This is a genomic window from Rhodococcus sp. ACPA1, from assembly GCF_002300195.1.
In the GTDB taxonomy this organism is placed as follows: domain Bacteria; phylum Actinomycetota; class Actinomycetes; order Mycobacteriales; family Mycobacteriaceae; genus Rhodococcus_F; species Rhodococcus_F opacus.
On record NZ_NSDX01000005.1, the window covers coordinates 566,499 to 1,027,871 of the forward strand.

At 68.4% G+C, this 461,373-nt stretch carries 377 protein-coding genes, 4 tRNA genes, 2 pseudogenes and 3 riboswitches (2 of these 386 running past the window's edge); of the genes and pseudogenes, 201 read left to right on the forward strand and 182 right to left on the reverse strand.

Features of this window, described 5'->3' with window-relative positions; all coding sequences use genetic code 11:
- On the reverse strand, positions 1-402 hold the 5' end (the start) of the coding sequence (locus CJ177_RS27035) for an NAD(P)-dependent alcohol dehydrogenase (RefSeq protein WP_095869031.1). Its footprint begins 687 nt before the window's first position; the window shows 402 of its 1,089 coding nt (coding positions 1-402); its start codon is at positions 400-402; the stop codon falls past the left edge of the window.
- Positions 403-408: 6 nt separating this feature from the next.
- Positions 409-882: a DUF4334 domain-containing protein gene (locus CJ177_RS27040; RefSeq protein ID WP_095869032.1), complete on the reverse strand. Its 474-nt coding sequence runs from the start codon at positions 880-882 to the stop codon at positions 409-411.
- A gap of 111 nt (positions 883-993) precedes the next feature.
- On the opposite strand from CJ177_RS27040, the gene CJ177_RS27045 reads away from it, so the two are divergent.
- Positions 994-1,599: a TetR family transcriptional regulator gene (locus CJ177_RS27045; protein WP_095869033.1), complete on the forward strand. Its 606-nt coding sequence runs from the start codon at positions 994-996 to the stop codon at positions 1,597-1,599.
- Positions 1,600-1,643: 44 nt separating this feature from the next.
- Here CJ177_RS27045 and CJ177_RS27050 read toward each other — a convergent pair.
- Positions 1,644-1,716: transfer RNA gene (locus CJ177_RS27050), tRNA-Lys, on the reverse strand.
- Between the two features lie 327 nt (positions 1,717-2,043).
- Between CJ177_RS27050 and CJ177_RS27055 the strand changes: the two genes are divergently transcribed.
- The 4 genes from CJ177_RS27055 to CJ177_RS27070 all read left to right on the forward strand — a co-directional run bounded on the left by CJ177_RS27055 (position 2,044) and on the right by CJ177_RS27070 (position 3,184).
- Complete coding sequence (locus CJ177_RS27055) at positions 2,044-2,700, forward strand: TetR/AcrR family transcriptional regulator (RefSeq protein WP_025431879.1); 657 nt, start codon at positions 2,044-2,046, stop codon at positions 2,698-2,700.
- 98 nt (positions 2,701-2,798) lie between these two features.
- Positions 2,799-2,871, forward strand: a tRNA-Glu gene (locus tag CJ177_RS27060).
- A 96-nt stretch (positions 2,872-2,967) separates the two neighbouring features.
- A tRNA-Asp gene (locus tag CJ177_RS27065) sits at positions 2,968-3,041 on the forward strand.
- A 66-nt stretch (positions 3,042-3,107) separates the two neighbouring features.
- A tRNA-Phe gene (locus CJ177_RS27070) sits at positions 3,108-3,184 on the forward strand.
- Positions 3,185-3,247: 63 nt separating this feature from the next.
- On the opposite strand, the gene CJ177_RS27075 is transcribed toward CJ177_RS27070, so the two are convergent.
- Complete coding sequence (locus CJ177_RS27075) at positions 3,248-3,583, reverse strand: nuclear transport factor 2 family protein (RefSeq protein WP_005244325.1); 336 nt, start codon at positions 3,581-3,583, stop codon at positions 3,248-3,250.
- Between the two features lie 86 nt (positions 3,584-3,669).
- Between CJ177_RS27075 and CJ177_RS27080 the strand changes: the two genes are divergently transcribed.
- Complete coding sequence (locus tag CJ177_RS27080; RefSeq protein ID WP_005244324.1) at positions 3,670-4,383, forward strand: TetR/AcrR family transcriptional regulator; 714 nt, start codon at positions 3,670-3,672, stop codon at positions 4,381-4,383.
- On the opposite strand, the gene CJ177_RS27085 is transcribed toward CJ177_RS27080, so the two are convergent.
- Entirely contained in the window at positions 4,380-5,231 is an 852-nt protein-coding gene (locus CJ177_RS27085; RefSeq protein ID WP_025431881.1) for an alpha/beta fold hydrolase, read from the reverse strand. The two genes, CJ177_RS27080 and CJ177_RS27085, sit on opposite strands and share 4 nt — an antisense overlap.
- Positions 5,232-5,387: 156 nt before the next feature.
- Here CJ177_RS27085 and CJ177_RS27090 point away from each other — a divergent pair, with 156 nt between their 5' ends.
- Positions 5,388-6,041, forward strand: coding sequence for a TetR family transcriptional regulator (locus CJ177_RS27090; RefSeq protein ID WP_143548708.1), 654 nt, complete (start codon positions 5,388-5,390; stop codon positions 6,039-6,041).
- Between the two features lie 4 nt (positions 6,042-6,045).
- Here CJ177_RS27090 and CJ177_RS27095 read toward each other — a convergent pair whose 3' ends face one another.
- The 7 genes from CJ177_RS27095 to CJ177_RS27125 form a co-directional block, all read right to left on the reverse strand.
- Positions 6,046-6,783, reverse strand: coding sequence for an ABC transporter ATP-binding protein (locus CJ177_RS27095; protein WP_005244318.1), 738 nt, complete (start codon positions 6,781-6,783; stop codon positions 6,046-6,048).
- Positions 6,780-8,603: an ATP-binding cassette domain-containing protein gene (locus CJ177_RS27100; RefSeq protein WP_005244316.1), complete on the reverse strand. Its 1,824-nt coding sequence runs from the start codon at positions 8,601-8,603 to the stop codon at positions 6,780-6,782. Before CJ177_RS27100 ends, CJ177_RS27095 begins: the two co-directional genes overlap by 4 nt.
- 3 nt (positions 8,604-8,606) lie before the next feature.
- Positions 8,607-9,464 (reverse strand): branched-chain amino acid ABC transporter permease, encoded by an 858-nt coding sequence (locus CJ177_RS27105; RefSeq protein WP_095869035.1) that lies wholly within the window; start codon positions 9,462-9,464, stop codon positions 8,607-8,609.
- Positions 9,465-9,486: 22 nt separating this feature from the next.
- Positions 9,487-10,704, reverse strand: a complete 1,218-nt coding sequence (locus tag CJ177_RS27110; protein WP_095869036.1) for an ABC transporter substrate-binding protein — start codon at positions 10,702-10,704, stop codon at positions 9,487-9,489.
- 118 nt (positions 10,705-10,822) lie between these two features.
- On the reverse strand, positions 10,823-11,647 hold the full coding sequence (locus tag CJ177_RS27115; protein ID WP_095869037.1) for an SDR family oxidoreductase: 825 nt from the start codon (positions 11,645-11,647) through the stop codon (positions 10,823-10,825).
- Positions 11,648-11,709: 62 nt separating this feature from the next.
- On the reverse strand, positions 11,710-12,771 hold the full coding sequence (locus tag CJ177_RS27120; protein ID WP_005244308.1) for a YbhN family protein: 1,062 nt from the start codon (positions 12,769-12,771) through the stop codon (positions 11,710-11,712).
- A 26-nt stretch (positions 12,772-12,797) separates the two neighbouring features.
- A complete protein-coding gene (locus tag CJ177_RS27125; protein ID WP_095869038.1) occupies positions 12,798-13,580 on the reverse strand; it encodes an SDR family NAD(P)-dependent oxidoreductase in 783 nt (260 codons plus the stop codon).
- A gap of 138 nt (positions 13,581-13,718) precedes the next feature.
- On the opposite strand from CJ177_RS27125, the gene CJ177_RS27130 reads away from it, so the two are divergent.
- Positions 13,719-14,456: a VIT family protein gene (locus CJ177_RS27130; RefSeq protein WP_005244306.1), complete on the forward strand. Its 738-nt coding sequence runs from the start codon at positions 13,719-13,721 to the stop codon at positions 14,454-14,456.
- 13 nt (positions 14,457-14,469) lie between these two features.
- Here CJ177_RS27130 and CJ177_RS27135 read toward each other — a convergent pair whose 3' ends face one another.
- From CJ177_RS27135 to CJ177_RS27145, 3 genes are read right to left on the reverse strand one after another with little or no spacing between them, the layout of a single operon-like run.
- The gene (locus CJ177_RS27135; protein WP_005244305.1) at positions 14,470-15,354 is read right to left on the reverse strand and encodes a universal stress protein; all 885 of its coding nucleotides are present in this window, start codon (positions 15,352-15,354) and stop codon (positions 14,470-14,472) included.
- A gap of 46 nt (positions 15,355-15,400) precedes the next feature.
- Entirely contained in the window at positions 15,401-16,936 is a 1,536-nt protein-coding gene (locus tag CJ177_RS27140) for a CYTH and CHAD domain-containing protein (protein WP_095869039.1), read from the reverse strand.
- A gap of 45 nt (positions 16,937-16,981) precedes the next feature.
- Complete coding sequence (locus CJ177_RS27145; RefSeq protein WP_095869040.1) at positions 16,982-17,938, reverse strand: pseudouridine synthase; 957 nt, start codon at positions 17,936-17,938, stop codon at positions 16,982-16,984.
- 84 nt (positions 17,939-18,022) lie between these two features.
- Here CJ177_RS27145 and CJ177_RS27150 point away from each other — a divergent pair, with 84 nt between their 5' ends.
- Both CJ177_RS27150 and CJ177_RS27155 read left to right on the forward strand, forming a co-directional pair.
- On the forward strand, positions 18,023-20,065 hold the full coding sequence (locus CJ177_RS27150) for a CocE/NonD family hydrolase (RefSeq protein ID WP_179443302.1): 2,043 nt from the start codon (positions 18,023-18,025) through the stop codon (positions 20,063-20,065).
- Between the two features lie 40 nt (positions 20,066-20,105).
- Positions 20,106-20,984 (forward strand): oxidoreductase, encoded by an 879-nt coding sequence (locus CJ177_RS27155; protein WP_005244298.1) that lies wholly within the window; start codon positions 20,106-20,108, stop codon positions 20,982-20,984.
- 21 nt (positions 20,985-21,005) lie between these two features.
- On the opposite strand, the gene CJ177_RS27160 is transcribed toward CJ177_RS27155, so the two are convergent.
- Together CJ177_RS27160 and CJ177_RS27165 are read right to left on the reverse strand one after the other, a co-directional pair.
- Positions 21,006-21,428: an organic hydroperoxide resistance protein gene (locus CJ177_RS27160; RefSeq protein WP_005244295.1), complete on the reverse strand. Its 423-nt coding sequence runs from the start codon at positions 21,426-21,428 to the stop codon at positions 21,006-21,008.
- A gap of 2 nt (positions 21,429-21,430) precedes the next feature.
- On the reverse strand, positions 21,431-21,883 hold the full coding sequence (locus tag CJ177_RS27165) for a MarR family winged helix-turn-helix transcriptional regulator (RefSeq protein WP_095869238.1): 453 nt from the start codon (positions 21,881-21,883) through the stop codon (positions 21,431-21,433).
- Positions 21,884-21,955: 72 nt separating this feature from the next.
- Positions 21,956-22,060, forward strand: a riboswitch (TPP riboswitch).
- A 48-nt stretch (positions 22,061-22,108) separates the two neighbouring features.
- Between CJ177_RS27165 and CJ177_RS27170 the strand changes: the two genes are divergently transcribed.
- From CJ177_RS27170 to CJ177_RS27180, 3 genes are all read left to right on the forward strand, one after another.
- Positions 22,109-22,873, forward strand: coding sequence for a 3-oxoacyl-ACP reductase (locus CJ177_RS27170; RefSeq protein ID WP_005572716.1), 765 nt, complete (start codon positions 22,109-22,111; stop codon positions 22,871-22,873).
- Position 22,874: 1 nt separating this feature from the next.
- Positions 22,875-24,170, forward strand: a complete 1,296-nt coding sequence (locus CJ177_RS27175) for an LLM class flavin-dependent oxidoreductase (protein ID WP_025431884.1) — start codon at positions 22,875-22,877, stop codon at positions 24,168-24,170.
- Between the two features lie 120 nt (positions 24,171-24,290).
- Positions 24,291-25,700: a CitMHS family transporter gene (locus CJ177_RS27180; RefSeq protein ID WP_061040689.1), complete on the forward strand. Its 1,410-nt coding sequence runs from the start codon at positions 24,291-24,293 to the stop codon at positions 25,698-25,700.
- Position 25,701: 1 nt separating this feature from the next.
- On the opposite strand, the gene CJ177_RS27185 is transcribed toward CJ177_RS27180, so the two are convergent.
- Positions 25,702-25,881, reverse strand: a complete 180-nt coding sequence (locus tag CJ177_RS27185; RefSeq protein WP_005244285.1) for a hypothetical protein — start codon at positions 25,879-25,881, stop codon at positions 25,702-25,704.
- A gap of 140 nt (positions 25,882-26,021) precedes the next feature.
- Here CJ177_RS27185 and CJ177_RS27190 point away from each other — a divergent pair, with 140 nt between their 5' ends.
- A complete protein-coding gene (locus CJ177_RS27190; protein ID WP_005244283.1) occupies positions 26,022-26,363 on the forward strand; it encodes an Lsr2 family protein in 342 nt (113 codons plus the stop codon).
- Between the two features lie 71 nt (positions 26,364-26,434).
- Here CJ177_RS27190 and CJ177_RS27195 read toward each other — a convergent pair whose 3' ends face one another.
- The gene (locus tag CJ177_RS27195) at positions 26,435-26,839 is read right to left on the reverse strand and encodes a C40 family peptidase (RefSeq protein WP_025431885.1); all 405 of its coding nucleotides are present in this window, start codon (positions 26,837-26,839) and stop codon (positions 26,435-26,437) included.
- 282 nt (positions 26,840-27,121) lie between these two features.
- Here CJ177_RS27195 and CJ177_RS27200 point away from each other — a divergent pair, with 282 nt between their 5' ends.
- Complete coding sequence (locus CJ177_RS27200; RefSeq protein ID WP_005244280.1) at positions 27,122-27,343, forward strand: hypothetical protein; 222 nt, start codon at positions 27,122-27,124, stop codon at positions 27,341-27,343.
- 27 nt (positions 27,344-27,370) lie between these two features.
- Here CJ177_RS27200 and CJ177_RS27205 read toward each other — a convergent pair whose 3' ends face one another.
- The 4 genes from CJ177_RS27205 to CJ177_RS27220 all read right to left on the reverse strand — a co-directional run bounded on the left by CJ177_RS27205 (position 27,371) and on the right by CJ177_RS27220 (position 31,995).
- Positions 27,371-28,297 carry a VOC family protein gene (locus tag CJ177_RS27205; protein ID WP_095869042.1) on the reverse strand — a complete coding sequence of 309 codons (927 nt, stop codon included), beginning with the start codon at positions 28,295-28,297 and terminating at the stop codon, positions 27,371-27,373.
- A gap of 12 nt (positions 28,298-28,309) precedes the next feature.
- Positions 28,310-29,191 (reverse strand): fumarylacetoacetate hydrolase family protein, encoded by an 882-nt coding sequence (locus CJ177_RS27210; protein WP_095869043.1) that lies wholly within the window; start codon positions 29,189-29,191, stop codon positions 28,310-28,312.
- Positions 29,192-29,229: 38 nt separating this feature from the next.
- Entirely contained in the window at positions 29,230-30,486 is a 1,257-nt protein-coding gene (locus CJ177_RS27215; protein WP_095869044.1) for a CynX/NimT family MFS transporter, read from the reverse strand.
- A 144-nt stretch (positions 30,487-30,630) separates the two neighbouring features.
- Positions 30,631-31,995: an amidohydrolase family protein gene (locus CJ177_RS27220; RefSeq protein WP_095869045.1), complete on the reverse strand. Its 1,365-nt coding sequence runs from the start codon at positions 31,993-31,995 to the stop codon at positions 30,631-30,633.
- Positions 31,996-32,088: 93 nt separating this feature from the next.
- On the opposite strand from CJ177_RS27220, the gene CJ177_RS27225 reads away from it, so the two are divergent.
- Positions 32,089-33,012, forward strand: coding sequence for a LysR family transcriptional regulator (locus tag CJ177_RS27225; RefSeq protein WP_095869046.1), 924 nt, complete (start codon positions 32,089-32,091; stop codon positions 33,010-33,012).
- 21 nt (positions 33,013-33,033) lie between these two features.
- On the opposite strand, the gene CJ177_RS27230 is transcribed toward CJ177_RS27225, so the two are convergent.
- Both CJ177_RS27230 and CJ177_RS27235 read right to left on the reverse strand, forming a co-directional pair.
- Entirely contained in the window at positions 33,034-34,533 is a 1,500-nt protein-coding gene (locus CJ177_RS27230; protein ID WP_095869047.1) for an FAD-dependent oxidoreductase, read from the reverse strand.
- A complete protein-coding gene (locus CJ177_RS27235; protein ID WP_143548709.1) occupies positions 34,530-35,474 on the reverse strand; it encodes an alpha/beta hydrolase in 945 nt (314 codons plus the stop codon). Before CJ177_RS27235 ends, CJ177_RS27230 begins: the two co-directional genes overlap by 4 nt.
- Before the next feature lie 239 nt (positions 35,475-35,713).
- On the opposite strand from CJ177_RS27235, the gene CJ177_RS27240 reads away from it, so the two are divergent.
- Entirely contained in the window at positions 35,714-36,301 is a 588-nt protein-coding gene (locus CJ177_RS27240) for a carboxymuconolactone decarboxylase family protein (protein WP_095869048.1), read from the forward strand.
- Positions 36,302-36,316: 15 nt separating this feature from the next.
- Here the strand turns inward: CJ177_RS27240 and CJ177_RS27245 are convergent, their stop codons facing one another.
- Positions 36,317-38,638 (reverse strand): ATP-binding cassette domain-containing protein, encoded by a 2,322-nt coding sequence (locus tag CJ177_RS27245; RefSeq protein WP_095869049.1) that lies wholly within the window; start codon positions 38,636-38,638, stop codon positions 36,317-36,319.
- Between the two features lie 136 nt (positions 38,639-38,774).
- Between CJ177_RS27245 and CJ177_RS27250 the strand changes: the two genes are divergently transcribed.
- Together CJ177_RS27250 and CJ177_RS27255 are read left to right on the forward strand one after the other, a co-directional pair.
- Entirely contained in the window at positions 38,775-39,539 is a 765-nt protein-coding gene (locus CJ177_RS27250) for an ABC transporter permease (protein ID WP_061696815.1), read from the forward strand.
- A 91-nt stretch (positions 39,540-39,630) separates the two neighbouring features.
- Positions 39,631-41,247, forward strand: coding sequence for an FAD-dependent monooxygenase (locus tag CJ177_RS27255; RefSeq protein WP_061696814.1), 1,617 nt, complete (start codon positions 39,631-39,633; stop codon positions 41,245-41,247).
- Here the strand turns inward: CJ177_RS27255 and CJ177_RS27260 are convergent.
- Positions 41,216-43,240: an APC family permease gene (locus CJ177_RS27260; RefSeq protein WP_095869239.1), complete on the reverse strand. Its 2,025-nt coding sequence runs from the start codon at positions 43,238-43,240 to the stop codon at positions 41,216-41,218. The genes CJ177_RS27255 and CJ177_RS27260 overlap by 32 nt on opposite strands.
- A 103-nt stretch (positions 43,241-43,343) precedes the next feature.
- Here CJ177_RS27260 and CJ177_RS27265 point away from each other — a divergent pair, with 103 nt between their 5' ends.
- Positions 43,344-44,231: an arginase family protein gene (locus CJ177_RS27265; RefSeq protein WP_095869050.1), complete on the forward strand. Its 888-nt coding sequence runs from the start codon at positions 43,344-43,346 to the stop codon at positions 44,229-44,231.
- 152 nt (positions 44,232-44,383) lie between these two features.
- The gene (locus tag CJ177_RS27270) at positions 44,384-46,810 is read left to right on the forward strand and encodes an ATP-dependent Clp protease ATP-binding subunit (RefSeq protein ID WP_095869051.1); all 2,427 of its coding nucleotides are present in this window, start codon (positions 44,384-44,386) and stop codon (positions 46,808-46,810) included.
- Between the two features lie 267 nt (positions 46,811-47,077).
- Here the strand turns inward: CJ177_RS27270 and CJ177_RS27275 are convergent, their stop codons facing one another.
- Positions 47,078-47,545, reverse strand: a complete 468-nt coding sequence (locus CJ177_RS27275; protein WP_095869052.1) for a DIP1984 family protein — start codon at positions 47,543-47,545, stop codon at positions 47,078-47,080.
- A 324-nt stretch (positions 47,546-47,869) separates the two neighbouring features.
- Between CJ177_RS27275 and CJ177_RS27285 the strand changes: the two genes are divergently transcribed.
- Positions 47,870-48,655 (forward strand): IclR family transcriptional regulator, encoded by a 786-nt coding sequence (locus CJ177_RS27285; protein ID WP_025431892.1) that lies wholly within the window; start codon positions 47,870-47,872, stop codon positions 48,653-48,655.
- Here CJ177_RS27285 and CJ177_RS27290 read toward each other — a convergent pair.
- The 5 genes from CJ177_RS27290 to CJ177_RS27310 are packed head-to-tail and all read right to left on the reverse strand — an operon-like array spanning position 48,621 to position 54,255.
- On the reverse strand, positions 48,621-49,613 hold the full coding sequence (locus CJ177_RS27290) for a glycerate kinase (protein ID WP_005244240.1): 993 nt from the start codon (positions 49,611-49,613) through the stop codon (positions 48,621-48,623). The two genes, CJ177_RS27285 and CJ177_RS27290, sit on opposite strands and share 35 nt — an antisense overlap.
- A complete protein-coding gene (locus tag CJ177_RS27295) occupies positions 49,610-50,605 on the reverse strand; it encodes a D-glycerate dehydrogenase (RefSeq protein ID WP_095869053.1) in 996 nt (331 codons plus the stop codon). Before CJ177_RS27295 ends, CJ177_RS27290 begins: the two co-directional genes overlap by 4 nt.
- Positions 50,602-51,540 carry a hydroxymethylglutaryl-CoA lyase gene (locus tag CJ177_RS27300; RefSeq protein ID WP_005244236.1) on the reverse strand — a complete coding sequence of 313 codons (939 nt, stop codon included), beginning with the start codon at positions 51,538-51,540 and terminating at the stop codon, positions 50,602-50,604. Before CJ177_RS27300 ends, CJ177_RS27295 begins: the two co-directional genes overlap by 4 nt.
- Positions 51,537-52,790, reverse strand: coding sequence for a CaiB/BaiF CoA-transferase family protein (locus CJ177_RS27305; protein ID WP_061696809.1), 1,254 nt, complete (start codon positions 52,788-52,790; stop codon positions 51,537-51,539). Before CJ177_RS27305 ends, CJ177_RS27300 begins: the two co-directional genes overlap by 4 nt.
- A 25-nt stretch (positions 52,791-52,815) precedes the next feature.
- Positions 52,816-54,255 carry a GntP family permease gene (locus CJ177_RS27310; protein ID WP_095869054.1) on the reverse strand — a complete coding sequence of 480 codons (1,440 nt, stop codon included), beginning with the start codon at positions 54,253-54,255 and terminating at the stop codon, positions 52,816-52,818.
- Positions 54,256-54,431: 176 nt separating this feature from the next.
- Here CJ177_RS27310 and CJ177_RS27315 point away from each other — a divergent pair, with 176 nt between their 5' ends.
- Entirely contained in the window at positions 54,432-55,439 is a 1,008-nt protein-coding gene (locus CJ177_RS27315) for a helix-turn-helix transcriptional regulator (RefSeq protein WP_095869055.1), read from the forward strand.
- 43 nt (positions 55,440-55,482) lie between these two features.
- Here CJ177_RS27315 and metE read toward each other — a convergent pair whose 3' ends face one another.
- From metE to CJ177_RS27340, 5 genes are all read right to left on the reverse strand, one after another.
- Positions 55,483-57,744, reverse strand: a complete 2,262-nt coding sequence (gene metE / locus CJ177_RS27320) for a 5-methyltetrahydropteroyltriglutamate--homocysteine S-methyltransferase (RefSeq protein ID WP_005244228.1) — start codon at positions 57,742-57,744, stop codon at positions 55,483-55,485.
- Between the two features lie 126 nt (positions 57,745-57,870).
- Positions 57,871-58,079: riboswitch (cobalamin riboswitch) on the reverse strand.
- A gap of 125 nt (positions 58,080-58,204) precedes the next feature.
- A complete protein-coding gene (locus tag CJ177_RS27325; RefSeq protein WP_061043544.1) occupies positions 58,205-58,813 on the reverse strand; it encodes a response regulator in 609 nt (202 codons plus the stop codon).
- Complete coding sequence (locus tag CJ177_RS27330) at positions 58,810-59,934, reverse strand: sensor histidine kinase (protein ID WP_095869056.1); 1,125 nt, start codon at positions 59,932-59,934, stop codon at positions 58,810-58,812. The genes CJ177_RS27325 and CJ177_RS27330 overlap by 4 nt, the downstream gene beginning before the upstream one ends.
- A gap of 10 nt (positions 59,935-59,944) precedes the next feature.
- Positions 59,945-60,721 carry an ABC transporter permease gene (locus tag CJ177_RS27335; RefSeq protein WP_095869057.1) on the reverse strand — a complete coding sequence of 259 codons (777 nt, stop codon included), beginning with the start codon at positions 60,719-60,721 and terminating at the stop codon, positions 59,945-59,947.
- Positions 60,721-61,668, reverse strand: coding sequence for an ABC transporter ATP-binding protein (locus CJ177_RS27340; protein ID WP_095869058.1), 948 nt, complete (start codon positions 61,666-61,668; stop codon positions 60,721-60,723). Before CJ177_RS27340 ends, CJ177_RS27335 begins: the two co-directional genes overlap by 1 nt.
- A gap of 281 nt (positions 61,669-61,949) precedes the next feature.
- On the opposite strand from CJ177_RS27340, the gene CJ177_RS27345 reads away from it, so the two are divergent.
- Positions 61,950-63,038 (forward strand): 3-deoxy-7-phosphoheptulonate synthase, encoded by a 1,089-nt coding sequence (locus tag CJ177_RS27345; protein ID WP_095869059.1) that lies wholly within the window; start codon positions 61,950-61,952, stop codon positions 63,036-63,038.
- Here the strand turns inward: CJ177_RS27345 and CJ177_RS27350 are convergent, their stop codons facing one another.
- From CJ177_RS27350 to thpD, 3 genes are all read right to left on the reverse strand, one after another.
- Positions 63,039-63,686: an alpha-ketoglutarate-dependent dioxygenase AlkB gene (locus CJ177_RS27350; protein WP_095869060.1), complete on the reverse strand. Its 648-nt coding sequence runs from the start codon at positions 63,684-63,686 to the stop codon at positions 63,039-63,041.
- Positions 63,687-63,859: 173 nt separating this feature from the next.
- Positions 63,860-66,010, reverse strand: a complete 2,151-nt coding sequence (locus CJ177_RS27355) for an MMPL family transporter (protein ID WP_095869061.1) — start codon at positions 66,008-66,010, stop codon at positions 63,860-63,862.
- A gap of 169 nt (positions 66,011-66,179) precedes the next feature.
- The gene (gene thpD, locus CJ177_RS27360; RefSeq protein ID WP_005244214.1) at positions 66,180-67,091 is read right to left on the reverse strand and encodes an ectoine hydroxylase; all 912 of its coding nucleotides are present in this window, start codon (positions 67,089-67,091) and stop codon (positions 66,180-66,182) included.
- A 145-nt stretch (positions 67,092-67,236) separates the two neighbouring features.
- On the opposite strand from thpD, the gene CJ177_RS27365 reads away from it, so the two are divergent.
- The 3 genes from CJ177_RS27365 (at position 67,237) to CJ177_RS27375 (ending at position 69,499) form a co-directional block, all read left to right on the forward strand.
- Positions 67,237-67,887, forward strand: coding sequence for a LysE family translocator (locus tag CJ177_RS27365; RefSeq protein ID WP_005244212.1), 651 nt, complete (start codon positions 67,237-67,239; stop codon positions 67,885-67,887).
- Positions 67,888-67,967: 80 nt separating this feature from the next.
- Positions 67,968-69,011: a zinc-binding dehydrogenase gene (locus CJ177_RS27370; RefSeq protein ID WP_095869062.1), complete on the forward strand. Its 1,044-nt coding sequence runs from the start codon at positions 67,968-67,970 to the stop codon at positions 69,009-69,011.
- 62 nt (positions 69,012-69,073) lie between these two features.
- Positions 69,074-69,499, forward strand: coding sequence for a VOC family protein (locus CJ177_RS27375; RefSeq protein ID WP_095869063.1), 426 nt, complete (start codon positions 69,074-69,076; stop codon positions 69,497-69,499).
- 7 nt (positions 69,500-69,506) lie between these two features.
- Here CJ177_RS27375 and CJ177_RS27380 read toward each other — a convergent pair whose 3' ends face one another.
- A complete protein-coding gene (locus CJ177_RS27380; protein WP_095869064.1) occupies positions 69,507-70,544 on the reverse strand; it encodes an AraC family transcriptional regulator in 1,038 nt (345 codons plus the stop codon).
- Positions 70,541-71,728 (reverse strand): pyridoxal phosphate-dependent aminotransferase, encoded by a 1,188-nt coding sequence (locus CJ177_RS27385; protein WP_005244204.1) that lies wholly within the window; start codon positions 71,726-71,728, stop codon positions 70,541-70,543. The genes CJ177_RS27380 and CJ177_RS27385 overlap by 4 nt, the downstream gene beginning before the upstream one ends.
- A gap of 120 nt (positions 71,729-71,848) precedes the next feature.
- Here CJ177_RS27385 and CJ177_RS27390 point away from each other — a divergent pair, with 120 nt between their 5' ends.
- The gene (locus tag CJ177_RS27390; protein ID WP_095869065.1) at positions 71,849-72,448 is read left to right on the forward strand and encodes a carboxymuconolactone decarboxylase family protein; all 600 of its coding nucleotides are present in this window, start codon (positions 71,849-71,851) and stop codon (positions 72,446-72,448) included.
- Here the strand turns inward: CJ177_RS27390 and CJ177_RS27395 are convergent.
- Entirely contained in the window at positions 72,423-73,343 is a 921-nt protein-coding gene (locus CJ177_RS27395; RefSeq protein WP_095869066.1) for a sigma-70 family RNA polymerase sigma factor, read from the reverse strand. The two genes, CJ177_RS27390 and CJ177_RS27395, sit on opposite strands and share 26 nt — an antisense overlap.
- A 279-nt stretch (positions 73,344-73,622) precedes the next feature.
- Here CJ177_RS27395 and CJ177_RS27400 point away from each other — a divergent pair, with 279 nt between their 5' ends.
- Genes CJ177_RS27400 through CJ177_RS27435 form a run of 8 tightly spaced genes read left to right on the forward strand, consistent with a single transcriptional unit; the run spans position 73,623 to position 81,716 of the window.
- A complete protein-coding gene (locus CJ177_RS27400) occupies positions 73,623-74,693 on the forward strand; it encodes an ABC transporter substrate-binding protein (RefSeq protein WP_061700909.1) in 1,071 nt (356 codons plus the stop codon).
- A gap of 38 nt (positions 74,694-74,731) precedes the next feature.
- Positions 74,732-75,820 (forward strand): ABC transporter substrate-binding protein, encoded by a 1,089-nt coding sequence (locus CJ177_RS27405; RefSeq protein WP_005244196.1) that lies wholly within the window; start codon positions 74,732-74,734, stop codon positions 75,818-75,820.
- Positions 75,817-76,653 (forward strand): ABC transporter ATP-binding protein, encoded by an 837-nt coding sequence (locus CJ177_RS27410; RefSeq protein WP_005244194.1) that lies wholly within the window; start codon positions 75,817-75,819, stop codon positions 76,651-76,653. Before CJ177_RS27405 ends, CJ177_RS27410 begins: the two co-directional genes overlap by 4 nt.
- A complete protein-coding gene (locus CJ177_RS27415; protein WP_005244191.1) occupies positions 76,646-77,521 on the forward strand; it encodes an ABC transporter permease in 876 nt (291 codons plus the stop codon). Before CJ177_RS27410 ends, CJ177_RS27415 begins: the two co-directional genes overlap by 8 nt.
- Before the next feature lie 25 nt (positions 77,522-77,546).
- Entirely contained in the window at positions 77,547-78,890 is a 1,344-nt protein-coding gene (locus tag CJ177_RS27420; RefSeq protein ID WP_095869067.1) for an LLM class flavin-dependent oxidoreductase, read from the forward strand.
- On the forward strand, positions 78,887-80,113 hold the full coding sequence (locus CJ177_RS27425; RefSeq protein WP_025431895.1) for an MFS transporter: 1,227 nt from the start codon (positions 78,887-78,889) through the stop codon (positions 80,111-80,113). The genes CJ177_RS27420 and CJ177_RS27425 overlap by 4 nt, the downstream gene beginning before the upstream one ends.
- Before the next feature lie 13 nt (positions 80,114-80,126).
- On the forward strand, positions 80,127-81,116 hold the full coding sequence (locus CJ177_RS27430) for an LLM class F420-dependent oxidoreductase (RefSeq protein ID WP_095869068.1): 990 nt from the start codon (positions 80,127-80,129) through the stop codon (positions 81,114-81,116).
- Between the two features lie 36 nt (positions 81,117-81,152).
- Positions 81,153-81,716 carry a GNAT family N-acetyltransferase gene (locus CJ177_RS27435; protein WP_095869240.1) on the forward strand — a complete coding sequence of 188 codons (564 nt, stop codon included), beginning with the start codon at positions 81,153-81,155 and terminating at the stop codon, positions 81,714-81,716.
- A gap of 7 nt (positions 81,717-81,723) precedes the next feature.
- On the opposite strand, the gene CJ177_RS27440 is transcribed toward CJ177_RS27435, so the two are convergent.
- Both CJ177_RS27440 and CJ177_RS27445 read right to left on the reverse strand, forming a co-directional pair.
- Entirely contained in the window at positions 81,724-82,392 is a 669-nt protein-coding gene (locus CJ177_RS27440; RefSeq protein ID WP_095869069.1) for a DUF3239 domain-containing protein, read from the reverse strand.
- A gap of 38 nt (positions 82,393-82,430) precedes the next feature.
- On the reverse strand, positions 82,431-84,110 hold the full coding sequence (locus CJ177_RS27445; RefSeq protein ID WP_005244182.1) for a DNA repair helicase XPB: 1,680 nt from the start codon (positions 84,108-84,110) through the stop codon (positions 82,431-82,433).
- Between the two features lie 174 nt (positions 84,111-84,284).
- Between CJ177_RS27445 and CJ177_RS27450 the strand changes: the two genes are divergently transcribed.
- From CJ177_RS27450 to CJ177_RS27480, 7 genes are all read left to right on the forward strand, one after another.
- Positions 84,285-85,046 (forward strand): hypothetical protein, encoded by a 762-nt coding sequence (locus tag CJ177_RS27450; RefSeq protein WP_061043523.1) that lies wholly within the window; start codon positions 84,285-84,287, stop codon positions 85,044-85,046.
- Between the two features lie 147 nt (positions 85,047-85,193).
- Entirely contained in the window at positions 85,194-86,405 is a 1,212-nt protein-coding gene (locus CJ177_RS27455) for an ROK family transcriptional regulator (RefSeq protein ID WP_061043549.1), read from the forward strand.
- Positions 86,406-86,697: 292 nt separating this feature from the next.
- Positions 86,698-87,765 (forward strand): PhnD/SsuA/transferrin family substrate-binding protein, encoded by a 1,068-nt coding sequence (locus CJ177_RS27460; RefSeq protein ID WP_095869070.1) that lies wholly within the window; start codon positions 86,698-86,700, stop codon positions 87,763-87,765.
- Positions 87,762-88,625, forward strand: coding sequence for an ABC transporter permease (locus CJ177_RS27465; protein ID WP_095869071.1), 864 nt, complete (start codon positions 87,762-87,764; stop codon positions 88,623-88,625). The genes CJ177_RS27460 and CJ177_RS27465 overlap by 4 nt, the downstream gene beginning before the upstream one ends.
- On the forward strand, positions 88,601-89,335 hold the full coding sequence (locus CJ177_RS27470; RefSeq protein WP_095869072.1) for an ABC transporter ATP-binding protein: 735 nt from the start codon (positions 88,601-88,603) through the stop codon (positions 89,333-89,335). The genes CJ177_RS27465 and CJ177_RS27470 overlap by 25 nt, the downstream gene beginning before the upstream one ends.
- A 12-nt stretch (positions 89,336-89,347) precedes the next feature.
- Positions 89,348-90,709, forward strand: a complete 1,362-nt coding sequence (locus CJ177_RS27475; protein WP_095869073.1) for an LLM class flavin-dependent oxidoreductase — start codon at positions 89,348-89,350, stop codon at positions 90,707-90,709.
- Entirely contained in the window at positions 90,706-94,464 is a 3,759-nt protein-coding gene (locus CJ177_RS27480; RefSeq protein ID WP_095869074.1) for an ABC transporter ATP-binding protein, read from the forward strand. The genes CJ177_RS27475 and CJ177_RS27480 overlap by 4 nt, the downstream gene beginning before the upstream one ends.
- A gap of 42 nt (positions 94,465-94,506) precedes the next feature.
- Here CJ177_RS27480 and CJ177_RS27485 read toward each other — a convergent pair whose 3' ends face one another.
- Both CJ177_RS27485 and CJ177_RS27490 read right to left on the reverse strand, forming a co-directional pair.
- Positions 94,507-95,490 (reverse strand): alpha/beta hydrolase family protein, encoded by a 984-nt coding sequence (locus CJ177_RS27485; protein ID WP_257014693.1) that lies wholly within the window; start codon positions 95,488-95,490, stop codon positions 94,507-94,509.
- 146 nt (positions 95,491-95,636) lie between these two features.
- Positions 95,637-97,955 carry a helicase-associated domain-containing protein gene (locus CJ177_RS27490; RefSeq protein WP_095869075.1) on the reverse strand — a complete coding sequence of 773 codons (2,319 nt, stop codon included), beginning with the start codon at positions 97,953-97,955 and terminating at the stop codon, positions 95,637-95,639.
- Between the two features lie 60 nt (positions 97,956-98,015).
- Here CJ177_RS27490 and CJ177_RS27495 point away from each other — a divergent pair, with 60 nt between their 5' ends.
- Complete coding sequence (locus tag CJ177_RS27495; protein WP_025431899.1) at positions 98,016-98,204, forward strand: hypothetical protein; 189 nt, start codon at positions 98,016-98,018, stop codon at positions 98,202-98,204.
- 67 nt (positions 98,205-98,271) lie between these two features.
- Here CJ177_RS27495 and CJ177_RS27500 read toward each other — a convergent pair whose 3' ends face one another.
- From CJ177_RS27500 to CJ177_RS27510, 3 genes are all read right to left on the reverse strand, one after another.
- Positions 98,272-98,853 (reverse strand): transglycosylase family protein, encoded by a 582-nt coding sequence (locus CJ177_RS27500; RefSeq protein WP_005570332.1) that lies wholly within the window; start codon positions 98,851-98,853, stop codon positions 98,272-98,274.
- 8 nt (positions 98,854-98,861) lie between these two features.
- Positions 98,862-99,075, reverse strand: a riboswitch (cyclic di-AMP (ydaO/yuaA leader).
- A gap of 234 nt (positions 99,076-99,309) precedes the next feature.
- The gene (locus tag CJ177_RS27505; RefSeq protein WP_005244158.1) at positions 99,310-99,687 is read right to left on the reverse strand and encodes a YccF domain-containing protein; all 378 of its coding nucleotides are present in this window, start codon (positions 99,685-99,687) and stop codon (positions 99,310-99,312) included.
- Positions 99,688-99,717: 30 nt separating this feature from the next.
- Positions 99,718-99,957: a hypothetical protein gene (locus CJ177_RS27510; protein ID WP_005255274.1), complete on the reverse strand. Its 240-nt coding sequence runs from the start codon at positions 99,955-99,957 to the stop codon at positions 99,718-99,720.
- Between the two features lie 153 nt (positions 99,958-100,110).
- Here CJ177_RS27510 and CJ177_RS27515 point away from each other — a divergent pair, with 153 nt between their 5' ends.
- A complete protein-coding gene (locus CJ177_RS27515; RefSeq protein ID WP_025431900.1) occupies positions 100,111-100,521 on the forward strand; it encodes a cold-shock protein in 411 nt (136 codons plus the stop codon).
- A gap of 68 nt (positions 100,522-100,589) precedes the next feature.
- Here the strand turns inward: CJ177_RS27515 and CJ177_RS27520 are convergent, their stop codons facing one another.
- The 3 genes from CJ177_RS27520 to CJ177_RS27530 form a co-directional block, all read right to left on the reverse strand.
- Positions 100,590-101,075: a DUF2771 domain-containing protein gene (locus CJ177_RS27520; RefSeq protein ID WP_061700896.1), complete on the reverse strand. Its 486-nt coding sequence runs from the start codon at positions 101,073-101,075 to the stop codon at positions 100,590-100,592.
- Positions 101,076-101,081: 6 nt separating this feature from the next.
- Entirely contained in the window at positions 101,082-102,752 is a 1,671-nt protein-coding gene (locus CJ177_RS27525; protein ID WP_005244150.1) for an MFS transporter, read from the reverse strand.
- 71 nt (positions 102,753-102,823) lie between these two features.
- Positions 102,824-103,618 carry a glutaminyl-peptide cyclotransferase gene (locus CJ177_RS27530; RefSeq protein WP_005244147.1) on the reverse strand — a complete coding sequence of 265 codons (795 nt, stop codon included), beginning with the start codon at positions 103,616-103,618 and terminating at the stop codon, positions 102,824-102,826.
- A gap of 38 nt (positions 103,619-103,656) precedes the next feature.
- Here CJ177_RS27530 and CJ177_RS27535 point away from each other — a divergent pair, with 38 nt between their 5' ends.
- From CJ177_RS27535 to CJ177_RS27550, 3 genes are all read left to right on the forward strand, one after another.
- Positions 103,657-104,532, forward strand: a complete 876-nt coding sequence (locus CJ177_RS27535; protein WP_095869076.1) for a DUF3027 domain-containing protein — start codon at positions 103,657-103,659, stop codon at positions 104,530-104,532.
- A gap of 176 nt (positions 104,533-104,708) precedes the next feature.
- Positions 104,709-107,276, forward strand: a complete 2,568-nt coding sequence (locus CJ177_RS27545) for an ATP-binding protein (RefSeq protein ID WP_095869077.1) — start codon at positions 104,709-104,711, stop codon at positions 107,274-107,276.
- A complete protein-coding gene (locus CJ177_RS27550) occupies positions 107,266-107,820 on the forward strand; it encodes a phosphatase PAP2 family protein (protein ID WP_061700892.1) in 555 nt (184 codons plus the stop codon). The genes CJ177_RS27545 and CJ177_RS27550 overlap by 11 nt, the downstream gene beginning before the upstream one ends.
- Positions 107,821-107,839: 19 nt before the next feature.
- On the opposite strand, the gene CJ177_RS27555 is transcribed toward CJ177_RS27550, so the two are convergent.
- Entirely contained in the window at positions 107,840-108,088 is a 249-nt protein-coding gene (locus CJ177_RS27555; protein WP_005244138.1) for a DUF2530 domain-containing protein, read from the reverse strand.
- Positions 108,089-108,164: 76 nt separating this feature from the next.
- On the opposite strand from CJ177_RS27555, the gene CJ177_RS27560 reads away from it, so the two are divergent.
- The 3 genes from CJ177_RS27560 (at position 108,165) to CJ177_RS27570 (ending at position 111,638) form a co-directional block, all read left to right on the forward strand.
- Positions 108,165-109,619: an NCS2 family permease gene (locus CJ177_RS27560; protein WP_005244137.1), complete on the forward strand. Its 1,455-nt coding sequence runs from the start codon at positions 108,165-108,167 to the stop codon at positions 109,617-109,619.
- Positions 109,620-109,652: 33 nt separating this feature from the next.
- Positions 109,653-110,084 (forward strand): MarR family winged helix-turn-helix transcriptional regulator, encoded by a 432-nt coding sequence (locus CJ177_RS27565; protein WP_005244136.1) that lies wholly within the window; start codon positions 109,653-109,655, stop codon positions 110,082-110,084.
- Between the two features lie 222 nt (positions 110,085-110,306).
- A complete protein-coding gene (locus CJ177_RS27570; RefSeq protein ID WP_095869242.1) occupies positions 110,307-111,638 on the forward strand; it encodes an MFS transporter in 1,332 nt (443 codons plus the stop codon).
- Between the two features lie 16 nt (positions 111,639-111,654).
- Here CJ177_RS27570 and CJ177_RS27575 read toward each other — a convergent pair whose 3' ends face one another.
- The 6 genes from CJ177_RS27575 to CJ177_RS27600 form a co-directional block, all read right to left on the reverse strand.
- Positions 111,655-112,509 (reverse strand): xanthine dehydrogenase family protein subunit M, encoded by an 855-nt coding sequence (locus CJ177_RS27575; protein ID WP_005244134.1) that lies wholly within the window; start codon positions 112,507-112,509, stop codon positions 111,655-111,657.
- A complete protein-coding gene (locus CJ177_RS27580; protein WP_095869078.1) occupies positions 112,506-114,881 on the reverse strand; it encodes a xanthine dehydrogenase family protein molybdopterin-binding subunit in 2,376 nt (791 codons plus the stop codon). Before CJ177_RS27580 ends, CJ177_RS27575 begins: the two co-directional genes overlap by 4 nt.
- Positions 114,878-115,408 carry a (2Fe-2S)-binding protein gene (locus CJ177_RS27585; RefSeq protein WP_005570244.1) on the reverse strand — a complete coding sequence of 177 codons (531 nt, stop codon included), beginning with the start codon at positions 115,406-115,408 and terminating at the stop codon, positions 114,878-114,880. The genes CJ177_RS27580 and CJ177_RS27585 overlap by 4 nt, the downstream gene beginning before the upstream one ends.
- Positions 115,409-115,504: 96 nt before the next feature.
- Positions 115,505-116,620 carry a VWA domain-containing protein gene (locus tag CJ177_RS27590; RefSeq protein ID WP_061043510.1) on the reverse strand — a complete coding sequence of 372 codons (1,116 nt, stop codon included), beginning with the start codon at positions 116,618-116,620 and terminating at the stop codon, positions 115,505-115,507.
- A 5-nt stretch (positions 116,621-116,625) separates the two neighbouring features.
- Positions 116,626-117,519 carry a MoxR family ATPase gene (locus CJ177_RS27595; RefSeq protein ID WP_005244126.1) on the reverse strand — a complete coding sequence of 298 codons (894 nt, stop codon included), beginning with the start codon at positions 117,517-117,519 and terminating at the stop codon, positions 116,626-116,628.
- A gap of 60 nt (positions 117,520-117,579) precedes the next feature.
- Positions 117,580-118,419 (reverse strand): SDR family oxidoreductase, encoded by an 840-nt coding sequence (locus CJ177_RS27600; protein WP_061043509.1) that lies wholly within the window; start codon positions 118,417-118,419, stop codon positions 117,580-117,582.
- A 70-nt stretch (positions 118,420-118,489) separates the two neighbouring features.
- Between CJ177_RS27600 and CJ177_RS27605 the strand changes: the two genes are divergently transcribed.
- Complete coding sequence (locus CJ177_RS27605; protein ID WP_025431907.1) at positions 118,490-119,296, forward strand: RNA methyltransferase; 807 nt, start codon at positions 118,490-118,492, stop codon at positions 119,294-119,296.
- A 2-nt stretch (positions 119,297-119,298) separates the two neighbouring features.
- Entirely contained in the window at positions 119,299-119,589 is a 291-nt protein-coding gene (locus CJ177_RS27610) for a DUF2537 domain-containing protein (protein WP_095869079.1), read from the forward strand.
- Between the two features lie 15 nt (positions 119,590-119,604).
- On the opposite strand, the gene CJ177_RS27615 is transcribed toward CJ177_RS27610, so the two are convergent.
- From CJ177_RS27615 to CJ177_RS27625, 3 genes are all read right to left on the reverse strand, one after another.
- A complete protein-coding gene (locus CJ177_RS27615; protein WP_095869080.1) occupies positions 119,605-120,396 on the reverse strand; it encodes a hypothetical protein in 792 nt (263 codons plus the stop codon).
- A 72-nt stretch (positions 120,397-120,468) separates the two neighbouring features.
- Positions 120,469-121,326 carry a septation protein SepH gene (gene sepH / locus CJ177_RS27620; protein WP_061043507.1) on the reverse strand — a complete coding sequence of 286 codons (858 nt, stop codon included), beginning with the start codon at positions 121,324-121,326 and terminating at the stop codon, positions 120,469-120,471.
- A gap of 117 nt (positions 121,327-121,443) precedes the next feature.
- Entirely contained in the window at positions 121,444-122,190 is a 747-nt protein-coding gene (locus CJ177_RS27625; RefSeq protein WP_095869081.1) for a GntR family transcriptional regulator, read from the reverse strand.
- A gap of 176 nt (positions 122,191-122,366) precedes the next feature.
- Between CJ177_RS27625 and CJ177_RS27630 the strand changes: the two genes are divergently transcribed.
- From CJ177_RS27630 to CJ177_RS27655, 6 genes are read left to right on the forward strand one after another with little or no spacing between them, the layout of a single operon-like run.
- On the forward strand, positions 122,367-123,383 hold the full coding sequence (locus tag CJ177_RS27630) for a BMP family protein (RefSeq protein WP_095869082.1): 1,017 nt from the start codon (positions 122,367-122,369) through the stop codon (positions 123,381-123,383).
- 1 nt (position 123,384) lies between these two features.
- Entirely contained in the window at positions 123,385-124,932 is a 1,548-nt protein-coding gene (locus tag CJ177_RS27635) for an ABC transporter ATP-binding protein (RefSeq protein WP_095869083.1), read from the forward strand.
- Positions 124,929-126,047 carry an ABC transporter permease gene (locus tag CJ177_RS27640; RefSeq protein ID WP_095869084.1) on the forward strand — a complete coding sequence of 373 codons (1,119 nt, stop codon included), beginning with the start codon at positions 124,929-124,931 and terminating at the stop codon, positions 126,045-126,047. The genes CJ177_RS27635 and CJ177_RS27640 overlap by 4 nt, the downstream gene beginning before the upstream one ends.
- Positions 126,044-126,967 carry an ABC transporter permease gene (locus CJ177_RS27645; protein WP_025431912.1) on the forward strand — a complete coding sequence of 308 codons (924 nt, stop codon included), beginning with the start codon at positions 126,044-126,046 and terminating at the stop codon, positions 126,965-126,967. The genes CJ177_RS27640 and CJ177_RS27645 overlap by 4 nt, the downstream gene beginning before the upstream one ends.
- 23 nt (positions 126,968-126,990) lie before the next feature.
- Complete coding sequence (locus CJ177_RS27650; RefSeq protein WP_095869085.1) at positions 126,991-127,971, forward strand: ornithine cyclodeaminase family protein; 981 nt, start codon at positions 126,991-126,993, stop codon at positions 127,969-127,971.
- Positions 127,968-128,453: a nucleoside deaminase gene (locus CJ177_RS27655; RefSeq protein ID WP_005244099.1), complete on the forward strand. Its 486-nt coding sequence runs from the start codon at positions 127,968-127,970 to the stop codon at positions 128,451-128,453. Before CJ177_RS27650 ends, CJ177_RS27655 begins: the two co-directional genes overlap by 4 nt.
- A gap of 64 nt (positions 128,454-128,517) precedes the next feature.
- On the opposite strand, the gene serC is transcribed toward CJ177_RS27655, so the two are convergent.
- Entirely contained in the window at positions 128,518-129,639 is a 1,122-nt protein-coding gene (gene serC / locus CJ177_RS27660; RefSeq protein ID WP_005244098.1) for a phosphoserine transaminase, read from the reverse strand.
- A 40-nt stretch (positions 129,640-129,679) separates the two neighbouring features.
- Positions 129,680-130,810, reverse strand: coding sequence for a citrate synthase 2 (locus tag CJ177_RS27665; protein ID WP_005244097.1), 1,131 nt, complete (start codon positions 130,808-130,810; stop codon positions 129,680-129,682).
- A 270-nt stretch (positions 130,811-131,080) separates the two neighbouring features.
- Between CJ177_RS27665 and pdxH the strand changes: the two genes are divergently transcribed.
- From pdxH to CJ177_RS27690, 5 genes are all read left to right on the forward strand, one after another.
- A complete protein-coding gene (gene pdxH / locus CJ177_RS27670; RefSeq protein ID WP_095869086.1) occupies positions 131,081-131,752 on the forward strand; it encodes a pyridoxamine 5'-phosphate oxidase in 672 nt (223 codons plus the stop codon).
- 42 nt (positions 131,753-131,794) lie between these two features.
- Positions 131,795-133,081: an MFS transporter gene (locus tag CJ177_RS27675; RefSeq protein ID WP_095869087.1), complete on the forward strand. Its 1,287-nt coding sequence runs from the start codon at positions 131,795-131,797 to the stop codon at positions 133,079-133,081.
- 52 nt (positions 133,082-133,133) lie between these two features.
- On the forward strand, positions 133,134-134,096 hold the full coding sequence (locus tag CJ177_RS27680; RefSeq protein WP_005244094.1) for an aldose 1-epimerase family protein: 963 nt from the start codon (positions 133,134-133,136) through the stop codon (positions 134,094-134,096).
- A gap of 428 nt (positions 134,097-134,524) precedes the next feature.
- A complete protein-coding gene (locus CJ177_RS27685; RefSeq protein WP_005244092.1) occupies positions 134,525-135,820 on the forward strand; it encodes a citrate synthase in 1,296 nt (431 codons plus the stop codon).
- Positions 135,821-135,867: 47 nt separating this feature from the next.
- Complete coding sequence (locus CJ177_RS27690; protein ID WP_005244090.1) at positions 135,868-136,230, forward strand: FKBP-type peptidyl-prolyl cis-trans isomerase; 363 nt, start codon at positions 135,868-135,870, stop codon at positions 136,228-136,230.
- Between the two features lie 30 nt (positions 136,231-136,260).
- Here CJ177_RS27690 and CJ177_RS27695 read toward each other — a convergent pair whose 3' ends face one another.
- Both CJ177_RS27695 and CJ177_RS27700 read right to left on the reverse strand, forming a co-directional pair.
- Complete coding sequence (locus CJ177_RS27695; RefSeq protein ID WP_095869088.1) at positions 136,261-137,625, reverse strand: HAMP domain-containing sensor histidine kinase; 1,365 nt, start codon at positions 137,623-137,625, stop codon at positions 136,261-136,263.
- A complete protein-coding gene (locus CJ177_RS27700; RefSeq protein WP_095869089.1) occupies positions 137,622-138,338 on the reverse strand; it encodes a response regulator transcription factor in 717 nt (238 codons plus the stop codon). The genes CJ177_RS27695 and CJ177_RS27700 overlap by 4 nt, the downstream gene beginning before the upstream one ends.
- Positions 138,339-138,420: 82 nt before the next feature.
- Here CJ177_RS27700 and CJ177_RS27705 point away from each other — a divergent pair, with 82 nt between their 5' ends.
- Both CJ177_RS27705 and CJ177_RS27710 read left to right on the forward strand, forming a co-directional pair.
- The gene (locus CJ177_RS27705) at positions 138,421-139,338 is read left to right on the forward strand and encodes a mechanosensitive ion channel family protein (RefSeq protein ID WP_025431914.1); all 918 of its coding nucleotides are present in this window, start codon (positions 138,421-138,423) and stop codon (positions 139,336-139,338) included.
- A 29-nt stretch (positions 139,339-139,367) separates the two neighbouring features.
- Positions 139,368-140,708, forward strand: coding sequence for a deoxyribodipyrimidine photo-lyase (locus CJ177_RS27710; protein WP_095869090.1), 1,341 nt, complete (start codon positions 139,368-139,370; stop codon positions 140,706-140,708).
- Between the two features lie 21 nt (positions 140,709-140,729).
- Here the strand turns inward: CJ177_RS27710 and CJ177_RS27715 are convergent, their stop codons facing one another.
- Positions 140,730-141,953, reverse strand: a complete 1,224-nt coding sequence (locus CJ177_RS27715; protein ID WP_025431915.1) for an MFS transporter — start codon at positions 141,951-141,953, stop codon at positions 140,730-140,732.
- A gap of 98 nt (positions 141,954-142,051) precedes the next feature.
- On the opposite strand from CJ177_RS27715, the gene CJ177_RS27720 reads away from it, so the two are divergent.
- Positions 142,052-142,627 (forward strand): TetR/AcrR family transcriptional regulator, encoded by a 576-nt coding sequence (locus tag CJ177_RS27720; protein WP_005244080.1) that lies wholly within the window; start codon positions 142,052-142,054, stop codon positions 142,625-142,627.
- A 4-nt stretch (positions 142,628-142,631) separates the two neighbouring features.
- Here CJ177_RS27720 and CJ177_RS27725 read toward each other — a convergent pair whose 3' ends face one another.
- Together CJ177_RS27725 and CJ177_RS27730 are read right to left on the reverse strand one after the other, a co-directional pair.
- Positions 142,632-144,551, reverse strand: a complete 1,920-nt coding sequence (locus tag CJ177_RS27725) for a propionyl-CoA synthetase (protein ID WP_257014697.1) — start codon at positions 144,549-144,551, stop codon at positions 142,632-142,634.
- A gap of 141 nt (positions 144,552-144,692) precedes the next feature.
- Positions 144,693-145,730 carry an alpha/beta hydrolase family protein gene (locus CJ177_RS27730; protein WP_005244077.1) on the reverse strand — a complete coding sequence of 346 codons (1,038 nt, stop codon included), beginning with the start codon at positions 145,728-145,730 and terminating at the stop codon, positions 144,693-144,695.
- A gap of 146 nt (positions 145,731-145,876) precedes the next feature.
- On the opposite strand from CJ177_RS27730, the gene CJ177_RS27735 reads away from it, so the two are divergent.
- From CJ177_RS27735 to asnB, 3 genes are all read left to right on the forward strand, one after another.
- Complete coding sequence (locus CJ177_RS27735) at positions 145,877-146,551, forward strand: GPP34 family phosphoprotein (protein ID WP_005244074.1); 675 nt, start codon at positions 145,877-145,879, stop codon at positions 146,549-146,551.
- A 79-nt stretch (positions 146,552-146,630) separates the two neighbouring features.
- Positions 146,631-148,118: an HNH endonuclease signature motif containing protein gene (locus CJ177_RS27740; RefSeq protein ID WP_257014698.1), complete on the forward strand. Its 1,488-nt coding sequence runs from the start codon at positions 146,631-146,633 to the stop codon at positions 148,116-148,118.
- Between the two features lie 173 nt (positions 148,119-148,291).
- Entirely contained in the window at positions 148,292-150,133 is a 1,842-nt protein-coding gene (gene asnB / locus CJ177_RS27745) for an asparagine synthase (glutamine-hydrolyzing) (protein WP_095869093.1), read from the forward strand.
- Here asnB and CJ177_RS27750 read toward each other — a convergent pair.
- Complete coding sequence (locus CJ177_RS27750; protein ID WP_061041558.1) at positions 150,130-151,626, reverse strand: carboxyl transferase domain-containing protein; 1,497 nt, start codon at positions 151,624-151,626, stop codon at positions 150,130-150,132. The genes asnB and CJ177_RS27750 overlap by 4 nt on opposite strands.
- Positions 151,627-151,842: 216 nt before the next feature.
- On the opposite strand from CJ177_RS27750, the gene CJ177_RS27755 reads away from it, so the two are divergent.
- From CJ177_RS27755 to CJ177_RS27770, 4 genes are read left to right on the forward strand one after another with little or no spacing between them, the layout of a single operon-like run.
- Positions 151,843-152,670, forward strand: a complete 828-nt coding sequence (locus tag CJ177_RS27755; protein ID WP_095869094.1) for an FAD binding domain-containing protein — start codon at positions 151,843-151,845, stop codon at positions 152,668-152,670.
- The gene (locus CJ177_RS27760) at positions 152,667-155,384 is read left to right on the forward strand and encodes a molybdopterin-dependent oxidoreductase (protein ID WP_095869095.1); all 2,718 of its coding nucleotides are present in this window, start codon (positions 152,667-152,669) and stop codon (positions 155,382-155,384) included. The genes CJ177_RS27755 and CJ177_RS27760 overlap by 4 nt, the downstream gene beginning before the upstream one ends.
- A gap of 17 nt (positions 155,385-155,401) precedes the next feature.
- Complete coding sequence (locus CJ177_RS27765) at positions 155,402-156,385, forward strand: antibiotic biosynthesis monooxygenase (protein WP_095869096.1); 984 nt, start codon at positions 155,402-155,404, stop codon at positions 156,383-156,385.
- Between the two features lie 21 nt (positions 156,386-156,406).
- Positions 156,407-156,874, forward strand: a complete 468-nt coding sequence (locus CJ177_RS27770; protein WP_095869097.1) for an SRPBCC family protein — start codon at positions 156,407-156,409, stop codon at positions 156,872-156,874.
- A gap of 10 nt (positions 156,875-156,884) precedes the next feature.
- On the opposite strand, the gene CJ177_RS27775 is transcribed toward CJ177_RS27770, so the two are convergent.
- The 5 genes from CJ177_RS27775 to CJ177_RS27795 all read right to left on the reverse strand — a co-directional run bounded on the left by CJ177_RS27775 (position 156,885) and on the right by CJ177_RS27795 (position 163,110).
- Positions 156,885-160,064, reverse strand: a complete 3,180-nt coding sequence (locus CJ177_RS27775; RefSeq protein WP_095869098.1) for a multicopper oxidase family protein — start codon at positions 160,062-160,064, stop codon at positions 156,885-156,887.
- Between the two features lie 90 nt (positions 160,065-160,154).
- The gene (locus tag CJ177_RS27780; protein WP_095869099.1) at positions 160,155-161,348 is read right to left on the reverse strand and encodes an ABC transporter permease; all 1,194 of its coding nucleotides are present in this window, start codon (positions 161,346-161,348) and stop codon (positions 160,155-160,157) included.
- Complete coding sequence (locus CJ177_RS27785) at positions 161,345-162,241, reverse strand: ABC transporter ATP-binding protein (RefSeq protein WP_061041564.1); 897 nt, start codon at positions 162,239-162,241, stop codon at positions 161,345-161,347. The genes CJ177_RS27780 and CJ177_RS27785 overlap by 4 nt, the downstream gene beginning before the upstream one ends.
- Before the next feature lie 31 nt (positions 162,242-162,272).
- Positions 162,273-162,812: a hypothetical protein gene (locus CJ177_RS27790; RefSeq protein WP_005244052.1), complete on the reverse strand. Its 540-nt coding sequence runs from the start codon at positions 162,810-162,812 to the stop codon at positions 162,273-162,275.
- Positions 162,805-163,110: a helix-turn-helix transcriptional regulator gene (locus CJ177_RS27795; RefSeq protein ID WP_061041565.1), complete on the reverse strand. Its 306-nt coding sequence runs from the start codon at positions 163,108-163,110 to the stop codon at positions 162,805-162,807. Before CJ177_RS27795 ends, CJ177_RS27790 begins: the two co-directional genes overlap by 8 nt.
- Before the next feature lie 144 nt (positions 163,111-163,254).
- Between CJ177_RS27795 and fdxA the strand changes: the two genes are divergently transcribed.
- Positions 163,255-163,581, forward strand: coding sequence for a ferredoxin (gene fdxA, locus CJ177_RS27800; protein ID WP_095869100.1), 327 nt, complete (start codon positions 163,255-163,257; stop codon positions 163,579-163,581).
- Here the strand turns inward: fdxA and CJ177_RS27805 are convergent, their stop codons facing one another.
- Positions 163,582-165,222: an ABC-F family ATP-binding cassette domain-containing protein gene (locus CJ177_RS27805; RefSeq protein ID WP_061698066.1), complete on the reverse strand. Its 1,641-nt coding sequence runs from the start codon at positions 165,220-165,222 to the stop codon at positions 163,582-163,584.
- A 15-nt stretch (positions 165,223-165,237) separates the two neighbouring features.
- Complete coding sequence (locus CJ177_RS27810; RefSeq protein ID WP_061698065.1) at positions 165,238-165,831, reverse strand: class I SAM-dependent methyltransferase; 594 nt, start codon at positions 165,829-165,831, stop codon at positions 165,238-165,240.
- Between the two features lie 138 nt (positions 165,832-165,969).
- On the opposite strand from CJ177_RS27810, the gene CJ177_RS27815 reads away from it, so the two are divergent.
- The gene (locus CJ177_RS27815) at positions 165,970-166,818 is read left to right on the forward strand and encodes an aldo/keto reductase (protein WP_095869101.1); all 849 of its coding nucleotides are present in this window, start codon (positions 165,970-165,972) and stop codon (positions 166,816-166,818) included.
- Here the strand turns inward: CJ177_RS27815 and CJ177_RS27820 are convergent.
- Complete coding sequence (locus CJ177_RS27820; RefSeq protein WP_025431922.1) at positions 166,815-167,258, reverse strand: cupin domain-containing protein; 444 nt, start codon at positions 167,256-167,258, stop codon at positions 166,815-166,817. The genes CJ177_RS27815 and CJ177_RS27820 overlap by 4 nt on opposite strands.
- Positions 167,259-167,409: 151 nt before the next feature.
- Between CJ177_RS27820 and CJ177_RS48420 the strand changes: the two genes are divergently transcribed.
- Complete coding sequence (locus CJ177_RS48420; protein WP_009478066.1) at positions 167,410-167,538, forward strand: hypothetical protein; 129 nt, start codon at positions 167,410-167,412, stop codon at positions 167,536-167,538.
- 4 nt (positions 167,539-167,542) lie between these two features.
- Positions 167,543-167,914 (forward strand): hypothetical protein, encoded by a 372-nt coding sequence (locus tag CJ177_RS27825; RefSeq protein WP_005244028.1) that lies wholly within the window; start codon positions 167,543-167,545, stop codon positions 167,912-167,914.
- Here CJ177_RS27825 and CJ177_RS27830 read toward each other — a convergent pair.
- The gene (locus CJ177_RS27830; protein ID WP_306453406.1) at positions 167,874-169,739 is read right to left on the reverse strand and encodes an MMPL family transporter; all 1,866 of its coding nucleotides are present in this window, start codon (positions 169,737-169,739) and stop codon (positions 167,874-167,876) included. The two genes, CJ177_RS27825 and CJ177_RS27830, sit on opposite strands and share 41 nt — an antisense overlap.
- A gap of 61 nt (positions 169,740-169,800) precedes the next feature.
- Between CJ177_RS27830 and CJ177_RS27835 the strand changes: the two genes are divergently transcribed.
- Positions 169,801-170,901 carry a lipase family protein gene (locus CJ177_RS27835; protein WP_095869243.1) on the forward strand — a complete coding sequence of 367 codons (1,101 nt, stop codon included), beginning with the start codon at positions 169,801-169,803 and terminating at the stop codon, positions 170,899-170,901.
- Here CJ177_RS27835 and CJ177_RS27840 read toward each other — a convergent pair.
- Positions 170,894-172,003, reverse strand: a complete 1,110-nt coding sequence (locus CJ177_RS27840) for an NAD(P)-binding domain-containing protein (protein WP_095869102.1) — start codon at positions 172,001-172,003, stop codon at positions 170,894-170,896. The two genes, CJ177_RS27835 and CJ177_RS27840, sit on opposite strands and share 8 nt — an antisense overlap.
- A 143-nt stretch (positions 172,004-172,146) precedes the next feature.
- Here CJ177_RS27840 and CJ177_RS27845 point away from each other — a divergent pair, with 143 nt between their 5' ends.
- The 14 genes from CJ177_RS27845 (at position 172,147) to CJ177_RS27910 (ending at position 187,019) form a co-directional block, all read left to right on the forward strand.
- On the forward strand, positions 172,147-172,878 hold the full coding sequence (locus CJ177_RS27845) for an enoyl-CoA hydratase (RefSeq protein ID WP_005244016.1): 732 nt from the start codon (positions 172,147-172,149) through the stop codon (positions 172,876-172,878).
- Between the two features lie 44 nt (positions 172,879-172,922).
- Entirely contained in the window at positions 172,923-174,038 is a 1,116-nt protein-coding gene (locus CJ177_RS27850) for an MBL fold metallo-hydrolase (protein WP_005244014.1), read from the forward strand.
- A gap of 50 nt (positions 174,039-174,088) precedes the next feature.
- On the forward strand, positions 174,089-176,539 hold the full coding sequence (locus CJ177_RS27855) for an HAD-IC family P-type ATPase (RefSeq protein WP_095869103.1): 2,451 nt from the start codon (positions 174,089-174,091) through the stop codon (positions 176,537-176,539).
- A 124-nt stretch (positions 176,540-176,663) separates the two neighbouring features.
- A complete protein-coding gene (locus CJ177_RS27860) occupies positions 176,664-176,855 on the forward strand; it encodes an antitoxin (RefSeq protein WP_005244012.1) in 192 nt (63 codons plus the stop codon).
- A 106-nt stretch (positions 176,856-176,961) separates the two neighbouring features.
- A complete protein-coding gene (locus CJ177_RS27865) occupies positions 176,962-178,578 on the forward strand; it encodes a Na+/H+ antiporter (protein WP_005244010.1) in 1,617 nt (538 codons plus the stop codon).
- On the forward strand, positions 178,575-179,822 hold the full coding sequence (locus CJ177_RS27870; RefSeq protein ID WP_095869104.1) for a lipase family protein: 1,248 nt from the start codon (positions 178,575-178,577) through the stop codon (positions 179,820-179,822). Before CJ177_RS27865 ends, CJ177_RS27870 begins: the two co-directional genes overlap by 4 nt.
- Entirely contained in the window at positions 179,819-180,184 is a 366-nt protein-coding gene (locus CJ177_RS27875; protein ID WP_005244005.1) for an MmcQ/YjbR family DNA-binding protein, read from the forward strand. Before CJ177_RS27870 ends, CJ177_RS27875 begins: the two co-directional genes overlap by 4 nt.
- Complete coding sequence (locus tag CJ177_RS27880) at positions 180,181-181,389, forward strand: histidine kinase (RefSeq protein WP_095869105.1); 1,209 nt, start codon at positions 180,181-180,183, stop codon at positions 181,387-181,389. The genes CJ177_RS27875 and CJ177_RS27880 overlap by 4 nt, the downstream gene beginning before the upstream one ends.
- Before the next feature lie 33 nt (positions 181,390-181,422).
- Positions 181,423-182,217 (forward strand): LytTR family DNA-binding domain-containing protein, encoded by a 795-nt coding sequence (locus tag CJ177_RS27885; RefSeq protein ID WP_005244000.1) that lies wholly within the window; start codon positions 181,423-181,425, stop codon positions 182,215-182,217.
- Entirely contained in the window at positions 182,214-182,573 is a 360-nt protein-coding gene (locus CJ177_RS27890; protein ID WP_011597296.1) for a hypothetical protein, read from the forward strand. Before CJ177_RS27885 ends, CJ177_RS27890 begins: the two co-directional genes overlap by 4 nt.
- A gap of 7 nt (positions 182,574-182,580) precedes the next feature.
- The gene (locus CJ177_RS27895; protein ID WP_005243995.1) at positions 182,581-184,338 is read left to right on the forward strand and encodes a cation acetate symporter; all 1,758 of its coding nucleotides are present in this window, start codon (positions 182,581-182,583) and stop codon (positions 184,336-184,338) included.
- Between the two features lie 184 nt (positions 184,339-184,522).
- Positions 184,523-184,885: a DUF485 domain-containing protein gene (locus CJ177_RS27900; protein ID WP_005243994.1), complete on the forward strand. Its 363-nt coding sequence runs from the start codon at positions 184,523-184,525 to the stop codon at positions 184,883-184,885.
- Positions 184,882-186,516, forward strand: a complete 1,635-nt coding sequence (locus tag CJ177_RS27905; protein ID WP_005243991.1) for a cation acetate symporter — start codon at positions 184,882-184,884, stop codon at positions 186,514-186,516. The genes CJ177_RS27900 and CJ177_RS27905 overlap by 4 nt, the downstream gene beginning before the upstream one ends.
- 71 nt (positions 186,517-186,587) lie before the next feature.
- Positions 186,588-187,019, forward strand: a complete 432-nt coding sequence (locus CJ177_RS27910) for an SRPBCC family protein (RefSeq protein ID WP_095869106.1) — start codon at positions 186,588-186,590, stop codon at positions 187,017-187,019.
- Here the strand turns inward: CJ177_RS27910 and CJ177_RS27915 are convergent, their stop codons facing one another.
- On the reverse strand, positions 187,020-187,934 hold the full coding sequence (locus tag CJ177_RS27915) for a transporter substrate-binding domain-containing protein (RefSeq protein ID WP_025431928.1): 915 nt from the start codon (positions 187,932-187,934) through the stop codon (positions 187,020-187,022).
- A gap of 64 nt (positions 187,935-187,998) precedes the next feature.
- On the opposite strand from CJ177_RS27915, the gene CJ177_RS27920 reads away from it, so the two are divergent.
- Both CJ177_RS27920 and CJ177_RS27925 read left to right on the forward strand, forming a co-directional pair.
- The gene (locus CJ177_RS27920) at positions 187,999-190,302 is read left to right on the forward strand and encodes an ATP-dependent DNA ligase (protein ID WP_095869107.1); all 2,304 of its coding nucleotides are present in this window, start codon (positions 187,999-188,001) and stop codon (positions 190,300-190,302) included.
- Positions 190,299-190,895, forward strand: a complete 597-nt coding sequence (locus CJ177_RS27925) for a hypothetical protein (protein ID WP_005243985.1) — start codon at positions 190,299-190,301, stop codon at positions 190,893-190,895. The genes CJ177_RS27920 and CJ177_RS27925 overlap by 4 nt, the downstream gene beginning before the upstream one ends.
- Here CJ177_RS27925 and CJ177_RS27930 read toward each other — a convergent pair.
- The 5 genes from CJ177_RS27930 to CJ177_RS27950 form a co-directional block, all read right to left on the reverse strand.
- Complete coding sequence (locus tag CJ177_RS27930) at positions 190,845-191,111, reverse strand: hypothetical protein (RefSeq protein WP_005243983.1); 267 nt, start codon at positions 191,109-191,111, stop codon at positions 190,845-190,847. The genes CJ177_RS27925 and CJ177_RS27930 overlap by 51 nt on opposite strands.
- Before the next feature lie 21 nt (positions 191,112-191,132).
- Positions 191,133-191,663 carry a hypothetical protein gene (locus CJ177_RS27935; protein WP_095869108.1) on the reverse strand — a complete coding sequence of 177 codons (531 nt, stop codon included), beginning with the start codon at positions 191,661-191,663 and terminating at the stop codon, positions 191,133-191,135.
- A gap of 299 nt (positions 191,664-191,962) precedes the next feature.
- Positions 191,963-192,145: a hypothetical protein gene (locus CJ177_RS27940; RefSeq protein ID WP_025431930.1), complete on the reverse strand. Its 183-nt coding sequence runs from the start codon at positions 192,143-192,145 to the stop codon at positions 191,963-191,965.
- Positions 192,146-192,172: 27 nt separating this feature from the next.
- Positions 192,173-192,979, reverse strand: coding sequence for an ABC transporter ATP-binding protein (locus CJ177_RS27945; protein ID WP_095869109.1), 807 nt, complete (start codon positions 192,977-192,979; stop codon positions 192,173-192,175).
- Positions 192,976-193,668, reverse strand: a complete 693-nt coding sequence (locus CJ177_RS27950) for a FadR/GntR family transcriptional regulator (RefSeq protein ID WP_095869110.1) — start codon at positions 193,666-193,668, stop codon at positions 192,976-192,978. The genes CJ177_RS27945 and CJ177_RS27950 overlap by 4 nt, the downstream gene beginning before the upstream one ends.
- A gap of 94 nt (positions 193,669-193,762) precedes the next feature.
- On the opposite strand from CJ177_RS27950, the gene CJ177_RS27955 reads away from it, so the two are divergent.
- Positions 193,763-194,224, forward strand: coding sequence for a PPOX class F420-dependent oxidoreductase (locus CJ177_RS27955; protein ID WP_095869111.1), 462 nt, complete (start codon positions 193,763-193,765; stop codon positions 194,222-194,224).
- Positions 194,225-194,235: 11 nt separating this feature from the next.
- Here the strand turns inward: CJ177_RS27955 and CJ177_RS27960 are convergent, their stop codons facing one another.
- From CJ177_RS27960 to CJ177_RS27985, 6 genes are read right to left on the reverse strand one after another with little or no spacing between them, the layout of a single operon-like run.
- Positions 194,236-195,378, reverse strand: a complete 1,143-nt coding sequence (locus tag CJ177_RS27960; protein WP_095869112.1) for a CaiB/BaiF CoA-transferase family protein — start codon at positions 195,376-195,378, stop codon at positions 194,236-194,238.
- Positions 195,375-197,588 (reverse strand): acyl-CoA dehydrogenase, encoded by a 2,214-nt coding sequence (locus CJ177_RS27965; protein ID WP_061697646.1) that lies wholly within the window; start codon positions 197,586-197,588, stop codon positions 195,375-195,377. The genes CJ177_RS27960 and CJ177_RS27965 overlap by 4 nt, the downstream gene beginning before the upstream one ends.
- 11 nt (positions 197,589-197,599) lie before the next feature.
- On the reverse strand, positions 197,600-198,469 hold the full coding sequence (locus tag CJ177_RS27970; protein ID WP_061697638.1) for an SDR family oxidoreductase: 870 nt from the start codon (positions 198,467-198,469) through the stop codon (positions 197,600-197,602).
- Positions 198,470-198,479: 10 nt separating this feature from the next.
- Entirely contained in the window at positions 198,480-199,355 is an 876-nt protein-coding gene (locus CJ177_RS27975) for a MaoC/PaaZ C-terminal domain-containing protein (protein ID WP_095869113.1), read from the reverse strand.
- Positions 199,356-199,360: 5 nt separating this feature from the next.
- Entirely contained in the window at positions 199,361-199,792 is a 432-nt protein-coding gene (locus CJ177_RS27980) for an SRPBCC family protein (RefSeq protein ID WP_095869114.1), read from the reverse strand.
- A gap of 47 nt (positions 199,793-199,839) precedes the next feature.
- Positions 199,840-201,024, reverse strand: a complete 1,185-nt coding sequence (locus CJ177_RS27985; RefSeq protein WP_095869115.1) for a lipid-transfer protein — start codon at positions 201,022-201,024, stop codon at positions 199,840-199,842.
- Between the two features lie 103 nt (positions 201,025-201,127).
- Between CJ177_RS27985 and CJ177_RS27990 the strand changes: the two genes are divergently transcribed.
- Both CJ177_RS27990 and CJ177_RS27995 read left to right on the forward strand, forming a co-directional pair.
- On the forward strand, positions 201,128-201,823 hold the full coding sequence (locus CJ177_RS27990; RefSeq protein WP_095869116.1) for a TetR/AcrR family transcriptional regulator: 696 nt from the start codon (positions 201,128-201,130) through the stop codon (positions 201,821-201,823).
- A gap of 77 nt (positions 201,824-201,900) precedes the next feature.
- Entirely contained in the window at positions 201,901-204,138 is a 2,238-nt protein-coding gene (locus CJ177_RS27995; protein WP_095869117.1) for a serine/threonine-protein kinase, read from the forward strand.
- Here the strand turns inward: CJ177_RS27995 and CJ177_RS28000 are convergent, their stop codons facing one another.
- Entirely contained in the window at positions 204,139-205,401 is a 1,263-nt protein-coding gene (locus CJ177_RS28000) for an Nramp family divalent metal transporter (protein ID WP_005243961.1), read from the reverse strand.
- Positions 205,402-205,568: 167 nt separating this feature from the next.
- Here CJ177_RS28000 and CJ177_RS28005 point away from each other — a divergent pair, with 167 nt between their 5' ends.
- Positions 205,569-206,747, forward strand: a complete 1,179-nt coding sequence (locus CJ177_RS28005; protein ID WP_025431934.1) for a hydroxylase — start codon at positions 205,569-205,571, stop codon at positions 206,745-206,747.
- 44 nt (positions 206,748-206,791) lie between these two features.
- Here CJ177_RS28005 and CJ177_RS28010 read toward each other — a convergent pair whose 3' ends face one another.
- The 3 genes from CJ177_RS28010 to CJ177_RS28020 form a co-directional block, all read right to left on the reverse strand.
- On the reverse strand, positions 206,792-208,093 hold the full coding sequence (locus tag CJ177_RS28010; protein WP_005243958.1) for a bifunctional o-acetylhomoserine/o-acetylserine sulfhydrylase: 1,302 nt from the start codon (positions 208,091-208,093) through the stop codon (positions 206,792-206,794).
- 40 nt (positions 208,094-208,133) lie between these two features.
- Positions 208,134-208,661, reverse strand: coding sequence for an OsmC family protein (locus CJ177_RS28015; protein WP_005243956.1), 528 nt, complete (start codon positions 208,659-208,661; stop codon positions 208,134-208,136).
- 233 nt (positions 208,662-208,894) lie between these two features.
- A complete protein-coding gene (locus CJ177_RS28020) occupies positions 208,895-210,304 on the reverse strand; it encodes a PLP-dependent aminotransferase family protein (protein ID WP_061697644.1) in 1,410 nt (469 codons plus the stop codon).
- A 49-nt stretch (positions 210,305-210,353) separates the two neighbouring features.
- Here CJ177_RS28020 and CJ177_RS28025 point away from each other — a divergent pair, with 49 nt between their 5' ends.
- On the forward strand, positions 210,354-210,812 hold the full coding sequence (locus CJ177_RS28025) for a carboxymuconolactone decarboxylase family protein (RefSeq protein ID WP_025431935.1): 459 nt from the start codon (positions 210,354-210,356) through the stop codon (positions 210,810-210,812).
- Positions 210,813-210,860: 48 nt separating this feature from the next.
- Here the strand turns inward: CJ177_RS28025 and hppD are convergent, their stop codons facing one another.
- On the reverse strand, positions 210,861-212,066 hold the full coding sequence (hppD, locus tag CJ177_RS28030) for a 4-hydroxyphenylpyruvate dioxygenase (protein WP_095869118.1): 1,206 nt from the start codon (positions 212,064-212,066) through the stop codon (positions 210,861-210,863).
- A 217-nt stretch (positions 212,067-212,283) separates the two neighbouring features.
- On the opposite strand from hppD, the gene CJ177_RS28035 reads away from it, so the two are divergent.
- On the forward strand, positions 212,284-212,931 hold the full coding sequence (locus CJ177_RS28035; protein ID WP_095869119.1) for an IclR family transcriptional regulator: 648 nt from the start codon (positions 212,284-212,286) through the stop codon (positions 212,929-212,931).
- Between the two features lie 5 nt (positions 212,932-212,936).
- Here CJ177_RS28035 and CJ177_RS28040 read toward each other — a convergent pair whose 3' ends face one another.
- The gene (locus tag CJ177_RS28040) at positions 212,937-213,479 is read right to left on the reverse strand and encodes a gamma carbonic anhydrase family protein (protein ID WP_179443287.1); all 543 of its coding nucleotides are present in this window, start codon (positions 213,477-213,479) and stop codon (positions 212,937-212,939) included.
- A 213-nt stretch (positions 213,480-213,692) separates the two neighbouring features.
- Between CJ177_RS28040 and CJ177_RS28045 the strand changes: the two genes are divergently transcribed.
- From CJ177_RS28045 to CJ177_RS28060, 4 genes are all read left to right on the forward strand, one after another.
- Positions 213,693-214,910, forward strand: coding sequence for a CaiB/BaiF CoA-transferase family protein (locus CJ177_RS28045; RefSeq protein WP_095869121.1), 1,218 nt, complete (start codon positions 213,693-213,695; stop codon positions 214,908-214,910).
- Positions 214,911-214,926: 16 nt separating this feature from the next.
- Positions 214,927-215,796, forward strand: a complete 870-nt coding sequence (locus CJ177_RS28050) for a hydroxymethylglutaryl-CoA lyase (protein ID WP_061044089.1) — start codon at positions 214,927-214,929, stop codon at positions 215,794-215,796.
- Between the two features lie 28 nt (positions 215,797-215,824).
- The gene (locus tag CJ177_RS28055) at positions 215,825-217,192 is read left to right on the forward strand and encodes an SLC13 family permease (protein ID WP_061044088.1); all 1,368 of its coding nucleotides are present in this window, start codon (positions 215,825-215,827) and stop codon (positions 217,190-217,192) included.
- Between the two features lie 220 nt (positions 217,193-217,412).
- Positions 217,413-219,692: a bifunctional SulP family inorganic anion transporter/carbonic anhydrase gene (locus tag CJ177_RS28060; protein ID WP_095869122.1), complete on the forward strand. Its 2,280-nt coding sequence runs from the start codon at positions 217,413-217,415 to the stop codon at positions 219,690-219,692.
- 1 nt (position 219,693) lies between these two features.
- Here CJ177_RS28060 and CJ177_RS28065 read toward each other — a convergent pair whose 3' ends face one another.
- On the reverse strand, positions 219,694-220,590 hold the full coding sequence (locus CJ177_RS28065) for a diiron oxygenase (protein ID WP_025431939.1): 897 nt from the start codon (positions 220,588-220,590) through the stop codon (positions 219,694-219,696).
- A 99-nt stretch (positions 220,591-220,689) separates the two neighbouring features.
- A complete protein-coding gene (locus CJ177_RS28070) occupies positions 220,690-222,273 on the reverse strand; it encodes an MFS transporter (RefSeq protein ID WP_095869123.1) in 1,584 nt (527 codons plus the stop codon).
- A gap of 90 nt (positions 222,274-222,363) precedes the next feature.
- On the opposite strand from CJ177_RS28070, the gene CJ177_RS28075 reads away from it, so the two are divergent.
- Positions 222,364-223,035 carry a TetR/AcrR family transcriptional regulator gene (locus CJ177_RS28075; RefSeq protein WP_005243931.1) on the forward strand — a complete coding sequence of 224 codons (672 nt, stop codon included), beginning with the start codon at positions 222,364-222,366 and terminating at the stop codon, positions 223,033-223,035.
- Positions 223,036-223,239: 204 nt separating this feature from the next.
- On the opposite strand, the gene CJ177_RS28080 is transcribed toward CJ177_RS28075, so the two are convergent.
- Entirely contained in the window at positions 223,240-224,295 is a 1,056-nt protein-coding gene (locus tag CJ177_RS28080; RefSeq protein ID WP_005243927.1) for an adenylate/guanylate cyclase domain-containing protein, read from the reverse strand.
- 164 nt (positions 224,296-224,459) lie between these two features.
- On the opposite strand from CJ177_RS28080, the gene CJ177_RS28085 reads away from it, so the two are divergent.
- Positions 224,460-225,188, forward strand: a complete 729-nt coding sequence (locus CJ177_RS28085; protein WP_095869124.1) for a DUF6319 family protein — start codon at positions 224,460-224,462, stop codon at positions 225,186-225,188.
- Between the two features lie 121 nt (positions 225,189-225,309).
- On the forward strand, positions 225,310-225,963 hold the full coding sequence (locus tag CJ177_RS28090) for a S1 family peptidase (RefSeq protein WP_005243923.1): 654 nt from the start codon (positions 225,310-225,312) through the stop codon (positions 225,961-225,963).
- Positions 225,964-226,029: 66 nt separating this feature from the next.
- On the opposite strand, the gene ilvD is transcribed toward CJ177_RS28090, so the two are convergent.
- Both ilvD and CJ177_RS28100 read right to left on the reverse strand, forming a co-directional pair.
- Positions 226,030-227,724 carry a dihydroxy-acid dehydratase gene (gene ilvD / locus CJ177_RS28095; RefSeq protein ID WP_009478121.1) on the reverse strand — a complete coding sequence of 565 codons (1,695 nt, stop codon included), beginning with the start codon at positions 227,722-227,724 and terminating at the stop codon, positions 226,030-226,032.
- A gap of 37 nt (positions 227,725-227,761) precedes the next feature.
- Positions 227,762-228,328 carry a TIGR03086 family metal-binding protein gene (locus tag CJ177_RS28100; RefSeq protein WP_005243919.1) on the reverse strand — a complete coding sequence of 189 codons (567 nt, stop codon included), beginning with the start codon at positions 228,326-228,328 and terminating at the stop codon, positions 227,762-227,764.
- Between the two features lie 84 nt (positions 228,329-228,412).
- Here CJ177_RS28100 and CJ177_RS28105 point away from each other — a divergent pair, with 84 nt between their 5' ends.
- The 4 genes from CJ177_RS28105 to CJ177_RS28120 all read left to right on the forward strand — a co-directional run bounded on the left by CJ177_RS28105 (position 228,413) and on the right by CJ177_RS28120 (position 233,308).
- Positions 228,413-229,411, forward strand: coding sequence for an aldo/keto reductase (locus CJ177_RS28105; protein WP_007297918.1), 999 nt, complete (start codon positions 228,413-228,415; stop codon positions 229,409-229,411).
- Between the two features lie 45 nt (positions 229,412-229,456).
- A complete protein-coding gene (locus CJ177_RS28110; RefSeq protein ID WP_061044085.1) occupies positions 229,457-230,725 on the forward strand; it encodes a nitrate/nitrite transporter in 1,269 nt (422 codons plus the stop codon).
- A gap of 91 nt (positions 230,726-230,816) precedes the next feature.
- The gene (locus CJ177_RS28115; RefSeq protein WP_095869244.1) at positions 230,817-232,397 is read left to right on the forward strand and encodes an FAD-binding oxidoreductase; all 1,581 of its coding nucleotides are present in this window, start codon (positions 230,817-230,819) and stop codon (positions 232,395-232,397) included.
- Positions 232,394-233,308, forward strand: a complete 915-nt coding sequence (locus tag CJ177_RS28120) for a diacylglycerol kinase (RefSeq protein ID WP_025431942.1) — start codon at positions 232,394-232,396, stop codon at positions 233,306-233,308. The genes CJ177_RS28115 and CJ177_RS28120 overlap by 4 nt, the downstream gene beginning before the upstream one ends.
- Before the next feature lie 4 nt (positions 233,309-233,312).
- On the opposite strand, the gene CJ177_RS28125 is transcribed toward CJ177_RS28120, so the two are convergent.
- A complete protein-coding gene (locus CJ177_RS28125; protein WP_025431943.1) occupies positions 233,313-233,696 on the reverse strand; it encodes an RNA-binding S4 domain-containing protein in 384 nt (127 codons plus the stop codon).
- 47 nt (positions 233,697-233,743) lie between these two features.
- Positions 233,744-235,234 (reverse strand): MFS transporter, encoded by a 1,491-nt coding sequence (locus CJ177_RS28130; protein ID WP_005243911.1) that lies wholly within the window; start codon positions 235,232-235,234, stop codon positions 233,744-233,746.
- 6 nt (positions 235,235-235,240) lie between these two features.
- On the opposite strand from CJ177_RS28130, the gene CJ177_RS28135 reads away from it, so the two are divergent.
- The gene (locus tag CJ177_RS28135) at positions 235,241-235,768 is read left to right on the forward strand and encodes a GNAT family N-acetyltransferase (RefSeq protein ID WP_095869125.1); all 528 of its coding nucleotides are present in this window, start codon (positions 235,241-235,243) and stop codon (positions 235,766-235,768) included.
- Positions 235,769-235,821: 53 nt separating this feature from the next.
- Entirely contained in the window at positions 235,822-236,241 is a 420-nt protein-coding gene (locus CJ177_RS28140) for a hypothetical protein (RefSeq protein WP_005243908.1), read from the forward strand.
- Between the two features lie 15 nt (positions 236,242-236,256).
- Here the strand turns inward: CJ177_RS28140 and CJ177_RS28145 are convergent, their stop codons facing one another.
- Positions 236,257-237,702 carry an MFS transporter gene (locus CJ177_RS28145; protein ID WP_095869126.1) on the reverse strand — a complete coding sequence of 482 codons (1,446 nt, stop codon included), beginning with the start codon at positions 237,700-237,702 and terminating at the stop codon, positions 236,257-236,259.
- Between the two features lie 86 nt (positions 237,703-237,788).
- Positions 237,789-239,033, reverse strand: coding sequence for a hypothetical protein (locus CJ177_RS28150; protein WP_095869127.1), 1,245 nt, complete (start codon positions 239,031-239,033; stop codon positions 237,789-237,791).
- A gap of 91 nt (positions 239,034-239,124) precedes the next feature.
- On the opposite strand from CJ177_RS28150, the gene ubiG reads away from it, so the two are divergent.
- Positions 239,125-239,958, forward strand: coding sequence for a bifunctional 2-polyprenyl-6-hydroxyphenol methylase/3-demethylubiquinol 3-O-methyltransferase UbiG (ubiG, locus tag CJ177_RS28155; protein ID WP_025431946.1), 834 nt, complete (start codon positions 239,125-239,127; stop codon positions 239,956-239,958).
- On the opposite strand, the gene CJ177_RS28160 is transcribed toward ubiG, so the two are convergent.
- From CJ177_RS28160 to CJ177_RS28170, 3 genes are all read right to left on the reverse strand, one after another.
- Positions 239,955-240,803, reverse strand: a complete 849-nt coding sequence (locus CJ177_RS28160) for a 3-hydroxybutyryl-CoA dehydrogenase (RefSeq protein WP_061696761.1) — start codon at positions 240,801-240,803, stop codon at positions 239,955-239,957. The two genes, ubiG and CJ177_RS28160, sit on opposite strands and share 4 nt — an antisense overlap.
- A 75-nt stretch (positions 240,804-240,878) precedes the next feature.
- Positions 240,879-242,039, reverse strand: a complete 1,161-nt coding sequence (locus tag CJ177_RS28165) for an acyl-CoA dehydrogenase (protein ID WP_095869128.1) — start codon at positions 242,037-242,039, stop codon at positions 240,879-240,881.
- A gap of 171 nt (positions 242,040-242,210) precedes the next feature.
- Positions 242,211-242,909 carry a TetR family transcriptional regulator gene (locus CJ177_RS28170; protein ID WP_005243897.1) on the reverse strand — a complete coding sequence of 233 codons (699 nt, stop codon included), beginning with the start codon at positions 242,907-242,909 and terminating at the stop codon, positions 242,211-242,213.
- 118 nt (positions 242,910-243,027) lie between these two features.
- On the opposite strand from CJ177_RS28170, the gene CJ177_RS28175 reads away from it, so the two are divergent.
- Both CJ177_RS28175 and CJ177_RS28180 read left to right on the forward strand, forming a co-directional pair.
- Positions 243,028-269,757: a non-ribosomal peptide synthase/polyketide synthase gene (locus CJ177_RS28175; protein WP_095869129.1), complete on the forward strand. Its 26,730-nt coding sequence runs from the start codon at positions 243,028-243,030 to the stop codon at positions 269,755-269,757.
- 164 nt (positions 269,758-269,921) lie between these two features.
- Complete coding sequence (locus CJ177_RS28180; RefSeq protein ID WP_095869130.1) at positions 269,922-296,519, forward strand: non-ribosomal peptide synthase/polyketide synthase; 26,598 nt, start codon at positions 269,922-269,924, stop codon at positions 296,517-296,519.
- A gap of 6 nt (positions 296,520-296,525) precedes the next feature.
- On the opposite strand, the gene CJ177_RS28185 is transcribed toward CJ177_RS28180, so the two are convergent.
- Positions 296,526-297,221 (reverse strand): 3'-5' exonuclease, encoded by a 696-nt coding sequence (locus CJ177_RS28185; protein WP_095869131.1) that lies wholly within the window; start codon positions 297,219-297,221, stop codon positions 296,526-296,528.
- 303 nt (positions 297,222-297,524) lie between these two features.
- Between CJ177_RS28185 and CJ177_RS28190 the strand changes: the two genes are divergently transcribed.
- Entirely contained in the window at positions 297,525-298,655 is a 1,131-nt protein-coding gene (locus CJ177_RS28190; protein ID WP_005253068.1) for a magnesium and cobalt transport protein CorA, read from the forward strand.
- A gap of 46 nt (positions 298,656-298,701) precedes the next feature.
- Here CJ177_RS28190 and CJ177_RS28195 read toward each other — a convergent pair whose 3' ends face one another.
- Positions 298,702-299,394 (reverse strand): hypothetical protein, encoded by a 693-nt coding sequence (locus tag CJ177_RS28195; RefSeq protein WP_005243889.1) that lies wholly within the window; start codon positions 299,392-299,394, stop codon positions 298,702-298,704.
- Positions 299,395-299,446: 52 nt separating this feature from the next.
- On the opposite strand from CJ177_RS28195, the gene CJ177_RS28200 reads away from it, so the two are divergent.
- From CJ177_RS28200 to CJ177_RS28250, 11 genes are all read left to right on the forward strand, one after another.
- Positions 299,447-300,490 carry an ATP-dependent DNA ligase gene (locus CJ177_RS28200; RefSeq protein WP_039952193.1) on the forward strand — a complete coding sequence of 348 codons (1,044 nt, stop codon included), beginning with the start codon at positions 299,447-299,449 and terminating at the stop codon, positions 300,488-300,490.
- Positions 300,491-301,519 (forward strand): DNA polymerase domain-containing protein, encoded by a 1,029-nt coding sequence (locus tag CJ177_RS28205; RefSeq protein ID WP_005243885.1) that lies wholly within the window; start codon positions 300,491-300,493, stop codon positions 301,517-301,519.
- Between the two features lie 53 nt (positions 301,520-301,572).
- Entirely contained in the window at positions 301,573-302,088 is a 516-nt protein-coding gene (locus CJ177_RS28210; protein ID WP_095869132.1) for a DUF6764 family protein, read from the forward strand.
- A 93-nt stretch (positions 302,089-302,181) separates the two neighbouring features.
- Positions 302,182-303,387, forward strand: a complete 1,206-nt coding sequence (locus tag CJ177_RS28215) for a serine hydrolase (RefSeq protein ID WP_095869133.1) — start codon at positions 302,182-302,184, stop codon at positions 303,385-303,387.
- Between the two features lie 17 nt (positions 303,388-303,404).
- Positions 303,405-303,626, forward strand: a complete 222-nt coding sequence (locus CJ177_RS28220; protein WP_005253074.1) for a dodecin — start codon at positions 303,405-303,407, stop codon at positions 303,624-303,626.
- Between the two features lie 93 nt (positions 303,627-303,719).
- On the forward strand, positions 303,720-305,399 hold the full coding sequence (locus tag CJ177_RS28225) for an FAD-dependent oxidoreductase (protein WP_025431949.1): 1,680 nt from the start codon (positions 303,720-303,722) through the stop codon (positions 305,397-305,399).
- 169 nt (positions 305,400-305,568) lie between these two features.
- Positions 305,569-306,489, forward strand: a complete 921-nt coding sequence (locus CJ177_RS28230) for an Ig-like domain-containing protein (protein ID WP_029539573.1) — start codon at positions 305,569-305,571, stop codon at positions 306,487-306,489.
- 97 nt (positions 306,490-306,586) lie between these two features.
- Positions 306,587-307,519 (forward strand): carbohydrate ABC transporter permease, encoded by a 933-nt coding sequence (locus CJ177_RS28235; RefSeq protein ID WP_095869134.1) that lies wholly within the window; start codon positions 306,587-306,589, stop codon positions 307,517-307,519.
- On the forward strand, positions 307,516-308,415 hold the full coding sequence (locus tag CJ177_RS28240) for a carbohydrate ABC transporter permease (protein WP_095869135.1): 900 nt from the start codon (positions 307,516-307,518) through the stop codon (positions 308,413-308,415). Before CJ177_RS28235 ends, CJ177_RS28240 begins: the two co-directional genes overlap by 4 nt.
- Before the next feature lie 18 nt (positions 308,416-308,433).
- Positions 308,434-309,753, forward strand: a complete 1,320-nt coding sequence (locus tag CJ177_RS28245) for an ABC transporter substrate-binding protein (RefSeq protein ID WP_095869136.1) — start codon at positions 308,434-308,436, stop codon at positions 309,751-309,753.
- A 17-nt stretch (positions 309,754-309,770) separates the two neighbouring features.
- On the forward strand, positions 309,771-310,835 hold the full coding sequence (locus tag CJ177_RS28250) for an ABC transporter ATP-binding protein (protein ID WP_095869137.1): 1,065 nt from the start codon (positions 309,771-309,773) through the stop codon (positions 310,833-310,835).
- Between the two features lie 3 nt (positions 310,836-310,838).
- Here the strand turns inward: CJ177_RS28250 and CJ177_RS28255 are convergent, their stop codons facing one another.
- The 3 genes from CJ177_RS28255 to CJ177_RS28265 form a co-directional block, all read right to left on the reverse strand.
- The gene (locus tag CJ177_RS28255) at positions 310,839-312,788 is read right to left on the reverse strand and encodes a M13 family metallopeptidase (RefSeq protein ID WP_095869245.1); all 1,950 of its coding nucleotides are present in this window, start codon (positions 312,786-312,788) and stop codon (positions 310,839-310,841) included.
- Positions 312,789-312,863: 75 nt separating this feature from the next.
- On the reverse strand, positions 312,864-313,835 hold the full coding sequence (locus tag CJ177_RS28260) for a protocatechuate dioxygenase (protein ID WP_095869138.1): 972 nt from the start codon (positions 313,833-313,835) through the stop codon (positions 312,864-312,866).
- Between the two features lie 90 nt (positions 313,836-313,925).
- On the reverse strand, positions 313,926-314,690 hold the full coding sequence (locus tag CJ177_RS28265; protein WP_095869139.1) for a pirin-like bicupin family protein: 765 nt from the start codon (positions 314,688-314,690) through the stop codon (positions 313,926-313,928).
- Positions 314,691-315,034: 344 nt separating this feature from the next.
- On the opposite strand from CJ177_RS28265, the gene CJ177_RS28270 reads away from it, so the two are divergent.
- Complete coding sequence (locus CJ177_RS28270) at positions 315,035-315,214, forward strand: hypothetical protein (RefSeq protein WP_005243850.1); 180 nt, start codon at positions 315,035-315,037, stop codon at positions 315,212-315,214.
- 63 nt (positions 315,215-315,277) lie between these two features.
- Here CJ177_RS28270 and couM read toward each other — a convergent pair whose 3' ends face one another.
- Genes couM through couN form a run of 3 tightly spaced genes read right to left on the reverse strand, consistent with a single transcriptional unit; the run spans position 315,278 to position 317,582 of the window.
- Positions 315,278-315,751: a p-hydroxycinnamoyl-CoA hydratase gene (couM, locus tag CJ177_RS28275; RefSeq protein ID WP_005243848.1), complete on the reverse strand. Its 474-nt coding sequence runs from the start codon at positions 315,749-315,751 to the stop codon at positions 315,278-315,280.
- Positions 315,752-315,783: 32 nt separating this feature from the next.
- Positions 315,784-316,674 (reverse strand): 4-hydroxyphenyl-beta-ketoacyl-CoA hydrolase, encoded by an 891-nt coding sequence (gene couO, locus CJ177_RS28280; protein WP_061043794.1) that lies wholly within the window; start codon positions 316,672-316,674, stop codon positions 315,784-315,786.
- A complete protein-coding gene (gene couN, locus CJ177_RS28285; RefSeq protein WP_005243844.1) occupies positions 316,671-317,582 on the reverse strand; it encodes a 4-hydroxyphenyl-beta-hydroxyacyl-CoA dehydrogenase in 912 nt (303 codons plus the stop codon). The genes couO and couN overlap by 4 nt, the downstream gene beginning before the upstream one ends.
- Before the next feature lie 114 nt (positions 317,583-317,696).
- On the opposite strand from couN, the gene couR reads away from it, so the two are divergent.
- The 5 genes from couR (at position 317,697) to CJ177_RS28310 (ending at position 322,799) form a co-directional block, all read left to right on the forward strand.
- The gene (gene couR, locus CJ177_RS28290; RefSeq protein ID WP_025431954.1) at positions 317,697-318,137 is read left to right on the forward strand and encodes a MarR family transcriptional repressor CouR; all 441 of its coding nucleotides are present in this window, start codon (positions 317,697-317,699) and stop codon (positions 318,135-318,137) included.
- A gap of 6 nt (positions 318,138-318,143) precedes the next feature.
- Complete coding sequence (locus CJ177_RS28295) at positions 318,144-318,620, forward strand: DUF3237 domain-containing protein (protein ID WP_095869140.1); 477 nt, start codon at positions 318,144-318,146, stop codon at positions 318,618-318,620.
- A 6-nt stretch (positions 318,621-318,626) separates the two neighbouring features.
- A complete protein-coding gene (locus CJ177_RS28300; RefSeq protein WP_061043795.1) occupies positions 318,627-319,535 on the forward strand; it encodes a LysR family transcriptional regulator in 909 nt (302 codons plus the stop codon).
- A gap of 172 nt (positions 319,536-319,707) precedes the next feature.
- Positions 319,708-321,033: an MFS transporter gene (locus CJ177_RS28305; RefSeq protein ID WP_095869141.1), complete on the forward strand. Its 1,326-nt coding sequence runs from the start codon at positions 319,708-319,710 to the stop codon at positions 321,031-321,033.
- Positions 321,030-322,799, forward strand: coding sequence for a CocE/NonD family hydrolase (locus tag CJ177_RS28310; RefSeq protein ID WP_095869142.1), 1,770 nt, complete (start codon positions 321,030-321,032; stop codon positions 322,797-322,799). Before CJ177_RS28305 ends, CJ177_RS28310 begins: the two co-directional genes overlap by 4 nt.
- A 43-nt stretch (positions 322,800-322,842) precedes the next feature.
- On the opposite strand, the gene CJ177_RS28315 is transcribed toward CJ177_RS28310, so the two are convergent.
- From CJ177_RS28315 to CJ177_RS28345, 7 genes are all read right to left on the reverse strand, one after another.
- On the reverse strand, positions 322,843-323,427 hold the full coding sequence (locus CJ177_RS28315; protein WP_025431955.1) for a DJ-1/PfpI family protein: 585 nt from the start codon (positions 323,425-323,427) through the stop codon (positions 322,843-322,845).
- Positions 323,428-323,472: 45 nt separating this feature from the next.
- Positions 323,473-325,008, reverse strand: a complete 1,536-nt coding sequence (couL, locus tag CJ177_RS28320; protein ID WP_095869143.1) for a p-hydroxycinnamoyl-CoA synthetase — start codon at positions 325,006-325,008, stop codon at positions 323,473-323,475.
- A 55-nt stretch (positions 325,009-325,063) separates the two neighbouring features.
- A complete protein-coding gene (couT, locus tag CJ177_RS28325; protein WP_005243827.1) occupies positions 325,064-326,392 on the reverse strand; it encodes a p-hydroxycinnamate MFS transporter in 1,329 nt (442 codons plus the stop codon).
- Between the two features lie 127 nt (positions 326,393-326,519).
- A complete protein-coding gene (gene couH / locus CJ177_RS28330) occupies positions 326,520-327,686 on the reverse strand; it encodes a dihydro-p-hydroxycinnamoy-CoA dehydrogenase (protein ID WP_005243826.1) in 1,167 nt (388 codons plus the stop codon).
- Positions 327,687-327,802: 116 nt separating this feature from the next.
- Positions 327,803-327,958: a DUF6131 family protein gene (locus tag CJ177_RS47470; protein WP_005263616.1), complete on the reverse strand. Its 156-nt coding sequence runs from the start codon at positions 327,956-327,958 to the stop codon at positions 327,803-327,805.
- Positions 327,959-327,989: 31 nt separating this feature from the next.
- On the reverse strand, positions 327,990-328,196 hold the full coding sequence (locus CJ177_RS28340) for a hypothetical protein (protein ID WP_005243822.1): 207 nt from the start codon (positions 328,194-328,196) through the stop codon (positions 327,990-327,992).
- Between the two features lie 57 nt (positions 328,197-328,253).
- Positions 328,254-328,790 (reverse strand): hypothetical protein, encoded by a 537-nt coding sequence (locus CJ177_RS28345; RefSeq protein ID WP_005243820.1) that lies wholly within the window; start codon positions 328,788-328,790, stop codon positions 328,254-328,256.
- Between the two features lie 114 nt (positions 328,791-328,904).
- Between CJ177_RS28345 and CJ177_RS28350 the strand changes: the two genes are divergently transcribed.
- From CJ177_RS28350 to CJ177_RS28370, 5 genes are all read left to right on the forward strand, one after another.
- Positions 328,905-329,810 carry a LysR family transcriptional regulator gene (locus CJ177_RS28350; RefSeq protein WP_095869144.1) on the forward strand — a complete coding sequence of 302 codons (906 nt, stop codon included), beginning with the start codon at positions 328,905-328,907 and terminating at the stop codon, positions 329,808-329,810.
- Positions 329,811-329,935: 125 nt separating this feature from the next.
- On the forward strand, positions 329,936-331,282 hold the full coding sequence (locus CJ177_RS28355) for an MFS transporter (protein ID WP_095869145.1): 1,347 nt from the start codon (positions 329,936-329,938) through the stop codon (positions 331,280-331,282).
- A gap of 24 nt (positions 331,283-331,306) precedes the next feature.
- Positions 331,307-332,242 (forward strand): alpha/beta hydrolase, encoded by a 936-nt coding sequence (locus tag CJ177_RS28360; RefSeq protein WP_095869146.1) that lies wholly within the window; start codon positions 331,307-331,309, stop codon positions 332,240-332,242.
- Positions 332,243-332,268: 26 nt separating this feature from the next.
- Positions 332,269-332,898: an alpha/beta fold hydrolase gene (locus CJ177_RS28365; protein WP_373560058.1), complete on the forward strand. Its 630-nt coding sequence runs from the start codon at positions 332,269-332,271 to the stop codon at positions 332,896-332,898.
- Between the two features lie 41 nt (positions 332,899-332,939).
- Positions 332,940-333,836 carry an alpha/beta fold hydrolase gene (locus CJ177_RS28370; protein ID WP_061043805.1) on the forward strand — a complete coding sequence of 299 codons (897 nt, stop codon included), beginning with the start codon at positions 332,940-332,942 and terminating at the stop codon, positions 333,834-333,836.
- A 1-nt stretch (position 333,837) separates the two neighbouring features.
- Here the strand turns inward: CJ177_RS28370 and CJ177_RS28375 are convergent, their stop codons facing one another.
- Positions 333,838-334,425 (reverse strand): phosphoribosylanthranilate isomerase, encoded by a 588-nt coding sequence (locus tag CJ177_RS28375; RefSeq protein ID WP_061043806.1) that lies wholly within the window; start codon positions 334,423-334,425, stop codon positions 333,838-333,840.
- Between the two features lie 67 nt (positions 334,426-334,492).
- Between CJ177_RS28375 and CJ177_RS28380 the strand changes: the two genes are divergently transcribed.
- From CJ177_RS28380 to CJ177_RS28395, 4 genes are all read left to right on the forward strand, one after another.
- Positions 334,493-335,797: an esterase family protein gene (locus tag CJ177_RS28380; protein ID WP_095869148.1), complete on the forward strand. Its 1,305-nt coding sequence runs from the start codon at positions 334,493-334,495 to the stop codon at positions 335,795-335,797.
- 27 nt (positions 335,798-335,824) lie between these two features.
- A complete protein-coding gene (locus CJ177_RS28385) occupies positions 335,825-336,550 on the forward strand; it encodes an ABC transporter substrate-binding protein (protein ID WP_095869149.1) in 726 nt (241 codons plus the stop codon).
- Between the two features lie 79 nt (positions 336,551-336,629).
- Positions 336,630-337,865 (forward strand): acyl-CoA dehydrogenase family protein, encoded by a 1,236-nt coding sequence (locus tag CJ177_RS28390; RefSeq protein ID WP_061697612.1) that lies wholly within the window; start codon positions 336,630-336,632, stop codon positions 337,863-337,865.
- 69 nt (positions 337,866-337,934) lie between these two features.
- Positions 337,935-338,312, forward strand: a complete 378-nt coding sequence (locus CJ177_RS28395; RefSeq protein WP_095869150.1) for a VOC family protein — start codon at positions 337,935-337,937, stop codon at positions 338,310-338,312.
- Between the two features lie 3 nt (positions 338,313-338,315).
- On the opposite strand, the gene CJ177_RS28400 is transcribed toward CJ177_RS28395, so the two are convergent.
- From CJ177_RS28400 to CJ177_RS28410, 3 genes are read right to left on the reverse strand one after another with little or no spacing between them, the layout of a single operon-like run.
- Complete coding sequence (locus CJ177_RS28400) at positions 338,316-339,119, reverse strand: alpha/beta fold hydrolase (RefSeq protein WP_179443288.1); 804 nt, start codon at positions 339,117-339,119, stop codon at positions 338,316-338,318.
- Between the two features lie 3 nt (positions 339,120-339,122).
- Complete coding sequence (locus tag CJ177_RS28405; RefSeq protein ID WP_095869152.1) at positions 339,123-340,136, reverse strand: aldo/keto reductase; 1,014 nt, start codon at positions 340,134-340,136, stop codon at positions 339,123-339,125.
- Positions 340,133-340,564, reverse strand: coding sequence for a MerR family transcriptional regulator (locus tag CJ177_RS28410; RefSeq protein ID WP_095869153.1), 432 nt, complete (start codon positions 340,562-340,564; stop codon positions 340,133-340,135). The genes CJ177_RS28405 and CJ177_RS28410 overlap by 4 nt, the downstream gene beginning before the upstream one ends.
- Before the next feature lie 139 nt (positions 340,565-340,703).
- On the opposite strand from CJ177_RS28410, the gene CJ177_RS28415 reads away from it, so the two are divergent.
- Positions 340,704-342,128 (forward strand): cytosine permease, encoded by a 1,425-nt coding sequence (locus CJ177_RS28415; RefSeq protein ID WP_005243801.1) that lies wholly within the window; start codon positions 340,704-340,706, stop codon positions 342,126-342,128.
- Here the strand turns inward: CJ177_RS28415 and CJ177_RS28420 are convergent.
- The gene (locus CJ177_RS28420; protein ID WP_061697609.1) at positions 342,093-343,622 is read right to left on the reverse strand and encodes a PucR family transcriptional regulator; all 1,530 of its coding nucleotides are present in this window, start codon (positions 343,620-343,622) and stop codon (positions 342,093-342,095) included. The two genes, CJ177_RS28415 and CJ177_RS28420, sit on opposite strands and share 36 nt — an antisense overlap.
- A gap of 104 nt (positions 343,623-343,726) precedes the next feature.
- Here CJ177_RS28420 and CJ177_RS28425 point away from each other — a divergent pair, with 104 nt between their 5' ends.
- A complete protein-coding gene (locus CJ177_RS28425; RefSeq protein WP_095869154.1) occupies positions 343,727-344,206 on the forward strand; it encodes a nucleoside deaminase in 480 nt (159 codons plus the stop codon).
- Positions 344,203-345,159: an isopenicillin N synthase family oxygenase gene (locus tag CJ177_RS28430; RefSeq protein WP_005243796.1), complete on the forward strand. Its 957-nt coding sequence runs from the start codon at positions 344,203-344,205 to the stop codon at positions 345,157-345,159. The genes CJ177_RS28425 and CJ177_RS28430 overlap by 4 nt, the downstream gene beginning before the upstream one ends.
- Before the next feature lie 32 nt (positions 345,160-345,191).
- Here the strand turns inward: CJ177_RS28430 and CJ177_RS28435 are convergent, their stop codons facing one another.
- Together CJ177_RS28435 and CJ177_RS28440 are read right to left on the reverse strand one after the other, a co-directional pair.
- The gene (locus tag CJ177_RS28435) at positions 345,192-346,790 is read right to left on the reverse strand and encodes an ABC-F family ATP-binding cassette domain-containing protein (protein ID WP_005243794.1); all 1,599 of its coding nucleotides are present in this window, start codon (positions 346,788-346,790) and stop codon (positions 345,192-345,194) included.
- 141 nt (positions 346,791-346,931) lie between these two features.
- Positions 346,932-347,498 carry a hypothetical protein gene (locus CJ177_RS28440; RefSeq protein ID WP_005243791.1) on the reverse strand — a complete coding sequence of 189 codons (567 nt, stop codon included), beginning with the start codon at positions 347,496-347,498 and terminating at the stop codon, positions 346,932-346,934.
- 95 nt (positions 347,499-347,593) lie between these two features.
- On the opposite strand from CJ177_RS28440, the gene CJ177_RS28445 reads away from it, so the two are divergent.
- From CJ177_RS28445 to CJ177_RS28455, 3 genes are all read left to right on the forward strand, one after another.
- Positions 347,594-349,402, forward strand: coding sequence for a penicillin-binding transpeptidase domain-containing protein (locus CJ177_RS28445; protein WP_095869155.1), 1,809 nt, complete (start codon positions 347,594-347,596; stop codon positions 349,400-349,402).
- Positions 349,403-349,498: 96 nt separating this feature from the next.
- Positions 349,499-351,178, forward strand: coding sequence for an NTF2-like N-terminal transpeptidase domain-containing protein (locus CJ177_RS28450; RefSeq protein WP_025431961.1), 1,680 nt, complete (start codon positions 349,499-349,501; stop codon positions 351,176-351,178).
- Between the two features lie 90 nt (positions 351,179-351,268).
- Positions 351,269-352,006 carry a sulfite exporter TauE/SafE family protein gene (locus tag CJ177_RS28455; protein WP_095869156.1) on the forward strand — a complete coding sequence of 246 codons (738 nt, stop codon included), beginning with the start codon at positions 351,269-351,271 and terminating at the stop codon, positions 352,004-352,006.
- Between the two features lie 102 nt (positions 352,007-352,108).
- Here the strand turns inward: CJ177_RS28455 and CJ177_RS28460 are convergent, their stop codons facing one another.
- Positions 352,109-353,581: a peptide MFS transporter gene (locus CJ177_RS28460; protein ID WP_005243784.1), complete on the reverse strand. Its 1,473-nt coding sequence runs from the start codon at positions 353,579-353,581 to the stop codon at positions 352,109-352,111.
- A 56-nt stretch (positions 353,582-353,637) separates the two neighbouring features.
- Complete coding sequence (locus CJ177_RS28465; RefSeq protein WP_005243782.1) at positions 353,638-354,018, reverse strand: DUF3054 domain-containing protein; 381 nt, start codon at positions 354,016-354,018, stop codon at positions 353,638-353,640.
- Positions 354,019-354,124: 106 nt separating this feature from the next.
- Between CJ177_RS28465 and CJ177_RS28470 the strand changes: the two genes are divergently transcribed.
- Together CJ177_RS28470 and CJ177_RS28475 are read left to right on the forward strand one after the other, a co-directional pair.
- Positions 354,125-354,760 (forward strand): TetR/AcrR family transcriptional regulator, encoded by a 636-nt coding sequence (locus CJ177_RS28470; RefSeq protein WP_095869157.1) that lies wholly within the window; start codon positions 354,125-354,127, stop codon positions 354,758-354,760.
- Entirely contained in the window at positions 354,747-355,778 is a 1,032-nt protein-coding gene (locus CJ177_RS28475) for a YbhN family protein (RefSeq protein WP_257014710.1), read from the forward strand. The genes CJ177_RS28470 and CJ177_RS28475 overlap by 14 nt, the downstream gene beginning before the upstream one ends.
- A gap of 24 nt (positions 355,779-355,802) precedes the next feature.
- On the opposite strand, the gene CJ177_RS28480 is transcribed toward CJ177_RS28475, so the two are convergent.
- Both CJ177_RS28480 and CJ177_RS28485 read right to left on the reverse strand, forming a co-directional pair.
- A complete protein-coding gene (locus tag CJ177_RS28480) occupies positions 355,803-356,357 on the reverse strand; it encodes a YceI family protein (RefSeq protein WP_009476977.1) in 555 nt (184 codons plus the stop codon).
- Positions 356,358-356,505: 148 nt separating this feature from the next.
- Complete coding sequence (locus CJ177_RS28485; RefSeq protein WP_095869159.1) at positions 356,506-357,084, reverse strand: TetR/AcrR family transcriptional regulator; 579 nt, start codon at positions 357,082-357,084, stop codon at positions 356,506-356,508.
- 87 nt (positions 357,085-357,171) lie between these two features.
- Here CJ177_RS28485 and CJ177_RS28490 point away from each other — a divergent pair, with 87 nt between their 5' ends.
- Entirely contained in the window at positions 357,172-358,002 is an 831-nt protein-coding gene (locus CJ177_RS28490; protein WP_095869160.1) for an alpha/beta fold hydrolase, read from the forward strand.
- Positions 358,003-358,023: 21 nt separating this feature from the next.
- Here the strand turns inward: CJ177_RS28490 and CJ177_RS28495 are convergent, their stop codons facing one another.
- Entirely contained in the window at positions 358,024-359,727 is a 1,704-nt protein-coding gene (locus CJ177_RS28495; protein ID WP_095869161.1) for a 2-isopropylmalate synthase, read from the reverse strand.
- A 167-nt stretch (positions 359,728-359,894) separates the two neighbouring features.
- On the opposite strand from CJ177_RS28495, the gene CJ177_RS28500 reads away from it, so the two are divergent.
- Positions 359,895-360,566, forward strand: coding sequence for a FadR/GntR family transcriptional regulator (locus CJ177_RS28500; protein ID WP_095869162.1), 672 nt, complete (start codon positions 359,895-359,897; stop codon positions 360,564-360,566).
- A gap of 32 nt (positions 360,567-360,598) precedes the next feature.
- Here the strand turns inward: CJ177_RS28500 and CJ177_RS28505 are convergent, their stop codons facing one another.
- Positions 360,599-361,732, reverse strand: coding sequence for a YbhN family protein (locus tag CJ177_RS28505; protein ID WP_005243767.1), 1,134 nt, complete (start codon positions 361,730-361,732; stop codon positions 360,599-360,601).
- A 28-nt stretch (positions 361,733-361,760) separates the two neighbouring features.
- A complete protein-coding gene (locus CJ177_RS28510) occupies positions 361,761-363,218 on the reverse strand; it encodes an adenylate/guanylate cyclase domain-containing protein (RefSeq protein WP_005258596.1) in 1,458 nt (485 codons plus the stop codon).
- Between the two features lie 188 nt (positions 363,219-363,406).
- Between CJ177_RS28510 and CJ177_RS28515 the strand changes: the two genes are divergently transcribed.
- The 5 genes from CJ177_RS28515 to CJ177_RS28535 all read left to right on the forward strand — a co-directional run bounded on the left by CJ177_RS28515 (position 363,407) and on the right by CJ177_RS28535 (position 369,158).
- On the forward strand, positions 363,407-364,642 hold the full coding sequence (locus CJ177_RS28515; RefSeq protein ID WP_061042475.1) for an AI-2E family transporter: 1,236 nt from the start codon (positions 363,407-363,409) through the stop codon (positions 364,640-364,642).
- Complete coding sequence (gene macS / locus CJ177_RS28520) at positions 364,626-365,828, forward strand: MacS family sensor histidine kinase (RefSeq protein WP_095869163.1); 1,203 nt, start codon at positions 364,626-364,628, stop codon at positions 365,826-365,828. Before CJ177_RS28515 ends, macS begins: the two co-directional genes overlap by 17 nt.
- Positions 365,821-366,489, forward strand: a complete 669-nt coding sequence (locus CJ177_RS28525) for a response regulator transcription factor (RefSeq protein WP_061042473.1) — start codon at positions 365,821-365,823, stop codon at positions 366,487-366,489. Before macS ends, CJ177_RS28525 begins: the two co-directional genes overlap by 8 nt.
- An 83-nt stretch (positions 366,490-366,572) precedes the next feature.
- On the forward strand, positions 366,573-367,223 hold the full coding sequence (locus tag CJ177_RS28530) for a DUF1707 domain-containing protein (RefSeq protein WP_061042472.1): 651 nt from the start codon (positions 366,573-366,575) through the stop codon (positions 367,221-367,223).
- Between the two features lie 66 nt (positions 367,224-367,289).
- Positions 367,290-369,158: a DUF2339 domain-containing protein gene (locus CJ177_RS28535; RefSeq protein ID WP_061700656.1), complete on the forward strand. Its 1,869-nt coding sequence runs from the start codon at positions 367,290-367,292 to the stop codon at positions 369,156-369,158.
- On the opposite strand, the gene CJ177_RS28540 is transcribed toward CJ177_RS28535, so the two are convergent.
- The 3 genes from CJ177_RS28540 to trmB are packed head-to-tail and all read right to left on the reverse strand — an operon-like array spanning position 369,133 to position 373,647.
- Positions 369,133-372,132 carry an MMPL family transporter gene (locus tag CJ177_RS28540; RefSeq protein WP_095869164.1) on the reverse strand — a complete coding sequence of 1,000 codons (3,000 nt, stop codon included), beginning with the start codon at positions 372,130-372,132 and terminating at the stop codon, positions 369,133-369,135. The genes CJ177_RS28535 and CJ177_RS28540 overlap by 26 nt on opposite strands.
- A gap of 10 nt (positions 372,133-372,142) precedes the next feature.
- On the reverse strand, positions 372,143-372,874 hold the full coding sequence (locus tag CJ177_RS28545) for an NYN domain-containing protein (RefSeq protein WP_061042469.1): 732 nt from the start codon (positions 372,872-372,874) through the stop codon (positions 372,143-372,145).
- Positions 372,871-373,647 carry a tRNA (guanosine(46)-N7)-methyltransferase TrmB gene (trmB, locus tag CJ177_RS28550; RefSeq protein WP_174695092.1) on the reverse strand — a complete coding sequence of 259 codons (777 nt, stop codon included), beginning with the start codon at positions 373,645-373,647 and terminating at the stop codon, positions 372,871-372,873. Before trmB ends, CJ177_RS28545 begins: the two co-directional genes overlap by 4 nt.
- Positions 373,648-374,076: 429 nt before the next feature.
- Here trmB and tnpB point away from each other — a divergent pair, with 429 nt between their 5' ends.
- The 5 genes from tnpB (at position 374,077) to CJ177_RS28575 (ending at position 379,504) form a co-directional block, all read left to right on the forward strand.
- A complete protein-coding gene (tnpB, locus tag CJ177_RS28555) occupies positions 374,077-375,456 on the forward strand; it encodes an IS607 family element RNA-guided endonuclease TnpB (protein WP_061700657.1) in 1,380 nt (459 codons plus the stop codon).
- 240 nt (positions 375,457-375,696) lie between these two features.
- Complete coding sequence (locus tag CJ177_RS28560) at positions 375,697-376,335, forward strand: hypothetical protein (protein WP_257014711.1); 639 nt, start codon at positions 375,697-375,699, stop codon at positions 376,333-376,335.
- A gap of 105 nt (positions 376,336-376,440) precedes the next feature.
- Positions 376,441-376,803, forward strand: coding sequence for a DUF6802 family protein (locus CJ177_RS28565; protein WP_257014712.1), 363 nt, complete (start codon positions 376,441-376,443; stop codon positions 376,801-376,803).
- A 219-nt stretch (positions 376,804-377,022) separates the two neighbouring features.
- Complete coding sequence (locus CJ177_RS28570; protein ID WP_061042467.1) at positions 377,023-378,852, forward strand: phosphoenolpyruvate carboxykinase (GTP); 1,830 nt, start codon at positions 377,023-377,025, stop codon at positions 378,850-378,852.
- 151 nt (positions 378,853-379,003) lie between these two features.
- On the forward strand, positions 379,004-379,504 hold the full coding sequence (locus CJ177_RS28575) for a hypothetical protein (RefSeq protein WP_005243741.1): 501 nt from the start codon (positions 379,004-379,006) through the stop codon (positions 379,502-379,504).
- 21 nt (positions 379,505-379,525) lie between these two features.
- On the opposite strand, the gene CJ177_RS28580 is transcribed toward CJ177_RS28575, so the two are convergent.
- The 6 genes from CJ177_RS28580 to CJ177_RS28605 all read right to left on the reverse strand — a co-directional run bounded on the left by CJ177_RS28580 (position 379,526) and on the right by CJ177_RS28605 (position 386,021).
- A complete protein-coding gene (locus CJ177_RS28580; RefSeq protein ID WP_095869165.1) occupies positions 379,526-380,488 on the reverse strand; it encodes a cation diffusion facilitator family transporter in 963 nt (320 codons plus the stop codon).
- A gap of 17 nt (positions 380,489-380,505) precedes the next feature.
- Positions 380,506-381,954: an aldehyde dehydrogenase gene (locus CJ177_RS28585; RefSeq protein WP_061042465.1), complete on the reverse strand. Its 1,449-nt coding sequence runs from the start codon at positions 381,952-381,954 to the stop codon at positions 380,506-380,508.
- A 29-nt stretch (positions 381,955-381,983) separates the two neighbouring features.
- Entirely contained in the window at positions 381,984-383,129 is a 1,146-nt protein-coding gene (locus tag CJ177_RS28590; protein WP_061042464.1) for a hypothetical protein, read from the reverse strand.
- Positions 383,126-384,295 (reverse strand): phosphotransferase family protein, encoded by a 1,170-nt coding sequence (locus tag CJ177_RS28595; RefSeq protein WP_095869166.1) that lies wholly within the window; start codon positions 384,293-384,295, stop codon positions 383,126-383,128. Before CJ177_RS28595 ends, CJ177_RS28590 begins: the two co-directional genes overlap by 4 nt.
- 80 nt (positions 384,296-384,375) lie before the next feature.
- Positions 384,376-385,263, reverse strand: a complete 888-nt coding sequence (locus tag CJ177_RS28600; RefSeq protein WP_095869167.1) for an ROK family protein — start codon at positions 385,261-385,263, stop codon at positions 384,376-384,378.
- A gap of 2 nt (positions 385,264-385,265) precedes the next feature.
- Positions 385,266-386,021, reverse strand: a complete 756-nt coding sequence (locus CJ177_RS28605; protein WP_061700661.1) for a class I SAM-dependent methyltransferase — start codon at positions 386,019-386,021, stop codon at positions 385,266-385,268.
- A 173-nt stretch (positions 386,022-386,194) separates the two neighbouring features.
- On the opposite strand from CJ177_RS28605, the gene CJ177_RS28610 reads away from it, so the two are divergent.
- Complete coding sequence (locus CJ177_RS28610) at positions 386,195-387,415, forward strand: glycosyltransferase family 4 protein (RefSeq protein WP_095869246.1); 1,221 nt, start codon at positions 386,195-386,197, stop codon at positions 387,413-387,415.
- Here the strand turns inward: CJ177_RS28610 and CJ177_RS28615 are convergent.
- Positions 387,356-389,077 carry a hypothetical protein gene (locus CJ177_RS28615; protein WP_095869168.1) on the reverse strand — a complete coding sequence of 574 codons (1,722 nt, stop codon included), beginning with the start codon at positions 389,075-389,077 and terminating at the stop codon, positions 387,356-387,358. The genes CJ177_RS28610 and CJ177_RS28615 overlap by 60 nt on opposite strands.
- Before the next feature lie 54 nt (positions 389,078-389,131).
- On the opposite strand from CJ177_RS28615, the gene CJ177_RS28620 reads away from it, so the two are divergent.
- On the forward strand, positions 389,132-390,340 hold the full coding sequence (locus CJ177_RS28620) for a polysaccharide biosynthesis protein (protein WP_095869169.1): 1,209 nt from the start codon (positions 389,132-389,134) through the stop codon (positions 390,338-390,340).
- 136 nt (positions 390,341-390,476) lie between these two features.
- Here CJ177_RS28620 and CJ177_RS28625 read toward each other — a convergent pair whose 3' ends face one another.
- Positions 390,477-391,631: a DUF3068 domain-containing protein gene (locus CJ177_RS28625; protein ID WP_005243723.1), complete on the reverse strand. Its 1,155-nt coding sequence runs from the start codon at positions 391,629-391,631 to the stop codon at positions 390,477-390,479.
- Between the two features lie 220 nt (positions 391,632-391,851).
- On the opposite strand from CJ177_RS28625, the pseudogene CJ177_RS28630 reads away from it, so the two are divergent.
- Positions 391,852-392,898 (forward strand): annotated as a pseudogene (locus CJ177_RS28630) (acyltransferase family protein); the annotation flags it as partial.
- A 23-nt stretch (positions 392,899-392,921) separates the two neighbouring features.
- On the opposite strand, the gene CJ177_RS49220 reads toward CJ177_RS28630, so the two are convergent.
- The 4 genes from CJ177_RS49220 to CJ177_RS28650 all read right to left on the reverse strand — a co-directional run bounded on the left by CJ177_RS49220 (position 392,922) and on the right by CJ177_RS28650 (position 399,171).
- Positions 392,922-397,235, reverse strand: coding sequence for an alpha-(1->3)-arabinofuranosyltransferase (locus tag CJ177_RS49220; RefSeq protein WP_095869170.1), 4,314 nt, complete (start codon positions 397,233-397,235; stop codon positions 392,922-392,924).
- A 46-nt stretch (positions 397,236-397,281) separates the two neighbouring features.
- On the reverse strand, positions 397,282-397,455 hold the full coding sequence (locus CJ177_RS28640; RefSeq protein ID WP_005258546.1) for a DUF2613 domain-containing protein: 174 nt from the start codon (positions 397,453-397,455) through the stop codon (positions 397,282-397,284).
- Positions 397,456-397,582: 127 nt separating this feature from the next.
- Complete coding sequence (locus CJ177_RS28645; RefSeq protein ID WP_061700664.1) at positions 397,583-398,674, reverse strand: isochorismate synthase MenF; 1,092 nt, start codon at positions 398,672-398,674, stop codon at positions 397,583-397,585.
- A 29-nt stretch (positions 398,675-398,703) separates the two neighbouring features.
- A complete protein-coding gene (locus CJ177_RS28650; protein ID WP_005243718.1) occupies positions 398,704-399,171 on the reverse strand; it encodes a universal stress protein in 468 nt (155 codons plus the stop codon).
- Positions 399,172-399,289: 118 nt separating this feature from the next.
- On the opposite strand from CJ177_RS28650, the gene CJ177_RS28655 reads away from it, so the two are divergent.
- Positions 399,290-400,471 (forward strand): glycoside hydrolase family 3 N-terminal domain-containing protein, encoded by a 1,182-nt coding sequence (locus CJ177_RS28655; protein ID WP_061700665.1) that lies wholly within the window; start codon positions 399,290-399,292, stop codon positions 400,469-400,471.
- Positions 400,472-400,573: 102 nt separating this feature from the next.
- A complete protein-coding gene (locus CJ177_RS28660; RefSeq protein ID WP_005243713.1) occupies positions 400,574-401,173 on the forward strand; it encodes a TetR/AcrR family transcriptional regulator in 600 nt (199 codons plus the stop codon).
- 54 nt (positions 401,174-401,227) lie between these two features.
- Here CJ177_RS28660 and CJ177_RS28665 read toward each other — a convergent pair whose 3' ends face one another.
- Together CJ177_RS28665 and CJ177_RS28670 are read right to left on the reverse strand one after the other, a co-directional pair.
- A complete protein-coding gene (locus tag CJ177_RS28665; protein WP_095869171.1) occupies positions 401,228-402,091 on the reverse strand; it encodes a MaoC/PaaZ C-terminal domain-containing protein in 864 nt (287 codons plus the stop codon).
- The gene (locus tag CJ177_RS28670) at positions 402,091-403,437 is read right to left on the reverse strand and encodes a 3-oxoacyl-ACP reductase (protein ID WP_095869172.1); all 1,347 of its coding nucleotides are present in this window, start codon (positions 403,435-403,437) and stop codon (positions 402,091-402,093) included. The genes CJ177_RS28665 and CJ177_RS28670 overlap by 1 nt, the downstream gene beginning before the upstream one ends.
- A 130-nt stretch (positions 403,438-403,567) precedes the next feature.
- Here CJ177_RS28670 and CJ177_RS28675 point away from each other — a divergent pair, with 130 nt between their 5' ends.
- Positions 403,568-404,902: an acetyl-CoA C-acetyltransferase gene (locus tag CJ177_RS28675; protein ID WP_061042457.1), complete on the forward strand. Its 1,335-nt coding sequence runs from the start codon at positions 403,568-403,570 to the stop codon at positions 404,900-404,902.
- A gap of 330 nt (positions 404,903-405,232) precedes the next feature.
- Positions 405,233-407,506 (forward strand): VanW family protein, encoded by a 2,274-nt coding sequence (locus CJ177_RS28680; RefSeq protein ID WP_095869173.1) that lies wholly within the window; start codon positions 405,233-405,235, stop codon positions 407,504-407,506.
- 71 nt (positions 407,507-407,577) lie between these two features.
- On the opposite strand, the gene CJ177_RS28685 is transcribed toward CJ177_RS28680, so the two are convergent.
- From CJ177_RS28685 to CJ177_RS28700, 4 genes are all read right to left on the reverse strand, one after another.
- Positions 407,578-408,348, reverse strand: coding sequence for a hypothetical protein (locus tag CJ177_RS28685; RefSeq protein ID WP_257014714.1), 771 nt, complete (start codon positions 408,346-408,348; stop codon positions 407,578-407,580).
- A gap of 437 nt (positions 408,349-408,785) precedes the next feature.
- Positions 408,786-410,621, reverse strand: a complete 1,836-nt coding sequence (locus CJ177_RS28690) for an acyl-CoA dehydrogenase (protein WP_005243698.1) — start codon at positions 410,619-410,621, stop codon at positions 408,786-408,788.
- Positions 410,622-410,703: 82 nt separating this feature from the next.
- On the reverse strand, positions 410,704-411,327 hold the full coding sequence (locus CJ177_RS28695; protein WP_005243696.1) for a bifunctional 2-polyprenyl-6-hydroxyphenol methylase/3-demethylubiquinol 3-O-methyltransferase UbiG: 624 nt from the start codon (positions 411,325-411,327) through the stop codon (positions 410,704-410,706).
- 21 nt (positions 411,328-411,348) lie between these two features.
- The gene (locus CJ177_RS28700) at positions 411,349-412,464 is read right to left on the reverse strand and encodes a DUF4185 domain-containing protein (RefSeq protein WP_025431974.1); all 1,116 of its coding nucleotides are present in this window, start codon (positions 412,462-412,464) and stop codon (positions 411,349-411,351) included.
- A 285-nt stretch (positions 412,465-412,749) separates the two neighbouring features.
- On the opposite strand from CJ177_RS28700, the gene CJ177_RS28705 reads away from it, so the two are divergent.
- Together CJ177_RS28705 and CJ177_RS28710 are read left to right on the forward strand one after the other, a co-directional pair.
- Positions 412,750-413,769 (forward strand): beta-ketoacyl-ACP synthase III, encoded by a 1,020-nt coding sequence (locus CJ177_RS28705; protein ID WP_005243692.1) that lies wholly within the window; start codon positions 412,750-412,752, stop codon positions 413,767-413,769.
- A 34-nt stretch (positions 413,770-413,803) separates the two neighbouring features.
- Positions 413,804-414,427, forward strand: coding sequence for a DUF3060 domain-containing protein (locus CJ177_RS28710; RefSeq protein ID WP_095869174.1), 624 nt, complete (start codon positions 413,804-413,806; stop codon positions 414,425-414,427).
- On the opposite strand, the gene CJ177_RS28715 is transcribed toward CJ177_RS28710, so the two are convergent.
- From CJ177_RS28715 to CJ177_RS28725, 3 genes are all read right to left on the reverse strand, one after another.
- Positions 414,428-415,189 carry an HNH endonuclease family protein gene (locus tag CJ177_RS28715; RefSeq protein WP_095869175.1) on the reverse strand — a complete coding sequence of 254 codons (762 nt, stop codon included), beginning with the start codon at positions 415,187-415,189 and terminating at the stop codon, positions 414,428-414,430.
- Positions 415,190-415,263: 74 nt separating this feature from the next.
- Entirely contained in the window at positions 415,264-416,424 is a 1,161-nt protein-coding gene (locus CJ177_RS28720; RefSeq protein WP_005258515.1) for an alkaline phosphatase family protein, read from the reverse strand.
- Positions 416,425-416,483: 59 nt separating this feature from the next.
- Positions 416,484-417,857: a cytochrome P450 gene (locus CJ177_RS28725; RefSeq protein ID WP_005243685.1), complete on the reverse strand. Its 1,374-nt coding sequence runs from the start codon at positions 417,855-417,857 to the stop codon at positions 416,484-416,486.
- An 87-nt stretch (positions 417,858-417,944) separates the two neighbouring features.
- Here CJ177_RS28725 and CJ177_RS28730 point away from each other — a divergent pair, with 87 nt between their 5' ends.
- Together CJ177_RS28730 and CJ177_RS28735 are read left to right on the forward strand one after the other, a co-directional pair.
- On the forward strand, positions 417,945-418,562 hold the full coding sequence (locus CJ177_RS28730; protein WP_095869176.1) for a TetR/AcrR family transcriptional regulator: 618 nt from the start codon (positions 417,945-417,947) through the stop codon (positions 418,560-418,562).
- Between the two features lie 49 nt (positions 418,563-418,611).
- Entirely contained in the window at positions 418,612-419,541 is a 930-nt protein-coding gene (locus CJ177_RS28735; protein WP_005258512.1) for an alpha/beta fold hydrolase, read from the forward strand.
- 33 nt (positions 419,542-419,574) lie between these two features.
- Here CJ177_RS28735 and CJ177_RS28740 read toward each other — a convergent pair whose 3' ends face one another.
- Positions 419,575-420,348: a VOC family protein gene (locus CJ177_RS28740; RefSeq protein ID WP_005243682.1), complete on the reverse strand. Its 774-nt coding sequence runs from the start codon at positions 420,346-420,348 to the stop codon at positions 419,575-419,577.
- Positions 420,349-420,459: 111 nt separating this feature from the next.
- On the opposite strand from CJ177_RS28740, the gene CJ177_RS28745 reads away from it, so the two are divergent.
- Positions 420,460-421,746 carry an alpha-hydroxy-acid oxidizing protein gene (locus CJ177_RS28745; RefSeq protein WP_025431976.1) on the forward strand — a complete coding sequence of 429 codons (1,287 nt, stop codon included), beginning with the start codon at positions 420,460-420,462 and terminating at the stop codon, positions 421,744-421,746.
- A 4-nt stretch (positions 421,747-421,750) separates the two neighbouring features.
- Here the strand turns inward: CJ177_RS28745 and CJ177_RS28750 are convergent, their stop codons facing one another.
- A complete protein-coding gene (locus CJ177_RS28750) occupies positions 421,751-422,047 on the reverse strand; it encodes a response regulator transcription factor (protein ID WP_025431977.1) in 297 nt (98 codons plus the stop codon).
- A 106-nt stretch (positions 422,048-422,153) separates the two neighbouring features.
- On the reverse strand, positions 422,154-423,248 hold the full coding sequence (locus CJ177_RS28755; RefSeq protein WP_095869177.1) for a DUF1524 domain-containing protein: 1,095 nt from the start codon (positions 423,246-423,248) through the stop codon (positions 422,154-422,156).
- A 143-nt stretch (positions 423,249-423,391) separates the two neighbouring features.
- On the opposite strand from CJ177_RS28755, the gene CJ177_RS28760 reads away from it, so the two are divergent.
- From CJ177_RS28760 to CJ177_RS28770, 3 genes are all read left to right on the forward strand, one after another.
- Positions 423,392-424,414: an alpha/beta hydrolase family protein gene (locus CJ177_RS28760; protein WP_095869178.1), complete on the forward strand. Its 1,023-nt coding sequence runs from the start codon at positions 423,392-423,394 to the stop codon at positions 424,412-424,414.
- Positions 424,411-424,872, forward strand: a complete 462-nt coding sequence (gene arfB / locus CJ177_RS28765) for an alternative ribosome rescue aminoacyl-tRNA hydrolase ArfB (RefSeq protein WP_025431978.1) — start codon at positions 424,411-424,413, stop codon at positions 424,870-424,872. Before CJ177_RS28760 ends, arfB begins: the two co-directional genes overlap by 4 nt.
- Positions 424,873-424,997: 125 nt before the next feature.
- Positions 424,998-425,480, forward strand: a complete 483-nt coding sequence (locus tag CJ177_RS28770) for a sigma factor-like helix-turn-helix DNA-binding protein (RefSeq protein ID WP_025431979.1) — start codon at positions 424,998-425,000, stop codon at positions 425,478-425,480.
- Positions 425,481-425,486: 6 nt separating this feature from the next.
- Here the strand turns inward: CJ177_RS28770 and CJ177_RS28775 are convergent, their stop codons facing one another.
- The 4 genes from CJ177_RS28775 to CJ177_RS28790 are packed head-to-tail and all read right to left on the reverse strand — an operon-like array spanning position 425,487 to position 427,405.
- A complete protein-coding gene (locus CJ177_RS28775) occupies positions 425,487-425,837 on the reverse strand; it encodes a VOC family protein (protein ID WP_005243670.1) in 351 nt (116 codons plus the stop codon).
- Between the two features lie 40 nt (positions 425,838-425,877).
- The gene (locus CJ177_RS28780) at positions 425,878-426,441 is read right to left on the reverse strand and encodes an SRPBCC family protein (RefSeq protein WP_005243668.1); all 564 of its coding nucleotides are present in this window, start codon (positions 426,439-426,441) and stop codon (positions 425,878-425,880) included.
- Entirely contained in the window at positions 426,438-426,755 is a 318-nt protein-coding gene (locus CJ177_RS28785) for a helix-turn-helix transcriptional regulator (RefSeq protein WP_005243667.1), read from the reverse strand. The genes CJ177_RS28780 and CJ177_RS28785 overlap by 4 nt, the downstream gene beginning before the upstream one ends.
- A 32-nt stretch (positions 426,756-426,787) precedes the next feature.
- Entirely contained in the window at positions 426,788-427,405 is a 618-nt protein-coding gene (locus CJ177_RS28790; protein ID WP_037179847.1) for a TetR/AcrR family transcriptional regulator, read from the reverse strand.
- Positions 427,406-427,530: 125 nt separating this feature from the next.
- On the opposite strand from CJ177_RS28790, the gene CJ177_RS28795 reads away from it, so the two are divergent.
- The 10 genes and pseudogenes from CJ177_RS28795 to CJ177_RS28840 all read left to right on the forward strand — a co-directional run bounded on the left by CJ177_RS28795 (position 427,531) and on the right by CJ177_RS28840 (position 439,104).
- Entirely contained in the window at positions 427,531-428,457 is a 927-nt protein-coding gene (locus CJ177_RS28795) for a diiron oxygenase (protein ID WP_005243663.1), read from the forward strand.
- Positions 428,454-430,264 (forward strand): annotated as a pseudogene (locus tag CJ177_RS28800) (DUF4873 domain-containing protein). Before CJ177_RS28795 ends, CJ177_RS28800 begins: the two are co-directional and overlap by 4 nt.
- A gap of 51 nt (positions 430,265-430,315) precedes the next feature.
- A complete protein-coding gene (locus CJ177_RS28805) occupies positions 430,316-431,458 on the forward strand; it encodes an XdhC/CoxI family protein (RefSeq protein ID WP_025431981.1) in 1,143 nt (380 codons plus the stop codon).
- A 76-nt stretch (positions 431,459-431,534) separates the two neighbouring features.
- Positions 431,535-432,440, forward strand: coding sequence for a xanthine dehydrogenase family protein subunit M (locus tag CJ177_RS28810; protein ID WP_005243657.1), 906 nt, complete (start codon positions 431,535-431,537; stop codon positions 432,438-432,440).
- A gap of 2 nt (positions 432,441-432,442) precedes the next feature.
- On the forward strand, positions 432,443-433,027 hold the full coding sequence (locus CJ177_RS28815; RefSeq protein WP_005243655.1) for a (2Fe-2S)-binding protein: 585 nt from the start codon (positions 432,443-432,445) through the stop codon (positions 433,025-433,027).
- Positions 433,024-435,426 (forward strand): aerobic carbon-monoxide dehydrogenase large subunit, encoded by a 2,403-nt coding sequence (locus tag CJ177_RS28820; RefSeq protein WP_005243653.1) that lies wholly within the window; start codon positions 433,024-433,026, stop codon positions 435,424-435,426. Before CJ177_RS28815 ends, CJ177_RS28820 begins: the two co-directional genes overlap by 4 nt.
- Positions 435,427-435,455: 29 nt before the next feature.
- Positions 435,456-436,349, forward strand: coding sequence for an XdhC family protein (locus CJ177_RS28825; protein ID WP_061042441.1), 894 nt, complete (start codon positions 435,456-435,458; stop codon positions 436,347-436,349).
- A complete protein-coding gene (locus tag CJ177_RS28830; RefSeq protein WP_005243649.1) occupies positions 436,346-437,233 on the forward strand; it encodes a MoxR family ATPase in 888 nt (295 codons plus the stop codon). The genes CJ177_RS28825 and CJ177_RS28830 overlap by 4 nt, the downstream gene beginning before the upstream one ends.
- 12 nt (positions 437,234-437,245) lie before the next feature.
- A complete protein-coding gene (locus CJ177_RS28835; RefSeq protein ID WP_005243647.1) occupies positions 437,246-437,887 on the forward strand; it encodes an SRPBCC family protein in 642 nt (213 codons plus the stop codon).
- The gene (locus tag CJ177_RS28840; RefSeq protein WP_095869179.1) at positions 437,884-439,104 is read left to right on the forward strand and encodes a VWA domain-containing protein; all 1,221 of its coding nucleotides are present in this window, start codon (positions 437,884-437,886) and stop codon (positions 439,102-439,104) included. The genes CJ177_RS28835 and CJ177_RS28840 overlap by 4 nt, the downstream gene beginning before the upstream one ends.
- Positions 439,105-439,521: 417 nt before the next feature.
- Here CJ177_RS28840 and ligD read toward each other — a convergent pair whose 3' ends face one another.
- Positions 439,522-440,493, reverse strand: coding sequence for a non-homologous end-joining DNA ligase (gene ligD, locus CJ177_RS28845; RefSeq protein WP_005243643.1), 972 nt, complete (start codon positions 440,491-440,493; stop codon positions 439,522-439,524).
- Between the two features lie 114 nt (positions 440,494-440,607).
- A complete protein-coding gene (locus tag CJ177_RS28850) occupies positions 440,608-441,045 on the reverse strand; it encodes a PAS domain S-box protein (protein WP_005243642.1) in 438 nt (145 codons plus the stop codon).
- Positions 441,046-441,216: 171 nt separating this feature from the next.
- On the opposite strand from CJ177_RS28850, the gene CJ177_RS28855 reads away from it, so the two are divergent.
- Entirely contained in the window at positions 441,217-441,705 is a 489-nt protein-coding gene (locus CJ177_RS28855) for an FBP domain-containing protein (RefSeq protein WP_005243640.1), read from the forward strand.
- 206 nt (positions 441,706-441,911) lie between these two features.
- Here CJ177_RS28855 and CJ177_RS28860 read toward each other — a convergent pair whose 3' ends face one another.
- A complete protein-coding gene (locus CJ177_RS28860; protein WP_061042439.1) occupies positions 441,912-443,030 on the reverse strand; it encodes an AbrB family transcriptional regulator in 1,119 nt (372 codons plus the stop codon).
- 93 nt (positions 443,031-443,123) lie between these two features.
- On the opposite strand from CJ177_RS28860, the gene CJ177_RS28865 reads away from it, so the two are divergent.
- The gene (locus CJ177_RS28865) at positions 443,124-443,822 is read left to right on the forward strand and encodes a GntR family transcriptional regulator (protein WP_061042438.1); all 699 of its coding nucleotides are present in this window, start codon (positions 443,124-443,126) and stop codon (positions 443,820-443,822) included.
- 9 nt (positions 443,823-443,831) lie between these two features.
- Here the strand turns inward: CJ177_RS28865 and CJ177_RS28870 are convergent, their stop codons facing one another.
- The 5 genes from CJ177_RS28870 to CJ177_RS28890 all read right to left on the reverse strand — a co-directional run bounded on the left by CJ177_RS28870 (position 443,832) and on the right by CJ177_RS28890 (position 450,018).
- Positions 443,832-445,211 (reverse strand): tripartite tricarboxylate transporter permease, encoded by a 1,380-nt coding sequence (locus CJ177_RS28870; protein WP_005243635.1) that lies wholly within the window; start codon positions 445,209-445,211, stop codon positions 443,832-443,834.
- Positions 445,208-445,687 (reverse strand): hypothetical protein, encoded by a 480-nt coding sequence (locus CJ177_RS28875; RefSeq protein WP_005243633.1) that lies wholly within the window; start codon positions 445,685-445,687, stop codon positions 445,208-445,210. Before CJ177_RS28875 ends, CJ177_RS28870 begins: the two co-directional genes overlap by 4 nt.
- 31 nt (positions 445,688-445,718) lie before the next feature.
- Entirely contained in the window at positions 445,719-446,687 is a 969-nt protein-coding gene (locus CJ177_RS28880) for a hydroxymethylglutaryl-CoA lyase (RefSeq protein ID WP_179443290.1), read from the reverse strand.
- A 1-nt stretch (position 446,688) separates the two neighbouring features.
- Positions 446,689-447,963 (reverse strand): hydroxymethylglutaryl-CoA reductase, degradative, encoded by a 1,275-nt coding sequence (locus CJ177_RS28885; protein ID WP_005243630.1) that lies wholly within the window; start codon positions 447,961-447,963, stop codon positions 446,689-446,691.
- Positions 447,964-448,113: 150 nt separating this feature from the next.
- Positions 448,114-450,018 carry a GAF domain-containing protein gene (locus tag CJ177_RS28890; protein ID WP_218835133.1) on the reverse strand — a complete coding sequence of 635 codons (1,905 nt, stop codon included), beginning with the start codon at positions 450,016-450,018 and terminating at the stop codon, positions 448,114-448,116.
- 141 nt (positions 450,019-450,159) lie between these two features.
- On the opposite strand from CJ177_RS28890, the gene CJ177_RS28895 reads away from it, so the two are divergent.
- Complete coding sequence (locus tag CJ177_RS28895) at positions 450,160-451,227, forward strand: LacI family DNA-binding transcriptional regulator (RefSeq protein ID WP_080578212.1); 1,068 nt, start codon at positions 450,160-450,162, stop codon at positions 451,225-451,227.
- 13 nt (positions 451,228-451,240) lie between these two features.
- On the opposite strand, the gene CJ177_RS28900 is transcribed toward CJ177_RS28895, so the two are convergent.
- On the reverse strand, positions 451,241-452,425 hold the full coding sequence (locus CJ177_RS28900) for an FAD-dependent oxidoreductase (RefSeq protein ID WP_061700458.1): 1,185 nt from the start codon (positions 452,423-452,425) through the stop codon (positions 451,241-451,243).
- Positions 452,426-452,698: 273 nt separating this feature from the next.
- Here CJ177_RS28900 and CJ177_RS28905 point away from each other — a divergent pair, with 273 nt between their 5' ends.
- Both CJ177_RS28905 and CJ177_RS28910 read left to right on the forward strand, forming a co-directional pair.
- Positions 452,699-453,877: a Gfo/Idh/MocA family protein gene (locus CJ177_RS28905; protein WP_005243624.1), complete on the forward strand. Its 1,179-nt coding sequence runs from the start codon at positions 452,699-452,701 to the stop codon at positions 453,875-453,877.
- 50 nt (positions 453,878-453,927) lie between these two features.
- Positions 453,928-454,929: a sugar phosphate isomerase/epimerase gene (locus CJ177_RS28910; RefSeq protein WP_005243623.1), complete on the forward strand. Its 1,002-nt coding sequence runs from the start codon at positions 453,928-453,930 to the stop codon at positions 454,927-454,929.
- A gap of 76 nt (positions 454,930-455,005) precedes the next feature.
- On the opposite strand, the gene CJ177_RS28915 is transcribed toward CJ177_RS28910, so the two are convergent.
- A complete protein-coding gene (locus tag CJ177_RS28915; RefSeq protein WP_095869181.1) occupies positions 455,006-455,905 on the reverse strand; it encodes a LysR family transcriptional regulator in 900 nt (299 codons plus the stop codon).
- An 83-nt stretch (positions 455,906-455,988) separates the two neighbouring features.
- On the opposite strand from CJ177_RS28915, the gene CJ177_RS28920 reads away from it, so the two are divergent.
- The 7 genes in view from CJ177_RS28920 to CJ177_RS28950 are tightly spaced (at most 42 nt apart) and all read left to right on the forward strand, a layout consistent with a single transcriptional unit that may run on beyond the window.
- Entirely contained in the window at positions 455,989-456,879 is an 891-nt protein-coding gene (locus CJ177_RS28920) for a DMT family transporter (RefSeq protein ID WP_095869182.1), read from the forward strand.
- Between the two features lie 42 nt (positions 456,880-456,921).
- Entirely contained in the window at positions 456,922-457,506 is a 585-nt protein-coding gene (locus CJ177_RS28925; RefSeq protein WP_007299149.1) for a biotin transporter BioY, read from the forward strand.
- The gene (locus CJ177_RS28930) at positions 457,503-458,624 is read left to right on the forward strand and encodes a class I adenylate-forming enzyme family protein (protein WP_005243617.1); all 1,122 of its coding nucleotides are present in this window, start codon (positions 457,503-457,505) and stop codon (positions 458,622-458,624) included. The genes CJ177_RS28925 and CJ177_RS28930 overlap by 4 nt, the downstream gene beginning before the upstream one ends.
- Entirely contained in the window at positions 458,621-459,748 is a 1,128-nt protein-coding gene (locus CJ177_RS28935) for a thiolase family protein (RefSeq protein WP_025431983.1), read from the forward strand. The genes CJ177_RS28930 and CJ177_RS28935 overlap by 4 nt, the downstream gene beginning before the upstream one ends.
- Positions 459,745-460,425: an energy-coupling factor ABC transporter ATP-binding protein gene (locus CJ177_RS28940; protein WP_005243613.1), complete on the forward strand. Its 681-nt coding sequence runs from the start codon at positions 459,745-459,747 to the stop codon at positions 460,423-460,425. Before CJ177_RS28935 ends, CJ177_RS28940 begins: the two co-directional genes overlap by 4 nt.
- On the forward strand, positions 460,422-461,024 hold the full coding sequence (locus CJ177_RS28945) for an energy-coupling factor transporter transmembrane protein EcfT (RefSeq protein WP_005243611.1): 603 nt from the start codon (positions 460,422-460,424) through the stop codon (positions 461,022-461,024). The genes CJ177_RS28940 and CJ177_RS28945 overlap by 4 nt, the downstream gene beginning before the upstream one ends.
- Positions 461,017-461,373, forward strand: partial view of an AMP-binding protein gene (locus tag CJ177_RS28950; RefSeq protein WP_005243608.1) — the beginning only. Its footprint extends 1,038 nt past the window's final position; 357 of the gene's 1,395 nt are visible here — the first part of the coding sequence; it begins with the start codon at positions 461,017-461,019; its stop codon lies beyond the right edge, outside the window. Before CJ177_RS28945 ends, CJ177_RS28950 begins: the two co-directional genes overlap by 8 nt.

Sequence of the window (461,373 nt, forward strand, 5' to 3'; positions counted from 1 at the left end):
GAACGCGGCGCGCACGGACTCGCCGTTCTGGGTGACGGTGGCCGAACCGTCCACGCGTCGGCCCGAACTGTTCAGCCGGTGCGCGTCGACGCAGTACGCCGCACCCGCGCTTCGGCATTGGTCGCAATCGCCGCAGTGGCGGTAACTGAGAATCACGTGATCACCGGGCACCACCCCGCTCACGCGTGACCCGACGTCCACGACGATCCCGGCACCTTCGTGCCCGAAGACGGCGGGGCCGGCGGCGCGGGGGAGGGCCGCCTTGGTGAAGAGGTCCGTGTGACACAGGCCGGTGGCGACGATGCGCACCAGTACCTCGTCCGCGCGGGGCTCGTCGAGTTCGACGGTCTCCAGCGTGAACGGAGAATCGGGTCCGCGTGAGACCGCTGCTGTGACCTGCATTGGAGCTCAGTCTCTTTCGAGCAGGAAGTAGTAGTGCCGACCGCCGTCGAGGGCCAGTGCGGACTTGCCGTTCATGATGCCCATGAGGGTGGAGTCGTCCACCTTCTTGAAGTGATCGAAGATGGGTGCGCCGTCGTACACCATGGTCGCGGTGACCTCACCCCGGAACTCGACGTTCCACAGGCTGGCTTCGCCGTTGCCGCCCTTGACGTCGGAATAGAGGTTGCCGTCCGCGTCACGGCAGATCAACGGCTTCGCGTCCTCGAGGGAGTGGAACGTCTTTCCGTGCCAGCGGCTCGCGAACAGCTTCTCGTGGAGGCGGTGTCCGGTGGCGAAGTCGTCGCCCTTCCAGCTGCCGAGGATGTCTTCGGCCCTGACGGTGTCGAGCGCCGCCCACACGGCGTCGAGTTCGTCGGGGGAGACGCCGCTCTCGCGCCCCCGGAGCTCGTGGAACGTGCTGCGGGCCTGATCGATGTCCATGAAAACGGTCCTTGGGGTGAGGGGTGCGAGCTTCACGAACCAAATTGTTCGTCAACTGCGCACGCTACGCCGAACCAGATGGTTCGGCAACGGGCAATTTAGGATGTCGGAATGCGAACTGCGGGAGAAGCCACACGAGAGCGGATCCTCGCCGCGGCCAAGGAGGAGTTCGCCCGCCACGGAGTCGCCGGAGCCCGGATCAACCGCATCGCGGAGGCGGCCCGAGCGAGCAAGGACCGTCTGTACGCGTACTTCGACAGCAAGGAAGCCCTGTTCGACGCCGTCATCGCGCAATGGATCGCCGAGACGACGGAACAGACGGCGTTGCGGGGCGACGATCTGCCGGGCTACGCGGGCCGGTTGTTCGACGACTATGTGGCGCACCCCGAGAACGCGAGGCTGCAGAAGTGGGCCGACCTGGAGGTGCGCGAGCAGATCGCGGACGGCGATGAGCGGATCCGCACGCTGCGCCCCAAGATCGCCGAGATTCGGCGTGGGCAGCAGGAGGGATTCGTCGACCCGTCGTGGAACGCAGGCGAGCTGCTGCTCGTGATCACCGACATCGCCCTGTCGCTGGCCACCGCCCGTGGCGGCCGCAGGCCGGCGGGGGCAAAGTCGGGGGAGCGCACGGTGGCGCAGCGGCGGCAGACCACTGTCGAGGCGGTTCGTCGTCTGATCGGGGCGCCTGCGGCGGCGGAAGCGCCGGGCCGCGAATGAGTGCTCGTGCCCCTTACCCGGCATGGTGCCGAGTAAGGGGAGAGTGCCCCCAGTAGGGCTCGAACCTACGACCTGCGGATTAAAAGTCCGTAGCTCTACCAACTGAGCTATAGGGGCGCGGGGCCAGAGTCTAGTGCGCAGACAGTGACCGAGAAAACAGGACCCCCGGCACGGCGCGCCGCGGGGGGATGAAAAGGGTCGGCTCGGGTGCGCACCCCCTGCAGCGCACCCGAGCCGAACCAAATTATACCACTTGGTGTGTTTTCGGCAGCGGTCCGGTTTCAACTCCATAAAGGTCTTCAGGTTGGTTTCTAAGAAGTTTCCATGATCTACAGACTGCTCTGTCGGTTCTTTCAAAACGGGGATACTGTTATGTGTGGCTCCATGCTCGTCCCGGAAGGGCGAAAAGCGGGGTTACTACATCTGGGAGAGGGATTCACCGTCATGGCACGTCAGCAGGAGCGTGCGCGACGCACTCGCGCTGCACTGGTGGAGTCGGCCGCGATCGAGTTCGCGAAGCGCGGCTATGCGGCGGCGTCGGTCAACACGATCCTCGAGGGCTCGAACGCCACCAAGGGGGCGATGTACTTCCACTTCCAATCGAAGGAAGAACTCGCCCGGGCCGTCCTTCGATCCGGAGTGGAGCAATTCACCGCCCTGACCGACAGGTGGACGAGTCGCGCGGACATCGGGCCGTTCGAAGCCCTTCACGGTTTCGTGATCGACCTGGCGAAGCTGTTCCATTCGAGCGTCATCGTGCGGGCCGAGTTCCGGCTGATCGTCGAACCCGAGTTCTATCCGGACGTGCAGTCCGGTGGCTCGCAGGTGTGGGGGCGCACCGCACACGAGTTCGCGATCCGCGCTCAGCGCGACGGTCTGCTGCGTGCCGACGCCGACCCCGAGAAGTTCACCCGGGTCCTGGCGGCGGCTCTCGCCGGCCAGCGGTACATGTCCGACATGACGGCACTGGAGGGTGACCTCGGCGAGCGGTTCGCGGAATCGCTCGAAGTGATCCTCGAAGCGATGGCTTCACCCGAATGGCTGGAGAAGTTTGCGCGGGAAGGCTGGCCGGATTCCGGTTCAGAACTGCCCGATTCGTAGTCTGACCTGGCGATTTGGGAAATTCTCGATCCGTGTCCTAAGCTATCCAAGCTCCCAACGGAACGCCGTTGAGGTACTGGTTCGGAGAAATCCGGCGGGCCCCCTTCGTCTAGCGGCCTAGGACGCCGCCCTTTCAAGGCGGTAGCGCGGGTTCGAATCCCGTAGGGGGTACGTTTGACCGGTGTCGAGCATGCGGTATGGTTCGACGGCAGTAAAAGTGACACGCAGTAACGCTTTACACTTGTAAAGCACAGCAGGACAAAGCAAGGCCCTGTGGCGCAGTTGGTTAGCGCGCCGCCCTGTCACGGCGGAGGTCGCGGGTTCGAGTCCCGTCAGGGTCGCAAGTGTGTTGCCGATACCGAGTATCGGCAACACAATGCGATAGGCATTCGGTTCGGGTGCCGTCCGGCCAGGTAGCTCAGTTGGTACGAGCGTCCGCCTGAAAAGCGGAAGGTCGCCGGTTCGATCCCGGCCCTGGCCACCACGATTCACCGAAGCTCCGTTGTCGAGAACGTCGACAGCGGAGTTTTTTCGTTTGCCCGCGTGGCTACGGGGCGATCCGCAGTGAGTCGACGAGGCCGTCGCTGAGAACGAACTCGTACCTCAGTTCCACCGGGCTTCCGGGGAAATTTCCTTCCACTGTGGTGGTGACCACGTAGCTGTCGTCGGCGACCGTTTCCGTTCCGGTCACCTCGACCGTGTAGGTGTATTTCGATTCGAGGTCCCTGCGCCATTGCCGGATGCCGTCGCGCCCGCGGACGGTCCGGCCTTCGTCGGTCACGGCCCCGTGCTCGGTGAAGCACGCTGTGAGCGCATCGAGGTCTCCTGCGTCGGCTGCCCGAAAGTAGCGCGTGACGATCTCGGGCGTCGTGGTGGTGCTCATGGTGTTCTCCCTGTTCCTGCCTGGGTGTTGTCCTGCCTGTGTGGCAGTCCGCGTCTATAGCGGTGCTATAGAAGTAGCATAGCGGTGTGACAAAGAAGAGTGTGGCCGGTGACGCCCGAGACCGTCTGCTGAAGGCGGCGGCCCAACTGCTCGACGAGGCCAAGGGCACGCCCGTGTCCACCCGCGCCGTCTGCGACCTCGCCGGCGTGCAGGCCCCGACGCTGTACCACCACTTCGGCAGCAAGCAGGGCCTGTTCGACGCGGTCGTGGAGTACGGGTTCGGCCAGTACGTCCGGGCCACGAACCAGCGGGGGGACGACCCGGTCGACGACCTCCGGCACGGCTGGGACGATCACGTCCGCTACGGGCTCGACAATCCCTCGTTCTACGTCCTGCTGTACGGGCAGATCGCCCCGGGCAAGCCGTGTGCGGTGACGTCCGTCGCCGAGACGAGGCTCCTCGAGTTGCTGACCGAGATCGCGCAGCAGGGACGGCTGCGGGTGACGCCTGCGGTCGCCGCCGGGCAATTCGTGGCGGCGAACGTCGGCATGACTCTGCACCTCATCGCGCAGCCGGAGGGCCGGGCCGACCTCTCGCTGTCACGGGAACTGCGCGACAACGTGATCGCCGGGCTGATCCGGCCTGCGCCCACTGTGCGGTCGGAGGCCTCGCGAGAGGTGGTCGAGAACGCGGACGCGCTCGCACGCGCCCTCGACGCCGACGCGGGGCGGTCCGGGTTGAGTGCCGGCGAACTCCTCGTGCTGCGGGAATGGCTCGACAAGCTGGCGGCAGCGACCTAGGACTCCGAGCGCCGCCGTAGGGTGTCGAAGATCTCGCGGTAGTGCAGGTGAGCCATGAAATGACCACCGGGGCGGATGTTCAGCGTGGCGCCGGGAATGCGGCGGGCGAGCTCGGGCGGCCAGAGCGTGGGCACGAGTTCGTCCTCGGTTCCACCCCAGACGTCGACCGGCACGATCAGATCCTCCGGCGCGAACCCCCACGGCCGCATCCACGCGCGGTAGTCCTCCACCATCCCGGGTGCCGTCCGGAGAGCCTCGCCGGACATGAGCGAGAAGTTCCGGACGGGTTCGGAGCGGAGAACGGCTGCGTCGGCGGCGCCGAGGTCGCGGGCGCCGAGTCGCCGGAACAGCCGCGGAGCACGCAGCGCGACGGCGGCCATGACGCGAAAGCAGATCCGCGCGACCAGCGGGGCGTACTGGGACAGCCGGGTGAACGCGCGGTCCCCGGCAGGAAGCTGGGCGAACACCCCGGGTTCGGTGAGGGGCAGGGCCCCGGCGATCACCGCGATACTCGTCACGCGCGCCGCCACACCGGAGCCCACCGCGAGCGCGTACTGTCCGCCCATCGACCACCCCATGACTCCGAAACGGCCGACGCCGAGGTGATTCACGAGGTCTTCGACGTCCCGGGCCCAGTCGAGGACCGTCCGGCCCGGCTGCGGATCCGACAGTCCGATCCCCGGACGGTCGGGGGACAGGAGACGGATGCCCGCGTCGCGAGCACTCCGGTCGGCGGCCGCGACGTCGAGGCGGCCGGCGAGCCCGCCGTGGGCGTTCACGACGGTGAATCCGCGGGGGTCGCCGTACTCCGCGAAACCCATCAGGCGTCCGTCGCGCAGCCGGATCACACGATCCTCGGGTCCGACATGAACTCTGGGCACGGGAACCTCCGGCGGTCGAGGCGAGTCTATCCGGGGGAGGCCCACGCAATCCGGACATCGTGACGACCGGAACCGGTGCCGTCGCCGGACGGCACCGAGGTGACTGTCGCTAGGCTGACGTCCATGAGCAGTGCTGAAGAGCCGCTGACGGCGGGCCGCGACGGGCTACTGTCGTTGCTTCGCAACGGGCAGCTGCCCTCGCGTGGGGCCAAGGCCCCGCAGCGGGAGCGTTACCAGCGGATCGTCGCCGCAGCGATGGAACTCGCCTCCGAGGGCGGGTACGACGCCGTGCAGATGCGGGCCATCGCCGATCGGGCGGGCGTCGCGCTGGGCACCGTGTACCGCTACTTCCCGTCGAAGAACCACATGCTGGTGATGGGCCTGTTGATGGTGTTCGAGGGGATGCGGTCCCGGTTCGAGGACGTCGCGATCCCGGGGGACACGCCGTCGGAGCGGATCCTGTTCGTCCTCCGGAAGAACACGGAAGTCCTCGAGAAGGACCGGCCGCGCTACGAGGCCCTGGTGCGCGCGTTCATGTTCGCGGATGCGTCGGCCTCGGCCGAACTGGATGCGTTCGGCGCGCTGATGACCGAAATGTTCGCCAAGACCATCGGTGTCGAGCACATCTCCGACGACCAGCTGAACGCCATCCGTGTGATCGGCGACGTCTGGATGTCGAGCCTGGTGTCCTGGGTGGCCGGCCGCATCTCGGTGGACGAGGTGATGGCTCACCTCGCGCTCGCGGTCCGTCTCGTGTTCCGGCGCCTCGGCGGCTGATTCGTCAGCCGACGCGTCCGAAGTAGGCGTCGCGAATCACCGCCCGGTCATCGATCTCGCCTGCGTCCGCATCCATGACGACGCGTCCGACGTCGAGGACCGTGACGTGGTCGGCCACGCTCATCGCGGCGTCGACCGCCTGCTCGACGAGGAGCACCGCCAGCCCCGCTTCCTTGAGGGCGGTCACGCGTTCCATCACTTCGTTCACGATCACCGGCGCGAGCCCCCCGGAAGGCTCGTCGAGCAGAAGCAGTGTCGGTTCGGCCATCAGCGCCTGCCCGATCGCCAGCATCTGCTGCTGCCCGCCGGACATCGCACCCGCGAGCAGGTCACGTTTCCGGCCGAGGACGGGGAACAAGTCGTAGATGCGCGCGACCTCCTCGCGTACGGCCGACCGTCTCATCTTGCGGACGTACCCGCCGAGAATCAGGTTCTGTTCCACGGTCTGCCGGTGGAACACCCTCTTGCCCTCCTGCACGTAGGCCATCCCCTGGCGGACCCTCCGGTGCGGCGCCACCTTCGAGATGTCGCGGCCGTCGAACTCGATCGTCCCGGCCGAAACCTTGTTCAGTCCCGAGATGGCACGCAGGGTGCTGGTCTTCCCTGCACCGTTCCGCCCGAGCAGCGCGGTGACCTTGCCGGGCCACACGTCGAGCGAGACGTCCCACACCACCCGGAGGTCGCCGTAACCGGACTGCACATTCCGCAGGCTCAGTAGGGGCTTCGTCGTCTGCTCGCTCATGAGGTCGCCTCTCCGGCCAGTTCCGTGCCGTCGGCGACTACGCCGAGGTATTCGCTGAGTACGCGAGGGTCGTGTTCGATCTCGGACGGCGCACCCACCGCGATGACGCGTCCCTGGGCGAGCACGACGATGGTGTCGGCGAGTGCGAGTACCAAGCGGAAATTGTGCTCGACCAGCACGATCGTGCATCCGGCATCGCCGAGTTGCCGGATCAGGCCGGCAAGCCGTTCCACTTCGTCCTCGTCGAGGCCGGACGCAACCTCGTCGAGCAGGAGAAGCCGTGGCTTCGCGACCACCGACCGGGCGACCTCGAGTAGCCTCCGCATTCCCAGGGGCAGTGCGGTGGCGGTCTCGTCGCGCAGATGCGACAGCCCCACGATGTCGAGTGCGCGTTCCGCCTCGGCGACGTCGCCGACGCGGACCTTGTGGTGGCGGGGAAGCCGCAACACGGTCGACAACATCGACACTCGATCGGTGCTGTATCGACCCGAGGCCACGGCCTCGAGAACGGTGACGCCGTCGGGGATGTCGGGTGTCTGGAAGGTTCGTGCCACGCCGCATCTGGCGACCTGTTCCGGCGCCCTGCCCTGGACTTCGTTGTCACCGATCAGGATTCGTCCGCTGTCGGGACGGTAGAACCCGCAGATCATGTTCAGCATCGTGGTCTTGCCCGAGCCGTTCGGCCCGATCAGTGCGGTGATGCTGCCGGGTTCCGCACGCAGCGACGCATTGTCGAGCGCCTGGTTGCCGCCGAATGCCTTCGAGATGCCGTCGACCACGAGTGTCCGACCCGACATCGGTTCCATCGCAGACCGGCCCGTGTCCGCGTGGCGGGTTCCCGTTCGCGTGCCGGTCAGGCCTGCCGCCCGGTCCAACCGGGCCGCGGCCTGCTTGGCGACTTTCGCGAGGCCACCACTGAGGAGGACGCCGCCGAGAATCAGGAATCCACCGTAGAAGACCAGCGCATACTGCTGGAACTCGGACGATTGGTTGGGGCCGAGCTGCATGATCGCTGCCCCGATCGCCGCGCCGTAGACGCTCGTCGCACCGCCGAGGATGCACGCCGCCAGAACTGCTGTCGCGAAGGTGAATCCGAACGCCTCCGGAGAGACGTACATGTCGATGTTCGCGAACAATGCGCCTGCGAGGCCGGCGGGGAACGCGCCGATCGCATAACCGAGAAGTTTCATCCGGAACACCGAGATGCCCACCGAGGAGGCCAGTACCGGGCTCTGTTTCAGTGTGCGGAACGCGATACCGTGCCGGGAGACCACCAGGTTGCGCATGACCGTGAACCAGAGGATCGCGACGATGACGACGACCATGTAGAACCTGTCCGCGTCCACTACTTCACCGAACAGGGTTGCCGGTTCGATGCCGCTGAGTCCGTTCCGGCCACCGGTGGTATCCCCGAAGACGGCAATGATGTCCGGGACGAGGAGAACGAGGAAGAACGAGGTCATCGCCAACGACCAACTACCGAGACGCAATCCGGGGATACCGGTGACGATGCCCACCGCGAGCGCGACCAGACCCGAGGCGATCAACTGCAGCACGATGTCCGTGTAACCGGCGATCGACATCAACCCGGCGGTATAGGCCCCGGCCGCGTACATCGCGGCCTGGCCGAGCGCGAGTTCACCCGCATAGCCGAGACTGAGGTTGAGTCCGCTGACGACCAGCGCGAGGATGCAGGCGAGTTGTACCTGGCGGGACAGCGCGAAGTCGAGACCGAACTCCGGCAGGAACAGCACGAGGAGGCCGACGGTGAGCGGGAAGAGCCAACTCGGAACCGATCGAATCAGGCGCCACAAGGACATTGGTTACACCACCCGTTCCCGCACCCGGCCGAACAGTCCGGCCGGACGCACCATGAGGATCGCGATGAGGACCACGAAGACCGCGATGTTGCTGTACTGGCTACCCAGCTCGAGAGCTGCGAACGACTCGACGAGACCGACGGTGAGACCCCCGACCAGTGCGCCGGGGAGCGAGCCGAACCCGCCGATCGCCAATGCGACGAAGCCCTTGATGGCCAGCGCCGAACCGAGTGTGGCCACCGCGAACGTCTTGGGACCCACGAAGAGCCCGAGGAAGCCGGCGAGAGCGCCGGAAAAGGCGAACGCACCGAGGGCGAGCGCCCGGACGTTGACACCGCGTAGCAGGGCCGCTTCGCGGTCCTCGGAGATGCCCAGGAGGGCGAGACCCGTCATGGTCCGTGTGCCGACGCGGCCGAGGACGACCACCAGCACGATCGCCAGAATCAGCAGCACGATCTCGACCGGATAGGTGCGGCCGCCGAGTACCGTGATCGGATCGTTCGAACCGAAGAACGGGACGGTGAGCGGTTCGCTTCCCCAGATCAGCTGCGTCGCACCGTTGATCAGAGTCGCGGCGCCGAGCGTGGTGACGAGCTGATTCTGGTGATCACGGACCGGCCGGACTGCGACGATCTCCTCGACGCCGGCCAGGATCGTCACCGTGACCGTCGCGATCACCGCGACGACGAGGATCGGCAACTCCAGGGTGACCAGTCCGGTGTAGGCGACGAAGGTTCCCACCATCATCAGCTGGGCCTGAGCGAAGTTGAACGTGTGGGACGAGATGAAGACGATGTTGTAGCCGATCGCTACGAGCGTGTAGACCGCCCCCAGCGCGAGGCCCGACCAGACAATGGTCACCGGGATCTCCTGTGGTCGAGGGTCACGCGCTCGGGTTTCCGTACTGGCCGTTGAGGAGTGGGCTCGGGGGCACGAACGTGTACGCTTCGTCTCCCGGTTTCGATGCGTGGGAGTCTGCCGAGAAGTGGTAGGACGGGGAGAACGCGGTCTCGGCGCTGTCGAGGACTTCCTGGTTCTCGAGCGCATCGGCGAGGGCTTCGGGATCGGACGAGGATCCGGCCTTGTTCGCGGCGGCCACCACGAGGGGCAGTGCGTCGTAATTGTCGGCGAGGATCAGCGTCGATGGGATGTCGCCCATGGCCTTCATGTTGTCGACCATGGTGTTGACCGCGGAGTCGTCGGCGTCGTAGACGGTACTCGAGAGGACGTGCATGACCAGATTCGCCGTTGCCGGAGTGCCGAGCGCACCTTCCGGTGCAGCCTTCGAGACCAGTGACGTTCCCGCGACCGAGGTGTTTCCGACGAGCGGAATGTTCCAGTCGAGCCGCTGAAGGCTTGCGAGAAGGTATCCGAGTGGTGCCCCGTAGGCGTCCACGACGAGCGCCTGCGTGCCTCGGTTCTTCAGCGATTGCAACTGTGCCGTCATGTCGAGGGCTGCGGTGTCGTACTCCTCGGATCCGGTGCTACTCACACCTTCACCGCTCAGCGCGTCTTCCATCGCCTGTCCGAACACTTCACCGTAGGCGCTGCTCCCGTGGATGACGCCGACGGACTGATATCCCTTGCCCTTGATGTATCGCGCGATGGTCTCGGCGTTCTCGGCCGGTCCCGACGCGAGGTCGAAGTTGAGCGGGTATTTCTCCGGATTCGCCGAATCCTCGGTGGGCCCGATGTTGAACGAGAGGATCTTGTTCTGTGCGAGGATCGGCAGGGTCGCGGTAGTGATGGTCGACGGGCCGGAGTTGAGAAAGAGGTCGGGCTTCTTTCCCGACGCGATGGCCTCCCGCAGCTCGGACACGGCCGTGGTGGCGTCGCCCGCGTCGTCGACCACCGTGATCTCCACTTGGCGTCCGCCGACTCCGCCGGCCCTGTTCACCGCCTCCGCGCTTGCTTTCGCTGCGAGCACGGACGTCTGGGCATTCGCGGCGAGCGCGCCCTGCCCGCTGATCCCACCGGTCACGAGCACCCGATACGGGCCACCGGCGGCGTCGGCGTCGTCTGCGTCCGCGCCGGAACAGCCGGTGAGAGCGAGTGCGGTCACGGCGAGCGCCGCAGTGAGAGCTGAGGATCGGATTCGCATGGGCGCCCCTTTGACGTCACGGAAAGCAAGCAAGTGCTTGGTTCGGCAAAAGGTAGCAGAACTAACGGTCGATGTCCGCCGAATGTCCCACTCGGCGGGAGGATCTGGACGGGCCGAGTCAGCGGAACGACTGCCGGATCACCGGTTCTCGCCGCTCGAGGATGGTGGCGGTGTGCTGGCGCACCATGCTGTCGAGGTGCTCACCCTGCGGTGCGAGCCAGAAGTCGCCCCGGTCGATGCCTGCGAAGACCAATGCCGCGAACGTGTCTGCGTCGAGACCGTCGGTACCGAGCAGGTCGCGCATCTGCGCGACCATCCGATCGACGGCCGGATGGGAGACCGTCCCGAACGGGTTGTCGAAGACGGACGTGATGACGGGCCCCGGCGCGAGCACGCTCGCGGACACCGGGGCGCCCACCATGCTCAACTCCATCTGCAGGCACTCGGTGATCGCGACGACCGCGAACTTCGATGCGCTGTACGGCGACATCATCGGACCGGGCGCGAATCCACCGACCGATGCCGTGTTGACGACGCGTCCGCCGCCCTGGTCGATCATGCGCGGAACGAATGCCCGGATCCCGTTGACGACACCCGTGACGTTGACACCGAGGGCGGCGTCCCAGTCGGATTCGCCGAGTTGCCAGAGGAATCCGGCCCGCATGATTCCGGCGTTGTTGAAGAGCAGGTCCACCCGGCCGAACGAGTCGTACGCGAGATCGGCCAGGGCGTGCACGGACCCGGAGTCCGCGACGTCGGTCGCGCACGTGAGGGCGGCTCCGCCCAGGTCCGCGGCCAGACGGTCCAATGCGGCCGTGTCGATGTCGGCGAGGATCACGGCCATACCGCGGGCGTGCGCGTGCCGGGCTATCCCCGCCCCGATTCCCGAGGCCGCGCCGGTGACGACGACAACCTGCTTTTCCTGTGTTTCCGGTTCCGTCACGGCTCGACCGTAGGACCGTCGTCGGCCGCCTCGGCCCGGGTTTCTCTCTCAGCGGGACGTATTCACGTGCCGCGACGCCACAGCGGTTCGAGGTCCGGGCCCTCGTCGCCCTGCTGCTGCGCACCCCGGAAGCGTGCCGCGAAGACGATCCAGCCGATGGCGGCCATGAGCAGGAAGCTGACCAGGCGGTAGACGACGATCGCGGACACCGCCTCGGCGCCGGTCATTCCGCTGGCGGTCAGTGCAGGGACGAGCACGGCGTCCATGACACCGAGCCCTGCGGGCAGGAGTGGGATGGCCGAACCCGCGGCGTTGCCCGCCGCGTACGCGACGGCGAGTCCGGCGAACCCGGGATGGGCGCCGACCGCGTAGCACGCGAAGGCGAGGCACGAGGCGTCGGCGATCCAGTTGAACAGCGACCACCCGAACGCGCGGGCCGTGTCGCGGCGATCCATCCGGACAGCGCTCATCTGGTTCACGATGTGCTTCCACTGGCGGACACCGGTCAGCGGAGGCTTCTTTCGAAGCGCGTTGAATCCGCGCAGCGCGGTGACGCCGACACCTTCGAGGGCGTCGGGCCGCGACGCGGCGTACTGAGCCACGACGAGGAAGGCACACAGGCCGCCGAACGTGAAGATCAGCGAGAACGGGTTGGTCTTGGCCCCCACGAGCAGTGCGCCCGCCAGTCCGACGAGCGCCAGGCCGATGGCCTGGAGGACGCCGGCCATCACCAGTTGCCACGTCGCGACCACCGGTGACGCACCCCAGAGTCGCGTCTGCCGGTACGTGAACGTCGTCGCCAGAACCGGGCCGCCCGGCAGCGTCACGCTCATCGAATTGGAAGCGAACGTCACCGCGAGGGACTGCCGCTGTCTGACGTGCACATCCGCGACGCCCAGCAGGCAGCGCTGGACCCGGGCGAAACTCGACATCGACGCCAGCGATGCCACGACGGCCGCGGCCACCCATCCCCATTGGAGGTCGCCGAGGTTCTGGACGCTCTCGGAGAGGTCCGGCCAGATGAGGACGATCTCCACCGCGAGCACGACGACGAGCAGGCCGCCGATCACCCATTCGACTCGACGCCTGCGGGGCGTCGGGCGGGTGTCTTCGGCGTCAGTCATACGCGTCCATTACACATGGCCGGTGATCACACCGTGTATCCGCCGTCGACGTCGAGTTTCTGTCCGGTGACGAAACCGGCCCGGTCGCTCGCGAGGAAGCAGACCGCCTCGGCGACGTCGGCGGCGGTCCCGAACCGGCGTAGCGGTATCCGGCTCATGGCGGCGTCGAGTGCGCGCTGATCGAGTTCTTCGGAGTTGATCAGCCGCTCGGCCATGCCGTCGGTGAGCATTCCCGGGCCGACCGAGTTGAAGCGGACGCCGTAGCGGCCCTCCTCGGCGGCGAACCCCTTGACCAGTTGTTCGATCGCGCCCTTGGTGCCCGGCGACAGTCCGTCGCGCACCGGATATCGGCTGGTGGCCGCGGTCGTGACCGCGACGACGGAACCGGACGCTTCCCGCAGCGCGGGGAGGGCGGCCTTGACGACGGTGAAGAAGGCGACCGCTTCCTGTTCGAGGTGCTCGGCGTAGTCCCGGGGAGCGACCTCGGACAGGTGGATCATCGGAATGTGCGGTCCTGCGGCGTGAACGAGGACGCCGAGGCCGCCGAAGTGTTCGATGGTCTGTTTCACGACACTCGTGACGCGGGGCTGGTCGGTGAGGTCGGCGGAGAACGACTGCGCTCCGACGCCGCGGCTTTCCAGTTCGCCGACGAGGTCCGCGGCGACGTCGGCATTGGATCGGTAGGTGATGGCCACGTCGTGGCCGAGGGTCGCGAGTTGTCGTGCGATGGCGGAGCCGATGCCGCCGGTGCCGCCCGTGACCAGTGCGGCGCAGCGACGTCGGGGGGTGCTGGTGGCGGGTGTCGCCATGAGGAACTCCAAGCGTGTGAGGAACGAGCGTCCCTAACCTAGCAACTGCTTGGTTTTGGTGTGCGGGAACGGTTCGCCCCGGCCGAGCGCAGCCTAGCCTGGCTATCCGACCAGGCCTTTTCGTCTTAGCCTGAACGCATGTCAGCAGAGAACGCCGAGCGGGCCGAGCCCTCGCGGCATCCAGACGAACCGCACGCACCCAGTCTGGCGAGCCGCCTCAACTGGTTGCGGGCCGGGGTCCTCGGCGCCAACGACGGCATCGTGTCGACTGCAGGCCTGGTGGTCGGGGTGGCCGCGGCCACCACCGAACGATCGGCGATCTTCACCGCCGGATTCGCGGGTCTCGCGGCCGGGGCGGTGTCGATGGCCCTGGGCGAGTACGTCTCGGTGAGCACCCAGCGCGACACCGAACGCGCTCTCCTGTCGAAGGAACGCCGCGAACTCACCGAGACCCCCGACGTCGAGTTCGAGGAACTCGTCGCGATGTACGAGGCCAAGGGGCTGAGTGGTGACACCGCCCGGACGGTTGCGCGCGAACTCACCGACCACGATGCGTTCGCCGCCCATGTGGACGTGGAACTGGGCATCGACCCGGACGACCTGACCAACCCCTGGCAGGCTGCGGGATCCTCGGCGCTGTCCTTCACGCTCGGCGCCCTCGTCCCGCTGCTGGCGATCCTCGTACCGCCTGTGCACCTGCGTATTCCGGTGGCGTTCTTCGCCGTGCTGGTCGCGCTGGCCCTCACGGGCACCGTCAGCGCGGCTCTCGGCGGAGCACAGCGCACCCGGGCAGTGCTCCGCGTCGTGCTGGGCGGGGCGCTCGCGATGATCGTCACGTACGGCATCGGCCAGTTGGTGGGGACGGGCATCGCCTAGCTTCGGGCGACCGTCACTCGCTCCGGCAGATCATGACCGGACACGTCGCGTGGTGGAGCAGATTCTGGCTCGTCGAGCCCATCAGCGCGCCGAGCAGCGGTCCTCGGCCGTGGCTGCCGACGACGATGAGCTGGGCGTCCCCAGCATGCCGCAGTATGACGTCGGCTGCGGCGCCCTGCTCGGCCACCCTCGTCACGGACACGTCCGGGTATCGTTCCGATTCGCCCGCGAGGCCCTCGGAGAGCAGTGCCTCTTCTTCCTGCTTCACGGCGTCCCAGTCGACGAGCATGCCGGTGCCGCCCGCGCCGAGCGTGGGGGAGCCCTGCCACGTGTGGACGGCGCTCAGCGGCGCCTCGAAGAACGACGCGAACTCGAATGCGTGGGCCACGGCGTCGCGGCTGAGGTCGCTTCCGTCGACCCCGACCACCACCGGACGCTGGTCGGGTGTGGTGACTTCACCCCGGAGAACGATCACCGGGCAGGGTGCGCGGTTGACGACGTGCAGCGCCGTCGAGCCGAGCAGCACCGAACGGATCGCTCCCGTTCCCGTGGATCCGAGCACGATCAATCGCGCCCAGTCGGCGGCCTCGAGCAGCGCGGTGCCCGCGGGACCGGGACTGATGGTCGTCTCGATCTCGAGACCGGGGAACTTCGGTCCCAGTAGCCGCTTCGCCGTCCCGATGATGGCCTCGCCGTCCTCGCGCAGCTGACTGAGGAACTGCGACTCCAGCATGATCGCAGCGGGGCTGTACAGCGGCCCGTCCTGCGGCAGAGCGTGCACGAGCGACAGCGTGGCACCCCACTTCGACGCGACTGCGGCGCCCCACAGGGCGGCGGCGGTGGAGGCGTCGGATCCGTCCAGGCCGACGACGACGGAATGACTGGCGGGTGTGCTCACGTCTGACTCCCTTCGCTCACGCTGTTGGGTACTCCCCGACTGTGCCCTACTTCCAGACTTTTCGGGCCGCCTTCCTCGCGGTCTTCCACTCGGGTTTCACCAGCGGCGTCAGGGTGTCGCCGCGATCGAGCTCACGCTGCAAGAGCATTCCGAGGCCCAGGCTCGACTCGGCGGAGTGCTGATCCTCCGCGACCATCGCGAGGATGTGGTCCCGTGCGACGACGGCGTCCTGGTACTCGCCGAGCACGTCCTGGAAGCCCTTGAACTTCGTCTGAGCGCGGCCGGAGGCCTTCGGTGCCAGCGACCGCGTCGCCTCGATCGCATAGCGCATTCGCTTGGCGCGCTTGCGCGCTCGGTGTGTCAGTTCGTCGCGCTCGCCCCGGGTGGTCGCGGCCGTCGCCTTCCGCACGCGCTTGCGGACGGACTTCGACAAGGTGCGCAGGGATTTCGCCACGGCCTTCTTCGAGGGCTCGCCGCCCCCGGACGCCTCGACGGCGACGAGGAATGTGTCGAGCCCGGCGAGCAGGTCGAGGTAGCGCTGGGAGTTGAGGGCAGCCAGGGCCGCGGGCCGGGCCGTCGCGGCGAGTCCCGAGAAGTATTCGTCGAGGCGCGCCCGCACGACCTCGCGATCGGGTATTTCCTCGGCGCCACCCAGCCGGTCCACGAGCCGGCTCCACTGCACCTCGGTGTCCCGCGCCGAGCCGAGGGCCTGACCGACCCAGCGGAGTTCGACGATCAACTCGTCGACGGTTTCCTGATCGCGCAGGCTGGACCCGTACACCTGGAGGACACTCCGGATGCGCCGGGCCGAGACCCGGAGGTCGTGGACGGACTCCTCGAGGTCGCGCCGCACGCCGAGGTCGGCCGTCACGAGAGAATCCTTCTGCGTCGCCAGGTACTCCAGCAGCAGTGTCCGGGGAGTGGACCCCTTCTTCCTGCGCGCGGGGCGCGGGGTGCCGGTCACCGCGTCGCCGAGCGCCCGCCGCAACTTCGACGGCGCGTCCGACCGAGCTATCCCGGCGTCCGTCAGCCGGGAGTCGATGGCGTCGAACAGGTTTCGGTCTCCGGCCGCGAGCTCCACTTCGATCTCGCGCCACACCCGCTCGTCGGATCCGGTCCCCGTCTCGGGGACGGCGGCGATCACGACGTCCGAGACGACCTCGGCGAGCGTCGTCCCCGCCGCGTCCACGAGCCGCTGCCGTTCGCGATCGGTGCTGATGAGCGCGACCGGGTTCAGGGCGGCGCCGCGGGTGACGGCAGTGAGCAGTTCCGCGAATTCCCGGGGCACTTCCGTCTCGGGGAGCTCGGCGTCGGGCGCCAACTGCAACTCGGTCCGCTCGTCCGCGCCTGCCGGGATCTTCAGGTGCCAGCCGGCGTCGTCGCCGCCTTCCCGGCGGCGGAGGGTGATTCCGGCGCGCAGCAGCAGAAGTTCGCCCGTGTCGTAGTACAGGGCGGACAGCTGAACGGTGTCGCGCCGCGGTTCACCGTCCACACCGGGCAATCCCGAGAGGCTGGGTATCTGCTGGTCCGAACCGGCCTCGTACTTGCGTTCCACTTCGGAGACGGACGTCGCGGTACTCATGTCCCCATCCTTCCGTCTGACCGGCCTGGGGGAAAGAAGCCGAGGTCACTCCGGCCAGTCGAGGCTCCGGACGCTCGCGAAGCGTCGCGTGACGCCGGAGTAGGGGTCGGCGAATGCGACGGACCGGGCCAGCAGCCGCAGCGGCGTCGAATAGTCGTCGGCGGCAACGTCGTAGAAGTCGGGATAGAAGTTGTCGCCGTGGATCGGGATGCCGAGCGAACTCATGTGCAGCCGCAACTGGTGCGTCTTTCCGGTGTGCGGCAGCAGCCGGTACCGGGCCGCGTCGCCGTGGACCTCGAGGAGTTCGATGCGGCTCTCGCTGTTGGCGGGACCGTCCACCTCGTACGCCTTCAGGACGCCCCGCTCCTTGACGATTCGACTGCGGACGGTGGCGGGCAGCGGGAGGTCAGGGTCGTAACGGGCGACGGCCTCGTACTCCTTGACCACCCGGCGCTGGTCGAACAGCGACTGGTAGTCGCGCCGGACCTCACGCCGCACCGTGAAGATCAGCACCCCGGCGGTCAATCGGTCGAGGCGGTGCGCGGGTGTCAGTTCCGGGAGGTCGAGGTCTCTGCGCAACCGGACCAGCGCCGACTCGGCGATATACGCGCCGCGTGGGGTGCTGGCCAGGAAGTGGGGTTTGTCCACGACGAGGAGGTTCTCGTCGCGGTGGAGGATCTCGATCTCGAACGGCACCCGTTTCTCGACCGGCGGATCCCGGTACAGGTACACGAATCTGCGGGGTGCGAACGGGGTGGACTCGGTGATCGGCTGCCCGCGCTCGTCGACGACCTCCGCGGTGGCCACCTTCTCGCGGAGACGGGTCTCGTCGTGTGGAAAACGTGCGACGAGGTACTCGAGCACGGTCGGCCACGAGCCGTCGTCCGGCATCCTCAGCCGCGTCGGGTTGAGGCCGTCGCGGACGGGAAGTGGGGCGTCGGGCACCCCGTCACGGTAGACGACAGGCTGCGGAAATCCGCCGTTGACCGCGGCAGAACTCATGGTTACTATCCGGTAAGTTTGTGACGCGGGCCACCCTGACTGGTCGCTGAGGCGCGTCATCGGAGGATTTCACGGGGGTTCGTGGTGATCGTGCGTCGATGGGCGTTTCGACCGGGTGCGGTGGCAGTCGCTCTGGCAGTGGGGGTGGGGCTCGCGGTGGTGCCCACGGTGACGGCGTCGGCGGATCCGACGGGCGGGGCGGCGGGGGTCGCGTGGAACGCCGCGGTCGACGCGCCGCCCGAGTACCCGGTGATCGCGATCGACTGGGACGTCCCCATCACCATGAGCGACGGAACGGTGCTGAAGGCCAACGTCTATCGCCCCGCGGACGCCTCCGGCACCCCGATCGACACCAAGATGCCGTCGGTCCTCAACATCACGCCGTATACGAAGCTGGTCGGCAACGTCGTCGATTCCGTGTTCGCGGTTCCGGGGCTCGAGGACACCGTCGTCGACCTGGTGAACTCCTTCGACCTCGCCGGAACCCCGTTCGACGGTGTCGGGGAAGCGGCCAAGGTGCTCACCGGTGGCGGCATGCGCGTCTTCGGGATCAACCGCGACCTCGTCCGGAACGGGTACACCCAGGTTGTGGTCGATGCGCGGGGCACCGGCCTCTCCCAGGGGGAATGGCAGGCGCTCGGTCCGCTCGAGCAGCAGGACTCCGTCGAGATCATCGACTGGATGAGCAAGCAGGGATGGTCCGACGGCACGGTCGGCATGGCGGGGGTGTCGTACTCGGGAATCAATTCGCTGCAGGCCGCGGGCCATCAGCCGCCGGCGTTGAAGGCGATCTTCCCGACCGAACCGGGCAACGATCTGCTCCGCGACATCGTCGGAACGGGCGGTGGTCTCGGCGTGGGATTCATGCCGCTGTGGCTGTCCCTGGTCAACGGTCTCAAGTTCGTTCCCGACGTCCAGGCCCTCGCGCAGGGGCGCTTCGACCAGCAGTGGCTGCAGGATCGGTTGCGGGATCCGCTGACGCTGTTCCCCGCACTGATCGAAGCCATGACCGCGCCGGACATCAACGGTCTCGACCCCGGCACGCTGCGGGTGGCGCAGGACGGCCAGTTCTACGAGGAGCGGAAGGCGCAGGCCGCGAACATCGAGGTGCCGACGATGCTCTACGGCGCGTGGCACGACATCTTCGCGAACAGCGAGCCGCGGGTCTACAACGACATCCCGCTGCCTGCCGGTGAGAAGCAGCTGATCATGAGCGACGCCTACCACATCTCGTTCGGTGGCGGCTTCGGTGAACAGGGTGCGCCGCCGCGACTCGACGTGCTCGAACGCGCCTGGTTCGACAAGTGGCTGAAGGGCATCGACAACGGCATCGACGAGTACGGCCCGGTCACGCTGTACCAGCAGGGCAACGGCTGGACCACCACTGATCAGTTCCCGCGGGCCGGTGTCGACTACCAGCGGATGTACCTGTCGGGTGCCCCCAGTGGCACCGCCGGGCACGCCGCCCACGACGGCAGCCTGGTGTCGGCGAAACCCGGCGACACAGCACGACTCACCGTCGCACCCGGACTCCGCGGGCTCTGTTCCCGCGACGGCGCACAGGGCACCGCAGGCGCGGCCGTCGTCTTCGGCTCGGTGTGCAGCAAGGACTCCCGGTTCGCCGAGGCCGAGGGGCTGACGTTCACCAGTGCCCCCGTCGCGCAGCCGACCGAGCTGTCGGGTCCGGTCAATCTGCACCTCGAAACGGTGCTCGACGCCCCGGACGGATTCTGGGCGGTGACACTGAACGACGTCGCACCGGACGGCACGTCGACCTCGCTCACCAATGGCGCTCTCACCGCTTCCATGCGGGCCGTGGACGATTCGAAGAGCACCAAGTCGGCGAACGGCGACTACACCGAACCGCACCATTATCTGACGGTGGACGCGCGTCAGCCGCTGGTTCCGGGTGAAGTGACACCGGTGGACATCAACTTCGTGCCCACCGACGCCGTCCTCGCGCCGGGGCACCGGCTGCGGGTCGACGTGTACGCGGGCAGCGTCCCCCGGTACCTGCCGCTCGGACCGATTCTGGCCGACAGTCAACTGAAGCCGCAGCACGTCGCGTTGTCCCCGAATCGGCCGAGTTTTCTCAATCTGCCGCTGGTCGGAGCGCAGGCGTGGTGAAAGGTTCACGCCACGTCCCGAGATCCGTAGGGTTGAAGTCATGACCAAGTGGACAGCTTCGGACATCGTCGATCAGAGCGGCCGCACGTTCGTCGTCACGGGTGCCAACAGTGGTCTGGGGGAGGTGGCCGCGCGGGCTCTGGGAAAGGCGGGGGCGCACGTCGTGCTGGCCTGTCGTAACACCCACAAGGGGGAGGTCGTCGCACGGTCGATCGGTGACAACGCCGAGGTGCGCCGCCTCGATCTGTCCGACCTCGCCTCGGTGCGCGAGTTCGCCGTCGGCGTCGATTCCGTCGACGTGCTCGTGAACAACGCAGGCGTGATGGCGGTTCCGCAGCGCAAGACCGCCGACGGATTCGAAATGCAGATCGGCACAAATCATCTCGGGCACTTCGCGTTGACCGGCCTGCTGCTCGGCAAGATCACCGATCGGGTCGCCACGATGTCGAGTGCCGCACATCAGGCGGGAACGATTCACCTCGACGACCTCAACTGGGAACGCCGCAAGTACAACCGTTGGAGCGCGTACGGGCAGTCGAAACTCGCGAATCTGCTGTTCACGTACGAATTGCAGCGCAGGCTGTCCGCGGCGGGGTCACCCGTGAAAGCGGTGGCCGCGCACCCCGGTTACGCGTCGACCAATCTGCAGGCCCACACCGAGTCGGTGCAGGACAAGCTGATGGCCGTCGGCAACCGGATCTTCGCGCAGTCGGCGGAGATGGGGGCGCTGCCGATGCTGTACGCGGCCACGGCCCCCGACGTGATCGGCGGCAGCTACATCGGGCCGGACGGCCTGTTCGAGCAGCGTGGCCACCCGAAGGTGGTGGGCTCCAACAAGAAGTCGCGGGACGAGCACACCGCGCGGGCGCTGTGGGCGCTGTCGGAGGACCTGACGGGCGTCGAGTTCAAGTTCGGGTGACGCGACGCCCGTCAGGGTTGCTCAGTCTTCGGTGACCTCGAGGGTGACGTCGATGTTGCCGCGGGTGGCGTTGGAGTAGGGGCACACCTGGTGTGCCTTCTCGGTCAGTTCGAGCGCCTCGGCGCGGGGCAGGTGGGGGAGGGACACCTCGAGGGTGACGGCGAGACCGAATCCACCGCTGTCCGTCGGGCCGATGCCGACGCGGGCGCCGACGGCGGAGTCGGCGACGTTCGCCTTCGCCTGACGGCCGACCAACTGGAGTGCGGAGTGGAAGCATGCCGCGTACCCGGCGGCGAACAGCTGCTCGGGGTTGGTGCCGTCGCCGGACCCACCCATCTCGGTGGGGATCGCGAGGTTCAGGTCGAGCCGGCCGTCGGACGTGCGGGCGTGGCCGTTGCGGCCTTCTCCGGTCGCGAGGGCTTCGGCGGTGTAGACGATCTTCATGGTTACTTCTCTCCTGTAGGGGTGTTGACGCTGTGAAGTGATTCGGTGAGCCGCGACAGGGTGTCCCGCAGGGCGACGAGCTCGTCGATGCCCATTCCCGTCGAGTCGGCGAGTTCGGCGGGAATGCCCTCCGCGGCGGCGCGGAGGGCCGCACCCTTCTCGGTGAGGTGGATTCCGACCCGGCGCTCGTCGGCCGAGGAGCGTCGGCGTTCGACCAGGCCCAGGGTTTCGAGCCGCTTGAGCAGCGGTGACAGCGTGCCGGTGTCGAGGTCGAGGGCATCGCAGATCTCACGTACTCCACGGCCGTCCTGTTCCCAGAGCACCAACAGCACGAGGTACTGCGGGTAGGTCACTCCCAACGAGTCGAGCATCGACCGGTATCTCGCCGTCATGGCCCGGGAAGCCGAGTACAGGGCGAAGCACACCTGGCGGTCGAGGGCGAGGTTGTCGGTCACCACTGAATAGTTGCACACAACTAGGTTGTGCACAACCAAGAACTGGAATCGGTGATTGCGCTTACACTGTTGGCCAGTGACACGGGGTGCTGCCCGGCGACGAGCCGGACGGCTGAGAACAGACCCGTCGAACCTGAACTGGGTAATGCCGGCGAAGGGATGTCGCGGAGACGCCCGTATGCGCTCATCCGATGTCTCGTCGCCGACCTAACGGAAGGTGACAGCATGCAGCTCGACAAGCAGATCGTCCTGGTGACCGGCGGTGGGCGGGGCCTCGGCGCCGCCATCGTGCGGTCGTTCGCGGCGCAGAACGCGCGGGTGATCGTGAACTACCGGAACAGCCGGGAGGCGGCCGAAGAACTCGCGACCTCCCTGGGTGCGGACCGTGCGGTCGCGCTCCGGGCCGACGTCACGGACGCCGGACAGGTGGCGGCGCTGTTCTCCGCGGCGGAGGAACACTTCGGCTCACCGGTGACCACGGTGATCAACAACGCGCTCGCCGACTTCTCCTTCAACGGCGACGCACGCGACAAGGCGGACGTCATCACGTGGGATGCCTTCGACTCGCAGCTGCGTGGCAGCGTGAAGGCGACCCTGCACACGACGCAGGCCGCGCTGCCGGGCATGCGTTCGCTCGGGTTCGGCCGGATCGTGAACATCGGAACCAACCTGTTCCAGAACCCCGTCGTCCCGTACCACGACTACACGGCCGCCAAGGCCGCGGCGCTGTCGCTGACCCGTACGCTCGCGGCCGACCTCGGTCCCGACGGCATCACCGTCAACATGGTGTCGGGCGGGCTGCTCCGCACCACCGACGCGAGCGCCGCCACTCCCGACGAGGTGTTCGACCTCATCGCGGCGAGCACCCCGCTGCAGCGGGTCACCACGCCGGACGAGTTCGCCGACGCGGTGCTGTTCTTCGCGTCCCCGTGGTCGCGTGCGGTGACCGGCCAGAACCTCGTCGTCGACGGTGGACTGGTCAAGGACTGACATGAGCGACGCCCGGCAACTGCACTTCAACGCGTTCCTCTACAGCTGCGGGCACCACGGCGCCGCGTGGCGGCACCCGTCGTCCCAGGTGGAGCGCCTCTGCGACATCGCCTACTACGAGGAGTTGGCGCAGACCGCGGAGCGGGGCTGCCTCGACGCGGTGTTCTTCGCGGACGGGCATTCGGTGCGCGACCCCGCGTCCGGCGGCATGTGGTTCCTCGAACCGCTCACCGCGCTGTCCGCGATGGCGCGGGCGACGGAGCGGGTCGGACTGGTGACGACTGTGTCCACCACGTTCTACACACCGTTCCACGCCGCCCGGATGCTGGCATCGCTCGACCACATCAGCGGCGGCCGTGCCGGCTGGAACGTGGTGACATCCATGTTCGACGCCGAAGCGCGCAACCACGGACTCGAGGCGATGCCGCCGCACGACGAACGCTATTCGCGCGCCGCGGAGTTCGTCGACGTGGCACTCGCCCTGTGGGATTCGTGGGAGCCCGACGCGCTCGTGCTCGACCGTGAGGGCATCTTCGCGGACCCGGCCAAGGTGAAGCCGGTCGAGCATCGGGGAAAGCATTTCCTCGTGGACGGTCCGCTGAACGTGCCGCACTCGCCGCAGGGTCGTCCCGTGCTGTTCCAGGCCGGCGCGTCCGATCAGGGCCGCGACCTGGCCGCCCGGTGTGCCGAGGGCATCTACGCCGTCGCCTACGACCTCACGGCCGCGCAGAGCTACTACGGCGACGTGAAGCGGCGCATCCGCGCGGCGGGCCGCGACGCCGACGCGGTGGTCGTGATGCCCGGTCTCGTGACCTATGTCGGCTCGACCGGCGAGGAGGCCCGACGGAAGAAGGCGGAACTCGACGCGCTCCTGCCCGTCGAACAGTCGCTGGCGCAGTTGTCGATGTTCGTCCAGCAGGACTGCAGTGCCTGGGAATTGGACGCACCGGTTCCCGCCCTGCCGCCGCTGTCGGAGTTCACCGGGCCGCAGGGCCGGTACGACACGATCCTGCGGATCATCGACAAGGACCGTCCCACCGTGCGGTCGCTGCTGGGCACGTTGGCGGCCGGCGGCGGCCACTGCACCATGATCGGAACCCCGGAATCGATCGCCGACGAGATCGAGGTGTGGTTCCGCCGCGGCGGGGCCGACGGCTTCAACCTGATGCCGCCGCTCTACCCGAACGGCCTCGCCGACTTCGTCGACGAGGTGATCCCCGTCCTGCAGAAGCGTGGACTGTTCCGCGCGGAGTATGAGACAGAGACTCTGCGCGACCATCTCCGGGGGCGCCCGTAGTTGCCACCACAAAGAACACAACCTTCTCTAAGTACGCAACAGTGACTGTGAGCGTCCCTCCCCCCGACACTGGCTGTTATCGCGATCACACCACGACGCGAGTTCGGACGAGGAGTGGCAATGCTGGTAGCACTCGGCTTTCTGATGGTGGCCGTGTTCATGTTCTTGATCATGTCCAAACGGGCCACTCCCGTGGTCGGGTTGATCGCCGTCCCGGTCGCATTCGGGATCGCGGCCGGGGCGGGCCTCGGCATCGGCGACATGATCACCGACGGGATCAAGGCGCTGGCACCGACGGCCGCGTTGTTGTTCTTCGCGATCATCTTCTTCGGGATCATGATCGACGTCGGCCTGTTCGACCCGCTGGTGAAACTCATCCTCCGGCTCGTCCGCAACGACCCCATGCGGCTCGTCGTCGGCACCGCGGTGCTCGCGATGGTGGTGTCGCTGGACGGTGACGGATCCACGACGTTCATCATCGTGACGTCCGCACTGCTGCCGCTGTACATGAAGCTGAAGGTCAGCCCCGTGGTTCTGACGGTGGTCGCCGGCCTGGCGAACGGCGCGATGAACATCGTCCCGTGGGGTGGACCGACGGTCCGGGCCGCCGCGGCGCTCGGAATCTCACCGTCGGACGTGTTCGTCCCGATGATCCCGTCGCTGGTGGTCGGACTGCTCGTCGTGCTGCTGTTCGCCGTGCAGCTGGGCTACAGCGAACGCCGCCGCATCGGAACGCTCGAACTCACCGACGAGCGCCTCCTCGTCTCCGCAGGCTCCGGCCTCCGACGGTCCGTGACCGGATCCGGATCCGGGGGTAACGGCGACACACCCCGAACGGGTGGCGGCTCCGGCGACGCCGGATCGGACGACGGCCAGGGCTTCGTCGACGGTCTCGACCCCCAGCGGCCCACGCTGCGACCGAAGCTGCTGTGGTTCAACGCGCTCGTGACCGTGGCGCTGCTCGTCGTGCTCGTGATGGACGTGCTGCCGATTCCGGTCCTGTTCATGGTGGCCGCATCGATCGCGCTGACGGTGAACTTCCCGCGGGTCAAGGAACAGCAGGAAGCCATCACCCGCCACTCGTCGAGCATCGTCTCCGTGGTCGCGATGGTGTTCGCCGCGGCCGTGCTCACCGGCGTGTTCCAGGGCACCGGAATGGTCGAGGCCATGGCGCAGTGGCTGCTCGAGATCATCCCGGCCTCGCTCGGACCGCACCTGGCCGTCATCACGGGCATCCTGAGCCTGCCGTTCACGTTCTTCATGAGCAACGACGCCTTCTACTTCGGCATCATGCCCGTGCTCGCCGAGACGGCGGCCACGTACGGCATCGAGCCGGTCGAGATGGCCCGCGCATCCATCACCGGCCAGACGTTCCACATGCAGAGCCCCCTCGTCCCGGCCATCCTTCTGCTCGTGACCCTGGCGGGTGTCCCGCTGGCGGACCATCACAAGAAGGTGCTGTGGCGCGCGGCGCTGGTGTCGCTGTCGATGCTGGTGATCGGTGTGGTCCTCGGTCAGATCCCCTGGTGACCTAGTCCTCGGTGTCGGTGTCGGTGGCGGGCCCCTCAGGGGTCGCGCCACCTTCGCCGCTCCAGTCGGCGCCCGAACTCTTGTCGTCCTCGGCCGGATCGGACATCACGTCCTTGTCCGCGCCCGGGGCGCCGCTGTCGGTGGTCGTGGTCTTCGGTCCGGATGCGTCCTTCGGTGTCATGTCCGGCGAATACCCCGACAGCTGGGTGCTCCAATCAGACGGACCCGGGTCTGCAATTCGAAAACTCCGTCGGGGATTGGCAGGTGAACAATACTTCGACGTAGTGTTCCCCGGGTTATCGACGATGAAGGAGTGGAACTGTGGCGCGCAAAGTTGTTGTCGAACGCATCGACGACATCGACGGAACTCCGATCAAGAACGGTAAGGGGGAGACCATTCCGTTCTCTGTCGACGGCGTCGACTACGAGATCGATCTGAAGGTCAAGAACGCCAGGGAATTCCACAAGACTCTCGACTACTACATCGAGCATGCAACTCGGGTCGGTGGAAGAAAGCGTCGGTCGACTCCTGCAGTGGCACCGTCCCAGGGACGGAGCCAGGCAAAGGAAATTCGAGAATGGGCGACGTCGCAGGGGTATGAGTTGTCCGCGCGTGGACGTATTCCTGCCGAGATCGAGGATGCGTACAACGCCGCTCACTGAGTCAACGGTGTCGCGGGTGGTCGACGCCTCCAGCCGCCCTGTTCGGGGTCGCTGGAGGCTGTAGCCGGTCGTCAGTATCGGCGCGCTGCGTGAAATGACATGGAGCTCATGGCCACTCGCGTGACCGGCCGTCCCGGAGCGGGTGCGTGGACGACCGTGTCGTTTCCTGCATAGATCCCCGCGTGGCCGCCCCCGTAGAAGAGGACGACGTCACCGGGCTGCAGGTCGCTCTCGTCCACGGCGGTCCCGTGTCGGAGTTGCTCGTAGGTGGTGCGAGGAACGGCCACACCGGCCTGTTTGTACGCCCATTGAACGAGACCGGAGCTGTCGAAGGCGCGGTGGTCGCCGGCGCCGAGGGTGCACGGGATTCCGATCCTGGATGCGGCGGCATGCAGTGCGTGGCGCCCCGGCCGTACCGGAGGCCGGCGGAACGTGTGAACCAGGTGATATCCGTGATTCCCGGTGTGTGGGTTCATGCCGTCGTTGCTCCAGTGCGCTCGGTGTGGTGTCGCGTCGTCGGGACGTCCGATTACAGGGTGGTCCCGGGCCGATCCGGGCGCATCGGCTGAATTACCCGGATACGTGCCTGTCTTCTCTGCTTCCGTCGCCGGATTCGACGGCCGCTGAGTAAACCATTCGATATGGTCGGTTTGGTACTCGCGAGTAGCGCGGGCCCCTCGTAACGTCGAACGGGTAATTGTCAGGTCAAAGGGAGTGGTCCGCTACGTCCCGTGGACTGGGATGAAGGAAGGCGGACGATGACGATCCGAGAATCGGCGAACTGTGCTTTCGGTGTCGCACGCTTGGCGTTCGACGCAGGAGCTGCCCTCCTGTCCGTTGCCGTGGCAGTACCGGTCGCCTTCGCCGCGGGCGAGGCGAGGTCGATGGCACTCACGGCACGTGGCGACATCACGCCGGCCCCCGGAACGTCGGACAGCGAGCATGTGCACGACCTGGGGACCGTCGTCGAACTGATCTAGCCGGCACCGAATCCCTCGACCCGCTCGTCACCCCGTGCCGGAGTGTGCTCCGGTCATCAGGGCGGCGAGGTCATCGGGTTCGAGGAACGACGGGGGCGGTGGTGGCCCCCAGGCGTACAGACCTTGCAGTCCGTGCAGCACTTCCGGTGACCAGAGTTCTTCCTCGGCGACGGTGTCCATGTCGGAGTAGTACTCGGAGAAGTTCCCGGCCGGGTCCTTGAGGTACCAGAAGAAATTCGCGCCGGCATGGTGCCGGCCGAGTCCCCAGATGTGGCGTTCGGGGTTGTTCTCGAGCATCGCGTGCGCGCCGCGGCCGACCTCGTCGATGTCGTCGACCTGCCAGCTGGTGTGGTGCATGAAGTTCACCGGTGCGGCCATCACGAGCACGTTGTGATGCTCGACGGAGCACCGCAGGAACGCGGCCTTGTCGCCCATGTAGTCGCTGACGTTGAAGCCCAGGCCCTCGGTGAAGAATTTCATCGTCGTCTGGAGGTCGGTGGACCCGATCACCGCGTGCCCGAGTTTGCGGGGGCGCACCGGTTCGGTGCGGGTGAGGAACGGGGCCCGTCCCCAGCGGTCGATGCGCCCGGGCCCGTTGTACGGCGTCGGCAACACCGCGGGCTCGATGACGATCCGGGGCCGGACCGCCACCCTGACGATCGTGCCGGTGACCGGTTCGACGGCACTGACGGACGTGCCGTCCTCGTCGAGTGCCACACCGAGCCTGGTCAGCCGCGCGGTGACGGCGGCGATGTCGTCGGGGTCGTCGGCGGCGACGGTCAATTCGACCAGTCGACGGGTGAGTGCGTGCACGATGTGGAGTTGTTCGCCGCCGTTGCGGGTGGCGAACACCCCGTTCCCGCGGTGTTCGAGTCCGAATTCGGTGTAGTAGGCGATGGTGTCGTCGACGTTGGGGACGCCGACGGTGACCTTGCCCAGTCCGTGCAGTGCCATGATCGGTGTCCTCTACTTCGCGTCGGGGTGGGCGACGAAACGCTGGTGCAGCTGACCGATGCCGTCGATCCAGCTGTCGAGCTTCTCGCCGGGCTGCAGGAACCGTTGCGGGTTGCGGCCGACGCCGACGCCGGCGGGGGTGCCGGTGAAGATGACATCACCGGGGTAGAGGGTCACATTGTGCGAGAGGGCGGCGATCAGCGTCGAGATCGGGAAGATCAGGTCGCGGGTGCGGCCCTTCTGCACTTGTTCACCGTCGATGGTGCAGCCGAGTTCGAGGTCGTCGGGGTCGGTGAACTCGTCCGGGGTGACCAGCCAGGGGCCTTGCGGGGAGAACCCGGCGAACGATTTTCCGAGCCCGAATTGTGGTGCGGGACCGCGGGTCTGGGTGATCCGTTCGGAGATGTCCTGGCCGGCGGTGAGGCCGGCGACGTGCGCCCAGGCGCCGGCCTCGTCGATGTTGGTGGTTTCGCGGCCGATGACGGCGACGAGTTCGATCTCCCAGTCGACGTTGCCGCCGGCGGGAATCACGACGTCGGTGTCGGGGCCGGTGAAGGACGAGGCGTACTTGGTGAACACCGGTGGCAGGTGGGTGGGGGATTCGAAGCCGGATTCGGCGGCGTGGGCGTGGTAGTTCAGCCCGACGGCGAACACCTGCCGGGGGGCCGGTGACGGTGCACCCAGCAGGGTGCGGTCGATCGCGAAGCTGTCATCGGCCAGGGCCGAGAGGTCCTGTTCGGCGGCCCATCCGGTGACGGCGTCCCAAGTCTGGTAGGCGGCGAGCAGTTCGGGGCCGAACCGGCCGCGGGAGGCGTGGGCGAGGTCGACGGCTCGCTCGGCCCCCTCGTCTCCGATGACGAGGGCGGCACGGTCGTCGATGTTGGCGATACGCATGAAAGTTGTTCTCCTGGAGCGGTGTCTGTTGTGTGTGGTCAGAGATCTGCGTTGACGGAGGCGGGTGTCGGCCTCGTATCGGAAGGGTCGGGGGTGACCCGCCGCGGGGACGGCAGGGCCAGGAAGGCGACGGCGCACAGGACCGTCAGCGCGGCGACGACGTAGAGGACTGCGGTGTAGCTTCCTGTTCGGTCCACCACGGCACCGACCCACAACGGCGCGATACCGCCGCCGAGGACGAACGCCATATACGGTCCTGCATAGGCCTTTCCGAAGGCGGCGAGTCCGAAGTACCGCGACGTGAAGTAGCCCACCATGTCCAGCTCGGCGCCGAGCATGCACCCCAGCGTAAAGGCCAGGACGGGGGCGAATCCGACTCCGCCGACTGCGAACAGAACGACGCCGGTGGCGCACAGCAGGCAGAGCGAGGCCGCGACCGCGGTCGGCCGGAGGATGTCGATGAGCAGTCCGATCACCAGTCGGCTCAGGATGACCGCGAGTCCCATGATCGATGCGATCGATGCCGCACCGCCGACGCTCATCCCGTTCTGCCGAAGCATGGGGACCAGGTAAGGGACGAGGCCGGTGAAGGCGACCGACATCAGGCCGAATGTGAGAATCAGCCGCCAGTAGAGCGGGTTCCGACGGATTGTGGCGAAGTCGTCACCGTCGTCGCCCGGCCGGCCGGGCGTGCTCTGCGTACGTACGCTTCGGGGTGCAACCTTCAGGAGGAAGAGGGTGGGAAGGGTTCCGGCAAGCGCGATGCAGGCCAACGTGAGGTAGCCGAGCCGCCATCCTTCGAGTTCGATGACGCGTCCGATGGCGACCGGAATGATGGCGCCGGAGAGTCCCATTCCCATCATCGTGATGCCGAGCGCGAGGCCCCTGGCGCGGTCGAACCAGCTGCTCACCGCCCGGGTGAAGGCAATCGGTCCGGAACTTGCACCGAAGAATCCGATCAACGCCATCGCTGTCATGTAGGCCGGCACCGAGTGCACGACCGTTCCCAGTGCGGCGAATCCGGTTGCCAGGCACAGTGCTCCGGCAATCGTCGGGGCCTTGACTCCGAACTTGTCGACGGCGTAGCCGACGACGGGGGCGGCGAGTGCCATCCCGAAGGTCAGCAAGGTGATGGACAGCCCGTACATTGCAGCGCTGAGGCCGATCTCCCTACCGAGATCGCTGGTGAACAGACCCGCCGAGTAGATGGCGAGCCCGGATACCCCGGTGCCGACACCCACGGCGGCCGCTGACAGAGTCGGCCACCCGCGCCGGAATTCGTCCCCGCGTGACATGGTCAATGCCTTGCTCCTTTGTTGCGGTGGTGATGACCATCACTGTTCCTGTTCTCGGGTTATCCGGGAAGCGGCAACTCATGATGGAGGGAATTCGTGCTGTGAATACACCCTGTTCGGACGGGGGTCACGCGCACACGGGTGCTAGCGGCCGGCGCGTCTTCCCAGGATCCGTCGTTGCGATGCCTCCGCCGCATCGACGAGAGCGGACGGATCACACCCGAGCACGACTCCGCCGCGCTTGACGAATCGCCCGCCGATGAGCACCGAATCGACATTGCCCTCGTGAGCGGCGAGAACCACGGACGCAACCGGATCGAGTACGGGCACCAGGTTCAGGTCGGTTGCACGCACCAGGATGATGTCGGCCTGCTTGCCGGGAGTGAGCGAGCCGATCCGGTCGTCGAGTCCGATCGCTCTCGCCCCCTCGATGGTGGCGAATGTCAGCACATCTTGCAGGAACAGCTGCGCACGATCGGCGGCGACGGAGCTGTGCCCGCCGCCCATCCACGAACGGTGGTAACCGAAGAGCATTCGCATCTGCGTGAACATGTCTCCGCTGCATTTGGTTTCGGTATCCCCGCTGAGGCTCGGTCGTACACCGGCGGCGAGCATGCGGTCGAGGGGGATGTCGCCGATGCCTTGCGAGTTGAGCTCGCAGTGCACGCCGATCGACACGGTGGCGCCGGCGTCGGCGATCATCGCGAGTTCGGCGTCGGAGGTGCGGCAACAGTGCACGAACGTCAGGTCGTCGGCGAGAAGGCCCGCCTTGTCGTACTGCGCCACGGCGTGTACCGGTTCGTTGTGCGCGTACGCACCGGCATGCACCGACGTGCGGATACCCAGGTCGCGCGCGAGGGCGAGGTCGGCCTGCCATACCCCGGGCGCCGCCATCTCGGGGCCTCTGGCCGCCATCGCCAACGTCACGAGTCCGCCGGGATCGGAGAAGTGCTCCTTCTGCAGCCGTTCGATGTCGGCCGGGTGGGTGAGCATGCTGTTCTCGGTCCACCGGCCGTTGCCCTGCAGTGGCCATCCGTGGCCGAAGACGGCACGGATACCCGCCTCGCGCAGACCGGTGACCGCAGCGTCGGAATGCTCGGGCGAGTTCTGGATGTGGGACCAATCGAAGAGGGTGGTCGTGCCTGCACTCAGCGCCGACACCGCGCCGAGGAGGTTTCCGATCCTGACGTCCTCGGGCTCGTACCCCGCCCCGATTCCCCTGAGCATTTCGTCGAAGTACTGGAGAGGATCGAGTTCGGCGTATCCGTGCCGCATGACGCTCTGCCAGGTGTGGCGGTGAGTGTCGACGAAGCCGGGAAGCGCGATCATGCCGTCGACGTCGACGACCTCGACGTCCGGTTCGACGTCGATCCGCGCGTCGATTCCTGCGATCAGATCGTCGCAGATCAGAATGTCGGCTCGGTCGACGTTTCCGATGGCCGGATCGACGCTGACGACCGTTGCTCCCCGGAGGAGTGTACGGCGTGGTCGGGCATGACTCGGGTCCATGAGTGTCCTGTTCGGAGAGAGGCAGATTGACTGCTCTCAGTCTCATTTTCCCGCGGTTATTTGGGAACGCCGGGTTGCCTATAGTTTGTATCCATGAGCTCGATACAGCGGATCTCCGGCCATCGCGCGAAGCTGGACCTCAACCTCATCGTGTCTTTGGACGCGCTCCTGCGCGAGCGGAGCGTGAGCCGCGCGGCGATCGAAGTCGGTCTGAGCCAGCCGGCAATGAGTGCGGCTCTCGCGCGGCTTCGGAGGTACTTCGGGGATCCGCTACTGGCTCGGGTCGGCAACTCGTATCAACTCACGCCGCTCGCCCGCAGCCTGGTCGAGCGCACGACGGTGGCGATCTCCGCAGTCGATCGAGTGCTCGACGCCGAGCCGGGCATCGAGATCGAACGGTCCAGCCGCGAGTTCACCCTGATCATGTCCGACTACATGCTCGCCGCCGTCGGCGACACCGTCACCCGCGATCTGCTGGCGCAGGCTCCGCACCTGCGCATCAACTTCGTGCAGTTGCGACCGGAGATCGTCGACCGCGCATCGGACAGTCTCCGTACCGCCGATGCCCTGGTCGTACCCCGTGGCTTCGTCAGCGACCTGCCCTCGGTCGACCTCTTCTCCGACCGGTGGGTCTGCGTGGTGGCCGAGGACAACGAGCACGTCGGGGACGCAATACGGCTGGACCAGCTCACCGAATACCCGTGGGCTGTGTTTCAGACGCATCCCCACGCCGCGACGACACCGCTGCATCAGGTCAGGGCTCAGGGAGTCGAACCGTACGTGCAGGTTGTCGGCGAGAACTACCTGGCTCTGCCGTATTTCGTCGCCCACACCGATCGTATCGCCCTTCTGCCGGAGCGATTGGCGGCCCGGATGAGCGGCGGAATGGGAATTCGGTCGGTCGACTTCCCCTTGAATCTCGCCCCACTGAACCATGCGCTGTGGTGGCACCCGATGTACAACGCGGATCCCGAACATCGCTGGCTCAGAGCGCAACTCGTCAAGTCGCTCGGGTGAGTGCGGGGCCCTCCCGGCATTTCATTGGACGGCGAGGCACCGCTTGATCGCCAGCTGTGCGTCCTCGCGTGCGGGGGTGTCGGCGCTGGCCCAGGCGATGTATCCGTCCGGCCTGACCAGCAGGCTCTTGACGTCGCCCAGCCCGGTGGGTGCCAGCACGATGTGGCCGGTGTGTGCGCGAACCGGCACGCCCTGCAGAGCGAGGTCCGCGTATGTGCCTGCCCCGGTGGCGTCGACGAGGACGAGGGCGGATTCGCGCAGCATTTCACCCATCCTCATCGGACCGGTCCGGGTGACGAGATCCAGATCGGGACAGCGGTATCCGACCATCGGGTGTTGGTGCGAATCAGCGGGGTAGGGGAAGGACAGCCCGTTGAGTTCGAGCCCGATTCGGCGATTGACCTCCGGAATGGGCATCAGGTCGCGTTCGAACATCCGCTTGAACGCCACCCCCTCCGGTGTGAAGTCGAACTGGACCGAACACTGCGCCGCGACACTTCTCAGCAGTGCTTCCGCCACCGGGCGGCGTTCGGCCTCGTAGGTTTCCAGGAGCGCCGGTCCTGCGTGTTCATTGATGACCGCGGCGAGTTTCCACCCGAGGTTGAACGCATCCTGGATGCAGAAGTTCATCCCGACGCCGCTGGCGGGATAGTGGATGCGCGCCGATTCGCCGACGAGGAACACTCGACCCTGCTGGAATTTCGTTGCGATTCTGAGCGAATCGGTGAAACGGGACGCCCACACCAGGTCGTCGAACGGCAGGTCCTTCTCCAGAACTTCGGTGAGGCATCGGCGGACCTCGTCGGCCGTGACCGGCTCCGACGCAGGAGCGTGCCTGCGCTCGGCGTGCACGATGTTGAACCGGGTGATGGACTCGTTCTCACCGAACGGAAACGAGGTGACCCAGCCCTTGTCGTTGTCGATCATCCGCCGCGCTTCGGGCCAGGGCCGATCCATCCTCAGGTCTGCCACGATTCCGGTGAATGTCGGCCCGTGGCCCTCGAAACCGAGACCGAGCTGCGACCGCACGATACTCCGCCCGCCGTCCGCGCCGACCAGATAATCGGCTGACAACCTCACGGGTCCGTCCTCGGCCGCCGCGGTCACGGTCACGGCGGTCGACTGCTGAACGACGGATTCGACAGTCACGCCGTGCCGGACGACGACACCGAGACGGAGCGCTTCCTCCAGCAACAGTTCCTCGGTGTGATTCTGGGGAAGAACCAGCCGAAACCCGAACCTCGATTCGAGGTGACGCCATTCCACCGGTTGCATCCCTGCCCAGATATGCACGGGAATCAGAGGATTGGGCCGAATGGTCGCGGCCCGGTCGATGAACTTCTGCACGAGGCCCCGAGAATCGAGAAGCTCGAGAACCCTCGGCAATACGGTCCCGGCCCGCGACTGCACCGGCTGCGTTCGACGTTCGAGGACGACGACGTCGACTCCGGCCCGGGCCAGTTCGGTCGCGACCGTCAGACCCGACGGTCCGCCGCCGACGACTATTACTCGAGCAGTCATTTCGAATCACTCTCCTTGTTGTACGGCATCGTGGGAAGCGGGGGCGTGGGGTAGGATCGGCCCAGGTGTTCGTGCAGGAACGCGGCCACTTCGGCGACCGTGGTGTCCGTGTCGAACGCGGAGTCCTCGTGGTTGGCGCCCTCGAGAAGGCGCAGGCGTACCGTCTTCTCGCGGCGTCGAAGTTCCTGTGCCATCCGCCGGCTCTGCTGCACCGACGTGACCGAGTCGCGTGTTCCGTGGAGGAGGAAGACCGGCACGTGAATGTCGTGCGCCTTCGCGAACGGGCTGACAGCGGCGAGTTCGCGATCGCACACCGTCGATTCGTCGATCCCCAGCAATCGGGCTCTCAGGTAACGAGCCGACGGCGGTGCGGGGACCCCTGACGGCCAGTCCTGCTCGAGGATCTCCCGCGGTATCGGCGAGCCGGCGTCCGGACGGTCGTGGTCGCCCCGGGAGGTGAGGTCGTAACATCCGAAGTAGCCGACAGCGGCCTGCACGTGTGGCCCGGGCAGATCGTGCGGTGCACGCGGAATCGCCGGAGTGGCGGTGGCCAGAAGCGCGAGATGGGCGCCTGCCGACGCGCCCCAGAGAGCGACACGATTCGTGTCGACACCGAAGGCTTGCCCGGGCCCGTTCAGCCACTCGATCGCGGTCACGATGTCGATGATCTGGGCGGGGAAGGGAGCGACGGTGGAGGAGCGGTAGTCGATGCTCGCGACAGCAAGTCCGTGTTGCGCGAGTCGCTCCGCCCGCGCGGCATGACTCTTGCGAGAACCGGTAATCCAACCACCACCGTGCAGGTAGAGGACGACGGCGGGGGCGGCAACGCCGAGCGGGAGAGACAGATCGAGTCGGAGGACGTGCCCGTCGGGACGCCCGAACTCGATGTCGGGACAGAATTGGATCTCGTATCGGGCGGACTGCCCGACCGGGGTTCTCACGTTGACGTCACCTCTTCGCCTGGTCGCGGGTCCACAAACCGCGGTGGCCCGTGGCTCAAGGGTGGCGGATCAGGAAGTATTCGGGAATCGGTAGTTCTGTATGGGGGAAATCCACCGAACGAATAGCTTCAGTTCGGGGTGCGATTCGAGGTCGGCGCAGGACAACGGCGCCCGGCGCGGCATACTCTGTCTCGTCACCGCGCCTCCGCTGGCCGACAATTTTGAAAGATGGTAATTTCATGGCAGATTCACGGATCAAGGCCCTGACGCCCGCCGAGTTGGACGTCGAGCAGCAGGCGTTGTACGACAGCATCGTGACTGGTCCGCGCGCACAGGGGCCCCAGCTGTTCGCGCTTCAGGATGACGGGGGCAGGCTCAACGGGCCCTTCGGGGTGATGTTGCACGTGCCCGGACTCGGCTCTGCGCTGCAGGAACTCGGGAGTGCGGTGCGATATCGGACGGCGATGACCGCCCGGATCAGAGAAATCGCGATACTCACGGTCGCTGCCGCAACGGAGAGCGAATTCGAACGCTATGCCCACGAACGGGTCGGACACGCCGTCGGGTTGAGCGCCGAAGAGACGACGGCACTTCGGAGCGGCGAGTTCCGTTCCGAAGACACCACTGAACAGGCTGCGTACGACGTGTGCCGTCATCTGCTCGACGGCGCCAACACCCTCGGAGACGAGGACTTCCGTCGATTCGAAGCCGGCCTCGGTCACTCGGCGCTGCTCGAACTCGTGGTCCTGGTCGGCTATTACCGGACCCTGTCTCAAATGATGAATGTCTTCGGCGTCGGCGCACCGGCGGGTCTCGAGGACGAGTAGGCCGCAGCATCTGTTTCAGCGCCGGCGGGGACGGCGCAGCCGGAGCCGGCTGTAGGTGACGACCGCGAGCACGCAACTGATGAGCACCAGCATGGCGATGTTGAGCAGCCACCACGATGCGCTGTGCTGCCAGAGCGTGTCGGGTTCGGTGCCGGTGGCGTTCGTGCGCAGGTCCACCGTCGAGGCGGCGGCCGCGAACCCCCAGCGGGAGGGGAAGAGCCACGACACCTGTTCGAGCACGGCGCGTCCGGTGATCGTGATCAGTCCTCCGCACATCACCAACTGCACCATGATCGTGACCACCAGCATCGGCATCACCTGCTCGTTCGAGCGCGCCACCGACGACAACGCCAATCCGACGAGGACGCAGGAGCAGGTGGTGACGGCGATGTCCACGATCAATTCGACGGAGCCGGAGGGGATCACGCTGCCCCGGCCCGGAAAACCCTTGCCCACGAACACGATCGTCACCATGATCACCGACTGCACGATCGCGGCGGCGCAGAATACGACGATCTTCGCCGTCAGGTAGGCGGACGGCAGCAGGCCGGCGGCACGTTCGCGGTGATAGATCATGCGCTCCCCGACGAGGTCGCGGATGGTCAGTGAGCAACCCATGAACGCGGCGCCGAGGATCAGCACGACCAGGATCTGGGTGAGTTCACCGGATTCGTCGAGGCCCGACGGACCGAACCCGGTGTCTCCGGGCACGAGCACGGCCAGGCCGCCGAGCACGAACGGAAGAAGGGACAGGAAGATCAGGTACCCACGGTCGGCGCGGATCAGCCGCGCCTGCCGGCGGACGACGGTGCTCAACTGCTTGCGCCGCGACGTGTGCGCGGGACTGCCGAGAGGTCCGGGCGGGCTCGGTGGTGGCACCTCTACGGCGGGGCGGGTCGCGCGGTACTCGGCGAACAACCCGTCGGGGTCGGCCGCGACGCGGGCGAAGATATCGGCCCAATCGGTGCTGCCCAGCGCGGCCCCGACCTTGTCCGGCGGGCCCACGTAGGCGGTCTTGCCGCCCGGTGCGAGGAGCAGGACCTGATCGCACATCTCGAGATACGACAGCGAATGCGTGACGATGACGACGACGCGGCCCGAATCGGCGAGGCGGCGCAACGTCGCCATGATCTGCCGGTCGAGCGCAGGGTCGAGACCCGACGTCGGTTCGTCGAGGATCAGCAGGGACGGGCCGGTGAGCAACTCCATCGCGACGGACGCGCGTTTGCGCTGGCCGCCGGACAGCCGATCGACCCTTGTGGCGGCGTGTTCGGACAGCTGCAGCTCGTCGAGCACGGTCTCTATCACCTCCTCACGGTCGGCCCGGCTGGTGTCCGGCGGCAGCCTCAGCTCCGCGGCGTAGCCGAGCGCCTGCCTGATCGTCAACTGCCGGTGCACGACGTCGTCCTGGGGGACCATCCCGATTCGGGAGCGCAGCACCTGGTATTCGGCGTGCACGCTGCGTCCCTCGAACTCGACCACACCTTCCGTGGGGCGTTCCGAACCGGAGATGATGGTGGCCACCGTGGTCTTTCCCGCGCCGGAGGGGCCGATCACCGCGGTGAGACTGCCGGGCTGGGCAGTGAACGTGACGTCCTCGAGCAGCCGACGCCCGCCTTCGATGGTGAGTCCGACGCCGTCCACCCGCAGCCCGCCTGCGGTCGGAACCACCGCCTGCCGTGGAACGAGCCTGCCTTCCTGCACGCTGAAATCGGTGTTGCCGATCGTGACGACGTCGCCGTCGGTCAGCTGCGCGCGCGACACCCGGATGTCTCCGACGAACGTTCCGTTGACGCTCCCCAGGTCGTCGATCTCGAGGCCGGACGGCACGTTGTGGACGATGGCGTGATGGCGTGAGGCCAGCACGTCCCGGACGACGATGTCGTTGTCGGGCGACCGTCCCACCGTGAGGGATCCTTTCGGGACCGCCTCGTGCGGTGTCGGGGGCGGGGCGCTCGGGGCACCTACGCCGATCGTCGACTCGTCCCATCGAGCGCCCACGTCCTGTCGCGTCGCGTCCGGGTCCTCGACCGAGATCCGCACGACCGGCCCCTCGGCAGCGTCACCCAGGCGGACGACGACGGGGTTCGTGACGGGGACCTTTTCTCGGCGCGCACCGTCGACGTAGATCCCGTTCTTGCTGCCGGAGTCGACCAGCTGCCATCCCTCGTCCCAGGTGAGCCGTGCATGCTCGCGCGACACCATCGGATCGACGATCGTGATCTCCAGCTGCGGATCCCGGCCGATGCGGACGGCCTTGCCCGCGCTGTAGCTCGTCCGGTCGTGTTCGGTCTCGACCACGACCCGCGGGTGCGCTGTGTTCGCCCGGTCGTCCATCGCCACGGCCTCCGGTCAGCGTCATCGGGCGTAGAGCGTCGACTCCATCCATGGTCGCATGCGCGGCCCGGGATTCGTCGGCATAACGGTCACTCTCGGTATTCTCGCGGCCAGGAAGTGAGGAACACTGAGCCGGGTGAGTACGTCCTTGGCGAATCCCGGTGTCGGACTGGCTGTGCTGTGCACCGTGATGGTCGTGTGCGCGGCGGTGGTCTACCGCTTCACCCACCTCGGTAGCCCACTCGTCGTGCCGGCCGCGGCGATTCGCGGCGCTGCCCAGCTCGCCGCGGTGTCCCTGATCCTGGCCGCGGCTCTCGCGCATCTGTGGTCCTCGATCCTCGTGTTGGCCGTGATGTTCGTGGCGGCGGTGGGAACGTCCGCTCGCCGCGCGAAAGCCGGCCGGTCGGCCGCGTGGCTGGCGCTGTCCCTCGCTGCGGGTGTGGGGATCGTCGTACCGTTGATGCTGGTCAGCCGGGTGGTTCCGCTCGAAGGTGTCGCAATCGTTCCCGTCGGCGGAATCGTGCTCGGCGGTGCGATGACGGCCACCTCCCTCGCCGCGCGACGCGCGCTCGATGCGGTCGAACAGCGGTGGGGTGAGGTGGAGGCGGGGCTCAGCCTCGGACTCGACGTCCGCGATGCCCGCATGGAAGTGGTCCGGTCTGCGGCCTCGGATGCGTTGCTCCCGGGACTCGATCAGACCCGGACGGTCGGGCTGGTCACCCTGCCGGGGGCGTTCGTCGGGGTGCTGCTGGCAAGCGGTTCCGCCGTTCAGGCCGGGGCGGTCCAGATCCTCGTCCTCGTAGGGCTGCTGCTCGCGCAGACGTGTGCGGTGGCCGTCACGATCGAACTGGTGGCCCGGGAAGCAGTTCACCGGCCGAGACTCCACACCGCGCGAACGTGAAGGATCCGGGTCTGGCCCGAACGCCGGTCAAGTGCATCGTCGGTCCCGCATACTGGTCGGTGGTCGGTCCCTGCTGACGAGGCGGTGTCTTGTGGTGCATCCCGAGGTATTGGTGGTCGGAGCTGGTCCGGTCGGTCTGACGGCGGCGATCGAACTGCGCAGGCGAGGTGTCGCCTGCCGCATCATCGATCCACTCCTCGAGCCACCGCAGTATGCGAAGGCGGTGGGAATCCAACCGCGCAGCCTCGAGGTGTTCGAGAGCATGGGTGTGCTGCGGCACATCCTGGACGCGGCGATCCAGATGCGCGGACAGATCGTGTATGTCAACGGCGACGAGGTTGCCCGTCTGGAGTTGGCGTTACCGGCCGACGTCCCGTTCGAATTCATCGGTCTGCCCCAGTACGAGACCGAACGCATCCTCACCGAATATCTGGCCACGTTCGGCACCACGATCGAACGAGGTACGAAACTGACGGCGTTCGAACAGGACGACGACGGCGTCGTCGCCACGGTCACCGGCGCGGACGGCGACGAAACCGTCCGAACCCAGTACCTTCTCGGCTGCGACGGCGCCCACAGCGTGGTCCGCAAGGGCCTCGGCCTCACCTTCGAAGGCGGTGCGTTCGTCGAGCAGTACATGCTCGGCGACGTCGAGGTCGACTGGTCGATGCCGCGTGGCTACGGAATCCGGTCGATGCATCAGACGGACGGCGAGACCGACGATCTGCTCGTATGCATTCCGCTACCCGGGCGCCGCCGCTACCGGATGTCGATGCTGGTGCCCAGCGACCTCGCCGGCACCGGCACCCCGGCCGCCGACAAGATCGCGCACGGCTTCGAAGCGGGACCCAAACCGGAGCTGAGCCACATCCAGGCCGTGCTCGACCGCCTGTCACCCGAGCCGACGCGGGCGTCGAACCTCCGCTGGTCCTCCGTCTTCCGGATCAGCCACCGCATCGTCGACTCGTACGGGCGCGGACGGGTGTTCGTCGCGGGCGACGCCGCCCACATTCATCCGCCGACCGGCGCGCAGGGCATGAACACCGGCATCCAGGACGCCCACAACCTGGCGTGGAAGGTCGCGCTGGCCGTGTCCGGCGCCGCGGCCTCCGATCTGCTGGACAGTTACGACGCCGAACGGCGGCCCGTCGGCGAGGAGGTGGTGGGACGCACCGTGCGCAGCGCCCGGGAGGGAATCGGGGCGGGGTCGTCGGATCCCGACTATGTGATCCGACGCGAGGCTCAACTCCTCATCAGCTACGCGGACAGTCCGATCGTCGCCCAACCGGAGTCGAATGCGGCGCTCACGCCCGGCAGCCGCGCACCGGACGCCCGCGGGCTGACCCGTGCCGCGGTCGCGTTTCCCCTCCGGCTGTTCACTCTCCTCGCGGGACGGAACCACACGTTGCTGCTGTACGCCGACGAATCGGTCGACGCGCGTGGGCTGGAACTGCTCGAGGCCGCGGCGACGTCCGTGGAGGCGGCGACCCAGGGACTCGTCGACACGTACCTCGTCGCGTCGCCTTCCGCCGATGTCGGGGAAACGGTGCTTCCCCTCGTCCGGGACCGCGACGGCGAGTTCGCGCACGCGTACGGCGCGGAGGGTTCCGCCGCGTTCGTCGTCCGTCCGGACGGCTATCTCGGGTTCCGGCAGAGTCCGGTCGCGGTCGACGGTCTCACGGAGTACCTGAAGTCGACTTTCCGCTGAGCTCGGGAGTGGTGGGCAGGCCGCGCCGGATGTCGCCCGGCGCCGGCTTGCCGAGCGGCGCCCCGACCCTGGTGGCCGAATCCAGCAGCCACGGCACGCTCGTGACCATCACCCCGGACGTGAACAGCAACCGGCCCTTGAGTCGCAGCGCATTCTGGTTGTGCAGCAGGTGTTCCCACCAGCGACCGACCACGTACTCGGGGATGAAGATGGTGACGACTCCGTCCGGGATCCGCTTCCGGACGGATTTCACGTACCCCACGATGGGCCGGGTGACTTCACGGTACGGCGATTCGAGGACTTTCAGCGGCACCGGAACTTCGTACTTCTCCCACTCCCGCTGCAGTTTTCCGGTGCTGTCGCCCAGCACGGTGACGGCCTCGAGCGTCGTCGGATGGGTGGCGCGGGCGTAGGCCAGCGCCCGGGCGGTGGGTTTGTTGAGCACGGACACCAGCACGATGGTGTGCACCTGGGAGGGGAGGGTGAAGCTGTCCTCGTCGACGACGAGGACGGCCGCGATCCGGTCGTAGTGCCGCCGCACCCCGCGCATCAGGAAGAACAGAATCGGCAAGGCGATTACTACGAGGTAGGCGCCCTGGGTGAACTTCGTGATCGTGACGATGATCAGGACGGTGCCGGTGAGGACGGCGCCGGTGCCGTTGAGGGCCCGTCGGCCGTGGATGCGACGACGTTCGCGGGCGTCGGATTCGGTTGCCAGCACGCGGTTCCAGTGCCGGACCATGCCCGCCTGGCTGAGAGTGAAGGAGGTGAACACACCGAGGATGTACAGCTGGATGAGGTGGGTGACGGACGCGTCGAACAGGACGATCAATCCGCCCGCCGTGACGGCGAGAAGCACGATGCCGTTGCTGAACGCCAGCCGGTCGCCGCGAGTGTTGAGCTGGACGGGGAGGTAGCGGTCGCGGCCGAGCACCGAGGCGAGCAGCGGGAAACCGTTGTAGGCGGTGTTCGCGGCGAGCACGAGGATCAGCACGGTCGCGGCCTGGACGTAGAAGAAGCCGATGTTGGTGGTGCCGCCGAACACGGCGGCCGAGATCTGGGCGATGACGGTGCGCTGCGGATCGGTCTCGCAGTTTCCGGCGAACCCGATCAGATCGCACGGGTTCACCGCGACGTGCACCTTGGCGACGATGGCCAGCGCGGTGATCCCCGCGAACATCACGATGGCCGTCGCCGCCATCGCCATGAGTGTCTTCGCGGCGTTGGCGCTCTTGGGTTTACGGAACGCAGGCACCCCGTTGGAGATCGCCTCGACACCCGTCAGCGCGGTACATCCGGACGAGAATGCGCGCAGCGCGAAGAACACGAGGGCAAGACCGGTCAGCCCGGACAGTTCCGGTTCGATGGTGTACCCGGCACTTTCGGCGACGGGTGTGGAACCGGCCGCGACGCGGACGAACCCCGTCACGATCAGGATCATCACCCCGGCGATGAACCCGTACGTCGGGAAGGCGAACGTGGTCCCCGATTCGCGGATGCCGCGCAGGTTCATCACCGTCAGCAGCACGACGAACGCCACGGCCAGCGCCACCCGGTGCGTGTTCAGCGCGGGCACGGCGGAGATCAGATTGTCGACGCCGGCCGACACCGACACCGCCACCGTCATGACGTAGTCGATGAGCAGTGCCGACGCCACCGTCAGGCCGGCTGAGGGCCCGAGATTCTTGGTGGCCACCTCGTACGAGCCGCCCCCGCTGGGGTAGGCGTACACCACCTGGCGGTACGACAGGGCGACCACGGCGAGAAGCACGACGACCCCGATTGCCAGATACGGCGTCAGGTAGAAATACGCGAGACCGCCCAGGGACAGGATCAGCAGGATCTCCTGCGTCGCGTACGCCACGGACGACAGAGGGTCGGAGGCGAAGATCGGCAGCGCCAGACGCTTGGTCAGCAACTGCTCCCCGAGGTCGTCACTGCGCAGCGGGCGTCCCAAAGCCAGCCGCCGGACCGCTCGAACGAGAGCCACCACCAGTTCAGCGTAGAACCAGGCGCTTCGCGCCCGTGCGCCTTTCCGGTTGTTCCCGCTACCGAAAAGGCGCACGGGTGCGGAGCGCCTGGTGGATCATGGCCGAATGGACGCTGCCGGCTGGTTCCTGCTGGGTGCACCGTGGGATTGCTCCGGTTCGGCTCGTGGCGAACAGGCAGCGCCGCACGCGTTTCGGGAGGCCGGCCTGTCCGCGATGGTCGGCCGGGATGTCGGCGACGCCGCGACCGTGATCGACCGCACGGACCGGGACGAACGGACGGGCGTGATCGCACTGTCCGAGACGGTGCGGGCCGCTCACGCGCTGGCGGACGATCTGGCGGTCGCGATGACGGACCTGCCGGGCCGGCGACCGCTGGTGGTCGGCGGCGACTGCAGCATTCTGCTCGGGATCTTTCCCGCGCTGCGCGGGCACCTGGGTTCGGCGGGACTGTGGTTCGTCGACGGGCATCCGGATTATCTCGACGGACTCTCCTCGGACACGGGCGAGACGGCGGACATGGAGCTTGCGGTGCTCGCCGGAGTCGGCGCCGACGCGTTGATCACGCTGGCCGGGACGCCCCCGATGGTAGGGGCGAGCGACACGGTTCTGATCGGCCATCGCACCGAGGGCCTGGACGCGGCGTCCGCCGCCGAACTGGCCCGGTTGCCCTCCGACTTGCGCCGCATCGACGCGTCGGCCGTCGTGCATGACCCTGTCGTCGCAGGTCGGCAGGCTGCCGCATGGCTGGCCAGCACGGGCACCGGGGTGTGGTTGCACCTCGACCTGGATGTGCTGGATCCCGAGTCGCTCGATGCGGTGACGTACCCCCAGCAGGGTGGCCTCGACTGGGATCAACTCGCCGACGTCGTCGCGCCTCTGGCGCGGTCACCTCGACTCGTGGGAGTCAGCGTCGCCGACTTCCGCCCCGATCTCGATCCCACCGGCGACCAGGTGACCCGAGTGCTCGACTTTCTCGGACGCACCCTGCCGTGAGCGGGAAGATCCGGGTTCCTGTCGTCGTTGGACCGAGTCGGCACCGCCACGGACCGTCGTGATCGAGCTCACATCCATCCCCTGCGGGAATTGATCGTAGGGTTGGCACGTTAGTTGAGTGAGTAACGCTCAACTTATTAGGAGGCTGAGGAATGCCAGCATTCTTCGGGCCGGAGGGCCCAGGTCGCATCGACATCAGTCGGCTCATGAGCCGCTCCACCCAGGAGCTCATGGCTGCTGCTGCCCGTTTCGCCGCAGGTCGTGGCGATGCGGAACTCGATGCACTCCACGTTCTGCGCGTCATGACAGAACACGAACCCGTCACCTCTCTGATGCGCCGCGCAGGCGCCGACACGTCGGCCGTCGCCGATGCCGTCGAACTGCGTCTGCCCCAGAGCCGTGACACGTCAGGCTTTGCAACACCCGCACTGAGCGGCGCGCTGAAGACGGCGCTGCTCGAGGCGCACCAACTCGCGCGCGCCCTCGGGTCCACCTACATCGATCCCGAGTACCTCTTCCTGGCGCTCGCCGCGGATCAGGACCACGCCGCCGGACGCCTGCTCGCGTCCGAGGGAATCACCCCGGAGCGCCTGCAGACCGCCGTGCAGGGTGGATCGGTGGAGGAGGAGTCCTCGAACTCCGTGACCCCCACGCTCGACAAGTACGGCTTCGACCTCACCGAACGCGCACGCGGCGGCGGAGTCGACCCGGTGATCGGGCGTGCCGACGAGATCGAGCAGACCATCGAAATCCTGTCGCGCCGCACCAAGAACAACCCCGTGCTGGTCGGTGAGGCCGGCGTCGGCAAGACGGCGGTCGTCGAGGGCCTGGCCCAGCGCATCGTCGACGGCGACGTACCCGACCGCCTGACGGGCAAGCGCATCGTCCAGCTCGACCTGTCGAGCATGGTGTCGGGCACCCGGTACCGCGGCGACTTCGAGGAACGCCTGAACAAGGTGATCGACGAGATCTCGGCCCACTCGGACGAGCTGATCGTCTTCATCGACGAGGTCCACTCCATCGCCGGTGCCGGTGGCGGCGCCGACGGCGCCATGGATGCGGGCAACATCCTCAAGCCGAAACTCGCACGCGGTGAGCTGCACATCGTCGGCGCCACCACGCTCGACGAGTACCGCAAGCACATCGAGAAGGATCCGGCGCTCGAACGCCGTTTCCAGCCGGTGACGGTCGCGGAGCCGAGTGCCGAGGACGCGGTGGCGATCCTGTCCGGTCTGCGTGACCGGTACGAGGAGCACCACGGTGTCCGCTACACCGACGAGGCGATCTCCGCCGCCGTCGAGCTGTCGGCCCGCTACATCGGCGACCGCTTCCTGCCCGACAAGGCGATCGACCTGATCGATCAGGCCGGAGCCCGGTTGCGGCTGCGGATGCCGAGCGTCGATGTCGAGGCTCTGCGGGCGAAGCTCGCGGAACTCGAGCAGGCCAAGGAGCAGGCCGTCGCCGACGAGCAGTACGAGAAGGCTTCGCGACTGCGGGACGAGGCGATGGAGGTCCAGGCCCGGATCGAGGGGAAGGCGGTCGGCACGACCGACGTGACGCCCGAGGTGACTGCCGAGCAGATCGCCGAGGTCGTGTCGCGGGCCACCGGAATCCCGGCCAGCCAGATGACCGAGGAGGAGAAGGAACGCCTCCGCCGGCTCGAGGACGAACTGCATCGTCGTGTCATCGGCCAGGACGACGCCGTGCGGGCCATCGCCCGGGCGGTGCGCCGCAGCCGCACCGGCATGAACGATCCGGATCGCCCCGTGGGTAGCTTCCTGTTCCTCGGACCGACCGGTGTCGGCAAGACCGAACTGGCGAAGGCGCTGGCCGCCACGCTGTTCGGTGACGAGAACAAGATGCTGCGACTCGACATGAGCGAGTTCGGTGAACGTCACACGGTCAGCCGGCTCGTCGGTGCCCCTCCCGGCTACGTCGGATACGGGGAGGCGGGACAGCTCACCGAGCAGGTCCGCCGGAACCCGTACTCGGTGATCCTGCTCGACGAGATCGAGAAGGCACACCCCGACGTGTTCAATACGCTGCTGCAGGTGCTCGACGACGGTCGGCTCACGGACGGGCAGGGCCGGACGGTGGATTTCAAGAACACCGTTCTGATCATGACCAGCAACCTGGGATCCGACATCATCTCCAGCAAGTCGGGTGCGCTGGGCTTCAGCACCGGTGACGCCGAGGCTTCGGAGAAGCCGCTGCGGGATCGGGTGATGGGCCGGCTGCGCGAGTCGATGCGCCCGGAGTTCCTGAACCGGATCGACGAGATCGTGATCTTCCGCAAGCTCGACACCGAGCAGCTGCACCGGATCACCGACCTGCTGCTGGACGACAGCCGGAAGCGGCTGCAGTCCAAGGGCATCGAGATCTCGTTCAGCGACGCCGCGGTCGATTGGATTGCCGAGCACGGACACCAACCTGAGTTCGGGGCGCGTCCGCTGCGCCGGTCGATCCAACGGGCAGTCGACGACCGGATCGCCGATCTGCTGCTCGACGACGTCCTCGTCGAGGGTGGCAGCATCGCGGTCGGAGTGTCAGACGACGAGTTGGACCTCGTAGTCGGCTAGAACTGCAGGTGAGTGGCAAAGTGTGCTCCGGCACGCTTTGCCACTCACCTGTGTGGGTAGGCCCCTTGCCCGCCCTCGCCGTTTCCGAATCAGCACCCGGTGTTGAGGTGTGCATCGTGCACCGTCACCTGTGCGTTGTGCGGGGCTGCACTGTGATCCGGGGTGTGCCCGGGGTGCGCCGCCCTCCGCGCGGAGAAGGTGGCCGGATTACCGCCGACCGCGGTATGTGCTCGCCTCCGGAAACGGTTACCTGCTACCCAGCGGAAGTCAGTCGAGCAACTCGACTTCCCAATTCTCCTTCTGCACTTGCAGATCGATCTCCCGGATCTGCCGGGCCAGATCGTCGGACCGCCGTCGTAGTTCCCGCACGGGCAGCGCGGCGACGAAGACGAGCTCGGAGCGGAGCTGCCTGCCGTATCGGTCCTGCTCACGCCCCGACGCGGCATCCGCGGCAGCGGACACCACCCGGTGCCGAATTCGGAGCATGTCCCGTCGGGCCAACGCGTCTGTGATGGTCGCGTCGCCCAGTGGCGCAGCAGTATTCGTCCGATTGATGCGTCTGACGAGGACCTCCATGCGGTCCAGGACCTCCTCGAGTTCGAGGAGCAGTGCCGCCGCGTCCTCCGCCGGCGACTCGCCCTCTTGGTGCCGCGCATTGGTGAGGATGCGCGACTTCAGCTGCTCCACCCGACGTGTCAGATCGCCGCGCTCGGCCAGTGCCTCAGCCAACTTCATGTGTACCTCCTTCCTCGAAGTCGTTGAATGGCATCACAAATGAAGGGTGGAAACCTGTGCGCCGTGGGGCGGAGGGGTCGCGGCACCGTGTGGGCACGGATCGACGCGCGTCGAATGCGCGGATGAATTCCCCGAACCATCGTGTCGGAGAGATATCTCGGTGGGCGCTCATGCGCCTTTCGTCGACTTGGAATCGAGCATCTTCAATAAGTACCACATCCACGCTCGTGTGGCGACAGTCGATTCGGCCCCAGGTGAGTGCCGAAGTGTGTTCCGCCGTTCGTTGGCACTCACGTGCTGGTGAGGGCGACTATCGTCGAAGGCATGCGAGCGGAAGACGGCGAATTGACCTCCAAGCACCAACCGTTGCTGGTGCTGAGCAAGATCACGGAGATCCTCGATGCGTTCAGCCTGACGCGTCCGTCGATGACGCTGGGCGAGATCCACCAGGCGACGGGTCTGCCGACGTCGACCGTCCAACGGCTGGTCAGCAACCTGGTGGCGCAGGAATTCCTCGACCGGTCCGGCGACCAGATCCGGATCGGCGTGAAGATGGCGTTCTGGGCCGCGACGGCCACCAAGGGACTCGACATACTGGCTGTCGTCACGCCGGTGCTGAAGGAGATCCGCGACGCCACCGGCGAGACCGCCAGCTTCTTCCGGGTCGAGCAGGGCTACCGCGTGTGCGTGGCCATCGCGGAGACCGAGCACGCGCTGCGCCGGAACATGTACGTCGGAAAGATCGTCCCCCTGCCCGCAGGATCGGCGGGGCGGGTGTTGCTCGCCTGGAACCCGGACCTCACCGAACAGGTCCTCGCCGGCCCCATCGAGCCGATGACCGAGGGCACCGTCACCGACACCGCGGTGCTGCGTGAACTGATCCACCAGGCCAAGGCCGACGGATACGCCATCACCGCGGGCGAGCGGGAGGACAGCGCCTCGGGACTGGCTGCGCCCGTGTTCGATTCGTCCGCCGACGTGATCGGTGCTCTGGCGATCAGCGGGCCGACACTGCGCATGCCACGCGAACAGTGCGAGAAATGGGTGGATCTGCTCGTCGGCAGCGCCGAGCAGGTCACCCGGACGCTGGGTGGCCGCTACCCGTCATGAGCTGCGCCGCGATCGCGCGGCCGGCTTCGTGCATGGCCACGGCGTCCGTGGCGACGAGGACGCCGGCGAACCGGGACCGGTAGCCGCCGAGATCGTCGCCGACGGAGCCGACGACGGCGTACACCGGGGTGGCGCCCGCGCGGGCGAGGATCGCGGAGATGATCTTGCCCGCTTTCGTCTGCCCGTCGAGCCTGCCCTCACCGACGACGATCGCCGACGCGTCCGCGGTCAGGGTGTCGAAGCCGATCACGTCGAGGATGTAGTCGGCGCCCGAGCGTAGTTCGGCGCCGTACCGCGCCCACATCCCGCCGGAGAACCCGCCCGCCGCACCGGTCGCGTCGACACCCGACGGGTCGCGGGGCAGGGCCCGCGCCTTCGCCTCGAGTTGCCGCGTGAGGACCTGCACGGCGCCCGAGTCGGCGCCCTTCTGCGGTCCGAACACCCTGGCGGCGTCGACATACCGGGTGGTGACGTCGGTCAGCACGGTGACGGCGGCGCCCCGGAGTCCGCCGCCCGCCTCGATGGCGGCGATGGCCCCGGTGCCTCCGTCCGTGGTCGCGGACCCGCCGGCCGCGACGACGATGTGCCGGGCACCGCGCCGGGCGGCGTCGGCGACGAGCATCCCGGTGCCGTAGGTGGTGGCGGTGATCGGATCGCGGGGGCCGTCGTGCGGCGTGGTGATCCCGGAGGCTGCGGCGATCTCGATGACCGCGGTGCCGTCGTCGGACAGTCCGTACGTCGGCCGGCACGGGCTGCCCCAGGGGTTGCGGGACCGGGTGGTGACCGGGCGCAGTCCGAGGGGGACGGTGAGAACGTCGAGGGTGCCCTCGCCGCCGTCGGCGACCGGCAGCCTGATCGCGGTGCCGCCGGACGACTCGACCCCGCCGGCGACCGCGTCGGCGACCTCGCCTGCGGTATAGGTGCCTTTGAAACTGTCGGGGGCGATCAGAACCGTCATGAGTTCCACGCTTCCGGGTTGACCGGATTCGGGGGAATCCGGTTCTGCGCCATGGCCACAGCGTTCTCGGCGCACAATCTCGCCATCTCGGCGCGCACCGACACCGTGGCGCTGCCGAGGTGGGGGAGCAGCACTGTGTTCGACAGTTCCGCGAGTCCCGGGGCGAGCGCGGGTTCGTCCTCGTAGACGTCGAGCCCGGCCCCGGCGATCTCCCCGGACTTCAGGGCGGCGACCAGGGCGGTTTCGTCGACGACGGGACCGCGGGCCGTGTTGATCAGGATCGCGGTGGGTTTCATCGCCGTCAGCACGCCCGCATCGACCAGGTGGCGGGTCTGTGCGTTGAGGGGCACGTGCAGCGACAGGTAGTCGCTGGTGGTGACGAGGGTGTCCCAGTCGGTGTGGGTGACGAGTCCGGCGAACTCCCCGAGTTCCTCGTCCGGCACCGGCCGGTCGCCGGGAGGCCGGGGGCAGAACTGCACCTGCATGCCGAAGGCCAGTGCCCGTTTCGCGGTGGCACGCGCGATCCGCCCGAACCCGGCGAGACCGAGCGTGCGTCCCGAAACGTCCTGGCCGAGGAGCAGGTTCGGTTCCCATCCGGTGAACCGTCCGGCGCGGACGAACGTGTCGGCCTCCACGGCGCGGCGGGCGGTGGCCATGATCAGCAGCATCGCGACGTCGGCAGTGGCGTCGGTGAGCACACCGGGTGTGTTGCCGACGAGTATCGAGTTCGCGGTGGCCGCCCCGATGTCGACGTTGTTGTACCCGACCGCGTAGTTGGAGATCCCGCGGATCTTCGCCGCGGCCAGGAGGTCGGCGTCGAACGTGTCGCGAAGCTGGGACACCACGACGTCGTAGTCGCCGGACACGCAGACCTCCCGCAGCCGGGCGGCGTCCGGAAGTTCTTCGGGGACATCGACGCTGCCCGCGGCGCGCAGCAGCGTGAGAGCGGGTTCGGGGATCGGAGTGGTGACGTAGAACCGGGCGCCGCTCATCGGCCGCCGCCGATGACCCACTCGAACGCGGTGGCATTGGAGCGTGCGCCCTGCGCGGCCTTGGACCGGTTGGCTTCGCCGAGTTCGGCGAGGGTCTTCTCGGACAGTTCCACGAGCGATCCGAATGTGGTGGGGTTCAGCCAGTCCGGTCGGGTGGCGAACAGCAGGTCCTCGCTGGCGGTGTTGCCGCTGGCGCCGGGTGCGAACGGGCAGCCGCCGAGTCCGCCGAGGGCGCCGTCGACGGTCATCGCGCCGGCCGCGACCGCGGCGAGACTGTTCGCGACCCCCAGCCCCCAAGTGTCGTGGCCGTGGAAGACGATGCCGCGCTGCGGGGTTTCGAGCCGGACCCGGGAGACGAGCGAGTACACCTCGGCGGGGACGGCCTGGCCGAGGGTGTCACAGACGACGACGTCGACGGCGCCGTGGGCGCGCGGATCGTTGGCGATGTCGATGACCCGCTGCTCGGGCACCCGGCCCTCGAACGGGCAGGTGAACGACGTCGCGATGCACAGTTGGATGCTGCCGCCGACCTCCTGCGCGAGTTCGATCGCGGCGGGCATCGCGGCGAGGCTGTCCTCGGTGGAACGTCCGATGTTCGCCTGGTTGTGGGAATCGGAGGCGGAGAAGCAGTACTGGAAATGGCGTGCGCCGGCGGCGGCGGCCTTCTCCACGTGCCGGGGCGTCGCCACCCACACCCAGCAGTGGTCCAGTTCCTGCGGGGTCAGTTCCGAGATCACCTCGACGGTGTTCGCCATCGGCGGGACGAGGTCGGGGCGGGCCATCGACCCGATCTCGAGCGCGGGCACGCCGAGTTCGAGGAGCCGCCGGGCGATCTCGAGCTTCCGGGCGGTGGGCAGCATCTTGCCCGTCAACTGCAATCCGTCGCGCAGGGTGACGTCGCGGAGCAGGGTGCGTGATTCGAAGGACTGCGTCATGAGAGGCCACCTACTGTGTCGTTGACGATGGAGTCGATCTGTTCCGGGGTCTTGCCGAGCAATGTTTCGAGGACCTCCCGGGTGTGCTCGCCGAGGTCCGGTCCGACACTGCGGATGGGCAGTGACTTGCCGCCGATGACCGGGACGATGCCGGGGAATCCGACCTGCTTCGGCTCGGCCTCACCGGTGTCGACGGTGAACTGCTGAATCATGTTGCGGGCGGCGTACTGCTCGTCGCTGCAGATGTCGGCGGCGGTGTTGATCGGACCCGACGGCACCCCGGCCGCATCGAGGATCTTCAGCGCCTCGTCGCGCGAGTACTGGATCGTCCACTCACCGATCGCCGCGTCCAGTTCGTCGCGGCGCGCCCACCGACCGGCGTTGGTGGACAGATCCGGGTCGGCGCCGAGGTCGGGGCGGCCGATGGTGTCCATGTAGCGCTGGAAGATGGCGTCACCGTTGCCGGCGATGATGATGCTGTCGCCGTCGCTGCAGATGTAGGCGTTCGACGGGGCGATGCCCTCCATCCGGCCGCCGACGCGTTCGCGTTTGATGCCGTACGCGAGGTAGTCGGGAATCAGCGATTCCATCATCGACAGGATCGATTCGTTGAGTGCGACGTCGATGATCCGATGCGGCAGGGACGGACCCTGGGTTCCGGCGACCTTCGCGGCCTCACGCTGGAACAGGGCCATCACCGCCCCGAACGCCGCGTAGAGGCCGGCGATCGAGTCGCCGATCGACACCCCCACCCGCACCGGTGGCCGGTCCGGGTCGCCGACGAGCTCACGGAATCCGCCGGCGGCCTCCGCGACCGCGGCGAACCCCGGCCGCTGCGACATCGGCCCGGTCTGCCCGAACGCCGAGATACGGGTGATCACCAGGTCCGGATTGGCCGCGTTCAACGCTTCCGGTCCGATGCCCCACTTCTCCAGGGTGCCGGGCCGGAAGTTCTCCAGCAGGATGTCGCACTTGGCGGCGAGGTCCAGGACGAGTTGCCGGCCCTCCTCGGTGCGCAGGTCCAGCACGATCGACTTCTTGTTGCGGTTGATCGTGCGGTACAGCATCGAGGTGTCGCCGGAGTAGAGCCGCCAGTTGCGCAGTTCGTCGCCGGTCTTCGGGCGCTCCACCTTGATGACCTCGGCCCCGAAGTCGGCGAGCATCCGGCCCGCGGTCGGAGCGGCGATGTAGTTACCGAGCTCGAGTACCCGAACCCCGTCGAGTGGCCGAATGGTGTTGTCGGAGAACATGGTGATCCTTAACTGATAGTGACGCTCAGAGAACGAGGCTCATGGGCAGGACGAGCAGTATTGCGACGACCGATGCCACCGATACTCCCACCGAACACGTCTTCAGCGTGCCTCGTGTGGTCTGACCCATCAAGGACTGCAGCAGCCAGAAGGTGTTGCTGGTGACGTGCACCGCGAACAGGGAGCCGGCGCCGGCCGCGAGGGCGATGAGGACGGGGTCGAGGCCGAGGGTCGGGGCGATGGGTGCGAGGACGCCCGCGGCGGTGATGGCGGAGATGGTCACCGAGCCGACGGCGACGTGCAGGACGGCGGCGATCACCCACACCATCAGCAGCGGAGCGGCGTGATTGGCGGTGAAGTACTTGCCGAGGATGTCACCGAGACCGGCCGCGGCGATGGTCGCTGCGAGGGACCCGCCGACACCGGTGAGGATGAGGATCTGGCCGCTCTCGCTGAAACCGCTGGCGATCGCCTTCTGGACACGGTGCTGGCCGACGGTGAGGCGTCCGACGAAGCTGGTGCCGATCAGTCCGATCAGCAGCGCGATGAGCGGCTCCGACACGAACGCGACGACCGGATTGCTGATCTCGGCGATGTCCAGGATCGCGCCGGTCGCGATGAGCAGGAGGGAGACGAGCAGCGGAGCGAGGAGCAGGATCAGGGGGCGGTCGTGTGCCGCGCGCTCGGCCGTGACCTCGGTGACGGTCGCGGCGCGCTGCGCCTGGGCGACGCCTCCGCCGGCCTCGGGCCGAGGGGTGGTCCCGCCGCTGCTGCCGTCGGTCCACTCGTCTTCTTCGTCGTCGACGACCGTCTGATGGAAGTGCTCCTCGTCCTTCTCCGGGTTCCACCAACCGCGGGTGAACAGGAACGACATGATCGCGACCGAGATCGCCACGGTCGGGATCACCAGGATCAACCCGAAGATCAGCATCTTGCCGAGCGGCACACCGAGAAGTCCGGCGAGGGCGAGGGCGCCGACACCGGGAACCATCAGCACGATGCCGCACTCCAGGCCGATGGCGAGGGCGGTGGCCATGCGTGCGGTCCCGACCCGGCCGACCTTCGGTGCGAGGTTGCGGGCGAGCGGGGCAGAGATGACGAGCAGGACGTCGAGGAAGATGGACTGCAGCAACGTCGCGATCGTCAGCGACATCGCATAAGGCATTCGTTTCGGCCCGAACACTCGCAGAAGTGTTCCGACCAGGCGCTGGATCGCGCCCATTTCTTTCAACATGGCGCCCATCAGGACGCCGAAGGCGATCAGAAGTCCCACTTCGGCCATGATGTCGCCGAAACCGGTGCTGATGACTTCCACCGTTTCGGCCGTGCCGAGTCCCGTCGTGAGTCCGAGGTAGGCGGATCCGACGACCAGTGACACCACTGGGTTGAACTTGAAACGCACGATCATCAGAACGACCGCCGCGACGGCGACCGTGGTGTTGATCAGGATTGCTACGTCTGACATGTGCGCGTCCTTATCGAGGAGGCGGGTAGTGACTGGTGTCACAGGTACACCCATATTATGAGCACACACTCACGATATAAGCAATGGCCTCCGGCCACCCGTGCGCCTTTCCGGTTGATCCGGCAACCAGAAAGGCGCACGGGCCTTCGGCCTCGTGCGGGTGGAATACTCGACGCATGGTCGTGCTGGATCCGTTTGCGGTGGGACGGCCGACCGCCGCCGAGCGCAGAACGTCGGAGGACTGGAGCGAGATCCAACTCTGGTCCGACCGCGTGTACATGCCCTATGTCGTGCGTCCGCTCGGTGTCGGGCTGTCACCCCGGTCGAGCATGTACTCCACGAAGATCGGCGACATCACCGTCACCCGGTTCTCCTACGGAATCCCCGTGTCGGTCGGCGACTTCTCGTCCGACGCCGGAAACGCGCTCGTTCTCACGACCATCCGGGGCAACGCCCGGCACCACCTCGACCACGACGCCACCGCGGACACACCGGTAGGTGACACGTTCGTCGCCGACTGCAGTCGCGTCGACTACCTCGTCGAGTTCTCTCCCGACCACGTCCAGCTCAATCTCACCGTTCCCCACGCGTTGCTCACGGACACGGCTGTGCGCTGGTGGGGATTCGACCCCGGAGATCTTCTCTGGCAACGCAAATGCGTCATCGGGGGCGGTGGATCCGGCTGGCAGGCGCTGCTCGGGTACGCGATGCGGACGACGGGAGAGCTACCGGGACACGCCACCGAGGGGCGCATCGGACTCAACCTGCAGGAGTTGCTGGTCGGGCACCTGCTCACCGAATGGGCGGCTCGCGCCGGAGTGGACCCGGACAGGTCCACCGGCCCGGCGGCGCCGGGTTATGTGCGGCACGCCGTCCAATACATCCGGGAGTACGCCCGCGAACTGCCGACCGCCTCCGACATCGCCGACGCGGTGGGTGTCAGTGTCCGCACCCTGTCCGGGTCGTTCCGGAAATACCTGGACACCACCCCGGCCGAGTACGTGCGTGAGCAGCGCCTCCAGGGCATCCGGGAGGAACTGCTCGCCGCATTGCCGGGTGAGACCGTCGCCTCGATCGCCGGCGCGTGGGGATACGTCAACCTCGGCCTCTTCGCGGCCGCCTACCGTCGCCGGTTCGGCGAGAATCCATCGCAGAGCAGGGCCTTCGGCCCCGTGAGTGGTTGACGAGTCCAGAGACTCCTCAACCGCTCACGGGCGGCGGAGCCGCCTACAGCTCCGCGCGGACCAGCTTCGCCGCGTCGACGAGGTTGCGCAGCGACGCCTCGACCTCGGCGGGACCGCGGGTCTTCAGGCCGCAGTCGGGGTTGACCCACAGCCGTTCCACCGGCACCGCCTTCAGCGCCTCCCGCAGCGACGCCGCGATCTCCTCGACACCGGGCACCCGCGGCGAGTGGATGTCGTACACGCCCGGGCCGACGCCGAGGTCGAAGCCGACGGCGTTGAGGTCGTCGAGGACCTCCATGTGCGAGCGCGCGGCCTCGATGGAGGTGACGTCGGCGTCGAGCCTCGCGATGGCCTCGATGACCTCACCGAACTCCGAATAGCAGAGGTGGGTGTGGATCTGCGTCGAGTCCGAGACCCCGGACGTCGCGAGACGAAACGCCCCGACCGACCAGTCGAGGTACGCCGGCTGAGCCGCGGCCCGCAGGGGCAGCAGTTCGCGCAGCGCGGGCTCGTCCACCTGGACGATTCGGATGCCCGCGCCCTGCAGGTCCACCGTTTCGTCGCGGATGGCCAGCGCCACCTGGTTGGCCGAGTCGGCCAGCGGCTGGTCGTCGCGCACGAACGACCACGCCAGGATCGTCACCGGACCGGTGAGCATGCCCTTCACCGGACGCCGCGTGAGTGACTGCGCGTACGTGATCCACTGGACGGTCATCGGGTTGCTGCGGCGCACGTCGCCGTACAGGATCGGCGGGCGGACGCAGCGGCTGCCGTACGACTGCACCCAGCCGTTGTCCGTCGCGAAGAACCCGTCCAACTGTTCGGCGAAGTACTGCACCATGTCGTTGCGTTCCGGTTCGCCGTGCACCAGCACGTCGAGGTCCAGCTTCTCCTGCAGCGCAACCACATCGGCGACCTCGGCGCGCATCCGGTTCAGGTACTCGGCCTCGTCGATCTCACCCTTTCGCCGCGCCGCGCGCGCGACGCGGATCTGCGTCGTCTGAGGGTAGGAGCCGATGGTGGTGGTCGGCAGCACCGGAAGCGACAGCGCCGACTGGGCTTCGCGTCGTTCCGCCGCGGGACTGCGCCCCGGATCGGACGCGGTGAGCGCGTCCAGCCGGGCACGGACCGTGGCGTCGTGCAGACGCCTGTCGGTGCTGCGGGTGGACGCCGCCGCGCGGGCGAGCGCGAACTCGTCCTCGACGGATTCGCGACCACTGGTCAGTGCGGTGCCGAGCGTGACGACCTCACGGACCTTCTCGGTGCCGAACGCCAGCCACGACCGCAGCGCCTTGTCGAGGCCGGTCTCCGCGTCGAGCGTGTACGGGACGTGCAGCAGCGAGCACGACGTCGAGACGGCGAGCGAACCGGTGCTGCCCAGCAGGGTGCCGAGCGACGCCAGTGCCGCGTCCAGGTCGGTGCGCCAGATGTTGCGTCCGTCGACGACGCCGGCGACGACGTGCTTGCGGGTCAGATCGGGAACCGTGGCGAGAGTGTCGGATCCGGCGACCAGATCGATCGCGATTCCCTCGACACCGGTCGAGGCGATGGCGGGGAGCGCGTCACCGAGACTGCCGAAGTAGGACGCGACGAGGATCGCCGGCCGCGACGGTGCCGCGGACAACCGGTCGTAGGCACGCTTGGCCGCCGCGATGTCCTCCGGTGTGCGGTCGGCGACCAGCGCGGGTTCGTCGATCTGCACCCACTCGGCGCCCGCGTCGGCGAGCCGACCGAGCAGGTCCGCATACAGCGGGACCAGTTCGTCGAGGCGGTCGAGGAGGGGTGCGTCCGAGCCGACGGCCTTCGACAGCAGCAGGAACGTCACCGGACCCACCACCACCGGCCGGGCCGGAATGTCCAGGGCACGTGCGTCTTCGAGTTCGCGGAGCACCTTCGACGGGTCGAGGACGAACGTCGTCGACGGGGAGATCTCCGGCACCAGATAGTGGTAGTTGGTGTCGAACCACTTGGTCATCTCGAGCGGGGCGACCGTGTCGTTGCCGCGGGCGGCGGCGAAGTAGCGGTCGAGGTCGCTCTCGATGCCGGCGACACGGTCGGGCAGGGCGCCGAGCATCGCCGCGGTGTCCAGCACATGGTCGTAGTACGAGAACGTGTTGACGGGCACGGAGTCGAGCCCGGCGTCGCGCAATCTCGTCCAGGTCTGGCGTCGCAGATCCCGGGCGAGAGCGTCGAGCCCCTCGGCGTCGAGGCGGCCTGCCCAGTACGACTCGACGGCCTTCTTCAGTTCGCGATTCGGACCGATGCGAGGTGAGCCCAGCACGGTCGCGGTGAAAGAAAATGTCACGGTATCTCCAGTTGCGTACGCGGTACGGCTACCGCCGGCAAACGGGTACACCTCTCGAGCCCAGGGACGTGCTGCAGCGCGAGAAGGTCTACACGCCCAATCCACGAGGCGGTAACCGTCGGGCACGGCGTGCCCGACACAGTCGGCAGGTCTTCGGACTCGCAGGCAGCCGGTGTGACATCACACCGGACCTAGTGGCCGTCGCTTCCCAGGCTGTGTGCCCAGTGCATGGTGACGGCGGTCGTTCCTGCTCACCGCTGCGGGACAGTCCCGGATTCTCACCGGGTTCCCTCTCACACGCGGACTCCGGGGAGTCCGATGTGCTTCGACGCCTGGTGCGGTCTTCGGGGCTCCTCACGACCGTGCCTGGCGAACCAGCTGCACCGGCCAGCATAGGCCTCCGGCCCGTGCGCGGTTAAGGGGTCCCTGTACTCGTCAAGCACTCACGGGCCCGGAGGGCCTAGAGCCAGCCGTTCGACTCCGCGGCGCGGACGGCCTCGGCGCGGGTGCTGGCGCCGGTCTTGCCGATCGCCGAGGACAGGTGATTGCGCACGGTACCTGCCGACAGGAACAGTGCGGCCGCGATCGAGGCGACCGGCGCACCGTCCCGCGCCGCCCGCAGCACGTCGGTCTCCCGGTCGGTGAGCGGTGATTCCCCGCTGACGAGACTGTCGGCGGCGAGAGCCGGGTCGACGACGCGCAGTCCGGCATGGACGCGCCGGACGGCGTCGGCGAGCTGCCGGGCCGGGGTGTCCTTCACGACGAACCCCGACGCACCGGCCTGCAGTGCCTTGCGCAGGTACCCGGGACGACCGAACGTCGTCACGATCAGGACGCGGGTCTGCGGCATCTCTGCCCGCAGTGCCGCGGCCGCGGCGATCCCGTCCAGGCCGGGCATTTCGACGTCGAGGAGCGCGACGTCGGGGGAGTGCTCGCGCGCCGCCGCGACGACCTCGTCGCCGCGCCCGACCTCCGCGACGACCGTCAGGTCCGCCTCCAGGTCCAGCAGGGCGGCGAGGGCACCGCGGACGAGTGCCTGATCGTCGGCGAGCAGCAGCCGGATCGTCACGGGACCTCTTCCTTCAGCACGTGCAACGAGAATCCGCCCGGTTGCGGATGGGTGATGACGACCCGGGCTCCGGCGGCGGCGGCGCGCTCCCGCAGGCCCACCAGCCCGTTCCCGTGCACGGATTCGGCGCAGCCGGCGCCGTCGTCGACGACGGCGACCTCGCGTTCGCCCACCGTGACCGAGCAGTGCGTTGCGCCGCTGTGCCGAACCACGTTCGTGACACCCTCGCGGACCGTCCACGCGAACAACTCGCGCAGGCCGGTGGGCACCGACTCGGTGCTGTTGGGCAGCTCGGCCTCGATTCCGGCCGACCGCAACGCTTCCCCGGCCCGGGCGATCTCCACCGGAAGCGACAGCCCCCGGATTCCCTGCACGGCCTGCCGGACGTCCGCGAGCGCGTCGCGGGAAAGGCGTTCCAGGTCTGCCACTTCCGTGCGGGCCCGGTCGAGGTCGATGTCGAGGAGCGGGCCCACGAGTTCGGCCTTGACGGTGATGACGGTGAGGGAGTGCCCGAGGATGTCGTGGAGGTCGCGGGCCATCCGGGTGCGTTCCTCCTGCACCGCGAGTCGTTCGCTCGCTTCCCGTTCCCGGACCAGTTCGATGTTGCGGTTGATCAGCTTGGTCACCCCGAACATCGCGAATGCGGCCGCGCACACGCCCAGCGAGAGCCCGGTGCCAGACCCCCAGTCCATCACCGTGGAGATCACTTCCACGAGAACTGCGACGGTCAGCGCGGTGATCCCGCCGAGCCACGCGGGGAACAGCATGACCGCGGAGACGGCGAGGAAGACGGCGGCGGACAGCCCCGACGACCCGACGGCGACCACCATGACGGCCGCGAGCCCGAACAACGCCACCACCAGCGGTACCGCCTGGTTCAGCGGTGGCCGAAACTCGTTGTGCGCGCGCCGGGTATGCGACCACCGGAACATCGCAAGGTACGTCACCGCGAATGCGAGCGTGGCGATCATCCCGATCCAGCCCCGGACCTGATCGCGGGCGGCCCACCCGTCGAGGAACGGCTGGAACAGGAAGACCGTCCACGCGGCAGCGAAAATGAATCCGAAACGGCCCCATCGCCTGGTCACGACGGGGCCGTCGGGGGTGGTCACGGCAGTCACGATACCGCCGTCACACTCGCTCGGTGTCGCGCTGGAACCGCCACGCCGCACCGCCGGCGAAGATCGCCAACCACACCGCGACGTTGAGGAGCCACGTCCACTGCATCGCGTCACCGGTGAGCGGCGCGTGCACCAGCTGACTCAGCCCGTACGTAGGCATGAACTGCGCGATCGACGCCCACACCGAACCGTCCTGCAGCGGCATGAACAGCCCGCCCGCGAAACCGAGCACGGCGAGCCCGGGGCCGAGGATCTGCATGACGTTCTCGCTCGGCAGCAGGTACCCCATGAACAGGCCGAACGCGGCGAACACTGCGGATCCGAGCCAGGTGATCAGGGCCGTCGTGAACCACAGGGACGTGTCCATCCGGACGGACGTGAACGCGCCCACCAGGTAGACGACGCCGACGGCCCCGAGCCCGAGCATCATCGCGACGAGCACCTTGACGAAGATGTAGACCCCGGGGGACAAGGGGGTGAGCCGCAACTGCCGGCTCCATCCCGACGCCCGTTCCACCGACACCATCGCGCCGCCGCTCGTCGTCGCGATCATCGCGCCGTACAGCGCCATGCTGATCATCACGTACGCCGAGACGTTCCCGTTGCCCGCGCTCTCACCCGAGTAGCTCGGGTTCAGGCCGAAGATGAGGAAGAAGACGACCGGCATGACGAGAGTGATGATCATCGTGCGCCGATTGCGCAGCAGCCGGCGCAGTTCGAGTCCGAGGAGGGTGGTGTTGAGTCCGCCGAACGGGGGAACGCGGCGGGGTGCGGCGAGGGTGGTCATCAGTTCGATCCTTCCGTGGCGGAGTCGTCGGAGGTGAGTGCGATGAACGCGTCTTCGAGACCCCGGGAGATGATTTCCAGGTCGCAGGCGGGCGTCTGCGTGAGGAGATGACGCGCGACGGCGTCGGTGTCCCGCGAGTGGACGAGCACGCTGTCGCCGCGTACTTCGATGCTGTCGGCACCGGGAAGCGCGAACAACTGGTCCCTGTCGGCGCCCGGGAAGTGGGCGCGCACCGTGCGTCCCGCGGCTAATGCCTTCACCTCGGCAGCGGTGCCGTCGGCCACCACCTTTCCCTTGCGCACCAGCACGATCCGGTCGGCGTAGGCGTCGGCCTCCTCGAGATAGTGCGTCGCGAAGACGACGGTCCGGCCGCTGTTCGCGTCGGCGCGGATCGCCGACCAGAAGTCCCGCCTGCCCTCGACGTCCATGCCCGTGGTCGGCTCGTCGAGGATCAGCAGCTCGGGATCGGAGAGCAGGGCCATCGCGAACCGCAGTCGCTGCTGCTGACCACCGGAACACTTGCCCACCAACCGGTTTCCGAGATCGGCGATGCCGGACCGGGTGAGGACCTCGTCGACGGGCCGCGTGTCGGCGAACAGGCTCGCGGTGAGCCGGACGGTCTCCTCGACGGTCAGTTCCTTCAGCAGCCCGCCCGTCTGCATGACCGCCGAGACCAGACCCTGCGCGATCGCGGTGCGCGGATCGGTGCCGAACACGGACACCTCACCGGCTGTGGGGCGGGACAATCCGAGGACCATGTCGACGGTGGTGGTCTTGCCGGCGCCGTTGGGGCCGAGGAACGCGACGATCTCGCCGGGCCGGATCTCGAGGTCCAGGCCTCGGACGGCGTGACCGTCACCGAAGTACTTGTGGACGCCGCGCAGGCTGACTGCCGGAGCCGGCGACGCGGAGGCCTTCGTGGAGGTGTGCAGCTCTGTCGATGTCATGCATTCAGCGTGCGATCCGGACGGCCGCCGACCCCCACACGTCCGTCACGACCTCACCGTGACAAATGTCAGGGGCCGGGGTAGGTGTGGCGCCGATCGGGGGCAGCCGTTACTGTGGGCGCCATGCAGCGCGCATATTTCTGGTTTAGCAGGCCGGCCCCGGGTGGGCCGGTCGGCGTAACCACGCGCTGACTTCTTCCACCCCAGAGCCGGATTACAGACCGGCTCGCGGGAATCTCCACAGTCTTCGAGGGCCGGCCTGAGAACAGGAACCCGAACCCATGACTGTCACTCTCGACACCACTACCAGCAGTGATCGGCTGGACGACCAGCGCACCGCCAGTATCAGCCCGCTGGTGGCCCCGTCGGTCGTGCGCCGCGAATACGCCCCCGACGACGTCGCGTCCGCAACCGTCCGCTCCGGCCGCGCCGACACGGTGAACGTGCTGAACGGCGACGACGATCGACTGCTCGTCGTGGTGGGCCCGTGCTCGGTGCACGACCCGGACGCCGCCATGGACTACGCCCGCCTGCTCGCCGCGAAGGCCGAGGAATTGCGCGACGACCTGCACATCGTGATGCGGGTCTACTTCGAGAAGCCGCGCACCACGCTCGGCTGGAAGGGTCTGCTCAACGACCCGCACCTGGACGGCACGTTCGACATCGACACCGGGATCCGCATGGGCCGCAAGCTGCTGCTCGACGTGTCCTCGCTCGGCCTGCCGGTCGGCTGCGAGTTCCTCGACCCGATCATGCCGCAGTACATCGCGGACCTCGTCACGTACGGCGCGATCGGTGCCCGCACCGCCGCCAGCCAGGTGCACCGGCAGCTGTGCAGCGCGCTGTCGATGCCGGTCGGGATCAAGAACTCGACGGAGGGTGACGTGCAGGTGGCCGTCGACGGTACCCGCGCCGCCGCGGCGAGCCACGTGTTCCCCGGCACCGACCTCGACGGGCAGGCCGCGCTGATCCGCACGGTCGGCAACCCCGACTGCCACGTCATCCTCCGCGGGGGCAGCGACGGACCGAATTACGACGCGGAGACGGTGGCGGACACGCTCGCCCGGCTGCGCAAGGGCGGTCTGCCGGAGCGGGTCGTCATCGATGCCAGCCACGGCAACAGCAGCAAGAACCACGAGAAGCAGGTCGACGTGCTGAACGACATCGCGGTGCGGCTCGAGGAGGGCGAGAAGGGGATCGTCGGTGTGATGGTGGAGAGCTTCATCGAAGCCGGTCGCCAGGACCTCACGCTCGGAAAGGCCAAGGACCTCACGTACGGCCAGTCCATCACCGACGCGTGCATCGACTGGAGCACGACGGCGGCGCAGCTGGACCGTCTCGCGCAGGCAGTGGCCGCACGTCGGAAGTGATCACCGCACGCCTCTCGTGCGGAACTGCACGCTGATCCGCGGTCCGAGCGGGCGGGTGCTCTTCGGTACGCAATGCTCCCAGGTGCGCTGGCAGGAACCACCCATCACCAGCAGGTCACCGTGGCCGAGCGAGTACCGGATCGAGTGCCCGCCGCCGCGCGGACGCAGCAGCAGCGGACGCGCGGCGCCGAGCGAGAGGATGGCGACCATGGTGTCTTCGGTGCGGCTGCGGCCGGTGTCGTCGCCGTGCCAGGCGACGCTGTCGGAGCCGTCGCGGTAGAAGCAGAGTCCGGAAGTGGCGAACTTCTCGCCCAGTTCGGGCAGGTAGTGCGTGCTCAGGGCGTCGCGTGCCGCGACCAGCAGCGGGTCGGGGAGCGGCTCACCCTCCGGGTAGAACCGGACGAGGCGTGGGACGTCGACCACCCGGTCGTACATCTGGCGCCGCTCCGCCTTCCACGGCACCCTTTCCGCGAGCGTGGTGAACAGCTCGTCGGAACCGGTCAGCCACCCCGGACGCACGTCGACCCACGCTCCCGCCGTGAGCGTGCGACGCTGCACCGTCGACCCGAGCGCGCCCAGCTCGACACCGAACGACGCGTCGTCGAACAGTGAAGCCTGGAGCGCATACCGCGCATCCGCGGAAGTCATGCCGCCATGCTACCCGATATTCGAACGTATGTTCCCACAATTTTTCTCGAGGCGGCAGTCGCCACTCAGGCGCACCCCTTCTTGGTTCGCGCACTACTTTTCGGGCCCTGGTAGGGGTGCGGCTGCGAAGAAGGGGTGCGTCTACACGGAAGCCCGGGGAACGGCGGCGGTTGTTACCGCGGCACCGCCGGCTCGCGGTCGTCGCCGGTGTCGACGGTCGCCTTCTGCCTGCTCGGCCACCAGAAGGCGCGACGTTCGAGTGCCGACAGGCTCGGTACCAGCATCGGGGCCATCGCGAAGGCTGCGATGGCGACACCGATCGCGACACCGAAGCCGAGTTCGGCGAGGTTGGCCAGTCCGGTGAGGGTCAGGGAAGCGAAGGTCAGCGCCAGGATCAGACCGGCGGCGGCCACGGTGGGGGCGTCGTTGGAGACGGCGATCCGCGCGGACTCACGCGGGGTGTACCCGTTGCGGAATTCCTCGCGCAGTCGCGAGGCCAGCAGGATGTTGTAGTCGGTGCCGATAGCGACGACGAACAGGTACAGCACGATCGGAATCGAGAAGTCGATCCCGTCGTAGCCGAGGCCGTGCAGGAACAGGAGCACCACGGCGCCGAGGGTGGCGACGAACGTGAGTGCGACGCACACCAGCAGGTTGAGCGGGGCGAGCACGGCGAGCAGGAGGAGGGCGAGAATCAACGCGATCGCGACTGCGGCGACGGGGAACACGAGGCGCGTATCCGCCGCGAGTTGCGCGCGGACGTCGACGAACGTGGACGTCTGCCCTCCCACAACGACTTCCGAACCGGGGACCGCGCCGTGGGCGGCATCGCGGATCGGTCCCTCGACGAGGTCGAGGGACGCGTTCGAGTAGGGGTCGTCGGCGAGTACGACGTTGACGAGCGCGGCGCGACCGTCCTGACTGGGTCGCGGCGGGGCGACCGAGGACACTCCCGGCACCTGCGTGAGAGCGGTGACGAGCGGGGTCAGCGACGCGGGATCGAGTGGTCCGGGAGCCACGACGTACACCTGGGTCGGGCTCAGCGCACCCGCGGGGAAGGATTGATCGAGGGTGTCGAAGGCCTGCTGTGACGGCGTGTCGGAGGGCAGTTCCCCCAGCGTGTTGTACGTCGACTTGTAGCCGGACGCGAAGGAGGCGAGCGCGATCAACACGACGCCGATCGCGACGGCGAACACGGCTGGGCGGTGCCCGATCGCGGCGCCGATCGACGCGAACGGTGTGTGGGGGCTGTCGTGCCCCGGTCCGAGCGGCCAGAACAGGTGGCGGCCCAGCACGGTGAACACGGCGGGGATGAGCGTCAACGCCGTCACCAGCATGACGGCCACGGCGACGATGAGTCCCGGCGCGAGCGTGGTGAGCGAGCCGAGTTTCGCCAGCAGCAGGGCGGCGAACGCGACGATGACCGTGAGCGCCGACGACGCCACGACGCGCCCGACGACGTCGGTGGAGAACACGAGAGCTTCTCGATGCGTGTCGGTGGTGGACCCTGCCGCGGCCTGCTGCCGGAGACGTTCGCGATAGCGGAACAACAGGAAGACGATGTAGTCGGTGCCGACACCGAAGAGAACGACCACGAGTATGGATTGCAGCGACGTGCTGACCTGGAAGTCGAACAGATCGGCGAGCACGGCGGTCAGTCCGGTGACCACCGACAGCACCACGCCGATCACGAGTACCGGCAGGACGGCGATGACGGGGCTGCGGAAGATCAGGCCGAGCAGGGTGAGGATGACGATCACCGTGGCGATCGTGATGACCTTGTCGGCGTTGTCGTAGGCGGCGGTGGTGTCGACCTGAATGGCCGCGTTCCCGGTCAGCCCGCTCACCAGGCCGGTGCCGTTCAGTTGCTGCTCGGCGTCGCCCCGGATGACCGGCACGGCGTCGTTGACCTGGTCGTCGCCGGGTTGTCCGTCGAACACCACCTGCAGTGCGGCAGCCTTCCCGTCGGCGGACAGCGACGCAGGCGACCCCTGCACGCTCACAACTCCCGGGATCGCCGAATTCTGCAGCGAGGTCGCGAGATTCAGTGCCGTCTGCTGGTCTGCGGGTGACAGTGGGGCGGCGTCGGCACGGACCACCACCAGGCTGCCGGTGGCGCCCGACAGGCTCGGGAAGTATTCGTTGCCGACGGCCTGCGCCTCGGAGGACTCGAATGAACTGGGCAGGAACGTCTGCTGGTTACCGGTGGTGTAGTCGTCGAGACTCGGTGCGAACAGGATGACGGCTATCGCCGCGACCACCCAGGTCGCGATGACGTGCCACGGGTGTGCGACGACGGTGCGCGCGATATAGGCAAACATCATTCCCCGTTCCGGGAGATGAAGGGTCGGCCGGCGCCGGGCCGGGCGGTCGAACCGTGCTCAGTCATCGTCGCATGCAGGGCGGCGCGAAGGCTACGGGTTTCGCGGCATCGACAGACCGCGGCCCCGCTCCGACGTCAGGGAGCGGGGCCGCGGTACGTCATGGTGCTCGCTACCGCAAGGGGGTGAAATCCCGGCTACCGAGATAGTCGGGGCGCGGTGCGGGCGCCGAGAACGGTGCCGTCAGGGTGTTCTCGACACTGTTGAACACGATGAAGAGGTTGGAACGCGCGAACGGCGTGATGTTGCCGTTCGAACCGTGTATGCAGTTGGAATCGAACACGGTGGCGGAGCCGGCCGGTCCGGTCATCATGTCGATGCCGTACTCGTTCGCCATCCGGGTGAGCGTCGGCTGATCGGGCGACCCCGTGGGTGGAACGTAGCTGACCAGCGATTCCTTGTAGTAGTCCTCGGGGGTTTCGCCGGCGCACGACACGAACGCGCGGTGAGATCCGGGCATGATCATCAGCCCGCCGTTGTGCCCGTAGTTCTCGGTGAGCGCGATCGAGATACTCGCGGCGCGAGGAGTGGGCATGCCGTCCTCGGCGTGCCAGGTCTCGAAGTCGGAGTGCCAGTAGAACGGGCCGCCGGTGAAACCGGGCTTGAAATTGAGTCGCGACTGGTGGACGTAGACGTCCGAACCGAGGATCTGCCGGGCGATACCCACGACCTCGGGGCGGCGGATGATCTCGTCGACGACGTCGCTGAGGCGGTGGACGTCGAACACGGAACGGACGGCGCCGTCGCCGTTCTCCCGCACGACGCGGTCGTCGCCGCGCAGTGTGTCGGTCTCGGCGAGGCGGGTCATCTCGTCGACCAGGTTGAACACGTCGCGTGGTGGGATGATCGACTCGGCGGAGTGATATCCGCGTTTGTCGTAGACGGCAATCTGATTCGCGGTGAGCGGACCGGAGCGGGTATCACCCCGTTTCTGGTCCGACCAGGTGACCGGGTCCTGGCGGACGGTCATCGTGCACTCGTTGCGGTCCCTCGTGGGGTAGTTGTCGGCTACGGCCGTACGCATAACTCGTGTTTCACCCTTTCGGATTGGACAACGCTTTACTCTTCCGACGTTCCCACTGGTCGTCGACGAATGCAACCCGGACACAGGTCCACCGAGGCCGGACTGGACCGCGACGCCGCGGCGCCGCGGTGGGATCGTCACGGGCATGATCGATTCGGCGGCGGTATTCGGAGTGGCGGCGATCGCCCTCGGCATGGTTCTCACACCGGGACCCAACATGGTGTATCTGGTCTCGCGCAGCATCACTCAGGGCAGGGCGGCGGGACTGGTCTCGCTGGCCGGTGTCGCTCTCGGATTCCTGTGCTATCTGGCTGCTGCGACACTGGGTATTTCGGCGGTGTTCTCCGTCGTACCGCAGGCGTACACCGCGCTGAAGCTGGCGGGCGCGTGCTATCTGGGCTGGCTGGCGTGGCAGGCGTTGCGGCCCGGCGGGCACACACCGTTCGCGCCTGCACGGACGCTGCTGCCCCGGGATTCGTCTGCCCGGCTGTTCCTGATGGGTCTCACGACCAACCTGCTCAATCCGAAGATCGCGGTGATGTACCTGGCGCTGATCCCGCAGTTCGTCCATCCCGGCGCCGGGCCGGTGTGGTTGCAGAGCCTGCTGCTGGGCACCGTGCAGATCGTGGTCGCGCTCACCGTGAACGCGCTGATCGTCTGCGTCGCAGGAACTGTCGCGACGTTCCTGTCCGGACGCCCGGTGTGGCTGCGTGCGCAGAAGTTCGTGATGGGAAGCGTCCTCGGCGGCCTCGCCGTTCACCTCGCCCTCGACCGGACGCGGCCCGCGACGGTCTGAATCGGCAGTGGCCTGAATCATGCACGCATGAGCATGTTTCGCGGGTACCGTCGGAAGCGACGACGACGAAGGGGCGAGAGATGGCGGAGACCATGCGGGCGCAGCGATTCCATGCCGACACGAAAAGCATTGCGGTCGAAGATGTTCCGATTCCGGAACCCGGCCCCGGTGAAGTGCTCGTCAAAGTGGAGTTCTGCGGCATCTGCCATTCCGACCTGAGCCTGATCGACGGCACGTTTCCCGCACTGCTGCCCGAGGTGACGCAGGGCCACGAGGCGTCGGGCACCATCGCGAAACTCGGTGCCGGAGTGACCGGCTGGTCCGAGGGAGACCGCGTCGTGCCGTCCGCGGGCAGGCCCTGCTTCGCGTGCCGCAACTGCCGCCGCGGGGACCTCACGAACTGTCTGAACATCCAGCTCATGGCGTTCGCCTACGACGGCGCGTGGGCCGAGTACACGGTGGCGCAGGCCGGGGGACTGACCCGCATCCCGGACAACGTTCCGTTCGAGCAGGCGGCCATCCTCGCCGACGCGGTGTCGACGCCGTTCGGCGCGGTCGTGCGCACCGGCAAGGTGGTGGTCGGGGAGACCGTCGGGGTGTGGGGCGTGGGTGGAGTCGGCACTCACATCGTGCAGCTGGCACGCCTGGTCGGAGCTGTCCCCGTGATCGCGTTCGACATCAATCCCGCTGTGCGGGAACGTGCCCTGGAACTCGGGGCCGATTACGCGTTCGACTCCCGGGACGAGAACCTGAAGGAGAAGGTCGCCGAGGCGACGGGCGGCCGGATGCTCGACGTCGCGTTCGACGCGGCCGGACTGAAAGTGACATTCGAGCAGGCACTCGACTGCCTGACGGTGGGTGGCCGACTCGTCGCGGTCGGGCTGAGCGCGCAGGAGGCCTCGGTGGGAACGACCGCACAGTTCGGGCTGTCTCAGAAGCAGGTGCTCGGCCACCTCGGCTACAAGAACGTGGACATCGAAACCCTCGCCGAACTGGTGTCCCGTGGCCGCCTCGACCTGTCGCGGTCGATCAGCGAGATCATCCCGCTCGAAGACGTCGCAAAGGGCATCGAGAAACTCGCGAACCATGAGGGAGATCCCATCCGGATCCTCGTCAAACTCTGAAACCGGCAGGTCCTGGACTCGGCTCACCGGCACCTGTCGGTGCCCCGCTGTACCGTCGGGCCATGGGATATGAATTTCAAGTCACAGTGGACTCGGAGAACCCGCATACCCTGGCCAAATGGTGGGCGCAGACGCTCGGCTGGGAGGTGGAGCCGAGCAACGAGGAGTTCATCCGCGGGCTCGTCCAGGCCGGCCACGCGCAGGAGTCCGACACCATGGAGTTCGAGGGTGTCCTGGCCTGGCGGGAGGGCCAGGCCATCCGCGATCCGGAACACCCGGAGCGCCCGCGCGTGCTGTTCCAGCTGGTTCCCGAACGGAAGACGGTGAAGAACCGGCTCCACCTGGACATCAGGGTCGGGGACGCCCGCTACGAGGTCGCCGAGAAGCTGGAGCAGTCCGGCGCCACCGTGCTCCACCGCGGCCGGCAGGGGCCGAGCGAGTGGGTCACGATGGCAGACCCCGAGGGCAACGAGTTCTGCGTCAGCTGACGCGCTGTCACGCTCCGCGGTAGGAGCTCGGGGTGCTGCCGGTCCAGCGTTTGAAGGCGCGACGGAACGCGCTGGGCTCGGAGAAGCCGAGCCGCGCCGACAGGTCCTCCACGGTCTCGCCGCGCCGGAGCCCGGCCACGGCGGCGTCGCGGAGCACTTCCTCGCGCAGCTGATTCAGCGACGTCCCGTCCTGCCGGAGCAGGCGGCGCAGGTGGGGGACGCTGATCGACAGCATCTCCGCGATGTCCTCGGCGGTCGACGTCCGGCCTTTCATGCCCAGCTCGAGGACCCGGCGCACCTGCGCCGACGCCGTGCTGTCGTAGTCACGCTCCGACATCAGCAGCGTCGGTGACTCTCGGAGGTAGTCCTCGAGCGTCTCCTCGGTCTGGATGATGGGCGCCCGCATCACCGCGTTGTCGAATTCGACTGCGGGAATATCGGAATCGAAAGTTACGGGGACGCCGAAGATGTGATCGTAGTTCTCGGCGAGCTGCGGCAGCGGCGCCGGATACGGCAGTTCCACCGCCAGCAACCGGACCCTCTTGCCCACGAGCCACGCCGCGAAACGATGAAGCAGGATCAGCAGGAAATCGGTGGTCACCCGCGTCGCCTCGAGCGACGACTGCACGTCCTCGGTGGACCGTTCGGCCGCGGCCGGGCGGATGTCGATGGTCATCCGGGTTCCGCCGTTGACACCGGGACCGATGTGCAGCGCGGGCAGTGACGGCAGGGCGCGCAGGATGTCGGCCATCCGCTCGAGGGCGGCGGACAGATCCGCGGTGTGGATCAGTGCGAGGCAGACGAGCCGAAACGTGCCGCGGGGGACCGGGGCCGGCCCGAGGCCGAACAATTCGTCGCCCGTGATCTGCCAGACCGCCTGGGTGAACGCGGTGACCTGGGTCGGCGTCAACCGGGCCAGCGGATCCTCCAGCGACGCCGCCGTGATTCCCGCCGCCGACAGCGCGGGGGAGAGATCGACCCCACTGCGCGCCGACAGTTCGAGCGACCGCCGCACGAAGTCGGCGGGGATGGTGCGGGCAGTCACGATCCGGGCTCCCCGAGGGTCCGGAGCCGCCGCGCCGCCTCCTCGAGCACGTGATCCTGCTTGCAGAACGCGAACCGCACCAGCGGGTTCCACGGCTGCGGATGGTCGGTGAACACACTGACCGGCACCGCGGCCACGCCGATGCGCTCCGGGAGCCCGCGGCAGAAGTCGATTCCGTCGCGTTCGCCGATCGCGGTGATGTCGGCGCACAGGTAGTACGTGCCGCCACCCGAATAGACCTCCAGACCGGACGCGACGAGCGCGTCGTACAGCACGTTCCGCTTGGCCTGGAGACTGTCCCGCAGCTCTTTCACCCACTGCTGCTCGTGGCTCAGCGCATGCGCCACCGCGGGCTGGAACGGTCCGCCGCCGACGAAGGACATGTACTGCTTCGCGGTCCGGACGGCGTCGATCAGTTCCGCCGGACCGCACGCCCAGCCGATCTTCCACCCGGTGACGTTGAACGTCTTGGCGGCGCTCGACACCGAGACGGTCCGTTCGTACATTCCCGGCAGAGTGGCCAGGGCGGTGTGCGTCCGGCCGTCGAACACCAGGTGCTCGTACACCTCGTCGCTGAGAACCAGCAGGTCGTGCTCGCACGCCAGCTCCGCGACGGCGGCGATCTCCTCCGGGGTGAACACGGTGCCGGTCGGATTGTGTGGGGTGTTGATCACCAGCATCCGGGTCTTCGGTGTGATCGCGGCCCGCAGAGCGTCGAGGTCGACGACGAACTTCGTGCCGGAGCGGGCGAGCGGCACGCTGCGGCGCACCGCCCCCGCCAGCGCGACAGACGCCGCGTAGGAGTCGTAGTACGGCTCGATCAGCACCACTTCCTCACCCGGTTCGACCAGCCCCAGAATGGCGGCGCTGATGGCCTCGGTGGCGCCGACGGTGACCAGCACCTCCGAGTCGGGGTCGTGGTCGAGCCCGTACCGGGCCAGGCGGTCGGCCGCGATCGCCTGGCGGAGCACGGGCATGCCGGGGCCGGGCGGGTACTGGTTGAGCCCGTCCGCGATGGCTCGGCGCGCGGTGTCGAGCATGGACGCGGGACCGTCGGTGTCGGGGAAACCCTGACCGAGGTTGATGGCGTCGTGGCTCACGGCGAGCGCCGTCATCTCGGCAAAGATGGTGGACGCGAACGGCTGCAAGCGCTGGACGGTGCGGTTGCGCGGCGTTGCGGGCATTACTGCAGCGTAGTCGGTGTGACGGCGAGGGTTGCACAGGGCCGCGTCACGTTCTGCAGGGCTGTCTCGTCTTCTCGGTAGACGGCGCGCGAAGGGCGCCCGGTGACGATGGAGGACGCAATGCCCCGCATTCCCGCAGTGGCCCCGGCGGACGCGAGCCCGCTGGTGAAGGTCGCCTACAAATATGCTGCCCACAAGTTCGACGAGGTGCCCGAGCCGTTCACCGTGCTCGCCCATCACCGCAAGCTGTTCGTCGCCTCGGCCCGGCACGAGCTGGCGGTGCAGAAGGCGTCGACCGTGCTTTCCGCGAACGTGCGGGAGATCGCCGTCTACCGCGTGGCGTGGACGATCGGCTGCTCGTGGTGCGTGGACTTCGGCACGATGCTGCAACGCCTCGACGGCCTCGACGTGGAGCGGCTCCAGCACATCGCCGATTACGCAGACTCGCCCGCGTACAGCGAGGACGAGCGCGCAGCCATCGCATACGCCGACGCGATGACGGCGACGCCTACCACGGTCACCGACGAACAGGTCGCAGACCTCGAGCGCCGGTTCGGCCGGGCCGGTGTCGTCGAACTGTCCTACCAGATCGGCATCGAGAACATGCGCGCCCGGATGTACTCGGCGCTGGGCATCACGGAGCAGGGTTTCGGCACCGATTCGTGCCGGGTGCCGTGGGCCGACGACGCCGCGGTCACGAAGGAGGGTCCGGGAGCCTGATCCCGCCGAACTTCTCCGGATTGGCGATGTCGTACGCCGCGTAGACGAGTCCGTCCCGGACGGTGAACCCACCCACTCGCGGCGGCGAGCTGCGGTGGGCCTCGTCGCCGGTGAGTGCGGAACTGAAGTAGCCCAGCTGGCCGTTGACCAGGACCGGCTGCATGACGGTGAACACCGCCGGCCCGTACCGCTCGATGAGACCGAGGAAGAAGCGGGCGAACTTGTCCGCGCCGCGGATGACGTTGACGGCGGTGCTCGTGGTGCCGTTGGCGTCGCCGATGACGAGAGCGTCCGGGTGCAGCGCCGCGACCACCGCGTCGAGGTCGCCGGCGGCGAGTGCCTCGAGCAGTCGCTGCACGGCGAGCGCATGCTCCTCGTCGGGAACGGCGGGTGTGGTTGCGGCAGCGGCCTTGCGGGCCCGCGACGCGAGCTGACGCGCCGCGGGCGTCTCGATTCCGAGAATCCCGGCTACCTCGTCGAACGGCACCCCGAAACCGTCGTGCAGCACGAACGCGATCCGTTGCGCAGGGGTGAGCGTGTCGAGCACGATCAGCGCGGCGAGGCGGTTGTCCTCGTCCCTGACGACCGCTTCCAGCGGGTCCGGCTCAGCTGACGGCGACAGTCCGGTGACGATGGGTTCCGGAAGCCATTGGCCGACATACTGTTCCCTCCGCACCGCGGCCGACCGCAACCGGTCGAGGCAGATCCGCCCGACCACCGTCGTGAGCCACGGCCGGAGGTCGCGGATGTTCGCGGCGTCCGCGTCGTCGAGTCGTAGCCACGACTCCTGCACGGCGTCCTCCGCGTCGCTGACGCTTCCCGTCAGCCGGTACGCTACGGAGAGCAGATGCGGCCGGTGGGACTCGAATTCGTCTACCAGCGTCGCAGTGGGCATGCCGATATCCTACGTGCGGTCCAGACATAAAATCCGTCGTGTGCGTAACCGTTGACCCTGGTGGTGGGTCCGGACGTATGGTGTGGCGACCACACCACGTCCAGGGAGTCTGCCATGTTCCAGTGTTTCGGCTGTCGTAGCTGACCTGGCTTTTTCGCACCCCTTTTTCTTCTGCACGTCCTGCTCACCCGTCCGGCGACCGCCGGGCGGGTTCGGGAGTGCGCTCGCACGACCCGCCGCTTCGTCGTGTGCGGGCATCACACACTAGGAAGACCTTCGATGATTCGTCCACGTTTCGCGCGGACTCTGGCCGCAGCGGCCGCCCTTCTCACGTTCACCAGCCTCGCTGTCGCGTGCTCCGGTTCCGAGACCACCACGACAGCCGACGGGAAGACGGTGTTGCGCTACGAGGGGACCACGGGGCAGGTCTCGTTCCCGGAACTCGCGGCCGACCTGGGCTACTACCAGAAGGTCGAACTGAACTGGATCGGCGACACCACCAGTGGGCCGCAGAGCATCCAGAATGCGGCCACGGGGCAGACCGACTTCGGTGGCGCGTTCAACGGTGCGGTGTTGAAGCTGGCCGCGGCCGATTCGCCGATCACGTCCGTCATCGGCTACTACGGCTCCGACAAGGAGACGTTCAACGGGTACTACGTGCTCGACGGAAGCCCGATCACGTCGGCACGTGACCTGATCGGCAAGAAGGTCGGCATGAACACGCTCGGCGCGCACCACGAGTTCCTCGTGCGTGAGTGGCTGGCGCGAGAGGGCCTGACCCCCGACGAGATCAAGCAGGTCGAGTTGACCGTCGTTCCGCCGGTGAACACCGAACAGGCGCTGCGGCAGGGTCAGATCGACGTCGGCACGCTCGGAAGCGTGTTCCGCGACAAGGCGGTCGAACGCGGCGGCATCCGCCCGCTGTTCACCGACGAATCCATCTTCGGTTCCTTCACCTACGGTTCGCTGCTGTTCCGCGACGACTTCATCGCGAAGAACAAGGACGCCGTCGCGGACTTCGTGCAGGGCACGGCACGCGCGATCCGCTGGACCCAGACGACTCCGCGCGACGACGTGATCGCGAAGTACAAGGACATCATCACCAAGCGCGGCCGCAACGAGACCACCGACCTCGTCGACTACTGGAAGTCGCCGGGTGTGGCGGGTCCCGGTGGCGTGATCACCGACAAGGAGATTCAGACCTGGATCGACTGGCTGGTCCGCAACGGGGAACTCGAGGACGGCAAGCTCACACCCGCCGACGTCTACACCAACGAGTACAACCCGTACGCCAACGGCACGTACCCCGCCGACAGCGGCCCCGACGGACAAGCGCTGGCCGCCAAGTGAACTCCACCCCAGATCCCCACGAGAAGAAAGTGACGTCGATGTCGCACTCCCGGTTCCGGCGCGGCGCCGTGCGCGCCCTCGCGGCAACCGCAGCACTGTTCACGTTGGCTTCGGGAGTGGCGGGGTGCGCCGGCTCGTCGGAGACCGCCACCACAGAGGACGGGAAGACGGTCCTGCGCTACCAGGGGTGGGCCGGGGACGTGGGATTCCACGAACTCGCCGAGGACCTGGGGTATTACGACAAGATCAAGCTCGAATGGGTCGGCGACACCACCAGCGGCCCGCAGGACATCCAGTCGGCGGCCACCGGTGACATCGAGTTCGGCTCGGCGTTCAACGGAGCCGTCGTCAAACTCAATGCCGCGGGGGCACCGATCACGTCGGTGCTGAGTTCCTACGGTGCGGATGCCGGCGAGTACACGGGATACTTCGTGCTGGACGGCAGCCCCATTCGCTCGGCGCGCGACCTGATCGGTAAGAAGGTCGGGATGAACACGCTCGGTGCGCACCACGAGTTCCTGGTCCGGGAGTGGCTGGCCCAGCAGGGGTTGACCCAGGACGAGATCAAGCAGGTGGAGCTGACCGTCGTCCCGCCGGTGAACAACGAAGCGGCCCTGCGCGAAGGTCAGATCGACGTGGCCGCCATCAACGGGATCTTCCGCGAAACAGCCCAGGAGCGTGGGGGTATCCGGCCGCTGTTCACGGACCGGGATCTGTTCGGCGCATTCAGTTACGGAACCTACGTGGTGCGCGACGACTTCCTGGCGAAGAACAAGGACGCCGTTGCGGACTTCGTGCAGGGCACGGCCCGGGCCATCCGATGGACCCAGGTGACTCCGCCTGAGGAGGTCGTCGCACGGTTCAAGAGCATCATCGACAAGCGTGGCCGCAACGAGAGCGACGAGGCCATCGACTACTGGCGCAGCTCCGGGATTCCCGTCGCTGGGGCCGTGATCCAGGAGAAGGAGCTGCAGACCTGGATCGACTGGCTCGTCCGCAACGGTGAGCTCGACGAGGGCAAGTTGACCGCAACCGACCTCTACACCAACGAATTCAACCCGTACGCCAACGGCACGTTCCAGCCCGAGAGCGGGCCCGACGGAGAAGTACTGGAAGGACAGAAATGAGCACCACCGCCTCGAACCCCGATCGGGTTCAGACGCCCAAGCTCCGCCTCGAGCACGTCACCAAACAGTTCGACGTGCGAGGGTCCAAGGACAAGTTCACCGCGATCGAGGACATCGACATCGATCTCGCGGACGGTGAATTCCTCGTCCTCGTCGGGCCGAGTGGTTGCGGGAAGTCCACGCTGCTCGACCTGCTCGGCGGACTCAGCACCCCCACGTCGGGCCGGATCCTGCTCGACGGGCAGCCGGTGACCGGGCCGGGTCTCGACCGCGGAATCGTCTTCCAGCAGTACGCACTCCTGCCGTGGCGGACGGCCCGGCACAACATCGAGTTCGGGCTCGAGGCCAAGGGACTGCCCAAGAAGGAACGGCGCGAACTCGCCGAGCACTACCTCGAACTCGTCGGCCTGAAGGGCTTCGGCGACCGGTACCCGCACGAGCTGTCGGGCGGCATGAAGCAGCGCGTCGCGATCGCCCGCAGCCTCGCGTTCGATCCCGAGGTGCTGCTGATGGACGAGCCGTTCGCGGCGCTCGACGCGCAGACCCGTGAGTCGCTGCAGGACGAATTGCTACGCATCTGGAAGGCCACCGGCAAGACCATCCTGTTCATCACGCACGGCATCGACGAGGCCATCTACCTCGGGCAGCGGGTCGCCGTCCTGACGTCGCGGCCCGGCCGGGTGAAGACGTTCGTCGACATCGACATCGACCGCAGCGGTGAGGACGTCCGGTCCAACGAGCAGTTCCGGCACTACCGCCACCGCATCTGGACGCTGCTGCACGGCGAAGTGGAGCGTGCACAGGTAATCGAGAAGGAGGAAGCACATGTCTAGCGCACTCGCGTCACCGGAGGCTCCCGTCGCAATCGATCGACCCGGGACCTCGGCTCCGTCGCCCGCTTCCACCCCGCCGCAGCCGGGTGCCGTCCAGCGTGCCGGTGCGGCACTGCGTCCGATCGTCTGGCGGATCCTCAAGCCGTCCGTCGCGATCGTCGCCTTCCTGGCACTGTGGGAGATCGCTCCGCGGGTCGGTCTCGTCGACGAGGTGTTCCTTCCCCCGTTCACCACGGTGGTAGAGGCATTCTTCGATCTGGTCAAGAGCGGTGAGCTGTGGCAGCACGTCTCCGCCAGCCTCTCCCGCGCCCTGATCGGATTCTTCGTGGCGGTCGTGATCGCGATCCCGCTGGGCATCGCGATCGCCTGGTACCGCCCGGTGTCGGACTTCCTGAACCCGATCCTGGAGCTGTTCCGCAACACGGCGGCGCTGGCGTTGCTCCCCGTGTTCATCCTGATCCTCGGCATCGGTGAGGAGTCCAAGATCGCCCTGGTGATCTACGCGTGCACCTTCCCGATCCTGCTGAACACGATCTCCGGTGTGCGCACCGTCGACCCGTTGCTGATCAAGTCGGCGTCCTCGCTGGGACTGTCGCCCGTGCGCCTGTTCCAGAAGGTCGTGCTGCCCGCCGCCGTTCCCACCATCTTCACCGGAATCCGCATGGCGGCGGCGTCGTCGATCCTCGTGCTGATCGCCGCCGAGATGGTCGGGGCCAAGGCAGGCCTCGGCTACCTGATCACCGCCTCCCAGTTCAACTTCCAGATCCCCAACATGTATGCGGGCATCGTCGCCATCTCGGTTCTCGGGCTGACGCTCAACGCCGTTCTCGTACTGATCGAACGCAGGCTGTCCCGCTGGCGGGTCTAGTCACTTACCGGAAAAGAAACTCCACATGTCACAGGATTCCCAGTTCCACCTCAACGCCTTTCTCATGGGTGTGGGACATCACGAGGCGGCGTGGCGCCATCCCCGCACCGAGGCGCACCGCGTTCTGGACGTCGCACACTTCCAGGAACTCGGCCGGATCGCGGAGCGGGGCAAGCTCGATTCCGTGTTCTTCGCGGACGGTCTCGCCGTCGGACCGCGGATCAAGCACAACACGCAGGCGATCTTCGAGCCCGTCACGTTGCTGTCGGCGATCGCCGTCGCCACCGAACACGTGGGACTGATCGCCACGGCCTCCACGAGCTACTCCGACCCGTACAACCTGGCACGCAAGTTCACGTCGCTCGACCACATCAGCGGCGGCCGGGCGGGGTGGAACATCGTGACCTCGGCCGGTGCGGACGAGGCGGCGAACTTCGGCGTCGACGGCATCCCCGCGCACAGCGGACGGTACGAGCGCGCAGAGGAATTCGTCGACGTCACGCTTGCCCTGTGGGACAGCTGGGAGGACGGCGCGGTGGTGCTCGACCCGGAGGCCGGCGTGTTCGCCGACCCCGGCAAGGTCCACACCATCGACCACGACGGACCGCGGTTCCGGGTCAAGGGGCCGCTCAACTCGCCGAGGTCCGCCCAGGGACGGCCGCTGCTGGTGCAGGCCGGCTCCTCCGAGAGCGGCAAGGAGTTCGCGGCGCGGTACGCCGAGGCCGTCTTCACCGCACAGCGCACCCTGGAGCAGGGTCAGGAATTCTACCGCGACCTCAAGGCGCGTGTCGTCAAGCACGGCCGCAATGCCGGCGAACTGAAGGTGCTCCCCGGCATCGTTCCGTTCATCGCGGACACCGAGGAGGAGGCGAAGGCGCTCGAGCAGTCGTTCACCGACCTGATCTCGCCCGAGTACTCGCTGCGGCAGCTGTCCACGATGCTCGGTGTCGACCTCACGAAGCATTCCCTCGACGCCCCGCTTCCGCCGCTTCCGCCGCTGGACGAGATCCAGGGCAACAAGAGCCGCTACCAGCTGGTGAAGGATCTCGCGGCGGACGGTTCGCTCACCGTCCGGCAGCTGATCGGGCTGCTCGGTGGCGGACGCGGGCACCGCACGTTCGCCGGAACGCCCGAACAGGTGGCCGACGAGCTGCAGACGTGGTTCGAGCAGGGCGCGGCCGACGGTTTCAACATCATGCCGCCCTACCTGCCCGGCGGACTGGACGACTTCGTCGACCGTGTCGTCCCGATCCTGCAGCAGCGCGGACTGTTCCGTACGGAGTACACGGCGACCACCCTCCGCGGTCACTACGGTCTCACGGACGTCGGTAACCGGTTCGCGGGCGCGGTCGACGAAGCGAGCGCATGAGCGGCGAGACCGGTCTGAAACCTCTCGTCACCACCGTCTTCGTCCCTGCTGCGATCTTCGGCATCGGCCAGGGGGCCGCCGCCCCGGTCATGGCACTGACGGCCCGCGAACTGGGTGCGTCCGTGGCCGTGTCCGGGCTGATCGTCGCGGTCGTCGGGCTCGGCGCAGTCCTGGGAGACCTGCCCGCAGGCCGGATCGTCGCCAGGTTCGGGGAGCGACGGTCCATCATCGGCGGCAGTACCGTCGGCGCCGCCGGAGTGCTGGTCTGCCTGCTCGCGCAGACACCCTGGATGCTGGGTGTGGGCGCACTGCTGACCGGGCTCGCCAACGCCGTGTGGGGGCTGGCCCGCCAAAGCTACCTGGCCGACGCCGTGCCGATCGGGCTGCGCGCCCGGGCGATGTCGTCGTTCGCGGCGATGTGGCGGCTCGGCTTCTTCGTGGGACCGCTGCTCGGCGCCGCCGTGATCCTGGTGGTCGGCGCCCGGGGCGGATTCATGGTGCAGTTCGTCGGCGTCGTGCTGTCCGGGTGGCTGATGTCGAGGGTCCCCGACCCGCCGAGGCGCCACGCAGGCACCGCCGGTACCCACGCGACGCTGCCGTCGATTCTGCGCCGGCACCGGAAGTTACTGGCCACGCTCGGCGCCGGGTCGCTCCTGATGGGTGCGGCCCGCGCCTCGCGGGAGGCGGTGCTACCGCTGTGGGCTGCCCATCTCGGACTCGATGCCGCCCAGGTCAGCCTAGTCTTCGGGGTCGGAGCGGCCGTCGATCTGCTGTGCTCGTATCCGGCCGGACACTTCATGGACCGGTACGGCCGCCGGTTCATCGCGGTGCCGTCGCTTCTGGTGATCGGGGTGTCCTACCTGGCGTTGCCGTTCTCGCACGACCTCCTGTCGATCGGGGCCGTCGCCGTCGTGATGGGAATCGGCAACGGGCTCGGCAACGGCGTCATCATGACGCTCGGCGCCGACATCGCCCCACCGGCGACGCGCGCCGAATTCCTCGCGGCCTGGCGGCTCACCCACGACACCGGCATGTTCGCCGGACCCTTCGGGGTCGGCGCGCTCGCCGCGGTGGTGCCGCTCGGGGCCGCCGTCGCCGCGATCGGGGGAGCGGCGCTGGTCGGCGCCGGACTCCTGTTCCGGTTCATCCCGGTCTATTCTCCGTGGCCACCGCCGCCCGCGTCGGAGCCCGATTCCTCACCGCTCGAAAAACAGGAAGCATAGGTACATTCGTTTCATGCGCTTCGGATTGTTCGTTCCTCAAGGTTGGCGTCTGGATCTCGTCGGAATCGATCCCACGGATCAGTGGTCGGTGATGCGCGACTTCGCGTTGCGCGCCGATCAGGGTTCGTCCTGGGATTCACTGTGGGTCTACGACCACTTCCATACCGTCCCGGCACCGACGGAGGAGGCCACGCACGAGGCGTGGACCCTCATGTCCGCGTTCGCGGCGGTCACCTCGCGGGTGCGTCTCGGCCAGATGTGTACGGCGATGAGCTACCGCAACCCCGCCTATCTCGCGAAGGTCGCCGCCACCACCGACCTCATCTCGGGCGGACGCGTCGAGATGGGCATCGGCGGCGGCTGGTACGAGCACGAGTGGCAGGCGTACGGATACGGATTCCCCTCCGCCGGTGTGCGTCTCGGCCGCCTCGACGAGGGCGTGCAGATCATGCGACAGGCCTGGACCAACGGCACCGCAACCCTCGAAGGCAAGCACTATCAGGTCGACGGGGCCATCGTCCGCCCACTTCCGTTGCAGGAAGGCGGCATTCCACTGTGGATCGCCGGCGGCGGCGAGAAGGTGACGTTGAAGATCGCGGCAAAGTACGCGCAGTACACCAACTTCGACGGCACACTCGAGGGCTTCGCGCAGAAATCCGAGATCCTGCGGAAGCACTGCGACAGCGTCGGCACCGACTTCGACGCCATCACCCGCTCGGCCAACTACAACGTCGCGATCGGCACCACCGAGGCGGAGGTCGAGCAGCGGTTGCTCACCCTGAAGGACCGGCTCACGCCGCACGTCGGCGCCGAGGCCGCCGAGGGTGCGCTGGGAGCCTTCCGCGGAATGCCAGGTGTGGGAACGCCGGAGCAGATCGTCGAGAAACTGTCGGCGCTGAAGGAGGAGGGCCTGTCCTACGGCATCTTCTACTTCCCCGAAGCCGCGTACGACACCTCGGGCATCGAACTGTTCGAGAAGGAGGTCCTGCCCGCGCTGCGTTGATCGGCAGACCGCGTCACCGGGCATAGAGTGGCGGGCATGTTCGTCGTCACCCTCGCCGCCGGCAACGTGTGGCTGAGCCCGCCGGTCGTCACCGACGTCGACGAGATCTGCGCGGCGTGCAGCGACGCGTCGATCGCCGACTGGACGACGATGCCCGCCCCGTATGCCCGCTCGGACGCCGAGCAGTTCGTCCGGCAGACGGTGCCGTCGGGGTGGGCCGATCGCAGTCCCACCTGGGCGCTGCGCGAACGCGAGGACGGTCCCGTGCTGGGGATGATCGGACTGATGGCGCGGGACATTACGGCGGCGGAGATCGGATACTGGCTGTCGCCGGCGGCACGGTCGCGGGGTCTCATGACGACCGCGGTGAACCTGGTGTGCGATTTCGCGTTTCGGCCGGACGGCATGGGACTCGAACGCATCGAATGGCGCGCGTTCGTCGGCAACCTCGACTCGGCGGCGGTCGCCCGCCGGGTCGGCTTCCGGTTCGAGGGCGTCCAGCGCGCCGGGCTCGTGCAGCGCGGCGTCCGCCGCGATTCGTGGGTGGCCGCGCTGCTCGCCGGCGACCCGCGGCAACCGGCCGAAGACTGGCCCGACTAGTGGCCGATCAGCGCAGGCCCTCCGGAAGGTCGTGCTCGGACACCGCGACTCGCTGGTCGGGGCTGGTCCGGATCTGCTCGGACTCGGGGATCCGGCTCAGCAGGAAATCCCACTCGACCTGATCGATGGCATCCTCCGCGCGGGAACGCACGGCCGCGTCGCGGGTACCCCACGCGATCGGCATCGGGCTGACCATCTCCCACGTGTCGGCGTCGCTGCGGGTGCTGCGGTCGTTCAGCAGGGCGACGGACGGCACCCTGTCACCCACCCTCTGCTTCTGACCGGTCCGGATCGGAACGTTGCGGGTCACGAGGGCGTACGACGCCCGGCCCGCGGAGGGCTTCGCGACGTCGATCAGCGACAGCAGGGTGACCGCACGGGGATGGACCTCCGAGACGACGGCAGGCACCAGCGGGCTCTTCGCGTACAACTCCTCGATGCTGCCGACCTTCTTCGGCACCCAGAACGCCACCCACACGGACGTCAGTGCGGCGATCGCCACGACGACGCCGAGGATGATCGACCAGGGGTGGGCGAGCAGGATCAGACCGACAGCGGCGGCCGCGAACAACAGCGCCACCACGATCGCCGACACCTGCAGGCGTCGCATGTCGGCGAACGTCTGGTTGACAGACTTCGCGTAGGGCCGGTCGACGGTGAACTCGAAATGTCGCACGGCCCCAGCTTAGAGCCCCCGGTCCGGTGGCCCGGCGGTTACCCGATGGCCGGGCCCAGCAGGTCGTCGGCGTCGGTGATCCGGTACGCGTACCCCTGCTCGGCGAGGAAGCGCTGCCGGTGGGCGGCGTACTCGGCGTCGAGCGTGTCGCGGGCCACCACCGAGTAGAAGTGGGCCTGGCCGCCGTCGTGCTTGGGTCGCAGCAGGCGGCCCAGCCGCTGAGCCTCCTCCTGGCGGGAACCGAACGTACCCGAAACCTGGACGGCGACAGATGCTTCCGGCAGGTCGATCGAGAAGTTCGCGACCTTGCTGACGACCAGCGTCTGGATCTCGCCCGCCCGGAAACGGTCGAACAGTTCCTCCCGCTCCTTGTTCTTGGTCGACCCCTTGATGACCGGTGCGTTCAACGCCTCACCCAGTTCGTCGAGCTGGTCGAGGTACGCGCCGATGATCAACGTCGGTGCGTCGGTGTGCCGTTCCAGGATCGACTTCACCACCGCGATCTTGGTGTGCGCGGTGGAACACAGCTTGTACCGTTCGTCGGGTTCGGCGACGGCATAGGACATCCGTTCGGCGTCCGTCAGCGTCACCCGCACCTCGACGCAGTCGGCGGGCGCGATCCACCCCTGCGCCTCGATGTCCTTCCACGGCGCGTCGTACCGCTTGGGTCCGATCAGCGAGAACACGTCGCCCTCGCGGCCGTCCTCGCGCACCAGGGTGGCGGTGAGGCCGAGGCGTCGACGGGACTGCAGGTCGGCGGTCATGCGGAAGACCGGGGCGGGCAGGAGGTGCACCTCGTCGTAGATCACGAGACCCCAGTCGCGGGAATCGAACAGTTCCAGATGCTTGTATTCGCCCTTGGTGCGCCGGGTGATCACCTGGTACGTGGCGATCGTGACCGGCCGGATCTCCTTGCGCTCGCCCGAGTACTCGCCGATCTCCTCCTCGGTGAGCGACGTGCGCGCGATCAGCTCACGCTTCCACTGCCGTCCCGCGACCGTATTCGTCACCAGGATCAACGTGGTGGCCTTCGCCTTGGCCATCGCCGCCGCACCGACCATCGTCTTACCCGCACCACAGGGCAGGACCACGACGCCGGACCCGCCCGCCCAGAACGAGTCGGCGGCCATCTCCTGATAGTCACGCAGGTGCCACTGGCCGTCCGCGGACCCGGGGGACGTGCCGTCGAAGTCCAGGTCGATGGCGTGCGCCTCGCCGTCGACGTACCCGGCGAGGTCCTCCGCCGGCCAGCCGACCTTGAGCAGCAACTGCTTGAGACGGCCGCGCTCGCTCGGGTGGACCACGACGGTGTCGTCGTCGACGCGGGCACCGAGCATCGGGGCGATCTTCTTGTGCCGGGTCACCTCGGTGAGGACCGCGCGGTCCAGGCTGACCAGCGTCAGACCGTGGGCCGGGTTCTTCACCAGCTGCAGCCGCCCGTACCGGGCCATCGTGTCGACGATGTCGACCAGCAGCGGCTGGGGCACCGCGTACCGGGAGAAGTTGACCAGCGCATCGACCACCTGCTCGGCGTCGTGTCCGGCGGCGCGCGCGTTCCACAGGGCCAGCGGGGTGATCCGGTAGGTGTGGACGTGCTCGGGCGCGCGCTCGAGTTCCGCGAACGGCGCGATCGCCTGGCGGGCGTCGTTCGCGCGTTCGTGATCGACCTCCAACAGCAGGGTCTTGTCGGATTGGACGATCAACGGTCCGTCGGTCACGGAAGCCTCCTCGAAAATGCGGTGCCGGATGTAGCCAGCCTGTCCATTGTCCTGATCTGAGCGACACCGCGCCACGTCGCGGCTTTCGACGCGGCCCGATACCTGCACATCCGCGGCGGTCGGGGCCTAAATTGAGGTGCAGCCGGATGGATCGACCCAGAGACGAGGCTCGCGATGACACAGCCCCCCGACGACCCCAACCGTCCCGATCCGAACGTCCCCGGCGAACCGCCGAACAACCCGCAGCAACCGTACCCGCAGGGTGGGCCGCAGCAGCCCTACCAGCAGGGGCAGTACCCGCAGCAGCCGTACCCGCAGGGGCAGTACGCCCAGCAACCCGGTCAGTATCCGCCCGGCCGGTACGGGCAGCAGCCCGGTCAGTACCCGCCTGGCCAGTACCCGCCACCGCCGAAGAAGTCGAGGAAGGGGTTGTTCATCACTCTCGGTGTCGTCGCCGTCGTGATCCTCGCCGCCATCGCCGCGTTCGGTGTGTTCGCCGTGAAGAGCGCCGACAAGAACGCCCTCGACGTCGGCGACTGCCTGTTCTTCGAGTCCGCGTCGACGACCGCGGCCGACACCTCACACGAGAAGCGGGACTGCTCCGACAGCGAGGCCACGTACGAGGTGGCGCAGAAGAACGACGGCGACGTCCAGTGCTCGGAGGACTACTTCTCCTACACCCTCGTGAGCGAGGACGAGGGTGTGCAGACCACGCTCTGCCTCGTTCCGAACATGATCGAGGGGTCCTGCTACCTGCTCGAGGACGACGGCCGGATCGTGCCGTCCGACTGCACCGACACGCAGACCGTCAAGGTCGTCAGACGCGCGGACGGCGAGAACGACGAAACCCTGTGCAACGAGTTCGACACCGCATTCCCCATCGCGTTCTCCGAACCCGAGCGCACGTACTGCATCGAGGTCAATCTGGGCGGCTAGCCCCCGTGAGTACTTATTAACCGCCCGGCGTTGACATGTACTCACAGGGAGTTAAATTCACGGGAATCGAGTCCGTTGAACTGCACGTTCCCCTTCGTTAGCGTTCGAGATCAACCAAGATCACTGCGCGCGGGGAAGGTGGGAACGATGGCGCGAACCCAGCCCGACACCCGGCGTGGTGCCGGCCGTTCCGGCGCCAGCGCGGGCACGGTGCTGCGCACCGTCCTCGACCGCGGGCCGATCGCGCGCAGCACGATCGCACGGGTCACCGGGCTCTCACCCGCGACGGTGACCACCGCCAGTGCACAGCTCGTCGAACGCGGTCTGCTGCGGGAACTGCCGGAGATCTCGGGTCCCACCGGTCTGGGACGGCCACACGTCCCGGTGGACCTCGACGACAGCCGTTTCGTCGTCTACGGCATCCATCTGGCGATGACCCACGTGACCACAGCGTTGCTCGACCTGCGCGGGCAGGTGCTGGCGCGATCCCGTGATCCGCACTTCGGGCTGGGACCGGCCGAGATCCTGCGGAACGCCGTGACGACCCTCGAGGCGCTGGCCGCCCGACACGGCGACGTATCCGTCCCGATCGGCGTCGGTTTCGCGGCCGGCGGCTGGATCGACTCGGAATCGGGTGTGGTGCGTGAGCATCCGATCCCGGGATGGAACGGGTACCCGGTCCGGGCGGATCTCGAGCACCGCACGGGTCTGGACGTCCGGATGGATTCGCACGCGCGCGCCCTCATCGACGCGGAGGTGCTGTTCGGGGAGCCGCGGGCGCGGGACAGCGTGGTGCAGCTCTTCGTCGGGAACGTGGTGGACGCCGCATTCGCCACGGGAGGCGTGGTCCACCACGGCCCTCGCGCGGCGGCAGGCGCGGTGGCGCACGTGCCCGTCGAGAACAGTGTCGAGGAGTGCACCTGCGGGCGTACCGGATGCGTGCAGGCCACCCTGTCGGATCGGGTGCTGGTGCGCCGGGCGATGCAGCTCGGCATCATCGAGCAGCCGATCTTCGGCGACCTTCTCGACGCGGGTCGACGTCGGCAACCGGCGGCACTGGCGCTGTTCGAGGAACGGGCGCACGGCGTGGGGGTGGTCGCGGCGCGTCTGCTCGACCTGTTCAATCCAGAGGTCCTGATCGTCTGCGACCAAGGCGTGAGCCGGATTCCGGGTACCCTCGACACGGTTCGGCGAGCAGTCGGGGAGTCGTCGGCGACGTGTGACGACCCCTCGCGGTCCGTGTTGTCCACCAGTTTTCCCGGGCGGGCACTGCCGGTATCCGCCGGCTCCGTGATCCTCGCGGAGCTCTACCGGGCACCTCTCACCAGTTTCGTGCGGCCGCTGGCCGGCATATCGTGACATGTATCACAGGGCCGGAGTTAATTCGGTGGGAAGCAATGTTGACGTCGATTGCACTGGATCGCAAGGATATTGGTGTGAACACCACCATGGCGGACAGCGTGCGTACATCCTCGTGTCGCTCCGAGTCCTGTTGTCGCCGCACGCGACCGGGTCGCATCTGACGCCTCCGCGCTGACCTCCGCGGACGCTCGAAACACCTTTCCGTTCTTCCTTTCTCGCTCCACTGTGGCACTCGACCGACCGCGTCCGGTGTGCCCGACCGGAGATCACATCCTTCGAAGGATCAATCATGTCCAGTTCACTCGTGTCTTCCGCCGGGTATCGGCGCCTCACCCGCGCCGCCTTCGCCGGCGTCGTGGCGCTCGGGCTCGCGTCCTGCTCCTCCGGTTCCTCCGGCGGGCTGGCTCTCGATGACGCTGTGCCCGATCAGGTTCCGGACGGAACCTCGCTCAGCGTGTCGATCAAGACCACCCGGCTTCAGCTCGAGGCGACCGGCCAGCTCGCGGACCTCCCGTTCACCGTGTCGGACTGGCCGGACGTCAGTGCCGGTCCCGACGTGATCCAGGCCTTCCGGGGCAACGCGGTCGATCTGGCCACCAACGCCGCGATCCCGCCGATCCAGGCGCACGCCACCGGGCTCGACGCGAAGATCGTCGCGGTCCGGGAGAAGGAACAGCCGCAGTACCTGCTGGCCACCGCGCCCGGCTCGGACATCACGGAACTGTCGGACCTGCGAGGCAAGAAGATCGCGTTCTCACCCGGGCAGGCTCAGGGTGTGGTGATCCTGCGAACGCTGAAGGCGCAGGGTCTGACCACGAAGGACGTCCAGCTCGTCGAGCTCCCCAGCCCACAGTTCCTCACCGCGCTGCAGTCGAAGCAGGTGGACATCGCGCCGCTGTCGGAGCCGACGGTGACGAAGTACCTGAACCAGTACGGGCCGGACGGAGCCAAAGCGTTGGCCACCGACGCCGTGGACGCGCTCACCGTGCTCTGGGCACCCGTGGAGGTCCTCCAGGACCCGGCCAAGGCCGCGGCGATCAAGGCGTTCATTCCGTTCTGGGCCCGCGGGGAGGTCTGGGCGTGGGAGAACCAGGACGCCTGGATCCAGAAGTACTACGTCGAGAGCGAACAGGTCTCGGCCGAGGACGGCAAGCGCATCGTCGCCACCGTCGGGCAGCGTCCGGTCTACCCGGCCAACTGGGACGCCGCCGTCGAGTGGACGCAGGACACCGTCCAATTGCTCTCCGATGCAGGCTACTTCAGTGAGTTCGATGCCGACGAGTTGTTCGACCGCCGATTCGAGACGATCGCCGCCGACGCTGTTCCGGCCGAGTACCGGGGCGGTGTGCAGCGATGACCAGTATTCTCTCCGCGCCCGCAGCTGCACCGGCACGCACTGCCGCCCCCGAGGCCGAGAGGCTCGGCGTCGCCGATCGGCAGATCCGCCGACTCGGGTTGCGAAAGGCGTTCCCGTTCTCCCGGCTGGCCGGTGTCCTGCTGCTCCTCGCGGTGTGGGCGGTGGGAAGCCTGACCGGCTTCATCGACGCACGAAAGCTGTCCGCACCGTGGACCGTGGTCACCACGGCCGTCGACCTGATCTCCACCGGCATCCTGCAGGAGCATGTCCTCGCGTCGTTGAGCCGTGCCGCCATCGGTTTCGCGTTCGGCGTGGTGATCGGGACGGCCCTGGCCGTCGCCGCCGGTCTGACGCGTTCCGGTGATGCCCTGATCGACGGGCCGATCCAGCTCAAACGCGCCATCCCGACGCTCGGCCTGATCCCGCTGCTGATCCTCTGGCTCGGTATCGGCGAGACGTTCAAGATCGTGATCATCGCGCTCGGTGTCGTCGTCCACATGTACATCCAGACGCACAACTCGTTGACGTCGATCGACAACCGGTACGTCGAACTCGCCGAGGTCCTCGGGTTGTCCCGGACCACGTTCATCCGCAAGGTCGTACTGCCGGGTGCGATGCCGGGATTCTTTCTGGGACTGCGCCTCTCGGTGACCGGTGCCTGGCTCACCCTCATCGTCGTCGAGGGAATCAACGCGGTGACCGGTTTGGGAAAGATGATGTACAACGCGCAGAACTACGGACAGTCCGACGTGATTCTCGTGGGGCTCGCGGTCTACGGCATCTTCGGTCTCCTGTCCGACTCCGTCCTCCGTTACGTCGAAAGGCGGTCGCTGTCATGGCGCAAGACACTCGCCGGCTAGAACCCGCCGCCGTGCAGGTGCGGTCCCTCGTCCGCGGATTCGGCGACAAGACCGTCCTCGACCGCCTGGACCTCGACATTCCCGAAGGGCAGTTCGTGGCCCTGCTCGGAAAGAGCGGGTCCGGCAAGAGCACGCTGCTCCGTGCGCTCGCCGGCCTCGACTACGACGTCGAGGGCCGTGGCGGAACACTCACCGTGCCCGAGGAGGTGTCGGTGGCGTTCCAGGACTCACGGCTGCTGCCGTGGCTGAGGGTGCTGGACAACGTGACGCTCGGGCTGGGCCGCACCGGCACGAGCAAGGGAGCAGCGGCGCTCGCGGAAGTCGGGCTCGCGGGCCGGGAGAAGGCGTGGCCCAGCGAATTGTCCGGCGGTGAACAGCAGCGGGTGGCGCTGGCCCGAGCGCTGGTCCGCGAGCCCCAACTGTTCCTGGCCGACGAGCCCTTCGGCGCCCTCGACGCGCTGACCCGGATCAAGATGCACTCTCTCCTGCAGGAGTTGATCCGTCGCCACCGCCCGACCGTCCTGCTCGTCACCCACGACGTCGACGAGGCGATCGCGCTCGCCGACCGGGTGCTCGTTCTCGACCGCGGGCAGATCGTCGTCGACGAGATCATCGACATTCCGAAGCCGAGAGTGCTCGGCGACAGCAAGTTCCACGAGTTTCGCAACACGCTGCTCGGCGCCCTCGGCGTCGAGGTAGCGGCACAGTAAGGGAGTTACACCATGAGTTCGTCACCACAGCGCCGGCTGCATCTCAACGCATTCCTGATGGCGATCGGACACCACGAGGCGGCCTGGCGCCTGCCCGAGAGCGATCCGAACGCCAATCTCGATATCAAGCACTACATCTCGTTGGCGCAGACCGCCGAACGCGGAAAATTCGACTCGGTGTTCCTCGCCGACAGCCCGGTGCTGTTCAGCAATCCGGAACGCAGGCCGAGCGGCAAGCTGGAGCCGACGATCATCCTCACGGCGATCTCCGCGGCCACCGAGAAGATCGGTCTGATCGCGACCGCGTCGACCAGCTACAACGAGCCGTACAACCTGGCGCGGCGGTTCGCGTCCCTCGACTTCGTCAGCGGCGGACGAGCCGGCTGGAACATCGTCACGACGGCAGGCGCCGATGCGGCGCAGAACTTCGGTCTCGACGACACCCCCGCACACCGGAGCCGGTACGAGCGGGCCGCGGAGTTCGTGGAGGTGTCCACCAAGCTGTGGGACAGCTGGGAGGACGACGCCATCGTCGCGGACAAGGAGGTCGCGATCCATGCGGACTCCGCGAAGGTGCACGTCATCGAACACGAGGGCCGGTTCTTCAAGGTGCGGGGACCACTCAACGTGCCGCGGTCGCCGCAGGGATACCCGCTGCTCGTGCAGGCGGGGTCGTCCGGGAACGGAAAGGATTTCGCCGCCCGGTATTCGGAGGCCATCTTCACTGCCCAGCCCACCCTGGACGAGGGGAAGGCGTTCTACGCGGACGTCAAGGACCGTGTCGCGAAAGTGGGCCGGGACCCGGAGGAGGTGCTGATCCTGCCCGGCATCGTGCCGGTCATCGGGGACACCGAAGAGGAGGCCCGCGAACTCGAGGCCGAACTGGAGCGGTTGATCTCGCCGGAATATGCCCGCAAGCAGCTGGCGCAGCGGTTCAATCTCGAACCGGAGCAGCTCCCGCTGGACGAGGAACTGCCCGAGGACTTGCCGTCCGAGGACGAGATCGAGGGTGCGAAGAGCCGGTACACGCTGATCGTGGACCTCGCCCGCCGCGAGAAGCTCACCGTCCGGCAGCTGATCGGGCGACTCGGTGGTGGTCGCGGTCACCGTACGTTCGCGGGCACCCCGCTCCAGGTCGCCGACACGATCGAGTACTGGTTCCGGAACGGCGCCGCCGACGGTTTCAACATCATGCCCGCGGTCCTTCCGTCCGGGTTGGAGAAGTTCGTCGACTCCGTGGTCCCGATTCTGCAGGAACGCGGACTCTTCCGCACCGACTACACCGAGACCACACTGCGCGGGCACTACGGTTTGCCACGGCCCGCCAATCAATTTGCGGTCGAGAAGGATTCCACGCTGGTGTCTGCGCAGTGACGACGGGAGCTTCGGGGGAGAACGCGGGCTGGCTGCGGTACCTGTTCGGGTACTGTCTGCGCCAGCGCCGCAATCTCGTTCTCGCGTACGGGGCGGCGACCGTGGCGGCCGCGGCCACCGCCATCATTCCGCTGGCCGTCCGGCACGTGATCGACAACGCCGCGATCGACACGAATCATGCACTGGCGCCGTGGATCGCGATGCTCATCGCCCTCGCATCGATCCGTTTCGCCGCCGCGTACACGCGACGGTACCGCTCCGGGCAGCTGTCCCTCGGAGTGCAGTACGACCTGCGGGGCGACGCCTTCCGGTCACTACTGCGGCTCGACGGCGTCAAGCAGGACGGACTGCAGACCGGGCAGGTGGTCAGCCGATCGATCTCGGACATCACGCTGATCCAGATGCTTCTGCAGTTACTGCCGCACATGGCGGGGAACCTGCTCATGTTCACGATCTCCCTGGCCGTGATGGCCGTGCTGTCGCCGATTCTCACCCTGGTCGCCCTCGCCGTTCTGCCTGCGCTGTGGTTCATCTCCATGCGCAGCCGCGTCGACCTGTTCCCCGCCAACTGGCATGCCCAGGAACAGGCAGCCGTCGTGGCCGGGGGAGTGGAAGCCGCCGTCACCGGAGTGCGCGTCGTCAAGGGATTCGGCCAGGAAGACCGCGAACTCGAAGACCTCGAGAAGCGGGCAGGAGACCTGTTCCGTTCCCGGCTGCGTGTTGCACGGCTGACCAGCCGGTACAACCCTGCACTGCAAGCGGTTCCGATGCTCGGCCAGGCACTGGTCCTGGCACTCGGCGGATGGCTGGCGCTGCACGGCACGCTGTCGCTCGGCACGTTCGTCGCCTTCACCACGTACCTGGCGTCGTTCGCCTCACCCGTGCGTCAACTCGCCACGCTGCTGACCGTGAGCCAACAGGGCCGGGCAAGCGTCGAGCGCGTCCGCGAAGTGATCGACAACGCCCCGGCCGTCACGACCCCACCCGACGCCGTGGACTTGCCGGGTGGGCCGCTCGAGGTGGTGTTCGACGACGTGGCCTTCGGATACGACCCGTCGAATCGCCTGCTCGACGGACTGTCGCTGCGGATCGCACCCGGGGAGACGGTGGCGGTGGTCGGCGCCGCCGGATCGGGGAAATCGACTCTGGCCATGCTCGTTCCGCGGTTGTACGACGCCGACGCGGGTGCGGTCACCGTCGGGGGGATCGACACCCGCCGGCTGTCGCTCGAGTCACTGCGCTCCGCGCTCGGCGTCGTCTTCGAAGACAGCTACCTGATGTCCGAGACCATCCGCGCCAACGTGTCCTACGGCCGGCCGGATGCCGACGAGGCACTGGTGCGTGAGGCTCTCCGAGTGGTACAGGCGGAGGAATTCGTCGACGCACTGCCGGACTGCCTCGACACCGTCGTGGGGGAGCAGGGGGTGACGTTGTCGGGTGGCCAGCGGCAGCGGATCGCCCTCGCCCGGGCATTGGTGACCGATTCGCGGATCCTGGTGCTCGACGACGCGACATCGGCGGTCGACGCCCGTGTCGAGGCCGCCATCCACCACGAACTGTGCGTCGCGACCAGCGAACGGACCACGCTGATCATCGCGCATCGCCGGTCGACCCTCGCGTTGGCCGACCGCATCGCGGTGCTGGCGCACGGGCGCATCGTCGATGTGGGCACGAGCGCCGAACTCGACGAGCGGTGCCCGCTGTTCCGCGCGCTGCTGTCGAGCGCGGACGACGTGACCGCTCCGGACCCGTCACCCGGGCCGCCGGACGTCGACGGTGTCACCGCCGAACTGTGGCGCCGGGAGGACGGCGACGAGGCATCCGGGGTGTTCGACGCCAGAGCCGCAGCGGCTTTCGCGACCGCAGCCGCGGGCGCCAGTGGACCGTCACGCGGAGGCGCGTCGGGCGGAATCCTCTCGTCGGCGCCGCCCAGCCCCGAAGTCATGGCTCGGCTCGACGACCTGCCGCCACTCACGGGAGACCCGGACGTTGCCGCGGACGAGGCTCGGGCCGCCGACCCGGCGTTCGGACTCGGCTCGCTGTTGCGGCCGCTCCTCCTGCCGCTGGTCGGGGGCTTGGCGCTCGTCGGGCTCGACGCCGTCGCGCAGATCGCGGTGCCGGTCCTCGTCCGTACCGGGGTGGATCGGGGAGTGCTGCAGGGCGCCCGCGACCTGCTGCTGCTCGCGGCAGCAGCGACCATTCTGGTGGTGCTGCTGGACTGGGCCGTCAACATCGCCCAGGCGCGGGTGACCGGGCGTACGGGCGAACGGCTGCTGTACACGTTGCGGGTCAAGACGTTCGCGCAGCTGCAGCGGCTCGGGTTGCAGTACTACGAACGAGAACTGGCCGGCCGGATCATGACACGCATGACCACCGATGTCGACAGCCTGTCCAACTTCCTGCAGACGGGTCTGGCCACGGCGGTGGTGAGCGGGCTGACGATCTCCGGTGTGCTGGTGGCACTCCTGGTGATCGACGCGGAACTGGCCCTCGTGCTGGTCCTCGTGGTGCCCGTCCTCGTCGCGGCCACCGTGGTGTTCCGCCGAAAGTCCGTGCCCGCCTATGCGGAGGCCCGCGACCGCGTCGGGATCGTCAACGCCTACCTGCAGGAGAACGTGACGAATATCCGCGTCGACCAGGCATTTCGGCGTGAGGATTACAACGCCGTCCAGTTCTCCCGGCGGGCCTGGGACTTCCGGGAGTCGCGGCTACGGGCCCAGCGGTACATGGCGCTGTACTTTCCGTTCGTCGAGTTCCTGTCCGTGGTGGCGACCGGACTGGTGCTCGCGGCCGGGACGGCGCGGATCCACGGCGGGACCCTCACCGTCGGCACACTGATTGCCTTCGTGCTCTACGTCGAACTGTTCTTCGCTCCCGTGCAACAGCTTTCGCAGGTGTTCGACGGCTACCAGCAGGCGGTGATCGGACTCGGCCGACTGCGGGGTCTGATGAGGACGCCGACCACCACGCCGCAGGCGGGCGATCCGGTCGTCCTCGACCGCCTCCAGGGCGGCATCGTGTTCGACGACGTCCACTTCGCGTACGAATCCGGCAAGGGGGAGGCGCTGCGAGGGGTGACGCTTTCCATCGAACCGGGCGAGACTGTCGCCCTCGTCGGCCAGACCGGCGCGGGCAAGTCGACGGTGCTCAAGTTGCTCGCCCGGTTCTACGACCCCACAGAGGGCGCGGTGCGGGTCGACGGCATCGACACGCGGTCACTGGACCTCGCGTCGTTCCGGCAGCGACTCGGTGTCGTTCCGCAGGAGCCGCACCTGTTCGGCGCCACCGTCCGCGACGCCGTCGCCTACGGGCGCCCGGACGCGACAGACGCGGAGGTGGAGGCCGCCAGCCGAGCGGTCGGGGCCCACGAGATGGTGTCCGGGCTCGCCCTCGGCTACCTGCAGCCGATCGGGGAGCACGGGCGCAACCTGTCGGCGGGGCAACGCCAGTTGCTGGCTCTCGCCCGCGCCCAATTGGTGGACCCCGACATCCTGCTGCTGGACGAGGCCACCGCATCACTGGACCTGGCCACGGAGGACCGCGTCCGGCTCGCGACCGAGAACCTGTCCCGGCGGCGCACCACCGTCGTCGTGGCGCACCGGTTGAGCACCGCGGCGCGAGCCGACCGGGTGGTGGTCCTCGATGGCGGACGGGTAGCGGAAGTCGGAACACACGCCGAGCTGCTCGACCGGGGTGGCGTCTACCGGGAACTCTGGGACGCCTATGCGGCTTCGCCGCCCGTGAGTACTTATTAACCGCGGGACGTTAACAAGTACTCACGGGGCCGGAGGCCATGGTCAGGCGCCGATCGACGCCTTCATCATCGGCAGCATGGCCCACAACTGGTCCTGCCAGTAGCCCCAGCTGTGGGTTCCCGTCGCCGGAAAGTCGTAGTGCGCGGGGATGCCGAGGGTGTCGAGCCGCACCTGGAAGGCACGGTTCTGGGCCAGCGCGATGGCCTCGAGGCCCATGCCGGTTCCGACGTTGAAGACGTCGATGGCGGATTGCGGCTGATCGTGCGGGCCGGGGAGGCCGGCGCCCGCCGAGATCCACATCGGCAGCCCGCGCATGAGGGGCGCCGCGACGAACGGGTCGTTGCGGAGCCACGCCGGATCCCACGGCGGGCCCCACATGCAGTCGGCGTTGTAGCCGCCGGAGTCGAGCATCGCGATCCGGATCGCCTCACGCATGCCCGGGGCCGACAGGTTCAGGTACCCGGACATCGACCCGGCGAACGTGAACTGGTCGCGGTGGTAGGCGGCGAGGATGAGGGCCGCGTTGCCGCCCATCGACAGTCCGGCAATGGCGTTGCTGGTGCGGCTGATGCCGTAATTGTTCGCCAGGAAGTCGGGCAGGTTCTGGGTGAGGAACGACTCCCACTTGTACGTGTACGGCTGACCGTTGGTGTTGCTGGGGGCGTACCAGTCCGTGTAGAAGCTGGACTGCCCGCCGACCGGTTCGACGACGGTGATCCCGTGGTCGGACAGCCACGCGGCGTTGGTTTCGTGTTCCCACCCGCTGACGTCGTTGGTTGCGCGGAGGCCGTCGAGCAAATAGAGGGCCTTGTTGCTGCCGTTGTTCGCGAGCCACATGCGCACCTTGATCTGACCGACCCCGCCGGGTGCGTCGACCCAGTGCTCGCGCAGACGGCTGTACGGGTCGGCGGAGGCCGTTCCGCCGCCGACGAGGACGAACGCCAGCGGCAGGATCACCACGGCAACCATCAGCCGGACGACGCCTCGTAACCAACCATGTGACGGCTTCGTTGCTGTGACAATCACGGTTCTGCCTCCTGGTAGTCGTCCCCGGCCAGGTACATACCAGCATCACGGTATTGCGCGCCCCGGAATTCCTCGGCGTTTGCGCAGAATCGTTATCTGACCCGTGAGTACTTGTTAACCGCCCGTGGTTGACAAGTACTCACGGGTCAGTCGACACGGGCGACGGACGTGATGCGGTGAAGGGTGAACCGCCGGACCGCGCCGCTCGCCGGGTCGAACGCGTCGAGCTGGCCGCCGCCGACGCTCACGGGGTCGACGATGCGGTGCGTCGCCACACCCTGAGCGTCGACGTAACCGATCGTCACGCTGGTGCGTTCCCGCGCCGCCGCGTTGAGCAGGGCGATGGTCGCGGCGCTGCTGGCCCGCGACCCGTCGGAGCGGATGCTGCCGGATCCCCGGGCCGACGCGGCCAGGTCGCCCGCGCGAAGAGTCCGGACGACCGCGTCGAGTTGGGCGTCCGTGGCGACGGCCGGGGTGCGGCCGGCGGGAGCCTTGCGCCGGGTCACGACCCGGGCGCCGCGGGGGCGCAGGTCGACCAGGGCGCCGGACGAGTCCTCGCCTGCGGGCGCGAAACCGGCCGCCCGCAGTTCGCCCAGTACTTCCCGCAGCGGTGCCTGCGACACCGCCACCGTCGGAGCCAACGCGCGCAGGGCCAGAGTTGCGGCCACCGGCGACGCCAGGACCTCCGCGAGCAGCGTGGGGTCCTCGCAGCGGACGAACGACGCCGCGACGCCCGCCCGGAGCCGGCCGTGCCGCCTCGCGACGTCGTCGATCAGATACGACAGCGACTGCGGGACGGGTGTGCGTGACCGGGTCGCGAAGAGGCTGTGCAGTTCGGCTGCCGTCATCCCGACGTCGAGGGCGCGGCGGACGCTGTCTTCGCTGATCCGGTACATCGACGCCGCCCCGGCGGACTCGATGTCCGCGACCAGGGTGATCTGCTCCAGCAGGTCGGGGGTCAGCGGGCCGGGGGCGACGACGGTCAGGTCGGCCTGGACGAGGACGTGGTCGACGGGTTCGGGCAGTGACGCGTGCATCTCGGCCTCGGCGTCGCCGCCGTGGAGCAGGGCGCGTCCGGGTGAGCTGAGCGCTCCGCGGGCGACGAGTCCGAGCGTCGCGGCCTCGTCGAGGGTGCGTTCCACCGCGTGGACCCGCAGCCGGGCACCCCAGCGGGGGCGACGCCACGCCAGCAGCCGGCTGACCTCCGCGGGATCCGCCGAGTGGCCGCTGCCGAGCTCCGCCAGCAGTCCGAGGATCGCCTGCCGGTCGCGCGGAGCGGACGGCGCGCGCACTTCCTCGGACAGCGCGGCGACCGGTTTGTCGTTGGCGTCGCGCATGCCGATGAACCACGCCATGCGCGGCAGTTCCAGCCACGCGGCGGCCAGGGCGTGCCACCGCCGGGCGACCGGCGCGGTGAGCCAGTTGTCGACCGTGGTGGTCGGGGCCCAGTAGTTCTCCCCGCTGTCGGACGTCGGGGCCGGGTCCGGGGTGCCGCTCGCGATCAGTCCCGCGGCCGAGAGCAGTTCGACGAGCAGGCTCAGCCGGTTCTCGTCGATGCCGGACGTCTTGGCGATCCGCCGCAGTTCGCGGACACCGAGACCACCCGCCCGCAGCGCGGGCGCCGGGATCTCGCCGAGAGCCTTGACGACGTCCTCGCAGTGGCGAACCAGTTCGAGCGCCTCACCTGCCGCGGCGGCATTGATGTCGGCCGGCTTGTGTTTGCGGCCGGTCACGGTGGGCGCGGCCAGCGACGTGGGGTCGAAGACGGCCTCCCCGCGCAGGACCTGCCGCACCTGGTAGGGCAGTTCGACGGTTTCGTCGTCGATCCACCGCAGTAGCCCGGCGGCGAGGAGTCGCTGCACGGGACGGTCGGGGGGTGTTCCGGGGGCCGCGTCCCGCGTCCGTCCGATCGAACTCGACTTCGACAGGGTCTCGAGGATGTCCCGCTCGACGCTCTGCAGTCCGTCCAGCGCGGCCGTGATCCCGGGTTCGTCGAGCGTCTCGACAGGCTCGGCGCTGCGCCCGACCCGCCACGGGATGGTGGCCACGACAGCGGGAACGATGCGCAGCGACGCCTTGTCCCCCCAGACGATCCCCACGGACCGCAGGCCGTCCAGCGTGGCGTCGACGGTCTTCTTCGTCGCCCGCGAGCCCACCGCGTCCTGCAGGGTGGCTCGCGGTACGGCGATCTCGTCGGCCCGTTCGAGCGCCAGGAGTTCGAGGATGCCGAAGTCCAGGGACGTGAGGTTGTCGGCCGCGCGGGCCACCGATGCCCGCTGTTCGGCGCGGCCGGCGAGGACGACGATCGTGGCCGGCGGTGGAACCGCCAGGTCGGGGCGTTTGCGAAGCAGATCCGTCAGTTCGGCGTCGCTGCGCGCGGCCAGCCAGTCCGCGAGGGTCGCGGCGCCGCGGGACGAGGCTGCGGTGCCGTGGGTGCTCGCGGTGGTGTCGTCGGTGTCGGTCATCGACTATCAGATTAGAGACCTGGGCTGTACGTCGCCGAATGCTCCTGTCAAAATGGCACCGTGGCTAACAATTCGAAGAAGCAGTACGTGGATCCAGGGTGGCCCGAAACCGCCGATGGAGATAGCGCCGTGACCGAACTGTCGTCGAGCCGTGCGGGCGGATTGTCCCCGTTCGGCGAGGACACCGAGTTCCCGCTGCCGGCGGACTCACTGCCGTACGCGCATCCGCACACCGTGATCAACCGCTGACCCGACGACAGAAGAGGGGCCCTGCACCGGATCGGTGCAGGGCCCCTCTTCTGTGAATTGCGGGGGATTACTGCGGGAGCAGTCCCTTGTTTGCGTCGATGAGCTGCAGGATCTGGGGATCGATCGCGATGCCCTGAGCCTTGACGGCCTCGATCGCGCTGTCGACGGCGCCGGCGTACTGCGAGGTGCCGTTGGTGCTGGGGACGCCGCCCGTGAGGTCGGGGAGTGCCGGCGCCGCGGGGGCCTCGGGCACGGTTGCGGGGGCGGTGCGCTGGGTGGGTGCGCTGCTCAGGCCGAGGCTCGAGGAGCAGGACGGCCATGCGCCCCAGCCCTGGGAGTCGAGGACCTTCTCGGCGACGACGATCTGCTCTTCACGCGAGGCCTGGTTGGCGGTGGCCGCGTACTGGGTTCCACCGTGTGCGTTCCAGGTGCTCGGGGAGAACTGGAGTCCGCCCTGGAAGCCGTTTCCGGTGTTGATTCCCCAGTTTCCGCCGGACTCGCACTGCGCGAGGCGGTCCCAGTCGGAGTCGGGTGCCGCGTTCGCGGTGCCCGAGAAGGCTGCTCCGGCGACGCCCATGATGGCGCCGGTGACGGCGACCTTGGCGACGGTGCGGCCGGTGGTGGTGGGCTTGCGATGGCGTCCGCTCATAGTGGTCGAGATCCTCTCCACACGCGCCTGCGAGGTCAGCTGTCGGGTTCGGGCTGAGAGGTCGCCCGGCCTCGCCTCTCCTGGCTGGAGAGGGTCTGGCTTCACCCCAAGATCCGAGTGTGCGAGGCACATTCGGGCCGGTGTCCGTCTGAGAACTTGCGTTCCCTGGAGGACTTTGGGTCCCCCGTCCTCGTCCCTGGAATGCTTCGTCGGGACTCCGGTACCCGCGGGACGAGGTTTGGCGCGGCGGGCCGGATGTGGCCGATGTTTCCTCGGCCGGTGACGACGGTAACGGGCCGAGGCCGCAGTGTCACCATTTGATAACGCGGAGTGTCTTCGCCTGTTGCGGGGCCTCATTGGGCGCGCAGGGACTCTTCCCAGCTAGTGGGGACAAGACGTGCGTATCGCCGAGCCGTTGCCCTTCCGTTACCGGGCCGTTATGTGAGGAAGCTCACATCACTGGGGAGCGTCGACGATGTCCTTGCCGAGAGGCATGAGCGAGATGGGGATCATCTTGAGATTCGCGACCGCGAGCGGGATCCCGATGATCGTGATCGCCATGGCGATTGCCGTGACGACGTGCCCGATCGCGAGCCACAGACCAGCGATGACGAACCAGATGACGTTGCCGATCAGCGAGGCCACACCGGCCGTCGGCTTGTCGACCACCGTCTTGCCGAACGGCCACAGTGCGTAGACGCCGACCCGGAACGACGCGATGCCGAACGGGATCGTGATGATCAGGATGCAGCAGAGGATTCCGGCGACGAAGTACCCCAGCGCCAGCCACAGACCGCCGAAGATCAGCCAGATGATGTTGAGCAGAATTCTCATGATCGTCCCATCGGTCGGTGGTCGGGTGTGTCAGCGCGAGCGTCTGCCCTGCCTCAGTGCCGCGACGATTCCGAGAAGGAAGCCGATCGGGCACGCGAGGGCGATGAGATAGAGAACGAGGCCCGGTTCGGAATCGGAGAGCACCGGGGTCAGGAAGATCGCCACGATCGCGACGAAGCCGATCGCGAAGAGGGCGAGTGCGACGCGCAGCAGTCCGTCGCCCCTCCGGGGTGTCTGAGGAGTGCTCGAAGGAGTCGGTTCGTGGGCCACACCAGCAACGATAGTGCCTGGAAACCCGGATGCCGGAGGGGGTCTCTGCAAGGTAGACTGTGGGCACTGCGCGTCCCGCACCAGAGGTGGGGCGCGCTGTTTTGCATACCAAGTGCAACCAACTGCACTCCAAGTGATGAGCGGGTGAACGCGGTGCCGACCGGCAAGGTGAAGTGGTACGACGTCGAAAAGGGCTTCGGCTTTCTGTCGCAGGAGGAGGGGGAGGACGTCTATGTGCGTTCGTCCGCTCTTCCCGAGGGCGTCGACGGCCTCAAGGCCGGCCAGCGCGTCGAGTTCGGCATGGCCGCCGGTCGACGCGGACCCCAGGCTCTGAGCCTCAAGGTGCTCGACCCGGCGCCGTCGCTGCGTCAGAACGCCGCGCGCAAGGAGCCGTCCGCCAAGAAGCACACGCCGGACGAACTCCACGGCATGGTCGAGGACATGATCACGCTGCTCGAGGCGAAGGTCCAGCCCGACCTCCGCAAGGGCAAGTACCCGGACCGCAAGACGGCCCAGCGCATCTCCGAGGTGGTCCGCGCCGTCGCGCGTGAGCTCGACAGCTGATTCGACCGACCACGAGAAGGGCCTCCGCGCATCGGTGCGCGGAGGCCCTTCTCGTGTGAGCGGCTCGGTCAGGCCGTCTTGATCGACCAGGCGGCCCGCGCCTGCGTGAGCCCCTGCTCGTCGATGACGGCGGACGGCAACTGGATCTCGACGCCTGCCAGCTGCAGGTCCTCCGACGACGGCACGGTCACGGCGCGGGTCTCACCGGCACGGTGAGCCTGTTGCTGGACGACGACCTGCCCCGATGCGTCCTGGTACACGACGAGCATGCGCCACGGTGCATCGACGATCTCCTGCGGCAGCGACAGCTGCAGCGAGGAGCCGGGGGGCACGTCGAGTTCGGCGAGGTCGCCGGTCGTGCAGTCCTCGAGATACAGGTTGCAGTACGCCAGCGGGGGGATCTGCTCGGCCCGGTTGTGCGCGAAGGCGGTGATCTCGGGCAGGCGGGGCGAGGAATTGCGGATGAGCGCGTACATGACTCCGACGAAGGCCACCAGGACCACCATCAGGCCCACCACGATCAGTGCCAGGATCTTCTTGGTTCGCGCCTGCATTCTCACTTACGTCACATTTCCTGTCGATCGGTCGGCCCGGTGGGTCGAGTGGGGCTCGGTCACTTCTTGTTCGGCCAGGTCGGGGCGTTTTCCGCCGAGTCCGGGCAGAAGGGTGCTGCCGCGGTAGGTGAGGACGGTCTGGACGAGCCCGATGGTCATGACGGCGGACACGACCGAGAACCCGATCCAGTACTCGGTGGGCAGCAGTACGCCCAGCGCGCCGCCCACGACCCAGCTCAGCTGCAGAACCGTCTCGGATCTGCCGAATCCGGACGCGATGGACTCCTCGGGCAGGTCGTGCTGCAGCGACGCGTCCAGCGACACCTTGGCGAGGGCGCTGGCCGCCGACGCGACGAGGGTGGCGAGGGCGGCGGTGAGCAGGTTGTCGGTGATCGCGGCGAGGACGGCGATGATCCACACGGCACCCGTGCAGCGCAGCACGATCAGGGCGGGGCGGCCGAGTTTGATCCGGGCGCCCGCGGCGTTGCCGGCGAAGTTGCCGATGCCGGCGGCGGCGCCGACCAGACCGAGCATCGCGGCCTGCACCAGCGGCTCGTGGTCGGTCTTCGACTTCGCGACGAACGCGATGTACAGCGTGAGGAACCCGGTGAGCACGCGGATGGTGCTGTTGCCCCACAACCCGGTGATGACCGCGCGGCCCAGCGGTTGCCTGCGTTTACCGGATTTTGCGGTGGCCGCGGCCTCGGGCTGCAGCACGCGGGTGCGTCCCAGCACCTCGGTGGGGTGCTCGTCGCCGTGGTACGTGAGGGTGGCGGGGACCTCGCCCTCGGTGACCTCCACCCACGACGGGATCCGCATGCTGAGGTACGCGCCGAGGGCGGTGATGACCGCCGCCAGCCACAGCGCGCCGACGGACCCGGTGGCCATGGCGAGACCACCCGCGAGGGCGCCGGCACCGATGGTTCCGCCGAGAAGTCCGAACACGGTGAGCCGGGAGTTGACCCGCACCAGGTCGATCTCCGGTGGCAGCACACGTGGTGTGACCGCACTCTTGAGCACCGAGAAGGACTTGCTGAGCACCATCATTCCGAGCGCGGCCGGATACAGCACCCAGCTGTCGAAGTTGAAGACGAGGACGATCGCCAGGATCGTCCGGAGGCCGAACGACGTGGCCAGTGCGACGCGACGGCCGTGCTGAAGCCGGTCGAGCATCGGACCGATCAGCGGAGCGATGACGGCGAACGGGGCGATGGTGATCAGGAGGTACAGCGCGACCTTCGTCTTGTCCTCGCCTGTCGCGGCCGAGAAGAACAGTGTGTTCGCCAGCGCGACGGCGATGGCCGCGTCGGTCGCGTTGTTGGCCATCACCGCGTAGGTGAGCGCGGTCAGCCCCGACTTGTCCGCACCGTCCGCCTTGGCCGCGCGATGGAACGTCGCGATGCCCTTGTTGGTGAGTTCCCGGCTGCGCATCGCCGCGACCCGGGTGACGGTGAGTTTGCGCGGCATCGGCGGCGCCTTGGGGGCGTCCGCCCGTTCCTCGTCGGAACGGGGACGCTGCCCGCCGCCGACCGGATGGAGGGGTGGGAGCGGTGTGCGTCGACCTCCCGAGCGTGCGGCCGGCGGGTATTTGTCGTAGCCGGGATGAACGGGGGGCCCGGAATTCTCGTCAGGAGCCCGACCGCCGTCAGGCTCGTAGGGTTCGCGCGGTCCGGTCACTCCCTAATTCTGTCCTAGTCGGGAGACATGCGACCACAGCAACCCCGGCCAATGCTGGTCAGATCGGCCTGTCAGGGAACGAACCGCACCTCGAACATGCGCGGCCAGTACTTTCCGGTGACGAGGAAGCGGTCCGTTCCCGGGATCTGGGCGATGCCGTTGAGGACGTCGACGTCCCGCGGGCCCGGCGGAAGCGCGTCGCGCAGGGCCGAGGCGTCGACCTCCGCGGTGACCCGCCCGTCCGAGGGATCGATGCGGACGAGGGTGTCGGTGGTCCAGACGTTCGCGTAGATCGCGCCGTCGTCCGCGCATTCGAGTTCGTTGAGGCGGGACAGCGGGCTTCCGTCCTGCGCCGCCTGCACGGTGCGCCGGGGTTCGAACGTGACCGGGTCGCGGAACGTGAGGGTGGGTGAGCCGTCACTGGTGACGAGGGCGTCGGGCAACGCGCAGATGCCCCACCCTTCGCCGTCGAACGGGACTCGCCGCTGTTCGGCGAGTGTCGCGCGATCCCGGGCGACGGCCACCCCGTCACGCCACGTCAGCTGCCAGATCGTGTCGCCGCTCACCGTGATGCCCTCGCCGAACAGGGGGGACGGCAATTCCGCGCGCGCCCGGACGGTGCCGCTGTCGAGGTCGGTGGCCTGCACCCAGGACTCGCCGGGGCGGCCGGTGCCCTCGAGCAACTCGGGGCCGTCGATCTCGAGTCCCTGGGTGAACGCATTCGGGTCGTGGTCGAGGGTGCGGACGATCTCCACGTGAAGGTCCGCGTCGGACGCGCCCGCCGCCACGGGACTCTGCGGGGAGCACGCGGTGACCATCCACGCCACCGCGAGCAGGGCTGGGACGAGGTGCCTCCGGCCGGTCATCGGACCAGCATGACAGCCCAGGTGGGCACGCACTTGCGGTGGTGCGGCAAACTGGTGGTGTGAGTGTTGCTTCTTCCGACGAGCGCGCAGTGGCGCGTCCCGTACTGACCGACGCCGTCGAGCTCGCCCGAACCGCCTTGGTCGAACTGCAGGAAGGGGGAGTCGGCGACTACCTGGGCGTCACGTCCGAGGACGCGTGCGCCGCGACTCACCGCTTCGTTGCGGATCTTCCGGGCTACCGGGGCTGGCAGTGGGCGGTGGTGGTGGCTGCCGATCCCGAAGCGGACCATGCCACCGTCAGCGAACTCGCCCTCCTCCCCGGACCCGATGCGCTGATCGCACCCGAGTGGATTCCGTGGGACCAGCGCATTCGCCCCGGCGACCTGTCCGCGGGCGATCTGCTGGCACCGCCGGCCGGTGACCCCCGCCTCGTCCCCGGCTATGTGGCGACGGGTGACCCCGAGATCGACGAGGTCGCTCTCGAACTCGGCCTGGGTCGCAAGCAGGTGATGAGCCTCGAGGGTCGCGTCGATGCTGCCGAACGCTGGCACGACGGCGACTACGGCCCCGATTCCGAGATGGCCAAGGCGGCGCCGTCGACGTGTGGGCTGTGCGGCTTCTACCTCCCGCTCGCCGGTTCGCTGCACGCGTCGTTCGGGGTGTGCGGCAACGAGATGGCCGCCGACGGGCACGTGGTCGACGCCACCTACGGTTGCGGCGCCCACTCCGACACCCTGCTGCCTTCGGGTGCCGGTTCGCCGCAATTCGACGCCTACGACGACGGCGCCGTCGAGGTCGTCGAGCGGGCTGTCGCCGAGACGGAGACCGAGACCGAGGCCGAATCCGAGTCGCGGCCCGAGCCCGAAGCTGCTGCCGAGGTCACCGAGGCCGAGGAATCCGCATCGACCAGCTAGCCGATCCTTTCGGCACCGCCGCCCTGAGGGATTCGACGCTTCTGGCGTGGCGAACGTCCCCGACCCGTCTGCGGGAGGATGCGGCGGCCGAATCCGATCTGGCGCGCGCCGGCTACCGCGACCGGCTCCTCACCGAGCTGGCGCAGAACGCGGCCGACGCCGCCGCCCGCGCCGAAGTGCCCGGTGAGCTCTCCGTGCAACTCGACGGACGCGTCCTGAGCGTGTCCAACACGGGCACCCCGCTGGACGAGCCGGGAGTCCAGGCGCTCGTCGCGTTGCGCGCGTCGAACAAGTCCGGGACGACCGTCGGCCGCTACGGCGTCGGTTTCACTGCGGTGCTGTCGGTGAGCGACGAGGTCGAACTGCGGTCGACGTCCGGTTCGGTGCTGTTCTCCGGGGAACGGACCAGGTCGGAACTCCGGGAACTCGACGGTGCGGACCCGGGAGCGGACGTGCCCGCCCTACGGCTGGCGTGGCCGACGGAGAACCGGCCGGCCGCAGGCGCGGCGTCGGAAGTCGTGTTGACGCTGCGCGAGGACGTGGACGGCGAGTCGCTGCTCGCCTACATGGCCCGCGAGGCACCCGACCTCCTGCTCGAACTCCCGGCACTCGTCTCGATCACCGTGGGCGACAAGCAGTTCCGTCGGCGCGAACGACCACTCGATTCCGGGTTGACCGAGGTCGCGATCGGCGACGACCGCTGGTGGCAGTACGAGTCCGGGCGCGCACGCTGGCTCGTCCCGGTTCGCGACGGCGTCGTCTCACCCGTGACGGAGGACGTCCTGCGCGCCCCCACACGGTCGGACGAGGAACTGTCGATACCCGCGATCCTCGTCGCGGACATCGCCATGCAACCCGACCGCAGGCGCATCCTGCCCGGCGCGTCGACCGCCGAGTTGGCGTCCGGATACGCCGAGTTCGTGGCCGCGGTGCCGCCCGAGCAGCGACTGTCGCTGGTTCCCGTTCCCGCGTTCGCACGCAGCGAGGTGGACTCGGCGTTGCGGGACCATCTCGTCACCGAACTCCGGGAGCAGCCCTGGCTGCCGACCGTCGGCGGCACGAACAAGGCCCCGGTTCGGGCGTCGGTGGTCCCCGGGCTCACCGAGGAACTCGCCGAACTCCTCACCGAGATCGTCGACGGGCTCGTCGTCCCGGATCTGTCCGGGCCACGCTGGGCGCCCGCGCTGGCCGCCGTCGACGCCCACCGCCTCGGCCTGGCCCGCCTCACCGAACTTCTCAGTGGCATCGAGCGGACACCGTCCTGGTGGCAGCGCCTGTACGCGGCGCTCGAACCGCTGGCCGTCGACGCCCTCGCGGCGGAGGAACTGGCGTCGATCCCGGTTCCGCTGTCCGACGGCCGCACGGTGACCGGTCCGCGAACGGTGTTGCTGGGTCACGACATCGACGGCGTCCTGGGGGTCGACTGGACGCGGCTCGTCCACCCGGATGCCGCGCACCCGCTGCTGTCGCGGCTCGGCGCGAAGACCGCCACGGCCGTCGACCTGCTCTCGGATCCGGCGTTGCGGGCCGAGATCGAGGATCTCGACCCCGACGACGCGGCGGCGGCAGAAGAACTGTCGACCGCGGTGCTCGCGCTCGCCGGGCGCGTCGACCCCGGCACCCTGCCGTCGTGGCTCGGCCAGCTGCCCCTCCCGGACGTCGACGGGGAGTTGCGCGGTGCGGACGAATTGCTGTTGCCCGGTGCGCCTCTCGCCGACGTCCTGGTGGACGACTCACCGTTCACGTGCGTGGACGCCGCGTTCGCCGAGCGGGTGGGGGAGGACGCCCTCCGCGCCGTGGGTGTCGGCTGGGGTTTCACCGTGCTGCGCACCGAACTCCCCACCGGCCCCGATCACGACCTCGACGACGAGGACCGCTGGTGGGACACGCTCGACGACGACCCCGACGAGATCGGGGCGGTGCGCGACCTGGACCTGGTGGACGAGGACCGCTGGCCGCAGGCGCTGACGATGCTCGCCCGGGACCCGTCGACGCGTCCGCTGCTCGCCGACCGCGCCGGGTACACGGCCTGGTGGCTGCGTCACAACGCAGAGTTGGACGGTCAGGTGCTCGGTCTGCTCCGCGACCCCACCGACGAGACGTTCGCCGGACTGCTCGACCCCGTCGAGCACCCGGAATCCGCCGTGTTCGCGGCGGCCCTGGCGCCGTCGACGGTCGACTCCCCCGAACTCGCGCAGCTACTCCTGGATCGACTGGCCGATCCGGACCGCGAACCGAGCCCGGCGGTGATCGCGCGGGCGCACAGCCTGCTCGCGGCCGCCGCGGCCGCACATCTTCTCGACCTCGAGGAACTTCACCTGCCCGAACACGTGCGCGGCCTGACGGGCGCACTCGTCGACCCCGGCGACGCCCTGGTGCTGGACGCACCGTGGCTGGCCGCCGCGGTGCCGCGCGAGCGACTGGTGGTCGGGAGCCTGGACACCGCCGAGGCTCTCGCCGATCTGCTGGACCTCCCCCTCGCGTCCGCGGCCATCCGCGGCACCGTCACCGGTTCCGGCCGCGAATCCTCGTGGGAACGCGAACCCGCCGCGGTGCTCGCCTTCGCCGCACTCGGCCGCGACCTGCCGCACGGTCCCGTCGTCGTCCATCCCCGGCTCACGGTGAAGCTCACGGGCGCGGTCGACACCGAGATCGCGGTCCCGTGGTGGGTGGACGAGCAGGGGACCACCCATTGCTCCGAGTCGTGGGCCGAAGGCACGTGGGGCGCCGCCGGTGTCGTTTGACCAGAGCGTTCTCGACAGTGCCGTCGGGGACCGCACACCGTGGTTGATCGACGTCGTCACCGTCGTCACGCACAGCGGCGGAACCGTCGCGGCCTGGATCGTGTCCACCGTCCTGACGATCGCCCTCCTGCTCCGGGACCGTCGGCGCGAAGCCGTCCTCGTGGCCGGCGCGATGCTGTCGGGTCTGGCCGTGATGACCACGCTCAAGAATCTGTTCGAGCGGCAGCGCCCGCCACTGCCGGATCGGCTGGTGGAGATCTCGACGTTCTCGTTCCCGTCCGGTCACGCGATGATGACCGCGATCCTCGCGAGCGTTCTCGTCGCCGTGACCCTCCGGGTCGTGCTGGTGGGGTACGTCCGGATCGCGCTGGTCGTCCTGCTGGTGCTGTACACGCTGGCGGTGGGGCTGTCGCGCGTCTACCTCGCCGCGCACTGGACGACCGACGTCCTCGCCGGGTGGGCATTCGGCGCGCTGTGGGCGGCGTTCTGGATCCTGCTGACCCGCACCCGGCCCCGCCGCGCCCTGACCCCCAGCGAGATCTAGAGCAGTCCCTGCTGCATCACTAGAGCAGTCCCTGCTGTGCCCCGCGGCTGCCGCGCCGGGCCGCCCGCCGCTGCAACGCGAACAATCCGTAGCCGAGGAATCCGACGACGACCCCCGCTATACACGTCGGAAGCGCATCCGACCACCGGTCGCCCGTGACGATCACCACGACGGCCGCGACCGCCCACGCCAGCGTTCCCAGTATCAGCGCAGGTCGCGGGTCGGCGAGGCGCTGAGTGAGGGGTGGGCGATCTGCGGATTCGTTCACCGAATGAACGCTACCCTCGCCGTGGTGCCCTAATCTCCAAGGGCGACGCGCGACTTCTGGCGATGGGGACTGAACAATGGGTGCTGCTCCGAAACTGCTCGACAACTACTTCAAGATCACCGAGCGTGGTTCGACGGTAGGCGCGGAGATCCGCGGCGGAGTGGTGACGTTCGTCGCGATGGCATACATCGTGGTGCTGAACCCGCTCATCCTCGGTAGCTTCTCCGCCGACGACGCCGTCGCGAAGACCGACGTCCTCGGCAACATCCTCCCCGTCAACCAGGTGGCCGCGGTCACGGCCCTGGTGGCGGGACTGATGAGCATCGTGTTCGGGGTCGTCGCGAACTATCCCTTCGCGATCGCGGCGGGCCTCGGCATCAACAGTCTTCTCGCCGTCACCATCGCACCGCAGGTCACCTGGCCCGAGGCGATGGGCCTCGTGGTGATCGACGGTGTCATCATCGTCGTGTTGGCGCTCACCGGATTCCGGACGGCCGTGTTCAATGCCATTCCGGCCGAGCTCAAATCCGCCATCGCCGCCGGTATCGGCATGTTCATCGCGTTCATCGGTCTCGTCGACGCCGGTTTCGTGCGGCGCATCCCGGACGCCGCCGGCACCACCGTCCCCGTCGGCCTGGGAATCAACGGATCGATCTCCTCCTGGCCGACCGTGACGTTCGTGTTCGGTGTGCTGCTGATGGGTGTCCTGGTGGTGCGCAAGGTGCGCGGCGGTCTGCTGATCGGCATCGTCGTCACCACCGTGCTGGCCGCGATCATCGAGGCCGTCGCCGGCGTCGGACCGTCGCTGGGCGTGAACCCCCACGGCTGGAACCTCAGTGTCCCGGCCGCACCCGATGTGCTGGCGGAACTTCCGGATCTCAGCCTCGTCGGCGACGTCAGCATCTTCGGCGCGTTCACCCGCATCGGCGTACTCGCCGCCAGCCTGCTGGTGTTCACGCTGGTGCTCGCCAACTTCTTCGACGCCATGGGCACGATGACCGGGCTCGGCAAGGAGGCGGGCCTCACCGACGAGGACGGCAACCTGCCCAACATCGGACGGGCCCTGGTCGTCGAGGGCACCGGCGCCATCGTCGGTGGCGGCGCGTCGGCGTCGTCCAACACCGTGTTCGTGGAATCCGCTTCCGGTATCGCCGAGGGCGCCCGCACCGGACTCGCGAATGTGGTGACGGGACTACTGTTCCTGGCCGCGATGTTCCTGACCCCGCTGTATTCGGTGGTGCCGATCGAGGCCGCCGCGCCGGCGCTGGTCGTGGTGGGCGCGATGATGATCGGTCAGGTCCGCGACATCGATTTCACCCAGTTCTCGATCGCGCTGCCCGCGTTCCTCACCATCGCCGTCATGCCGTTCACGTACTCGATCGCCAACGGCATCGGCGTCGGATTCGTGTCGTGGGTCGTCCTCAATGCTGCGAGCGGTGGTATCAAGAAGATTCACCCGTTGATGTGGGTGGTGGCGCTTCTCTTCGTGGCCTACTTCGCGGTCGGTCCGATCACCGACGCAGTAACGTAAACGGCGGCCGATCGGTCCCGTATTGTCATTCCCGTGACCACGGATACGCGAGCACTCGCCAGCGACCTCTCCCTGGCTGTCGTGCGCCTCACGCGTCACCTGCGTGGGCGTCGCGTCGACGCCCAGGTATCGCTGACCCAGCTGTCGGCTCTGGCCACCCTTGCCCGCGACGGCGCCATGACGCCGGGCAATCTCGCGGCTCGGGAGAAGGTGCAGCCGCCGTCGATGACCCGGGTCATCGCTTCCCTGGTCGAACTGGGGCTGGTCGAGCGGGCACCGCATCCCACCGACGGACGGCAGATCATCGTCACGCTGTCGGACGCCGGTCACGCCCTGATCGCGGACGAGACCCACGCCCGCGAGGCGTGGATGAACGAGCGGCTGTCCGGGCTCGACGAGGCTCAGCTGAAGACCCTCCGCGACGCGGTCGGCATCATCACGTCCATCGTCGCCGACTCGGAGTAGCCCGACGGCTGCTGCCTGCAGTCTCCACCCGTACAACGGCATTCGACTGCCCGCACCCCGAGGTGCAGGGAAACCCGTTGCCGGAGAACGTAGCCGGCATCCGGAGTGATCCGGCCCCCGATGTCCACCCAGGGCCGGTCGATGGGGCGCCGGGTCCGGGAGCAAGATGGATGTGTGCCGCCCGAATCCGAGTCCACCGCCTCAGCCCAGCCGAAGACCGGCATGTTCGTCGCTCTCCGCACCCGGAACTACCGGCTGTGGGCGTCGGGGCAGATCGTCTCCCTCGTCGGAACCTGGATGCAGCGGGTGGCGCAGGACTGGCTCGTCCTGACGTTGTCGAACGGCAACGCGCTCGCGGTCGGCATCGTGATGGCACTGCAGTTCGGTCCGACCCTGTTCCTGTCCGTGTGGGGCGGCGTGCTCGCCGACCGGTACGACAAGCGGCGCATCCTGATCGCGACGCAGGTGTCGATGGCGTTGTGCGCACTGGTGCTCGGGCTGCTGGACGTCGGCGGGCTGGTGGCCCTGTGGCACGTCTACCTCATCGCGTTTCTACTCGGCTGCGCATCGGCGATCGACGCGCCGGCGCGGCAGTCGTTCACGATCGAGATGGTCGGCAAGGAGTCGCTGCCCAATGCGATCGCCCTGAACTCGATGACGTTCAACACGGCTCGCATCATCGGTCCGGCGATCTCGGGTGTGCTGATCACCCTCATCGGCACGGGGTGGGTGTTCCTGCTCAACGTGGGCACGTTCACCGGTGTGCTGATCGCCCTGCTGATGATGAACACCCGCGAACTGTTCACGGCACCCCAGGCGGAACGCGGGAAAGGGCAGGTCCGCGAGGGTTTCCGTTACGTGTGGGGTCGCACCGACCTGCGGGTGCTGATGGTGGCGGTGTTCATGGTGTCGACGTTCGGGCTGAACTTCCCGATCAGTCTCGCCGTTCTCGCCCGCAACACGTTCGAGCGCGGCGCGGACGCCTACGGACTGCTGTCGACCACCCTCGCCGTGGGCACGCTCGCCGGCGCCACGATCGCCGCGAAACGCAAGACTCCGCCGCGGCTGCGCACGTTCCTCGGGGCCGCGGCCGCGTTCGGGGCGTTCGAGATTCTGGTGGGACTGATGCCCACCTACGCGCTGGTCGCGATCATGCTCGTCCCGACCGGCGCGCTGACGCTGACGTTCACGACGGCGGCGATGAACATCCTGCAGATGTCCGTGCCGTCCGAGATGCGTGGCCGGGTGATGGGCATCTACATGCTGTGTTTCCTCGGCGGCACCCCGCTGGGCAGTCCGGTTCTGGGATGGCTGGCCGACGTCCTCGACCCCCGCGCCCCGCTCGTGATCGGAGGTGCGATCTCCCTGGTGAGCGGGATCGGCGCGGCCCTGTACCTGATGCGGCACCAGCGGGTGCGGGTGACGGTGCGCAGACCCGACGCCGGCAGCTACCTCCCGGTGATCGAACTGCACAACGATCTCGAACCGCACCCCGTGGTGGTCTGCGACGCCACCGAGCAGGCCGTGGAAGCGAGCCGCGACCCGCGGTCCTGACGGCTGCCGGAACCGATCAGACGCCGACCGCGGTCGCCACCGCCCGCCGGGTCAGCACTCTCGCGAGGTGGCTGCGGTACTCGGCGTCGGCGTTGCCGTCGGTGATCGGGTCGGTGCCCTCGGCGGCGTGCTCGGCCGCCGCCCGGATCAGCTCCGGGTCGGCGGCATTGCCGACGAGCGCGTCCTCGACGCCGCGAGCCCGCACCGGCACGGCCCCCATGTTGGTCAGCGCCACCCGGGCCTGCCGGATCGTGCCGCCGTCGACCTGGATCGTCGCGGCCACCGCCACGATCGACCAGGCCTCCGCGACCGTGTTGAACTTCTCGTACCGCGCCTCCCAGCCCGTGTGCTTGGGAACCCGCACGTCCACGAGGATCTCGTCCGGTCGCAGCGTGGTGGTGTAGTAGCCCTCGAAGAAGTCCGCGACCGGGATGCTCCGCCTGCCCGCGGTACCCACGGCGGTCAGGGTGGCGTCGAGTGCCAGAGCGGGCGCGCAGAGGTCGCCCGCCGGATCGGCATGCGCCAGAGCGCCACCCAGCGTGCCGCGGTGCCGGATCTGCGGATCGGCGACGGTGCGGGTGGCCTCGACGAGCAGCAGCGCGTGCTCGTGGACGAGCGGGTCGCGGATCAGGTCGTAGTACGTGGTCATCGCACCGATCACGAGGCTGTCCCCGTCGTCGCGGACACCGCGCAACTCACCGATCCGGCCCAGGTCGACGAGGGTGCTCGGCGAAGACAACCGCAGCCGCAGCACCGGCAGCAGGCTCTGGCCGCCCGCGAGTATCTTGGCGTCCTCCCCGGCCTCGGCGAGCGCGGCCACCGCTTGTTCGACGGAGGTCGGGGACACGTAGTCGAAGCTTGACGGAATCATCGGGCACCTCCCTGAGCGGTGTGGATGGCGCTCCAGACCCGCATCGGCGTACACGGCATCTCGACGTCACGCACCCCGAACTGGCGGACGGCGTCGAGGACGGCATTGACGACGGCCGGGGTGGACGCGATCGTCCCCGCTTCACCGACCCCCTTGACGCCGAGCGGATTACCGGTGGCGGGTGTCTCGGTGCGGCCCGTGGTGAACGTCGGCAGATCCGCCGCCGACGGCACGTGATATTCGGCGAAGGAACCCGACAGGAGGGTGCCGGACTCGTCGTACACCGCCTCCTCGTACAGGGCCTGCGCGATGCCCTGGGCGAGTCCGCCGTGCACCTGACCTTCCACGATCAGCGGGTTGACCACGTGCCCGATGTCGTCGACGCACACGTAGGAGCGGATGCCGACCTTCCCGGTCTCGGTGTCCACCTCCACCGCGCACAGGTGCGTGCCGTGCGGGAAAGAGAAATTCTCCGGGTCGTACGCGGCCTCGGAATCCAGATTCGGTTCCACACCCTCCGGCAGGTCGTGCGCGGCGAACACGGCGAGCGCGACATCGGCGATGCCGACAGCCTTCTCGGTGCCCTTCACCCGGAACCTGCCCTCGGTGAACTCGAGATCGTCCTCGGCGCACTCCATCAGGTGCGCCGCGATGGGCCTGGCTTTCGCGATCACCTTCTCGGCGGCCTTCACGACGGCGATCGCCCCGACCGCCAGCGACCGGGAACCGTACGTGTCCATGCCACGCGGCGACGTCTGGGTGTCGCCGTGCAGCACCTCGACGTCCTCGAACGGAACCCCGAGCTGATCCGCGACCACCTGGCTCCACGCGGTCTCGTGACCCTGGCCGTGCGCCGACGAACCGGTGACCACCTCGACCTTGCCGGTGGGCAGCATCCGGATCGCCGCGTGTTCCCACCCGCCGGCCCCGTAGGCCAGCGCGCCGAGGGTGCGCGACGGCGCCAGCCCGCACATCTCGGTGAACGTGGACACCCCGATGCCGAGTTGCACCGGGTCCTTCCGCTCGCGGCGCTCCGCCTGTTCGCGCCGGAGCCCGTCGTAGTCGAACAACTCCCGCGCGTGCGCGGTGGCGGCCTCGTAGTTGCCGGAGTCGTATGTCAGACCCGCGACGGTGTCGAACGGGAACTCCTCGTGGGTGATCCAATTCTTCGCCCGCAATTCCAGCGGATCCATCGACAACTCGGTCGCGAGTTCGTCCATCATCCGTTCGATCGCGAACGTCGCCTCCGGGCGGCCCGCCCCGCGGTACGCGTCGGTCGGCACCTTGTTGGTGAAGACGTTGGTGCACGTGAAGTGATACGCCGGGAACTTGTAGATGCCGTTGAACATGAACGCGCCCAGGATCGGCACCCCCGAAGTGACCAGGCGCAGGTACGCGCCCATGTCGGCGAGCAGTTCCACCTTCATTCCGGTGACGGTGCCGTCGCGGCGGGCGGCCAGTGTCAGTTTCTGGATCTGGTCGCGTCCGTGATGCGCCGCGACCATCGATTCGCTGCGGGACTCGGTGTACTTGACGGGCTTGCCGAGTCGTCGCGCGACGAGCAGCGCAATGACTTCCTCCGGCGTCACCTGAAGCTTGCCGCCGAAACCGCCGCCGACGTCCGGGGCGACGACGCGCAGTTTGTGCTCCGGTATGTCGAGCGTCATCGCCAGCATCAGCCGCAGGATGTGGGGGATCTGCGTGGCGGACCACATGGTGATCTGGGCGCCGGTCGGGTCGACCACCACCGAGCGGGGTTCCATGAACGCCGGGATCAGCCGCTGCTGCCGGAACGTGCGCTCGACGAGTACCTCGGCGTCGCGGATGGCCTGCTCGACGTCGCCGCCCGTGCCGGCCTCCGCGGAGTCGAAGGTCCAGGTGGCGCTGACGTTCGTCCCGAGATCCGGGTGCACGAGGTCGGCGCCGTCGGCGGCCGCGCCCGCGAGATCGAGCACGACCGGCAGTTCGTCGTACTCGACGTCGATCACCTCGAGTGCGTCGTGCGCCTCGTAGGCGCTGCGCGCCACCACGACCGCGACGGCCTCGCCGGCGAAGTTCACGCCGTCGACCGCGAGGGACGGGGCGGGCGGCGACTTCATGTCCGGTGTGATCGGCCAGGCACACGGCAGGCTGCCCTGCTCGCCGGCGAGATCGGCGCCGGTGAGGACCGCGACGACGCCGGGCATCTCGCGGGCGGCGGAGGCGTCGACACCGGTGATGCGGGCGTGCGCGAACGGGCTGCGCAGGATCGCCAGGTGCTGCATGCCGGGCAGGACGAGGTTGTCGGTCCAGCGGGTGCGCCCCGTGACCAGATGTTCGTCTTCCTTGCGTTTGCGGGCCTTCCCGATTTCCGGTTCCGCGGTGGCGGTCATCGCACACCTCCCTGCGCGGTGTCGGTCTTCGGTGCATCCGCCGTCGGTGCTTCGGTGGTGCCGCCGCCGCGCAACCGCTGCGCCGCATCCTGCACCGCGCTGACGATGTTCTGATACCCGGTGCAGCGGCACAGGTTGCCTTCCAACCCCAGCCGCACCGTCCGCTCGTCCGGGTCGGGTTCCTCGGCGAGCAGGTCGAGGGTCTGCATGATCATGCCGGGGGTGCAGTAGCCGCACTGCAGGGCGTGATTGTCGCGGAACGCCTGCTGCACGGGGTGCAACGTCCCGTTCCGGGACAGGCCTTCGACGGTGAGGACGTCGCCGCCGTCGGCCTGCACGGCGAGCACCGAGCAGGACTTGACGCTGTGACCGTTCAGGTGAACGGTGCACGCCCCGCAGTTTCCGGTGTCGCAGCCGATGACGGTGCCGACCTTGCCGAGCCGGTCCCGTAGATAGTGGACGAGGAGTAGTCGCGGTTCCACCTCGTCCGTGTATGTAGTTCCGTCGACGGTGACAGTGATGCGCATCGCGCCTCCAAAGCCGGGAGCCTCAGGTGATACGTCCTACTCTGCGCCGACGGAGCGCGACCAACACCCGAAATCGTGGAACCGGTTCCGGATCGGTCACGTTCGGCGCGCGACCTCGAGCAGTTCCTGCAGTGTCGCGAGACTGTGGCCGGCGAGCAGACGATCGACGTACGGCAGCGCGGCCGCGATCCCGGACTGCACCGGCTCGTACCCGTCCGCGCCGGCGTGGGGATTCACCCACAGCACGGTGCGGGCGAGCCGGCGCAGCTGAGCCATCTGCTCCGCGAGCAGGGTCGGGTCACCGCGCTCCCAGCCGTCGGAGAAGATCACCACGACGGCGCCGCGCGCCACGCCGCGCCTGCCCCAGCGGTCCAGGAACGCGCGCAGCGTCTCGCCGAGGCGGGTGCCGCCCGCCCAGTCGGGCACGGCCCGGCCCGCGGCGGCGAGCGCCACTTCCGGGTCGCGGACCCGCAGCGCCCGCGAGAGCCGCGTCAGCCGAGTGCCCAGTGAAAACACCTCGGTGCCTGCGGGGTTTCCGCGGGCGACGACGTGCGCGAAGCGCAGCAGCGCGTCGGCGTACGGGCTCATCGATCCGGACACGTCGATCAGCAGCACCATCCGGCGGGGCCGGGTTGCCTTGCGGTGGTGGCTCGGCCGCACCGGTTCGCCGCCCGCCGCGAGCATGCCCCGCACCGTGCGCCGCGGGTCCACGGTGCCCCGGCGGGCAGGCCGCATCCGGATAGCCGGGCGGGTCGGGGGCCGCGGGCGCAGGGAGGCGATCAGCTCGGCGAGGTGCGCGCGCTCGGCCGCGGTGAGGTCGGCGATGTCACGGTGGCGCAACACCTCGGTGTCGTCCGCGGCGACCCGCAGATGCGGCGCGTCGCCACCGGTCTCGCCGCCGTCCGTCGTGGTCAGAGCCGCGATCCTGGCGCGGCGAGGCTGCTCCCCGGACCGCGGCGTGCGCGCCGGGACGGTACCGCCGAACCAGCCAGCGAACGCCGAGTCGTACCGCGGGATGTCGTCGGGACCGCGGCACAGCGTCGCGCGACCCGCCCAGTACACCTGACTCGGATCGCCCACATCCACCTGGCGGAGGGCCCGCGTGAACGCGGCGACGGCGTCCGACGCGACCGACAGTCCCGCCGCCGCGAGGGCGTGCGCGAACCCGGCGATGCCCACGAGCGGGTCGCCGATGTCCGGGGTCGTGGACATACTGCTCACCCCGCCAGGAGCCGGTCCAGTCCGACCCGGGCCACCCGTTCGAGGTCCTCGCGGTACTTGAGGACCGCGCCGAGCGTCGCGGCGGCAGTCTCCGCGTCCAGCACGTCCCGATCGAGTTCCCGCAGTGCGCGCGCCCAGTCCAGCGACTCCGCCACCCCCGGCGGCTTGAGCAGTTCCATCTCGCGCAGGGAGCGGACGGCCCGGGCGACCTGGCCGGCGAGTTCGGCCCCGATGCCGGGGATGCGGCGGCGCAGGATCGCGACCTCCCGCGCCAGATCGGGGTGTTCGAGCCAGTGGTACAGGCAGCGGCGTTTGAGGGCGTCGTGCACCTCGCGGGTGCGGTTGGAGGTGAGCACCACCAGCGGCGGTGTCGCCGCCCGCACCTCGCCCAGTTCGGGGATGGTGACGGCATTCTCGTCGAGCACCTGCAGCAGGAATGCCTCGAACTCGTCGTCGGCGCGGTCGATCTCGTCGACGAGCAGCACGCACGGCGCTTCGGTGAGGGCCCGCAGCAAGGGGCGCGCCAGCAGGAACCGCTCGGTGTACAGCGAGCGTTCGACCGTGTCGGCCTCGAGCATGCCGTCGCTCGCCGCCTCCAGTGTCCGCAGGTGCAGCAACTGCCGCGGGAAGTCCCAGTCGTAGAGCGCCTGCGCGGCGTCGATGCCCTCATGGCATTGCAGGCGGATCAGCGGCAGACCGAACGCCTCCGACAACGCGGCCGCGAGCGACGTCTTGCCGGTGCCGGGTTCGCCCTCGCAGAACAGCGGACGTCCCATACGGATGGCGAGAAACGCGGCCATCGCGACGCCGTCGTCGGCGAGGTAGCCGGTGGCGTCGAGCGCCCGCGCCAGTTCCGCAGGCGAACCGACCGTCGGCGTGGAATCACTCACGCCGCGAGCCTAGGTGAGTGCCCGCCCCCGGACATGCGACTCGGACAACCCCGCAGGCCGTCAACCGTCCGGCTCCACCCTGCCGCGGTCCTCGCTCAACCGCCGGAACATCGCGGTGGCGCCGAACCTCGCGGCCGCCCGTTCGACGAGTCCCGGCGCGATCTGCGACAGGGCGAGCAGCGGGCGGATCGGCGCTCCGCTCTCGACGATCTCGGGCCGGTCACGCCGAATCGCCCGGATCACGGCGGCGGCGACCTTGTCGGTGCTGGTCTCGCCCGTGATCCGGCCGGCCCTGATTCCGCGTTCCGTCATCCGCTGGTACATGCCGTCGCCCGCGATGAATCCGGGGCACACGACGGAGAAACCGACGGGCGAGCCCGCGTACTCCGCCCGCAGCGACTGGGTGAGACCGATCAGCCCGGCCTTCGTCGCGGCGTACGGCGCGCAGTACGCCGGACCGATCTTCGCGGCCAGCGACGAGATGAACACCACGTGCCCGCGACCGCGGCCCAGCATCCCGGGCACCACTCGGCGCGTGAGAAGCAGTGGCGCGGTGAGATTCACGTCGACCATCCCGGTGAGCTCGCCGGGGTCGAGTCGGGTGAAGGCCGAGACGTTCTCCACGCCGGCGTTGTTCACCAGCAGGTCGAGGGGGCCGACCGCCGTCTCGGCACGGTCGATCAGCGAATCGAGCTGATCGAGTCGGTTGAGGTCCGCGGGCACGGCCTCGGCGCGCACACCGAGCGCACGCAGTTCTCCGACGACTTCCGCGAGTCGGTCCTCACGCCTGCCGGACACGGCGACGGCGACGCCCTCCTGTGCGAGGGCCCGGGCGACGACGCGGCCGAGACCGCCGGAGGCGCCGGTCACCAGAGCCGTGCGTCCGTGCAGGTGCTTCATTCCTTCGAGCTTTCGCGCTCGGTGGAGGGGAGTCAACGCTGTGATGCCCCGCATACGGCACGATGGACCGGTGGTTCACGTCATCGACATAACAGATCCGGCCGACACCAGGCTGGACGACTTCCGCGATCTCAATTCCTCGGACCGCCGTCCCGACCTCCCCGAGGGCAAGGGCCTGGTGATCGCGGAGGGAGTGCTGGTGGCGCAGCGCCTGCTCACGTCCCGGTTCGACCCGATCGCGTTGCTCGGCGTCGATCGGCGGCTGGAGGAACTCACGGACGACCTCGCGGGCGTGGACGTGCCGTTCTACCGGACGACGGCGGATGTGATGGCCGAGGTCGTCGGGTTCCACCTCAACCGGGGTGTGCTCGCGGCGGCACGCCGCCCCGCGCCGCTCGAATTGTCGGACGTGCTCGAGCACGCCCGGACGGTCGCGGTGCTCGAGGGCGTCAACGATCACGAGAATCTGGGCTCGATGTTCCGTAACGCGGCAGGGCTCGGCGTCGACGCCGTGGTTTTCGGCAAGGGCTGCGCCGACCCGCTGTACCGCCGGGCGGTCCGGGTGTCGATGGGGCACGTTCTCCGGGTTCCGTTCGCGCACGTGACGAAGTGGCCACACGACCTGGACGCGTTGCGGGAGCGGGGTTTCCAGCTGATCTCGTTGACCCCGAACCCCGAGGCGGTGACGTTGGCCGAGGCGATGACGGGGGAGAAGGTGGCGTTGCTGCTCGGCGCGGAAGGTCCCGGCCTCACCGAACACGCCATGCGGGCCACGGACATTCGCGCCCGCATTCCGATGGCACCCGGCACGGACTCGCTCAATGTCGCGACGGCGGCGGCGATGGCGTTCTACGAGCGCGTCCGCACGGGCCGGTGAGAATGCTGCACCCTCATTCCCCGTATCCGCCGCCGACGGGAACACCGTGGTTCACGGGACTTCTCGTGGCGGGGTTCGCCGCGGTCGTGGTGGCGGTCGCGGTCATGGCCTTCGGCTCGCAGCTCGCGCGGATCAACCCCGCCCTGGCGGTGTTCCTCGAACTCGTCGTGGTGGCCGGGGTCGCACCGTCGGTGTGGCGACTACGCCGGGCGCCGGTCTGGCGGTGGCTGGTGTACGGGGCCGCGGCCGGGGTTGTCGCCGGTTGGACGGCGCTGCTCGTCGGCGCCGCCTGACTCCGGCCGGAGTCGTCAGAAACCGAAGTACCGGCGGAGGAGTCCGCCTTTGCGAGCCGGCGGCGGAGCGGGTGCCGGCACCGGGCCGGGGGCGGGAGCGGGGGCAGGTCGTTCCACCTCGGCTTGTTCCACCTCGGCGGGAGGCTCGACCTCGGGACCCTCGCCGGGCGGGTGAACGGTGAAACCGAGCACGGTGAGCGTCTTCGGGTCGGTCTCGGTGCCCTCGGGGGCGCCCGTGTACCGGAAGCCCAGCCATTCCCGGTTGGCGCCCTCGGCGAACTGCTGCGGGTGGAACGGCAGCGACTGCGGGTCGGGCAGGACGCCCGCCGGGTGTTTCAGCGGAAAGTCGCCCGCCCAGAACGGCCTCTCCCATACCAGGGGGATGCCGAGGTCCTCGTGGATGTGGACCGGTGTCGCGCTGAACGACCGCGTCAGATGCCCGTCCTCCCACATCGCAAACGAGCCCCACGCGATGTCGGGCTTGGACGCCACGCAGTACGTCTTCGCGAATTCTGTGGGCCGGATGCGTGTTTCGGGCAGAGTCGACGGTCGGGGGACGGCCAGATCGGGCCCGCACACGACGGTGACACCGGGGTAGGAACCGATGTGCACGGTCCCGGCGGAATCGAGCCGTACAGCCTCGGCCAGCGGAACCGGACCGGTGGGGGTGGCCACCAGATCGGGATAGAGGCGGGAGGCGAGCTGCTGCGCCGCGCCCGGATCAGGATCCGGGTGGCCGCGCAGCACAGCCGCAGGGTCGGGGACGTCGACGTACCAGATCGTTGATACCTTGGCCCCCACGGTCATCCCTCTCTTCCGGTGTCTTCCTGAAAGAGTACGACCCCGACCGTGTTCCCGGCCTGCTCACCGCGCAGACGGTCAGCGTCCGCTGCTGCGGACACCGAGCAGGACGTCGTCCCAGGACGGGAGGGCGGGTTTGCCGCGCTTGTCCTTGTTGTTCGTCTGGTGCGGGGCGATCTTGGGTGCGGCGGGTTCCTCGGACGGGGCGGGCTCGTCCGAGGGCTCCTCGGTGACGTCGGCCTCGATGATCACCTCGGGCTCGATCGTCGGCACCTCCACCTCGGTGGGGAACTCGGCGAGTTCGAGCTGCTCCGGCTCGTCGGACGCCACCGGCGCCAATCCGCGGAGCGGACGGCCGAAGTCGGGATCGATCAGGTCGAACGCGGTGTCGTCGAGCGCGACGATGGTGCCACCGTGCGCGTCCGGCTGGTACCGCCAGTGCGCCGCGTTGGTGGTCCGACCGGCCTGCCACTGCAGCTGGGCGACCCAGTGATTGTCCTCGTCGCGCCACGCGTCCCACGTGGCGTCGTCGATGTTGTGCCCCCGAGCGCGGAACGCCTGCGTGACGATCTCGGCGAGAGTGGGAACGGCGGGGCCGTTGTCGCGGACCGGGTGTCCGCCTTGCGCCATCTCGGCCGCACGGGAACGTTCGAGCAGGACCGGATAGGCGAACCGCTCCACCTTCGCCAGGGGGATACCGGCCTCGTCGGCCACCTGTTCGACGGAGGCGCCGGCACGGATGCGGGCCTGGATTTCGCGGGGCCTGAGCTGACTGTCCATTTCGATCTCAATCTGGCCGAGTCGAGCGATGTCCCCGCGGGATGCGGCGCGGAGTTTGTCATCGGCGGGAAGCCGGAATTTTTCGCCGGTACTGGCATCTGCGCACACGACGTGCGATCCATCTGGCTCGAGACCGATCACTCGAAGCTCTCGCACGTTGACCTCCTTATCGCGCCGGCTCGCGACTTTGCACCTGGGCAACTGTAATTCATTCGTGACAGCCCGTGCGGCAGGACACGCGCGGGTAAATCCCGTCCCGGCGTGGCGTGCGCGCTAGGCTTCGTCGTTTCGTGATCGGTCCTTCCTTCGGGGTGTGCGCTGCCTCGTGCGGGTGGCCTCGACCGGGTCGATCGCCGGTGCGGACCAGTGTTCGGCCAGCTCGAGGCTGGGTTCGCGGCCCGAGGCGACGTGCCGGTACGCGATGTCCGCGGCGCGGTCGGCGTCGCCCGCCGCGATCGCGTCGTACAACTCGGTGTGCTCGTCACACTGCTGTCCGGGATCGCGTTCCTTGGTGAGGTGGAACAACCACTGCACGCGCGTCGCGAGGGGTTGCAGCATCGACTGCAGCAGGGGACTGCCGGACATCTCCACGATGACGGTGTGGAATGCGGCGTTCGCGGCGGCGATCGCGGGCTTGTCGTCGCGGACGGTGGCCGTGCGTGCCGCGGTGAGTTGGTCGCGCAGTGCCGTGAGGTGGGAGTCGTCCGCTCGCTGCGCGGCGAGCCGGGCCGCGAGCACCTCGAGGCTTTCGCGGACGTCGAAGAGGTCGCGGACCTCGTCGACGCCGAACGGGGCGACGATCGCTCCGCGTCGCGGAACGATCACGACGAGTCCGTCGGTCTGGAGCTGTTGCAGGGCCTCGCGCAGCGGGATCCGGGACACCTGCAGTTCCGCGGCGAGGTCGCGTTCGATCAGGCGCTGGCCCGGCGCGAGCTGCAGGTTGACGATGCGCCTGCGCAGTTCTTCGTACGCGGTCTCGCGCAGTGACTTCGGCGCCGACGAGTCGGTTGCACCGTTCACCCGGTCTCCTGTCGTCGTGGTGGTCACGTCAGCCACCGTAGAACGCACCCATGCGCCGCCCTCGGGTGGATGCGGGTCCTTACGTCTGCGTAACACGGCGGAAATGCCGCGCCTCCAAGATTCACATAACGGTATACCGCTAACTGTGGCGGTTCCTGAGTCAAGGAGTCCAGCGCGTGAACACGACCCTCTCCGCCCGAGCCCGAGCCCTCGTCCCCGCGCTGTGCGCGGCCGCGACTCTCGCGGCGACCCTGACGGCCTGCGGGTCGTCGGACGCAGGCACCGCCTCCGGCGACACCCTCCGCGTCGGGGTGTTCTTCCCCGGCTCGGTCTCCGACACGGGATTCATGGAATCGGGGTATCTCGGCTACCAGCGCCTCGAGGAAACCCTCGGTGACCGGGTGGAGCTGAGTTACGTCGAGCAGGTCGCCGCCGCCGACTACCAGCAGGCCCTGGTGCGGTTCGCGACTGCGAACGACCTCGTCGTGTCGCTCGGCGGTCAGACGGACGCCGACGTCCGCAAGGTCGCACCCCAGTTCCCCGACGTGAAATTCGTCGAGATCGGCGGACCCGCCGACGCGTCCCCGCTGCCGAATCTCGCCTACTACGACCCGCAGCAGGCGGAGGCCGAGTTCCTCAGCGGAGCGGTCGCGGCGACGGCGTCCAAGACGCCGTCCGTGTCGTTCGTCGGCGGTGTCGAACTGCCCGCCATCGTGAACGCCGCGAAGGCCTTCGGCAACGGCGCGGAGTTCGCGCGGCCCGGCACCCAGGTGCTCACCCCGCAGTACCTGGGGGACTTCAACGACCCGGCCAAGGCGAAGCAGGCCGCGCTCGCCAACTACGGCGCCGGCGCGGGCGCGGTGGGACAGATCGTGAACCTCGGCAAGTCCGGGCTGGAACAGGCCGCCACGCAGTCGGGCGCCCTGATGGTGGGCGGGCCGATTCCCGGCGACTGCTCGAACCCCGCCTATGTCGGCTACGTGCACACCGACATCGGCAAGGAAGTGGAATACGCCGTCCAGTCCACCCTGGACGGAACGTGGAAGGCCGAGAACGTCGCGTTCGGCCTCACGTCACCGAACGGCGGCACCGACTTCCTGCTCTGCGGCGCCGACCCCGCCGTCGCCGACGCACTCGACAAGGCGAAGACCGCCCTGGCCACCGGTGCCGTCGAGCCCTACCGAGCGGGCTGACATGAGCACACCAGCATTGCAACTCACGGGAATCGGGAAGAGCTTCGGCGACGTCCGGGCCCTCCACGGTGTCGACCTGTCGGTGCAACCCGGAACGGTGCACTGCATCCTCGGGGAGAACGGGGCCGGGAAGTCGACGCTCTGCAACGTCGTCTACGGCGGTCTGCGACCGGACACCGGCACGATGACCCTGTCCGGTCGCAGATACGCGCCCGGTTCGCCCGCGGCCGCGATGGCGGACGGCGTGGCGATGGTGCACCAGCACTTCAGTCTCATCGGCACGATGACCGTCGCCGAGAACCTGCTGCTCACCGGACGGGGGCTGCGACTGCGCCGCGCGGAACTGCGGACCCGCCTCGATCGGCTCGCCGACGACTATCACCTGCGGATCGATCCGGACGCGCTGGTCTCGGCCATGCCGATCGGTGCGCGGCAGAAGGTCGAGATCGTGAAGGCACTCCTCACCGACCCCTCGTTGATCCTGCTGGACGAGCCGACCGGGGTGCTCGACCCCGGCGAGATCGACGCCCTGATCGAGACGTGCCAGGCCGTCGCGGCGGCGGGCAAGGCGGTCGTCCTCGTCACCCACAAACTCGGTGAGGTGGCCCGCGTCGCGGACGCTGCGACCGTACTGCGGGGAGGCGAGGTGGCAGGCGGGGGCCGCATGTCGGAGCTGACGATCCCCCAGCTGACGACGGCGATGGTCGGAAGGCCGGTGTCGGAACTCGGTCCGGTGCTCGCGGCGGGAGTCGGCGCGGAGAGCGATGGCGGCGCGGTGCCCGAACGGCGGGCGACCGGCCCCGTCGTCCTCGGGCTCCGCGGCGTCCGCGCCACCCGGGCGGACGGCAGCGTCGCCCTGTCCGGCGTGGGACTCGAGGTGCGGGCCGGCGAGATCGTCGGGATCGCGGGCGTCGAGGGGAACGGGCAGAGCGAACTTGTCGCCGTGCTCTCCGGTGCCACCCGACCCGAGTCCGGCACGGTCACGCTCGGCGACGCCGACATCACGTCGGCGTCCCCGGCCCAACGCACCCGGCTCGGTCTCGGGGTGGTGCCGGAAGACCGCCACCGGGAGGCGATGGTGGCGGAACTGCCGCTGTCGGAGAACCTCTTCCTCGGCCGCCTGCACCGCTTCCGCAGGATGGGTCTGCTCGACCGCCGCCGGATGGACGCCGCGGCCCGGGACCTGATCGAGCAGTTCTCGGTACGGACACCCGGGCCGGGAACACCCATGGGTTGGCTGTCGGGCGGCAATCAGCAGAAGGTCGTCCTGGCCCGCGAACTGTCGACGGAGAACCTGCAGTGTCTGGTCGCGGCGCAGCCCACCCGCGGACTCGACATCGGGGCGGTCGAATTCGTTCTGAACCAACTCCGCAGCTGCGCGTCCGCGGGAAACGGAGTCCTGGTCGTGTCCAGCGAGATCCCCGAACTGCTCGCGCTCTGCGACCGCATCTTCGTCAGCTACCGAGGGGCCCTGCTCGGGCCCGTCGACACGTCGGCGGCCACTGCGGGGCAGCACATCGGTGAACTGATGACGGGAACGGCGGCATGACTCGACTTCGAATCCGGGTGCATCACCCACTTCCGGTGGCGGTCGCCGCGATCGCGGTCGCGGGACTCGTCGGACTGCTCCTCGCCGCGGCCGCGGGTGCCACCGTGGCCGAGACCGCCGAGGCGCTGTCCGAGGGGATGTTCGGCAGCAGCTACGCGATCGGAGTCTCGCTCAACACTGCCGCGGTGCTGGCTCTCGTCGCGGCCGGGTTCACCGTCGCACACCGGGCCGGACTGGTGAACGTCGGTGGCGAGGGCCAGCTGTGTGTCGGGGGCATCGCCGCGACCGCGGTCGGCACCGCTCTCGGGGAGGGCACCCCCGCCCCGATCGCCGTCACCGCGGTACTCCTCGCCGCGGCCGGTGCCGGGTGGTCGTGGGCCGCGATCGCCGCGTACCTGCGGGTCCGCCGGGGCACGAGTGAGATCATCACGACGCTGCTGCTGAACTTCGTCGGCCTCGCGCTGGTGCTGCTGATGGTGCACGAGCCCAGCCTCCTCCGACAGCCCGTCACGTCGTCGGAGACGCTGCCGCAGTCCGCGCCACTGGTCGAGTCCGCGCACCTGCCGCTGCTGGGGATCGAACGTTCACCGGGGACGATCGCGCTGTGGATCGCGGTGGTCGCGGTGCTGATCGTCGGCGTGGTCCTGCGCCGGACGGCGGTCGGCGTCCGACTGCGCTCCGTCGGCCTGAACCCGGACGCGTCGGCGCGGCTGGGACTGCCGGTCGGACGGCTGCGATTTCTCAGCTTGTCCTGCGCCGGCGCGTTCTCCGGGCTCGCGGGCGGGATCCTCGTCGCGACGGCGCCGTTCGTGCTCGTCGAAGGATTCTCCTCCGGCTATGGGTTCTCCGGTCTGGTCGTCGGACTCCTGGCGCGCGGTTCCATGCTCGCCGTCGGCGCCGTGTCTCTCCTGCTCGGCTTCCTCGTGTCCGGCGGAATCAATCTTCAACTCGCAGCCGGTGTTCCGGCATCGACCGTGTCGATCGTGGAATCGCTCATGATCATCCTGATCGCGGGAGCGGTGCTGTGGACCGCGACCGGCCGGAAATCGAGCTCCGCGGCCGCGACGACGGCGAAGACCCACGACGTCCCCGACCTGGCTGGAGCGAAGCAATGATGAACACGGTGTCGGACATCGCCGTCAGCGGCGTGGGATTCGCACTCCCGATCCTGGTGGCCGCGAGCGGGGAACTGGTGAGCGAGCGGGCGGGCGTCCTGAACCTCAGCCTCGAGGGCATGATGCTGACCGGGGCGTTCGCCAGCGTGCTCGGCGCCGTCACCACCGGATCCGCGGTGGGCGGCCTCGCGGCCGGACTGGCGGCCGGGATGCTGTTCGGACTGCTGCAGGCACTGCTGAGCGTCACGCTGCGCGCCGACCAGATCGTGGTGGGCATCGCGAGCAACGCCCTCGCCCTCGGTGCCACCACCTACGGCGCCCGGCTGCTCCTCGCGGACGGCAAGGGGCAGAATGCCCCGGGTTTCGCGGCCCTCGAGATCCCGCTGCTGCACCAGATCCCGATCCTCGGACCGGCACTCTTCTCGCAGACGGCCCTCGGCTACTTCTGCTTCGCGGTGGTCGGGCTGCTGGCCGTCACCCTGTCCCGCCGGACCCGGGCAGGTCTCGTCGTCGACGCGGTCGGCGAGGACGCGAAGTCGGCCGACTGGAGCGGACTGCCGGTGCGGAAGATCCGCTACCTGTGCGTGCTCGTCGCGGGACTGACGGCGGGCTTGGCCGGCGCGCAGCTCGCGCTGTCCGAGGTGCGCTCGTTCAGCGACAACATGACCGCCGGAATCGGGTACCTGGCCGTCGTGGCCGTGATCGCGGGCAGGTGGCGCGCGCTCGGCGTGATCTGGGCGTCCGTGTTCTTCGGGATCGCGCAGGCGCTCCAGTTCGCGTTGCCCGCGCTCGGTGTCGGCGTCCCGTTCGCCCTGCTCGTCATGCTGCCCTACGTGATCGCGATCGTCGCGGTCAGTGGATTCATCCGCAACAGCCGCTCACCCGCAAACCTGACCGTCGCGTTCGCGCGCGCGTCCTGATCGATCTCAGCGAGGAAACTCTTGTGACACTGATCCTTTCCCACACCGACGTGGCCGGCCTCATCGACCGCGCCGAGGTGTTCGCCGCGGTGGAACGGGCGCACGCCGACCTGGCCGCCGGGACGGCGTCCGCACCCGCCCCACCTGCCATGACCCTGCAGTCCGCGGCCTTCGTTCCGATGGTCGCGGCGGCGCAGTCGGCCGGCGCAGCCGCGGTGAAGATGCTCGTCGATCTTCCCGGCAACGCCGCCCGCGGTCTGCCCGTCCAACGCTCGGCCGTACTGGTGACGTCCGCGGACACCGGTGAGTGCGAGGCCCTGCTCGACGGCCGCCTGATCACCGCCGTGCGCACCGCCGCCGCCAGCGCCGTGGCCACGAAACACCTCGCCCGCCGAGGCAGTCGGGTGCTGGGGTTGGTGGGCGCCGGGACTCTCGCCGTCGAACACGCCCGGGCGATCACCCGGGTGTCGGACGTCGAGACGGTGCTGGTGTGGTCGCGCTCGGATGCCACGATCGAGGAATTTCGCAGCCGGACAGAGGATCTCGGCATCTCGGTCAAGCCGATGGACTCGCCCGAGGCGGTCACCCGGTCTTCCGACGTCCTCTGCACCCTCACGCCGTCGAGGGACCCGATCGTGCGGGGCGCCTGGTTCGGCGAAGGCTTGCACGTCAACGCCGTCGGTGCGCCCCCGCGCGCGGACCACCGGGAGATCGACGGCGAGGGAATGCGACGTGCCCGGGTGGTCGTCGACTCGGTGGCCACCACCATGACCAAATCGGGAGAGACGCTGCTGGCGCTCGCCGAGGGCGCGATCACCGAGGGCGACGTCGCCGTGGAGCTGGGCGACGTGATCGCGGGCCGCACCGTCGCCCGCACCTCCGACAGGGACATCACGCTGTACAACTCCGTCGGGATCGGCCTCCAGGACCTCGCCGTGGCGCGCATACTGATCGACAGAGCCCGGGAACGGGGCGTCGGAACAGAAGTGGATCTGAGTCGATGAGCCAGAGCGATGTCGGCGACGTGGACCTCGCGCACCTGCGGCGAGCCATCGAACTCGCCGACGAGACGGGCGACGCGGGCAACAGACCGTTCGGTGCGGTGGCGGTCGGGGCCGACGGTCACGTGATCAGCGAGGGCGCCAACTCCGTCGCGACGTCCGCCGACGTCACCGAGCACGCGGAACTCGACGCGATCACCACCGCCTGCGGGGAGGGACGTACCGGCGACCTCGTCGGCGCCACCATGTATGCCAGCGGTGAGCCGTGCCCGATGTGCAGTGCGGCGATGGTGTGGGCCGGCATCACGCGGGTGGTCTACGCGGCGTCGTCCGCGGACTTCTCCCGGATTCTCCCGGACGGTCCCCGGTTCACGCTGGGCTGCTCCGACGTGCTCGAGTCCGCGAGCGTCGAGATCGAGGTCAGCGGACCGCATCTCGGCGACGAGGCGCTCGCACCGTTCCACCGTTTCCTCGACACGGACTGACCCCCGAACGCCGTCAGCCCCCGGCACCGAGGTGCCGGGGGCTGACGGACGTGGGTGCCGGGACTCAGCCGAGCTGCGAGACGACCCAGTCGATGCTCTTCGTGAGCTGCGAGACGTCCTCGGGATCGATCGCCGGGAACATCCCGACACGCAGCTGGTTGCGGCCCAGCTTGCGGTACGGCTCCGTGTCGACGACGCCGTTGGCGCGCAGGATCTTCGCCACCTGAGCCGCGTCGATCTTGTCGTCGAAGTCGATGGTGCCGACCACCTGCGAGCGGTGGGCGGGATCGGTGACGAACGGGGTGGCGTATTCGCTGGCCTCGGCCCACTGGTACAGGCGCGAGGACGAATCGGCGGTACGCGAGGTGGCCCAGTCGAGGCCACCCTTGCCGTTCAGCCAGTCGATCTGGTTGGCGAGCAGCAGCAGCGTCGCGACCGCCGGGGTGTTGTACGTCTGGTCCTTGGAGCTGTTGTCCACGGCGATGGGCAGCGACAGGAAGTCGGGGGTCCAGCGACCCGAATCCTTGATCTCCGCGACGCGCTCGAGCGCCTTCGGGCTCATCAGCGCGATCCACAGTCCGCCGTCGGCGGCGAAGCACTTCTGCGGGGCGAAGTAGTACACGTCGGCGTCGGCGACGTTCACCGGCAGGCCACCGGCGCCGGACGTGGCGTCGATGGCGATGAGCGCATTCTCCGAGCCCGCGGGACGCGAGACGGGGATCGCGACACCCGTGGACGTCTCGTTGTGCGCCCAGCCGATGAGGTCGACGGACGGATCCGAGACCGGCTCGGGAGCACTGCCCGGGTCGGCGGAGACGACGATCGGGTCGCCGATGAACGGGTTGTTCTTCGCGACCGACGCGAACTTGGAGCTGAACTCACCGTTCGTGAGGTGCAGCGACTTCTCCCGGATCAGGCCGAACGCGGCCGCATCCCAGAACGCGGTGGTGCCACCGTTGCCGAGCACCACCTCGTAGCCCTCGGGCAGGGAGAACAGATCGGCGAGGCCGGACCGCACGCTGGCGACGACGTCCTTGACAGGCTTCTGGCGGTGGCTGGTGCCGAACACCGAGGAGCCCACCTCGACCAGCGACTGCAGCTGTTCGGGGCGAACCTTGGAGGGTCCGCAGCCGAAACGTCCATCGGCGGGCAGGAGGTCTGCGGGGATGATCGGTGTGGAGGTCATCGCTACTTTCTGTTCCTTACTGTTCTGACGGGGGAGAGGGTCAGCTGGTGTGGGCGATCTGGTCCCAGCCCTCGACGGACTCGGGGGTGCGGGGTGCGGGTCCGGTGTAGATGGCGGCGGGGCGGACGAGCTTGCCGAGACGCTTCTGTTCGAGGATGTGGGCGCACCAGCCGGCGGTGCGGCCGCAGGTGAACATCGCGGGCATCATGTGCGCGGGGACCTCGGCGAAGTCGAGGATGACCGCGGCCCAGAATTCGACGTTGGTTTCGATGGCCCGGTCGGGGCGGCGTTCGCGCAGTTCGGCGAGGGCGGCCTGCTCGAGGGCGGCGGCCGCCTCGTAGCGGGGGGCGTTCAGCCGTTTCGCGGTGGCGCGCAGCACCCGGGCGCGGGGGTCTTCGGCGCGGTAGACGCGGTGCCCGAAGCCCATCAGCTTTTCCTTGCGGTCGAGGATGCCCTTGACCAGGGCGCGGGCGTCGCCGGACTTCTCGGTGTCCTCGATCATCGGCAGGACGCGGGCGGGGGCGCCGCCGTGCAGTGGGCCGGACATCGCGCCGATGGCCCCGGACAGGGAGGCGGCGACGTCGGCGCCGGTGGAGGCGATGACGCGGGCGGTGAAGGTGGAGGCGTTCATGCCGTGTTCGGCGGCGGAGACCCAGTAGGCGTCGATGGCGGCGACGTGGGCGGGGTCGGGGTCGCCCTTCCAGCGGACCATGAACCGTTCGGTGACGGTCTTGGCCTCGTCGATCCGTCTCTGCGGGACGGCGGGCTGGTAGATGCCGCGGGCGGACTGGGCGACGTAGGACAGGGCCATCACGGAGGCGCGGGCGAGTTGTTCGCGGGCGGTGTCGTCGTCGATGTCGAGGAGGGGCTGGTATCCCCAGATGGGGGCGAGCATGGCGAGGCCGGCCTGGACGTCGACGCGGACGTCGCCGGTGTGCACGGGCAGGGGGAACGGTTCGGCCGGGGGCAGTCCGGGGCCGAAGCGGCCGTCGACGAGCAGGGCCCACACGTTGCCGAAGGTGACGTGCTTGGAGACGAGTTCTTCGATGTCGACGCCGCGGTAGCGCAGGGCGCCGCCGTCCTTGTCGGGTTCGGCGATGTCGCTGGTGAACGCGACCACGCCTTCCAGTCCGCTGACGAAATCGTCCGGTATTGCCGCGCTAGCTGACATAGCTCGTGGACTCTCCTCGTTCGAGTGCCCCCGGTCAGAGCGGCACTGTCTCGGCGTTCGACAATTGCGCTGGGCGTGCATGCGGGATGGGCAGGCACCCTCGTCCGCGCAATCGACTTCCCTTCCCCGGGCATCGCACGATCGCGGCTGCAATCCGAGGGGACGGGTTCGGTCCCCAAAACTTTAGCCGGTGTCACCGGAGAGTTGATCAGTGCATACCCGGGAGTAGCGTTCTCGGCTGTGTCTCCAGATGCAGAACAGCCGAAACCGGTGAACAAGGACCTCGCGGCCATGCGCGTCGGTTACGCACACCAGGGCGCTGACGGACGGTACGTCGACTCCGATCTGGACGCCGACCAGCTGGGCGACGGCTGGCTTCCCCTGATGCGCCTGTGGCTCGAGGACGCCGTGGAGGCCGGGGTTCCCGAACCCAACGCGATGACACTCGGAACCGTCGACGAGCACGGACATCCGTGCACCCGCACCGTCCTCTGCAAGGGATTGAGTACGGACGGTGTGCTGTTCTTCACCAACTACGACTCGGACAAGGGCCGCCAGCTGGAGGCGGTGCCCTACGCGTCGGTGACGTTCACGTGGGTGCCCGTCGCCCGGCAGATCACCGTCCGCGGTCCGGTCGAGCGCGTGAGCGCCGAGGTCACGGACGAGTACTGGCACAGCAGGCCCCGTGGATCCCGGCTGGGGGCGTGGGCGTCCGAACAGTCGAAGCCGATCGGTTCGCGGGCCGAACTGGACGCCGCGCTGCTGCACGCGGCGGAGCGCTTCCCCGTCGACGTCGACATCCCGGTCCGGCCTGACTGGGGCGGAATCCTGATCCGCCCCGCGGTCGTGGAGTTCTGGCAGGGCCGCGCCAACCGGATGCACAACCGCATCCGGACGTCGCTGGTCGACGGCTCGTGGACGGTGGAGCGACTGCAGCCGTGACGGTCGGGGAATAGTGAGCATGGGAAACGAGCTAAGGGAAGAATGACCGAGACCGTCACCGAGAAGAAGAAGCGGCGGCTGCTCGCCGACACCGCGCCGCTGCAGAACCGGGACTACCGCCGCCTGTGGGCGGCCGGGATCGTGACGGTGATCGGCGGGCAGCTCAGTGTCGTCGCCGTGCCACAGCAGGTGTACGAGATCACCCGCAGCTCGGCGTACGTGGGTCTGACCGGCGTGTTCGCGCTGGTACCGCTGATCGTGTTCGGGTTGTGGGGCGGCGCGCTGGCCGACGTCATGGACCGGCGGAAACTGCTGACGATCACCACCGTCGGACTCGGTGTGACGTCGGTGCTGTTCTGGGTGCAGGCGGCGCTCGGACTGGACAACGTGTGGCTGGTACTCGGACTGCTGGGGTTGCAGCAGGCGTTCTTCGCGGTCAATCAGCCCACCCGCAGCGCGATCATCCCGCGGCTCATTCCGGCGGAACAGCTGGCCGCCGCCAACTCGCTCAACATGACGGTCATGCAGTTCGGCGCCATCGCCGGACCATTGCTTGCCGGGGTGATGATTCCGACGGTCGGGTTGTCGACGCTGTATCTCGTCGATTCGATCGCCCTCCTGGCCACGCTGTGGGCGGTGCTCCGGCTGCCTGCCATCCCGCCGACGGGGGAGTCGCGCCGGGCCGGGCTGCGCGAGGTGTTCAACGGGTTCGCCTACCTCGCGACACAGAAGGTGCTGCTCGCGTCGTTCGTCGTCGACATCATCGCGATGGTGTTCGGCATGCCGCGGGCGTTGTTCCCGCAGATCGCGCACGACACGTTCGGCGACCCGGCATCGGGCGGTGTGGCACTCGGACTGCTGTTCGCGGCGATGTCCTTCGGCGCGGTGGCCGGTGGGGTGTTCTCCGGTTGGCTGCCGAGGGTCCGGCGCCAGGGCCTCGCCGTGATCGTGTGCATCGTGCTGTGGGGTCTCGCGATGGTCGGCTTCGGCGTGGTGGTCGGGATCGCGTCACCCGGCGACAGTCCGGTCCTGTTGTGGATCGCTCTCGCGTTCCTCGCATTCGGTGGTGCCGTCGACATGGTCTCGGCCGCGTTCCGCAGCACCATGCTCCAGCAGGTCGCCACGGACGAGATGCGCGGACGACTCCAGGGCGTGTTCATCGTCGTCGTGGCCGGAGGCCCGCGGATCGGTGACGTCGTGCACGGCGCGGCCGCGGCGGCGGTCGGGACGAGCGTGGCGGCCGCGGGCGGCGGCGTCCTCGTCGTCGTCGGTGTGGTGATCGCCGCGCTCGCGTTCCCGGCACTGGTGCGTTACAAGGTCACCCGCTAGGTTCCTGTGCGCCATCACATATCTCGTGCCCATCTCGGGCACACTGAAGTGCATGGGTGAACCGCAGTCTTCGAAGACGGACAGGCCTTCCACGGCCGGATTCGAGATCCGGGGAGGCGGCTACCGGGCCGGTATCGCGGCCACCGGCGCCGGGCTCCGGCTACTCGAATGGGACGGTCCGGAGGGGCCGATGGCGCTCACCGAGACGTGGGACATCGGAACCCGGCCACCGTTGTCGGCCGGGTTGATCCTCGCGCCGTGGCCCAACCGGATCCGCGACGGCCAGTTCGTCTTCGACGGCATCGACCATCAGCTCGAGATCACGGAGCCGACGTTCGGCAATGCGAGTCACGGATTCGTCCGCCGCCGGGACTGGCGTGTCGCGAATCACACCGACGACCGCATCGAGTTGTCGATCGACGTCGGCCTCCACAAGGGGTGGCCGTACCCACTGCGGCTCACCGTCGCATACGTCCTCGACGACGACGGCCTGACCGTGACGCACACGGCGACCAACACGGGAGCCATCCCGGCGCCGTTCGGGATGGGCTTCCACTCCTACGTCCGCGCCGGCGACGTCCCGCTCGACGAGTGCACGCTGCGACTGTCCGCCGGGACCCGGCTGCCCCTCGACGAGCGCATGCTGCCGAGTGGGGGCTCGCAGGCCGTGGCAGGCACCGAATACGACTTCACCAGCCCGCGCACGCTGGCGGGCGTCGCTCTCGACACTCCGTTCAGTGCACTGGACGTCGACGCGGACGGCAGGTCGCGGCACGAATTGCGCGCGCCGGACGGCACCGGAACGGTCCTCTGGGCGGCCCGTGAGTTCGGCTGGCTGCAGGCGTTCGTCGCGGATCCCGACGCCGGTAAGTCGTATCCGGGACGCGGGCGGGCGCTGGCGCTCGAACCGATGACGTGCCCGCCGGACGCGTTCAACTCCGGGATCGATCAGTTGGTGCTCGCTCCGGGGCAGCAGTGGACCGGTGTGTGGGGCATGTCCGCGCTGGGGTCGTAGCGGTTCAACTTTCGAGCATCGAGTGCCCACTTGGTGAGACGGTGTAACACCGGTCGCGGTCCGGCCGATACGTCGGGCGGGGGTTCTTCTGTCGCGGCTGCGGGGCTCTGTCCCACCCTCTGTTCTTCCCTCACCCCGTCTGGCGTCGCGGTGTGCGTTCTGCGCCGTCTCCGGCATCGGTGCAGGTAACGCGGCCAGTCCAGTCTCGGGAAACTGGCCCTCACCGATTCGACGCCCGCGCCGTGCGGGCAAATCGGACACTCGCCGATCCAGTTCGGCGACCCTTCTCCGTGGTCGCCGCGCATCCCGCGGCGGACCCGGATCACGGCCTCTGAGCGGACCCGCCTTCGGCACGCAGGCCAGAGTGGGACTAGTTTCTACCTGAATGAAGTTGTTACTCATTGGTTTGAGCTTGAGAGGGATGCTTCGTGCCTGACAATGACACAAAGCCCACGCTTACCTACCCTGGTGGTGAGCACACGATGTCCATTGCCAGGGCAACCGAGGGCAATGACGGTATCGAACTGGGCAAGCTGCTCGCCAGCACCGGGTACACCACCTTGGACCCGGGTTTCGTCAATACCGCCTCCACCAGCTCCGCGATCACCTACATCGACGGTGAGCACGGGATTCTCCGCTACCGCGGGTACCCGATCGAACAGCTGGCCGGGAAGTCGACCTTCATCGAGGTCAGCTATCTGCTGATCTACGGTGAGCTGCCCACCACGGCGCAGCTCGAGTCGTTCACCGACCGGATCCGGCGGCACACGCTGCTGCACGAGGACCTCAAGAGGTTCTTCGACGGATTCCCGCGGAACGCACACCCGATGCCGGTCCTGTCCAGCGCCGTCAACGCGCTGTCCGCGTACTACCAGGATTCCCTGGACCCGGCCGACCCGGAACAGGTCGAGTTGTCGACCATCCGTCTTCTCGCGAAGCTGCCGACCATCGCGGCGTACGCGTACAAGAAGTCCGTCGGGCAGCCGTTCCTGTACCCGGACAACTCCCTGAACCTGGTCGAGAACTTCCTCCGGATGACGTTCGGCTTCCCCGCGGAGCCCTACGAGATCGATCCCGAGATCGCCAAGGCTCTCGACATGCTGCTGATCCTGCACGCCGACCACGAGCAGAACTGCTCGACGTCGACGGTGCGGCTGGTCGGCTCGTCCGACGCCAACCTGTTCACCTCGATCTCCGGTGGCATCAACGCACTCTGGGGCCCGCTGCACGGCGGCGCCAACCAGGCCGTGCTGGAGATGCTCGACGAGATCAAGGCCAGCGGCAGCAACGCGGACGACTTCGTCCGCAAGGTCAAGAACAAGGAAGACGGTGTGAAGCTCATGGGCTTCGGGCACCGCGTCTACCGCAACTACGACCCGCGTGCGGCGATCGTCAAGCAGACAGCACACACCATCCTCGAGAAGCTCGGCGGCGACGACGAGCTGCTCGATATCGCGATGGCACTCGAAGAGGCGGCGCTCACCGACGACTACTTCGTCGAGCGCAAGCTGTACCCGAACGTCGACTTCTACACGGGTCTGATCTACCGCGCGATGGGCTTCCCCACCCGCATGTTCACCGTTCTGTTCGCCATGGGCCGCTTGCCCGGGTGGATTGCACACTGGCGCGAGATGCACGAAGATCCCGCTACGAAGATCGGCCGTCCACGCCAGATCTACACCGGTTACACCGAGCGTGACTACAAGGACGTCACAGGTCGCTGATCGCGAATACCTGTGCCGAACCATAGAGCCCTCACCGAGGAGGACATATGACCAAGCCCGAGATCGAGTTCCAAGACGGACCCGCCCCGACCGACCTGGTCATCAAGGACGTGGTGGTCGGAGACGGCGCAGAGGCCGTCCCCGGGGGCACCGTCGAGGTGCACTACGTCGGCGTCGAGTTCGAGTCCGGCGAGGAGTTCGACTCCTCCTGGAGCCGCGGCGAGTCCATCCAGTTCCCGCTTCGCGGCCTCATCAAGGGCTGGCAGGACGGCATCCCCGGCATGAAGGTGGGCGGACGCCGTCAGCTCACGATCCCGCCGGAGCTGGCCTACGGTCCCGCCGGCGCCGGACATCAGCTGTCCGGCAAGACGCTGGTCTTCATGATCGACCTGCTGGACGTGAAGGAATAGTCTCCGCAGCACGAAAAGCCCCGCATCACCTCAGGGTGAGGCGGGGCTTTCTGCTTTCGGTGTTTCCGGTCCCGGTGACTGGTGTGCCGTGTCGGTATGGAGTTCGACGACGAGGCGTGCGCCGCCGAGCGGGCTGACCTCGAAACGTGCGCTGCCGTTGTGCAGTGCCGCCTGCTGCGCGACGAGCGCGAGGCCGAGGCCCGACCCGCTCTTCGTCGCGTTGGAACCGCGGTGGAACCGTTCGAACACCGCGGCCCGTTCGGCCTCGGGCACCCCCGAGCCGTTGTCGTCGACGACGACGGTGGTGATGCCGTCGGCCGCTCTCAGCGTGATCGTCACCGCGGTGGCGCCGCCGTGCCGGACCGCGTTCTTGATGGCGTTGTCCAAAGTGAGGCGCAGTCCACCGGGCATGCCGCGAACCGTCACCGGGGTTGCGTCGACGGTCACCTGCAGGCCCGGATTGTGACGCATCGCCTCCTCGGCGGCGAGGTCGCTGATGTCGACGAGGTCGCAGTCCACGAAGTCCTTGTCGGTGGACAGTTCACCGCGGGCGAGGCGCTCGAGGTCGGACAGCGTCGATTCCACCCGGCCCTGTGAGCGGGCGAGGTCGCGGAGGATCTCGTGCTGCTGTTCCGGCGTCAGGTCGAGAGTGGTGAGGACCTCGAGGTCGGTGCGCATCGCGGTGAGAGGGGTCCGGAGTTCGTGTGCCGAGACGGCGGCGAAGTCGCGTGCGGTGGCGAGCGCGGCGGTGGTCGCGTCCTGCGCCTCCGCGACGTCGCGCAGCATCGACTCCGCGGCGGAGGCCAGTTCGTCCGCCTCCCGGACACCGGACGTCGTGGGGGTCAGCTTCGGTTCGCGGCGCACGATGCGGCCGGTCAAGTCGACCAGCGGGCGCACGGCACGACCGCCGAACAGCCAGCCGAGACCGCTGGCAGCGGCGACGGCGAGCACACCGACGAGCAGGACCTGCCGTTGCTGCTCGGACGTGACGTCCTGCGCCTCCGCGTAGGGCACGGCCAGCGAGATACGGGTGCCGAGGACGGGCGCGGTCGCGGTGTAGGCCCGGTACCAGGTGTCGTCGACCCGCACCGTCTGCGAGCCGGGATCGAGTTCGGGCAGCTGGGTGGGGGTGCTCACCAGCACCGTGTCACCGTCGCGCGAACGGATGGTGATCGCGAAGGCCCCGTTGTCGCCGAGTGCCCCGAGGAACAGACCGGCGGTGACCGCGTTGGGAACCAGGACGTCCGACGCCGTCTCCAGCCGCCGGTCGAGTTGCGACAGGTTGTTCCGGTTGATCGCCAGCGACACCAGGATGCCGAGCGCCACGACGATGATCGTCGCCCCCAGCGCGGTCGCGGCGGCCACACGGGTTCGGAGCGAGAACGACCGTCTCACGACGGTTCCCGGAGCACGAACCCGACTCCGCGGACCGTGTGCAGGAGGCGCGGCTGACCACCGACTTCGAACTTGCGACGCAGGTAGCCGACGAACACGTCCACCACGTTGGTGTCGGCGACGAAGTCGTACCCCCACACCAGTTCGAGGAGCCGCTCACGGCTCAGCACGATGCCGACGTTGCGGGCGAGAACCTCGAGGAGTTCGAATTCCCGTTTGGTCAGTGTGACCTCCTCGCCCGCCATGAAGACCCTTCGTGCGGACGTCCGGATCTCCAGCGCACCGACGCGGATCGGTGGGGTCGGGGGCGAGTCGGCCGGCGCGGCGGCCGTCGTACCGTGCCGCCGCAGCATCGCCCGGATCCGGGCGATCAGTTCGGCGAGGACGAACGGCTTGACCAGGTAGTCGTCGGCACCCGACTCCAGGCCGGAGATGCGGTCGTCGACGGTGTCGCGGGCGCTGAGCACGCAGATCGGGATGTCGTTGTTCATCGCGCGGAGCGCGGTCACGACACCGGTGCCGTCGATGACCGGCATGTTCATGTCGAGCACCATCGCGTCCGGACGTCGTTCGCTGACCACCCGGAGCGCGTCGGCGCCGTCGACGGCCGTGAGGACGGTGAATCCGGACAGGCGCAGGCCGCGTTCGAGGGACGTCCGCACGTCCTCGTCGTCGTCGACCACGAGGACACTGGCTGAGTCGGTGACGGTCACTCCTGCATTGTGCCGTGGGCGCGACCACTGAGCGTGCGGATGGCAGTTGTGAGAGCGTGTCTCGTCCGTACACTCGTTGGAGATGTTTTCTTCGCTGCAGGCATTCGAACTGACCGAAACCAACCGTGACTGGCTGATTCACCGCCCGGCCGAGATCGCGGCCTACGTCGTCCTGGCGCTGGTGCTGCGTTTCGCGTTGCACCGGATGATCGACCGGATGACGCGGCCCCGGGAACCTTCCGACAAACCGCCTATGCTCCGTCCCCTGCGGGAACGCGCCCCGCGGGGCGTCAAGGAGGCGATGGTCAACGAGCGTCGCGCGCAACGCGCCCGGACGATCGGGTCCGTCCTCAAATCGACGGTGTCGATCGTGGTGCTCATCTGGGTGGTGCTCCAGGTTCTCGCCGTCCTCGGCGTCAATGTGGCGCCGTTCATCGCGTCCGCCGGTGTGATCGGTGTCGCACTCGGTTTCGGTGCGCAGAACCTCGTCCGGGACTTCCTGTCGGGCATCTTCATGCTGCTCGAGGATCAGTACGGCGTCGGGGACGTCGTGGACCTCGGCGAGGCCGTGGGAACGGTCGAGACGGTGGGTTTGCGGGTCACCACGATCCGTGACGTCAACGGCACCCTGTGGTACTGCCGCAACGGTGAGATCGTGCGTGTCGGCAACATGAGCCAGGGTTACGCGGTCGCGGTGGTCGATCTGCCGATCGCGCACGCCGCCAACGTGCAACGGGCGTGCGAGGTGGCGCTGGAGGCCGTCACCGAGGCGGCCAAGGGCGACGCGATCGCCGCCGACGTACTGGAACCCCCGGAACTGCTGGGCGTCAACTCGGTGACCGCGGAATCGGTCACGCTGCGGATCACCGCGCGGACCAAGCCGGGCAGGCAGTGGGCGGTGCAGCGGGCGTTCGCCCGCGCGGCGCTGTCGGCGTTCGAGCACTACGACATCGACGCGCCGTACCTGTCGGTGCTGTCCTCGGCTCGCTCCATGAACTGATCGGCCTGCGCTTCGTTACCGTGGCAGGTATGGACACCGCACTCGTCTGGTTCCGGCGCGACCTCCGGCTCGGTGATCTGCCGACGCTCCACACGGTGGCCGAGTCGGGGGCGTGTGCGCTCGGGTTGTTCGTCCTCGACGATCGGTTGCTGACAACATCGGGCGGTGCGCGCCGGGACTTCCTGTTCCGCAGTCTCGCCGCGTTGGACGACCAACTCGACGGCCGGTTGCTGGTGGTGAAGGGCGATCCCGTCGACGTGGTCCCGAGGGTGGCGGAGAAGGTGTCGGCCGAAGAGGTGCATGTCAGCGCCGACTACGGGCCGTACGGTCGCGAGCGTGACGCCGCGGTCGCCGAGCACGTCGAACTCGTGGCCACCGGGTCGCCCTACGCGGTGGCACCGGGCCGGGTGACCAAGACGGACGGTGAGCCGTACCGCGTGTTCACCCCGTACTTCCGGCAGTGGCTCGAACACGGGTGGCGCGCCCCGATCGACACCGGTCCGGCGACGGTGGAGTGGGTGGACCCGGACGACGTGAAGGCGCGGCGGGTGCAGATCCCCGAACCCGAATCCGACGGGTACGCCGCGGGTGAGGCGGCGGCGCTGCAGCGGTGGGCGGAGTTCTGCGAGGACGACCTCGCCGGGTACGAGGACGCGCGCGATCGTCCCGGTCTCGACGCGACCAGCCGGATGTCGGTGTACCTGAAGTACGGCAACATTCATCCGCGCACGATGCTCCGCGATCTCGCGCGCCGCCGCAGCAAGAGCGCCGAACAGTACCGGCGGCAGCTCGCGTGGCGGGACTTCTACGCCGACATCCTCTTCCAGCGCCCCGACAGCGCCCGCGGAAACTACGACCGTCGCTTCGACCACATCCGCTACGACAGTGGGCCCGACGCCGAGGAGGCGTTCACGGCGTGGTGCGAGGGCCGGACCGGGTTCCCGATCGTCGACGCCGGGATGCGTCAGCTGAAAGCCGAAGCCTGGATGCACAATCGGGTGCGGATGATCGTCGCGTCGTTCTTCGTCAAGGATCTGCACCTGCCGTGGTGGCGGGGTGCCCGCTACTTCATGAACCAGCTCGTCGACGGCGATCTGGCGAACAATCAGCACGGCTGGCAGTGGACCGCGGGATCGGGGACGGACGCGTCGCCGTACTTCCGGGTGTTCAACCCGACGACGCAGGGGGAGAAGTTCGACCCCGACGGCGAGTACGTGCGGCGGTGGGTGCCCGAACTGCGTGGCATCTCCGGGAAGGCCGTTCACGCCCTGAAAGACGGTCGCCCCGAGGACTATCCGCCGCCGATCGTCGACCACGCGCACGAACGGCAGGAGGCGCTCGCCCGCTACGGCGAGATCAAGGCCCCGTGAGTACTTCTTAACCGCGGGCGGTTAAGAAGTACTCACGGGCGCTGGGCGCATGAGGAGCCCGAGGAACGCCGCCGCGGCGAGGACGATGACGAGCCCGCCGTAGATGCGGGTGGTGTCGACGAGCCCGACCTTTCCGACGAGGTATCCGGCGATCAGTGCGGGAACGCTGTTGGCGAGATAGGCGATCACGTAGATGCTCGACAGCAATCCCGCGCGCTCGTGCGGTTCGGCCAGGGGCATGACGGTGCGGATGGTGCCCTGGAAGCCGGCGCCGAACCCGATGCCGGCCACCGCGGTTCCGGCGAGAATCCACAGCGCCGACGAGGTTTCGGCGCCGACCAGGGTGATGGCGACCCCGGCGACGAGGGCGGACGCTCCGACATACAGGATGCGCCGTGCCGCCACGTTGCGCAGCAGGAACACCGCGAATGCGCCGGTCCCGGTGAGCGTCGCGACCATGATGGCGCCGATCAGCGACGTGTGGACGTCGAGCGCGTTGCGGGCGAGCGAAGGTCCGAGGGACAGGTAGAAGCCGCCCAGCGCCCACACCGCCACCAGGCAGGGTCCGGTGAGGACGAGCATTCCCAGTGCCGTGGACGGGACCGCGAGCGTCGGCCGCATCGACGCCAGAGCCCCCTTCTGCCGGACCGCCGTCTCGGGTGCGGCCCAGATGCCGAGGATCTCGACGACGAACAGTGCGCAGAACACCAGGAACACCGTGCTGGTGGGCCGGGGAAGGTGCTCGCTGATCAGGCTCGATCCGATGGCGCCGAGTGCGAGGCCGACCGTGGGCGCGATGCTGTTCACGGTGGCGCCGCGTCCGGGCGCGCGTTCGAGGTCGAGGAGGGTGGAACCGAGCGCGCTGATCGCGGCGCCGGTCGCGAAACCCTGCACGACTCGGGCGATCAGCAGGAGTCCGATGCCCTCGGCCGTCGCGAACATGATCATCGAGGCCGCCTCGAACACGAGTGCCGTGATCAGCACGGGCCGGCGGCCGACGTAGTCCGAGAGCGAGCCGACGGTGAGCAGCGCCAGCAGCAGGCTCACCGCGTAGATGCCGAAGACCAGCGTCGACTGCAGCGACGAGAAACCCCAGTTCGACTGGTACACCTCGTACAGCGGTGTCGGTGCGGCAGACGCGCCGAGCAGGGTGGCGATCACGACCGCGACGAGCGTGAAGGCGGCTCCTCGGCGCAGTGCGGGTCGAGACGTCGGTGGTGCTTCGGGCGCGGCAAGCGTCGTCATGGCGTACTCCCCGGAGAACATTAATGCAAAGGGTTTGCGTTAATGGACGCTACGCCGCCACCATTCTTAATGCAACGTCTTTGCGTTAGCATGGGGGCATGAGTCCGGCTCCAGGCCCGCGCCCCGGTGGTCGCAGCGCCCGCATCCAGCAGGCGGTGCATGCGTCCACGCGCAAACTTCTCGACGAGCGCGACCGAGCGGACATCACCGTCCCCATGATCGCCGCCGACGCCGGGGTCACCCCGTCGACCATCTACCGGCGCTGGGGGGACATCACCGAATTGTTCGCGGACGTCGCGCTCGAGCGTCTGCATCCCGACGCGCCCCCGCGTGAAACCGGCAGTGTGCGAGGCGACCTCGTTGCCTGGGCGCAGGACTACCTCGAGGAGATGTCCTCGCCGGTGGGGCGGGCGGCACTGCGCGACGTCGTGATGAGTGCCGACACCGTCAGGTCGGAGGACGGCACCAATCAGTTCAGGTGCGCGACGTTCTGCCGCACCCAGATCGAAACGATCCTCGGACGGGGCGAACCCGTACAGGGCGTGGTCGAGCACGTGATCGACCACGTCGTGGCGCCGATCATCTACCGCATCCTGTTCGACCTCGACCCTCTCGAAGCGGACCGCGTCGGGGAACTGGTGGATCACGCACTCGACGCGGCCGTCCGGGTCTGAAAGGTCAGCCGCCCAGCTGCTTCTTCAGCGCGTCGAGAACGGCGACGTCCTCGATGGTGGAGGGCACCGTGTACTCCTCGTGGTCGGCGATCTGCCGCATCGTCTTGCGCAGGATCTTGCCCGAGCGGGTCTTGGGCAGTGCCTGCACGACCGTCACGTCACGGAACGTGGCGACGGCGCCGATCTGCTCGCGCACCATCGCGACCAGTTCGTTGCGGAGTGTTTCCGGGTCGATCTCGACCCCGGCCTTGAGTACGACGTAGCCACTGGGCCGCTGGCCCTTGAGTTCGTCGCGGATCCCGACCACCGCGCATTCGGCCACCGCGGGGTGTCCCGCGACCACCGCTTCCATGCTGCCCGTCGAAAGCCGATGTCCGGCAACGTTGATGACGTCGTCGCTACGCCCGAGGACGTACACGTACCCGTCGTCGTCGATGTAACCGGAGTCGCCGGTCAGGTAGTAGCCCTCGAACGTGGCGAGGTACGACCGCACGTACCGCTCCGGGTCACGCCACAACCCGGCCAGGGTGCCCGGAGGCAGCGGCAGCCCGATCACGATGTTGCCCTCAGCCCCCGCCGGAACCGCGTTCCCCTCAGCGTCGACCACCTCGACCCGGTACCCGGGCACCGGAACGGTGGGGGAGCCCGCCTTCAGCGGCATGGGTTCGAGCCCGCGCAGGTTGGCGCAGATCGCCCAGCCGGTCTCGGTCTGCCACCAGTGGTCGACGACGGGACGGTCCAGGACACGGGTGGCCCACGCGTACGTGTCGGGGTCGAGGCGCTCGCCCGCCGCGAACAGCGTCTTCAGGGAGGAGATGTCGTACTTCTCGATCTCCTTCGCGTCCGGATCGGCCTTGCGCACGGCGCGGATCGCGGTCGGTGCGGTGAACAGTGCCGACACACCGTGTTCGGAGATCACCCGCCAGAACGCGCCCGCATCCGGGGTTCCGACCGGCTTGCCCTCGTAGAGCACGGACGTGGCACCGGCCAGCAGCGGCCCGTAGACGATGTACGAGTGCCCGACCACCCAGCCCACGTCGGACGCGGTCCACCACACGTCGCCCGCACCGATGTCGTAGATGTTGCGCATCGACCACGTCAGCGCGACGGCGTGCCCACCGTTGTCGCGGATCACGCCCTTCGGCTTCCCGGTGGTGCCGGACGTGTAGAGGACGTACAGCGGGTCCGTCGCGGCCACCGGAACCGGCTCCGCGGGTGCCGCATCCGCCATCAGCGCATCCCAGTCGAACCACGCCGCCTCGCCGCCGCGGTAGTCGGCGGCCGAACCCGGGATCTGCTCCCGGTCCTTGACGATCACCGTGTGCGGAGGGGTTCCGGACAGCTCGAGCGCCTTCGCCACCATCGGCAGGTAGTCGACAGTGCGCCCCGGCTCGAGGCCACCCGATGCCGTCAACAGGACCACCGGTCCGGCGTCGTCGATGCGGGTCGCGAGTTCCTTCGCGGCGAAGCCGCCGAACACCACCGAGTGCACGGCACCGATGCGGGCGCAGGCCAGCATCGCGATCGCCGCTTCGGGGATCATCGGCATGTAGACGATCACCCGGTCACCGGCCACCACACCCTGGTCCTTCAGGACGCCGGCGAACCGGGACACCTCGTCGAGAAGTTCTGCGTACGTGTAGGTGCGGGACGCATCGGGGGCCATCGCCGAGTCGTAGATCAACGCCGCCCGATCCCCGTTGCCGTCCCGCACGTGCCGATCGAGAGCGTTGAAGCAGGTGTTCAGCGACGCGTCCGGGAACCACCGGTACATCGGGGCGGCGGAATCGTCGAGCGCCCGCGTCGGCGGCGTCTCCCATTCCACGGCCTCGGCGGCGGCGAGCCAGAAGTCCTCGGGACGTTCGGCGCTCTCGCGGTAGACCTCCGCGTAGCTGTGACCGGCGTGCTCAGTCGCGGAGCTCATCGATGTCCGTCCTCTCGTCGTCCTTGTGACCTGAAACACCCTATGTGACGTCGGTGTCCGGCGACACCGTCCGGACGGCCGGGACGCAGGCCTGCGCTGGGCGGCGGGTTTTCGTCGCCCAGTGGAGTTGCGGTGAACCGGTCAGAGACCGAGGGAACCGGCGATCATGGGCCAGGAGTTGTGCAGGTCGTCCTGCCAATAGCCCCACGAGTGGGTGCCGGCGGGCCGGAAGTCGTACGTGGCCGGGATCCCCAGAGCGTTCAGCCGGTCGGCGAGTGCATGGGTGCACTGATTGGTGCCCGCCTCGATGATGCCGCCGATTATCACTTGGTTGGCCAGGGTCCCCACATCTCCGTTGATATCCGGGCCGTTGAGGTTCTCGTGGACGCCGGGCAGTCCGGTGGCATTGCTGATGTACAAGTCGATTCCGCGCAGCTTCTCGGCGTTGACCACGGGGTCGTTGGCCACCCAGGCAGGGTCGTCGGGCGGTCCCCACATGTTCTCGACATCTCCGCCTCGGAAGCTGACGACGAAGGTGACGTAGTCCCGCCCCGGTTTGGTGCTCGTCTGGGCGCACCCGCTGAACGCGCCGACCGCGCGGTACAGCGAGGGGGCGGCCTCGGCCAGGCTCAGGACGGACGTGCCCGACATCGACAGTCCCGCGATGGCGTTTTCACCGTTCGTTCCGAGCGCGGCGTCGACGATCGGGGGAAGTTCTTCGGTGAGGAAGGTGGTCCACTCGTTCACGCCGAGGACGGGATCGGGCTTCTGCCAGTCGGTGTAGTAGCTGTACGCGCCGCCGACGGGAGTGACGACATTGACGTTCTTGTCGGCGAAGAAGTCGACCACGTCGGTCCTCGCCTGCCAGGTTGCCGAGTCCTCGCCGCCACCGGCGCCGTTGAGCAGGTACAGCGTCGGCCGGGGCACGCTCGTATCGGCGGGGCGGATCACCTCGAGGAGAATCACTTTCTCCATCGCCGCGGAGTAGACGTACATGTTCAGCTGACGGTCGTCGATCTCCTCGATGTGGTCGAGGACGGATCCGTCTGCCGATGCCGGCTTGTCGGCGGGAAGGGTCCGCCACTCGTCCGCCGACGCCGTGGCCACCTGACCGAACATGGCAGACGACGCAACGACGGCGACCGCCAGGACTGCCCGACAGTGTCCGATCGCGCTCATAGCCGCTCCTCGTGCTTGACTGCGGTGCCCGACAACCGTCTGGTGAATACTCCGAATATTCCCCCTTCACGGTAACCGGCAAACATTCCCCGGGGCGGCTGAACGGACACCGGACTTCGCCGCGACGCCCGCCCTATCGTGGAAGCATGACGCTGCTCGCCGAAGATCTGCTGTTGCTGCTGCTGGACGACACTTCGGGGAAGCCCGTCGTCGACGGGACCCGGATGCCGCGTGTCCTCGCCGGCGCCGTTCTTCTGGAACTGGCCCTGGGTGACGTCGTCACCCCGGCCGAACTCGGCGACGACGTGAAGAAGGGGCGGCTCGTCGTCCGGGGCGGAGTGCGACCGCAGGATCCGCTGCTCGCGCGTGCCGTCGACCTCATCGGTACGTCCAAGCCGATGAAACCGGAAGCAGCCATCGAGAAGCTCGCCAAGAACCTGCGCGACGAACTCGCGAAACGCATCGTCGACGCGGGATGGGTCCGCGAGGAGAGGGGCAAGGTGCTGGGAATCTTCCCCACCACGCGGTGGCCGGAAGTCGACGGCAGCCACGAACGCGCGCTGCGGTCCGAACTGAGCGCCGCGCTCCTCGACGGGGTCACCCCCACTCCGCGCACCGCCGCGCTCGTCTCGCTCCTGTCCGCGGTCGACGCGGCCCCGAAGCTGTTCCCGGACGCCGATCGTCGGGCCGTGAAGAAACGGGCGAGGGAGATCGCCGAAGGCGACTGGGCAGGCAAGGCCGTGCGCAAATCCGTCGAGGCCGTCAACGCCGCGATCGTCGTCGCCGCCACCGTGCCCGCCATCGTCGCGGGGAGTGGCTAGGCGGCGTGCGGTTCTGCGAGGCGTAGCGAGGGTTGTGGGGGTCTTGTGGAGCGCAACAACTTTCGCTACTGTAGAACACATGTTCGATACGGGGGTATTCGATCGGGGGATTCGGGAGGCGGTCTGCTGTCTCGTCGACGGGGAATCCGATGTGGGTCTGGTCGAGTTGATGACCGACCTCCATCGAAGCGAGTCGGTGGTGGCCGAACGGAAGTTGGCGGTGATCGCCGAGCTCTTCGTGCGCCGCACTGCCGAGGTCGAGTCCGACGGGGCGTGGACGTCGACCGCGCACGAAGTCGTCGAGGCCGAGATCGGTGCCGCGCTCACCATGGGGCGAGCGGCGGCGGGTCGGCTGATCGGCCTGGGCATGTCGCTACGCACCCGGTTGCACGCCACACGCGAGGCCATGGCACGCGGTGATCTCGACATGTACCGGGTGCGCCTGATCGAGGACGCGACGGCAAACGTCAACGACGACCGGATCGGCGAGGTCGAACATCAACTCCTCGAACAGGTTCTGGCCCCGCCGCGTTCCGGTGGAACCGGGTTGACCGGCCGCAGGCTGACGAACGCCGCCAACCGCATCATCGCAAGACTCGACCCGGCAGGGGTGCGGGCCAAGCGGGAGAAGGCGCAGGCGGACCGGTTCGTCGGAGTCGGCGCGGCAGAGGACGGCATGTGCCGAATCCTCGGTTCCATCCCTGCGGGGCAGGGTCGCGCATTCGACGCGCGATTGCGCGAACTGGCAAACACCGTGTGCCCGAGGGATCTTCGAACGTACGAACAGAGACGGGCCGACGGATTGTCCGCGCTCATCGACGGGGCCGGGTTCGTGCACTGTGAATGTGGGCGGGTCGATTGCGGCCAGCGCTCCCGCATCGCGACGACCGCGCGCAAGCCTCTCGTGCACCTCATCATGCTCGACGCCACACTCGCGGGCGGCGACGAACCGGCCTACCTCGACGGCTACGGAATCGTCGACGCGGCGCACGCACGCGAGATCGCCGCCGGCGCGGATGTCGAACCGGTGCGGGCACCGAGTTCTGTCGTCCCGACCACGTACCGTCCCGGCACCGTGCTCGACACCTGGATGCGGGTGCTGGCCGGCGGGTGCGAGTGGTTGCACTGCGATGTGGCGGCCTGGAACACGGACCTCGATCATCATCGGCCGTTCGACCATGCCGATCCCGCGGCCGGAGGTCCGACAGTGGCCGGGAACATGACCGCCTACTGTCGAAATCACCACCGGCTCAAACATTCCGGTCACTGGAGGGTGACCGCTGACGGTGGAATCGAGTTGACAGCGCCCACCGGTCACCGATACCGACCGCGGTCGTCGGGGCTCCTGGGTGCCGGACGGAACGATGCTGGCGGACGTGACCACGATGCCGGAAGCGACCATGTCGCCAACCCCGCGGTCCGTCGCCGCATCCGTGCGCAGAACACCGCTGCGCGGATCCGGGCGGAGCGCCGCCGACGGCAGGCGCACCTGGATGCGGTGCGGCGCCGGTCGCCCGGTGCACGCGCACCCGAGGCCTACCCGACCGACGAACCCGCGCCGTTCTGACCGGCGGTGTTTCCGGGCCCACCGCCTGCGCGCCGAAAAGGGTTACCGTGGAATATAGGTGGTTAGCAAGAGTAAAGAACTGTCAATGCGATTGCTACGGTTCGGACTCGGTTCGCCGCCTCGAAACTGACCATGCGCCGAGGGAAGAGCGCCAGCGACAGCCGGAGGAACACATGTGCGGAATCGCCGGATGGATCTCGTTCGCACGCGATCTACGCGTCGAGCAGTCCACCGTGGATGCCATGGCCGAGACGATGAACTGCCGGGGGCCGGACGATCGCGGTACGTGGGTCGTCGAACACGCCGCGCTCGGGCATCGAAGGCTCGCGATCATCGATCTGCCGGGTGGGCATCAGCCGATGAGCGTGGACACCCCCGGCGGGACCGTTGCGATGGTCTACTCCGGCGAGGTGTACAACTTCGGTGAACTGCGCGAGGAGCTGTACGGGCGCGGTCACCGGTTCGCCACGGACTCCGACACCGAGGTGGTGCTCCACGGATACCTGGAGTGGGGAGAGGCTGTCGCGGAGCGGCTCAACGGCATGTACGCGTTCGCCATCTGGGATTCGCGGACCGACGCACTCGTGATGATCCGCGACCGGATGGGCATCAAGCCGTTCTACTACTACGAGACCCGAGACGGCGTCCTGTTCGGTTCGGAACCCAAAGCGATCCTTGCCAATCCGATCGCCGAGTCGACCGTCGCGATGGACGGGATCCGGGAGTTGTTCGCGTTCGTCAAGACACCGGGCCACGCCGTGTGGGAGGGCATGCGTGAGGTGGAGCCGGGCACGGTGGTCACCGTCTCGCGCACCGGACTGCGGACGCACCGGTACTGGACCCTGCAGACCCGTCCGCACACCGACGATCGGGACACCTCCGTCGCCCATGTCCGCGAACTCCTCGACGACATCGTGCGCAGGCAACTGGTCGCCGACGTGCCGCGCTGCACCCTGCTGTCCGGTGGTCTCGACTCGTCCGCGATGACCGGTATCGCCGCCGAGCAGCTCGCCGAGGTGGGCGAGACGGTGCGCACGTTCGCCGTCGACTTCGTCGGTCAGACCGAACATTTCGTCGCGGACGAACTGCGGGGCACCCCGGATACTCCGTACGTGCACGACGTGGCCCGGCGATCCGGGACCGCGCACCAGGACATCGTCCTCGACTCCGACGCACTGGCCGACCCCGCGGTGCGCGCGAAGGTCATCCGGGCCCGGGACATTCCCATGGGCCTCGGCGACATGGACGCGTCGCTGTATCTGCTGTTCAAGGCGATCCGCCGGCACTCCACGGTGGCGCTGTCCGGTGAGTCGGCCGACGAGGTGTTCGGCGGGTACAAGCAGTTCTTCGACCCGAAGGCGCAGCAGGCGAACACCTTCCCGTGGCTCGTGCAGTTCGCCGAGCACTTCGGCGACGAGAGCAACATCTTCACCCCGGAGGTGACGGCGGCACTGAACATGGACGACTATGTGCAGGACTCGTACGACGCAGCGGTGTCCGGGATCGATCGGCTGGACGGCGAATCCGACTTCGAATGGCGGATGCGGAAGATCTGCTACCTGCATCTGACGCGTTTCGTCCGCGTCCTGCTCGACCGCAAGGACCGCGCGAGCATGGCCGTCGGACTCGAGGTCCGGGTGCCGTTCTGCGATCACCGGCTGGTCGAGTACGTCTACAACACGCCGTGGTCGCTGAAGACGTTCGACGGCAAGGAGAAATCGTTGCTGCGGGCGGCGACCAGGGATGTGCTGCCGCAGTCGGTGATCGACCGGGTCAAGTCGCCGTACCCGTCCACCCAGGACCCGAAGTACGCGGTGGCGTTGCAGCAGCACGGCAAGGACCTGCTCGGCGACCCCTCGCACCCGGTGTTCGGCCTGGTCAGTGCGGACTGGTTGTCGCGGGCGGTGTCCGTCGACACCCCGCAGATCAGTCAGGTGTCGCGTCGCGGACTCGAGCGCACGCTCGACCTCGCGCTGTGGATGGACATGTACAACCCGACGATCAAGTTGTCCTAGTCCAGACCGAGGTTGCGGTAGCGGGCGAGCCGGGCCGCGAAGCGCTCGCCCTCGGGAACCCCGGTCAGGGCACGGAGTTCCCGGGAGATGGCCTCGCCGACCCGCTTGGAGAAATCGACGGCCTCGTCGGCGGCGTCCGGATGCTCGGGGATGATGGCGTCGATGACGCCGTCGCGCAGCAGGTCGAGCGAACGGATGCCCTGCGCGGCCGCCATCTCGGGGGCGTGCGAGGTGTCGCGGTGGACGATCGCGCTGGCGCCTTCGGGAGGAAGCGGGGCGAGCCACCCGTTCTGCGCGGCGAGCACGCGGTCGGCGGGGAGGAAGGCGAGCGCCCCGCCGCCCGTGCCCTGACCGAGCAGTACGGACACGGTCGGCGTCTTCAACGTCACGAGGTCGGAGATGCAGCGTGCGATCTCGGGGGCCAGGCCGCGTTCCTCCGCCTCCTGAGACAGTGCTGCACCGAGGGTGTCGATCACCAGGACCAGGGGGATCTGCAATTCCTCGGCCAACCGCATGCCGCGGCGTGCCTCGCGGAGGGCGGCGGGACCCATCGTGTTCAGCGCGGACTGTCCGGCGCGGTCCTGGCCCAGCAACACGCACGGTGCGCCGCGGAAACGGGCCAGCGACAGCAGCACCGTCCCCTCGGTTTCACCCTGGCCGGTGCCGCTGAGGGGCACCTGCTCGGTTGCTGCGTGCCGCAGCAGGTGGCGGATTCCGGGCCGGTCGGCGCGCCGCGACAACATCACCGACTGCCACGCGGGCACGTCGGGGATGTCGACGGCCGGCGGCGCCGGTTCGGTTACGGCGGTCGACGTCGGCGGATCGATCAGCACCCGCAACGCCCGATGGACGAGCCGGCGCAGGCGCGTGGCAGGGACGACGCCGTCGATGACGCCGTTGCGGTACAGGTTCTCGGACGTCTGCACGCCCTCGGGGAACTTCTCGCCGTACAGCGCCTCGTAGACGCGGGGCCCGAGGAACCCGACGAGTGCACCGGGTTCGGCCACCGTGATGTGCCCGAGGGAACCCCAGGACGCGAACACGCCGCCGGTGGTCGGGTTCCGCAGATACACCAGATAGGGGAGATGGGCGGCCTTGTGGGTGGCGACGGCCGCCGCGATCTTCACCATCTGCACGAAGGCGACGGTGCCCTCCTGCATGCGTGTGCCCCCCGACGTGGGCGAGGCGAGCAGGGGGAGACCCTCACGGGTGGCGCGTTCGATGGCGGAGACGATCCGCTCGGCCGCGGCAACACCGATCGAACCGGCCAGGAACGCGAACTCGCACGCGATCACCGCGACCGGGCGCCCGCGGACGGTGCCGACGCCGGTGATCACCGATTCGTCGACACCCGACTTCTCGGCGGCCTTCTGCAGGTCGGCGCGGTACTTCTCGTTCGGCCGCGCATCGACGGGCGCGGTGTCCCAGGAGACGAAGCTGCCTGCGTCCAGTACCAGCTCGAGCACGTCGTGGGCGGAGATCTTGGCGGCCATGGCCCTGAGAGTAGCGGTCGGTCCGGGGCGGCGAATGTCTGCTACGGCGGGTGACGGTCGCCCACACGGTCGCCCGCGCGGCCGGAACACGGCAAACAGCGCCCGGGTGGAACCCGGCAATTGACACCGAGACCGCCGTCGCGGTGTCTAAAGTCAGATGGGTTGACGCAGGCCGGGTACGAGAACGACGACACATTTCCCGAGTGGAGCAGTCATATGGACCTCAACACCATCACCGATGTCGTTCGGCGCCCACCCGACCGGCCGGGTGCGCAGTGGCGAGAAGGTGACGCCTGGCTGGCAGGCGGAACGTGGCTGTTCTCCGATCAGCAGCCCGACCTGCGCCGTCTCGTCGATCTCACGACGCTCGGCTGGGAACCGCTGATACCGAGCGACGCCGGCCTCGCGATCGGGGCGACGTGCACCATCCGTGACCTGTATGCGTTTGCGCCGCCGGACGACTGGCGCGCCGGGTCCCTGTTCGGGACGAGCTGCGAGGCCTTCCTGGCATCGTTCAAGATCTGGAATTCGGCCACGGTGGGCGGCAACATCTGCATGTCACTGCCGGCGGGCCCGATGATCACGATGACGGTCGCGCTCGAGGCGACGTACACGCTGTGGGCCGTCGACGGATCCGAGCGCACCGTCGACGCCGCCGACTTCGTGACGGGCAACCACGAGAACGTGCTCGCGCCGGGTGAGATCCTGCGGCGCATCGACATCCCGGTCAGCGCCCTGCGCAAGCAACACGCGCACCGCCGCTTCACGCTGACTCGCCTGGGCCGTTCCACCCTGTTCATGATCGGCACCAGGTCGCCCGGCGCCGACGACCTGCTGCTCACGATCACGGCGGGCACGACGCGCCCGATCCGATTCGCGTTCGACGCCGTGCCCGACGCCGAGGCGCTGCAGCAGCGCATCGACGCGCTGCCCGACGACGTGTGGTTCGACGACCCCAACGGCACCCCCGACCACCGTCGCCACCTGGCGAAGCACTTCGCCGAGGAGATCCGGACCGAGCTCGCGGCAGGAGACCGGCGATGACGTACACCGTGAACGGCAGGACGTTCGACGCGGAACCGAATCCCGGGCAGTGCCTGCGCACGTTCGTGCGCTCGCTCGGTCATCACGGCGTCAAGAAGGGTTGCGACGCAGGTGATTGCGGAGCCTGCACGGTGTGGCTCGACGGCGATCCCGTGCACAGTTGCATCACGCCCGCGTTCCGCGCCGAGGGGCGGGAGGTGACCACGATCGAGGGCCTCGGTTCACCGGACGACCTGCATCCGCTGCAGCGGCAGTTCCGTGACGCCCCCGGATTCCAGTGCGGCTTCTGCACCGCCGGGATGATCATGACCTGCGCGACGTTCACGGACGCGCAGAAGGAAGACCTGCCGCGCGCGCTCAAGGGCAATCTCTGCCGCTGCACCGGCTATCGGGCCATCGAGGACGCCGTCAACGGCGTGACCGCGGTGGAGGTCGCCGAGCCGGGGCGCGCGGTCGGCACCAGCGTGGGGGCACCCGCGGCCACCGACGTGGTCACCGGGCGCGCCGAGTTCACGATGGACACCGAGATCGACGGCATGCTGCACCTCGAGGTGCTGCATTCCCCGCACGCCCACGCCCGCATCGTCTCGATCGACAAGACGGCGGCGCTCGCCGTCCCCGGCGTGCACCGCGTGTACACGTGGGAGGACGTGCCCCGGAAGCTGTTCACGACCGCGATCCACACCGATCACCTCGTCGACCCCGACGACACGTACATCCTCGACGACACGGTCCGCTTCGCCGGCCAGCGGGTGGTTGCGGTGCTGGCCGACTCGGTCGGCGCCGCGGAGGAGGGTTGTCGCAGGGTGGTCGTCGAATATGACGTGCTGCCTGCGGTGTTCGACCCGGAGGAGGCGATGGCCGACGGTGCACCGCAGTTGCACGGTTCGGACGATCCGTTCGTGCGGGATCCCGTGCACAACATCCTGCTCGAGCTCCACGGTGAGGTGGGCGACGTCGAGGCGGGGTTCGCCGAGGCCGACGTGATCCACGAGGGCTCGTACTTCACACCGCGCGTGCAGCACGCGCATCTCGAGACGCACGGGTCGATCGCCTGGATGGAGGACGGCCGGCTACACGTGCGCACGAGTTCGCAGTCGCCGTCGATCGCGAAGGTCAAGCTGGCTCACCTGTTCGACCTGCGCCCCGACCAGTTGCGCGTGTTCTGTATGCGCGTCGGGGGCGGTTTCGGCGGCAAACAGGAGGTGATCTCGGAGGATCTGGTCGCGCTCGCCACCCTCGACACGGGCCGGCCCGTCTGCTTCGAGTTCACCAGGGAGGAAGAGTTCACGACGGCGTCGCCGCGGCACCCGATGAAGCTGACGATCAAGCTCGGCGCCCGGGCTGACGGCACACTCACGGCGTTCCAGGTGCGCAACGTGTCGAACACGGGTGCGTACGGCAACCACGGCGGCGAGACGTTGTTCGCCGCCGGTGCCGCAATCTCGGCCTACCGGTGTCTCAACAAGAAGTTCGATGGGTACTCCGTCTACACGAACAGCGTGCCCAGCGGAGCGCTGCGCGGGTACGGCATGACCCAGCCCGCCTTCGCGGTGGAGTCCGCCATGCACGAGCTGGCGGTCGCGCTCGACATCGACCCGCTCGAGTTGCGGCGCCGCAACATCGTCCGCCCCGGTGACTCACTCGTCGCGATCGACGACGGTCCCGACGACGTCGTGTTCGCGGAGGACGGGCTCGGGCAGTGCATCGATCTCGTCGACGCCGCACTGAGGCGGACCGGGAACGGGCAGGTGCAGGGCGACGACTGGCTCGTCGGCGAGGGCACCGCGAGCTCGCTGCACGAGACGGCGCCGCCGACCGAACACATCTCGGAGGCGTGGGCGACGCTCGGCGACGACGGCGTGTACGAACTCGCCGTCGGCACCGTCGAATTCGGTGAGGGAACGTCGACCGCGCACGTGCAGATCGCGGCCACCCACCTCGTTACCACCCCGTCGCGGGTGCGTCTCGTGCAGTCCGACACCGACCGGACGGGCTTCGACACGGGGGCGTTCGCCAGCGCCGGCCTCTTCGTCGCGGGCAACGCCGTGTCGCGGGCGTCGGAGGCCCTGCGCGACCGCATCCTGGCGTTCGCCGCCGCGCACACCGGGGTCGACGTCGCGTCCTGCTCGATGGACGACGACGGGGTGCTCTGCGACGGCACGCGCGTGCCGCTGACCGAACTCCTCGACGCCGCCCGCCGGCGCGGCATCCGGTTCACCGAGGCGCGCAAGGCGTACGGTTCGCCGCGCAGCGTCGTCTCCAACACCCACGGTTTCCGCATCGCCGTCCACCGGGTGACGGGCGAGATCCGCATCCTCTACAGCGTCCACGCCACGGACGCCGGGGTGATCATCAACCCGGTGCAGGTCCGCGGCCAGATCGAGGGCGGCGTCGCCCAGGGCATCGGATTCGCGCTGACCGAGAACTTTCACGTCGACGACAACGGTGTGATGATCAACCCCAACCTGCGCAACTACCGCATCCCCACCTACGCCGACATTCCCCGCACCGAAGTGCTGCTGGTCGATTCGACGGATTCCGTCGGACCGATGCGTGCGAAGGGAATGGCGGAGTGCTGCATCAACCCGGTGGCACCTGCGCTGGCCAACGCGCTGGAGAACGCGACGGGTGTGCGTTTCCGCGCACTGCCGCTCACCCCCGAGCGGATCTACAGCCGAATCGGCGAGAACCGATCGGTTCCGACGACCTGAGCCGTGAGGAGAGGGCGATGGACACCGAGAAGCCCACCGAGAAGTCCACCGGCAACGCCGCGACGGTCATCATCGGCCAGAAGGTACGTGCCGGATCCGAGGAGGCCTTCGAAGCCTGGCAGCAGGACATGAACACCGCCGCATCCCACTACCCGGGGTTTCTGGGCGCCGAGATCTCGGCGCCCACCGCCGTGCAACCCGACTGGGTCGTGGTCTACCGCTTCGATTCCGTGGCCCACGTGCAGGCCTGGATCAACAGCGCCACCCGGCAGCACCGGCTGGACGAGGGGCAGCAGTACTTCGACGGCCCCGCCACCCAGCAGGTCATCAGCGGGGGCACGCGCGAGTCGGATCCGCTCGTGACGGTCGTCGTGACGCACCGTGTCGGTCCGGAGCACGTCGACGACTTCCTCGCGTGGCAGGATCGACTGCGATTGGAAGAGAGCAAGTTCGACGGCTTCCGCGGAAGCGAACTCTTCCGGCCCATCGAGGGAGTTCAGGACGAGTGGACCGCGCTGTACCGCTACGACAACGCCGCCGACCTCGACAGGTGGCTCACGTCGGCGAAGCGTCAGGAACTTCTCGCGGAGGGGGAGAAGTTCCACGACTTCGAATTGCGCACCATCGACAACTCCTTCGGGAGCTGGTTCGCGTTCGACGAGAACGGCAACGAGGCGCCGCCGCCGTCCGAAACCAAGACGTCGATCGCGGTGTGGGTCGGTCTCTATCCCACCGTCGTGATTCTCACCCTCGCGCTGTCGCCGCTGAAGATGCCGTTGTGGCTCGGACTGCTCGTCGGAAACCTGCTGTCCAGCTTCATCATGAGCTTCGTGACGATGCCGTACTACGTGAACCGGGTTTTGGGGCGCTGGCTGCGGCCGCCCCCCGATGTTCCGGAAGCGGCAACGAACCGTCGAGGGATCGCGATCGTCGCCGGGGTTATGGTGTTCTGGGTCATCGTCTTCTACCTGCTGACCCGCCAGTTCTGGACCCTGCCCTGAGAAGAAAGATATGGGTGCCTCATGTCAGCCTCGGAGATCCGCGTGAGCCGAACGATCGATGCGCCCGTCGGCGCCGTGTGGGCGGTCATCACCGATCTGGACAACGCCGAATCGGTTCTGAGCGGTGTGGAGAAGCTCGAGAGGCTGGACTCGACGAAATACGAAGTCGGCACGCGCTGGCGTGAGACCCGGGTGCTGTTCGGCAAGTCGTCGACCGAGGAAATGTGGGTCACGGAGATCGACCCGGAGAAGCGCACCGTGGTGAAGGCGTCGTCCCACGGCGCGGACTATACGACGGTGTTCACCCTGGAGCCCGCCGGTGACGGCACCAACCTGACTTTCCACTTCTCAGCGGAAGCAACTGGGCTCGGCGCATTGTCGAAGTTCATGATGAAAGTGTTCGGCTCCTTCGCGCTGAAGGCCACCACCAAGGCGATCCGGCGCGATCTCGACGACATCGCCGGCGCCGCCGAGAAGCAGGCCGGCTGACCCGCTCCATCTACCGCCCACCGAGAGGCACGGACCCTTGCCCCGCGGGGAGCGCGGGGAGGGCGCCCAACAGCAGCGGCACCAGCGTGGTGGATTGGGGTTCGGCGCGGCCCAGTCCGAACTTGCGCACCTCCGTGCCGCCCGGCCCGGAGCCGCTGACGAGCAGGTCGGCGCCGCTGGTGGTGCTGGTGGTGGCCACCTGCACACCCGTCCCCGGCGCGCCGCCGGCGAACGGTGCGAACGACGCGATCTGAGTGAACACGACGTCGCCGGAGTGGTGGTTCGGGCTCTCGAGATACATGGCCGGTTCACCGTCGAGGCGTGACCCACTCGACCACACACGAACAGTGCCGTCGCCGCCCAGCATGCCGGTGACGATGCTCTTCGCTCCGCCTTCGGCACCGGCCACCCACCCCGTCGAGAGTGAGACACCGCCGAGGTAGCTCTCGTCGAAAGCGACGAACTCCGACGTCATCCGCGGTCCATCGGTGTGGCCGGCGTGCTCGTCCGCGGTGCCGTCGGCAGTCGCGGCGGCGGTCGGCTCGAACAGGTCGTAGCGGAACGTCTTCACGCGAGGCGCTTCTCCCGGACCCGGGGCGGTGACGATGCTTGCCCGGCCCGATGCGGCGTCGACCAGGCCCGTCGCGACGGTCACCCCGGACTGCGACCCGGGATAGGGGGTGAAGCTCGAGAAGACCTCGGGTGCCGCGCCCTTCTCCGTGGGCAGGGTGGACGAGAACACCTTCACCTGCGATTCGGTGCCGGGACCCGTGCCGGCGATGATGTTGTCGGCCAGCGCGTTTCCGTCGATGTCCGCACCCGCGACGGTGACGCCTCCGCGGAAGCCGTCGTCGAACGGGGCGAACCGGGTCAGCTCGGCGGTGAACGGGCCGGAGCCGACATCGTTGCCGTCGTACGCGACGACCTCCGGCGCCACGCCCGCACCGGTCCCGGCGACGAGGTCGAGGATCATGTCGCCGTTGACGTCGGCCATCGCCACCGTCGGGGTGCCCTCGAACGACGGGAACGGTGTGACCGCAGCGATCACCTTGTCGCCGTTGCCGTCGTGGACCTGCACGGTGGCGGGGGTGCCCGCCGAACCCGGCACCGCCACCGCGTACGTCGACACCTCGGGGATGACGTTGACGGTGGCCATCAGTCCGTTGTCCTCGTGGTTGAGGCGATGGCAGTGGATCACGAAAGTGCCCGTGTATTCCGTGAACTTCGTGCGCAGCGTCACCGATGCGGGCACGAGCGGGTTCTCGTTCGCGTCGGTGACGGGCGCCGGCACGTTCACGTTGTCCTCACCCCACGGTTGCACCCCGGTCCGGGTGCCCGCGATCGGGTCGACGATCTCCATCACCTGGAAGTCGTTGACGTGGATGTGCATCGGATGCTCGTCGTTGTTGAGGTTCGTGATCAACCATTCCTCGACCGAATTGAGGCGCGGCTGGATCAGCGGGATGTTCGGGAACGTGTTGTCGGCGAACTCGTACGTGAAGGCCTTCGGGTCGCTGTTGCTGGCCTTCTCGTTGCCGAACCCGCCCGAGACCGTGAGGGTGCGCTTCACGTCGGGGGTCATCACCGACGTGTCCACGAAAGACGTGTACGCGTCGAGGTTCTGGCCGGGCTCGAACGGCGTGGTCTTCCCTTCGCCGCTGTCGGGTGTGACGTGCAGGAGGGTCTGGGTGGGGAAGGTGAAGAAGCCGTCGGCGTAGCTGATGACCGACGGGTCGACGGTCACCGTGCCCAGCTCGGCCGGTGGGTTGTCGGTGCCGTCGTTGGTGTAGAGCACGCCGGGGTTGGTGACGGGTTTCGCCCCTTCGAGCGGTGGCATGTCGAGCACCAGATCGCCGGTGTCCGGCATCGTCACGGCGATCGCGTACCGCGACCCCGGCGGGATGACGAGCCGGGTGCCGTCACCGCCGACGGGCAGCTGCACCTGAGTGAGGGGGTTTCCGTCCTGGCCGACGACGGAGAACTTCGGGTGGTTGCCCGTCGCGGTCTCGGTGAGTCCGAGTGGCATGTAGGCGAAATCGCTGATGTTCGCCAGCGACCAGATCTCCGTTTGGCCCGGCTTCAGTTTCAGCTCCGGCTGGAACTGCCCGTTGACCGTGTACTGCACGTCGCGTTCGTTGTCCGGCAGCGACGGGTCGGCGGGAATATTCGTCGAATCATTGCTGAAACTCTGGAGATTGCCCGGCACGAACTGGTTCTGCCCGCGATGGTTCGCCGGCGACAGCGGCCCGGAATACCAGTTGGTGACGTACTGGGCGCCCTCCGTGGTCTCCGAGAAGTTCACGGGCGCCAGGCTCGGCTCGTACGTTCCGTCGGCGAGCTGCGTCCCCTCCGGCGGCGTCAGCGTACTCACGAACTGTGGCCAGTTCGGGTCGTTCAGCTGGTGGCCGTTGCCTTTACGGTCGAAGACGAAGTTGTACTGCAGCGCCATGTCGCGGATGGGTACGTCGTTCTGCGTGACGAGGGGAAGGTTGCCGTCGGGCCTGCCGATCTCCAGCAGTCCCGCGAGCCCCGCATACGTCTGCTGCGCGGTCATCGTGTGACGGTGGCTGTGGTACCAGTACAGGCCGTTCGGCATGTCCTTCGGCACCGCGTAGTCGTAGACGTTGCCCATCCCGGCGGGAATGTCGAGCAGCACGTTGTCGGCGTTGCCGTCCGGGCTCACGTGCAAACCGTGGGTGTGCAGGTTCAGCGGCGCCGATTCGAGGGCCGGGGGATAGATCGGGACCTCCCTGCCCGCCGGGGTGAACGCGGGGTCGTAGAAGTCCTCGACCGTCAGGTTCCGGAGATCGTTGTCGTAGTGGATGATCAGGCGCTCACCCGGATCGACGCGCAACGTCGGTGCCGGGTAGACGTCGTCGCCCGTGGTCGAGCCGTCCGAACTCGTGCCCTGCAGAACCTCGTAACCGAAGACCAGGAAGCCCGACACCGGTTCCGAGACGGTGTCGAGGTCGACCGTGCCCTGATGGGCCGACAGTCGAACCTCGAGCACCCCGTTCTCGCTCGACAGCGTGACCGGCTCCTCGTAGGCGACCGGGGTGCCGTCGGGGCCGGCGTTGCCACCGCCCGCAGTGGTCGGCTCGTCGGACGTGCATGCCGTCAGCATCAACGTCATGGACGCGACCACTGCGACGGCGAGGGCGGCGATCGGCTTCCCGCGACGGACGACCATGGGTGTTCCCCGTTCCACGACGGCAGCTGAGCAGCATCGATCGACGATTCGAAGACTACACAGGGAACTTGGCCGTGCGCTGGGAATTCGCTACCTGCCGAGCGCCTCCTTCCACGACACGACCTTGCCGATCCGCAGGATCGAGCGCTGGTAGATCTTCGCGGCCAGCACGCTGAGTGCGGCGGTCACCGCGAGCATCAGAGCGACCGTGACGACCACCTGGACCGGGGACGCCACGCCGGCGGCGATGCGCAGCGGCATCAGGATCGCCGAGAACGGCGGAATCCAGCTGAGGACGTTGCTGAGGGTGCCGTCCGGGTTGCTCACCGAGGAGAAGGCGCTGAAGAACATGATGACGATCAGCACCATCAGCGGTGACGCGGTGGCGTTGACGTCCTCCTGCCGCGACACCATCGACCCGGCCGCGGCGTAGAGGACCGCGAAGAACGCGAATCCGAGCACGAACCAGCCGAGCGTTCCGGCCAGCACCCCGATCGCCGTCCCCGTCACGGTGAGCACGCCCGTCGCGAGTCCGGCGGCGACACCCACCACACCGTAGGCGGTCAACTGGACGAGACCGACCGCGCCGATGCCGATCACCTTGCCCCAGAGCAGCTGCAGCGGACGAAGGGTCGACAGGAGCAGTTCCACGACGCGGCTCGACTTCTCCTCGACCACACCCATCGCCACGTACATGCCGAACATCATGATCTGCATGTACAGCAGGACGACCACGGCGATGGAGAGGGCCACGCGCTGACCCTTCTCGGGGTCGGGCGGATCGAGTGCGTCGACGGTGACGACCGCCCGGCCGGTCGCCTCGGCAAGTTGCGCGGGGTCCACGCCCTGTGCGGCGAGCGCGCCGGCCTGCGCCTGCTGCACCACGGCCGCGTCGATCACAGTGCGAAGCCCGGAGCCGATCTCGGATTCGGTGACGGCCGTGACGGATCCGCCGGTGCCGGGAATCAGGGCGACGTCGAGGTCACCGTTCCCCACCTCGTCGCGCGCGGCCTGCTCGTCCGCGGCCGGGACGACGTCGACCGGCGTCCCGACCGCGTCACCGGTGGCGACGAGAGCCGGCGCGAGCGACTGGTCGCCGACGAGTCCGATGGTGGCGTGTTCGTCGTCGCCGCCCGAGAACAGCGAGTACGCGACGATGCCGCCCACGATGGCCAGCAGGATGATCACGTTGCTGATGACGAAGCTCTTCTTCGCCACCTGTGTCAGGAATTCGCGGCGGGCCACGAGGCCGATCGCGCGGGCGGGGCTCAGTGGGGCACTCATGCCGTGACCACCTCTCGGAACAGATCGGTCAGGGTGGGCCGGTGCAGCGAGAATTCGTGCACCGGCCCGGTCTTCAGGGCGGTGTGCAGGATCAGCTGGTCGTCCACGTCGGTGTCGAGCGACAGCAGGGTCCGGCCGTCGAGGTGACTGATCGTGGTGACGCCTTCGAGATGGTGTGCCCAGCCGACCGGCGCTTCCGGCGCGTGGACTTCGAGTTGGGCTTTGCCGCCGCCGCGCAGTTCGTCGACGGTGCCGATTGCACGCATCCGGCCGTGGCTGATGATGCCGACGCGGTGGCACAGGCGCTGGACGAGTTCGAGCTGATGGCTCGAGAAGATCACCGGCACTCCGGTGTTCGCCTTCTCCACCAGCACGTCGCTCATGACGTCGACCGCGACGGGGTCGAGCCCGGAGAAGGGTTCGTCGAGAACCAGCACCGCCGGATCGTGGACGAGCGCAGCGGCCAGCTGGACGCGTTGCTGATTGCCCAGCGAGAGTGCGTCGACGGTGTCGCCGACACGGTCCGCGATGCCGAGTCGTTCGGTCCAGCGGGCGACCGCCTCCCGTGCCGCCGAGCGGGAAATGCCGTGCAGTTCGGCGAGGTATTCGAGTTGCTTGCCCACCTTCATCTTCGGGTACAGCCCTCGTTCCTCCGGCATGTACCCGATGGTGCGCCGCACATCCAGGTCCACCGGCTTGCCGCCGAGACGGACCTCGCCGGAATCGGCGGACAGGACGCCCAGGGCGATGCGCATGGTGGTGGTCTTGCCGGCGCCGTTGCTGCCGACGAAACCGAAGATCTCACCGGGGCGGACCTCGAAGGACAGGTCGTCGAGTGCGACGACCTCGCCGTACCGTTTGGAGATGCCGTCGATCGTGAGGGTGTGAGACATGGGTCCTTCCCGTTCTGGAGTGCGGGTGTTCCTACGAAGCGAGGTCGTCGGGGTCGGGATCGGGTTGCGTCCAGCCGAGGATCATGGCGGGCGTGCAACCCCCGACCATCAGCGCGGTGACGACGAGCAGTCCGGCGGCGTACGGCACGTTGCCGTGATCGCCGTCCAGCGCGCCGACGAAGATCAGGTACAGCGCGGGAACGAGCGTCAGTAGCTGGGTGACCGTGAGTCCGATCGACCGGGCACTGTTGCGCTGCTGGATCTCCCACTCGTCGAGAGCGTCGCGCGGAGCGTCCCCCTGCCGCCCGGACACGATCTGGAGCATCGTCCACAGGGGGAAGAACAACAGGCACGCGGGCAGCCACAGCAGCGGCCCGACGACCATGTCGAAATGGCAGACGATGCCGACGGCGGTCATGAACACGAACGTGACCGCGAGGGCGACCACCAGGATTCGTCTGCGGCTGCGCGTCCGCCACGCCGGTAGCCACGTCCGGTAACGGCGTTCGTTCTGGAGGAATCTGCGCGTCCGGAACCCCTGGTACCGCTCGATCAGATTGGTCTCAGACATGGGAACTCTCCCCGCTTCCTGTCGTGGACGGCGGTCGGTCGGTGCGATACAGCTCGGTGGACAGGGGTCCGAACTCGGTGCGGGAGAAAATGGCTTCCACCGGCAGTTCGAACACCCACGAGATACGGAACGCCAGGTCGAGGCTGGGGTAGTGGTCGCCCCGTTCGAGCGCGCCGACGGTCTGGGGATTGACGTCGATGAGTCCCGCCAGCTGAGCCCGGCTCATCCCGCGTTCGGCGCGAAGAACGCCGATGCGGTTGTAGATGGGGAGGGCGTCCCCACGCCGTACTGGACTCATGTAACAAAGTGTTGTGAAAACCCAACAGTTTGTCAACGGTGCACAACGGCGACGGGCGCCAAAATGACAGGTTGACCCTGGGGAATTGCGTGGCAGAGTGGAGGCGATTCGCGCGGGACGGCAGGAAAGGACAGGATTACTGACGTGACCTACACCATCGCTGAGCCCTGTGTCGATGTTCTGGACAAGGCATGCATCGAAGAATGTCCAGTCGACTGCATTTACGAAGGCGGCCGGATGCTCTACATCCACCCCGACGAATGCGTCGATTGCGGCGCCTGTGAGCCGGTCTGCCCCGTCGAGGCGATCTTCTACGAGGACGACGTCCCGGACCAGTGGGTGGAGTACACCAAGGCGAACGCCGACTTCTTCGACGACCTCGGTTCCCCCGGCGGCGCGGCGAAGCTGGGCAAGGTCGACTACGACCCGCCGTTCGTCAAGGCGTTGCCGTCGATGGCCGAAGGCGACTGACTACTCCTCGGACAGCCGGCCGCCGTCCATCCGCCACCGGCGGGTGCTGCGTGTCGAATCCAGCATCCGCCGGTCGTGGGTGACCAGCAGCAGCGTGCCGTCGAAATTCTCCATGGCCTGCTCGAGCTGTTCGATCGCGGGGAGGTCGAGGTGGTTGGTGGGTTCGTCGAGCACCAGCAGGTTGACGCCCCGCGCCTGCAGCAGGGCGAGGGCGGCGCGGGTGCGTTCGCCGGGTGACAGCGACGCCGCCGGCCGCAGCACGTGGTGTCCCTTGAGCCCGAACTTCGCGAGCAGTGTCCGCACGTCGGCGTCCGGCCAGTCCGGGATCTGCGCCGCGAACGCATCGGCCACCTTCTCGCCGCCCTCGAACAGGCCGCGGGCCTGATCGATCTCGCCGATCGCCACACCCGACCCGAGTGACGCGGTGCCCGCGTCCAGGGCGATCGTGCCGAGCAGCACCTTCAGCAGGGTCGTCTTGCCGGAACCGTTGGCGCCGGTGATGAGGATCCGGTCGCCCCAGTCCACCTGAGTGGTGACCGGACCGAACGTGAACTCGCGGTCCCCGCCCCACGCGACGGTGGCGCCGTTCGCCGTCGCCACGACCGATCCGCTGCGGGGGGCGGTGGCGATCTCCATCCGCAGTTCCCACTCCTTCCGCGGTTCCTCGACCACCTCGAGCCGCTCGATCCGGCGTTGCGTCTGCCGGGCCTTCGCCGCCTGCTTCTCGGTGGACTCGGTGCGCAGACCCTTGCCGATCTTGTCGTTGTCCTTCGCCTTGCGACGCGCGTTCCGGACACCGTGCTCCATCCAGTTCCGCTGCATCTGTGCGCGGTCCTCGAGGTCCGAACGGGTCCCGGCGTACTCCTCGTACGCCTCCCGGGCATGCCTGCGCGCGATCTCCCGTTCGGCGAGATACGAGTCGTAGCTGCCGTCGTAGACCGCGATCTGCTGCTGCACGAGGTCGAGTTCCACGATGCCGGTCACGGTGCGCGCCAAGAATTCTCGATCGTGACTCACCACTACCACGGCCGCCCGGCTCTCGGCGACGAAACGCTCGAGCTGCTCGAGCCCCACGAGGTCGAGGTCGTTGGTCGGCTCGTCGAGCAGCAGCACGTCGTACCGGGACAGCAGCAGCGACGCCAATCCGGCGCGCGCCGCCTGCCCACCGGACAGCGACGTCATGTGCGCGTCGAGCGGCACTCCCAGCCCGAGTTCGCTCACGACCTTCTCCGCGCGCTCGGCGAGGTCGGCGCCGCCCAGTGCCAGCCACCGCTCGAGGGCGGGGGAGTAGAGATCCTCCTCCGACTCGCCGAGCGTTTCGGCGGCCGCGTTCATGGTGTGCTCGGCCTCGGTGACGCCGGTCCTGCGGCCGAGGAAGTCGAGCACCGTCTCGCCGGCGATCCGGTCGGGTTCCTGGGCGAGGTAGCCGACGGCAGCGTCGGGCGGGCTCAGCACGATACTGCCCTCGACGTCCGCCGAGCCGATCCCCGCGAGGGCGGTCAGCAGCGTCGACTTGCCGGCACCGTTCGCCCCCACGAGTCCGGTCACGTCGCCCGGGGCGACGGTCAGGTCGAGGCCGGCGAAGAGGGTGCGCTCACCGCGCGAAGCCGACAATCCGCTGATGCGCAGTGTTGCAGTCACCCGGCGATTATCCACTCAGCGTTTGACGAGGCGGAACCAGCGGGGGTCGGCCTTCTTGAGCGGTCCCGGCATACCGGTCGTGTCCGCGTCGACATCCGACACGAGTTTCCACTTCTCGAACGTCCGCTCCACGTCGGAGCGGGAGACCCCACGCGGCAGCGGGCCGCGATGTCCCGGCCCGAAAGCGAACATCAGCAGGGTGGCGTGCGGTTCGCTCACGGTCGTGACGTTCTCGGCATACGCGACCCGGTCGTGGTCGCTGAGCCCGTGGTAGCACCCCACATCCATGATCAAGTGGTACCCGCGGCCGACGGCGTGCTCGAGGTCGGTGGCGTCCGCGTGCATGAAACGCACGTCGACGCCCGCCTTCCGCGCCTTGGACCGCGCCTTGTCGAGGGCCAGCTGGACGGTGTCGATCCCCGTCACCTGCCACCCCCGCCGGGCCATCTCGATGGCGTGGTCACCGGTGCCGCATCCGATGTCGAGGACCTCTCCCGGTGGTGCGTCGAAGGGATCGAGCAACGTCTCGATCTGGCTTCCGAAGACGCGGCCCGCTTTCACCCAGGGCGTGATCTTGAACCGATAGGCCAATGTGTATCCGAGGCCCATGTCCGCCCCTTCCACCGGGCGCGTCACCACCTGAACGCCGATGCCGTCGGATTACCCGGTCGCACCGAAACAACACGCGAAAGTCCACATTCTGAGACGGCGGGAACATCTGGTCCGGGAGCCCGGTTGGACAGTCCCATGGGTTTCAACAATGCACAGAGTCCTGTACCTACGGTCACGCTCAACGACGGGAACAGCATTCCTGCCCTCGGCTTCGGCGTGTGGCAGGTGCCGGACGACGAGAGCCACGCCGCGGTCACCGAGGCGCTGAAGGCCGGGTACCGCAGCATCGACACCGCCAAGATCTACGAGAACGAAACCGGAGTGGGCCGCGCGCTCGCGGACTCCGGACTTGCCCGTGACGAGTTGTTCGTCACCACCAAGCTGTGGAACGACGACCAGGGCTACGACTCCACGCTCCGCGCGTTCGACGACAGCCTGAACCGCCTCGGGCTCGACTACGTCGACCTCTACCTCATCCACTGGCCCGTGCCGTCCGCGGACCGCTACGTGGACACGTTCAAGGCCTTCCAGAAGATCAAGGCCGACGGGCGTGCGCGGTCGATCGGTGTCTCCAACTTCACCCCGGAGACCCTCGACCGTCTGATCGCCGAGACGGGCGAGGTGCCCGCGATCAACCAGGTCGAGCTGCACCCGCGGTTCAACCAGGCCGACCTGCGCGCCTTCCACACCGGCAAGGGCATCGCGACCGAGGCGTGGAGCCCGCTCGGGCAGGGCACCGTCCTCGAGGACGAGTCCATCGCGAAGATCGCTGCAGCGCACGGTAAGACGACCGCGCAGGTGATCATCCGGTGGCACCTGCAGATCGGCAACGTGGTCATCCCCAAGTCGGTGACGCCGGAGCGCATCGCCGCCAACTTCGACGTCTTCGACTTCGAGCTGACCCCCGACGAGATCAACACGGTCGGTTCGCTGACCCGGGCCGACGGGCGCATCGGCCCCGACCCGGCAACGCTGGGCTCCTAGACCAGCCGGAAGTCCGCGAAGTCGAAGCCCGGGGTGACGACGCAACTGACGAGAGTCGGTTCGTCGCCCTCGGGCTTCGCTCGCTGCCAATGTCGCGGCGGGACCAGCAGCTGTGGTTGCTGGCCCGCCGCGACGTCTGCGCCGAGGATTTGCGCGTCCGGCGCCGCGGGTTCGCTTCCGTCCCCGCCGAGTTCGAGCCGCAGGGGGCTGCCCCGGTGGTACAGCCAGATCTCGGCGCTGCGCACGCTGTGCCATTCCGACTGCTGTCCGGGCATCAGGAGGAACAGGATTGCGGTACCGGCCGCCCGCGGTCCGGGGTAGTCGCCGGGCAGGCTCCCCTCCGGGATCGTGACGTCGCTGCGCCACGTCTCGCGGTACCAGCCGCCTTCGGGGTGCGGGGCGAGGTCGAGGGTTCGGGCCCATTCCGGTAATTCCGTCATGGCCGCCATTCTGCCGCCCGGCGCCGCGTCCGGGGGTGCGCTGCACCACCCCTGGGGTGTCTTATCTCGGAGGGCCGGAGCCGCGAGAGTCGTAGGTGTTCAGAAAGCGGGGGCACGAAATCCCGCACACCAGCGACGAACAGGAGACAACATGCTCGGAATCATGCTCGGACTCGGCGGAGCCGCAATCGGACTCGGAATCGGCGTCATGGCCCTCGGGGTCGGACTCCTTCTCAGTGACGCGACGATCAAGCACGATGTCGGCGAACTCCCCGACTGACTCCATGTGGGTCGACACCCGTCGGGGGCGGGTCCGGGCGCGAACAGCGGCCCGTACCCGCCACCCGCTGGCGTGGTTTCACTCGGTTCTCACCCGCAAACGCGGTGTTGCCGTCCAGACGCCGCCTGCCAGTGCCGGTGAGGTGCTCGAACGTCTCGTCGACATGCCGCTCAGCGTCTGGACCTACGGTTTCGATCACGATTCGGTACGACACCTGGGCCCGATGGCACAGGATTTCGCCACCGCATTCGGTCTCGGTTCCAACGACCGCCGCATAGCGATGGTCGACGCGAACGGGGTGTGCATGGCGAGCATCCAGGCCCTGTACCGGCGGGTCATCGCGCTCGAAGCGGAAGTGGAACGCCTGCGGAGGTAGCGTCCGAGTCCGGTTTTGCGTCCCGGCGTCCGCCCGGCCGCCACCAGTTGGCGTTGCCCAGCAGGTACATCGTGGCAGGCACCAGCACCATCCGCACGATCGTCGCGTCGATGAGGACCGCGGTCGCGAGTCCGACGCCCATCATCTTCACGGTCACGTCGCCGTCGAGCGCGAACCCGGCGAACACCGCCACCATGATCGCCGCGGCGCTCGTGATCACCCGGCCCGTCGACGCCAGTCCCTCGACGACGCTCCGGTGCGAGTCGCCGGTGTCGAGCCAGCGCTCACGTATCCGGGAGAGCAGGAACACCTCGTAGTCCATCGACAGGCCGAACAGGATGGTGAACATCAGGATCGGCACCCAACTCGACACGGGAAGCGCATGCGGAAGTCCGAGTAGCTGCGCGCCCCAACCCCATTGGAACACCATCACCATCACGCCGTAGGCGGCGGCCACCGACAGCAGGTTCATCACGGCCGCCTTCACCGCGACCACCGGCGCACGGAACACGAAGGTGAGCAGCACGACCGACAGTGCGACGACGAACGCGATCACGAGCCACAGCCGTTCGGCGAGGCGAGCGGAGATGTCGGCGAACGTCGCGGTGAGCCCGGTGACGTGGACGCCGTCGGCGGCGTCGGACCGGATCCGCTCCAGCAGTTCGGTGCTGCGGGGATCGCTGGGGCCGGTGGTCGGCTTCACCGAGATCAGCGCGGCCGTCGAGTCGGAGTTCAGCAGGACGGGCGTCACCGAGGCCACCCCGGGTTCGGCTGCCAGTTCACGCGCGAGGGCCGGAAGCTCGGCTGCCGGAACCTTGTTCAGGTCGACTGCCACCATCAGGGGTCCGTTGGCGCCGGGCCCGAACTCGGAGTCGATCAGGTCGTACGCCTGACGGATCGTGTTGGCGGCCGGCGCGCTGCCCGCGTCCTGCGGCCACGTCCGCATGCCCAGAACCGGAGCGGCCAGGAGGAGCAGCACCCCGAGCGCCGTCAGGGCCCACAGCCACGGGCGGCGGCTCACCCGGATCGCCCACCGTTCCGTCAGCGGCGACGTCGTGCGACGTTCGGCCCGGGCACGGGACCTCTTGCCCAGCACCCGCGTGCCCGCCAGCCCGCACAGTGCGGGCACCAGCGTGACCGAGGTGAGCATCACGATGCCTACCATCGCGAACGTGGCGTAGCCGAACGACGCGTACATCGGCAGCCCGGACAGTCGCAGCCCGAACAGGGAGACGAGGACGGTGGTGCCGGCGAAGATCACCGACGTCCCGGCCGTGGAGTTGGCGGCCGCGACGGCGTCCCGCACCGACATGCCGGCCCGCAGTCCCTCCGTGTACCGGGTGACGAGCAGCAGCGCGTAGTCGATCCCGACGCCGATGCCGACCATCGTGGCGATGGTCGGGGCGATGGTGCTGATGCTGGTGAACCCGGCCATGATCGTGATGAGCCCCGACCCGATGCCGACGCCGACGAGCGCGACGGCCAGGGGCAGTCCGGCGGCCACCACGGAACCGAACGCGAACACCAGGATGATCAGCGCCAGGATCATGCCCACCGCCTCGGCGGTGCCCGACGGCTTGGAGATGTTCTCCGGCACCTGTCCGCCCAGTTCCACCTGCAGCCCCTGCTCCTGAGTGTCGGCCACCGCGGCGTCGAGGGCGTCGACTCCCTCGCTGCCGTGGAAGTCGGTGACCGGGATGCGGTAGTTGAGGCTGATCACGGCCGTGTCGGAGTCCTGGGACAGGCGGGGCGGCGACACGGAGCTCACACCGTTCACGTCGGCCAGTCTGGTGCCGAGATCGGTGAGGACCTGTGGGTGGACGATTCACAGTACTGCGCCACCCCCGCCCAGCTACCGTTGAGTAGTGCGGAGGTGGTGGCGCATCGTGGCGTTGCTCGCACTGGTCAGCGTGCTGTGGGCACCAACTGTCGGTGCGGATCCGTTGCGGGCCGGATCGACCCCCGGCGCGGTCGTCGACTCGTCCGAGTTGCCGGCCGAGCTCTGGCTCCGCGGCACCGGCAGCGCCTACCGGATGACGTATCTGACCACCGACCGGCACGGCATCACCCCGTGCACCGGGATGGTGTTCGTGCCGCCCGGTTCACCGCCCGCCGGGGGCTGGCCCGTCATCGCGTGGGCGCACGGAACGGTCGGGGACTCCGACTCCGACGCACCGTCCGTGACCGGGGTCGACAGGGAATCCTCCGACTACGTGAGCAGCTGGCTGCAACTCGGTTACGCCGTGGCCGCCACCGACTACGTGGGCCTGGGCACCCCCGGGGTGCCGCCCTACCTCGACGGGAAGGTCGCCGGGCGCAGCGTCGTGGACTCCGTGCGCGCCGCCAGGGCGATCGACGCCGATCTCTCCGCCACATGGATGGCGGTCGGACTGTCCCAGGGCGGGCAGGCCGCGGTGTTCGCCGCACACACCGCCACGACGTACGCGCCGGAACTCGACTACCGCGGGGCGGTCGCGAACGGGGTGCCGTCGAACATCGAGATGGTGGCGAACTGGAGTGGTCCCTCGTTTCCGCTGCAGGGCCTCGCGGGTCTCACCGTGTACATCTCGTACCTGATCGCCGGGGTCCGTGACGCATATCCCGAACTGGACATCGACAGCTACCTGACCCCGGTCGGAAAACAGTTCGTGGACGCCGCTCCCGAAGTGCCGTTCCGGCAGTTCGCGGCCATGACCCGCAACGTGTCGGTGGCGCAGATGCTGTCCCGGGCACTCGACGTCCCGGCGCTGCAGGACGCGTTGCGCGAATACCTCGAAGTCCCGGTCGCGGGTTACGACCGTCCGCTGCTGCTCGTGCAGGGGGTCACCGACGCGTCGGTGCCGATCCCGCTGACGGAGAAGCTGGTCGCCGAGATGCATAGTGCGGGAACGGATCTCGACTACCGAGTGTATTCGGGTGGTCACTTCGGCAGCATGTACCAGGCCGGTCCCGACCAGGCAGCGTTCATCGCCTCGCTGATCAGGTAGGGCGTTCGGATCCGGCCGGCACGCCGAGGTGCCGGGTGAGTTCGCGGGCCGCGGCCTGCCCGGCCCGGTTCGCCCCGATCGTCGACGACGACGGGCCGTAGCCCACGAGATGAATCCGCGGATCCGACGCCACCTGGGTGGCCAGGCGCCCCGTCATCGTGATCCCACCGCCCGGCCCGCGCAGCCGCAGGGGTGCGAGATGATCGAGGGAGCTGCGAAAACCGGTGCACCACAGGATCACATCGACCTTCAGCTCGCGGCCGTCGGACCACCGGACGCCGTCCGCGGTGATCTCGCTGAACATCGGCTGCCGCGCCAGCACCCCGCGTTCGCGGGCGACGCGGATCGCAGGCGTCACGGGCAGTCCCGTCACCGACACCACCGAACCCGGCGGCAGCCCGCGACGGACCCGGTCCTCGACGAGAGCGACGGCGGCGCGGCCGATCTCGGGCGTGAACGGCTCGTCCCGGAACTCCGGTGGGCGGCGCGTCACCCACGTGGTGGTCGTGACGCGGGAGATCTCGTCCAGCAACTGCACCGCCGAGATGCCGCCGCCCACGACGAGCACGTGCTGTCCCGCGAAGTCCTGCGCCGAGGAGTAGTCCTTGGTGTGCACCTGGCGACCGGTGAACGACTCGGCGCCGGGGTAGCGGGGAATGAACGGGCGTTCCCACGTTCCCGTCGCGTTGATCAGACCGCGGGCCGACACGACGCCGCGGTCGGTCTCGATCCGCAGACGCTCGCCACGGGCACACACCACACGCGTGTGGACGGGACGGTGCACCGGCAACTCGAACTGTTTCTCGTAGGTCGCGAAGTACTGGGGAACCGCGCTCGCCGCATGCACCAGCGCGGCCTCCGGGTCGTTCGGGTCCACGCCGATCGTGTCGGCGAAGCCGAGCCCGGGAAGGTCGTGGACACCGTTGACGGTGCTCAGTGTCAATGACGGCCACCGGAACTGCCACGCGCCGCCGGGCCCCGGGGCGTGATCGAGCACCACGAAACCGGACTCCGGTTCCACCCCGAACCTGCGCAGATAGTAGGCGGCGGACAGCCCCGCCTGCCCCGCGCCGACCACGGCCACGTCCACATCGCTGTTCATGTCGGTCCTCACCTCCCCCCTCACAACTACCGGAGAGCCTCGTGTGTTCCGGCCGATTTGGCTGTGGTTGGCTGAAGACGTCCAGTCGGGTGGGCAGGGGAGAATTCGTCAGTGGACAGCAATCACGAAGAAAGCGAGTGGACATGATCGGGACGAGTCGTGACGGCGACGTCTTCACCCTCGAACTGCAACGCCCCGACCGTCGCAATGCGTTGAACACCGAGATCTGCGAACTCCTGCGGGAGGAGACGGAGAAGTCCGTCACCGACGGCGCACGGGTGATCGTCCTCACAGGGCAGGGCAGCGCGTTCTGTGCCGGCGCCGACCTGTCGGGCGACGTGTACGCCGACGGATTCACGGACACGCTGCTCGAGATGCTGCACACCATCGACTCGGTGCCCGTCCCCGTCATCGCCGCGATCAACGGCCCCGCGATCGGCGCGGGCAGCCAGCTGGCGCTCGCCGCGGACCTGCGTGTGGTCGCTCCCGAGGCACGCTTCGCCATCCCGGCCGCCAAGCTCGGGATCTCCGTGGACCGGTGGACGGTGCACCGGCTGGCCGCCCTGATCGGCGGCGGACCGGCACGAACGATCCTGCTCGGTGCGGAGGAGGTCGGTGCGGACGAGGCGCTCGCGCACGGCCTCGCCAACAAGCGCGGCGACCTCGCCGTCGCACAGCAGTGGGCACACTCGATCGCGCGCCTGGCGCCGCTGTCGCTGCAGCACCTCAAGATGGTGCTCAACGACGACGGCACCCAGAGCCCGCCGCCGCCCGAGCAGCTCGCGGCGTTGCATGCGGCGTGGAAGAGCTACGACGCGCAGGAAGCGCGAGCGGCACGCGCCGAGAAGCGTCCGCCGGTCTTCCGGGGTCAGTAGCCGCTCGGCGCGCCTTTCCCGCACGCGTGGTTACAGTTGTCGGGGTGAAAGCGAAGAACGCTGTGACGACTGTTCTGGCCACCGCCGCCCTCGGGTGGCTGACGCGGGCTGCGTGGGGGCTTCCGTCTCAGATCGGTGCGTCGCGTGCCAAGGTGCGCCCGTACGCCGCGACGTCGCCGCGGTACCGCGACCGCCAGTTCCACAACACCGATCCGAGCAGCATGATGCTGCCCGGATCGGAAACCGGGATCGTCAAGGCACTGATCACGCGGGGCAGCGCGGGACGCCCGCGCAGGCCGATCCCGCTTGCCACACCCCTCGCGCCCGTCGAGGCCGCCGACGCAGCAGTCACCTGGTACGGCCATTCGAGCGTGCTCGTCGAGGTCGACGGGTACCGGGTGCTGGCCGACCCGGTGTGGAGTCATCGGGTGTCGCCGTCCGCGATTCTCGGTCCGTCCCGCATGCACCCGACCCCGGTCCCGCTCGCCGACCTGCCCGTTCTGGATGCGATCGTCATCTCGCACGATCACTACGACCACCTCGACATGGCCACCGTGCAGCAACTCGCCGCCACCCAGAAGGCGCCGTTCGTCGTTCCGGTCGGGCTCGGTGCGCACCTGCGTCAGTGGCGGGTGCCGGAGGAGCGGATCGTCGAACTCGACTGGGACGAGTCGACCACGTTCGGCGAACTCACGCTCACGTGCACCGAGGCCCGGCACTTCTCCGGGCGCGGGCTGGTACGCAACACCACCCAGTGGGCGTCGTGGGTGCTCGCCGGACCGAACCGGAAGGTGTTCTTCGGCGGCGACAGCGGGTACACGCCGCGGTTCGCCGACCTGGGCCGCCGGTACGGGCCGTTCGATCTCACGCTGCTGCCCGTCGGCGCCTACGACACGCGGTGGGCCGACATCCACATGAACCCGGAGGAGGCGGTGCAGACCCACGCCGACCTCAACGGCGGCGACGGCACCCGCGGACTGCTGGTGCCGGTGCACTGGGCCACGTTCAATCTCGCATTCCACTCGTGGTCCGAGCCGATCGTCCGGCTGCTCGCGGCCGCGCAGGAGAAGGCCACCCCGGTGGCCGTGCCCATGCCCGGACAGCGCATCGACGCGTTGAAGCCGACGGCCCAGACACCGTGGTGGTCCGCACTCGGCTGAGTCCGGCGCGCATCCCCTCCGAGCGAAGCCTCGTTGCGTAGCCTTTGACCATGGCATACGACGAAACGGGCACCGACAGCGTTGCAGTCGTCGCAGTGGAGGGGCTGACGGCCGCCCAGGTGGCGGAGCGGGTGGCGGCAGGCAAGACCAACGACGTGCCCGATCGGGCCAGCCGATCGGTACGCGACATCGTCCGCGCCAACGTGTTCACCCGGATCAACGCGATCCTCGGTGTCCTCCTGATCATCGTGCTGGCCTCCGGTTCGATCATCGACGGCATGTTCGGCCTGCTGATCATCGCCAACAGCGGGATCGGCATCATCCAGGAAGTGCGGGCCAAGCGGACCCTCGACAAGCTCGCGATCGTCAGCCAGACCAAACCGGTGGTGCGCCGCGACGGGGTCGCCGTCGCGATGGCACCCCGGGAGGTCGTGCTCGACGACATCATCGAGCTCGGCGCCGGCGACCAGATCGTCGTCGACGGTGTCGTGGTGGAGGCGATGTCCCTCGACATCGACGAATCCCTCCTCACCGGTGAGGCCGACCCCGTGCACAAGGACGCCGGCCAGCAGGTGCTGTCGGGAAGCTTCGTCGCGTCCGGCGGCGGCTGTTACCGAGCCACGAAGGTCGGAAGCGACGCGTACGCCGCCAAACTCGCGGACGAGGCCAGCAAGTTCACGCTCGTGCACTCGGAGTTGCGCAGCGGCATCGACAAGATCTTGAAATTCATCACGTATCTGATGATTCCGGCCGGTCTGCTGATCATCTACAACCAGTTGTTCTCCAGCGGCGAGTCGATCCGGCCGGCGCTGAGCGGGATGGTGGCCGCGCTGGTCCCGATGGTGCCCGAGGGACTGGTGCTGATGACGTCGATCGCGTTCGCGGTCGGGGTGGTCCGGCTGGGCCAGCGGCAGTGCCTCGTGCAGGAGCTGCCCGCCATCGAAGGTCTCGCGCGCGTCGACGTGGTGTGTGCCGACAAGACCGGAACGCTCACCGAGAACGGCATGCGGCTGTCCGAACTCCGCTGCGCCGACACCGCCGACACCGAACCGTCCCGTGCGGCACTCGCCGCGATGGCGGCGTCCGACCCGCGGCCGAACGCCAGCATCCTCGCGATCAAGGAGGCGTTCCCCGACGACCCCGGATGGGGTGACGCCACGGCGGAGGCGCCGTTCTCCTCGGCCGAGAAGTGGAGCGGACAGTCGTACGGCACCCACGGCAACTGGGTCCTCGGTGCGCCGGACGTGCTCCTCGACCCCGGCAGCGACATGGCCAGGCAGGCCGAGGAAGTGGGGTCCTCGGGACTGCGGGTGCTCCTGCTCGGCAGTTGCGACGTTCCGGTCGACCACCCCGCGGCGCCGGGCGCGATCACACCCCGGGCACTGGTGATCCTGGAGCAGCGGGTGCGTCCCGACGCCCGCGGCACCCTCGAGTACTTCGCGAGCCAGAACGTCACGGTGAAGGTCATCTCGGGTGACAACGCCGTGTCGGTCGGCGCGGTGGCCGGATCGCTCGGACTGCCCGGCGGCGACCGTCCCGTCGACGCCCGCGAACTGCCCGACGACCGCGACGCCCTCGCCGAGACCCTGGAAACGTCCACCACGTTCGGCCGCGTGCGCCCCGATCAGAAGCGGGAGATGGTGGGGGCCCTGCAGTCTCGCGGTCACACCGTCGCGATGACCGGCGACGGCGTCAACGACGTGCTGGCCCTCAAGGACGCCGACATCGGGGTGTCGATGGGCTCGGGCAGCCCCGCCACCCGCGCGGTGGCGCAGATCGTGTTGCTGGACAACAAGTTCGCCACCCTGCCCTACGTGGTGGGTGAGGGCCGCCGGGTGATCGGCAACATCGAACGCGTCTCGAACCTGTTCCTCACCAAGACCGTGTACTCGGTGTTGCTTGCCTTCCTCATCGGCATTACCGGTGTGCTGTCGCAGATCTTCCACTTCGAGCCCGTGCCGTATCCGTTCCTGCCGCGGCACGTGACGATCGCCGCCTGGTTCACCATCGGCATTCCCGCGTTCATCCTGTCGCTGGCCCCCAACAACGAGCGGGCGCGCTCCGGCTTCGTGCCGCGCGTGATGCGTCTCGCCGTGCCGTCGGGGGTGATCATCGGTGTCACGACGTTCATTTCGTATCTCCTCGTCTACGCCGGCCCGGATCAGACGGAGACACAGAAGATCCAGGCGGGCACGTCGGCACTGATCACCCTCATCATGATCGCGCTGTGGGTGCTGGCCGTGGTCGCGCGGCCGTACGTGTGGTGGAAGCTGGTGCTGATCTGCGGATCCGTAGCGGGATATCTCATCCTGTTCGCGTTGCCGTTCACGCGGGAGTTCTTCAAACTCGATCCGACGAACGTCGGCGCCACGACCTCCGCTCTCGTGTGCGGGCTCGTGGGAGTGGTTCTCGTCGAAATCGGATTGTGGGTGACGGGCCGCCTGCACGGTGAGCATCGCCGCCTCTTCGCGGTGCCGGAAGACCTGCCGGGCGTGCACTGACGCGATTACCGCTCGCGACGATTCGAACGGTTGGCGTCGCCGAGTCAATGCTGTGAGACTGGGTGCACGGCGAGTGATCGAACTCGGTCGGAATGCGTGCGCATGCACCGGAGGAGGAAGAACGATGAGTTTCGTCGACACACTGAAGGGCCTGCTGGGCAAGGGGAGGGAAGCCGCTTCGCAGAACGCGGACAAGGTTCACGGCGCCATCGACAAGGCCGCCGACGTCGCGGACAGCAAGACCGGCGGCAAGTACAGCGACAAGATCGACAAGGCCGCCGACGCGGCGAAGAAGGCTGTTCCTCCGAAGGAGTGAACACTTCTCACACAGACGCGCGTGGGCCCCGGTTCTCGGACCGGGGCCCACGCGCGTCTTCGGAGATGACCCGCGCACGGCGGGCAGGCGCGGCAGAATCGGTGTCGTGAACGGCGTCCTCGTGCTCCTCGTCATCATCGCGGCCATCGCCGTGACGAGTTTCGCGAAGCGCCGGGACCTCCAGGCGCCGCTGGTGCTCGTCACCATCGGGTCGGTGGCGTCGTTCATCCCTGGGATGCCGCGCCTCGAACTGGACCCGGAGGCCATTCTCGGTGTGGTGCTGCCGCCGCTGCTGTACTCCGCGGCGCTCAAGTTCTCGGTGGCCACGTTCCGGCGCCACCTCGCACCGATTCTCCGGCTGGGGATCTTCACCGTCCTGGCGACCGCCGTCGGGGTGGCCTTCTTCTCCAACTGGCTGGTCCCCGAATTCACGCTCGGCGCGGCGCTGGTCCTCGGCGCCGTGGTCGCGCCGACGGACGCGGTCAGTGCCGTCGCGGTCGGCCGCAGGCTCGGCCTGCCGAACCGGGTGATCGCGATCCTCACCGGTGAGGGACTCGTCAACGACGCCACCGCGCTGACCCTGTTCACCGTCGCCGTCTCCGCCGTCGTCGGGGCGAAGATCCCGGTCCATCCGGTGGTGTTCTTCGGCTACGAGGTGGTCGGCGGGGTCCTGATCGGACTGGTGCTCGCCAAGATCGTCGAGTGGGTGCGTCATCGCATGTACGACTCACCGCTGGAAACGGTGCTGGGGCTGATGCTCCCGTTCGCCGCCTACCTCGCCGCCGAGGAGGTGCACGCGTCCGGCGTGCTGTCGGTGGTCGCCGCGGGGTTCCTGATGGGGCACAAGGCCACCGACGCCTCCGTGGCCACCCGCATCCAGGAGCGGTCGCTGTGGGAGAGCGTCGACCTTCTGCTCGAGATGTTCGTGTTCGCCTACATGGGACTGCAACTGAAGTTCGTCATCGACGACGTCCGCGACCAGGGCCTACCGGTGCACCACGTCTTCTTCTACGGCTTCGCGGTCCTTTTCGTGGTCATGGCGATACGGCCGGCGTGGATCCTGCTGCACTGGCTCCGCCGCCGGGTCGGGCTGGCGATCGAGGCGCCGGGCGGCTCGGTGGAACTCGGATGGCGGGAGAGTCTCGTCGTGTCCTGGGCGGGAATGCGCGGGGTCGTCACGCTCGCCGCAGCGTCCGGTGTGCCGGTGGTCATCGCGAGCGGGCAGCCGTTCCCGGGGCGCGAGGTGATCCAGGCGATCGCGTTCGTCGTGGCCGTCGGCACGCTGCTGATCCAGGGCGCCACCATGCCGCTGCTGATCCGGAGACTCGATCTGGCGGATCCCGGCGAACGCGAGCGCGAGGAGGAACAGGTGAAGCTGGCCCGCGCGATCTCCCGCGACGCAGGCGAACGGGCCCTCGTCGAGTTCGCCGAACACCCGCCGGAGGGAATCGACCGAGCCGACCTGACCGACATCCTCGACCGGGTGCGGCGGTCGATGCGGGCGCGGCTCCAGGCCGAGGAAGCGGAGGACGCCGCGGAGAAGCAGCGGGCCGGCGCACTGTTCGACCACTACCGTCGCGCGGCCCTGCGCGCGCAACGCGAGGCGATCATCGCCGCCCGCGACGCGGGCACGCTCGACGACGAGGTGATGCGTAGCGTGTTGGAAGGCCTCGATGTGGAGGAGGCAGCAGCCGAGGAGCGGGTGCGGAGACGTCGCGAATGAGGTGCGAGGTGGGTGTGCGTCCGGTGCGAACCGCCGTGGTCGCCCTTGCCGGTGTCGTGGCGCTGACCGCCTGCGCCACGGACGAGGCGTCCCCGAGCAGTTCTCCCACCACCTCGGTGGCCGCACCCTCCGCCACTTCCGTTCCGCAGGCGCCGACAGGGGATCAGCGTGGCGCGCTGACAAGCCAGGAGCCGGTGCCCGACATCGATCCGGCGATCACCGCACTCGGCGCGACGGCCACCCGGGTCGTCTACCGGTCGACGTCCGGTGTCGACGGCGGCGGCTCTCAGGTCGTGGGCACGGTCTTCACTCCCGCAGGCCCCGCACCGGACGGTGGCCGGCCCGTCGTCACGGTCGGGCACGGCACCACCGGCGTCACCGACGAGTGCGCGCCCTCGTCGTCGCCGACCCTGCTGGGCACGACGAACCTCGTCCGCCCGCTGCTGCAGCGGGGGTACGTCGTGACCGTCACCGACTACCAAGGACTCGGCACCGACGGCCCGCATCCCTACCTCGAACCCGACACCGCCGCCTACGACCTGATCGACGCGGTCCGGGCGGCGCGCAACGTGGTGCCGGACGCGTCGACGCGCTGGGCGGCGATCGGTGTCTCGCAGGGCGGTCAGGCGTCGTGGTCCGCAGCCGAGCACGCCGACGACTACGGCGACGGGCTCGCGTTCGTCGGCTCGGCGAACCTGTCACCCGCGGCCGATCTGTCGGGGATCGTCGCCGACGGGACCGTCGAACCACTGTCGTGGCCGCAGAAGATGTTCCTTCCCTACCTCCTCGAGGGACTGAAGGTGGTGCACCCCGAACTGAATCCGGACGACTACATGCGCGGCGCGCTCGCCGCCACTCCCGACGTCACGCTGTCGTGCGTCGCCGCGAAACTTCCCGAGAAGTGGACGGTGGCAACCCAACTCACCCCCGCCGACACGGGTCCGCGGACGGAGGCCGACGCCGAGCGCATGCGAGGGTGGCTCGAGGACATCGCCCTGCCGAAGAACGGGGCGGGCGGGCCGATGCTCGTCGTGGTGGGGGAGCGGGACAACCTCATTCTGCCGCAATGGACTTCGCAGGCCGTCGACCACGCGTGCGCACTCGGCGACGTCGTCGAGTTCGACTCCCGGCCGGGGGAAGGGCACGCCGACGGGCGCTCCGTTCCCGGCGCGGTGCAGTGGATCGCCGACCGGTTCGCCGGCGTGCCCGCACCCGACACGTGTCCCGAGGGAGGAACACCGTGAAAAACGGCGATCTCGAACGGCTGCGGGCGCTGTGCCTCGCCCTGCCCGAGGCGACGGAACGGGTCAGTCACGGAGAACCGGCGTGGTTCGTCCGCAAGGCACCGCAGTTCGCATCACTCGCCGACCGTCACCACGACGACCGGGTGTCGTTCTGGGCGGCGGCTCCGCCGGGGGCACAGCAGGATTGGGTGCAGCGTGATCCCGGCAGGTTCTTCGTCCCGCCGTACGTCGGGGGACGCGGGTGGATCGGCGTCTATCTCGACGTCCGGCAGGATTGGGACGACGTCGCCGACATCGTCGAGGACGCCTACCGCACCGTCGCCCCGAAAACCCTGATCGCCCGACTGGACGCCGGCGAATGACGGGAACCGTCGTCGCCGTCGTCGCGTTGCTCGTCCTCATTCCCGTCGTCGCGTTCACCGCGGTGTGGCTGCGCGCCCGGCGCGAGCTGACGACACCCACCGAACGGGCCGTTCACACCACCCTGCACACGGCGTCGCTGGCGGCGCGCCCGTTGCGGCGGGGACTCGACGAGACGTCGGCGGAGGAGGCCGCACCGCACCTGCGCCAGCTGACCGGCGCGCAGGCGCTGGGCGTCTTCGACGCCGCCGGTGACCTGCTCGCATGGAGCGGACCGCACGAGGCCATGACCGAACAACTGCACGACGCGGCCGCCCGCGCCGTCGACGGGGAGCGCCGGGTGCTCATCGCCTACGGCGGCCTCGTCCGGGGCGCGGGCGACAACGCGGTGCGGGCGTTGATCGCCCAGCCCCTGCTCATCGAGGCCACCGGCGTGGTCGGGGTGCTCGGCATCGTCATCACGGAAGACCCCGGTCCGGGCATGCTCGGCGCCGTCACGGAGGTCGCCCGGTATGCGTGCAGCCAGATCGAACTCGCCGACCTCGACGCGTCCCGCGCCCGACTCGACCGCGCCGAGGTCCGGGCGCTGCGCGCGCAGATCAGCCCGCATTTCATCTACAACGCGCTGAACACGGTGGCGTCGTTCGTCCGCACCGATCCCGATCGCGCCCGGGAACTGATTCTCGAGTTCGCCGACTTCACGCGGTACTCGTTCCGTACGGCAGGGGAGTTCACCCTGCTGGCCGACGAACTGCGCAACATCGACCGGTACCTCACCCTCGAGCGCGCCCGGTTCGGCGACGCCCTCGCGGTGAAATTGCAGGTGGCACCGGAGGTGCTGAACGTGGTGCTCCCGTTCCTCGCGCTGCAACCGCTGGTCGAGAACGCGGTGCGGCACGGAATCGCCGCCAAACCGGACGGCGGCACCGTCAGCATCGTCGCCGCCGACGAGGGCACCGACTGCGTGATCAGCGTCGAGGACGACGGGGTCGGCATGGATCCCGAACTGCTGCGGTCGGGGTCGCTGGACTCGGTGGCCGAGACGTCGGGGGTGAAGGAGGCGGCGCACGTCGGGCTCGCCAACGTCGACGACCGCCTGCGCGCAGCGTTCGGCAACGACTACGGACTCGTCGTGGAGACCGCGCCCGGTGCGGGCACCAAGGTGAGCATGCGCGTCCCGAAGTTCCGGCGGGGGATCTCGACGTGAACGGGAAGAGTCCGTGCGACGATTGCTGTCGTTGTGAACCACACTGACGACAAGTCTCCGGACGCACCCCTCACCGTGCTGGCCGTCGACGACGAGAAGCCCGCCCTCGACGAGCTGGCGTTCCTGCTGCGCGCCCAGGACGCGGTCGGGGACATCCGGACCGCGGGAGATGCCACTACGGCGCTGCGCATACTCCGCGACGGCGAGATCGACGCCGTCTTCCTCGACATCAACATGCCCGGACTCGACGGACTCGAGTTGGCCGGGATCCTCGCGAACTTCGCGTCCCCACCGCAGGTGGTGTTCGTGACCGCCCACGACGACCGGGCCGTCGCCGCCTTCGACCTCGGAGCCGTCGACTATCTGCTCAAACCCCTGCGCGAGGAGCGGCTGGCGGAGTCCGTGCGCCGCATCGTCGAGGGGCGCCGCAGGCGGGTCGACGCGGGACCGGCCGCCCCCACCGACGAGGTGATCCCGGTCGAACTCGGCGGCATCACCACTCTCGTGCACCGGTCCTCCGTCGAGTGGGTCGAAGCGGACGGCGACTACGCCCGGCTGCACACCGCTGACGGCTCCCACCTCGTCCGCATCCCCATCTCGGCACTGGAGACGCGCTGGGCGGACGCCGGGTTCCTACGGGTCCACCGCTCGTACCTCGTCGCGTTGCCGCGGGTCACCGGAATCCGGACCGTCGGCAACGGTCTCGTCGTGTGCCTCCGCGCGCACGGCGACCACCCGCCCGTCGAACTGCCGGTCAGCCGCAGGCACACCCGGATGCTCAAGGACCGGCTGGTCCGGGCGCCGAAACAAACGTGGACCGCGCGATGAGTTCGCCGGAGCGGGTGCGGGTCGTCCTCGCCCAGCGCCGCGGTGCGCGCATCGTCCGCACCCGGGTCGAGGTGCAGGAACAGACCGCGGTAGGGGACGCGATGATCCGGGGGCTCGTGCGCACCCAGCTCGTGCTGGCCATCCGGCTCGCGCTCCTCGCGGCCTGCCTGCTGTGCGCGGTGCCGCTCGTGATGTTCCTGTTCCCGGCGTTGTCCGACGTGGCGGTGCTGGGAATCCGGCTGCCGTGGGTGGTGCTCGGGGCGCTCGTGTACCCAGTGCTCCTGACCACCGGCTGGATCTACGTGCGGCAGGCCGAGCGCAACGAACAGGAATTCGCCGACCTGGTGGACGACTGAGCATCCCGTGACCACCGACCAACCCATTCCCTGGTTGACCCTGGCCGGTCTCGCCGCAGCCGCGATCGCGACGGTGGCCATCGGCATCTACGGAGTGCGGCTGGCGCGCACCACCTCCGACTTCCTCGTCGCGTCCCGCAGCGTCGGACCGCGGTGGAACGCCGCCGCCATCTCCGGCGAGTACCTCTCGGCCGCATCCTTTCTCGGTGTCGCCGGCCTCATCGCGAAATACGGCGCGGACGCCCTCTGGTACCCGATCGGATTCACGGCCGGCTACCTCGGGCTGCTGCTGTTCGTCGCCGCACCGCTGCGACGCTCCGGCGCGTACACGGTGCCCGACTTCGCCGAGTTCCGGCTCGGCTCCCGCCGGCTCCGCACCCTCGCGATGCTCGTCGTCGCCGCCGTCTGCGCGCTGTACCTCGTCCCGCAACTCCAGGGCGCAGGGCTGACCCTGAACATCCTGCTCGGGGTGCCGACCTGGGTCGGGGCCGTCGTCGTCGGGCTCATCGTCATCGCCAACGTGGTGGGCGGCGGCATGCGGTCCATCACATTCGTCCAGGCCTTCCAGTACTGGCTCAAACTCACCGCGGTCGCGATCCCGGCGCTGGTGCTGTCGGTGTACTTCTTCGGCGACCACCACGAGCTGGGCGCCGCCGCACCACCCACCGTGAGCGAACAGACCACCGTCGACATCACCACCGACGTCGTCGTGCAGGTGTCCGAACCGGTGACCGTCGGCGGGTCGGGGACGATCGACGGGGCCCCGGCGACCGGTGACGTTCTCCTCGAGCCGGGCGAGCACCACCTCGGCGAGGGCACGTCGATGACCCTCGAGGCGGGCGCGCCGGTGCCCGTGGTCGCGGGCGCTCCCGCCGACAACTCCGACTGGATCGCCCCCGGCTGGGGATTCGGCGGCGACCACCCGATGTACCAGGTGTACTCGCTGATCCTCGCCACGTTCCTCGGCACGCTCGGGCTGCCACACGTGCTCGTCCGCTTCTACACCAACCCCGACGGGCGGGCCGCGCGGCTGACGTCGCTGGCCGTGGTCGGGCTGCTCGGAGTGTTCTACCTGTTCCCGACGCTGCTCGGGGTGTTCGCGCGGCTGTACGTGCCGCAGCTGCTCATCACCGGCACGTCCGACGCCGCGGTCCTGCTGCTGCCCGGCTCCGTGATCTCCGGGTGGGCCGGGCAACTCCTCGCCGCACTGGTGGCGTCCGGGGCCATCGCGGCGTTCCTGTCCACGTCGTCCGGCCTGCTCGTCAGCATCGCCGGGGTGCTCAGCACCGACGTCCTGCGCGGGCGGATCCGGGACTTCCGGATCGCCGCCGTCCTGGCCGGGGCGGTGCCGCTGGTGCTGTCGCTGGCGGTGACGTCGCTGGACCTGTCGCGCACGGTGGGGCTGGTGTTCGCGGTCGCGGCGTCGACGCTCTGCCCGCTGCTCGTGCTCGGCATCTGGTGGCGTGGACTGACGGCCGCCGGGGCGGGTGCCGGGATGGTCGCAGGCGGGCTCGTCGCCGGCTGCGCCGCCGGGATCTCGGTGCTCGGCGGCTTCACCGTCGACGTCTGGAACGGCTGGCCCGCGGCCATGGTCGCGTACCCGGCCGCCGTCAGCGTTCCGCTGGCCTTCGTCACGATGGTGCTGGTCAGCAAGGTGACGAAGCGTCAGATACCCGCCGACCTCAGCCGGATCTTCACCCGCATGCACGCCCCCGAGCGCCTCGGTGTGGGCTCCGACCGCGAGAGGGAGCTCCGCTCCCCGTGAGTGCTTGACGAGTCTCTGCACTCCTCGAGCGCGCACGGGCGGCGAAGCCGCTTGTCGCGGTCGGGTGACCGTTCGACGCACAGTCCGGCAGCTCGTCGTGTGACAGGCGCCACAACCTATTTCTGTGACTCAACTCTCACTAACGTCGGTAACCAGTTCACTTCACACGACCAAGGAGTCTGCAGTGACCACAGCCGATCTCAGTGAGGGCGCACCGCAGAAGCGGCACGCCCCTGATGCGCAAGCCTTCGTAGACATGCAGGCGAGCCCGGAGTTCCAGGAGTTGCGACACCGCCTGCGTAGTTTCGTCTTCCCGATGACGGCGTTCTTCCTCGCCTGGTACGCGGCGTACGTCCTGCTGGCCACGTACGCGCCCGAGTTCATGGCCACCAAGGTGATCGGCAACATCAACCTGGGCATCATCCTCGGTCTCGGCCAGTTCGTGACCACGTTCGTGATCACCGCGCTGTACGTGAAGTTCGCCAACCGGGAACTCGATCCCCGCTCCGCCGCGATCCGCGACGAGCTGGAAGGACCGCTCAAGTGATCACCACACTCGCCGCAGGCACCGACGTCGGCAACCCGATCCTCAACATCGCCATCTTCGTGGCGTTCGTCGTGATCACGATGACCATCGTGATCCGCGCGAGCCGCACCACCAAGAAGGCCTCGGACTTCTACACCGGCGGCGGTCAGTTCTCCGGACCGCAGAACGGCTTCGCCATCGCCGGCGACTACCTGTCGGCCGCGTCGTTCCTCGGTATCGCCGGCGCCATCGCGGTGTACGGCTACGACGGCTTCCTGTACTCGGTCGGCTTCCTCGTCGCCTGGCTGGTGGCCCTGCTGCTGGTCGCGGAACTGCTGCGCAACACCGGCCGGTTCACGATGGCGGACGTGCTGAGTTTCCGGCTCAAGCAGCGTCCCGTGCGGATGGCCGCGGCGCTGTCCACACTGGTGGTCTCGCTGTTCTACCTGCTCGCGCAGATGGCGGGCGCCGGCGGACTCGTCGCGCTGCTGCTGAACATCGACGGCAAGGTCGGTCAGGGCGTCGTCGTCGCGGTCGTCGGCGTGCTGATGATCGTGTACGTGCTCGTCGGCGGCATGAAAGGCACCACCTACGTCCAGATGGTCAAGGCGGTGCTGCTGGTCGCCGGTGCAGGCATCATGTTCTTCCTCGTGCTGTTCGCGGTGCGCGGCAACTTCTCCCAGCTGCTCGCCGACGCCCAGGCGACGGTCGCCGGTTCGACGAACGAGGCGATCGCGGGCCGCGACATCCTCGCTCCCGGCGCCAAGTACGGCATCAGCTCGATGAGCAAGCTCGACTTCATCTCGCTCGGCATTGCCCTGGTCCTCGGTACGGCGGGCCTGCCGCACGTGCTGATGCGGTTCTACACGGTCCCCACCGCCAAGGAAGCCCGCCGCTCGGTCACCTGGGCGATCGGACTGATCGGCGCGTTCTACCTGTTCACGCTCGTCCTCGGCTACGGTGCCGCCAAGATGGTCGGCCCCGACGTCATCCTCGCAGCACCCGGCAAGGAGAACGCGGCGGCGCCGCTGCTCGCGTTCGAACTGGGCGGCACCATCTTCCTGGCGATCATCTCCGCGGTCGCGTTCGCAACGATCCTCGCGGTGGTTGCGGGCCTGGCGATCACGGCGTCCGCGTCGTTCGCCCACGACATCTACGCCAGCGTCATCAAGCGCGGACATGCGTCGGAAGAGTCGCAGGTGCGGGTTTCCCGGATCACCGTCGTCGTGATCGGCCTCGTGTCGATCGTCCTCGGCATCATGGCCATGGGCCAGAACATCGCGTTCCTGGTGGCGCTCGCCTTCGCGGTGGCCGCCTCGGCCAACCTGCCGACGCTGCTGTATTCGCTGTTCTGGAAGAAGTTCAACACCACCGGTGCCCTGTTCAGCATCTACGGCGGCCTGGTCAGCTGCCTCCTGCTGATCGCGTTCTCCCCGGCCGTGTCCGGCAAGGCGTCGTCGATGTTCCCCGACGCCGACTTCGACTACTTCCCGCTCGCCAACCCGGGCATCGTCTCCATCCCGCTGGCGTTCGTGCTCGGCGTCGTCGGCACCTACATCGGCCGCGGCAAGGCGGAAGATCCCGCCAAGCAGGCCGAGATGGAGGTCCGCTCCCTCACCGGTGTCGGTGTGGAGAAGGCCGTCTCCCACTAATGCCTTCGGCCTGTGAGTACTTATTAACCGCCCGCGGTTAATAAGTACTCACAGGCCGTTAGGCTGCACCAATGGCGAAACTCACGGTCAAGACCGATGTTCCCCTCAGCCCCCAGGACACCTGGAACAAGGCCTCGAATCTGCAGGACTTCGACAAGTGGTTCGTCGTTCACGACGGCTGGCGCGGCGAGCTTCCCGAGACCCTCACGGCCGGAACCGAGATCAGTTCCGTCGTGACGGTCAAGGGACTCCGCAATCGCGTGAAGTGGACGATCAAGGAGTACGACGCACCGAACCGCATCGTCCTCAAGGGTGACGGCAAGGGCGGCGTGAAGCTCGGAATGGTGCTCGACGTCCAGGCGAAGGGCGACGCGTCCGAGGTGGCGTTCACCATCGAACTCGGTGGCGCACCGCTGTTCGGACCCATCGGCTCGGGTGTCGCGAAGGCGCTGAAGGGCGACATCGAGAAGTCCCTGCAGACGTTCGTCGAGCTGTACGCCTGATCAATCGAGGACGTGCGCGCCGCCGGTGTCGGTGATCCACTCGGCGGCAAGGGCGTCCAGCGTCCCGTCGGCGTAGAGCGAATCGACGGCCGCCGAGACGCACGCGGTGAGCGGACTGTTCTTCTCCAGCACGAGGCCGAAAAATTCGGTGACGGCGTTCGGGCGCGGGAACTGCCCGACGAGGACGCTGTCCTTCACCTCGTTGGCGGTGATCTGAAATCCGGTCGGGATGTCCACCACCAGCGCGTCGATGTCGCCCGCGGCCAGGGCGGCCTTGGCGTCGTCGGTGGTGGTGAAACTGACCGGTGCCTGGCGGGGCTGCACGGTCTGGGTGATGGCGTCGAAACTCGTCGACCCCACCTGCGCCCCGAGGCGGAACGGCGCGAGGTCGGCGAGCGATTTGGCTCTCGCAGCGGGCGAGTTCTTCAGCGCCAGCACCGACTGCGTGACGGCGTAATAGGGCGAACTGAAATCGACCGTCTCGCGCCGGGTGTCGACGATCGTGAACTGGTCGATGGCGAAATCGAAGTTCTTCGCACCGGGTGCCAGCGCGTCGTTGAACCCGACGGTCTCGAATTGCACCTGGTCCGGACCGTATCCCAGCTTCCCGACCACTTCCCGGGCGACGGCGCCCTCGTAGCCCTTGCCGTTGGACGGGTCACCGTCGACGAACCACGGCTGGTACGACGGACTGTCGGTGGCGATGGTCACCACGCCGTCCTGCGCGGTGACGCCGCTGCCGGGGGCACAGTCGCCGACCGCGCGGGTGGACGGAAGTTTGGTGAACGCTTCGGGAATCGTCGAGGCTTCGGCCTGGGCGTCGACCTCCGACGCGGTGTCGGTGGAGCAGGATCCGGCGAGCAATGTCAGTGCAGCGGATATGGCGGCGACGGCTGTCTTGGGTCCTCGGTGCACCCCGCCATCTTGCCTGGCGGGTAGCGATCCGGCCAGCGAAGCGGCCGCGCGGCGCACAATATGTATGTATTGGCGGAGGGAGGTGCGCGTGGCCACGGCGGGAACTCGGCAACTGACGGTCGACGGACATCGCCTGTCCCTGACCAATCTCGGCAAGGTCCTCTACCCGGAATCGGAAACGACGAAGGGCGAGGTCATCGACTACTACACGCGGATCGCGCCCGCCATGCTCCCGCACGTCGTCGACCGCCCCGCCACCCGTAAACGCTGGCCCAACGGGGTGGACAGCGAGCCGTTCTTCGAGAAGAACCTCGCGGCCTCCGCACCGGCGTGGTTGGAGCGCCGCGCGATCGAGCACTCGGATCGGTCGGTGCACTATCCGCTCCTGAACTCGGTCGCGGCGCTTGCGTGGGCTGGACAGCAGGCCGCACTCGAACTGCACGTTCCGCAGTGGCGGTTCGACGGCCCGCATCGGGGGCCCGCCACCCGGATCGTCTTCGACCTCGACCCCGGTCCCGGTGTGGGCCTGACCGAATGCGCGGAGGTGGCACGGGCCGTGCGCGACCTGGTCGCGAACCTCGGCTGGACCGCGTACCCGGTCACCAGCGGCAGCAAGGGTATTCACCTGTACGTGCCGCTCGACCGGAAGCTGGACGGTTCGGGCGCGTCCACCGTCGCGAAACAGGTGGCGACGGGACTCGAGAAGCTGCGGCCCGAACTCGTCACCGCCACCATGGCCAAGGCGGTGCGCGCGGGAAAGGTGTTCGTCGACTGGAGCCAGAACAATCCGTCCAAGACCACCATCGCACCGTATTCGCTGCGGGGACGCTCCCAGCCGTATGTCGCGGCGCCGCGGAGCTGGGACGAACTCGACGACCCCGACCTACGACAGCTGCGGTTCGAGGAAGTGCTCGAACGGTGGGAGTCGGACGGCGACCTGCTCGCCGGACTCGACCCGCCGATCGAGGACGCCGCCGCCCTCGCCGAGTACCGCCGCAAGCGTGATCCCGGACGGACACCCGAGCCGATGCCGGACACGGTGCAGCCGGGGGAGGGGAACAGTTTCGTCATCCAGGAACACCACGCCCGGCGCCTCCACTACGACCTGCGGCTCGAACGCGACGGGGTGCTCGTGTCGTGGGCGGTGCCCAAGAACGTGCCGACGACGACGGGGGAGAACCGGCTCGCCGTGCACACCGAGGATCACCCGCTCGAGTACCTGACATTCTCGGGATCCATCCCGAAGGGCGAGTACGGCGGCGGCGAGATGACCATCTGGGACACGGGAACGTACGACACCGAGAAGTGGCGCGACGACGAGGTGATCGTCCAGTTGCACGGCGAGCAGGTGGAGGGCCGGTTCGCGCTGATCCGCACGAAGGGCGACCAGTGGCTGATGCATCTGATGAAGGACCAGACACCGGGTGGGACGCACACGTCCGAACTGCCCCGCGGACTGTCGCCGATGCTCGCGAGCCCCGGCACCCTCGACGGACTCAACGCCGACGAGTGGGCTTTCGAAGGAAAGTGGGACGGGATCAGGGTGATCGCCGAGATCAGTGGCGGCGAGCTGAGGCTGACGAGCCGGGCGGGTAACGACAAGACACGCGACTATGCGCGATTGGGTTGGCTGGCAGACTCTCTCGGTGACCACGAGGTGGTCCTCGACGGTGAAGTCGTCGCGTTCGACGAGCGGGGTGTCGCGAACTTCGGCCTGCTGCAGCAGGGCAACGAGCCGCACTTCCTCGCGTTCGACGTGCTGTATCTCGACGGAGTGTCGTTGTTACGCAAGAAGTACACCGACCGGCGCCGCGTCCTCGAAGCGCTGGCGGCCAAGGTGGACGACCTGGTCGTTCCGCCGCAACTGCACGGGTCCGCGCAGGAGGCTCTGGACGAGAGCCGCGGCAAGGGCTGGGAAGGTGTCGTGGCCAAACGCCGCGAATCCGTGTACCTGCCGGGCAAGCGGGGGTCGAGCTGGATCAAGGTGAAGAACTGGCGCACCCAGGAAGCCGTGATCGGCGGGTGGCGTCGGGGTCAGGGCGGGAGGTCCACGGGAATCGGGTCGGTACTGCTCGGCGTCCCCGAGGACGGTGGGCTGCGCTACATCGGGCGCGTCGGAACCGGCTTCACCGAACGGGATCTGCACGAACTCGCATCCACCCTGGGACCGCTCGAAACCGACACCAGCCCGTTCGTCGAAGACCTGCCCACCGCCGACCGCAAGGGGGCCGTGTGGGTGACCCCCACACTGGTCGCGGAGGTGCGGTTCATGGATTGGACCGGCTCGAAGAGATTGCGGCACCCCAGCTGGCGTGGCCTCAGGGACGACAAGGCACCCGAGGACGTCGAAGAGGAGGTCTCGTCATGACCGGTATCCGATTCCAATCGACCCCGGAGAACGAAATCCCCGTCTCCGTGCCGGTCGACACCGTGCTGGCCCGCACCCAGTCGCTGGTGCTGTGGCTGACCGACGTTCACGTGTACAGCTGTGGTGTCGAATTCACGATCCAGGCTCGCAGGCCCGAGTCCACGGTGCTGCTCGACATGTTCGGCTTCGGTAAACCCGCGTCGCCGACGAGCAGCGGGCCGTTTCTGTTCGGCGTCGAGTACGCGGACGGCAGTGTGTTCACCAACCTTCCCGGCGCCCGCATGACCGACGGCCTACACGGCGGAGCAGGGCGCGGCGGGCCGCTCACCGGTGACAAGACGTACTTTCTCCAGCCCCTCCCGCCGCCGAAACGCTGGTCGATGATCACGGCGTGGCCCTACTTCGGTGTCCCGGAGTCTCGGACCGACCTCGATTCCGCCGTGTTCGCCGAAGCTGCGGAGCGGGTGGAGACACTGTGGCCGGAGCCGGTTCACGCGCTCGTCGAGGCACCGGACGGTCGACAGCAGCAGCCGGCGCTCGAGTTACCGCCAGGGGGCTGGTTCGAATGGGCCGGCCGACGCGGTGTCGAATGATCCGGGCGGTTCCTGTGTCGGGGTGCGCAGCGCCGGGGGTGTGAAGACCGGCAGGGGTGCGGACGTCGTGTCCTCGTCCTGGTGCTGCTCGGAGACACTCACGTCGGCGATCGGTGACGCCGTGCCGCTGGCGACGGCGATCCCGGCGGCGCCGACGACGGAGAGGGCGAAGGCCGCGCCCCCGCCGATCGCGATGCGGGTCTTGGTGAGGGACATGGTGTGGATTTCCTCCGGTGATCAGGGGCCGACGACGGTTCCGCCGTCGACGGGGCCGACTCCGCCGGGCGTCTGCGGGGCTGCGGGCGGGGCAGGCTTCGGGCCGCCGCCGACGGGGAAGGGATTGGTTTCGGGTTCGAGAACGCCCGGCTCGACCTGGCCCGGTCCTTCGAACGGACCCTTCGGCGGGTGAACGGGGTCGACCACGACGGGCGGATCGACGACGACGGGCGGGTCCACCACGACGGGCGGCTGGGCGATGGGCTGCTGGGCGATGGGCGGCTGGGCAACCGGCGGCTGGGCGATCGGTGCTCGGACGATGGGCGGTGCCGCCACGATGGGCGGAACGACACCCGGTCCCGGTGCGACCGTTTCGGTGTCGGCCGAATAGCCGGGCGCCGAGTATCCGGGATTCACTGAGTAGCCGGGGTCTGCGACGACGATCCGACTCGGGGCCGGCGCGATCGCCGGAGCCGGCTGCTGCTGCGAGATGGCCCCCTCCGAGCCCGGGGTCGGAGCCCCCTCGGTGTGTCCACCGGCAAGGACGATCACTGCGGCTCCTGCGAGGGAGAACGTGAGGGCGGCGGTTGCGCCGATCGCGATGCGGGTTGCGGTGTGGACGATGGGGTGCCTCCGGTGAATTGGGTGGTCTAGCTGGGCTGATAGACCAAGCTTGCGCCGGGCGCGAGCCTTTCGACAGGCACCCCAGGGTGCGCATCCCCCACCCCGCGGCGGAACCACGGTCGCAGCCGCTCTCGCGCCGTTTGCCGACGGATTTGCCGGAATCACAGGCAATTGCGTGGGAACCCGGCCAATGTCCGTGCGGCTGTAGCGCGCCGAGCGCTACCCACTCACGACCGGTCGCGGAACGTCATGACGAACCCGGCCATGGCGGCGAGCACGGCCAGGACGTAGACCGGCACCTGCACCCAGACGGGTGCGGTGCGGTTCACGATCATCGCCGCCGCCAGTGCGACGACGATGAGCACCACACCGTAGAACGGGGTGCGCTGAGGGTGGTCGCCTCGTGCCATACCCACCAGTGTGCACCGCGTCGGCGGCTATCCGACCGCCTCGGGCACCCGCGTCTGCGCGACCCACCGGCCGCGTTGCCGGGTGATCTCGATCGGGTGGTCGAAGCATTCGCTGATGGTGTCGGTGGTGAGGACGCCCGCGACGGGGCCCTGTGCGATCACGCGGCCGTCGCGGATGAGGACGGCGTGGGTGGTGGTGGTCGGGATTTCCTCGAGGTGATGGGTGACGAGGATGCTGGCAAGGCTCGGGTACGTGACGCGCAGTTCGTCGAGTGCGGTGAGGAGTTGTTCTCGCGCAGCCAGATCCAGGCCGGTGGCGGGCTCGTCGAGCAGGAGGAGTTGCGGCTCGGAAATGAGCGCCCGCGCGATCAGGGCCCGTCCGCGTTCGCCCTGGGACAGGTTGGGCCACAGGGCATCCGCGTGTTTCTGCATGCCGAGGGAGGCGATGAGTTCGTCGGCGCGGGCGACCTGGCCGGCGGTCGGTGACCACCTCGGCACGAATTCGGGTGTGTTGGTGAGGCCGGTGAGCACCACGTCGCGCACCGTCAGTGGCGCGTCGATCCGGTGTCGCGGGTTCACGTGCCCGATGTGGGCGCGCAACTCGCGCATGTCGACCCGGCCCAGCCGGTGGCCGAGGACGTGGACGGTGCCGTGGGTGGGGTGCGCGAAGGCGCCGAGCATGCTCAGCAGCGTGCTCTTGCCCGCACCGTTCGCGCCGAGCAGCACCCAGTGCTGTCCGCGTTCGATGTGGAGGGTGATGTCGCTGAGCAGATATCGCCCGCTCCGCACGAGGTCGACGTGCTCGATGCTGACGACCGAATCCGGGGTGGTCACTGATTTTCGCCTTTCCGCAGTATCGACATGGTCGGATCGAGGTTGGCGGCCGTCGCGGCGACGGCCGCATCGGCGTCGCCTGCTTCCAGCGCGCGAACCAGGTCGTCGTGGGCGCAACTCGTGTCGGGTCTGCCCGGTTCGTGGTCGACGAGTTCGGCGAGCGCGTCGACGAGGAGCGGCCGGATCGAATCGAACAGGGCGGACAGGATCGAGTTGCCTGCGATCTCCAGGATCGCGGCGTGGAAGTCGAGGTCGGCCGCGACGAAGACGGCGGTCGACTCGGTCGTGCTGTCGTGCCGGGCCGACAACTGCTCTCGCAGTCGCCGAAGATCCTCGGGGCGTGCGCGTTCCGCGGCGAGCCGGGCGGCTTCGATCTCGAGGGCGCGCCGCACCTCGTACACCTCGAGCAGGCGGGCGCGGCGCAGCAACTTCTCGAGTCCCGCACCGCCCGTGGGTGGTTTTGCGACGAACGTGCCGACGCCGTGCCGCACGTCGAGCAGGCCGTCGCGGGCGAGCAGTCGGACGGCCTCGCGCACGGAGGAACGGCCGACGCCGAGTTCGGTGGCCAGTTCGGCCTCGCTGGGGATGCGACTGCCGAGGGCCCAATTGCCTTCGCGGATCCAGGCGGTGAGGAGTTCCTCGAGCTGGGGAACCAGCGGTCCGCTGCGGAGGGTGTGACGTCCGGCCATTCGGCGACGCTAGCACAGTCATCAGACGTCTGAGGACTGTGGTGGAGCCTATGGTGAACCGGAGACAACCAACGCAGCAGAGGAGAGGTGCACCATGGCCATCGCCACCGCAGACCGTGTCACGCGGGAAGAGTTGCTCGACTTCGTCCGTCCGCGCCATCACAGTGTGCTGATCACCCGGAAGCGCTCCGGCGGCCTGCAGATCTCCCCGGTCACGTCGGGACTCGACCCGGAAGGCCGGATCGTCGTCGCCACCTACCCGCAGCGCGCCAAGGCCGCGAACGTGCGACACGACCCCGCCGTGAGCGTGTGCGTGCTCTCCGACGAGTTCAACGGCGCCTACGTGCAGATCGACGGCACGGCCGAGGTACTGGACATGCCCGACGCACTCGAGCCGCTGGTGGAGTACTTCCGCGGCATCTCCGGCGAGCATCCCGACTGGGACGAGTACCGGGACGCCATGCGGAAGCAGAACAAGAGCCTGATCCGGATCGCCATCGACGAGTGGGGACCCATCGCGACCGGTGGCTTCCCGCCGGACGCCGATCGCGGATAGGTCCCCGTCACCTACTCGACGGCACCCGCCGAGCGCAGGTGCTCGATGCCCGCCGCGTCATACCCGGCCTGCGCGAGGATCGCATCGGTGTCCTGCCCGGGCCGCGGGGCCGGCCGGGGAACGGGCGCCGGGGTGCGGCTGAAGCGCGGTGCCGGTGCGGGCTGGCGGATGCCACCCACCTCGACGAACGTCTCCCGTTCCTTGTTGTGGGGGTGCTCGTGCGCTTCCCACGGCGAGAGGACGGGCGACACGCACGCGTCGGAATCGGCGAACACTGCCGCCCATTCGTCCCGCGGCCGGGTCGCGAACACCTCGGCGAGGCGCCTCTTCAGTTCCGGCGCCGCATCGAGGTCGTACTGCGACGGCAGATCCTCGCCGCTCAACCCCAGCACGTCGAGGAGTTCACCGTAGAAGTGCGGTTCGACGCACCCGACCGCCACGTGCAGACCGTCGGCGCACTCGTAGGTGTCGTAGAACGCGGCGGCCCCGTCGAGGACATTCTGCCCCCGACCCTCCTGCCAGAGACCGGCGGCGTTCATGCCGTGGACGAACGCCGTCAGCAGCGCAGCGCCGTCGACCATCGACGCATCCACCACCTGACCGCGGCCCGACCGGGAGCGCTCGTGCAGCGCGGCCAGGATGCCCATCGTCAACATCAGGCCGCCACCACCGAAGTCGCCCAACAGGTTCAGCGGCGGCACCGGCCGCTCCCCGGCACGCCCGATGGGTTCGAGCGCGCCGGCGAGAGCGATGTAGTTGATGTCGTGCCCGGCCCGCGGTGCGAGGGGTCCGTCCTGGCCCCAGCCGGTCATGCGCCCGTAGATCAGACCGGGATTGCGGGACAGGCAGTCGTCGGGGCCGATGCCCAGGCGTTCCGCGACGCCGGGACGAAAGCCCTCGACGAGGATATCGGCGCGTTCGACGAGTGCCAGAACGGCCCCCAGCCCCTCCGGAGTCCGCAGGTTCACGGCGATCGACCGTCGTCCGCGGTCGAGCACACCCGACGGCGCCATCAGCCCGCTGCCGCCGTCACCGGCCCGCTCGACGCGGATCACGTCCGCGCCGAGGTCGGCGAGGATCATGCACCCGAACGGGGCGGGCGCGAGGCTCGCAATCTCGACGACGGTCAGCCCGCTCAGCGGCCCGCCGGTCACGACACCCCCTGCGCGTCGCGGGGCAGCCCGAGCATGCGTTCCCCGATCACGTTGAGCTGCACCTCGGTGGTGCCGCCGTAGATGGTGGTGGCGCGGCCGGCGATCAACTGCTCCATCGCCTTGTCGCTCGGCTCCCCGGGGATGCTCACCGCGCCCGCCGCCCCCAGTTCGGCGACGACGAATTCGGCGATCGACTGTCCGAGCCCCATGCCCAGCAGCTTCCCGACGCTCGACGTGGTGCTCACGTCCGCCCCCGACAGCTGCTTCAGCACGATCCGTGAACCGATCAGATCGATTGCCTGGCTCTCGGCCACCAGTTCGCCGACGCGGAAGCGTGCCAGCGGGCCGAGGTCGCGGCCGCGGGCGAACTGCAGTAGATCATTGTCGGTGGCGTAGGCCTCCATCTTCTGGCTCAGGGCCACCCGCTCGCCGGCGAGGGTCGTGCGGGCCACGTTCCAGCCGTCGTTCACGTTCCCGACCACGTTCTCGTCCGGGATGAACACGTCGTCGAGGAAGACCTCGTTGAACAGAGCAGATCCGGTCATCTCGCGCAGCGGCCGGACGGTGACCCCCGGCGTCGACATGTCCAGCACGAAGTACGTGATGCCCTCGTGTTTCGGTGTGGCCGGGTCGGTGCGGGCGATCAGCATCGCCCAGTCGGAGAACTGTGCCACCGTGGTCCAGATCTTCTGCCCGGTCACCGTCCAGCCGCCGTCGACCTTCTCGGCCTTGGTGGTCAGCGACGCCAGGTCGGAACCGGCCCCCGGTTCGCTGAACAGCTGGCACCACACCAGATCTCCGCGCAGGGTGGGGGCGGCGAGATCCCGCTTCTGCGCGTCCGTGCCGTGGGCGACGACGGCCTGCACCGCCCAGCCGCCCATCAGCAGCTGCGGCATCGGGATTCCGGCTGCCTTGATCTCCTGGGAGATGACGATCTGTTCGAGCGGGGACGCGCTGCGCCCGTACGGTTTCGGCAGGTGCGGCTGTACCCAGCCGCCGTCGCCGAGCGCGATCAACTGGTCGTCCTCGTCGAGGCCCACCAGCGGGGCGAGTTCCACCCGCACCTCGGTGCGGATCGCTTCGGCTTCGGCCGGCAGTTCCAGTTCGGACGTGCGGGCGGTACCTGCGAGGGACTGGTCGGCAACCCGAGTGGCCCGCTCCTCACGGGTGCCGAGGAGCCCCCGGACGGCCAGCGCCCGGCGGTAGTACAGGTGCGCGTCGTGCTCCCAGGTGAATCCGATGCCGCCGTGGACCTGGATGCAGTCCTGTGCGCACTGCACCGCGGCGTCGGGGACGACGACGGCGGCGATGTCCGCGGCGAAATCGGCGGTGTCGTCGCCGTTGTCGAGGGCGGACGCGGCATCCCACAGCACCGCGCGCGCCTTCTCCAGGGCGATGCCCATGTGGGCGCACTTGTGCTTGACGCCCTGGAACTGGCCGATCGGACGCCCGAACTGCACCCGCGTCTTCGCGTACTCGGATGCGGTGGACACGCACCAGGACATCACGCCGATCGCCTCCGCACCGAGGACGACGGTGGCGACGGACCGGACGCGCTGCTCGCTGAGCCCGTCGAGGATCCGGTCGGCGCCCACCTGAACGGCGTCGGCCGTGATCCGTGCCGAACCGCGGACCACGTCGATGCTGTCCTGCACCGTGACGGTGACGTCCGCGGAATCGACGACGACCCAGCGGACGTCGTCGCCGACGGTGATCGGGAGAAGCACGATGTCGGCGTGTTCGCCGCCGAGAACGGCGTCCGCGACCCCGGTGACGCGGTATCCGCCCTCGTGCGCACAGGCATCGAGTGGACGGCCCAACGCGACTGCGGCCGTGTGTGATCCGTCGAGCAGTCCCGGCATCAGCTCGATGCCGACCTTGGAATCGGCGGCCGCCACGAGGGCGGCGGACAGCGCGGTCGGGACGAACGGGCCCGGAGCGACCGTCCGCCCCAGGGCTTCGAGAGCCACCGCCATCGTGAGGAGCCCGACACCGTGACCGCCCTTGTCCTCGGGGATGTGCAGTCCCAGCAGGTCCTGACCGACGAGAGCATCCCAGAACGGCGGAAACTTGTCCTCGCCCGTGGACTCGACCGCGGACCGGACGTGATCGGAGGTGATGGTGCGTTCGGCGAATGCGCGGACCGAGTCGGCGAGGGCCCGGTGTTCCTCGGTGAGCCCGAGCCCGAGCTCGTACGTGTTCTTGGCCATGTCGGGGCCCTTCAGCCGAGCCGGTCGGCGAGGTCGGCGACGGTCCACGGGCCGTCGCTCTCGATGGTCGTGACGTCGTGCCAGCCGGCGAGCTCGGAGATGGCCCCGCCCTGCACAGCGAACACCTTGCCGGTGATCTTGCAGTTCGCGTCGGCGAGACGCGCGACGAGCGGAGAGATGTTGGTGGGGCTGAACGCGTCGAACTCGCCCTCCGGTACCTCCTCGGCGAACAGCGCGCCCACACCCGGGGTGGCCAGCGTGAGCCGGGTGCGGGCGATCGGCGCGATCGCGTTGACCCGGACGCCGTAGCGCTCGAGCTCGTCCGCGGCGACCAGGGTGAGTGCGGCGATGCCCGCCTTCGCGGCGCCGTAGTTGCCCTGGCCCGCGTTGGGCATGAACGTGCCCGACGCCGACGCGGTGTTGATCACGGACGCGTTCACGGTTTCGCCCGCCTTGGTCTGCGCCTTCCAGTACGCCGCCGCGTGGTGCAGGGTGGCGGCGTGGCCCTTGAGATGCACGGCGATGACGGCGTCCCACTGGCTTTCGGTCATGCCCGCGATGAAGGCGTCCCGCAGGATGCCCGCGTTGTTGACGAGGACGTCGAGTCGGCCGAACTCGCTCACCGCTTGATCGACGAGTCCTTCGGCGCCGGCCCACGACGCGACGTTGTCGGTGTTCGCGACTGCCGTGCCGCCCGCGGCGACGATCTCGTCGACGACCTGCTGCGCCGGGCCCGCGTCCTCGCCGGTGCCGTCGTTCGCACCGCCGAGGTCGTTGACGACCACGGCAGCGCCCTCACGGGCGAAGAGCAGTGCGTGCTCCCGGCCGATTCCGCGTCCGGCGCCGGTGACGATGGCGACCCGTCCGTCGAGTGTTCCCATGTGCGTACTCCTAGGTTTCTGTGTCCGCGATGACGGCGAGGCCGTCCTTGATGACGAGTTCGGCGCCGACGGTGGTCTCGTAGGCGTACGACGTTCTCCCGGCCGTGGACTCGGCGACCTGCCGGAACTGCGTGGCGATGTCCTGGCCGGGCAGGACGGGTTTCGCGAACCGCACCGCGAGCCGGCGGAGACGTTCGACCCGGCCGTCGGCGAGTTCGGTGAGCGCCGCCCACGACGTGAACGCCATGGTGCACAGGCCGTGGTTGATGATTCCGGGAAGTCCGGACATCCGGGCGATCTCGTCGTCCAGGTGGATCGGCATCGGATCACCGGAGGCGGGCGAATACCGGAACGTCTGGTCGTCGTCGATGTGCTGAATGATCGACGCGACCGGGGCCTGTCCGCGCAGGGACTCGTCGAACCGGTGGGCGGGTGCACGGTCGCCGAGTCCGGCTCCCGCATCGACCTTCCGGAAGAACGCGGTCATCCACTGCTCGTTGACCAGTTCTCCGTCGTCCGTGGCGGTTTCGACGTAGACGACGACGGTGGAGCCGTTCTCCCGGCCCTCGAATCCGATCGGTTTCGCGCGGACCACGAGGTTGTCGCCGGGACGGATCGGACGGTGGAAGTGGAAATCCTGCTCCCCGTGCACGAGTTTCATGAGCAGTTCGACCGGGGCGACGGACAGTGCCGCCGGTGCCATCGACGTGAACGCGGGGACCACGGCGAACAGCGGTGGCGCGACCTCGCCGGCGAGGTGGCGTTCGATGGGATCGTTGGTGGCCGCGGCGTATTCGGCGATGCGCTCGGCGGTGACCTCGAACTGCTGCGGTTCGGTCCACTCGCCGAGGCCGCTCGTGTCGAATTCGACTGTGGAGGCGGTCATGCGGATCAGCCCACCATGTCGGCGAACCCGGCCAGGGACGCCTCCAGATCCGCCTTGGCGTTCTTGGCGACGGCCTTGCCGATGGGGCCGACGATCATCGTGCCGGTAAAGCTTGCGTCGATGATCGCCGTGGATCCGGCACCGTCCGGCTCGACCTTCAGCGTGAATTCGACGGTGACCCCCGCCATACCGGTGCCGGAGATCTTCACCATCTCGGGCACGTGCACCTCGGTGACGGTCCACTCGATCTTGTTGGCCATGCCCATCACGGAGACGACCTCGGTGAACTTCGATCCGAGTGCCACCTCGGCGGGAATCTCACTCTTCCACGACTGGTGGATGGTGAGCCACTCCTCCCAGCGGGACAGGTTGGAGAGCGCGTCCCACGCCTTGTCGGGGGACGCGGGCAGGGACGCTGCGACGGAAACGGAAGCCATGATGTACTCCTGGTGTTCGAGGTGAAAGGAATTGTGAGAGAGACGGATCAGAGTGCGCGGTAGGCGGTGACGACGACGGCACCACCGAGGCCGATGTTGTGCTGGAGGGCGACCGCGGCGCCGTCGACCTGGCGCTTGTCGGCCGTGCCGCGGAGTTGCCAGGTGAGTTCGCTGCACTGGGCGAGTCCGGTGGCGCCGAGGGGATGTCCCTTGGAGATGAGACCGCCGGACGGGTTGACCACCCAGCGCCCGCCGTACGTGGTGTCGTCGTTGTCGACGAGTTTGCCGCCCTCGCCCTCGCCGCACAGGCCGAGCGCCTCGTAGGTCAGCAGTTCGTTGGTGGAGAAGCAGTCGTGGAGTTCGATGACGTCGATGTCGTCCGGTCCGATGCCTGCCTGTTCGTACACGCGGGCCGCGGCCGTGCGGGTCATGTCCGCGCCGACCAGGCTGATCGCACTCCGGTCCTCGAACGTGCTCGGGAGGTCGGTGACCATGGACTGGCCGACGATCTCCACGGCCTGCCCGGCGAGGTCGTGCTTGTCGACGAACTCCTCGCTCACGACGACGACGGCGCCGGAGCCGTCCGAGGTGGGGGAGCACTGCAGTTTGGTCAGTGGCCCGTAGATCGGCTTCGAGCCGAGGATCTCGTCGAGCGTGTACTCGTCCTGGAACTGGGCGTACGGGTTGTTCTGTGAGTGGCGGTGGTTCTTCACGCCGATCTCGGCGAACTGTTCCGCCGTGGTCCCGAACCGTTCCATGTGTTCCTTGCCGGCGGCGCCGAACATGTAGGGGGCCGGCGGCATCGCGAACTCCTGAAGTTCGGCGAGCGCGAGGAGATGGCGCATCATCGGCTGTTCCCGATCGTCGTACGTGGACCCGAGCGAACCGGCCTGCATCTTCTCGAAGCCCAGCGCGAGTGCGCAGTCCACCTGACCGCTCCGGACCGCCTGTGTGGCGAGGAAGAGCGCGGTCGACCCCGTCGAACAGTTGTTGTTGACGTTCACGATGGGAATGCCGGTGAGGCCGAGTTCGTAGACGGCCCGCTGTCCCGACGTCGACTCGCCGTACACGTATCCGACGTAGGCCTGCTCCACGAGCCGGTACTCGATCCCGGCGTCCTCGAGTGCCCTGCCACCGGCCTCGCGCGCCATGTCGGGGTAGTCCCACTCGCGTGCACCCGGCTTCTCGAACTTCGTCATCCCGACGCCGACCACGAACACCCTGTTACCCATTGCGGCTCCCTGAGTCCGGAGAAATGTGTGTGTGACACCCTGTCTCACCAAAGTATGTGAGACAGGGTGTCCAGTCAACAGTCGGATGGGTAACGTATGCGTGATGCCGGACAAAGTGGAAACCGCCGCGTCGCCCCAGGGCGACGGCCGCGCCACGCGCTGGGAGGACCACAAGGCGGAACGCCGCAGCCGGATTCTCGAAGCCGCGATGGACGCCATCAACGAGGACGGTCCCGACGTGGGCGTCCAGCAGATCGCGAACCGCGCCGACGTCCCGCGGTCGGTGGTCTACCGGATCTTCACCGATCGCGGTGACCTCGACGAGCAGCTGCGCGGGCGCATCATCGAACGGCTGATGGCGGACCTCGCGCCCACGTTGACACCGGAGGGCACCGTGGGCGAGGCAATCGCCCGCGCGGTCGAGACGTACCTGCGGTGGATCGTGGAATATCCACGGCTCCACCAATTCCTCGGCACCGGATCGCCGAGCAGGCGAACGACCGGCTCACGTGTGGTCACCGGAACGAAGACCGCGATCGCGCTCCAGTTGTCGGGTCTGCTCACGACGGTCCTCGACACGGTGGCCGGCAATTCGGACCTGGCCGAGTCGCTGGCCTTCGGGTTGGTGGGACTCGTGGATGCCAGCGTCAATCGATGGCTGAGCAACCCGCAGTCGGCGCTCGGCAGCGACGAGCTGGCCGAGTTCCTCGAGGTGTCGATCTGGCAAGTGCTGCACGGCAATCTGGCGCGGATCGGCGTCACCATCGACCCGTCGACCCCGGTGTCGGAACTGCAGTAGTCGGCCGGGTGTGGCCAGCTACCATGGCTTCCATGCCCTCCCGGCGAGGTTCACCGGCCGCTTCCGAGCAGGCCTGGGTGTCGGACACGGCGGTCGGCGACGCCGTCGCGCGCTTCGCCAGTGCCTGGGAGTCCTCGTCGTCCGCGCCCGATCTGGTCGCCTACCTGCCCGTGTCTCCCGCGCTCCGCCGGGTCACGCTCATCGAACTCGTCAAGGTCGACCTGGAGAACCGCTGGCTGCGCGGCGACCACCCGAAGCGGCTCGACCAATACTGTGAGGAGCTGCCCGAACTGCGGCGGTGGCCGTTGCCGCCGGATCTCCTGTACGAGGAGTTCCACATCCGGCGGCGCAGCGGGGAGTCGGTCGAGGCGAGCGAGTACACGCAGAATTTTCCGGGTCAGGCCGGTGAGCTCGACGAACTGCTCGGCACCGGCGAGTACCACAGCACGGCGCTCCATCGCGGGGAGACGACGCTGTCGGTGTCTCCGGGGAGTGGCGGAACGCTCGACGATCTGGAGGTGGGCCAGCGGATCGACGATTTCGATCTCGTGACCGGTCTCGGCAGGGGCGCGTTCGCGCGGGTGTTCCTGGCCCGGCAGCGGTCGCTGCAACGGATGGTCGCCGTCAAGATCTCCCTGGACCACGGCACCGAGCCGCAGACTCTGGCCCAGTTCGACCACGACTACATCGTCCGGGTCTTCGATCAACGCCTCCTCGCGGGCCGTGACCTGAGACTGCTGTACATGCAGTACGTCCCGGGCGGCACCCTGCTCGACGTGGTCGCCCGGGTTCGTGAGACGCCACCGGACTCGCGCAGCGGCGCCGTGCTGCTGGACGCGATCGACCGGGCCCTGGTCGGTCGAGGCGAGATCCGGCCCAGCGAATCCGGGGTGCGCCGGGAGATCGCGACGCTGACCTGGCCCGAGACGGTCGCCTGGCTCGGCCGGCGGCTGGCGGAGGCGCTCGACTACGCCGGACGCCACGGCGTCCTGCACCGCGACGTCAAACCGGCGAACGTGTTGCTGACGACGGAGGGCGTCCCCAAGCTCGCCGACTTCAACATCAGCTTCAGCCGCAACGTCGCCGGGTCGAGTCCGGTCGCGTACTTCGGCGGCTCGCTGGCCTACATGTCACCGGAACAGCTCGAGGCGATCCACCCGGACCGGCCGGGCGCACCCGGCGATCTCGACACCCGCAGCGACCTGTATTCGCTCGCCGTCGTGCTGTGGGAGTTGCTGACCGGCAGAAGACCTTTCGACGACAGCGACGCCGAACTGCACTCCCACCCGCCCGGCGACCGCACCACTCTCGACGCGATGCTCGCGCGGCGGCGCGGACCGGACGAACCGGCCGCCGAGGCGCTGCCCGCCGACTGTCCGAACGCGCTGCGGCGAGTGTTGCTGAAATCGCTGGCGCCGGCACCGAAGGATCGGTTCTCCTCCGGTGCGGAACTCGCCCAGCAGCTCGACGTCTGCCTCGACGCGCACGCCCGCGATCTGGTCGATCCGCCGCCGGGAAGCTGGCGGCTGCGGATGCGGCGGTGGACGCACCCGATCATGTTCCTGGCCATCGCAGTTCCCAATCTGCTGGCGATCCTCTACAGCTACCAGCACAACAGCACCCTGATCATCAGCAAGCTGCCGCCCGCCGCGCAGGAGAACTTCGAGCGGATCACCCGGATCGACTACACGGTCGCGTTCCTCATCGGAGCCGTGGGCACGCTGTCGATGGTGCTCTACCTGACGATGGTGGCCGGCGGGCTGCGCCGGGGGCGGGTCTACACCGGCGCCCAGCTCGCCCGGGCGCGCCGGGACACCCTGCTGCTCGGCCAGCGGTGTGCACTGCTCTGCCTCGGTCTGTGGATCGTCAGCGGCCTCGTCGTGCCGATCACGTTGGAGGTGAGCGGCAGTCAGGTTCCGTGGAACACGATCGTCCACTTCACTGCATCTCAGCTCGTGTGCGGAGCGATCGCGGTGGTCTACCCGTTCTTCTTCGTGAACTTCTACGCCGTCCGCTGCCTGTACCCGGTGTTTCTGCGGCACGGCGAGATCAGTGCGTCCGACGCCCGGATGCTGCGACGGCTCGGGCGACGCAGCACGTTCTTCCTCGCCGCGGCGGCCGCCGTGCCACTGCTCGGAATCGCGGGGGCCACGTTCATTCCCCCGGAGGACCTGCCCCGGGTGATCGTCGCGCTCCGCGTCCTGTGCGTCGGCAGCGTCGTCGCGTTCGTCGGGGCCTACTGGATGTTCCGGATGCTGTCCGAGGATCTGCAGGCGCTGCACCGCGTCGTGTCCGGTGCGCCGCGGCACGAGTGATCAGGCCGAACCCGTGAACGTCAGCCACAGCAGCGAGACGTTGAGCACGACGATCAACGACGCCGCCACCCAGGCGGCGGCCGTGGTGGCCGTCGCGTTGCGGTGGACGCCCATCAGGTCGCGGCTCGACGTCATCCGTACGAGTGGAATCACCGCGAACGGGATGCACAGGCTGAGAACCACCTGACTGAGCACGAGCGCGAACGTGGGATCGACGCCGACCGCCAGCACGACCAGTGCGGGAATCAGGGTGACCACCCGGCGCAGCAGCAGCGGGATGCGCATCGACAGCAGGCCGTACATGATCTCGGACCCGGCGGCGCAGCCGATCGACGTGGACGCCAGGCCGGAAGCCAGCAGTCCGACGGCGAAGATGACGGCGACGGTGGGGCCGAGCGAACTCTGGATGGCGGCGTGCGCGCCGTCGATCGAATCGGTGCCCGGAATGCCGCGCAGGGCCGAGGCGGCGAGCAGCAGCATGCCGATGTTCACCGCGCCCGCCACGATCAGCGCACCGACCACATCCCACTTCGTCACCCGCAGCAGTCGCGCGAGGCGGGGGCCTTCCAGGTCGTTCCCGTGCCGGTCGCGGGCGAGGGCGGAGTGGAGGTAGATCGCGTGCGGCATCACGGTGGCGCCGAGCATGCTCGCGGCGAGCAGTACCGTCTCGGTGCCCTCGAAACGCGGCACGAGTCCGGCAAGCGCATCCGTACCCGACACGTCGGTGAACGCGAGTCCGGTGAGGAACCCGACGGTGATGATCGTCAGGAGTCCCATCACGACGAACTCGAACGTCCGCTGACCGCGGCGGCTCTGGATCGACAGGATGCCCATCGACACGACGCCCGTGATCAGGCCTCCGACGAAGAGGGGAACGCCGAACAGGAGATTGAGTGCGATCGCGCCGCCGATCACCTCGGCGAGGTCGGTGGCGATCGCCATCGCCTCCGCCTGCAGCCAGAACGCGCGGCGGTTGCCGGTCCGGAGGCGGGTCCCCAGCATCTCGGGCAGTGATTTGCCGGTGACCAGCCCGAGTTTCGCGGACAGGTACTGCACCAGCACGGCCATGGCATTGGCGAGCACGAGCACCCAGACGAGCAGGTACCCGTACTTCGCGCCCGCAGTGAGGTTGGCGGCCACGTTTCCGGGGTCGACGTACGCGATGGCCGCCACGAACGCGGGACCGAGGAGCGCGACTGTCCGGATGCTGCCCTTGCGGGGAGCGCGGCGCGGGAGGAGGGGTCTGGGGGCCTCGATGCTCACTGGACTCCTGATCGTGGTCGCGTCGATCTACCTGCTGATTCGTATCTCCGCACTATAGATTTAGGTGGCACGAACTTTCAAGTGCGGGGGCTGGATCGGCTCGGAATTGCCACCTCCGGCGCTATATTGACTAGAACGTGTTCTACTTGCGGTGGAAGGGAGTCCCTATGGGTCAGGTTCTCGACAGAATCGAAGGCGTCGCCGAGGAGATTCGTGGGCAGGCCGTCCAGTCGGAGGAAGACTGCAGACTCACCGACACCGCCGCCGGCCTCCTGCGCGACTCCGGGGCGATCCGATTGCTGCAGCCCAAGCTCTACGGCGGCTACGAGGTCCACCCCCGCGAGTTCGCCGAGACCGTCATGGGAGTCGCCGCACTCGACGGTGCGAGCGGATGGGTCACCGGGATCGTCGGCGTGCACCCGTGGGAACTGGCGTTCGCCGACCCGCGGGTGCAGGAGGAGATCTGGGGCGAGGACAACGACACGTGGATGGCGTCGCCGTACGCGCCCATGGGTGTCGCGACACCGGTCGACGGCGGGTACGTCCTGAAGGGGCGGTGGTCGTTCTCGTCCGGAACCGACCACTGTCAGTGGGCCTTCCTCGGGGCGATGGTCGGTGACGGCGAGGGTGGCATCGCAATGCCGCCCTCGTCTCTGCACGTGATTCTGCCGCGCACCGACTATCAGATCGTCGAGGACACGTGGGACGTCATCGGACTGCGCGGAACGGGAAGCAAGGACCTGATCGTCGACGGTGCCTTCGTCCCGGGCTACCGGACGTTGAACGCGTCGAAGGTGATGGACGGACGTGCGCAGAAGGAGGCGGGCAGGCCGGAGCCGCTGTTCAACATGCCGTACTCGTGCATGTTCCCCCTCGGGATCACCGCCGCCGTCATCGGTATCACCGAGGGCGCGCTGGCCTGTCACATCGCGGTGCAGAAGGACCGCGTCGCCATCACGGGCCAGAAGATCAAGGAGGATCCCTACGTGCTCAGTGCGATAGGAGAGTCCGCCGCCGAGATCAATGCGTCGCGGGTCTCCCTCATCGAGACCGCGGACCGGTTCTACGACAAGGTCGACGCGGGCAAGGAGATCACGTTCGAGGAGCGTGCGATCGGACGCCGCACCCAGATTGCCGCGGCCTGGCGTGCGGTGCGTGCCGTGGACGAGATCTTCGCGCGCGCCGGCGGTGGCGCGTTGCACTACAAGACACCGATGCAACGGTTCTGGCGCGACGCGCACGCCGGTCTGGCGCACGCGGTCCACGTGCCCGGACCCACCAACCACGCGAGCGCGCTCACCCAGCTCGGCGGCGAACCGCAGGGGATGATGCGCGCCATGATCTGAAGCACCGGGAGGCCGAGGCTCGCGCCTCGGCTCCCGGCATCGGATCAGAGTGCGGCTGCGGCGAATCCGGTCTCGAGGTCGGCGAGGATGTCGTCGATACCCTCGATGCCGACGGCGAGCCGGACCAGTCCGGGAGTCACACCGGCGGCGAGCTGCTCCTCCGGGGTCAGCTGCGAGTGCGTGGTGGACGCCGGGTGGATCACCAGCGAGCGCACGTCGCCGATGTTCGCGACGTGGCTGTGCAGGGTGAGCGCGTTGACGAACTTCTTGCCGGCATCGACACCGCCGGCCAGTTCGAACGTCACGATCGCGCCCGGACCCTTCGGGGTGAGCTGCTGTGCGCGCTCGTGCCACTGCGAGGACGGCAGACCCGCGTACGCCACGGACGTGACCTCCGGGCGGGCCTCGAGGAACTCGGCCACCTTCTGGGCGTTGGCGACGTGCCGCTCCACGCGCAGGCTGAGGGTCTCGATGCCCTGCGCGATGAGGAACGCGTTGAACGGGGCCACCGCCGAACCGAGGTCGCGCAGCAACTGCACGCGAGCCTTCAGCGCGTAGGCCGGGGCGCCGAGGTCCGCGAAGACGACACCGTGGTAGCTCGGGTCCGGCGTGGTGAAGTTGCTGTGGCGGCCCTGGGTCCAGTCGAACGTGCCGCCGTCGACGATGACACCGGCGATCGCCGTGCCGTGACCGCCGAGGTACTTGGTGGCCGAGTGCACCACGATGTCCGCGCCGTGCTTCAACGGTTGCAGCAGGTACGGCGTGGCCACCGTGTTGTCGACGATCAGCGGGATCCCGTTGTCGTGGCCGACCTTCGAGATTCCCGGGATGTCCAGGATGTGGTTCTTCGGGTTGGCGATCGTCTCGCCGTAGAACGCCTTGGTGTTCGGGCGGACGGCGCTGCGCCACTGCTCGAGGTCGTCGGGGTCCTCCACGAACGACACCTCGATGCCGAGCTTGGGCAGCGTGTAGTGGAAGAGGTTGTAGGTACCGCCGTACAGGTACGGGCTGGAGACGATGTGGTCGCCTGCCTCCGCGAGGTTCAGCACCGCAAAGGTTTCCGCGGCCTGCCCGGAGGCCAGCAGCAGTGCGGCGACGCCGCCCTCGAGGGCGGCGATGCGCTGCTCGACCGCGTCCTGCGTGGGGTTCATGATGCGGGTGTAGATGTTACCCGGCTCGGCCAGACCGAACAGCGCGGCAGCGTGATCGGTGCTGTCGAACGTGTACGAGGTGGTCTGGTAGATCGGCAGCGCCCGCGCCTTGGTGGTCGCGTCGGACGTCTGCCCGGCGTGGATCTGCTTGGTCTCGAACGACCAGTTGACGGTGGGATCGATGCTCTCGGTCACGAGTGGTGTACTCCAGATTCGGTGAGGTGGATGTGGTGAATCAGTTGTCGCCGGTGAGTGTTTCGACCACGGTGTGGACCGGGGTCTGATTGCGGGTCAGGTCGAGGACGGGGCAGTGCGCATCCACCGCTTCCTGCAGTTCGAGGTAGCGCTCCCGCGATTCCGGGCCGGTCAGCGTCACGACGACGCGCACTTCGCCGAACCCGGCACGGACGGCGTCGTCGAAGCCGAAGAACCCGCGCACGTCGAGGTCGCCCTCCGCGCGCGCCGAGATGTCGTCGACGCGGACACCGAGCTTCTCGGCCCAGAAGCGGTACGTCACCACCTGGCAGGAGAGCAGTGAAGCGAGGTAGTACTCCACGGGATTGGCGGCCGAGTTGTCGCCGCCGAGCGCCGGAGGCTCGTCCACCTCGACGCTGTACTTGCCGAGCGTGACGGTGCTCGCGACGGCGTCGTGCGCCTGCGCGGAGGCGCGGAAGACGACGTGAGCGTTCGCGGAATCCTGGGAAACGGCGTCGCGGGTGGCGCCGATGACGGACGTGAGGTGCGAAACGGATGCAGTGGTCATGACTGTACGAATCCTTCGAAAACGAGGGTGTGCAGGAGGAACCCGGCGTGGAGAAACGTCACGCCGGGAGGGGTCCGATCAGGAGATCGGACACCTCGAGGTACACACCAGCGCGAAATCGACGTGGCGACGCCGCGTCAGCAGCTCACCTGAGTCGATCACGCCGGATTCGGTCACGGATCAGACTGTAACCGCACGACACGCATTCCGACCAGTCCCGTAGGAAATTCTGCTCACGGAGTGGGCAGCGCGCGGCACAGGGCGTCGAGAGTAGCCGAGAAACGCGCGGACGACGGCGTGCTGTAGCCGACGACGAGTCCGTCGGGCCGGTTCGCGGGACCGTCCGGATGACGGAACGTGCGCAGACCCTCCACCGCGAGGCCGAGGGTCGCGGCCCGGTCGACGGTGGCCGCCTCGGTCCCGTCGGGAAGTTCGAGGACGGCGTGCAAACCGGCCGCGATGCCGGTGACGTGCACATGTGGTGCACGGGCGGCGAGGGTTTCGACGAGGGTGTCGCGCCGGCGGCGGTAGAGGGTGCGCATCCTGCGGACGTGCCGGTCGAATGCGCCCCTCTCGATGAAGTCGGCCAGGGTCAGCTGGTCCGTCGCGCTGACCCATCGCTCGTATCCGCCCTTGACTGCCAGGACATCGTCGATCAGGCGTTCCGGCAGCACCATCCATCCCACGCGGATCGCGGGGGAGAGGGTCTTGCTCACGGTGCCCAGGTATGCCACCTCGTCCGGGGCCAGACCCTGCAGGGCGCCGACGGGTTGGCGGTCGTACCGGAACTCCCCGTCGTAATCGTCCTCGATCACGATCGCCCCCGTCGCACGTGCCCATTCCACGAAAGCCGTTCTCCTGCCGGGATGGAGCGGCCCGCCGGTGGGGAATTGATGAGCCGGGGTGAGCAACGCCGCCGACGGTTGCCTGCCCGTCGTATCCGGGGGCTGTGCTCCGCGGGCGTCGAGTTGCAGGGGGACGGTGGAGACGCCGGCGTCGCCGAGAAGTTCGCGATGCAGATGCAGCCCGTACCCCTCGACGGCGATCGGTCCCTGCACGGCGCGGGCGAGCAACCACAGTCCGTGCCCCGAGCTCGCACTGACCACGATGCGCTCGGGATCGGTGCGCACTCCTCGTGCGCGAGAGAGATATTCGGCGAGCGCGTGACGGAGTTCGGGGCGTCCCCGCGGATCACCCGGTCCGAACGCGTCATTGGGTGCCGCGGTGAGCGCCCGGCGGGCCGACGCCATCCAGGCGGCACGCGGAAACTCTCCGACGTCGGGCGAACCGGGCATCAGGCTCAACGCCGGTCGGGGCGCCGCCGCGGAGCGGGTGCGCGGACGTCGGGCCGGCTCGCCTGCCCGATCGGCAACCCGTGTTCCCGACCCCTGCCGGGCGGTGAGCCAGCCCTCTGCCACGAGTTCGGAGTACGCCTCGGCGACGGTGTTGCGGGCGATGCCGAGGTCGAGGGCCAGGGTGCGGGACGGCGGGAGGGTGGTGCCGGCGACGAGCCGCCCCGATCGAATCGACTCGCGCAGAGCGGAAACCAGATTTGCGCGCACCCCCGGCGCCCGTCCGCCGCCGGACGCGGCGAGGTCGAGATGGAGGTCGCGGCCCAGACCCGAATTGGCCCAAGTTTCCATGCTTGAATTGAACCATACAGATGGGCTATTTCGCGCCTACTGTTCTCGTATGACCACAACAGAGCGCAAGACCCGCGTCGATCTCGCCCGCAAGGCCCCCGCCGTCTACAAGGCGATGATCGCCCTCGACGCCGCAGCACGGCAGGGCCTCGATCCGGAACTGGTCGAGCTGGTAGTCACCCGTTGCTCCCAGATCAATCACTGTGCCTGGTGCATCGACATGCACACCGCCGATGCCCGCAAGATCGGCATCAGCGAACAGAAGCTGTACCTGCTGAGCGCGTGGGAGGAGGCGCACGGGCTGTACACCGACAAGGAGCGTGCCGCGTTCGCGCTCGCCGAGGCGATCACCGTGCTGACCGACGGCTTCGTCCCCGACTCGGTGTACGAGGAGGCGGAGGAGTACTTCGAGGAGACGGAACTGGCGCAGCTCATCTCGCTGGTGCTCACGATCAACGCGTGGAATCGCATCGCCGTGAGCACGCGGAAGACCCCGCGGGTGCGCTGATCCCGGGTAACGGACCCGCCGCCTCGCGCCCGCTGCACTGCCGCCCGCTCAGAAGTTTCCGCGGGCGGCTTGTTCGCGTTCGATGGCTTCGAAGAGGGCTTTGAAGTTGCCGATGCCGAAGCCGAGGGAGCCGTGGCGTTCGATGAGTTCGAAGAACACGGTGGGGCGGTCGACGAGGGGTTTGGTGAAGATCTGCAGCAGGTAGCCGTCTTCGTCGCGGTCGACGAGGATGCCGCGTTTCTGCAGTTCGGCGATCGGGGCGCGGACGTTGCCGATCCGCGCCCGCAGTTCGGGGTCCTCGTAGTAGGAGTCGGGGGTGGCCAGGAATTCGACGCCCTCGGCGGTCAGCTGATCGACGGCGGTGAGGATGTCGTTGGTGGCCAGGGCCAGGTGCTGGGCGCCGGGACCGCGGTAGAAGTCGAGGTATTCGTCGATCTGCGAGCGTTTCTTGGCGATGGCGGGTTCGTTGAGCGGGAACTTGACCCGGTGGTTGCCGTTGGAGACCACCTTGCTCATCAGGGCGGAGTAGTCGGTGGCGATGTCCTCGCCGACGAACTCGGCCATGTTCGTGAACCCCATGACCCGGTTGTAGAAGTCGACCCAGTGGTCCATCTTGCCGAGTTCGACGTTGCCGACGACGTGGTCGAGGGCCTGGAACAGGCGTTTGGGGGCGCCGTCCCGTTTGGTGTGCGACGACGTGCGGGCGACGTAGCCGGGCAGGTAGGGGCCGGTGTAGTTGCTGCGGTCGACGAGGGTGTGGCGGGTGTCGCCGTAGGTGGCGATCGCGGCGAGGCGGACGGTGCCGTGCTCGTCGGTCACCTCGTGGGGTTCGTCGAGGACGGTGGCGCCCTGGGCGCGGGCGTGGGCGATGCACTTGTCGACGTCGGGGACGGCGAGGGCGATGTCGACGACGCCGTCGCCGTGGGTGCGGTGGTGCTCGATCAGGGGGCTGTCCGGGTTCACGGCGCCTTTGATGACGAAGCGGACGGCGCCGGATTCGAGGACGAAGCTGTGGTGGTCGCGGTTGCCGGTGGTGGGTCCGGAGTAGGCGACGAGGGTCATCCCGAATGCGGACTGGAAGTAGTGGGCGGTCTGGGTGGCGTTGCCGACCACCCAGACGACGGCGTCCCAGCCGCTGACCGGGAACGGGTCGCGGGTGCCGTCGTATTCGACGAGCCCGACCAGCTGTTCGAGCTGGCCGAGGTCGAGACCTGCCAGGCGTTCCTTGTCGGTGAGGGTCTGCTCGATCGTCATGATGGTGCCTTTCCTTGCAACGGTTTTCGGATGCCCGGGAGATCAGTGCGACTGCGCGCCGGGGGAGTGGCGAATGCCTGACACAGAGGTAACCGGCCCCCGTTCCCGTCGTCAACCGGCACCCGGGCAACTAGCCGCATCGACGGGATGCGGACGGTCGCGCGCCGCTTTCCTATACAATCTGAATACTTCAATGGGGCAATAGAAATGGACTGCGATGGTTGCGCGGAGTGAGATCGGCGTCGGAGTGCTCGCCCGCGCGGTGGCGATCCTCGACGTCGTCGAGTCGAGCCCGATGGGCGCGAGCGACCTCGCCCGTGAACTCGACCTGTCCCTGTCGACCACGTACCGGCTGGCGACCGACATGGTCAAGCACGGCCTCCTTCGCAGGGATCAGGAAGGCCGCTTCTACCTGGGGCAGCGATTCGTCACCACGGCATTGAGCGACCTGGCGATTCCGGCGCTGCGGGAATTGAGCGAGGCGACAGGGGAATCCGCGCAGTTGTGGGTTCGCCGGGGTGAATCCCGTCTCTGCGCCGCGAGCGTCGATTCCCAGCACGAACTGCGGGTGGCGTTGCCCGTCGGAACGTTGGTACCGCTACCGCAGGGGTCGAGCGGACACGTGCTGTCCGGCGACTGGGAGGCCGACCCCGAAGCTGTGAAATCCGGTTGGTGGGTGTCGGTTTCGGAACGAACGCCGGGATCCGCGTCCATCAGTGCGCCGGTTCGCAGGCACGGCGAGATCGTGGCTGCCGTGTGCGTGTCGGGCCCCGAGGGGCGGATGGGGGAGAACCTGGGTGCGTCGATGGGCCGCGCAGTCGTCGCTGCTGCGCGGCAGATCGAGAAATCCGTTCCGGGCGACTGACTCGCTCAGGCGATGTCGAACGTGGTGACGTCCGCCGACCGATGTTGCTGCGCCAGTTGACGGTAGACCGCGGCGTTGGCGGCGTTGTGGGACACCTCGTCGTCGGTCAGTTCGCGACGTACCTTCGCGGGCACGCCGGCGACGAGTGAGCGCGGCGGAACTCGCGTGCCCTCGAGGACCAGCGCGCCCGCGGCGACCAGCGACTGTTCGCCGATCACCGCTCCGTTGAGGACGGTGGCTCCCATGCCCACGAGGGCGCCGTCCCCCACGGTGCAGCCGTGCAGGACGGCGTTGTGCCCCACGCTGACGTCCCGGCCGACGACGACGGGGAAACCCGGATCGACGTGAACGGCCACTCCGTCCTGGATGTTGCTTCCCTCGCCGAGGGTGATGGAATCGCAATCGGCACGCAGCACCGCGCCGTACCAGACGCTGGTCTCGGCGCCGAGCGTTGCGGCGCCGATCACCGCGGCCGTCGGCGCGACCCATGTGGTCTCCTCCGCGCGCGGCGAACGTCCATTGATCGCAACGACGTGTGGTTCTCTCACCGTGTTCTCCTCCTGTCGAGCAGCCGATTCCTGCTGCATTCCGCAGCGTCCCGTCGTCCATTGTCCTGTGGCGCGGACTCCGGGCATTGCCAATTGTGACTGCTACCACTACCGTCATTCTTATCAGACGGGAACCCAACTGCCAAATAATGAGAATTAGCAGGTAGGACCCCAGTCGTCATCCGGTACAGATCGACGAGGGAGAACTCTCACATGCAGGTCCCAGAGAACGGCCCACTGCACGGCATCCGTGTGCTGGAACTCGGCAACTTCATCGCAGCCCCCATGGCGAGCCGCATCTTCGCCGACTTCGGCGCCGAGGTCGTCAAGATCGAGCGGCCGGGCGTCGGCGACGAACTGCGGGGCTGGCGTCGCCGCCGCGGCGCGACGTCGATGATGTTCCGCACCATCGCGCGCAACAAGCGGTCCGTCACACTCGACCTCCGGACCGACGAGGGTCGCGCGATCATTCTCGACCTCGCCCGGAAGTCGGATGTCGTCATCGAGAACTTCCGTCCCGGAACGCTCGAGCGCTGGGGAATCGGGCCCGACCAGCTGACGGCCGCCAACCCCGACATCGTGCTCGTGCGGATCTCCGGCTACGGACAGACCGGCCCGTACCGGGAGCGCACCGGATTCGGCGGCGTCGCCGAAGCCTTCGGCGGATTGCGGCACGTCACCGGCTACCCGGACCGTCAATCGGTCCGGGCCGCCGCCCCCATCGCCGACACGCTCGCCGGACTGCACGGCGCGATCGGCGCCCTGATGATGTTGCTGGCCAAGGCAAGGCAGGGCGATCACTCGACCCCGCGCGTCGCGGACGTGGCCCTGTACGAGTCGGTGTTCATGGCGATGGAATCCCTCGTTCCCGACTACGACGCGTACGGCATGGTCCGGGAACGGACCGCGGGCAATCTGCCCGGCGTGGTGCCCAGTGGCGTCTATCCGTGCGACGGTGGCTCCGTCATGATCGCCGGCAACTCGAGTGGCGTGTTCGGACGGCTGATGCAGGCCGTGGGTCGTGGCGATCTCGCTGACGACCCGGAACTGGCCGACGGTGATCAGCGATTCCGTCGTGAAGCCGAACTCGACGAGGCCATCTCGTCGTGGACATCGGTGCGTCGCCCCCACGACGTCGTCGCCGAACTCGGCGCCGCCGGTGTGCCCGTCGGCGAGGTCTACGACGCCGTGCAGATCGCCGACGACAAGCACTACAACGCCCGCAGCATGCTGCAGAGCCTGAAGGTGTCCGTCGACGGGGAACCCGAAGAGGTGCGCTTCCCCGGAGTGGTCCCGCAGCTCGACGGCGAACCCACGCAGATCCGCTGGGCCGGCCCCGAACTGGGTGAGCACACCGACGAGATCCTCGGCGGATTGCTGAATCTGTCGGGTGAGCAGCTCGACGACTACCGCTCTCGCAACGTCATCTGAATCGAAGGAGAATGAAATGTCAGTCACCATAACGGATGTCGTGCTGCGAGACGGACTACAGGACGAAGATGTGGTCGTCTCCACCGACCACAAGATCGCCGTCGCGGACACACTCGTCGCCGCCGGTGTGAAGCACATCGAAGCGGCATCGTTCGTCTCGCCCACACGCGTCCCGCAGATGGCGGACGCCGACGACGTCATCGCCCGGCTGCCCCGCACCGACCCGTCCGTCACCTACAGCGCTCTGGCACTCAACCCGCGCGGAGTGCACCGTGCGATCGCGACCGGCATCGACGAGATCCAGGTCGTGACGTCTGCCAGTGCCGGGCACAGCACGGCGAACACGGGCCGGAACCCGGACGAGGCGCTGCACGGACTTGCCGAGGCATTGCAGAAGTACCCGGACCGGAGTTTCCTCGGAGGTGTGTCGACCGCGTTCGTCTGTCCGTTCGAGGGCATCATCGCCCCCGCCACGCTGGTGCGGGTCGCGAGCGCGATGGCCGCAATGGGTGTGCGCCGGCTCGGGCTGGCCGACACGCTCGGAACGGCCACCACCGAGCAGGTGCTCGCATCGGCCGGGGCGGTACGCGACGCCCTCCCCGACATCGAACTGAGCCTGCACCTCCACAATGCGCACGGCCAGGCCCTGGGCACCGTGATCGCAGCGCACCGGCAGCTCGGCATCACGCACTTCGACAGCGCCATCGGCGGGTACGGCGGCTGCCCGTTCGCGCCGGGCGCCCACGGCAACCTCGCCACCGAGGAACTGGTCGCGCACCTGCACGCGCACGACATCGACACCGGGATCGATCAGCAGGCCCTCGGCGTCGCCGTCGACACCGTGAAACACGCTCTGGCCCAAGCTCGGCCCCTCACCGCAGTGTGATCTGCGAACTCACCCCGAAAGGCCGACCATGGTCTACGCAATCTCCATCGTCGCTCTGATCGCGATCTTCACAGTGGCGACACTCACCCCGATCAACATGGGCATCCTCGCGTTCGCCGGTGCGTTCGTCATCGGCGGCTGGGTGTCCGGGATCCCGGTCGAGGACATCATCGACGCCTTCCCCGGCAGCACGTTCATCATCGTCGGCGGCATCACGCTGCTGTTCGCCATCGCCAAGACGAACGGGACCATCGACCTCGTCATCGAGGCCTCGCTCCGACTCGTGCGCGGCAGGCGGTGGGCGATCCTGTGGATGATGTTCCTGCTGTCCGGACTGCTGATGGCCCTCGGGTCGGTCCTCGCGGTCGGCATGCTCGCCCCCATCGCGATGCCCCTCGCAGCGAAGAACAAGATCAACCCGTTCCTGATGGGCATGGTCATCAGCCACGGCGCCCTGGCCTGCGCGTTCTCACCCATCAATCTCTACGGCGCATTCATCAACGGACTGATGGACTCGACCGGCGTCGGGGCGAATCCCCTGGTCCTGTTCGCTCTGCCGTTCGTGCTCAACCTGGCCATCGCGATCGTGCTGTTCCTGATCTACGGCCTCGACCTGATCGGTCGCCGCACTCCGCGTCCCGTCGAGGAGACATCCGACGGCGGAGGATTCGGCGGTTCCTCACGTCGACCGTCCGGTGGCGTGACTCCGGGCAACGGCCCGGGCGGGAACACCGCGACCCTCACCGATCGTGAGGTCATCGAGGAGGCGCTGATCCACGAAGGCGTGAAGCCGGTGAAGATGAACCGGTACCGGTTCGCGACGCTCGCCGGCATCGGGTTCCTCGTCGTCGGGTCGGTCGCGTTCGGAATCGACGTCGGCGTCAGCTCGATCTGCATCAGTGCGGTGCTGCTGCTGATGGCGCCCAAGTCGCACCCCAAGGTCATCGACAACGTGGCATGGCCTGCCGTGGTGCTCGTGTGCGGGATGCTCACCTACATGGCGGTCATGACGCAGAACGGCACGCTCGACTTCCTCGGCGATGCGGCGTCGGCTCTCGGATCGCCGTTGCTGACCGCGTTGATCCTCTGCTACGCGGTCGCGATCATCTCCGCCTTCGGATCGTCGATCGGTACGCTCGGCATCGCGTTGCCCCTCGCCGCGCCGATGCTCGCGATGGGAGAGGTGGGCGCCGTGGGATTCGTCGCGGCCCTGGCATTCTCCGCGACGGTGGTCGACGTCAGCCCGTTCTCGACGAACGGCGTGATGGTGCTCGCCAACGCACAGGTCGAGGACAAGGGGCGCTTCCAGCGCAAGATGCTCGCCTACTGCGGTCTGATCGTGCTGTCGGCTCCCATGTTCGTCTGGGCGCTGGTCGTCGTACCCACATCCGTGTAGGGCGGCTCCGCCGTGCCGGTCACCGTTTCCCGCGGTGACCGGCACGTCTCACGGTGCGAGGACGGATGTGGTGAACTTTGTGTACTTTAAGTTTCATGTAATGGACTGTTGTCCAATAGTTTTCGATTCCACTGGGCGAAAAGTGCTGCCACAGTGACACATGCCACAAGATCACGTCCGTTTCGGGCGTTTCGTCGTTCTCCGCCCGTAAGGTGACGACATGTCGATCCTCGAGAACGAGAAAGCACCCCCATCCGGTGCCCCCGCCCCCGGACCGACCCTCGGCGAAAGGTTGCGAGATAACGCGCGATACGACCTACCCGCGTCGCTCGTCGTCTTCCTCGTCGCACTGCCGCTGTCGCTCGGTATCGCGATCGCGTCCGACGCCCCGATCATGGCGGGGCTCATCGCGGCGATCGTCGGCGGTGTGGTGGCGGGTTCCATCGGTGGCTCACCGCTCCAGGTCAGCGGTCCTGCCGCCGGATTGACGGTGGTGGTAGCAGAATTGGTCGCCACATTCGGCTGGAAGGCCACGTGCGCGATCACCGTCGCGGCCGGATTCCTTCAAATCATCTTCGGACTCAGCAGAATTGCCCGTGCGGCCCTGGCCATCGCGCCGGTCGTGGTCCACGCCATGCTGGCGGGTATCGGAATCACGATCGCCCTCCAGCAGATTCACGTCCTACTCGGTGGCAGCTCGCACAGCTCGACCGTCGAGAACATCACTCAGCTCCCCGGCCAGCTGACGTCCGCCCGCTACGGCGACGTCCTCGTGGGATCGGTGGTCATCGCCGTCCTGCTGTTCTGGAAGAAGATCCCCGGCAAGCTGCAGGTGCTCCCCGGTCCGCTGGTCGCCGTCGTCGCCGCCACCGTTCTGTCCCTTGCCCTCCCACTCGACATCGATCGAATCACTTTGGACGGCTCCCTGTTCGATGCCGTGGCACTACCTTCGATGCCGGACGGCCCGTGGCTCGCAGTGGCCACCGGCGTACTCACGGTCGCGCTGATCGCGAGCGTCGAGAGCCTGCTGTCCGCGGTCTCCGTCGACAAGATGCACGGCGGCACGCGTTCGGAGTTCAACCGTGAACTCGTCGGTCAGGGCTCGGCCAACATGCTCTCGGGTCTCATCGGCGGCCTGCCGGTCACCGGTGTGATCGTGCGCAGTTCCACCAACGTGGCCGCCGGGGCGCGCACCCGGGCGTCCGCCGTGCTGCACGGCGTGTGGATCCTCGTCTTCGCCGCGCTGCTCACCGGACTCGTCGAGCAGATCCCGATGGCAGCGCTGGCCGGCCTCCTCATCGTGATCGGCATCCAGCTCGTCAAAATGGCTCATCTGCGGACGGCCCGGCGCACCGGCGACCTGTGGGTGTACGGCGTGACCGTGGCCGGTGTGGTCTTCCTGAACCTGCTCGAGGGCGTGATCATCGGTCTGGCACTCGCGGTGGTCCTGCTGTTGTGGCGGGTCATCCACCCAAAGATGCGGGCCGAACCTGTCGGCTCCGAGGATTCCGGGCGGTGGCGCGTGACCGTCGAGGGGTCGTGCAGCTTCCTGTCCATGCCGGCGTTGACGGGGCTCCTCGCGAAGGTGCCCGAGGGCGCGCACGTCACCGTGGAACTGGCGGTCGACTTCCTCGACCACGCGATGTTCGAGGCGATCGACGACTGGAAGCGTCACCACGAGCGGAACGGCGGAACGGTCGTGATCGATGCGCTCGGTCCCGTCGACATGGACGCCGTGGGCGCGTCGCCGCCGCGGCGCGGCATCGGTGTGGTGAGCCCCCGCGGGTTCGCCCCGTGGAAGAGCTGGCAGCCGCGGCACACCGACACCGAGGGGTCCACCACCACACCGGCGGCACTCCGGCCGGTCCTCGCGGGAGTGTCGGAATACCACCGGCGGAACGCGGCTCAGCTGCTCCCGCACCTCGACGAACTGCGGGACGGACAGCGCCCCGACTCGTTGTTCCTCACCTGCTCCGATTCACGCATCGTGCCGAACGTGATCACCAGCAGCGGTCCGGGCGACCTGTTCACGGTGCGCAACGTGGGCAACCTCGTCCCGACCGGGAAACAGGACGTGTCGGTCGAGGCAGGACTGGCCTTCGCCCTCGACGAACTCGAGGTCAGCTCGGTGATCGTGTGCGGCCACTCCGGCTGCGGCGCGATGAAGGCCGTGCTCGCGAGTGCGCCGACCGAGACCGACGGGTCCGATCGCGACGCCGTCGAACAGTGGCTGACGTTCGCACAGCCGAGCCGGAACGCGTTCCTCAGCGGTCATCCGGTGGCGCGAGCAGCGGCCGAACTCGGATTCGACGAGATCGACCAGCTGGGCATGGTGAACGTGGCGGTCCAGGTGCAAACCCTCGGACGCCATCCCCTCGTCGGTGCGGCGGCGGCCGAGGGCCGAGTACGCGTCGCGGGAATGTTCTTCGACATTCCGTCCGCCCGCGTACTCGAGATCACCTCGACCGGTGTGTCCTACCTGGACCACGTCCCCACATGATTCAGAGGAGATGGACCCTCTTGTAGAGGCGCTTGGACGGGCCGCCGACGAGGCCGACGCCATCGAGAAACTGCATCAACTTGGAACCGGACGTGCGAACGGTGTCCTTGTAGTGCTGGTTGTTCTTGGCCTCGGCGGCGGCCCGCTCCGGGTCGAGTCCGGCGTTCGCATACACGTCCTTGCGGATCATGCTCTTCATCACGAAGTACACGACCACCGCGGTGTTGAGCCGCTCGAACTGCAGCCGAGCCCAGCCGGCACCCTCGATGCGGCGGCCGACCTCTTCGCGGGCGAAGCGGATGTGGCGGGCCTCTTCGAGGACGTGGATCTTGCTGACCGTGCGGGTGACGGGCTGCACGCGCTCGTCCTTCATGAAGTCGCGCTGCATCATGTCGAGGATCTCCTCGGCGGCCATCACGCTGGCGTACGCGTTCGCGCCCCGGAAGAAGCCACCCCAGATGCGTCCGAGCTTGTGGATCGCGGGGTGCGGGCCGTAGCTCGGCATGTTGAGGCGTTCACCGGCACGGGCGAACATCACCGAGTGGCGGCATTCGTCGGCCACCTCGGTGAGCGCGAACTGGACGTGGCGCGAGTGCTTGTCGCGGCCGTACACGTCGCGCAGGAGCATCTGCATGAGCAGGATCTCGAACCACAGTCCGACGCTGGACACGCTGGCGGCCTCGTGCTTGGTGAGCTCGATCTTCTGCTCTTCGGTCATCTCGTCCCAGAGGGCCGTGCCGTACAGCGTGCTCCACTCGGGGGTGAGACCGAACTTGTCGTCGGGAATCGGTGCTTCCCAGTCGACCTCGACCATCGGGTCGTAGGACTTGCGTGCCGACGACGCCAGCAAGCGCTGGGCGGTCTCTTCGCGGTCGGAGACGACGATCGATGCGGTCATCACTACCCCTTGCTCTGTGACTATGCGGTCAACTAACTGTGACATTCAGTAACTGATACTGAACGATACAGCGACGGCCGTCACAAGGGCAACGTCCGCTCAGTCGACGTCGGCCAGTTCTCTCGGCGTTTCGGCCGTCGGCACGGAACCCTTCCGCCCGGGAGCCCACACCGCGAGCAGTAGCGACGCGGCGAACAACACGCAGGCCAGCACTATGGATGCCTCGTCGAAACCCTTCAGAAACGAATCCCGCGCGAACGTCGCCAACTGCTCGCCCTGTGGGCCCGCGACCTCGGCGACCTGCAGTGCCGCGGCCAGTGAACTCGACACCGGCTCCTTCGCGGCCTCCGGAACGGCGTCGACCGCCGGCTGCACGTGGGTGCCGTACCCCGCGGCCAGGACGCTGCCCGCCAAGGCGACGCCGATGGCCGAACCGATCTCGCGCGCTGTGTCGTTGACGGCCGACGCGACACCCTGCTTCGCGTCCGGGGTGTTCTGCACGATGGCTGCTGTCGCGGGCGCTGTGCACAGTCCGATACCGAAGGCGGCCACGATGAGCGGGACGCACACCTCCGCGTAGCTCGAATGCGCATCGAGCCGCACCAGCAAGAGGATGCCGAGGCCGAGCAATGCGGAACCGGACGCGAGCAGCGGCCGGAGCCCGACGTGCGGGATGAGCATCGGCATGACCGCGGACATCGCCACGACCGGCACGGCGATGGGGGCGAGCGCAAGAGCGGACTGCAGAGGGGAGTAGTTCAGCACCAGCTGCAGGTACTGGACGACGAGGAAAAAGAGGCCGAGGGAAGCCAGGAATTGCAGTAGGAGCGACATCGACCCGGAGCCGAAGGCGCGGTTGGCGAACAGTCGGACGTCAAGCAGGGGGCGTTTTCTGCGCAGTTCCACGAGGGCGAACGCGGCAGCGGCGGCGAGGCCACCGACGAGCAGTCCGAGCACGACGGGATCCAGCCAGCCGCGCTGCGGCGCCTCGATGGTTCCCAGGACGAACAATCCGACCGCGGCGGCAATCAACCCGGTGCCGGGCAGGTCCAGTGGTGGGCGTTCCGTCTCCCGGGAGGAGGAGATGGTGAAGCCCGTGACGAAGATCAGGGCGGACACCACGGTGAGGCTGATGAAGATGGCGTGCCACGACCACTTCTCGAGCAGGAGTCCGGAGACGAGCAGGCCCGCGATTGCGCCGGACCCCGCGACGCCCGACCAGATGCCCACTGCCCGGCCTCGGTGCGCGGGCGGAAAACCCGCCGTGAGCAGCGACAATGTCGCGGGCATCACGAGAGCGGCGCCGACGCCCGCTATCGCCCGGGAACCGATGATCCACTCGGGGCTGTCGTTCAGGATCGGAATGGCGGAGCCCAGGCCGAAGACCAACAGCCCGACCATGAGCAGCCCTCGCCGGCCGTACCGGTCGCCGAGCGCGCCCGCCGGAAGCAGGAGTGCGGCCAGGGTGAGGGTGTAGCCGTCGACGATCCACGTCAGCTGGCTCTGGGTCGCGCCCGTGTCGCGGGCGAGGTCGGGCAGGGCGGTGTTCAGTGCCGCCATCGCCGCGACGACGAGTGCGACAGCGCAGCACGCGACGGTCAGCATCCAGATCTGCCGAAGGGTCCAGCCGGTGGTGTTGCTCTGTTCGGTGTCCTGCGGTGGTGCGGAGTCCCGAGAGCGCACGATGTAGTCCCTCCGTGGAAGTAACGAGACTGTCAGTATCGTTGGTAGACTGACAGTTCACAAGAGGTCGGGCAGTGGCAGGAACGGGCGGTGCAGATGACCGAGCAGGATCCCCGCAGGCAGCGCTCTCGAGCGAGACTTCTCGACGCCGCGACAACTCTTCTCGCGAAGGGTGGCACCGATGCCGTGACGATCGACGCCGTCACCAAGCTGGCGAACGTGGCTCGGGCCACGCTCTACCGGCATTTCGGCAACGGCACCGAACTGGTCGCCGCGGCTTTCGGGCGGCTGATCCCACCCGCGCCGACCGTGCCCGCCGACGGCGACCTCCGCGACCGGCTGGTCGAGCTGATGGTCAGCCAGGCGAAACTCATCGAGAGTGCCCCCATGAACGTGACGGCCATGTGCTGGCTCGGCATGGGCCCCGCGTTGGACGACTACTCGAGCGCGGCCGCTGTCGAGTCGGACAAACCGGAACTGCGGACGCTGAGGCAGACCATCGTCGAGCAGTACCGGGCGGCGTTCGACCAGGTCTTCGGGACACCCGAGGCGGCCGAACGACTCGGCGAATTCGACTACGACCTCGCTCTCGCGCAACTCATCGGACCACTCGTCTTCACCCGGCTCGCGACCCTGACCCCACTGGGACGGACCGCGTGTGAGCAGATCGTCGACGACTTCCTCGCCGCACGCGCCGCCCAGGTCGCCGCCGGTCCCGCGAAGCCGACGCTCCTCGGGATATCGCCTGCTCAGGCATTGTGACGTCGACAGCTCCGCACGTCGTCATTACCGTGGCACCTGCGCGCGGCACCGGATGCCGCGCGTATCGAATGAATGGTGTGGGAAGGTTTCTCGATGATCACTGATGCACTCAACTGGCTCCTCGGTGCTTGGGGCGGCGTCGCCGCCGGCAGCAGCGGATACTCCATCCCGCCCGGAACCCTTCCCTTCGGAAGCTGACGGTCGCTAGGCGTCCCGGTCTCGACGCAGCACGAACTGTTCGAGTCGTCGAATCCCTCGAACGCGTCGTGGACGTAGCTGCTTGAGGTAGTAACCGGGAGCGTCGGCGAGTTCGTGGGCGAGCGCCTCGTCGATCAGCACCGTGCCGGGACGCGCCGAACCGGTGAGTCGCGCCGCGGTGTTGACGACGGAGCCGTAGAGGTCGCCGAACCGGACGAGCACCGGGCCCATCGCGAGTCCTACCCGCAGTTCGGGGTCCGTCTCGTCCGGCAGAACCTGCTCCCGCAACTGCAGGGCGATCTCCGCCGCATCGGCCGGCGACTCGACCGCGAACATCACCTCGTCGCCGACCGTCTTCACCACCCATCCCTGATGGCGGCCGATGACCGACGTCGACGCCGACTCGAATCGTTCCAGAAGGTCGCTCAGTTCCCGCGCGCCGAGCTGACGGGTCAGCGACGTGTACCCGACGATGTCCGCGAAACCGACCACCAGCTTCCGGCTCGCGACCTCCTCGCCGGGGTTCCCGACGTTGCGACCGGTGGTCGAGGCGATGTGCCTGCGCCACACGTACGCCTGCAACGACTCGACCGCCGGAAGGATCTCGGCGGTGAGTTCGCGCACCTGCTCCCGGATGGCCTGCTCGTCGCTGCCCGCGGACCCGGCGAGCTGATCGACGATGTGGGTGCTGATCAATGACACCTGCCATTCGGCGAGCCGCGACATCGACTGGCCGAGAGCACGAGCCGCCGCCACTTCGCGTTCCGGTGAGATGATCCCCTGGTCGACGAGCGACGCGATGGTGCGCAACGCGGCGGCGTCCCCCTCGGTGAACATGACGCCGTCCGGATCGGTGTCGACCGCGAAACCCATCGACACCCACAGGCGGTCCGCCCGTTCGAGGGATACCCCCGCGAAGTCGGCGATCTCGGCCCGCGTGTAGCGGCGGGGCCCGCCCAGAAGCGACTCCTCGAGATCGGCCTGGACGTCGCGGAGCAGGGTCGGTGAGATCTCCGTCGTCGTTGCGGTCTCGTCGCCGTTCTCCGGTGCTTCCGAGGTCACGTCGTTCCTCTCGATACTGTCGATCCGCACGCCTGGTCGCCGGTGCGTCCATCCCTCTCAATCTGCCACTGTGCGTGCCCGTCCGATGCGGAACCGTCGGTGGGGTGTGCGAGAGTTGCGGTGCTCACGAGCGTAACCAGGAGACAGACCAGAAAGGACAGCGCATGCCGCCCCGTAGACGTTCCGGTGCCGCCGCACCGGATCACCTGACCGCGGAGAATCTCGAGACCCTCGCTGCCGCGATCGCGGAAGGTAAGCGGGCCACCGTGTATCTGCGCGAGGCGATGCCCAGCCTCGGGCTCGAGGCCGGAGCCTCAGCGAAAGTTATCTCCGTGCAAGGCAATACGCTCTTGATCCGCCCCAAAGGCGTCGACGACGAGCTCCCCTTCGAAGCGGAGGAGCTTCTGATGAGACGAATTCCGGCCACCAAGCCTGCGCCCGCGCCCGCCGCCCCCGCGACGCCGGTCGTGCACCAGGAGATCGAACCCGGTCCGCCCCCCGCCCCCAAGACTCCGGCCGCCAAGACTCCGGCCGCCAAGACTGTCGCGACGCCTCAGCCCGCCGCCACCGCGGTCCCGAAACCCGCCGCGGCACCGGCCAAACGCACCAGCAAGAAAGTGCCCGCGGGAGTCAGCGTCACCATCCACGCCGGTGCCGACAACGACTGGAGCGTCACCGTCGCGCACGGAGCCAAGCGTCCCGGCAAGGCGGTCCCCGTCTCTCCGGACGCCGTCGAGCGCGCCGTCCGGGAACTCGGGGAGGAGACGGCGATCGAGGCCGTCGAGTCGATCATCGTGGCGGCACGCAACCTCGCGGCGGCCCGGGTGGACGAGCTGAGCCGGCAACTCGAGGACGCCCGCAAAGCACTGGAGGCACTCGGCGCCGTCGAGTAGCGCCCGGGTGAGCAACGGTCGCGGTCTCTACATCGGCATTCCCCCACGCAGGTCTTGCGCGGGGTGGGATTCTTATGGGGAGACACGCGGCCGTCGGGGCTCATCCGGGAAGGTTCGAAAAATGTTGAAACGATTCGCGGCGGTTGTTGCGGCGACAGCGGGAATTCTGGGATTCGTTGCGGCGGGGTCCGCGACAGCAGCTCCGGCCGCCGTCTTGGGGGGCGGTTCGGGGATCGTGGTGAACGACGAACTCGTCTGCTCACTCACTACCATCGGGCACGACAACGCGGGCCGGCTCGTCGGCCTGACAGCGGGCCACTGCGGTGAATCGGGCTCCTACGTGGTGCCCGAAGCCAGTCAGGACAGCGGCATCGTCGGAAAGTTCGTCGTCTCCAACCCCGCTCTCGACTATGCGGTGATCCAGTTCGACCCGGCGAAGGTCGTCCCGGTCAACAGGGTCGGCGGCGTCACCATCACCAACATCGGCGCACCGGCAGCCTTCCCGCAGGTGGCGTGCAAGGAAGGCCGCACCACGGGCAACACCTGCGGCATCGTCTACGGCGACCTCATGCAGACGGGGGAGACGTGGACCCAGGCCTGCGTGATCGAGGGTGACTCGGGCGCACCGATGGTCGTCGGCACCACCCTGGTGGCCATGGTCAACGCCTACCTCGCGGCACCGTGCATCGGCCCGGAGATCGGGACCAACCTCAACTCGATCATCGCCGACATGAACGCGAGCGGCGGCCCCGGCGCCGGGTTCCGGCCCATCTAGGCCCTCCGGGCTCGTGAGTGGTTGACGAGTCTCTGGACTCGTCAACCACTCACGGGCGCGAAGCGCCTACCCGCAGACGGCGCCGCCCGAGGCGGAACCGACGAGCTTCGTGTACTTGGCCAGGACCCCGCGGGTGTAGCGCGGGGGCAGGGGCTCCCACCCGTTCTTACGGCCGGCGAGTTCCTCTTCGTCGACGAGCAGTTCGAGGGTGCCCGTCCCGACGTCCAGTCGGATCTGGTCGCCGTCGCGGACGAAGGCGATGGGACCACCATCGACGGCCTCCGGTGCCACGTGGCCGACGCACAGGCCGGTGGTGCCGCCGGAGAATCGGCCGTCGGTGAGCAGGAGGACGTCCTTGCCCAGTCCGGCACCCTTGATCGCGCCGGTGATCGCGAGCATCTCGCGCATGCCGGGTCCGCCCTTGGGACCCTCGTAGCGGATGACCACGACGTCGCCGTTCGTGATGGTGCCGTCCTCGAGGGCGTCCATCGCGGCGCGTTCCCGTTCGAAGACGCGGGCGGTGCCGGTGAAGACGTCGGAGTCGAACCCGGCCGACTTCACCACCGCGCCGCCCGGGGCGAGGGAACCCTTGAGGATCGTGATTCCGCCGGTCGGGTGGATGGGCGAGCTCATCGCGCGGAGCACCTTGCCGTCCGGGTCGGGAGGGGCGATGGCCGACAGGTTCTCGGCCATGGTCTTGCCGGTGACGGTGAGGCAGTCGCCGTGCAGCATCCCGGCGTCGAGCAGGGCCTTCATGATGACGGGGACGCCGCCGATGTGGTCGACGTCCTTCATCACGTGCTTGCCGAACGGTTTGACGTCCGCGAGGTGCGGGACGCGGGCGCCGACGCGGGAGAAGTCGTCGAGTGTCAGTTCCACATCCGCTTCGCTCGCGATCGCCAGCAGGTGCAGGACGGCGTTGGTGGAGCCGCCGAACGCCATGACCACGGCGATGGCGTTCTCGAACGCCTCCTTGGTGAGGATGTCCCTGGCGGTGATGCCGCGGCGGAGCAGTTCGACGACGGCTTCACCACTGCGCCTCGCGAATCCGTCGCGACGACGGTCGGTGGCGGGCGGGGAGGCGCTGCCGGGCAGCGACATGCCGAGCGCCTCGGCGGCACTGGCCATCGTGTTCGCGGTGTACATTCCGCCGCACGCGCCCTCGCCGGGACAGATGGCACGCTCGATGGCGTCGACGTCCTCACGGCTCATCAGTCCGCGCGAGCAGGCGCCGACCGCCTCGAACGCGTCGATGATGGTGACGTCGCGTTCGGTGCCGTCCGACATTTTGGCGACACCCGGCAGGATCGAACCGGCGTAGAGGAACACGCTCGCGAGGTCGAGGCGGGCCGCGGCCATCAGCATGCCGGGCAGCGACTTGTCGCAACCGGCGAGCAGCACCGACCCGTCGAGGCGTTCGGCCTGCATCACCGTTTCCACGCTGTCGGCGATCACCTCACGGGAGACGAGGGAGAAGTGCATGCCCTCGTGTCCCATCGAGATGCCGTCGGACACGGAGATGGTGCCGAACTCGAGGGGATACCCGCCCGCGGCGTGGACGCCGTCCTTGACGGCCTTCGCGAGCCGGTCGAGCGACAGGTTGCAGGGGGTGATCTCGTTCCACGACGACGCCACGCCGATCTGGGACTTTCCCCAGTCGTCGTCGCCCATGCCCACCGCACGGAGCATTCCGCGCGCGGCGGTCTTCTCCAGTCCGTCGGTGACGTCGCGGCTGCGGGGTTTGGGATCCGGGGTACTCATGTCTCCCAGCGTAGGCGGGACCCTCCGCGGCGGTTGGTTAAATGCGTTGCCGGGGATCGCGACCGGTCAGGGCGATCAGGCGATCCTGGAGCGACGCGTCGTCGGGAACGTCGACGGGGTCGGCGAACAGCCCGCTCTCGGAGAGCATCTCGCGTTGGCCATCGAGATCCGACCAGACGCCGGCGACGAGTTGCGGGTCGAGTGCGTCGTCGGAACCGGTGGCCTTGGCGAGGTCCCAGGCGTGGATGGTGACGTCGGCGATCTGCTGCCGCAGATACGGCTCGAGCGGCACCGTGCCGTAGGACAGATGCACCTGCGTCCCCGGGTCGGTCGACGACCACGCGTGGATGGCCGCGTCCGAATACCGCTGCCATTCCGACCGCATGTCGCCGTGCAGGGGCTCGATGTCCGGGGTCGCTTCGCCGACCGTCTTGCCGGCGAGCAGCGGGGGAACCCACTGCTGTTCCTCGATGACGTGCCGCACCAGCTGGGTGACGTCCCATTCGCGGTCCGGTGTCGGCGCCGACCAGTCGGTGATCGCGGCGACCCGTGCACCGAACTCGCGGTGGGCGATGCGGGCGAGTTCGAACCAGTCGAATGCCATGCCTTCAGGGTAGAGGCAGCCGGGTCACGATCAGCGCGATTCCAAACGATGCACCTGTCGGGGTGCTCGGGAAGGATGGGGCGCATGACCAACATCCCCACCGTGCAGTTGTCCGAAGGCTTCACCGTCAGCGCGCAGGGCTACGGCGCCATGTCCGTCGCCCCCGTGTACGGCCCCGTCGATGCCGCGGAGGCGCTCGCGACCCTCCACCACGCCATCGACATCGGAGTGACGTTCATCGACACGGCCAACGTGTACGGCGACGGCGCGAGTGAGATAGCGGTGGGCACGGTGCTGAAGGAACGTCGCGACGAGGTGCAGTTGGCCACCAAGTTCGGTCTCGTCGGCAACATCGCGAACGGCCGGCGCAGCATCAACGGCAAGCCCGAATACGTGGCGCAGGCCCTCGACGAATCGCTGTCCCGGCTCGGCGTCGACACCGTCGATCTGTACTACCTGCACCGCGTCGACCCCGAGGTGCCCATCGAAGACACCGTCGGCGCGATCGCGGAACAGGTGAAGGCAGGCAAGGTCCGCAACATCGGACTGTCGGAGGCGACCGGCGACGAGTTGCGTCGCGCCTCGCGCGTGCACCCCATCGCCGCGATCCAGAGCGAGTGGAGCATCTGGAGTCGCGACGTCGAGAAGCACGTGGTTCCCGCGGCGGCCGAACTGGGCATCGGCTTCGTGCCGTATTCGCCGGTGGGCCGGGGCTTCCTCACCGGAACGTACGACCCGGCGACGCTGGGCGACAAGGATCTGCGCCGCCGGTTCCCGCGTTTCGGCGACGATGCGCTGCCGGCGAACCTGAAGGTGCTCGACGTCGTCCGCGAGGTCGCTGCCGAGCTCGACGCGACGCCCGCCCAGGTGTCGCTGGCGTGGCTGGACGCGAAAGCCCGCGAGTTCGGGTTGCCGTCCGTGTCGATTCCCGGCACCCGGTTCGCGGCGCGTGTCACGGAGAACGCCGGCGCGCTTGCGCTCACGCTGACCGAGGGCCAGATCGCGCGCCTGGACCTGCTCGCGGATCTCACCGTCGGCGAGCGCACGGCCGATCCGACCTGGGTGTCGCTGGGCCGCGAGTGACTTCACTCAGCGGGTAATACCTGCTGGGGGGTAGTTTGATCTGCGATGAGCAGAGTGTGGTTGGTGTGGGGCGTCGGGGTTGTCGCTTATATCGTCGCCGTCCTGCATCGAACCTCGTTCGGTGTGTCGGGCCTCGCGGCGACGGAACGATTTTCGATCAGTCCGAGTGTGTTGTCGGGTTTCGTCGTACTCCAGATCGTGGTGTACGCGGGGATGCAGATTCCGGCCGGTGTGCTCCTCGACCGGTACGGGTCGCGGATCATGATTTCCGCGGGCGCCCTCATCATGGCCTCGGCGCAGATGCTTCTCGCCCTCACCGAATCGCTGCCGCTGGCGGTCGCCGCGCGCGTTCTCGTCGGCGTCGGCGACGCGATGACGTTCATCTCCGTGCTGCGCCTGGTGCCGCAGTGGTTCGCGCCGCGGCGGGTCCCGCTCGTGTCGCAGCTCACCGGCATCTTCGGTCAGATCGGTCAGATCCTGTCGGCGCTGCCGTTGATGCTGTTGCTGAACGGGCCGGGCTGGAGTTTCGCGTACGGCAGCGCGGCGTCGCTCGGTTTGCTGTCGTTCGTGCTGGCCGTCTCCGTCATCCGCAATGCGCCTCCCGGTCTGGAGGTGGTGGCGGCGCCCGCCGGACTGCGGGAGGTGGGCAAGCAGATCCGCGCCGTGTGGGGTCGTCACGGCACCCGGCTCGGGTTCTTCACCCACATGGGCACGCAGTTCTCGATGACCACGTTCGCCCTGCTGTGGGGTGTGCCGTACCTGAGGTCGGCACAGGGGTTGTCGCCGGCGGAGGCCGGTTCGCTGCTGACCCTGTCGGTGATCTCGGCGATCGTGGCCGGGCCGATCATCGGCATCCTCAGCGGCCGCTTCCCGATGCGCCGCTCCTATCTGGTGCTGGCCATCATGATCAGCAACGCGGCGATCTGGACCGTCGTCCTGTCGCTGCCCGGTCCGGCGCCGATCTGGTTGCTGATCGTGCTCGTGATGGTGATCTCGGTGGGCGGCCCCGGTTCGATGATCGGCTTCGACTACGCCCGCATGTTCAACCCCAGCACCAGCATGGGAACGGCGCAGGGAATGGTCAACATCGGCGGCTTCCTGGCGTCGTTGCTGGTCATCCAGGCGATGGGTCTCATCCTCGATGCGATGGGCGGGTACTCGTTCGAGGCGTTCCGGGTGGCCTGGCTCGTGCAGTACCCGGTCTGGATCGTGGCGATCACGGGTGTTCTGGTGACGCGTGGGAAGACACGGAAGCAGATGGGGTTGGTGCTGCGGCCCATCCGGCAGGTGTGGCGGGAGCGGGGCGGTCGCTGAAAGGGCTAGTTACACTCTTACATGATGTGTAACACTATAACGCATGAGCAATGAGCGATCGGAAGATCACGCCGTCCTGACGGCACCCCCGATGCAGTGGGACGCCTGGGGCGCGCCGGAGAAGCACAAGGTCCTCTCGGACGGCATCAAGGGGCTGCTGCAACAGGCCCTCGGCGTCACGACCAGAGAGCACGCCGACCGGGCGGCCGACGACGTCGTCCTGGCTCCGAGCGCACTCTCCGACCAGCAGGTCGCCGCTCTCGCGGGCATCGTCGGAGAACAGTTCTGCAGCACCGCGCACTCCGACCGGCTGCTGCGTTCCGGCGGCAAGAGCACGCTCGACCTGCTACGCCGCCGCAGCACCGAACCGCAGAACGCGCCCGACGCCGTCGTCACCCCCGGTGCGGACGACGAGGTCGCCGACGTGCTCCGATACTGCGCCGACCACGGCATCGCCGTCGTGCCGTTCGGTGGCGGAACGAGCGTGGTCGGCGGGCTCGACCCCGTGCGCGACCGATTCGACGCAGTCGTCTCGCTGGACCTGCGCCGGTTCGACGCGCTCATCGACCTCGACGCCGACTCCGGCATCGCGACGCTGGGAGCGGGTGTGACGGGTCCGCTCGCCGAGGAACTGCTCGGCGCGCACGGCTTCTCGCTCGGGCACTTCCCGCAGAGCTTCATGTTCGCGACCATCGGCGGCTTCGCGGCCACCCGGTCGTCGGGGCAGGCCTCCGCGGGGTACGGGCGGTTCGAGGACATGGTCCAGGGACTGCGGGTGGTGACCCCCACCGGGACCCTCGACACGGGGCGCGCCCCGGCCTCCGCGGCGGGTCCGGACCTCGGCGAACTGTTCGTCGGGTCGGAGGGAACGCTCGGCGTCATCACCCGGGTGCGGGTGCGCGTGCACGCGGTCCCCGACACGACCGTCCGGGAAGGGTGGAGTTTCCCCGACTTCGAGACGGGCGCGGCGGCTCTGCGGGCGTTGCGGCAGGAGGGCGCGGTCCCGACCGTGCTGCGGCTGTCCGACGAGGCGGAGACGGCGGTGAACCTCGCGACCACCGACAAGATCGGTGAGGAGACCGTCACCGGCGGCTGCCTGGCGATCACGACGTTCGAGGGCACCGCCGAGCACACCGCGGAGCGGACGGCGGAGGCTCGCGCCGTGCTGGTGGCGCACGGCGGCACCTCCCTGGGCGAGGGGCCCGGAAACGGCTGGGAGCACGGCCGTTTCGACGCACCGTACCTGCGCGACTCGTTGCTCGACGCCGGAGCGCTGTGCGAGACGCTGGAAACCGCGACCACCTGGGGCAACCTCGCTGCGGTCCGCACCGCCGTGACCACCGCGCTGACGGAATCGCTGTCCGGGCAGGGCACCCCGCCGCTCGTCCTCTGCCACATCTCGCACACGTACCCGACCGGCGCCTCGCTGTACTTCACCGTCGTGTCCGCGCAAGCGGAAGACCCGATCGAACAGTGGCGGAAGGCCAAGACCGCCGCCGGTGATGCGATCATCGCCGCCGGCGGAACCATCACGCACCACCACGCGGTCGGAGTCGACCACCGCCCGTGGATGCGGGACGAGATCGGCGACCTGGGCGTCGCGATTCTGCGGGCGGTCAAGGATGCGGTCGATCCTGCGGGAATCCTCAATCCCGGCAAGCTGATTCCGTGAGCACGCAGCAGGTGGTCGAGAAGGTCACCGTCCTCGTCAACCCCCTCGCCGGACACGGTCACGCACCCGTCGCCGGCCGCAAGGGGGTGGCGCGCCTGCGGGAGCGCGGGGTCGCCGTCACCGAGATCATCGGAACGGACGCCGATCACGCGCGCATGCTGGCCCGCCGGGCGATCGACGACGGCACCGACGCGCTCGTCGTCGTCGGCGGGGACGGCGCCATCAGCATCGGGCTGCAGGCGGCCGCGCAATCCGGGACACCGGTCGGGCTGATCCCGGCCGGCACCGGCAACGACCATGCGCGCGAATTCGGTATCCCCGTCGGCGATCCCGTCGCCGCGGCCGACGTGATCGCCGACGGGGAGGTGCAGGAATCCGACCTCGCCCGCATCGCGCTCACGGACGGCGCGGTGGTGTGGGCGGGCACCATCGTCGCGAGCGGATTCGACTCGCTCGTCACGGACCGAGCCAATCGGATGTCGTGGCCGAAGGGGCCGATGCGGTACAACCTCGCGATGCTCGCCGAACTGACGCAGCTCCGTCCGCTGCACTACACCATCGAACTGGACGAGGAGACGTTCCAGGTGGACGCCACCCTCGTGGCGGTGGGCAACGGACGCTCGTATGGCGGCGGCATGCAGATCTGCCCGGGCGCGGACAAGACCGACGGCCTGCTCGACGTCACGGTCGTCGACTACGGTCGCCGGTCGAGGCTGGTCCGGTTGTTCCCCCGGGTCTACAAGGGCACTCACGTGGATCTCCCCGACGTGCAGACCTACCGTTCGCGGAGGGTGCGATTGCAGTGCGACGGCATCACGGCCTACGCGGACGGCGACCGGGTCGGTCCGCTGCCGATCACCGTCGAGGCGGTGCCGGCCGCCCTGCGCATCCTCAGCCACACCCCGGCCTGAGCGGTCACAACCCGCGCAACCGGTCCATCTCGCGGCGTTCGCGTTTGGTGGGCCGGCCGGCGCCGCGGTCGCGCTGCGGTATCGACGCGAGGACTTCGCGCGGTGGGGGCGGTGGTGTGTTGTCGGCGTAGCACTCGACCGCCACCACCGCGCCGACCCGTTTGGTGATGGGCCGGACCACCTCGACGATGCGTTCGACACCCGCCGCGCGAATGCGGACCTCGTCACCGACCTTGACCGGCTGCGCGGGTTTGGCGGTGGTGCCGTTGACCCGCACGTGCCCCGACCTGCAGGCGGCCGCCGCCGCGGAGCGCGTCTTGAACAGCCGGATCGCCCAGGTCCAGCTGTCGACCCGGACGCTCGCGGGGTCGGTACCGGAAATCGCCACCCGACCAGGATACGAAAGCGCGCGTGACGGTGTGGCCTGCGGGCGCGTCACCCGTTCGGGGGAGTACGGCTCGACCGGGCGAGGGTCGGTTGTACTGCCGGACCGGTGACGTCGCAATGTGGTTTGCATGCAACCGAATCCGGGACGGGACCAAGCGGGGTGGGAGCGGGCGGGGCGGGCGCCCGGATCAGGGCTGCGGCGATGGTCGCCCCGACCAGGAGCAGTGCGATGCAGATGAACATCGCGATACGGAAGCCGTGCGAGAAGCTGTCGGGGTCGAGCATGCTCTCGGCGTCGATCCCGGCGATCCCGGGGAGTGCGGCCACCGCCAGCAGCTGGCTGGTGCGCGCGACCGCGTTGTTCACCCCGGAGGCGATGCCGGACTGGTCCACCGGGACCGACCCGAGCACGGCGGCGGTCAGCGGCGCGACCATCGCGGACAGTCCGAGTCCGAAGACGACGACGCCGGGGAGCACGACCGTCCAATAGTTCGCATCCGGCCCGATCCGGGTCATCAACAGCAGGCCGATCGCCGCGAGTGCGGGCCCGACGGTCATCGGCAGCCGGGGGCCGTGGGTCTGGGCGTAGCTGCCCGCGCGGGAGGAAAACGCCAGCATCGCCAGCGTGATCGGGATGGTGGCGACCCCGGCTTCGATCGGCGAGTATCCGGCCACCAACTGCAATTGCAGGACCAGCAGGAAGAAGACGCCACCGAGTGCGGCGTACACGGCGAGCGTCACCAGGTTCGCCGCCACGAACATGCGCGACGCGAACAGGCTCGGCGGCACCAGCGCGTTCGGTGAGCGCCGTTCCACCACGACGAACACGATCAGCGCGACGGCGCCCACCACCCCGGCGACCAGATTCATCTCGATCAGGCCGTAGGTGAGCGCGCCGAGACCGACCACCGCGCACACCGACCCGAGCACGTCGAGATGATCGGGCGGATGCGGGTCGCGGCTCTCGGGGACGTGCCGCATCGACGCCCACACGACGACGACGGCGAGCGGAAGATTGAGCAGGAACACCGACCGCCAGCCGGCCACCTCCACCAGCCAGCCGCCCAGTAGAGGTCCGATCGCCCCGGCCACCCCGCCGAGCCCCGACCACAGACCGATCGCGGCACCCCGGTCGTCCTCGTGGATCGACGCCGAGATCAGAGCGAGGCTGCCGGGGGTCAGCATCGCAGCCCCGACACCCTGCAGAATCCGTGCGATCACGAGCATCGTGATGTCGGGTGCGATGCCGCACAGGAGTGACGCCGCCGCGAACCAGACCGTCCCCCAGACGAAGACGCGGCGCCTGCCCCAGCGATCCCCGAGCGCCCCGCCCAACAGGATCAGCGACGCCAGGGCGAGGGTGTAGCCGCTCAGAACCCACTGCATTCCCGCGACATCCGACCCGAGGTCCTCGCCGATGTGCGGCAGGGCGATGTTCACCACCGTGCCGTCCAGTAGCGCGAGGCTCGAGCCGAGAACGGTGGCGGTGACCACCCACCGTCCCTGGCGGGTGCTCAGGCGCAGCACTGTCTCGGTCATCTCCCCATGGTGCGCCGCCGTCCAGGCAGCGGGGTGCTCGTTGCGATTTCTCGCGCCGGCTTCGGCATACTCGAGCACGTGTACATCGAAGTCGACGACCTGTCCCGCGAGGCCGTGCACGGTCTGCTGGCCGAGCACCTGGCGGACATGCGTGCGACGTCGCCGCCCGAAAGTGTTCACGCCCTCGATCTGCCCGGTTTGCGGGACCCGTCGGTCACCGTGTGGACGCTGTGGGACGAGGAGACCGTGCTGGGAACCGTGGCGCTGCGTGAGCTCTCGCCGGCCGAAGGTGAGATCAAGTCGATGCGGACTGCCGCGGAGGCGCGCGGGCGGGGTGTGGCCACCCGGCTCCTCGCGCACCTGGTCGACGAGGCGCGGGCACGCGGGTACGTCCGGCTCAGCCTCGAAACCGGCGTCGAGGATTTCTTCGCCCCGGCCAGGCGTCTGTACACCGAGCACGGCTTCACCGAATGTCCCCCGTTCGGGGACTACGGCAACGATCCGAACAGCATCTTCTTCACACTCTCCCTGTGACGGCCCTGTCCGTGCGACACTTTCCGCCACGCACCTCGATATACGGAGAACTCATGGACATCATGCGCAAGGTCGCAGTCGGGGCCGTCGCGGTGGCCGGCCTGTCTTTCTTCGCCGCGGGGACGGCCGCAGCAGACCCCATGCCGGCGCCCATGCCGCCGCCACTACCTGCGCCCATGCCGGTCCCGCTGCCTGCCGGCACGTACGTCGGCACCACCAACGTTCTCGGTGGTGACCTGATCTGGAAGGGCAAGACGTTCGGACCCGGGTGGGTCATGGACAACTTCGGGGTGTTCTTCCCGTACATCTTCGGCATGACCACTCCGGAAGCGAGCGGTTCCCTCGTCACCGACTACAGCCCCTCCGGGCTTCCCTTCCTGACCGACCGGATCACGCCGAGGCCCGACGGGACCTACGAGGGCACCGTCTACATCAACGGCAACCCGGTGGCGGGGTACGCCCTCCACAAGTAGGCAACCGGCAAGGTTCTACACCTTCGACGGCGCGAGCGGTTCGGGAATCGAGTCCGGCGCCGTGAGGGTGGCGCGACGGGTGGGAATGGCCAGCGTGATGGCCGCGGCGACGAGTGCGACACCGCAACCGATCAACAGGCCGGTTCGGAAGCCGCCCTCGGTGGGCAGGGTGTGGCCGGCGACCTGGACGCTCATCTGGGCGAGGACCACTCCGACGACGGCCGCGGACACCGCGGTACCGACCGAGCGCATGAGGGAGTTGACGCTGTTGGCGGAGGCGGTCGCGGACTGCGGCACGGCGCTCATCACGAGTGCGGGCATCGCGCCGTAGGCCAGGCCGACGCCCGAGCCGCAGATGCAGGTCACCACGACCAGGCCCCACGTCGACCCCATCAGGAACATCGACGATCCGTAGCCGAGCGCGATGACGAGGCTTCCGACGAGCAGGGTGACCTTCGGTCCGCGGGTGGACGACAGCTTGGCCCCGAAGGGGGAGACCGCCATCATCATCAGACCCGAGGGGGCCATCCACAGTCCCATGGCCAGCATCGACTGTCCCAGGCCGTATCCCGTGGACGCCGGCAACTGCAGGAGCTGCGGAACGATCAGGGACTGGGCGTACATGGCGAAGCCGACCACGACGGACGCGGCGTTCGTCAGCAGCACCTGACGGCCGGCGATCACCCGCAGGTCGACCAGTGGTTCGGGAGTGCGGAGTTCCCACCAGCCCCAGGCCGTCAACGCGACGACCGTGGTCGCGAACAGACCGAGGGTGGTGCTGCTCGCCCAGCCCCAGTCGGCGCCCTTGGAGACAGCCAGCAGCAGGGACACCAGTCCGACGCCCAGTCCGACTGCCCCGATGGGATCGAAGCGGGCCTTGGGACCGTGGACGGGCGTGGCGGGCACGAAGAACCAGAGCAGCACGGCGATCAGCGCGCTGAGCCCGGCGGCGCCCCAGAACAGCACGCGCCAGCTCGCATTCTCCGCGACCGTTGCGGCGAGCGGCAGACCGAGGGCGCCGCCGATGCCCATGGACGAGCTCATCAAGGCGATGGAGGAGTGCAGGCGCTCGGGCGGCAGCAGGTCCCGCAGTGCGCTGATTCCGAGCGGAATCATGCCCACACCGATCCCCTGCAAGCCTCGGCCGATCACCATCGGGGCCAGGGACGTCGCGAGTGCGCAGACCACCGAGCCGAGGACGAGCGGCACCGTGCAGATCAGCATCATTCGCCGCTTGCCGTACAGGTCACCGAGACGTCCGCTGACCGGTGTCGCCACGGCGCCGGCGAGCAGCGTCGCGGTGATCACCCAGGACGCGTTGGAGGCGGTCGTGTCGAGCAGTCGGGGGAGGTCGCCGATCAGCGGCACCACGAGGGTCTGCATGAGCGCGGCGACGATGCCGGTGAATGCCAGCACGGCGACGAGGCCGCCCGGGCGGACGGCGGGCGTCGGACTGTCCACACGAATCTCCTCAACTCTGCGAAACACAATTTGTGCACCATACATAGCGTATGCATGGTGCACAACATGTGTATCGTGCAATGGGCTCAGAAGGGACGTTTTCCGAGGTAAGCGGCGGCGAGACCGCACGCGACCACGGCACCCACGGACAGCCCGGTCGATGTCCACGCCCACGAGTCCAGCCCCACCGTGCTCGTGGATCCGACGAGCGGCGCGTACGCCGTCCACCCGTAGTCGGCGATCAGCGGGACGGCCAGCGCGGCCGGCACCGCCAGCGACGTAGCGGTGACCGATTCGCTCGACGGCAGACTCGACGCGACCGTGTACGAGGCCGCGAGCGGAAGGAGGAGCCACGTCGCACCCACCTGCAGGTTGTCCCACGGCGGGTGCTCGAACATCGTCGACGCGGCCACGACTGCGAGTGCCGCGATGCCGAGCACCGGCAGCGGATAGCGCCTGCCGAGCACGGCACCGGTCAGCACGAGCGCCGCGGGCACCAGCAGCCACGGCCAGGAGTCCGGGAACGCCGCCACGCCAATGTCCCCCGCGGCGACGAATGCCATCGCGGCGAGCAACACGATCCCGGTGCGGCTCTCCAGCGACAGCGAGGCGGCGATCACCGCCACGACCAGGACGAGTCCGAATATCCACCTGCCCTGCATGGCACCGTAGGTGCCCACGTTCCAGACACGTCGAACGAACCACCAGTACAGCACCAGCCCGATCAGCGGCAGAACGATCCCGACGACGAGGGCGCGCCCGCTCACCGCGACGTCCGTCCGCTCACCGAAGTCGCCGGACGCCAGCGTGACGGCCAGAACCACGGACGTGAGCGCGAGGACGGTCAGCGCCACCGGATCGAATGCGGGTTCCGGAAGGTAATCGGCGTAGCGCCGGGGAAAAGACGCCCGGAAGTGGTCGATCGGTCCGGCGAGGAGCAGTCCGGCGAGAACCCCCGCGGCGAGTGCGGTCTGTAACCATGCCCGGTCGGCGGTGGCGCACAGTCCGACGAGGCCGCCGAGCAGCAGGCCCGTACCGACTCCGCCGAGGTACACCTCGAAGTCCCACGGCCCCGTCGACGGAGCGACACCCAGCAGTGCGAGACCGGCGAAAGACAGCGTCGACAGGATCCGGCGGGCACGAACCAGCGCTGCCACCAGGACGGCGACGATCGCGGCGAGGAAGGCGCCGGCGGCCGGCCCGAGATACAACGCGTCCAGGCGGTCGCCGTCGACCACGAACGCGAACTCCCTGGACGTGGTGGACGTCAACGCAATTCCCGCGACGAACCCGCCCAGCAGCAGGCACACGTGCGAGATCCTGAATGTCATCCCCTGAGCATCGCGTAAGCGCACCGGCCTTGAAGTGACCGACGCGCAGGAGAAGGCTGGAGGTCGTCGCTGTGCCGTCGGCAGAGAAGGGGTGGTCCGCTTGGTCATCGACAACGACGTCTACAACCGTGTGGGGGAGTCGTGGTGGGAGGAGGACAACCCACTCAACCTGCTGCACGGAAGCCTGACGCCGGGACGATTCGCCTACTTCCGTAAGGTGCTCGGCGAGACGGTCGGTCGTGACCATCGGGGACTCCGCGCCCTCGACGTCGGGTCGGGCGGCGGGTTCCTCGCGGAGGAGTTCACCCGCATCGGTTTCCGGGTGACGGGCATCGATCCGTCCCCGGTGTCGGTCGACACCGCACGGCGTCACGCAGCCGGCTCGGCCCTCGACATCGAGTACCGCATCGGGTCGGGCGAACAGTTGCCGGTGCCGGATGCCGCGTTCGACGTCGTCTACTGCTGCGACGTCCTCGAGCACGTGTCGGATCTCGACGGAGTGATCGCCGAGACGTCCCGTGCGCTGAAACCCGGCGGCCTGTACCTGTTCGACACCATCAACCGCACATTCGCCAGCAAGCTCGTCGCGATCAAGATCATGCAGGAGTGGCGGATGACCCGGATGTTCGACACCCCCATCCACGACTGGTCGATGTGTATCCGTCCCGCGGAGCTGGAGCCGATCATGGCGCGGCACGGTCTGCGGCTCGGCGAGTTCGTCGGGCTCGGGCCGCGGTCGAAGAATCCTCTCCGGCTCCTGGACCTCGCCCGGGCCGGCGGAACACGGCTCAGCTACGGGGAGTTGAGCCGCCGGCTCGACTTCGGCCAGATCAGGAGCACGGCCATCTCCTACATGGGATTTGCGGTCAAGAACGACGAAAGCCCGCCGCGACGACGCGACGGGCTTCCGGACGGGCGTGACTAGCTGTAGTCGTAGAAGCCCTTACCGCTCTTCTTGCCGAGCTGTCCGGCGTCCACCTTGCGCTTGAGCAGCGTCGGGGGAGCGTAGTGCGGCTCGGCGAATTCCGCGTACAGCGACTCCGCCGCGGCGAGGGTGATGTCGAGGCCGACGGTGTCGATCAGCGTCAGCGGGCCCATCGGGTAGCCGCAGCCGCCCTTCATGGCCTCGTCGATGTCCTCGGCGGTCGCGTAACCCGACTCGAGCATCCGGACCGCCGACGTGAGGTACGGGATGAGCAGCGCGTTCACGATGAAACCCGCACGGTCACCGGCCCGCACCGTCTTCTTGCGCAGCGTGTTCTTCGCGTAGTCGGTGACCGCGAGGACGGTCTCCTCCGACGTGACGAGGCTGACCACGATCTCGACCAGCGGCATCACCGGCACCGGGTTGAAGAAGTGGACACCCACGACCTGCCCGGGACGCTGCGTGGCGTTGGCCATCTTGATCAGCGGGATGGACGACGTGTTGGACGCGAGGATGCCCGACGGCTTCACGATCTTGTCGAGCTTCTGGAAGATGTCGACCTTGAGCGACTCGATCTCCGGCGCCGCCTCGATCACGAGATCGCGGTCCGCGAAGTCCTCGATGTCGAGGGTGACCCGCACGCGGGCGAGCGCGGCGTCCGCGGCGTCCTGGTCGAGCTTGCCCGCCTTGACCCCGCGAGCCAGGGACTTCTCGATCCGGGCCTGCGCGGCCTCGGCGAATTCCGGCTTGGTCTCGAGGATGAGAACCGAGCTACCGGCCTTGATGCATACCTCGGCGATGCCGGCACCCATGGTGCCGCCGCCGATCACGCCTACTAGTTCCACGTTTCTCCTTAGATATGCCCGTGCGTGGTTAGCGAGTCCAGAGACTCTCTAACCACGCACGGGCGGCGTAGCCGCCTACTTCAACAGTGCACGCGACATCACGACGCGCTGGATCTGGTTCGTGCCTTCGTAGATCTGAGTGATCTTCGCATCACGCATCATCCGCTCGACAGGGAAGTCGGTGGTGTAGCCGGCGCCACCGAACAGCTGGACGGCGTCCGTGGTGACCTCCATCGCGACGTCGGAGGCGAAGCACTTGGCGGCAGCGGAGATGAAACCGAGGTTCTTCTCGCCGCGCTCGGCGCGGGCCGCGGAGGTGTAGACCATGAGGCGGGCGGCCTCGACCTTCATCGCCATGTCGGCGAGCATGAACTGCACGGCCTGGAAGTCGCTGATCGACTTGCCGAACTGCTTGCGGTCCTTGGTGTAGGCGAGAGCGGCGTCGAGGGCACCCTGCGCGAGGCCGACGGCCTGCGCGCCGATGGTGGGACGGGTGTGGTCGAGGGTCTGCAGCGCCGTCTTGAAACCGGTGCCGGGCTCGCCGATGATGCGGTCGCCGGGGATCTTGCAGTTCTCGAAGTAGAGCTCCGCGGTGGGCGAACCCTTGATGCCGAGCTTCTTCTCCTTCGGTCCGACGACGAAGCCTTCGTCGTTCTCGTGGACCATGAACGCGGAGATACCGTTGGCGCCCTTGTCGGCGTCGGTGACGGCCATGACGGTGTACCAGCTGGACTTGCCACCGTTGGTGATCCAGCACTTGGAGCCGTTGAGGATCCAGTCGTCGCCGTCGGCGTTGGCGCGGGTGCGCATGCCGGCGGCGTCCGAACCGGCTTCACGCTCGGACAGTGCGTAGGACGCCATGGCCTCGCCGGACGCGAGCTGCGGCAGGACCTGCTGCTTGAGTTCCTCGGACCCGTTGAGGATGAGGCCCATGGTGCCGAGTTTGTTGACGGCGGGGATCAGGGACGAGGAGCCGCAGACGCGGGCGACCTCTTCGATGACGATGCAGGTGGCGACGGAGTCGGCGCCCTGGCCGTCGTATTCCTCGGGGACGTGGATGGCGTTGAACCCGGAGTTCACGAGGGCGACGCGGGCCTCTTCGGGGAAGCGTGCATCCTCGTCGACTTCCTTCGCGTAGGGTGCGATCTCCTTCTCGGAGAGCGCGCGGATCGCGGACCGCAGTTCGTCGTGCTCTTCACCGAGCTTGAACAGATCGAAGTCCGGATTTCCGGCCATGGGGCGCTCCTTGCTGAGTCTCGACGGCACCGAGTCTGAATAGGCACTCCGTGCCAAGGTCATTGTCGTTCAGGTGGGCCGCAACGTTCGTGGTCGGCAAACTACTGCCACTACAGTGCAGTCAACCACGGCACTGAGTGCCAGTCAAGGGTGGTTGTCGTCACCGGCCACTCAGCCCCGGCGCCGGGACAGCTGGGCCTGGATACGTCCGGTGATCTCCTCCACCGGCGTTCCCGGCGGGTACGACACCACCAGCACCGCGTCCTGTTCCTGCGTCGACGCCCCCGGAGCGACGCCGAACGTCCGGCGCACGTCGAGGAGGGCCCGCTCGAGTTCGTCTGCGGTCGCGTCGGGGTCGCCCTTGATCATGTTCCGGAGCAGGAAGTTGTGGCACGCGGTGACGGCGGCCGCGAATCCGATGACCTTCAGGACCGGTTCGGTGGGTACGACACCGCGCAGGTAGTCGACGAACAACCGCTCGTAGCGGAAGCCGGTGACGATCTCCCGGTCGCGCAGGGCGGGAACCCGCTGGACCACCTGGTACCGGCGAGCCGACAACTCCCGGTTCTCGCGAAACCTGTCGAAGACCAGGCCTGCCGTCCTGCAGACCGCCGCCCACGGGTCGTCGGAATCCGTGGACAGATAATCGCCTGCCTGCTGCAACAGTGATTCGTGATCGGCGAAGATCACGTCCTCCTTGGAGCGGAACTGGCGGAAGAACGTCCGCCGGGACACGCCCGCGGCGGACGCGATCTGCTCGACGGTCGTCGCCTCGTACCCGTTCTCGGAGAACAGCCGGATGGCCTGCGCCACGACGTGGACGCGGAAGTCCGCGGGATCGATGCCGGGTGTGTCGACGCGCTCGGTCATGGGGCCCAGTATCCATTGGCGGCTTTGGGCCCGCAGTGCCCTGGACCCGGCGAGCCTTGCGGGCGGATACTCGAAACAGTGCGTCCGTCCTGGTAGGGCGGGGCGAGGTCGAGTTCGAGTGTGCCCTGGACAAGGTGAAGGACCCGTTCCGGGGGCGGGAGAAACGCGCCGCCCCGCGGACCTCCGTGTTCCGGGCGGCGGCGAACCGATTCCGCTCTCGGCGGCGCAGCGGGCCACATGGTTCGCGCAGCAACTCGAACCGCAGGTCCCGATCTCCATCGCCCAGTACGTGGAGTTCCACGGTGTGCTCGACATCGACCTGCTCCGGCAGGAGACGGTGGAAGCGGCCCGCGAGTTCGAATCACCCTTCCTCAAGGTGTACGCCGTCGAGGGCCGGCCGCTGCAGTATGTGGACCATCGGACGGACACGTCGATCGCGTACATCGACTTCCGCGCGGAAGACGACCCGGTGGCGGCGGCGCACGAATGGATGGAACGTGATTACGTCACGCCGCTCGACCTGAGCGCCGACCGGCTGGTCGAGACGTCGATCCTGCAGACCGGTGACACGCACTTCCTGTGGTACAGCAGGATTCACCACGTCGCCCTCGACGGCTACGGGGCCATGACGATGCTGCGCCGCATCGCGCACCGGTATTCCGCGAAAGTCGGGGGCCGCGAACCGGATCCGAACCGGGCGGTGAGTCTGCGGCAGTTGTACGACATCGACAGCCGGTACCGCGCCTCCGAGCGTTTCGTGACCGATCGGGAGTACTGGGCGGCGCGGGTCGCCGGGCTCGAGGGCACCACGCTGGCGCGGACGGCGGGCCAGGTGTCGGCCACCAGCACGGTGGAGAGCGCCATCCTCTCGGACGACGTCGTGGCCGTTCTCGATTCCCGCGACAGCCTGTCGGCGGCGACCATCATCGCGGCCGCGGCATGCTACCTGTCGCGACGTACCGGCAGAACCGATGTGCTGGTGACCATTCCGGTGTCGGCGCGCACCACGGCGGTGCTGCGCAATTCCGGTGGCATGCTCGTCAACGTGGCCCCGATGCCCGTCAGCGTCCGGGCCGACGACACCGTCGCGGAACTGATCGAGAAGGTCCAGCGTGAGCTGGTCGCCGCACTGCGACACCAGCGGTGCAGCCTCGACGACATCCGCCGCGACGCCGGCGACACCGCGACGACGGCACTGTACGGGCCGATGGTGAACGTCATGTTGTTCCGCCAGGAGGTCGCGCTGGGTTCGCTTCTCGGCGATTTCCACATCGTCACGTCGGGTCCGGTCGAGGACCTGCTGATCAACGTGTATCAGAGCGGCACCCCCACCAGGATCTTCGTGGACTTCCGCGCGAACCCCAGCCGCTACGACGACGCGGAACTGCGGGAACACCATCGGCAGTTCGTCGAATTGCTCGAGGAACTGGCCACCGCAGACCCGGCGTCCCGGGTGGGCCGCATCCACGAGACCAGTTCCCGCACCGGCGAACGACTTCTGCGCGAGGCCGAGGAAATCGAGTACTGGCGCCGGCAACTGGACGGGTTACCCGACTTCCTGCCGTTGCCCACCGACCGCCGGCGGCCCGCGAGGTTGTCACCGGCGAGCGACCGGGTCACCGTGGTGGTGCCGAGGGAATTGCACCGTCGCGTGGCCGCACTGGCCGACGCCGCCGGCACCGCCGCCCGCACGGTGTTCCTGACGGCCCTGTCGATCCTGCTCGGCAGGGTCACCGGAAGCAGCGACATCGCCGTCGGAATTGCCGTGGACGTGGGCGATCGCCCGGACACCGTGGTGGTGCGGTCGCGGTACGCGAGCGAGGTGTCGTGCCACGACTATCTGTCGCACGTCCGGGACGTCGCCACCGACGCGGTGGCGCACAGTGATGTTCCGTTCGACCGGCTGGTCCGGGAGCTCGGCGTGTCGGTGTCGGACGCGTACGCACCGATCGTCCAGGTGCTCCTCGACACCCGCACGCCCCGCTCCCCGGGTTCCACCGTCTCCGGCCTCGACCTGTGCGTGACCGTGACCGAAGCGGCCGACGAGTCGGGGGCTCCGGCTGGTGTGGCCGTCGAATTCGGTTTCGCCGCAGAACTGTTCGACGCCCACACGATCCGGGTGGCCGCCGAGCGGTACCTCCGCATACTCGGCGCGATGGCGGCCGACCCCGAGGTTCCGGTCGGAGACATCGAGATCCTCTCCGCGGACGAACGTTCCGCGCTTACACCGGTACGAGGACGGCCGGGCCGGTCCGAGCGCACCCTGCCCGACCTCTTCGCGGACGCCGCCGCGCTGGATCCGGCGGCGACGGCCCTGTCGCGGCAGGGCGAGCAGTTGTCATACCGCGAGCTGGACCGGTGGTCGACACAGGTCGCGCGGATGCTGATCGACCGCGGGGTGGGGCCGGAATCGTTCGTCGCGCTGGCACTGCCGCGCTCGTTCCGGTCGGTGGCGTCCGTGTGGGCCGTCGCGAAGACGGGGGCGGCATTCGTCCCGGTGGACCCGAATTACCCGCCCGACCGAATCGACTACATGCTCGCCGATTCCGGTGCGGTGCTGGGCCTGACGGAGGAGTCGCTGCGGGGAAGCCTCCACGATTCGATTCCCTGGTGCGTGCTCGACGACCCGGACTTCCAGGCCGCCTGCGCGGCCCGGTCGGACAATCCGGTGACCGACTCCGACCGCATCCGGCCCCTGCACCTCGACAATTCCGCGTACCTGATCTACACGTCCGGCTCGACGGGGCAGCCGAAGGGCGTCACCGTCACGCACCGCGGGCTCGACAACTTCGCGGCCGACCAGCAGGAACGTTTCGGCGCCACGAGATCGTCCCGGACACTGCACTTCTCGACGCCGAGTTTCGACGCGTCCGTCTTCGAGTACCTGCAGGCGTTCGGGGTGGGTGCCACGATGGTGGTCGTGCCGCCGTCCGCGTACGGTGGCCCGGAACTGGCCGACCTACTGCGGTCGGAACGTGTCACGCACGGCTTCGTCACCACGGCAGCGCTGGGCACGATCCCGCCGGATTCGCTGGGCGACTTCCTCGACGTGGTCGTGGGCGGTGAGGTCTGCCCGCCCGAACTGGTGGCCCGGTGGGCGCCGGACCGCAGGTTGCACAACGCGTACGGTCCCACCGAAACGACCGTCATGGCGAACATCAGCGCACCGATGACCCCGGGTGACCCCATCACACTCGGCGGTCCGATCAGAGGCGCCGAGGAAGTGGTACTCGACGCCCGGCTCCATCCGGTACCCATCGGGGTACCCGGTGAGCTGTACATCGCCGGTGCCGGTGTGGCGCGGGGCTATCACCGCCGTCCCGGTCTCACCGCGGCGCGGTTCGTCGCCGACCCCTACGGCCGGGGCCGGATGTACCGCACCGGTGACGTGGTGCGGTGGCGGCCCGACCACACGCTCGAGTACCTGCGACGCAGCGACTTCCAGGTGAAGGTGCGGGGTTTCCGCATCGAGCTCGGCGAGATCGACGCAATGCTGCAGACACATCCGGACGTGCGGCTGGCCGTCACCATCGGCAGGCCGGGGCCGTCCGGGGACACGGTCCTGGTCTCGTACGTCGTCCCGGCCCCCGGCAGGCCGATCGAGACGACGGAACTGCTGCGACAGGTGCGGAACCGGTTGCCGGCGTACATGGTTCCCTCGGTCGTCGTGGTGCTGGACGAGATCCCGTTGACCCCGGTCGGCAAGCTGGACCGCGCGGCGCTGCCGGAACCGCGGTTCCTGTCCGCCGCCGCCGAGTTCAAGGCGCCTACCGACCCGGTCGAGGAGTCGATCGCCGAGGTCTTCACCGAGGTCCTCGGCGTCGAACGGATCAGTGTCGACGACAGCTTCTTCGACCTCGGCGGAAATTCCCTCGTGGCGACGCGGGTGATCGCGCGCGTCAACGCGGCACTCGGATCGGATGTGGGTGTGCGGGCGTTGTTCGAGGCGCCCACCGTCGAACTGCTGGCCGCCTACGTTCGCCGTGCGGGTACGGAGTTCGTGGACCGACCACCCCTGGTCGTCGGGGAGCGGCCCGACCGGATCCCGTTGTCGCTGGCGCAGCAGCGGATGTGGTTCCTCAACCAGTTCGACACGTCCTCGGTGGCGTACAACATTCCGATGGCCGTGCGCCTCACCGGACCTCTGGACTCGGACACGTTGCGGGCCGCGGTGGGGGACGTGATCGAGCGGCACGAGTCGTTGCGCACCGTGTATCCCGCGTCGACGGACGGGCCGTACCAGGTGATCGTCGACACCGCGGACGTCGTCCCGGACCTCACCCCGCACGTCGACGGCGACGAGTCGCTGCACGAGAGGATCGCGACCCTCCTCGCGGGCGGATTCGACGTGAGTGCGAAGGTGCCGCTGCGCGCGGCGCTGTTGTGGACCGGCCCCGACGAACACGTGCTGGTGATCGTGGTGCATCACATCGCCGCGGACGGGGCGTCGCTGGCGCCGCTGGCCCGCGACCTGATGGTCGCCTACTCGGCGCGCCGGTCCGGGACGCCGCCGAGCTGGGAGCCGCTGCCCGTGCAGTACGCCGACTTCAGCGTGTGGCAGCGTCGCCTCCTCGGCAGCGCCGGCGACGCGGACAGCCTCATGTCCCGGCAGCTGCAGTACTGGCGCGGTGTGCTGGCCGAACTCCCGGAGGTCAGCGCCCTGCCGCTCGACCGGAACAGGCCGGTCACCCGCTCCCTCGAGGGTGCGACCGCGGCGTTCTCGATCGACGCGGGCCTGCACCGGCAACTGCTCCTCCTCGCGCGCGAGCACCACGCAACCCTGTTCATGGTGATGCACGCGGCGCTGGCCGTGCTGCTGTCGAGGATGACCGGGTCGGGTGACGTCGCCATCGGAACCCCGATCGCGGGTCGCGGCGAGGCGGCGCTGGACGACCTGGTGGGGATGTTCGTCAACACGCTCGTGCTGCGGACTCCGGTGGAGTCCGGTGAGGTGTTCACCGACGTGCTGGCCCGGGCCCGCGACACAGATCTGGGCGCGTTCGGGCACACCGACGTTCCCTTCGAGAGCGTCGTCGACGAGCTGGCACCTGGCCGGTCGACATCCCACTCGCCGCTGTTCCAGGTGCTGCTCGAATTCCAGAACACCGTGCGCGCCCACCTCGAACTGCCGGGCCTGACCGTCGAGGCGGTCGACGTCGACCCGGGGGTCGCCAAATTCGACCTGCAGCTGTCGCTCGCCGAATACCACGACGAGAAGGGCGCCGCCGCAGGTATGGCCGCCGCCTTCCTGTACGCGACGGACGTGTTCGACCGGACGTCGGTGGTGGGGTTCGGGGAACGATTCGTCCGGGTGCTGCGGGCGGTGGTCGACGACCCGGCGGCGGTGGTGGGGGACATCCCGGTTCTCGGTGCGATCGAGCGCGACCTGGTGCTGGACCGGTGGAACCGTGCGGGTGTCACCGCCGACGCGCAGACCGTGGTCGAGTTGTTCGCGCGGGTGGCCGCGTCGACCCCGGACGCCACTGCGGTCGTGTGCGGTGACGGGACGCTGTCCTACGCCGAACTGGACGAGCGGGCGAACCGGTTGGCCCGGTTGCTGATCGCCGAGGGTGTGGGAACCGAGTCGCTGGTCGCGGTGATGGTGGATCGCACGCCTGCCCTCGTGGTGACGTTGCTGGCGGTGCTCGCCGCCGGTGGCGGGTACGTCCCGGTCGACACCAGCTATCCCGCCGAGCGGGTGGCAGCGATGTTCGAGGACGCGCGGCCCGTCTGCGCCGTGGTGAGCGCGGAATTCGCGTCGCTGGCGCCGACCGGGGTTCCGGTGGTGGCGCTCGACGATCCGTCGACGGCGCGTGCGGTGACGGCACTGTCCGGGCTGCCGGTCACCGACTCGGACCGGTTGCGGCCACTGCGGGCCGACGCCGTCGCGTACGTCATCTTCACGTCGGGGTCGACCGGGCGGCCGAAGGGCGTCCAGGTGTCGCATCGGTGCGTCGTCACGCTGCTCGCCAACACGCGGGAGTTGTTCGGGTTCGACTCGTCCGACGTGTGGACGCTGTTCCACTCGTACGCGTTCGACTTCTCCGTCTGGGAACTGTGGGGTGCGCTCGTCCACGGTGGCCGGCTGGTGCTGGTCGACTACTTCACCGCACGGTCGCCGGACACGTTCCTCGAACTGCTGCGCCGGGAACGGGTGACGGTGCTGAACCAGACCCCGACGGCGTTCTACCAGCTGACGGAGGCCGACCGTGCGGCGAACGCCGTCGAGGACACCGACCAGGCGCCACTGTCGCTGCGGCACGTGATCTTCGGTGGCGAAGCCCTCGACGTCGGACAGCTGGAGCGGTGGTACACCCGGCACGACGACCGGGCCCCCGTGCTGGTGAACATGTACGGCATCACCGAAACCACGGTGCACGTCAGCTTCCTCGCCCTCGATCGTGCGCTGGCGGCGTCGGTGCCGGGCTCGGTGATCGGCGGCGGACTCCCCGGTCTGCGTGTCTACGTCCTCGACGGCCGGCTGCACCCGGTGCCGCCCGGGGTGGTGGGCGAGCTGTACGTGTCCGGCGACCAGGTGACCCGCGGCTACATCGGCAGGCAGGGTTTGACCGCGACGCGTTTCGTCGCCGACCCGTTCGACCACCACCGGGCGGGCGCGCGCATGTACCGGTCGGGTGACGTCGTGAAGTGGGGTGCGGGCGGCCGGCTCGAGTACATGGGGCGCAGCGACTTCCAGGTGCAGCTGCGCGGGTTCCGGGTGGAACTCGGCGAAGTGGAGGCGGCTCTGGCCGCGTGCCCCGGGGTGGCGCAGTCGGTGGTCGTGGTGCGCGGCGACGACCGGGACGGCGACCGGCTGGTGGGCTACCTGGTCCGGGAGACCGGTGCCGATGTCGATGCGGCGGCGGTTCTCGACGCGGTCGGGGCGAGCGTTCCGTCGTACATGGTGCCGGCCGCGGTGGTGGTGATCGACGCCCTGCCCCTGACAGTCAACGGCAAACTCGATCGGAAAGCGCTGCCCGAAGCGGACTTCGGCACTTCGACGGTGGGATTCGCCGCCCCGCGCAATCCGGTGGAGGAGATCGTCGCCGCGGTGTTCGCCGACCTTCTCGGCATCGTCCGGGTGGGGGCGAACGACAGCTTCTTCGCACTCGGAGGGAACTCGCTGACCGCGACCCGGCTCGTCGCGCGCGTCAACGCTGCAGTCGGCGACCGGCTGGGCGTGCGGGACGTGTTCGACGCCCCGACTGTCGCCGGGTTGGCCGCCCGCGCCGAGGCCGGGGACTCCAACCTGGAATCCCGGCCGGCGCCGGCCCCGCGGGACCCGTCGCGGGAGGTCCCCGTCTCGCTCGCACAGCAGCGGATGTGGTTCATCAACCAGTTCGACACGGCCAGTGCGGCGTACAACGTCGCGATCGCGCTCCGCCTCACCGGCACGCTCGACGCGCAGGCGCTGGAGGCGGCCGTCGCCGACGTCGTCGAGCGCCACGAGTCCCTCCGCACCGTCTTCCCCCTCACCGACAGCGGTCCGCGGCAGGTGATCCTCCCGGCAGAGAAGGTGGCGCCCGCTCTCACGCCGCACGCCGTCGGGTCGGTGGACCTCCACGCGGAACTGCACCGCCTGCTCTCCGCAGGGTTCGACGTGACGGCGGAGGCACCGGTTCGGGCCCGGCTGTTCGGGGTGAACGAGCACGAGCACGTGCTGGCCGTGGTCGTGCATCACATCGCGGCGGACGGCTTCTCGATGGTTCCGCTCGCCCGCGACGTCCTGTCGGCGTACACCGCGCGGCGCCGCGGCGCCGCGCCGGACTGGACCCCGCTGCACGTGCAGTACGCCGACTACACACTGTGGCAACGTGACTGGCTCGGCGACGAAGACCAACACGGTTCGCCGCTCGCCCGCCAACTCGACTACTGGACCGCGACACTGGCCGACCTCCCGGATGTGCTGGAACTGCCGACGGACCGGCCCCGCCCGGCCGCCCGCACCCTGGGCGCGGGCCGCGTCGAGTTCGAGATCGACCCGGACCTCCACCGGAGCGTCGTGCAGCTCGCACGCAGGCACGGGTCGACCGTGTTCATGGCCCTGCACTCCGCGCTGGCCGTCCTGCTGTCGCGGCTGAGCGCGTCGGACGACGTCGCCGTGGGCACACCCATCGCGGGCCGAGGCGAGGCCGAGCTCGACGACCTGGTCGGGATGTTCGTGAACACTCTCGTGCTCCGGACCCCCGTCGACGGCGCCCGCACGTTCGCCGAGCTGCTCGGGCAGGTCCGCGAGGCCGATCTCGGGGCGTTCACGCACGCGGACGTCCCGTTCGAACGTGTCGTGGAGAGCCTGCGTCCCTCCCGTTCGACGGCGTACTCGCCGCTGTTCCAGGTGATGCTCGAATTCCAGAACACCGAGCGCCCCGAGTTGGAGCTGCCGGGCCTCCACGTCGAACCCCTCGACCTCGCGTTCGACACGATCAATTTCGACCTCCAGCTGACCCTGCGGGAGAACGTCGACGCCGAAGGACATCCCGCGGGCATCAGTGCGGCACTCGGGTACGCCACCGACATCTTCGACGTGGACACGGTGGCCGCGTTCGCCGCGCGCCTGGTCCGGATCCTGAGTGCCGTCATCGAGTCGCCGGACGCCCCGGTCGGCGACGTCGACGTCCTCGGCGCCGGCGAGCGGGTCGCACTGACGTCCGCGAGCGGCGGCCCCGGAGTGGCGGCTCGGACGCTGCCGCAGTTGCTGGCGGCCGCCAGGGCCGCGGACCCGGACGCTGCGGCGCTGTCCTTCGAAGGGCGTCAGGTGTCCTACCGCGACCTCGACGAATGGTCGAACAGGCTCGCCCGGCTCCTGATCGAGCGCGGCGTCGGCCCGGAACAGGTGGTGGCTCTGGCGCTGCCGCGGTCGATCGAATCCGTGCTGGCCGTCTGGTCGGTGGCCAAGACCGGGGCCGCGTTCCTGCCGGTCGACCCGAATCATCCGGCCGAGCGCATCGAGTACATGCTCGGCGACTCGGGCGCCGTCGCCGGTCTCACCACGGCCGCGCTGCAGTCAGCCCTTCCCGCGTCGATCCCGTGGCTGGTGCCGGGCGACCCCGGGACCGAGGCCGAACTCGCGCTGCTCCCGGCGGCGGGGGTGACCGACACCGACCGTACGTCGGCGTTGCACGTGGACCACCCCGCGTACGTCATCTACACGTCGGGATCGACGGGCAGGCCGAAGGGCGTGGTGACCACGCACCGCGGTCTGGCGAATTTCGCTGCGACGGAGCAGAACACGTTCGACACGACGGCGGCGTCCCGCACCCTGCACTTCGCGTCGCCGAGCTTCGACGCCTCCGTGCTGGAGCTGATGCTGGCGGTCGGGCCGGGCGCGACGATGGTGATCGCGTCCCCGTCCGTCTACGGCGGCGAGGAGCTCGCGGATCTGCTGCTGCGCGAGCGGGTCACGCACTGCTTCGTCACCCCGGCGGCGCTCGCCTCGGTCGATCCCGCCGGCCTCGAGAGCGTGCGGTGCGTGGTGACCGGCGGCGAGGCCTGCCCGCCGGAACTGGTGGCCCGCTGGGCGCCGGGCCGGGCCATGTTCGATGCGTACGGTCCGACCGAGTCGACCGTCGTGTCGAGCATCAGCACCCCGCTGGCGCCGGGCGAACCGGTCACGATCGGCGCGCCGACGCTCGGGTTCACCGAGGCGGTCCTCGACGCGCGGCTGCATCCCGTACCGGCGGGGGTCGCGGGGGAGCTGTATCTCACCGGCCCCGCGCTCGCACGCGGCTATCACGGGCGATACGCGCTGACTGCGGAACGCTTCGTGGCCAACCCCTTCGGGCCGGCGGGCAGCCGGATGTACCGGACCGGCGACCTCGTGCGCTGGACGGTGGACGGGCAACTCGACTACCTGGGGCGCACCGACTTCCAGGTGAAGATCCGCGGATTCCGGATCGAGCTCGGCGAGGTCGAATCGGCGCTGCTCGCGCACGGCGACGTGGCGGCGGCGGTCGCCGACGTGCGCCGGGACGAACGGTCCGGCGACCGGCTGATCGGGTACGTGGTCCCCGAACCCGGGGCGGACATCGATCCGGGCGAAGTGCTGCAGTTCGCGGGCACGCGGCTCGCGTCGTACATGGTGCCCGCCGCCGTCGTGGTGATCGCGGCGCTCCCGGTGACGGTCCACGGCAAGCTCGACCGGAAGGCGCTGCCGGAACCGGACTTCGGTGTCGCCGCCACCGACAGTCGTCCGCCACGCACCGAGACGGAGGCGCTGCTCGCCGGTCTGTTCCGGGACGTGCTGGGACTCGAGTCGGTGGGTGTGGACGATTCGTTCTTCGCGCTGGGCGGCGACAGCATCATGTCGATCCAGCTGGTGGCCCGCGCGAAGGCAGCCGGCCTGATCCTCTCCCCGCGGGACGTGTTCGAGCGCAGGACCGTCGCCGGTCTCGCCGAGGTGGCCCACTACGAGCGCGCGGATACCGTGGTGCTGGAGGAACTTCCCGGCGCCGGCGTCGGCCCGGTTCCGCTGACACCCGTCGTCGCGTGGATGCTGGGGCGCAGCGGCGGCCGGCTGGACCGGTTCTCCCAGGCCGTGCTGGTCACCGCGCCGCCCCGGCTCACCCGTGACGATCTCGCCGCCGCCGTCGACGCCGTGCTGGACCGCCACGACGTGCTCCGCGCGCGGCTCGCCGTCGACGAGGCGGGGCAGTGGGCCATGACGGTGCTGCCGACCGGGTCGGTGCAGGCCGACGCGCTGATCCATTACGTGCCCGTGACGTCGTTCGACGCCGGTGACTTCGACGCGGTGGCGAGAGCGGAACTGAACGCGGCGGCGGACCGCCTGGACCCGGCCTCGGCCAGCATGGTGCAGGTGCTCTGGTTCGACGGTCCCGGCGGGCAGGGGCGGTTGCTGCTGGTCGCGCATCATCTCGTGGTCGACGGCGTGTCGTGGCGGATCCTGATCTCGGATCTGGCGGCGGCCCACACCTGCGTCACCGAGAGGCTGACCGCGGCGCTGCCTGCGGTGGGGACGTCGATGCGGCGGTGGTCGCACGGACTCACCGATGCCGTAGGGCCTCGACGCGCCGAAGCCGGCCGGTGGCAGTCGATCCTGGACGGCCCCGATCCGCTCGTCGGCTCCCGGCCGCTGGATCCCGCAGTCGACGTCGATGCCACGACGGGCCGCGTCACCGTGGAAGTACCCGCACACGTCACCGAGGCACTCCTCACCACGCTGCCCGCCGCCTTCCACGGCACCGTCGGCGACGGCCTCCTCACGGCGCTCACGCTGGCGATGATTCGGTGGCGGCGCCGTCGTGGGGTCGAGACGACCGACGTGCTGATCAACCTCGAGGGTCACGGACGCGAAGACCACGTCGTGCCCGGCGCCGACCTGTCCCGCACCGTCGGGTGGTTCACCACACTGTTCCCGGCGCGACTCGACCTCACCGGCATCGGCGTCGACGCCGCCCTCGCCGGCGACGACGCGGCCGGGTCCGCGATCAAGGCGATCAAGGAACAACTCCTCGCCATCCCCGATCACGGCATCGGCTACGGGATGCTGCGGTACCTGGATCCGGTCGGCTCGGAGGCACTGCGCCGATTCCGGCCACCGCAAGTGAGTTTCAACTATCTCGGCCGGGTCGCGACGAGCGGGGGCGACGTGCCCTGGCTACCCGTCGCGGGCAGCGGGGACCTCGGCGGAACCCAGAACTACGACATGCCCGCCGCCTGGGTCGTGGACGTCAACGCCGCCACCACCGCCCGGGACGGCGCACCGGTACTCACCGCGACGTGGTCGTACCCCACGGGTGTGCTGGCCGCCGAGGACGTGGAAGAGCTGTCCGCACTGTGGGTTCGGGCGCTCACCGCCCTGGCCGAGCACGCGAGCCGTCCGGGCGCCGGCGGGCTGACGCCGTCCGATCTCGATCTGGTGTCCGTCGGGCAGACGGATATCGACCGGTTCGAGGGCACCTACCCGGACCTCGCCGACGTCTGGCCGTTGTCACCGCTGCAGGCCGGTCTGCTGTTCCACGCGCAGCTGTCCGAGCATCGCCTCGACGCGTATCAGGTGCAACTGGTCCTCGACCTCCGCGGCACCGTCGACTCCGCCAGACTCCGTCGCGCCGCACAGGGCCTGCTCGACCGGCACGCGAACCTCCGGGTGGCGTTCGCGGACACCGGTGGCGGACCGGTCCAGGTGGTACTCGCCAGGGCGACCGCGCCGTGGACCGACGTCGACCTGTCGGATCTCGACGACACCCGGATCGCGACGGAGGCGGCGGCACTCGTCGCGGCCGACCGCGCCGTCCCGTTCGAGATGTCCGAGGCGCCGCTGCTCCGATTCACGTTGCTGCGCACCGCACCCGACCGGTACCGGCTGGTCGTGACCCACCATCACATCCTCCTCGACGGATGGTCGACGCCGCTGGTGATCAAGGACCTGCTCGTCCTCTACGCCGCGGACGGCGATACGACGGCCCTGCCCCGCGTCACCTCCTACCGCGACTACCTGCAGTGGATCGGCAGGCAGGACCACGAACGGTCCACGGCCGCCTGGGTATCCGCCCTCGCCGGCTCGGACGAGCCGACGTTCGTGGCGCCAGCGGCGCGCGGCGAGCAGAGCTTCGCCGAACCCGAGGACGTGCGACTCGACGTGGGCGAGGAGAAGACCCGGGCGCTCGAGACCCTCGCGCGGGAGCACGGGCTGACGATGAACACCCTCGTCCAGGTGGCGTGGGGGCTCGTGCTGACCACACTCGGCACACGCGAGGACGTGGTTTTCGGAGCCACGGTGTCCGGCCGCCCACCGGGAGTGGCAGGCATCGAGTCGATGGTCGGGCTGTTCATCAACACGGTGCCCGTCCGGCTGCGCCTGCGCCGCGAGGAGACGCTCGCCGAACTGCTGCAGCGGTTCCAGCGTGAACAGTCCGCCCTCCTCGATCACCACTACGTGGGACTCACCGAGATCCAGCGCGCCGTGGGCGAGGGCGTCGTGTTCGACACGCTGACCGTGTTCGAGTCGTATCCGGTGGACCGCATGGGGTTGTCGGAAGACACCGACATCGACGGCATGCACGTCGCCGGGATCGAGGGGATCGACTCCACCCACTACCCGTTCACCCTGATGGCGCACGTCGACACCGGACTGCACCTGCGACTGCGGTACCAGCCGAACGTCTTCCAGAGCGAGTTCGCGGAGTCGGTGACGGCCCGCGTCGCGCGCGTCGTGCAGATCCTGCTGTCGGACATCGACACACCCATCGCCCACCTCACCCTGCTGTCGGAGGCCGAACTCCGGGAGTACACCGCGGTGTCCGGGGCCCCCGCCGGCCCGCCGAAGACCCTGCCCGAGATCCTCACCGCCTCGGCCGGGAACCGGCCGGAGGCGCCCGCGCTCGTCTTCGACGGACGCGAGACGAGCTACCGGGAACTCGACGAGCGGTCGAGCGCGCTGGCCCGCGTCCTCGTCGAACGCGGTGCCGGGCCGGAGACGTTCGTGGCGCTCGGGCTACCCCGATCACGGGAATCGGTGCTGGCCGTGTGGGCGGTCGCGAAAGCGGGCGCGGCGTTCGTGCCCGTCGACCCGAACTATCCCGCCGACCGCATCGAGCACATGCTGGCCGATTCCGGTGCGGCACTGGGTGTGACGACGTCGGCACACCGGCACCGATTGCCCGGTTCCGTGCCGTGGCTGGTGCTGGACGACCCGGCCTTCGACAGCACGTGGGCCGCCGCATCGCCGGTCCGCGTCACCGACCTGGACCGCCGGTCGGTGCTCGACGTCGACCACGCCGCGTACGCGATCTACACGTCCGGGTCCACCGGCAGGCCGAAGGGCGTCGTCGTCACCCACCGCGGTCTGGCGAACCTGCTCACCGAGCAGACCGAGCACTACACCGTGTCGCCCGACGCCCGGTGCCTGCACATCTGTTCACCCAGCTTCGACGTGGCGATACTCGAACTCGTCCAGTCGTGTGCGGCCGGGGCGACGCTCGTCATCGCTCCCCCCGACGTCTACGGCGGCGCGGAACTGGCCGCGCTGCTGCGACGCGAACGCGTCACCCACGCCTGCATCACCCCGGCCGTCCTGGCCACCGTGGAGCGCGACCGCATCGAGCACCTCGAGGCGCTCGTCGTGGCCGGCGACGCCGTCGGCGACGAACTGGTCGCCGCGTGGGGTGCGGATCGGGCGATGTACAACGGGTACGGCCCCACCGAGGCCACCATCCTCACCACCTTCAGCCGGCCGATGAGACCGGGCGAACCGGTCACCATCGGAAGCCCCGTCCGCGGCATCGCGCTGTCGGTCCTCGACGCGCGGCTGCAGCCCGTTCCGGCCGGGGTGCCCGGCGAGCTGTACATCGCGGGACCGGCGCTGGCCCGCGGATACCACCGGCGACCGGCTCTCACCGCGGAGCGGTTCGTCGCCGACCCCTACGGCGGCGGCCGGATGTATCGCACGGGCGACGTGGTGCGGTGGCGTCGCGACCACACCCTCGAATACCTCGGGCGCAGCGACTTCCAGGTGAAGATCCGCGGTCAGCGCGTCGAACTGGGGGAGATCGATTCGGTTCTCACCACCCACCCACACCTCGACTTCGCCGCGACTCTCGGCAGGCCGGGCCCGCTGGGGGACACCGCACTGGTGTCGTACGTGCTGCCGCACGACGGCGAGGAGGTGGCGGCGCCGGACGTGCTCGCGTTCGCGGGCCGGATCCTCCCCAAATACATGGTGCCCGCCGCGGTGGTGGTCCTCGACGAGATTCCACTGACCCCCGTCGGCAAGCTCGACCGGAAAGCGCTGCCCGCACCGGAATTCACGTCGGCGACCATCGGCTACCGGGCGCCCACCACTCCGGTCGAGGAGGCCGTCGCGCAAGTGTTCGCCGACGTGCTCGGTGCCCCGCGCGTCGGTGCGGACGACAGCTTCTTCGAACTCGGCGGCGACTCGCTCAGCGCCACCCGGGCGGTGGCGCGCATCAACTCCGCCCTCGACGCCGGGATCGGCGTGGCCGCACTGTTCGACGCGCCCGTCGTCGCCGATCTGGCGGTCCGGATCGACTCGGCGGCGACGGCGACCACCCCGTCGGTGGCACTCGCCGCACGACCACGCCCCGACCGGATCCCGTTGTCGCTGGCGCAGCAACGCATGTGGTTCGTCAACCAGTTCGACACGTCCTCGCCTGCCTACAACATCCCGATCGCCCTGCGACTGACCGGAGTCCTCGATCACGCCGCCCTGCTCGCTGCGGTCGGTGACGTCGTCGAGCGGCACGAATCACTCCGCACCGTGTTTCCCGGGTCGGTGGACGGACCGCACCAGGTGATCGTCGATCCCGGGCGGGCCACCCCCCGCCTCGATCCGGTGGCCGTCGCCGGTGACCGTGCACTGCGGGACGCCCTCGCAGCCCTCGTCGGCGCCGGTTTCGACGTGAGCGACGAGATCCCGTTCCGCACAATGCTGTTCGAGCTGGAACCCGAGCAGCACGTCCTCGCCATCGTCGTGCACCACATCGCCGCCGACGGGTTCTCCATGATGCCGCTGGCCCGCGACGTCATGCTCGCGTACACCGCCCGGACCGTGGGGGACACCCCCGGCTGGACCCCGCTGCCCGTGCAGTACGCCGACTACAGCGTGTGGCAACGGGACTTCCTCGGTGCGGTCGACGACCCCGACTCGGTGCTGTCGAGGCAGCTGGGCTACTGGACGGACACCCTGTCCGGTGCGCCCGAGGTGCTGCAGATCCCGGTCGACCGGCCGCGCCCCGCCCAGCGGTCGTACCGCGGGGACGTCGTCGAATTCGACGTGCCGGCCCGGCTGCACCGGGCATTGAACACGATCGCGGCCCGACATAATTCGACGCTGTTCATGGCGGTCCACGCGGCGTTCGCCGTCCTGCTGTCCCGGTTGTCGGGCACGGACGACGTCACGATGGGTACGCCCGTCGCCGGTCGCGGGCAGGCGGTACTCGACGACGTGGTGGGCATGTTCGTCAACACGCTCGTCCTGCGGACGGCGGTGGATCCGCGGGCGTCGTTCGGTGAGGTACTGACTGCGGTCCGGGCCGCCGATCTCGGTGCGTTCGAGCACGCGGACATCCCGTTCGAGCGGCTGGTCGACCATCTCGCCCCCGAACGATCCACGTCGCACACCCCTCTGTTCCAGGTGCTCATCGAATTCCGGAACGCGGAGGGCACCCACCTCGAACTGCCCGGACTCACCGTCGACTCGCTCGACGTGGACCTGGGCGTCGCGAAGTTCGACCTGGAACTGAGCGTCGCCGAACAGATCGACACGGACGGCGCACCGGCCGGACTCGCTGCCGGACTGCGGTTCGCGACGGACGTGCTCGATCGCGGCACCGTGGTGCGGTTCGGGGACCGGTTCCTGCGGGTGCTCGAGTCGGTCGCCGCTGCCGAGGGGATCCCGGTGGGCGACATCGAGATCCTGGACACGGTGGAGCGGGATCTGGTGCTGCCGGCGCTCGCCGAGCCCGCCGCGCCGGACGCCACCCTGGCGGAACTGTTCGAGCGGGCCGCGCGGCGTTCCCGGCACGCGACGGCCGTCGCGTGCGAAGGCGTCTCGCTCACCTACGAAGAGCTGGACACCCGGGCGAATCGTCTGGCGCGGTTGCTGATCGTGCGGGGCGCCGGCCCCGAGACTCTGGTGGCCGTCGCCGCCGCGCGGTCGGTGGATCTGGTGGTGGCGCTGCTCGCGGTGGTGAAGTCGGGCGCCGGTTATGTGCCCGTGGACGTCACGTACCCGGCGGAGCGGCTCGCGTTCGTGTTCGCCGACGCCCGGCCGGTGTGTGTGCTGACCACCGAGGCCGAATCCGACGCGGTCCGGGCGAGCGGGGTCCCGCTCCTCCTCGCGGACAGCGCGGAGACGGTGGCCGAACTCGACCGTACGTCTCCGCTGCCGGTGACCGACGGCGACCGGACCGGGCCACTGCGCCCGGACTCGGTGGCGTACGTCATCTACACCTCCGGCTCGACGGGCCGGCCGAAAGGCGTTCAGGTGGCGCACCGCAACGTCGTCACCCTGTTCGCGAACACGCAGCCCCTGTTCGGGTTCGATGCCTCCGACGTGTGGACGATGTTCCACTCGGCGGCATTCGACTTCTCCGTGTGGGAGTTGTGGGGTGCGCTGCTCCACGGCGGCCGGCTGGTGGTGGTCGACTACTTCACGACCCGCTCACCCGACATGTTCCTGCGACTGCTGCGGGACGAGAACGTCACCGTCCTGAATCAGACCCCCACCGCCTTCTACCAACTCGCCGAGGCGGACCGGGTGGCCGGTGCCGCCGAACTCGCCCTCCGCGTCGTGGTGTTCGGCGGCGAAGCCCTCGACCTGGGGCAGCTCACCCGCTGGTACGCGCGGCGCGTCGACACCGCCCCGGTGCTGGTGAACATGTACGGCATCACGGAAACCACCGTGCACGTCAGTCACCTGCCGCTGGACGAGGAACTCGCAGCGTCCGCCTCGGCCTCCGTGATCGGCCGGGCGCTGCCCGGCCTGCGCGTCTACGTGCTCGACACCCGCCTGCACCCGGTGCCGCCGGGAGTGGTCGGGGAACTCTACGTGTCGGGCGCGCAGGTGTCCCGGGGTTATCTGGGCCGGTTCGCGCTCACGTCGACCCGGTTCGTGGCCGACCCCTACAGACCCGGGTCGCGGATGTACCGGTCCGGCGACCTCGGCCGGTGGAACACGGACGGCCAGCTGGAATATCTGGGCCGCAACGACTTCCAAGTCCAGGTCAAGGGTTTCCGCATCGAGCTCGGCGAGGTGGAGTCGGCGCTCCTCGACTGCGACGGTGTGGCGCAGTCGGTGGTGCTGGCGCGGCGCGAACGACTGGTGGGCTACGTGGTGCCCGAGGCGGGCCGGGTGCTGGACCCGGCCGGAATCGTCGACGCGGTCGCCGGCCGGCTGGCGGCGCACATGGTGCCCGCGGCCGTGGTGGTGCTCGACGCCCTGCCCCTCACCGTGAACGGCAAACTCGACCGCCGGGCGCTGCCCGAACCGGACTTCGGACGGCAGGTGTCGCTCGGTCGTGCCCCCGCCACGGAGACCGAGCGGATCCTGGCCGCCCTGTTCGCCGAGGTCCTCGGAATCGAATCGGTGGGTGTCGACGATTCGTTCTTCGCGGTGGGCGGCGACTCCATCATGTCGATTCAGCTCGTCACCCGGGCGAAGGCGTCCGGGGTGGTGATCACCCCGCGGGACGTGTTCGAACGCAAGACGGTTGCCGCACTCGCGGAGGTCGCGACCGCGGGGGAGGAGACCGTCACGCTGGAGGAGTTGCCCGGCGGCCGCGTCGGCGAGTTGCCGCTGACCCCGATCGTGCACTGGATGCTGGGCAGGGACGGCGATTTCCGGCGGTACTCCCAGGCCGCGATGTTCACGACCCCCGCCGCACTGGACGAAGACACGCTGACGGCGGCGATGCAGGCCGTCCTGGACCGGCACGACATGCTGCGCGCCCGGCTGTACCGCAGCGACCGGGCCGAGCGCGGTGCGGCGATGGTGGTCGCACCACCCGGCTGGGTGCGGGCGACCGCCGTGGTGCGCACGGTGCCGCCCGACGCCGCGGACTCGTTCACCGAGGCCGCGTCCCGCGAACTGGACGCCGCCGCGGGCCGGCTCGACCCGGAGTCGGGTGTGATGGTGCAGGCGGTGTGGTTCGCGAGCAGCGCGACGCCTGCCGCCGCCGGACGGCTGCTGATCGTTGCCCATCACGTGGTGGTCGACGGGGTGTCGTGGCGCATCCTCGTTCCCGACCTCGCCCTCGCCTGCGCTCAGGTGCTGTCGGGTGAGCCGCCTACCCTGCCCGGCACCGGCACGTCGATGCGCCGGTGGGCGCACGCCCTCACGGACGTCGCGCAGGAACCCTCCCGCACAGCCGAACTCGACCTGTGGCGGCGGATGCTCGACACCCCGGACCCGCCGCTCGGGTCGCGGCCCCTCACGGCATCCGACGTCCAGACCTCCGACGTCGAGGTCCAGCTCTCCGTCGAAGTGACGGAGGCGCTGCTGACGACGCTGCCACAGGCCTTCCACGGGAGCGTCGGCGACGGACTGCTGACGGCGCTGGCGTTGGCGCTCGTACGCTGGCGCCGGGCGCGCGGGATCGAGTCGTCCGGCGCGCTGGTGAATCTCGAGGGGCACGGTCGTGAGGAGCAGGTGGTTCCGGGCGCCGATCTCGCCCGCACCGTCGGCTGGTTCACCACGATCTTCCCGGTGGGCCTCGACCTGAGCGGCGTGGACGTCGACGACGCGTTCGCCGCCGGACCCGCCGCCGGTGCTGCGGTCAAGGCGGTGAAAGAGCGGTTGCAGTCGATCCCCGACCACGGCATCGGGTTCGGGCTGCTCCGTTACCTCGACGCCGAGACGGCTCCGGAACTCGCGGCCCTGCCGAACGCGCAGGTGAGTTTCAACTACCTCGGCAGGCTCGGTTCGGGTTCCGCGGCGGACGGCGACTGGACGCCGGTCTCCGACGCGGGGCTCGCCGCCGCCGCGCATTCCGGGCTGCCCGCGGCGGCCGTCGTCGACGTGAACGCCAGGACCACCGACACCGCCGCAGGTCCCACGCTTACCGCCACGTGGTCGTTCCCCGTCGGGGTGATCGCCGCCGACGACGTCGGCGAACTCGCGGGGCTGTGGGTCAGCGCGCTCGGGGCCCTCACCGCGCACGCCCGGTCCGGTGGCGGCGGCTTCACCCCGTCCGACCTGAACCTCGTCCGGCTCGGCCAGAGCGCGATCGACGACCTCGAGCGCCGCTACCCGGCGATGACCGACGTCTGGCCGCTGTCGCCGCTGCAGGCGGGCATGCTGTTCCATGCCGAACTGGCCGACGAATCGGTGGACGCGTACCTCGTCCAGCTGATCCTCGACCTCGGCGGCGACGTCGATGCCGAACGACTGCGCCGGGCCGCCGGCGCCCTCCTCGACCGCCACCCGAACCTGCGCAGCGCGTTCTGTCACGACACCGAGGGCGGGGCCGTGCAGGTGGTCTCGGGCCGGGTTGCGGTGCCCTGGCGGGAGAGCGACCTGAGCGGACTGGACGAGGACGCGGCGACCGCCGAGATCGAGCGACTGCTGGCCGCCGACCGGACCACCCCCTTCGACATGGCCACCGCACCGCTGATCCGGTTCCTGCTGGTGCGGACGGCCGGCGGCCGCTGCCGACTGGTGTCGACGAACCACCACATCCTGCTCGACGGCTGGTCGATGCCGCTGATGATCCGGGAACTGCTCACGCTGTACGCCACGAATGCCGACCCGGCGCCGCTGCCCCGTGTACGGGACTACCGCGACTACCTGGCGTGGTTGAACGGGCGCGACACCGACCTGGCCGCGCGGGCCTGGGCGGACACCCTCGCGGGGGTCGAGGAACCGACGCTGCTGGTGCCCGCCGATCGGGCTCGCCAGCTGTCGACCGTGTCGCGGGAGTGGGTGTTCGACCTCGACGAGGACCGGACCGACCGGCTGCGCGAATCCGCGCGCGCTCGCGGGTTCACGCTCAACAGCATTCTGCAGACGGCATGGGGCATCGTGCTGGGGATGCTCACCGGACGCGACGACGTCGTGTTCGGTGCCACCGTCTCCGGCCGGCCGCCGGAACTCTCCGGCATCGAGACGATGGTCGGGCTGTTCATCAACACCGTGCCGGTGCGCGTCACGCTGCGCCCGGAGGAGACGCTCGGCGCGTTGCTGGAGCGGGTGCAGGCCGAGCAGGCGGCAATGCTCGATTACCACTACACGGGTCTCGCCGAGATCCAGGACGCCGCGGGTCCCGGCGTCGGGTTCGACACGCTCACCGTGTTCGAGTCGTACCCGGTGGACCGGGCCGGGCTGTCGGAGGACACCGACATCGCCGGGCTCCGCGTGACCGGCGTGGATGCCCGCGACGCCGCCCACTACCCGCTGAGCCTCGTCGCGTCGGCGGCGGCGAGCCTGCACCTGAAGTTCGAGTACGTGCCCGACCTGTTCGCCCCCGGTGTGATCGAGGACATCGCCGAGCGGGTGGTGCGGGTGCTCGACGCCTGCACCGGTCCCGACGTGCCGCTCGCCCGGCTGTCGCTGCTCACCGAGCGCGAACGCGCGGAACTGGTACCGGTCCGCGGTGGTCCCGCCGGCTCCGTCCGCACGCTCCCGCAGATCTTCACGAACGCCGCCGCGGTCGAACCGGATGCGGTCGCCCTGTCGTCCGGCGACGTCGAGGTGTCGTACCGGGAGCTGGACGAGCGGTCCAACCGGCTCGCCCGTGCTCTGATCGACCGCGGACTCGGCCCGGAAACATCGGTGGCCGTGGGTATCCCACGCTCGATCGAGTCGGTGCTGTGTGTCTGGGCGGTGGCCAAGACCGGGGCCGTGTTCGTACCCGTCGACCCGAACTATCCGGGCGAGCGCATCACGCACATGCTCACCGATTCGGAGTGCGCACTCGGGCTGACGACGTCCGAGTATCGCGCCCGCCTGCCCGAGAACACCGGCTGGCTGGTTCTCGACGACGCGGCGTTCGCCGCCGAGTGCGCGGCCGGATCCGCGGAACCGGTCCACGACCGCGACCGCACGGCACCGGTCACCCTCGACTCGGCCGCATATCTCGTCTACACATCGGGGTCCACCGGCAGGCCGAAAGGCGTGACCGTGACGCACCGCGGTCTCGACAATTTCGCGCGCGACCAACTCGCCCGCTTCGGTGCGGATCCCGAGTCCCGGACGCTGCACTTCTCGACACCGAGCTTCGACGGATCCGTGTTCGAATACCTGCAGGCGTTCGGCGCGGCGGCGACGATGGTGATCGCGCCGACCACCGTCTTCGGCGGCGACGAACTCGCCCAGCTGATCCGGGACCGGCACGTCACGCACGCATTCGTCACCACAGCGGCGCTCGCGTCCCTCGACCCGGCGGGGCTGGATCAGTTCACCGACGTCGCCGTCGGCGGCGAGGCCTGTCCGCCCGAACTCGTGTCCCGGTGGGCGCCGGGGCGCCGGTTGTACAACGCGTACGGGCCGACCGAGACCACGATCATGTCCAACATCAGCGATCCCCTGGCCCCGAGGGAGCGCATCACCATCGGCGGACCGATCCGCGGTGTCACGGAGTTGGTGCTGGATTCCCGGTTGCAGCCGGTTCCGGTCGGGGTTCCGGGGGAGTTGTACCTCGCCGGCGCGGGACTGGCGCGCGGCTACCACCGCCGCCCCGGGCTGACGGCGGAACGGTTCGTCGCCGACCCCGCCGATCCCGGGGAACGGATGTACCGCACCGGCGACATCGTGCGCTGGACCGCCGAGCACGTCATCGAGTACCTCGGCCGCAGCGACTTCCAGGTGAAGGTGCGCGGGTTCCGCATCGAACTCGGCGAGATCGACACCACCCTCGTGGCGGACCCCGACGTCCGGTTCGCCGTCACGGTCGCCTACCGCGGACCGGCCGGGGACACACTCCTCGCGTCCTACGTCGTGCCCGCACCCGAACGTGCCCTCGACACCGAGACGATCACCCACCGGCTCGCGAGCAGACTGCCCGCCCACATGGTTCCGTCCTCGATCACGGTGCTGGACGAGATCCCGCTGAACGCCGTCGGCAAGTTCGACCGCAAAGCCCTGCCCGCACCCGAATTCGACGTCGACACGCGCGAATACCGGGCACCCGCCGATCCGGTCGAGGAGACGGTGGCCGAGGTCTTCGCGGAGGTCCTCGGCCTCGACCGGGTGAGCGCGGATGCGGGATTCTTCGACCTCGGCGGCAACTCGCTGAGCGCGACCCGCGCGGTGGCCCGCCTGCGCGCCGCACTCGACACCGACATCGGCGTGCGGGCGTTGTTCGAGGCGCCCACCGTCGAGGCATTCGCCGCGCGCATCGAGCATGCGGGAGCGGGTCCGTCGGGCCGCCCCGCCCTCACCGCCGGAGCCCGGCCCGACCGCATCCCGCTGTCCTACGCCCAGCAACGCATGTGGTTCATCAACCAGTTCGACACGAGTTCGCCCGCCTACAACATCCCGATGGTGGTGCGGCTCACCGGCGACCTCGACGTGGATGCGCTGACCGCAGCGGTGACGGATGTCGTGACCCGGCACGAGTCGTTGCGCACCCGCTTCCCGCTCCGCGACGGCGAACCCGTCCAGGAAATCCTGTCGCCCACCGGCCACCAAGGCTGTGGCCGATCAGAACAAGCGCCGATGCTCGCCCCGACCGCGGTCGTGGACGAAGACCTCCTCCGGGAGGAGCTCACCCGGCTGGTGTCGGCCGGCTTCGACGTCGCCGCCGCCGTCCCGCTGCGCGTCGCCCTGTTCTCCCTCGACCCGACGGATCATGTGCTCGCCGTGGTGGTCCACCACATCTCGGCCGACGGCTTCTCCATGGCACCGCTGGTGCGGGATGTGATGATCGCGTACGAGTCCCGCGTCCACGGTCGCGCCCCTGCATGGACGCCGTTGCCCGTGCAGTACGCCGACTACACACTGTGGCAACGCAGGCTACTGGGGTCCGAGGACGACCCCGGGTCGCTGATCTCGCGGCAACTGGCCTACTGGGAGTCGGCGCTGGCCGGGCTGCCCGAACTCCTCGAACTGCCCGCCGACCGTCGGCGTCCCGCACAGCAGTCGTTCCGCGGCGAGCGGGTGCGCTTCGCGATCGCCCCCGGCCTGCACGAGCGGATCCGGATGGCGGCGCGAGAGCACCGGTCCACCGAGTTCATGATCGTGCATGCCGCACTCGCCGTGCTGCTCGGCCGGCTCGGCGGCACCGGGGACGTGGCGATCGGCACCCCGATCGCCGGCCGCGGCGAGGCGGCCCTCGACGACCTCGTCGGCATGTTCGTCGGCACGCTGGCCCTGCGCACCCCGGTGGAGGCAGGACAGCCGTTCCGTGACCTGCTCGGTCGGGTCCGCGACGCCGATCTCGGCGCCTTCGCGCACGCCGACCTGCCTTTCGAACGGGTGGTGGACGCCGTCGGACCGGTGCGGTCGACCGCCCACTCGCCGCTCTTCCAGGTGTCCCTCGAATTCCAGAACACCGAGAGTCCCGCTCTGCGGTTGCCGGGGCTGACCGTCGAGGGGCTCGATCCCGATCTCGCCGTCGTGAAGGTGGACCTCGAGGTGATCCTCGACGAGCGGTTCGCCGTCGATGGCAGCGCTGCGGGCATGGTGGGTGCGATCGACTACGCGACCGACCTGTTCGACGCCGACACGGTGCGCGGGTTCGCAGAACGGTTCGTGCGCATCCTCGACACCGTCACCGCGGAACCCGGTGTTCCGGTCGGCGACATCGAGATCCTCGGCACCGACGAAGTCGCGGCGCTCACCCCGGCGCGCGGTGCACCCGACGCCCCGAATGTCCTGCTGCCGGAACTGCTCTCGGCGGCGGCCGAACGAGACCGGAGCGCCGATGCGGTGTCGTACCGGGGCCGGATGATCAGCTACCGCGAACTCGACGAATCCTCCAACCGGTTGGCGCGCCGCCTGATCGAGGACGGTGCGGGTCCGGGAACCACCGTCGCTCTGAGCCTGCCGCGCTCGATCGAATCGGTGCTGTCGGTGTGGGCCGTCGCTCGAACGGGCGCCGCGTTCCTGCCGGTCGACCCCGGGTATCCACTCGACCGCATCGAGCACATGCTCACCGATTCCGGGGCGGTGTCCGGGGTGACCCTCCGGGCACACCGAGATCGGCTGCCCGGCACCGTGAACTGGATCGTGCTCGACGACGCCGAAGCCGAGGAGCGGATCCAGGTGCAGTCGCCTGCCCCCGTCACCGACGCGGACCGGACGGCGCCGCTGCACGAAGCGCATCCCGCGTACCTCATCTACACGTCCGGATCCACGGGTATCCCCAAGGGAGTGGCCGTCACGCACCGCGGCCTGGCGAACCTCGCCGCGGAGGAGCGCGACCGTCTCGCAGTCACACCCGGCGCCCGGGTGCTGCACTTCGCGTCGCCGAGTTTCGACGCCTCCGTGTTCGAACTGGTCATGGCGTTCTGCGCGGGTGCGACGCTGGTGATCGCCCCGCCGACGATCTACGGCGGCACCGAACTGGCCGGACTGCTGAGCGACGAGCGGGTATCCCACGGATTCGTCACCCCGACCGCACTGGCGTCGATGGACCCCCTCGGCTTCGAGTCGCTGCAGACGCTGGTCGTGGCCGGTGAGGCCTGTCCACCCGAACTCGTCGCCCGGTGGGCGCCCGGCCGCCGGATGTTCAACGCCTACGGTCCGACCGAGACCACGATCATGTCGAACATCAGCGAGGCGCTGGTGCCGGGCGACCCGATCACGCTCGGCGCACCGACCCGCGGCGTCTCGGAGGTGGTGCTGGATTCACGGCTGCGCCCGGTGCCGGTCGGTGTGGTCGGTGAGCTGTATGTGTCGGGACGCGCCCTGGCGTCCGGGTATCACCGTCGGCCCGGTCTGACGGCCTCCCGGTTCGTGGCCGCCCCCTGGGGCGCCCCGGGCGAGCGGATGTACCGCACGGGAGACGTGGTGCGGTGGCGCCGGGACGGCACCCTCGAGTACGTCGGGCGCAGCGACTTCCAGGTGAAGATCCGCGGGTTCCGCATCGAACCCGGCGAGATCGACGCCGCACTCACCGATCATCCCGACGTCGGGTTCGCCGTCACCATCGGCCGTGCCGGGCCTGCCGGGGAACCGCTGCTCGTCTCGTATGTCCGTCCGATCGGCGGCGCGGACATCGACCCCGCGGAACTCACCAGGCTCGTCGGGGAGCGTCTGCCCGCCCACATGGTGCCCGCCGCGATCGTCGTCCTCGACCAGATTCCGCTGACGCCGGTGGGCAAGCTGGATCGCGCCGCACTGCCCGCACCCGAGTTCCTCTCTGGCGTCCGCTTCCGGTTGCCCGCGAACGACCTCGAGGCGGCAGTCGTGGAGGTCTTCGCCGAGGTGCTCGGTCTCGACCGGGTGGGGGCCGAGGACAACTTCTTCGAGAGGAGCGGAAACTCCCTGCTCGCCACGAAGGTGATCGCCGCCCTGCAGGAGAGACTCGATCGGAAGATCCCGCTGCAATGGATGTTCCTCGATCCGACCCCGGCCGGCCTCGCCCGCAGGATCGCTCTGCCGTCGGCGGAGGGCGGTGTGACGGAGGCGCTGGGGGTGGTGATTCCGCTGCGCACCGAGGGCGCCGGACGACCGCTGTTCTGCGTCCACCCGGGAATCGGGCTCTCCTGGGGGTATGCGGGTCTCGTCCGGTATCTGCCGGCCGACCGCCGCGCGTTCGGACTGCAGTTGCCCATGATCAGCGGGGACGGCGACTACCAGTCGATCGAACAACTCGCGCACCGGTACGTCGAGGAGATGAAGGCCATCCAGCCGGAGGGACCGTACGACCTGCTCGGCTGGTCGCTGGGCGGGGTCATCGCGCACGCGATGGCCGTCGAACTGCAGAGGGCCGGCGACGAGGTCGCCACACTGGCGGTCATGGACAGCTATCCCGACAACGGCGAGGATCCGCTGTTCGGGAAGCTCGACATGCGGGATCTGCTGCGCGGCCTGGGGCTCGTCGTCGCCACCGACGGCGACCTCACCTACGAACGCGCGGCGCAACTGCTGAACGAATCGTGGGGCAGTGACTCCGGACTGCGCGGAGAACACCTCGAGCGAATCAACGCCGGATACGAGAATTCGCGAAACCTGGTCCACCGGTTCAATCCGCAGGTCTACGATGGCGAGCTGCTGATCTTCCCCGCGACCGGCGACGACGACGGCGCCACGCGCGCCCGGTCGGCGGACGAGTGGCGGCCGCTCGTGACAGGTCGAATCGTGGAGCATCCGGTGGACTGCGGGCACAACGACATGATCGAGCCGCAGTCCCTCGCCGTCATCGGTCCGGTGCTGTCGAGGTATCTCGAGGCCGATCGCACCCGGCACCGCGAGAACCGAATCCGCTGAACAGAGCCGCGCCGCTGTGCGACGATGGGGTCTGTGCGCCCTGTCGATGGCGAACGAATTTTCTGGGGGGCGGGGAAAAGCTACCGCCTCCCGCATTCGCGAGCCAGGATCAGGACGCGGTCACGCTGTGAGCGGTCGGGGATACCTTATGGGGAGGAACCGCCGTGAAGCCCGTCGACACGCGGAAGCCGGTTACACACGATTCGGGCGCGGTGCCCTTCCCGCTGTCTGCGGCGCAGCGTGCCACCTGGTTCGCGCAGCAACTCGACCCCGCGGTGCCGATCTCGGTAGCGCACTATGTGGAGCTGGACGGCGACCTCGACATCGACCTGTTGCGACGGGAGACCATCGCGGTGGCCCGCGAGTTCCAGTCGCCGTTCCTCAAGGTCGTCGAGGTCGACGGCCGGCCGATGCAGTACGTGGATCATGCCACCGACACGTCCATCGCCTTCATCGACTTTCGCGGTGAGGACGATCCGGTCGCCGCAGCGCACGAATGGATGGACCGGGACTACCAGGCCCCACTAGATCTCGACACGGATCGACTGTTCGAGACCTCGATCCTGTGCGTGGGAGAGTCGCACTACCTGTGGTACAGCCGCATTCACCACGTCGCGCTCGACGGATACGGCGCCATGACGCTGATCAACCGCATCGCGCACCGGTACTCGGCCTCGGTGGCCGGTCGCGAACCGGATCCGAGTCGAGCCGCGACCCTGCATGAGTTGTACGACGTCGACGCCCGCTACCGGTCCTCCGACCGCTTCGTGGCCGATCGGGAGTACTGGGCGAAGCGAGTCGAGGCAGTCGACGGATCGACCCTGGCCGACGCGCCCGCGCCCGCACTCGCCAGGAGCAAGGTCGAGAGTGCCCTGCTGTCCGAGGCGGCCGTTTCCGGAATCCACAACGCCGACAGTCAGGCAAACGCCACCGCGGCAGTCACGATCATCGCCGCCTTCGCCTGCTACCTGTCGCGGATCACGGCGAAAACCGATGTCCTCGTGAATGTTCCGATGTCCGGCCGGACCACGTCGGTGCTGCGCAACTCCGGCGGCATGATGGTCAGCGTCGCACCGCTGCCGATCACGGTCGACGAGGAAGAGGCGGTCGCAGACCTCGTGTCGCGGGTCAGGCGAGAGCTGATGGGCGCGTTGCGGCATCAGCGGTGCAGTATCGAGGACATCCGCCGCGACGTGGGCACGGGCACTGGCGCCGAACTCCACGGCCCCATGGTCAACGTCATGCTGTTCCATCAGAACGTCCAGCTGGGCCCGCTGGTCGGCGAATACCACATCGTCACGTCGGGTCCGGTGGAAGATCTGCTGGTCAACGTGTACCCGAGCGGGACGCCGGCCGAGATCTTCGTCGATTTCCGGGCCAACCCGAACAGATACGAGGATTCGGCACTGCGACTGCATCACCGGCACTTCGTCGCACTGCTGGAAGAGTTCATCTCGGCCGACCCGCAGGCTCGCGTCGCGACGATTCACGAGGCCACGGCCCTCGACGGTGCGCGACGACGCCTCGAGGCGCACCAACTCGAGTACTGGAAGGATCAGCTGTCGGGGATGCCCGAAGTGCTGAATCTGCCGTCCGATCGGCCTCGCCCCGTCGCGCAAACCCGGGGGGAAGACCGCGTCGACGTTGCGATCGGTGCAGAGACACATGCCGGAGTGGTGACCCTGGCGCGGGAACACGACACCACCACGTTCTCGGTGCTGCACGCGGCCTTCACCGTTCTGCTGAGCCGGCTGTCGGGTGCCTCGGATGTGGCGATCGGAACGACGACCGCGATGCACGACGGCCGGAACCTCGTGGTGCTCCGCAACCGCGTCGAACCGGACACCTCCTTCACGCATCTCCTCAGCCACGTCCGCGACGTCGATCAGGAGGCGTTCGAGCACCGCGACGTTCCTTTCGAACAGGTGGTCCGGGCACTCGCGCTCAGCGATTCGCCCGCGTACTCGCCGATCGTCCAGGTCCTGTTCGAGTGCCGCGAGGGGGCGGAGACGTCCGGGCTCGGCCGATTCGACCTACGGGTGACCGCGGCCGAGGCCTTCGACGCCGATGGCATCCCGTCCGGCATCGCGGCGACACTCGGGTTCGCCACCGACCTGTTCGACCCCGGCACGGTACGCGGCCTCGGCGAACGGTTCCGCCGAATCCTGGAGGCGGTCACCGGCGACCCCGCACTCGCCGTCGGCGACATCGACATCCTGTCCGATACCGAACACGCGACCCTCGTTCCGGTCTCCGGCGTGCCGGGACGTCCGGGTCGGACGCTGCCCGAATTATTCTCAGCGGCAGCACGATCCAACCCTGCCGGTGTCGCGCTCTCGTATCGCGGTGTCGAGGTGACGTACCGAGAATTGGACGACCGCTCGAACCAGTTGGCACGCGTCCTCGCCGAACGCGGCATCGGGCCGGAGAACTTCGTGGCACTGGGCTTGACTCGCTCGATCGAGTCGGTGCTGTCGATGCTGGCGGTGGCCAAGTCTGGTGCGGCCTACGTGCCGGTGGACCCGAACTACCCGGCCGAACGAATCGAGCACATGCTCGACGATTCGGGCGCTGCCCTGGGGGTGACGGTGTCCGCCGTGCGTTCCCGGCTACCGGACGCCATTCCGTGGCTGGTGCTCGACGACGAAGAATTCCGGTCGCTCTGTGCGACGCATCCGGAAGCCGCCGTGACCGACACGGAGCGGACGCGGCCTCTCCGCGTGGAGAATCCGTCGTACGTGATCTACACGTCCGGTTCCACGGGCCGGCCCAAAGGCGTCGTGGTCACACACGGTGGCCTGGACGACTTCGCGGCCGAGCAGCGCACACGATCCGGTGCGACACGGACCTCTCGGATTCTGCACTTCTCCACCCCGAGTTTCGACGCGTCCGTCTCCGAGTACCTGCACGTGTTCGCCGCCGCCGCCACCATGGTGATCGTTCCGCCCACGATCTACGGCGGCGCCGAGTTGTCCCGCCTCCTGACGTCGGAACGGGTCACCCACGGATTCGTCACCACTGCCGCGCTCGGAACGGTCGAGCCGGACGGACTCGCCGACTTCCGGGACGTGGTGTTCGGTGGCGAGGCGTGCCCGCCGGAACTGGTGAAGCGGTGGGCGCCCGGTCGCAGATTGTGCAACGCGTACGGGCCCAGCGAGGCGACCGTCATGTCGAACATCAGTGCACCGTTGTCACCGGACGGAGCCATCACGTTGGGTGGTCCGCTCCGCGGATTCCACGAGGTCGTCCTCGATGCGCGGTTGAACCCGGTGCCGGTCGGCGTGGCCGGGGAGCTGTACGTCTCGGGCGACGCCCTCGCTCGCGGATATCACGGTAAATCAGCGTTGACGGCGGAACGGTTCGTGGCCAACCCCTTCGGCGGCCCCGGCGGCCGGATGTATCGCACCGGGGACGTGGTGCGGTGGCGCACCGACCGCACGCTGGAGTATCTGGGCCGCAGCGATTTCCAGGTGAAGGTACGCGGCTTCCGCATCGAGCTCGGTGAGATCGACACCGTCCTCCATACCCATCCGCGGGTGCGGACCGCGGTGACGATGCCGCGAACGGCACCGTCCGGCGACACGGTGCTCGTGTCGTACGTGCTGCCGGCAGCAGGGCAACAGCTGGCGCCTGCCGAGTTGATCGACTATGCCGCAGAGCAATTGCCGACGTACATGGTGCCGGCCGCGATCGTGATTCTGGACGTGATCCCGATGACACCGGTGGGGAAGCTCGATCGTGCGGCATTGCCGGCGCCGGAATTCCTCTCCACGGCCACCGAGTTCCGTGCGCCCGTCACTCCGGTGGAACGGGCCGTCGCGCGAGTGTTCGCCGACGTGCTGGGTGTGGAACGAATCGGCCTCGACGACAGCTTCTTCGACCTCGGCGGAAATTCACTGGTCGCCACGAAAGTGGTCGCGCGGGTCAACGCCGCACTCGGCGCCGACCTCGTGGTGCGGACCCTGTTCGAGGCGCCGACGGTGGAGGCATTGGCAGGATGGATCGAGGGTGCCCACGCGAGGCGCCCCGACCGCCCGGACCTGGTGGCGCAGACACGCCCCGACCGGATCCCGCTGTCGCTTGCCCAGCAACGTATGTGGTTCGTCAATCAGTACGACACCTCGTCGCCGGCCTACAACATTCCGATGGCGCTGCGACTGTCCGGAACTCTCGACGTGGAGGCGCTCCGGGCGACGGTGGCGGATGTCCTCGAACGACACGAATCGCTTCGCACGGTGTATCCGGCGTCTGTGGACGGACCGCATCAAGTGATCCTGTCACCGGGGGAGGTGATTCCGGATCTGGTTCCGACGGTCTGCGAAGACGAGGACGCAGTGCGCGCGCGGATCGCCGAGTCGACTGCTCAGGGGTTCGACGTGAGCACCGAGGTGCCCGTGCGTGGTGCCCTGTTCCGGACCGGCCACGACGAGCACGTCCTCATGCTGGTGGTGCACCACATTTCGGCGGACGGAGCGTCGCTGGCCCCGCTCGCCCATGACCTGATGGTGGCGTACTCGGCGCGGGTGCAGCAGCAGGCGCCCGACTGGCCGCCGCTCCCGGTGCAGTACGCCGACTACAGCCTGTGGCAGCGGGCGGCCCTCGGCAGTGACGAGAATCCCGGCAGCATGATGTCGGCGCAGGTGGAGTACTGGAAGCAGACGCTGTCCGGGCTCCCCGACGCGATGGATCTTCCATTGGACCGGCCGAGGCCCGCGGACAGAGCGCTCCGGGGCGGGATCGTCCGGTTCTCGGTGTCCGCGGAAGAGCATCGGGAACTTCTCCTCCTCGCTCGGCAACACAATTCCACGATGTTCATGGTGATGCATGCGGTGCTGGCGGTGGTGGCGGCGCGGCTCAGCGGTTCCGGAGACATCGCGATCGGGACGCCGATCGCCGGACGCGGCGAGGAGGCACTCGACGACGTGGTGGGGATGCTCGTCAATACTCTGGTCCTGCGGACCACCGTCGAACCCGCCGCGACGTTCGGCGAGGTGCTGTCCCGGGCGCGGGAAGCGGATCTGGCGGCGTTCGGTCACGCGGAAGTGCCGTTCGAGAGTGTGGTCGACGCAGTCGCACCGACCCGCTCGACCGCGTACTCACCGTTGTTCCAGGTTCTGCTGGAGTTCCAGAACACCGCCCCGGCGCACCTCGACCTGCCGGGACTGACGGTGGAGATCCTCGACGTCGATTCCGGTGTGTCCAAGTTCGATCTGCAGTTGACGCTCGCGGAGCGCTACGACGCGTCCGGAATGGCAGCAGGCATCGAGGCGTCGTTCACGTTCGCGTCGGACGTGTTCGATCCGGACACGGTCGTGGGATTCGGGGAGCGGTTCCTCCGGATTCTGGCGGGAGTGGTTGCGGATCCGGATGCGCCGGTCGGTGATGTGGAGGTTCTGGGGCCGGGTGAGCGGGAGTTGGTGGTGGGTTCGTGGAATGCGACGGGTCACCCGGTGCCCCACACCACCCTCGCCGACCTGCTCGACGTGCAGGTGGGGCGGACTCCGGACGTGGTCGCGGTGGTGTGCGGTGCGGTGGTGTTGTCGTATGGGGAGTTCGATGCGCGGGTGAATCGGCTGGCGCGGTTCCTGATCGCGGCCGGGGTGGGTCCGGAGTCGTCGGTGGGTGTGGCGGTGCGTCGTTCGGTGGAGATGCTGGTGGGGTTGTATGCGGTGGTGAAGGCGGGTGGGGCGTATGTCCCGATCGATCCGGATCAGCCTGCGGAGCGGGTGGGGTTTGTGGTGGCGACGGCGGATCCGGTGCTGGTGCTGACGACCTGCTCGGATCGGGTGGTGGTGCCTGCGGGTGTGCGGGTGGTGGAGTTGGATTCGGTGGATGTGTCGGGGTTTTCGGCCGGTCCGGTGGGGGATGGGGAGCGGTTGTCGCGGTTGCGTCCGGGTCATCTTGCGTATGTGATGTTCACGTCGGGGTCGACGGGTCGGCCGAAGGGTGTGGCGGTTCCGCACGAGGGTGTCGTGAATCGGTTGTTGTGGATGCAGGGGGAGTACGGGCTCGGCTCGGATGATGTGGTGTTGCAGAAGACGCCGGTGACGTTCGATGTGTCGGTGTGGGAGTTGTTCTGGCCGTTGATCGTCGGGGCGCGGTTGGTGGTCGCGGAGCCGGACGGGCACCGCGACCCGGCATATCTCGTGAACGTGATCTCCGAGAATAGAGTCACGACAGTGCATTTCGTTCCGTCGATGTTAGCCGTGTTCGCCGCGGAACCGGCGGTGACGCGATGCACGAGCCTGCGGCGGGTGTTCGCCTCGGGTGAAGCGTTGCCCGCGCAGGCGGCGTCGAGGATACGGGCACTGGTACCCGGCGCCCGGATCCACAACTTGTACGGTCCGACGGAGGCGTCGGTGGATGTGACGTTCCACGAGGTGGCGGATGCGGATCGGAGGGTGGTGCCGATCGGGGTGCCGGTGTGGAATACGCAGACGTTGGTGTTGGACGGGCGGTTGCGGCCGGTGCCGGTGGGGGTGGCGGGGGAGTTGTATCTCGGTGGTGTGCAGTTGGCGCGGGGGTATCGGGGGCGGCCGGATTTGACGGCGGATCGGTTCGTGGCGAATCCGTTCGGTGCGGGGTTGCGGTTGTATCGGACGGGGGATCGGGTTCGGTGGTTGCCGGGTGGGGAGTTGGAGTATTTGGGGCGTACGGATTTTCAGGTGAAGTTGCGGGGTCAGCGGATCGAGTTGGGGGAGATCGAGGCGGTGTTGTTGCGCCGGGAGGATGTGGCGCAGGCGGTGGTGGTGCTGCGCGGTGACGGGTCGTCGGGTGATTATCTGGCGGGGTATGTGGTGCCGGTGTCGGGGGCGGTGGTGGACGAGCGGGCGGTGCGGGAGTGGGCTGCGGTGGGGTTGCCGGGGTTCATGGTGCCGTCGGTGGTGGTGGTGCTGGCGGAGTTGCCGGTGACGGTGAACGGCAAGCTCGACCGCAAAGCCCTGCCCGAACCGGATTTCGGTAGCGCGACTGTGGGTTTCCTCGCTCCCCGAACCCCGATCGAGGGGATCGTGGCCGCCGTGTGCGCCGACCTGCTCGGTGTCCCGAGGGTAGGCGCGAACGACGACTTCTTCGCCCTCGGCGGAAACTCTCTGATCGCCACCAGGTTGGTCGCGCGGATCAATGCGGCCGTCGGGGACCGGATCGGTATTCGCGACGTGTTCGACGCCCCCACCGTGGCCGGTCTGGCGGCACTGGCCGAGTCGCAGGAGGGACTGGAGGCCCGACCACCACTGAAGCCCAGGGAAGGTACCGCGGAAGTCCCCGTGTCGCCGGCCCAGCAGCGGATGTGGTTCGTCAACCAGTTCGACACCTCCTCGTCCGCATACAACGTCGTGTTCGCGTTGAGGCTCGAGGGGCGGCTCGACGTGCGTGCTCTCCGGGCGGCGGTTGCCGACGTCATCGAACGGCACGAGGCCGTGCGGACGATCTTCCCGCTCACCGACGACGGGCCGCGCCAGGTGATCCTGCCCGCGGCGAGCGCGGTGCCCGACCTCGAACCGATCGCGGTGTCGGGGGAAGCCGAGTTCCGCGAACATTCGCGGAGAGTGCTGGCCGCAGGATTCGACGTGACGACGCAGGTGCCGTTGCGCGCACGACTGTTCAGCCTCGACGCGGACGTGCACGTGCTCGCGGTGGTGGTGCATCACATCGCGGCGGACGGCTTCTCGATGGCACCGCTGGCCCGCGACGTCATGGACGCGTACGTGTCCCGGGTGAACGGGTCGGCCCCGGAGTGGGCTCCGCTCGAGGTGCAGTACGCCGACTACGCGCTGTGGCAGCGCGAGTGGCTGGGATCGGAATCCGATGATAATTCGCCCATTTCGCGACAGCTGACGTATTGGACCACCACGCTGTCGGATCTGCCCGAAGTGCTGGAGTTGCCCACGGATCGTCCCCGTCCCACCGTCCGGTCGCTTCGCGGCGGCCACGTCGAGTTCGTGATCGGACCCGAGGTTCATGCCGGTGTGGTCAGGCTGGCACGGCAACACACCACGACGGTGTTCATGACGTTGCATGCCGCGTTGGCGGTCATGCTGGCACGCGTGAGCGGTGCGGACGACATCGCCGTCGGGACGCCGATCGCCGGTCGCGGCGAGCGCGAACTCGACGACGTGGTGGGCATGTTCGTCAACACCCTCGTCCTGCGCACCCACGTCGACGGCGGCGCCACATTCTCCGAGTTCCTGACCGGCGTTCGGGAAGCCGATCTGGGCGCCTTCACCCATGCGGACGTCCCGTTCGAACGGGTGGTGGAAGTCCTGAGTCCTTCCCGGGTGACGGCATACGCGCCGCTCTTCCAAGTGATGCTGGAGTTCCAGGACATCGAGCGCCCCACCGTGGAATTGCCGGATCTGCAGGTCCGGAACATCGACCTCGAGATCGACACCGTCAACTTCGATCTGCAGTTGACGCTGGCCGAGAACGTCGATGCCGACGGCAACCCGACCGGCATTGCCGCGGGGCTGGGCTACGCGACCGATCTCTTCGACGAGGACACGGTGCTCGGTTTCGCGGAACGACTCGTGCGCATTCTCGAGGCGGTCACGGCAGACCCCGGCGCCCGGGTCGGAGACATCGACATTCTCGGACCGCTGGAGCGTGCCGTACTGTCCCCGGTGGCGGGCGGTGCGGCGGTAGCAGCACGGACACTGCCGGATCTGATGGTCGAGGCGGCCGCGAACGATCCGGAGGCCCCGGCGTTGGTCTTCGACGGGCGTGTCGTGCGCTACGGGGACCTCGACAGGCGATCGAACCAGTTGGCCCGCATGTTGATCGAGCGCGGCGTCGGCCCGGAATCCGTCGTCGCACTGTGTGTGCCGCGGTCCGTCGAATCCGTCCTGGCCGTCTGGGCGGTGGCCAAGTCGGGGGCCGCGTTCCTTCCGGTGGATCCGGACCATCCGGCCGCACGGATCGAATTCATGCTCACGGACTCCGGCGCCGTGTGGGGTGTGTCGGGCTCGACGCAACGCGGCGCACTTCCGGACGCGGTGCCGTGGCTGGTGATGGGTGACCCGGCCTTCGAGGACAAGCTGTCACACTATCCGTCGTCGCCGGTCACCGATGACGAGCGGATTTCGACGATTCGGATCGACAATCCCGCCTACCTCATCTACACCTCGGGGTCGACCGGCAGGCCCAAAGGTGTGATCACCACGCACCGCGGTCTCGCCGCCTTCGCCACCCAGGAGAGGGAGACGTTCGGCACGACACCCGGATCCAGAACGCTGCACTTCGCATCGCCGAGCTTCGACGCGTCCGTTCTCGAACTGCTGCTGGCGGTCGGCGCGGCAGCCACGATGGTGATCGCACCGCCGTCCGTCTACGGTGGTGCCGAATTGGGGCAGTTGCTGGAATCCGAGCGGGTCACGCACTGCTTCGTCACTCCGGGCGCGCTCGCGTCGGTCGATCCCGACGGTCTCACCGCCCTCGAGTGCGTGGTCACGGGCGGCGAGGCGTGTCCGCCCGAACTGGTCGAACGGTGGGCGCCGGGCCGTCGCATGTTCGACGCGTACGGTCCGACCGAGTCGACCGTCGTGTCGAGCATCAGCGACGAACTGGTGCCGGGGGCTCCGGTCACGATCGGCACGCCCACGCGTGGTTTCGCCGAGGTTGTGCTGGACTCGCGACTGCACCCGGTGCCTGCCGGTGTCGCAGGGGAGTTGTATCTCGCAGGTCCCGCCCTCGCACGCGGGTACCGCCGGCGGTTCCGACTGACCGCCGAACGCTTCGTCGCCGACCCCTTCGGCCCGCCCGGAAGCCGGATGTATCGCACCGGCGACCGGGCGCGCTGGCTTCCCGACGGTCAGTTGGAGTACCTCGGGCGCACCGATTCCCAGGTGAAGATCCGGGGCTTCCGCATCGAACTCGGTGAGGTCGAGTCGGCGTTGCTCGCCCACGACTCCGTGGCCCACGCGGTCGCGAGCGTGTGGAACGGCGACGGCGGCGGCGATCGGCTGATCGGGTACCTGGTGCCCGCACCGGATGCGACGGTCGATTCGAGGGCTGTCCTCGACTTCGTCGGGGGCAGGTTGGCGTCGTACATGGTGCCGGCGGCGCTGGTGACACTCGAATCGCTTCCCCTGACGGTGCACGGAAAGCTCAACCGCACAGCGCTTCCGGCTCCCGACTTTGCGGGTTCCGGGAGTCGGCCGCCGCACACCGAGACCGAGGAGCTTCTCGCCGGACTGTTCGAGGAGGTGCTCGGACTGGACTCGGTGGGCGTGGACGACTCGTTCTTCGCCCTCGGCGGCGACAGCATCATGTCGATACAGTTCGTGGCCCGTGCACGAGCCGCCGGTGTGATCCTCTCTCCCCGCGACGTGTTCGACCACCGAACGGTCGCCGGTCTCGCCGCGGTGGCGCGATTCGACAGCGACGGCGCAGTGGCTCTCGACGAGCTGCCGGGCGGTGGCGTCGGCCCCCTGCCGCTGACACCCGTCGCGCGGTGGACGTTCGAGCGCAGTGACGGTCGGCTCGACAGGTTCTCTCAGGCGCTGTTGCTGGCGGCCCCCGCCGGCCTCACCCACGAGGTTCTCGTCCGCGCCGTCGAGGCGGTACTGGACCGGCACGACCTGCTCCGCGCACGTGTGTCCGCGGACGGCATGGACGTGCTGCCGGCGGGCTCGGTGCCCGCGGATGCACTGGTCCGTCGGGTGCCGGTCGACACGGTGACGGGAGACGACTTCACCGCACTCGCGACCACGGCACTCGATGCTGCGGCCGACCACCTGGACCCCGCCGCGGCCCGCATGGTGCGGGTGGTCTGGTTCGACGTCCCAGGCGACGTCGGCCGACTGCTCGTGGTGGTGCACCACCTCGTGGTCGACGGTGTCTCCTGGCGCATCCTCGTCGCGGATCTCGCGTCGGCGTGCAGCCAACTCCAGGCCGGTCTCACCCCGGAGCTGCCGGCAGTCGGAACGTCGATGCGGCGGTGGTCGCACGGCCTGTCCGATGCGGCGCGGCACCGGACCGGCGAACTGGCCTCGTGGAAGAAGATCCTCGACGGACCGGACCCGCTGATCGGTTCGCGCCCAGTGGATCCCGCGATCGACGTCGACGCGACCGTCGGCACCGTCAGGGTCGACGTGACGTCGTCGGTGACCGGCGCCCTGCTCACCACGCTTCCGGACGCGTTCCACGGGAGCGTGGGCGACGGGTTGCTCGCCGCGGTCACGCTGGCACTGATCGCCTGGCGACGGGAACGTGACGTCGTCGTGTCGGACGCGCTGATCACCCTCGAGGGGCACGGCCGCGAAGAGCAGGTCGTCTCCGGCGCGGACCTGTCGCGTACCGTCGGCTGGTTCACCACGGTGTATCCGGCGCGGTTGGATCTCACCGGAATCGACGTCGACGACGCGATGGCAGGTGGTGTCGCGGCAGGGCAGGCGGTCAAGGCCGTCAAGGAGCAGTTGCTCGCGATCCCGGATCACGGGATCGGCTTCGGACTACTGCGCTACCTGGACGACGAGACGGCGGAGTCCCTCAGCCGATTCCCGGCTCCGCAAGTGAGTTTCAACTACCTCGGCCGAGTGACCACCACGGACGGAGCCGCGGACTGGCTGCCGGTGGAGAGCACGCTCGGCGGCACTCGGAATTCCGACATGCCCGTCGCATCCGTGATCGACGTCAACGCCGTCGTCTCCGACAGTCCAGAGGGACCCCGTCTGATGGCGTCGTTCGCATTTCCGACCGGGGTCCTCCGCGAGGCCGAGGTCGCGGCGTTTGCGGATCTGTGGCGCAGAGCCCTCGACGGACTTGCCGCGCACGCATCACGACCGGATGCGGGCGGGCTGACGCCGTCCGACGTTCCGCTGGTGTCGGCGAACCAGCAGCAGATCGAGCGCTGGGAAGAGCGTTTCCCGGCACTGCGGGACGTGTGGTCGCTGTCTCCACTGCAGTCCGGATTGCTGTTCCATGCTTCCCTGGCCGCGGAGTCGATGGACGTCTACACCGCGCAACTGCGCATCGACCTCGAGGGTGCGGTGGACGCCGAACGTCTGCGCGCCGCCGCGGCAGGGCTGCTGGCCCGCCACCCCAGCCTGCGGACCGCGTTCGTCTACGACGACGGGATGCCCGCGCAACTGGTGATCGACACGGTGAACGTGCCGTGGCGGGAAGTGGATCTCACCGTCGAGGGGTCGGCCCCCGACACGGAACTCGAGCGCCTGCTCGACGAGGACCGCAGTGCCCGATTCGACCTCGCCCGGCCGCCTCTGCTCCGTCTGACCCTGTTCCGCACCGCACCGGGACGCTTCGTGCTGGCGGTCACGAATCACCACATCATCCTGGACGGCTGGTCGATGCCGTTGCTGGTGCGGGAACTGCTGGTTCGTTATGCCGCCCACGGCGACCCGGCCGGACTGCCGGAGCCGCCTTCGTATCGCACGTATCTGGAATGGGTGGCGAACCGGGACGCGGAGGCGTCGGCGCGAGCCTGGGAACGAGCGCTCGACGGTGTCGAGGAGCCGACGCTGGTGGCGCCGCACGCATCTGCGGCGCTCTACGGTGTGCCCCACGAACTCGACGTCGAACTGCCCGCCCCGCTACGGAGCGGACTCGCCACGGCGGCGGAGTGCGCCGGCGTCACCATGAACACGGTGATCCAGGCGGCGTGGGGGATGCTGTTGTCCCGGTTGCTCTCCCGCGACGACGTGGTCTTCGGTGTCACCGTGTCCGGTCGTCCGCCGCAGCTGTCCGGTGTCGAGAACATGCTGGGACTGTTCATCAACACGGTGCCCGTGCGAGTACGGGTGAACCCGGACGAGAGTGTCGCGCGGCTGCTCGCCCGCCTGCAGGACGAGCAGACGTCCCTGCTCGACCACCATCACCTCGGCCTCGGCGAAATTCAGTCGCGGGTGGGTCTGGGCAATCTGTTCGACACGCTGTCGGTGTTCGAGTCGTTCCCGATCGACACGTCCGGGCTGGACGAGAACACCGACATCGGGGGCATGCGGGTGACCGGTCTCGATGCCCGCGACGCCACGCACTATCCGCTCACTCTGCTGTCGATCCTCGAACCGCAGCTGCGATTGAGTCTGCGCTACCAACCGGGAGCCGTCGACCGAGACGAAGCCGGAGCGCTCGCCGACCGCCTCGTCCGGATTCTGGTGACGATCGCCGGCGGCGTGGACACCGCGGTCGGTGATGTGGAGGTTCTGGGGCCGGGTGAGCGGGAGTTGGTGGTGGGTTCGTGGAATGCGACGGGTCACCCGGTGCCCCACACCACCCTCGCCGACCTGCTCGACGTGCAGGTGGGGCGGACTCCGGACGTGGTCGCGGTGGTGTGCGGTGCGGTGGTGTTGTCGTATGGGGAGTTCGATGCGCGGGTGAATCGGCTGGCGCGGTTCCTGATCGCGGCCGGGGTGGGTCCGGAGTCGTCGGTGGGTGTGGCGGTGCGTCGTTCGGTGGAGATGCTGGTGGGGTTGTATGCGGTGGTGAAGGCGGGTGGGGCGTATGTCCCGATCGATCCGGATCAGCCTGCGGAGCGGGTGGGGTTTGTGGTGGCGACGGCGGATCCGGTGCTGGTGCTGACGACCTGCTCGGATCGGGTGGTGGTGCCTGCGGGTGTGCGGGTGGTGGAGTTGGATTCGGTGGATGTGTCGGGGTTTTCGGCCGGTCCGGTGGGGGATGGGGAGCGGTTGTCGCGGTTGCGTCCGGGTCATCTTGCGTATGTGATGTTCACGTCGGGGTCGACGGGTCGGCCGAAGGGTGTGGCGGTTCCGCACGAGGGTGTCGTGAATCGGTTGTTGTGGATGCAGGGGGAGTACGGGCTCGGCTCGGATGATGTGGTGTTGCAGAAGACGCCGGTGACGTTCGATGTGTCGGTGTGGGAGTTGTTCTGGCCGTTGATCGTCGGGGCGCGGTTGGTGGTCGCGGAGTCGGACGGGCACCGCGACCCGGTGTGCCTCGAGCGGGTGATCCGGGAAGAATCGGTCACCACTGTGCATTTCGTGCCGTCGATGCTCGAGGTGTTTCTGGCGGGGGCGAATGTGGAGGGGTGTGGTGCGCTGCGCCGGGTGTTCACCAGCGGTGAGGCGTTGCCGTCGGCAACGGCGGCACGTCTGCTGCGGGTGAGTGCGGCGGAGTTGCACAACTTGTACGGTCCGACGGAGGCGTCGGTGGATGTGACGTTCCACGAGGTGACGGATGCGGATCGGAGGGTGGTGCCGATCGGGGTGCCGGTGTGGAATACGCAGACGTTGGTGCTGGACGGGCGGTTGCGGCCGGTGCCGGTGGGGGTGGCGGGGGAGTTGTATCTCGGTGGTGTGCAGTTGGCGCGGGGGTATCGGGGGCGGCCGGATTTGACGGCGGATCGGTTCGTGGCGAATCCGTTCGGTGCGGGGTTGCGGTTGTATCGGACGGGGGATCGGGTTCGGTGGTTGCCGGGTGGGGAGTTGGAGTATTTGGGGCGTACGGATTTTCAGGTGAAGTTGCGGGGTCAGCGGATCGAGTTGGGGGAGATCGAGGCGGTGTTGTTGCGCCGGGAGGATGTGGCGCAGGCGGTGGTGGTGCTGCGCGGTGACGGGTCGTCGGGTGATTATCTGGCGGGGTATGTGGTGCCGGTGTCGGGGGCGGTGGTGGACGAGCGGGCGGTGCGGGAGTGGGCTGCGGTGGGGTTGCCGGGGTTCATGGTGCCGTCGGTGGTGGTGGTGCTGGCGGAGTTGCCGGTGACGGTGAACGGCAAACTCGACCGCAAAGCCCTGCCCCAACCGGAATTCGGCACGCGCACGGTCGGATACCGCGGGCCCACCACACCCGCGGAGGAAGCGGTCGCCACGGCCTTCGCCGCCGTCCTCGGTGTCGACCGCGTCGGGGCCGACGACAGCTTCTTCGATCTCGGTGGAGACTCGCTCAGTGCCACCCGAGCGGTGGGACGCATCAACAGCGCGCTGGACACGAGTCTGGGTGTCGCGGCGTTGTTCGACGCACCCGTGGTGTCCGATCTGGCCGTCCGGATCGACTCGGACGTGATGACGAGTTCGGCCTTCCCGGCGCTCACCGCTACGGCGCGGCCCGAGCGGATTCCCCTATCCCTCGCGCAGCAGCGCATGTGGTTCGTCAACCAGTTCGACACCTCCTCACCGGCCTACAACATCCCGATCGCCCTGCACTTGGACGGGGTAGTGGACCTGGCTGCACTACGAGCGGCACTCGGCGACGTCATGGAACGCCACGAGTCGCTGCGGACCGTGTTTCCCGGTTCCGCCGACGGACCCCGGCAGGTGATCGTCGACTCCACGCTCGCGACCCCCGACCTCGATCCGGTCCCGGTTGCCGAAGGAGCCCTTCACGACTCGCTCACCGCATTCCTCGGCGTGGGATTCGACGTCACCGAGGACCTTCCGATCCGGGTGAGGCTGTGGACACTCACTCCCGAGCGGCACGTCCTCGCCCTCGTCGCGCACCACATCGCGGCCGACGGCTTCTCGATGGCGCCGCTGGCGCGGGACGTGATGCTCGCCTACACCGCCCGGGCACAGCAGCAGGCACCCAGCTGGGCGCCGTTGCCCGTGCAGTACGCCGACTACAGCCTGTGGCAGCGACAGGCTCTGGGCACCGAAGACCAGCCCGATTCGATGATGTCCGGTCAGCTCGGGTACTGGGTCCGGACGTTGTCGGACATCCCGGACGTGCTGCCATTGCCCCTGGACCGGCCACGACCCGTCCAGCGGTCCTTCCTCGGGGCCGTCGTCCCGTTCGACATTCCGCCATCCGTTCACGGAGCTCTGGCCGATCTTGCACGACAGTATAATTCGACGCTGTTCATGGTGGTGCACGCCGCGCTGGCCGTGCTGCTGGAGAGGGTGTCGGGATCGGACGACGTGGTAGTGGGAACCCCGATCGCGGGCCGGGGCCACGCGGCACTCGACGACGTCGTGGGGATGTTCGTCAACACGCTGGTGCTCCGCACACCGGTGGCGCCAGGATCGTCGTTCGCCGACCTGCTCACCGCCGTGCGGTCGGTGGACCTCGGCGCGTTCGAGCACGCAGACCTTCCCTTCGAGCGGCTGGTGGACGAACTCGCACCCGAGCGGTCGACCGCGCACTCACCCCTGTTCCAGGTGTTGCTCGAATTCCAGAACGCCACCCGAACCCACCTGGAACTGCCCGGGTTGACCGCCCGGTCGCTCGACGTCGATCTGGACGTCGCGAAGTTCGATCTGCAGCTGAGCCTGGTGGAGCGGGTCGACGAGCAGGGCGTGCCTGCCGGGATCAGCGCCGGCCTCCGCTACGCGACCGACGTGTTGGATCGCGAGTCGGTGGAGAGTTTCGCGGAGCGCTTCGTGCGGGTGATCGCGGCCGTGACCACCGACCCGGCCGCGCCCGTCGGGGACGTCGACATCCTCCACGCGCCCGAACGCGAGCTCCTGCTCACCGCCCGACATCGGCCGGGGACCGATGTCCCACCGCTGTCGCTCGTGGATGCGTTCGATCGCATGGTGGCATCCGCGGGCGATGCCGTCGCGGTGCGCTGCGACGACGCGTCGGTGACGTATCGCGAGCTCGACGACCGGGCCAACCGGCTCGCGAGACTGCTGGTGGAACAGGGGGCAGCCGCGGAAAACCTGGTGGCGGTGGGGATGACGCGGTCGATCGACCTCGTCGTGGCAGTGCTGGCGGTGGTGAAGTCGGGTGCCGGGTACCTTCCGGTGGACGTGGCCTCTCCTGGCGAGCGGTTGGCCTTCCTGCTCGGCGACGCCCGGCCGAAGTGTGTGCTCACCACGACCGCGGACGCCGGGACCTTCCGCGGCGCCGGGGTTCCGGTGGTTGTTGTGGACGACCCCGAGACAGTGACCGCGCTGCAGCGGCTGTCGTCGCTGCCGGTGACCGACGCCGACCGCCGTGCTCCGCTGCACCTGGACTCGGTGGCGTACGTGATCTACACGTCCGGTTCCACCGGGCAGCCGAAGGGCGTGCAGGTCTCGCACCGCAATGTGATCACGTTGCTGGCGAACACCCAGACGCTGTTCGGATTCGGACCGGCCGACGTGTGGACCATGTTCCATTCCGCCGCGTTCGACTTCTCGGTGTGGGAAATGTGGGGAGCGCTCGCGCACGGTGGCCGGCTGGTGCTGGTGGACTACTTCACGGCGCGCTCACCCGCGAAGTTCCTCGAACTTCTGCGCGACGAAACAGTCACGGTCGTGAATCAAACCCCCACCGCCTTCTACCAATTGGCGGAGGCGGATCGTCTCGCCGGTGGCCCCGGCCTGTCGTTGCGGTACGTCATCTTCGGCGGGGAGGCCCTCGAGTTCGGCCAGTTGCGGCGCTGGTACGCACGCCGGGGCGACACCGCGCCGGTCCTGGTCAACATGTACGGCATCACGGAAACGACCGTGCACGTCAGCCACCTGCCGATCGCCCGGGACCTCGTCGAGGAGGAGCCCGCATCGATGATCGGCCGGGGACTGCCCGGACTGCGCGTGTACGTGCTCGACGGACGACTGCATCCGGTGCCGCCGGGCGTGGTCGGGGAGATGTACGTCTCCGGGGCTCAGGTCGCACGTGGCTATCTCGGCCGGCCGGCCCTCACGTCCGGCCGATTCGTCGCCGACCCCTTCACTCCCGGGGCCCGGATGTACCGGTCCGGTGACCTGGGCAGGTGGAACGCACGCGGACAGCTGGAGTACCTCGGCCGCAACGACCTCCAGGTGCAGGTGAAGGGCTACCGGATCGAACTCGGTGAGGTGGAATCGGCGCTGCTCGCGTGCGAGGGGGTGGCGCAGTCTGCCGTGACGGCACGCGGGGACCGGTTGGTGGGGTACGTGGTGCCGGAGACCGGTGTCGCGATCGACCCGGCGGCGATCGTCGATGCGGCCGCGGAGCGATTGGCGTCGCATATGGTGCCGGCCGCTGTGGTGGTTCTCGACGAGATGCCGCGGACGGTGAACGGCAAACTCGATCGGAAAGCGCTGCCCGAACCGGACTTCGGACAGCGAGTGACCGTGAGCCGCGGTCCGGTCACCGAGACGGAACGTACCCTCGTGGACCTGTTCGCGGAGGTCCTCGGCCTCGACTCGGTGGGGGTCGACGACTCGTTCTTCGCCCTCGGCGGGGATTCGATCATGTCCATCCAGCTGGTCACCCGCGCCAAGGCCGCCGGGATACTGATCTCGCCACGCGAGGTGTTCGAACGCAAAACCGTTGCCGGGCTGGCCGCGACGGCCGGAACGGATGTCGGGACGGTGGTTCTCGACGAGCTGCCCGGGGGCGGGATCGGCGAGATTCCGCTGACTCCGATCGTGCGGTGGATGCTCGCCCGAGGTGGGGATTTCCGCCGCTACTCGCAGTCCGCACTGTTCACGCTGCCCGCCACGGTGGACGACGACACCCTGACGGCGGCGCTGGAGGCCGTGCTGGATCGGCACGATCTGTTGCGGGCGCGGTTGTACCGCACGTCCCGCACCGAAGACGGCTGGTCGATGGAGGTGCAGGCCGAAGGATCGGTGCGGGCGGCGAGCGTTCTCCGCCGGGGCCGGACGGACGATGTCGGCGCCGAACTCGACAGTGCCCTCGATCGGCTGGACCCGGAGTCGGGCGTGATGATGCAGGCGGTCTGGCTGGGCGGGGGCGACCATCCGGGGCGCGTGCTGATCGCCGTCCATCATCTGGCGATGGACGGCGTGTCCTGGCGGATCCTGATCCCCGACCTCGCGGCGGTGTGCGCGCAACTGCAGTCCGGCGCGGCACCGGCGCTCGAGCCACCGGGGACGTCGATGCGCCGGTGGGCGCACGCCCTCGCCGACGCCGCGCGTGAACCCCAGCGCACCGCCGAGGTCGAACTGTGGCAGGGAATGCTGAACGCGCCCGACCCGCTGCTGGGGGCGCGCCCGGTGACCGTGTCGGACACCGCTGCGACCGCCGCGCACTTCGCGGTACGCGTTTCTGCCCCGTTGACCGAGACGCTCCTGACAACCGTGCCGCGGGCCTTCCACGCCGGTGTGGGAGATGCGCTGCTGATGGCACTGACCATGGCGCTGACGAGTTGGCGGCGACGGCGTGGGATCGAACTCCCCGGCGCGCTGGTGGGTCTCGAGGGGCACGGTCGTGAGGAGCAGGTGGTGCCGGGCGCAGATCTCGCGCGCACGATCGGCTGGTTCACCACCCTCTTTCCGGTGCGACTCGATCTGAGCGGGGTGGACCTCGACGACGCGTTCGCCGCGGGCCCGTCCGTGGGGGTCGCGATGAAGACCGTGAAGGAGCAACTCCTCGTCGTTCCCGACCACGGCATCGGTTTCGGACTTCTCCGGTACCTGAACGACGATACGGCGCAGGTTCTTTCGCCGCTGCCGATGCCCCAGGTCAGCTTCAACTATCTCGGCAGAATGGGCCGGACCGCCACGGAGACCGACGAGGGGTGGGTGCCGGTCGAGGAACCGGGACTGCGCGAGAAGTCGGCGGTGCCCGTCGCGGCCGTCGTCGACGTCAACGCGATGACCGTCGACTCGGGCGACGGCCCCCAGCTGAACTCCACGTGGACGTACCCGCCGGGCGTCCTCACCCACGAGGAGGTCGCGGAACTCGCGCAGCTGTGGCTGCAGGCGCTCGCCGCTCTCGGCACGCATGTGGAGTCGGGTGGCGGCGGGTTCACGCCGTCGGATCTCGATCTCGTCGAACTTCGACAGGATGCGATCGAGGACCTCGAACACGCCTGTCCGGACCTGACGGACGTGTGGCCGCTGTCGCCACTGCAGTCCGGCATGCTCTTCCACTCCGAACTCGCCGACGACTCCCTCGACGCCTACCTGGTGCAGGTGAGCCTCGAACTCGAGGGCGCCGTGGATCCGCCTCGACTGCGCCGCGCGGCCGATGCCCTGCTGGACCGGCACACCAATCTGCGCGCCTGCTTCCGGCACGACGCCGACGGCAACGCCGTTCAGGTGATCCGCCGAAGGGTGGAGGCGCCCTGGTGCGAGGTCGATCTCACGGCTCTCGACGAGGACGCTGCGGCGTCCGAGGTCGCGCGACTGCTGGCCGAGGACCGGGTCCGCCCGTTCGACCTGACGCGTGCCCCGCTCATCCGGTTCATGCTGATCGCGACCGCGCCGAACCGCTACCGGCTGGTGTCGACGAACCACCACATCCTCCTCGACGGCTGGTCGATGCCGTTGCTGGTCCGGGAGTTGCTGACGCTGTATGCCACCGACGCGGACCCGTCGCCGCTGCCCCGCGTCCGCGGGTACCGCGACTACCTGGCGTGGATGAGCCGCCGAGATCAGGGCGCCTCCGGTGAGGTGTGGGCTCGGGCCCTCGCCGGGGTGGACGGACCGACGTTGCTGGCCCGCTCGGATCTGGGACGGCGGCTGTCCACGATGTCCGACGAGTTCGTCTTCGACCTGGACGAGGACCACACCACCCGCCTGCGTGACGTCGCGCGTTCGCGGGGACTCACCGTCAACACACTCGTTCAGGTCTCGTGGGGGATTGTGCTGGGTACGTTGACCGCCCGAGACGACGTGCTGTTCGGCACCACCGTCTCGGGGCGGCCCCCCGAACTGGCCGGCATCGAGACGATGGTCGGACTGTTCATCAACACACTGCCCGTCCGGGTGAGGCTGCGCCCCGACGACACGGTGGGCGCCCTGCTGGAACGGGTGCAGGCCGAGCAGGCGGCGTTGCTGGATCACCACTACCTCGGGCTGGCCGAGATTCAGAGTGCCGCCGGGCCGGAGGTCGGATTCGACACGTTGACGGTGTTCGAGTCGTACCCCGTCGACCGCGCCGGGCTCTCCACCCAGACCGACATCGCCGGAATGCGCGTCGCCGGAGTGGACGCGCGAGATGCGGCCCACTATCCGCTGAGTCTCGTGGCATCCGTCGACGCTCGTCTGCGCCTGAAGTTCGAGTACCTCCCGGACGTCTTCGACGCGGACACCATCGACGACATCGCCGGACGCGTGCTGCGAGTGCTCGACGCGTGCACTCGTCCGGACCAGCCGCTGGCCGCGCTGTCGCTGCTGACCGACCGGGAGCGCGCCGACCTGGTGCCGGTCCGCGGCGGTCCGGGCGGGTCGACCCGCACGCTGCCGCAGATCCTCGAAGAGGGGGCCGCGCTCGATCCGGGCGCGATCGCACTGTCCTCCGAGGAGGGCGACGTGCGCTACGGCGATCTGGACGAGCGGTCGAATCGCCTCGCGCGCGCACTCATCGCGCGTGGGGCGGGCCCGGAGACGTTCGTGGCCATCGGGATACCGCGGTCCCTCGACTCGGTGCTGTCGATGTGGGCGGTGGCGAAGACCGGTGCGGCATTCGTGCCGATCGATCCGAACTACCCCGACGAGCGCATCACTCACATGCTCGTCGATTCCGGAGTCACCCTCGGTGTGACCACGACCGAACACCGAGACCGGCTCCCGGGCACCGCACACTGGCTGATCCTGGACGAGCCCGGCTTCGCGACCGAGTGCGCCGAGCGGTCAGGGGCACCCGTGACCGATGTCGACCGGAGCGGTCCGGTCACGCTGGACACCGCCGTGTACGCCGTCTACACGTCTGGGTCCACGGGTGTGCCCAAGGGCGTGGTGGTCACCCATCGCGGACTGGACAACTTCGCTCTCGACCAGCTCGAACGTTTCGGTGCGACACCGCAGTCCCGGACTCTGCACTTCTCCACACCGAGTTTCGACGGGTCGGTGTTCGAGTACCTGCAGGCCTTCGGTGCCGGCGCGACGATGGTGATCGCGCCGCCCACCGTGTTCGGTGGCGACGAACTCGCGCGGCTGCTGGCCGACCGGAGCGTGACCCACGCCTTCATCACCACCGCTGCGTTGGCGTCACTCGATCCGGCCGGGCTGGCGCAGCTCACGGACCTGGTGTTCGGCGGCGAGGCCTGCCCGCCCGAACTCGTCGCCCGCTGGGCGCCGGGCCGCCGGCTGTACAACGCGTACGGACCGACCGAGACGACGATCATGTCCAACATCAGCGAGCCGATGGCCCCCGGGCACCCGATCACCATCGGCGGGCCGATCCGCGGGGTGACGGAACTGGTGCTCGACTCCCGGCTGCAACCGGTCCCTGTGGGGGTTCCGGGCGAGTTGTATCTCGCCGGGGCCGGCCTGGCCCGCGGCTACCACCGCCGACCGGCACTCACCGCCGAGCGGTTCGTCGCCGACCCCGTCCGTCCCGGGGAGAGGATGTATCGCACCGGCGACATCGTGCGGTGGACGGCAGACCACAGCATCGAGTACGTGGGCCGCACCGACTTCCAGGTGAAGGTGCGCGGTTTCCGCATCGAACTCGGCGAGATCGACTCCACCCTCATGTCGGAACCGGACGTCGGATTCGCCGCCACTCTCGCGCATCGCGGTCCTGCGGGGGACACCCTGCTGGTGTCGTACGTCGTTCCGGCGTCGGGTCGGTCCCTCGACACGGCGGTACTCACCCGGCACCTGGCGGACCGTCTGCCGTCCCACATGGTGCCCACCTCGATCACGGTGCTGGATCGCATTCCACTGACGGCGGTCGGCAAGCTGGACCGCACGGCACTGCCCGAGCCCGACCTGCTCTCCGGGACGGGGCACGACCGGGTGCCGGTCGGTCCGATCGAGGAAACGGTGGCCGGCGTCTTCGCGGACGTACTCGGACTGGGGCGTGTCGGCGCCGACGCCGGTTTCTTCGACATCGGCGGCAACTCCCTGAGCGCCACCCGGGTGATGGCGCGGCTGCGAGCGTTGCTCGGCACCGAGTGTGGGGTGCGTGATCTGTTCGAGGCGCCCACGGTCGCCGCGCTGGCGGCACGGATCGAGCACGCCGGTGCGGAGCAGTCCGGACGACCGGTGCTCGCGGCCCGCACCCGGCCAGAGGACATTCCGCTGTCGTTCGCGCAGCAGCGGATGTGGTTCGTCAACCAGCTCGACACCACCTCCGCCGCCTACAACATTCCGATCGTGGTGACACTCAGCGGGGACCTCGATGTGGGAGCACTGAATTCGGCGCTCACCGATGTCGTCGCCCGGCACGAGTCGCTGCGTACGATGTTCCCGGTCCGCGGCGACTGGCCGGTTCAGCAGATCCTGCCCGCCGCGGGTGCGGTGCCCGCACTGATCCCCGGCACCGTCTCGGACGAGCAGTTGCGGGAGGAACTGACCCGGCTGGTCTCGGCGGGTTTCGATGTCACCGTGAGACTTCCGCTGCGGGTCGGGCTGTATTCACTGAGCGCCACCGAGCATGTACTCGCCGTGGTGGTGCACCACATCTCGGCAGACGGGTTCTCGATGGTCCCGTTGGTGCGCGATGTGATGACGGCGTACGGCGCCCGCGTCTCGGGCGGCGCGCCCGACTGGGCACCCCTGCCGGTGCAGTACGCCGATTACGCCCTGTGGCAACGGGAGTCGCTGGGTTCGGACGACGACCCCCAGTCGTTGATTTCGCGGCAACTCGACTACTGGACGACCGCGCTGGCCGGCGCCCCCGATCTCCTGGAACTCCCCACGGATCGGGATCGGCCGTCCCAGCAGTCCTTCCGCGGCGAGCGCATCCACTTCTCCATCGACAGCGACCTTCACCGGCGCATCCGGGAGTTGTCGCGACGGCTCGGCTCCACCGAATTCATGACCGTGCATGCCGCCCTCGCGTTGTTGCTCAGCCGCCTCGGTGGAACCCCGGACGTCGCCGTCGGCACCCCGATCGCCGGCCGGGGAGAGCCCGCACTCGACGATCTGGTGGGCATGTTCGTGGGCACTCTCGCACTGCGCACGCAGGTGGACGCGGCCGAGTCGTTCACCGCCCTGGCCGCGCACTGTCGCGACGTCGACCTCGGCGCCTTCGCGCATGCCGACGTTCCGTTCGAGCGGGTGGTGGAGGCGGTCGGGCCGACCCGATCGACGGCGTATGCGCCGCTCGTCCAGGTCTCGCTGGAATTCCAGAACAACGAGCGGCCGGTCCTGACGTTGCCGGGACTGGAAGTTCGTGGAATCGATCCCGGGCTCGCCGTGGTCAAGGTGGATCTCGAATTCCTCCTGGCGGAGGAGTTCGACGCGAACGGTGCGCCCGCGGGGATGGACGGCGCCGTCGACTTCGCCGCCGATCTCTTCGACTCCGACACGGTCCGCGGCTTCGCCGACCGCTTCGTGCGGATCCTCGACGCCGTCACCGTGAGCCCCGACCGGCCGATCGGCGACCTTCCCCTCCTCGACGAGGCGGAGTTGCGGGCGATGGCCCCTGCCCGCGGCGCGCCGGAGGTGCGTCCCGAGCTGTGGCCCGACCTGCTGACGGCCGCCGCCGCGCTCGACCCGGACTCGGTGGCCCTGTCCTTCGAGGACCGGCGCGTGACCTACCGCCAACTCGACGAGTGGTCCAACCGGGTGGCCCGGGTTCTCCGCGGCCGCGGAGTGGGACCGGAGACGTTCGTGGCTGTCGGCATGCCCCGGTCGATCGAGTCGGTGATCTCGATCTGGTCGACCACCAAGACGGGCGCGGCGTTCGTGCCCGTCGACCCCACCTACCCGCGCGACCGTATCGAGTACATGCTCACCGATTGCCGGGCTGCGCTCGGCCTCACCGTGAGAAGTCGCCGGAGCACCCTGCCCGACACCGTTCCGTGGCTGATCCTCGACGACGAGGACTTCGCCGCGCAGGTGGCGGACGTGTCGCCGGCACCGATCACCGACGAGGATCGGACGACTCCGTTGCACCTCGCCCACCCGGCCTATCTCATCTACACGTCGGGGTCCACCGGAAGACCGAAGGGCGTGACCGTCACCCACCGGGGCATGGCCGATTTCACCGCGGAGACGCACGAACGGTTCCAGGTCACGCACGAGTCCCGGGTCTCGCAGTTGGCGTCCCCGAGCTTCGACGCGTCGGTGTTCGAGCTGATGATGGCGTTCAGTGCGTCGGCGCGCGTCGTGATCGTGCCGCCTGCCGTCGTCGGGGGCAGCGAACTGGCGGATCTGTTCCGTCGCGAGCAGGTGACCCACGCGACCATCACGCCGACCGCGCTGGCGGCCCTCGACAACGACGGACTCGATTCGCTCCGGGTCCTGGATCTGGTGGGCGAGGCGTGCCCGCCGGAAGTGGTGGCGCGGTGGGCGCCGGGGCGGAGCCTGCACAGCGGGTACGGGCCCACGGAGACCACGATCCAGGCGAGTGTCAGCGCCGCGATGCGACCAGGTGAGGGTGTGAACATCGGTTCACCCGCACGGGGTTTCGCGTTCCTGGTCCTCGACGAGCGGCTGCAGCCGGTCCCGGTCGGCGTGCCGGGCGAGTTGTACATCGCCGGACCGGGTATGGCACGCGGGTACCACAACCGGTCGGCGCTCACCTCGGAACGATTCGTCGCCTGCAATTTCGGGGAACCGGGCACCCGGATGTACCGGACCGGCGACGTGGTGCGCTGGCAGAAGTCGGCGAGCGCAGCGACGGGGAATGTCGCACGCGACAGCACACTCGAGTACATCGGGCGCAGCGACTTCCAGGTGAAGGTCCGTGGTTTCCGCATCGAACTCGGGGAGATCGACGCCGTGCTCGCCCGTCACCCGGCGGTTGCCTTCGCCGCCACCATCGGCCACACCGGCCCGTCCGGTGACACCGTGCTCGCCTCGTACGTGCGGGTTCAGGACGGACAGGAGGTGGAGCCCGCGGGGCTGCGCACCTACGCGTCCGAGCGCCTGCCCACCCACATGGTGCCGTCCGCGGTGGTCGTTCTCGATCGGATACCGATGACCCCGGTGGGCAAACTCGACCGGAAGGCGTTGCCCGCCCCGGAATTCGGCTCGACCGGTGCGGCGTTCCGGGCACCGGCCACGGACAACGAGCGCATCGTCGTGGACGCCTTCGCGGAGGTTCTCGGGGTGGACCGGGTGGGCACCGCGGACAGCTTCTTCGATCTCGGCGGAAATTCGCTCCTCGCCACCAGGATCGTCAGCGCCCTGCAGGCCGCGCTGGACCGGCGGGTTCCGCTGCAGTGGATGTTCCTCGACCCGACACCGGCGGGGATCGCCCGCCGCCTCGACCTTCCACACCGGAGCGCCGGTATGGAAGAGGCACTCGCCGTGGTGATTCCGCTGCGTGCGCAGGGAAGCGGGCGACCGCTGTTCTGCGTGCATCCGGGCATCGGCCTGTCCTGGGGGTACGCAGGTCTGGTGCAGTATCTCCCTCCCGACCGGCCCGCATACGGACTGCAGCTGCCCACGATCAGCGGTGACGGCGACTACCGGACGATCGAGCAACTGGCCCATCGATACGTCGAGGAGATGCAGGCCATCCAGCCCACCGGCCCGTACGACCTGCTCGGCTGGTCCCTCGGCGGGGTCATCGCGCACGCCATGGCCGTCGAACTGCAGAGGGCCGGCGAAGAAGTCGCGACACTCGCTGTCATGGACAGCTACCCCGTGGGCGGCGAGGACCCGCTGGTCGGCAGGCTGGAGATCCGGGACCTCCTGCGCGGGCTGGGACTCCAGACCGAGGGAGACGGTGAGATGACCTACGAGCACGCGGCCCGCTTGATCGACGAGTCGTTCGGGACCGAGACCGGAGTGCGAGGGCACGACCTCGAACGGATCACCGCGGGATACGAGAATTCGAGGTGGCTCGCCCACCACTTCGTGCCGCGGGTCTACGACGGGGACCTGCTCATCTTCCCCGCCAGGCACGACGGGAACGGCGCGACCCGTGCGCGGTCGGCGGACGAGTGGCGGCCGCTCGTGACCGGCCGGATCGACGAGCGGCCCGTGGACTGCGGGCACAACGAGATGATCGAGCCGCAGTCCCTCGCCGTCATCGGGCCGGTCCTCTCGCGCGCGCTCTCCGAACGGCCGTGAATCGGGTCAGGCGATGCGGAACCGGGGGAGACCGCGAATCGGCCACTCGCCGTTGACGTCCGATGCGTCACGGCCCTGCCGGACGAGGTAGTCGGCGAAGTCGCGTTGCCGTTCCGCGTGCCAGCCGGCCTGATGGCTCATGATGTCCAGGGCCCGCAGATTCGGATACTCCTGCGCGAGCGTCCGGGCGAGGTGCGCGGCGGCGATCGCGTCGGCCTCGGCCTCGTGGGCGTCCTCCAGCGCGATGCCGTAGTGCTCGCACACCGCGCCGAGAGTGCGCCTGCCCTTCCGATACCGGTCCATCTCGCGGTCGATGACGTAGGGATCGACCACGATGCCGGTGACGAGTTCGGTCAGCCCGAGGCGCAGGCCCTCGGTGTGCATGAAGGTCAGGTCGTAGGAGGCGTTGAACGCGACGACGGCATGGTCGCGGGTCCACGCGTCGTGCAGAGCCTCGCGGATCTCGCCGTACCCGGTGGCGTAGTCCTGTCCGTGGGACCGGGCGTACTCCGTGGAGATTCCGTGCACGTCCGAGGCGCCCTGCGGGATGGGAACCTCCGGGTCGAGCAGCCAGGTTCGCGACTCGAAGTGGTGAGCGTCGACGACGGCGATGCACGCGGAGACGATGCGGGCGTCGGTGGGGTCGGGTCCCGTCGTCTCCAGGTCGAACGCGCAGATCGGTCTGTCCGACCAGCTGGTCATGGGGGCCTCTCGGTGGTGATTCGTTGCCCGCCCAATATCTGCCGCTGCAGGCGCCGGATCCGGGACCGACACGGCGGGGATCCCAGGTTGTCGCGGCCGGTCGCCGGGGGTATCGTGTCCTCCGGTCTGCAGTTCCGAGGTCGTGAACTGCCCTTTCGGGAGAGCAAAGGAGGTGTGGCATCCGATGAGAAGCCAACCTCCGAGTACCAACTGAAACCGTTCCACCGGTAGGTGCGCGGTTTCACGGTCCGTGTTCCTCAGCGCCGTTCCGCGCTGCCCACTTTCCCTCGAAAGCCCCGTGTCATGCCTCAGCTGCGCCCGATCCGTTCCCTCCTCCCCAGCCGTTCCGCCGGTCTGTCCGACGCCGACGCCGGTCACGCGGTGACCCGCCGGCCCGTCGAACCGACGCCTGCGGAGGAAACTGTGGTCAACAGCGCCGTCTACCGCGACGGCCGGAAGACGGCCACCCCGGCCACGCTGTCGGAGGCTCTCGCGAGCCTGCCGGACGCGTCGTCGATGGCGTGGATCGGGATGTACCGGCCGAACGACGCCCAGTTGTACGCGGCAGCAAAGCAATTCGACCTGCACGAGCTGGCTGTCGAGGACGCGATCGTCGCCCATCAGCGGCCCAAGCTGGAGCGTTACGGCAAGACGCTGTTCGTGGTCCTGCGCGCCGCGCGCTACTGCGACGAGACCGAGCGCGTCGAATTCGGTGAGCTGCACGTCTTCTGCGGTCCGACGTTCGTGCTCACCGTCCGGCACAGCGAATCCCCCGACCTGTCGGCGGTCCGCCGGCGGATGGAGAGCAACCCGGACCTGCTCCGGCTCGGACCCGAGGCAGTTCTCTACGCCATCCTCGACGCCGTGGTCGACGGGTACGCGCCGGTGGTCGCCGGACTGCAGAACGACATCGACGAGATCGAGACCGAGGTGTTCAGCGGAGCGCCGGGCGTGTCGCGGCGCATCTACGAACTCACCCGCGAGGTCATCGAATTCCAGAGGGCCACAAGGCCGCTGCTCGGGATGCTGCGCGGGTTGTCGGCGGGATTCGAGAAGTACAACACCGACGAGGAACTGCAGCGTTATCTGCGTGACGTCACCGACCACGCGACGGTCGTCGTGGAGCGGGCCGACGGCTTCCGTCAGCTGCTCGGGAACATCCTCACCGTCAACGCCACCCTGGTGTCGCAGGAGCAGAACGAAGAGATGCGCAACCTGACCCAGGCCAGCTATGCGCAGAACGAGGAGATCAAGAAGGTGTCGGCGTGGGCGGCGATCCTGTTCGCGCCCACCCTGATCGGGACGGTCTACGGCATGAACTTCGACCACATGCCCGAACTGCACTGGGTCGGTGGGTATCCGTTCGCCCTGTCTCTGATGATGCTCACCTGCGCCGGGCTGTACACGATCTTCAAACGCCGCGGCTGGTTGTGAGCGAGGCCGGCTGCGGGCAGTGCCCGCAGCCGGCCGGCGCCTGCTGTCAGAGTTCGTCGACGCAGACGACGAACTTGCGCTCGGGGTATTCGTATCCGTTGGAGGACGTGCTGCACGAGTCCACGGACGTGGCGCCCTGCACGATCTCCGTCACCTTCACGCCGTCGACGGCGGTGGTGTCGCCGCAGTCGATGCGCGCGGGATCCTCGCCGCCGACGTCCATGCAACCGCCGACGACCCAGTCCACGTCGAGGCAGATCGCGCCCTGCTCGACGCCGCCGAGGGTTTCGTAGTAGTACGAGTCGGCGTCGCTGATGCACTGGCTGTTCTTCGCGGCCTTGGCGATCACCTTGTAGTTCGAATCGGCGCTGCCGCACACCGCCTTGTCGATCTCGGCGTCGGAGACGGTGCCGCCGAGCTTCACGCACTCACCGATCGCGACCTCGAAGTCGACGTCGCCGCCGGCGTCCTCGCCTTCCTGCCCGTCGATCACTGTGGTCGATTCGCTGGACGAGGTGGCCGCAGAGGCACCCGACTCCGGCACCGCGGTGGGCGTCGTGTCCGAACCGCACCCGGCCACCAGAACTGCCGTCGCCGACAATGCGACGACTGCGGTACACACCCGCCGAACTAACCCTGTCATGTCTGACCCCTCCGTCAGGTGACCGTCCGCCACCCGTGCCTCCGAGATGACCGTTGCCACCTCGATCGTGTCCACCGCGATTGCCGTGTCGCGCATTATTTGATTACATCGCTGTCCGATTTGCCAATCGTGGTGACAGTATGGACGGGTGGATCTCCCCGTGATGCCTCCGTTACAGCCGATGCTCGCGAAGGCTGCGTCGTCCGTTCCGGCGCAACCGGAGTCCGGGCTCGCCTGGTCCTACGAACCGAAATGGGACGGTTTCCGCACCCTCGTCTTCCGCGACGGCGACGAGGTGGTGCTCGGGTCCCGCGGCGGTAAGGATCTGGCCAGGTACTTTCCCGAACTCGTCCGGGCGGTGAAGGACGAACTGCCCGAGCGGTGCGTGGTGGACGGCGAACTCGTCGTCCCGCGCAGCATCGACGGCCGCACCCGGCTCGACTGGGAGTCGTTGTCGGAGCGCATTCATCCGGCCGAGAGCCGGGTGACGATGCTGTCGGAGAAGACTCCGGCCCAGTTCGTCGCGTTCGATCTGCTCGCCCTGGGCGACCGCGACCTCAGCCGGGAGGATTTCTCCGTCCGTCGCGCGCAGCTCGTCGACACCATCGGCGGTGGACCCAGCTGCCACGTCACCGCGGCCACCGAATCCAGTGCGACGGCGATCGAGTGGTTCGAGGCGTTCGAGGGGGCCGGCCTCGACGGGGTGGTGGCGAAGAAGCTGGTGGGCCCGTACCTGCCGAACAAGCGGGAAATGGTGAAGGTGAAGCATGCCCGCACCGCGGACTGCGTCGTCATCGGATACCGGCCGCACAAGAGTCAGCCGGGGATCGGGTCGATGCTGCTCGGACTGTACGACGGCGACCAGATGGCGATGGTCGGCGGTGCGTCGGCGTTCACGGCGGCGCGGCGGATCGAACTGCTCGCCGAACTCGACGAGCTGCGCGTCGGCGACGACGTCGTCGCGGACGGGGCGCCGACGCGGTGGCAGTCGGGCAACGACCGAACCTGGGTGCCGCTGCGCCCCGAACGCGTCGTCGAGGTGGCGTACGACCAGATGGAGGGTGCCCGGTTCCGGCACGCCGCGCGGTTCCTGCGCTGGCGTCCGGACCGGACGCCCGACGAGTGCACGTTCCAACAATTGGAGGTCCCGGTGCGATACGACCTTGCCGACGTCCTGGCCGGAGGTTCCTAGATGGCGAGTCCTGCCGAAGAACTCGACGTCGACGGCGTCGCCGTTCGGCTGTCGAATCCCGACAAGATCTACTACCCGAAACTCGGCGCCGAGGGCGGCACGAAACGGCACCTGGTGGAGTACTACCGGACCGTGGCACTGAACGGTGCGCTGCTGACCGCCCTGTTCGATCGGCCGACGCATCTGCAACGGTTCCCGGACGGGATCGAGGGCGAGGAGATCTACCAGAAGCGGGTTCCCGCGAAGCGCCCCGACCACGTGGAATCGTGCGAGGTCACGTTCCCGTCCGGCCGCAAGGCCGACGTGCTCCGTGTGCGCAGCGCCGCGAACATCGTGTGGGCGGCGAACCTCGGCAACATCACGTTCCACCCGTGGGCGGTCCGGTGCCCCGACGTCGATCACCCGGACGAACTGCGCATCGACCTGGACCCGCAGCCGGGGACCGGATTCGACGACGCGCGGGCGGTCGCGCTGGACGTGCTCCGGCCGCTGCTGGACGAACTCGGTCTCGTCGGATACCCCAAGACGTCGGGCGGCCGCGGGCTGCACGTGTATCTCCGCATCGAACCGCGCTGGGATTTCATCGAAGTGCGGCGCGCGGGCATCGCCCTCGCACGGGAGATCGAGCGGCGCAGCGGCGACCGGGCCACCACGTCCTGGTGGAAGGAGGAACGCGGCGAACGCATCTTCCTCGACTTCAACCAGAACGCCAGGGACAAGACCATCGCGTCCGCCTACTCGGCCCGCAAGACGCCGATCGCGACCGTGTCGACGCCGGTCACCTGGGAGGAACTCGTCGACGTCGACCCCGACGACTTCACCATCGCGACCGTGCCCGCGCTGCTCGAGAAGCGTGGCGATCCCATGGCGACCATGGGTGACGTGGCGCAATCGCTGGACGTGCTGCTGGAGATGGCCGAACGGGACGCCGCCAACGGTCTCGGGGATCTGCCGTACCCCCCCAATTACCCCAAGATGCCGGGGGAACCCAAGCGGGTACAACCGAGTCGGGACCGAGACCGCAAATAGCCGGCGCTCACGTAGGCTCGGGACGGTCGGGTCGGGAACAATGTGAGGTCGCCATGGAACGTACGACAGTCGGTACTGCCGGACTCGCTCTCGGTGTCGTCGCGACGGCACTCGGGACCCTGATGATCGCGCCGGCCACCGCGTCGGCCGTCTCCCTCTCCTGTGTGTCACCACCCGGCCGGGGTGACACCACGGTCGTCGACCGCACCGCGTGCGGTGCCAACGCCGATACGAGCAGCAATTCGGCGGCGTTCGGCACGGACGGTGTCGGTTTCGCCGACGCAGCACACGCGGGTGCGGCGCTCGGCGCCGGACTGGGCGGCGGTGTCGGTGCGGCCGAGGCACGTCGCGGCGCCGTCGCCGCCGTGGCGGTCGGGCCCGAGAGCGTCGCCATCGGAGCGGTCGACGGTGTCGGTCCCGCCCTGGTGCTGAGCGGTCCGGGAGGGCAGGCGCTCGTCGCGGATCCGGCCAAGGGCGTGGTGTGCGCCGCCGGACCGTCGCTCGCGATCAATTTCCTTGCAGGTCAAGCGTGTCTGAGCGACGGCACAACAGTGTGGCGCCTTCCCTGAACGGCACCCCGGTCCGCGTCGTATGGTGACGGTAGTCACAATGGGCTGACGCAACTGCCGTAGGAGATATGGCAGCGAGATCGGAGGTGGTCGATGACGACCAGCGTTCGAGTTCCCCGGCCCGCGTCCGTGCCACGGACAGAGCTGCACGTCGACCCGCGGTTCCTGCCGCTCGCCGACCGGTTCTTCGCGATGTACCGGCAACCTCAGCACGGCGGCGGGGCGCTCACCGCGTATTTCCGGGGTGAGAAAGTCCTCGACATCTGGGCGGGCTGGGCCGACCGCGACCGCCGGTGGGACCGCGACACCGTCGCCCTGTCGTTCTCGACGGGAAAGGGCGTGGCCAGCACGGTCGTCCACCGGCTCGCCGAGCGCCGGCTGATCGACTACGACGCGCCCGTCGCGCGCTACTGGCCCGAGTTCGGCGCGGCAGGCAAGGACGACATCACGGTCCGCGAACTCCTCACCCACCGGGCCGGACTGCACAAGGTCCGGGGTCTGATGCGGAGCCCGCTCGATCTCCTCGACTACGGCGCCGTCGTCCGGGCCCTCGCGGCCACCCCGGCGGATCCGCGCAGGCTGCGCGGCCCCGGGTATCACGCCGTCACCTACGGGTGGCTGGTGGCAGAACTGATCGCGCGCGTCACCGGAAAGCCGTTCGTCCAGGTCGTGCAGGACGAAATCGCGGGCCCGCTCGGCGTCGACGACTTCTGGTATCAGGTTCCCGGACAGCACCGTCCGCGGATCGCGAAGCTGTTTCCGCACATCAACCCGGCCGGACTCAACTGGGAGCTCACGTCGAACGTGCTCTCGCTCGTCGGCCCCACCCGCGGACTCGCCGAGGCGGCGATGCCCCAGGGATTCGACGTGCTGGTCCGGAACCCCGCGGTGCACGACGCGGTGATGCCCGGCTGGAACGGGGTGTTCAGCGCGCGGGCGCTCGCGCGCATGTACGGCGCCATCGCCAACGGGGGCAGGCTGGACGGACACCGGTTCCTGCGCAAGTCCACCATCGCGCAGATGTCGCAGGTGCAGACCCACGACCGCGACTACGTCCTCGGTATCCGGCCGCAGTGGTCCCTCGGCTACCACCGGCCGATCCTCGCGTCCCGGGAACAACCACGGAACGCGATCGGGCACTACGGCGTCGGCGGGTCCGGCGCCTACGCGGACCTCGACAGCGGACTGTCCCTGGGCTTCGTCACCAACCGGCTCGGCAGTTCCCTCACGGCTCTCGGTGATCTTCGTCTGGCCCGGCTCGGTGTCGAGGCGCAGGCGATCGTCCGGAACGGCAAGTAACCACGAAAGGAATCCTGATGAGTGATCACGTGTACCGAGTTGTCGAGGTCGTCGGTTCGTCGAGCGACAGCACCGACGCGGCCATCGAGAATGCCATCGCGCGGACCAACGAGACCGTGCGCAACGTCGAGTGGTTCGAGGTCGTCGAGACCCGGGGCCACGTCGAGAACGGCGCGATCGCGCACTACCAGGTCACGGTCAAGGTCGGATTTCGTGTGGAGCCGGGCGACGCGGTCTGACACAGCGCACGGTTCTCGCGCAAAATTGGAACACGTTATAGTCTGGTGTCACATCCCGACGTCGGACTGCGCGTACTCAGGTAGGGGAGAACCGTGACTTATGTGATCACGCAGCCGTGCTGCAACGACGCCTCGTGCGTCGATGTCTGTCCGGTCAACTGCATCCATCCCACACCGGACGAGAAGCCGTTCGCTACCACGGAAATGCTGTACATCGACCCGGACACCTGCATCGACTGCGGGGCCTGCGTCGAGGAGTGCCCGGTGGAGGCCATCTACGCGGAGAACGATCTCGAGGAGGTCGACGAGCCGTACCTCGATATCAACGCGCAGTACTACACCAAGCACCCCATCGGCCCCGACTGGCCCGAGCCGCTCGCGTTGCCGCAGATCGACGCAGCCCTCGGCACGCTCCACGTCGCGATCGTCGGGTCGGGTCCGGCCGCCTGCTACGCCGCGATGGAACTGACCGCGAAACCGCGCGTCGAGGTCGACATCTTCGACCGGCTTCCTACCCCGTACGGGCTGGTGCGCGCCGGGGTCGCGCCGGACCATCCGGGCACCAAGGGCGTCACGGACCAGTTCCGTTCGGTCGTCGGCAAGCGCACGGTGCACTGCCACTTCAACGTGGAAGTGGGCCGGGACGTGAGCCACGAGGAACTGCTCGCACACCACCACGCCGTCATCTACGCGGTCGGCGCGGCAGGCGACCGCACGCTGGGCATTCCCGGCGAGGATCTCGTCGGCAGCCACGCCGCCACCGAGTTCGTGGCCTGGTACAACGGTCACCCCGACTACGCCGACCACACGTTCGACCTGTCGGGGGAGCGGGCCGTCATCGTCGGCAACGGCAACGTGGCACTCGACGTGGCCCGCATCCTCGTCACCGATCCGGAGATCCTGGCCAAGACGGACCTCGCGGACCATGCCCTCGACGCTCTGCGGGCGAGCAACATCCGCGAGGTCGTCATTCTCGGCCGCCGCGGCCCCGCTCAGGCCGCCTACACCAACCCCGAACTCCTCGCGCTCGGGCTGATGCCGAACGTGGACATCGTGGTCGACCCGGACGAAGCGGTGCTCGACCCGGCAAGCCGCGCGTTCGTCGACGGCGACGAGGCCGAGCCGTCGCATCGCCACAAGGTGCGGCAGGTCGAGGAGTTCGCCCGGCGCACCGCCGATCCGGCGAAGAAGCGGATCGTATTGCGGTTCCTGACGTCGCCCGTGGAGATTCTCGGCACCGACGCCGTCGAATCGGTGCGCATCGCGAAGAACGAGATGGTCGCGGACGCGTCCGGGCGGCTCAGCGCCAAACCGTCCGACGTCACCTCGACGCTGGACACGGGCCTGGTGCTGCGCTCGATCGGTTACCGCGGTCAACCCGTGGCCGATCTCCCGTTCGACGACCGGCGCGGCGTCATCCCCAACGAGAACGGCCGGGTGATCGATCCGGAGACCGGCACGCCCGTGCCCGGCGTGTACGTGGCGGGCTGGATCAAGCGCGGGCCGACGGGTGTGATCGGCACCAACAAGTACTGCTCCGCGGAGACGGTCAAGATGCTGATCGACGATTTCTCCGCCGGGCGGCTCGGCGCGCCCACCGAACGTGAGGCTCTCGACCGCCTGATCGCCGAGCGTGCGCCCGACGCCGTCGACTACCAGGGCTGGCAGCGCATCGACAAGACCGAACGTGCCGGGGGCAAGGCTGCCGGGCGGACGCGCACCAAGCTGATCACCATCGAGAGCATGCTCGCCGCCGCCCGCGCCGATACCTGATCGTGAGTGCTTCTTGACCACTCGGTGACACAACCTGCCCGCAGGCCGCGGAGCGGCAACGATTGCGGGCAAATTGCTCGCGGCCGGATGATGTGTGTTAATGGCAGTGCGCGATTGGTAGGTCCGTCGGGGACGCGCGTTGCACACGTCGTCGAACGAGAGTGGTCATATGGGCAAGTCAGGAATCGGTTTTTCCAGGAACAAGCACTGGTCTTCGCGCGTCGCTGTCGCACTGACCGGGGCCGTCGTGTCCGGAACTGCGCTGGTCGGGGCCGCACAGGCCGCACCGCTCTTTCCCGGTGGACCGGAGATTCCGAGTCTTCCCACCCTGCCCGGTCTGCCCGGCGCGCCGCAGCTGCCGCTTCCCGAACCGGCACCCGCGCCCGCGAACTTCTCGGCCCCGTCCCTCAACCCGGGTGCGGGCGAGGTCGTGGGTGTCGCGCAACCGGTGATCATCCGCTTCAACGAGGCGATCGGCGACCGCGCAGCCGCCGAGCGTGCCATCAAGGTCACCACCAGCCAGCCGGTCGAGGGCGGTTTCTACTGGATCAACGACAGCCAGGTGCGGTGGAAGCCCACCGAGTTCTGGCCCGCGAACACCGAGGTCACCGTGGACGCCGGCGATTCGCACTCCACGTTCACCATCGGTGACGCGCTGGTGGCGACCGCGGACGACAACACCAAGCAGATCACCGTCACCCGGAACGGCGAAGTGGTCAAGACCATGCCGACCTCGATGGGTAAGACCGATCACGAGACGCCGAACGGCACGTACATCATCGGCGACAAGTTCCGTGACATGTACATGGACTCGTCCACGTACGGTGTCCCGGTCGACTCGGCCGAGGGGTACCGCACGTACGTCGAGTACGCCACCCGCATGTCGTACAGCGGCATCTTCGTCCACGCCGCACCGTGGTCGGTGGACGCCCAGGGCAACACCAACGTCAGCCACGGCTGCCTCAACGTGAGCACCGAGGACGCCAAGTGGTTCTACGAGAACTCGAAGAAGGGCGATGCCGTGGTCGTGCAGAACACCGCAGGCGGCGTGCTGAACGGCTCCGACGGTCTCGGCGACTGGAACCGCTGACCCTGATCTGACCACGTTCTCCCCGTAGCCCGCACAGTTCAATGTGCGGGCTACGGCAATTTACCGGCTATTCGTACACGGTCGTCAGACTGCCGCAGTGAGATCGAGTCCGGAACGAACCCTGCCGTCGCCGGGAAAGCAGGGATTGCTCGGGCGTCCGTGGCGGGACTACGCGCTGTTCGCAGCGCTGGTGGGTCCCAATCTGGTTCTGCTCGTTCTGTTCACCTACCGGCCCCTGGTCGACAACATCCGGCTGTCGTTCTTCCACTGGAACATCGCCGACCCCGTCGCCACGTTCGTCGGCTGGGACAACTACCGCGAATGGTGGAGCCGGCCCGACACCTGGCAGATCGTCGGGAACACCGTCGTGTTCACTGTCGCGACCGTGTTCGGATCGATGGTCGCCGGTCTCGCGCTCGCCGTGCTGCTGGACCGTAACCTGCACGGCCGCAACCTTGTTCGCTCGGCGATCTTCGCGCCGTTCGTCATCTCAGGTGCCGCGATCGGCGTGGCGTTCCAGTTCGTGTTCGATCCCCGTTTCGGGTTGATCCAGGATCTTCTGCATCGTGCCGGAGTCGACTCCGTCCCCGACTTCTATCAGGATCCGCACTGGGCGCTGTTCATGGTGACGGTCACCTACATGTGGAAGAACCTCGGCTACACGTTCGTGATCTACCTTGCGGCACTGCAGGGTACGCGGCGCGAGTTGACCGAGGCCGCGGAGATCGACGGGGCGGGCCGGTGGACGACGTTCCGACGGGTCGTCCTCCCGCAGTTGCGTCCGACCACCTACTTCCTCTCGATCACGGTGATGCTGGGCTCCCTTCAGGTATTCGACATCATCAACGTGATGACCCGGGGCGGTCCACTCGGCACCGGGACCACCACGATGGTCTACCAGGTCTACAACGAGTCGTTCCGCAACTTCCGTGCCGGCTACGGCGCCACCGTGGCCACGATCATGTTCCTGGTCCTGCTCGGGATCACCGTCTACCAGGTGCGGATCATGGATCGAGGTGAGGTCCGGTGACCGCGGACACCGTGCGCGATCAGCGCACCACGGAAGTGCCGGTGACGGCAGACGCGGCCCGTGACCATCGACGCCGGGAGGCGCTCGTGACGGCCCTGGGGTACGCCGCGATGGTGGCCGTGCTGGTCATGGTGGCCCTGCCGCTGTACTGGATCGTGATGACGTCCTTCAAGGATCGTCCGGACGTCTACACCCTTCCGGTCACCTGGTGGCCCGGCACCTTTCATCCCGAGAACTACTCCGAGGCCACCACGTCGGTGCCGTTCTGGACGTTCCTGCGGAACTCGGTGATCATCACCGGGGTGCTGGCCGTCGTGAAGTTCGCGCTCGGCGTGTTCAGCGCCTACGGGCTGGTATTCCTGCGGTTCCCGGGCAAGAACCTCGTGTTCCTCGGCATCATCGCCGCGTTGATGGTGCCCAACCAGATCACGGTCATCTCCAACTACGCACTCGTCGCCGAATGGGGCTGGCGGAACAGCTTTCACGGCATCATCGTTCCGCTCGCCGGGGTCGCGTTCGGAACGTTCCTGATGCGCAACCACTTCCTGTCGATACCCACCGAGATCATCGAGGCCGCCCGGATGGACGGCGCAGGCCACTTCCGGCTGGTGTGGCGGGTGGTCCTGCCGGTGTCGGGCCCCACCATGGTGGCGTTCGCGATCATCACCGTCGTCACCGAGTGGAACGAATACCTGTGGCCGTTCCTGATGGCCGACGACGCCTCTGTCGCGCCGCTGCCGATCGGGCTGACCCAACTCCAGAACAACGACGGGCTCACCAACTGGGGCCCGGTCATGGCGGGAACGGTACTCACGATGCTGCCGATTCTCGCGGTTTTCCTTGTGCTGCAACGGCACATGATCAAGGGCCTCACATCGGGTGCGGTCAAGGGATAGCGGAGAACGAGGAGAGACATGAATCGGATGAACCGTCGAGGATTCCTCGGGCTGGCGGGCGCGGTGGCCGCCGGTGCCGCGCTGACGGCCTGCGCCGGGTCGGGGTCGGGCTCGTCGGCGACGTCCGGTGTGGCGGGCGACGCGAACACCATCACGTTCTGGTCCAATCACCCCGGCAAATCCCAGGACGTCGAACGTGAACTGATCAACCGGTTCCAGGCGAAACACCCCGACCTCACCGTGAACCTCGTCGACGGCGGAAAGAACTACGAGGAGGTGTCGCAGAAGTTCAACGCGGCCCTGTCGGGCGGCGAACTGCCCGACGTCGTGGTCCTGTCGGACGTCTGGTGGTTCAACTACGCGCTGACCGGTGGCATCGAACCGCTCGACGGACTGTTCGGCGAGGTCGGCGTCGACTCCTCCGACTACGTCGACTCGCTGCTCGCCGACTACCTGTTCGAGGGCAAGCACTACGCCCTCCCGTACGCGCGGTCGACGCCGCTGTTCTACTACAACAAGCAGGTGTGGGCGCAGGCCGGCCTGCCCGATCGCGGGCCTGCCACCTGGCAGGAGTTCGACGAGTGGGGTCCCGAACTGCAGCGGGTGATGGGCGGCGGCAAGCTGGCCCACGGCTGGGGCGATGCCAAGAACTACCTGGGCTGGACGTTCGAGGGACCGGTCTGGACGTTCGGCGGGGCGTACTCGGACCAGTGGGCCCTGAAGTTCGGCGACGAGAAGACGCTCGCCGCGGGGGCGTTCCTGAAGGACATGATCCACACGAAGAAGTACGCGGCCGTGTCGAGCGACATCGCCAACGAGTTCGGTGCGGGCATCCTCGCGTCGACCATCGCCTCGACCGGTGACCTGTCAGGGATCACCAAGTCGGCCGCGTTCGACTTCGGCACCGCGTTCCTCCCCGCGTCGGGCGCGCCGGGCTGCCCGACCGGCGGCGCGGGGCTCGCGATACCGGCGCGGATCTCCGACGAGCGGAAGAAGAACGCGCTGACGTTCATCGACTTCGTGACGAACGGCGAGAACACCGCGTACTTCTCCCAGAACGTCGGGTACATGCCCGTCCGCAAATCCGCTGTCGAGGATCCGAGTATGAAGGCGTACCTCGACGCGAACCCCAACGCGCGCACCGCCGTCGACCAGCTCGCGAAGACCCGGTCACAGGACTACGCCCGAGTGTTCGTGCCCGGCGGCGACCAGGTCATCGGCACCGGACTCGAACAGATCGCGCTGCAGAACGCGGACGTGGCAACGACGTTCGCGGGCGTCGGGACGCAACTCCAGCAGATCATCGACCGCCAGATCACGCCCAAGCTGCCCCAGTAGGAGGAGAAGGAACATCCATGGCCCACGTGCAGTTCGCAGGTGTCACCCACCGTTATTCCGGAGCCGATCGACCCGCGGTCGATCGGCTGGACCTCGACATCGCGGACGGCGAGTTCCTCGTCCTGGTGGGTCCGTCCGGGTGCGGTAAGTCGACCAGCCTGCGGATGCTGGCCGGCCTCGAAGCCGTCGAGGCGGGCCGCATCGAGATCGGCGGCACCGACGTCACCGCGCTGCCACCCCGGGCGCGGGACGTGGCCATGGTGTTCCAGAGTTACGCGCTGTACCCGAACATGACCGTCGCCGACAACATGGGTTTCGCGCTCCGCAACGCCGGCGTCGGGAAGGCGGAACGCACCGAGCGGGTGCTGGAAGCGGCGCGGATGCTCGAACTCGAACCGCTGCTGGATCGCAAACCGGCGAAACTGTCCGGCGGGCAACGTCAACGGGTCGCGATGGGCCGGGCGATCGTGCGGCACCCGAAGGTGTTCTGCATGGACGAACCGCTGAGCAACCTCGACGCGAAGCTGCGGGTGAGCACCCGCTCGCAGATCGCGGGCCTGCAGCGCCGGCTCGGCACGACCACCGTGTACGTCACCCACGACCAGGTGGAGGCCATGACGATGGGCGACCGGGTGGCGGTCATGCAGGGCGGGCGCCTCCAGCAGGTAGCCCGGCCCCGCGATCTCTACGACGACCCGGTCAACACGTTCGTCGCCGGTTTCATCGGCTCGCCCGGGATGAACCTCATGGACACCCCGATCCGCGACGGCGTCGCCGAACTGGGCGACCTGCGTATTCCCGTGCCGCACTCGGCTATCGGGGACGGCTCCGTGATCGTCGGGGTGCGCCCGGAGTCGTGGGTGCTGGTGGGGTCGTGGCGCAAGGACTCGTACACGGTCGAGACCGACCTGCTCGAGGAACTGGGGGCGGAGTCCTTCGTGTACGCGTCCGGGACGTCCGGGAAGGTGGTGGTGCGGGTGGACCGCACCCGCACCGTCGCCGCGGGGGAGAGGGTGCACTTGCAGCCGAAACCCGGCGAGGCGTACTTCTTCTCCGCGGCGACGGGTGACCGTCTGCGGTAGCGACTACCAGATCTTGACGCGCTCCTCCGGATCCAGATACAGGGCGTCACCCGGCTGGACGTCGAACGCGTCGTGGAACGTGTCGAGGTTGCGGATCACGCCGTTGCAGCGGAACTCCGGCGGCGAGTGCGGGTCGACGGCGAGCCGGCGGAGCGCCTCGGCGTCCCGGGCCTTGGTGCGCCACACCTGCGCCCAGCCGAAGAACACCCGCTGGAGACCGGTGAGGCCGTCGAGAACCTCGGGCTCGGACCCGTCCGTGGCGATCCGGTACGCCGCGATGGCGATGGACAGGCCACCGAGGTCGCCGATGTTCTCACCGATGGTGAACTCGCCGTTCACGCTGTGGCCGGGCAGCGCCTTCGGCTCGAACTCGTTGTACTGCTCGATCAGCGCCTTCGTGCGCTTGCCGAACTCGGTCCGGTCGTCGTCGGTCCACCAGTCGACCATGTTGCCGTCGCCGTCGTACTTGGCGCCCTGATCGTCGAAGCCGTGGCCGATCTCGTGACCGATGACGGCACCGATTCCGCCGTAGTTGGCGGCGTCGTCGGCTGCGGCGTCGAAGAACGGCGGCTGCAGAATGGCTGCGGGAAAGACGATTTCGTTCATGCCCGGGTTGTAATAGGCGTTGACCGTCTGCGGTGTCATGAACCACTCGTCGCGGTCGACGGGGCCACCGAGCTTCGCGAGGTCGCGGTCGTATTCCGCCGCGTAGCCGCTGCGGTAGTTGCCGACCAGGTCGTCGCGTGAGATGGTGACGGCCGAGTAGTCCCGCCACTTGTCGGGGTAGCCGATCTTGGGCGTGAACTTCTCCAGCTTGCGGAGCGCCGCCTGCCGTGTCTCGGGGCTCATCCAGTCCAGGTCGGAGATGTTGCGCCGGTACGCCTCCTGCAGGTTGGCGACGAGTTCCTGCATGCGGGCCTTCGCGTCGGCCGGGAAGTGGCGTTCGACGTAGAGCTTGCCGACGGCCTCGCCCAGCAGATCCTGCACCAGGGACACGCCGCGCTTCCAGCGCTCACGGATCTCCTCGGCGCCGGTCAGCGTCTTCCCGTAGAACGCGAAGTTCTCGTCGACCAGGGCCTGCGTGAGGTACGGGGCGCGGGAGCGGATGACGTTCCACGTCGCCCACGCCTTCCAGTCGTCGATGTCCTCGGACGTCCACAGCCCGGTCAGGGTGGTGAGGAAGTCGGGCTGGCGGACCACGATCTCGGCGAACTGCTCGGACGTGCCACCGAGTGCGCCGATCCACGACGACCAGTCCAACCCGGAGGGAAGCTGGTCGAGGGTGAGCAGGTTGTAGCTCAGCTCGGCGTCGCGCCGCTTCACGACGTCCCAATGACCTGCCGCGATCTTGGTTTCCAGGTCGAACACGCGCTGCGCGTCGTAGTCGACGCCGGCGAGGGCGAACATCTTCGCGATGTGCTGCACGTACGCCGCGCGGATCTCCGCGTGGTCGTCCTGGCGGTAGTACGACTCGTCGGGCAGGCCGATGCCCGACTGGCTGAAGTGGACGAGGTAGCGCTCGGAGTTCTTCGCGTCCGTGTCGACGTAGTGACCGACGGCACCGCCGACCCCGGTGCGCTGCTGGCGGCCGATGACGGCGGCGAGCGCGGAGAGGTCGGTGGCCGAGGCCACGTCGGCGAGCTCACCGGCGATCGGTGCGAGCCCCGCGGCCTCGACCACGTCCGCGTCCATGAAGCTGCCGTACAGGTCGCCGATACGCTGCGCGTCGGTCCCCGGTGCCGCGCCGGAGTCCGCCGCCTCCTCGATGATGGTCTGGACGTCGACCTCGGCCTTGTCGTACAGCGTTCGGAACGCGCCGTCGATCGCCCGGTCCGCGGGAATCTCGTAGTCGTCGATCCACTTGCCGTTCACGTGGACGAAGAGGTCGTCCTGGGCGCGGGTGTCGTTGTCGAGGTGAGTGAGGTCGATGCCGGAGCGCTGAGCCGTGGTCATGCGTTCCATCCTTACACCGTTCCGCGCCGGGAGGTCCACCACTGCGCTCAGGGCGAAACCAACTATCGGGATCGATCAGACGTCGATGCCGAGGTTGATCGCCGCGAGGTAGCCGTCCGACTGCGTGGCGACGGTCAGCCGGCCGGCGTCGTTGTAGATGCTGTCGGTGGAGTTGTTCACGTTGTTCTCCCGTCCGGTGTGATCGGAGTACGGCGCGGTCGCGTACACCTCGTCGAGCAGGGCCTCGTCGAAGAACAGCTGGGTGGTGAGCACCGTCTTCTTGTCGATGTGCACCTTGAGATGGATGTGGGTGGTCCGGCTGATGTACCAGCCGGGGAAGACGGTGGTGAACTGGGCGATGCCGTTCGCGTCCGTGGTCTGGGCGCCGCGCAGGTAGGTGCCGTCGTCCGTGGTCGTGGCCTCGCTGTCGCCGACGCTGTAGGACCCGTCGGACGTCTCACCCGAACCGCCGGACATGTCGCCGCCGGGACCACCCGGTCCGGGCCCACCTGCGCCACCGGGACCACCGGCCGGGGGCTGGCCGCCACCGGGTCCGCCTGCCGGCGGCGCGCCTGCGGGGGCGTCGTTGCCGCTGAGGTCGGCGGCCTTGGAACCCGACTCGAAGCCGGAGTACACACCGCCCGCGTCGCAGTGCCAGATCTCCACGATCGCATTGCTGACCACCGCGGCGGACCCGTCCGCGGAGCAGTTCGTCAGGTCCTGCACCCGCAGTGCGAGCTGCAGCTTCGTGCCCGGCCGGTCTTCGCGGATGTCGCTGCGGATGGAGTCGACGTCGAACCAGTACGGTCCCTGCGTCTCCTCGACGGCCAGGACGCACTGCGGTGCCTGGTCGAGCAGGGCGGTCACCGTGTCGGCGCTCGTCGTGGCGCTGGATGCGGCTGCGGTCGACGTGGCCGACGCCGACGTGCTGCCGCTCCCGTTCCCGGTGCAGGCGGCGATGAGCCCACCCAGACTCACCGTTCCACCGACCGCCAGTGCGCGTCGGCGGCTGATGCGCAGACGGCTCTTCTCGACGTCCTTGTTCACAATGTGTACCTCTCCATGATCGGGCTGTGACCCGATCGTGGCGCACGAACCTGCACGCAGCGTGCCGTCCGGCTGTGAACTTGCTGGGAATCAGCCGCCGAGGCGGGCGTGCATCTCCCAGACGAGGACCTCGGCGCCGGTGTGCGAGGTGACCTGCTGGCCACCGGAGGCGCTCAGCCGGACGGCGTCCCCCTCGTACAGGGTGCCGACGCCCGCCATCTCCGCGGTGCCCCGGGCGACGAAGACGTGGAGGAACGGCGCTTCGGGAAGGGTCACCGGTGCGCCGGGGAAGAGTCGCGCGACATGCAGGGCCGCGTGCCTGTTGTTGATCCGGATCGCCGAATTGTCCTTGTATTCCGGCATTCCGGACGCAACGGGCACCAGCCCGCCCTTGAGGATCTCGTCCTCGATCTCGAGTTGTTCGTAGCTCGGAGTGAGGCCGGCTTCGTCGGGTACCACCCACATCTGGACGAAATGCACCGGCTCATGGTGCTGCTCACCCTCGAGGCGCCAGCTGTCGTTCTTTTCTGAATGCATGATGCCCTTGCCTGCGCTCATGCGTTGCGCAAGGCCGGGATAGATGATGCCGGAGTGGCCGATCGAATCCTGATGCACGAGCGAGCCGCGCAGCACCCACGTGACGATCTCCATGTCCTTGTGCGGATGCGTGTCGAATCCCTGACCGGGGAGCACGGTGTCGTCGTTGTTCACGAGGAGCAGCCCGTGGTGGGTGTTGTCGGGGTCGTAGTGCTGGCCGAAGGAGAACGAATGTTTCGAATCCAACCAGGAAATCTTGGTTTTCAGCCGATCGCCGGCACGATGAACATAGACGTGAGGTGTGGTGACTGCTGGCATATCGGTCCTCCTTCGGGTGGTACCCGGTCCAGAGTACGAGGTGCCGGCTGTGGGTACTCGCAAGACGGTGTCGATTGTGCATCGAATTCATCGCCTGTCGGCAGCGGTGGAGGGCCCGCGTCGAAGACGAAATGGGGCTGCGCAGTGCGACATTGGAGTACCGAGCGCTCGTAAGACGGTGTTCGGCAACAGCTTTCATCGACGGTGAGAAAAGCGTGAAAGACGGGCGTCCAGTTCGTGCCGCCGCGAATGCCCGCTTCGACCGGGCCCGCGGCGTACAGTTCGAATTGTGCGTCCGGAAGTCGCAGGATTTGCGGCACGTCGCACACAGCGGAAGGAGCGTGATGAAGGCGAATTCGGATCGACACGATCAGCACCTCCCCGAGCACCAGCGGATCGCAGACCTCGTCGACGACATGGAAGACCGGCTGGTGGCCGAGCGCGAGGCGAAGGGAATCGCGGGCAACGCGTCCGAGCGGAAGCAGGCTGAACAGGTCGAGCCCGACGACCAGGCTCCCGAGTAGTGCGGCTTCGCCGCCCGTGAGTACTTGTCAACCGCGGGCGGTTGACAAGTACTCACGGGCGGGTCACTCGAAGAAGCGGTACACGGCCTCGACGACTACCGCGGGACGCTCGCTGCCCTCGAGTTCGATCTGCCCGGCGACGGTCACCTGGACGCCGCCCTTGGGCAGTTCCTCGACGGACTGCAGCGTCGCGTTCAAGCGGACGCGTCCTTCCGCGGGCACGGGGTTGGTGAATCGGACCTTGTTGAGACCGTAATTGACGGCCATGGTCACGCTGTCGACGGTCAGTACCTCGTCCCACATGGGGATGATCAGCGACAACGTGAGGTAGCCGTGGGCGATGGGCCCGCCGAACGGGCTCTCCGCCGTGGCGCGCTCGGGGTCGACGTGAATCCACTGGTGATCGTCGGTGGCGTCGGCGAATGTGTTGATCCGCTGCTGGGGGATGTCGATCCACGAGCTGGTGCCCAGCGACTGGCCCTCGAGTGCGGCGAGGTCGGCCAGGGTGGCGACGCGGGTGGTGGTTGCGGTGGTCACGATAAGTCTCCTGGTGGTTCGGTGAGGCCGGGTCAGTGCTTGATGCCGAGAACGCGCAGCGCGTTCTGCTTGAAGATCAGGGGCGCGACCTCGGGTTTGATGTCGAGGTTCTCGAAGTCCTTCATCCAGCGGTCGACCTGGATGACGGGGAAGTCGGAGCCGAACAGCACCTTGCCGCGGAGCATGCTGTTGGCGGCCTTGACCAGCTGCGGCGGGAAGTACTTCGGCGACCACCCGGACAGGTCGATGAAGACGTTCGCCTTGTGGGTGGCGATGGAGATCTGCGAGTCGACCCACGGCACCGACGGGTGGGCCATGATCACGGTGAGGTCGGGAAAGTCGGCGGCGACGTCGTCGAGCAGCATCGGGTCGGAGTAGCGCAGTTTGATGCCGTGCCCGCCGGGCAGCCCGGCGCCGATCCCGGTCTGACCGGTGTGGAACAGGGCGGGGACCCCGGCCTCGGTGATGGCCTCGTAGAGCGGGTAGAACTGCCGGTCGTTCGGTTCGAAGCCCTGCATGCTGGGGTGGAACTTGAACCCCTTCACGCCGAACTCGTCGACGAGCCGGTGCACGCGCCGCACGGCGGCCTTGCCCTGCCAGGGGTCGACGGACCCGAACGGTATCAGGACGTCGTTGTGGCGGGCCGCGCCCTCGGCGATCTCCTCGACCGAGTTGGCGGCGTGTCCGCTGGCCGAGGCCGCGTCGACGGTGAACACGACCGCGGCCATGTTGCGCGAGCGGTAGTGATCGGCGATCGCGTCGATGGACGGGGTGCGTTCCTCGCCGGACTTGAAGTACTTCTCCGAGGCGGCCATCAGTTCGTCGTCGAGGGACCGGTGCCCGCAGCCGTCGATCTCGACGTGGGTGTGGATGTCGATGGCGTCGATCTTGTCGAAGTCGATGCCGTACTCGTAGCGGCTCACTTCGCCATCAGCTCCTCGGGAAATTCCTCGCCGACGGACTGGACGGCGTCGCCGAACGTGCCGGTCCACTGAGCCGCGATGTCGTCGGCCGACCAGCCGCCGTCGTGGTACTCGACCGCGGTCAGGTCGGGGTGCGACCACAGCGCGAGGCGGTCGCCACCGACGGCGAAGGCCTGGCCGGTGATCTCGGCGGCCGCGTCGGACGCGAGGAACGAGATGATGCCTGCGGCGTCCTCGGGGGTGCCCAGGCCCACGTCGCGGCGGATGATGTCGGGGAGCGGCTCGCCATTCTTCATGCCCTCGATGTAGGGGGCGAGGAACGGGACGGTCTCGGTCATCGCGGTCGCGGCGACGGGGCAGACGGCGTTGGCGGTGATGCCCGCGCGCTGTAGTTCCATCGCCCAGGTGCGGACCATGCCGACGATGCCGGACTTGGCGCCCGAGTAGTTGGTCTGCCCGAAGTTGCCGCGCTGGCCGGCAGGGGAGCCGATGCAGATGATGCGACCACCGTCGCCCTGTTCGCGGAACTTCAGGACGGCTTCGCGGACGCACGTGAACGTGCCGCGCAGATGCACGTTGATCACTGCGTCGAAGTCGTCGTCGGTCATCTTCCACAGCACCTTGTCGCGGAGGATGCCGGCATTGGTGACCATGACGTCGAGGCGTCCGAATGCGTCGATCGCGCCGGCGACCAGCTTCTGGGCGGTTTCGGTGCTGCCGACCGGGGCGACGACGGCGACTGCCCGGCCGCCCGCGGCGGTGATCTCGGCGACGGCGGCGTCGGCGGTGGCCTGGTTGACGTCGTTGATCACGACTGCGGCGCCGTGCCGCACGAGGTCCTTGGCGTAGGCCAGTCCGAGGCCCTGTCCGCTGCCGGTGACTACGGCGACTTTGTTGCTGAGGTCCATGTCGCGATTCTCCTAAGGTCGTGTTCGCTGAATCACACGTAATCATTGATGATTGAGAATGTCAATGATTAAGATCTGCTACTCTACCGGCAATCATCAGAAGGGGGTCGTCGCATGGCAGAGTCGCAGGCGTTATCGGACGACATCGGGTTCCTGCTCTCGCGCGTCGGCGGAATGGTGCTGGGCGCGGTGAACAAGGCCCTCGTTCCCACGGGTCTGCGGGTGCGCTCCTATTCGGTTCTGGTCCTCGCCTGTGAGCAGGCCGAGGGCGTCAACCAGCGCGGAGTGGCCGCCACCATGGGGCTCGACCCCAGTCAGATCGTGGGCCTGGTCGACGAACTCGAGGAACGCGGACTCGTCGTGCGCACCCTCGACCCCTCGGATCGTCGCAACAAACTGATCGCTGCCACCGACGAGGGGCGCCGACTCCGCGACGACGCCAAGGCGCGTGTCGACGCCGCGCACGGACGCTACTTCGAGGGCATCCCCGACACGGTCGTGAATCAGATGCGGGACACGTTGCAGAGCATCGCCTTTCCCACCTTCGTCGAGTAGGGCACGATGACCGAGCTCCTCGCCCCGGCCCCGCCCGGCATGTCGTTCCTCGCCACGTTCGTCGTGGAGGTGGCCGAGCCGGTGGAGATCGGGTCCACGCCCGAAGGCACACGGCGCATCATCCCCATCGTCGGTGGCCGGGTCGAGGGCCCCGAGCTACGGGGCACCGTGCTGCCGGTAGGGGCGGACTTCCAGCTGCTCAGCTCGTCCACGCTCACCGAACTCGAGGCCAGGTACGCCATCGAGACCGACGACGGCGACCGCATCTACGTCACCAACTTCGGGCTGCGCTCGGGTACCGCCGAAGACATCGCCCGGTTGGTCGAGGGCGAGCCCGTGCCACCCGAGCGCATCTACTTCCGCTGCACCCCACGGCTCACCGCCGCCGAGGGCCGGTGGTCGTGGCTGCGCTCGCGGATCCTCGTCGGCACCGGCGAACGCCTCCCCGGCGAGGTGCGTCTCACGGTGTTCGTGGTGGACTGACCGGCAGTGGAGATCCGCTGGATGAAGTCGTTCGTCGCGGTCGCCGAGGAACTCAACTACGGCCGGGCGGCCGAGGTGCTGCACATCGCGCAACCGGCCGTGAGTCAGCAAGTGCAGCAACTCGAGAAGCGCCTCGGCGTGAAACTGTTCGACCGCACCACGCGATCGGTCCGGCTCACCGCGGCGGGGGAGCGCTTCCTGCAGCCGTGCAAGGACGCGCTCGCCGGAATCGACCGCGCCGTCGATGCCGCGGTGATCGCGGATCCGGCGGTCGAGGGTCGCGTCCGGGTCGGGTTCAGCGGCGCCTACGGGCAGACCGAATTGTCCTCTCTGGCACGGTCGGTGCGCCGTCGGTACCCGCTGATCGATCTCGTCCTCGAGGGGGCGACGGTCAGTGGCCAGATCCTCGACGAAATCTGGGAGGGGCAACTCGACCTCGGGATCGTCTCGGACGCGGTGTCTCACCCCCATGTGCTCACGCGGCAGATCTCGGTGGAGTACCTCAGTGCACTGCTCCCGAGCGATCACCCACTCGCCACACGGGAGTCGATCGACCTCGCCGAACTGCGCGACGAAACGTTCGTCGCGAATCCCGCCGCCACCGGGTCCACGCTCCGCCGCGATCTGCTCGCCGCGTGCCGGGATGCCGGGTTCACGCCGAACATCGTGCAGGAGACCACCGACGGCATCGTGCTGACCGCCCTCGTCGCGGCCGGGGTCGGTGTGGCGCTCGTGCCGGGTGACGTCCAGACGTATCCCAATCGGGTGGTGCTCGTTCCCCTCGACGCCGGCCGATACGAAGTCCGGGCCGCGCTGGCCTGGTCCGACCGTCCCGTATCGCCCGTCGTGCAGACGGTTCTCGACCTCGCCGCCGAGGTGCTGCCGTCGCCGGGCGCCGCCCCCGACGAGCAATAACGATCGCTTATCAATCGGTGCCGATACTGCTCTTGGACGGTGATCGGTTTCTTTGGCAGAGTCTCCTTCGGCGGCAGCGGATGTGACCTGGACAACTCCGATCCCCGGTGCCGCACCCGCCTCGAGGCCTCTCCGAACTCCCGGATGCCCTTCACATTCAGGTAGGAACCACATGACTTCCACATTCGACGGCCGCGACGTACGCGCCGACACGAGCGTCCGGTCGCCCCACGCGCGCCGGGCAGCCCTGGCCTCCTTCGTGGGCAGCACACTCGAGTACTACGACTTCTTCATCTACGCCTCCTTCTCCGCGCTGGCGTTCAACACCCTGTTCTTCCCGGATCTCGGTTCGTTCTGGGGGACCATCGTGTCGATGGCGACCATCGGGATCGGGTACGTCGTCCGGCCTCTCGCAGCCCTCGTCTTCGGGCACTTCGGGGACACCCTCGGCCGCAAGCGGATGCTGGTGGTGACGCTCGTGATGATGGGCGTGGCCACGTCGCTCATCGGCTGCCTGCCGACGTACGGGGCGATCGGCGTCGCGGCGCCGATCCTGCTGGTGCTGCTCCGGGCCGTCCAGGGTGCGTCGGCGGCGGGCGAGTCGGCGGGTGCCGCGTCCCTGGCGCTCGAACACGCACCCGCCGATCGCCGGGCGCTTGCGGCGAGCTGGGTGAACACCGGCGCCGCCGCGGGAATGCTGCTGGCATCGCTGGTCGTCCTCGTGTTCTCCGGACTGCCCGAGGACGCCTTCCTCAGCTGGGGATGGCGTATCCCGTTCCTGCTCAGCATCTTCGTCGCACTCGCCGGGCTCGTCATCCGCCGGATGCTGCCGGAGAGCGAGGTGTTCGAGGCGGCCGTGTCGACCGACGAACCCAAGGAGATGCCGGCGAAGGTGATCTTCCGCGACCACTGGCCGAGCGTGCTGCGGGTCGTGGGTTGCGGCCTGTTCGCGGTGGTCTCCACCATCTTCAGCGCCTTCGCCCTGTCGTGGGGCACCCACGAGGCCGGTGTGTCCCGGACCGTCATGGTCGGCGCGACCGTGCTCACCGCCGCACTCGCGCTCGTGGCCCAGCCCGCCGCGGGGATCCTCGCCGACCGGATCGGACGCAAGCCGATCTTCATCACCGGCAATCTCGTCTGCGCCGTCGCCATCTCCGGATTCTTCTGGGCGGTCAGCCAGCGTTCGACGGCCCTGATCCTGATCACCGCGTGCGTCGTGATGGTGGCCGGCTACTCGCTCGTCAACGCCGTCGGTCCCGCGCTGTACGCCGAGATGTTCGAGACGCGCATCCGGTATTCGGGCATGGCGATCTCCGGGCAGCTGGCGCTGGTGGCCACCGGATTCGCCCCCACCATCGCCGCGGCGCTCGTCCGGCCCGGACCGAACGGCTGGATTCCGGTGGCCGTATTCACCGCGTGCTGCTGCCTGGTCAGCGCGCTCACCACGCTCACGGTCCGCGAAACCTACCGGACCAGCACCACCGAACTCGGCAAATGACCGCACTCCCGTCGAAAGTGACCGAACCTGTGAAACACGATGTACTGATCGAGAACGACGTCGAGGCGACGATGCGGGACGGGGTGGTTCTGCGATCGACCGTGTACCGCCCGAACGGATCCGGACGCTTCCCGGTTCTGCTCACCCGCACCCCGTACGGCCGCGACCTGTCCGTGAACTCGGGCTACCTCAACCCCACCACCGTCGCGGCCGCCGGATTCGTCGTGATCATGCAGGACGTCCGTGGCAGATTCGGCTCGGACGGCGACTTCGTGCCGTCCGAGAACGAAGGTCCGGACGGTTACGACACGGTGCAGTGGGCCGCCGAACTGCCGTACTCGACCGGCGCCGTGGGCATGTGGGGACGGTCGTACTTCGCCGAAACCCAGTGGCGTGCAGCCCAGGAGAAGCCGCCGGCCCTGCGCGGCATCGCCCCGGGCATCTCCGCAGGCGGCAATGCGCGGTCCGGTGGACTCGTGCGCGGCGGCGCGGTGGAATTCGGTGCCCGGCTCGGGTGGGGGCACTACTCGGCCGGACCGGCCGAGATCGCGAAGCTGTCCCGGACCGATCCCGTCCGCGCGGAACGCGAGTGGAAGTCGTGGGCGCGGATCGATCGGGCGATGTCCGAGGACACGTTCCTGGACATCCTGCCCGTCCGCGACATGGCGGCCGACGCCCCGGCATTCTTCGCGTCGCCGATCGTCGAATCGCTGGGATTCCCGATCGATCACCCCACCCGCGACCTGTGGGACAGCGCCAGCGACCGGGCCGTCGACCTCCCCTCGCTGCACATCGGGGGGTGGTACGACATCTTCGTGAACAGCACCCTCGACCAGTACTTCGGCCAACTGGCGCACAGTGATTCCGGTGCGGCCCCCGCGCCGTACCTGATCGTGGGCCCGTGGAGTCACACCAACTTCTCCGGGCTCGGTGGCTCGGTGGTGTTCGGCAGTCCCGCCAACCAGGCGGTGCTCGACTCGGGGCAGGACCTGTCGTCGGTTCATGCGCAGTGGTACGCGTCGGTGCTCGGCGACGAGGAACCCGACATGCCCCGCGTCCGGATCTTCGTGATGGGGGAAAACCGGTGGCGGACGTACGACCGCTTCCCGGAACCCGCGCGGACGGCCGAACTCTTCCTGGCTCCCGGCGGAACCCTCGTCGCGGAAGCGGAGGGGACCGACGGGTGCGTCGACTACGACTACGACCCGGCGGATCCGGTGCCGACGGTCGGAGGGGCGACGATGATGCCGGGAACGTTCGCGCCCGGCGCACTGGAACAGAGCCGCGTCGAATCCCGCGACGACGTCCTCGTGTTCACCGGTGAGGCACTCACCGAGCCGTTGACGGTGATCGGCCGGGTGTCCGCGACGCTGTTCGCGTCGTCCAGTGCGGTCGACACCGATTTCGTCGTGCGACTGTGCCGGGTGACCGCGGACGGCACGTCGATCACCCTCACCGACGGCATGGTCCGGGCCCGCTACCGCGACTCCTACCGGACCCCCGGGACGTATACATCCGCCGAACCGAGCCTGCTCGTGCCCGGAGAGGTGTACGAGTACGCGATCGACCTGTGGTCCACGGCCGTCACCTTCCAGCCGGGTGAGCGGATCCGGGTCCACGTGACGTCCAGCAACCATCCCCGCTGGGACCGCAACCTGAACACCGGCGAATCTGCGTACGAATCATCGGAATTCGTGGTCGCCCACCAGACCGTGCACACGGGGGAGCGTTACCCCAGCCGCGTGTCGCTCTCCGTGGTGCGCTGACGCGCCCGTGAGTACTTGTCAACCGCGGGCGGTTAACAAGTACTCACAGGGGGCGAGGGTCGTACTGGATATAGCGGCGCACCTCGCGCGCCCGCTCCGCTCCGGCGAAGCGGGCGACGAGGTGCAGTGCCATGTCGATACCCGCGGAGACACCGGCCGACGTGATCACGGCGCCGTCGTCGACGAACCGATCGTCCGGGCGCACGTCGATGGTCGGATCGATCTCCGCCAGCAACGCCAACGACGCCCAATGCGTCGTAGCCGGCCTGCCTTTCAGCAGGCCGGCTTTCGCGTAGACCAGGGAACCCGTGCACACGCTGGTCATCAACGGAACGACGGCGCGCTGCCGGCGCACCCAGTCGAGATGGGCGTCGTCTAGCAGTTGGGGCCGCGTGCCCTGACCGCCGGGATGGAGCAGCACGGCGAGGGGCGGCGCGTCGGCATGGGAATGATGAGCGCCCAGGACGAGGCCCTTGGCGCACTGCACACTCCCGCCCGACGCGGAGAGGCAGGACACGGCGTATCCGTCGTCTGGGTACATGCGCGTCCACGCGGACAGCACCTCCCACGGCCCGACGGCGTCCAACTCCTCGACGCCGTCGAACAACACGATCCCGATGTGCTTCATTCCATAATGCAAGCACGCTCGTGAGTACTTGTTAACCGCCCGCGGTCAAGAAGTACTCACAGGCTGCGAAGCGGCAAGCTTGCGCAGGTCGGGCTTGCGGATCTTGCCGGTGGCGGTGCGGGGGAGTGCCTCCGCGATCTGGATGAACGTGGGAATCTTGAAGCCCGCGAGCTTTTCTCGCAGCCGGGCGCGAACCGTCTCCTCGTCGAGTGTCGTGCCGTCGGCGGCGACGACGAAGGCCATACCGGTCTCGCCCCACTTCTCGTGGGGGACACCGATGACCGCCGCCTCCCGGATGCCCTCCAGTCTCAGCAGAGCCGCCTCGACCTCGGCGGGGTAGACGTTCTCGCCGCCGGAGATGTACATGTCCTTGTAGCGGTCGCAGATGAAGAGGAAACCTTCGTCGTCGAAGTAGCCGGCGTCGCCGGTGTGCAGCCAGCCGTCGACGATCGTGCGGGCGGTCGCCTCGGGCTGATTCAGGTAGCCGAGCATCACGTTCGGGCCCTTGGCGACGATTTCGCCGATCTCGTGCGGTTCGGCGCTCGACCCGTCGGGACGCACGACGTCGACGTCGGTGAAGAACGTCCGCTTGCCGGCGGACCCGATCTTGCTGCGCACGTCCGCGCTCGACAGCATGGTGACCGAGGGCGCGGTTTCCGTCAGGCCGTACGCCTGCGTGATCGCGACGTCACGGTCCTGCCACGGGGAGATCAACGCTTCGGGCAGGGGAGCCCCCGCAACGCAGATGGCCCGCAGGCTGGACAGGTCGGCGTCCGCGAACCGGGGGTGGTGCCACAGTTCCTGGATCATCGTGGGGACCGCGAAGAACGTGGTGATGCGTTCCTTCTCGATCGTGTCGAGCACGACGCCGGCATCGAACTTGCGCAGCAGCACCACGGTGCCGCCGTTGAGCAGCGTCGGTGTGACGGCGCCGCCGATCCCGCCGATGTGGAACAGCGGCGCCACCGACAGCGTGCGTTCCTTCGACGTCATGTCCTGGGCGAGAAGCTGGTTCAGCGCGTTCCACAGCATGTTGCCGTGGCTGAGCATGACGCCCTTCGGTGCGCCGGTGGTGCCCGACGAGTACATCAGCACGGACAGGTCGTCGAGGCCCACCTGCTCGTCGATGCGGGTGTCCGGCCGCCCGGCGTGCACGCCCTCGTACGTGTGGGTGGACCACGAGGCGCCCAGGCCGATCCAGGTGGTGACCGGGGTGTCCGACTGCGCCAGCTCCTGCGCGACGTCGGCCTGCTGATCGCCGAAGATCACTGTGGTGCAGCGTGAATCGCCGAGCACGTAGCGGGCTTCCTCGGCGGTGAGGCGTGCGTTGAGCGGGAGATACGTGGCGCCGAGCAGCCCGGCCGCGAACATCACCTCGAGCGCCGCCGGGTCGTTGAAACCGAAGAAGCCGACGCAGTCACCCTTCTCGACGCCGAGGGCGCGCAGGCCGTGGGCGAGTCGGCGGGTCCGCAGGGCCATCTCCTCGTACGTGACGGCCCGTCCGTCGAAGACGAGCGCCTCGTTCTTCGGCGTCATGGTGATGCGGCGCTCGAGCCACGAGCCGATGCCTTCGTTGTCCATGGTGACTCCTCGTTCTCTTCGAAACTACTCTCGAGCTTGTGGCGGGATGGGTGTGTCAGGCCGACGGGGTCTCGGCGCTCAGGTCGTTGTCCTTGCTCTCCTTCGTCGCGACGAGGAAGACGGCGCTGACCACGCACAGTGCGATGATGAACAACCCGACCGGGAGGATCGACTTGCCGGACGACGCGAACAGCGACGCCAGGATGACGGGGGTGAATCCCGCGCCGATGAGGGTGGCCAGCTGGTATCCGAGCGACGCTCCGGTGTAGCGCGCCCGGGTGCCGAACTGCTCGGAGATGAACGCGGCCATCGGCCCGTAGGTGGCCGAGTGGCAGAGGGTGTAGCCGACGAAGGCGAGCGCGATGAACAGGAACTCTCCCGTGCTGAGCAGCAGGAACAGTGGGTAGACGCTGAGGATCATCGCGCCGAGTCCCGCGAGCATGACCGGCCGGCGGCCGATCCGGTCGGACAGTCGCGCCGATCCGAGGACCAGGAAGATCGCGCAGAACTGGCAGAAGGAGAACGCCAGCAGCGCGTCGGACCGCGGGGCGCCGCTCGACACGGCGTAGGTGATGGCGAATGTGGTGAATGCGGTCTGCATTCCGAAGCTCGCGATGCAGCTCATCGACGCCACGACGACCGCGCGGGGCCGCTTCAGGATGGTGACGATGGGCGGGGTGGTCTCCTTCTTCGCCGATTCCTTCAGCGCTGCCGTGAACAGCGGGCTCTCCGACACCTTGGACCGGATGAACAGGCCGAGGGCCAGCATGAACGCCGAGATCAGGAACGGGATGCGCCAGCCCCACGTCAGGAACTGCTCGTCGGGCAGGAGCGACACGGCCGCCAGCGCGAGTGTGCCGAGCAGTGCGCCGGTGGGGGCGCCCGCGTTGGTGAACGCCGCGGCGAATCCGCGTTTGCCGGATTCGGCGTGCTCGAGCGACATCAGCGCTGCGCCACCCCATTCGCCGCCGACGGCGAGTCCCTGGCAGACGCGGAGGAGGACGAGGATCACCGCGGCCCAGGAGCCGATCATCTCCGGCGGGGGAATGAGCCCGATCGCGAACGACGCGATGCCCATGACGGTCATCGAGATCAGCAGCATGGCCTTGCGGCCGACGGTGTCCCCGAAGTGACCGAAGACGATTCCGCCCAGGGGGCGCGCGACGTAGCCGGCGGCGAACGTTCCCATCGACGCGATGCTCGCGGCCAGAGGGTCGAGATCGGCGAAGAACACCGGGCCGAAGACGAGGGACGCTGCGGTGGCGTAGAGCAGGAAGTCGTAGAACTCGATGGTGCTGCCCAGGTAGCTCGACAGGATTACCCTGCGAACTTCCTTCTTGCGTTGGGTGGCCGACATGGTGCCGGCGGTGGCGGTGACCGTCATCGATACTCCTTGGCCGAGCGTGGGACAACAGAGCGGATCGCGTGTGTAGCGCGGATCACAATTAAACATTAATCATTGAAGATGTCAATGGAAGAGATCGCCAACGCTTCTGTGGTAATCGCACCCGTCAGGCCCGGGCGAGCTTGCGCCCGATGATTTCCTTCATGATCTCGGTGGTGCCGGCGTAGATCGGCCCGCCGCGGCAGTCGAGGTAGTCCTGGGCGACGTCGTACTCGCGCATGTATCCGTAGCCGCCGTGCAGTTGGACCGCGCGCTGGACGACCCGCTGCTGCAGCTCGGTGATCCACCATTTGGCCATCGCCGCTGTCACCTCGTCGAGGGTGCCGTGTGCGGCGTCGAGGATGCAGCGGTCGGTGAAGCACTGCGCGATCTCGATCTCGGTGGCGAGTTCCGCGAGGTAGAAGCGGTTGGCCTGGAAGTCGGCCACTCGCTGGCCGAACGCCGTGCGATCGCAGCTGTACGTCAGGGCCTGGTCGAACGTGCGTCGCATCGACGCCATGGACGTGACGGCCACGCTGAGGCGTTCCTGCGGCAGGTTGTGTCGCAGGTAGCCGAAGCCGTCGTTCAGTTCGCCCAGGACGTTCTCGCGGGGGACGCGGACGTCGTCGAATACGAGCTCGGCGGTGTCCTGGGCGGTCAGGCCGACCTTGTGCAGCGGCCCGTTGCGGGTGAAGCCGGCCGCCCCGTCTTCGACCACCAGCAGGCTCACGCCCTTCTTGCCCGCTGCCGGATCCGTCTTGGCCACGACGATCACGAAGTCGGCGAGCATTCCGTTGCTGATGAAGATCTTGGTGCCGTTGAGGACCAGATCGTCCCCGTCGGGGAGGGCGGTCGTGGAGATCGCGGCCAGGTCGCTACCTGCGCCCGGCTCCGTCATGGCGATGGCGCCGATCTTCTCGCCGGTGCACAGGGGCGTCAGGAACCGGTGCTTCTGCTCTTCGTTCGCCAGCGAGGCGAGGTAGGGCGTGACGAGGTCGTTGATGCCCGCCAGGCCCATCACCACGGCGGGGGCCCCGACGCGGCAGAGCTCTTCGATGACGATGGCGTTGAAACGGAAGTCGTCGATTCCGCCGCCGGCGAATCGTTCCTCGACGTTGATCCCGAGGAGCCCGAGCTTGCCGGCCTGGCGGTAGACGTCCCGGTCGACCTGTCCCGCATCGGCCCAGTCGCGAAGATGCGGGGCCACATCACGTTCGGCGAACCGGCGCACCGTTTCTCGAAACGCATCGTGATCGGCGTCGAAGATGTTCCGTGCCAGTGCAACCGAAGACATGCAAGGTTCCTTTCGTCGGCACACGTGCAACGCACGGGTGCATACCCGAAAGGAACCTATCTATCAATCATTGATAATGTCAATGGTTGAGCATGTCCGGCGGATGAGCGCCGGCGTCAATACCAGTACTTCCGCCCGCCGACCGCGCGGCCCGTCGTGCCCAGCAGCAGTAGCACGAGGCCGATGACGAGGAGGATGATTCCGATCGTCGTGAGGATCGAGATCCCCGCGACGAGGCCGATGACGAGCAGGATGATTCCGAGAACGATCACGGTCTTCCCTCTTTCGGTTGACGGCTTGGAACTACTGACTCGGTTGCGGCACTTCACAATCGATCTTCGGGTTCACACCCGCGTAGTTGAGTGGGCCCGCGATCACGGTGACCGCGATCGTTCCGGCGCTGGCGCAATCGGCCGTCGCGTCCTTGAAGTAACCGCGCTGCCACACGGCAACGGCGCCGATGATCAGCCAGATGATCACGATGAGCGTCACGAGTCGTCCGATACGCATTTCCGACCTCCCGTGTGAGCACCGGCGCCGCGCCGGTGCACGTGACGAACTCGAACGCTATGTCGACGACGTGTCGGTCGGCTTCGCGTGTGCTCCATGGGTATTCGTGGAGTCCGTGCCGTTGGGCCGACCGTTGGCAGGCCCTGTACCCGTGGTTCGCGCATCGGTGGCCCGAGCGTTCGTCGGCCCCGTTCCGGTGGTTCGGGCGTCGGTGGCCCTGGCGTCGTTCGGCGGAGTGTCCGTCGTCTTGACGTCGGGATCGAGCTCGTCGGCTCGCTGCCACTCGTGCTTCAGGTCGTCACGAGACGTGGTCGCCGTGTTCTGGTGCGTCTGCGCATCGACCTGCAGTCTCTTGGCCTCTGCCGCCTTGGCCTCCGCTTCGGCTTGGGCCCTTCTGGCGTTGGCCGCAGTTTCCTCCGCGATGGCCTCGCGCTTCTCGACGACGGACGTCTGCTCCTGCGCCTTCGCGCGGATGCTGTCGGCCTGATGACGGTTGCGCTCGTTCCGCTTGCGTGATGCCGCAACGGCCAGCGCGATCAGGGCGAGAACGACGACGATCGCGACGATGATCCAGATGACAGTCATGGTGTCCATATGGTTACTCCCAGCGGTTGTGTTGTTAAAGTACCCCGCGCCGAAACCCGGCAAACAGACCGAGAGCCAATCGCAATCAACCGTCGAATTTCGGCACGACATTAGGGTGCGAGCATGGAGATCCGCTGGATGCGCGCGTTCCTCGCCGTAGCCGAGGTGTCGAACTACGGCCGGGCAGCCGAGTCGTTGCGCATAGCCCAGCCCGCGGTCAGCCAGCAGATCCAGCAGCTGGAGAGGCATCTCGGAGTGAAGCTGTTCGACCGGGGCACGAGACCGATCCGGCTGACTGCCGCGGGAGAGCAATTTCTCGAGCCGTGCCGGGCCGCGCTGAAAGCCGTTGCCTGGGCCGAGCAGTCGGCGTCCGCGGGCAATCCCGCGGAGGAGGGCCGCGTGCGTGTCGGATTCAGCGGCGCCTACGGACAGTCGAAGCTGCCTCTGTTCGCCCGGACCGCGCGCAAGAGATATCCGAAACTCGAGTTGGTTCTCGACGGGGCGAGACCGAGCGGGCTGATCCTCGACGACATCTATTCCGGCAAGCTCGATCTCGGTTTCGTCTCGGCGGCGCTGTCGCATCCCGAAATTGCGACGAGACTGATCTCGGTCGAGCCTCTGGGTGCGCTGCTCTACGCCGACCACCCACTGGCGAAACGCTCGGAGATCTCGCTGTCCGAACTGCGCGACGATCCGTTCGTCACCAACCCCGCGGCGTCGGGATCGACTCTGCGTCTGGACGTGCTGGCTGCATGCCACGAAGCGGGGTTCACGCCGGAAATCGCGCAGGAAACGTCCGACGGAACGACGCTGACCGCGCTGGTGACGGCGGGTGTGGGGGTCTCGCTCATTCCTGTCAGTTCCCATCGCGCCGGAGCCGTCGACGCCGTCGTCGTGCCCACGGACGGCGGACGCCACCGAATCCGCGGTGCGCTGGCGTGGGCGGACAGGCCCCGGACACCGCTGCTCGAGACCGTCCTCGCGCTCGCGGCGGAGATCATGCCGACGATCGACGAGTTCGATAAGTAGTTCTTATCGAAAGTATGCCAAGTTGATCTTGGACTGTGATGAAGGCGTTTGGCAGAGTCGTCGGCGCAGCGGTGGTGTGATCCGCGGCACGTCATCACCTTCACTCCGGTCCGAAAGGTCCTCCCATGAGCGTACGAGCTGGTTCTGCTGCGCCTCCGAACGCGCAGCAGCCTGTCGACACCCCGGCGAGCGTGCCCGCGCGTCAGCCCCGCAAGGCGGCTTTCGCAAGTTTCCTCGGCAGCCTCGTCGAGTACTACGACTTCTTCATCTACGGGTCGGCGGCCGCCCTGATCTTCCCGACGGTCTTCTTCCCGTCGGAGAGTCCGGCGACCGGCACGTTGGCGGCACTGGCGACATTCGGCGTCGGATACATCGCCCGCCCGATCGGGGCCGTCGCGCTCGGACACTACGGCGACCGCATCGGACGCAAGCGTGTGCTCGTCTTCACGCTGGTCCTGATGGGAGTCTCGACGTTCCTCATCGGATGCCTGCCGGGCTTCGGGAGCATCGGGATCGCGGCGCCGATCATGCTGGTGGTCCTGCGACTCATGCAGGGTGCCTCGGCGGCGGGCGAGCAGAGTGGCGCCAATTCGCTGACCCTCGAGCATTCGCCGGAGGGTTCCAGGGCGTTCTACACCAGCTTCACGATGAGCGGCACCCAGGCGGGGCAGCTCATCGCGACCCTCGTGTTCATCCCCGTCGCCGCGCTGCCCGAGGACATGCTGATGGCCTGGGGTTGGCGAATCCCGTTCCTCGTCAGCGGAATCCTGACGATCGTCGCGCTGTTCGTCCGCCGGACGATGGAGGAGACTCCGGTATTCCGGGAGGCGGAACGCGACAACGATCTGGTCGAGATCCCCGTCGTCGAACTGTTCGAGAACTATCGGCTGCAGATGGTCCGGGTGATCGCCTGCTCGCTCTTCGCCGTGTCGGGCACGATCATGACTGTCTTCGCGCTCGCATACGGCACCGGTGAGGCCGGGCTCGAACGTCAGACCCTGCTGTGGGCGGGCGTCATCGCAAACATCATGCAGCTGTTCGCCATTCCGCTCTGGGCGATGCTGGGAGACAAGATCGGCCGGCGGCCCGTGTATCTCGCCGGAATCGTCGGTGCCATCGCCGCGTTCTTCTTCTACTTCGAGGCGATGAGCATCGGTTCCGTTCCCTTGATCTTCGCGGTGTCGGCCTTCTTCGGTGTCGCCGCATCCGGTGTCAGTGGTGTCGGTCCGACGTTCTTCGCGGAAATGTTCGATACCCGAGTGCGGTTCTCCGGCATCGCCATCTCGACACAGATCGGGTTCGCCTTCGCGGGCTTCGCCCCGAGCATCGGCTATGCGCTGCTCGGAACAGGCACGCACGGGTGGATACCGGTGGCGGCTTTCGGCTCCGTCTGCCTGCTGGTGGCAGGTCTCTCGGCGGTGACCGCTCCGGAGACACGCAGCGTCGCGATCACCGAACTGGGCAAGAAGTAATCGTTCCCCATCACGAGGAGAATCATGAAGCTCGACCCCGACATGTCCGTACTGCTGGACAAGCTGAACGACTGGGACGCCGCCGCAGGTCCCCAGAAGACGATCGAAGGCGCACGCAAGCGCATCGAGGAGATGCGTGCCCTCTACTTCGAGCCGGAACTGCTCGAGGTACGGGAAGTCGAGAACGTCACCATCCCGGGCCCGGCCGGTGGCATCCCCGCCCGGATCTACCGGCCCGACACGGAGGAGCCGACTCGGTCGACCGTCCTGTACCTGCACGGCGGCGGCTGGGTGATGGGCGGCCTCGACTCACACGAGTCGCACGCTCGACGCGTCTGCGCTCGCACCGGCTCCGTCGTCGTCGCCGTCGACTACCGGCTCGCGCCGGAACACCCGTTTCCCGCCGGCTACGACGACTGCCTGGCTTCGCTCCACTGGATCCACGACACCATCGATCAGCTGGGCGGCGACGCGTCCCGAGTCGCCGTCGCCGGAGACAGCGCGGGCGCCAATCTCGCGGCGTCGGTGGCCTTGGCGGCCCGCGACGCGGGACTTCCTCTGCGGGCACAGCTGCTGCTGTACGTGCCGGTGCATCTCGCGAAGCGTTACCCGTCGATGGACGAACTCGCCGAAGGGTATTTCCTCAGGGTGCCTGCGGATGAGGACATGGGGGCCGGCTACCTCGAAGATCGCAGCCTGGCCCTCGACCCCCGTGTCTCGCCGATCGAGGGTGACCTGACGGGGGTGGCACCCGCCATCGTGTGCGGGGCCGAATGTGATCCGCTCCGAGATCACGCCCCCGCCTACGCCGCTGCGCTGGAGGCCGCCGGCGTGCCGGTTCGACTGCGGATCTCCCCGGGCATGCTGCACGGGTACTGGAGCATGGGTGTCGTGCCACGCGCCAACGAACTCGCGGACCAGCTGTGCGAAGAACTGGCGGAGTTGCTCGCGCCGGAGTAGCCCGACATTCCACTACCGTGAACCGCATGAGCGAGTTGCTGGAACGTGACGGTGTGCGCGGACATCTCCACCGCCCCGCGGGTGACGGAGTGGCGGGGCTGGTCCTGACTCATGGAGCGGGAAGTGACTGCGACACAAAGCTGTTGCGTGCCGTGACCGACGGGTTCGTGGAGCGGGGGGTCGTCGTCCTGCGGTTCGATCTCCCGTTCCGTCAGCGCCGCGCGTCGGGTCCGCCGCATCCGTCGACGGCGGCGGAGGACCGGGACGGCATCGCGGCCGCGGTGGCCGTGATGCGGGAGCTGGTGTCGGCGCCGGTGTGGGCCGGCGGGCACTCGTACGGCGGGCGGCAGGCGTCCATGCTCGCTTCGGAGCGACCGGGTCTCGTCGACGCCCTGTTGTTGCTGTCGTACCCGCTGCATCCGCCGGCCAAGCCGGAGAAGCTCCGCACCGAGCACCTGCCCGGTCTCCGCACCCCGTCCGTGGTGGTGCACGGTTCTAAAGACCCGTTCGCGACCACCGGCGAAATGCGGTCGGCACTCGAACTGATCCCCGCACCGACGACGCTCGTCGAACTAGAGGGGGCCCGCCACGATCTGGCCCCGGACAGGTTCCCGGTGGTCGAACGCGCGGTCACGGCCATGCTCGACCTTCTGTAGGGCGGTCGGGGACGGCCACACGCGGTCGGTATGTTCGGTGAATGAGCAACGTGCAGACGGACGCGCCCCGCTGGTTCACCACGGCGTTGGCGTCGCCGGTCGACACCGGCCGGGTCGACGTCGCCGGTGCACAGGTCCACTACCGTGCGTGGGGGCCGTCGGGATCGCCGGGAATCGTGCTCGTTCACGGCGGCGCCGCCCACAGCCGGTGGTGGGACCATGTGGCACCCATGCTGGCCACGGACCGTCGCGTCGTCGCACTCGACCTGACGGGGCACGGCGACAGCGACCGGCGCGCGGAGTACGGCCTGGAGCAGTGGGCGGAAGAAGCCCTGGCCGTGGCGAAGCCGGCGGGTATCTCGGGGGCGCCGGTGTTCGTCGGGCACAGCATGGGCGGCATGGTGTCCTACGTGGCCGCGCAACTGTTCGGCGAGGATCTGGCGGGTGTCCAGCTGATCGATTCGCCCGTCCTCGCCCGCACCCCGGAGGAGGAAGAAGCGCGGAAGCAGCGTGCCTTCGGTCCGAAGAAGGTCTACCCGTCCAGGACCGAGGCGCTCGAGCGGTTCCGGTTCGTCCCGCCGCAGGACACCGCGGTGCCCGCGGTCCTGCGGCACGTGGCAGAGAACTCGATGGAAGAGGTGGACGGCGGCTGGTCGTGGAAGTTCGACTCCACGTTCTTCGCGCGCCACAGCAGCGATCACCTGGGCGGATCCGACCCACGCTGCCGCATCGCCTACTTCCGCGCCGAGAACGGCATCGTCACCGACGCCATGATGGACGGCATGCGCCGCCGATTCGGGCCCACCGCTGTGGTGGTCGAGATCCCCGACGCCGGACACCACGTGATGATCGACCAGCCGCTCGCGCTGGTCGTGGGTATCCGGACGGTGCTCGCGTCGTGGGACGTCGAAGATTCCGTCGCCGGGATGCCGGGCTGACTCAGTCGCCGGATCGGACGGCGGCGACGAACTGCTCGATCAGCGCCGGATCCTTCACACCACGCGAGGATTCGACGCCGCTCGACACGTCGACACCCCACGCGCCGGTCGCGTCGACGGCGCCCCGCACGTTGCCTGGATGAAGTCCGCCGGCGAGGATCCACTCGCCGTCGGGTCGGCTCTGGTTCGCCCAGTCCCAGGGCACGCCTGCCCCGGCGGTCGCTCCGTCGACGAGGACGCGGTCGGCGCCGAAATCGCCCGACGTGTCACCGGCGACCACGGCACGGATCACGCCGAGCCCCGCCTCCCGCAACCGGGCCACGTCGTCGGCGGACTTCAGGTCGTGCACCTGAACGGTTCCGAGACCTGCCGCGGCGGCGACGTCGATCACCTCCGCCACGGGACTCCCCTTGAACACACCCACCGCGACCGTGTGACCGGTGACCCGGCGGACCAGCGGTGCGGCGTCCTCGGGGGAGATCCGGCGGACGCTGTCGGCGAACACGAAACCCACGGCGTCGACGCCGAGGCGCACGGCCAGATCGACGGAGGCCTCGTCTCGCAGACCGCACACCTTGATGAATGTCACCCCCGCAATTTTACCGGTCGCTCCGAGTCGCCGACGCAGCGCGGGTTCGCGCTCTAGGCTTCGTGACGTGGAATGGCTCAGCGACCTCAGCGTGATCTCAGGGCCTCTGCCCTGGATCCTCACGGTGATCGGTGTGCTCGGCGGCGTGTGGCTGCTCGCTGCCCGCGCACCCTGGTACCCCAGGAAAGCGATTCCGATCTGCCTGGCCGTGTCGGTGGTCGTCACCGTCGTTCTCTACGTGATGGTCGAGAAGGTGCTCAGGCCGTTCCCCGACCCCATCGAGATTTCCATCTACGTGTGGATCGGTCTGGGGCTCTTCGCGATCGTCCTGCTCGTGCCGAGGATCCGCGCCGGCCGGACGGTGAAAGCCGCCGCCGTGTCGGTTCTCGCGGTGCTCGCCGTGATTCTCGCGTCCGCGACGCAGATCAACCTGGTGTTCGACGCCTATCCCACGGTGGGCACGGCATTCGGGGCGGAGCCGTTCGACCGGGTTCAGATGAACGACCTCGGCAGCGCCGCCGAGAACGTGGTGACGGGAACGCCTCTCGACGCGTCGTGGACCGCCCCGCCCGGAATGCCGAGCGAGGGGCGGGTCCTGACGGCTGCCGTTCCCGGAACGGCGTCGGGGTTCGCCGCCCGCGACGCCGAGATCTACCTCCCGCCCGCCTACTTCGCCAACCCGCGCCCCCTGCTGCCGGTGCTCGTGCTGCTGGCCGGTCAGCCCGGTTCGCCGGAGGACTGGTTCGCCGGTGGCAAGCTCGCCACCACGATGAACGAGTTCGCCGCGAAACACGGGGGACTGGCCCCGATCGTGGTGGTGGCGGACGGCACCGGCTCGCAGATCGCGAACCCCCTGTGTGTCGATTCGAAGCTGGGCAATGTGGCCACGTATCTGGCGAAGGACGTTCCGTCCTGGGTGAAGTCGAACCTGCAGGTCGACCCGGACCCCAAGGCGTGGGCGATCGGCGGCCTCTCCTACGGCGGCACCTGTTCGCTGCAGATGGCCACCAACTATCCCGACGTGTACCCGACGTTCCTCGACATCTCGGGTCAGGAAGAACCCACGCTCGGTGACCATCAGCGCACCCTCGACGACGGGTTCGGCGGTGACGAGGCGGCGTTCAAGCGGGTCAACCCACTCGATCTGATGGCGTCGAAGCAGTACCCGGATACGGCCGGGGTCTTCGTGATCGGCAGCGACGACGACGCCTACAAGCCGGGGGCCCAGAAGGTCTATCAGGCCGCGAAGGACGCGGGCATGGACGTGCAGTACGTGGAAGTGCCGGGCGGGCACAGCTTCGCGGTGTGGTCTGCGGGACTGGAGAAGGAATTGCCTTGGCTGGCACAGCGGTTGGGGCTGATCGGCTCGTAGGTACTCGTCACGGCGGAGAGGGATGGCATGACGGCGGCAGCGCGGGTACTGCGGGTGGGTTCGGCGTTGCCCGACCCGCCGTTCGAGTTCCGGGACGGTGGGGCTCCGGCGGGTTTCGATGTCGAGTTCACGCGGGCGGTCGCGCAGGTGCTCGGCGTCGAATGGGCGCTCGTCCCGTACCGGGGCACCGACTTCAACGGCATCTTCGATGCGCTGGCGGACGGTGAATTCGACTGCATCGCCTCGGGAACCACCGTGACCCCGCAGCGGAGGACGCGCGCGGATTTCTGCGCTCCGTACCTCGTGTCGGGTCAGTCCCTCGCCGTCGACACGTCGCGGCATCCGGGAGTGCGCGGGGTGGACGACCTCGGCGGTCTGACCGTCGGTGTCCAGCACGGCAACACCAGTCAGCCGATCGTGGAGAGGCTGGTCGCGGAGGGCCGCGCGGGCGCGATCCGGGTGTACGCCTACGACCGGATCGGGCAGGCCCTCGACGACCTGTCCTCGGGCGGGTGCGATGCCGTCATGAAACTCGCGCCGGTCCTCACCTGGCTCGTCCGGGACCGCTCGCACGTGGAGGTGGTCGAACGGGGAATCTCTCGTGAGGAGATCGCCGTTGCCGTCCGCACGGGTGATCACGCGCTGCGTGAACGCATCGAGTCGGCGCAGCGCACCCTGGCCGCGGACGGCACCCTCGACCGGCTGAGGTCGAAGTGGCTCGGTATCGGCGAACCGGAAGCCGGCTCGCTCTAACCGGCACACCTGTCCAAGAATAGGAACGTGTTCTATATTTGCGGCAACCGTTTGTCTCTCAGCGACTGGAGTGCCCGGCATGTATGAGTGGTCAGATACCGACCTGATGTTCCGCGACGCGATCCGCGGTTTCATCGACAAGGAGATTCGACCGCACGTCGACAAGTTGGAGACCGGCGAGCTGCCTCCGTTCGACATCATCCGCAAACTCTTCGCCACCTTCGGTCTGGACGAGATGGCCCGTGACGCGCTGACGAAGTCGCTGGACCGCGAACGCAGTGGGGCCGTGTCCGGCGCGAAGGAAGAGAAGTCCGGCGGCCTCGGCGGTGCGGGCAGCATGGGCGTCATCATGAACGCCGAGTTGGCCGGCGTCAGCCTCGGGCTCGTCGCCTCGCTCGGGGTGAGCCTCGGGCTGGCGGCGGGCACCATCCGCAGTCGCGGGACGCTGGCGCAGAAGGAGCGCTGGCTACCCGGACTGGTCACGTTCGAGAAGGTCGGAGCCTGGGCCATCACCGAGCCCGACTCCGGCTCGGACGCGTTCGGCGGCATGAAGTCGTACGTGCGCCGCGACGGCGACGACTACATCCTCAACGGGCAGAAGACGTTCATCACCAACGGTCCCTACGCCGACGTCATCATCGTCTACGCGAAGCTCGACGAGGGAGACTCGTCCGTCGACCGCCGCGACCGGAAGGTTCTCGCCTTCGTCCTCGACGCGGGCATGGAGGGGCTCACCCAGGGTGCGCCGTTCAAGAAGATGGGCATGAACTCCTCACCCACCGGAGAACTGTTCTTCGACAACGTGCGCCTCACCCGTGACCGTCTGCTCGGCGAGACGGAGGACGGCGGCAAGTCCGACGGCAAGTCCAGTGCGAAGGAGAGCTTCGCGGCCGAACGGATCGGCATCGCGTCGCTGTCGCTCGGCATCATCAACGAGTGTCACCGGCTTTGTGTCGACTACGCCAGGTCCCGCACGCTGTGGGGCAAGGAGATCGCCCAGTTCCAGCTCATTCAACTCAAGCTCGCCGAGATGGAGATCGCCCGCATCAACGTGCAGAACATGGTCTTCAATGCCATCGAGCGCACCGCGGCGGGGGATCAGGTGAGCCTCGCGGAGGCGTCGGCGATGAAGCTCTATTCCTCGCGGGCGGCCACCGAGGTGGCGATGGAGGCGGTGCAGTTGTTCGGCGGCAACGGCTACATGGCGGAGTACCGGGTCGAGCAACTCGCGCGCGACGCGAAGTCGCTGATGATCTACGCCGGCAGCAACGAGATCCAGGTGACGCACATCGCGAAGGGCCTGCTGGCGATGTGATGCGTGGCCCCGGGAACGAATGTCGTACGGCGTACGTTAGTGGGGTGTCGTCAACGAAAGGACACCACCGTGAAGGTCACCGCGAGCGCACTGTCGCTGAACGTCTCAGACCCCAGTGCGTCGGCCGAGTTCGCCAAGTCCCACCTGGGCTTCGTCGAGGAGATGGCCGCCGAGGGCTTCGTGTCACTGAAGCGCGCGGACGTCGGCTTCAATCTGGTCTTCCTGAAGACCGGACTGGAGACCTTCAAGCCCGCGCGGATCGCCGGTGACGCCGGCCAGGGGTTGCTGATCGCGCTCGTCGTCGACGGTATCGACGGCGAATACGACCGACTGCAGGCGGAGGGCGTCCCGATCGTGACGCCCATCGAAACCGAGCCCTGGGGCGAACGCTACTTCCAGATGAGCGACCCCAACGGGGTGATCATCCAGCTGGTCGAATGGATGTAGTGGTCACACCGAGGCGAGAAACGGCTCGACGGCCGCGAGCACTTCGGTGCTCGCGGCCACCGCCGTCGAGTGGTCGAACCCGGGCAGGACCGTCAGCGACGCACCGGGAATCAGTGCCGCCACCCGCTGGGTGTCGCCGATCCGCTCGGCGTCGTTCGAACCGACGAACAACAGGGTGGGGACGGCGATCCCACGCAGGACGTCGTCGTCCACGCCCGGCTCCACACCGGAACGCCGCATGTACGCGGCGAGCGCCTTCGCGTCGTTCGCCATGAACGCCGCCCGGGTGCCGGCGTCGATCGGCCACGCGCGCCGGGCATTCCACTGCCCCAGGAACGCATCCATGCCGTCCCGCTCGAGGACGTCGATGCAGCCCGGGAAGAACAGGCGGTCGAATGCGCCGGCCTGCGGTCGGCTGCTGCCGCCGCCGACGATCAGGCTCTCCAGTCGGTCGGGTGCGCCGACCGCCAAGGCCAGCGCGACCCGGCCGCCGAGCGAATACCCCAGCACGTGTGCGCTCGGAAGATCCAGGTGGTCGAGGACCGCCAGGACGTCGCCGCTGACCAGCTCCATCGCGTACGCATCCTCGTCGTGCGGCTTGTCGCTGCGCCCGTGGCCCCGCAGATCGACCAGGAGCAGCCGGTACCGATCACGCAGCGCGGCGACGTAACCGAATCCGCGCCAGATCGCGTGGGAGAGCGCCGTGCCGTGAAGGAGAACGAGCGGCTCTCCCTCGCCGACGGTCTTGTACGCGATCCGGACACCGTCGACGGGATTGGTAGCGTGCTGCACCCGCCCAGTCTGCATCACTCAGAATTCGCGGCCCTCCGACACCCACTGCAGATCCTCCGAACGCGCACCCTCGACGTGGTCCCGGGCCGAATTCAGCACCGTCAGCTGCGCCGCGTCGAGTTCGATTCCGAGAGCACCGGCGTTCTCCGTCACCCGTTCCGCACTGCGGGTTCCGGGGATGGGCACGACCGGCAGTCCGAACGTGCGGCCCTGCGCGTAGAGCCACGCCAGCGCAACCTGTGCTGGGGTAGCCCCCAGTTCGCCTGCGACCGAATTGACTGCATCCACCACGCCGAGGTTCCGCTGCAGCGCGCCCTCCGCGAACCGGGGAAGAGTCCGGCGGAAGTCGTTGGGCGCCAAGGTCTCGACGTCGGTGACCGTCCCGGTGAGGAACCCCCGGCCGAGCGGCGAGTAAGGGACGAACCCGACACCCAGTGCGGCCGCGGCAGGCACGATTCGCGCCTCGACGTCGCGGCTCCAGATGCTCCATTCCGACTGGATCGCCGTGATGGGATGCACCGTGTGCGCGGACGCCAGCTCCCCGGCCGTCACCTCCGACAGTCCGAGGTGTCGCACCTTGCCCGCCGCCACCAGTTCGGCCATCGCACCGACGGTGTCCTCGATCGGAACCGACGGGTCGGGGCGGTGCAGGTAGTAGAGGTCGATCGTGTCGGTGCCGAGTCGGCGCAGGCTGGCGTCCACCGCCTCGTGGACGTAGGCGCGGTCGCCGCGGGTCGAGGCGCCGCCCTCGCTCCGCTTCCTCGGATCCCCCACAATCCCGAACTTGGTTGCCAGCGTGACTTCCTCGCGCCGGTCCCTCAGTAACTGCGCGATCAACCGCTCGTTGTCGCCGGCCCCGTACACGTCGGCGGTGTCGAGGAAACTCACTCCGAGATCCACCGCGTGATGCAGTGTCGCGAGCGCCTTCCCCGGTTCCACCCCGCCGTAGACGGGTGTGAGAGCCATTCCTCCGAAACCCATGTCGGAGACGGTGAGCGCGTCACCCAGGGTTGTCGTACCGATGTCGGTCATGCTTCTCCTCGTCGTTGTCGGGCACGGTCTTCGTCGGTCCCTGCGATGAGAGCCCGGTAGTGATCCACCTTCGTGTCGAGGGCGGCCAGGGCGTCGTCGAGCCTCGCCTGCTGGGCGAGGATGCGTTCGCGGTGCTCGAGCAGTAGCGACAACCGCCGCTCGTGGGTCTCGGCGCCCCCGGTCAGCAGCACCGCGAAACGCTGCATGTCACTGGTCGGCATGCCCGTGGTCCGCAGTTTCACCAGCAGTTCGATGAGCCGCACGTCCCGCTCGCTGTAGCGGCGACGACGGTCCGAACCCCGCGCGATCCTGGGAATCATCCCCTCGCGCTCATGCCAGCGAAGGGTGTCCTGCGTGAGGCCCGTGATCGCCGAGACCTCCGAGATGCTCGCGAACGCTCCGGGCGACTGCTCCAACTGGGTGGCCATGACTGAACGGTACGACCTGGAGTGCACTCCAACGCAAGACCCGGGGCGACTGCGTCCCGTCGATCTGTCCGCCCCGAGCGCACGTTTGACGGACACATTGTCGGTTGTCGGCGCCGGCCTGGGCGAACACAGTGCTTCTATGGCAATTACCGAGGGCACCACCAGCGATGCGACCGCTGCCGAACGCGAGTACGGCGACCGCGTCCTGGCCGTCGAACCGGGCGGAAACGAGTTCATTCCGCACGAGGTCCGCCACGGAACTCCACGCCAACTCTTCTGGACGTGGATGTCGCCGAACCTCGAGTTCGCCACGATCTTCATCGGCGTACTGTCCGTGTCGGTGTTCGGGATGACGTTCTGGCAGGCGACGCTCGGGCTCGTCCTCGGGACGGGTCTCGGGGCTGCCGCGCATTACGTCCTGTCCGCGCGCGGTCCCCTGCACGGCGTTCCGCAGATGGTGCTCGGACGCCTCGGCTTCGGGTATTGGGGCAACGCCCTTCCGTCGGCGTTCATGTCGATCATGTGCGGCGTCGGCTGGTTCGCCACCAACAGCGTCAGCGGCGCGTTCGCACTCAACACGCTGACCGGTCTGGCGCCCCTGCCCTCACTGCTCGTGATCGTCGTCGTCCAGACCGTGTTCGCGTTCTTCGGGCACAACCTGGTCCAGGCGTTCGAGCGTTACGCGTTCCCTGTGCTGGCCGTGATCTTCGCGATCACCGCAGTGGTGGTGCTCGCGAAGTCGAACCCGGGCGCGCCCGCGGTCGAGGGTGGTGTCGGCGGAATGGGCGGGTTCCTCCTCACCGTCGGAACGGCGTTCGGCTACGCGGCCGGGTGGACGCCGTACGCCGCCGACTACACCCGGTATCTGCCGGCCACCGTGTCGAGGGTCCGCACCGGGCTGTTCGCCTCGGCCGGGCTGTTCGTCTCGTGTGTCGCACTGTCGGTCGTCGGCGCCGCCTCCGTGACGATCGGCGCACCGTCCTCCGACAACCCGACCGACGCGTTCACCGCGAATCTGCCCTCGGCGCTGGCGAATCTGACATTGCTCGCCATTGCACTCGGGGCGGTCGCCGCCAATGCCCTCAACGTGTATTCCGGGTCGATGGCCTTCGTGACCATCGGGCTGAGGTTGCCGCTGAAGACGCAGCGGGCGGTGGTCACCATGATGTTCGGAGTCGTCGGATTCCTCGTGGCGTGGTGGGCGCTCGCCGACGCCGCCGCGAGCTACGAGGCCTTCCTGCTCATCGTCGCCTACTGGATCGGACCGTGGCTGGGCATCATGTTCGCCGACCAGTATCTGCGCCGCGGACAGCGGATCGACACCCTTCTGTACAACCGCGAGTACAGCAACTGGGGTGGTCTGACCGCGTTCGTGATCGCCCTCGTCGGCTCTGTTCTGTTGTTCTCCAATCAGGAGAAGTTCGTCGGCTACGTGGTGCGCGCGGTACCCGAACTCGGCGACATCACGTTCTTCGTCGGCTTCGTGCTGGCCGGAGCGCTCTACCTCGCGATCAACGGTGCGAAGATCTCACGCGGCCAACCTGTTGGCGCACAGGGCAAGTAGCAGCGAACCGTACATCGACGGCGAACCCGGGTCGTATCCGAGGAGGGCCCGGATACGCTCGAGTCGCTGGTACAGCGATTGCCGGCCGAGATGCAGCGCCGACGCAGAACTGGTGGCGCTGCACCCGTGCCGAAGGTGCACCTCCAGGGTACGGACCAGGTCGCTCGAATGGGTTCGATCCCACTCCACCAGCGGCGCAATGGTTGTCGCGACCATCCGCTCCCTGACGTCGGGAGGTAGCCGATCGAGCGCGAGTTCCGGGGCGAGTTCCCGCGTCGTCGTCACTACCCGCCCCGACAGCCACGACCGCCGGGCAGACATCGCGAGGCGCAGTCCCGAGCGGGCGGTGTGCAGCGCGGTGCCGACGTCTCCGGGAGCGAAGTCGCACGGATCGCCGACCACTACCGTCACTCCGTCGGTGATGTTGGACGCCAACGATTCCTGAAAGCAGTCGACGGCAGTCCCCACCGGGTCGACCACGGGTGCGGGGACCGCGATCAGGCCGAACGTGCTCGCGTGCACCTCCGCACGCAGGCACGGTTGCCCGAGCAGTTTGGCGGCCGAATCCAGCAACCGGGTCGCGATGCGCGAGCCCGGCGAATCGATGGCGACCGCGACCACCCGGTTGCCCGGCGCGGGATGGAACCCCGCCGCGGCGGACCGCACCGTGAGGTCGATCTGCCGAACGTCGTTGCGGTCCAGCAAGTCCGACACCAGCGCGGCCGCGGCGCGCTGCGGACGTCCCGCGAGGCTGCCCGAGTAGGTGAGTGCAAGCCCGAGCGACGCCGTGGACCGTTCGAGTAGCGCACGCAACACGGGCGAGTCCATCGTGGAACCCGGCCCGGCCGTCAACGTCCCCCACACGCCGTCCCGCGAATGGATGGTGGCCGTGACGGTTCCGGCGTCGGCTGCTGCCCAGGCCGCGCGGTCGTCGTCCACGCCGTGCGCCGCGACCAGCGCCCCGCTGCCGCTGGTGACGATCAGCGGGCAGCCGCTCGCCTGGCTGATGCGCTCGAGCAACCGGGCCACCCCGTTGCCTGCCATCAGTTCGGCCTCCAGGACGCGGGACAGTTCGTTCTGGGTCCGCAGGGCCGACACCTCCCGGGAGATGATCTCCGTATTGGCGTTCTGGCAGAGTTCGATGAACGGGACCACTGTCCGTAGCGCGATCAGCGGCAGGTCCAGGGCGGCCGCCTCCTCGATCATGTCGCCCGGAACGGCGTCGAACGTCCGGCCCAACTCGATTGCCACGGCCGCCACATTGCGTTCCCCGACCTCGCGGAGATAGTGCCTGCGGGTGCCGGGATCCACACCGGACAGACCCAGCCCGGTGGTCAGCAGCAACTCGTCCCCGGACAGCAGCGGGCTGATCTCGTAGATTTCACTGGAATGTACCCAGCGCACCGTGCGGCCGAGCTGCGACTTCCCGGCCAGAACCTGCGGGTTCGCGCTGAAGAACTGGTTCCGGAGCAACTCGCGCACGGTCAACGACATCGTCGAACCCTCCTCGGGAGGCGGACAGTCTGTACAGGTTAAGGCCGGTTCGTTACCACAGTGTGTCCGTTGTGGTCGCGGCGTCCGAGACGCAAGGTAGAGGCATGTCGATCTCTGTGAACTCTGCGCGGATGGCCCTCGACCCCGAGGAACTGCTGACCGTGGCGATCGCCGAAGCCGAACTCGGCAAACGCGAGGGCGGGATACCGATCGGGGCCGCGCTCTTCGCCGGCGACGGAACCCTGCTGGGCAGCGGCCGCAACCGACGGGTCCAGCACGCCGATCCGTCCGTCCACGGTGAGACGGACGCGTTCCGGGCCGCCGGGCGCCAGCGCGACTACCGCTCGACGATCATGGTGACGACCCTGTCACCGTGCTGGTACTGCAGCGGTCTGGTCCGGCAGTTCAACATCGGCGCGATCGTCGTGGGGGAGAGCGTCACGTTCACCGGCGGCCACGAATGGCTCCGCGAGAACGGCGTGGTCGTGACCGTCCTGCGCGATCGACGCTGCATCGACCTCATGACCGAATTCATCGCGAACCAGCCCGAACTCTGGAACGAAGACATTGGAGTAGCCGAATGACCCCGATCGCCACCGTCGACATCGCACTCTGGCGGGCGGGCGGACCCTCCGCAGCGGCCGTCGCCCGGGACGTCGACGAGGGACTGCAGCGCGCCGGTTTCCTCCTCGTCCGCGGCCACGGGGTGACGCGCGAACTGGCCGCGGACGTACGGGCCGCCGCGCGCCGGTTCTTCGCACTTCCCGAAGAGGTGAAGGCGCGGTACTCGGCGATCGTGGGCGAACGCGGCTGGATCGGGCCCGGGATGGAGGCCAACGGCTATGCCGAGGGCACCGAGACGCCCCCGGACCTCAAGGAGACGTTCGCCATCGGTGCCGAGACGTGCACCGGGGATCCCCTCGTCGACGACGTGTGGTTCAAGCCCAACGTGTGGCCCACCGAAGTGGTGGAACTGCGCGCCCTTCTCACCACCTACACCGAGGCGATGCGCCGGCTCTCGGACGACCTCCTCGCCCTGTTCTCGGCGGCACTCGCGCTGCCCGTCAACCCCTTCGACGGGCTCGCGGACCGCCCGACGTGGACGTGCAACATCAACCACTACCCGCCGATGTCGTCGGTGGGCGAGCCTGAGCCGGGCCAGTTCCGCATCGGGCCGCACACCGATTTCGGCACCGTCACCGTCCTGGACCGGGAACCCGGCGCAGGCGGACTCCAGGTGTACACCGACGAAGGCGGCTGGGAGGACGCGCCCTACGACCCCGACGCTGTCACCGTCAACATCGGCGACCTCCTCGAGTACTGGAGCGGCAAGCGCTGGCCGTCGGGCCGGCACCGCGTGCTGCCGCCGCAGGCCGACGCCCCCGAAGAAGACCTGGTGTCGCTCATCTACTTCTACGAACTCAACCACGACGCGCAGGTCACACCTCTGGAACCGCCGATCGGAACCGTCGCCGGGCTCGGGCCCGTCACGTCGGCCGACTTCATCAAGACCCGCCTCGACGCGATCACGCTCTAGGCTCCGCCCGTGCGCCTTTCTGGTAGCCGGGGCTACCGAAAAGGCGCACAAGCCTGAAGGGCCTCGTCGGTCAGCTCCAGCCACCGGGTGACGCCGATGTCGTGGAGGAACTGCCGGTCGTGGCTGACCACGATCAACGCGCCGCGGTAGCTGCGGAGCGCCTGGGTGAGGTGCGCGAGACTCGGCAGGTCGAGATTGTTGGTCGGCTCGTCCATCAGCAGCAGCCGCGGGGCGGGTTCGGCCAGCAGGATGGTCGCGAGCGCCGCCCGCAACCGTTCCCCGCCCGACAACGCCGATGCGAGCACGTCGGAATCGTTGCCGCGGAACAGGAACCGGGCCAGCTGGGCGCGGATCTGTTCCTGCGACGCGTGGGGAGCCGCCACGGCCACGTTCTCGGCGACCGTCAGCGACTCGTCGAACACGTCGAGTCGCTGCGGCAGTGCCTTGAACGGAACCCGCGGTCCCGCGGCCACGACGGCGTCGAGCAGGGTCGTCTTGCCGACACCGTTGCGTCCGACGAGGGCGATCCGCTCGGGACCGACGACGTCCAGCGACACCTGCTGTCCGCTGAGCAGGCTCACGTCCCGGACGGAGACCACCTCCTGGCCCGAGTGCACCTCCGTGGCCGGGAGGTCGATGCGCACTTCGCGGTCGTCCCGCAGGACACTTTCCGCTTCCGTCAACGACTCCCGCGCCTCGTCGACCTTCGCGATGTGGTTGTTCCGCAGCTTCCCCGCGGATTCCTGTGCCTGGCGCTTCCGCAGCCCCATCACGATCTTCGGTTCGCGCTTGTTCTCGAACATCTTCTGCCCGTACCGCTTACGACGGTCGATCTTGATGCGGGCCTCGACGAGTTCCCGCTTCTGCTTCTGCACGTCGCTGCGGGCATCGCGCACCGCCGCCCGCGCGGCCTCCTGCTCCGCCTCGACGATCTCCTGGTAGGCACTGAAGTTCCCGCCGAACATGCGGATGTCGCCACCGCGCAGCTCCGCGACGGAATTCATGAGATCGAGCAGGTCACGGTCGTGGCTGACCACCAGCAGGGTGCCCGGAAACTGTTGCACCACCTCGTAGAGCTTGCTGCGGGACGCGCTGTCGAGGTTGTTGGTGGGCTCGTCGAGGAGCAGCACCTCCGGTTCCTTCAACAGCTGCGCGGTGAGGCCGAGTAGTACGGTCTCACCGCCGGACAGGGTGCCGACGGTGCGATCGAGGTCGGACGTGCTCCCGAGCACGCGTTCGAGACCGAGCCGATGCAGGGTCGAGACCGCCCGCTCCTCGATGTCCCAGCGGCCGGTCGCGGCATCGAAATCGTCTGGTGTGCCGTCGCCGGACTCGATGCGGTGCAACGCCGCCCGGAGGTCGGCGATGCCCAGGATCCGGTCGACCTTCAGTGTGGGATCGAGCGTGATGTCCTGCGGCAGGTACGCCACCTCACCCTGCGCCGTCACCGACCCGCGGTCGGGGTGCAGGCGCCCGGCGATCAGCCGGAGCAGGGTGGATTTACCGGAACCGTTGAGACCGACCACCCCGGTGCGTCCGGGGCCGAAGACGGCATCGAGGCCGTCGAAGACCGGCTCGCCGTCGGGCCAGGTGAACGTGAGGTCGGACAGGGACAGATATGACTGGGCCATAGGGGACTCCCGAGGTGTGTGCGGATGAAGACTCGCGTGACTACCTCGTCAGGAGCAATGGACCGTTCCCCTCTGTCTGACACGCCCGGTGCGCATCGGTGACGTTCACGATAGGACGCCGCCGATGCCCGCGCAATCGAATTAGATCTGGGGGCCGTCGGCCCTGAGTTCGTCCACCTTCGCCATGGCGTCGCGGAGTTCGGCGAGCCACTGTTCGCTGTGCTGGCCGGCCAGGCGCACCGTCCACATCAGGGCGTCCGACCGCGACCGCGCCACACCGGCGTCGACGAGCGTGTCGAGAACCTTGCGTTCGGGTTGGCGCAGCCGGGTCATCACCGGAACGGCGAGGTGGGTGAACAACGTTTTGTGGCCGTCGAGGCTGACGCCCCACGCGACCTTGCGCCCGTATCGCCTCTCGGCCTCGTCGGCGATGCGCATCCGATCGCCCCGGGTCGTTTCGCGGAACCGGGAGATGCGTCCGTCGATCGCGGCCTCGGAACCGGAGTCGGCGGATTCGACGGGCGGCAATTCGCCGACCACCACGATCTCCTCGCGGTCGACCTCGACGGTCGCGGGGCCGGTGAACCAGTCGTCGGGAAGACGGCCGGCGAACCATTCGGCCGCATCGCTCGCATCGGGGACATCCGCCTGCTGCCATCCACCGGGCCGGCCGAAGCGGCGGGGGCCCGGACCTTGTGTGTTCCTCATGGCGTCCTCCTGGGGACCCTGGTGCCGCGATCGGTGTGATGCAGCACTGATTACATGATTACACCGATTATTCGAAGCACGCCACCACGTCAGGCATGATCGAGTCCGTGCGCACCTCAACCGTTCGTCACAGCCCCACCCGTCCCACCCCCACCCGGAAGGCAGCGGCCGGAATCGCCGTCCTCGCGACGGTGCTCTCCGCCTGCGGACTCTTCGGACCGGACCAGCCCGACACCGTCTCGCAGCAGTTCGCAGACGCCCTGAACAGCGACGACGTGCAGGCCGCCGCCGAACTCACCACCGATCCGGCCGCCGCTACCGCCGCGATCACGGCGATGTACGACGGGCTCGGAAACAAGGACGGGACGTTCACTCGCACCGACGTGCAGGAGTCCGGCGACAACGGCGGCACGTTCACGATGGACGTGTCGTGGCCGTTCGCCCCGGGGCAGGAGTGGAAGTACAGCACCACCGGCAATGCCACCAAGGAAGGCGACGACTGGAAGATCGTCTGGGACCCGGCCGTGCTGGCACCCGGTCTCACCGAGGACACCACCGTCCGGTACACCACGACGACCGGGACGCCACCGAAGGTCCTCGCCGCGGGTGGGGCCCCGATCCTCGAGCAACAGGTCGTGACGCTGGTCAACCTCGAACAGGGAGCGGACACCGCGGCGGTGGCCGCGTTGCTGTCACCCATCGCACCGACGATCACCGCGGCCTCGCTTCAGCAGGATCTGGCCGGCGCCCAGGGCAAGCCGGTCACGGCCATCTCGTTGCGCGCCGAGGACCTGGCGCCGATCGAACCGCAGCTGCGGCAACTCGCCGGCGTGGCGCTGGCACCACAGACCAGGCTGCTCAGCGCCGACAAAGCGCTGGCCTCACCCACCCTGGCGGGCCTCGGCGACCTGTGGCAGGAGGGGCAGGACGCATCCGCCGGCTGGGCGGTGCAGTTGGTCGGCCAGGACGGCGCGGCCAAGAGCATCGCCGGCGAGCAGGGCCCCGACGCCCCCGACATCGCGACGACCCTCGACCTCCCGATGCAGATGGCTGCCGAGCGGGCGCTCGCCGACGTGCCGCAGCAGGCCGCGATCGTCGCCCTGCGACCCTCCACCGGGGAGGTGCTGGCGGTGGCGCAGAACGCCCCGGCCGACGCGCTCGGCCCGATCGCACTGACCGGCCTCTACCCGCCGGGATCCACGTTCAAGACGGTGACGACGTCCGCGGCCCTGCAGGCCGGCGCCGCCACACCGGACACCGTTCTGCCCTGCCCCGGCACCGAGAACATCGAGGGCAGGCAGATCCCCAACGACGACGAATTCGACCTGGGCGCGGTCCCGCTGCACACCGCGTTCGCCCGCTCGTGCAACACCACCATGGGACGGCTGGCGGTCGGCTTACCGCCCGACGCCCTCCAGCAGGCCGCGCTGCAGTTCGGGCTCGGCGTCGACTACGTCACACCCGGGCTGACGACCGTGACCGGCAACGTGCCCGTCGCCGACAGTCCGGCGGCCCGTGTCGAGTCCGGGATCGGGCAGGGGCAGGTGACCGCGACGCCGTTCGGGATGGCCATGGTGGCCGCCTCCATCGCGAACGGTTCGACGCCGTCGCCTATGATCGTGCAAGGCCAACCGGGAACCGCCGACAAGACGGCGCCCACCGTGCCTGCGAACGTCACCTCCGACCTCCGGACGATGATGCGCGAAACTGTGACGGGCGGTACCGCTACTGCGCTGCAGGACATTCCGGGACTGCTCGGCAAAACGGGCACGGCCGAGTCGGGAAATGGTCCCGCACACGGCTGGTTCGTCGGAATCAAGGACGACCTAGCATTTGCCGTTTTTATAGCAACAGGTGACAGTTCGGCCCCTGCTGTGCAGGCTGCGGGGCGTTTTCTTCGATAAACCCGTTCGCGCGTTGCTGTTCGGGGATAAGTTGTGGCTCAACCGTAACTCCTTCGTAGGCAAATGGTGCTTGTTACGCATGTGACTGAAAGCAAGATGGTGGACATGGGGAATGGACGATCGCTTGGCCGCCGCAACAGATACGTGATCGCCCTGACGTCGGCTGTCATTTTGGCGGTGATTCTGGCGTCGTGTGTGCTGTCGAAAGAGGAGGCGACCGCTCAGTCGGTCGTCGACGACTTCGTCAACGCGCTGAACGAGGGCGACGCCGCTGCCGCGGCAGCGCAGACCTCTTATCCCAACGCCGCGGAGACGGCGATTCAGCAGATGTTCGACGGTCTCAAACCTGAGGACGCCAAGTTCGACCTGACACAGTTCATGGATCTCGGCTCGGACTCCGGCTTCTTCACCGTCGGTGCCGCTTGGCATTTCGGTGAGGGCAAGGATTGGACCTACCAGGTGCAGGGTGGTGTGCGGAACCTGTCCGTCGGCTGGCGGATCTCCTGGGATCCGTCGATCCTCGCGCCCGACCTGGGCAACGGGCGTATCGTCCGCTACGACCGGACGGACGCCGCTCCGCCGCGGGTCTTCGACGCGTTCGGCGGGTTGCTCATGAACGAGCAGACCATCAACTCGGTCACCCTCGATCCCGCCACGATGCCCGACCCCGTCGCGACCACCCGGCGTCTCGCGGAGGTCCTCGAGCCGGTGGCCCCCCTCGTCACGTCCGACACGATGATGGCGGAGATGGCAGAGAAGCCCGGCCAGCAGGTCACCGCCGTGCTGCTGCGCGACCAGGACTGGGAGTTCCTCGAGCAGGATCTCGCGATACCCGGCGTCATCACCATAAAGACGCCGAAGCTCATCACGGCGGATAGGCGCATCACGACACCGCTGCTGGATCCGCTGCGCAAGGTGTGGCAGGCCAACCGGGACGCCACGGCCGGCTGGGCCGTCCACCTCGTGGACCCCGACGGCACGCTCATCCCGCAGGCAGGTTTCCAGGGCCCGCCCGGACCGGACATCGTCGCGACCATGGACTCCCGCCTGCAGCTGGCAGCCGAGGAAGCCGTGGTCAGTGTCGGCACCCCCGCGACGATCGTCGCGATCCAGCCGTCCTCCGGCGCCGTGCTGGCCGCCGCGCAGAACAACCAGGCGATGGAGCAGGGGCCGATCGCGTTCCAGGGCCTGTATCCCGCCGGATCGAACCTCGACCTGGTGAAGAAGGCCGCCGGACTGCAGAAGGGCGTCGACCCGTCGTCGCTGTCGATCGAGGACATCGAGAAGGCGGGCAATCAGCTCGGGCTCGGCATGAACTACAAGATCCCGGGCCTCGACCATCAGACCGCCGTCTTCACCGCCGACCAGTCGGGCATGAACCAGGTGATGAACCGTAAGGACAGCGACCTGCCCGCCGTGACGCCGTTCGGGATGGCCATGCTGGCAGCGTCGATCGCGCGGGGCAGCGCGCCGGCACCGATGATCGTCCAGGGGCAGCCGGGCACCACCGATGTGGCCGCTCAGCCGCTTCCGGCGAACGTCAACGACCAGCTCCGGGGCATCATGCGCGACAACGTGGTGCGAGGCGGGGCGTCGTTCCTCAACGGCTACCCCGATCTCATGGGCATGAACGGGGCGAGCGGCGACGACCGCTGGTTCTACGGCTCACGCGGCGACCTGGCCTTCGCGGTCTTCGTCGCCGACGCCGACGGTGGCGACCGCGCGGTGAAGATGACCGACATGCTCTTCCGTGAGATGGCGAAGCCGGCGAACTGAGGACACGGTGATGGCGAAGCCGGCGAACTGAGGGAACGCCGGGGCCGTCCGCGCTGAGGGAGTAAGTGAGCAAGGGTAAGTTTCTTCCTTGTGTCCCTGCTTGATATCGGTCTTCTCGTCGTAGCGGGGTTCTTCGCGGGACTGGTCGGCTTCGTCACCGGCCTGGCGTCCATCGTGTCGTATCCCGCACTCCTCGCGGTCGGTCTGCCGCCGGTCACCGCGAACGTCACCAACACGGTCGCGATGGTGGCGGTCGGCGTCGGCGCCCTGTCCAACTCGACGCGGGAGGTCGCCGACACCGGTCCCAAGCTGTGGCGCTGGGCACTGTACTCGGCTGCGGGCGGCCTGGTCGGCGCGGGAATCCTGCTGGTGGCTCCGGCGGGGTCGTTCGAGGCGATCGTTCCGATCATGGTGGCGTTCGCCGCACTGGCGCTGCTGTTGCAACCCCGGCTCCGTGCGCTGGCGGGCGAGCGGGACATGCCACGCGCGTACTCGGTGTCGCTGTTCGTCGTCGCCATCTACGGCGGGTACTTCGGCGCCGGCGCCGGCGTGATCTTCCTGGCGATCGCGTTGATCCTCACGTCGGAGAAGATCTGGCGCGCGACCATCCTGAAGAGCTTTCTCCTCGGCGTCGCGAACCTGGTGGCGGCGATCGGGTTCGCGGTCTTCGGCCCCGTCCACTGGGGCGCCGCCGCCGCGATGGCGATCGGCGCCCTGGCCGGTGGCTGGTGCGGCCCGCCCGTCGTCAGGCGGATACCACCGTCCGTCCTCCGCGTCGTCATCGCGATCGCGGGATTCGGGTTGGCCGCGTGGTTGTGGGTGCGCTGACGACGCTCGGTGCCGAGGTGCCGCCACGCGTCAGTGCCGACGTGCCGCCACGCGTCAGTGCCGACGTGCCGCCACGCGTCAGTGCCGACGTGCCGCCACGCGTCAGTGAACGCCCTTCATCAGACGCCTGATCCACGGTGACCCGATGGCGAGGAGCACGCCGACGGCGATCGATCCCAGCCCCACCGCGGTGAAGTACGGGATCTCGTTGTTCTCGTCGTAGTAGCCGGCCAGTGTGCCCGCCATGGCGGTGCCCAGTGCGACGGACAGGAAGAACAACGCCACCATCTGGGTGTGGAAGGCCTCGGGCGCCAGCTTGGTCGACAGCGACAGCCCGACCGGGGACAGCAGCAGTTCGGCGAACGTGAACAGCAACAGGATTCCGGCCAGACCCAGCAGCGGTGCGCTGTTCGCGCCGCCACCCGACATCGGGATGAACGCCAGGAACGCGATACCCATGATGACGGTGCCCGCCGCGAACTTGATCGGCGACGACGGCTGCCGGGGTCCGAGCTTCGTCCACGCGGCCGCGAAGACGCCGGCGAAGATGATGATGAAGACCGGGTTGATGGACTGCACCCACGACGGCGGGAAGTCCCAGCCGAACAGGTTGCGGTCGAGTCGCTTGTCGGAGTACACCGCGACGGTGGTGAACTGCTGCTGGAACAGCGACCAGAACACCGCGCTGGCGATGAACATCGGGATGAACGCGTAGACGCGGCTGCGCTCGACGGCCGTGATGCGGCGGCTCGACAACATGATCGCGAAGTAGCCGATTGCCGCGACGATGGTGAGGCCGACCACGATGTCCGACATGTTGGCCGCGGTGATCACCCCGGTCAGGGACAGGGCCGCGATCACCACGACCGCGGCGGCACCGATCGCGATCCACTTGGGCCGCTGAGCGCGGGGGAGGGGATTGGGCGGTTCCGCACCGATACCCCGGAGGCGCTTGCGGCCGAGGGTGTACTGGATCAGTCCGAGCGCCATGCCGATCGCGGCGAGCGCGAAGCCGGCGTGGAATCCGATGGAGTCCTGCGCCCAGCCCGTCAGCAGCGGGCCGACGAGGGCGCCGAGGTTGATACCCATGTAGAAGATGGAGAATCCGGCGTCCCGGCGCTCGTCCTGCTCGTCGTAGAGATCACCGACGAGGGACGTGGCGTTGGCCTTGAGCCCGCCACTACCGAATGCGACGCAGACCAGGCCGATGCCCACACCCCACAGGCCCGGGAACACGGCAAGGGCGATGTGACCGAGCATGACGAGGATCGCGCTGTAGAACAGGGTTCGTTCGGAGCCGAGGAGTCGGTCGGCGATCCACGCGCCGAGGATGGTGGACAGATATACCGTGCCGCCGTAGGCGCCGACGATGCTGGTCGCGGACGATTCGGCGATTCCGAGGCCACCGTCGGCGACCGAGTAGTACAGGTAGTAGATCAGGATGCCTTGCATCCCGTAGAAGGAAAATCGCTCCCACATCTCGACGCCGAACAGGTTCGCGAGGGCGAACGGCTGGCCGAAGAAGCCGCGGTCGGACCGCTTCTCGTCCCGGGCCGGATCGATGGTGTCACTCATGGGAAAACTGTCTCACCTCGAGCGGAAGTTCGGGTGCCGTCGGGGCGTATTCGCCGCTATCGGGTGGTGGCGCGCGACTTCGTCACGATCTTCGCGACGGCGCGCCAGCCGAGGAGGAATACGGCGAGCACCGTGCCCGCCACGAGGACGAAACTGAACGCCGTTCCCTGGCCGCTGACGACGCGCAACAGCATGCCCACCACGAGCGTCGACAGCCACACCACGATTCCCGTCGGGACGATGAGGAACGCGTCGAACTTGTCGCGGTAGAGCGCGACGGTGGCGAGCCAGCCGACCGCGAGGCCGGTCAGGAACGGCCACGCCGTGGTGGCCAGACCCGTCAGGGCGTTGGCTTCGTCGTGGCTGCGGCGGCCGATGGCGCAGAACACGATCACGAGGACGACGTCCAGGACGAGCGCGGGGAGGTACTTCTTCACACGGTCAGCCTAGAGGGACCGCATTCGTGACGAGATGTGGACTCACACCAACAGTGGACCAGGGAGAAAATTGTACTCGGTCCAAGTTGGGATTAAGGTTCGATTCATGGCGACGGACAGCGGATCAGGCCTTCGCGTCTCGAAGAAGCACGAGACGTGGCGGACGCTGCATGCGTGCGCCCTCGACCTGGTGGACACCCGCGGCTACGGCGACGTCAGCGTCGAAGAGATCGCGGCCGCAGCGCGCGTGTCCAAGAGCACGCTGTTCAACTATTTCGACTCCAAGGAAGCGCTGCTCTTCGACCCCGGACCGGGTGACCGTGAGCGGTGGCAGAAGCTGGCGGACGAGCGTCCCGAAGGCGAATCGATGTGGGTGTCGGTCCGCGAGATCATCCGCGCGAACATCGCCCACAATGCCGCCACCCTCACGGTGCAACGGCGGATTCTGGATGCGGCGCCCCACCTCGCGCAGTCGACGAAGGCCGCCGGCGAGCGATTCCAGCAGTTCGTCCAGGAGTGGATCGACGCCCGGGTGCGACCGGACCGGGTCGACCCGCTCTGCAGTGTGCTGCTCGTCAACACGGCGTTCGCCGTCCTGCGCACGGCGTATCTGCAGTGGCAGCCCGGCGACGACGCGCAGCGGTTCCTGGGCTTGCTGGATTCGGCTTTCGCGGAGATCGAGGCCGGGGTCCTCGACCTTCCCCGGTCGCGGACCGGTGTCGCGTCCCGTGAACGTCACTGACGTGTGGCGCGGGCGCTCGGTACCCAGGACGGCATTGGCGATCGCCGCGGCCGGAGTACTGCTCGTCGAGGTTCTGGTGTTGAGTCCGTACATCGCGCGAGCGTCGGGCGCGTTGCTGCACCCGCGGTGGCGGTGGCTCGTGCTGGCGGTAATCGCCGAGATCGCGTCGATGACGACTTTCGCGCGGTTGCAGCGGCAATTGCTCGCGGCCGGCGGTCTCCGGGTGGCACTCCATCGCTCGATCGCACTGACTTTCGCGTCCAACGCACTGTCCGTCACGCTCCCCGCCGGGCATCTGGTGTCCGCGGGGTTCACCTTTCGGAGGTTGCGCACGTGGGGTGCGAGCACCCCGCTGGTCGCCTGGACGATGCTCGCGTCGGGGATCATCAGCTCGCTCGCGCTCGGGGCCCTCGGACTTCTCGGGGCGACCGTCGGCGTCCGGGCGCATGCGGATCCGCTCACCGTCGGCGGCGAGATCGTGGGAGTTCTCGGCCTCGCGTTCGCGATCCGGGAGCTGGTGCGTCGTCCGGAACTTCTCGTGCGTGCAGGGGAGCGGGTGCTCGGCTGGGCCAACGCGTTTCTGCGGAAACCCGCGGCGTCGGGCGTCGATCGCGTCCGCGCCCTCGTCGAGCAGCTGTCCCTCGTCCGGCCCCGCCCGCGGGACTGGGTGCTCGGGGGTGTGTTCGCGGGACTGAACTGGATCGGCGACCTGCTGTGCCTGGTCGCCGCGTGCCGCGCGGTGGGCGTCGCCGACGTCGGGATCGGCCTCGCGATGACGGCCTACGTCGCAGGCATGGCCGCGTCGAGCATCCCTCTGATTCCCGGCGGGATCGGCGTCGTCGACGGTGCCCTGATCGTGGCGTTCGTCGCCGGTGGGCTGGGCACGGACGAGGCGACTGCCGCCGTGATGCTGTACCGGCTGATCAGTTTCGCGCTGATCGGCGCGATCGGGTGGGCAGTGCTGTTCGCCGCACGATACGCCCGTGGCACGAGCACGCCCCGCCTTCCGGGTGGATGACGGGGCGCGTGGTGCGGGTCGGGGTCAGGCCTGCAGGCCGGCCTCGATCTCGAGGGTGATGGTGATCTTGTCGCCGACGACGGCTCCGCCGCCTTCGAGGGGCATGTCGATGGTGATGCCGAAGTCCTTGCGGTTGAGGACGGTGGTGGCTTCGAAGCCGGCGACCGGTCCGTTGCCCATGCCGGGGTTGACGCCGTTGAACTCGAGGGCGAGCTCGACGGGGCGGGTGACGCCGTGGAGGGTGAATTCGCCTTCGACGACGTAGTCGTCGCCCTTGGCGCGGACGGCGGTGGAGGTGAAGGTGGCGGTGGGGTACTGCTCGGCGTCGAAGAAGTCTGCGGACTTGATGTGGGCGTCGCGGTCGGTGTTCTTGGTGTCGATGGACGCGACCTGGATTTCGGCGGTGACGGCGGCGGTGCCGTCCTCGGCGACGGTGATCGCGCCGGTGAAGTCGTTGAAGGTGCCGCGGACCTTGCTGACCATGAGGTGGCGGACGGAGAAGCCGACGGTGGAGTGGACGGTGTCGATGGCCCAGGTTCCGGCGGTGAGGTTGGGCAGGGTGGCGGTGGCGGTGGTCATGAAAACTCCTCGGATCGTCGACTCAATTAGTTGAATCTTCAAGTGCTTGTAGCTTCAACTATGAACCCGGTGAATTTCTTCCGCAACCCGAATGTGACGCCCGTCACACGACGCATGTGAGTGGCACGGTGTGGCCGGGGGCGCTTTCTCACTCACGTGGTGGGAGGCAGGCCCGCGCGGCGGCGAGGACGGTGGCGCCGGCCGCGTCGAGTGGTTCGGTACTGCGGAGCGCGCGGGCGAGGACGAACGCGCCCTCCAGGCTGGTGACGAAGCCGAGGATCAGACGCCGCGCATCGGCCTCGTCGAATCCGCGGGCGCGCAGCAGGGCGCTGCCCGAGTCGATCCAGCGCGTGAACACGTCGGCCGTGGCCACGCGGAGCACCTCGTTGGTGCTCGCGACTTCGAGTGCGACCGTGGCGATGGGGCAGGCGTCCGCGTAGTCGGTGGCCACCAGGGTCTCGCCCGCCAGCCGGAACCCCACCTCGATCCCCTCGAGGATGTCGGGATGCGCGTCGAGGATGGAGAACACGAGCCGGGCGTACTCCTCGCCCGACGAGCGGATGACCTCCTCGCCGAGTTGCTGCTTTCCGCCCGGGAAGAAGTGGTAGATCGACCCGAACGGGGCGTGCGCCTCCGTGGCGACCTGCTTGAGTCCGGTCCCGGTGTAGCCGTTGCGACGGAAGAGGTCGCTGCTGGTGCCGAGGATCCGGGCCTTCGTGTCGTTCACTTTCCTGCCCTCCGGACGTTGCGCTCGGTGCGTACCTCATCGTAACGTGATTCTCAGTAGAACGATCTATCAAATGGAGTGAGTGCCATGAAGCAGATCGAGCTCTCCGCGGGCACCGTCGAGTATCGGGACACCGGGGGCGACGGCCCCGTCCTCGTGTTCATCTCCGGGCTGACGATCGGCGGCACCGTATGGCGACGCGTGGTGGAGCGACTCGCCCCGGACTTCCGCTGCATCGTCCCGAACCTCCCGCTCGGTGCGCACCGCATTCCGATGCGAGAGGACGCCGACCTGTCGCTACGCGGTCTCGGACTACTCATCGGGGAGTTCCTCGAACGGCTCGATCTCGCCGACGTCACCCTCGTGCAGAACGACTGGGGCGGCGCGCAGGTGCTGATCGCGCTCGGCGACACTGGCCGCGTCGGGGCTCTCGTCCTCACCCCGTGTGAGGCGTTCGACAACTATCCGCCCGGAATTCCGGGTCGCGCAATAGGTATCGCGGTGGCGATCCCCGGTGGTCTGGCGTTGACCATGCAGGCGCTGCGATTCCGGGCGATGCGCCGGGCGCCCGCGGGGTGGGGCTGGATGAGCAAGCGGCCCGTACCGAAGTCGGTGATGGACGGGTGGTTCCGGCCCGCGACCACCGACCGCCGGGTCCGGCGAGACCTGCGCAAGTACACGACGTCGGTGCCGCCGAAGTCGACGCTCCGGGAATGGGCGGAAGCGAACCGGAGCTTCGACCGGCCGGTCCTCGTGCTGTGGGCCGTCGAGGACAAGGTGATGCCCCGCGACCACGGCCGGCGCCTGGCCGAACTGTACCCGCACGCCGAACTGCAGGAGATCGAGGACAGCTACACGTTGATGCCCGAGGACCGCCCCGACGTGATTGCGGAGGCTTTGCGGCTTCGCCGCCCGTGAGTACTTGTCAACCGCGGGGGGTTAACAAGCACTCACGGCTCGGTATACCGCCCGGATCGCGGAGGCCGTCACCGACTGATGTGAGCCCATGCCCCACACCGTCCGATCGCCGACGCGGCACTCCGCCAACGTGATGGCCGCGCTGTCGCTACCCGACCTCTGCGAGTGCTGGGTCAGGGAGAGGACGTCCACGTCCACACCCTTCGACGCGAGGACGTGGGTCATCGCCTCGACAGGGCCGGTGGCCACCGCCTCGCCCGACACTTCCACGCCGTCGACGTCGAACACGACGAACAGCCGGTCGCCGTCCGTGCCGTGCTCGACGGACCAGCGGCCGAGGCCGCCCCGATAGCCGTACTCGGCGCAGAACAGTGTCCACAGTTCCTCGGCCGTGATCTCGAGCCCCGACGTGTCCGCCGCCTCCTGCACCTTCGCGGCGAAGTCGATCTGGAGCCGCCGCGGCAGCGTGACACCGTATTCGGTCTGCAGCAGGTGCGCGATGCCGCCCTTGCCGGATTGGCTGTTGATGCGGATGACGGCCTGGTAGTCGCGTCCCACGTCCGCCGGGTCGATCGGCAGGTACGGCACCGCCCACGGTGCGCTCCCCGCATCCAGCCCGGCTGCCGCTGCGGACGCCCGATGCTCCGCGAATCCCTTCTTGATCGCATCCTGGTGGGTGCCGGAGAACGCCGTGTACACGAGGTCGCCGCCGTAGGGATGCCGCTCGTGAACGGGAATCCGGTTGCAGTACTCGACGGTTCGCCGCACCGTGTCGATGTCCGAGAGGTCGATCATCGGGTCGACGCCCTGCGCGTGCAGATTCAGGGCCAGCGTCACCAGATCGACGTTGCCGGTCCGCTCACCGTTGCCGAACAGGCAGCCCTCGACCCGCTGCGCACCCGCCAGCACCGCCAGTTCGGCGCAGGCGACCCCGGTGCCGCGGTCGTTGTGCGGGTGCACCGACAGGATGACCGACTCCCTCCGCTCCAGATGCCGGTGCATGTACTCGATCTGGTCGGCATACACGTTGGGCGTCGAGACCTCCACCGTGGCAGGCAGATTGTGGATCACGGGACGGTCGGGGCTCGCGTCCCACAGCTGGGTCAGGCTGTTGCACACGTCGAGCACGAAGTCCGGCTCGGTCAGGTTGAACACCTCGGGTGAGAATTCGAACCGCCGGCCCGGATGGTCACCGGCGCCGCGCGCCACCTCCTGCGCAGCGTCGAAGATCAACCGGTGCAGCGCTTTCCGGTCCTTGCCGAGGACGACGGAGCGCCACGTCGGCGCCGTCGCCGTGTACATGTGCACCACGACGTTCGGCAGTCCCTCGACCGCCTCGTACGTCCTGGCGATCAGATCGTCGCGGGCCGCGGTGAAGACGACGATCGTCACGTCCTCGGGCACCAAGTCCAGACGCACGAGGTCGCGGACGAAGTCGAAATCGGTCTGGCTCGCGGACGGGTATCCGACCTCGATCTCCTTGTAGCCGATCGAGATCAGCAGTTCGAAGAACCTGCGTTTGCGCTCCGGATCCATCGGCTCGGCGAGGGCCTGGTTGCCGTCGCGCAGATCGACGGGAACCCACAGCGGGGCGGTGGTGGTGCGTCGCGCCGGCCAGGTGCGGTCGAGGTCGGGGACGGGAACGCGGTCCCAGATCGCGCGGTAGCGATCGGAGGGCATCGGCGAGGGTTGCTGGGTGTTCCAGGTGGGGACGGTGCTGGTCATGACGGTCTTCTCCTCGGAATGGGGTGCACGAGACGACCGACGCGGCGAAACCCCGCGGCAGGGTGCCGGCCTTCAGGCCCCGCCGCGGCAGTGGAGGAGAAGTCCACGGAACGCCACGGCGCTAGACTAGGAGAAAACCACTCATCAGACAACCTGAGGAGTTCTGCGTGACCTCGTCGATACGACGCCACCTGCTGACGGACCAGGCGGCGGACCTGCTGCGCTCTCGGATCGAGAGCGGTGAATGGGAGGTCGACGCCAAGCTTCCCGGGGAGACCACCCTGGCCGCCGAACTGGGCGTCGGACGGTCGACGGTGCGCGAGGCAGTCCGGATGCTCGCGGGCCTCGGCATGCTCGAGTCGCGGCAAGGGGCCGGCGTCTTCCTCCGCAGGTCGTCGCCACGGCAGGACTGGGACCGGGTGCTCCGGACCGAGGAGATCCGGCACGTCGTCGAGGTGCGTAACACCGTCGAGATCGAGGCGGCCCGGCTGGCGGCGGCCCGGCGCGACGAGGACGATGTCGCGGCGCTCCGCCAGGCCCTGGACGCACGGTCCGCGGCGTCCGGGACCGGGGCTACCGCGTTCGTCGACGCAGACATCGCGCTGCATCGCACGGTCGTGGTCGCGGCGCACAACCCGGTGCTGACCGAATTGTTCGAGACGTTCGTCCCGCGGCTGCGCGAAGCGATGCTCGACCTGATGGACGTGCTGGACCTGACCGCGCACAGTGAGCCCGACGCGGAGGTCCATCGACTGCTGGTGGAGGCGATCGCCGACGGCGACGCCGAGCAGGCCGCCCGGATCAGTACCGCGCACCTCGCGCGGCTTCGCCGCCTGTGAGTACTTGTCAACGTCCGGCGGTTAACAAGTACTCACGGCTGGGAGTCGGGCTCGGGGTCCCCGGTGTGCTGCGTGCGCTTGGTGGTCGGGGAAGACTGCTCCCGGCGCTCGAACTCGAGATCCATCTCCAGGTCTTCGTGCTGGTTGTGCCGGAACAGGATGAGGAAGACCACCCAGCCGACGAGCGCGACGAGGATGTAGCTGACGACGCGGTAGACGAACACGGCCGCCAGGGCCTGCGAGGCGGTGGCCCCCGCCGCCGTCAGCGTGGCGATCAGGGTGCCGTCGACGAACCCGAGCCCGCCTGGTGCCAGCGGAATGCTGCCCACGGCCTTGGCCGCGGCGAACGCGATGAGCAGACCCGCGAACGACGGTTCCGCGCCCACCGCCCAGCACGCGAAACCGAGGCACGCGACGTCGGCGAGCCGGTGCACCGCCGACCACCCGAACGTGATGACGGAATCCTTGCGGCTCAGCTCGACCGAATCGAGCTGGCTCAGGATCTCCTTCCACCGTTCGACGCCGGTCTCGGGGGGATTCTTGCGGAACTTGTTGTACCGGGTCAGGACCCAGTGTCCGATCGACTCGATCGAGTCGGGGTTACGTGAGATGTATCGCAGTCCGTAGAACAGGCCGAACGCGGCCACCAGAGACAGCGCCAGCGTGACCGGACTCACCTTGGTGCCCACCGCGAACGCGCCTGCGGCGCCGAGCAGCGCGAGGCTGCCCGCGGCGATCACTCCGGAGATCGCCAGCTGCCAGGACGCGACGATGGGGGTGGCACCCCACTTGCGGGTCTGCTTGTAGGTGAAGGCGGTGGAGAACACCTGACCGGCCGGCAGGCTCACGGCCATCGCGGTGCTCGCGTAGATCACCGACACCGACTTCAGCTGGCTGACGACGACACCGCCCGCCTGCAGCAACCGCTGCTGGACCGCGCCGTACCCGCTCAGGGAGACGGCCTGGGCTGCGATACATGCGGCGACCCACCCCCAGTGGATCTCGGTGAGCGCTTTCCACGAGTCGCTGAGCGTGGGCCACAGGTAGATGCCCTCGACGGTCAGCAGGGCCAGGAGGCCGGCGCCGAGTAGCCATTTGATCCACCAGTATCGGCTTCGCTGCCGAGGAGGCTCGGCAGTGGGCGGGTCGGATCGAGGCTGGGCCACCTGGCCAGCGTAACCAACGGGTAGCGGATTACTCCGGATAGTCCTCCGGCCAAGCCAGATGGGTATTGCGGCGACGCCCCCGCAACTGGACCTGCTCGCCGAGTTCCCAGTGCGCCTGCTCGTCGTCGTCCGCGAAATACAGGGCGCTCGTCGAGGCCAGCACACGGCTGGGGTGGAGCTTGGCGAGTTCGGTGAGCCGCGACGCCTCGTTGACGGGGTCGCCGATCACCGTGTATTCGAAGCGTTCGGCGGCGCCGATGTTGCCGGCGACGGCGAGGCCTGCGGAGACGCCGATGCCGACGTCGAGGCCGGTGATCTCGTTCAACGCGAACCGCAGCTCCCGGGCCGCCGCCAGCGCCGCCGTCGGTGCGTCGGGGCGGTCGAGCGGGGCGCCGAAGATCGCGAGAGCCGCGTCACCCATGAACTTGTTGACGAAGCCGTGGTGCCGGTCGATCACGTCGACGACGACGCGGAAGAACTCGTTGAGCAGGTTCACGACCTCGCCCGGGGGACGCTCCGCGGCGGCGCCGGTGGAACCGACCATGTCGACGAACAGCACCGCGACGAACCTCGTCTCCCCGCCGAGTTCGGTACCGAACTGCAGTGCCCGCCGCGCGACGTCCTCACCGACGTGCTGACCGAACAGTTCGCGCAGCAGCCGCCGTTCGTCCGATTCGCGCATCATGCGGTTGAACCCGACCTGCAGTCGCCCGATCTCGCTGCCGTCGAACACCTCGACGCGGACGTCGGTGGCACCGCGCTGGACGCGTTCGATGGCCCGCCGCAGCTGTTTGATCGGGTCGGAGATCTGGCTGGCCGTCAGCATCGACAGCGCGAACGCCTGCGCGATCGCGATGATCGACAGCAGCATGATCGCCCACGCGAGCGCGTTCGGGGAGAACACCAGGTCGGTGGTGATCTGCGTCACGCACAGCAGGATGATGCCGATGACGGGCATCAGCGTTCCGAGCCCCCACGTCATGGCCATCCGGGTGCCGACGCCGGGTGCCATGGTCCGGTCGAACTCTCCCTCGCTGAGCGCGCGGGCGGCCACGGGACGCAGGATGCGTTCGCCGAGCATGTACGTGAAACCGAACGTGGTGGTCGCGGCCATGCAGACGGTGACGATCACCGCGACGGCGAGTTCCGGCATCTCGGTGATGGTGAGCAGCACGAAGATGATTCCGCCGAGGATCCACAGCACCAGGTGCACGATCGCCTGTCGGAGCGGTGCGTGCAGCGCCGACATCTGCTCGCTGCGCGTCGGCGGACCCCCACGCAACTGCCAGCGGACGACCGACCTCAGCATCATCGCCGCCGCCGTGAGACTCACCACGGCGGCGAACGCGAGATAGCCACCGAAGATCGCGACGTTGCGGACCCGGTCGGCGATGATTTCCTGCGATTCGGGGATCGGCACGCCGTAACGCACGAACGCGAAAACGAGGATGGCGCCGATGAAATTGGCGAGGAGCATCGACACCATATAGAGCGGCCATCTGCTGCGGACCGTCGCCGCGATCGCTCTATAGGATTTCCGCACGCCGTTCAATTTAGCGGGGGGTGTACCGGGTGGCGTAGGACACGTCCCCTAAAGGGCGCATATGCGTGCCGTGCGCGCGTGTCTCCCACGCGAATCGCCCGGCACTGTCCGAACCTCGATACGCTCCGCACGTGAACGCGAACGAGCAACGCTCGGACACTGCCGCGGTAACACAGGGCGGGGGTCACCCCTCGGCGTCCGTGCACCCGGTGGTGCGGGTGGCGGCCGAATGGACGTGGCGGCTCCTCGTCATCTTCGCGGGCCTGCTGACCCTCGGCTACATCGTGACCAGGCTCGACACGGTCCTCATTCCGGTGGGTCTGGCGCTGCTCTCGTCGGCGCTGCTGGTGCCGCTCGTCGACTGGTTGCAGGGCAAGGGCGTGCCGCGGTCGGCTGCCGTCCTGGTCGTCCTCATCGGTTCGATCGGCATCGTCGCCGGGATCATGACGTTCGTCGTCGAGCAGTTCATCGAAGGTCTTCCCGGCCTGACAGAACAGTTCGAGGCGAGCGTCACACAGATTCAGGGGTGGCTCACGGACGGCCCGTTGCACTTCAGCGAGGATCAGATCCGGCAGGCCGGCGACTCGGTGGTGAAGTCCATCCAGGACAACCGCCAGCAGCTGACGAGTGGGGCACTGACCACCGCCACCGTCGTCGGCGAGATCTTCACCGGCGCCCTGCTGACGCTGTTCACCCTCATCTTCTTCCTCTACGGCGGATCTCAGATCTGGGAGTTCGTCACCCGCCTCGTCCCCACCGCGTCACGGCGGCGGGTCCGGCTGGCGGGGAGTCAGGGGTTCGGCTCGCTGATCGGGTACGTCCGGGCCACGGTGGCGGTGGCCGCCGCGGACGCCATCGGAATCGGCGCGGGACTGGCGATTCTGGGGGTTCCGCTCGCCCTGCCGCTGGCGTCGCTCGTGTTCATCGGTGCGTTCATCCCGATCGTCGGTGCGTTCCTCACCGGGTTCCTCGCTGTGCTGGTTGCCCTCGTCACCAAGGGATTTCTCACCGCGCTGATCGTGCTCGGCATCATCATCGGGGTGATGCAACTCGAGGCCCACGTGCTGCAACCCCTGCTGCTCGGCCGCGCGGTCCGGTTGCATCCGCTCGCAGTGGTGCTGGCCATCACCACCGGCATCGTGCTCGCGGGGATCGTCGGCGGCCTCCTGGCGGTGCCGATCGTCGCGCTGCTGAACACGGCGGTGCGCTCGCTCATGTCCGCGGATCCCGACGCCACCTACGACGCACTCGAGGTGGACGACCCGGCAGTCCCTCTCTATCCGGCCGAGGCCGACGGCCCGCACCCGCCGCACCCCAGCGACCCGCACTTCGACGACACTGCGCAGACCCATGACCGACCGGAATGAGCACCGCACCCGACTGCACTACCGCCCGCGGGCCACGACCGAGCTCGACACCCAGCCGGACGCACCGCTGTGGCGGGCGGCGCAGGCGTTCCGCCTCGTCACGCTGGTGTATGCGATCAGCTACCAGATCGTGTCGGTGCAGTACTACACCCATCAGCGGCTGAGCTGGTTCCTCGTCGCCCTGATGGCGGTGTGGTCGGGACTCTCAGCGGTCCTGCTGTCCCACGGGAAGGTCCCGCGCTACCAAGTGGTGATCGCCGACCAGCTGATCGTCATCGCGCTGATGGCGTCGACCCGCCTTGTCTCCGATCATGATTGGTACAACAATCATCAGACGCTGCCGACGACGCTGTGGGTCACCAACGCGGTGATCTCCGCCGCCGTCTTCGGCGGGCCGTGGCTCGGGATGGCATCCGGTGTGCTGATGGCGACGGTGAGCGCGGTGGTGCGCGACCAGGTCAACCTCGACCTGTGGCGGGACGCGACGGCGCCGGTGCTGGTGTCGGTGGGGCTGGCGCTCGGGCTCGCCACCACCACCGCGAGGCGTGCGCAGGCCCAACTGGAGCAGGCGGTGCGCTTGGCCGCCGCCACCGAGGAACGGGAACGACTCGCCCGTGAGGTGCACGACGGCGTCCTGCAGGTGCTCGCGCTCGTCCGCCGCCGCGGCAACGAGATCGGGGGACCCGCAGCCGAACTCGCGGATCTCGCCGGCGAGCAGGAGGTGGCCCTGCGCATGCTCATCTCCGAGCAGGGCGCAGGCGTGGCGTCGGATCTGGGTGGAAGCGCGATTGATCTGCGACTGCTGCTGGGCACGCGGGCGAGCACCACCGTGTCCGTGTCGACCCCCGCGGATCCGGTGACGATCGAGCGCGGCCGGGCGACGGAACTCGTCGCGATCGTCGACACGGCACTGTCCAACGTCGCACAGCACGCGGGGACCGGCGCCCGAGCGTACGTGCTGCTGGAGGATCTGGGCGACGAGGTAATCGTCAGCGTCCGCGACGACGGCAGCGGAATCGCCCCGGGACGGTTGGCTGAAGCGGAGGCCGAAGGTCGCATGGGAGTATCGAAATCCATTCTGGGCCGCGTCGGCGCGCTCGGCGGTACCGCCGAACTCGACACCGAACCCGGTCAGGGCACCGAATGGGAGATCCGCATGCCGAAGGGAGACGAAACGCATGGATGACACGGAGACCGGCGAACAGATCACCGTGATGGTCGTCGACGACCACCCGATGTGGCGGGACGCGGTGGCCCGCGACCTCGAAGGCGCCGGGTTCACCGTGGTCGCCACGGCCGACGGCGTCGCCGCCGCGGGACGTCGGGCCGCGGCGACCCGTCCCGGCGTCGTGCTCATGGACATGCAACTGCCCGACGGAAACGGTGCCGCGGCCACCGCCGCCGTCCTCGAGGTGTCGCCGGACAGCCGGGTGCTGGTGCTGTCCGCGTCGTCCGAGCGTGACGACGTCCTCGACGCCGTCAAGGCCGGTGCGTCCGGGTACCTCGTGAAGAGCGCATCCGTGGCGGAGCTGCTGGACGCGGTGCGGGCCACCGCGGCGGGGCAGGCAGTGTTCACACCGGGACTCGCCGGTCTCGTGCTGGGGGAGTACCGCCGGATGTCGAGTGCGCCCGCCGACGAGGAGGGTCCCGCCGTCCCCAAGCTCACGGAACGGGAGACCGAGGTCCTGCGGTTCGTCGCGAAAGGGCTCAGCGCCAAGCAGATCGCCACCAAACTGTCGCTGAGTCACCGCACCGTCGAGAACCACGTCCAGGCCACCCTCCGTAAGCTGCAGCTGGCCAACCGCGTCGAGCTGACCAGGTACGCCATCGAGCAGGGCCTCGAGTAGCCGTGAGTACTTATTAACCGCGGGCGGTTAATTTAATAAGTACTCACGGGCGCCGAAGGCGCACGGACACTAGCCTGGTCGGTATGGAGGCACGGGACCTACGCGTATCGGATGCGGAGCGCGAACACGTCGGCGAATTGTTGCAGCGGGCGGTGGGCCAGGGGATGCTCTCGCTCGGTGAGTTCACCGAACGGATGGACACGGCACTCGCCGCGAAGACGCGGGCGGAGCTGAACGTCGTGCTGGTGGATCTGCCGGGAATCCAGCTGATCTCCGAGTTCACGCCGCCGCCGTACCCCGACCAGCCGTACGTGTCTCGCCCGGCGCCGCCGGTTCCGCCGGTCCCGCACCGGTCGCCCGCGCCGCCGCCGGGCGACGTCATCCGGGGCCGGATGTCGTCGGTCAGCCGCACCGGCTCGTGGAACGTTCCTCCCGCCCTCGAGGTGAACACCCGGCTGTCGACGGTGACGCTCGATTTCACGCGGGCCGTCATGACCACGCAGGTGGTGCACGTGACGATCGACGACTACGCGAGCACGATCTCGCTGATCGTGCCGGAAGAGGCGACGGTCGACCTCAACGGCGTCGAAACGGTCGGCGGTTCCGCGACCAACAAGGTGCGGACCGGCCCGCCCATCGGCCCGCTGCACGTCGTCGTGCGAGGCAAGGTGAGGTTCGGGAACGTGACCGCCAAACACCCTTTCGGCACCTCGATTCGCCGAATGTTCGGGTAGCACGACGCAGGCCTCTCGAGTAGGCCTACTCATGTGTGGGTGCCGTCGCCGCAGGACGATTGATCCATGTCCACACCTGGTACTCCTTCGATCGACCCCCGGTTGGTCGCGCAGCTCTCCGGTGACTTCTCGGCGCTCGGGCAGCAGATGCGTCACGTGGGTGAGAACCTCGCCGTCCTGCAGGCGCAGCTCGCGAGCGTCCCGCGGCCCCAACTGCAACCCCCACCCCAACCCGCGCCGCAGCCGATGTACCGACCCCCGGTGCCGCAGGCGCACCCGGTCGCCCAGCCGCCCCCGCCGGCCGTCCCATACCGTCCCGCTCCGGCGCCACCGCCCCGGGTGGCTCGCGAACCCTGGTGGCAGCGCGACGGGGTGATCAGCCGCGTGCTGGCCGTCGCGGGAGTCGCCGTCACCCTGATCGGTGTCGTGATGCTGCTCGTGCTGGCGGCGCAGGCCGGCTTCTTCGGTCCGGAACTGCGCGTCGTGGCGGGCGGGTTGTTCTCGGCCGGCCTCGTCTACACCGGTGCCCGCGTCTTCGGCCGGCCCGGCGGCCGGGTGGGCGGGATCGCGCTCGCGGCGACGGGTATCGCCGGCGCCTACCTCGACGTCGTGGCCGTGGCAGTCGTCTATCACTGGTTGCTGCCGGTGCTCGCGATGGTCGTGGCACTCGGGATCGCGGGAGCCGGTGTCGCACTGGCCGTCAGGTGGGGTTCGCAACCCCTCGCTCTGCTCGTGGTGACCGGCGCCGCCGTGCTCGCCCCCGTCCTCACCGACGGCATCACGCTCACCCTCATCGGGTTCCTGTTCGTCATCCAGGTCGCCAGCTTCCCCGCGCAACTCGGTCGCGACTGGCTGTACCTGGCGATCGCGCGAACGTGCCCGGTGGTGATCGCGCTGCTGATCGCGATCGCGAGTTCCGGACTGTCCGACCGGCCGGAGAGGTTCTGGCTGCTCGCATCCGCCGCACTGGTCGCCCTGTTCGGGCTGGTCTCGTCGATCATCCTGTTGCGCAGCAACTCTCGTGACGTCACCGCAACCGCGATGATCGTCACGACGGCCGTCCCGATGCTGGTGATCGGCCACCTCTTCGACCGGCTCGGGTCCACGCTGATCGCGCTGGCATTGGCCGCCGCGATGTTCGCCGCGTTCGCGGCGGCGCGGTCGTTGCCGGGACACGCACGGATCGCGCTTGCGGGCATGGGTACCCTCGCCCTGCTCGAGGCCTGCCTCATCGGTTCGAGCGAAGACCTCGCGCCGCTCGTCCTGCTCGGGGTGGCGGCACTGTTCCTCACCATCGGCGGGCAGGCGGAGTCGCGGATCACGTACGCCGTCGGTGCAGTCTTCACCGTCGTCGGCGGGTTCGCCTTCGTGATCACCGCGCCGCCGTTCGTCCTCGTCGACGAGCACAGTGCGCTCGACTCGCTCGGGGTGACCACGGTGCTGTCCTCGCTGGTGCTGGCGGGAACCGTCTTCCTGTTCGTCTGGTACGCGCACACGCTGAAACTGCTGAGCGACAACACCGCCCAGCCGTGGTGGGTGCTCGCCGGGCTGGTGATCCTGTACGCCGTCACCACCGCGACGGTGTCCGCGGGCACGGCGCTCACCGGGACGTCCGCAGGATTCATCGCCGGACACTGCGCCGCGACCATCGCGTGGATGGCGGCGGCGACGGCGGCACTGGTGTTCGGACTGGCTCGACGCGACTACGCGCACACCGCGCTCGGCGTCGGGCTCGGACTGACCGCGGCGGCGCTGGCGAAACTGTTCCTGTTCGACCTGGCCACCCTCGACGGACTGTTCCGCGTCCTCGCGTTCCTCGTCGTCGGCCTGCTGTTGCTCCTCGCCGGCACCCGCTACGCGCGTGAATTCGCGGAGCGGGAGGCCGGACGGGGAACGCCGAACGGCTCCGTCAGCGCCGGTTCTGCCGAGCGATGAGCTCGCTGACGCTGACGGCGTTGCCGTCGTCCGCGCGGTGCCTGCCACTCGAGGCATCGTCCGGATCGACGGGCGGTTCCTCGACGCTGCGGCGGCGCGAGCCGTTGGTCGGGGTGCCGTTGGGCGGGGTGCCGTTCGCGGGCGAGCCGTTGCTGCGCCTGCCGCCGTTCACGGGTTCCGAAGGCTCGGCGGCACGACGCCTCGACGGAATCGGCGGCACCGGGCGGGCAGGAGACGACTGGGGGGTCTCCTGCTCGTACGGCGCGGGCACCGACCGCGGCGAGCGGGTCGGCAGTGACGGCGCCGACGCACTGGGTCGCGGTTCGGCGGGCGAGGAGATCGGCCGCGGTTCGGCGGCCGACGTGGACCGGAGGTCCGCGAGCCAACTCTCGATCGGACGCGACTCGGTGGCCGGACCCGGGGCGGGGGCCGCGGGACGGGGCCGCGGAGCAGGACGCGACTGCGGTGCGGGCCGCGACTGCGGTGCGGGCCGCGACTGCGGTGCGGGCCGCGACTGCGTCGGGGCCGAACGCGGCGGAGCAGGTTGCGGCAGCACAGTGGTCTGCGGTTCCGCGGTCGATGTGTCCTCGATCTCCTCCGGTGCCCGAGCGGGGCGGCCGGTCGCCGAACGGCGGGCCTCGTTCTGCGCCCGGCGCGCCTTCGCGTCGTCCTCGGACATCTTCGCGGCCAGCGCCCGCGCGGTGACCAACGGGATCGGCTCGGTGAGCGGTTCCGGTTTCCGGGGTGCGGGCGGCGCCGCGAGCTTGCGCTGCGGCGGGACGGCACCGATCGGGGTGAGCTCCGGGACGTCGGTGGGCATCAGCTCGTTGTCGAGGATGGGCTCACCGAGACCCGTCTTCTCCTGGATCCGCTTCATCCACGCCGGCGCCCACCAGCAGTCGTCGCCGAGGAGCTTCATCGTGGCGGGCACGAGGAACATACGGATGAGGGTCGCGTCGATGATCAGCGCGGCGATCATGCCGTAGGAGATGTACTTCATCATCACGAGTTCCGAGAACCCGAACGCGCCCGTGACGACGATGAGGATGAGCGCGGCCGCGGTGATGATGCGGCCCGTGTGCGCCGTGCCGATGCGGATCGACTCCGTCGTACTGGCCCCCTGCGCCCGCGCCTCGACCATGCGCGAGAGCAGGAACACTTCGTAGTCGGTGGACAGGCCGTAGACGATCGCGATGATCAGCACCAGCACCGGCGACATGATCGGGCCGGGGGTGAAGTTCAACCACTCCGAACCGTGACCGTCGATGAAGATCCACGTCAGGATGCCGAGCGTGGACCCGAGGCCCAGCGCGCTCATCAACGCCGCCTTGATCGGCAGCACCAGCGAGCCGAACGTCAGGAACATCAGCAGCGTCGTCAGGACGAGGACGGAGATCACCATCGTGGGCAGGTGGTCCAGCAGCGCGGCGATACTGTCCTGCTCGATCGCCGGGGTGCCGCCCACCAGTACCTGCACGCCGTCCGGACTGTCCATGGCGCGCAGATAGTCGATGGTCGGCTTGGACTCGTTGCGGTCGACGAGACCTGCCTTGAGGACGACCACACCGTCCTTGGCCGCGCCCTCCGGGGTGAATCGCTCGATCAGACCCGGCGCGCCACTGGCTTCCTTGATGATCTGGCCGAGCGCCTTGTTGTCGGCGTCGGACACGACGAGCTTGACCGGTTCGGTGCGCAGATTCGGGAAGATCTCGTCGAACTGTTCCTGCGCGGCGCGGGTCGAGCTGTCCGGGGGAAGGTAGGTCTCGTTGATGCCACCGAACTTGATGCCCGTCAGCGGCACGATCAGCAGGAGCAGACCGACGACGATGGGGATGGTGACCTTGAGCGGGTTACGCATCACCCAGCGGGTGAGCCGGCCCCAGATGCTCGCCTCGATCTCCTCGGTGTTCTTGGTCTGACGGAAACGGTCGGGGCTGAGGGCGTCGATGCGCTTGCCGAGGATGCCGAGGATCGCGGGCAGGATCGTGATCGACGTCAGCGCCGCCAGGCCGACCGTCGCGATGGCGCCGTAGGCGACGGACTTCAGGAAGCCCTGCGGGAACAGCAGCAGACCGCCGAGGCTGGCGACGATCATCGTCGCCGAGAAGACCACGGTGCGGCCCGAGGTCATCACCGTTCGGCGGACGGCGGAGCGGGTGTCGTACCCCTCCGCCATCTCTTCTCGGAACCGGCTGACGATGAACAATCCGTAGTCGATGGCCAGACCGAGCCCCACGAGGGAGACCACGGGCGCGACGAACGAGTTGACCTCGGTGAAGTTGGTGATCAACCGGACGACGCCGTTGGCGCCGACCACGGTCAGGCCGCCGATGATCAGCGGCAGCGCCGCCGCGACGACGCCACCGAACACGAAGAACAGCAGGATACCGACGGCCGGGATCGCCAGGATCTCCATTCGTCTGATGTCCTTGGCCATCGTGTCGTTGAGCGCACCCGACACGGGCTGGAGTCCGGCGAGTTGCACGTCGACGCCGTCGATGTAGAACTCGTCCTTGACGTCGCGGAAATTGGCCGTGACCTCGGTGTCGTTGTTCCCGACGATCGCGATGCTCTCGATCGCGTGCTGCTTGTCGGCGTCCGCGGCGGACGCCAGCTGCGGCGCGCTGCCGACCTTGAAGTAACCGCCGTTGATCTTGAGGATCTTGTCGGGGTGTTCAGCGGCCACGCGCTCGAGGTTCTCGGCGACCTTCGCCTGGAACTCCGGGTCCTCGATCGTCTTGCCCTCGGGCGCCGTGTAGAGCGCCACGACGTCGCTGTTGGTGTCGCGACCGAAGGTGCCGTCAGCCAGCTTGGCCGCGGCGACCGACTCCGAGCCCGGATCGTCCCAGCCGCTCTGGCTGAGATGCTTCTCGAGGCCCAGGCCGTACGCGGCCGAACCCAGCAACAAGGCAACCATGATGCCGATGACGGTGAATCGGGCCCGGTAGACGACGCTTCCCCAGCTCGCGAACACTGATCAACTCCTACTCGGCAGCACTCTTCCGCCCGACGAGCAGGGCGGAAAGCGGTCGGAACGGCTGCAACCAGGCACCCTCGTCGGGCAGTGTGTCGAGGCTGACCCGAGGGAGCGGCTCCCGGAACACGCCGGGGATGTCCTCGAGATCGACGAAGTCCAGAAGGTCGGACGCAACCGCCCAGCTGGCGTGCTCGCGGAACCCGAGTATCTGGACCGGAATGCCGGTCGCGGCGATGTCCTCCAACGGCTCGCGGAACGCTTGACCGTCGGCGGAGGCGACCATGACACCGGCCAGCCCCTCGCCATGACGAAGCGCGATGTGGTCCAGCATGTCGGAATCGACGTCGCTGTCCTCATCGATCTTCGGCTTGGCGAACACCGCGAAGCCCACATTACGCAAGGCTTCGACCCACGGTCTCACGACATCGGCGCTGCCAGCCGCGATGTTGGTGAAGACCGTCGCCTCGGGTTCGAGTGTGTCGGTGCCGGACGCGGACAGTTCCGCAGTCCGGGAGAGCAGCCAGCGGCCGAGTGCGTCGAATCGTGGCCGGTAGGCCGCCGTGGGCCGGCCGCCGAGGATGGCGCCGAGGCCCATGTCGAGGTTGGGTGCGTCCCAGACGAGAAGGACCCGCTTCTGGTGGCGTCCGTCACGTGCACCCACTACGGGTGATCCTGACGACACCGCGGTGCCTGCCGGTGCCGTGCCGGCTATGTCGGAGTACTGCTCGCTGACGCTCATGACCTGATCTTCCCCCAAATCAACTCGGTGATCGCACTGCCGACCTGGTGGGCCTTGTCCTCGAACTTCGTCACCGGACGCTCGTGCGTCATCGGCGATTCCCAGTCGAGGGAGGTCAGGCAGGGTTCCGCGTTGCCCGCCTCGGCGATGGCCTCGGCGTACTCGGCATGGTCTGTTGCGACATGCAACACACCGCCGGCCTTCAGTCGGCTCGCGATCAGGGCGAAGGTGGGGCCCTGCAGCAGACGCCGCTTGTGATGCCGGGCCTTCGGCCACGGGTCCGGGAAGAAGACACGGACTCCGGTGAGCGATTCCGGTTCGATCATGTTTTCCAAGACATCCATGGCGTCGCCGCGCAAGACCCGGATGTTCGGGATCTCGTCCCGCTCGATCTGCTGAAGCAACTGCGCGAGCCCCGGCCGGTAGACCTCGACGGCCATGAGGTTCACGTGCGGTTCGGCCTTCGCCATCGCCGCGGTCGCGGTGCCCGTACCCGAGCCGATCTCGAGGATCAGCGGGGCGTCACGGCCGAACCACGACGTCGCATCCAGGCGATCGTCGGAGACCTCCGCGCCGATCTTCGGCCATTGCCGGTCCCATGACTCCTGCTGCGCAGCGGTCAGAGCGCCCCTCCGCGAGCGGAAACTTGTCACCCTCGGGTGGAGACGGGACCCCTTCGAGTCCTTCATCTGCCCCTCCTCGGGGACGGCGGGTGCATCCTGATCAGCGTGGTTCACCGGACCATTGTCACGCATGAGGGGCGTTTCTGGCATACGGGTCTGAAGTTCACCTTGAGACTTTTCGATAATCCGGCGCCCAGCCTGCATGGTTGCCGGTAGCGATTCGGTGCGAGTCTGACGGAATCGTCGCGGTACGAAGGGAGTTGCAGGCCGTTCGCGCATGCAGGTCGAAGAATGTCTTCGGTGTAGGAATATTCCGGTGAAAGTTGAAGGAGGGGTGGGTGTGCAGGGGGTTTCCACCGGACTGGCGTTAAGTGGTTCCATGCGGACACTGTCGGCTGATTCGCGGTCTAGGTCCATCGTGGTCGGGCATGGGGACTGGTTGAACCAATTTCGCCGGGCACCTCGCCACCGCCCTGTCCGCGACCGGCCGGAGCCTCGGTCCACACTTCCAACGAGGCTCGCGGAACTTGTTGTACCCTCCCCGTAGGATCGAACACGTATTCGATTAGGGGGTGGTGGGTGAGTACGTTTCTGCAGGCGTACCGGTTCGCGCTTGACCCGACCTGCGCGCAGGAGACGGCGTTGCGGTCGCATTGTGGTGGTCAGCGGTTCGCGTTCAATTGGGGTCTTGCGCGGGTCAGGGCGAACCTGGATCAACGCGAGGCGGAACGCTCCTACGGCGTGACCGGTGAGCAACTCACACCGTCGATGTCGTGGTCTGCCTACAGCCTCCGCAAGGACTGGAACCAGGTCAAGGGTGAGGCGGCGCCGTGGTGGGGGGAGAACTCGAAGGAGGCCTACTCCTCGGGGCTGGCGAACCTGGCGACGGCGCTGGCGAACTGGTCGTCCTCCCGGTCGGGGAAGCGGAAGGGTCCGAGGGTCCGTTTCCCGAGGTTCAAGGGCAAACGTGCGGGGTTGTCGTGCCGGTTCACCACCGGGGCATTCGGGCTTGTCGACACCGATCGTCGGCACGTGAAACTCCCCCGGATCGGGATCGTGCGGACCCACGAGTCCACACGCAAGCTCGCCCGCCGCGTCGCGGCCGGGACGGCGCGGATCCGGTCGGCGACGGTGTCGTTCGGGTCCGGTCGTTGGTTCGTGTCCTTCTCCGTGGAGGTCGAACGATGTGGTCTAGCGCCGACGCTGCCGGAATCGGTGGTGGGGGTGGACCTGGGGGTCAAGTCCCTTGCGGTCCTGTCCACCGGTGAGGTGGTGCGGAACCCGAAACACCTCGAACACGCCCTGAAAGAGTTGCGACGGCTCGGGCGTCAGGCGGCGCGACGGCAAGGCCCTGATCGTGGTACGGGGCAGCAGCCGTCGAAGCGGTGGCGACAGACTCAGGCGCGGATCGCGCGTCTGCACAGCTATGTGGCGAACGCCCGCCGCGACGGGTTGCACAAGCTCTCGACCCGGTTGGTCCGCTCGCACACCGTGGTGGTGGTCGAGGACCTGAACGTGGCCGGGATGGTCCACAACCGAAGATTGGCCCGGCACATCGCCGGTGTCGGGATGGGTGAGTTCCGTCGTCAGGTCGAGTACAAGGCCGGCTGGTCCGGGCAGCGGGTGCACGTGGCGGACCGGTGGTATCCCAGTTCCAAGACGTGTTCGGGATGTGGTGTGGTGAAAGCCAAGCTGCGCCTGTCCGAACGCATTTTTGTCTGCGAATCCTGCGGGATGAGCATTGATCGTGACCTCAACGCGGCCCGCAACCTCGCGGCCCTGGTTGAGGCGTCCTCCCCGAGTTGCGGGGCGACGGAAAACGAGCCCGCTGGAAACCCATGTCAGTCCCGCACCATGCGGGCAACGGGTATTGCCACGGGAAGACCCGCACCGCATGGTGCAGGCCAACGTCGACACCGTGAGGCGTCGACTCAGGACACGTTTTTACACGTTTCCTGAACGGTGACTGCGTCATGGGCACCACCACCAGGCGCGGACCGGCGTCCGAGACGTGCTGGACAGATATGTCGCCGACCACGCCGTCGCGCTCGCAGCCGTCGCCCGACTCCATCTCAGAGCTGATCGCGGAGGCGCCGGGGGCAGCGCAACGCCGCGGACGCCGTCCGGTGCGCGGATTGGTGGCGTGCGCAACTCGCGCGGTTACCGACGCCTCGCCTGCGCCGGGCAGTCGTCGACGTGGTGAGCGAAAGGGGCGGTGCGGTCGATGCCGCGGTGACCGCGCGCCTCGACGACATGCGGTCGCGGGTCGGCATCACCGCGTCCGCGCCCGAGACCGTAGGTCCGCTGCCGGTTGCGCCGGACGGGCCCGAACCCGGACACCGCGGGCTCGAAGACCGGATGACGATCCTGATCGGTGCGTCCGCGGGTCTCGGCCTGGGCAGGCTGGTGGTCTCGCCGCTGTCGATGGTGCCCGCCCTCGACATCGCGACCATCCCGCTCACCCTCGCGCTGGGAGCCGTCGCGGCGTGGTGGCTGACTCGGGCGCGCGGGCACGTCGCCGAGCGTGCCCACGTCCTGCAGTGGGCCGGCGAGGCGTTGGTCCACGTCCGGTCCCAGTGGGAGCAGTTCGCCCTCGGCCGAGTGCTCGCGGCAGAGACTCGGGTGAGTGAGGCGATCATCGCCGAGAGCCGGGTGTGTGCCGGGAAGGTGGACGAGCGGGTCGCGCAGATCGACGCCGAACTCCGGCGGCTCGTCGCGCGGCGGAACGCGCAGCTGTCCTCCTGTGAACGCGACCTCGTGGCGGTCGACCGCGGGCTGCAGGAGGTCCGCCGGCGGTCGGGGGAACCGAATCGGCGCGTCGAACGTCTGAATACATAGGTATCCGACCGATGTTCGCCCGGTTTCCTGTGGGATCGTGTTGAATTATCTTGATGTGTCTTGATTTGTGCGTGAAACTGGTTCGAAATGTGAAGGGAGACCGCGGTGGCGACCACTGAGAGTTTTCTGGTCCCGGACGTGCCGGACCTCGATCCGAACACTTTCGGCCACGATTCCGGGGCGGTCACCCTCACCGATCCGACCCACGACATCGACGGCGACGGCGTCCTGGACACCCAGACCGTCGACGCCGGAGACGCGGTCGTCGTCGCCTCTGACCTCGACTCGGACGGCGAAGCAGACCATCTGAGGATGATCCACGAGGACGGTGCCTACTCGTCGTGGATCATCGCGACGGCGACGGCGTCGTGCACTGGCAGCAGACCGATGGTGGCACTCTCGGTAACGGCTGAACGCCTCCGAAATCCGCACTCCAGACCCGGGAAAGGCCCCTGGCAGCGCTACTGAATCGTTTCTGTGACCATTCCAACCGCACCCGATTCCCCGAGATGGGACTCGCGGCGTTAACCTCTAGGGATAGGACACCCGGCGCCCGCGTCTTCCATGTGGCATGGACGGCCTGGCTGGACCCCGCCGAGAGGGGAAATCGGACCGTCTGGCAGTCGCTGCGAGGCTCTCTCAGCGGACGGCAGATGGTCCGGTTCCGGCTCACCCCAGGAGAGTTTGATGACCTCAGCGACCATTCCCGGTCTGAACGGAACTGACGGCACGCCCCCCACGGAGCACAGTGAGCTGCTCGCCTGGGTTCGAGAGGTTGCCGAACTCACTCAGCCCGAACGCGTCGTCTTTGCAGACGGCTCGGACGCCGAATGGGATCGACTGACCGAGCAGCTCGTCGCGGCAGGCACGTTCACCCGGCTCAACGACGAGAAGAAGCCGAATTCGTTCGTCGGCAACTCCGATCCGTCGGACGTCGCACGCGTCGAATCCCGCACCTATATCTGCTCGCGTGAAGAGATCGACGCCGGGCCCACCAACAACTGGATGGACCCGACCGAGATGCGGTCGCTCATGACCGACCTCTACCGCGGCAGCATGCGCGGACGCACCATGTACGTGGTGCCGTTCTGCATGGGTCCCCTCGGCGCCGACGACCCGAAGCTGGGCGTCGAGATCACCGACTCCGAGTACGTCGTCGTGTCGATGCGCATCATGACGCGCATGGGTACCGCCGCCATGGAGAAGCTCGGCAAAGACAAGCCGTTCGTGAAGGCGCTGCACTCCGTCGGCGCACCTCTCGAAGAGGGCCAGGCCGATGTCCCGTGGCCGTGCAACGACACCAAGTACATCACCCACTTCCCCGAGGACCGCGAGATCTGGAGCTACGGCTCCGGCTACGGCGGAAACGCTCTGCTCGGTAAGAAGTGCTACTCGCTGCGCATCGCGTCGGCGATGGCCCACGACGAGGGCTGGCTGGCCGAGCACATGCTGATCCTGAAGCTGATCTCCCCGGAGGACAAGCCGTACTACATCGCGGCCGCGTTCCCGAGTGCCTGCGGCAAGACCAACCTCGCGATGATCCAGCCCACCATCCCCGGATGGCGCGCCGAGACCCTCGGCGACGACATCGCGTGGATGCGGTTCGGTGAGGACGGCCGCCTGTACGCCGTCAACCCGGAGTACGGATTCTTCGGCGTTGCGCCGGGCACCAACTACGGATCCAACCCGAACGCGATGAAGACGCTCGAGGCCGGCAACTCGCTGTACACCAACGTCGCGCAGACCGACGACGGCGACGTCTGGTGGGAGGGCCTCGAAGGAGACCCGCAGCACCTCGTCGACTGGAAGGGCAACGAGTGGACGCCCGAGTCCGGCGAGAAGGCCGCGCACCCCAACTCGCGCTACTGCACCCCGATGTCGCAGTGCCCGATCCTCGCCCCCGAGTGGGACGACCCGCAGGGTGTGCCGATCTCCGCGATCCTGTTCGGTGGACGCCGTAAGACGACGGTGCCGCTGGTCAGCGAGTCCTTCGACTGGCAGCACGGCACGTTCCTCGGCGCCACGCTGTCGTCCGAGCAGACCGCTGCCGCCGAGGGTGCCGTCGGCACCGTCCGCCGCGACCCGATGGCCATGATCCCGTTCATCGGCTACAACGCCGGCGACTACCTGAACCACTGGATCAACCTCGGCAAGCACGCGGATGCGGAGAAGCTGCCGAAGATCTTCTACGTCAACTGGTTCCGTCGCGGTGACGACGGTCGCTTCTTGTGGCCCGGTTTCGGCGAGAACTCCCGCGTGCTGAAGTGGATCGTCGACCGCATCGAGCACAAGGCGGGCGCCGAGTCGACCCCGATCGGATTCGTTCCGACCGCAGCCGATCTCGAGCTCGGCGGCCTGGACGTCGACGCCGACGACGTCGACGAGGCGCTGAAGGTCGACGTCGACGAGTGGAAGCAGGAGCTGCCGCTCATCGAGGAGTGGTTCGAGTTCCTCGGCGAGAAGGTTCCCTCCGGCATCCGTGACGAGTTCGAGGCCCTGAAGCAGCGCCTGAGCTAGTCCCTCCCCGGTGACCGAATGTCACAGTGGTTCAGTTCGACTGAACCACTGTGACATTCGTCGTTCGAGGGGCGATTCTGCAGTAAACGCATACCATTCGGTTTGTAAAGGGCTCGATTCTCGAAGCTCGCACGCGACGAAAGGATTGCAGATGCAGACAGGGACCAGCAGGGGCATGAAACGACTCGCCGGAGGCGCCGCACTCGCTGCCGCAGCCGCCGCCACCGTAGCCGTGACCATGCCGGCGACGGCGTCCGCAGCAACGGAAGTCCAGCCTCCCACCGTGGTGACCGCGGCCGACGGAAACACCCTCGCCATCACCGTCACCAACCCCAACGTCCTGAATCTGCTGGACGCCCAGTCCTGCGGTGCAGTCGCTTTCGACGCCACCAAGTTGCCCGCCGTGCTCGCCGATCCCACCGTTGTTCTCGAACCGGGATTCGTCACGTGGGCCACCAACCCGATCGAGCGTGTCCTCGCCAACCAGGCCGGCGACGCCGTCAAGACGTTCACCACACCGGAACTCCCGGACGGCGCCTACGCGGTGATCGGCGAATGCCTGTCGCTGACCACCGTCGCCAACCCCCAGACCACGCTGCCGCAGATCGTCCTGGTCGGCGGCCCTCTGGGCGGAATCCAGTTCGGCAGCTAGATCCGGGAGCAGGGCCGGCGATCACACCGTGATCGTCGGCTCTTCCGCTGTGGACAGGGTGAGTATCGCGCGAACCACGTGCGAGTTCCGCTCCAGCCGCGACTCGAGGTCGCGGAGAGTGTGGGCGACGCGCGACTCCGCGTAATCGCCGACCAGGTCGACACTCGCCACCAGGTACGCCTGTCGCGGTCCGAGGTACTCCATGCGGAGAAATGTCACCCGGTCGACCTCCGGCAGCGCCTCGAGGGCCTCGATGCCGGCCTGGCGCAGAGCGGGCGACGCTTCCTCGCCGATCAGGAAGCGCCGATTGCGATCGATCAGGATCAGCGCGATGACGCCGAGCAAGATTCCGACCAGGATGGAGCCGACGGCGTCCGGGATCGCCGATCCCGTGATCTGGTGCAGGAGAACACCCAGGAACGCGATGACCAAACCGAGGAGTGCCGCGGCGTCCTCTGCGAACACCGCCCGGGTGGTCGGGTCCGACGTGCGGAGTGCGTGCGCCAGCACGTCGCGGTCGATGGCGATGGCCTCGGTACGCAACTGCCGGTACGCCTGCTGGAACGAGATGGACTCGAGAACGAACGAGACGCCGAGCACCACGTACGCGACGGCGAAGTCCGTTGCCGGTTCGGCGTGGACGAGTTCCTGGATGCCGTGCGTGATCGACACCCCCGCACCCAGCGCGAACAGTCCGAGCGCCGCGAACATCGACCACACGTAGGCCTCACGCCCGTACCCCAGCGGGTGGACGCGGTCCGGCGTGCGCTTGGCCCGCGAATTGGCGATCAGGAGCAGGATCTCGTTGCCCGAGTCGGCCCACGAGTGGGCGGCCTCCGCCACCATCGACGCCGAGCCGGTGATCACCGCGGCGACGGTCTTGGCCAGCGCGATCAGAATGTTCGCGCCGAACGCGAGAACGACGGTGAGCGCGCTCTCGCCTGCGGCGTCGTCACGGCTGGTGTCCGGAGTCGGTGCGGTCACCCGATCACGCGAAGCGACTATCCGCTGTAGCCGGGCGGCATGAGGACGGACTTGGTCTCGCAGAACGCTTCGAGCCCCTCCGGTCCGTTCTCCCGACCGATGCCGGAGGCCTTGTAGCCGCCGAACGGTGATCCCGGGTCGAATGCGTACCAGTTGATGGCGTAGGTGCCGGTGCGGATCTGCTTCGCGACGGCGAGACCGTGATCGATGTCGGTGGTGTACACCGAGCCGGCGAGTCCGTAGTCGGAGTCGTTGGCGATCTTGATCGCCTCGTCCTCGGAGTCGTAGGGAATCACGGACAGGACGGGTCCGAAGATCTCCTCGCGGGCGATCGTCATCGAGTTGTCGACGTCCGCGAAGATCGTCGGCTCTACGTACCAGCCCTTGTCGAGGCCCTCGGGGCGGCCGCCGCCGAGCACCACGCGGGCGCCCTGTTCCTTGCCCTTGGCGATGTAGCCCTCGACGCGGTCGCGTTGCTTCTCGGAGATCAGCGGACCGAGTTGCGCGGCCGGGTCGGACGGATCGCCGACGGTCATGAATCCGGCACCCGCCACGAGGGCGTCGAGGACCTCGTCGTAGCGGGACCGCGGGGCGAGGATCCGGGTCTGCGCGACGCATGCCTGCCCGGTGTTCATGAGCCCGGACATCACCAGCATCGGCATCGTGGACGCGAGGTCGGCGTCCTCGAGGATGATGGCCGCCGACTTGCCGCCCAGTTCGAGGGAGCAGCGCTTGAGGTTCTGCGCAGCGATGGCGCCGATCTTGCGGCCGACGGGACTGCTGCCGGTGAACGTGATCTTGTCGATCCCGGGATGCGACACCAGGTATTCGCCGGTCTCGGCGCCGCCGGGCAGGACGGAGATGACACCCTCGGGGACACCCGCCTCGGCGAAGATCTCGGCGAGAAGGTGGGTGGAGAGCGGGGATTCGGGTGCGGGCTTGAGCAGGACGGTGCAGCCGGCGAGCAGCGCCGGGGACAGCTTGTTGACGGCGAGGAACAGTGGCACGTTCCAGGCGAGGACCGCGGCCACCACGCCGACCGGCTCCCGCAGCACCTTCGTCTGTCCGAACGCCCCGGTGCGGGTCTGCTCCCACTCGAATTCGTTCGCGAGACCGGCATAGAAGTTCAGGGTCGCGAGTGACGGCGTCTGCTGCATCATCCCGACCATCGCGGGTGGCTGGCCCATCTCGGACGAGATCAGCGCGTTGAGGGCGTCGCCGCGTTCCTCGATGAGTTTCGCCGCCTTGGCGAGGATCTCCCCGCGCTCGGCGGGAGTCGTCTGCGGCCACGGGCCTTCGTCGAATGCCCGCCGGGCCGTCGCGACGGCGTCGTCGATGTCGGCCGGCGACGCGACGGGACAGCTGCCGACGCGTTCCTCGGTGGCCGGGGAGAACACCTCGAGCACCTGATCGGTGGCCGGGGCCACCCACTTGCCGCCGATGTAGAGCTTGTCGTAGTCGGTCATGAGTCCATTCCTCGTGTCGTTCCCCCCGGTCAGGAGGCGGTGTCGGTGAAACTGTCGAATCCGTACCGTGCGTGGGGGCCGATCGCCGCGACCTCGAACAGCCCGGTCCCGACGACGCTCCGGCCGCCGTCCTCGAGCCGGAAGCGGGTGAGATTGTCGACGGGGCAGAACATCCGGAGTCCCGGTTCGATCTCGGACGCTCGTTTGCGCAGTCCCTGCACCACGAGTTCGCCCTGCCACATGCCGTGCCGCCAATCGGCTTCGAGTCCGTACCCCGTGCCGATACCGATGTAGTTGGGAACCAGCAGGTCGCAGGTGACGGTGACGACCTCGCCGGTCGGGCGGTGGAAACTCAGCGACGCCGCCGTGACGTCCCGTGTCCCCGGTTCGAACTTCAGCTCGTGCTCGGGTCGGCCCAGCCATTCGGGTTCGCGGTCGGCGTCCGGCCAGATGCGGACGGCTTCCTCGACGATGCGCCTGCCGAGTTCGTCCTCCTGCAGGACGACGGAGACGGAGTAGTCCTCGAACTGCATCACCGAGTAGATCCAGAAGAAGTTCTGGATCCCGTCGACCGCGCGCCGTCCGGGCGGCTCGGACTCGCCGACGGGGCGCACCCCCCACGACCGGTCGCGGTTGCCGCGCCAGGTGTCGGGGGTGACGGGGCGGCTCTGGCCGTCGATAGTGAGTTCGCCTGCCCAGCTGCCGGTCTGCACGAATCGGCTCGTGTCGAACGTGACGCGTTCGAGTTGCCTGCGGAAGTGGCGGGGCTCCAATGTCGCGGGGATTGCGCCGTCGAAGGTGAGGTCGAAGGAGAGGTCGTAGTCGCCGGGCTCGAGCACGACGCGCAAGCGTTGCAGACCCTCGAGGACCTCGACGCGGAACGGTCCGACGGTGCTGTCGGAGCGGTCGTGACCCAGGGCCGCCGACCCGCGGACGACGATGTGGTCGTCGCCGCGGCGGAGCACCGCGAACGCGTCCGTCACGCCGAGGTTGGGGTACTGCCCGAGACCGATGATGAGGAAGAGGTCGGACTCGGCCGAGGGATAGCAGTTGAAGTAGTAGCGGTCGTAGAAGTTGCGGTCGGAGGTGGCGACGCGCCGGATGGGTTCGGCCACCTGATGGATGGGGTAGTCGTCCATCGGGGAGAGCGGGTTTCCGGCGTAGTCGGCGGTCATCGGATCTTCTCCCAGTACGTGCCGTCGAGCATCGCCTCGAGCGACGCGCGGTGCATGATCATGTCGTCCGGATCCTCCGGAGCGACGGCCTGCCCGAAGTGGATGGCGCGCTCCTGGATCCGCAGCATGATGGTGGCCTGCCGCAGTGCCGCGTAGGCGGTGTAGTACTCGAGATCGCGGGGGGTGTGGCCCGTCAGTTCCTCGTAGAGGGCGGCGAGGTCGTCGAGTCGCAGGAAGTCGGGCATCCCGTCGAGTCCGGCGGCCGCGGCGATGTCCTCGAAGAACCGGTGCAGGTACGTCATCCAGCCCAGATCGAGTTCGAGGGGTCCGAGTGCGGCCATCTCCCAGTCGAGTACGGCCACGGGCCGGAAGTCCTCGAACATCATGTTGCCGATGCGGGCGTCGCCCCAGCAGAAGACGGCGGGGGAGGGGTCGTCCGGGAGGTTCTCCTCCATCCACGCGAAGCCGCGTTCGATCAGCGGGGACCGGGGACCGGACAGCGTCGTCCATTCGTAGTAGTCGCGTTGCTGCCGGATGTGCGCGGCGAGCGCCTCGGTGACGGTGGGACCCGAGCCGGGCAGTCGCAGGAACGCGAACCGCTCCCACGGCCGGTCGATGTCGTGCAGCTGCGCAAGCACATTCACCGCGCTGTGCTGCAGCAGCGCGCGCTGCTCCTCGGTCGCCTCCGTCACCCACGACCCGAAGTTGTAGGGCATCACGTCCGGCGGGACCTGCCCGGAGACGCGGGCCATGACGAAGAACGGGGCGCCCAGCGGACCGGGATCGGATTCGGACCAGTAGACGACCGGGACCGGGACGGCGGAGTGCTCCCGGACCTGCGCCATCACCTGGAACTGTCCGTCGAGGTCGTAGCTCGGGAAGACGGGCATCGTCGTGTCGGCCGGCGCGACCCGCGCGACCAATGGGTGAACCTCGCCGGACCAGGTGGCGTCGAACAGGATGGTCTCGCTCGACATGCCGTTGGCGTCGGGGAGGTGGACATGCGTGACTTCCGGTGCGGCGTCGGCGGGCAATTGGGCGGCGAGCCAGCGTTGCAGCGCGTCTCGCAGCACCTCCGGGTCGCGACGGGAGTCAGTGGGCCGGGCGACTTCGGACGAGTGATCGGAGTCGTCGGCGGATCGGGCAGTGCTCGTGCTCACGGTCACCTCCTCTCCTGAACGTGGTGTGACCCTGAACACTAGAACACGTTACAGAATTTCGGAACAGGTGAGGAGATCCCGCTGCGTCAGCCTTCGTCGACGGCCAGGACTCCCGCCCCGACGAGGGTTCCGGAGGCGCCGAGTTCCGCCGGGACGACCCGCAGATTCGCGACGAAGGACAACCGGGCGTGACGGGCGGCGGCCCGGCGCATCGGGTCCCACAACGGGGGTCCGGCCTGCGCGAATCCGCCACCGATCACCGCGAGATCGACGTCGAGGAGAGCCGCGGCCGACGCGATGGCCTGGCCCAGGGCGGTCCCCGCGCGATCGAGCGCGGCCACGGCGACGTCGTCCCCGTCCGCGGCGGCCCTCGCCAATTCGACTCCCGTAGTCCCGCGCCATCCCCGGGAGCGGGCCCAGCGCACGGACGACGGCCCGCTCGCCACCGTCTCCAGGCACCCGGTCCCGCCGCACGTGCACGGCTCCGTTCCGCCGGGGACCACCAGGTGACCGATGTGTCCCGCGTTGCCGGTCCGGCCGGTGGCGATGCGGCCGCCGAGGACCACTCCGCCGCCGATGCCGGTGGACACCACGAGGCTCAGCAGGTCGGGGACACCGCGCCCGGCACCGTGGTTATGCTCGCCGAGAGCGGCCGCGGCGCCGTCCATCGCCAGCCTCGCGGGCACGCCGGGAAAAAGTTCCTGCACAAAGCCGACCAGGCCGAATCCGCTCGACCACTCGTCGATGTTGATGGGTGACGCGGTGCCGGCGACCGTGTCGACCGGTCCCGCGCACGCGATGCCGACCGACGTGATCGTCGCCGCTCCCGCGACCTCCCGCAGCAGGGCGGCGCACGCGTCGGCGACGCCGGTCGCCGGCGTCGGGGTGGTCGCGGGGTGCGGCACCGTGCCGCCCGCGTCGACGATCCCGGCGGCCATCTTGGTGCCGCCGATGTCGAGAGCCAGCGCGACCACCGTCAGTGCTTCCGCATCACGAGAACGAGGTTGCTCACCAGGAACTCCCGCAGTCCGGGGATTCGCACCATCCACCACGCCCAGCGCGGGTGGTAGCGGGGGAAGGCCGCCAGGAAGTCCGCGTCCGGGGCGCGCCGGGCCCACCGAAGACCGTCGGCCGCACCCACTTTGAACAGGGAGACCCCGTATCGGTTCTTGGGTTCGCGGCCGTTCTTGCGCAGGTAGCGGCGGGCGGCGTACTCACCGCCCAGCGCATGCCACGGTCCGGTCTCGTGGCCGCCGAACGGACCCCACCACAACGTGTAGGACAGCACGACCAGGCCGCCGGGTTTCGTCACCCGAACCATCTCGTCCGCCATTGCCCACGGTTCGCTGACGTGCTCGGCGACATTGGAGGAGAAGCAGATGTCCACGGACGACGTCCGGAACGGCAGCGCCAACCCCGACCCGCGTACCGCACCGCCCACGGCGAGGCCCGCGGCATGCATCTCCGACGGATCCGGCTCCACCGGGACGTACCGGGCGCCGGCCTGCTGGAACACGTCCGCGAAGTAACCGGGTCCGCCGCCGACATCCAGGACCGTCGTCCCGGTGAGATCCGATTCGGTAAGACCGCCGTACAGGTCGCCGATCAGTTCGACGGAGTCGCGGGCGAGGGCGCCGTAGAACAGGTCGGGTGCGGTCTGTTCGTGCCGGAAGTCGCTGAGCAGGCCGAACGACCGCTTCAGGGTTGCCCGTCGACCGAATCGCCGGGTCACGGGAGGCGTCGTCACGAGACTGAACCTTAGCGAGTGCAGCCGTCGGGGCCGCAATCCGTTCGCGGTGGCTGCAACATCCGGTGGAACGCGACCGATAGGGTGTTCGGGGACTACAGCGCGGAACGTCCCGCCCGAGACCACATGTACCGCACCGACCACAGGAGTATATGAACGTGCGAGAGGTTCTGCTGCTCTGCTGGCGCGACACCGGTCACCCGCAGGGTGGCGGCAGTGAGCGGTACCTCGAGGAGGTGGGCGCCCAGCTCGCGGCGCGGGGAATCAAGGTCACCCTCCGCACCGCCGGTTACCGGGGCGCCGTCAAGAAGGAGACCGTCGACGGCATCGAGATCAGCCGGGCGGGCGGGCGGTACAGCGTCTACCCCCGCGCCCTCGCCGCGATCGCCGCGGGCCGGCTCGGGTTCGGACCGCTGCGAGGGATCCGGCCCGACGCCGTCATCGACACCCAGAACGGCATCCCGTTCTTCTCCCGCGTCGTCGCCGGTGCACCCGTGACGCTGCTCGTGCATCACTGCCACCGCGAGCAGTGGCCCGTGGCGGGCCGCTTGATGGGCAAGATCGGCTGGTGGGTGGAATCCCGGTTGTCGCCGCGCACCCACCGGGACGACCAGTACCTCACCGTGTCGCTGCCGTCCGCCGACGAACTCGTCGAACTCGGCGTCGAGCGCGAACGGATCGCGGTGGTGCGCAACGGCGCCGACGACATCCCTCTCGGCGTGGACGTCGGCGGCGCCGACACCCGGACCGCGCACCCCAGCGTGTGTGTCCTGTCCCGGCTGGTGCCGCACAAGCAGATCGAGGACGCCCTCGAAGCCGTCGCGGCGCTGCGTCCCACGATCGCCGACGTGCACCTCGACGTCATCGGTGGCGGCTGGTGGGAACAGAATCTCCGCGACCGCGCGCACGAACTGGGCATCGGCGACGCCGTCACGTTCCACGGGCACGTCGACGAAACCCGTAAGCACCAGCTGCTGTCGCAGTCCTGGGTGCACGTGATGCCGTCCCGCAAGGAGGGCTGGGGTCTGGCCGTCATCGAGGCCGCCCAGCACGGCGTCCCGACCGTCGGTTACCGCAGCTCCAAGGGGCTGACGGATTCGATCGTCGACGGTGTCACCGGTGTTCTGGTCGGCAGTGCGGAAGCGGCGACGGCCGACGTCGGCGAACTGACCGCAGCCGTCAACGCCCTCCTGCTCGACCCCGAGACACGCATGGTCCTCGGTGAGAAGGCTCGGGTCCGTGCGGGTGAGTTCTCCTGGAAGCACACCGGTAACGGCGTCCACGAGGTGCTGGCGGGTACGGCCGCGGGCCTGCGGACGTCAGGGCTGGTGTCGCCGGCGCTGGCGCGTCCGGGCCTCGAGCACGCCCGCGCCGAGTAGACCGCCGGCCAGCAGCAGCGCCCACAGCACGTGGGCCGCGATCACCGTCGCGCGCGCCCGGTCGGACGCCTGGTGCCGCGCGACGTCGCCGCCGACGCGGTACAGCTCCAGATGCTCGTCCGAGAACTGTCGCTCCAGACCGGCCAGGGTGGTCGCGGATTCGCCGCGCGGTCCGGGCGTGTCGCGCTCGACCAGAACCCACCGGACGCCCAGCGACGCGAGATCGGCGGCGGAACCGCCGGTGAGCAGCACCCGTTCCACCTGCTGCGCCCGGGACCCCTCGCCTTTCACCGTGCCACCGGCCACCACCAGCTCGCCCGTCTGCAGGACGTCCTCCGGCAGCATCCTCGGGGCGGGGTCCAGAACGGGAGCGGCACCGCTGTAGGAAAACTTGCGGAACATGCCGGTGGGCAGCACGGCGACGTCCCCGCTGTGCGCGTCGCGCTCCACCTCGGCGGCTACCTGCTGCCACGACGGCGGATAGTGGACCGGGCGCAGCGCGCCCCCGACGCCCCACGCGAGGTCGGGGAGGGCGAGCAGCACGATCAGGACGGCCGAGAGGGACCACGTGCCGGGGCGTCGCAGCACCGCGGCCGCGGCGGCGAGCGCATACAGCGGCGCCGCGAGCGCCACCCATTTCTGCGCGTCCCGGAGCAACCCCGCGCCGGGGACGTTCTGCACCATCCAGCGGCCGGCGTCGAGTCCCCACGCGGTCGCGCCGAGTGTGGGCAGCAGCACCGCCACCAGCGCGAGTGCGGTCAGTGCGGCCACCACGGGATGCCGTCGCCGCCGCCACAGTGCCGGGAGTCCGCACAGGACGACGCCGAGCAGCAGGACCGTTCCGACGAGGGCGAACAGTGTGGTCCGGGTGTCCGGGACGGCGGTCTCGTTCCACACGCCGCCGAGTCCGGCGAGACTGCCGAGAGTCGCCAGCCCCGGTTCGGCGCGCGCCGCGAACGCCGCGACCCCGGCGGGATCGGAGCCGTCCCCGCCGCCTCCGGCCAGGGCTGTGGCCACCAGCCACGGCGCGCTCGCGACGACGAACAGGCCGAGCGTGCCGGTCACCCGGAGCCACGCGGCCGATCGTCCGCCGGGCCGTGCGAGGACGGCTACCGCCGTCACCGCGGCGAGCAGGACCCCGGTGGGGGTCAGCCCGGCCGCGGCGAGGCAGGCCGCGAGGGCGAACCACCCCCGGCGGTGACCCCGTCGAATCGCGACCGTTGCGCACACCGTCCACGGCAGCGCCGCGTACCCCGTGAGCAGGCTCCAATGCCCCTGCAGCAGTCGCTCGGCGACGTACGGATTCCACACCGTCACCGTCGCGGCCACGAGCTGTGGTCCGAGCCCCGCCGTCGGCAGCACGGTGCGGACCATCCGGGCCGCGCCCCAGCCCGCCGCCCACAGCGCGAGCAACAGGATCGCTTTCACCACCAGGCCGCCGTCGACGACGACGCTCAGCGTCGCGAGGAGAGCGTCCTGCGGCACGGCCCGCGCGGCGGCATCAGTGAGACCGAGCGCCGAATCCGTCAGATACGAGCGGGGAGTGCTGACCGCGTCCCGCAACAGCAGGTAGCCCGGACCGAGCAGCGGCCCGAGGATCAGCAATGCCAGAAGGAGGCTGTAGCCCGGCGCGACGAACGGTGCTCGGCGCCGGGCGGTCATGGGCCGTCACGATACGTGGTGCATCGACCCGGCTCGCACGGCACGTAGTGCATCATGGGGCGCATGCCACGCCAGACCCTCACCAGCTCGGCGGTCGCCGGGGTGACGATGGTGACGGCGGGCTCGATGATCGCGAACATCGCGTCCTACCTGCTGCATCTGCCGGCGAGCCGCTGGCTCGGACCGGCGGGCTACGGGGAGTTCGCGAGTCTGCTGGCGGCCCAACTCGTCCTCGCCGTCCCCGCCCTCGCACTGCAGACCGTCGTCGCCCGCGAGGTCGTCCGGGGCAAGGGGGCCTACGCGGTCCGGTTGCTGGGATACCGCTGCGCGGTGATCGTCGCGGTCGCGGCGATGCTGCTCGCGCCCCTCGTGTCGTGGGCCCTCGACACCGGCATGCTCGCGACGTCCTCGGCGTTGATCACGGCGCCCGTCCTCGTCCTGCTCGCCACGGAACAGGGACTGCTGCAGGGCGCGGCACGGTTCGGTCCGCTGAGCGTCGTCCTCGCGGGAGCCGGCGTCGCGAAGGTCGTTCCCGCGGTCGTGGTGCTGGCCGTCGGCGCCGGGCCGGGGCTCGCGCTCGCCGCCAGTGCGGTGGGCACCGGGCTGGTGGCGCTGTGCGCGCGACTATTCGCCGATTCGGGGATCACCGGGGAGTCGAGCACCCGGATCGGCGTCGCGGCCGTGCTGAAGGCGTCGCAGGTGCAATTGGCGCTGATCGCGTTGTCGTCGATGGACCTGGTGATCGCCCGCATCGTGCTCAGCAACGACGACGCCGGCCTGTACGCGCTGGGCGCCGTCGCGACCAAGGCCGCGTTCTGGCTGCCGCAGGCCGTCGGGGTGGTGCTCTACCCCCGGATGGCGAATCCCGCGCACTCCGCGCAGGCGATCCGGTCGGCGCTCGCCGTCCTCGTCGGACTCGGTGCGGTACTCGTCGCGGGCGTCGCGGTGGCCGCCCCCCTCGTCCCGCTCCTCGTCGGCGACGCGTATCAGCCCGTCCAGTCGCTGCTGTGGCTGTTCGCACTGCACGGCGCCTGCCTGGCCGTCCTGCAGGGTGCCCTGCTCTCCGCGATCGCGGGGGAGCGGACGCACCTCGCCGTGATCGCGTGGATCGGCTTCGCCGTCGAGATGGCCGCCATGCTCACCCTCGCGTCCACGATCGGGCAGTTCATCGCCGTCGCCGTGACGGTCGCGTCGAGCACGGCACTGGTCGCCGGCGTCCTCGCCGTGCGCAGCGCGCGGCGCGATGCCCCGCGCCCGATGTGACATCCGTTCAACCCGACGAGCCGCCTGTGACATCGGGCGACACCGCACAGGCCGCCCCCGGGAACGACGAAGGGGACCTCGGTGCACTACCGAGGTCCCCTTCGTACCGGACTACGTGGCGTCCGGCTCTGTACGTCTAGCGTTCGTCGTACCGCCGCGGATCTTGCACGGGAATCTCTTCCGTCTTGTCCGTGGTCCAGTCGTGCTGCTCGGTGGGAGCCTCCGACTTGTCCAGGTCGACGTGGCGGCCACCGTCGCTCGGCGGGTAGTCGTCGCCGGCGGTGTGCGCGGGCTGCCTGCCCTTGCCGCCGCGCAGACCCAGCACGAGTCCTGCGATCAGGGCGATGACTCCGAGGACGCCGGCGATGATCGGCACGGTGCGACCGAACGTGCTGATCTTGTCCATGCCGTCCTTGGCCTGCTGGACCTGGTATTCGATGGTCTGCTCGTTGAACGGCAGTTCCACCTTCAGGACGTCGATCTCCGGCTTGTCCTTGTTGCGGGCGTAGTACTGGTGCAGCTGCTCCTGGCCCTTGACGACGACACCGGTCTCGGGCTCGACCCACAGGTCACGCACGTTGGTGTACCAGCGGGTCATCGTGACGGGGAGGGTGCCACCGGGGACGCCCCACGCCTCGGCGGGCAGTGTCAGCTTGTTGGTGGGCGAGCTGACCACCTTCGACAGGTCGACCGGATCGATCGTCTGGTTGTAGTGGTACACCTTCAGGCCGTTGATCTCCGTCTCCTCGACGAAGTTGATGTCCTGGGTGGCGCGCGCGTTCAGGTCGAAGTAGGGGTAGCTCTGCTTCTCCGAGTTGAACGGGAACTTGTACTGCAGTCCGTCGCGCGAAACTTCCTCGGCAGGCTGGTTGGGCTGCGTCTGGATGGTGCCCACCGGGTCGTTGGTCGGCATCGCCGTCTTGCGGTCGACGGTGTTGCGGTCGACGATCGCGGACAGCAGCCCGGTGTCGCCCTGCTTGTCCGTGCGCCGCAGCGTCTGACCCGCCTGGAGAGTGACGACGTCCGCGTCCGCGGGGTCTTCGGTGGTGACGTAGCGCTGTGACACCAGTGGAACGTTCGTGTTGACTTCGGCCTTGCCTGCGAGAAGAGCCTGCGAGTTGAGCACGCTGCCGGAACCTTCGGCGATCGTGGTCACTTCGAGGTCCAAGGGCGTCTTCTCCAACTTGCCCACCGTGTAGGTGGGAATGAGAATGGCGACGGCCAAGAGGAAGGCACCGAGGCCCACCAGAATGCAAGCAAGTATCCGGCTCGGCCCTGAGCGCTCCGCCATGCTTTCTCTCCTAACCCAATTCTGTCGATTGAGATTCCCCCACCGGCAGCACGGCTGCACGGATCGCATGGAGCCCACATCGACACCACGTGAGGCAAAACACTAACAGTCTCGAATGCGCATTTGCCCCATCGGATAGTAAACGCATCGGCCGTTCGCCAGCGAAGTGACTCGGACGGAGTTTTCCGTCACAACCCCGGGACCAGGCACACTGTTGGTGATGAGCACCTCGGCCACCACCACGCGCACGACCGCAACCCCGCGCAGTTTCATTCCCGCACTCGAGGGAATGCGCGGTCTCGCGGCGCTGGGGGTGCTCGTGACGCACGTCGCGTTCCAGACCGGTGCCACGCACGTTCCGGTCCTCGGCCGCATCTGGGGACGATTCGATCTGGCGGTGGCGGTCTTCTTCGCGCTGTCCGGATTCTTGTTGTGGCGCAGCCATGCCGGGGCGGCGCGCGGAATGGGCCCCGCCCAGGGAATCGTCCGGTACTGGATCTCGCGGGCGACGCGCATCCTGCCCGCGTACTGGGTCGCCGTGGCGGTGGTGTTGACGTTCCTGCCCACCGCGAACGCGAGTTACCGCACGTGGTGGGCGAATCTCGGTCTCGTGCAGGTGTTCGTGCCCCTCACGCTCACCGACGGTCTGACCCAGATGTGGAGTCTGTCGGTGGAGGTGGCCTTCTACCTGGTGCTTCCGTTGCTGGCGTTCGCGTTGGTCCGGCTGCGGGGTCCGGCTGCGCGGCTGCGTGTTCCGGCGATTCTCGCGCTGATCGCGGTGAGCCTGACGTGGGCATTCGTGCCGGTGTCCACGCCGGGCGGCATCCATCACGACAACTGGCTGCCGGGGTACCTGCCCTGGTTCGGAGCGGGGATGTTGCTGGCCGAACTGGCGGTGAGTCCGCCCGGACGAATGCACCGCTGGGCCCATCATCGCGTCCGGATGTTCCTCGTCGCCGCAGTGGCATTCGCCCTCACGGCGACCGACCTCGCCGGCCCGGAGGGGCTGGTGCGTCCCGAACCGTGGCAGTACGCCGTCAAGATGGCGCTCGGCGCCGTCATCAGCTTCGCGCTGATGGCCCCGCTGGTGCTGTCCGACACGTCCACCCACCGCTACCTCGCGAGTCCGCTCGCTCTCGCCGTGGGCCGCTGGTCGTACGGCATCTTCATCTGGCACCTCGCGGTGCTGTCGATCGTCTTTCCGGTGTTCGGGCTCGTTCCGTTCACCGGCCACTTCGTCTACATCCTGTTCCTGACGACCGTGATGAGCGTCGCGGTCGCGTCGGCCAGCTACGCGTTGGTGGAGGAACCGGCTCGCCGCGCCGTCAAACGCTGGGAGGCGCGCGCCAGGAGCGCCGACCGTCCGAGCGGCAGCACCGCCAGCCCGGTGGCGACGAGCGCCAGCAGTAGTGGGAACTGAACGAGGAACGAGTGCCCCACGTACCCGCCGGGCGCCCGCCACGGGCCGGTGGAGAGCATCGCCATGCCGAGCATCGTCGACGCTCCGGCGACCCCCACCAGCACGCGCGCCGTGGTGGCGGGTCCGCGTAGCCGGACGAGGGTCACGGCCAGCAGCGTCACCACGACCGTCGTCACCGAGCCGACGGGACCACCGATCACGGTGGCGGCAGCGAGGATTCCCAGCCACCCGACCGTCGCGCTGCCCCAGGTCCGGGGTGCCGGGCCGGGATCGCGCTCACGTGCGCGACGCGGCCACAGCGCGGCGGCGATCAGCGGAATCAGCAGCAGCAGACCGCCGAAGATCCCGAGGCGGTACCAGTGGTCGGTGGGGAAGTCGAGGGTCACCGTCCCCTCGGTTCCCGCGGGCAGGATCCACCCCTGCTGCCAGCCGTCCACGACGATCGGTGTCAGTTCGCTGCCGTCCGGTGCGGTGGCCACCCAGCCGACGTTGGTGCTCTCGGGGACGACGACGACACGCTCGGCGTCCGAGCGCGGCACCGTGAGTTCCCGGTGGTTCTCCGTCCACGCTGTGGTCGACACCTGCTCGGTCGGAACGGCCTGGGCCTGCGGTCCGGCGTCGAGGCGGAGACTGTCGACGAAGAACGCCGACTCCGGGTCGACGGTCACGTCCTGGGATCCGGCTCCCAGCGGAAAGGGGCCGGCCGTGTCACAGAGGGTCGCGGGAACCGGGTCACCGGAGAGCAATTGCCCGACAGTTGCCGTGACGCTCATGCGAACCGGCAGCCCGCCGATCGTCACGACCGGCCCCTCCTCGCAGGGCACCGTCACCGGGCGGGCGCCGGCATCGTCGATCGGACCCGAACCGGGCAGCAGGACGCCGTCCTCGCCCAGCACCCCGACCTCGGCGAGGCCGGCGGGCTGCAGCTGCGCGAAACCCAGCGCGTTCTGATCGAGGGTGCTCTTCCAGGACACGAGGCTGAGCACGATCCGGTCGGTCACCCGGGGTTCGACCGTGACGGTCCCGTCGTCCTCGTCCACGTCGCGCACCTGCGGTCCGTTCCCGAGGTCGACGGCGACCCGGTCGGGGGCGGCGGGCACGGCACCCAGGCTGGGGGTCAGTTGCAGGCCGGTGACCAGCGTGGGTTCGGGAAGGTCGATCGTGAGTGTCGGTTTCGCGCCCTTGCCGCTGGTGGTGTCCTGTTTCGCCGACCAGCTGGTGCGCGGATCGTTGTCGGTGGCGGCGAACGCCGACCCACGAAGGTCGGTGATGTTGCTGGTCCCGTGCGCGGACGGTGAATCCCGCTGGGTGAGAAGCTCTTCCAGTGGTGCGCCGTGCCGCGCACGCAGCATGAGTTGCGGTGTGACCGCCGTGGGTTCGGGCACCGACAACGTTCTCTCGAACGTGCCGACCTCCTCCGGCGGCAGGACGAAGGCGTTGCTGCACCGCACCCGGTCCGGGGACTCGGCGCACGAGTTGCGGCCGGGGAGTTCCTGGCTGAGATCCCAACCCGAGACGGACGCGCCCTCGGGGGTGGGCGGCAACACGGTCCGGTACCGGATCGGCACGGTGACCGGGGCGTCACGCTGGGAGAAGTCCTCGACCGACACCTCGCTGATGCCGAACTGCGTTCCCGCGGAACCGTTCTCGGTGCGGGTCGCGGTGATCCGCACCCACGGGGTGACGCCGCCGGGGACGGACACGGCGATCGGTTTGCCCGGGGCGTCCACCTTCACGGCCGTGCTGCCGTTCGGGGTCGACACCTCCATCCAGCGGACGGGGGCGCCGATCGCGGCCGGGCTGGTCGTGATGTGCAGCAGCGAGCTGGTGAGCGGAGTGTCGAAGTCGATCTGGAGCCACTGGCCCAGCGCCCGCTCGATGCCGTTGCTGAACCAGCCCGTCGCCGGGTCGCCGTCGACGGTCGCGGCGGCGCTGCTGGCGGGGGAGGTGCCGCCGAGTTGCGTGGCGTCGGACGCCGCACTCGACACACTCAGCGTCGCGCCCTCCCACTGCCCCTCCACCAGCGGGGTGTCCGCCACCGGATAGTCCGGGACGAGATTGAACGTGCGGCGGGCGTCGTCCGGCGTGCGCAGTGCCGAACTGTGGTTGTCGACCTGGCCGTAGTCGGTTTCGCGGTTCCGGGGCGTGTCCGTGACGGTGACGTCGTCGACCGGCAGTCCGGCGCGCTTCGCGTCCGCGGCCAGTAGTACCGGTCCGGCTCCGGGCAGAACGCCGTTCTCCCGCAGGCGTTGCAGCGATTCCGGACCGCCCTGCACCCGGGGGATGCCGTCGAGGTTCGCGGTGTACGGCCCGCTCGTCGTCGGCGAACCGTCCGGCATCGACACCTCGAAGATCTCGATCGCCGGGTACCGGGGCCGCAGGTCGCTGTCGATCACCAGGCCTTCGACGTCGCCGGGGCCGATGTCCTCACCGAATTCCGCGACCTGCGTGAATCCGGGCGAGCCGGTGACGGCCTGGTGCGCGAGCAGCGGGCGCGTCGACCGCGACGTCTCGGGGTCGAGGTCGTTGCGGAGGACGAGGTAGTGGATGCCCTGGCCGAGCAGGGTCTGCGCCATGCCGTCCGAGGGGCGACCGTCGGTGATCAGCCGCTGGATCGAGTCCATGGCGCGGATGGTGCCGGGCGGGGTGAGCGGGACGGCGTCGCGGGACGCCCACGGCGTGGACGCCAGTGCCTGCATCGGCTCGTCGCGGGTGAGACCCCAGAGCTGGCTGCCGAACGGTGCGCCCGGCACCACGAGCGCCCGCTCCGCGTCGGAACCGTCGGGGCTCGTGCCCCCGGCGTTGTCCTCCAGCCACGAGGCGGCCTGCTGCCAGTAGTCGGGGACCTCGGAATACGTGCCCCGCGGTGCGAGCTTGCCCGTCCATGCCAGCGACGTCGCCAGGGTGAGGGCGACCAGCACCAGGCTCGTCACCGCGACCATCGGTTCGCGCTCGGGGTGCGCGAACGCGCTGCGCCACCGCGCGACCGGCACGGACCCGGGCAGCGGCACCTTCGCCAGCAGGTGCGCCAGCCCGAGTACGAGGGGCAGTCGGACGAGCGGCTCGAGTTTGTGCACGTTCCGGAGGGGCGCCCCGGTGGAGTCGAGGAACAGTCGCACCTGCTCGGCGAACGGGGAGCCCAGTTCGCCGATGTACCCGGCCGCGAGTCCGGCGACACCGACGAACAGGATCAGAGTGAGGCGACCGCGGGCCGGCATCGACCGCATGCACAGTCCGGCGAGCCCGGCGGCGGCGATCAGGCCGGTCGCCGCGACCGCGGCGGGCTGGGTGACGAGGACCGCGCCTGCGATGCGCTCGGGGGAGACGAACGGCGTCCAGCTGTCGGTGCCGCGGAGGATTTCGGCGAGGGACGTCCACTGCGTGGTCACCCCCGACGATTCGATGTAGTCGAGGAACGGCGGGCTCACTTTGCCGAGCAGAAGCAGCGGCACGATCCACCACAACGTGGCCAGTGCCAGGAACGGGAACCACCACGCGGTGAACACCCACCACCGACGGTTGGGCCGGTGCGAGATCCACCACAGGCCTGCCACGAGGCACGCGGCCACGGTCGCGACGGCGTTCACCGCGCCCATCAACGCGACGGCCAGCGCCGACTGTGCCGCCAACCGTGCAGGTGAGTGCCATTGCGTGTCCCGGGACGCATTGCCACTCACATGGGAGAGGGCGACGACCACGGGCAGAAGGACCCACGGCGCCAGCATCATCGGGAGGGTTTCCGACGAGATCGAACCGAGGGTGGTGAGGACACGGGGGGAGAACGCGAACGCGACACCGGCGATGATGCGGGACGAGCGGCTGCCGACGCCGAGTGCTTCGGCGAGACGGACGATTCCCCAGAATCCGGCGACGAGCAGCAGGGCCCACCAGACCCGCTGGGTGATCCACGGCGGGACGCTCAGGACGTCGCCGAGCGCGAAGAACGCGCCGTGCGGAAAGAAGTAACCGTAGGCCTGGTTCTGCACCTGGCCCATGGGGGCCTGGCTGCTCCACTGATGCGCGGCCCGTTCCAGGAATCCGATCGGATTCTGGGACAGGTCGTACTTGGTGTCAGCGGCGAGCCGACCGGGGGTTTGGAGGAATGCGAGAAGAAACGCTACGACAGAGGCGCCGAACAGCCACCGCCGTGACAGAGGCTCCGCCGAGGGCGCCATGGACGACATGGCCGCCGACTCGGGGGAAGTGCGGGAACTTGTTGAGCCGGCGCTCTCAGCGGCTGCCGTACTCAACCTGGTTCAGGAGCGAGGAATCCGCGTTGCCGCTGCGGTCGATCTCGGGACGCGTGTTGTCCTGTGCGGCTGCGGTGATGCCGAGCGTCGCCACGGTGCCGAGAGCGACACCGACCACGGCGCTGACCACACCGGGCACAAGGAACTTCCCCATCAGACATCTCCCACCGTCGTGCCATCGACGCACACGGCTACTCCCGCGTACGAATTGCTCGGGTCAAGGTATCACCCGGGGGCCGCCGAACTGCTGATTGGTGCTCGTGGGCCACCGTTTCTGCAGTTCACGGGCTCTGCTGCACTCCGAGCGCCCGGAGCAGCGTGCGCAGTTTGGTGGTCGTCTCGTCGAGTTCGGACTCCGGGTCGGACTCGGCGACGATGCCCCCGCCCGCCGCCGCCAGCGCCTCGAGTCCGTCCGCGGCGATCTCGGCGCACCTGATGGCCACCACCCAGTCGCCGTCGCCCGCGCCGTCGCACCACCCGACGGCGCCGCCGTAGAACCGCCGATCCTCCTCGACGTCCCGGATGGTCGCGAGGGCGAGGTCGGTCGGGGTGCCGCACACGGCGGGGGTCGGGTGCAGCAGGGTTGCCAGGCTCACAGCGCTGGTCGACGGGTCGCGCAGCACGCCTTCGATGGGGGTCGCGAGATGCCAGACCTCGTGCGTGCTCGTCAGTACCGGGGAGTCCGGGACGGTCAGCTCGGTGCAGAGCGGCGCGAGGACCTCCCTGATCCAGGCCGTGACGAACGCGTGCTCGGCCAGGTTCTTCGTGGACTCCAGGAGGCCGCGACCTTCCTTCTCGTCGGCCTCCGGATCGGCGCGCCGCGGGGCGGTTCCGGCGAGGGGACGGCAGGTGACGCGTCGCCCGCGCCGGCTGAGCAGCACCTCGGGGCTGGCGCCGACGAGGCTGCGTCCGCGGAAGCTCTCGCCGGCCGCGGAGAGGTCGACGGCGAACCCGTTGGCGGTGGGATTCTGGTGAATCATTCTCGCGGCCAACGATTCTGCGGAGATGGGGGTGTCTGCGCGGAGGATGACGCTGCGTGCGGCCACCACCTTGCCGAGGGTGCCCTCGCGCAGGCGGTCGACGAGGGACCGCACCCGGGCCACGTGCTCGGCGGGGTCGGGGACCTCCCGCGTGAGGTGGACCGGCGGGAGGTCGGGAACGGTGCCGGGCCGCCACGGGCCGTCCGTGAACTCCCACGACTCCGGGGCGGTCAGCGCGGCGGGACGTTCGGGATCGAACGGCAGCGCTCCGACGACCAGTTCGGTGTCACCGTTCGCGAGGGCCGCGGCAGCGGCTGCCGCGGTGTCGTACCCGTGCCGCGCACCGGACGTGCGCAGCGTCCGGTCGGCGCGGGAGAGAAGGAAGCCGTCCATGGTGACCCGACAGTAGTCGGGCGCCCGGACTACTTCCCGGGAGGCACGATCAGCACCGGGCGGTGGCTGTGGCGCAACACGTGGTCGGCGACGCTGCTCTGCAGCAACGACCGCAGACCGGTGGTGCCGCGGGTGCCGGTGACGATGATGTCGACCGCGAGTTCGTCGGACGTCTCGACGATGGCCGTCCAGATCGTGCTGGTGCACTCGATGCAGCGACCCTCGGTGGCGAGCCCGGCGGCCTCGGCGAGTTGGACGCCCTCTTCGTTGGTGACCTTGGCGTCGGAGAACGCGACGTCCTCGGTCTCCTCGTCGGGCACCCACTCGGGTTGCATCACACCGGACAGGCCCGACATGCGCGCGGCCTGACGGACCATCGGCTCCCACACCGTCACCAGCACAGCGCGATTGGAGGCGAGGAATCGACCTGCGCACTCCACCGCACGCTTGGCGTTGTCGGATCCGTCGTAGGCGATCAACATCAAACCACCGGGCACTACGACCTCCTGAGTACGGGCTTCCTCTGCGTCCAGATTACCAAGACGGGCGGCAGCGGTCGCCGATTCGGGGCCTGCCACGGGGGCGCCGGTGGCGAACTGGGCTACCGTCGAACCCATGCGGATCAAGTATGCACTCGCGCTCGCTGCCTGTACCGGCCTCGTCGCCGGATGTTCGTCGGGTGGTGGCGAGACGGTCGCGGAATCGTCGTCGGCGACAGCGACGCCGTCGCCGTCCTCCGTCGAGCCGGCGTCGCACACCGGCACCGCAGCGCCCGCCGCCGCACCGGCGTCGTGCGAGACGGAGTTCCTGCAGTCGTTGCCGTTGCGGCGCAAGCTCGCTCAGCTGCTGAACGTGGGAGTGACCGGCACCGCGGATGCGGCTCAGGTGGTCCGGGACGAGCAGATCGGCGGCATCTTCGTCGGGAGCTGGACCGACGAGGCCATGCTCGCGAACCGTGAGATTCCCCAGGTGGCGTCGGCGTCGTCGCTGCCCCTGATGGTGACGATCGACGAGGAGGGTGGACGCGTGTCGCGGGTCGAGAACCTGCTCGGAGCCGATCCCTCCGCCCGGCAGACCGCAGCCACGATGACGGAGGAGCAGACGTACCAGATGGCGCTCGAGCGCGGTCGCGGACTGAAGGACCTCGGTGTCACCGTGAACTTCGCCCCCGACGTGGACGTGAGCCGCCAGCCCGACGACAGTGTCATCGGCGACCGCTCCTACTCCGACGATCCCGCCGTGGTCACCCGCTACGCCGACGCGTACGCGCGCGGGATGCGGGACGCGGGAATCCTGCCCGTCATCAAGCATTTTCCCGGCCACGGATCGGCGTCCGGCGACTCGCACACCGGGGCCGTCACCACCCCGCCGCTCGAGCAGTTGCAGACGAAGGACCTCGTCCCGTTCCGGAACCTGGTGTCCACGGGTGTCGGCGTCATGCTCGGCCACCTCGAGGTGCCGGGTCTGACCGCCCCCGGTGTCCCTGCCAGCATCAGTCCCGACGCCGTGGCGCTGCTGCGCGGCGGCACCGGATACGGTGCGCCGCCGTTCACCGGCCCGATCTTCACCGACGACCTCAGCGGCATGCAGGCGATCACCGACCGCTACGACATCACGGTCGCCGTCGAGACCGCGCTGGAATCCGGTGTGGATGTCGCCCTGTGGCTCACCACCGACGACGTCCCGCGGGTCCTCGATCACCTCGAAAGCGTGGTGGCCTCGGGCAAGCTGCCGCAGCAGCGTGTCGACGAGGCGGTGCTGACCGTTGCGCGCGCCAAGGGCGTGCTGGCCTGCTAGTGCGCGGTCCGCGACAGGGTGCTGGTATTCTTCTCGTCCGCCGGTCGGGCCCGCTTTATTACCGTAGAGTAAGATAGCGGGTTCGACGATGATGGAGGACGAATGGCCGGCGGCACCAAGCGACTGCCGCGCGCAGTGCGCGAGCAGCAGATGCTCGATGCTGCTGTCGACGTCTTCTCCGACAGAGGTTTTCACGAGACGTCCATGGACGCGATCGCGGCCAAGGCGGAAATCTCGAAGCCGATGCTGTACCTGTACTACGGCTCCAAGGACGAACTGTTCGCGGCATGCATCCAGCGGGAGGGTCTGCGTTTCGTCGAGGCGCTCGCTCCGGCGGGCGATCCGGGGCTGAGCCCGCGCGAACAGCTGCGCCGGGCCCTCGAGGGGTTTCTCGGGTTCGTGGGCAAGCACCGCAAGTCGTGGATGGTGCTGTATCGCCAGGCGATGGGGCAGCAGGCGTTCGTGGGGTCGGTGCAATCGAGCCGCGACCGGCTGATCGAGCTGACCGCGCACCTGCTCGAGTCCAGCACCAAGGATCCCGAGCCGGGGCAGGATTTCGAACTGATCGCCATCGCCCTGGTCGGTGCGGGTGAGGCCGTGGCCGACCGCGTCGCCGGCGGCGAGATCGAGGTCGACGCCGCCGCAGACCTGCTGGAATCCCTGGCGTGGCGCGGCCTCGCGGGTAAGAAGAAGCCGGAATGAATGTACCTTTCGACGCCTTGGCGGCGTCGAAAGGTACATTCGCCCGGGCAGCAGCTACCGCAGCGTCGCGGTGAGGTGCGGGTACCCCTTCTTCGGGTGCTTGATCGACAGATCCCAGCCGTCGCCGGTCTGATCGGCGTACACGTTCAGCGTCGACGGCAGCAGGATCGGCTTGCCGAAGCGCACGCCGTACGTGACGGCGTCCGGGATCCGGCCCTCCACCGACCCGAGGACGGCGGCAGCACTCCACATGCCGTGCGCGATGCTCTTCGGGAATCCGAAAGCCTTGGCGCCCAACGTCGACACGTGAATCGGGTTCCGGTCGCCGGACACCGCGGCATACTTGCCGATCGTCTTCTGATCGACCCGCAGCGTCCGCAGCGGACGCGGCGGCTCCTCCTCGGCCTTCGGCTCGGGACCGGGCTGACCGGACAGCGACGTCTTCTGCTGACGCAGGAACGTCGACGTCTGCTTCCACACCAGTTCGCGTCCGACCCGGATCTCGCTGATCACGTCGATCAGGAGTCCCTTGCGGTGCTCTCGCAGATTCTCCGCGTGCACCGACACGTCCAGGGGTTCGATCACCGAGATGGGACGGAACTGTTCGATGACGTTCTCCGCGTGCACGGAACCGATGGCGGGGAAGGGGAAGCCTTCGGACACCATCAGCTTCATCACGACCGGGAACACCAGCGTGAACGGGTACGTGAGCGGCAGGTGGTCGCCGAAACGCAGCCCGGTCACCCGGTCGTACGCCGCCAGGTTGTCGAGGTCCACGCGCACCCCGTTCAGGACCAGCGTCGTGTCCGGGGCGCTGTGCCCGCTCGCGCCGATGACCGGCAGCGCGCTGCGCACGGCCCGGGTGTAGATGTCGAGCGTGCCCGGCTTCTCCGTGAGTTGCACGACCTTGCCGGACATCAGGCGCCCAGCAGGCTCTGGCCGCAGACACGGACGATCTGTCCGGTGACGGCGTTGGACGCGGGGCTCGCGAAGTAGGCGACGGTCTCGGCGACGTCGACGGTCTCGCCGCCCTGCAGCAGGGAGCTCATGCGACGTCCGGCCTCGCGGGTGGCGAACGGGATCGCCGCGGTCATCGCCGTCTCGATGAAGCCCGGTGCGACGGCGTTGATCGTGATCTTCTTCGTCGCGAGTACCGGCGCCGAGGCCTGCACGAGTCCGATGACACCGGCCTTGGAGGTGCCGTAGTTGGTCTGGCCCCGGTTGCCCGCGATACCGGCGATGGAGGAGACGTCGATGACGCGGCCGCCTTCCTTCAGTGCGCCCTTGGCGACGAGGGCATCGGTGATGCGCTGCGGCGCAAGAAGGTTGACGCCGATCACCATGTTCCAGCGGCCCTCGTCCATGTTGGCGAGGGTCTTGTCGCGGGTGATGCCGGCGTTGTGGACGATGATGTCCGCGCCGCCGTGCCGTTCGAGGACGAACTCGGCGAGCTTGTCGGCCGCGTCGTCCGCGGTCACGTCCAGCGCGAGGGAGGTGCCGCCGACCTTGTTGGCTGTCTCCGACAGTGCCTCACCGGCGGCCGGGATGTCGGCGCAGATGACGTGGGCGCCGTCGCGGGAGAGGACCTCGGCGATGGTCGCGCCGATGCCGCGGGCCGCACCGGTGACGATGGCGACCTTCCCGTCGAGCGGCTTGTCCCAGTCGGCGGGTGCGACGGAATCCTCGGCGCCGACCCGGATGACCTGGCCGCTGACGAAGGCGGACTTGGCCGACAGCAGGAAGCGCAGCGTGGATTCGAGACCCGACAGTCCTGCGGACGCCTTCGGTGAGACGTAGACGAGCTGAGCCGTGGCGCCGCGCTTGACCTCCTTGCCGACGCTGCGGGTGAAGCCTTCGAGCGCGCGCTGGGCGATGTGCTCGTCGACGCCGGACGTCTCCTCGGGGGTGGTGCCGATGACGACGACGCGCGCGGACGGCGCGAGGTTGCGGACGACCGGCTGGAAGAACTCGAACAGCTGCTCGAGTTCGGTGACCGAACCGATGCCTGTGGCGTCGAACACCAGAGCGCCGTACGTGTCGTCGCCCGTTCCCGAGGCGGGGTAGTCGGACAGCAGTTCGCGCAGCGGTTCGACGAGGCGGCCCTTGCCGCCGATCAGGACCGGACCGGCGAGCGGCGGTTCGCCGTGCTTGTATCGGCGCAGGTTCTCGGGTCGCGGCAGTCCTGCTTTCGCGGCGATGAACGCGCCGGGTGCGGATGAGAGGAACTGGGAATAGAGGTCGGGAGCTCCCTTGCTGGCTGCCACGGTCCTACCTTCTGTCGTCGTTTGGCGGTCAGTCACCGAGCACCGAGTGAAGTGCGGTGTCGACAAGTAACTTACTCCTGAGTAAGAATAGTAGCCAACAGGTAATCGCACCAGATCCTTGGAGACGTCAGTGACCAGCAAAGCTCGCACCAATTCGAACTCCGCAGCGGCGCCGAAGCCAGGCGGAAAGCAGCAGCGTCCCGTCGCGATCGTCGGCGGAAACCGCATTCCGTTCGCCCGCTCCGACCGGAAGTACGCGCAGGCGTCCAACCAGGACATGTTCACCGCCACCCTCGACGGACTGGTGAGCCGCTTCAACCTCCAGGGCGAGAAGCTGGGCCTCGTCGCAGGCGGCGCCGTGCTCAAGCACAGCCGCGACTTCAACCTGATGCGCGAATGCGTCCTCGGCAGCGCTCTCAGCCCGTACACGCCGGCCTTCGACTTGCAGCAGGCCTGCGGCACCGGACTGCAGTCGATCGTCGCCGTCGGTGACGCGATCGCGGCCGGACGCATCGATGCGGGTGTCGGTGGCGGCGTCGACACCACGTCGGACGCGCCGATCGGCGTCAACGACGAACTCCGCGAGTTCCTGCTGTCCCTGAATCGCGCGAAGAGCACCGGCGACCGCATCAAGCTCCTCGGCAACGTCCGCCCGTCCATGCTCGGCATCGAGATCCCCCGCAACGGCGAGCCCCGCACCGGGCTGTCCATGGGCGAGCACGCCGCGATCACGGCGAAGGAATTCGGCGTCCGCCGCGAGGACCAGGACGAACTCGCCGCCGCCAGCCACCGGAACATGGCCGCCGCCTACGACCGCGGATTCTTCGACGACCTGGTGACGCCGTTCCTCGGGCTCACCCGCGACGACAACCTGCGGCCCGACTCCAGCGCCGAGAAGCTGGCCAAGCTGAAGCCGGTCTTCGGGGTGAAGGCGGGCGACGCCACGATGACGGCGGGTAACTCCACCCCGCTCACCGACGGCGCGTCCGCAGTCCTGCTGTCCACGGACGAATGGGCCGCCGAGCGCAAGCTTCCGGTGCTCGCGCATCTCGTCGACTCCGAGACCGCGGCCGTCGACTACATCCACGGCAAGGACGGGCTCCTGATGGCGCCGACGTACGCCATCCCGCGCCTGCTGGCCCGCAACGGCCTCACCCTGCAGGATTTCGACTACTACGAGATCCACGAGGCGTTCGCGTCCGTCGTGCTGGCGACGCTGCAGGCGTTCGAATCGGACGAGTACTGCAAGGAACGCCTGGGCCTCGACGGCGCACTGGGGTCCATCGACCGCAGCAAGCTGAACGTCAACGGGTCCTCGCTGGCGGCGGGGCACCCGTTCGCCGCGACCGGCGGCCGCATCGTCGCCTCGCTCGCCAAGATGCTGGCGGAGAAGGGCTCGGGCCGCGGCCTGATCTCGATTTGCGCCGCCGGCGGCCAGGGTGTGACGGCAATCATAGAGGCGTGATCCGACTGGCCTTTCCGGTAGCTGGGAGACCGGAAAGGCCAGCGTGCGCGCAGTGCGAGCGGGGATCCGGCAACGAGGGGTGGCCGGATCCCCGAAATCTTTTCCGACAGGTGTAACGCTGGAGATTAGCTGGCGATATCCCTGTCAGCCCCGTGTTGCTGCCTGACCCCCGACCTGGCAGCAGCGCGGGGCTCTTGCATTTCCGGCGGCCGGTACGCTGACGTGGGGGTCTCGACCGGGCCTCGCTCGGATCGGATCGCGCTTGAAATGCAACGAGCACCGACGGCAAGCTGAGGCCCGCACGAAGGACAACTCGGTGAGAGGGCCACGGTGAACGACGAAGACGGCGACAAGGGGAGCAAGGCACCCGAACGGTCGACGCCGGACCCTTCCGCGACGCCCGAGAGTGTCGAACCCGAGAATGTGGCCGACCCGCCCGCTCCGGAACCGGACGAGGTCCCGGAACCGGAAACCGCTCCGGCTCCCGACGACGCTCCGGCTCCCGAGGATTCGGCGGAACAGCCGAGTGCCGACGACGCCCCGACGACGCAGCTGAACCTCGGTGACCTGGGGGAACGCTCCGAGGAGCCGGCTCCCGACGCGCCGTTGTGGGTGGAGCCGCCGGCGAACGAGGACGTCACACAGGTAATCCCCGCGATTCCGCCGGGTCCCGTTCCCGGGCCCACGCCGGCGTACACCACACCGGCCGACGAGCCGACCGTGGTGGCGCCGGCCGCCGCGGCGCAGATCCCGCCGCAGCCGGCACCGGAACCTTCCGCGCCCGCCGAGCCCTCCGCAGAACCGACCACCCCGGCCCGTGCTCCCTGGGTGAAGATCGCAGCAGTCACCGGTGGTGTGATCGCCCTGATCGGCATCGCGTACGCCGCGGACCTCGCGGTGTCCTCCGGGAACGTCCCGCGCGGGGTGACGGTGGCAGGCGTCGACGTGGGCGGTTCGTCCCGCGAGGAGGCCGAGGCCACTCTGCAGGCGCAGGTCGGCCCGCGCGCCGACCAGCCGCTGACGGTGACGGCCGGCGACGTGTCGACGCAACTCGTTCCGTCCGCCGCCGGGCTCGGTGTCGACTGGGAGGCCACCCTCGACCGGGCCGATTCGCAGCCGCTCAACCCGGTCACGAGGCTCACGTCGTTCTTCACCACCGACGAGATCGGTGTGGTGTCGACCCGCGACGAGGCCGCGCTGGCCTCCGCCGTCGACGGCCTCCGCAGTGAGACCGATCGCGCCTCCCGCGAGGGGACCGTCGTGTTCGAGGGTCCGACCCCGGTGCCGGTGGACCCGTCGACCGGGCAGAACCTGAACGGGGAAGGCGCCGAGGCGGCGTTGACCGAGCAATGGGCGTTCGGCCGGACGGTGGACCTGCCCGTCGACGTCGTGCCCGTGACGGTGACGAAGGAAGGCGTCCAGAGGGCGCTCGACGAAGTGGCGGCGCCCGCTGCCTCCGCCGATCTGGTGGTGACCGGACGCGACGGCAAGGTCGCGACCGCGGCGCGTCAGCAGATCGGTGCCATCGTCGGCTTCGAGCCGGACGGCAACGGCGGGCTGAAGCCCACCTACAACATCGAGGCTGCCACCGGCATCCTGGCGCCGCAGCTGGTCTCGACGGAGATCGCACCGAAGGACGCGACGATCACCCTCGACGGCGGATCACCCACCGTCGTCCCCGCGGTCGTCGGCGACCTGGTGCAGTGGCCCAAGACGCTGGAGACGCTGCCCGAATTGTTGCGCGGCAACGGTTCTCACACCATCGCCGCGGTGTACGGGCCCGTCCCGCCCGCACTCACCACGGAGGCCGCGCAGGCGCTCGGCGTGAAGGAAGTGATCGGCGAGTTCACGACCGGCGGCTTCTCTGCGGCGTCGGGTACCAACATCCGGCTCGCGGCCAGCGAGATCAACGGGGCGCTGATCAAGCCGGGCGACACGTTCTCCCTGAACGGGTACACCGGCCCGCGCGGCACGGCTCAGGGCTATGTGGAGTCGGGCATCATCAACAACGGTCGCCCGGACACCGCCGTCGGGGGCGGTGTGAGCCAGGTGGCGACGACGCTCTACAACGCCGCATATTTCGCCGGCATGGAGGACGTCGCGCACACCGAGCACTCGTACTACATCTCGCGATACCCCGAGGCGCGCGAGGCCACCGTCTTCGAAGGCGCCATCGACCTGCAGTTCCGGAACACCGGCAAGACGGGTGTGATGATCCAGGCCATCGGCGGCGCCTCGGATCTGACCATCCGGTTCTGGGGAACCAAGTCGGTCGACGTCGAGTCGATCACCGGCAACCGGACCAAGCCGACGGAGCCCGACACGGTCACCCTGCCCGCCGGCGATCACTGCATCGCCTCCAGCGGCGCACCGGGATTCACGGCCAGCGACACCCGGGTGATCTCCGACCACGCCACCGGCCAGGAAATCTCCCGGGACACCAGGACCGTCCGGTACGACCCCGTCCCGATCGTCAAGTGCGAGGCACCCGCCGCCGCACCCAAACCCGACGAGCGCACTCCCGCCGCCTCGCCGGCGCCGTCCGCCCCGGCGGAAAGCCCGAAAACCACCACCCCGAAGCCGAAGCCGAACGACGGCGAGTAGACGCACTACTTCTCGGTTCGCGCATCGCTTTTCGAGCCCGAAAGGAGAGTGCGAACCGAGAAAGGGTGCGGCTACAGCGACCGCACCGTAAGCCGCTGGGCGGACGGGAGCGGGGCCTGCGTGACCCAGCCTCGTGGCGTCGCGGCACGCGCGATCGCGCGGCGGACACGCTCCGCCACCTGCCCAGGTGCCTCCAGGCCGTCCCACGTCCACCGCACCACCTGGAAGCCGAGGTCGCGCAGCGCGTCCTCGCGTTGCTTCTCGGCGAAGACCGCGTCGCCGGGGGATTGCCCGGGTTTCAGCAGCCGGCCGTACTTGACGCGTCCGTCGAACTCCCCGAGCACGATGCCGTCGAAGTGGAAGTCGACCCGCCCGATCCGGCGCCCGCCGGGTTCGAACACCTCGCCTTGCTGGGACGGGGCGGGCAGCCCGGCACGCGACAACATCACCCGGCTTCGCGATTCACCGACACTTTCGCTGTGCCCGCTCAGGAACCGGACGACCTTCCGCGCCGCATCGACGCCGTGACGACGCGCAGCGCGGGCGAGTTCGGCCTCCAGGTCCTCACGGCCGACCCCGAATCTGCGGACGGCCGCGTCACCCACCACGACGGCCTGCTCGAACGGCAGCGTTCTAACGAGGTCGATCACCGTCCGCGCCGGGAGAGTCAGCGCATGGCCGTCCACTACTGCCATGTGCTCTCCGATCGGGGCGCAGTGCACCGTGGTCCGCCGCGTGATCCGGCCACCTCCGCGTCGATTTCTGGTGAGGTGCACGCGGTCGAGGGGTGTCTTCCACAGCGGCAGTCCGTACACGACGGCCGCGGATTGGTGACTGAGCACCGCGTCGTCCGGCGTGAACTGTCGAGTCGATCAGGAAGCGATGGCGTTCCTCCTCGCTCAGGGCCGTGTACATCGACGCGGAGAGGTACGCGCCGCGCCCGATGCCTTGCCACTCGCCGCGTGTGTACAGGCGTCGGATCTCGTCGTCGCTGTAGCCGCGGCTCAACGCCTCCTGGCGTCGCAGCATCGCCCCCGGGTCATGTTCCATGGGAACGATTCTCGCCGGGGCCACCGGAAGAATCCGGTCCGAAGGACCCTGCTGTGGATGAACTGAAGCTTGTGGACAACTCCCGCACTCCTTTTCGGCTCGCGCACTGCTTGCCGGGCCCGAAAAGGTGTGCGTCGACGGAGAAAGAGTGCCGGAGCTCGGCCGGTCGGGACACGAAAAGGCCCGGCGGCCGGGGAAGTACCCCGGCCGCCGGGCCGTGTGAAGCCGATCAGAACGCTGCTTCGTCGAGCTCCATGATGTCGTTGTCGATGTTGGCGACGATGCTGCGGGTGGCGGTCAGTTCCGGCAGGACGTTCTTCGCGAAGAAGGACGCGATGGCGACCTTGCCCTCGTAGAACGCCTTGTCCTTGTCGGAGGCACCCTCGTCGAGGGCCTTGATCGCGATCTCGGACTGGCGCAGGAGCTGCCAGCCGATGAGCAGGTCGCCGACGGACATCAGGAAGCGGACCGAACCGAGGCCGACCTTGTACAGCTCGGACGGCTGCTCCTGTGCACCCATGAGGTACCCGGTGAGGGTGGCGGCCATGGTCTGGACGTCCTCGAGGGCGGTGGCGAGCAGGGCGCGCTCGGCCTTGAGGCGACCGTTGCCTGCCTCGCTGTCGATGAACTTCTTGACCTCGCCTGCGACGTGGGCGAGTGCCACACCACGGTCGCGGGCGATCTTGCGGAAGAAGAAGTCCTGCGCCTGGATGGCGGTGGTGCCCTCGTACAGCGAGTCGATCTTGGCGTCGCGGATGTACTGCTCGATCGGGTAGTCCTGCAGGAAGCCGGAGCCACCGAAGGTCTGCAGGCTGTCCGTCAGGTACTGGTAGGCCCGCTCGGAGCCGACGCCCTTGACGATGGGGAGCAGCAGGTCGTTGACGCGGAACGCGAGGTCCTTGTCGGCACCGGACACCAGCTTGGCGGTGGCCTCGTCCTGATGCGCCGCGGTGTACAGGTACACGGCGCGCAGGCCCTCCGCGTACGCCTTCTGCATGGCGAGGGCGCGACGGACGTCGGGGTGGTGCGTGATGGTGACGCGCGGCGCGGCCTTGTCCGTCATCTGGGTGAGGTCTGCGCCCTGGACGCGTTCCTTCGCGTAGTCGAGGGCGTTGAGGTAGCCGGTGGAGAGGGTGGCGATGGCCTTGGTGCCGACCATCATCCGGGCGTGCTCGATGACGTCGAACATCTGCGCGATGCCGTTGTGGACCTCGCCGACGAGCCAGCCCTGGGCGGGAATGCCGTGGCCGCCGAAGGTGACCTCACACGTGGCGGAGACCTTCAGGCCCATCTTGTGCTCGACGTTGGTGACGAATACGCCGTTGCGCTCGCCCAATTCGTTGGTCTCGAAGTTGAAGTGCGTCTTCGGGACGAAGAACAGCGACAGTCCCTTGGTGCCGGGGCCTGCGCCCTCGGGGCGGGCCAGGACCAGGTGGAAGATGTTCTCGAACAGGTCGTCGGAGTCGGCGGACGTGATGAACCGCTTGACGCCCTCGATGTGCCAGGAGCCGTCGTCCTGCTTGATGGCCTTGGTGCGGCCTGCGCCGACATCGGAGCCGGCGTCGGGTTCGGTGAGGACCATGGTGGCACCCCAACCGCGCTCGACGCAGGTGGCGGCCCACTTCTTCTGCTCTTCGGTGCCGTTGTGGAACAGCACGTCCGCGAACGCGGGTCCGGCCTGGTACATATGTGCGGCCGGCTGGGCGCCGAGGATCAGCTCACCGATGGCCCACACGACGGACCGGGGGACGGGAACGCCGCCGATCTCCTCGGAGAGTCCCATGCGGTACCACTCGGCGTCCCACAGCGCGCGGAACGACTTCTTGAAGGATTCCGGCAGGGTGACGGTGTGGTTCTCGGGGTCGAAGACCGGAGGGTTGCGGTCGGCGTCGGCGAAGGACTCGCCCAGCGGTCCCTCGGCGAGGCGGGCAACTTCGCTGAGCATGTTGCGGACGGTGTCGGCGTCGAGATCGCCCCACACGCCTTCACTCAGCGGCTGCTCGAGACCGAGTACCTCGAAGAGGTTGAACTCCAGGTCGCGGACGTTGCTCTTGTAATGGCCCATGTCTTCTGTCTCTCCCAGTGAGATGGTGCGGTCTATCCGTTAGTACCGCCCAAGTTATTACTCGTCGGTAACATCAGCGATATTACGCCCCATTTACCTGACTGCCAAGACTCGGGCGGTGCGCGACGACGAGCGCGTCGATCGCCGTTCCGGCGTCCGTCTCGCGGAAGCGCCGTTCGGCAACGTCGACGACCAGCCGCCCGTCGAACGAGTTCACCAAATCGTCTGGTGTGTACAGGATTTCGGGGTCCTGGGGACCCCCGACTCCCTGCGACAAGTTAACGGCGTCATGCCCCAAAATCATGAGGATTCCATCAGGTTTCAGCGCAGATATGGCGCGGTTCACAACCTGTAGACGCTCCTCGGGGGCGAGATGGAGGTAGATCATGAGCACGAGGTCGTACCCGCCGCCGAGGTCCGAATCGGTGACGTCGGCGACGCGATAGTCGAGCCGTTCCCGGACGGAGCGGGGTGCTTCGGCGGCCACCCGGCGAGCCTTGTCGAGGGCCACGGCCGAGTAGTCGAGCCCCGTCACCTCCCAGCCGCGGGTGGCGAGCCAGTGCGCGTTGCGGCCCTCCCCGCACGCGAGGTCGAGTGCGCGGCCGCGGGTGAGCGAAGTGACCCGCTCGACCACGACGGCGTTGGGTGGCGCGCCCCACACCAGTTCACTCTGTGAATACCGTTCGTCCCAGGCAGCTGCATCCATGCCCCGACGCTAGTACGCGGGCTACGGAGTGAGTGTGGTCCGCATGAGGAGCACGTTGTAGTTGTTGTGCACCGTCGTGAGGAAGTAGAGGTCGCGCCCGGACGACCACGGGTGGATGTAGGCGCCGTACGCGGTGGGCAGCTCCCGGGTGTCGACGAGTACCTCCGGTGGGCCCCACGGTCCGGTGACCGACGGTGAGCGGCGCATGACGACGGAGTTGTACTGGTCGGTGGTCAGCATGAGGTATTGGCCGAGGTACTCGTTGTACGCGACGGACAATTCGCCGACTCCGCCCGGCATGATCGGCTTGGCGACGTCGGGGTTGCCCTTGATCCACTTGGCGCCGTCGAAGTACTCGTACGCGCCGAGGTCCATGATCTGGGGTTCCGGGACCCGCGCGATGTGGACGAGTCCGCCGCGACCGGCAGGCGTGCCGTATTGGTAGACGAAGCCGTCGGCCTTGACGAACGCGCTCATCTGGAAGTTGGCGTTGCCGCCGACGTTCGGGCGCTGGGTCTCGGGGGCGACGGTCCAGTTCTCGCCGTTGTCCTGTGAGTAGACGAGACCGGAGTAGTTGGTGTCCCACGTTCCCGCCGGTCCCCAGTTCTTCACCGACATCATGCTCAGAACCTGGGTGTTGCCGACGGCGACGCCGGCGGTGGGGATTCGGCTGATCTCGACGAACGGGATCTTCGGGCTCGGGACGAGCTCCTTGGACTGGCCGAAGATGTCGCGCGGTGAGCTGTCGAAGTTCATCCCGTCGGAGAGGATGCCGTCCGAGCTGCGGAACAGCGTGCTGCTGCGCCAGGCCCACAGGCTGCCCGACAGCAGGTTGGGCAGTCCGAGCCCGGCGGAGTCGCCGAACGCCGTGAGGACCTGGCCCTGGCCGTTGTCCCACATGATCCCGAGGTCGGTGCCGAGGACGTTGGCGTCCTGGGTTCGGTTCGGACTGAGCATGCCGGTCTGCTGTGCGACCGCCTGGGTACGGCCGGTGAGGTGTGGAATCCCGTTGGTGCCGTTGAGTCCGGGGATCGGATTGATGGCGTTGGGATTCGCGGCGGCCGGGCCGGCGAATGCGATCAACGTCACGGCCGCGCCGACGAGTGACGCTGCTGCAAGAGCTCTGGTTCGCTTCACGAAGGACACTCCATCTCTAGCAGCAGGCGGCACTGCGTGGCCCGAAGAGACCACTCCCCCTACCGGTGATCAACTGCTGGAAATCGCCAGAAGTCTAACAAGTCTGTTCTTACGACAGTGTCGGTTTGACCGCCCTGTTCGTTTCATCGGCACCACCACCGAACCGATATTACCGACGAGTAACAGGAACCGGTGCTACCCGCTGGGCGGTCGCCGACGTAACGTGTGCTGGCGACAAGTCCACACTGCGCGTAACCACGCGGGACCTGATGAGGAGATCGATCGATGGGAAAGCAGATTGCCACCGTGGCTGGAGGTCGGCAGTCCGCCCTTCTCGGGCTCGGCGTGTACCGGCCCGAACGGGTCGTCACCAACGACGAGATCTGTGAACTGATCGACTCGAACGACGAGTGGATCCAGTCGCGCTCGGGGATCCGCAACCGGCGGTTCGCGGCGGAGGACGAGAACGTCGTCACGATGTCCATCGCCGCCGGGCGCAAGGCGATCGAAGCGAGCGGGATCGATCCCGAGCAGATCGGCTGCGTCATCGTCGCCACGTCGACGTACCTCCTGCTGACGCCGCCCGCCGCGGCGGTGGTGGCCGACGCGCTGGGCACCAACGGGCCCGGAGCGTTCGATCTCGGCGGTGGTTGTGCGGGCTTCTGCACCGCGCTGACGGTGGCGTCGGATCTGGTTCGCGGAGGATCCGTCGACTACGCCCTCGTCGTGGGTGTCGAGAAGATGAGCATCACCACCGACCCCACCGACCGCTCGACGCGGTTCATCTTCGGTGACGGTGCCGGCGCCGTGGTCGTGGGCAAGAGCGACGTCGCGGGCATCGGACCGGTGGAGTGGGGTTCGGACGGCGCCCAGGCCGACGCCATCGTGCAGGATCTCGATTGGTACGAGTACATCACGACGCCGGGTGCCACGCGCCCGTACATCAAGATGGCCGGTACCGCGGTGTTCCGCTGGGCCGCCTTCGAGATGGGCAAGGTGGCACTGCGGGCGGTCGAGAAGGCCGGCATGTCGGTCGACGATCTCGACGCGTTCGTTCCGCACCAGGCCAACTCGCGGATCACGGAGGTGATCGCGCGCAGCATGAAACTCCCCGAGAACGTGCCCGTGTCCGACGACATCGCCGAGAGCGGCAACACGTCGGCGGCATCGGTGCCGCTCGCCATGGAGGAGATGCTGCAGTCCGGCGCCACCAAGCCCGGCGACACCGCCCTGCTGCTCGCTTTCGGTGCCGGTTTGTCCTACGCGGCCCAGGTCGTGACGATGCCGGTACTCGCGAAGGACTGACCCGGCCCCGTAGGGGACAGGAAAGCAGGGGTCGATGAGCGTCACCCGGCAGTCGGTCGCCGTCGCTGTCCTGATGTCCGGCGCCGTGTTCCTCGCGGGCTGCGGCGGCGGGAGCACCGGCGGCGGCAGCACCTCGACGGTGTCCGGCTCAGCGGTGGAACTGAACTCGGGCGGTGACTGCGCGGGCCGCGACGTGATCGTCAACAAGGACGGTGCCGGGGTCGTCCTCGACGGCGAGTGCGGCACCGTCACCATCGAGGCCAACGGCGTCTCGGCGAACGTCGCCACGTCGAACGCGGTCATCGTGCGCGGTCAGGACACCAACGTCGTCGGCGGGCAGACCGGAACGCTCACCATCTCGGGGCGCAGCAACAGTTCCACCATCGACGTCGTCGAGTCGATCGAACTGCAGGGCAACGCCGTGACCGTGCTCGGCAAACAGGCGGAGCGGATCTCGATCAGCGGAAGCGGGAACTCCGTGAACGTGGACGATTCCGGTGCCATGACGGTGAGTGGCAACGACAACTTCGTGCGCGCCGTGTCCCTCGACTCCCTCGAACTGACCGGATCCAACAACTCCGTCGACTGGGATTCCGGCGCGACGGCCCCGACGGTCGACACGGGCTCGGAGAACCGGCTCACCCCACCCGGAGCGTGATCACCGGGCGCCGCAGCCGGTGAGCACGGCGGCCATCGCATCGCGCTCGGGTGGCGTCACCCAGAGGCGGTACGCCACTTTCACTTCCACCTGACGCGCCACGTAGGTGCAGCGGTACGCCGCCAGCGGGGGCAGCCACGTCGACGCGTCGGCATCGCTCTTGCGCTGATTGGTCGGCCCGTCCACCGCCTGCAGGTTGCGGGGATCGTTCGCGAGGTCCGCCCGCGTCTGCGCGTCGAGGAGCTGAGCCCCCTTCTGCCACGCGTCCGACAGTGCCACCACGTGATCGATCTGCACGGCGTCCGACGTCTTCGTGCCCCGGGTGAACGCAATGATGGTGCCCGTGTAGAGATCCCGCAACGTGCCCGACTGCACCACGCAGTTGCGGGTGCGGTCCCGTGAGGTGATGTCGACGAGGTCGCGCCGCAGGATGTCGTTGCGGGTGTCGCAGCCGTTGCGTCCGAGGTCGACCGACACGTTGTCGGTCCAGCTGGCGCCGAACAGTTCCCGGTCGTATCCCGTCTTGGGTGCCCGGCCCTTCACCTCGAGGGTGGACAGCTGGGCGAAAGCCGTCTGTATCTGTTGTGCGTCAGTGACTTCCGAGGGTGCGACCGGTCCGGTTCCGGCGGCGAGGGTGTCGTCGGGGTCCGGGGTGAGCATCGTGACGAGCACGACGACGAGCAGCCCGGCGAGGATCCAGGGCCACTTGGTGCGGATGGTCGTGATGATGGAGCCGGTGTTCGGTACCGCAGAGCGGGGCATGAATCTCTCCTGAAATCAACGCTGTTCGTCATTTCTATCAGGAGTGGCCCCGCGGGCCGGTGATCGGCCCGGGTTTACGTGGTCGCGTTGTGCAGCAGGGGAATCAGCAACTCGTCGTCGGTGAGGGCGCCGTGTTGCCCGGGGAGGGCGGACAGCCTCGACTCCGCCTTTCGCCGGACCACCGCGACGCCGCCCTGTGCGATGGCGACGACGTCGCCGATGCGGCCCTGGACTTCGGATCGCACGGCCGGCCCGAACAGTCCCGCGGTGACGGCCTCGTCCCTCGTGCCGATCCACATGCGGTGTCCCAGTTCGCTCCTCCACCGGGCGGCGACGTCGTGCCCGGCTCCGGCTCGGGTGTGGACGTGCCGGCACCGGGGTTCGCCGGCGAGCGCCACCACGTCGTCCGACAGGGCGGGAGTGGCATCGAAGTCGATCTTGTCGGCGTCGTCGACGGTGACCATGCCGTGGTCGGCGGTGACGTACAGCGTGGTGTCGGGTTGTGCCGCCGCGAGTCCCGCGGCGAGCTTCTCGACGAGCCGGTCGACGAGGGCGACCTGGTGCAGCCAGGATTCGGATCCCGGTCCGTAAATGTGCCCGAGCGTGTCGATTTCGCTGAGGTAGCAGTAGGTGAGGGTCCGTTCGCCTCCCCGGGCCGCGGTGACCACGTGCGCGATCAGGTCGCCGTACGCGTGTATTCCTGTGAACGTGCCGCCGCGGAGGACCGCCCGGGTGAGCCCGGACCCGTCGAATTTCGCGGGAACCACGGTCGTGCACGTGATGCCGGCTGCCGCGGCGCGTTCGAACACGGTGGGCGCGGGCTGGACGACCTCGGGCACCAGGCGGGTGAGTTCGTCGCCCTTGTGGCCCGCGCGCCACGACAACCAGTTGAGAGTGCCGCGAACCTCACGAACGTATGACTGGTAGCCGGTGATGCCGTGACCGCCGGACGGCAACCCCGTGCCGAACGACGCGATGCTGGTGGCGGTCGTGGTGGGGAAGCCGGCCCGGATCGGCCGTCCGGTCAGGCTGTCGAGGAACGGGGCGTGGTCGCGGTGGCGACGCAGCGACGTCCAGCCGAGGCCGTCGATCAAGAACACCACGGTGTGCCTGCTGTCCGGCAGGTGCAGCCGGTTGGGTTCGCCGGCAACGCCCAGTGCGGCGAGGACGGACGGCATCAGGGCGGACAGCGTGGGCTGCGAATACACGTCGAGCGGGGGCGCCGTAACGGTCATGACCTCCACTATGGTGGATTGGCTCGGAGTGCACTATGGGTTGTCGGCTCCGGCTGCACTTATGGGGTGTCGGCTCCGCCGACGCGGTGATACAGGTCCACGGGCTGGCCGTCGGAGGGAAACGGCAGCGAGGTGTAATTGAGCGGGGCGACGTAGCCGGGGCTCACCTGCCAGTCGAATCGCCGCAGCAGGTGGTGCATGACTGTCTTGATTTCGGCGCCCGCGAAGTGCATCCCCAGGCATTTGTGTACGCCGCCGCCGAACGGCTCCCACGCGAACCGGTGAACCTTGTCCTCGCGGCGTTCGGGTGTGAACCGTTCGGGGTCGAACCTCTCCGGATCGGGCCAGTACTCGGGCATGTGATGGGTGAAGTGCACGACCACCGACATGTACGTGCCCCGGGGGATGTAGTGGCCGAGCACCTCGGTGTCCTCGACCGCGCGGCGGGCGACCACCGGGACCGGCGGAACGAGGCGCAGGCATTCCTTCATGACGAGGTCGAGGTCGGTCAGTTCGTCGAGTTGACCGTAGGTCGGGGTGGACGTGCCCAGTGCCGCCGACTGCCGCCTGCACCGCTCCTGCCAGTCGGGGTGCTGGCCGAGGTACTGCATCATCGTCGACAGCGTGATGGTGGATGTGTCGTGCGCCGCCATCAGCAGGAAGATCATGTGGTTGACGACGTCGTCGTCGCTGAACCGTTGCCCCTCTTCGGATTCGATGTGGCACAGCGCGGAGAACAGGTCGTCGCCGGCACCCGCTCGACGCGCGGGCAGGTAGCGGCGGAAGAACTCCTCGAGTCGTGCGCGCCCGTCGATGCCGCGCTTCCATCGTGTTCCGGGCAGGGGGTACCGCACCACCGACGTGGCGGCCTGCACGCTGTCGATGAAGGCCTTGTTGATCTCGGCCATCTCCCTGGGCGTCGACCCCTCGGCACCGCCCATGAAGATGCTCGTGGCGAGATCGAGTGTCAGCTCCTTCAGCGCGGGGTACGCGGCGAAGCCCGGGGTGGGTTGCCAGCCGTCGAGCCCCTTCTCGACGGCCGGATGGAGTGCCTCGGTATAGCGCGACAGCCGGTCGCGGGTGAAGGCCTGCTGCATGATTCGCCGGTGGGCGAGGTGTTCGTCGCCGTCGAGGAGCATCAGCCCGCGGTGGAAGAACGGCCCGATAAGCACGCTCCAGCCGTCGCTGTTGACGAAGGCGCGGTCCTTGTTCTGCAGCACCGTCTGGCAGCCGTCCGGTCCGAGCACGGTGACCCACCGTTTGCCGGCCATGCTCAGCCACGACACGGGGCCGTAGCGATCCCAGCGACTCTGCAGCAGTCCCATCGGGTCGCGGAAGTAGTCCAGTGAGTGTCCGATGACGGGGAATCCGGCATTGCCCGAGATGGGTTGCAGGGTGCTTTGCGGTGGGGGAGCAGCGAGAACTTTGGGCATCGGCCCTCCTCGTCGGCATATGTGACAGGACACTCTGTCAGATGTGTGTAGTGTGCGTCACGCCTGTGGGTCTGTCAACATCGAGTCATGAGTCAGCCGGCGCGCCAGTACCGCGGTCGAAGTTCGGAGGAACGCGCCGCGGACCGTCGCGTGCGACTGCTCGAGGCGGGCCTGCAGGTGTTCGGCACCGTGGGCGGCGAGAAGGCGACCATGACCGCGATCTGCGCCGAGGCGAAACTGACGGAACGCTATTTCTACGAGAGCTTCCACAGCCGGGACGACCTGCTGGTGCAGGTGATCGAGGGCATCGCCGCGGAGATCGCGGAGGCGGCGCGGGTCACCCTCCAGACCGTGACCGGCGACCCCGAGGTACGGGCGCGGGCGGCGATCGCGACCTTCGTCGAGATCCTGACGGCGGACCCGCGGAAAGGGCGGGTGTCGATCATCGAATCGGCGGGCGCCGAACCGCTGCGGACGCGTCGGCGTGAATTGTTGCGGGCGTTCGCCCTGCTGGTCGCGGAGGAATCGAAGGAACTCTACGGCGACCGGGCGTGGTCGTCGCCGCAGGACGAGATCACCGCGCTGCTGTTCGTGGGTGGGCTTGCGGAACTCATGACGTCGTGGCTGAACGGCGAGATCGAGGTGTCTCCCGAGCAGATCGTCGATGCCGCGACCTATCAGTTCACGTCCACCGCACACCGCTGAGCGGGTCCCGGGCGGAAACGTGACGGGTGTCACGTGCGAAGCTGTGGGCATGGTGGATATCGCACGCCCGCAGTTGGAGGGCACGGTCGCGGTAGGCGAGGGGCGTCGGCTCGGCTTCGCGGAGTTCGGTTCGGCACAGGGCAGGGCCGTGTTCTGGCTGCACGGCACGCCCGGAGCGCGGCGGCAGGTGCCGATGGAAGCGCGCGCGTTCGCCGAACGCGAGCACGTCCGGCTGATCGGAATCGACCGGCCGGGGGTCGGTTCGTCGACGCCGCACCGCTACGGCGCCGTGATCGACTTCGCCGAAGATTTGCGCACGGTCGCCGACACGCTGGGCATCGACCAGATGGCCGTGGTCGGCCTGTCCGGGGGCGGCCCCTACACGCTGGCCGCGGCATACGCGATGCCCGACCGCGTGGTCGCGACCGGCATCCTCGGGGGTGTCGCGCCGACGAAGGGTCCCGACGCGATCCGCAGCGGGTTGATGGATCTCGCCGTCCTGGCGGCTCCGGTGCTGTCGGCGGGCGGTGTTCCCGTCGGGTTGGCGGCGAGTTCCGTGATCAGGCTGGCGAGACCGTTCGCGTCGCCGATCATCGACCTGTACGGACGGCTTTCTCCGGAAGGCGACCGTCGTCTGCTCGCGCGGCCGGAGTTCAAAGCGATGTTCCTCGACGATCTGCTCAACGGCGGCCGCAAGCAGCTCAGTGCACCGTTCGCCGACCTCGTCCTGTTCGCGCGGGACTGGGGATTCCGCGTGAACGCGGTGAAGACCCCGGTGCGGTGGTGGCACGGCGACTGCGACCACATCATCCCGCTCCGGCACGGGCAGCACATGGTGTCGCTTCTTCCCGACGCCGAATTCCACACGATGCACGGGGAAAGCCATCTCGGGGGCCTGGGCATGTCGGAGGAGATTCTCCGCTCGCTCCTCGACATCTGGGACGCCAAGGAGGCGCAGGCGCCGTTCGGCCCGGTGTGACGGTGGCGCGGTCTGCACGCCACCGTCGCCGGGTCAGGACTGCAGGGTCGTGATCTGGAACGTGGCGCCGAGGGGATCGGCGACGGACGCGAGCCGCCCGAACGGTGTGTCCTCCGGTTCGCGCCGGACGCTGCCGCCCAGTTCGGTCACCTTCGCGACTGCCGCGTCCGTGTCGTCGACGCCGATGTAGAACTGCCAGAACGAGGGGACGCCTTCGGGCAGGAACGAGTCGGCGTCCATGACTCCGGCGACCGTGCGGTCGCCGAGGTCGGCCTGTGAGTACCGGAATTCGTCCGTGTCGCCGAGAGTCCGATAGGTCCAGCCGAAGACGTCCGCGTAGAAGGGGAGCGCCGCCGCGTAGTTCCGCGACAGCGTTTCGTGCCAGACGGGCGCGCCGGGTTCGTCCACGAGGCCGAAGCCGTCGTGTTGATCGGCCTGCCACACGCCGATCACGGCGCCGGCGGGATCGCCGAGGATGGCTATCGTGCCCTGGTCGCCCACGGTCATCGCGGGCATCATCACCTGCCCGCCCGCCTCGGCCGCCTTCGCGGCGGTGGCCTCCGCGTCCTCGGATGCGATGTAGGTGGTCCACACGTTGCCGTACGGGTTGCCCTGTTGTTGCGGACCAAGGCCCGCAATGGGTTTGCTGTTCTTGCTGAAGATGGAGTACCCGCCGTACTGCGGATCCTCGTTGGTGTCGGACCTCCAGCCGAACAGCCCGGTGTAGAACGGAATGACCTGTTGGGGGTCGGAACTGGTGAGATCGATCCAGCAGGGAGCGCCGGTGAGGGACGGACGGTCGGGCATCTCGGTCTCCTAGGACATGGTCGGGGCAGCGCACGGTGTGGTGCCGGTCACAAACCTACGCGTCCCGACGACCTGCCGTCGGTTCGCGACGCGCTGTGGAAGACTCGGCGCATGTCTGCGAGCGAGAACCAGGACAGCCCGGGCCGGGCCCGCCAGAATCTGATCTATCGCGACGGCGTCCTCGGTCGCACACCCTCCGTTCCCACCGATTTCGACACGCTGGAGCGACGCGCGCGGAGGAAGATGAGCGCGAAGGGTTGGGCGTACGTGCACGGCGGCGCGGGACTGGGTCGCACGATGCAGGCCAACCGCGATGCGTTCGACAAGTGGCAGATCGTTCCCCGGGTGCTGCGCGATGTCTCGAAGCGCGACATCGGCGTCGAGTTGTTCGGGCGCAGGATTCCGGCCCCGGTCCTGCTCGCCCCGGTGGGTGCCGCCGAACTGGCCGGCCCCGAGGCGGATGTGGCGATCGCCGCCGCTGCCGCCGAACTGGGTGTGCCGTACATCTTCTCCAATCAAGGCTGCGCGCCGATGGAGGAGAGCGCCGCGGCGATGGGCGACGCGCCCCGGTGGTTCCAGTTGTACTGGAGCACCGACGACGATCTCGTCGACAGCCTGCTCCAGCGCGCCGAGAACATTCGTGCGGACGCGGTCGTGGTCACCCTCGACACGACCATGCTCGGCTGGCGCCCGGAAGACCTCAACCTCGGCTCGCTGCCCTTCGCGCAGGGGCAGGGGATCGCGCAGTACACGTCCGATCCGGTGTTCCGCCGGATCGTGCACGAGCGGATCAAGGCTGCCGCCGGCAAGGCGGACGTCGAGGTGACGCTCGGCGCGATTCGGTCACTGGTGTCGATGACCCGGCGCTTCCCGGGCCGCTTCCTCGACAACCTGCGGTCGCCGGAACCGCGGGCCGCCGTGGAGACGTTCCTCGACATCTACTCCCGGCCGTCGCTGAGCTGGGCCGATATCGAGACCCTCCGCAGCAGGACGTCGCTGCCGATCCTCCTCAAGGGCGTGCTGCACCCGGACGACGCCAGGCGCGCTCTCGATGCCGGGGTGGACGGCATCGTCGTGTCGAATCACGGTGGGCGGCAGGTGGACGGCAGCGTGTCGTCGCTGGACGCGCTCGTGGACATCGCGCCCGTCGTGGACGGCAGGCTGACGCTGCTCCTCGACAGCGGAATCCGCACGGGAGCAGACGTCTTCAAGGCCCTCGCGCTCGGTGCGGACGCGGTGACGCTCGGCCGGCCCCACCTGTACGGCCTGGCCCTCGCAGGTCAGGCCGGTGCGCGGGACGCCACGGCCAACGTGATCGCCGAGTTCGACCTCACGATGGGGCTCAGTGGCCTGACGTCGGTGGCCGAGATCGACCGGGACGCCCTGCGCAGGGCGTAGGCCGTCAGAGTTCGGCGATCGTGATTATCCCGTCCTGAAGGGCCCGCACCAGCAGCGCCGTCTTGGTGGACGCGTCACGTCCGACCAGCGCGTACTTCTCGCGGATGCGGGTCAGGTGGGTGTTGACCGTTCCGAGGGCGATGTGGAGGTCGGCGGCGACGGCGAGCTTGGAGTCGCCGCGCAACCAGTGCCGTAGAACCTCGACTTCGCGAGCCGACAACGCCGGCTTCGGATAGATGCGGGTTACGGGCGGTTCGCCCGTATGTGGGGGGTGCCCGAGTGCGTCGGGTGCAGTGGTCATGCCGATTCCATCTTTCTGACATGTACAGAGAGCTACAGGTACCCGACGTCCCTGCAGGCAGTTCAGGTTAACCTGCGGCGGCGGTGCGTGTCTCGGCAGGCCCGGATCAGCTCTCACAGCCGACACCGTCACCGTCGCGGTCCAGATGCGTCCCGTAGCCCGGCTCGCCGATCCGTACCGGCGCCGCACCGGCCGCCTTCGCCGCGGAGCAGTTCTTGTAGTAGACGTCGCTCGGCTGTGCCGTGTCGACGAACGGGACGGGTGCGGGCGCCGGTGCCGGAGCGGGAACGGGTGCGGGCGCAGGTACCGCTTCCGGCACCGTGGTGGTCGTCGGCTGCGGCGCCGCGGCGGGCGCTGCGGCCCCGCAGTCCTGCAGTACCCGGGCGATCGCGTCGTGCTCGGCCTGGGTCACCCACAGGCCGTACACGGCCTTCACCTCCACCTGATCGGCCACGTACGTGCACCGGTAGCTCTTGTTCGGGGGTAGCCAGGTGGCGGCGTCGCCGTCCGATTTCTGCTGGTTGGCGGGTCCGTCGACGGCTTTGAGGTTCCGCGGATCGTTCGCGAAGTTCACCCGGGTCGCGGTGTCGAGCTGCTGGGCGCCCTTCTGCCAGGCATCGGACAACGCGACGACGTGATCGATCTGTACGGCATTCGACGTGCCCTCACCGCGGACGAACGAGATGGTGTTGCCCGTGTACGGGTCGAGCAGCGTTCCGGTCTGTACCGCGCAGTCGCGGGTGCCCGGCTTGAACACGATCTGTTCGAGGTCGCGCCCGAGGATGTCGTTCCGCGTGTCGCACCCGTTGTGGCCGCCCTCGACCGTGACGTCGTCGGTCCACGCCTGGCCGAAGAGATCACGGTCGTAACCGGTCTTCGGTGCGCGTCCCTTGATCTCGAGGCCGGCGAGTTGCTGCAGCGCGGCGGTCGCCTCGGCGCCGCCGACCGCGGCGGGTTCGACCGGCGAGAGGGCGAGCGCAGACGAAACCGGCACCGGTGTCGACGAACTCGACGCGGCACGCACGGTCGTCGAATCGGCGACCGTGGGTGTCACGGACGCGGATACCGCTGTGGCCTGGGCCGATTGGTCGTCCTGTCCGGGGCTGAGGAACGAGACCGCGGCCACGACTACGACGATCCCGGCGGTAATCCAGGGCCACTTCTTGCGAGTGGCAGGTGATGAGGGCGGGGGAAACGTCATGCCGGTCCTTCAATGAACGTGGGGGGTCGAATGTTCATCGCGCGGAAAGGCTCTTCCGTTACTCGGCATCGCGGGAACTGTTAGCATGCCCCGGGACCGGAATTCGTGCGGGTGGAGGGCGGTAGTCGGTCGTGAGACGACACATGTTTCGGGGGAAATTGCGCACAGCGGCCGTCGCGGCCGTGACCGTGGTCTCTCTCTGCCTCGGTGGCACCGTCGCGGCGGCCGCCGATCCGATCGTCGACACCGGTCAGGCGCTCGGTTCCGCGGTGGCGTCGAACGGGTCGACGCTCGATCACGTCACCGTGGTCGATCCGAGACACCTGACGTTGCACGTCTTCTCGGCGTCGATGCAGCGGGTCGTTCCGGTGTACGTCCAGCGCCCTGCCGACACGAGAGTGCCGAGGCCGACGCTGTACTTCCTCGACGGTCAGGTCCGTCGGGAGAAGACCGATGTCGAAGAGTTCCTGGCCGATCAGAACGTGAACGTCGTCAGCCCTTCCGGCGGCGAGAACGCGTATTGGACGGACTGGAAGAGCCCCGACCCGGTGATGGGGGTGAACAAGTGGAAGACCTTTATGACTCAGGAACTTCCGCCGGTCGTCGACGCGGCCCTCGGCACCAACGGAGTCAACGCGCTCGCCGGCATGTCACGGGTGGGTACTGCCGCTCTGCAGTTGGCGATCGCCGCCCCCGGTCTGTTCCGTGGCGTGGCCGCCTACAGCGGTTGCGCTCTGACCAGTGATCCGCTCGGTCAGCTCCTCATCAAGATCACCATGGACAACTACGGCTACGGCAACCCGGCCAACATGTACGGCGAGGCGGACGATCCGGCGTGGGCGGCGAACGATCCCTACGTTCACGCCGCCGAACTGCGCGGAACGGAACTGTTCCTCTCCAACGGCAACGGTCTGCCGGGGCGCCACGAGACCCTGGACGGCCCCGGGATCGACGGGAACGTCGCTACGCTCGCGCGTCAGATCTACGCGGGCGGTCCCATCGAAGCGGTGACCAACTACTGCACCCATCGATTCACGGATCGCCTGGGGGAACTGGGAATACCTGCAACCGCGAGTTTCCGTAACTCGGGTACACACTCGTGGGGATACTGGCAGGACGACCTGCACGATTCCTGGCCGGTGCTGGCCCGGGCGCTGGGAGTGTGAGCGAAGTTCCTCCGGTGTTTCCCGGTGGCGAGGTCACCGACGACCTCGAGATCACGCGGTCGCTTGTCGTTCCGGCCGCCGAGTTGCAGTGGAGGTTCTCCCGCGCCGGCGGTCCCGGCGGTCAGGGCGTCAACACCACCGACTCGCGGGTGGAGTTGCGGGTGAACCTGTGGACGTTGTCGACGCTGTCGCCGTCCCAGCTCGAACGCATGCAGGTTCAGCTGGGGCACAGGATCATTGACGGGGTGGTCACCGTGACGGCGTCCGAAACCCGTTCGCAGCTGCGCAATCGGCGCGCGGCGCGGGCCCGGATGGCGGCGTTGCTGCGCGCGGCCGTCCTCGCCGAATCCCGCACCCGGCGTCCGACCAAGGCGACCAAGGGTTCGCACCGACGAAGACTCGACGCCAAGAAACAACGCGGCCAGACCAAGAACCTGCGGAGGAAGCCGGACATGTAGGTGGTTTCACGCACCGGGAAATGGGGAATCTCCCGGATGTGGTGACCCCTCGTGTGCCGGAAGATGAGTACGGAAGCGCCGTGACGGATGACCGGAGGCGGCGAGGTCGGGGGATCGAGGGTCACATGAGTGTGCTTGACGAGGAATTGCATTCGGCAGCGACGGCCGCCGCGGCGGGGGATCGCGAGGCCGTCGAGCGAGTGATGACGACGCTGTGGCCGCAGGTGGTGCGGTATTGCCGCACGCGCGTGGGGAATTCCACGCAGGTCACGCGGCCGGCGGACGAGGTGGCGCACGAAGCGCTGCTCGCGGTGGCGCGCGAGCTTCCGACTCTCGCTCGCAGTGACTATCCCGTCCGCGAGGTGTATCGCGTCGTGAGCCGGACCGTCGCGGACGCGCACGGCGGCGCGGCCGGAAGCCCCGACGTTCCGGCGGAAGTGGCCGGGCTGCTGCACCATCTCGACGCCACGGCCCGGGAGATCGTCCTGCTGCGGGTCATCGACGGGCTGTCCGTGCACGACACCGCGGGCCTCCTCGGCCTCCCTGTGGGCCGGGTCCTCGTAGTGCAGCACCAGGCGCTGCGGACCCTGCGGGCGAAGGTGGCCTGACCGGCGTCAGCGCCGACCGGACAGGACGCAGAACTCGTTGCCCTCGGGATCGGCGAGCACCACCCAACTCTGCTCGCCCTGACCGACATCCGCGTGCCGGGCGCCGAGTCCGAGAAGCCGTGCAACCTCGGCCTCCTGATCATCGGGCCGGAAGTCGAGATGCAGCCGATTCGGAATCCGTTTCCCATCCGGAACGGCCACGAACAGAATTTCCGGGTGGCTGTCGGCCCGGGGCCGGATGTGGACGTCGCCGTCGGAGTCGGTCACGGCGCCCCAGCCCAGGGCCTCGGCCCACCAGCGTCCCAGGGCTGTCGGATCGAGAGCGTTGACCACCACGGCTTCCCATTGCAGTCCCATGCGTCAACGGTACGGGGAGCGGTCGGCGCCCGTCACGGATTCATTGCAGCGTCGGATCGATCGGTTCGACGCCGAGGCGTGTGGAGTACTGCTCGTTGAGTTCGCGCCAGCCGTAGTTCATCGCCTCGGCACCGACGATCGGTCCGATCGGATTTCCGTCGAGCAGGGCGTCGGCGACGTCCAGGCACATGTGCCACCCGGCGGCCGTCATCGCAGCGGTGTGCTGGTCGTCGAGCGTGTGTCGCAAGGTCAGTCGCGTGCCCGCGTCGGTTTCGCCGATCGTCCAGAGCAGGACGTCGTCGCCCCAGGCGTGTTCGAGGACGTGAGGTGAGTCGGCCCGGGTCACGGTGCCGTCGAGTTCGGTGCGATTCTGCCCGTCGACCATGATCAGGGTTGCGGGACCGACCGTTCCGAGGTTCCGGTCCGCGGTGTACGGCGCCCACAGCGGAAGTTCGCCGGGGTCGGTGAGCGCGGTCCACAGCGCCGACGGCGAGTGGGTGAACTCGCGAACGAAGGTGAGGGCCCATCGGGTGCCGTCGGGTCGTGCTTCGACGTGCCGCAGTGGGCCGGGGCGGTAGTCGCGTCGTGCGTCTGACTCGGTCATGACGGGGTCTCCTTCGAATCGAGGTGCCGCTCGAGCGCATCGAGGTGATGCGTCCACAGCCGGCGGTAGGGCTGCAGCCACGCGTCGAACTCGTCGAACGGTTCGCGGTGCAGGCTGTAGATGCGTTGCTGGGCGGCGGTGCGGCAGGTGACGAATCCGGCCTGCCGCAGCACCCGCAGGTGTTTGGACACGGTCGGCTGGGGCAGGGCGAGCTGGTCGACGAGTTCGCCGACGCTGGCGTGGCCGGCCCGCAGCTGTTCGAGGATCCTGCGCCTCTGCGGTTCGGCGACCACGGCGAACACGTCCGGTGCCATGGTGCAAGTATGCTCCTTCGCGTATATACGCGTCAAGGAATATGAACGTTCGGTTCCGGCATGAACGCGATCGACAGCAGGGACCGGACGAACTCGCGCAGAGCCCGCTCGTCGGACGTGTCCACGATCCCCTCCGTGATGATGAGCGAGCCGATGACGCGGAACGCCCATTCGGAGATGGCGGTGGGGCTCACTCCCGACAGTTGCTCGCGCGAGAACAGGCGCTCGAAGTGCGGTGTGAGCAGTTGGGCCCCGAGTTCGATCATCGGCTTCGCCTTGACCGTGAACCAGGGGAGTACAACGTCGGGGTCGTCGCGCAAGCCCTTCTGCAGCAACCGGTGTCCGCGTGCGTACTGGACGGCGAACACGACGGCGTCGACGAATCGCACCTGGAGTTGGCTCTGCCGTCCTCGCAGCACCGGGTCGAGCACGACGAAGAACCGCGAGATCTCCCGCTGGAAGAGGGCCTCGAGGATGGCGGACTGATCGCCGACGTGTTTGTAGAGCGTGGGCCGGGACAGCCCTGCTCGCTCGGCGATGACCGCGTGAAGCCGGGTGCTGTAGCCGAGTTCGATCAGGCATTCCTCGGCCGCATCGAGGATCCGATCCCGGAGTTCGCCGGGGGTCGGTGTCGTCGGCTGCGTCCTCACGGCCCTGATTGTGCTGTTCGGGTGGGGTGGGCGCAAACAGAAGCGGCAAATGTGAACTCGAGTCACAGATAACCATTGACCTGCGTCACACCCGGGTTTACGTTTTACCTATAAACGGAAACGAGATGGAATCGCGCTCGACGAAGGGAACAGCGATGTCTCAGCGTTCACACACGATCGATCGGGAAGAAGTCGCCGGCCGGCTCCTCGCAGGATCCGTCAAGCGTTCGTACGCTCCCGTCGTCGACATCGACTGGGACGCGCCCCTCGAGGACGGCAAGTACTTCCTGCCGCCGCAGGTCCTGTCCCTGTGGGGAACCGAGATGTGGGACCGGATGAGCGAGGCGCAGCGCATCGAGCTGTCCCGGCAGGAATCGGCGAACATCCTCAGCGTCGGAATCTGGTTCGAGAACATCCTCAACCAGGCGCTCCTGCGCGCGCTGCTGCACAACGACCCGAGCTCGCTGCACACCCGGTACACGCTCACCGAGATGGGCGACGAGTGCAGGCACATGACGATGTTCGGGCGTGCCATCGAGCAGATGGGCGCCAAGCCCTTCCAGCTCCGGTGGTATCAGGCAGTCGTGGTCAATCTGCTGCCCAAGACATTTCGCGGAACCATGCTCTGGGTTGCGGCTCTGATCGGCGAGGAGATCTTCGACGCCACGCAGCGGCGCGTCCTCGAGGACCCGCAGTTGCAGCCGATGATCTCCCGGCTGATGCGGATCCACGTCACCGAGGAGTCCCGGCACATCCGATTCGCGCGCGAGGGGGTGCGTCGCCGCGTCGCGGAAGGCCACCGGATCGACCGGCTGTGGGTCGGAACGCTGCAGGGGATCGGCGGCCCGCTGTTCCAGCGGCTGTTCACCAACCCGGCCATGTACGAGCGGGCCGGACTGGACCCGAAGGAAGCGCGTCGACAGGCGCTGGCAAACCCCAATTTTCGCGAGAATCAGCGACGCGGGTTCGAGTCGCTGGCCGCGTTCCTCGAGGAGAACGGGTTGATGCGAGCCACCTCCCGCGCGCTGTGGCGGCGCGGGGGATTCCTGTGACACCCGGGGTCGCCGAGCCGGACGTCCTCGTCGTCGGCACCGGATTCGCCGGATTGTGTATGGCGATCAAACTGAAGGAGGCGGGCGAGGAGAACTTCGTCGTCCTCGAGAAATCCGATCGGGTGGGTGGAACGTGGCGGGAGAACACGTATCCCGGGTGTGGCTGCGACGTGATGTCGCTGATGTATTCGTTCTCCTTCGCGCCCAACCGGAAATGGACGCGGATGTACGCGCGGCAACCCGAGATTCTCGACTACATCGAACGGGTGGTCCGCGAATACGATCTGGCACCACACATCCGGTTCGGCTCCGAGGTGATCTCCTACGAGTTCGACGAGACCACCGACCGGTGGCGGGTGGAGACCCGGTCGGGTTCCGTCTATCACCCCGTATCGTCGTCGCCGGTCCGGGACCGCTGCACAAACCCAGCGTCCCGGATTTTTCCGGACGGAAGTCGTTCTCGGGTGCGGCATTCCATTCCGCCGAGTGGGATCACTCGGTCGACCTGAGCGGTAAGCGGGTGGCGGTCGTCGGCACCGGAGCCAGTGCCGTGCAGTTCGTTCCCGAGGTCGCGAAGACGGCCGCGCACGTCGACGTCTTCCAGCGGACTCCGCACTGGATCCTGCCGAAGCTGGACCGCCAGATCACGGCCGGGGAGAAGGCGGTGTTCACGGCTGTTCCCGGAGTCCAGAAGGCCTACCGCGGTGCGATCTACTGGAGTCACGAATCGCTGATCGCCGGGTTCCTGCACCCGCGACTGATGACGGTGCTGGAGTCGGCAGCCCGGGGTCTGCTGCGCAGGCAGGTGCGTGATCCCGAACTGCGCGCCACCCTGACCCCCGACTACACCATCGGCTGCAAGCGGATTCTGGTGTCCAGCAATTTCTACCCGGCCCTGCAACGCGGGAACGTCGATCTGGTCACCTCGGGCATCTCGGAGGTCACCGAGCGCGGGATCCGCACCGAGGACGGAACGATGCACGAGGCGGACGTCATCGTCTACGGCACCGGTTTCGCCGTCGGCGACCGGTTCGAGAACGAGCACATCGTGGGCCGGCGTGGGCTGACGATCCAGCGGGCGTGGCGCGACGGCATGGAGGCGTACCTCGGTGTCGCGGTCACGGGGTTCCCGAATTTCTTCCTCATGATGGGGCCGAATTCCGGTGGCGGCAATCAGTCGATCGTCTTCGTCATCGAGGCCCAGGCGCACTACATCACCCGATGCCTGGCGCTGATGAAGAAGCGCGACGCGACGCGGATCGAGGTGCGTGCGGGCGCGCAGCGCGAATTCAACCGGGTGGTCCACCGCAAGCTCGCGGGCTCGGTGTGGAATTCGGGTGGTTGCGACAGTTGGTATCTCGATTCCACCGGCCACAATCGGGCGGCGTGGCCGGGGTCGAGCGCATCCTATTGGCGGCGCATGCGCAGCCCCGAGGATCGGCACTTCGAGCTGAGTTCGCTCGCCGAGCGCGAGGACGACACGGAGTACCGCGGGCCCGGCGTGCTCACGTCCGGCGACCTGACGGTGGCCGTCGAGGTCTTTCTGAACGGTCACATCGAACCGCTGGACGGCCGCTACCACTGGTACGGCCGCGTCGTCGGTGACGGCGTCGACGTGGCGAAGCAACGCAACCGCACGCCGTTGTTCCTCACGATCGGGGACGGTCCGGAAGCGCCCGCGGCGCTCGCGGAGCGCGACCCGTGGGGCCACTATCGGATCTCCGGGGTGGGGACGCCGCCGTTCCCGCTGACGCCGGTCGAAGTCGAGGTTCCCGTCTCCCGGGCCAAACTCGCCTCGGCGGAATAGGCTTGTAGCTGAGCGTGTATCACACGTCGGACTCGAGCGGGAAGGGTGCTGATGCGCGACGTGCTGGCGGACCTGATGGCGGTGTGGACCGCGGGTGGGACGGCGGGTGTCGGGACGGTGGTCCGCACGTTCCGCTCGGCGCCGCGACCGCCGGGGGCGTCGATGGTCGTGGCGCCCGACGGCAGCGCGTCCGGTTCGGTGTCCGGCGGGTGCGTCGAGGGAGCGGTCTACGAACTCGCATCCGAGGTCACGGCGTCCGGCACGCCGCTGCTGCAGCGGTACGGGATCAGCGACGAGAACGCGTTCGAGGTGGGTCTCACCTGCGGTGGAATCATCGACATCTTCGTCGAGCCCGTGTCGCGGGACAATTTTCCGGAGCTCGGTGAGATCGCCCGGGACATCGAGAACCACCTGCCGGTCGCGGTGGCCACCGTCGTGGCGCATCTCGACGCGGCTCGGGTGGGGCGCCGGCTGGTCGTCCGGCCCGAGCACGTGAGCGGTTCGCTCGGCTCGGACCGGGCCGATTCCGCGGTCACCGACGACGCCCGGGGCCTCCTGGCGGCGGGCGGCAGCACGGTCCTGACGTACGGCGCCGACGGTCAGCGTCGCGGCGAGGGCATGGAGGTGTTTGTCGCCAGTTACGCGCCGAGGCCGCGCATGCTCGTGTTCGGGGCCATCGACTTCGCCGCCGCGGTGGCCCGGCAGGGCGCCTTCATGGGATACCGGGTGACGGTCTGCGACGCCCGTCCGGTGTTTGCGACGCACGCGCGGTTCCCGACGGCCGACGAGGTGGTGGTGGACTGGCCGCACCGGTATCTCGCTGCCCAGGCTGAGGCCCAGGCCATCGACGGCCGGACCGTGATCTGCGTGCTCACCCACGACCCCAAGTTCGACGTTCCTCTCCTCGAGACGGCGCTGCGCCTCCGGGACGTCGCCTACATCGGCGCCATGGGATCACGCAGAACGGACCTGGACCGGCGCGAACGCCTGCGCGAGGCCGGTCTGACCGACACCGAGCTCGACCGGCTGTCGAGCCCCATCGGCCTGGACATCGGTGCCCGGACACCCGAGGAGACGGCCGTGTCCATCGCCGCCGAGATCATCGCCCGCCGGTGGGGTGGCACGGGGCGCCCGCTGGCGGAGTCGAGCGGTCGGATCCACCACGAGGAACCCGTCGATTTCTGCGTCGACTAGGGCGGTTCACCCGGGGTTGACGGACCACCGGTTCTTGCGGAGGCTGAGAGCATCCACGTTTGTGAGGTAGGTCACAATGCAAGTTCCAGGATCCTTCGAATACGAGCGTGCCACGGGCGTCGACGACGCCATCGCCCTGCTCGACCGGCTGGGCGACGAAGCCCGCCTCGTCGCAGGCGGGCACAGCCTGCTCCCCATGATGAAACTTCGCCTCGCCAATCCCGAGTACCTCATCGACATCAACGACCTCGAGGGCGAACTCGGCTACATCACGACCGAGCGGTCGAGGCTGCGGATCGGTGCGATGACGCGGCACCGCCGGCTGCTCGAATCGGACGAGCTCGCGGCGGCGTTCCCACTCTTCCGCGACGCGGAGAAGGTGATCGCCGACCCGGTGGTCCGCAACCGCGGGACCATCGGCGGATCTCTGTGCCAGGCCGATCCGGCCGAGGATCTCACCACTGTCTGCTCTGTTCTCGACGCCACCTGCGTGGTGCGCGGGCCCGGCGGACGCCGCGAGATCCCCATGTCCGAGTTCCTCGTCGGACCGTACGAGACGGCGCTCGCACACAACGAGATGCTCATCGAGATCGTGATACCGGTCCACGGCCACAGCTCCAGTGCGTACGCCAAGGTCGAACGGCGGACCGGAGATTGGGCGGTCACCGCGGCCGGAGCGGCCGTCACGGTGGAGGGCGGCGAGATCGCCCGGGCCGCTGTCGGCCTGACCGCGGTCCACCCGGATCCGTCCGGACTCTCGGATGTCGCCGACTACCTGACCGGACGTCCCCCGTCCGAGGAGGCGTTCGCCCAGGCCGGGCGGATGGCCGCGCAGGCCTGCGAGCCAGTCGCGGACGCACGCGGCACCGTCGACTACAAACGCCATCTCGCATCCGAACTCACGATCCGCACACTCCGTACAGCGGTCGACCGGGTGCTCCGCAGCGACGTGGAGCACGAGCCGACCGGAGAAGAGGCATAGCCATGCAGGTGAACATGACCGTCAACGGCGAGGCAGTGAGCGCCGAGGTGGAACCGCGCATGCTGCTGGTCCATTTCCTCCGCGACCAGCTGGGCCTGACCGGAACCCACTGGGGCTGCGACACCAGCAACTGCGGCACGTGCGTCGTCACCGTGGACGGCGATCCGGTGAAGTCGTGCACGATGCTCGCCGCGATGGCGAGCGGGCACGACGTCCGCACGGTCGAGGGCCTCGAACACGACGGCGAACTCGATCCCGTCCAGCAGGGCTTCATGCAGTGCCACGGACTGCAGTGCGGGTTCTGCACCCCCGGCATGATGATGACGGCGCGGGCACTGCTCGACCGGGAGGAGAGCCCGGACGAGGCCACGATCCGGGAAGCGATCTCCGGGCAGATCTGCCGCTGCACCGGGTACACCACGATCGTGCGCTCGATCCAGTGGGCGGCGGACCATCGGGCGGGCGAGGCCGCCGAGCCGGAACCGGCCGGCGACTTCGACGCGGAGGTCCAGGAGGACAAGACACGGGGCGCCGAGGGCGCACCGATGACAGTCGAGGAACACGCGACCACCGGAAGTGCATCATGACCACCGTCGAATCCCGTCCACCGTCGGGTGACGCCGACGTCGTCGACAACGACAAGAAACCCTGCGGCCACGGCCGCATGCTGCGCAAGGAGGACCCCCGCTTCATCCGGGGGCTCGGAAATTACGTCGACGACATCACGCTCCCCGGCATGCTGCACCTGGCGATCCTGCGGTCGCCGGTCGCGCACGCGCGGATCGTGAGCATCGATACCACTGCGGCACAGGAACACCCGAAGGTGACGGCAGTGGTGACGGGCGCCGACCTCGCCGCGAAGAACCTCGCCTGGATGCCGACGCTGTCCAACGACGTGCAGGCCGTGCTGGCCACCGACAAGGTGCGCTTCCAGGGCCAGGAGGTCGCGTTCGTCATCGCCGAGGACCGGTATTCGGCCCGCGACGCGCTGGAACTGATCGACGTCGAGTACGACATGCTCGATCCCGTCGTCGACGCACGCGCCGCGCTCTCGCCCGACGCGCCGGTGATCCGCGACGACCTCGAGGGCAAGACGGACAATCACTGCTTCGACTGGGAGACAGGCGATGCTGCCGCGACCGAGGCCGTGTTCGCGAAGGCGGACGTCGTGGTGAAGCAGGAGATCGTCTACCCCAGGGTGCATCCCGCGCCGATGGAGACGTGCGGTGCGATCGCCGACGTCGACAAGGTGTCCGGCAAGCTCACCCTGTACACCACGTCCCAGGCACCGCACGCGCACCGGACGATCTACGCCTTGGTCTCGGGGATCCCGGAGCACAAGATCCGGGTGGTGTCCCCGGACATCGGCGGCGGATTCGGTAACAAGGTCCCGATCTACCCGGGATACGTGTGCGCGATCGTGGCGTCGCTCGTGACGGGCAAACCGGTGAAGTGGATGGAGGATCGCAGCGAGAACCTGATGAGCACGGGCTTCGCCCGCGACTACATCATGGTCGGCGAGATCGCGGCGACCAGCGAGGGCAAGATCCTCGCGATCCGCACGAAGGTGCTGGCCGACCACGGTGCGTTCAACGGCACGGCGGCCCCGGTGAAGTATCCGGCCGGTTTCTTCGGCGTCTTCACCGGCAGCTACGACATCGAGGCCGCGCACTGCGCGATGACGGCGGTGTACACGAACAAGGCGCCCGGCGGGGTGGCGTACGCCTGCTCGTTCCGCATCACCGAGGCCGTGTATCTGGTCGAGCGGCTCGTCGACTGCCTGGCGTTCGACCTGAAGATGGATCCGGCGGAGCTTCGGCTGAAGAATCTGCTCAGGCCGGAACAGTTCCCGTACACCAGCAAGACCGGGTGGGTGTACGACTCGGGTGACTACGAGACCACCATGCGCAAGGCCATGGACATGATCGGCTACCAGCAGTTGCGGGAGGAGCAGAAGGAACGCCGCGAGCGCGGCGAGCTGATGGGAATCGGCATGTCGTTCTTCACCGAAGCCGTCGGTGCCGGCCCCCGGAAGGACATGGACATCCTCGGCCTGGGCATGGCCGACGGCTGCGAACTGCGCGTCCACCCGACGGGCAAGGCCGTCGTGCGGTTGTCGGTGCAGACCCAGGGGCAGGGTCACGAGACGACGTTCGCACAGATCGTGGCGGAGGAACTGGGGATCCCACCGGACGACATCGACGTCGTGCACGGAGACACCGACAACACGCCGTTCGGGCTCGGGACGTACGGCAGCCGGTCGACACCGGTGTCGGGGGCGGCCGCGGCGCTGGTGGCCCGCAAGGTGCGGGACAAGGCGAAGATCATCGCCTCGGGCATGCTCGAGGCCTCGGTCGCGGATCTGGAATGGGAGAAGGGCGAATTCCATGTGAAGGGCGATCCCTCGGCGAAGGTGACCATCCAGGACATCGCGATGCGGGCACACGGCGCCGGCGATCTGCCGGAGGGCATCGAAGGCGGACTCGACGCGCAGATCTGTTACAACCCCGAGAATCTGACGTACCCCTACGGCGCGTACTTCTGCGTCGTCGACGTCGATCCCGGCACCGCCGTGGTGAAGGTGCGGCGGTTCCTCGCCGTCGACGACTGCGGCACCCGCATCAACCCGATGATCATCGAGGGGCAGGTCCACGGCGGCATCGTCGACGGCATCGGCATGGCGCTCATGGAGATCATCGAGTTCGACGAGGACGGCAACTGCCTCGGCGGATCACTGATGGATTACCTGATCCCCACCGCGCTCGAGGTTCCGAAGCTCGAGACCGGCTTCACCGTGACCCCGTCGCCGCACCACCCGATCGGCGCGAAGGGCATCGGCGAGTCCGCGACGGTCGGATCGCCCGCGGCCGTGGTGAACGCTGTCGTGGATGCGCTCGCCCCGTTCGGTGTCCGGCACGCCGACATGCCGCTCACCCCGTCCCGGGTGTGGGAGGCCATGCAGGGCCGCGCGACACCCCCGATCTGAATGTCGCCTGTCGGCTGCGAGGAGGCCCGGTGGATCTGAAAGAGCGTGCGGCGCAACTGGCGCGCGACCGCAGGCCGTTCGTCCATGCGACCGTGGTGCGGGCGCAGCCGCCCACGTCCAGTCATTCCGGCGACGAGGCGATCCTCCTGCAGGACGGCACGATCGAGGGTTTCGTCGGCGGTCAGTGCGCGCAGAATTCGGTGCGCACGGCCGCCCTGGGGGCGCTGGCGACCAACGAGAGCGTGCTGTTGCGGGTCCTTCCCGACGGGGCCGTGCAATTCCCGGAGACTCCGGGCGCGTCCGTCGTGGTGAATCCGTGCCTGTCCGGCGGTGCCATGGAGATCTTCCTGGAGCCGCAACTGCCACCCCCGTTGGTGCGGATCTTCGGCACCACTCCGATCGCGCAGGCGTTGGGGGGCATATCGGAACTGCTGGGATTCACCGTCGAGCACGACGACGCCGGTGTCGAGCAGTTCTCCGGGACCACGGCGGTAGTGCTCGCCGGCCACGGCGGACCCGAAGCGGAGGTCATCCGTGCGGCGCTCGACGCCGGGGTCGGGTATGTCGGGCTCGTCGCGAGCCGAACACGCGGTGGGGCCATCCTCGACACCTTGGGTCTCACCGAGTCCGAACGGTCGCGGGTGCACACCCCCGTCGGTCTCGACATCGGGGCGCGGACGTCGGCGGAGATCGCGGTGTCGATCGCGGCCGAGTTGGTGCAGGAACTGCGGACCGCGGGACTTCGCGCGCCCGAGGGCGATTCGCCTCCGCGGGCGGCGGTGACCGAAGCGGTCGATCCGGTGTGCGGGATGCGAGTCGTGGTGGGGCCGGATACCGCCCATCTGCGGCGGGACGACGCCGACTTCTGGTTCTGCGGGCCGGGTTGCCGGGCATCGTTCGCGCAGGAGACGGGAGCGGTATGACGGAGGCGTTCGAGGACGTGGCGGACGTGGTCCGGCGCTTCGATGCCGAGGACTACCTCCTGGACTTCGGAACCGCGTCGGCCCTGTATCTCGCGGCAGCCCTGCGCCGCCCGCTCCTACTCGAAGGCGAACCCGGAGTCGGCAAGACCACCGCGGCGAAGTCTCTCGCGACCGTCCTCGGCGCCCCGCTGATCCGGTTGCAGTGCTACGAGGGTCTCACCGCGAACGAGGCTCTCTACGACTGGAACTATCAGCGGCAGTTGCTCACCATCCGGCTGGCCGAATCGCGGGGCGACGGCCTGACCGAGGACGACCTGTTCACCGAGGAATTCCTGCTGGAACGTCCCATCCTCCATTGCGTGCGATATCGGGGACCGACCCCGCCCGTACTTCTGATCGACGAAATAGACCGAGCCGACGACGAGTTCGAGGCACTCCTCCTCGAATTCCTGGGGGAGGCATCGGTCACCGTTCCCGAACTGGGAACGTTCACGGCCGAACATCACCCCGTCGTCGTGCTGACGTCCAACCGGAGTCGCGACCTCCACGACGCGCTGCGCCGACGATGCCTCTACCACTGGATCGACTACCCGGAGCCGGCGCGGGCCGCCGCCATCGTGCGCCGCACGGTGCCCGCGGCGGCGGCGCCCCTCATCGAGCACGCCACCCGCTTCGTCGGCCGGGCCCGCGAACTCGATCTCGACAAGCCGCCCGGAATTGCCGAGACGATCGACTGGGTGTCCGCCCTCGCGGCGCTGGGGGTGGCCGATCTGGTTCGCGACGACGCAATCCAGAGCCTGAGTGCCCTCGCGAAGACCCCGGACGACCGCACAATAGTTCAGGACGCATTCGCCGACTACGCGCACGGCCTGGCCACCGGATGAGAGGCAACTGCCATGAAGATCGCCAACGAGTTCACCGTCAGCGCCCCGATCGAGCAGGCGTGGGAGGTGCTCAGCGACCTCGAGGAGGTTGCCCCCCTGCTACCCGGAGCCCAGATGACCGGGAGGGAGGGTGACGATTACCTGGGGAAGGTGAAGGTCAAGGTCGGCCCGGTGACCAGTGAGTTCAAAGGCAAGGCCGCCTTCGTCGTGCGTGACCCGAAGGAGCACCGCGCCGTGATCGACGCCCGCGGGAGGGACTCGCGCGGTTCCGGCAACGCGTCCGCGACGATCACCGCCCAACTGCACGAGGTGGGCGACCGCACCCGCGTCACCGTGGACACCGACATGAAGATCGTCGGCAAACTCGCGCAGTTCGGCAGCGGAATGATCCAGCAGGTGTCGGAGAAACTCATGGGGCAGTTCGCGGAATCGCTGGAAGCGAAGCTCGCCGGGGGACCCGCCGACCAGGCCGCGGCTGCGCCCGAGGCGGCCGGCACCACGAACCTTTCCGTGGCCCCGCCTGCCGCCGAACCGGCGCCGCTGGATCTGCTCGCGCTGTCCGGCGCGGGTGCGTGGAAACGGTACGCCCCCATTCTCGCTGCCATCCTCGCGGGAATAGTGGTCGTCCTCGTGGTGGGCCGCCGCAGGCGATGAGCGCGTCGGGTGTCCTGCGGGGCGTCGATCTCGCGGCGTTCGCTGTGGCACTCGTCGCCCGGTTGCGCTCCCGTGGCGTCGTCGTCTCGGCGAGTGGCCCCGCGGTGTTCGTGCAGGCGCTTCATCTGTCGCCGCCGAGTTCGCGGTCGCGGCTGTACTGGTCGGCGCGCCTGACCCTGGTCAACCGCGTCGACGACCTCGCGCCGTTCGACGCGGTGTTCTCCGCGGTCTTCGAGGACGCCGTACTGTCCGTGGATCCGCACGCGCGCCGCGCCGGTGCGGCGGGACGGGAGACGGCCCTCGCCGGTGTCCGCGACGGTCGCGACCGGCCCGGTGACGCGCAGGACGCCGGGGGCGTGCCCTGGATGACACGACCGGTGATGACCGGCGGCGACGACAGCGGCGAGGACGACATTCACGACGCGTTCACCGCCGTGCCGGACACCCTGCCCAGCAGGCTCGTGGCTCGCGCCGACGAACCCTTCGCCCGATTCGACGCCGGCGACCTCCGGCTCCTCGGCTCGTGGCTGGAGCAGGCCACCGCCGCGTGGCCGTCCCGCCGCACCCGGCGTCGCGAAGTGCATCGCCGCGGCCGGCGTATCGACCTGCGCGCCACCATGAACCGGTCGAGGGCCACGGGCTGGGAGCCGGTGGTCCTCGCGCGAAGCCGTGCCCGGAACCGTCCGCGGCGCATCGTGATGCTGTGCGACGTGAGCCGGTCGATGCAGCCGTACGCCGCAATCTATCTCCATCTCATGCGGGCGGCGGTGCAACGACAGACCGCGGGCAGGCCGGAGGTGTTCGCGTTCTCCACGTCGCTGACGAGGCTCACGCCTGTGCTCGCCCACCGCAGCGCCGAGACCGCGGTCCGTAAGGCGAACGACAAGGTGGTCGACAGATTCGGTGGCACCCACATCGCGGGCAGCGTGAGCGAACTGCTCGCGTCCCCGCACGGCAACGCGCTGCGAGGGGCAGTCGTGGTCATCGCGTCCGACGGTTGGGACAGCGACGACCCGAAGCGCCTGGCACATGCCCTCACCCGGGTCCGTCGCCGCGCCCACCGACTGGTGTGGCTCAACCCCCGTGCCGGTGACCCCGACTTCCGGCCGCTCGCCGGATCGATGGCGGCTGCGCTGCCCTTCTGCGATGCCTTCCTCCCCGCGCACTCCGTGTCCGCGCTCCGCGACGTGCTGGACGTGATCAGCCGGATGGGATAGCGGGTGGCGCGATTTCCACCCCCAGGGTGCCTGGCCGCCGTCGTGCGATTCGCCGAAGCTCTATGGACGGTGCACACCGTTCTTCAGCTCACAGGAGGAACCCACATGTCGACTTCCAGAACTTCCGCCAGAATCGTGGCGGCCATCGGGGCGGTCCTCGCAGCCCTCTCGATCTCACTGGTGGGGACGGCCGAAATCGCCGGCGCCAGACCATGTCAGAACGATTGTCACGCACCCGTTCCCAAACCACCGATCGGCGACAGCTGCCAACTCTGCAATCCCAACCCACCACCACCTCCGCCGCCACCGCCCCCGCCGCCACGGTAGGGAAGAGTTCGGCATGCGAGACACGCGCCTCGGTCGCACGATCGGGGCGTGTGTCGCGTCATGGAGACGCCCTCGACCTGTCGTCCGCGATCAGTCCTCCGCGCCACCGGGATCCGACTCGCCTTCGGCCTCGTCCCGGTCGGCCCATTCGAGCAGCGGTTCGAGCGAGAACACGGCTTCGTCGATTCCGGCGTGCAGGTCACCGAGTTTCGCGAAGCGGTCGGGGACGGTGGCGATGGTGAACTCGTGGGGGTCCACGTCGTCGATCTCGTCCCACGTCACCGGCGTCGACACGGTCGCGTCGGGCACACCCCGCACCGAGTACGCGCTGGCGATGGTGTGATCGCGGGCGTTCTGGTTGTAGTCGACGAACAGTTTGCGCGGATCCCGGTCCTTCCGCCACCACGTGGTGGTGACGTCCTGCGGGGCCCGGCGCTCCACTTCGCGGGCGAAGGCCAGCGCGGCCCGCCGGACGTCGCCGAAACCCCAGTCGGGCCGGATCCGGACGTAGACGTGAATGCCGCTTCCGCCCGACGTCTTCGGCCAGCCCGTCGCACCCAGTTCGTCGAGCACCTCGTGCACCACCCCGGCCACGCGCTTCACCGTGTCGAACCCGCATTCGGGCATCGGATCGAGATCGATCCGCCACTCGTCGGGACGTTCGACGTCCGCGCGGCGCGAGTTCCACGGATGGAACTCGACCGTGGACATCTGCACCGCCCAGATCACGTCCGCCGGGTGCGTCACGCACAGTTCGTCGGCGTGACGGTTGTACCGCGGAAACGTCACCCGCACCGTCTGGACCCAGTCCGGCGCACCGTGCGGCAACCGCTTCTGGTGCACCTTCTCGCCGCTCAGGCCGTCCGGAAAGCGGTGCATCATGCAGGGGCGTTCGCGCAGTGCTCGCACGATCCCGTCGGCGACGCTCAGGTAGTAGTTCGCGAGGTCGAGCTTCGTGGCACCGGTCGCGGGGAAGTAGACGCGCTCCGGGTGCGAGATCCGCACCGTCCGGTCGCCGACCTCCAGTTCGACAGCGGGAGCCTTGCTCTTACCGGTCGCCATGCAGTCAACCTAACCCGCACTCGTTCGCTCCCGCGCTGTTTGCAGACGGTTTCGCTGGATTCACAGGCAATTGCATCGGAATCCGGCCAATGTCCGTGCGTCTGTGGGGCGGGGTCAGAAGCCGGGCGCCCGGCCGCCGTTCCACAGTTGTTCGGTGACGTCGTGGAAACAGACGAGGGTCACCGGATCGTCCTGCCGACGGAGGATGGGCCGGCTGACGAGTGCGCGCACTCGGGACCCGTCCTGATGTGCGAGGTCGACTGGGGAGGTGGCGGACCCGCGGAGGTGCTCGACCGCGTCGGCACCCGTCGGCGCGTCGTCGTCCAGGGCGAGGAGTTCGGACACCGGGTGTCCGCGCAGTGAAGCGACGGGATAACCCAGCATCTCCTCGAAAGCACTGTTCGCGTGGACGACGGTGCCGTCGCTCTCGACCGCCAGGACGGGAACCGGAAGGCGCTCGAGCAGGACGAGGGCGGGTAGCTGCTCTAGGTAACCCAACGGAGTGTCCGGGATCGGGCGACGTCTCTCCTCATGCTCTGCCTGTGCGCTCACAGACCTATACTCTCACCGATTCCGACCGCTCGTCCCGTTGTCGCCGCAGACGGCGATTCAACGGCCGCAACGCAGCCAGAGATCGTTCCGAAAATCCGTTGCTCGACCTCACCGCTGTCCGTATTGTCACGTGGCTTTGCCAACCCGTTCACAGAAGGAGTTCATCTCGTCATGGAACCCGTCACCGAACGCGACATCAGGTCGTCGTTCATCAACTGCTCCAAAGGCGACGCCAAGCGCCTCCCGGTCCCTCGTGACCTGGACGATCGGCCCTGGGACGACCTCGACTTCCTCGGCTGGAGTGACCCGTCGTTTCCCGGCCGCTGCTATGTCGTCGTGCCGCGGGACGGTCGTCTGGTCGGCGTCGCGCTGCGCTACGAAACGGGCGGTTATCGCCGCGCGCAGATGTGCACCGTCTGCATGACCACACACGCCAATGGCGGGGTCTCGCTGATGACCGCCCGCAAGTCGGGTGAATCCGGACGGCGGGGCAACTCGATCGGCACCTACATGTGCGCCGATCTCGCCTGCTCGCTCTACGCGCGCCGGAAGAAGTCGCCCGCACTGGGCAGGCAGTACCGCGAGGATCTCGAACCCGAGGAGAGGATCGAGCGGGTCCGCGTCAACCTCGCCGCCTTCATCTCGAGGGTCTACGGCTGACCGACCCGACACCGACCCGCCATGCAGCTCGGTAGCTGCTCTAGAGAATCGGAGGTAGATGCCATGCGCCGACATTCGAGGAACCCACTTCCCGGTGCACCCCGAGTTCGGAGAAACTGCAACGAAACTCGGGGTGTACGGGACTCCTCTCCGGTCGAGACGGCCCGGACGCAGGCCGGACCGTGCTGTCCGGAGAGGATCCCCGGCTACGCTCGTCGGCGCCGAGAACTGAAGTGGGCAAACACCTTCACCATGATGGGGGTGGTGACGAGCATGATGACGAGGCGCAACACCTGAGCGGCCGCGACGAACGTGACGTTGGAGGCGGTGGATGCCGAGACGGCCAGCACCGCCGCCAGGCCACCGGGCGTGGTGGCGAGATACGCCTCGAGGAGGCTCGCGCCGGTGAGGTGGGAGAGTAGGACACCCAGCCCGGCGCAGGCCGCCCCGACCAGCAATGTGAGCAGCGCCGCGTACGGCAGGATTCGCCCGATCGCCCGCAGGCTCGCCCGGTCGAACGCGAGCCCGGCCTGCCAGCCGATGAGGATCAGCGCGGCGGTCATCAGCATCGGCGGGACCGCGACCGCGTCGCTCCAGCCGCCGAGTTCGAACCCGGCACTCACGGACAGCGGACCCAATGTCGCGGGTGCGGGTAGTCGCACGAGAGATGCCACAGCGGTGCCGCCCACGATGAACAGTGCCAGGAATGGCAGGGTCACATACCATTCGGACCCGCCGCCATCGGTGCCTGTCACGGTCTCTGCACCGGTATCGGCACGGAAGCCGAACGTGACGATCATCGGCATCGACACGACGACGAGCGCCACCCTCAGGTACTGCACCACTGCGACGACCCGGTCGTCGCCGCCGAGTTCACGCGCCATCGCGACGAGTCCGGTGGCGCCGCCCGCAGTCATGGAGAGGGATCCGGTCACCGCGTCCACGTCACGGTGCAGCGCGAGGAGGGCGCCGGCCGCCACGCTGAGCGCGAGAGTCGCGGCCGCGATCGAGACCACCGGCACCCACATCGAGCCCAGGGCGGCGATCGTGTCCCGGTGCACCATCAGCCCGACCGCGCTCGCCAGCACCCCCTGGGCAAGCTTTCCCAGCGGGCGCGGCACTCGGGAGGGCCCCCAGCCGGTGACGGCCAGGGTCGCCGCGACGATCAGAGCCGAGAAGAGACCCGCCGCTGTCAGTCCGACGCTCTCGCCGAGCGCCCAGCCGCCGATCGAGAGTGCGATCAGTGCAGCCCATCGGAGTCCGTGACGGCGCAGTTCGGACGCGCGCGTCGGCACGGATCGTTCGGTGGATTGCACGTCGTTCACGCGTGGACGCCTACTCCGGGATGCTGTCCCTGTTCTATGGTGCGCATTAGCGTATACCTTAGCTCATACGGTAGCGAACGTTAGGATGTATGCATGGCGGGCGAAAGCAAGAGCGAACTGGTATACGTCCAGCTCAAGCAGGACATCCTGAACGGGACACTGTCTCCGGGTCAGTCGCTGAGTGCCATCGACGTGGGCACGCGGTTCTCGGCGTCTCGCACCCCGGTGCGTCAGGCCTTCCTTCGGCTCGAAGCGGACGGGCTGGTCTCGCTCACCGACCGGCAGGGGGCACGGGTCGCTCCCATCTCCATCAAGAGTGTTCGGGATTTGTTCGAGCTGCGCATCCTGCTCGAAGCGGCCGCGGCGCGCATGGTCGCCGAGGCCGTCGGCCGGGACGCGGCGGCCCGGCAGCAATTCGAAGAGGTAGCGGAAGCACTCGGGGCGATCTCGGAGGAGGACCCGTCCGAGTCCCGGCGGGATCGCTTCTACGAACTCACCGAAACCTACGACCAGGCCGTGATCGCGCACACCCGGAACTCGCAACTGGCCCGATCGATTGCCGAGCTCCGGCCGCACACCGAGAGACTGCGCAACATCGCCCACTCCCACCCGGAACGACTGGACGTCTCGCTGGCTGAGCACCGGGCGATGTGCCGTGCGATCCTCGCCGGCGACGGACCGGCGGCTGCCGCGGCCTGCACCGAGCACCTGACCCAGACGCAGAAGACCATCCTCGACGCGGTCGTCGATCCGCAGGGATCGGCCGTCGCCATCGACCTGGTCACCACGTAGTCGGCACGGTCAGAGCGCGAGGATGGCGGGCACGCTGAGGACTGCCACGTAGTACCCCATGAACAGGACGCCTGCGTGGATCTTGAACGCCCGCGACAGCAGACCGCCGACGAGTCCGACGGTGAGAGTGACGGCGAGTCCGAGGACGCCGCCCTCCCAGACGCTGATGACGACGACCAGGCCCGTGAACGTGGCGATGATTGCCTCGTGGCTGACGTACCGGACGACGAGCGTGGCCGCGCGGTGAGCGAAGTTCATCGCGAACGGGTACGCGATGATCGCGGCGATCACCACCGCGCCGAGACCGTAGAGCAGGAACTCCCAGTTCGTCAGTGCCGTGGACAGGTTGCGGATCTGCCCGGTGCCGTCGTCGGTCGTGAAAACCGGTGGCGCGTTGAACAGCGGGGCGGCCGGCCCCGCGGCGACGGGGCTCAGCGGCAGACCGAACGCGATCAGCGGAATGAGCGCCTCGGCGATGTAGGTCGATTCGGTGGTTCCGTTGCGGGCGGCGATCACCGACGTCAACCGGTGGTAGCCCTGCTTGACCCGGGAACCGACGACTTCACCCATGAGCACGGTCATCGCGACCGGGCTGAAGACGAATGTGGCGCTCGAGACGGTCGCGGTCGCCGCGACCTGTGCCGTCTGCTTGCCGTCGAGCATCCGGAACGGGTTCGGGAAGTATCCTTTCCACCCCTTGATCTCCGGGGCGAGCCACACCGTCGCCGGTTCCGTGCGGGCCATGTCCTTGCGCCCCGACGCACCCAGCACGAGGAACAGGTCCGCGATGAGCGGGCCGACCGCGATGCCGAGGAAGTAGCTGATGTTCAGGGAGACGTCGTAGCTCTTCGTCAGCGACTTGAGCGCCAGGATGAGGACGACGAACGGCACGAGCGCGGCCACCCCGGACCACTTGCCCGGCGACGTGTACGCGATCGCGACGGCGGCGACGAGGAACAACCACGGTGCCACCGATTGGACCGTGTCCGCCACCGGTGCGAGCAGGGTGGCGAACAGCACGGCCACGGGGACGGCGATGAACGCGGAGATGATCGCGCCCGAGATCGCCTTGCGCAGAGCGATGTGCGGAACCCCGAGGCTGCGCAGCAACCGCGCCTCACGCATCAGCGGCACGGCCATCGTGTCGCCGGGGATGCCGAGCAACGTGGTGGGCACCGCGTGGGTCATGTGCTTGGCGACGGCGCCGGCGAGGAAGAAGGTGAACACCGCCGCGGGCGGGGCGCCGAGCAGGATGACCAGCAGCGTCAGCGGGGCGATGGTGGCCGTCTCGTCGGTCCCGGACACCAGCCCGATCAGGGAGAACACGATGGCGCCGATCACGCCGAGCGCGATCGCGACGAGGACGTCGTTGGTGAACAGCACACTCATGATCGTCCGCCCGTCTCGTGTGCCTGCGTCTCCGCCTCGACGAACCGGTCGTAGAGGTCGAGATCCTTCAACTCCCGGACCGTCTGGGCGGGCAGGTCGCCGACCGACCCCAGCCCCTGCCGCTCTTCCTGCAGCACCCGGATGACGTCGCCGACCTTGTCGCCCTCGGACGAGTCGACGGCGATGTTCCGCTTGGGGCGGAACAGCTTCCCGCTGACGACCCCCGCGACGAGGCATGCGGCGATTCCGACCAGAAGCGCATATGCCTCTGCCAGAGACGAATCCGTGACGAAGGAGTTGAAGAGTGCGGTCGCGCCGAGGAGCGCGCAGACGCTCACAACGATACCGATGACGACGGAGACGGCGAGATCTCGCCCGACCACCGTGTCGCCCCACACCTCGAGGTAACGAGGCCGAGGCGTCTGATCGTCGGTGGGCGGGGGAGCCTGCGGTGCGGGCTGGCTATCGATGGACATCGTCTGTTCTTCCGTGTGAGGGGGTCGTGCTTCAGGAGCGGGCGGCGGTCAGGGCCGTCGCCACCCGCGACGGGCTGGGATGGCCGATGTGTCCGGCCATCCAGCGGGAGGTGTCGGTCAGTGCGTCGAGATCGATGCCCGTGTCGATGCCGAGGCCGTGCAGCATCCACACCAGATCCTCGGTGGCGAGGTTCCCGGTGGCGCCCTTCGCGTAGGGGCATCTGCCGAGTCCCCCTGCTGCGGTGTCGAATTCGGTGAATCCCGAGATCAGTGCGGCGTGCACGTTGGACAGCGCCTGACCGTAGGTGTCGTGGAAATGTCCCGCAATGGAGTCGATCGGAACATCCTCGGCCTGCACTGCGTCGAGCACGGCTCGGACGTGGCCGGGGGTGGCGACGCCGATGGTGTCACCGAGCGAGATCGACGAGCATCCCATGCCCGTCAGTTGCGCGGCGATGTCGGCGACACGGCGGGGATCGACCAGCCCCTCCCACGGATCACCGAAGCACATCGAGATGTAGCCACGGGTGCCGATACCGGCCGCCCGGGCACCCTCGACCACCGGCCGGGCGTTGTCGAGCGCCCCGGCGACGGTGGTGTTCAGGTTCTTCCGGGCGAACGTCTCGGTGGCGCTGACGAAGACGGCCACTTCCCGGGCGCCCGCGGCAAGCGCCCGCTCCAGCCCCCGCTCGTTGGGGGCCAGCACGACCTGGCGGACGGTGTCGGGGAGGTCGAGTTCGGCCATGAGCGCTTCGGCGTCGGCGAGTTGCGGAATCCATTTCGGGGAAACGAAACTCGTCACCTCGAGTGATCGGACGCCGGCGGACACGAGCCGACGGCAGAACTCGGCCTTGACCGCGGTGGGAACGAGGGTCGACTCGGCCTGGAGTCCGTCGCGCGGTCCGACCTCGTAGACGCGAACCGCAGGGGGCAGTGAGGGGTCGGCGAACTCGTGGGGCGCCGGACGCCACACCGGGTCGAGATCCGCGGGGGTGGTCATGTCAGTGTCCGGAACGAAGGTCGGCGAGCACCTTTTCCGCGTGCTCGACCCGGATGCGCTGGTCGTCGATGAGCCGCTTGACCACGACGTCGAGTTCGTCGCCGGTGGCGCCGGCCGAGGCGGCGATGGTGCGGGCGTGCAGACTCATGTGGCCGCGTTGGATGCCCTCGGCGGCGAGCGCGCGGCAGGCGCCCAGGTTCTGTGCGAGTCCCACCGCGGCGATCACGTCCGCCAGCTCCGAGGCGGTGGAGACGCCGAGCATCTTCACCGCTGCCTGCGCGACGGGGTGGACCTTGGTGGCACCGCCGACCAGGCCCACGGCCATCGGTACCTCGAGGGTGCCGGAGAGGTGACCGTCCGAGGTCTTCTCGAAGTGCGAGAGCGCCGTATACCGGCCGTCCGCGGCGATCGCGTGCGAGTGGCAGCCCGCCTCGACGGCGCGGGTGTCGTTGCCGGTGGCCAGGACGGCGGCGGTGATGCCGTTCATGATGCCCTTGTTGTGGGTCGCGGCGCGGTAGGGGTCGGATTCGGCGAGTGCGGAGGCGTGCACGATGTTGTCGACCACCTCGTCGCCGCCGAGCAGGTCCTTGTCGAATACGGCCCGGGCCCGGGTGATCCGCAGGTCCGCCTTGTTCGTCAGGATCCGCAGCAGCGAACGACCGCCGGAGATCTCGGCGAGCCGCGGTGCGATGGCCTCGGCCATGGTGTTGACGGCGTTGGCGCCCATGGCATCTCGCACGTCGACGTGGATGTGTGTCACGACGTGCACGCCGGTGCGCGTCGGGACGAGTCGGACGGTGAGGTCGCGGGCGCCGCCGCCGAACCGCACCAGCATAGGGTCCTGCGCGTTGGCCAGTTCGAGGATCTCCGTGCGGGCCTCGAGCACCCGCAGCCGGGCGGCCTCGGGGTCGGGGCAGTCGAGGATCTGGATCTGGGCCTGCATCACCGGATCGGTGCTCGAGGTGTGGAAGCCCCCGTGCACCCGCGCCATCCGGGCGGCGTTGCTGGCCGCGGCCACCACGGACGGTTCCTCGGTGGCCATCGGCACGAGGTAGTCACGCCCGTTGACCGTGAAGTTGGTCGCGACACCCACCGGGATTCCCATCACCCCGACGACGTTCTCGATCATGTGATCGGCCTGGGCGACGCCGAGACCCTGTTCGGGATCGAACACGGCGACGTCGAGGTCGGACAGGCCGGTCCTCTCGGCGACCACCTTGCGGCGCTGCTGCGCGCTGGAATCCTTCAGACCGGGGATGCGGCTGTTGACGGGCACTGGCGTTCCTCCACGTACTCACGGGCGGCCGGACGTGTGGTGCGTTCCGGCGGCAACCCTGTCATGTGCTTCGGTTCACACGGTAGGGCTGTTCCGCCGGCCCCGACATGTATCAATCGCACATGTATTTCATTCAGGAATGTGTGACTGTCACTGCTCGCGGAGTTCGTCGAGGCGGACCGCGGCCGAGATGCGGAACAGGTGTTCATCGTTGCGCCACTCGGGCCCCAACAGCATCTCCAGTCGGTGGAGGCGCTGCAGAATCGTGTTGGTGTGATAGTTGAGGGCCCGTGCCGTCTTCGTCGGACTGCCCTCGTTGCGGACGAAGGCGCGCAACGTGGCGAGGAGGTCTGTGCCCTTGCCGTCGTCGTAGGCGCGCACCGGACCGATCGTCTCGTCGATGAACGCGTTCAACGTCCGGGCATCGGTGTCGAACAGGAGCGCGTACGGCAGGTAGGCGTCGGTGCTGGCCGCGGCGTCGGTGGTGCCGAGCGCAGCCAGCAGGCGAGCGGTGCGGAGCCCGGACTCGAATCGTGCGGGGAGCGCGTCCGGCGACTCCGCCCGGGGTGTCGTGATCGCGAGGACCGGGCCGTGCAGCGTTTCCCGCAGGTAGTCGCGCAGGTCCGTGACGAGGTCGGGCGGGGCGGTGGTGGTGAGAACCACCGCGACCATGCCGGCATGCTCCCCGACCAGACCGCGATCACCGACGAACGCTGTGGCCGCACGGGCGGCGGTGGCCCGGTTCTCGGCCGGGACCGAGATCAGCACGACGATGGCGAGGGCAGCGAGGGTGACTCGCTGGGCGCGCACTCGTCGTTCCAGATCGCGCCGCCGCTCCGGTGCCGGGTCGAGCAGGTCCGCGACCAACTCGACGCGGGCCCGCAGGTCTGCGTCGGCCACCGCGTTCTGCTGCAGCACCAGCAGTGCGCCCACCTGCGCGGCGCGTTCGATGGTGCGCTCGTCGACCGGTCCGAGTTCGACGTTCCCGGACCCGACCAGCACCGCGCCGAAATACAACTCGCCTGCGATGACCGCGGCCACGATCGGCGTCCCGGGGTCGTCGACGTGAACGCAATGGCCGGTGGTCCGGCTCCTCGTGATGGCATCGAGCATCACCGGCGGCAACTGGACGGATACCTGCCCGGCAGGCGTGGGGTGGGAGGCGACGACGTGCAGATCCCGGTCGACGATCGTGACCGTGCGCCCGAGTGCGGTGGCAAGAGTGCCGGCCACCTGCTCGAATCCGCCCCCGACCAGAACTGCCTCGATCAGTTCCTGGTGCACCACGGTGGACCGGTCGCGGACCTGCAGGTAGTCGGTCAACCGGTCGAGTGCCGTGCGGGCCTCGTCCTCGGACCTGCGAACCTGTTCGAGGGTGCTGGCGGTCTGCAGCACCACCGACGCGTGATCGGCGAGCGCGGACAGCACGGCGATCTCGTCCGGGGTGAAGGCGTACTCCTGGCGGGTCGCGGCGAACAGCACACCGAGCACGCGACCGTCCGAGAGCATCGGTACCCCGAGAATCGACACGATCCCTTCCGCCGCGACAGCGTCGTCGATGAGTTCCTCGTGCGGTCCCTCCGCGTAGTCCTGATAACGCAGAACCCATTGCGCGGCGCGGGAATCGGCGATCTGACTGGCCAGCCCCATTCCCGGGGGAACGCGGAGGTGCTGGAACTGCGGCGTCACCGAGCCGGCGGTCTTGCGGACGTTCAGTTCCCGCGTCGCCGGATCGAACTCCGACAGGTAGGTGACGTCGGTGCCCATCATCTCGTGGGCGCGGCTCACCAACCGTCCGAGGAGGGCGTCGATGTCACGGAGTTCGGCGAGTTCGCGGGCACTCGAGAACAACACCCCGAGTTCGCGTTCCCGTCGCCGCAAACGGGTCAGCTCGAGCTGGTGCCGGCGCACCTTCTCCGCGAACGCCGCCCTGTCGGCCGGGCCGGCAGCGACCCCGTCGAGTGCTTCGCGCACCGCGGCCGAGTCCACCGTCAGTTCGCCGACCATCGCGTCGGCGAGTATCCCCAGCGCGTCGCCGCTCTCCCGTGAATCCATGCCCACACTCTGCCCTGGCGCCGGGGGAGAAACTACTGGCTGAGATCAGCGCCGGTTCAAGTAGGTAGCCCGGTCTAGTACCTCGGTCTATGTCGGATACTCTGGGTGTGCCTCGTGCTCGGCGAGCGAAAGGGTCTGCACATGCGAAGCGACGACGACGCCAGGAGTGGTGGTCCTGCTCCGATGCCCCGGCAGGCCGTGACCATGCAGGACATCGCCGACCGCGTGGGGGTGTCGAAGGCATTGGTCTCCATGGTGTTTCGGCGCGTTCCCGGACCGAGTGCCGAGACGCGGAAGCGGGTCCTCGACGTCGCGGACGAGCTCGGGTACCGACCGAACCGTACGGCCGCCCTGATGTCGCTCCGGCGGACCCACCTCGTGGGTGTGACGGCTGATATTCGCAACAGCTTCCACGCCGAGATGGTCGAGTACATCGTCGCCGCCGCCGACGACCACGGGTACGAGGTGGTGCTCGGTGCGCTGACTCCCACGCACGCTGAACCGAAAGTCGTCGAAACGCTCCTCGATTTCCGCTGCGAAGCCTTGATCCTGCTCGGCACCGAACTCGGCACCGACGTTCTCGACACGCTCGGGGAGCGGGTACCGGTGGTCGTGGTCGGTCGCCGCGTCGGAGACGGCGCCGTCGACGTCGTGCGGACAGCGGACGGCAAGGGGATCGGCACCGTCGTCGACCATCTCGTGGAGCTGGGGCATCGCCGAATCACGCACCTCAGCGGTGGTACGGGCACGATTGCGGCCGACCGGAAGTCGGGATACACCCGTGCCATGCGTCGTCACGGACTCGACATCGACGTCGTCGAGGGCGACTTCACCGACAGCGCCGGAACGGTCGCCGCGGAGACGCTGCTCGGGCGGTCGCAGCTTCCCACCGCGGTGATCGCGGCCAACGACCGCAGTGCCATCGGGCTGATCGGCGAACTGCGGAGCCGGGGCGTGCGTATTCCCGAAGACGTCTCGGTCTCCGGATATGACGACAGCGTGCTCGCCCAGCTCGCGCACATCGATCTGACGTCGGTCAATCAGCAACCGCGGGAGCAGGCCGCCACGGCGGTGGACGCTGTCATCCAGCGGCTGGACCGGGGGAGGACCGAATCGGTCGCGACCGTCCTCCGCCCGCGGCTCGTCGCGCGCCGTACCACCGGGCCCGCGCCCGAGCCGATGGAAGGATCCCAGTCGGGCGTGTCCTGACCTGCGGCGGCCGTCAGTGTTCGGCGGGCCGGGATTCCTCGGCCTGCGCGGGCAGTGTGCCCAGATCGTGGGCGTAGAGCCAGGTGGTGGCCTTTTCGTAGAAGTGCCCGAAGGCGATCGGCATGACGAGGTCGCGGAGCCGGCGCGCGAGCGGGCCGCTGGTCTTGGCGTCGCGGTTGGTGCGGGCCGCCTTGGCCATCTTCCCGATTCGGGCGCGGCGGAGCCGGTCGTACTCCGCGAGACCTTCCCCGGTCGAGCCGGCCTCGGCGAGTACCCGGGCCAGGACCACGGCGTCTTCGATGGCCATCGAGGCGCCCTGCCCCGCGCCGACCGGGTGAGCGGCGTCGCCGACGAGGACGACGCGTTCGTCGTGCCAGACGGGGACTTCGGCCAGCGTGTGCATGAGCGTCGGACGGTGCAATTGCGTGGTCGCCCTGATGATCTCGAGCGCCTGCGGCTCGAACCGGTACAGCTCGGCGAGTCGCTCGAGCCACCAGTCGTCGCCGACACCGGTCAGGTCCGGTGGCCGGGGATCGGCAACCTGCGCGGACCACCACACGGTTCCGTCCGGCGCCGGGATGTGGAGAAAGGCGCCGCTCCGCGCGAAAATCATGTTGAACGCGCCGGTCTCGGCCGGGACGCCGCCGGCGATGCCCGAGACGCTGTAGAGGCCCCCGTAGGCGGGTCGGGGCGCGCCCGGATCGAGGACCGACCGGATAGCCGACCAGAGACCGTCGGCGCCGACCAGTAGGTCGGCGCGGACGCTGGGACCGTCGGCGAACAGCGCGCGGATACCGTTTCCCGCGGGCTCGGCCCCTACCAGTCGGCGGCCGGTGACGATCCGTACCCCGGCCTGGGCGGCGCACTCACGCAGCACCTCGACCAGGGAACCCCGCATCAGCGTCGTACTGTGCAGCGGATCCCCCGACAGCCGTCCGCGCGGAACTTCCGCCAGCAGCCTCCCGGTGCCGGACCACATCCGCTGAGTGGCCACCGCGAAACCGGCCTGCCGGACCTGGTCCAGGCAACCGAGCGCCTTCAGCCCCCGCAGTCCGTTGGATGCCAGACTCAGAAATGAGCCCACCTGTCCTGCCGGGTCGGGGTGTGTTTCGTACAGGGTGACGTCGGAACCGGTGCGGCGCAATGCGATTGCAGTCGCGGTCCCGGACACACCTCCGCCTGCGACGATGACCTCCATACATCCTCCCGACTTCCCATCCGCTGAATCAATATTCAGTGAAATTGCATTCAGTATGTGCGCGTCAAGGGTGTTCGTCAAGGGACGCGGCCCGCTCGCCGGCTCGCGAGCCGGGGCTTGACAGGGTGGCGTGACTCAGCTCATAGTAGTCGTACTAGACCGGTTAAATAGACCGAACTAGCCGGAGGGCGTCTTCACTCATCCGTGCGGGTGTCTGCGGGTAGCCGACGTGCACTTCCGCCGGGTCAACATCACACCGAAAGGCTTCCACTCATGACTTCCAACTCGATCGGTGTCGCCGTCATCGGCGGCGGCATGGCCGGACGAGCACACGCCGCCGGATATCGCATGGCGTCGACGCTGTTCGGAACCGACCGCCCCGACGTGCGTCTGGTTGCGATCGCCGACACCAACCAGGCCGTCGCCGACGACACCGCGAAGCGGTACGGGTACGAGCGGGCCGAGTACAGCTGGCAGGCCATCGCCGAATCGCCGGACATCGACGCCGTGAGCGTCGTGGTCGCCAACCAGTTGCACCGGGAGATCGTCGAAGGGCTCCTCGCCGCGGGGAAGCACGTGCTGTGCGAGAAGCCCCTGGCCGGGTCCATCACGGACGCCGAGGCCATGGTCGCGGCCGCTGCGGATGCCGACACGATCGCGACGGTCGGGTACACCTACCGCCGGTCGCCGGCCATCCAGGCGATCCGCGACGAACTCGCGACGGGCCGACTCGGCGACATCATCCACTTCAACGGGCACTACTGGTGCGACTACGGCCTCGACCCCGCCTCGCCGATCACCTGGCGGTACCGCGGGGGTCCCGGAACGGGCGCTCTGGCAGACGTCGGCAGTCACCTGCTCGACATGGCCGAATTCGTGTGCGGTCCGATCGTCGAGATCAGCGGCGCGACCTTCGCCACGGTGATCACGGAGCGTCCCGTGCCTGCCGGAGTCACCTACGGTCACACCAAGGCCGAGACCACCGGTGAGATGGCACCCGTCGAGAACGAGGACCTCGCGACGTTCACGGCGCGCTTCCAGAACGGCGCGGTCGGCACGTTCTCCGCTTCCCGTGTCGCGCACCAGCTTCCGGACGGACTCGGTTTCGAGCTGTTCGGGACGTCCGGCTCCGCGGCGTTCGACCTGGCTCGCGCCGCCGAGTTCTCGGTGTCCAGCGAGGGCCTCGACCGCACCGTGAACGGTCAGCGACGGGTGATCATCGGACCGCAGCACCCGTACATCCAGGGCGGCCTGCCGATGGATGCCGGCGGCGTCGGCCACGGCAAGGCGGAGTTCTTCGCCTACCAGGCCCGGGCCTTCCTCGACCAGATCGCCGGCATCGACGTCCTCGGCCCGCTGCCGTCCTTCGCCCACGCCCTGCGCGGCATGCAGATCGTCACCGCCGTCGCGGAGTCCGCCCGCGCCGACGGAGCAGCCGTCAAGATCGGCTGAACCGCAAAACTACTGAACCCCAACTTCTTCCCACCACGCAAGGAACCCTCATGAAACTCGGTGTGTACACCGCCGTCCTGCACGACCGCAGCCTGCGCGAGGCGCTGGAGACCATCGCGTCCCTCGGGCTCGAGGGCGCGGAGATCAACGCGGGCGGCTTCCTGCCCACCCCGCACCTGCCTGTCAAGGAACTCCTCTCCGGTGAGGTGTCACCGCAGGAGTACCTGAAGGTCTTCGACGAGACCGGCGTCTCCATCGCCGGCCTGAACTGCAACGGCAACCCGTTGCACGCGGATCCCGAGGTGGGCCCCGAGGACGCCGAGGACCTGCGCAACGCGATCAAGGTCGCCGGCCTGCTCGGTGTGGACCGGGTGGTCACGATGTCCGGGCTGCCGGCCGCGCATGCCGGCGGCCAGTGGCCGGCCTGGCACGTGAACACGTGGGACAGCGGCTATCTCGACTCCCTCGACTACCAGTGGGATCAGGTCGCGGTGCCGTTCTGGAAGGAGATCGACGCGCTCGCCCGTGAGAACGGCGTCAAGGTCGCGATCGAGATGCACCCGCAGAACCTGGTGTTCAACCCGCCGACTCTCGAGCGCCTGGTCGAGAAGACCGGTGCGACGAACGTCGGCGCCGAGATGGACCCGTCGCACCTGTTCTGGCAGGGCATCGATCCGGTCGCCGCGGTCGACTGGCTCGGCGACCTCGTGTTCCACGCCGCGGCGAAGGACACCCGGATCAACGAGAACTGCAAGATCTACGGTGTCCTCGACGACCGGTTCACCCGGATCCCGGCCGACCAGAACCCCACCGGACTCGGTGGCAAGCACGTGGTCAACAAGTGGCCCGAGGACTCGGCGTGGGACTTCGTCGCCGTCGGTCGCGGGCACGACGTCGATTTCTGGTCCCGTTTCCTCGCCGCCTTGCAACGGGTCGACCCGGACATGGCGGTCAACATCGAACACGAGGACGTCGAACTGGGACAGCTCGAAGGGCTGCAGGTCGCGGCCCGCACCCTGAAGGACGCGGCTTCCGCGGTGGCCTCCCGCTAGAACCCACCCTGCGCGCTCCCGCTCGAAACCGCCCCGCCTGGTACTCCCGCAGGCGGGGCGTCGTGTATCCGGTGGGTCATGTCGCGCCGGCTGATCGCCGTTCCCGGGTGACGGCGGCCAGGCGGTCGAGGACCAGCCGCAGCGGTGGCCAGGTCGACCTCCCGCGGCGGGTCACGGCGTAGGCCGTCAGCACGACCTTCGGGTTGGTGAGCGGGCGGACCGTGACTTCCTTGCGCGTGGGACGGTCGGCGGGCAGCAGGCCCACCCCGTAGCCGGCGGCGATGAGGTCCTCGACGAGGTCGAGGCTGTCGATCTGATGGGCGATGTGCGGTGTGAAACCCGCGAGCGAGGCCAGGGTGCGGACGGCGTCCTCGTCGGCAGTGTTGCGAGAGTTCACGATCCAGGGCGAACCGGCATAGGCGGCGACGTCTGCGGGTCCGTTCCCGGCGGGCGTGGGGACGCCGAGTCCCCAGGGAGTCGACCACAACGGGACGGCCTCGAGCGCGGTGCCCGGGGATGCCGGTGCCAGGTTGTAGTCGTAGGTCAGGGCGAGATCGAGTTCGTCGTCGGCGAGCAATGCGAACGCCTCGACCGGCTCGTATTCGCTGATCACCACGTCCACCTGAGAGTGGGTGCGTGCCAGTTCGGCGACGACCGGGAGCAGCGACACCCGGATGCCCGTCGCGAAACCCCCGACGCGCAGGGTGCCGACCGGCTCGGCGTGGGGGTCGAGGTCGAGCCGGGCGGCGCCGACGGCCGCCAGGATGGTGACGGCGTGGTCGGCCAGCCGGCGACCGGCCGGAGTGAGCCGCACCCGGCGGCCGGTCGGTTCGACGAGCTGCGCACCCGTCTCCTTCGCGAGTGCGGCGATCTGCTGGGAGACAGTTGAGGTGGTCAGCCGGTGTGTTTCGGCGACCTCGCGCATGGAGCCGAGACGGGAGAGCTCGAGCAGGAGATGCAGGCGTCGGGTATCCACCCACTAATTGTTCGCGATATCCGAACGGTTTGTCCATGAAAGTCACGTGGACGTGAACGGTCGAGGTGGCCTTCAATGCAGACATGACCAGGAACTCGACTCACGTCGGCGCGACGATGGCGCTGACCTCGATGCTGTGCGTGCAGAGCGGACTCGCGATCTCCGTCGGCGTGTCCGAACGCGTCGGCGCCGAGGGTGCCGCCTGGTTGCGCCTGGCATGGGCTGGGGTGTTGCTGGCCGTGATCGTGCGGCCTCGTCGGAAGGCGTTCACGCGTTCGTCCCTCGGCGCGTGTGTCCTGCTCGGAGTGGTCACGGCGGCGGTCACCCTGCTGTTCATGGCCGCGGTGGACCGGATCCCGCTGGGAACCGCCAGCGCGCTCGAGTTCCTCGGGCCCCTCGGCGTCGCTGTTCTGCACGGACGCGGTCGCCTGAAGTGGCCGGCGCTGGCGGCCGTCGGGGTGCTGCTGCTGACGCAACCCTGGGCCGGCGGCGTCGACCCGGTCGGAATCCTGTTCGCACTGGGGGCCGCCGCGTGCTGGGCCCTCTACATCGTGCTCACCCAGCGCGTGGGCGACGAGGTGGCCGGTCTCAACGGGCTCGCGGTGTCCATGCCGGTCGCCGGGCTGGTCGCGACTGCGGTGGGCGGACCGTCGATGCTCGGAAAGATGACGCCGGACCTGTTGATCATCGGGCTGGGTTTGGCGATACTGCTGCCGGTCGTGCCGTTCACGCTGGAGATGCTCGCCCTGCGCCGGCTGAACACCGCGGCGTTCGGGACCCTGATGAGCCTGGAACCGGCGTTCGCGTTGATCATCGGGCTCGTCGTGTTGCATCAGGTACCGGACCACGCGGCCGTGGCCGGGATCTGTTTCGTCGTCGCGGCGGGGATCGGAGCAGCGCGGGCCGGGGCGCGCACGACGCCCGACGAGGGCGGCGTCGCGGAGTCTGCCGCACCGTTGTCCGCGCCGACCTGATACCTTGAACGTCGTTCAAGTTTGAAGCAAGAGGGAGTCGTCATGGCAGGTGTCGAGAGTGCGCGGGTGTCGAGGCTCGGTATTTCAGCGCGGGACATGGCGCAGATCGCGGTCTTCGCCGCGCTGATCGCGGCGCTGGGTCTGCCCGGCGCCATCACGGTCGGCTTCAGTGGAGTGCCGATCACACTGCAGACGCTCGGCGTCATCCTCGCCGGCGCGGTGCTCGGCGCTCGCAAGGGCACAGCCGCCGTCGCGGTCTTCATCGCACTGACCCTGATCGGCCTGCCCCTGCTGTCCGGTGGCCGCACCGGACTGACCGCGCTCGCAGGCCCCAGCGCCGGGTACCTCATCGGCTGGATTCCCGCGACGCTGATCATCGGCCTCCTCACCGCTCGGATCCTGCCGAAGTACCCGATCGCGCTCGGTCTGCTGATCAATGCCCTCGGCGGGATCGTCGTCATCTACGTCTTCGGCACCGTCGGACTCCTGCTCCGCACCGATCTGGGTGTCGGCGCCGCCATCACCACCAACTTCGCCTTCATCCCCGGCGACCTGCTCAAGGTCGTCGTCGCGACCGTGGTCGCCAAGAGCGTGCATCGCGCGTACCCCGGCCTGATCCGTACGTGAGTTCCGAACTCGGCGGCTCCGGCGATCAGCCTGCTCTCGACTTCGAAGACCGCACCTACACCTACGCCGAACTCGACCGTGCCATCGACCGATGGATCCTCGAGCACGGCCAGGGTGCGCCTGCCTACGACGCGTCGATGCTGCCGGTCCCGGATGCCCTGATCTGCGTGTGCGCGGCGGCGCGGCAGGGGACGGCGGTGATCGTCGAGAACCCCGACGCGCGCCCGGACCGCGCGGTGATTCCTCCGGCCGCGTTTCTGCTGGTCGCGACGTCCGGCTCCACCGGCAGGCCGCGTCCGCTCGCGCGCACCGCGGCCTCCTGGTTCGACAGCTTCCCCGCCTTCACCGCGATCACGGGCATCGACGCGACCGACCATGTGCTGATCACCGGCCCGTTGCACGCCACGATGCATCTGTTCGGCGCAGTGCACGCACTCTGGCGAGGTGCGTGCGTCACCGACGACCCGTCCCGGGCGACGGTGGTGCACGCTGTTCCCGCCGTTCTCCGTGAGGTGGTGGGGAAGGCCCCGAAGCTGCGCACGGCGATCGTCGCCGGCACCGCCCTGGACGACGGCGCCCGCGCGGTGGCGGACGGCATCGAGATCGTCGAGTACTACGGCGCCGCGGAACTCTCCCTCGTCGCGGCGCGCCGGGTGCCCGAACCGCTCCGGCTGCTGGACGGCGTCGACGCCGACATCCGCGACGGTCTGCTGTACGTCCGGTCGCCATACAGCGTGATCGGAGTCCCGGAGTGGTTCGGCGTCGGTGACCTGGCCGAACTCGGTGACGACGGCGAGCTGACGGTGCGCGGCCGGGGAGAATCCGCGATCAATGTCGGCGGCACCACGGTGATCGCCGAGGACGTCGAGCGCATCCTCGAGACGCTCGACGGTGTCGCCGCGGCCGCCGTCGTCGGATCGCCGCATTCGGTGCTCGGCGAGACCGTCACCGCCGTGGTGGAGCTCGACGGCACCGCGGAGATCGGTGAGCTCCGTTCCCGAGCACGCCGGACGCTGACGAAGGAAGCATTGCCCCGCCGCTGGGTGCCGATCGAGGCGATGCCGCGGACCGCCAGTGGCAAGGTCGCCCGAGGTCGAGTGAGAGACTGGCTGGCATGAGCTCTGTCCCTGTTCTGGTGGCGCCGCGTCGGACGCCGATCGGCAATGCCGGGCACGGGTTCGCCGATCTGACCACCACCGACCTGGCCGCCCCCGTGCTGCGCGAGGTTCTGACGTCGCTGCGGGGGTCGGGCATCGATGCCGAGGTCGACGACGTCGTCCTCGGCAATTGCCTCGGGCCGGGCGGTGATCCGGCACGGGTCGCGGCCCTGCAGGCGGGGATGGGTGTGGAGGTTCCCGGTGTCACCGTCGACCGGCAGTGCGGTTCCGGACTCGACGCGGTGATGCAGGCCGCGCTCCGTGTGCGCAGCGGCGCCGACGAGCTGATTCTGGCCGGGGGCGTCGAATCGGCGAGCACGGCGCCGTGGCGGTTCTGGCCGCCGGCGCCGGGCGCCGATCCGGTGCGCTACACCCGCGCTCCCTTTGCGCCGCAAGACTTCCCCGACCCCGACATGGGGGCGGCCGCGGACGATCTCGCGCGGGTGCGCGGAATCAGCCGTGAGCGGCAGGATGCGTACGCGGCGCGGTCGCACACGCTCGCCGCAGCCGCCGACTTCTCGTCGGAAATCGTGCCGGTCGGTGACATCGAGCGGGACCAGCGCATTCGCGCAGGCATGACCGAGGCCAGGCTCGCGCGGCTACGCCCCAGCTTCGGAGCCGGCGGAACGGCCACTGCAGGGAACTCCTGCGGCATCTCGGACGGCGCCGCCGTGCTTGCGGTGACGACCGAGTCGCTGGCCGCCGGACTGCCTGCGTTGCGAATTCTCGGCTCGGCCGTCGCGGGATCGGACCCGGCGCTGCCCGGACTCGGACCGGTTCCCGCGATCCGCAAACTCCTGAAGAGGACCGGATACGACGTGGCGGATCTGGGCGTCGTCGAGATCACCGAGGCCTTCGCGTCGGTGGTGCTGGCGGTGTCGGACGAACTCGGCCTGGACGAATCTGTGATCTGCCCGCAGGGCGGCGCCATCGCCATGGGGCACCCGTGGGGCGCGTCGGGAGCGATCTTGTTGGTGCGCTTGGCAAGTCAGATGCTGCGCGAGGACGGACCCCCGCTCGGGCTCGCGGCCTGTGCCATCGGCGGCGGACAGGGCATCGCGATGCTCGTGGAGCGTGTGTCGTGAGTGAGATCGTCTTCGATTCGGTGACGCACGCCTTCGGGGACCGCCCGGTGCTGCGCGGCGTCGACCTGCGTTTCTCCGAGCGCCGCGTCGGCATCATCGGTTCCAACGGTTCCGGCAAGTCGACCCTGGCGCGCATGATCAACGGGTTGCTGAAGCCCACCTCCGGCACCGTCACGGTCGACGGTGTCGACGCCGCCAGAAAGGGCGCGCAGGTGCGCCGCAAGGTCGGGTTCGTGTTCACCGACCCCGACACCCAGATCGTCATGCCCACGGTGTCCGAGGACCTGGCGTTCTCGCTGCGCCGGTCCGGTCTGAGCAAACAGGAGATCGCCGGCCGCGTCGAAGAGATCCTGGTGCGGTTCCGGCTCGACCAGCACGCCGATCACCCCGCGCACCTGCTGTCCGGGGGCCAGAAGCAGCTGCTCGCCATCGGCGCCGTCCTCATCCGCAGGCCGGAGGTGATCATCGCCGACGAGCCGACGACGCTGCTGGATCTGCGGAACGCGCGCGTCGTCTCCGAAGCACTCGATTCGATGGACCAGCAGGTGATCGTCGTGACCCACCAACTGGCGCTGCTGGAGAGTTTCGAACGGGTCATCGTCATCGACGACGGTCTCGTCGCGTTCGACGGCAGCCCGGACGACGCCGTCCCCGCGTACCGGCAGTTGGTCGAATGATCGGCCTGTACCGCCCGGGCGACTCGCTCCTGCACAGGATGCCAGCCGGGCTGAAACTGCTGCTGTTGATCGTGTCGATCGTCACGGCCACGGTGTTCGTGCGCACCCCGCTCGAGGTCGGTGTCGTCGTCCTGGTGGTGGGCCTGCTGTTCGCGGTGGCCTCCATTCCGTGGCGGGTCGCCGTGGCGCAGTTGCGTCCGGTGGTGTGGATGTTGTTGATCATCGCCGTGTTCCAGGTGCTGATCACGTCGCCCGCGCGGGCGGTCGTCGTGTGCGGGGTGCTGCTGATCTCGGTGGCGCTCGCCGCGTTGGTCACGCTCACCACCCGGGTCACCGACATGCTCGACACGGTGTCGCGCGCACTCGGGCCCCTGCGGAGGTTCGGGGTCGATCCGGACCGGATCGGGCTCCTGCTCGCGTTGGCGATCCGGTGTATCCCGCTGTTGACGGGGATCGTGCAGGAGGTGGCGCAGGCGCGGAAGGCACGCGGGTTGCAATGGTCGATGACGGCGCTGGCCACACCGGTTCTGGTCCGCGCCCTCCGGACCGCGGATGCGATGGGCGACGCCCTCGTCGCACGGGGAGTGGACGATGACTGAGCTGCTCGCCGAGCGTGTCGCTCGACGGGCTGCCGAGAACCCGGAGACGACAGCGGTCGTGTCCGCACGCGAGACCCTCGACTACGGCCGGTTCTGGTCGCGGGTCACACGCACCGCCGCCGGGCTCGACGGCATGAATCGGGTCGCAGTGCTGCCGACGTCGGATGTCGGGTCGCTGGTCGTGGTGACGGCGGCGATGCACGCCGGAGTCAGCGTCGTGCTGCTGCATCGGCATCTCCTGCCCGCGCAGCTGACGCGGGTGCTCGAGCTCGCGAAACCCGGCGCCGTGGTGGCCGCGTCGCACCAGCACGCCAGGTTGCGGAGACTGGGATTCGACGGGACCGTCGAA

Excerpts from the sequence above, each read along its gene's own strand:
- CJ177_RS28880 (WP_179443290.1), bottom strand. The coding sequence starts at position 446,687 with ATGACCACCCCCGCGGATCTCGACCCGGTGTGGCGTCCGGCGCCCCAC.
- CJ177_RS28215 (WP_095869133.1), top strand. The coding sequence starts at position 302,182 with ATGACGACCAGCGTTCGAGTTCCCCGGCCCGCGTCCGTGCCACGGACA.
- CJ177_RS27195 (WP_025431885.1), bottom strand. The coding sequence starts at position 26,839 with ATGAACCCACACACCGGGAATCACGGATATCACCTGGTTCACACGTTC.
- CJ177_RS27675 (WP_095869087.1), top strand. The coding sequence starts at position 131,795 with ATGACCGAGACCGTCACCGAGAAGAAGAAGCGGCGGCTGCTCGCCGAC.
- CJ177_RS27665 (WP_005244097.1), bottom strand. The coding sequence starts at position 130,810 with ATGTCAGCTAGCGCGGCAATACCGGACGATTTCGTCAGCGGACTGGAA.
- CJ177_RS27820 (WP_025431922.1), bottom strand. The coding sequence starts at position 167,258 with ATGACGGAATTACCGGAATGGGCCCGAACCCTCGACCTCGCCCCGCAC.
- CJ177_RS28645 (WP_061700664.1), bottom strand. The coding sequence starts at position 398,674 with ATGGACGGCTTCCTTCTCTCCCGCGCCGACCGGACGCTGCGCACGTCC.
- CJ177_RS28570 (WP_061042467.1), top strand. The coding sequence starts at position 377,023 with ATGACCTCAGCGACCATTCCCGGTCTGAACGGAACTGACGGCACGCCC.
- CJ177_RS27200 (WP_005244280.1), top strand. The coding sequence starts at position 27,122 with ATGACGATCCGAGAATCGGCGAACTGTGCTTTCGGTGTCGCACGCTTG.
- CJ177_RS28245 (WP_095869136.1), top strand. The coding sequence starts at position 308,434 with ATGAATCGGATGAACCGTCGAGGATTCCTCGGGCTGGCGGGCGCGGTG.
- CJ177_RS27635 (WP_095869083.1), top strand. The coding sequence starts at position 123,385 with ATGAGCACACCAGCATTGCAACTCACGGGAATCGGGAAGAGCTTCGGC.
- CJ177_RS28905 (WP_005243624.1), top strand. The coding sequence starts at position 452,699 with ATGACTTCCAACTCGATCGGTGTCGCCGTCATCGGCGGCGGCATGGCC.
- CJ177_RS28220 (WP_005253074.1), top strand. The coding sequence starts at position 303,405 with ATGAGTGATCACGTGTACCGAGTTGTCGAGGTCGTCGGTTCGTCGAGC.
- CJ177_RS28775 (WP_005243670.1), bottom strand. The coding sequence starts at position 425,837 with ATGGGACTGCAATGGGAAGCCGTGGTGGTCAACGCTCTCGATCCGACA.
- CJ177_RS27385 (WP_005244204.1), bottom strand. The coding sequence starts at position 71,728 with ATGCCCGCAACGCCGCGCAACCGCACCGTCCAGCGCTTGCAGCCGTTC.
- CJ177_RS27045 (WP_095869033.1), top strand. The coding sequence starts at position 994 with ATGCGAACTGCGGGAGAAGCCACACGAGAGCGGATCCTCGCCGCGGCC.
- CJ177_RS27645 (WP_025431912.1), top strand. The coding sequence starts at position 126,044 with ATGATGAACACGGTGTCGGACATCGCCGTCAGCGGCGTGGGATTCGCA.
- CJ177_RS28250 (WP_095869137.1), top strand. The coding sequence starts at position 309,771 with ATGGCCCACGTGCAGTTCGCAGGTGTCACCCACCGTTATTCCGGAGCC.
- CJ177_RS27955 (WP_095869111.1), top strand. The coding sequence starts at position 193,763 with ATGGCCATCGCCACCGCAGACCGTGTCACGCGGGAAGAGTTGCTCGAC.
- CJ177_RS27925 (WP_005243985.1), top strand. The coding sequence starts at position 190,299 with ATGACCGGTATCCGATTCCAATCGACCCCGGAGAACGAAATCCCCGTC.
- CJ177_RS28750 (WP_025431977.1), bottom strand. The coding sequence starts at position 422,047 with ATGACCACTGCACCCGACGCACTCGGGCACCCCCCACATACGGGCGAA.
- CJ177_RS27965 (WP_061697646.1), bottom strand. The coding sequence starts at position 197,588 with ATGGCCAAGAACACGTACGAGCTCGGGCTCGGGCTCACCGAGGAACAC.
- CJ177_RS28735 (WP_005258512.1), top strand. The coding sequence starts at position 418,612 with ATGGTGGATATCGCACGCCCGCAGTTGGAGGGCACGGTCGCGGTAGGC.
- CJ177_RS27275 (WP_095869052.1), bottom strand. The coding sequence starts at position 47,545 with ATGAAGTTGGCTGAGGCACTGGCCGAGCGCGGCGATCTGACACGTCGG.
- CJ177_RS27205 (WP_095869042.1), bottom strand. The coding sequence starts at position 28,297 with ATGGCACTGCACGGACTGGGCAAGGTCACCGTCGGCGTCCCCAACGTC.
- CJ177_RS27715 (WP_025431915.1), bottom strand. The coding sequence starts at position 141,953 with ATGACGACGCTTGCCGCGCCCGAAGCACCACCGACGTCTCGACCCGCA.
- CJ177_RS27430 (WP_095869068.1), top strand. The coding sequence starts at position 80,127 with ATGCGCTTCGGATTGTTCGTTCCTCAAGGTTGGCGTCTGGATCTCGTC.
- CJ177_RS28410 (WP_095869153.1), bottom strand. The coding sequence starts at position 340,564 with ATGGCCACCCAGTTGGAGCAGTCGCCCGGAGCGTTCGCGAGCATCTCG.
- CJ177_RS28205 (WP_005243885.1), top strand. The coding sequence starts at position 300,491 with ATGGCGAGTCCTGCCGAAGAACTCGACGTCGACGGCGTCGCCGTTCGG.
- CJ177_RS27140 (WP_095869039.1), bottom strand. The coding sequence starts at position 16,936 with ATGAGTACCGCGACGTCCGTCTCCGAAGTGGAACGCAAGTACGAGGCC.
- CJ177_RS27410 (WP_005244194.1), top strand. The coding sequence starts at position 75,817 with ATGAGCACCACCGCCTCGAACCCCGATCGGGTTCAGACGCCCAAGCTC.
- CJ177_RS28590 (WP_061042464.1), bottom strand. The coding sequence starts at position 383,129 with ATGACCGCCGACTACGCCGGAAACCCGCTCTCCCCGATGGACGACTAC.
- CJ177_RS28935 (WP_025431983.1), top strand. The coding sequence starts at position 458,621 with ATGAGCTCTGTCCCTGTTCTGGTGGCGCCGCGTCGGACGCCGATCGGC.
- CJ177_RS27880 (WP_095869105.1), top strand. The coding sequence starts at position 180,181 with ATGACGGGAACCGTCGTCGCCGTCGTCGCGTTGCTCGTCCTCATTCCC.
- CJ177_RS28430 (WP_005243796.1), top strand. The coding sequence starts at position 344,203 with ATGACCCCGATCGCCACCGTCGACATCGCACTCTGGCGGGCGGGCGGA.
- CJ177_RS27220 (WP_095869045.1), bottom strand. The coding sequence starts at position 31,995 with ATGGACCCGAGTCATGCCCGACCACGCCGTACACTCCTCCGGGGAGCA.
- CJ177_RS28005 (WP_025431934.1), top strand. The coding sequence starts at position 205,569 with ATGGGTCAGGTTCTCGACAGAATCGAAGGCGTCGCCGAGGAGATTCGT.
- asnB (WP_095869093.1), top strand. The coding sequence starts at position 148,292 with ATGTGCGGAATCGCCGGATGGATCTCGTTCGCACGCGATCTACGCGTC.
- CJ177_RS28535 (WP_061700656.1), top strand. The coding sequence starts at position 367,290 with ATGTCCACACCTGGTACTCCTTCGATCGACCCCCGGTTGGTCGCGCAG.
- CJ177_RS28055 (WP_061044088.1), top strand. The coding sequence starts at position 215,825 with ATGGTCTACGCAATCTCCATCGTCGCTCTGATCGCGATCTTCACAGTG.
- CJ177_RS27455 (WP_061043549.1), top strand. The coding sequence starts at position 85,194 with ATGGCGCGAACCCAGCCCGACACCCGGCGTGGTGCCGGCCGTTCCGGC.
- CJ177_RS28510 (WP_005258596.1), bottom strand. The coding sequence starts at position 363,218 with ATGGTGTCGATGCTCCTCGCCAATTTCATCGGCGCCATCCTCGTTTTC.
- CJ177_RS27890 (WP_011597296.1), top strand. The coding sequence starts at position 182,214 with ATGAGTTCGCCGGAGCGGGTGCGGGTCGTCCTCGCCCAGCGCCGCGGT.
- CJ177_RS27725 (WP_257014697.1), bottom strand. The coding sequence starts at position 144,551 with ATGAGCTCCGCGACTGAGCACGCCGGTCACAGCTACGCGGAGGTCTAC.
- CJ177_RS28760 (WP_095869178.1), top strand. The coding sequence starts at position 423,392 with ATGTTTCGGGGGAAATTGCGCACAGCGGCCGTCGCGGCCGTGACCGTG.
- CJ177_RS28270 (WP_005243850.1), top strand. The coding sequence starts at position 315,035 with ATGAAGGCGAATTCGGATCGACACGATCAGCACCTCCCCGAGCACCAG.
- CJ177_RS28640 (WP_005258546.1), bottom strand. The coding sequence starts at position 397,455 with ATGGGGAAGTTCCTTGTGCCCGGTGTGGTCAGCGCCGTGGTCGGTGTC.
- CJ177_RS28090 (WP_005243923.1), top strand. The coding sequence starts at position 225,310 with ATGTTGAAACGATTCGCGGCGGTTGTTGCGGCGACAGCGGGAATTCTG.
- CJ177_RS27860 (WP_005244012.1), top strand. The coding sequence starts at position 176,664 with ATGAGTTTCGTCGACACACTGAAGGGCCTGCTGGGCAAGGGGAGGGAA.
- CJ177_RS28405 (WP_095869152.1), bottom strand. The coding sequence starts at position 340,136 with ATGACCGACATCGGTACGACAACCCTGGGTGACGCGCTCACCGTCTCC.
- CJ177_RS27845 (WP_005244016.1), top strand. The coding sequence starts at position 172,147 with ATGATCGGGACGAGTCGTGACGGCGACGTCTTCACCCTCGAACTGCAA.
- CJ177_RS28575 (WP_005243741.1), top strand. The coding sequence starts at position 379,004 with ATGCAGACAGGGACCAGCAGGGGCATGAAACGACTCGCCGGAGGCGCC.
- CJ177_RS28890 (WP_218835133.1), bottom strand. The coding sequence starts at position 450,018 with ATGGATTCACGGGAGAGCGGCGACGCGCTGGGGATACTCGCCGACGCG.
- CJ177_RS27980 (WP_095869114.1), bottom strand. The coding sequence starts at position 199,792 with ATGGCTTCCGTTTCCGTCGCAGCGTCCCTGCCCGCGTCCCCCGACAAG.
- CJ177_RS27655 (WP_005244099.1), top strand. The coding sequence starts at position 127,968 with ATGAGCCAGAGCGATGTCGGCGACGTGGACCTCGCGCACCTGCGGCGA.
- CJ177_RS27395 (WP_095869066.1), bottom strand. The coding sequence starts at position 73,343 with ATGCCCACTGCGACGCTGGTAGACGAATTCGAGTCCCACCGGCCGCAT.
- CJ177_RS27475 (WP_095869073.1), top strand. The coding sequence starts at position 89,348 with ATGAGTTCGTCACCACAGCGCCGGCTGCATCTCAACGCATTCCTGATG.
- CJ177_RS27985 (WP_095869115.1), bottom strand. The coding sequence starts at position 201,024 with ATGGGTAACAGGGTGTTCGTGGTCGGCGTCGGGATGACGAAGTTCGAG.
- CJ177_RS27160 (WP_005244295.1), bottom strand. The coding sequence starts at position 21,428 with ATGAAGATCGTCTACACCGCCGAAGCCCTCGCGACCGGAGAAGGCCGC.
- CJ177_RS28390 (WP_061697612.1), top strand. The coding sequence starts at position 336,630 with ATGTATGAGTGGTCAGATACCGACCTGATGTTCCGCGACGCGATCCGC.
- CJ177_RS28665 (WP_095869171.1), bottom strand. The coding sequence starts at position 402,091 with ATGTCCGGCAAGGTCGTGCAACTCACGGAGAAGCCGGGCACGCTCGAC.
- CJ177_RS28820 (WP_005243653.1), top strand. The coding sequence starts at position 433,024 with ATGACCACCGTCGAATCCCGTCCACCGTCGGGTGACGCCGACGTCGTC.
- CJ177_RS27055 (WP_025431879.1), top strand. The coding sequence starts at position 2,044 with ATGGCACGTCAGCAGGAGCGTGCGCGACGCACTCGCGCTGCACTGGTG.
- CJ177_RS27790 (WP_005244052.1), bottom strand. The coding sequence starts at position 162,812 with ATGTCTGAGACCAATCTGATCGAGCGGTACCAGGGGTTCCGGACGCGC.
- CJ177_RS28875 (WP_005243633.1), bottom strand. The coding sequence starts at position 445,687 with ATGTCCATCGATAGCCAGCCCGCACCGCAGGCTCCCCCGCCCACCGAC.
- CJ177_RS27120 (WP_005244308.1), bottom strand. The coding sequence starts at position 12,771 with ATGACTGACGCCGAAGACACCCGCCCGACGCCCCGCAGGCGTCGAGTC.
- CJ177_RS27505 (WP_005244158.1), bottom strand. The coding sequence starts at position 99,687 with ATGAGAATTCTGCTCAACATCATCTGGCTGATCTTCGGCGGTCTGTGG.
- CJ177_RS28615 (WP_095869168.1), bottom strand. The coding sequence starts at position 389,077 with ATGACCGCCCGGCGCCGAGCACCGTTCGTCGCGCCGGGCTACAGCCTC.
- CJ177_RS27570 (WP_095869242.1), top strand. The coding sequence starts at position 110,307 with ATGTTCGTCGCTCTCCGCACCCGGAACTACCGGCTGTGGGCGTCGGGG.
- CJ177_RS27310 (WP_095869054.1), bottom strand. The coding sequence starts at position 54,255 with ATGTCAGACGTAGCAATCCTGATCAACACCACGGTCGCCGTCGCGGCG.
- CJ177_RS27815 (WP_095869101.1), top strand. The coding sequence starts at position 165,970 with ATGGGTTTCAACAATGCACAGAGTCCTGTACCTACGGTCACGCTCAAC.
- CJ177_RS28795 (WP_005243663.1), top strand. The coding sequence starts at position 427,531 with ATGGAATCGCGCTCGACGAAGGGAACAGCGATGTCTCAGCGTTCACAC.
- CJ177_RS27365 (WP_005244212.1), top strand. The coding sequence starts at position 67,237 with ATGATCGATTCGGCGGCGGTATTCGGAGTGGCGGCGATCGCCCTCGGC.
- CJ177_RS27795 (WP_061041565.1), bottom strand. The coding sequence starts at position 163,110 with ATGAGTCCAGTACGGCGTGGGGACGCCCTCCCCATCTACAACCGCATC.
- couR (WP_025431954.1), top strand. The coding sequence starts at position 317,697 with ATGGCAGAGTCGCAGGCGTTATCGGACGACATCGGGTTCCTGCTCTCG.
- CJ177_RS28525 (WP_061042473.1), top strand. The coding sequence starts at position 365,821 with ATGGATGACACGGAGACCGGCGAACAGATCACCGTGATGGTCGTCGAC.
- CJ177_RS27215 (WP_095869044.1), bottom strand. The coding sequence starts at position 30,486 with ATGTCACGCGGGGACGAATTCCGGCGCGGGTGGCCGACTCTGTCAGCG.
- CJ177_RS27530 (WP_005244147.1), bottom strand. The coding sequence starts at position 103,618 with ATGACCGGCCGGAGGCACCTCGTCCCAGCCCTGCTCGCGGTGGCGTGG.
- CJ177_RS28105 (WP_007297918.1), top strand. The coding sequence starts at position 228,413 with ATGACCAACATCCCCACCGTGCAGTTGTCCGAAGGCTTCACCGTCAGC.
- CJ177_RS28440 (WP_005243791.1), bottom strand. The coding sequence starts at position 347,498 with ATGAGGAACACACAAGGTCCGGGCCCCCGCCGCTTCGGCCGGCCCGGT.
- CJ177_RS28130 (WP_005243911.1), bottom strand. The coding sequence starts at position 235,234 with ATGACCGAGACAGTGCTGCGCCTGAGCACCCGCCAGGGACGGTGGGTG.
- CJ177_RS28345 (WP_005243820.1), bottom strand. The coding sequence starts at position 328,790 with ATGGACACCATGACTGTCATCTGGATCATCGTCGCGATCGTCGTCGTT.
- CJ177_RS27230 (WP_095869047.1), bottom strand. The coding sequence starts at position 34,533 with ATGACTGCTCGAGTAATAGTCGTCGGCGGCGGACCGTCGGGTCTGACG.
- CJ177_RS28830 (WP_005243649.1), top strand. The coding sequence starts at position 436,346 with ATGACGGAGGCGTTCGAGGACGTGGCGGACGTGGTCCGGCGCTTCGAT.
- CJ177_RS28910 (WP_005243623.1), top strand. The coding sequence starts at position 453,928 with ATGAAACTCGGTGTGTACACCGCCGTCCTGCACGACCGCAGCCTGCGC.
- couT (WP_005243827.1), bottom strand. The coding sequence starts at position 326,392 with ATGACGGTCACCGCCACCGCCGGCACCATGTCGGCCACCCAACGCAAG.
- CJ177_RS27990 (WP_095869116.1), top strand. The coding sequence starts at position 201,128 with ATGCCGGACAAAGTGGAAACCGCCGCGTCGCCCCAGGGCGACGGCCGC.
- CJ177_RS28085 (WP_095869124.1), top strand. The coding sequence starts at position 224,460 with ATGCCGCCCCGTAGACGTTCCGGTGCCGCCGCACCGGATCACCTGACC.
- CJ177_RS28805 (WP_025431981.1), top strand. The coding sequence starts at position 430,316 with ATGCGCGACGTGCTGGCGGACCTGATGGCGGTGTGGACCGCGGGTGGG.
- CJ177_RS27240 (WP_095869048.1), top strand. The coding sequence starts at position 35,714 with ATGGCAGATTCACGGATCAAGGCCCTGACGCCCGCCGAGTTGGACGTC.
- serC (WP_005244098.1), bottom strand. The coding sequence starts at position 129,639 with ATGACCTCCACACCGATCATCCCCGCAGACCTCCTGCCCGCCGATGGA.
- CJ177_RS27755 (WP_095869094.1), top strand. The coding sequence starts at position 151,843 with ATGGACCTCAACACCATCACCGATGTCGTTCGGCGCCCACCCGACCGG.
- CJ177_RS28855 (WP_005243640.1), top strand. The coding sequence starts at position 441,217 with ATGGAACCCGTCACCGAACGCGACATCAGGTCGTCGTTCATCAACTGC.
- CJ177_RS49220 (WP_095869170.1), bottom strand. The coding sequence starts at position 397,235 with ATGTCGTCCATGGCGCCCTCGGCGGAGCCTCTGTCACGGCGGTGGCTG.
- CJ177_RS28545 (WP_061042469.1), bottom strand. The coding sequence starts at position 372,874 with ATGAGCGTCAGCGAGCAGTACTCCGACATAGCCGGCACGGCACCGGCA.
- CJ177_RS28725 (WP_005243685.1), bottom strand. The coding sequence starts at position 417,857 with ATGCCCAAAGTTCTCGCTGCTCCCCCACCGCAAAGCACCCTGCAACCC.
- CJ177_RS28480 (WP_009476977.1), bottom strand. The coding sequence starts at position 356,357 with ATGACCACCGCCACCGCCACCCTGCCCAACCTCACCGCCGGAACCTGG.
- CJ177_RS27780 (WP_095869099.1), bottom strand. The coding sequence starts at position 161,348 with ATGAGTGCCCCACTGAGCCCCGCCCGCGCGATCGGCCTCGTGGCCCGC.
- CJ177_RS27355 (WP_095869061.1), bottom strand. The coding sequence starts at position 66,010 with ATGATGTTTGCCTATATCGCGCGCACCGTCGTCGCACACCCGTGGCAC.
- CJ177_RS27040 (WP_095869032.1), bottom strand. The coding sequence starts at position 882 with ATGGACATCGATCAGGCCCGCAGCACGTTCCACGAGCTCCGGGGGCGC.
- CJ177_RS28620 (WP_095869169.1), top strand. The coding sequence starts at position 389,132 with ATGGGGCGCATGCCACGCCAGACCCTCACCAGCTCGGCGGTCGCCGGG.
- CJ177_RS28695 (WP_005243696.1), bottom strand. The coding sequence starts at position 411,327 with ATGGATGCAGCTGCCTGGGACGAACGGTATTCACAGAGTGAACTGGTG.
- couL (WP_095869143.1), bottom strand. The coding sequence starts at position 325,008 with ATGGACAACGAAGGCATCGGCTCGTGGCTCGAGCGCCGCATCACCATG.
- CJ177_RS28415 (WP_005243801.1), top strand. The coding sequence starts at position 340,704 with ATGGCAATTACCGAGGGCACCACCAGCGATGCGACCGCTGCCGAACGC.
- CJ177_RS28945 (WP_005243611.1), top strand. The coding sequence starts at position 460,422 with ATGATCGGCCTGTACCGCCCGGGCGACTCGCTCCTGCACAGGATGCCA.
- CJ177_RS28490 (WP_095869160.1), top strand. The coding sequence starts at position 357,172 with ATGAAGCAGATCGAGCTCTCCGCGGGCACCGTCGAGTATCGGGACACC.
- CJ177_RS27185 (WP_005244285.1), bottom strand. The coding sequence starts at position 25,881 with ATGACACCGAAGGACGCATCCGGACCGAAGACCACGACCACCGACAGC.
- CJ177_RS28020 (WP_061697644.1), bottom strand. The coding sequence starts at position 210,304 with ATGGAAACTTGGGCCAATTCGGGTCTGGGCCGCGACCTCCATCTCGAC.
- CJ177_RS27950 (WP_095869110.1), bottom strand. The coding sequence starts at position 193,668 with ATGGCCGGACGTCACACCCTCCGCAGCGGACCGCTGGTTCCCCAGCTC.
- CJ177_RS27350 (WP_095869060.1), bottom strand. The coding sequence starts at position 63,686 with ATGACTTCCGCGGATGCGCGGTATGCGCTCCAGGCTTCACTGTTCGAC.
- CJ177_RS27765 (WP_095869096.1), top strand. The coding sequence starts at position 155,402 with ATGGACACCGAGAAGCCCACCGAGAAGTCCACCGGCAACGCCGCGACG.
- CJ177_RS28170 (WP_005243897.1), bottom strand. The coding sequence starts at position 242,909 with ATGACCGAGCGCGTCGACACACCCGGCATCGATCCCGCGGACTTCCGC.
- CJ177_RS27940 (WP_025431930.1), bottom strand. The coding sequence starts at position 192,145 with ATGGCACGAGGCGACCACCCTCAGCGCACCCCGTTCTACGGTGTGGTG.
- CJ177_RS27500 (WP_005570332.1), bottom strand. The coding sequence starts at position 98,853 with ATGAGCGGACGCCATCGCAAGCCCACCACCACCGGCCGCACCGTCGCC.
- CJ177_RS28435 (WP_005243794.1), bottom strand. The coding sequence starts at position 346,790 with ATGGCCCAGTCATATCTGTCCCTGTCCGACCTCACGTTCACCTGGCCC.
- CJ177_RS28585 (WP_061042465.1), bottom strand. The coding sequence starts at position 381,954 with ATGACCGACTACGACAAGCTCTACATCGGCGGCAAGTGGGTGGCCCCG.
- CJ177_RS28745 (WP_025431976.1), top strand. The coding sequence starts at position 420,460 with ATGTCTGCGAGCGAGAACCAGGACAGCCCGGGCCGGGCCCGCCAGAAT.
- CJ177_RS27345 (WP_095869059.1), top strand. The coding sequence starts at position 61,950 with ATGACTGTCACTCTCGACACCACTACCAGCAGTGATCGGCTGGACGAC.
- CJ177_RS28115 (WP_095869244.1), top strand. The coding sequence starts at position 230,817 with ATGCAGTGGGACGCCTGGGGCGCGCCGGAGAAGCACAAGGTCCTCTCG.
- CJ177_RS28165 (WP_095869128.1), bottom strand. The coding sequence starts at position 242,039 with ATGGCCGGAAATCCGGACTTCGATCTGTTCAAGCTCGGTGAAGAGCAC.
- CJ177_RS28705 (WP_005243692.1), top strand. The coding sequence starts at position 412,750 with ATGGGAAAGCAGATTGCCACCGTGGCTGGAGGTCGGCAGTCCGCCCTT.
- CJ177_RS28265 (WP_095869139.1), bottom strand. The coding sequence starts at position 314,690 with ATGCCAGCAGTCACCACACCTCACGTCTATGTTCATCGTGCCGGCGAT.
- CJ177_RS27760 (WP_095869095.1), top strand. The coding sequence starts at position 152,667 with ATGACGTACACCGTGAACGGCAGGACGTTCGACGCGGAACCGAATCCC.
- CJ177_RS27970 (WP_061697638.1), bottom strand. The coding sequence starts at position 198,469 with ATGGGAACACTCGACGGACGGGTCGCCATCGTCACCGGCGCCGGACGC.
- CJ177_RS28305 (WP_095869141.1), top strand. The coding sequence starts at position 319,708 with ATGACTTCCACATTCGACGGCCGCGACGTACGCGCCGACACGAGCGTC.
- CJ177_RS28530 (WP_061042472.1), top strand. The coding sequence starts at position 366,573 with ATGGAGGCACGGGACCTACGCGTATCGGATGCGGAGCGCGAACACGTC.
- CJ177_RS27425 (WP_025431895.1), top strand. The coding sequence starts at position 78,887 with ATGAGCGGCGAGACCGGTCTGAAACCTCTCGTCACCACCGTCTTCGTC.
- hppD (WP_095869118.1), bottom strand. The coding sequence starts at position 212,066 with ATGACGATCGAGCAGACCCTCACCGACAAGGAACGCCTGGCAGGTCTC.
- CJ177_RS27420 (WP_095869067.1), top strand. The coding sequence starts at position 77,547 with ATGTCACAGGATTCCCAGTTCCACCTCAACGCCTTTCTCATGGGTGTG.
- CJ177_RS27295 (WP_095869053.1), bottom strand. The coding sequence starts at position 50,605 with ATGAGCGGCGCCCGGTTCTACGTCACCACTCCGATCCCCGAACCCGCT.
- CJ177_RS28730 (WP_095869176.1), top strand. The coding sequence starts at position 417,945 with ATGAGTCAGCCGGCGCGCCAGTACCGCGGTCGAAGTTCGGAGGAACGC.
- CJ177_RS28810 (WP_005243657.1), top strand. The coding sequence starts at position 431,535 with ATGCAAGTTCCAGGATCCTTCGAATACGAGCGTGCCACGGGCGTCGAC.
- CJ177_RS27590 (WP_061043510.1), bottom strand. The coding sequence starts at position 116,620 with ATGTCCACGACCCCGGACATCGGCGACCCGCTCGTGGGCATCGCCGGG.
- CJ177_RS28340 (WP_005243822.1), bottom strand. The coding sequence starts at position 328,196 with ATGCGTATCGGACGACTCGTGACGCTCATCGTGATCATCTGGCTGATC.
- CJ177_RS28785 (WP_005243667.1), bottom strand. The coding sequence starts at position 426,755 with ATGGCACCGGACGTGTTCGCCGTGGTCGCCGAACCGCAGAGGCGCAGG.
- CJ177_RS27245 (WP_095869049.1), bottom strand. The coding sequence starts at position 38,638 with ATGGACGACCGGGCGAACACAGCGCACCCGCGGGTCGTGGTCGAGACC.
- CJ177_RS27740 (WP_257014698.1), top strand. The coding sequence starts at position 146,631 with ATGTTCGATACGGGGGTATTCGATCGGGGGATTCGGGAGGCGGTCTGC.
- CJ177_RS28385 (WP_095869149.1), top strand. The coding sequence starts at position 335,825 with ATGACGGCGGCAGCGCGGGTACTGCGGGTGGGTTCGGCGTTGCCCGAC.
- CJ177_RS28050 (WP_061044089.1), top strand. The coding sequence starts at position 214,927 with ATGTCAGTCACCATAACGGATGTCGTGCTGCGAGACGGACTACAGGAC.
- CJ177_RS27095 (WP_005244318.1), bottom strand. The coding sequence starts at position 6,783 with ATGAGCGAGCAGACGACGAAGCCCCTACTGAGCCTGCGGAATGTGCAG.
- CJ177_RS28865 (WP_061042438.1), top strand. The coding sequence starts at position 443,124 with ATGGCGGGCGAAAGCAAGAGCGAACTGGTATACGTCCAGCTCAAGCAG.
- CJ177_RS27600 (WP_061043509.1), bottom strand. The coding sequence starts at position 118,419 with ATGAAGCACCTGCACGGACGCACGGCTCTGGTGACCGGCGCCTCCGGC.
- CJ177_RS28310 (WP_095869142.1), top strand. The coding sequence starts at position 321,030 with ATGACCGCACTCCCGTCGAAAGTGACCGAACCTGTGAAACACGATGTA.
- CJ177_RS27785 (WP_061041564.1), bottom strand. The coding sequence starts at position 162,241 with ATGTCTCACACCCTCACGATCGACGGCATCTCCAAACGGTACGGCGAG.
- CJ177_RS28870 (WP_005243635.1), bottom strand. The coding sequence starts at position 445,211 with ATGAGTGTGCTGTTCACCAACGACGTCCTCGTCGCGATCGCGCTCGGC.
- CJ177_RS28150 (WP_095869127.1), bottom strand. The coding sequence starts at position 239,033 with ATGACATTCAGGATCTCGCACGTGTGCCTGCTGCTGGGCGGGTTCGTC.
- CJ177_RS28690 (WP_005243698.1), bottom strand. The coding sequence starts at position 410,621 with ATGGGCCATTACAAGAGCAACGTCCGCGACCTGGAGTTCAACCTCTTC.
- trmB (WP_174695092.1), bottom strand. The coding sequence starts at position 373,647 with ATGCCAGAAACGCCCCTCATGCGTGACAATGGTCCGGTGAACCACGCT.
- CJ177_RS28400 (WP_179443288.1), bottom strand. The coding sequence starts at position 339,119 with ATGCAGACTGGGCGGGTGCAGCACGCTACCAATCCCGTCGACGGTGTC.
- CJ177_RS27855 (WP_095869103.1), top strand. The coding sequence starts at position 174,089 with ATGGCATACGACGAAACGGGCACCGACAGCGTTGCAGTCGTCGCAGTG.
- CJ177_RS27375 (WP_095869063.1), top strand. The coding sequence starts at position 69,074 with ATGGGATATGAATTTCAAGTCACAGTGGACTCGGAGAACCCGCATACC.
- ligD (WP_005243643.1), bottom strand. The coding sequence starts at position 440,493 with ATGGCGACCGGTAAGAGCAAGGCTCCCGCTGTCGAACTGGAGGTCGGC.
- CJ177_RS28425 (WP_095869154.1), top strand. The coding sequence starts at position 343,727 with ATGTCGATCTCTGTGAACTCTGCGCGGATGGCCCTCGACCCCGAGGAA.
- CJ177_RS27400 (WP_061700909.1), top strand. The coding sequence starts at position 73,623 with ATGATTCGTCCACGTTTCGCGCGGACTCTGGCCGCAGCGGCCGCCCTT.
- CJ177_RS27340 (WP_095869058.1), bottom strand. The coding sequence starts at position 61,668 with ATGACATCGACAGAGCTGCACACCTCCACGAAGGCCTCCGCGTCGCCG.
- CJ177_RS27145 (WP_095869040.1), bottom strand. The coding sequence starts at position 17,938 with ATGAGTTCTGCCGCGGTCAACGGCGGATTTCCGCAGCCTGTCGTCTAC.
- couN (WP_005243844.1), bottom strand. The coding sequence starts at position 317,582 with ATGGACCTCAGCAACAAAGTCGCCGTAGTCACCGGCAGCGGACAGGGC.
- CJ177_RS28470 (WP_095869157.1), top strand. The coding sequence starts at position 354,125 with ATGGCGACGGACAGCGGATCAGGCCTTCGCGTCTCGAAGAAGCACGAG.
- ilvD (WP_009478121.1), bottom strand. The coding sequence starts at position 227,724 with ATGAGTACCCCGGATCCCAAACCCCGCAGCCGCGACGTCACCGACGGA.
- CJ177_RS28895 (WP_080578212.1), top strand. The coding sequence starts at position 450,160 with ATGCGAAGCGACGACGACGCCAGGAGTGGTGGTCCTGCTCCGATGCCC.
- CJ177_RS27335 (WP_095869057.1), bottom strand. The coding sequence starts at position 60,721 with ATGACCACCCTCGCCGCACCCCGCCGCGTTCCCCCGTTCGGCGGACTC.
- CJ177_RS27090 (WP_143548708.1), top strand. The coding sequence starts at position 5,388 with ATGAGCAGTGCTGAAGAGCCGCTGACGGCGGGCCGCGACGGGCTACTG.
- CJ177_RS27615 (WP_095869080.1), bottom strand. The coding sequence starts at position 120,396 with ATGACCGTGGGGGCCAAGGTATCAACGATCTGGTACGTCGACGTCCCC.
- CJ177_RS27575 (WP_005244134.1), bottom strand. The coding sequence starts at position 112,509 with ATGATTCCGTCAAGCTTCGACTACGTGTCCCCGACCTCCGTCGAACAA.
- CJ177_RS27520 (WP_061700896.1), bottom strand. The coding sequence starts at position 101,075 with ATGCAGGCGCGAACCAAGAAGATCCTGGCACTGATCGTGGTGGGCCTG.
- CJ177_RS28365 (WP_373560058.1), top strand. The coding sequence starts at position 332,269 with ATGAGCGAGTTGCTGGAACGTGACGGTGTGCGCGGACATCTCCACCGC.
- CJ177_RS28655 (WP_061700665.1), top strand. The coding sequence starts at position 399,290 with ATGCGGATCAAGTATGCACTCGCGCTCGCTGCCTGTACCGGCCTCGTC.
- CJ177_RS27305 (WP_061696809.1), bottom strand. The coding sequence starts at position 52,790 with ATGTTCTCCGACAACACCATTCGGCCACTCGACGGGGTTCGGGTACTC.
- CJ177_RS28920 (WP_095869182.1), top strand. The coding sequence starts at position 455,989 with ATGACCAGGAACTCGACTCACGTCGGCGCGACGATGGCGCTGACCTCG.
- CJ177_RS27775 (WP_095869098.1), bottom strand. The coding sequence starts at position 160,064 with ATGGTCGTCCGTCGCGGGAAGCCGATCGCCGCCCTCGCCGTCGCAGTG.
- CJ177_RS27930 (WP_005243983.1), bottom strand. The coding sequence starts at position 191,111 with ATGTCCCTCACCAAGACCCGCATCGCGATCGGCGGGGGCGCGGCCTTC.
- CJ177_RS28355 (WP_095869145.1), top strand. The coding sequence starts at position 329,936 with ATGAGCGTACGAGCTGGTTCTGCTGCGCCTCCGAACGCGCAGCAGCCT.
- CJ177_RS27580 (WP_095869078.1), bottom strand. The coding sequence starts at position 114,881 with ATGACCGCCACCGCGGAACCGGAAATCGGGAAGGCCCGCAAACGCAAG.
- CJ177_RS28210 (WP_095869132.1), top strand. The coding sequence starts at position 301,573 with ATGGAACGTACGACAGTCGGTACTGCCGGACTCGCTCTCGGTGTCGTC.
- CJ177_RS28720 (WP_005258515.1), bottom strand. The coding sequence starts at position 416,424 with ATGACCGTTACGGCGCCCCCGCTCGACGTGTATTCGCAGCCCACGCTG.
- CJ177_RS28370 (WP_061043805.1), top strand. The coding sequence starts at position 332,940 with ATGAGCAACGTGCAGACGGACGCGCCCCGCTGGTTCACCACGGCGTTG.
- CJ177_RS27910 (WP_095869106.1), top strand. The coding sequence starts at position 186,588 with ATGGCGAAACTCACGGTCAAGACCGATGTTCCCCTCAGCCCCCAGGAC.
- CJ177_RS27225 (WP_095869046.1), top strand. The coding sequence starts at position 32,089 with ATGAGCTCGATACAGCGGATCTCCGGCCATCGCGCGAAGCTGGACCTC.
- CJ177_RS28815 (WP_005243655.1), top strand. The coding sequence starts at position 432,443 with ATGCAGGTGAACATGACCGTCAACGGCGAGGCAGTGAGCGCCGAGGTG.
- CJ177_RS28100 (WP_005243919.1), bottom strand. The coding sequence starts at position 228,328 with ATGGCATTCGACTGGTTCGAACTCGCCCGCATCGCCCACCGCGAGTTC.
- CJ177_RS27130 (WP_005244306.1), top strand. The coding sequence starts at position 13,719 with ATGTCAGCAGAGAACGCCGAGCGGGCCGAGCCCTCGCGGCATCCAGAC.
- CJ177_RS27285 (WP_025431892.1), top strand. The coding sequence starts at position 47,870 with ATGCGAGCGGAAGACGGCGAATTGACCTCCAAGCACCAACCGTTGCTG.
- CJ177_RS28420 (WP_061697609.1), bottom strand. The coding sequence starts at position 343,622 with ATGTCGTTGACCGTGCGCGAGTTGCTCCGGAACCAGTTCTTCAGCGCG.
- CJ177_RS28230 (WP_029539573.1), top strand. The coding sequence starts at position 305,569 with ATGGGCAAGTCAGGAATCGGTTTTTCCAGGAACAAGCACTGGTCTTCG.
- macS (WP_095869163.1), top strand. The coding sequence starts at position 364,626 with ATGACCGACCGGAATGAGCACCGCACCCGACTGCACTACCGCCCGCGG.
- CJ177_RS27265 (WP_095869050.1), top strand. The coding sequence starts at position 43,344 with ATGGACGCTGCCGGCTGGTTCCTGCTGGGTGCACCGTGGGATTGCTCC.
- CJ177_RS27610 (WP_095869079.1), top strand. The coding sequence starts at position 119,299 with ATGCTGCACCCTCATTCCCCGTATCCGCCGCCGACGGGAACACCGTGG.
- CJ177_RS28445 (WP_095869155.1), top strand. The coding sequence starts at position 347,594 with ATGATCGAGTCCGTGCGCACCTCAACCGTTCGTCACAGCCCCACCCGT.
- CJ177_RS27705 (WP_025431914.1), top strand. The coding sequence starts at position 138,421 with ATGTTTTCTTCGCTGCAGGCATTCGAACTGACCGAAACCAACCGTGAC.
- CJ177_RS28625 (WP_005243723.1), bottom strand. The coding sequence starts at position 391,631 with ATGGCGGAGCGCTCAGGGCCGAGCCGGATACTTGCTTGCATTCTGGTG.
- CJ177_RS27825 (WP_005244028.1), top strand. The coding sequence starts at position 167,543 with ATGTGGGTCGACACCCGTCGGGGGCGGGTCCGGGCGCGAACAGCGGCC.
- CJ177_RS27315 (WP_095869055.1), top strand. The coding sequence starts at position 54,432 with ATGGTCGTGCTGGATCCGTTTGCGGTGGGACGGCCGACCGCCGCCGAG.
- CJ177_RS28185 (WP_095869131.1), bottom strand. The coding sequence starts at position 297,221 with ATGACCAGCTGGTCGGACAGACCGATCTGCGCGTTCGACCTGGAGACG.
- CJ177_RS28315 (WP_025431955.1), bottom strand. The coding sequence starts at position 323,427 with ATGAAGCACATCGGGATCGTGTTGTTCGACGGCGTCGAGGAGTTGGAC.
- CJ177_RS28840 (WP_095869179.1), top strand. The coding sequence starts at position 437,884 with ATGAGCGCGTCGGGTGTCCTGCGGGGCGTCGATCTCGCGGCGTTCGCT.
- CJ177_RS27560 (WP_005244137.1), top strand. The coding sequence starts at position 108,165 with ATGGGTGCTGCTCCGAAACTGCTCGACAACTACTTCAAGATCACCGAG.
- CJ177_RS28350 (WP_095869144.1), top strand. The coding sequence starts at position 328,905 with ATGGAGATCCGCTGGATGCGCGCGTTCCTCGCCGTAGCCGAGGTGTCG.
- CJ177_RS28460 (WP_005243784.1), bottom strand. The coding sequence starts at position 353,581 with ATGAGTGACACCATCGATCCGGCCCGGGACGAGAAGCGGTCCGACCGC.
- CJ177_RS28140 (WP_005243908.1), top strand. The coding sequence starts at position 235,822 with ATGGACATCATGCGCAAGGTCGCAGTCGGGGCCGTCGCGGTGGCCGGC.
- CJ177_RS27075 (WP_005244325.1), bottom strand. The coding sequence starts at position 3,583 with ATGAGCACCACCACGACGCCCGAGATCGTCACGCGCTACTTTCGGGCA.
- CJ177_RS28755 (WP_095869177.1), bottom strand. The coding sequence starts at position 423,248 with ATGACGTTTCCCCCGCCCTCATCACCTGCCACTCGCAAGAAGTGGCCC.
- CJ177_RS28715 (WP_095869175.1), bottom strand. The coding sequence starts at position 415,189 with ATGCCCCGCTCTGCGGTACCGAACACCGGCTCCATCATCACGACCATC.
- CJ177_RS27680 (WP_005244094.1), top strand. The coding sequence starts at position 133,134 with ATGGGTGAACCGCAGTCTTCGAAGACGGACAGGCCTTCCACGGCCGGA.
- CJ177_RS27155 (WP_005244298.1), top strand. The coding sequence starts at position 20,106 with ATGACCAAGTGGACAGCTTCGGACATCGTCGATCAGAGCGGCCGCACG.
- CJ177_RS28835 (WP_005243647.1), top strand. The coding sequence starts at position 437,246 with ATGAAGATCGCCAACGAGTTCACCGTCAGCGCCCCGATCGAGCAGGCG.
- CJ177_RS27405 (WP_005244196.1), top strand. The coding sequence starts at position 74,732 with ATGTCGCACTCCCGGTTCCGGCGCGGCGCCGTGCGCGCCCTCGCGGCA.
- CJ177_RS28110 (WP_061044085.1), top strand. The coding sequence starts at position 229,457 with ATGAGCAGAGTGTGGTTGGTGTGGGGCGTCGGGGTTGTCGCTTATATC.
- CJ177_RS27810 (WP_061698065.1), bottom strand. The coding sequence starts at position 165,831 with ATGGGCCTCGGATACACATTGGCCTATCGGTTCAAGATCACGCCCTGG.
- CJ177_RS27470 (WP_095869072.1), top strand. The coding sequence starts at position 88,601 with ATGGCGCAAGACACTCGCCGGCTAGAACCCGCCGCCGTGCAGGTGCGG.
- CJ177_RS27110 (WP_095869036.1), bottom strand. The coding sequence starts at position 10,704 with ATGCGAATCCGATCCTCAGCTCTCACTGCGGCGCTCGCCGTGACCGCA.
- CJ177_RS28135 (WP_095869125.1), top strand. The coding sequence starts at position 235,241 with ATGGTGCGCCGCCGTCCAGGCAGCGGGGTGCTCGTTGCGATTTCTCGC.
- CJ177_RS28780 (WP_005243668.1), bottom strand. The coding sequence starts at position 426,441 with ATGACCGAGTCAGACGCACGACGCGACTACCGCCCCGGCCCACTGCGG.
- CJ177_RS27170 (WP_005572716.1), top strand. The coding sequence starts at position 22,109 with ATGCAGCTCGACAAGCAGATCGTCCTGGTGACCGGCGGTGGGCGGGGC.
- CJ177_RS27270 (WP_095869051.1), top strand. The coding sequence starts at position 44,384 with ATGCCAGCATTCTTCGGGCCGGAGGGCCCAGGTCGCATCGACATCAGT.
- CJ177_RS27770 (WP_095869097.1), top strand. The coding sequence starts at position 156,407 with ATGTCAGCCTCGGAGATCCGCGTGAGCCGAACGATCGATGCGCCCGTC.
- CJ177_RS27370 (WP_095869062.1), top strand. The coding sequence starts at position 67,968 with ATGGCGGAGACCATGCGGGCGCAGCGATTCCATGCCGACACGAAAAGC.
- CJ177_RS27450 (WP_061043523.1), top strand. The coding sequence starts at position 84,285 with ATGACACAGCCCCCCGACGACCCCAACCGTCCCGATCCGAACGTCCCC.
- CJ177_RS27175 (WP_025431884.1), top strand. The coding sequence starts at position 22,875 with ATGAGCGACGCCCGGCAACTGCACTTCAACGCGTTCCTCTACAGCTGC.
- CJ177_RS27415 (WP_005244191.1), top strand. The coding sequence starts at position 76,646 with ATGTCTAGCGCACTCGCGTCACCGGAGGCTCCCGTCGCAATCGATCGA.
- CJ177_RS27730 (WP_005244077.1), bottom strand. The coding sequence starts at position 145,730 with ATGAGCGCGATCGGACACTGTCGGGCAGTCCTGGCGGTCGCCGTCGTT.
- CJ177_RS27690 (WP_005244090.1), top strand. The coding sequence starts at position 135,868 with ATGACCAAGCCCGAGATCGAGTTCCAAGACGGACCCGCCCCGACCGAC.
- CJ177_RS27290 (WP_005244240.1), bottom strand. The coding sequence starts at position 49,613 with ATGACGGTTCTGATCGCCCCCGACAGTTTCAAAGGCACCTATACCGCA.
- CJ177_RS28035 (WP_095869119.1), top strand. The coding sequence starts at position 212,284 with ATGGTTGCGCGGAGTGAGATCGGCGTCGGAGTGCTCGCCCGCGCGGTG.
- CJ177_RS28190 (WP_005253068.1), top strand. The coding sequence starts at position 297,525 with ATGCCTCAGCTGCGCCCGATCCGTTCCCTCCTCCCCAGCCGTTCCGCC.
- CJ177_RS48420 (WP_009478066.1), top strand. The coding sequence starts at position 167,410 with ATGCTCGGAATCATGCTCGGACTCGGCGGAGCCGCAATCGGACTCGGA.
- CJ177_RS28045 (WP_095869121.1), top strand. The coding sequence starts at position 213,693 with ATGCAGGTCCCAGAGAACGGCCCACTGCACGGCATCCGTGTGCTGGAA.
- CJ177_RS27390 (WP_095869065.1), top strand. The coding sequence starts at position 71,849 with ATGCCCCGCATTCCCGCAGTGGCCCCGGCGGACGCGAGCCCGCTGGTG.
- CJ177_RS27710 (WP_095869090.1), top strand. The coding sequence starts at position 139,368 with ATGGACACCGCACTCGTCTGGTTCCGGCGCGACCTCCGGCTCGGTGAT.
- CJ177_RS28925 (WP_007299149.1), top strand. The coding sequence starts at position 456,922 with ATGGCAGGTGTCGAGAGTGCGCGGGTGTCGAGGCTCGGTATTTCAGCG.
- CJ177_RS27870 (WP_095869104.1), top strand. The coding sequence starts at position 178,575 with ATGAGGTGCGAGGTGGGTGTGCGTCCGGTGCGAACCGCCGTGGTCGCC.
- CJ177_RS28060 (WP_095869122.1), top strand. The coding sequence starts at position 217,413 with ATGTCGATCCTCGAGAACGAGAAAGCACCCCCATCCGGTGCCCCCGCC.
- CJ177_RS28025 (WP_025431935.1), top strand. The coding sequence starts at position 210,354 with ATGACCACAACAGAGCGCAAGACCCGCGTCGATCTCGCCCGCAAGGCC.
- CJ177_RS28360 (WP_095869146.1), top strand. The coding sequence starts at position 331,307 with ATGAAGCTCGACCCCGACATGTCCGTACTGCTGGACAAGCTGAACGAC.
- CJ177_RS28295 (WP_095869140.1), top strand. The coding sequence starts at position 318,144 with ATGACCGAGCTCCTCGCCCCGGCCCCGCCCGGCATGTCGTTCCTCGCC.
- CJ177_RS28740 (WP_005243682.1), bottom strand. The coding sequence starts at position 420,348 with ATGCCCGACCGTCCGTCCCTCACCGGCGCTCCCTGCTGGATCGATCTC.
- CJ177_RS27300 (WP_005244236.1), bottom strand. The coding sequence starts at position 51,540 with ATGACGCAGTCCTTCGAATCACGCACCCTGCTCCGCGACGTCACCCTG.
- CJ177_RS27840 (WP_095869102.1), bottom strand. The coding sequence starts at position 172,003 with ATGAACAGCGATGTGGACGTGGCCGTGGTCGGCGCGGGGCAGGCGGGG.
- couH (WP_005243826.1), bottom strand. The coding sequence starts at position 327,686 with ATGTCTTCGGTTGCACTGGCACGGAACATCTTCGACGCCGATCACGAT.
- CJ177_RS27640 (WP_095869084.1), top strand. The coding sequence starts at position 124,929 with ATGACTCGACTTCGAATCCGGGTGCATCACCCACTTCCGGTGGCGGTC.
- CJ177_RS28660 (WP_005243713.1), top strand. The coding sequence starts at position 400,574 with ATGGCCGGCGGCACCAAGCGACTGCCGCGCGCAGTGCGCGAGCAGCAG.
- CJ177_RS27100 (WP_005244316.1), bottom strand. The coding sequence starts at position 8,603 with ATGTCCTTGTGGCGCCTGATTCGATCGGTTCCGAGTTGGCTCTTCCCG.
- CJ177_RS28065 (WP_025431939.1), bottom strand. The coding sequence starts at position 220,590 with ATGACCGCATCGATCGTCGTCTCCGACCGCGAAGAGACCGCCCAGCGC.
- CJ177_RS27460 (WP_095869070.1), top strand. The coding sequence starts at position 86,698 with ATGTCCAGTTCACTCGTGTCTTCCGCCGGGTATCGGCGCCTCACCCGC.
- CJ177_RS27975 (WP_095869113.1), bottom strand. The coding sequence starts at position 199,355 with ATGACCGCCTCCACAGTCGAATTCGACACGAGCGGCCTCGGCGAGTGG.
- CJ177_RS27210 (WP_095869043.1), bottom strand. The coding sequence starts at position 29,191 with ATGCGTATCGCCAACATCGACGACCGTGCCGCCCTCGTCATCGGAGAC.
- CJ177_RS28255 (WP_095869245.1), bottom strand. The coding sequence starts at position 312,788 with ATGACCACGGCTCAGCGCTCCGGCATCGACCTCACTCACCTCGACAAC.
- CJ177_RS28495 (WP_095869161.1), bottom strand. The coding sequence starts at position 359,727 with ATGACCAGCACCGTCCCCACCTGGAACACCCAGCAACCCTCGCCGATG.
- CJ177_RS27435 (WP_095869240.1), top strand. The coding sequence starts at position 81,153 with ATGTTCGTCGTCACCCTCGCCGCCGGCAACGTGTGGCTGAGCCCGCCG.
- thpD (WP_005244214.1), bottom strand. The coding sequence starts at position 67,091 with ATGCGTACGGCCGTAGCCGACAACTACCCCACGAGGGACCGCAACGAG.
- CJ177_RS27125 (WP_095869038.1), bottom strand. The coding sequence starts at position 13,580 with ATGGCGACACCCGCCACCAGCACCCCCCGACGTCGCTGCGCCGCACTG.
- CJ177_RS28450 (WP_025431961.1), top strand. The coding sequence starts at position 349,499 with ATGGTGGACATGGGGAATGGACGATCGCTTGGCCGCCGCAACAGATAC.
- CJ177_RS28195 (WP_005243889.1), bottom strand. The coding sequence starts at position 299,394 with ATGCGCGACACGGCAATCGCGGTGGACACGATCGAGGTGGCAACGGTC.
- CJ177_RS27750 (WP_061041558.1), bottom strand. The coding sequence starts at position 151,626 with ATGGCCGCCAAGATCTCCGCCCACGACGTGCTCGAGCTGGTACTGGAC.
- CJ177_RS27735 (WP_005244074.1), top strand. The coding sequence starts at position 145,877 with ATGACGCTGCTCGCCGAAGATCTGCTGTTGCTGCTGCTGGACGACACT.
- CJ177_RS28770 (WP_025431979.1), top strand. The coding sequence starts at position 424,998 with ATGAGTGTGCTTGACGAGGAATTGCATTCGGCAGCGACGGCCGCCGCG.
- CJ177_RS28710 (WP_095869174.1), top strand. The coding sequence starts at position 413,804 with ATGAGCGTCACCCGGCAGTCGGTCGCCGTCGCTGTCCTGATGTCCGGC.
- CJ177_RS27585 (WP_005570244.1), bottom strand. The coding sequence starts at position 115,408 with ATGCGCATCACTGTCACCGTCGACGGAACTACATACACGGACGAGGTG.
- CJ177_RS27920 (WP_095869107.1), top strand. The coding sequence starts at position 187,999 with ATGTATTGGCGGAGGGAGGTGCGCGTGGCCACGGCGGGAACTCGGCAA.
- CJ177_RS27720 (WP_005244080.1), top strand. The coding sequence starts at position 142,052 with ATGAGTCCGGCTCCAGGCCCGCGCCCCGGTGGTCGCAGCGCCCGCATC.
- CJ177_RS28015 (WP_005243956.1), bottom strand. The coding sequence starts at position 208,661 with ATGACCACTGCATCCGTTTCGCACCTCACGTCCGTCATCGGCGCCACC.
- CJ177_RS27180 (WP_061040689.1), top strand. The coding sequence starts at position 24,291 with ATGCTGGTAGCACTCGGCTTTCTGATGGTGGCCGTGTTCATGTTCTTG.
- CJ177_RS27490 (WP_095869075.1), bottom strand. The coding sequence starts at position 97,955 with ATGACCGACACCGACGACACCACCGCGAGCACCCACGGCACCGCAGCC.
- CJ177_RS28900 (WP_061700458.1), bottom strand. The coding sequence starts at position 452,425 with ATGGAGGTCATCGTCGCAGGCGGAGGTGTGTCCGGGACCGCGACTGCA.
- CJ177_RS27465 (WP_095869071.1), top strand. The coding sequence starts at position 87,762 with ATGACCAGTATTCTCTCCGCGCCCGCAGCTGCACCGGCACGCACTGCC.